This window comes from Citricoccus muralis, assembly GCF_029637705.1.
Lineage (GTDB): Bacteria > Actinomycetota > Actinomycetes > Actinomycetales > Micrococcaceae > CmP2.
Genome location: NZ_CP121252.1, coordinates 1,264,520 through 1,725,892, shown reverse-complemented (window position 1 = coordinate 1,725,892; position 461,373 = coordinate 1,264,520). Strand labels below are relative to the sequence as shown.

General features: G+C 62.2%; 397 protein-coding genes, 17 tRNA genes, 2 other RNA genes, 7 pseudogenes and 2 other annotated features (2 of these 425 only partly in view). Of the genes and pseudogenes, 131 read left to right on the top strand and 292 right to left on the bottom strand.

All coding sequences use genetic code 11. The annotated features are described in order from the left end of the window. The 6 genes in view from prcB to P8192_RS07870 are tightly spaced (at most 42 nt apart) and all read right to left on the bottom strand, a layout consistent with a single transcriptional unit that may run on beyond the window. On the bottom strand, positions 1-238 hold the 5' end (the start) of the coding sequence (gene prcB / locus P8192_RS07895) for a proteasome subunit beta (RefSeq protein ID WP_278155987.1). The gene continues 560 nt to the left of window position 1, outside the view; 238 of the gene's 798 nt are visible here — the first part of the coding sequence; its start codon is at positions 236-238; its stop codon lies beyond the left edge, outside the window. Further along, positions 235-423: a ubiquitin-like protein Pup gene (locus P8192_RS07890; RefSeq protein ID WP_270105214.1), complete on the bottom strand. Its 189-nt coding sequence runs from the start codon at positions 421-423 to the stop codon at positions 235-237. Before P8192_RS07890 ends, prcB begins: the two co-directional genes overlap by 4 nt. 17 nt (positions 424-440) lie before the next feature. Further along, positions 441-2,156, bottom strand: a complete 1,716-nt coding sequence (gene dop, locus P8192_RS07885) for a depupylase/deamidase Dop (RefSeq protein WP_278155984.1) — start codon at positions 2,154-2,156, stop codon at positions 441-443. Continuing rightward, complete coding sequence (gene arc / locus P8192_RS07880) at positions 2,153-3,913, bottom strand: proteasome ATPase (protein WP_278155982.1); 1,761 nt, start codon at positions 3,911-3,913, stop codon at positions 2,153-2,155. Before arc ends, dop begins: the two co-directional genes overlap by 4 nt. Positions 3,914-3,955: 42 nt before the next feature. Beyond that, positions 3,956-5,032: a tRNA (adenine-N1)-methyltransferase gene (locus tag P8192_RS07875; RefSeq protein ID WP_278155980.1), complete on the bottom strand. Its 1,077-nt coding sequence runs from the start codon at positions 5,030-5,032 to the stop codon at positions 3,956-3,958. A 40-nt stretch (positions 5,033-5,072) separates the two neighbouring features. Next, positions 5,073-6,212, bottom strand: coding sequence for a site-2 protease family protein (locus tag P8192_RS07870; protein ID WP_278155978.1), 1,140 nt, complete (start codon positions 6,210-6,212; stop codon positions 5,073-5,075). A gap of 164 nt (positions 6,213-6,376) precedes the next feature. On the opposite strand from P8192_RS07870, the gene P8192_RS07865 reads away from it, so the two are divergent. Then, complete coding sequence (locus tag P8192_RS07865; protein ID WP_278155976.1) at positions 6,377-7,273, top strand: proteasome assembly chaperone family protein; 897 nt, start codon at positions 6,377-6,379, stop codon at positions 7,271-7,273. Between the two features lies 1 nt (position 7,274). On the opposite strand, the gene mshC is transcribed toward P8192_RS07865, so the two are convergent. The 3 genes from mshC to P8192_RS07850 form a co-directional block, all read right to left on the bottom strand. Continuing rightward, the gene (gene mshC, locus P8192_RS07860; protein WP_278155974.1) at positions 7,275-8,564 is read right to left on the bottom strand and encodes a cysteine--1-D-myo-inosityl 2-amino-2-deoxy-alpha-D-glucopyranoside ligase; all 1,290 of its coding nucleotides are present in this window, start codon (positions 8,562-8,564) and stop codon (positions 7,275-7,277) included. Positions 8,565-8,659: 95 nt separating this feature from the next. Next, positions 8,660-9,493 (bottom strand): undecaprenyl-diphosphate phosphatase, encoded by an 834-nt coding sequence (locus P8192_RS07855; protein ID WP_278155972.1) that lies wholly within the window; start codon positions 9,491-9,493, stop codon positions 8,660-8,662. An 83-nt stretch (positions 9,494-9,576) separates the two neighbouring features. Then, positions 9,577-9,924 (bottom strand): hypothetical protein, encoded by a 348-nt coding sequence (locus P8192_RS07850; RefSeq protein WP_278155971.1) that lies wholly within the window; start codon positions 9,922-9,924, stop codon positions 9,577-9,579. A 126-nt stretch (positions 9,925-10,050) separates the two neighbouring features. Between P8192_RS07850 and P8192_RS07845 the strand changes: the two genes are divergently transcribed. After that, positions 10,051-10,290 (top strand): DUF5703 family protein, encoded by a 240-nt coding sequence (locus P8192_RS07845; protein WP_278159762.1) that lies wholly within the window; start codon positions 10,051-10,053, stop codon positions 10,288-10,290. Here the strand turns inward: P8192_RS07845 and P8192_RS07840 are convergent. Further along, positions 10,287-11,615: a sensor histidine kinase gene (locus P8192_RS07840; protein WP_278155970.1), complete on the bottom strand. Its 1,329-nt coding sequence runs from the start codon at positions 11,613-11,615 to the stop codon at positions 10,287-10,289. The genes P8192_RS07845 and P8192_RS07840 overlap by 4 nt on opposite strands. Further along, entirely contained in the window at positions 11,612-12,202 is a 591-nt protein-coding gene (locus P8192_RS07835; RefSeq protein ID WP_278155968.1) for a response regulator transcription factor, read from the bottom strand. Before P8192_RS07835 ends, P8192_RS07840 begins: the two co-directional genes overlap by 4 nt. A gap of 101 nt (positions 12,203-12,303) precedes the next feature. On the opposite strand from P8192_RS07835, the gene P8192_RS07830 reads away from it, so the two are divergent. From P8192_RS07830 to P8192_RS07820, 3 genes are all read left to right on the top strand, one after another. Continuing rightward, a complete protein-coding gene (locus P8192_RS07830; RefSeq protein WP_278155967.1) occupies positions 12,304-13,350 on the top strand; it encodes an iron ABC transporter substrate-binding protein in 1,047 nt (348 codons plus the stop codon). A gap of 86 nt (positions 13,351-13,436) precedes the next feature. Continuing rightward, on the top strand, positions 13,437-14,906 hold the full coding sequence (locus P8192_RS07825) for an ABC transporter permease (RefSeq protein ID WP_278155965.1): 1,470 nt from the start codon (positions 13,437-13,439) through the stop codon (positions 14,904-14,906). Further along, positions 14,890-15,906 carry an ABC transporter ATP-binding protein gene (locus tag P8192_RS07820; protein WP_278155963.1) on the top strand — a complete coding sequence of 339 codons (1,017 nt, stop codon included), beginning with the start codon at positions 14,890-14,892 and terminating at the stop codon, positions 15,904-15,906. Before P8192_RS07825 ends, P8192_RS07820 begins: the two co-directional genes overlap by 17 nt. 176 nt (positions 15,907-16,082) lie before the next feature. On the opposite strand, the gene P8192_RS07815 is transcribed toward P8192_RS07820, so the two are convergent. After that, a tRNA-Leu gene (locus P8192_RS07815) sits at positions 16,083-16,166 on the bottom strand. 136 nt (positions 16,167-16,302) lie between these two features. On the opposite strand from P8192_RS07815, the gene P8192_RS07810 reads away from it, so the two are divergent. Genes P8192_RS07810 through P8192_RS07795 form a run of 4 tightly spaced genes read left to right on the top strand, consistent with a single transcriptional unit; the run spans position 16,303 to position 22,304 of the window. Further along, a complete protein-coding gene (locus P8192_RS07810; RefSeq protein ID WP_278155960.1) occupies positions 16,303-17,640 on the top strand; it encodes a M20/M25/M40 family metallo-hydrolase in 1,338 nt (445 codons plus the stop codon). 30 nt (positions 17,641-17,670) lie between these two features. Continuing rightward, on the top strand, positions 17,671-18,858 hold the full coding sequence (locus P8192_RS07805) for an acyl-CoA dehydrogenase family protein (protein ID WP_278155958.1): 1,188 nt from the start codon (positions 17,671-17,673) through the stop codon (positions 18,856-18,858). A gap of 45 nt (positions 18,859-18,903) precedes the next feature. Continuing rightward, positions 18,904-21,072 carry a 4-alpha-glucanotransferase gene (gene malQ / locus P8192_RS07800; protein WP_278155957.1) on the top strand — a complete coding sequence of 723 codons (2,169 nt, stop codon included), beginning with the start codon at positions 18,904-18,906 and terminating at the stop codon, positions 21,070-21,072. Then, entirely contained in the window at positions 21,069-22,304 is a 1,236-nt protein-coding gene (locus P8192_RS07795) for a glycosyltransferase (protein WP_278155955.1), read from the top strand. Before malQ ends, P8192_RS07795 begins: the two co-directional genes overlap by 4 nt. On the opposite strand, the gene P8192_RS07790 is transcribed toward P8192_RS07795, so the two are convergent. The 3 genes from P8192_RS07790 to P8192_RS07780 all read right to left on the bottom strand — a co-directional run bounded on the left by P8192_RS07790 (position 22,291) and on the right by P8192_RS07780 (position 25,987). Further along, a complete protein-coding gene (locus tag P8192_RS07790) occupies positions 22,291-23,226 on the bottom strand; it encodes a MaoC family dehydratase (protein ID WP_278155953.1) in 936 nt (311 codons plus the stop codon). The two genes, P8192_RS07795 and P8192_RS07790, sit on opposite strands and share 14 nt — an antisense overlap. Before the next feature lies 1 nt (position 23,227). After that, positions 23,228-24,586 (bottom strand): 3-oxoacyl-ACP reductase, encoded by a 1,359-nt coding sequence (locus tag P8192_RS07785; RefSeq protein ID WP_278155951.1) that lies wholly within the window; start codon positions 24,584-24,586, stop codon positions 23,228-23,230. Between the two features lie 72 nt (positions 24,587-24,658). Beyond that, the gene (locus tag P8192_RS07780) at positions 24,659-25,987 is read right to left on the bottom strand and encodes an acetyl-CoA C-acetyltransferase (protein WP_278155949.1); all 1,329 of its coding nucleotides are present in this window, start codon (positions 25,985-25,987) and stop codon (positions 24,659-24,661) included. Between the two features lie 80 nt (positions 25,988-26,067). Between P8192_RS07780 and P8192_RS07775 the strand changes: the two genes are divergently transcribed. Together P8192_RS07775 and P8192_RS07770 are read left to right on the top strand one after the other, a co-directional pair. After that, positions 26,068-26,736 carry a TetR/AcrR family transcriptional regulator gene (locus P8192_RS07775; protein ID WP_278155947.1) on the top strand — a complete coding sequence of 223 codons (669 nt, stop codon included), beginning with the start codon at positions 26,068-26,070 and terminating at the stop codon, positions 26,734-26,736. A 27-nt stretch (positions 26,737-26,763) separates the two neighbouring features. Further along, the gene (locus tag P8192_RS07770; RefSeq protein ID WP_278155945.1) at positions 26,764-28,842 is read left to right on the top strand and encodes an acyl-CoA dehydrogenase; all 2,079 of its coding nucleotides are present in this window, start codon (positions 26,764-26,766) and stop codon (positions 28,840-28,842) included. A gap of 40 nt (positions 28,843-28,882) precedes the next feature. Here the strand turns inward: P8192_RS07770 and glgA are convergent, their stop codons facing one another. After that, on the bottom strand, positions 28,883-30,088 hold the full coding sequence (glgA, locus tag P8192_RS07765) for a glycogen synthase (protein ID WP_278155943.1): 1,206 nt from the start codon (positions 30,086-30,088) through the stop codon (positions 28,883-28,885). Between the two features lie 164 nt (positions 30,089-30,252). Between glgA and glgC the strand changes: the two genes are divergently transcribed. Together glgC and pepN (P8192_RS07755) are read left to right on the top strand one after the other, a co-directional pair. Continuing rightward, on the top strand, positions 30,253-31,503 hold the full coding sequence (gene glgC, locus P8192_RS07760) for a glucose-1-phosphate adenylyltransferase (RefSeq protein ID WP_278155941.1): 1,251 nt from the start codon (positions 30,253-30,255) through the stop codon (positions 31,501-31,503). Positions 31,504-31,536: 33 nt separating this feature from the next. After that, positions 31,537-34,200, top strand: coding sequence for an aminopeptidase N (gene pepN, locus P8192_RS07755; protein ID WP_278155939.1), 2,664 nt, complete (start codon positions 31,537-31,539; stop codon positions 34,198-34,200). On the opposite strand, the gene P8192_RS07750 is transcribed toward pepN (P8192_RS07755), so the two are convergent. After that, positions 34,166-35,245, bottom strand: a complete 1,080-nt coding sequence (locus tag P8192_RS07750; protein ID WP_278155937.1) for a lipoate--protein ligase family protein — start codon at positions 35,243-35,245, stop codon at positions 34,166-34,168. The two genes, pepN (P8192_RS07755) and P8192_RS07750, sit on opposite strands and share 35 nt — an antisense overlap. A gap of 79 nt (positions 35,246-35,324) precedes the next feature. Between P8192_RS07750 and P8192_RS07745 the strand changes: the two genes are divergently transcribed. After that, positions 35,325-35,825 (top strand): hypothetical protein, encoded by a 501-nt coding sequence (locus P8192_RS07745; protein WP_278155935.1) that lies wholly within the window; start codon positions 35,325-35,327, stop codon positions 35,823-35,825. Positions 35,826-35,966: 141 nt separating this feature from the next. Here the strand turns inward: P8192_RS07745 and P8192_RS07740 are convergent, their stop codons facing one another. The 4 genes from P8192_RS07740 to P8192_RS07725 form a co-directional block, all read right to left on the bottom strand. Continuing rightward, positions 35,967-36,224: a type B 50S ribosomal protein L31 gene (locus P8192_RS07740; RefSeq protein WP_270105242.1), complete on the bottom strand. Its 258-nt coding sequence runs from the start codon at positions 36,222-36,224 to the stop codon at positions 35,967-35,969. A 91-nt stretch (positions 36,225-36,315) separates the two neighbouring features. Then, positions 36,316-37,137 (bottom strand): TrmH family RNA methyltransferase, encoded by an 822-nt coding sequence (locus tag P8192_RS07735; protein ID WP_278155932.1) that lies wholly within the window; start codon positions 37,135-37,137, stop codon positions 36,316-36,318. Continuing rightward, positions 37,134-37,946, bottom strand: a complete 813-nt coding sequence (locus tag P8192_RS07730; RefSeq protein ID WP_278155931.1) for a sulfite exporter TauE/SafE family protein — start codon at positions 37,944-37,946, stop codon at positions 37,134-37,136. The genes P8192_RS07735 and P8192_RS07730 overlap by 4 nt, the downstream gene beginning before the upstream one ends. A 1-nt stretch (position 37,947) precedes the next feature. After that, complete coding sequence (locus P8192_RS07725; protein WP_278155930.1) at positions 37,948-38,799, bottom strand: ABC transporter ATP-binding protein; 852 nt, start codon at positions 38,797-38,799, stop codon at positions 37,948-37,950. A 50-nt stretch (positions 38,800-38,849) separates the two neighbouring features. Here P8192_RS07725 and serB point away from each other — a divergent pair, with 50 nt between their 5' ends. Further along, positions 38,850-39,773, top strand: coding sequence for a phosphoserine phosphatase SerB (gene serB / locus P8192_RS07720; RefSeq protein WP_278155929.1), 924 nt, complete (start codon positions 38,850-38,852; stop codon positions 39,771-39,773). A 52-nt stretch (positions 39,774-39,825) separates the two neighbouring features. Here the strand turns inward: serB and P8192_RS07715 are convergent, their stop codons facing one another. Both P8192_RS07715 and P8192_RS07710 read right to left on the bottom strand, forming a co-directional pair. Next, positions 39,826-40,626: an SDR family oxidoreductase gene (locus P8192_RS07715; protein WP_278155927.1), complete on the bottom strand. Its 801-nt coding sequence runs from the start codon at positions 40,624-40,626 to the stop codon at positions 39,826-39,828. Between the two features lie 4 nt (positions 40,627-40,630). Beyond that, entirely contained in the window at positions 40,631-41,362 is a 732-nt protein-coding gene (locus tag P8192_RS07710; RefSeq protein WP_278155925.1) for a beta-ketoacyl-ACP reductase, read from the bottom strand. 127 nt (positions 41,363-41,489) lie between these two features. Here P8192_RS07710 and P8192_RS07705 point away from each other — a divergent pair, with 127 nt between their 5' ends. Both P8192_RS07705 and P8192_RS07695 read left to right on the top strand, forming a co-directional pair. Next, positions 41,490-41,912, top strand: a complete 423-nt coding sequence (locus P8192_RS07705; RefSeq protein WP_278155923.1) for a DUF3099 domain-containing protein — start codon at positions 41,490-41,492, stop codon at positions 41,910-41,912. 271 nt (positions 41,913-42,183) lie between these two features. Beyond that, complete coding sequence (locus P8192_RS07695; RefSeq protein WP_278155919.1) at positions 42,184-43,110, top strand: SURF1 family cytochrome oxidase biogenesis protein; 927 nt, start codon at positions 42,184-42,186, stop codon at positions 43,108-43,110. A 6-nt stretch (positions 43,111-43,116) separates the two neighbouring features. Here P8192_RS07695 and P8192_RS07690 read toward each other — a convergent pair whose 3' ends face one another. From P8192_RS07690 to P8192_RS07665, 6 genes are all read right to left on the bottom strand, one after another. Further along, complete coding sequence (locus tag P8192_RS07690) at positions 43,117-44,715, bottom strand: ABC-F family ATP-binding cassette domain-containing protein (RefSeq protein ID WP_278155917.1); 1,599 nt, start codon at positions 44,713-44,715, stop codon at positions 43,117-43,119. Between the two features lie 93 nt (positions 44,716-44,808). Beyond that, positions 44,809-45,132 (bottom strand): metal-sulfur cluster assembly factor, encoded by a 324-nt coding sequence (locus tag P8192_RS07685; protein ID WP_270105262.1) that lies wholly within the window; start codon positions 45,130-45,132, stop codon positions 44,809-44,811. A gap of 13 nt (positions 45,133-45,145) precedes the next feature. Next, on the bottom strand, positions 45,146-45,910 hold the full coding sequence (gene sufC / locus P8192_RS07680; RefSeq protein ID WP_270105263.1) for a Fe-S cluster assembly ATPase SufC: 765 nt from the start codon (positions 45,908-45,910) through the stop codon (positions 45,146-45,148). A gap of 58 nt (positions 45,911-45,968) precedes the next feature. Continuing rightward, positions 45,969-47,189 (bottom strand): Fe-S cluster assembly protein SufD, encoded by a 1,221-nt coding sequence (gene sufD, locus P8192_RS07675; protein ID WP_270107569.1) that lies wholly within the window; start codon positions 47,187-47,189, stop codon positions 45,969-45,971. A 60-nt stretch (positions 47,190-47,249) separates the two neighbouring features. After that, positions 47,250-48,710, bottom strand: a complete 1,461-nt coding sequence (gene sufB, locus P8192_RS07670; protein WP_270105264.1) for a Fe-S cluster assembly protein SufB — start codon at positions 48,708-48,710, stop codon at positions 47,250-47,252. A 51-nt stretch (positions 48,711-48,761) separates the two neighbouring features. Then, a complete protein-coding gene (locus P8192_RS07665; RefSeq protein WP_278155913.1) occupies positions 48,762-49,508 on the bottom strand; it encodes a helix-turn-helix transcriptional regulator in 747 nt (248 codons plus the stop codon). A 144-nt stretch (positions 49,509-49,652) separates the two neighbouring features. Here P8192_RS07665 and P8192_RS07660 point away from each other — a divergent pair, with 144 nt between their 5' ends. The 3 genes from P8192_RS07660 to P8192_RS07650 are packed head-to-tail and all read left to right on the top strand — an operon-like array spanning position 49,653 to position 52,493. Then, a complete protein-coding gene (locus P8192_RS07660; protein ID WP_278155911.1) occupies positions 49,653-50,633 on the top strand; it encodes an ABC transporter ATP-binding protein in 981 nt (326 codons plus the stop codon). Further along, positions 50,630-51,409: an ABC transporter permease gene (locus tag P8192_RS07655; RefSeq protein WP_347403402.1), complete on the top strand. Its 780-nt coding sequence runs from the start codon at positions 50,630-50,632 to the stop codon at positions 51,407-51,409. Before P8192_RS07660 ends, P8192_RS07655 begins: the two co-directional genes overlap by 4 nt. A gap of 40 nt (positions 51,410-51,449) precedes the next feature. After that, positions 51,450-52,493, top strand: coding sequence for a COX15/CtaA family protein (locus P8192_RS07650; RefSeq protein WP_278155909.1), 1,044 nt, complete (start codon positions 51,450-51,452; stop codon positions 52,491-52,493). 212 nt (positions 52,494-52,705) lie between these two features. Here the strand turns inward: P8192_RS07650 and P8192_RS07645 are convergent, their stop codons facing one another. Further along, entirely contained in the window at positions 52,706-53,686 is a 981-nt protein-coding gene (locus P8192_RS07645) for a heme o synthase (RefSeq protein ID WP_270105268.1), read from the bottom strand. Positions 53,687-53,892: 206 nt separating this feature from the next. On the opposite strand from P8192_RS07645, the gene tkt reads away from it, so the two are divergent. The 6 genes from tkt (at position 53,893) to pgl (ending at position 62,183) form a co-directional block, all read left to right on the top strand. Continuing rightward, positions 53,893-56,040, top strand: coding sequence for a transketolase (tkt, locus tag P8192_RS07640; RefSeq protein ID WP_431521173.1), 2,148 nt, complete (start codon positions 53,893-53,895; stop codon positions 56,038-56,040). A 2-nt stretch (positions 56,041-56,042) separates the two neighbouring features. Continuing rightward, entirely contained in the window at positions 56,043-57,161 is a 1,119-nt protein-coding gene (tal, locus tag P8192_RS07635; RefSeq protein WP_278155907.1) for a transaldolase, read from the top strand. A gap of 61 nt (positions 57,162-57,222) precedes the next feature. Further along, a complete protein-coding gene (locus tag P8192_RS07630; RefSeq protein WP_278155905.1) occupies positions 57,223-58,908 on the top strand; it encodes a glucose-6-phosphate isomerase in 1,686 nt (561 codons plus the stop codon). Between the two features lie 23 nt (positions 58,909-58,931). Next, positions 58,932-60,476 (top strand): glucose-6-phosphate dehydrogenase, encoded by a 1,545-nt coding sequence (gene zwf / locus P8192_RS07625; protein WP_278155902.1) that lies wholly within the window; start codon positions 58,932-58,934, stop codon positions 60,474-60,476. After that, positions 60,476-61,417, top strand: coding sequence for a glucose-6-phosphate dehydrogenase assembly protein OpcA (locus P8192_RS07620; protein ID WP_278155900.1), 942 nt, complete (start codon positions 60,476-60,478; stop codon positions 61,415-61,417). The genes zwf and P8192_RS07620 overlap by 1 nt, the downstream gene beginning before the upstream one ends. Beyond that, complete coding sequence (pgl, locus tag P8192_RS07615) at positions 61,407-62,183, top strand: 6-phosphogluconolactonase (protein WP_278155898.1); 777 nt, start codon at positions 61,407-61,409, stop codon at positions 62,181-62,183. Before P8192_RS07620 ends, pgl begins: the two co-directional genes overlap by 11 nt. Before the next feature lie 104 nt (positions 62,184-62,287). Here the strand turns inward: pgl and secG are convergent, their stop codons facing one another. The 11 genes from secG to uvrA all read right to left on the bottom strand — a co-directional run bounded on the left by secG (position 62,288) and on the right by uvrA (position 75,367). Beyond that, the gene (secG, locus tag P8192_RS07610) at positions 62,288-62,539 is read right to left on the bottom strand and encodes a preprotein translocase subunit SecG (protein WP_270105274.1); all 252 of its coding nucleotides are present in this window, start codon (positions 62,537-62,539) and stop codon (positions 62,288-62,290) included. A gap of 46 nt (positions 62,540-62,585) precedes the next feature. Beyond that, a complete protein-coding gene (gene tpiA, locus P8192_RS07605) occupies positions 62,586-63,401 on the bottom strand; it encodes a triose-phosphate isomerase (RefSeq protein WP_278155896.1) in 816 nt (271 codons plus the stop codon). Positions 63,402-63,413: 12 nt separating this feature from the next. Then, on the bottom strand, positions 63,414-64,637 hold the full coding sequence (locus P8192_RS07600) for a phosphoglycerate kinase (protein WP_278155894.1): 1,224 nt from the start codon (positions 64,635-64,637) through the stop codon (positions 63,414-63,416). A 113-nt stretch (positions 64,638-64,750) separates the two neighbouring features. Further along, positions 64,751-65,758, bottom strand: coding sequence for a type I glyceraldehyde-3-phosphate dehydrogenase (gene gap / locus P8192_RS07595; RefSeq protein WP_278155892.1), 1,008 nt, complete (start codon positions 65,756-65,758; stop codon positions 64,751-64,753). Between the two features lie 192 nt (positions 65,759-65,950). Further along, on the bottom strand, positions 65,951-66,568 hold the full coding sequence (locus P8192_RS07590; RefSeq protein ID WP_270105278.1) for a superoxide dismutase: 618 nt from the start codon (positions 66,566-66,568) through the stop codon (positions 65,951-65,953). A 150-nt stretch (positions 66,569-66,718) separates the two neighbouring features. Next, positions 66,719-67,702: a DNA-binding protein WhiA gene (gene whiA / locus P8192_RS07585; protein WP_270105279.1), complete on the bottom strand. Its 984-nt coding sequence runs from the start codon at positions 67,700-67,702 to the stop codon at positions 66,719-66,721. 52 nt (positions 67,703-67,754) lie between these two features. Beyond that, positions 67,755-68,795, bottom strand: coding sequence for a gluconeogenesis factor YvcK family protein (locus P8192_RS07580; protein WP_270105280.1), 1,041 nt, complete (start codon positions 68,793-68,795; stop codon positions 67,755-67,757). Next, positions 68,792-69,685, bottom strand: coding sequence for an RNase adapter RapZ (gene rapZ, locus P8192_RS07575; protein WP_270105281.1), 894 nt, complete (start codon positions 69,683-69,685; stop codon positions 68,792-68,794). Before rapZ ends, P8192_RS07580 begins: the two co-directional genes overlap by 4 nt. Before the next feature lie 4 nt (positions 69,686-69,689). After that, complete coding sequence (gene uvrC / locus P8192_RS07570; protein WP_270105282.1) at positions 69,690-71,633, bottom strand: excinuclease ABC subunit UvrC; 1,944 nt, start codon at positions 71,631-71,633, stop codon at positions 69,690-69,692. Positions 71,634-71,671: 38 nt separating this feature from the next. Then, positions 71,672-72,349, bottom strand: a complete 678-nt coding sequence (locus P8192_RS07565; protein ID WP_431521092.1) for a lysophospholipid acyltransferase family protein — start codon at positions 72,347-72,349, stop codon at positions 71,672-71,674. 78 nt (positions 72,350-72,427) lie between these two features. Then, on the bottom strand, positions 72,428-75,367 hold the full coding sequence (gene uvrA / locus P8192_RS07560) for an excinuclease ABC subunit UvrA (RefSeq protein ID WP_270107572.1): 2,940 nt from the start codon (positions 75,365-75,367) through the stop codon (positions 72,428-72,430). A 217-nt stretch (positions 75,368-75,584) separates the two neighbouring features. On the opposite strand from uvrA, the gene P8192_RS07555 reads away from it, so the two are divergent. Beyond that, the gene (locus P8192_RS07555) at positions 75,585-76,280 is read left to right on the top strand and encodes an MBL fold metallo-hydrolase (protein ID WP_270105284.1); all 696 of its coding nucleotides are present in this window, start codon (positions 75,585-75,587) and stop codon (positions 76,278-76,280) included. Between the two features lie 23 nt (positions 76,281-76,303). Here the strand turns inward: P8192_RS07555 and P8192_RS07550 are convergent, their stop codons facing one another. Beyond that, positions 76,304-77,149 (bottom strand): methyltransferase domain-containing protein, encoded by an 846-nt coding sequence (locus tag P8192_RS07550; RefSeq protein ID WP_278155885.1) that lies wholly within the window; start codon positions 77,147-77,149, stop codon positions 76,304-76,306. Positions 77,150-77,240: 91 nt separating this feature from the next. On the opposite strand from P8192_RS07550, the gene P8192_RS07545 reads away from it, so the two are divergent. Further along, positions 77,241-79,883 (top strand): DEAD/DEAH box helicase, encoded by a 2,643-nt coding sequence (locus tag P8192_RS07545; RefSeq protein ID WP_278155883.1) that lies wholly within the window; start codon positions 77,241-77,243, stop codon positions 79,881-79,883. Positions 79,884-79,892: 9 nt separating this feature from the next. Further along, complete coding sequence (locus tag P8192_RS07540; protein WP_278155881.1) at positions 79,893-81,236, top strand: alpha/beta fold hydrolase; 1,344 nt, start codon at positions 79,893-79,895, stop codon at positions 81,234-81,236. Here P8192_RS07540 and P8192_RS07535 read toward each other — a convergent pair. From P8192_RS07535 to P8192_RS07510, 6 genes are all read right to left on the bottom strand, one after another. Continuing rightward, positions 81,191-81,943 (bottom strand): TVP38/TMEM64 family protein, encoded by a 753-nt coding sequence (locus tag P8192_RS07535; RefSeq protein WP_278155879.1) that lies wholly within the window; start codon positions 81,941-81,943, stop codon positions 81,191-81,193. The two genes, P8192_RS07540 and P8192_RS07535, sit on opposite strands and share 46 nt — an antisense overlap. Positions 81,944-81,955: 12 nt before the next feature. Beyond that, entirely contained in the window at positions 81,956-83,221 is a 1,266-nt protein-coding gene (locus tag P8192_RS07530; protein WP_278155877.1) for a TerC family protein, read from the bottom strand. 146 nt (positions 83,222-83,367) lie between these two features. Further along, positions 83,368-85,518, bottom strand: a complete 2,151-nt coding sequence (uvrB, locus tag P8192_RS07525) for an excinuclease ABC subunit UvrB (RefSeq protein WP_278155875.1) — start codon at positions 85,516-85,518, stop codon at positions 83,368-83,370. Positions 85,519-85,563: 45 nt separating this feature from the next. Then, positions 85,564-86,181, bottom strand: a complete 618-nt coding sequence (gene coaE / locus P8192_RS07520; protein ID WP_278155873.1) for a dephospho-CoA kinase — start codon at positions 86,179-86,181, stop codon at positions 85,564-85,566. Beyond that, positions 86,178-86,309, bottom strand: coding sequence for a hypothetical protein (locus P8192_RS07515; RefSeq protein ID WP_278155871.1), 132 nt, complete (start codon positions 86,307-86,309; stop codon positions 86,178-86,180). The genes coaE and P8192_RS07515 overlap by 4 nt, the downstream gene beginning before the upstream one ends. Further along, positions 86,306-87,586 carry a BCCT family transporter gene (locus P8192_RS07510; RefSeq protein ID WP_278155870.1) on the bottom strand — a complete coding sequence of 427 codons (1,281 nt, stop codon included), beginning with the start codon at positions 87,584-87,586 and terminating at the stop codon, positions 86,306-86,308. Before P8192_RS07510 ends, P8192_RS07515 begins: the two co-directional genes overlap by 4 nt. Before the next feature lie 103 nt (positions 87,587-87,689). On the opposite strand from P8192_RS07510, the gene P8192_RS07505 reads away from it, so the two are divergent. Together P8192_RS07505 and P8192_RS07500 are read left to right on the top strand one after the other, a co-directional pair. Beyond that, positions 87,690-88,427, top strand: coding sequence for an IMPACT family protein (locus tag P8192_RS07505; RefSeq protein WP_278155868.1), 738 nt, complete (start codon positions 87,690-87,692; stop codon positions 88,425-88,427). Continuing rightward, positions 88,427-89,542 (top strand): class I SAM-dependent methyltransferase, encoded by a 1,116-nt coding sequence (locus P8192_RS07500; RefSeq protein ID WP_278155866.1) that lies wholly within the window; start codon positions 88,427-88,429, stop codon positions 89,540-89,542. The genes P8192_RS07505 and P8192_RS07500 overlap by 1 nt, the downstream gene beginning before the upstream one ends. Before the next feature lie 86 nt (positions 89,543-89,628). Here P8192_RS07500 and rpsA read toward each other — a convergent pair whose 3' ends face one another. The 3 genes from rpsA to polA all read right to left on the bottom strand — a co-directional run bounded on the left by rpsA (position 89,629) and on the right by polA (position 95,386). Next, positions 89,629-91,083 carry a 30S ribosomal protein S1 gene (rpsA, locus tag P8192_RS07495; protein WP_278155864.1) on the bottom strand — a complete coding sequence of 485 codons (1,455 nt, stop codon included), beginning with the start codon at positions 91,081-91,083 and terminating at the stop codon, positions 89,629-89,631. Between the two features lie 182 nt (positions 91,084-91,265). Then, entirely contained in the window at positions 91,266-92,615 is a 1,350-nt protein-coding gene (locus P8192_RS07490) for a GNAT family N-acetyltransferase (RefSeq protein ID WP_278155862.1), read from the bottom strand. 68 nt (positions 92,616-92,683) lie between these two features. Next, positions 92,684-95,386: a DNA polymerase I gene (gene polA / locus P8192_RS07485; RefSeq protein WP_431521172.1), complete on the bottom strand. Its 2,703-nt coding sequence runs from the start codon at positions 95,384-95,386 to the stop codon at positions 92,684-92,686. Between the two features lie 79 nt (positions 95,387-95,465). Between polA and P8192_RS07480 the strand changes: the two genes are divergently transcribed. Beyond that, on the top strand, positions 95,466-95,951 hold the full coding sequence (locus P8192_RS07480; RefSeq protein ID WP_270105297.1) for a hotdog fold thioesterase: 486 nt from the start codon (positions 95,466-95,468) through the stop codon (positions 95,949-95,951). On the opposite strand, the gene P8192_RS07475 is transcribed toward P8192_RS07480, so the two are convergent. From P8192_RS07475 to P8192_RS07445, 7 genes are all read right to left on the bottom strand, one after another. After that, a complete protein-coding gene (locus P8192_RS07475) occupies positions 95,948-96,349 on the bottom strand; it encodes a cation:proton antiporter (RefSeq protein WP_278155858.1) in 402 nt (133 codons plus the stop codon). The two genes, P8192_RS07480 and P8192_RS07475, sit on opposite strands and share 4 nt — an antisense overlap. Further along, positions 96,349-96,612, bottom strand: coding sequence for a monovalent cation/H+ antiporter complex subunit F (locus tag P8192_RS07470; protein ID WP_278155856.1), 264 nt, complete (start codon positions 96,610-96,612; stop codon positions 96,349-96,351). Before P8192_RS07470 ends, P8192_RS07475 begins: the two co-directional genes overlap by 1 nt. After that, entirely contained in the window at positions 96,609-96,968 is a 360-nt protein-coding gene (locus P8192_RS07465) for a Na+/H+ antiporter subunit E (protein WP_270105300.1), read from the bottom strand. Before P8192_RS07465 ends, P8192_RS07470 begins: the two co-directional genes overlap by 4 nt. Further along, positions 96,965-98,596: a monovalent cation/H+ antiporter subunit D family protein gene (locus P8192_RS07460; protein WP_270105301.1), complete on the bottom strand. Its 1,632-nt coding sequence runs from the start codon at positions 98,594-98,596 to the stop codon at positions 96,965-96,967. Before P8192_RS07460 ends, P8192_RS07465 begins: the two co-directional genes overlap by 4 nt. Then, positions 98,593-99,081, bottom strand: coding sequence for a cation:proton antiporter subunit C (locus P8192_RS07455; protein ID WP_270105302.1), 489 nt, complete (start codon positions 99,079-99,081; stop codon positions 98,593-98,595). Before P8192_RS07455 ends, P8192_RS07460 begins: the two co-directional genes overlap by 4 nt. Next, positions 99,078-102,023: a DUF4040 family protein gene (locus P8192_RS07450; RefSeq protein ID WP_278155851.1), complete on the bottom strand. Its 2,946-nt coding sequence runs from the start codon at positions 102,021-102,023 to the stop codon at positions 99,078-99,080. Before P8192_RS07450 ends, P8192_RS07455 begins: the two co-directional genes overlap by 4 nt. Positions 102,024-102,459: 436 nt before the next feature. Next, positions 102,460-102,541, bottom strand: a tRNA-Leu gene (locus P8192_RS07445). Between the two features lie 96 nt (positions 102,542-102,637). On the opposite strand from P8192_RS07445, the gene P8192_RS07440 reads away from it, so the two are divergent. Next, the gene (locus P8192_RS07440) at positions 102,638-103,273 is read left to right on the top strand and encodes an ANTAR domain-containing response regulator (protein WP_278155849.1); all 636 of its coding nucleotides are present in this window, start codon (positions 102,638-102,640) and stop codon (positions 103,271-103,273) included. A 205-nt stretch (positions 103,274-103,478) separates the two neighbouring features. On the opposite strand, the gene pyk is transcribed toward P8192_RS07440, so the two are convergent. The 11 genes from pyk to hisI all read right to left on the bottom strand — a co-directional run bounded on the left by pyk (position 103,479) and on the right by hisI (position 118,372). Beyond that, positions 103,479-104,993 carry a pyruvate kinase gene (pyk, locus tag P8192_RS07435; protein ID WP_270105305.1) on the bottom strand — a complete coding sequence of 505 codons (1,515 nt, stop codon included), beginning with the start codon at positions 104,991-104,993 and terminating at the stop codon, positions 103,479-103,481. 86 nt (positions 104,994-105,079) lie between these two features. Then, positions 105,080-106,546: a glutamate synthase subunit beta gene (locus P8192_RS07430; RefSeq protein WP_278155847.1), complete on the bottom strand. Its 1,467-nt coding sequence runs from the start codon at positions 106,544-106,546 to the stop codon at positions 105,080-105,082. Beyond that, on the bottom strand, positions 106,539-111,155 hold the full coding sequence (gene gltB, locus P8192_RS07425; protein ID WP_278155845.1) for a glutamate synthase large subunit: 4,617 nt from the start codon (positions 111,153-111,155) through the stop codon (positions 106,539-106,541). The genes P8192_RS07430 and gltB overlap by 8 nt, the downstream gene beginning before the upstream one ends. Positions 111,156-111,303: 148 nt before the next feature. Continuing rightward, positions 111,304-112,311 carry a prolipoprotein diacylglyceryl transferase gene (gene lgt, locus P8192_RS07420; RefSeq protein ID WP_278155842.1) on the bottom strand — a complete coding sequence of 336 codons (1,008 nt, stop codon included), beginning with the start codon at positions 112,309-112,311 and terminating at the stop codon, positions 111,304-111,306. Between the two features lie 2 nt (positions 112,312-112,313). Beyond that, entirely contained in the window at positions 112,314-113,126 is an 813-nt protein-coding gene (trpA, locus tag P8192_RS07415; RefSeq protein ID WP_270105310.1) for a tryptophan synthase subunit alpha, read from the bottom strand. Then, positions 113,126-114,469, bottom strand: a complete 1,344-nt coding sequence (trpB, locus tag P8192_RS07410; protein ID WP_278155839.1) for a tryptophan synthase subunit beta — start codon at positions 114,467-114,469, stop codon at positions 113,126-113,128. Before trpB ends, trpA begins: the two co-directional genes overlap by 1 nt. A 58-nt stretch (positions 114,470-114,527) precedes the next feature. Next, on the bottom strand, positions 114,528-115,349 hold the full coding sequence (gene trpC / locus P8192_RS07405) for an indole-3-glycerol phosphate synthase TrpC (RefSeq protein WP_278155837.1): 822 nt from the start codon (positions 115,347-115,349) through the stop codon (positions 114,528-114,530). Beyond that, on the bottom strand, positions 115,349-115,642 hold the full coding sequence (locus P8192_RS07400; RefSeq protein ID WP_278155835.1) for an HGxxPAAW family protein: 294 nt from the start codon (positions 115,640-115,642) through the stop codon (positions 115,349-115,351). Before P8192_RS07400 ends, trpC begins: the two co-directional genes overlap by 1 nt. Before the next feature lie 105 nt (positions 115,643-115,747). Further along, complete coding sequence (locus tag P8192_RS07395; protein WP_278155833.1) at positions 115,748-116,446, bottom strand: Trp biosynthesis-associated membrane protein; 699 nt, start codon at positions 116,444-116,446, stop codon at positions 115,748-115,750. Continuing rightward, on the bottom strand, positions 116,443-118,029 hold the full coding sequence (locus P8192_RS07390) for an anthranilate synthase component I (RefSeq protein WP_278155831.1): 1,587 nt from the start codon (positions 118,027-118,029) through the stop codon (positions 116,443-116,445). Before P8192_RS07390 ends, P8192_RS07395 begins: the two co-directional genes overlap by 4 nt. Then, positions 118,022-118,372 carry a phosphoribosyl-AMP cyclohydrolase gene (gene hisI / locus P8192_RS07385; protein ID WP_270105317.1) on the bottom strand — a complete coding sequence of 117 codons (351 nt, stop codon included), beginning with the start codon at positions 118,370-118,372 and terminating at the stop codon, positions 118,022-118,024. The genes P8192_RS07390 and hisI overlap by 8 nt, the downstream gene beginning before the upstream one ends. 66 nt (positions 118,373-118,438) lie before the next feature. On the opposite strand from hisI, the gene P8192_RS07380 reads away from it, so the two are divergent. Next, positions 118,439-119,161 (top strand): TIGR03085 family metal-binding protein, encoded by a 723-nt coding sequence (locus P8192_RS07380; protein WP_278155828.1) that lies wholly within the window; start codon positions 118,439-118,441, stop codon positions 119,159-119,161. 15 nt (positions 119,162-119,176) lie between these two features. Here the strand turns inward: P8192_RS07380 and hisF are convergent, their stop codons facing one another. The 10 genes from hisF to P8192_RS07330 form a co-directional block, all read right to left on the bottom strand. Continuing rightward, positions 119,177-119,947: an imidazole glycerol phosphate synthase subunit HisF gene (hisF, locus tag P8192_RS07375; protein WP_278155826.1), complete on the bottom strand. Its 771-nt coding sequence runs from the start codon at positions 119,945-119,947 to the stop codon at positions 119,177-119,179. A gap of 39 nt (positions 119,948-119,986) precedes the next feature. After that, positions 119,987-120,838, bottom strand: a complete 852-nt coding sequence (gene hisG, locus P8192_RS07370) for an ATP phosphoribosyltransferase (RefSeq protein ID WP_278155823.1) — start codon at positions 120,836-120,838, stop codon at positions 119,987-119,989. A 78-nt stretch (positions 120,839-120,916) separates the two neighbouring features. After that, positions 120,917-121,180 (bottom strand): phosphoribosyl-ATP diphosphatase, encoded by a 264-nt coding sequence (locus P8192_RS07365; protein ID WP_270107575.1) that lies wholly within the window; start codon positions 121,178-121,180, stop codon positions 120,917-120,919. A gap of 50 nt (positions 121,181-121,230) precedes the next feature. Further along, complete coding sequence (locus P8192_RS07360; RefSeq protein ID WP_278155822.1) at positions 121,231-121,830, bottom strand: hypothetical protein; 600 nt, start codon at positions 121,828-121,830, stop codon at positions 121,231-121,233. A 49-nt stretch (positions 121,831-121,879) separates the two neighbouring features. Further along, positions 121,880-122,617: a nicotinamide riboside transporter PnuC gene (gene pnuC, locus P8192_RS07355; protein ID WP_270105323.1), complete on the bottom strand. Its 738-nt coding sequence runs from the start codon at positions 122,615-122,617 to the stop codon at positions 121,880-121,882. Further along, the gene (gene rpe, locus P8192_RS07350; RefSeq protein ID WP_278155819.1) at positions 122,614-123,300 is read right to left on the bottom strand and encodes a ribulose-phosphate 3-epimerase; all 687 of its coding nucleotides are present in this window, start codon (positions 123,298-123,300) and stop codon (positions 122,614-122,616) included. Before rpe ends, pnuC begins: the two co-directional genes overlap by 4 nt. Next, entirely contained in the window at positions 123,293-124,927 is a 1,635-nt protein-coding gene (locus tag P8192_RS07345) for an RsmB/NOP family class I SAM-dependent RNA methyltransferase (RefSeq protein ID WP_278155817.1), read from the bottom strand. Before P8192_RS07345 ends, rpe begins: the two co-directional genes overlap by 8 nt. Next, on the bottom strand, positions 124,924-125,886 hold the full coding sequence (gene fmt / locus P8192_RS07340; RefSeq protein ID WP_278155815.1) for a methionyl-tRNA formyltransferase: 963 nt from the start codon (positions 125,884-125,886) through the stop codon (positions 124,924-124,926). The genes P8192_RS07345 and fmt overlap by 4 nt, the downstream gene beginning before the upstream one ends. Next, positions 125,886-126,464 carry a peptide deformylase gene (def, locus tag P8192_RS07335; protein ID WP_270105327.1) on the bottom strand — a complete coding sequence of 193 codons (579 nt, stop codon included), beginning with the start codon at positions 126,462-126,464 and terminating at the stop codon, positions 125,886-125,888. Before def (P8192_RS07335) ends, fmt begins: the two co-directional genes overlap by 1 nt. A 4-nt stretch (positions 126,465-126,468) precedes the next feature. Then, a complete protein-coding gene (locus tag P8192_RS07330; RefSeq protein ID WP_278155813.1) occupies positions 126,469-127,332 on the bottom strand; it encodes a cytochrome in 864 nt (287 codons plus the stop codon). 156 nt (positions 127,333-127,488) lie between these two features. Here P8192_RS07330 and P8192_RS07325 point away from each other — a divergent pair. The 5 genes from P8192_RS07325 to P8192_RS07305 all read left to right on the top strand — a co-directional run bounded on the left by P8192_RS07325 (position 127,489) and on the right by P8192_RS07305 (position 128,429). Continuing rightward, positions 127,489-127,562 (top strand) — tRNA-Gly (locus P8192_RS07325). A 14-nt stretch (positions 127,563-127,576) separates the two neighbouring features. After that, positions 127,577-127,647: transfer RNA gene (locus P8192_RS07320), tRNA-Cys, on the top strand. A 64-nt stretch (positions 127,648-127,711) separates the two neighbouring features. Then, a tRNA-Val gene (locus P8192_RS07315) sits at positions 127,712-127,783 on the top strand. A 24-nt stretch (positions 127,784-127,807) separates the two neighbouring features. Beyond that, a tRNA-Gly gene (locus P8192_RS07310) sits at positions 127,808-127,881 on the top strand. Continuing rightward, entirely contained in the window at positions 127,848-128,429 is a 582-nt protein-coding gene (locus P8192_RS07305; protein ID WP_278155811.1) for a GNAT family N-acetyltransferase, read from the top strand. Before P8192_RS07310 ends, P8192_RS07305 begins: the two co-directional genes overlap by 34 nt. Before the next feature lie 19 nt (positions 128,430-128,448). Here the strand turns inward: P8192_RS07305 and zapE are convergent, their stop codons facing one another. Next, positions 128,449-129,507 carry a cell division protein ZapE gene (gene zapE / locus P8192_RS07300; RefSeq protein WP_278155809.1) on the bottom strand — a complete coding sequence of 353 codons (1,059 nt, stop codon included), beginning with the start codon at positions 129,505-129,507 and terminating at the stop codon, positions 128,449-128,451. A 263-nt stretch (positions 129,508-129,770) separates the two neighbouring features. On the opposite strand from zapE, the gene P8192_RS07295 reads away from it, so the two are divergent. Together P8192_RS07295 and P8192_RS07290 are read left to right on the top strand one after the other, a co-directional pair. Continuing rightward, on the top strand, positions 129,771-130,682 hold the full coding sequence (locus tag P8192_RS07295) for a sulfurtransferase (RefSeq protein ID WP_278155807.1): 912 nt from the start codon (positions 129,771-129,773) through the stop codon (positions 130,680-130,682). A gap of 70 nt (positions 130,683-130,752) precedes the next feature. Beyond that, a complete protein-coding gene (locus tag P8192_RS07290) occupies positions 130,753-131,211 on the top strand; it encodes a SufE family protein (protein ID WP_278155806.1) in 459 nt (152 codons plus the stop codon). Positions 131,212-131,642: 431 nt separating this feature from the next. On the opposite strand, the gene P8192_RS07285 is transcribed toward P8192_RS07290, so the two are convergent. The 8 genes from P8192_RS07285 to P8192_RS07250 form a co-directional block, all read right to left on the bottom strand. Further along, positions 131,643-131,861, bottom strand: a complete 219-nt coding sequence (locus P8192_RS07285) for a hypothetical protein (protein WP_278155804.1) — start codon at positions 131,859-131,861, stop codon at positions 131,643-131,645. A gap of 626 nt (positions 131,862-132,487) precedes the next feature. Beyond that, entirely contained in the window at positions 132,488-133,231 is a 744-nt protein-coding gene (locus P8192_RS07280; RefSeq protein ID WP_278155802.1) for a GOLPH3/VPS74 family protein, read from the bottom strand. A 7-nt stretch (positions 133,232-133,238) separates the two neighbouring features. Continuing rightward, complete coding sequence (gene pgsA / locus P8192_RS07275) at positions 133,239-133,877, bottom strand: phosphatidylinositol phosphate synthase (protein ID WP_278155800.1); 639 nt, start codon at positions 133,875-133,877, stop codon at positions 133,239-133,241. A 4-nt stretch (positions 133,878-133,881) separates the two neighbouring features. Next, on the bottom strand, positions 133,882-134,526 hold the full coding sequence (locus P8192_RS07270; RefSeq protein WP_278155798.1) for an HIT family protein: 645 nt from the start codon (positions 134,524-134,526) through the stop codon (positions 133,882-133,884). Positions 134,527-134,542: 16 nt separating this feature from the next. Then, the gene (gene thrS / locus P8192_RS07265) at positions 134,543-136,453 is read right to left on the bottom strand and encodes a threonine--tRNA ligase (RefSeq protein ID WP_431521171.1); all 1,911 of its coding nucleotides are present in this window, start codon (positions 136,451-136,453) and stop codon (positions 134,543-134,545) included. A 190-nt stretch (positions 136,454-136,643) separates the two neighbouring features. Beyond that, the gene (locus tag P8192_RS07260) at positions 136,644-137,372 is read right to left on the bottom strand and encodes an AMIN-like domain-containing (lipo)protein (protein ID WP_278155794.1); all 729 of its coding nucleotides are present in this window, start codon (positions 137,370-137,372) and stop codon (positions 136,644-136,646) included. Beyond that, positions 137,369-140,881: a DNA polymerase III subunit alpha gene (locus tag P8192_RS07255; RefSeq protein ID WP_278155792.1), complete on the bottom strand. Its 3,513-nt coding sequence runs from the start codon at positions 140,879-140,881 to the stop codon at positions 137,369-137,371. The genes P8192_RS07260 and P8192_RS07255 overlap by 4 nt, the downstream gene beginning before the upstream one ends. Further along, positions 140,878-141,207: a DUF6504 family protein gene (locus tag P8192_RS07250; protein WP_270105345.1), complete on the bottom strand. Its 330-nt coding sequence runs from the start codon at positions 141,205-141,207 to the stop codon at positions 140,878-140,880. Before P8192_RS07250 ends, P8192_RS07255 begins: the two co-directional genes overlap by 4 nt. Before the next feature lie 184 nt (positions 141,208-141,391). Here P8192_RS07250 and P8192_RS07245 point away from each other — a divergent pair, with 184 nt between their 5' ends. Continuing rightward, complete coding sequence (locus P8192_RS07245; RefSeq protein WP_278155789.1) at positions 141,392-143,536, top strand: alpha/beta hydrolase family protein; 2,145 nt, start codon at positions 141,392-141,394, stop codon at positions 143,534-143,536. Here P8192_RS07245 and P8192_RS07240 read toward each other — a convergent pair. Continuing rightward, positions 143,528-144,544 (bottom strand): arsenic resistance protein, encoded by a 1,017-nt coding sequence (locus P8192_RS07240; protein ID WP_278155787.1) that lies wholly within the window; start codon positions 144,542-144,544, stop codon positions 143,528-143,530. The genes P8192_RS07245 and P8192_RS07240 overlap by 9 nt on opposite strands. After that, positions 144,541-145,335, bottom strand: coding sequence for an SOS response-associated peptidase (locus P8192_RS07235; RefSeq protein ID WP_278155786.1), 795 nt, complete (start codon positions 145,333-145,335; stop codon positions 144,541-144,543). Before P8192_RS07235 ends, P8192_RS07240 begins: the two co-directional genes overlap by 4 nt. Positions 145,336-145,509: 174 nt before the next feature. On the opposite strand from P8192_RS07235, the gene P8192_RS07230 reads away from it, so the two are divergent. Both P8192_RS07230 and P8192_RS07225 read left to right on the top strand, forming a co-directional pair. After that, on the top strand, positions 145,510-146,601 hold the full coding sequence (locus P8192_RS07230) for an S-(hydroxymethyl)mycothiol dehydrogenase (RefSeq protein WP_278155784.1): 1,092 nt from the start codon (positions 145,510-145,512) through the stop codon (positions 146,599-146,601). Then, positions 146,601-147,233, top strand: a complete 633-nt coding sequence (locus P8192_RS07225) for an MBL fold metallo-hydrolase (protein ID WP_278155782.1) — start codon at positions 146,601-146,603, stop codon at positions 147,231-147,233. Before P8192_RS07230 ends, P8192_RS07225 begins: the two co-directional genes overlap by 1 nt. Positions 147,234-147,310: 77 nt before the next feature. On the opposite strand, the gene P8192_RS07220 is transcribed toward P8192_RS07225, so the two are convergent. From P8192_RS07220 to nrdH, 5 genes are all read right to left on the bottom strand, one after another. Beyond that, on the bottom strand, positions 147,311-148,135 hold the full coding sequence (locus P8192_RS07220) for a thioesterase family protein (RefSeq protein ID WP_278155780.1): 825 nt from the start codon (positions 148,133-148,135) through the stop codon (positions 147,311-147,313). 160 nt (positions 148,136-148,295) lie between these two features. Further along, entirely contained in the window at positions 148,296-149,276 is a 981-nt protein-coding gene (gene nrdF, locus P8192_RS07215; protein WP_270105353.1) for a class 1b ribonucleoside-diphosphate reductase subunit beta, read from the bottom strand. 105 nt (positions 149,277-149,381) lie between these two features. Beyond that, entirely contained in the window at positions 149,382-151,559 is a 2,178-nt protein-coding gene (nrdE, locus tag P8192_RS07210; RefSeq protein WP_278159758.1) for a class 1b ribonucleoside-diphosphate reductase subunit alpha, read from the bottom strand. Further along, on the bottom strand, positions 151,526-152,017 hold the full coding sequence (gene nrdI, locus P8192_RS07205; RefSeq protein ID WP_431521091.1) for a class Ib ribonucleoside-diphosphate reductase assembly flavoprotein NrdI: 492 nt from the start codon (positions 152,015-152,017) through the stop codon (positions 151,526-151,528). The genes nrdE and nrdI overlap by 34 nt, the downstream gene beginning before the upstream one ends. A gap of 24 nt (positions 152,018-152,041) precedes the next feature. Continuing rightward, positions 152,042-152,287, bottom strand: a complete 246-nt coding sequence (gene nrdH, locus P8192_RS07200; RefSeq protein WP_270105354.1) for a glutaredoxin-like protein NrdH — start codon at positions 152,285-152,287, stop codon at positions 152,042-152,044. 510 nt (positions 152,288-152,797) lie between these two features. Here nrdH and P8192_RS07195 point away from each other — a divergent pair. From P8192_RS07195 to P8192_RS07185, 3 genes are read left to right on the top strand one after another with little or no spacing between them, the layout of a single operon-like run. After that, the gene (locus P8192_RS07195) at positions 152,798-153,853 is read left to right on the top strand and encodes a FecCD family ABC transporter permease (protein ID WP_278155777.1); all 1,056 of its coding nucleotides are present in this window, start codon (positions 152,798-152,800) and stop codon (positions 153,851-153,853) included. Further along, positions 153,850-154,914 (top strand): FecCD family ABC transporter permease, encoded by a 1,065-nt coding sequence (locus P8192_RS07190; protein ID WP_270105356.1) that lies wholly within the window; start codon positions 153,850-153,852, stop codon positions 154,912-154,914. Before P8192_RS07195 ends, P8192_RS07190 begins: the two co-directional genes overlap by 4 nt. Before the next feature lie 31 nt (positions 154,915-154,945). Continuing rightward, positions 154,946-155,776, top strand: coding sequence for an ABC transporter ATP-binding protein (locus tag P8192_RS07185; protein WP_278155773.1), 831 nt, complete (start codon positions 154,946-154,948; stop codon positions 155,774-155,776). A gap of 19 nt (positions 155,777-155,795) precedes the next feature. Here P8192_RS07185 and P8192_RS07180 read toward each other — a convergent pair whose 3' ends face one another. Beyond that, on the bottom strand, positions 155,796-156,674 hold the full coding sequence (locus P8192_RS07180) for an HAD family hydrolase (protein ID WP_278155771.1): 879 nt from the start codon (positions 156,672-156,674) through the stop codon (positions 155,796-155,798). Positions 156,675-156,789: 115 nt separating this feature from the next. Here P8192_RS07180 and P8192_RS07175 point away from each other — a divergent pair, with 115 nt between their 5' ends. After that, complete coding sequence (locus tag P8192_RS07175; RefSeq protein WP_278155769.1) at positions 156,790-158,283, top strand: DUF1846 domain-containing protein; 1,494 nt, start codon at positions 156,790-156,792, stop codon at positions 158,281-158,283. A 252-nt stretch (positions 158,284-158,535) separates the two neighbouring features. After that, positions 158,536-159,717 (top strand): IS481 family transposase, encoded by a 1,182-nt coding sequence (locus tag P8192_RS07170; RefSeq protein ID WP_278155767.1) that lies wholly within the window; start codon positions 158,536-158,538, stop codon positions 159,715-159,717. Between the two features lie 60 nt (positions 159,718-159,777). Here the strand turns inward: P8192_RS07170 and P8192_RS07165 are convergent. The 12 genes from P8192_RS07165 to P8192_RS07110 form a co-directional block, all read right to left on the bottom strand. Further along, a tRNA-Ala gene (locus P8192_RS07165) sits at positions 159,778-159,850 on the bottom strand. Between the two features lie 75 nt (positions 159,851-159,925). Continuing rightward, complete coding sequence (locus P8192_RS07160) at positions 159,926-160,528, bottom strand: histidine phosphatase family protein (protein WP_278155765.1); 603 nt, start codon at positions 160,526-160,528, stop codon at positions 159,926-159,928. Further along, the gene (rsfS, locus tag P8192_RS07155) at positions 160,525-160,914 is read right to left on the bottom strand and encodes a ribosome silencing factor (protein ID WP_278155763.1); all 390 of its coding nucleotides are present in this window, start codon (positions 160,912-160,914) and stop codon (positions 160,525-160,527) included. Before rsfS ends, P8192_RS07160 begins: the two co-directional genes overlap by 4 nt. 47 nt (positions 160,915-160,961) lie before the next feature. Then, positions 160,962-162,065, bottom strand: a complete 1,104-nt coding sequence (locus tag P8192_RS07150; RefSeq protein ID WP_278159676.1) for a hypothetical protein — start codon at positions 162,063-162,065, stop codon at positions 160,962-160,964. After that, positions 162,062-162,706, bottom strand: a complete 645-nt coding sequence (nadD, locus tag P8192_RS07145; protein ID WP_270107578.1) for a nicotinate-nucleotide adenylyltransferase — start codon at positions 162,704-162,706, stop codon at positions 162,062-162,064. Before nadD ends, P8192_RS07150 begins: the two co-directional genes overlap by 4 nt. Positions 162,707-162,817: 111 nt before the next feature. Continuing rightward, positions 162,818-163,069 carry a hypothetical protein gene (locus P8192_RS07140; RefSeq protein WP_270105366.1) on the bottom strand — a complete coding sequence of 84 codons (252 nt, stop codon included), beginning with the start codon at positions 163,067-163,069 and terminating at the stop codon, positions 162,818-162,820. A 33-nt stretch (positions 163,070-163,102) separates the two neighbouring features. Further along, positions 163,103-164,380 carry a glutamate-5-semialdehyde dehydrogenase gene (locus P8192_RS07135; RefSeq protein WP_278159673.1) on the bottom strand — a complete coding sequence of 426 codons (1,278 nt, stop codon included), beginning with the start codon at positions 164,378-164,380 and terminating at the stop codon, positions 163,103-163,105. Continuing rightward, entirely contained in the window at positions 164,377-165,558 is a 1,182-nt protein-coding gene (proB, locus tag P8192_RS07130) for a glutamate 5-kinase (RefSeq protein WP_278159672.1), read from the bottom strand. Before proB ends, P8192_RS07135 begins: the two co-directional genes overlap by 4 nt. A 29-nt stretch (positions 165,559-165,587) precedes the next feature. Then, the gene (gene obgE / locus P8192_RS07125; RefSeq protein ID WP_278159671.1) at positions 165,588-167,141 is read right to left on the bottom strand and encodes a GTPase ObgE; all 1,554 of its coding nucleotides are present in this window, start codon (positions 167,139-167,141) and stop codon (positions 165,588-165,590) included. A gap of 95 nt (positions 167,142-167,236) precedes the next feature. Then, entirely contained in the window at positions 167,237-167,497 is a 261-nt protein-coding gene (rpmA, locus tag P8192_RS07120) for a 50S ribosomal protein L27 (protein WP_270105370.1), read from the bottom strand. A gap of 60 nt (positions 167,498-167,557) precedes the next feature. Further along, positions 167,558-167,866: a 50S ribosomal protein L21 gene (gene rplU / locus P8192_RS07115; RefSeq protein ID WP_270105371.1), complete on the bottom strand. Its 309-nt coding sequence runs from the start codon at positions 167,864-167,866 to the stop codon at positions 167,558-167,560. A gap of 263 nt (positions 167,867-168,129) precedes the next feature. After that, the gene (locus tag P8192_RS07110; RefSeq protein ID WP_431521153.1) at positions 168,130-170,958 is read right to left on the bottom strand and encodes an Rne/Rng family ribonuclease; all 2,829 of its coding nucleotides are present in this window, start codon (positions 170,956-170,958) and stop codon (positions 168,130-168,132) included. Positions 170,959-171,423: 465 nt separating this feature from the next. Between P8192_RS07110 and P8192_RS07105 the strand changes: the two genes are divergently transcribed. Then, positions 171,424-171,975, top strand: a complete 552-nt coding sequence (locus P8192_RS07105; RefSeq protein ID WP_278159755.1) for a vitamin K epoxide reductase family protein — start codon at positions 171,424-171,426, stop codon at positions 171,973-171,975. A 78-nt stretch (positions 171,976-172,053) separates the two neighbouring features. On the opposite strand, the gene ndk is transcribed toward P8192_RS07105, so the two are convergent. The 6 genes from ndk to P8192_RS07075 form a co-directional block, all read right to left on the bottom strand. After that, positions 172,054-172,473, bottom strand: coding sequence for a nucleoside-diphosphate kinase (gene ndk / locus P8192_RS07100; RefSeq protein ID WP_278159665.1), 420 nt, complete (start codon positions 172,471-172,473; stop codon positions 172,054-172,056). Positions 172,474-172,578: 105 nt separating this feature from the next. Continuing rightward, on the bottom strand, positions 172,579-173,049 hold the full coding sequence (locus P8192_RS07095; RefSeq protein WP_278159663.1) for a DUF4233 domain-containing protein: 471 nt from the start codon (positions 173,047-173,049) through the stop codon (positions 172,579-172,581). Next, positions 173,046-174,560: a bifunctional folylpolyglutamate synthase/dihydrofolate synthase gene (locus P8192_RS07090; RefSeq protein WP_278159661.1), complete on the bottom strand. Its 1,515-nt coding sequence runs from the start codon at positions 174,558-174,560 to the stop codon at positions 173,046-173,048. The genes P8192_RS07095 and P8192_RS07090 overlap by 4 nt, the downstream gene beginning before the upstream one ends. After that, entirely contained in the window at positions 174,557-177,946 is a 3,390-nt protein-coding gene (ileS, locus tag P8192_RS07085; RefSeq protein WP_278159659.1) for an isoleucine--tRNA ligase, read from the bottom strand. The genes P8192_RS07090 and ileS overlap by 4 nt, the downstream gene beginning before the upstream one ends. Positions 177,947-178,191: 245 nt before the next feature. Next, positions 178,192-178,674 (bottom strand): hypothetical protein, encoded by a 483-nt coding sequence (locus tag P8192_RS07080; RefSeq protein WP_278159602.1) that lies wholly within the window; start codon positions 178,672-178,674, stop codon positions 178,192-178,194. Beyond that, a complete protein-coding gene (locus P8192_RS07075; RefSeq protein ID WP_278159601.1) occupies positions 178,671-179,486 on the bottom strand; it encodes an SDR family oxidoreductase in 816 nt (271 codons plus the stop codon). The genes P8192_RS07080 and P8192_RS07075 overlap by 4 nt, the downstream gene beginning before the upstream one ends. Before the next feature lie 120 nt (positions 179,487-179,606). Between P8192_RS07075 and valS the strand changes: the two genes are divergently transcribed. Beyond that, positions 179,607-182,279 carry a valine--tRNA ligase gene (gene valS, locus P8192_RS07070; RefSeq protein ID WP_278159599.1) on the top strand — a complete coding sequence of 891 codons (2,673 nt, stop codon included), beginning with the start codon at positions 179,607-179,609 and terminating at the stop codon, positions 182,277-182,279. A 79-nt stretch (positions 182,280-182,358) separates the two neighbouring features. On the opposite strand, the gene P8192_RS07065 is transcribed toward valS, so the two are convergent. The 6 genes from P8192_RS07065 to P8192_RS07040 all read right to left on the bottom strand — a co-directional run bounded on the left by P8192_RS07065 (position 182,359) and on the right by P8192_RS07040 (position 187,883). Then, complete coding sequence (locus P8192_RS07065) at positions 182,359-182,982, bottom strand: DsbA family protein (RefSeq protein ID WP_278159597.1); 624 nt, start codon at positions 182,980-182,982, stop codon at positions 182,359-182,361. A gap of 73 nt (positions 182,983-183,055) precedes the next feature. Beyond that, entirely contained in the window at positions 183,056-184,342 is a 1,287-nt protein-coding gene (gene clpX, locus P8192_RS07060; RefSeq protein ID WP_270105382.1) for an ATP-dependent Clp protease ATP-binding subunit ClpX, read from the bottom strand. Between the two features lie 172 nt (positions 184,343-184,514). Continuing rightward, positions 184,515-185,171, bottom strand: a complete 657-nt coding sequence (locus tag P8192_RS07055; RefSeq protein ID WP_270105383.1) for an ATP-dependent Clp protease proteolytic subunit — start codon at positions 185,169-185,171, stop codon at positions 184,515-184,517. 64 nt (positions 185,172-185,235) lie between these two features. Beyond that, complete coding sequence (locus tag P8192_RS07050) at positions 185,236-185,829, bottom strand: ATP-dependent Clp protease proteolytic subunit (protein WP_270107580.1); 594 nt, start codon at positions 185,827-185,829, stop codon at positions 185,236-185,238. A 309-nt stretch (positions 185,830-186,138) separates the two neighbouring features. Then, a complete protein-coding gene (gene tig, locus P8192_RS07045) occupies positions 186,139-187,716 on the bottom strand; it encodes a trigger factor (protein ID WP_278159594.1) in 1,578 nt (525 codons plus the stop codon). A 93-nt stretch (positions 187,717-187,809) separates the two neighbouring features. Continuing rightward, positions 187,810-187,883, bottom strand: a tRNA-Pro gene (locus tag P8192_RS07040). A gap of 172 nt (positions 187,884-188,055) precedes the next feature. Here P8192_RS07040 and P8192_RS07035 point away from each other — a divergent pair. Then, a tRNA-Gly gene (locus tag P8192_RS07035) sits at positions 188,056-188,126 on the top strand. A 125-nt stretch (positions 188,127-188,251) separates the two neighbouring features. On the opposite strand, the gene lipA is transcribed toward P8192_RS07035, so the two are convergent. From lipA to P8192_RS07015, 4 genes are all read right to left on the bottom strand, one after another. Further along, positions 188,252-189,427 (bottom strand): lipoyl synthase, encoded by a 1,176-nt coding sequence (gene lipA, locus P8192_RS07030; protein ID WP_278159592.1) that lies wholly within the window; start codon positions 189,425-189,427, stop codon positions 188,252-188,254. A gap of 13 nt (positions 189,428-189,440) precedes the next feature. After that, positions 189,441-190,118, bottom strand: coding sequence for a lipoyl(octanoyl) transferase LipB (gene lipB, locus P8192_RS07025; protein ID WP_278159590.1), 678 nt, complete (start codon positions 190,116-190,118; stop codon positions 189,441-189,443). Positions 190,119-190,210: 92 nt separating this feature from the next. Next, the gene (locus tag P8192_RS07020; RefSeq protein WP_278159588.1) at positions 190,211-191,104 is read right to left on the bottom strand and encodes an Fpg/Nei family DNA glycosylase; all 894 of its coding nucleotides are present in this window, start codon (positions 191,102-191,104) and stop codon (positions 190,211-190,213) included. Next, positions 191,104-191,607, bottom strand: a complete 504-nt coding sequence (locus P8192_RS07015) for a ribose-5-phosphate isomerase (RefSeq protein ID WP_270107582.1) — start codon at positions 191,605-191,607, stop codon at positions 191,104-191,106. Before P8192_RS07015 ends, P8192_RS07020 begins: the two co-directional genes overlap by 1 nt. A 96-nt stretch (positions 191,608-191,703) precedes the next feature. On the opposite strand from P8192_RS07015, the gene pepN (P8192_RS07010) reads away from it, so the two are divergent. From pepN (P8192_RS07010) to P8192_RS07000, 3 genes and pseudogenes are all read left to right on the top strand, one after another. Next, complete coding sequence (gene pepN / locus P8192_RS07010; RefSeq protein ID WP_278159586.1) at positions 191,704-194,313, top strand: aminopeptidase N; 2,610 nt, start codon at positions 191,704-191,706, stop codon at positions 194,311-194,313. Between the two features lie 43 nt (positions 194,314-194,356). Beyond that, positions 194,357-194,797 (top strand): annotated as a pseudogene (locus tag P8192_RS07005) (OsmC family protein); the annotation flags it as partial. 144 nt (positions 194,798-194,941) lie between these two features. Then, positions 194,942-195,394 carry a globin gene (locus P8192_RS07000; RefSeq protein ID WP_431521170.1) on the top strand — a complete coding sequence of 151 codons (453 nt, stop codon included), beginning with the start codon at positions 194,942-194,944 and terminating at the stop codon, positions 195,392-195,394. A 24-nt stretch (positions 195,395-195,418) separates the two neighbouring features. Here P8192_RS07000 and P8192_RS06995 read toward each other — a convergent pair whose 3' ends face one another. Continuing rightward, positions 195,419-196,153, bottom strand: a complete 735-nt coding sequence (locus P8192_RS06995) for a hypothetical protein (RefSeq protein ID WP_278159585.1) — start codon at positions 196,151-196,153, stop codon at positions 195,419-195,421. A 145-nt stretch (positions 196,154-196,298) separates the two neighbouring features. On the opposite strand from P8192_RS06995, the gene P8192_RS06990 reads away from it, so the two are divergent. Continuing rightward, positions 196,299-197,219, top strand: a complete 921-nt coding sequence (locus tag P8192_RS06990) for an acyl-CoA thioesterase (protein ID WP_278159584.1) — start codon at positions 196,299-196,301, stop codon at positions 197,217-197,219. Positions 197,220-197,296: 77 nt separating this feature from the next. Here the strand turns inward: P8192_RS06990 and ettA are convergent, their stop codons facing one another. Next, positions 197,297-198,979: an energy-dependent translational throttle protein EttA gene (gene ettA / locus P8192_RS06985; protein WP_278159582.1), complete on the bottom strand. Its 1,683-nt coding sequence runs from the start codon at positions 198,977-198,979 to the stop codon at positions 197,297-197,299. A gap of 145 nt (positions 198,980-199,124) precedes the next feature. Beyond that, positions 199,125-199,712 carry a single-stranded DNA-binding protein gene (locus P8192_RS06980; protein WP_278159581.1) on the bottom strand — a complete coding sequence of 196 codons (588 nt, stop codon included), beginning with the start codon at positions 199,710-199,712 and terminating at the stop codon, positions 199,125-199,127. A gap of 163 nt (positions 199,713-199,875) precedes the next feature. Here P8192_RS06980 and P8192_RS06975 point away from each other — a divergent pair. Both P8192_RS06975 and P8192_RS06970 read left to right on the top strand, forming a co-directional pair. Further along, a tRNA-Arg gene (locus P8192_RS06975) sits at positions 199,876-199,949 on the top strand. A gap of 48 nt (positions 199,950-199,997) precedes the next feature. Continuing rightward, positions 199,998-201,524, top strand: coding sequence for a DUF2079 domain-containing protein (locus P8192_RS06970; protein ID WP_278159579.1), 1,527 nt, complete (start codon positions 199,998-200,000; stop codon positions 201,522-201,524). On the opposite strand, the gene P8192_RS06965 is transcribed toward P8192_RS06970, so the two are convergent. From P8192_RS06965 to mptB (P8192_RS06955), 3 genes are read right to left on the bottom strand one after another with little or no spacing between them, the layout of a single operon-like run. Further along, positions 201,521-202,888, bottom strand: a complete 1,368-nt coding sequence (locus P8192_RS06965) for a glycosyltransferase family 87 protein (RefSeq protein WP_278159577.1) — start codon at positions 202,886-202,888, stop codon at positions 201,521-201,523. The genes P8192_RS06970 and P8192_RS06965 overlap by 4 nt on opposite strands. After that, positions 202,885-204,501, bottom strand: coding sequence for a polyprenol phosphomannose-dependent alpha 1,6 mannosyltransferase MptB (gene mptB, locus P8192_RS06960; RefSeq protein WP_278159575.1), 1,617 nt, complete (start codon positions 204,499-204,501; stop codon positions 202,885-202,887). The genes P8192_RS06965 and mptB (P8192_RS06960) overlap by 4 nt, the downstream gene beginning before the upstream one ends. Further along, the gene (gene mptB, locus P8192_RS06955) at positions 204,501-206,111 is read right to left on the bottom strand and encodes a polyprenol phosphomannose-dependent alpha 1,6 mannosyltransferase MptB (protein ID WP_278159573.1); all 1,611 of its coding nucleotides are present in this window, start codon (positions 206,109-206,111) and stop codon (positions 204,501-204,503) included. The genes mptB (P8192_RS06960) and mptB (P8192_RS06955) overlap by 1 nt, the downstream gene beginning before the upstream one ends. Before the next feature lie 89 nt (positions 206,112-206,200). On the opposite strand from mptB (P8192_RS06955), the gene orn reads away from it, so the two are divergent. Both orn and P8192_RS06945 read left to right on the top strand, forming a co-directional pair. Then, the gene (orn, locus tag P8192_RS06950) at positions 206,201-206,839 is read left to right on the top strand and encodes an oligoribonuclease (RefSeq protein WP_278159571.1); all 639 of its coding nucleotides are present in this window, start codon (positions 206,201-206,203) and stop codon (positions 206,837-206,839) included. Between the two features lie 117 nt (positions 206,840-206,956). Further along, positions 206,957-207,032, top strand: a tRNA-His gene (locus P8192_RS06945). 53 nt (positions 207,033-207,085) lie between these two features. On the opposite strand, the gene P8192_RS06940 is transcribed toward P8192_RS06945, so the two are convergent. Beyond that, the gene (locus P8192_RS06940) at positions 207,086-207,235 is read right to left on the bottom strand and encodes a hypothetical protein (RefSeq protein ID WP_278159569.1); all 150 of its coding nucleotides are present in this window, start codon (positions 207,233-207,235) and stop codon (positions 207,086-207,088) included. Positions 207,236-207,333: 98 nt separating this feature from the next. Between P8192_RS06940 and P8192_RS06935 the strand changes: the two genes are divergently transcribed. The 8 genes from P8192_RS06935 to P8192_RS06905 all read left to right on the top strand — a co-directional run bounded on the left by P8192_RS06935 (position 207,334) and on the right by P8192_RS06905 (position 216,912). Next, positions 207,334-207,645 carry a transposase gene (locus tag P8192_RS06935; protein ID WP_278159567.1) on the top strand — a complete coding sequence of 104 codons (312 nt, stop codon included), beginning with the start codon at positions 207,334-207,336 and terminating at the stop codon, positions 207,643-207,645. After that, positions 207,606-207,722 (top strand) — a sequence feature (AL1L pseudoknot). Its footprint overlaps the gene before it by 40 nt. Beyond that, positions 207,642-208,412, top strand: coding sequence for an IS3 family transposase (locus tag P8192_RS06930; RefSeq protein ID WP_278159565.1), 771 nt, complete (start codon positions 207,642-207,644; stop codon positions 208,410-208,412). Its footprint overlaps the feature before it by 81 nt. Before P8192_RS06935 ends, P8192_RS06930 begins: the two co-directional genes overlap by 4 nt. A gap of 200 nt (positions 208,413-208,612) precedes the next feature. Then, the gene (locus P8192_RS06925) at positions 208,613-209,683 is read left to right on the top strand and encodes an IS110 family transposase (RefSeq protein WP_278159563.1); all 1,071 of its coding nucleotides are present in this window, start codon (positions 208,613-208,615) and stop codon (positions 209,681-209,683) included. A gap of 13 nt (positions 209,684-209,696) precedes the next feature. Continuing rightward, on the top strand, positions 209,697-209,912 hold the full coding sequence (locus tag P8192_RS14530; protein WP_431521169.1) for an integrase core domain-containing protein: 216 nt from the start codon (positions 209,697-209,699) through the stop codon (positions 209,910-209,912). 382 nt (positions 209,913-210,294) lie between these two features. Beyond that, the gene (locus P8192_RS06920) at positions 210,295-211,101 is read left to right on the top strand and encodes a hypothetical protein (RefSeq protein ID WP_278159562.1); all 807 of its coding nucleotides are present in this window, start codon (positions 210,295-210,297) and stop codon (positions 211,099-211,101) included. Positions 211,102-211,152: 51 nt separating this feature from the next. Continuing rightward, positions 211,153-212,493, top strand: a complete 1,341-nt coding sequence (locus tag P8192_RS06915; protein ID WP_278159560.1) for an SMODS domain-containing nucleotidyltransferase — start codon at positions 211,153-211,155, stop codon at positions 212,491-212,493. Then, entirely contained in the window at positions 212,477-213,409 is a 933-nt protein-coding gene (locus tag P8192_RS06910) for a hypothetical protein (protein ID WP_278159559.1), read from the top strand. The genes P8192_RS06915 and P8192_RS06910 overlap by 17 nt, the downstream gene beginning before the upstream one ends. Continuing rightward, positions 213,394-216,912, top strand: a complete 3,519-nt coding sequence (locus tag P8192_RS06905; RefSeq protein ID WP_278159558.1) for a DEAD/DEAH box helicase — start codon at positions 213,394-213,396, stop codon at positions 216,910-216,912. Before P8192_RS06910 ends, P8192_RS06905 begins: the two co-directional genes overlap by 16 nt. Positions 216,913-217,736: 824 nt before the next feature. Here the strand turns inward: P8192_RS06905 and P8192_RS06900 are convergent. Further along, positions 217,737-218,108 carry a DUF1801 domain-containing protein gene (locus P8192_RS06900; protein ID WP_278159556.1) on the bottom strand — a complete coding sequence of 124 codons (372 nt, stop codon included), beginning with the start codon at positions 218,106-218,108 and terminating at the stop codon, positions 217,737-217,739. 228 nt (positions 218,109-218,336) lie between these two features. On the opposite strand from P8192_RS06900, the gene P8192_RS06895 reads away from it, so the two are divergent. Then, positions 218,337-218,525: a hypothetical protein gene (locus tag P8192_RS06895; protein WP_270105412.1), complete on the top strand. Its 189-nt coding sequence runs from the start codon at positions 218,337-218,339 to the stop codon at positions 218,523-218,525. 43 nt (positions 218,526-218,568) lie between these two features. Here P8192_RS06895 and P8192_RS06890 read toward each other — a convergent pair whose 3' ends face one another. The 3 genes from P8192_RS06890 to P8192_RS06880 form a co-directional block, all read right to left on the bottom strand. Beyond that, positions 218,569-220,128: an alanine/glycine:cation symporter family protein gene (locus P8192_RS06890; RefSeq protein WP_278159553.1), complete on the bottom strand. Its 1,560-nt coding sequence runs from the start codon at positions 220,126-220,128 to the stop codon at positions 218,569-218,571. Positions 220,129-220,292: 164 nt separating this feature from the next. After that, positions 220,293-222,431, bottom strand: coding sequence for a transglycosylase domain-containing protein (locus tag P8192_RS06885; RefSeq protein WP_278159552.1), 2,139 nt, complete (start codon positions 222,429-222,431; stop codon positions 220,293-220,295). A 128-nt stretch (positions 222,432-222,559) separates the two neighbouring features. Continuing rightward, a complete protein-coding gene (locus tag P8192_RS06880) occupies positions 222,560-223,813 on the bottom strand; it encodes a multidrug effflux MFS transporter (RefSeq protein ID WP_278159550.1) in 1,254 nt (417 codons plus the stop codon). A gap of 129 nt (positions 223,814-223,942) precedes the next feature. On the opposite strand from P8192_RS06880, the gene P8192_RS06875 reads away from it, so the two are divergent. Together P8192_RS06875 and def (P8192_RS06870) are read left to right on the top strand one after the other, a co-directional pair. After that, on the top strand, positions 223,943-224,257 hold the full coding sequence (locus P8192_RS06875) for an antibiotic biosynthesis monooxygenase family protein (protein ID WP_278159548.1): 315 nt from the start codon (positions 223,943-223,945) through the stop codon (positions 224,255-224,257). A gap of 92 nt (positions 224,258-224,349) precedes the next feature. Continuing rightward, entirely contained in the window at positions 224,350-224,994 is a 645-nt protein-coding gene (def, locus tag P8192_RS06870) for a peptide deformylase (protein ID WP_278159547.1), read from the top strand. A 105-nt stretch (positions 224,995-225,099) separates the two neighbouring features. Here the strand turns inward: def (P8192_RS06870) and P8192_RS06865 are convergent, their stop codons facing one another. After that, positions 225,100-226,551, bottom strand: coding sequence for a glyceraldehyde-3-phosphate dehydrogenase (locus P8192_RS06865; protein ID WP_278159546.1), 1,452 nt, complete (start codon positions 226,549-226,551; stop codon positions 225,100-225,102). A 170-nt stretch (positions 226,552-226,721) separates the two neighbouring features. Here P8192_RS06865 and P8192_RS06860 point away from each other — a divergent pair, with 170 nt between their 5' ends. Beyond that, a complete protein-coding gene (locus P8192_RS06860) occupies positions 226,722-227,099 on the top strand; it encodes a hypothetical protein (protein WP_270105417.1) in 378 nt (125 codons plus the stop codon). Further along, positions 227,096-228,868 (top strand): heparinase II/III domain-containing protein, encoded by a 1,773-nt coding sequence (locus P8192_RS06855; protein ID WP_278159543.1) that lies wholly within the window; start codon positions 227,096-227,098, stop codon positions 228,866-228,868. Before P8192_RS06860 ends, P8192_RS06855 begins: the two co-directional genes overlap by 4 nt. A 6-nt stretch (positions 228,869-228,874) precedes the next feature. On the opposite strand, the gene rnpB is transcribed toward P8192_RS06855, so the two are convergent. Then, an RNA gene (gene rnpB / locus P8192_RS06850) (RNase P RNA component class A) lies at positions 228,875-229,250 on the bottom strand. Positions 229,251-229,304: 54 nt separating this feature from the next. Between rnpB and P8192_RS06845 the strand changes: the two genes are divergently transcribed. Beyond that, positions 229,305-230,111, top strand: a complete 807-nt coding sequence (locus P8192_RS06845) for a YaaA family protein (RefSeq protein ID WP_278159542.1) — start codon at positions 229,305-229,307, stop codon at positions 230,109-230,111. Here P8192_RS06845 and P8192_RS06840 read toward each other — a convergent pair. From P8192_RS06840 to P8192_RS06830, 3 genes are all read right to left on the bottom strand, one after another. Beyond that, on the bottom strand, positions 230,108-231,031 hold the full coding sequence (locus P8192_RS06840) for a reverse transcriptase-like protein (RefSeq protein WP_278159540.1): 924 nt from the start codon (positions 231,029-231,031) through the stop codon (positions 230,108-230,110). The two genes, P8192_RS06845 and P8192_RS06840, sit on opposite strands and share 4 nt — an antisense overlap. A 37-nt stretch (positions 231,032-231,068) precedes the next feature. Next, complete coding sequence (locus P8192_RS06835; RefSeq protein WP_278159538.1) at positions 231,069-231,800, bottom strand: zinc ribbon domain-containing protein; 732 nt, start codon at positions 231,798-231,800, stop codon at positions 231,069-231,071. Between the two features lie 99 nt (positions 231,801-231,899). Beyond that, complete coding sequence (locus P8192_RS06830; RefSeq protein WP_278159537.1) at positions 231,900-232,793, bottom strand: Nif3-like dinuclear metal center hexameric protein; 894 nt, start codon at positions 232,791-232,793, stop codon at positions 231,900-231,902. 99 nt (positions 232,794-232,892) lie between these two features. On the opposite strand from P8192_RS06830, the gene msrA reads away from it, so the two are divergent. From msrA to epsC, 3 genes are all read left to right on the top strand, one after another. Then, complete coding sequence (gene msrA, locus P8192_RS06825; RefSeq protein WP_270105423.1) at positions 232,893-233,447, top strand: peptide-methionine (S)-S-oxide reductase MsrA; 555 nt, start codon at positions 232,893-232,895, stop codon at positions 233,445-233,447. Between the two features lie 76 nt (positions 233,448-233,523). Further along, positions 233,524-234,459, top strand: coding sequence for a cysteine synthase A (cysK, locus tag P8192_RS06820; protein WP_278159534.1), 936 nt, complete (start codon positions 233,524-233,526; stop codon positions 234,457-234,459). A gap of 125 nt (positions 234,460-234,584) precedes the next feature. Beyond that, positions 234,585-235,172 carry a serine O-acetyltransferase EpsC gene (epsC, locus tag P8192_RS06815; protein ID WP_278159532.1) on the top strand — a complete coding sequence of 196 codons (588 nt, stop codon included), beginning with the start codon at positions 234,585-234,587 and terminating at the stop codon, positions 235,170-235,172. Positions 235,173-235,205: 33 nt separating this feature from the next. Here epsC and gndA read toward each other — a convergent pair whose 3' ends face one another. The 3 genes from gndA to P8192_RS06800 form a co-directional block, all read right to left on the bottom strand. Next, complete coding sequence (gndA, locus tag P8192_RS06810; RefSeq protein ID WP_278159530.1) at positions 235,206-236,684, bottom strand: NADP-dependent phosphogluconate dehydrogenase; 1,479 nt, start codon at positions 236,682-236,684, stop codon at positions 235,206-235,208. Positions 236,685-236,810: 126 nt separating this feature from the next. Then, complete coding sequence (gene ppk2, locus P8192_RS06805) at positions 236,811-237,725, bottom strand: polyphosphate kinase 2 (RefSeq protein ID WP_270105427.1); 915 nt, start codon at positions 237,723-237,725, stop codon at positions 236,811-236,813. Positions 237,726-237,860: 135 nt separating this feature from the next. Then, complete coding sequence (locus P8192_RS06800; protein WP_278159528.1) at positions 237,861-238,706, bottom strand: MarR family winged helix-turn-helix transcriptional regulator; 846 nt, start codon at positions 238,704-238,706, stop codon at positions 237,861-237,863. A gap of 254 nt (positions 238,707-238,960) precedes the next feature. Here P8192_RS06800 and P8192_RS06795 point away from each other — a divergent pair, with 254 nt between their 5' ends. Next, entirely contained in the window at positions 238,961-240,910 is a 1,950-nt protein-coding gene (locus P8192_RS06795) for an FAD-dependent monooxygenase (protein ID WP_278159526.1), read from the top strand. A gap of 70 nt (positions 240,911-240,980) precedes the next feature. Here P8192_RS06795 and P8192_RS06790 read toward each other — a convergent pair. From P8192_RS06790 to P8192_RS06780, 3 genes are all read right to left on the bottom strand, one after another. Beyond that, positions 240,981-241,056 (bottom strand) — tRNA-Val (locus P8192_RS06790). A gap of 26 nt (positions 241,057-241,082) precedes the next feature. Continuing rightward, on the bottom strand, positions 241,083-241,589 hold the full coding sequence (locus P8192_RS06785; RefSeq protein WP_278159524.1) for a redoxin domain-containing protein: 507 nt from the start codon (positions 241,587-241,589) through the stop codon (positions 241,083-241,085). Continuing rightward, positions 241,586-242,029 carry a DUF3052 domain-containing protein gene (locus P8192_RS06780; protein WP_270105497.1) on the bottom strand — a complete coding sequence of 148 codons (444 nt, stop codon included), beginning with the start codon at positions 242,027-242,029 and terminating at the stop codon, positions 241,586-241,588. Before P8192_RS06780 ends, P8192_RS06785 begins: the two co-directional genes overlap by 4 nt. A 287-nt stretch (positions 242,030-242,316) precedes the next feature. Between P8192_RS06780 and aceE the strand changes: the two genes are divergently transcribed. The 6 genes from aceE (at position 242,317) to fabF (ending at position 250,211) form a co-directional block, all read left to right on the top strand. Further along, positions 242,317-245,067: a pyruvate dehydrogenase (acetyl-transferring), homodimeric type gene (aceE, locus tag P8192_RS06775; protein ID WP_278159521.1), complete on the top strand. Its 2,751-nt coding sequence runs from the start codon at positions 242,317-242,319 to the stop codon at positions 245,065-245,067. A gap of 64 nt (positions 245,068-245,131) precedes the next feature. Beyond that, positions 245,132-246,328 (top strand): PucR family transcriptional regulator, encoded by a 1,197-nt coding sequence (locus P8192_RS06770; RefSeq protein WP_278159520.1) that lies wholly within the window; start codon positions 245,132-245,134, stop codon positions 246,326-246,328. 142 nt (positions 246,329-246,470) lie between these two features. Continuing rightward, positions 246,471-247,394 carry an ACP S-malonyltransferase gene (locus P8192_RS06765; protein ID WP_278159518.1) on the top strand — a complete coding sequence of 308 codons (924 nt, stop codon included), beginning with the start codon at positions 246,471-246,473 and terminating at the stop codon, positions 247,392-247,394. A 46-nt stretch (positions 247,395-247,440) separates the two neighbouring features. Next, positions 247,441-248,496 carry a beta-ketoacyl-ACP synthase III gene (locus tag P8192_RS06760; protein ID WP_278159516.1) on the top strand — a complete coding sequence of 352 codons (1,056 nt, stop codon included), beginning with the start codon at positions 247,441-247,443 and terminating at the stop codon, positions 248,494-248,496. A 69-nt stretch (positions 248,497-248,565) separates the two neighbouring features. After that, positions 248,566-248,811: an acyl carrier protein gene (locus P8192_RS06755; RefSeq protein ID WP_270105502.1), complete on the top strand. Its 246-nt coding sequence runs from the start codon at positions 248,566-248,568 to the stop codon at positions 248,809-248,811. A gap of 155 nt (positions 248,812-248,966) precedes the next feature. After that, entirely contained in the window at positions 248,967-250,211 is a 1,245-nt protein-coding gene (gene fabF / locus P8192_RS06750) for a beta-ketoacyl-ACP synthase II (protein ID WP_278159513.1), read from the top strand. Positions 250,212-250,329: 118 nt separating this feature from the next. Here the strand turns inward: fabF and P8192_RS06745 are convergent, their stop codons facing one another. From P8192_RS06745 to ftsY, 18 genes are all read right to left on the bottom strand, one after another. Next, a complete protein-coding gene (locus P8192_RS06745) occupies positions 250,330-250,833 on the bottom strand; it encodes a DUF3145 domain-containing protein (RefSeq protein WP_270105504.1) in 504 nt (167 codons plus the stop codon). A 155-nt stretch (positions 250,834-250,988) separates the two neighbouring features. Next, complete coding sequence (locus P8192_RS06740) at positions 250,989-251,999, bottom strand: tyrosine recombinase XerC (RefSeq protein ID WP_278159511.1); 1,011 nt, start codon at positions 251,997-251,999, stop codon at positions 250,989-250,991. Positions 252,000-252,046: 47 nt separating this feature from the next. Further along, on the bottom strand, positions 252,047-253,228 hold the full coding sequence (gene dprA / locus P8192_RS06735; protein ID WP_278159509.1) for a DNA-processing protein DprA: 1,182 nt from the start codon (positions 253,226-253,228) through the stop codon (positions 252,047-252,049). Beyond that, entirely contained in the window at positions 253,225-254,829 is a 1,605-nt protein-coding gene (locus P8192_RS06730) for a YifB family Mg chelatase-like AAA ATPase (RefSeq protein ID WP_278159508.1), read from the bottom strand. The genes dprA and P8192_RS06730 overlap by 4 nt, the downstream gene beginning before the upstream one ends. After that, complete coding sequence (locus tag P8192_RS06725) at positions 254,822-255,232, bottom strand: YraN family protein (RefSeq protein ID WP_270105508.1); 411 nt, start codon at positions 255,230-255,232, stop codon at positions 254,822-254,824. The genes P8192_RS06730 and P8192_RS06725 overlap by 8 nt, the downstream gene beginning before the upstream one ends. 110 nt (positions 255,233-255,342) lie before the next feature. Further along, positions 255,343-255,681: a DUF2469 domain-containing protein gene (locus tag P8192_RS06720; RefSeq protein ID WP_270107586.1), complete on the bottom strand. Its 339-nt coding sequence runs from the start codon at positions 255,679-255,681 to the stop codon at positions 255,343-255,345. Positions 255,682-255,693: 12 nt separating this feature from the next. After that, positions 255,694-256,404 (bottom strand): ribonuclease HII, encoded by a 711-nt coding sequence (locus P8192_RS06715; RefSeq protein WP_278159506.1) that lies wholly within the window; start codon positions 256,402-256,404, stop codon positions 255,694-255,696. Next, a complete protein-coding gene (gene lepB / locus P8192_RS06710; RefSeq protein WP_278159505.1) occupies positions 256,401-257,162 on the bottom strand; it encodes a signal peptidase I in 762 nt (253 codons plus the stop codon). Before lepB (P8192_RS06710) ends, P8192_RS06715 begins: the two co-directional genes overlap by 4 nt. 10 nt (positions 257,163-257,172) lie before the next feature. Beyond that, positions 257,173-257,718 (bottom strand): signal peptidase I, encoded by a 546-nt coding sequence (lepB, locus tag P8192_RS06705; RefSeq protein WP_431521152.1) that lies wholly within the window; start codon positions 257,716-257,718, stop codon positions 257,173-257,175. Positions 257,719-257,864: 146 nt separating this feature from the next. Then, a complete protein-coding gene (gene rplS, locus P8192_RS06700; protein WP_270105512.1) occupies positions 257,865-258,215 on the bottom strand; it encodes a 50S ribosomal protein L19 in 351 nt (116 codons plus the stop codon). 239 nt (positions 258,216-258,454) lie between these two features. After that, positions 258,455-259,141, bottom strand: coding sequence for a tRNA (guanosine(37)-N1)-methyltransferase TrmD (trmD, locus tag P8192_RS06695; RefSeq protein WP_278159501.1), 687 nt, complete (start codon positions 259,139-259,141; stop codon positions 258,455-258,457). Next, the gene (rimM, locus tag P8192_RS06690; RefSeq protein WP_278159499.1) at positions 259,138-259,734 is read right to left on the bottom strand and encodes a ribosome maturation factor RimM; all 597 of its coding nucleotides are present in this window, start codon (positions 259,732-259,734) and stop codon (positions 259,138-259,140) included. The genes trmD and rimM overlap by 4 nt, the downstream gene beginning before the upstream one ends. A gap of 114 nt (positions 259,735-259,848) precedes the next feature. Next, positions 259,849-260,088 (bottom strand): RNA-binding protein, encoded by a 240-nt coding sequence (locus tag P8192_RS06685; RefSeq protein WP_270107587.1) that lies wholly within the window; start codon positions 260,086-260,088, stop codon positions 259,849-259,851. Positions 260,089-260,090: 2 nt separating this feature from the next. Further along, positions 260,091-260,531: a 30S ribosomal protein S16 gene (gene rpsP / locus P8192_RS06680; RefSeq protein ID WP_278159496.1), complete on the bottom strand. Its 441-nt coding sequence runs from the start codon at positions 260,529-260,531 to the stop codon at positions 260,091-260,093. A gap of 174 nt (positions 260,532-260,705) precedes the next feature. Then, complete coding sequence (locus P8192_RS06675; protein ID WP_278159494.1) at positions 260,706-261,590, bottom strand: VOC family protein; 885 nt, start codon at positions 261,588-261,590, stop codon at positions 260,706-260,708. Positions 261,591-261,763: 173 nt separating this feature from the next. Next, positions 261,764-263,353, bottom strand: coding sequence for a signal recognition particle protein (ffh, locus tag P8192_RS06670; protein WP_270105517.1), 1,590 nt, complete (start codon positions 263,351-263,353; stop codon positions 261,764-261,766). Positions 263,354-263,580: 227 nt separating this feature from the next. Continuing rightward, the gene (locus P8192_RS06665; protein ID WP_270105518.1) at positions 263,581-264,906 is read right to left on the bottom strand and encodes an ammonium transporter; all 1,326 of its coding nucleotides are present in this window, start codon (positions 264,904-264,906) and stop codon (positions 263,581-263,583) included. 161 nt (positions 264,907-265,067) lie between these two features. Next, the gene (ftsY, locus tag P8192_RS06660) at positions 265,068-266,291 is read right to left on the bottom strand and encodes a signal recognition particle-docking protein FtsY (protein ID WP_431521168.1); all 1,224 of its coding nucleotides are present in this window, start codon (positions 266,289-266,291) and stop codon (positions 265,068-265,070) included. 112 nt (positions 266,292-266,403) lie between these two features. Between ftsY and P8192_RS06655 the strand changes: the two genes are divergently transcribed. Next, positions 266,404-267,708 carry an MFS transporter gene (locus tag P8192_RS06655; protein WP_278159490.1) on the top strand — a complete coding sequence of 435 codons (1,305 nt, stop codon included), beginning with the start codon at positions 266,404-266,406 and terminating at the stop codon, positions 267,706-267,708. On the opposite strand, the gene smc is transcribed toward P8192_RS06655, so the two are convergent. After that, positions 267,656-271,273, bottom strand: a complete 3,618-nt coding sequence (gene smc / locus P8192_RS06650; RefSeq protein ID WP_278159489.1) for a chromosome segregation protein SMC — start codon at positions 271,271-271,273, stop codon at positions 267,656-267,658. The genes P8192_RS06655 and smc overlap by 53 nt on opposite strands. Before the next feature lie 87 nt (positions 271,274-271,360). Next, entirely contained in the window at positions 271,361-272,524 is a 1,164-nt protein-coding gene (gene wecB, locus P8192_RS06645; RefSeq protein WP_270105522.1) for a non-hydrolyzing UDP-N-acetylglucosamine 2-epimerase, read from the bottom strand. Positions 272,525-272,835: 311 nt separating this feature from the next. On the opposite strand from wecB, the gene P8192_RS06640 reads away from it, so the two are divergent. The 3 genes from P8192_RS06640 (at position 272,836) to P8192_RS06630 (ending at position 276,977) form a co-directional block, all read left to right on the top strand. Further along, positions 272,836-273,795: an ABC transporter permease gene (locus P8192_RS06640; protein WP_278159488.1), complete on the top strand. Its 960-nt coding sequence runs from the start codon at positions 272,836-272,838 to the stop codon at positions 273,793-273,795. After that, positions 273,779-274,681: an ABC transporter ATP-binding protein gene (locus P8192_RS06635; RefSeq protein ID WP_278159487.1), complete on the top strand. Its 903-nt coding sequence runs from the start codon at positions 273,779-273,781 to the stop codon at positions 274,679-274,681. Before P8192_RS06640 ends, P8192_RS06635 begins: the two co-directional genes overlap by 17 nt. Positions 274,682-274,766: 85 nt before the next feature. Beyond that, positions 274,767-276,977 (top strand): hypothetical protein, encoded by a 2,211-nt coding sequence (locus P8192_RS06630; RefSeq protein WP_278159485.1) that lies wholly within the window; start codon positions 274,767-274,769, stop codon positions 276,975-276,977. A 225-nt stretch (positions 276,978-277,202) separates the two neighbouring features. On the opposite strand, the gene P8192_RS06625 is transcribed toward P8192_RS06630, so the two are convergent. The 5 genes from P8192_RS06625 to istA all read right to left on the bottom strand — a co-directional run bounded on the left by P8192_RS06625 (position 277,203) and on the right by istA (position 283,139). Beyond that, a complete protein-coding gene (locus tag P8192_RS06625; protein WP_278157375.1) occupies positions 277,203-278,522 on the bottom strand; it encodes an ISL3 family transposase in 1,320 nt (439 codons plus the stop codon). A gap of 218 nt (positions 278,523-278,740) precedes the next feature. Further along, entirely contained in the window at positions 278,741-278,896 is a 156-nt protein-coding gene (locus P8192_RS06620) for a hypothetical protein (protein WP_278159483.1), read from the bottom strand. Between the two features lie 101 nt (positions 278,897-278,997). After that, positions 278,998-280,317 (bottom strand): ISL3 family transposase, encoded by a 1,320-nt coding sequence (locus tag P8192_RS06615; protein ID WP_278157375.1) that lies wholly within the window; start codon positions 280,315-280,317, stop codon positions 278,998-279,000. A 423-nt stretch (positions 280,318-280,740) separates the two neighbouring features. Beyond that, positions 280,741-281,547: an ATP-binding protein gene (locus P8192_RS06610; RefSeq protein WP_270105186.1), complete on the bottom strand. Its 807-nt coding sequence runs from the start codon at positions 281,545-281,547 to the stop codon at positions 280,741-280,743. Positions 281,548-281,555: 8 nt separating this feature from the next. After that, positions 281,556-283,139: an IS21 family transposase gene (gene istA / locus P8192_RS06605; RefSeq protein ID WP_278156880.1), complete on the bottom strand. Its 1,584-nt coding sequence runs from the start codon at positions 283,137-283,139 to the stop codon at positions 281,556-281,558. Between the two features lie 435 nt (positions 283,140-283,574). On the opposite strand from istA, the gene P8192_RS06600 reads away from it, so the two are divergent. After that, complete coding sequence (locus tag P8192_RS06600; RefSeq protein ID WP_278159482.1) at positions 283,575-283,997, top strand: transposase; 423 nt, start codon at positions 283,575-283,577, stop codon at positions 283,995-283,997. Here the strand turns inward: P8192_RS06600 and P8192_RS06595 are convergent. The 3 genes and pseudogenes from P8192_RS06595 to P8192_RS06585 all read right to left on the bottom strand — a co-directional run. Then, a pseudogene (locus tag P8192_RS06595) lies at positions 283,894-284,193 on the bottom strand (transposase); the annotation flags it as partial. The gene P8192_RS06600 and the pseudogene P8192_RS06595 overlap by 104 nt on opposite strands. A gap of 43 nt (positions 284,194-284,236) precedes the next feature. Beyond that, positions 284,237-285,459, bottom strand: a protein-coding gene (locus tag P8192_RS06590; RefSeq protein WP_278158568.1) for an IS3 family transposase whose coding sequence is annotated in 2 segments (ribosomal slippage) — positions 284,237-285,186 and positions 285,186-285,459 — 1,224 coding nt in all. Because the reading frame shifts where the segments join, the coding sequence is not laid out codon by codon here. Positions 285,460-285,510: 51 nt separating this feature from the next. Further along, positions 285,511-286,272: an IS110 family transposase gene (locus P8192_RS06585; protein WP_278159480.1), complete on the bottom strand. Its 762-nt coding sequence runs from the start codon at positions 286,270-286,272 to the stop codon at positions 285,511-285,513. Between the two features lie 278 nt (positions 286,273-286,550). On the opposite strand from P8192_RS06585, the gene P8192_RS06580 reads away from it, so the two are divergent. Both P8192_RS06580 and P8192_RS14525 read left to right on the top strand, forming a co-directional pair. Continuing rightward, complete coding sequence (locus P8192_RS06580; protein WP_278159858.1) at positions 286,551-287,117, top strand: hypothetical protein; 567 nt, start codon at positions 286,551-286,553, stop codon at positions 287,115-287,117. Beyond that, positions 287,050-287,364: pseudogene (locus P8192_RS14525) on the top strand (IS3 family transposase); the annotation flags it as partial. The gene P8192_RS06580 and the pseudogene P8192_RS14525, both read left to right, overlap by 68 nt. 52 nt (positions 287,365-287,416) lie before the next feature. After that, positions 287,417-287,518 (bottom strand) — a sequence feature (AL1L pseudoknot). Here the strand turns inward: P8192_RS14525 and P8192_RS06575 are convergent. Both P8192_RS06575 and P8192_RS06570 read right to left on the bottom strand, forming a co-directional pair. Next, a pseudogene (locus tag P8192_RS06575) lies at positions 287,422-287,559 on the bottom strand (IS3 family transposase); the annotation flags it as partial. It overlaps the preceding feature by 97 nt. Positions 287,560-287,830: 271 nt before the next feature. Then, positions 287,831-288,278, bottom strand: a pseudogene (locus tag P8192_RS06570) (IS3-like element ISPfr13 family transposase); the annotation flags it as partial. A gap of 60 nt (positions 288,279-288,338) precedes the next feature. Here P8192_RS06570 and P8192_RS06565 point away from each other — a divergent pair. Beyond that, positions 288,339-288,551 (top strand): annotated as a pseudogene (locus P8192_RS06565) (IS3 family transposase); the annotation flags it as partial. 207 nt (positions 288,552-288,758) lie between these two features. Here the strand turns inward: P8192_RS06565 and P8192_RS06560 are convergent. The 10 genes from P8192_RS06560 to coaD all read right to left on the bottom strand — a co-directional run bounded on the left by P8192_RS06560 (position 288,759) and on the right by coaD (position 302,941). Next, entirely contained in the window at positions 288,759-293,039 is a 4,281-nt protein-coding gene (locus tag P8192_RS06560) for a glycosyltransferase (RefSeq protein ID WP_278159478.1), read from the bottom strand. A gap of 107 nt (positions 293,040-293,146) precedes the next feature. Further along, entirely contained in the window at positions 293,147-294,139 is a 993-nt protein-coding gene (galE, locus tag P8192_RS06555) for a UDP-glucose 4-epimerase GalE (protein ID WP_278159477.1), read from the bottom strand. Between the two features lie 46 nt (positions 294,140-294,185). Then, positions 294,186-295,430: a UDP-N-acetyl-D-mannosamine dehydrogenase gene (wecC, locus tag P8192_RS06550; protein WP_278159475.1), complete on the bottom strand. Its 1,245-nt coding sequence runs from the start codon at positions 295,428-295,430 to the stop codon at positions 294,186-294,188. Positions 295,431-295,603: 173 nt separating this feature from the next. Continuing rightward, positions 295,604-298,600 (bottom strand): glycosyltransferase family 4 protein, encoded by a 2,997-nt coding sequence (locus P8192_RS06545; protein WP_278159473.1) that lies wholly within the window; start codon positions 298,598-298,600, stop codon positions 295,604-295,606. 4 nt (positions 298,601-298,604) lie between these two features. Next, positions 298,605-299,666: an LCP family protein gene (locus tag P8192_RS06540; protein ID WP_278159471.1), complete on the bottom strand. Its 1,062-nt coding sequence runs from the start codon at positions 299,664-299,666 to the stop codon at positions 298,605-298,607. A gap of 230 nt (positions 299,667-299,896) precedes the next feature. Further along, positions 299,897-300,769: a bifunctional DNA-formamidopyrimidine glycosylase/DNA-(apurinic or apyrimidinic site) lyase gene (gene mutM / locus P8192_RS06535; RefSeq protein WP_278159469.1), complete on the bottom strand. Its 873-nt coding sequence runs from the start codon at positions 300,767-300,769 to the stop codon at positions 299,897-299,899. Next, positions 300,753-301,433 (bottom strand): ribonuclease III, encoded by a 681-nt coding sequence (gene rnc, locus P8192_RS06530; RefSeq protein WP_278159467.1) that lies wholly within the window; start codon positions 301,431-301,433, stop codon positions 300,753-300,755. The genes mutM and rnc overlap by 17 nt, the downstream gene beginning before the upstream one ends. A gap of 59 nt (positions 301,434-301,492) precedes the next feature. Then, positions 301,493-301,696, bottom strand: coding sequence for a 50S ribosomal protein L32 (rpmF, locus tag P8192_RS06525; RefSeq protein ID WP_270105534.1), 204 nt, complete (start codon positions 301,694-301,696; stop codon positions 301,493-301,495). Positions 301,697-301,698: 2 nt separating this feature from the next. Next, positions 301,699-302,304, bottom strand: a complete 606-nt coding sequence (locus P8192_RS06520) for a YceD family protein (protein ID WP_278159464.1) — start codon at positions 302,302-302,304, stop codon at positions 301,699-301,701. A 169-nt stretch (positions 302,305-302,473) separates the two neighbouring features. After that, the gene (gene coaD / locus P8192_RS06515; RefSeq protein ID WP_270105536.1) at positions 302,474-302,941 is read right to left on the bottom strand and encodes a pantetheine-phosphate adenylyltransferase; all 468 of its coding nucleotides are present in this window, start codon (positions 302,939-302,941) and stop codon (positions 302,474-302,476) included. 22 nt (positions 302,942-302,963) lie between these two features. Here coaD and P8192_RS06510 point away from each other — a divergent pair, with 22 nt between their 5' ends. Both P8192_RS06510 and P8192_RS06505 read left to right on the top strand, forming a co-directional pair. Beyond that, complete coding sequence (locus P8192_RS06510; RefSeq protein ID WP_278159462.1) at positions 302,964-304,211, top strand: aminotransferase class I/II-fold pyridoxal phosphate-dependent enzyme; 1,248 nt, start codon at positions 302,964-302,966, stop codon at positions 304,209-304,211. 33 nt (positions 304,212-304,244) lie between these two features. Further along, positions 304,245-305,051 carry an ATP-grasp fold amidoligase family protein gene (locus P8192_RS06505; protein WP_278159460.1) on the top strand — a complete coding sequence of 269 codons (807 nt, stop codon included), beginning with the start codon at positions 304,245-304,247 and terminating at the stop codon, positions 305,049-305,051. 1 nt (position 305,052) lies between these two features. Here the strand turns inward: P8192_RS06505 and P8192_RS06500 are convergent, their stop codons facing one another. From P8192_RS06500 to P8192_RS06485, 4 genes are all read right to left on the bottom strand, one after another. Beyond that, positions 305,053-305,838, bottom strand: a complete 786-nt coding sequence (locus P8192_RS06500) for a hypothetical protein (protein ID WP_278159458.1) — start codon at positions 305,836-305,838, stop codon at positions 305,053-305,055. Positions 305,839-305,853: 15 nt separating this feature from the next. Next, complete coding sequence (gene rsmD / locus P8192_RS06495; RefSeq protein WP_278159457.1) at positions 305,854-306,441, bottom strand: 16S rRNA (guanine(966)-N(2))-methyltransferase RsmD; 588 nt, start codon at positions 306,439-306,441, stop codon at positions 305,854-305,856. Positions 306,442-306,505: 64 nt separating this feature from the next. Next, positions 306,506-308,671: an ATP-dependent DNA helicase RecG gene (locus P8192_RS06490; protein ID WP_278159456.1), complete on the bottom strand. Its 2,166-nt coding sequence runs from the start codon at positions 308,669-308,671 to the stop codon at positions 306,506-306,508. A gap of 80 nt (positions 308,672-308,751) precedes the next feature. Further along, on the bottom strand, positions 308,752-309,858 hold the full coding sequence (locus P8192_RS06485) for a DAK2 domain-containing protein (RefSeq protein ID WP_333481986.1): 1,107 nt from the start codon (positions 309,856-309,858) through the stop codon (positions 308,752-308,754). A gap of 76 nt (positions 309,859-309,934) precedes the next feature. On the opposite strand from P8192_RS06485, the gene P8192_RS06480 reads away from it, so the two are divergent. Continuing rightward, complete coding sequence (locus tag P8192_RS06480; RefSeq protein ID WP_347403430.1) at positions 309,935-310,495, top strand: DUF3515 family protein; 561 nt, start codon at positions 309,935-309,937, stop codon at positions 310,493-310,495. Positions 310,496-310,533: 38 nt separating this feature from the next. On the opposite strand, the gene P8192_RS06475 is transcribed toward P8192_RS06480, so the two are convergent. The 6 genes from P8192_RS06475 to leuC all read right to left on the bottom strand — a co-directional run bounded on the left by P8192_RS06475 (position 310,534) and on the right by leuC (position 317,147). Beyond that, positions 310,534-311,712: a D-alanine--D-alanine ligase family protein gene (locus P8192_RS06475; protein WP_270105543.1), complete on the bottom strand. Its 1,179-nt coding sequence runs from the start codon at positions 311,710-311,712 to the stop codon at positions 310,534-310,536. Continuing rightward, positions 311,709-312,782 (bottom strand): NAD(P)H-dependent glycerol-3-phosphate dehydrogenase, encoded by a 1,074-nt coding sequence (locus P8192_RS06470; protein WP_278159453.1) that lies wholly within the window; start codon positions 312,780-312,782, stop codon positions 311,709-311,711. Before P8192_RS06470 ends, P8192_RS06475 begins: the two co-directional genes overlap by 4 nt. Beyond that, the gene (locus P8192_RS06465; protein ID WP_270105545.1) at positions 312,782-313,510 is read right to left on the bottom strand and encodes a lysophospholipid acyltransferase family protein; all 729 of its coding nucleotides are present in this window, start codon (positions 313,508-313,510) and stop codon (positions 312,782-312,784) included. Before P8192_RS06465 ends, P8192_RS06470 begins: the two co-directional genes overlap by 1 nt. Positions 313,511-313,569: 59 nt before the next feature. Next, positions 313,570-314,913, bottom strand: a complete 1,344-nt coding sequence (gene murA / locus P8192_RS06460; protein WP_270105546.1) for a UDP-N-acetylglucosamine 1-carboxyvinyltransferase — start codon at positions 314,911-314,913, stop codon at positions 313,570-313,572. A gap of 120 nt (positions 314,914-315,033) precedes the next feature. Continuing rightward, positions 315,034-315,639 carry a 3-isopropylmalate dehydratase small subunit gene (leuD, locus tag P8192_RS06455; protein ID WP_270105547.1) on the bottom strand — a complete coding sequence of 202 codons (606 nt, stop codon included), beginning with the start codon at positions 315,637-315,639 and terminating at the stop codon, positions 315,034-315,036. Between the two features lie 17 nt (positions 315,640-315,656). Further along, the gene (gene leuC / locus P8192_RS06450) at positions 315,657-317,147 is read right to left on the bottom strand and encodes a 3-isopropylmalate dehydratase large subunit (RefSeq protein WP_278159450.1); all 1,491 of its coding nucleotides are present in this window, start codon (positions 317,145-317,147) and stop codon (positions 315,657-315,659) included. A 249-nt stretch (positions 317,148-317,396) separates the two neighbouring features. On the opposite strand from leuC, the gene P8192_RS06445 reads away from it, so the two are divergent. Then, entirely contained in the window at positions 317,397-318,080 is a 684-nt protein-coding gene (locus P8192_RS06445) for an IclR family transcriptional regulator (RefSeq protein ID WP_270105549.1), read from the top strand. A gap of 21 nt (positions 318,081-318,101) precedes the next feature. Here the strand turns inward: P8192_RS06445 and P8192_RS14520 are convergent, their stop codons facing one another. From P8192_RS14520 to ilvD, 15 genes are all read right to left on the bottom strand, one after another. Continuing rightward, positions 318,102-319,142 carry a thiamine-phosphate kinase gene (locus P8192_RS14520; protein ID WP_431521151.1) on the bottom strand — a complete coding sequence of 347 codons (1,041 nt, stop codon included), beginning with the start codon at positions 319,140-319,142 and terminating at the stop codon, positions 318,102-318,104. 24 nt (positions 319,143-319,166) lie between these two features. Then, positions 319,167-321,581, bottom strand: a complete 2,415-nt coding sequence (locus tag P8192_RS06440; protein WP_278159447.1) for an N-acetylmuramoyl-L-alanine amidase — start codon at positions 321,579-321,581, stop codon at positions 319,167-319,169. 183 nt (positions 321,582-321,764) lie between these two features. Then, positions 321,765-321,837: transfer RNA gene (locus P8192_RS06435), tRNA-Glu, on the bottom strand. An 83-nt stretch (positions 321,838-321,920) separates the two neighbouring features. Next, positions 321,921-321,992 (bottom strand) — tRNA-Gln (locus tag P8192_RS06430). A 35-nt stretch (positions 321,993-322,027) separates the two neighbouring features. Then, positions 322,028-322,813 carry an HAD family hydrolase gene (locus P8192_RS06425; protein WP_278159446.1) on the bottom strand — a complete coding sequence of 262 codons (786 nt, stop codon included), beginning with the start codon at positions 322,811-322,813 and terminating at the stop codon, positions 322,028-322,030. Positions 322,814-322,826: 13 nt separating this feature from the next. Continuing rightward, entirely contained in the window at positions 322,827-324,371 is a 1,545-nt protein-coding gene (gene gltX / locus P8192_RS06420) for a glutamate--tRNA ligase (RefSeq protein WP_278159445.1), read from the bottom strand. Positions 324,372-324,398: 27 nt separating this feature from the next. Beyond that, positions 324,399-325,184 carry a fumarylacetoacetate hydrolase family protein gene (locus tag P8192_RS06415; RefSeq protein WP_278159444.1) on the bottom strand — a complete coding sequence of 262 codons (786 nt, stop codon included), beginning with the start codon at positions 325,182-325,184 and terminating at the stop codon, positions 324,399-324,401. A 30-nt stretch (positions 325,185-325,214) separates the two neighbouring features. Then, positions 325,215-326,351, bottom strand: coding sequence for a branched-chain amino acid aminotransferase (locus tag P8192_RS06410; RefSeq protein ID WP_431521167.1), 1,137 nt, complete (start codon positions 326,349-326,351; stop codon positions 325,215-325,217). 62 nt (positions 326,352-326,413) lie between these two features. After that, positions 326,414-327,487, bottom strand: a complete 1,074-nt coding sequence (locus P8192_RS06405) for a 3-isopropylmalate dehydrogenase (RefSeq protein ID WP_270105554.1) — start codon at positions 327,485-327,487, stop codon at positions 326,414-326,416. A 28-nt stretch (positions 327,488-327,515) separates the two neighbouring features. Continuing rightward, positions 327,516-329,120 (bottom strand): methionine--tRNA ligase, encoded by a 1,605-nt coding sequence (gene metG / locus P8192_RS06400; RefSeq protein WP_278159441.1) that lies wholly within the window; start codon positions 329,118-329,120, stop codon positions 327,516-327,518. Beyond that, positions 329,117-330,724, bottom strand: a complete 1,608-nt coding sequence (serA, locus tag P8192_RS06395; protein WP_278159439.1) for a phosphoglycerate dehydrogenase — start codon at positions 330,722-330,724, stop codon at positions 329,117-329,119. The genes metG and serA overlap by 4 nt, the downstream gene beginning before the upstream one ends. 210 nt (positions 330,725-330,934) lie before the next feature. After that, entirely contained in the window at positions 330,935-331,963 is a 1,029-nt protein-coding gene (gene ilvC / locus P8192_RS06390) for a ketol-acid reductoisomerase (RefSeq protein WP_270105557.1), read from the bottom strand. Positions 331,964-332,010: 47 nt separating this feature from the next. Then, entirely contained in the window at positions 332,011-332,523 is a 513-nt protein-coding gene (gene ilvN, locus P8192_RS06385; RefSeq protein WP_278159437.1) for an acetolactate synthase small subunit, read from the bottom strand. A 4-nt stretch (positions 332,524-332,527) separates the two neighbouring features. Then, on the bottom strand, positions 332,528-334,363 hold the full coding sequence (locus P8192_RS06380; RefSeq protein WP_431521166.1) for an acetolactate synthase large subunit: 1,836 nt from the start codon (positions 334,361-334,363) through the stop codon (positions 332,528-332,530). Between the two features lie 418 nt (positions 334,364-334,781). Beyond that, a complete protein-coding gene (ilvD, locus tag P8192_RS06375; RefSeq protein WP_278159433.1) occupies positions 334,782-336,548 on the bottom strand; it encodes a dihydroxy-acid dehydratase in 1,767 nt (588 codons plus the stop codon). Positions 336,549-336,712: 164 nt separating this feature from the next. On the opposite strand from ilvD, the gene P8192_RS06370 reads away from it, so the two are divergent. The 3 genes from P8192_RS06370 (at position 336,713) to P8192_RS06360 (ending at position 339,030) form a co-directional block, all read left to right on the top strand. After that, complete coding sequence (locus tag P8192_RS06370; RefSeq protein ID WP_278159431.1) at positions 336,713-337,195, top strand: hypothetical protein; 483 nt, start codon at positions 336,713-336,715, stop codon at positions 337,193-337,195. A gap of 158 nt (positions 337,196-337,353) precedes the next feature. Beyond that, positions 337,354-337,426, top strand: a tRNA-Lys gene (locus P8192_RS06365). Positions 337,427-337,638: 212 nt separating this feature from the next. Continuing rightward, entirely contained in the window at positions 337,639-339,030 is a 1,392-nt protein-coding gene (locus P8192_RS06360) for an MFS transporter (RefSeq protein ID WP_278159429.1), read from the top strand. Positions 339,031-339,103: 73 nt separating this feature from the next. Here P8192_RS06360 and P8192_RS06355 read toward each other — a convergent pair whose 3' ends face one another. Genes P8192_RS06355 through P8192_RS06345 form a run of 3 tightly spaced genes read right to left on the bottom strand, consistent with a single transcriptional unit; the run spans position 339,104 to position 341,232 of the window. Then, entirely contained in the window at positions 339,104-339,418 is a 315-nt protein-coding gene (locus P8192_RS06355) for a GntR family transcriptional regulator (protein ID WP_278159428.1), read from the bottom strand. A gap of 54 nt (positions 339,419-339,472) precedes the next feature. Beyond that, positions 339,473-339,925 carry a Fe-S cluster assembly sulfur transfer protein SufU gene (gene sufU, locus P8192_RS06350; RefSeq protein WP_278159426.1) on the bottom strand — a complete coding sequence of 151 codons (453 nt, stop codon included), beginning with the start codon at positions 339,923-339,925 and terminating at the stop codon, positions 339,473-339,475. After that, positions 339,922-341,232 carry an aminotransferase class V-fold PLP-dependent enzyme gene (locus P8192_RS06345; RefSeq protein WP_278159424.1) on the bottom strand — a complete coding sequence of 437 codons (1,311 nt, stop codon included), beginning with the start codon at positions 341,230-341,232 and terminating at the stop codon, positions 339,922-339,924. The genes sufU and P8192_RS06345 overlap by 4 nt, the downstream gene beginning before the upstream one ends. Before the next feature lie 149 nt (positions 341,233-341,381). On the opposite strand from P8192_RS06345, the gene bcp reads away from it, so the two are divergent. From bcp to P8192_RS06325, 4 genes are all read left to right on the top strand, one after another. Then, entirely contained in the window at positions 341,382-341,870 is a 489-nt protein-coding gene (gene bcp / locus P8192_RS06340; RefSeq protein WP_278159423.1) for a thioredoxin-dependent thiol peroxidase, read from the top strand. A gap of 70 nt (positions 341,871-341,940) precedes the next feature. Next, positions 341,941-342,022, top strand: a tRNA-Leu gene (locus P8192_RS06335). Between the two features lie 231 nt (positions 342,023-342,253). Beyond that, the gene (locus P8192_RS06330; RefSeq protein ID WP_278159421.1) at positions 342,254-343,804 is read left to right on the top strand and encodes an ABC transporter substrate-binding protein; all 1,551 of its coding nucleotides are present in this window, start codon (positions 342,254-342,256) and stop codon (positions 343,802-343,804) included. Positions 343,805-343,916: 112 nt separating this feature from the next. Next, on the top strand, positions 343,917-345,401 hold the full coding sequence (locus P8192_RS06325) for a malate:quinone oxidoreductase (protein ID WP_278159419.1): 1,485 nt from the start codon (positions 343,917-343,919) through the stop codon (positions 345,399-345,401). Positions 345,402-345,420: 19 nt separating this feature from the next. Here the strand turns inward: P8192_RS06325 and P8192_RS06320 are convergent, their stop codons facing one another. Further along, a complete protein-coding gene (locus P8192_RS06320) occupies positions 345,421-348,552 on the bottom strand; it encodes an AAA family ATPase (protein WP_278159418.1) in 3,132 nt (1,043 codons plus the stop codon). Continuing rightward, positions 348,549-349,724: an exonuclease SbcCD subunit D gene (locus P8192_RS06315; RefSeq protein ID WP_278159416.1), complete on the bottom strand. Its 1,176-nt coding sequence runs from the start codon at positions 349,722-349,724 to the stop codon at positions 348,549-348,551. Before P8192_RS06315 ends, P8192_RS06320 begins: the two co-directional genes overlap by 4 nt. Positions 349,725-349,783: 59 nt before the next feature. Here P8192_RS06315 and P8192_RS06310 point away from each other — a divergent pair, with 59 nt between their 5' ends. Further along, on the top strand, positions 349,784-350,707 hold the full coding sequence (locus P8192_RS06310) for an ADP-ribosylglycohydrolase family protein (RefSeq protein ID WP_278159415.1): 924 nt from the start codon (positions 349,784-349,786) through the stop codon (positions 350,705-350,707). Here P8192_RS06310 and P8192_RS06305 read toward each other — a convergent pair. The 7 genes from P8192_RS06305 to clpS form a co-directional block, all read right to left on the bottom strand. Then, positions 350,704-351,810, bottom strand: coding sequence for an exonuclease domain-containing protein (locus P8192_RS06305; protein ID WP_278159413.1), 1,107 nt, complete (start codon positions 351,808-351,810; stop codon positions 350,704-350,706). The two genes, P8192_RS06310 and P8192_RS06305, sit on opposite strands and share 4 nt — an antisense overlap. A 3-nt stretch (positions 351,811-351,813) precedes the next feature. Beyond that, positions 351,814-352,440: an RdgB/HAM1 family non-canonical purine NTP pyrophosphatase gene (gene rdgB / locus P8192_RS06300; protein WP_278159411.1), complete on the bottom strand. Its 627-nt coding sequence runs from the start codon at positions 352,438-352,440 to the stop codon at positions 351,814-351,816. Continuing rightward, positions 352,437-353,189 carry a ribonuclease PH gene (rph, locus tag P8192_RS06295; RefSeq protein ID WP_270105572.1) on the bottom strand — a complete coding sequence of 251 codons (753 nt, stop codon included), beginning with the start codon at positions 353,187-353,189 and terminating at the stop codon, positions 352,437-352,439. The genes rdgB and rph overlap by 4 nt, the downstream gene beginning before the upstream one ends. Positions 353,190-353,242: 53 nt before the next feature. Further along, a complete protein-coding gene (locus P8192_RS06290) occupies positions 353,243-354,079 on the bottom strand; it encodes an MBL fold metallo-hydrolase (RefSeq protein ID WP_278159408.1) in 837 nt (278 codons plus the stop codon). A gap of 108 nt (positions 354,080-354,187) precedes the next feature. Beyond that, positions 354,188-355,093, bottom strand: coding sequence for a glutamate racemase (gene murI / locus P8192_RS06285; protein ID WP_278159406.1), 906 nt, complete (start codon positions 355,091-355,093; stop codon positions 354,188-354,190). Next, complete coding sequence (locus tag P8192_RS06280) at positions 355,090-355,815, bottom strand: DUF2017 family protein (RefSeq protein ID WP_278159404.1); 726 nt, start codon at positions 355,813-355,815, stop codon at positions 355,090-355,092. The genes murI and P8192_RS06280 overlap by 4 nt, the downstream gene beginning before the upstream one ends. 30 nt (positions 355,816-355,845) lie before the next feature. After that, the gene (gene clpS, locus P8192_RS06275; protein ID WP_270105576.1) at positions 355,846-356,220 is read right to left on the bottom strand and encodes an ATP-dependent Clp protease adapter ClpS; all 375 of its coding nucleotides are present in this window, start codon (positions 356,218-356,220) and stop codon (positions 355,846-355,848) included. Positions 356,221-356,292: 72 nt separating this feature from the next. Between clpS and P8192_RS06270 the strand changes: the two genes are divergently transcribed. Together P8192_RS06270 and P8192_RS06265 are read left to right on the top strand one after the other, a co-directional pair. Then, on the top strand, positions 356,293-357,630 hold the full coding sequence (locus tag P8192_RS06270; RefSeq protein ID WP_278159402.1) for a nicotinate phosphoribosyltransferase: 1,338 nt from the start codon (positions 356,293-356,295) through the stop codon (positions 357,628-357,630). 78 nt (positions 357,631-357,708) lie between these two features. Then, positions 357,709-358,383 (top strand): isochorismatase family protein, encoded by a 675-nt coding sequence (locus P8192_RS06265; RefSeq protein WP_278159400.1) that lies wholly within the window; start codon positions 357,709-357,711, stop codon positions 358,381-358,383. A gap of 77 nt (positions 358,384-358,460) precedes the next feature. On the opposite strand, the gene P8192_RS06260 is transcribed toward P8192_RS06265, so the two are convergent. The 6 genes from P8192_RS06260 to P8192_RS06235 all read right to left on the bottom strand — a co-directional run bounded on the left by P8192_RS06260 (position 358,461) and on the right by P8192_RS06235 (position 366,216). Next, positions 358,461-360,269, bottom strand: coding sequence for a DEAD/DEAH box helicase (locus P8192_RS06260; protein WP_278159399.1), 1,809 nt, complete (start codon positions 360,267-360,269; stop codon positions 358,461-358,463). Between the two features lie 96 nt (positions 360,270-360,365). Next, on the bottom strand, positions 360,366-360,716 hold the full coding sequence (locus P8192_RS06255; RefSeq protein ID WP_270105579.1) for a DUF3039 domain-containing protein: 351 nt from the start codon (positions 360,714-360,716) through the stop codon (positions 360,366-360,368). 30 nt (positions 360,717-360,746) lie between these two features. Beyond that, positions 360,747-362,327 carry a hypothetical protein gene (locus P8192_RS06250; RefSeq protein WP_278159398.1) on the bottom strand — a complete coding sequence of 527 codons (1,581 nt, stop codon included), beginning with the start codon at positions 362,325-362,327 and terminating at the stop codon, positions 360,747-360,749. After that, positions 362,312-363,121: an ABC transporter ATP-binding protein gene (locus tag P8192_RS06245; protein WP_278159397.1), complete on the bottom strand. Its 810-nt coding sequence runs from the start codon at positions 363,119-363,121 to the stop codon at positions 362,312-362,314. Before P8192_RS06245 ends, P8192_RS06250 begins: the two co-directional genes overlap by 16 nt. 88 nt (positions 363,122-363,209) lie before the next feature. Beyond that, positions 363,210-364,148, bottom strand: a complete 939-nt coding sequence (locus P8192_RS06240) for a co-chaperone YbbN (protein ID WP_278159396.1) — start codon at positions 364,146-364,148, stop codon at positions 363,210-363,212. A 70-nt stretch (positions 364,149-364,218) separates the two neighbouring features. After that, positions 364,219-366,216: a hypothetical protein gene (locus tag P8192_RS06235; RefSeq protein WP_278159395.1), complete on the bottom strand. Its 1,998-nt coding sequence runs from the start codon at positions 366,214-366,216 to the stop codon at positions 364,219-364,221. A 159-nt stretch (positions 366,217-366,375) separates the two neighbouring features. Between P8192_RS06235 and P8192_RS06230 the strand changes: the two genes are divergently transcribed. Then, positions 366,376-367,623, top strand: coding sequence for an AI-2E family transporter (locus P8192_RS06230; RefSeq protein ID WP_278159393.1), 1,248 nt, complete (start codon positions 366,376-366,378; stop codon positions 367,621-367,623). Positions 367,624-367,637: 14 nt separating this feature from the next. On the opposite strand, the gene P8192_RS06225 is transcribed toward P8192_RS06230, so the two are convergent. After that, the gene (locus P8192_RS06225) at positions 367,638-367,997 is read right to left on the bottom strand and encodes a hypothetical protein (protein ID WP_278159391.1); all 360 of its coding nucleotides are present in this window, start codon (positions 367,995-367,997) and stop codon (positions 367,638-367,640) included. A gap of 82 nt (positions 367,998-368,079) precedes the next feature. Here P8192_RS06225 and nucS point away from each other — a divergent pair, with 82 nt between their 5' ends. After that, positions 368,080-368,775: an endonuclease NucS gene (nucS, locus tag P8192_RS06220; protein WP_270105586.1), complete on the top strand. Its 696-nt coding sequence runs from the start codon at positions 368,080-368,082 to the stop codon at positions 368,773-368,775. A gap of 160 nt (positions 368,776-368,935) precedes the next feature. Here nucS and P8192_RS06215 read toward each other — a convergent pair whose 3' ends face one another. The 20 genes from P8192_RS06215 to argS form a co-directional block, all read right to left on the bottom strand. Then, complete coding sequence (locus P8192_RS06215) at positions 368,936-369,361, bottom strand: DUF2550 family protein (RefSeq protein ID WP_278159388.1); 426 nt, start codon at positions 369,359-369,361, stop codon at positions 368,936-368,938. A gap of 49 nt (positions 369,362-369,410) precedes the next feature. Then, positions 369,411-369,704: a F0F1 ATP synthase subunit epsilon gene (locus P8192_RS06210; RefSeq protein WP_270105588.1), complete on the bottom strand. Its 294-nt coding sequence runs from the start codon at positions 369,702-369,704 to the stop codon at positions 369,411-369,413. Positions 369,705-369,707: 3 nt separating this feature from the next. After that, positions 369,708-371,162, bottom strand: a complete 1,455-nt coding sequence (atpD, locus tag P8192_RS06205; protein WP_270105589.1) for a F0F1 ATP synthase subunit beta — start codon at positions 371,160-371,162, stop codon at positions 369,708-369,710. Between the two features lie 57 nt (positions 371,163-371,219). Continuing rightward, complete coding sequence (locus P8192_RS06200) at positions 371,220-372,116, bottom strand: F0F1 ATP synthase subunit gamma (protein WP_278159386.1); 897 nt, start codon at positions 372,114-372,116, stop codon at positions 371,220-371,222. A gap of 69 nt (positions 372,117-372,185) precedes the next feature. Then, positions 372,186-373,823 carry a F0F1 ATP synthase subunit alpha gene (gene atpA / locus P8192_RS06195; protein ID WP_278159383.1) on the bottom strand — a complete coding sequence of 546 codons (1,638 nt, stop codon included), beginning with the start codon at positions 373,821-373,823 and terminating at the stop codon, positions 372,186-372,188. Between the two features lie 79 nt (positions 373,824-373,902). Further along, positions 373,903-374,715 (bottom strand): F0F1 ATP synthase subunit delta, encoded by an 813-nt coding sequence (locus P8192_RS06190; protein WP_278159381.1) that lies wholly within the window; start codon positions 374,713-374,715, stop codon positions 373,903-373,905. After that, positions 374,715-375,290 carry a F0F1 ATP synthase subunit B gene (locus P8192_RS06185; protein WP_278159379.1) on the bottom strand — a complete coding sequence of 192 codons (576 nt, stop codon included), beginning with the start codon at positions 375,288-375,290 and terminating at the stop codon, positions 374,715-374,717. The genes P8192_RS06190 and P8192_RS06185 overlap by 1 nt, the downstream gene beginning before the upstream one ends. 72 nt (positions 375,291-375,362) lie before the next feature. Further along, positions 375,363-375,578 carry a F0F1 ATP synthase subunit C gene (locus tag P8192_RS06180; RefSeq protein ID WP_270105594.1) on the bottom strand — a complete coding sequence of 72 codons (216 nt, stop codon included), beginning with the start codon at positions 375,576-375,578 and terminating at the stop codon, positions 375,363-375,365. Positions 375,579-375,765: 187 nt separating this feature from the next. Beyond that, positions 375,766-376,578, bottom strand: a complete 813-nt coding sequence (gene atpB / locus P8192_RS06175) for a F0F1 ATP synthase subunit A (protein WP_278159378.1) — start codon at positions 376,576-376,578, stop codon at positions 375,766-375,768. Positions 376,579-376,859: 281 nt separating this feature from the next. Then, entirely contained in the window at positions 376,860-377,261 is a 402-nt protein-coding gene (locus P8192_RS06170) for a hypothetical protein (protein ID WP_278159376.1), read from the bottom strand. Beyond that, positions 377,248-378,459 (bottom strand): MraY family glycosyltransferase, encoded by a 1,212-nt coding sequence (locus P8192_RS06165; protein WP_278159374.1) that lies wholly within the window; start codon positions 378,457-378,459, stop codon positions 377,248-377,250. Before P8192_RS06165 ends, P8192_RS06170 begins: the two co-directional genes overlap by 14 nt. Then, complete coding sequence (locus P8192_RS06160) at positions 378,456-379,145, bottom strand: L-threonylcarbamoyladenylate synthase (RefSeq protein ID WP_278159372.1); 690 nt, start codon at positions 379,143-379,145, stop codon at positions 378,456-378,458. The genes P8192_RS06165 and P8192_RS06160 overlap by 4 nt, the downstream gene beginning before the upstream one ends. Before the next feature lie 10 nt (positions 379,146-379,155). Beyond that, positions 379,156-380,085 carry a N5-glutamine methyltransferase family protein gene (locus P8192_RS06155; protein ID WP_278159370.1) on the bottom strand — a complete coding sequence of 310 codons (930 nt, stop codon included), beginning with the start codon at positions 380,083-380,085 and terminating at the stop codon, positions 379,156-379,158. Beyond that, a complete protein-coding gene (gene prfA / locus P8192_RS06150; protein ID WP_270105600.1) occupies positions 380,075-381,148 on the bottom strand; it encodes a peptide chain release factor 1 in 1,074 nt (357 codons plus the stop codon). The genes P8192_RS06155 and prfA overlap by 11 nt, the downstream gene beginning before the upstream one ends. A 113-nt stretch (positions 381,149-381,261) precedes the next feature. Beyond that, on the bottom strand, positions 381,262-383,310 hold the full coding sequence (rho, locus tag P8192_RS06145; protein ID WP_278159368.1) for a transcription termination factor Rho: 2,049 nt from the start codon (positions 383,308-383,310) through the stop codon (positions 381,262-381,264). A gap of 250 nt (positions 383,311-383,560) precedes the next feature. Beyond that, positions 383,561-384,505, bottom strand: coding sequence for a homoserine kinase (gene thrB / locus P8192_RS06140; protein ID WP_278159367.1), 945 nt, complete (start codon positions 384,503-384,505; stop codon positions 383,561-383,563). Then, positions 384,505-385,614, bottom strand: a complete 1,110-nt coding sequence (gene thrC, locus P8192_RS06135; RefSeq protein ID WP_278159365.1) for a threonine synthase — start codon at positions 385,612-385,614, stop codon at positions 384,505-384,507. The genes thrB and thrC overlap by 1 nt, the downstream gene beginning before the upstream one ends. 6 nt (positions 385,615-385,620) lie before the next feature. Next, complete coding sequence (locus tag P8192_RS06130) at positions 385,621-386,976, bottom strand: homoserine dehydrogenase (RefSeq protein ID WP_278159363.1); 1,356 nt, start codon at positions 386,974-386,976, stop codon at positions 385,621-385,623. Beyond that, positions 386,973-388,442 (bottom strand): diaminopimelate decarboxylase, encoded by a 1,470-nt coding sequence (lysA, locus tag P8192_RS06125; protein ID WP_278159361.1) that lies wholly within the window; start codon positions 388,440-388,442, stop codon positions 386,973-386,975. The genes P8192_RS06130 and lysA overlap by 4 nt, the downstream gene beginning before the upstream one ends. After that, positions 388,442-390,088, bottom strand: coding sequence for an arginine--tRNA ligase (gene argS, locus P8192_RS06120; RefSeq protein WP_278159359.1), 1,647 nt, complete (start codon positions 390,086-390,088; stop codon positions 388,442-388,444). The genes lysA and argS overlap by 1 nt, the downstream gene beginning before the upstream one ends. A 140-nt stretch (positions 390,089-390,228) precedes the next feature. On the opposite strand from argS, the gene P8192_RS06115 reads away from it, so the two are divergent. The 3 genes from P8192_RS06115 to P8192_RS06105 all read left to right on the top strand — a co-directional run bounded on the left by P8192_RS06115 (position 390,229) and on the right by P8192_RS06105 (position 392,509). Next, positions 390,229-390,304, top strand: a tRNA-Arg gene (locus P8192_RS06115). A gap of 71 nt (positions 390,305-390,375) precedes the next feature. Beyond that, positions 390,376-391,014: a hypothetical protein gene (locus P8192_RS06110; protein WP_278159357.1), complete on the top strand. Its 639-nt coding sequence runs from the start codon at positions 390,376-390,378 to the stop codon at positions 391,012-391,014. 118 nt (positions 391,015-391,132) lie between these two features. Beyond that, positions 391,133-392,509 carry an NAD-dependent succinate-semialdehyde dehydrogenase gene (locus tag P8192_RS06105; protein ID WP_278159355.1) on the top strand — a complete coding sequence of 459 codons (1,377 nt, stop codon included), beginning with the start codon at positions 391,133-391,135 and terminating at the stop codon, positions 392,507-392,509. Between the two features lie 102 nt (positions 392,510-392,611). Here the strand turns inward: P8192_RS06105 and P8192_RS06100 are convergent, their stop codons facing one another. The 3 genes from P8192_RS06100 to P8192_RS06090 are packed head-to-tail and all read right to left on the bottom strand — an operon-like array spanning position 392,612 to position 395,779. Next, entirely contained in the window at positions 392,612-394,204 is a 1,593-nt protein-coding gene (locus P8192_RS06100; RefSeq protein ID WP_278159353.1) for a tripartite tricarboxylate transporter permease, read from the bottom strand. Beyond that, a complete protein-coding gene (locus P8192_RS06095) occupies positions 394,201-394,764 on the bottom strand; it encodes a tripartite tricarboxylate transporter TctB family protein (RefSeq protein ID WP_278159351.1) in 564 nt (187 codons plus the stop codon). The genes P8192_RS06100 and P8192_RS06095 overlap by 4 nt, the downstream gene beginning before the upstream one ends. A 13-nt stretch (positions 394,765-394,777) precedes the next feature. After that, positions 394,778-395,779: a tripartite tricarboxylate transporter substrate binding protein gene (locus P8192_RS06090; protein WP_278159350.1), complete on the bottom strand. Its 1,002-nt coding sequence runs from the start codon at positions 395,777-395,779 to the stop codon at positions 394,778-394,780. Positions 395,780-396,115: 336 nt separating this feature from the next. Here P8192_RS06090 and P8192_RS06085 point away from each other — a divergent pair, with 336 nt between their 5' ends. Together P8192_RS06085 and hrpA are read left to right on the top strand one after the other, a co-directional pair. Further along, complete coding sequence (locus P8192_RS06085) at positions 396,116-397,135, top strand: LacI family DNA-binding transcriptional regulator (protein WP_278159348.1); 1,020 nt, start codon at positions 396,116-396,118, stop codon at positions 397,133-397,135. A gap of 43 nt (positions 397,136-397,178) precedes the next feature. Beyond that, the gene (gene hrpA, locus P8192_RS06080; RefSeq protein WP_278159346.1) at positions 397,179-401,261 is read left to right on the top strand and encodes an ATP-dependent RNA helicase HrpA; all 4,083 of its coding nucleotides are present in this window, start codon (positions 397,179-397,181) and stop codon (positions 401,259-401,261) included. 18 nt (positions 401,262-401,279) lie between these two features. On the opposite strand, the gene P8192_RS06075 is transcribed toward hrpA, so the two are convergent. From P8192_RS06075 to P8192_RS06065, 3 genes are all read right to left on the bottom strand, one after another. Further along, a complete protein-coding gene (locus P8192_RS06075; RefSeq protein ID WP_278159345.1) occupies positions 401,280-401,708 on the bottom strand; it encodes an HIT family protein in 429 nt (142 codons plus the stop codon). Positions 401,709-401,772: 64 nt separating this feature from the next. After that, the gene (locus tag P8192_RS06070; RefSeq protein WP_278159344.1) at positions 401,773-402,747 is read right to left on the bottom strand and encodes a sulfurtransferase; all 975 of its coding nucleotides are present in this window, start codon (positions 402,745-402,747) and stop codon (positions 401,773-401,775) included. Then, positions 402,735-403,424 (bottom strand): MBL fold metallo-hydrolase, encoded by a 690-nt coding sequence (locus P8192_RS06065; protein ID WP_278159342.1) that lies wholly within the window; start codon positions 403,422-403,424, stop codon positions 402,735-402,737. The genes P8192_RS06070 and P8192_RS06065 overlap by 13 nt, the downstream gene beginning before the upstream one ends. A gap of 88 nt (positions 403,425-403,512) precedes the next feature. Here P8192_RS06065 and P8192_RS06060 point away from each other — a divergent pair, with 88 nt between their 5' ends. Next, entirely contained in the window at positions 403,513-403,950 is a 438-nt protein-coding gene (locus P8192_RS06060) for a Fur family transcriptional regulator (protein WP_270105617.1), read from the top strand. On the opposite strand, the gene P8192_RS06055 is transcribed toward P8192_RS06060, so the two are convergent. The 6 genes from P8192_RS06055 to P8192_RS06030 all read right to left on the bottom strand — a co-directional run bounded on the left by P8192_RS06055 (position 403,947) and on the right by P8192_RS06030 (position 410,766). Then, positions 403,947-404,711, bottom strand: a complete 765-nt coding sequence (locus P8192_RS06055; protein WP_278159340.1) for a metal ABC transporter ATP-binding protein — start codon at positions 404,709-404,711, stop codon at positions 403,947-403,949. The two genes, P8192_RS06060 and P8192_RS06055, sit on opposite strands and share 4 nt — an antisense overlap. After that, positions 404,708-405,649, bottom strand: coding sequence for a metal ABC transporter permease (locus P8192_RS06050; protein WP_278159338.1), 942 nt, complete (start codon positions 405,647-405,649; stop codon positions 404,708-404,710). The genes P8192_RS06055 and P8192_RS06050 overlap by 4 nt, the downstream gene beginning before the upstream one ends. A 6-nt stretch (positions 405,650-405,655) precedes the next feature. Beyond that, positions 405,656-406,675, bottom strand: coding sequence for a metal ABC transporter substrate-binding protein (locus P8192_RS06045; RefSeq protein WP_278159337.1), 1,020 nt, complete (start codon positions 406,673-406,675; stop codon positions 405,656-405,658). 79 nt (positions 406,676-406,754) lie between these two features. Beyond that, positions 406,755-407,813, bottom strand: coding sequence for a hemolysin family protein (locus P8192_RS06040; protein WP_278159336.1), 1,059 nt, complete (start codon positions 407,811-407,813; stop codon positions 406,755-406,757). Further along, complete coding sequence (locus P8192_RS06035) at positions 407,810-409,159, bottom strand: hemolysin family protein (protein WP_270107593.1); 1,350 nt, start codon at positions 409,157-409,159, stop codon at positions 407,810-407,812. Before P8192_RS06035 ends, P8192_RS06040 begins: the two co-directional genes overlap by 4 nt. A 146-nt stretch (positions 409,160-409,305) precedes the next feature. Continuing rightward, positions 409,306-410,766, bottom strand: a complete 1,461-nt coding sequence (locus P8192_RS06030; protein WP_270105622.1) for a GuaB1 family IMP dehydrogenase-related protein — start codon at positions 410,764-410,766, stop codon at positions 409,306-409,308. Positions 410,767-411,022: 256 nt separating this feature from the next. Here P8192_RS06030 and P8192_RS06025 point away from each other — a divergent pair, with 256 nt between their 5' ends. The 3 genes from P8192_RS06025 to P8192_RS14515 all read left to right on the top strand — a co-directional run bounded on the left by P8192_RS06025 (position 411,023) and on the right by P8192_RS14515 (position 415,652). After that, on the top strand, positions 411,023-414,781 hold the full coding sequence (locus P8192_RS06025) for a multifunctional oxoglutarate decarboxylase/oxoglutarate dehydrogenase thiamine pyrophosphate-binding subunit/dihydrolipoyllysine-residue succinyltransferase subunit (protein WP_278159333.1): 3,759 nt from the start codon (positions 411,023-411,025) through the stop codon (positions 414,779-414,781). Between the two features lie 134 nt (positions 414,782-414,915). After that, positions 414,916-415,518 (top strand): GDSL-type esterase/lipase family protein, encoded by a 603-nt coding sequence (locus P8192_RS06020; RefSeq protein WP_278159331.1) that lies wholly within the window; start codon positions 414,916-414,918, stop codon positions 415,516-415,518. Positions 415,519-415,577: 59 nt separating this feature from the next. Then, on the top strand, positions 415,578-415,652 hold the full coding sequence (locus P8192_RS14515) for a 50S ribosomal protein bL37 (RefSeq protein ID WP_431521165.1): 75 nt from the start codon (positions 415,578-415,580) through the stop codon (positions 415,650-415,652). A 29-nt stretch (positions 415,653-415,681) separates the two neighbouring features. Here the strand turns inward: P8192_RS14515 and P8192_RS06015 are convergent. From P8192_RS06015 to P8192_RS06005, 3 genes and pseudogenes are all read right to left on the bottom strand, one after another. Beyond that, positions 415,682-417,210: pseudogene (locus tag P8192_RS06015) on the bottom strand (IS1634 family transposase). 214 nt (positions 417,211-417,424) lie between these two features. Next, the gene (gene rsrA / locus P8192_RS06010) at positions 417,425-417,724 is read right to left on the bottom strand and encodes a mycothiol system anti-sigma-R factor (protein WP_278159329.1); all 300 of its coding nucleotides are present in this window, start codon (positions 417,722-417,724) and stop codon (positions 417,425-417,427) included. Positions 417,725-417,732: 8 nt separating this feature from the next. Then, on the bottom strand, positions 417,733-418,431 hold the full coding sequence (locus P8192_RS06005) for a sigma-70 family RNA polymerase sigma factor (RefSeq protein WP_278159327.1): 699 nt from the start codon (positions 418,429-418,431) through the stop codon (positions 417,733-417,735). Positions 418,432-418,564: 133 nt separating this feature from the next. On the opposite strand from P8192_RS06005, the gene aroA reads away from it, so the two are divergent. The 6 genes from aroA (at position 418,565) to P8192_RS05975 (ending at position 424,317) form a co-directional block, all read left to right on the top strand. After that, positions 418,565-420,022 (top strand): 3-phosphoshikimate 1-carboxyvinyltransferase, encoded by a 1,458-nt coding sequence (gene aroA / locus P8192_RS06000; RefSeq protein ID WP_278159325.1) that lies wholly within the window; start codon positions 418,565-418,567, stop codon positions 420,020-420,022. Further along, the gene (gene rsgA, locus P8192_RS05995) at positions 420,019-421,134 is read left to right on the top strand and encodes a ribosome small subunit-dependent GTPase A (RefSeq protein WP_278159324.1); all 1,116 of its coding nucleotides are present in this window, start codon (positions 420,019-420,021) and stop codon (positions 421,132-421,134) included. The genes aroA and rsgA overlap by 4 nt, the downstream gene beginning before the upstream one ends. A 9-nt stretch (positions 421,135-421,143) precedes the next feature. Further along, positions 421,144-421,974 carry a histidinol-phosphatase gene (gene hisN, locus P8192_RS05990; RefSeq protein WP_270105628.1) on the top strand — a complete coding sequence of 277 codons (831 nt, stop codon included), beginning with the start codon at positions 421,144-421,146 and terminating at the stop codon, positions 421,972-421,974. A gap of 31 nt (positions 421,975-422,005) precedes the next feature. After that, a complete protein-coding gene (locus P8192_RS05985) occupies positions 422,006-422,470 on the top strand; it encodes a FluC/FEX family fluoride channel (RefSeq protein WP_278159322.1) in 465 nt (154 codons plus the stop codon). Next, positions 422,467-422,835, top strand: a complete 369-nt coding sequence (locus tag P8192_RS05980) for a fluoride efflux transporter FluC (protein WP_278159320.1) — start codon at positions 422,467-422,469, stop codon at positions 422,833-422,835. Before P8192_RS05985 ends, P8192_RS05980 begins: the two co-directional genes overlap by 4 nt. A gap of 300 nt (positions 422,836-423,135) precedes the next feature. Further along, positions 423,136-424,317, top strand: coding sequence for an IS481 family transposase (locus P8192_RS05975; RefSeq protein ID WP_278155767.1), 1,182 nt, complete (start codon positions 423,136-423,138; stop codon positions 424,315-424,317). A 57-nt stretch (positions 424,318-424,374) separates the two neighbouring features. Here the strand turns inward: P8192_RS05975 and ssrA are convergent. After that, positions 424,375-424,745, bottom strand: a transfer-messenger RNA (tmRNA) gene (ssrA, locus tag P8192_RS05970). Between the two features lie 179 nt (positions 424,746-424,924). Between ssrA and P8192_RS05965 the strand changes: the two genes are divergently transcribed. Then, the gene (locus P8192_RS05965; protein ID WP_278159319.1) at positions 424,925-426,229 is read left to right on the top strand and encodes a DDE-type integrase/transposase/recombinase; all 1,305 of its coding nucleotides are present in this window, start codon (positions 424,925-424,927) and stop codon (positions 426,227-426,229) included. 100 nt (positions 426,230-426,329) lie between these two features. Here the strand turns inward: P8192_RS05965 and smpB are convergent, their stop codons facing one another. The 9 genes from smpB to P8192_RS05920 all read right to left on the bottom strand — a co-directional run bounded on the left by smpB (position 426,330) and on the right by P8192_RS05920 (position 437,460). Next, on the bottom strand, positions 426,330-426,845 hold the full coding sequence (gene smpB / locus P8192_RS05960) for an SsrA-binding protein SmpB (RefSeq protein WP_278159318.1): 516 nt from the start codon (positions 426,843-426,845) through the stop codon (positions 426,330-426,332). A 95-nt stretch (positions 426,846-426,940) separates the two neighbouring features. After that, a complete protein-coding gene (locus tag P8192_RS05955) occupies positions 426,941-428,479 on the bottom strand; it encodes a M23 family metallopeptidase (RefSeq protein ID WP_278159316.1) in 1,539 nt (512 codons plus the stop codon). A gap of 81 nt (positions 428,480-428,560) precedes the next feature. Next, positions 428,561-429,475: a permease-like cell division protein FtsX gene (gene ftsX / locus P8192_RS05950; protein ID WP_278159314.1), complete on the bottom strand. Its 915-nt coding sequence runs from the start codon at positions 429,473-429,475 to the stop codon at positions 428,561-428,563. Continuing rightward, positions 429,472-430,428: a cell division ATP-binding protein FtsE gene (gene ftsE / locus P8192_RS05945; RefSeq protein WP_278159312.1), complete on the bottom strand. Its 957-nt coding sequence runs from the start codon at positions 430,426-430,428 to the stop codon at positions 429,472-429,474. Before ftsE ends, ftsX begins: the two co-directional genes overlap by 4 nt. A gap of 228 nt (positions 430,429-430,656) precedes the next feature. Further along, positions 430,657-431,847 (bottom strand): acetyl-CoA C-acetyltransferase, encoded by a 1,191-nt coding sequence (locus P8192_RS05940; RefSeq protein WP_431521150.1) that lies wholly within the window; start codon positions 431,845-431,847, stop codon positions 430,657-430,659. A gap of 93 nt (positions 431,848-431,940) precedes the next feature. Further along, a complete protein-coding gene (locus tag P8192_RS05935) occupies positions 431,941-432,408 on the bottom strand; it encodes a polyketide cyclase (RefSeq protein ID WP_278159310.1) in 468 nt (155 codons plus the stop codon). A 54-nt stretch (positions 432,409-432,462) separates the two neighbouring features. Then, positions 432,463-433,581, bottom strand: coding sequence for a peptide chain release factor 2 (prfB, locus tag P8192_RS05930; RefSeq protein WP_278159308.1), 1,119 nt, complete (start codon positions 433,579-433,581; stop codon positions 432,463-432,465). Between the two features lie 181 nt (positions 433,582-433,762). Further along, on the bottom strand, positions 433,763-434,818 hold the full coding sequence (locus tag P8192_RS05925) for a DUF4917 family protein (RefSeq protein ID WP_278159306.1): 1,056 nt from the start codon (positions 434,816-434,818) through the stop codon (positions 433,763-433,765). 551 nt (positions 434,819-435,369) lie between these two features. Next, on the bottom strand, positions 435,370-437,460 hold the full coding sequence (locus P8192_RS05920; RefSeq protein ID WP_278159304.1) for an ATP-binding protein: 2,091 nt from the start codon (positions 437,458-437,460) through the stop codon (positions 435,370-435,372). Positions 437,461-437,934: 474 nt separating this feature from the next. Here P8192_RS05920 and P8192_RS05915 point away from each other — a divergent pair, with 474 nt between their 5' ends. Next, positions 437,935-439,197, top strand: a complete 1,263-nt coding sequence (locus P8192_RS05915; protein WP_278159302.1) for a DNA cytosine methyltransferase — start codon at positions 437,935-437,937, stop codon at positions 439,195-439,197. Then, positions 439,190-439,990: a GIY-YIG nuclease family protein gene (locus P8192_RS05910; RefSeq protein ID WP_278159300.1), complete on the top strand. Its 801-nt coding sequence runs from the start codon at positions 439,190-439,192 to the stop codon at positions 439,988-439,990. The genes P8192_RS05915 and P8192_RS05910 overlap by 8 nt, the downstream gene beginning before the upstream one ends. Positions 439,991-440,092: 102 nt before the next feature. Here P8192_RS05910 and P8192_RS05905 read toward each other — a convergent pair whose 3' ends face one another. Next, positions 440,093-441,349 carry an MFS transporter gene (locus P8192_RS05905; protein ID WP_431521149.1) on the bottom strand — a complete coding sequence of 419 codons (1,257 nt, stop codon included), beginning with the start codon at positions 441,347-441,349 and terminating at the stop codon, positions 440,093-440,095. Between the two features lie 314 nt (positions 441,350-441,663). Between P8192_RS05905 and P8192_RS05900 the strand changes: the two genes are divergently transcribed. The 3 genes from P8192_RS05900 (at position 441,664) to P8192_RS05890 (ending at position 443,940) form a co-directional block, all read left to right on the top strand. Continuing rightward, positions 441,664-442,818 (top strand): LLM class flavin-dependent oxidoreductase, encoded by a 1,155-nt coding sequence (locus tag P8192_RS05900; RefSeq protein ID WP_278159298.1) that lies wholly within the window; start codon positions 441,664-441,666, stop codon positions 442,816-442,818. Positions 442,819-442,829: 11 nt separating this feature from the next. Continuing rightward, positions 442,830-443,477 (top strand): CE1759 family FMN reductase, encoded by a 648-nt coding sequence (locus P8192_RS05895; protein WP_278159296.1) that lies wholly within the window; start codon positions 442,830-442,832, stop codon positions 443,475-443,477. 76 nt (positions 443,478-443,553) lie between these two features. Beyond that, a complete protein-coding gene (locus P8192_RS05890; RefSeq protein ID WP_278159294.1) occupies positions 443,554-443,940 on the top strand; it encodes a MarR family winged helix-turn-helix transcriptional regulator in 387 nt (128 codons plus the stop codon). A 29-nt stretch (positions 443,941-443,969) separates the two neighbouring features. Here P8192_RS05890 and P8192_RS05885 read toward each other — a convergent pair whose 3' ends face one another. From P8192_RS05885 to P8192_RS05860, 6 genes are all read right to left on the bottom strand, one after another. After that, positions 443,970-444,875 (bottom strand): SseB family protein, encoded by a 906-nt coding sequence (locus P8192_RS05885; RefSeq protein WP_278159292.1) that lies wholly within the window; start codon positions 444,873-444,875, stop codon positions 443,970-443,972. After that, complete coding sequence (gene priA / locus P8192_RS05880) at positions 444,872-445,642, bottom strand: bifunctional 1-(5-phosphoribosyl)-5-((5-phosphoribosylamino)methylideneamino)imidazole-4-carboxamide isomerase/phosphoribosylanthranilate isomerase PriA (RefSeq protein WP_278159290.1); 771 nt, start codon at positions 445,640-445,642, stop codon at positions 444,872-444,874. The genes P8192_RS05885 and priA overlap by 4 nt, the downstream gene beginning before the upstream one ends. A 226-nt stretch (positions 445,643-445,868) precedes the next feature. Next, positions 445,869-446,516, bottom strand: a complete 648-nt coding sequence (hisH, locus tag P8192_RS05875; RefSeq protein WP_278159288.1) for an imidazole glycerol phosphate synthase subunit HisH — start codon at positions 446,514-446,516, stop codon at positions 445,869-445,871. Further along, a complete protein-coding gene (gene hisB / locus P8192_RS05870) occupies positions 446,513-447,130 on the bottom strand; it encodes an imidazoleglycerol-phosphate dehydratase HisB (RefSeq protein ID WP_278159287.1) in 618 nt (205 codons plus the stop codon). Before hisB ends, hisH begins: the two co-directional genes overlap by 4 nt. 59 nt (positions 447,131-447,189) lie before the next feature. Beyond that, positions 447,190-448,323, bottom strand: a complete 1,134-nt coding sequence (locus tag P8192_RS05865; RefSeq protein ID WP_278159285.1) for a histidinol-phosphate transaminase — start codon at positions 448,321-448,323, stop codon at positions 447,190-447,192. A 28-nt stretch (positions 448,324-448,351) separates the two neighbouring features. Then, positions 448,352-448,702, bottom strand: a complete 351-nt coding sequence (locus tag P8192_RS05860) for a LysM peptidoglycan-binding domain-containing protein (RefSeq protein ID WP_278159283.1) — start codon at positions 448,700-448,702, stop codon at positions 448,352-448,354. Between the two features lie 234 nt (positions 448,703-448,936). Here P8192_RS05860 and lexA point away from each other — a divergent pair, with 234 nt between their 5' ends. After that, entirely contained in the window at positions 448,937-449,695 is a 759-nt protein-coding gene (gene lexA / locus P8192_RS05855) for a transcriptional repressor LexA (RefSeq protein WP_431521164.1), read from the top strand. 93 nt (positions 449,696-449,788) lie between these two features. On the opposite strand, the gene P8192_RS05850 is transcribed toward lexA, so the two are convergent. The 3 genes from P8192_RS05850 to P8192_RS05840 form a co-directional block, all read right to left on the bottom strand. Next, positions 449,789-451,873, bottom strand: coding sequence for an ATP-dependent DNA helicase (locus P8192_RS05850; RefSeq protein WP_278159280.1), 2,085 nt, complete (start codon positions 451,871-451,873; stop codon positions 449,789-449,791). Next, positions 451,863-453,434 carry a GTPase HflX gene (gene hflX, locus P8192_RS05845; RefSeq protein WP_278159278.1) on the bottom strand — a complete coding sequence of 524 codons (1,572 nt, stop codon included), beginning with the start codon at positions 453,432-453,434 and terminating at the stop codon, positions 451,863-451,865. Before hflX ends, P8192_RS05850 begins: the two co-directional genes overlap by 11 nt. A 440-nt stretch (positions 453,435-453,874) precedes the next feature. Continuing rightward, positions 453,875-454,558 (bottom strand): transglycosylase family protein, encoded by a 684-nt coding sequence (locus P8192_RS05840; protein WP_278159276.1) that lies wholly within the window; start codon positions 454,556-454,558, stop codon positions 453,875-453,877. A gap of 370 nt (positions 454,559-454,928) precedes the next feature. Here P8192_RS05840 and P8192_RS05835 point away from each other — a divergent pair, with 370 nt between their 5' ends. Continuing rightward, the gene (locus P8192_RS05835) at positions 454,929-455,570 is read left to right on the top strand and encodes a class I SAM-dependent methyltransferase (RefSeq protein WP_278159255.1); all 642 of its coding nucleotides are present in this window, start codon (positions 454,929-454,931) and stop codon (positions 455,568-455,570) included. A 15-nt stretch (positions 455,571-455,585) separates the two neighbouring features. On the opposite strand, the gene dapF is transcribed toward P8192_RS05835, so the two are convergent. The 7 genes from dapF to P8192_RS05800 all read right to left on the bottom strand — a co-directional run. Then, entirely contained in the window at positions 455,586-456,542 is a 957-nt protein-coding gene (dapF, locus tag P8192_RS05830) for a diaminopimelate epimerase (RefSeq protein WP_278159254.1), read from the bottom strand. Positions 456,543-456,551: 9 nt separating this feature from the next. Further along, complete coding sequence (gene miaA / locus P8192_RS05825; RefSeq protein ID WP_278159253.1) at positions 456,552-457,436, bottom strand: tRNA (adenosine(37)-N6)-dimethylallyltransferase MiaA; 885 nt, start codon at positions 457,434-457,436, stop codon at positions 456,552-456,554. Between the two features lie 49 nt (positions 457,437-457,485). Then, positions 457,486-458,991 (bottom strand): tRNA (N6-isopentenyl adenosine(37)-C2)-methylthiotransferase MiaB, encoded by a 1,506-nt coding sequence (miaB, locus tag P8192_RS05820; protein ID WP_278159252.1) that lies wholly within the window; start codon positions 458,989-458,991, stop codon positions 457,486-457,488. A 4-nt stretch (positions 458,992-458,995) separates the two neighbouring features. After that, entirely contained in the window at positions 458,996-459,568 is a 573-nt protein-coding gene (locus tag P8192_RS05815) for a regulatory protein RecX (RefSeq protein ID WP_270105672.1), read from the bottom strand. Further along, positions 459,565-460,623, bottom strand: coding sequence for a recombinase RecA (gene recA / locus P8192_RS05810; protein ID WP_270105673.1), 1,059 nt, complete (start codon positions 460,621-460,623; stop codon positions 459,565-459,567). The genes P8192_RS05815 and recA overlap by 4 nt, the downstream gene beginning before the upstream one ends. Before the next feature lie 224 nt (positions 460,624-460,847). Next, positions 460,848-461,081, bottom strand: a complete 234-nt coding sequence (locus tag P8192_RS05805; protein ID WP_278159251.1) for a DUF3046 domain-containing protein — start codon at positions 461,079-461,081, stop codon at positions 460,848-460,850. 83 nt (positions 461,082-461,164) lie between these two features. Continuing rightward, positions 461,165-461,373, bottom strand: the 3' end of a protein-coding gene (locus P8192_RS05800; protein WP_278159250.1) for a helix-turn-helix domain-containing protein. 232 nt of this gene lie beyond the right edge of the window; 209 of the gene's 441 nt are visible here — the last part of the coding sequence; its start codon lies off the right edge, out of view; it ends in the stop codon at positions 461,165-461,167.

The window sequence follows — 461,373 nt, the reverse complement described above, 5'->3', positions numbered from 1 at the left end:
GGAAGACCTTCTCCATTCGCGATGAGGCGATGGTGGTGCCCATGGTGGCGCGTCGGTCCCCCGCCATGATGACGCCGCCCTGATACAACAGAGCGACGATCGTGGTGGCGTGGGGAACCGGTGTTTCGGCGAGCCCCGTCACCGGGGCCGGAACCAACTGCGGCTGGTGCTGCTGCAGGTGGGCGAGGAAGGACGCCTCCAAACCTGGTGCGGCTCCGGTGTGCGGCAGCGAGGTCACTGGCCGCCCTTCTGGACGAATCCGCGCACGAACTCTTCGGCGTTGGATTCCAACACGGTGTCGATTTCGTCAAGCAGGGAGTCGAGATCGTTGCTGGGCACCTGCGCCTGTGCGGCGGGAGCGGCTTCCGGCGTGGGCTGGTCGTCGTCGCGCGAGGTGTTGGATGAGAAGTTCTGCTGTGACATGGGGGTCTCCTTCGGTTCTAGGGCTCGATGAAGCCCGGGGCTGGTGCGGCTACCGTGAGCCGTTCCAGTAAGTTGATCAGTTGGGTCAGTGCGGCGTCGCTGGTTTCTGGTGCGTCGAGGTGGACGTCGGTGGCCAACAGTGCGCCGACGTCGGCGGCTCGCCCGCGCAGGGGCTCCCGGAGCACATAGCGGTGGACGCGGCCTTCGCGGTGAGGTCTGAGGACCAGAGTATCCCAGCTCACTCCGGCCAGATGGGGCTCGAACAAGTCGATGACACGACCGCGGAGCCAAGCCCGGGTGTCGTCGGGCGGGAACTGCACGGCACGGGAGATCGTGTCCTCGTTGACCAAGGTGGTCATGGAGCCCCGGCGGACCAAGGCTTGGTAGAGACCCTTTCCGGGACGCAGATCGGCATATTGCAGGTCGAGCATGCCCAGCTTCGGGTGGTCCCAGTCCAGGCCGTGCCGGTCGCGCAGGCCCGAGAGCAATTGGTACTTGGCTACCCAGTCCAGACGATCGGAGAGCGCCAGGGGGTTGATGCGAAGCTGATCGAGGATTTCGCGCCAACTGCGCAGAACCTGCATGGTCTGCGGATCGGTCATGCCGAAGCGTTCAACGTGGGCCTCGGCCGCCTCAAGATAGATTTCCAGCAGGTCGACCCCCGTGTGCTCGCCGCGCCCGTAGACGGTCACCGTTGCCTGCAGGGTCGGGTCGTGGCTGATGGTCTGGAGCGCCGTCACCGGATCAGCCAGTTGGATGCGGGGGCACGTGCCCAACTCGATCATGGAGAGCACCAGAGCGGTCATCCCGCAACGCAGCCAGGTAGCGGTCTGTGACAGGTTCGCGTCCCCGATGATGACGTGGAGACGCCGGTAGCGTTCGGCGGCGGCGTGTGGCTCATCTCGAGTGTTGATGATCGGACGCCGGATGGTGGTCTCTAGGCCGATCTCCTCTTCGAAGAAATCGGCGCGCTGTGAAATCTGGAACCCGGCACGGGTTCCGGTCTGGCCGAGCCCGACGCGACCGGCGCCGCAGATCACCTGACGAGAGACGAAGAACGGGATGAGTTGCCGCGCGAGGTCCTCGAAATCGAGGCTACGCGGGATCAAGTAGTTCTCGTGGGCGCCATAGGACACCGACTTGTTGTCGGTGTTGTTTTTGTAGACCAACACTTCGGGGGCGCCTTCGGCGAGGCCGATCTGGTCGGCTGCGGCCTGGGCGATGCGGTCTCCCGCCTGGTCCCAGATCATCGCGTCCCAGGGATTCGTGGTCTCTGGGGAAGAGTATTCAGGGTGGGCGTGGTCCACATAGAACCGGGCCCCGTTGGGCAGCAAGACGTTGAGCAACAGATTCACCGGCTGCCCATCATTATCGGTCAGAGCCCGGTCGGTGAGCTGGGTAGGGTGCGCTGCGGACCGGGGCAGCTGCCAGCCACGGGCGTCGGTCAACGGTGATTCTTCGCCATAGTCCCATTCGGTGCCGGCCACGGAACCGCCACCGGACCGGATGCGTTGGCCGTAGGCATTGACCAATTCGATGGACAGCACGGAATGACCGGCCCCGGGTTGCGCTGGGGCATGGATGCCAAACTCAGTTTCTAGCCCCATGACGCGGTGAACGCCCCATCCGGCGGTGTCGGCCCCATCGGGAATCCGCGCCGCGGCTTCGGTAGGGATGATCTCCGGAAGCCCACGCCAAGCATGGCTCCCGTTCGGGGACGGCTGAGGGGTCATCGAGTGGCTGCCTGGGTGGCTTCATGCGGTGAGGCTGGCAGATCCTGGGAAAGCATGCGTAGCTTCACCACCTGCTTGTTCCCCAGTCCGGAAATCCGTGCCCATTCTTCGGGGCTGCTGGTATTGGGCAGATCTTCTTGCTCCCTGAATTCGGCGGAGACTGCCTGGAGCACGTGCCGGCTCCGAATGCCCTTGGTGGCGCTGGCCGCACCGGATTCGGCGCGTTCGGCCAGATGCTCCTTGATGGCCGCCGTTTTCGCGCGGTCCACAATGTTGGCCAGCACTGCGCCGGATACCAGGTCACCGAAATGTAGGGTGCGTACCTCTCCGGTGACGAAGGTCAGCTCGGCGTAACGAGTAGCCCAGGTCTTGGCGAAGAGGGCATTGACGATGGCCTCCCGCAGCGAGGCAGCGGTCTCGACGCGGTCGCCGTCGTGGGCAGCCAGTTCGTCCGGGTGCAGGGGAAGGTCCGGGGTGAGGTACCGAGACAGGATCTCGCGAGCGCCTTCCGCGTCCGGCCGGTTCACGCGAATCTTCACGTCGAGTCGACCGGGGCGCAGAATGGCCGGATCTATCATGTCCTCACGGTTCGAGGCACCGATGACGATGACGTTATCGAGCCGCTCCACGCCGTCAATTTCGGCAAGCAGCTGGGGCACGATGGTCGTCTCAACATCGGAGGACACTCCGGAGCCACGGGTCCGGAAGAGGGATTCCATCTCGTCGAAGAACACGACCACGGGGTGGCCATCGGCGGCTTTTTCCCGGGCACGGGCGAAAATCGTACGCAGGTGGCGCTCCGTTTCACCGACGTACTTGTTCAGCAGCTCAGGACCTTTGATGTTGAGGAAGAAGGAGCTGCGATGAGCGCTCTGGCTACGGCGCGCCAGGGAATTCGCCACCGCTTTGGCGATCAGTGTCTTGCCGGTTCCGGGCGGACCGTAGAGCAGAATGCCCTTGGGCGGATTCAACCCGTGTTCACGGTAGAGCTCGGGGTGAAGGAAGGGAGTTTCCACGGCGTCGCGGATTTGTTCAATCTGCTCGGTCAGGCCGCCGATATCTTCGAAGGTGACGTCGGGGACTTCCTCTAGGACGACATCCTGGACTTCGGTCATGGGAACCAGGTCCAGTGCATAGCCGGAACGGAAATCAACTGTTACGGCGTCGCCGACCCGGATGGGCTGATCAATGAGCCGGTGTGCACGACGAACCACGCGCTCATCGTCGGCACGGCCGATGACCACCAGCAGACCCGACTCCAGAACTTCCTTCACACGGACGAGGTCACCGGTCTGCCCGGCTTCCAGCACCGCGATGATGTTCAGCGACTCATCGAGTAGCACCTCGGTTCCGGAGGTGACGTTACTGCGTTCCACCAGCGGTGACAGCGAGGTGCGCAGTTTCCGCCCGTTGTAGATGACGTCCACCCCGCCCTGGGCGGCGGCAGCGATCTCCACTCCCTCGACCGGATCACGCTTTTCGTGGATTTCCAACACCGTTGCGTAGCCAAAGGGCGGCTCGGCGGAGAGATCCAGCGCCTGTTTCAGCGTGGTGATCTCGTCACGGGTCGTGTTGAGCAACTCCACCATGCGGCGGTTGTTGCGGGCCGCGGTGTTTATTTCCGAGCGTAACTGGCGGTTTTTCTCGATCAGGGTCGCCAGACGTCGTTTGGTCGCGTCGAACTGGCGCTGCAGCTCAGACTGCGCGCTGTCCTGCTGGGCGACAGGATGGTCCTGCGATGTGAACGATTCCGTCACGAGCACCTTCTCTGTACTGCTGAGGGATGACTTACTGCCCCATCAGTCTACTCGGGTGTGTGTCTCGTCTCCACGTGATTGCGCTGCACGCTGAGCATGGTCGGCAATCCTCTGTGCGTCGCGTCCTGCTTTGCGAGCCTTCTTTTCGCTCGTGGGGCGCTCCCCCACCGCCTGCGGAGTCCACGCCTGTGGGTCCGAAGGGGTCCAGGCTTCGACGTCCACCTCACTGAATTCGGACGCCTTGATGCGCTTGCGTAGCTTCAGCGCTTCCTCCCCCTGCGCCAGACGGCGGGTCACGAGCAGGAATCCGGTGTGGGCCACCATACGGTGATCTGGGCGGACAGCCAGCCCGTCGAGATGCCAGCCGCGCACCATGGTCTCGGAAGCCTCCACCTGGGTGAAGCGTCCGTCCGTCCGGATGGCTTCAGCAACCCGGGAGAGTTGGGTGGCGGTGGCAATGTAGTTCACCCACACCCCGCCGGGGGCCAACACCTGAGCCACGGCATCCACACATTCCCAGGGGGCGAGCATGTCGAGCACGACGCGATCGACGCTGCCCGGGGCGTGATCCTGGACGACGACATCCTGGAAGTCACCAAGTCGAATCCGCCAGCCCGGGTGCTCCTCCCCCAGGAACGCTGTCACGTTGCCGTGGGCGATCTCGGCGAAATCCTCGCGTCGTTCATAGGAGGTGAGCTGACCCTGGTCCCCAATCGCGCGCAACAACGAGATCGACAGTGCCCCTGAACCCACGCCGGCCTCCACCACACGTGCCCCGGGGTAGATATCCCCGAGCTGGACGATCTGGGCGGCGTCCTTTGGGTACACCACGGTGGCCCCGCGCGGCATGGACAGCACGAAGTCGTTGAGCAGGGGGCGCAAGATCTGGTGGTCACGGCCCGCCGAGTTCGGGACGACGACACCTTCCGGGCCACCGATCAGATCGTCGTGGTGAATCACACCCTGGTAGCTGTGAAACTGTCCGCCGGACACCAAAGTGATCGTATTGAGCCGGCCGCGATCATCTTTGAGCTGCACGCGCTCCCCGGAGCGCAGCGGGCCGCGGCGCAGAGAAGAACCAACAGCGGGTCGCGGTGTGGGTAGAGGTGGGTTGGTCATCGTGGAGGCGGTGTCCTCTCGAAAGGGCGCGTGCGGGGGTTCAGCCGTGGCGCAGCACCGGCGAGGCCAGCAGCTGCAGTAGATCGGCGCGGTAAATCACACCAACGATTCCGGCTCGGTCATCATAGACGATCAGTGGTGAGGGAGCGGTTTCCTCGCTACGGCGCATCAGCTGCATTCCGGTCGCCGTGAGGGGCACCACGGCATACGGGTTCACCTCACGCGCCACCGACATCACCGGGGTCACATCGGCTTCGGCGGGATCAACTCCGGCCACGGCGCGAGGATCCACCAGCCCGAGCGCCACGGGTCGACTACTGGTGCCGTCCGGGACGATCACCTGGACCGGCGGATCCGTGTCTTCGCCCGTCTCCGGGTCAGCCCCACAAACTTGGGCGCGGATCAGATCAGCCACGGTTGCACGGATGGATACCGTGACGGCGGCGTGCATCAGCATCTCAGCAGAAATCCGACGCGCGGTCAGTTCGGAACGCGATTGGTGAATGGCCCCGGACGCCGCACTCCAGAGGAACACCGCCATCAGCATTCCAATCAACAGATAGAACGGGTCGAGCTCACCAGCGTGAAGCAACGGAAAGAGCAGTCCGGCCAGGGCCACCGCGACGGCGACACAGCGGCCTGCCCAGCCGGCTGCGAGACGGCCACGGTGCGGGTCACCGGTGGCCTTCCAGACGGCGGACTCCACCAGCCGTCCGCCGTCGAGCGGATGACCGGGCAGCAGATTGAACGCAGCAATCAACCAATTTGCGTAGATCCAATAAAGCAACAGCAACGACCCGGCTGCTCCGGGGATCCACAGGTAGGTCAGCGCGATGCCGAGCCCGGCCGCGGCCACATTGGCGGCAGGTCCGGCCAACGCCACCACCAGCATGCGGCCGGGGGTAGGGGGTGCTCCGGTGTCGCCCACGGAATAGCGGGTCTCCCCGCCCCAGAGCGAGACATGGATGCGGTGCACCGGCCAGCCGAAAATTCCGGCGGCCACGGCATGGGACGCCTCGTGCAGAATGACAATGAGAAGGAGCAGTCCTGCGAAGCACAGCGCCATCAGCAGATGTGCGACGGTGGAAGCCGCGGGCATCACTGCTCGCACTGTCGGCAGGAACAGCATGGTGATGACGGCCGCGAACACGAGCCAGGACCATGAGATGGTCAGGGGCACCCCTCGGAATCTCATCGGTAGCTCTCTGCGCGGTTCGCGGGCGTCGGTGCGAAGGACGGCGATGGAACCATGCACCAAGTCTAGTTCAGCCCACATGCTGACTTCTGCCGCGATAGAGGGCTAGGGTGAAGGTGAACGACAAGCAGACGAGTACGGGGATGTGTATGACGGACGACAACCAGCCTTCCGCCGCCGAGCACCGGTCTCTGGTCGATCACCTGCTCGCCGATCCTGAGGTTACTCACCGGCCCCGTATTCTGCTGGTTGCTTTCGAAGGGTGGAATGACGCGGGAGAGGCAGCCACGGACGCTGTTGAAGAAGTCGGGCGACAACTCGATGCGCAGCAAGTCTCCGTGCTCAACGCCGATGAGTACTACGACTATCAGGTGAATCGGCCCGTGGTGACGCGGCTGGCGGACGGTCGTAGCGATATTGCCTGGCCGCAAACACGATTGTTGCAGTGTCAGTCCCCTGATACCCCTGCGGAACTGTTTTTGATGCTGGGCGTCGAGCCGAACTTCCGGTGGAAGTCCTTCACCGCCGAATTACTCACCACAGCGGCCGAACACCGCATCGACGCCATCGTGCTCGTGGGGGCGCTGCTCTCCGACACGCCCCATTCTCGCCCCCTGAGTCCGACCCTGACCTCCGGCGACGACGCCGTACGTACCGCGGTCGGGGCCCGTGCACCTAGCTATGAGGGGCCCACCGGCATCGTTGGGGTGATCAGTGCGACGGCAGAGAAGGTGGGCACCACGACCGTGTCCATGTGGGCACCGGTCCCTCACTATGTGGCCCAGTCGCCCTCCCCTAAGGCTCAGCTGGCACTGCTGAAGGAACTGGAACAGCTCGTCGACGTGCGGCTGAACCTGCAAGATCGTGCTGACGACGCGGCAGCCTGGGAACGCGGCGTCAACGACCTCGCCGATGAGGATCCGGAGATCGCGGACTATATCCGTCGCTTAGAACAAGCCCGCGACACTGAAGAGCTACCGGAAGCGAGTGGCGAGTCGATCGCCCGCGAATTTGAACGCTATCTGAAGCGTCGCGACCAAGGCTGAATCACAGCACCAGGCCGAGGAGACCGTTGAGCACCTCAGCCACCGTCGGCTCGACCGTTTGGTCTGAGGCTGCAGCGTCACCTTCGGTCTCGCCGTTGTGGACGCGTTCGGCCCACGCATCCACGTGCAGCAGCGCCGCCGGTGCGTTGAGATCGTCCGAGAGGGCGTCGTGTAGTTGGGCATAGAGCGCGGACCCCTGTGCGGCAGCGGGCTGGCCCAGTGCTGAGCGCCAGCCTTCCACCCGGGCTTGGGCCTGGCCGAGTTCTTCTTCGGTGAATGACCAGTCCGTGCGGTAATGGTGACTGAGCAGCAAAGCACGAATCGCCACGGGCTCGACGCCCCGCCGGCGTAACTGCGAAACCAACACCAAATTGCCCAGGGATTTGGACATTTTCACGCCGTCCAGGCCCACCATGCCGGCGTGCAAGAAGGCCTCCGCCAAGGGCTTACCGTCCACGGCGGTTGCGTGGGCCGCTGAGAATTCGTGGTGTGGGAAACGCAGATCGGCGCCTCCACCCTGAACCGAGAAGGGGGCAGGTAGCAGCCGTCGGGCGATGCAGGAACACTCAATATGCCAACCGGGGCGTCCGGGGCCGAGCTGACCACCGTCCCACACCGGTTCGCCTTCACGGGCGGCCCGCCACAGCAAGGGGTCGAAAGGATTGCGTTTGCCCGGACGCTGCGGGTCACCACCGCGCTCCGGGAACACCTCGGTCATGTCCTCGAGGCTGAGACCACCCACGGAACCGAGTGTCCAAGAGGTCTGTGCTTCGGCGGTATCCACCGAGAAGTAAACATCGCCATCCACGGACAAATCATCCTTCGGATCCGCCGGCACCCGGTAAGCCACACCCTTGTCGATCAGGGTCGACACCGCGTCGACCACCCAGTCCACGGTTTCCGTCGCTCCCAGATAGTGGTCGGGGGCGATCACGTTCAGGGCTTCCATGTCGGCACGGAACAAATCGGTCTGCGATTCGGCCAGTTCGCGCCAATCCACGCCCGTGGCCTCGGCACGTTCCAGGAGCGGATCGTCGACGTCGGTGACGTTTTGGACATAGCTGACTTTGAGGCCGCTGGCGCGCCAATAGCGCAACAGCAAATCGAAGCTCACGTAGGTATTGGCGTGTCCCAGGTGAGTCGCATCATAGGGAGTGATTCCACAAACATAGAGCGAAGCCTCCTGCTGGGTACCCGCTGGCTGCAGTGCCCCGGATGCCGTGTCCCAGATGCGTAGCGCATTGGGAAGAACGGGCAGCTGAGGGATGTCGGTCGTCGGCCAAGAACGCATGGGAAGGTTTTCGCTCCTTGAAGCAAGTGGTGGATCAAGTGGTGAAAGGGGTGCTGAAGTTCAGCCTACGGAACCGGCTATTGCCGTTGGAAGGACTACGCGTTGATGACGCCGAAGCCCAACAGCAAGTAAATGGCCAGGCCGAGCAGAATCCGGTACCAGACGAATCCGCGGAACGAATGACTCGAGATGAAGCGCATCAACCACGCGATGACCGCATAGCCGACGATGAAAGCGACGACGGTGGCGGCGAAGGTCTCCATCATCGAGTAGGGGGCATCCACATTAGGTTCCGTCAGAGCGCCGAACAGCTTGTAGAAACCGGAGGCGAACACGGCCGGCACAGCCAGCAGGAACGCATACCGGGCGGCAGCTGGTCGGGTATAGCCCAGCGCCAACCCCATGGTGATAGTTCCACCCGAGCGTGAGACCCCGGGGATCAGGGCGAGGGCCTGGGCGAGACCGAAGAGGAGGCCGTCACGCCAGGTCAGGTCGGTCAGCGGTTTAACCTGACGCCCCAGGGTGTCGGCCACGGCGAGCAGCACACCGAAGACGATGAGCATGGTGGCCACGATCCACAGCGAGCGGAAGCTGGTGTCGATGTAGTCCTCGAGCAGCAGACCCAGCACCGCGATCGGCAGGGAACCGATGATGATCAGCCAGCCCATGCGGGCATCGGGGTCGGACCGCTCCACGGCGCCCGTGAGCGACTTGGCCCACTGGGTGATGATGTGCACGATATCGCGCCAGAAATAGATGAGCACGGCGAGTTCGGTGCCGATCTGGGTGATGGCGGTGAAAGCCGCCCCCGGATCGGAGGCACCGGGAAGGAACTCTCCCACGATGCGCAGATGTGCCGAGGACGAGATGGGGAGGAACTCGGTCAGTCCCTGGACCAGCCCCAGGATAATCGCTTCAATCCAACTCACAGCGCCACACTACGCCACGATCCAGTGTCGCGCAGACCGCGACGCACCGGATGAGGCTGAACTCACGCGACTCTCAGCCGAGGTCAGACCCCTGAACTGCCACGTTGGCCTTCGGCCGCCAGGAGTTCATCGTCATCGAGGTCGTCATCGTCGTGATCCGTCGACAACTCGTTCGGATCGAATTCGTCGTCCTCGTCGTTTTCGTCGTCACTGTCCTCGTCGTCGTCATCATCGTCGAAGAGGTCCAGCGGAGTGACCTCGCCGGTGGCTTCATAGAGGGCGTCCTCATACGCCTCGAAGCTGTCGGCGAGGGTTTGATAGGCCGCGTCGAGCACAGGATCTGAATCGCTGCGCTTGGCCGAGGCGGCAGCCAAATGCTCGTGGAGCGCGGAGACGAGGGAATCAAGGGCGATGCGCGGATCGGTGCTCATGGTTACACCGTAGCCGGTGGACCGTCGCAGGAGAAGAGGTCATGACGGTGGTGATTGCTCGGAGAAACGAGCGTCTTGGTACCGACCGCGGTAGCCTGAGGTCACACGATGGAAAGGACAGTGTCTGTGCGGGAGGATCTACACGTCAGCGCGGTGGAATCGATCCAGAAAGTCAAAGACTGGGAGTATCTGGTGATCTCGGTGGGCCCCAGAGAATCCCTGGCCACCGCACGCCGCAGACTGGTCGAGCACGCTGAGTACGGCCGCTGGGAATTGCAACGCAGCATTCTTTACCGCGGTGGACGACGGCGGTTCTGGTTGCGCCGGAAGTTGATGCGCGTCCAGCCGACGCTGGATCGGGTCTAGCCCGCCGGCCGTGACGGTTCGTCGCGGGGAACCCAGACCTCGACTCGTGTCCCGTGCTCATCACTGGAGATGTCGAGGGAACCCCCGCGGTCTGTGACGGCATGACGGATGAGGCTTATGCCGCAATGTCCTGGCGGGGCTGGCTCCTGCGGGTCGAAACCGACGCCGTCATCCGTGATGCACAGGTTGACCCCGTCGTGGTCGGATCGCAGGTCGAGGCGCACCGTCTCCGGAGAGCCGTGGTCGAGGGCATTGCGCACCAACTCTCGTGCTGCCCGGTAGATCAAGGTGGCCACCTCGGTTCCCACCGGCTCCTTCAGATCGAGATCAACATCGATGCGCACGCGGCCGGAGGTCAGATCACGGGCGAGTTCGCCCAGTGCTGTTTCCAGGGACTCGTTGAATTCCGACGGCGCGATCTCGCTCAAAAGGGTGCGCAGGTGCTCGATATCGGTATCGAGTAATTCACCGGCACGCTGGAGCAGTTCCGTGGCGGCCCTGTCGTGCGAAAAAGATTCCACACCGAGTCGTTCGAGGGTCAATCCTAAGCTGGCAAGATCCTGGATCACGTGATCGTGCAGTCTCGCCGAGAGTCGGTGTCGCTCTCGGTCGGATGCGGCCAGGGCAGCGTGGAGCAACTGCTGTCGCTCCTCCTCCCTCCGGGACAACTGCCGAGCCAGGCGCAGTGCCAGGGGCAACGTGGCGGCGCCCAACACTGCCGGTCCCAGAATCGAGATCGGCAACACGACGCCGAGCATTGCGGCCAGCGAGTCAGACTCCGTGGAGACCAAGTAGAGCTCCAGTCGCATCGCGTGACCGGAGGCATCCGTGAAACCGATAAACGCCTCGAGGAGGTCATCGTTGCCTTGTTCGTGTTGATGCTCGGCATCATCGGGGACATCGAGAACGACGACCTCGCCCCGGTCAAGACGAGCTCCCAGCTCCGAATCCACCGCTCGACGCACGCCCTCGTTGCGCGGTTCATCGGAGTAAATCACCACGGCTTCATCGCCGACTAACTGCCAGATCTTGACGCGTTCCAGAACCCCGCCGTCGATGAAGGCCTCGAACTCGTCGGCGATCCGCTCCGGATCTTCGGCGTTGGGTCCGACCAGGTCGACCAGGGTCAGGGGTGCAACCACCGCATGAGCCACGGTGTCGGCGATTACTTCCGCGTTGCTCCGCGCTACCTCGACCGCGATCGCTGTCGAAATGAGCGAGGAGGCCACCGCCATGGCTGCCGTGACGGCGACTGTAGAAGCGGTATGCAGGAGAATGGCTCGCCGTGTAGTCCGGTTCATTTGGCGGACCTGACGAGTGATCATCGTGGTTCCAGAACGATGATCCCTGCGCGAGCGGCAGCTACTACGGCGCCCGCCTGTGTGTGGACACCCAGCTTGGGGAAGATCGCTTTGATGTGATCGCGCACGGTGTAAATCGATAAATGCAGCCGGGCGGCGATCTCCTGTGCGTCAAGTCCTTCGGCCAGGAGGGCGACGACGTCGCGTTCCCGTGGTGACAGCGCACAATCGGGTACCGGCGCCGGACCCGGCCGATCTTCACGCAGGGCGACCAGAACATCCTTGAGGCGTCCCCGCTTAGGAAGCACCCAGTAGGCGCCATTCTCGATCGCGCGACGGGAGACATCCGAACGGGGATGGGCGGTGAGGACGATGATCCGGGCGTGAGGCGCCAGCCGCACCAAATCGGCAACCAGATCTGCTCCGTCACCGTCGGGGAGGCCGAGATCGACCACGGCGGCGTCGAAACGTACGGTCCGGGCCAGCTCCAGAGCCTCACGCACCCCGCTGGCGACCCCAGCGCACGTTAAATCGACTTGACTGTCGATTCCCAGGCGCATCAAGTCCGCGAAAGTCTGATGATCATCGACGACGAGGACAGGCGACAGCATTCCCCCAGTTTAGGGATATGACGCGTGTCGCAACAAGCTTATGCTTACCTTATCTACCAGGTCTCGTGCCGGCGCACTCACACGAAGGACACCAATTTTCCATGAATAGTTCACGTACCCGTCTCGCGCTGATCGCCACTGTGGCGGCTTCGGCCATTGCCCTGTCTGCGTGCGCAGGCGACGCAGAATCGACTTCGAATGGCTCTGACGAGGACCGATCACTGATTGTCTATTCCGGCCGCGATGAGAGCCTGATCGGCCCGATCATCGAGAAGTTTGAGGAGGAATCAGGCATCGAGGTCAAGGTCCGGTACGCCAACAGCATCGAAATGGCCGCTCAGCTGTTGGAAGAGGGCGAGCGCACCCCGGCACAGGTCTTCTTGTCCCAGGAGGCAGGAGCCTTGGGCGAACTCGCGAACGCGGACCTTCTCGCTCCCCTGCCTGAGGAGATCACGGGCGCGGTGGACCCACAGTACAGCGCCGCTGATGATAGCTGGGTGGCACTCACGGGTCGCGCCCGGGTCCTGCTATACGACTCTGAGTCAGTCAGCGAAGATGAGGTTCCTAGCGATGTTCACGCGCTGACCGAGCCCGAATGGCAGGGTCGAGTCGGGTTCGCACCCACCAATGCTTCGTTCCAGTCGTTCGTCACCGCCATGCGCGTGCTAGAAGGTGAAGACGTGGCCGAGGAATGGCTCACGGGGATGATCGACAACGACACCGAGGTGTTTGATCGCAACGGTCCCATCGTCGAGGCCGTCAACACCGGTGCCCTGGACGTCGGCTTGGTCAACCACTACTACTGGGTGGTTGCTGCGGCGGAAGCCGGCGGACCGGAGTCGATGCGCGCACAGCTCAAGTTCGGTGAGCCCGGCACCGTCAGTGCACTCGTGAATGTCACTGGTGCAGGCGTGTTGGCCTCAGCTGAAGACTCTGACGAAGCACAGGAATTCGTGGAGTACCTGGTGAGCGAGCAAGCTCAGGAGCACTTCGTCGAAGAAGCCGGCGAATACTCACTGCTACCGGACGGCCCGTCCCCCGCTGATGTTCCGAGCCTCGACGAGTTGGACGGACCGGATCTGGACTTCTCCGAACTGGCCGACCTTGATGGCACCCTGGAACTGCTGCAGAAGGTCGGCCTGCTCTGACCATGCATGCAGAATCTGGCACGGGGAGGTCGCCGAGGAGGCGGCCTCCCCTCCTGCTGCTCTTAGCCGGCACGACGACCGCTGCGGTGGCTGCCGTTCCCCTGGCGTACTTGGTGATCCGGCTGGCTCAGGCCGACCTTCAACAAGTGATTGATGCGGTGGTGCGCGAGCGAACTCTCGTACTGGTCCTCACCTCGCTGGGACTATCGCTGCTGGTGGCCTTGGGCAGCCTCGTGCTGGGCATTCCGATGGCGTGGGTCCTGGCACGGGTTGCGTTGCCGCTCCCAGGACTCTGGCGGGCGCTCGCGGCCCTCCCCCTGGCGGTTCCCTCCTACGTGATGGCCTTTTCCTGGATCTCCACCTGGCCTGCGCTGTCTGGATTCTGGCCCCTCACGTTGGTGATGATCCTGGCCTGCACGCCCTACGTCACCCTTCCTGTCGCCGCAGCGTTCTATCTTGCGGATCAGCGTGCTGTGGACGTCGCGAGGACCCTCGGACGCGGGCCATTGGGTGCCTTCCGGGCGGCGTTGCTCCCTCAGGTGGCCCCCGCGGCACTCGCAGGGGCACTATTGGCCGGGCTCTATACCCTCTCGGATTTCGGATCGCCGTCACTGTTCCGTGTCCAGACCCTCACGTGGGCTGTCTATGCCGCGTTCGAAGGTGGGCTCAACCGAACCTTGGCAGCAGCGACGGCGTTGATCCTGGTGATGCTCGCTCTTACCCTCGTTCTTATGGAGCGCATGATGAGACGGCGCGCGTCGCGAGGCGGCCGACCAGCATCTCAGATCGTCAGACCACGGCGACTTAACACGAAACGGGTCCAACTGGTGTCCGTCGCCGGTCTCGGCTGCGTCAGCCTCGTCTCTCTAGGAATACCGGCCTATGCACTGACACGTCGGGGATGGGAAAGTCGTTCCGCTGCCACCGACTGGAGCCGCCTGTTCGAGAGCATGGGCACCACGCTCTCGCTGAGTCTGACCGGAGCCCTGATCGCCGTCCTGCTCGGGCTGCCTATTGCCGTCCTTGCAGCACGTTATCGAGGCAGATCCATTGCCACATTGGAATCGGTGGCCTATCTCGGCAACGGGATCCCCGGTCTCGTCGTAGGCCTCTCGTTAGTCTTCTTCACGCTCAATGTTGTACCGGTGCTGTATCAAACGGCCCTGGCACTCAGCGTGGCGTATGCCGTCATCTTTCTACCCAAGGCCATCGGGTCGGCACGATCCGCCATCGCTCAGGTACCCGCATCGCTTGAAGAGGTCTCCCGGACCCTGGGACGCGGACCGCTACATACGTGGACGACCATCACAGCCCGGCTCTCCACACCGGGCATCGCCACGGGAGGGCTGCTCGTCGCCGTGACGGCGATGAAAGAGCTTCCAGCAACGCTGATGCTTTTGCCCATCGGCGCTAATACCTTGGCAACCGAGCTGTGGCGTCACACGAACATGTCCTCCTACGCGGCGGCGGCCCCTTACGCGATCGCCCTGGTTCTCATCGCCTGTATTCCCACCTACTTCCTCTCCCGGACGGAGCTCGATGGAACTCGACGTTGACACCCTCTGTGCCTGGCATGGTTCCGGTCCACAGCGCACACAAATCCTGGATCGGATCAGTCTCCAGGTTCCGGCTGGTGAATTGGGCGCCCTCTTAGGCCCCAGTGGAAGCGGCAAGACGACACTTCTGCGCGCCATCGCCGGACTGCATGCTGATGTTCGCGGCACGATTGTGCTCGGAGGTGAACGCCTCGACGGCATGGCACCTGAACATCGGCGTATCGGACTGGTACCGCAGGACGGCGCGCTGTTTCCACATCTAACGGTCAAAGAAAACATCGGTTTTGGGGTAAAACGCCCCAACGCACGTGACCAGCGCATCAACGAGATGCTGGATCTTCTCGATCTGGGGACGCTGGCCGATCGACTCCCCCACCAGATCTCGGGTGGGCAAGCACAGCGGGTGGCCGTGGCACGTGCGCTCGCACCAGCGCCTCGCCTCCTGCTCTTGGACGAACCCTTTTCCGCACTCGACGCTGGACTGCGGGTCGAAGTCAGGGACGGCGTGATGAGTGCCCTCCGCGAGACTCACACCACAGCATTGCTGGTGACCCACGATCAGGGCGAAGCGATGTCCATGGCCGGACATCTCGTCGTGGTCGCCAACGGGAGGATCACCCAGGCCGGTTCCCCACGGGTGGTCTACGCGCACCCCGTAGATGTTTGGACCGGGAGATTCCTCGGCGAGGTCAATCTCTTCGAAACTCAGACGGACGGAAATACTGCTATGACGCCGTTCGGACCCGCAACACATGCGGAGCAGGAACCAGGGAATGTCACCGTTCTGGTACGTCCGGAGCAGCTCCGACTATCAACCAGCAAGGGAACGGAAGCGATGATTGTCGCCATCCGATATTTCGGTCATGACAGCCTCGTGACCCTTCGAAGTGTCGACCAAGACATCGAAGCTCGACTCCGGCTGGTGGGGAACGCGGCACCGGCCATCGGGACCAGGGTGCGAGTTACGGTGTACGGCCCAGTGAGGGCGTTCAGGAACTGATCTACACGAGTAGACAGCGCCACTCGGCGGCGCCGTGGTGAGCGGCGAGCAACTCGTGTTGGCGGATGAAATCGGGTGGTGAGTCCGACCGCCGGTTTTCGGGGTCCGTGTCAACAGATTTGGTGGTTCTGTCAACATGGGTATGAAAGAACCCCGGAAAACCGGGGTTTTTTCAGTGCGCGGAGGGGGACTTGAACCCCCACGTCCTTGCGGACACAGCGACCTCAACGCTGCGCGTCTGCCAATTCCGCCACCCGCGCGAGTGTCGATCCTGTTGCTTCGGTATAGCTCGTCGTTTTCGACTTCGAAGCTCAGGCAGCGGAGACAACTCTAGCACGGATCTCGGGCTGGTCATGACCACTGTCATCGGGTGGCGTGTCTGGTTAGGGTGGAAGCATGACTCAGCAGCCTTCCCCCTTTGCCCCGAATGACTCCTCCTTCCGTGACGACGTGGTCCGGATGACCCGGGAACTGATTCGCATCGACTCCACGAACTTCGGTGCTAATCGTGCGCGTGGCGAACGCGAAGCTGCCGAGTATTGTGCTGCGATCATGTCCTCGTTGGAGATGAATCCCGAGATCATGGAATCTGAGCCGGGCCGTGCCACCGTCATCGGTCGTTTTCCGGGATGGGACACCTCGGCACCGCCCTTGATCCTGCACGGTCACCTTGACGTCGTTCCCGCCGATGCCGATGAATGGAGTGTGGATCCGTTCGGCGCGGAGCTGATCGACGACATGATCTGGGGACGCGGTGCGGTCGATATGAAGGGCATGAACGCGATGATTCTCGCGGTGCTGCAGCATCTGCACCGCACCGGACAGCGTCCTCGACGCGAACTCATCGTCTGCTTCTTCGCGGACGAGGAGGCCGGCGGAAACTATGGCGCCCAGTGGTGGGTTCGAGAGCGTCCCGAGCTCTTTGCCGACGCTACCGATTCGATCAGTGAAGTGGGCGGTTTTTCCGCCGACATCGAAGGGCAACGCGCCTATTTGCTCCAGACCGCGGAGAAAGGCATTGCCTGGCTCAACCTCACCTCGGTCGGGGCGCCCGGGCACGGCTCCGGGGTGCACCCTGATAACGCCGTGACGCGTTTGGCCGGGGCGATCGAGCGGATCGGCCGGCATGAATGGCCGTTGCAGTACACGAAGACCACCCGGGACTTGATGGAACAGGTCGCCGAAATCATGGGCGTGGACTTCAACCAGGACGATCCCGAGCCGCAGTTGAAAGCATTGGGGGCAGCTTCTCGGTTCGTCGGATCCACTCTGCGCAACTCCTCCAACCCCACCGGGCTGACCGCCGGATATAAGCACAACGTCATTCCGGGCAAGGCCAGCGCCACTGTAGACGCCCGGGTATTGCCCGGGGACGATGAGCATGTGCTGCAGACGCTGCGCGATCTGGCTGGCGAAGGAGTCGAGATTGACGTCGAGCACCAACAGCCCTCGATCGAGGTGCCTTTCTCGGGCGACCTGGTAGACCTGATGGTCGATTCGATCCGCCAGGAAGACCCGGATGCAGTGGTGTTGCCTTTCATGATGTCCGGCGGCACCGACAACAACGCGCTGTCCCGGCTGGGGATCACAGGCTACGGCTTCATGCCACTGCGCCTGCCCGCAGATCTGGACTTCCCGGCGCTTTTCCACGGAATTGACGAGCGGATTCCGGTGGCCTCGCTGACGTTTGGCTGCCGTACCCTGTACCGCATCCTCGAGCCCGGCACCCGCTGATCACGTCCCACCACGTCAAGGATCACCACTGTGTTCACCTCCGATCATGACGAACAGATTTCGCATGTCCTCACCACCGAACTGCTAGAACGCTGTCGCGAGCGTGCGCCCCAGCACGACGACGACAACACGTTTCCTCATCAGGACCTGGCCGAACTCCAGAGAGCCGGATATCTTTCGGCCTTCGCCGCTACGGAGCAGGGCGGCCTGGGCTGGCACATGGACACCGTTTCCGCGGCGCAGCGTCGACTCGCGGCGGCCGCACCAGCCACCGCGTTGGCCGTGAACATGCACCTGGTGTGGAACGGAGTGGCCCGCATTCTTGCGGATCGCGGGGACGAGAGCCTGCAGTTCATTCTGAAGGAATCAGCGCGAGGAGAGATTTTCGCCTTCGGGATCTCCGAGCCCGGCAACGATGAGGTCCTCTTCGACTCGATGACCACGGCCACGCCCGATGGTTCCGGGGGATACACGTTTACCGGCACCAAGATTTTCACCTCGCTCTCACCCGTCTGGACGCGCCTGGGGATCTTCGGCAAGACGCCGGACGGTGAGCAGCTCGTGTTCGGCATACTTGACCGAGATGCCGGTGGAACTGCAGCAGATCCGAACTCCTGGGACATGCTGGGTATGCGGGCCACGCAGTCGTACGCCACCCGTCTCAACGAGGCACAGGTTCCAGCGGAGCGGATCATCCGGCACATTCCCACCGGGCCGAACCAGGACGGCCTGACCATCGGGATCTTCGCTTCCTTCCTCACCTTGATCGCATCGGTGTACACAGGGATCGCCGACCGGGCTTTGCACCTTGCTGTGGACGGCGCCGACCAGCGCATCCTCAGTTCCACAGGGCGTGCTTTCAGCCAGGATCCGGTGACCCGGGATCGTCTGGGCGAGGCGACTCTCCGCGCCATCGGCCTCGACGCCCAACTCACCCAGGTGACTCACGCGATCGCCACGGCTAAGAACTGGGGTGCCGAATGGTTCCCCCGGTTGGTGGCGACGAAGACTCTGGCCGTCCGCGTGGCCCAGCAGCAGGTGGACACGGCGATGCAGGTCGCCGGCGGGCAAGGGTTCCAGCGTCGTCATGAGCTCAGTCGTCTCTACCGCGACGTCCGGGCCGGGGGCTTCCACCCTTCCAACGAAGATTCTGCACGCCGCACGTTGGCCACGTTCGTTCTGGGTCCGCTCCGCGATGACGCGGATGATCAGTCATAATTGAAATAGTCCCCGCCCGAACGGTCGTGAGAGAGGCTGGCACCGATGAGCGATACGGCACGATTGCTGCGTGAGCTGGCTGAAGCGCACGGCATCTCCACCACGTATCAGGGGCAGGACGGCTCTGTCCAGACCGTCGACGACGCGACCCTCGTCGCCGTGCTCGCCGCACTCGGCCAACGCGTCGATGCGGACGGTCCCGTTGGCCTGCAGCAGGCCATCGACGCCCGCGCGCTGGACCGCTGGTCTTGGGTGATCCCGCCCACCACTGTGGTCACCGAGCACTACGAAACCGAAGTCCCGGTTCACTTTCTCGAGGGTGAAACGATCGGGGTACATCTGGAACTGGAAACCGGTACTGTCGTGTCGCTGGTTCCAGTGGGCGACTTCACCGAACCCGTGTGGTCCTCAGGTGTCCAACGCTTCCAGACCACTTTCCGCATCCCCTCAGACTTACCGCTGGGGTACCACCTCCTGGTGGCCACCGTGGAAGGCGAAACCACCGCTACCGGCCACCTCATCGTGGTCCCCGAACGCCTGACGACGGCCGACGCCTACAGGCCAGACCGGGGCTGGGGGCTGGCTGCCCAGCTGTATTCAACCCGCTCTACCGACAGCTGGGGTCTCGGCGACTGGAATGACCTGGAGAAGCTCTGCCGTCTCGCCGCAGATCACGGCGGCGACTTTGTGCTGACCAACCCCCTGCACGCCACCGAACCGCTGCCGCCCGTGGTGGACTCCCCCTACTCCCCCACCTCGCGCAGCTTCCTGAACCCAATCTACCTCCACCTCGAAAGCCTGCCGGAATACCTTGGGGCTGAGGCCGAGATCCGGGCTCAGATCGATGCCCTAGGGGCACCGTTGCGTGATCGGAACACCAGCACCGAGCTTCTGGACCGGAATCCCGTGCTGGAAGCAAAATTGGCCGCGCTGCGCCTGTTGTACCACCACCGGCAGGATCTTCCCGAGCGCACGGAAGCCTATCGGCGCTTCCGCGATGACGTCGGGGTGTTCCTTGACCGTTTCGCCCTCTGGTCCGCGCTACGCCGAATCCTGGCCCCCGAAGATCCGCGCTGGGAGCAAACCCGAACCGCGGGGGCCGCCGAACATGCTGAATTGGCGGAACAGCACGCCGAAGAGCTGGACTTTCACCGCTGGGTGCAGTTCCTGTGCGATGCTCAGCTGCGCGACGTCCAGACCCGAGCGCGAGACGCCGGTATGCGCACCGGAGTCATGGTGGACTTGGCCGTGGGCGCAAACCGCCGCACCGCGGACTGGTGGCTGTACGGTGAGGCGCTGATCGACGAGATGTCGGTCGGTGCACCCCCGGACATGTACAACCAACTCGGTCAAGATTGGTCACAGCACCCCTGGAACCCGCGTGCCCTGGAAGAAACCGGCTATGAGGCGTATCGGACCTTGTTGCGCACCGTGTTGCGTCAGGCCGGGGCCGTGCGCATCGACCATATTCTCGGACTCTCCCGCCTGTGGTGGATCCCGCAAGGCTTTGGCCCCCAGCAGGGCGCCTACGTCCGCTACGATCCCCAGGCCATGATCGGCATCCTGCTCTTGGAAGCCCAACGCGCCAATGTCGTCGTCGTGGGTGAAGACTTAGGCACGGTGGAACCCTGGTTTCAGCAGGAACTGGCCTCCCGGGGCATCCTGGGAACCTCCATCGTGTGGTTTGAGCACGACGACGATGGCCCCATCCCGCCCGAGAGCTACCGTGAGCAGACGCTGGTTGCGGTGAACACCCACGACCTGCCGCCCACCGCGGGCTACCTCACCGAGGCGCACCTGCACCTGCGGGAACAACTTCGCCTGCTCACCCGGTCTGCCACCGAGGAGCGTCGCGAATTCCGCGCGCAGCTCGACCAGGTGCTCCGCGCCCTGGTGGCTGCCGGAGCGCTGGACGAGATCCCGGACGGCGCCCCGAGTAGCTGGAGCGAAGCAGAGATCGAGACGGTGATCCTGGGCCTGCACCGCTATGTCGCGTCCTCGCAGGCCGTGCTGCTGAGCGTGTCGCTGACCGATGCCGTCGGCGACCGCCGGATTCAGAATCAGCCCGGAACCCTGCAGGAGCAGTACCCGAATTGGTGCGTTCCGCTCAGCGACGACGCTGGAGAACCGGTCCTCGTTGATGCCCTCAGTAGCCTGCCGCGGGTGGCCCGGCTCTTGAACACCGTGAATGAATCCGTGCGAGGAGCCCGGTGACGCCCCAGGATCCGCAGCTGCCGCTGGTGGTGATGCTCAGTTACCACACCTCACCCCTGGAACAGCCCGGTCAGGGTGACGCCGGCGGGATGAACGTCTACGTGCGCCGGGTTTCTGCCGCCCTGGCCGATCTGGGTCACGACGTCGCCGTGCTCATTCGGCGTACTTCCTCCGAGCAGCGCACCGTCGCCCTGCCCGAAAGTCCCCGGGTGCAGGTCATCCCCGTCACCGCCGGCCCGGCCCGTGAGGCCACCAAAGAGGAACAGATGGCGTGGCTTCCCGACTTCGCGATGGCCGCTACCGCGCAGGTCAGGGACCTGACGTCCGCCGGCCGGTCTGCGGTGTTGCACAGCCACTACTGGATGTCCGGGAAGGCCGGTGTCACGATCGCCGCCGCCCTGGGGTGGCCGTGGCTGCACTCCATGCACACCATCGGCGCCGTGAAGAATGCGCGGGACGACGACGCCGACGAGCCGGAGCAGCGTCTCCGCGCGGAAACTGAGATTGGCCTGCGCGCCGGCGCGCTGATCTCGAACACGACGATTGAGTCAGCCGAGCTCATCGCATACTGCTCGGCCACCGACCATCGGATCCATGTCATCCCGCCCGGGGTCGACCACCACATCTTCCGACCCGACGGCGCCCGTGAGTGGCCCACCGACGACGAACACCGGTTGCGGTTACTCTTCGCTGGTCGATTTCAGCCGCACAAGGGGCCGCACGTCATCATCGAGGCCCTCGGACTCATTCATCGCGTGCACCACCGACTCGACGAATTTGATGTCCACTTCACCGGCGCCCAATCCGGAGCCCGGCAACTCGACCTGGCACACCTGGCACAGCAGCGCGGCGTGCTCTCCGCGTGCACCTTTACTCCCCCGCTGAGCCCCGAGCGGCTGGCCCGACTCATGCGTGCCGCCGACGTGCAGCTGATGCCCAGCTATTCTGAGTCGTTTGGTCTGATCGGGGTGGAAGCTCAGGCGTGCGGTACTCCGGTGTTGGCACATCGGGTCGGTGGACTCACCCAGGCCGTGGAGCACGGGCGCAGCGGACGCTTGGTGGCTGATCTGTCGCCGCGGTCGTGGAGCGAAGCACTGTTGGCTATTGCAGACGACGCAGCGGCATGGTCCGCACTGAGTGTCTCAGCGCTGGACCATGCCGCCGGTTTCAGCTGGACGGCAAGTGCTCAACAACTCTCCGCCCTGTATACCCGCTTACTTAGGCTCGGGTAATCGTCCCGAAGAAGTGCGGTTTCTGTTTCCGCGCGTTCCACCCGGTGCACCGCAAGGTCTGTGCATCGGCGACGTCGCTGGTGTAACCGACCGTTACCGTGGCAGGCAGCACGACCGGGGATTTGAACTCAATATCCCAGCGGAACCCAGCCTCGGCCGGCTCGCGGCCGATGAGCATCCGCCCGGCCAGGTACATGCCGTGGGCGATCATCGACGGCATACCCAGCGCCTTCGCCGTCAGCGGGTTAATGTGGATCGGGTTAAAGTCCCCAGAAACAGCTGCGTAGTCGCGCCCCGTTGACGACGGTAGTTTCCACTGCCCGGTCTTCGCCGGCAACTCCGCTGTCCGGTCGCTCGCAGAACCACCGGCTCCACGGGAGCTCTCGGCTTCTCCCGGCTCGACCAAGCGCACACCGCGTGCCAAATACGTCGACACCGATTCCCACAGCGACTCGCCGGTGGCACTGTCTGCGACGCGGGCATGGATCTCGACCGTGGTGCCGGCGCGGTGGCCACCCAGCGATTCGGCCCAGACCTCCACGTCCACCGGCGACTCCACCTGCACAGGGCGATGATGCGACACCGCATTCTCGGTGTGCACCAGTCCCAGCAACGGCAACGGGAAGTCCGACTGCGACATCAGATGCATCATCAGCGGGAACGCGGCGATGTGCACACCCACCGAGGCAACTACCCCGTCGGCGACGGGCGCGAACAGGCTCGCGTAACGGTCGACGTCGTCCTGTGTAAACCGGTGACCGCTGATCCGCACCCCCTGGGTCGGCAATTGCCGCGGTGTTCGGGAACCGGTGACCTTCCGCCGGGCCATGGTGGTCACCGCATCGCGGTACGCACCACCCAAACCGGGAAGTCCGGACAGCGTGCGAAATGAACGACCGGCGCTGGAGAACTCTGCGCTCATCTCACGCCCCCATGATGGCTTGGCCGCACACGCGCAGCGTCTGCCCGTTGATACCGGCTGCCTCGTCGGACACCAAGAAAGCGATGGTCTCGGCCACGTCCTCAGGCTTTCCGCCCTGGCGCAACGAATTCAACCGACGCGCCACCTCGCGGGTCGCCACCGGAATCTTCGCGGTCATCTCAGTCTCGATAAAGCCGGGCGCCACCGCGTTCATGCTGCCACCCGTGGAGGCCAGCAGCGGCGCAGTGGCCTCGGTCATCCCCATGACGCCCGCCTTGGACATGGCGTAGTTAGACTGACCGCGGTTGCCAGCAATCCCCGAAGTCGACGCCAACGTGGCGATCCGCAGCTGTTCGGAGACGGTCGCGCCCCGGTCGGCCAGAAACGCCTCGTTCATCCGCAACTGCGAGGCCAGATTGACGGCGATCACCGAATCCCAGCGTGCCGCATCCATGTTCGCCAGCAGCTTGTCGCGGGTGATACCGGCGTTGTGCACCACAATATCGAGGCGGCCATAACGATCACGGCAGTGCTCGATGATCCGCTGACCCGCATCATCAGCCGTAATATCCAACTGCAGGGCGGTGCCATTGAGACGGTTCACGACGGCGGCCAGCTGATCGCCAGCGGCCGGCACATCAATGCCGACCACCTGCGCGCCATCGCGATGTAGCGAGTTGATGATGGACGCACCGATTCCGCGTGCCGCACCGGTCACCACAGCAACCTTGCCCGCCAGCGGGCGAGCATGATCCGCGGGAACAGCGCCGGCGTCGCTCCCAACGCGCACAAACTGTCCGCTCACGTAGGCACTGCGTCCCGAGAGTAGGAATCGCACCGCACCCAGCGCCGACGCCGAAGAAGCACTGACGCCGTCGGCCAGCAGAATCCCGTTGGCGGTGGCCCCTCGCCGCATCTCCTGCGCCATGGAGCGGGTTGCCCCGGCGATACCACGATGGGTGGCACGATATGCCGGTGCGGCGGTGTCCGTGGACTCGGGGTCGCGTGCCACCACGATGACGCGGCCACAGCTAGCCAAACGGCGCAGGGCGGCCCCGGCTGTGCGCAGCGGCGCGGACACCTCTTCGGGACGCTGTGCTTCGTCGAGCACGACCAGGATGGCGGAGAATTTCTCCTTCAGGCCCGGATCGCGCCGTACATCCACTCGGTGGTCGACCAGCCAGCCGGCAATCGTGTGGGCACCCTCAGACTCTCCGATCACCAAGACGGGACCGGTCGCCAGGGCTTCACCGGGGGTGTACCGGCGCAATGCCACCGGTTGTGGCAGACCCAACGTCGAAGCGACCTTGGCGCCGAGGGGGTTGTTGACGAACTGGGAGTAAGAATCTTTGGGACTCACGTGTGTCCTTCCTTGCTAGAGCCTTGTCAGACCCATGTCGATGAAGCGAAGCGGTCGAAAAGCGTTCTCAGCTCAGCGTCCTCGCAGGATGGCCACGATGCCCTGCCCGCCTGCGGCACACACCGAGATCAGGCCGAGCGAGCCGGCGCCCTTCTCGTGAAGCATCTTGGACAGCGAGGCGGTGATGCGGGCCCCGGTCGCCGCGAAAGGGTGTCCCGCAGCGAGCGATGAGCCCTTCACGTTGAGCTTGGCTCGATCGATGGAACCCAGGGCGCCGTCGAGTCCGAGCTGATTGCGGCAGTAGTCCTCGTCCTCCCAAGCCTTCAGAGTCGACAGCACGGTGCCGGCGAAAGCCTCGTGGATCTCGTAGTAGTCAAAGTCTTGCAGAGACAGACCCTGGCGAGCCAGCATCCGCGGTACGGCCTGAGCCGGTGCCATCAGCAGACCCTCGTTGCCGTCGACAAAGTCCACCGCAGCCGTCTCGTAGTCGACGAATTCTGCCAGGATGGGCAGGTTCCGATCCTGGGCCCATTTCTCACTGGACACCAGCACTGCGGCTGCACCGTCGGTCAGCGGGGTAGAGTTGCCCGCCGTCATCGTGGCCTGATCCCCCAGCTCCTTACCGAAGGCTGGCTTCAGGCCCGACAGCTTCTCCACCGTGGAGTCGGGGCGTAGATTGTTGTCCTTGGACAGGCCGCGGAACGGGGTGATCAGGTCGTCGAAGAAGCCCTCGTCGTATGCCTTAGCCAGGTTCTGGTGGCTGGCCGCGGCGAGCTCGTCCTGGCTCTGGCGGGTGATGCCCCACTTCAGGGTGGTCTGGGCCTGGTGGTCGCCCATGCTCATTCCAGTGCGCGGCTCGCCAGCTCCGGGAGCGTCGGGAGCGAAATGGCCGGGACGCAGCTTGATAGCGGCCTTGATACGGTCCTGAGTGGAACGGGCACGGGCCAGCTCCATGAAGATGGCGCGAGCCTTGCTGTTGAAGACCAGTGGTGCGTCGGAGGTGGTGTCCACGCCGGAACCGATACCGCTTTCGATCTGGCCGAGGCGGATCTTATTCGCCAATCCACCGATAGCCTCCATACCGGTGGCGCAGGCGATCTGTACCTCGTGGGCAGGGGTGGTGGGATCGAGGCTGGTGCTCAGCACCGACTCGCGCGTCAGGTTGAAGTCCTTCGAGTGCTTCATCACTGCGCCTCCCACGACTTCGCCCAGGCGCTCCCCCTGCAGCCCGAAGCGCGCGATGAGACCGTCGAGTGCGGAGGTGAGCATCTCCTGGTTGGAAGCGGTGGCGTACTTGCCGTTGGAACGAGCAAAGGGAATGCGGTTGCCGCCCACGATCACGGCCGGACGTACCTTGCCGCCTGCGACGGCTGCCTGCTGATTGTTCCTGTTCTCGGTCACGGAAACTCCTTGTCAACGAATATGGTCGGAAACTGTGATGGCTATTACTGAAATCCAGCGTACCTGATACGCTGAGTATCGTGAACACTCATGAGGCGATCAATTCGGACGGCCGTAACACGCGCTGGGACCAGCACCGCCGTGAGCGCCGTGATGAACTCATCAAATCCGCTCGCGCTGCCGTGCACGATCTCGGTCCATCCGCGTCGATGGACGAAATCGCTGCGCATGCAGGAACATCGAAATCGGTGTTTTATCGATACTTCGGAGATAAAAATGGGCTACAGCGCGCGGTAGGCGAAAAGGCCACAGAGTTCGTGGCCACCGAGTTGCTCCGCGCTGCTCGAGGCAAGGATAACCCGCTCGAAGCGTTGCAGACCATGATCAGGATCTACCTGGAACTCGCCGAATCCTCACCGAACGTCTACACGTTCTCTACGGAGTCCGATGGTGAAACTTCAGAGTTTTTCTCCGGTATCGCCGATGTGATGTCCACGATCCACGAACGATTCGTGGTCGAGACGAAGCCCGAACACCGCGAAAACATGGCCGCTCGCGTGTCCGCCACTTATTGGTCGACCGCCGCGATCGGATTTATCCGCCACGCCGGTGAGCAGTGGCTGACCGAACCTCCACACGAGGATCGGCCCACCGCCCCGCAGCTGGCCCGCTATATCACCCGTTGGCTGGTGCAGGGGTTCCAGCCCTCTCGCACGATCCAGCCCACTACGCCACCCAGACACGCTTGAACGCCCGCTAACTTTAAGGAGCATCCCATGTCACCCAACGCTTCTCAGCTCAACATCAACCAGCAGTTGGTCCAGGATCTACTGCTGGGCCGCTGGGCCGACGAACGCCGCGATTCTCGCGATCGCATGAAGAATCCCGAATATCACAAGATCGAGGGACAGCCCTACACCGAGCACCGTGAGCGGACTCTGGGCCAGCTTCAGGCCCTGGTCGACGAACACGCAGTGCAGAAGGCCTTCCCTTCCCGCTTCGGTGGCGAGGACAACCACGGCGGCAATATTGCCGGCTTCAGCGAGCTGGTGCTGGGTGACCCGTCAATGCAGATCAAGGCGGGCGTGCAGTGGGGCCTGTTTGGCGCCGCGATCCTGCACCTGGGTACCGAGCAGCACCACGAGGCTTGGCTGCCACAGATTATGGATCTGAGCCTTCCCGGCGCCTTTGCCATGACCGAGATCGGTCACGGCTCTGATGTCGCCTCGCTGGCCACCACCGCTACCTACCTGCCAGAGTCGGACGAATTTGAGATTCACACACCCTTCAAGGCGGCGTGGAAGGAATACCTCGGCAACGCTGCCCTGCACGGTCGCGCAGCCGTAGTGTTCGCTCAGCTGATCACCCAGGGAGTGAATCACGGTGTTCACTGTTTCTTCGTTCCGATTCGTGACGACAACGGCGAATTCCTGCCCGGTGTGGGCGGCGAAGACGATGGCGTTAAAGGTGGACTGAACGGCGTCGACAACGGTCGTCTGCACTTCACCCACGTGCGCGTTCCGCGCACCAACCTGCTGAATCGCTACGGCAACGTCGACGAAAACGGTGTCTACACTTCCCCGATTGAGTCCCCCGGGCGCCGCTTCTTTACGATGCTGGGCACACTCGTGCAGGGTCGTGTCTCGCTGTCGATGTCCTCGGCAGTGACCTCCGCCTTGGCGCTGACGGGCGCGATTACCTACGGAAACCAGCGTCGTCAGTTCAACGCCAGCTCGGACACCGAAGAAGAAGTGCTGCTGGACTACCAGCTACACCAGCGCCGGCTGATCGATCGTTTGGCCCGTACGTACGCCGACATGTTCTCAGCGAACACCCTGCTCGAGAAGTTCGATGAGGTGTTTTCCGGTGCCGCCGACGATGACGATAACCGTCAGGAACTCGAGACGCTGGCCGCTGCTATTAAGCCGATGACCACCTGGAACGCGCTGGATACACTTCAGGAAGCCCGCGAGGCCTGCGGTGGTGCTGGTTTCATGGCGAAGAACCGCTTTGCGAGCCTGCGCGCAGATCTGGATATCTACGTCACCTTCGAGGGCGATAACAATGTGCTGCTCCAGCTGGTCGGCAAACGCCTGCTGACCGACTTCTCCAAGGAACTGTCGAACATGTCCGTGGGCGTATTGTCTCGGTTCGTCGCCGATCGCGCTTCGGAAGCCGTGGTGCAGCGTTCCGGCCTGCGCCGCGTAGTGCAGACCGTTCAGGATGTGGGTTCGGAGCGGAAGTCCGCGAACTGGTTCAAGGATCCTGAGGTGCAGCGTGCCCTGCTTACCGACCGAGTTCGCGTGCATGTCACTGAGATCGGCACCGCGATGATGCCGGTGGCCAAGAAGTCGCAGGCCGAGCAGGCGCGCGTCTTCAATGAAAACCAGTTCCAGCTCATTGATGCGGCCAAGGCGCAAGCCGTTCTGCTGCAGTGGGAGACCTTCACGGAGGCCCTGGACCAGGTCAAGGACGAAGACACTCGCACCGTGATGACGTGGCTTCGGGACCTATTCGTTCTCAACGAGATCGAGCGTGACCTGGGTTGGTTCATTGAGAACGGTCGCATCTCTCAGCAGCGTGCACGCACTCTGCGCGGCTACACGAACCGTCTCGCGGCTCGACTGCGTCCCTACGCGCAGGATCTGGTGGACTCCTTCGGCTTCGAACAGGACCACCTTCGTATGGATGTGGCTACTGGGGAAGAACAGGTTCGTCAGGAAGAAGCCGCGGAGTACTTCCGTCGGTTGCGCGCTGACGGCAACGCACCGCTGGATGAAAAGGTGCTCAACGCACGCCGTAAGGCCGAAGCCAAGGCAGCTCGCAAAGCGGAGGCCAAGGCTGGGAAGCGCTAAACGCGAACTCGCGGATTAAACGCCGGTTGCTGGGGCAGGATCACCGATCCTGCCCCAGCACTGTTTGATAAACATTGACCGTCTTTTCGGCAATGGACTCCCAAGAGAAGTATTCCTGGGCTCGCACCCGGCCGCGCTCCCCCATCTGCTGAGCGTGTTCAGGGTCGGAAAGTACCTCTGTGAGTGCAGCCGCGAAATCGGCCACGAACTGTTCTTCGTCCAAGGGGGTGCCGGATCCGTCGTCCACCTGATCCAGGGGCACCAGCATGCCGGTAGCGCCGTCTTCAACAACCTCGGGAATCCCACCGGTGGCTGAGGCTACCACGGCTGTGCCGCAAGCCATCGCTTCCAGATTGACGATGCCCAGCGGTTCATAGATTGAGGGGCAGGCAAACACGGTGGCTTGGGAAAGCACCTGGGTGATCTCGGCGCGGGGCACCATGCCTTCGATAACGAAGACTCCGTCACGCTGGGAACGCAGTTCGTCCAAGAGCGCATTAACTTCGGCTGCGAGTTCAGGCGTGTCAGCGGCTCCCAGGCAGAGCACGAGCTGCACACTCGAGTCCAAGAGGCGGGCAGCTCGGAGCAGGTAAGGAACACCCTTTTGTCGTGTCACTCGACCGACGAACGCCACCGTTTCCCGATGCGGGTCGATGCCACGCTTCTCGAGTGCGTCCACGTCATGTTGTGGTGTCCAGATGGTGGTGTCGATGCCGTTGTGCACCACGTGGAGTTTCTCGGGGTCCACCCCGGGATACGCCTTGATAATGTCGCGTCGCATGCCCTCGGATACCGCAATGATCCCGGCGGCCGAATCATAGGCGGTGGCCTCAGCCCAACTCGACAGTCGGTAGCCACCGCCGAGTTGCTCAGCTTTCCACGGGCGCAACGGCTCTAAGGAATGGGCGGAGAGAACGTGCGGGATATCGTAGAGTAGCGAGCCGAGGTGGCCGGCCATGTTGGCATACCACGTGTGGGTGTGTATGAGATCGGTGCCGTCGAATCCAGAGAGCATGCCCACGTCGGTGCCCAGGGTCTGCACGGCAGCATTCGCCGAAGCCAGCGTCTCTGGCGTCTGATAGCTCGTGACAGAAGCCCCGTGATAGTCGGCGTCGCGGGGTGCGCCGAAGGCATGAACGCGGAGGTCAACATGCGAAGCCAATACGCGTGACAGCTCGGCAACGTGGACTCCAGCCCCGCCGTAGATCTCTGGAGGGAACTCTTTGGTGACGATATCGATTCTCACGATCCCACCGTATGCCACGCTCTCATGGCGCCGATAGCTTCCGGCGACGCACGCGGTGCCGTTACTACGAAGTCATGTGAATAAACGCGGTTGAACTATGGCAAAAACGATGGTGGCTGGATACTCTCAACCTGAAGGATCCCTTGAAACGATTGAGGAGTGCAGTGGCACAGAAGAAGGTACTAGCAATCGTTCTCGCCGGTGGCGAGGGGAAGCGGCTGATGCCGTTGACCGCTGACCGGGCCAAACCGGCTGTGCCGTTCGCCGGTCAATATCGGCTGATCGATTTCGCGCTGTCGAATCTGGTGAACTCGCATTACCTGAAGATCGTGGTCCTCACCCAGTACAAGTCGCATTCACTGGATCGGCACATTTCCGAGACGTGGCGTATGTCCACGCTGTTGCAGAATTATGTTGCCTCGGTGCCTGCCCAGCAACGTCGTGGCAAGGAATGGTTCCTCGGCTCCGCCAACGCCATCTATCAGTCCATGAACCTCATCTCCGATGCTCGCCCAGATATTGTCGTGGTCATCGGTGCGGATCACGTGTACCGTATGGATTTCGAGCAAATGGTGCAGCAACACATAGACTCCGGCGCCCATGCCACCGTGGCGGCAGTGCGTCAGCCGCTGGAATACGCTTCGTCGTTTGGCGTCATCGAAACGGATTCCAAAGACCCCCGCAAAATCGCCCGTTTCGTGGAGAAGCCGAAGTCCACGCCGGGCCTGCCCGATGACCCCACCCAATTCCTTGCCTCGATGGGTAACTACGTCTTCACGAAGGACGCTTTGGTGGAAGCCCTAAACAAGGATGCCGCCACCGAGGACACCAAGCACGACATGGGTGGAGACATCATCCCCTGGTTTGTGGAGAAAGGCTCGTGCGGCGTCTACGACTTCACCCACAACGATGTACCCGGCCAAGACGCGGGCGTACATTACTGGCGCGACGTCGGGACCTTGGATTCGTATTATGAGGCGCACATGGACCTGGTGAGCCCCTGGCCAGAATTCGACCTCTACAACGACGAATGGCCGATTTTTACTCGGCAACAGATCTCCCCACCGGCCAAGCTGGTGCGTTCTGCGACGAAGCGGCCGGGCACGGCGGTCGATTCCATTCTGTCCCAGGGGGTGGTGATTTCCGGGGGCACTGTCGCACAGTCGGTGCTGTCGACCTCGGCACGGGTCAATCACGATGCATGGGTTGAACAATCGGTGCTCCTCGATAACGTCCTCGTCGGTGAGGGCGCCCAAGTGCGCAACGCCATCGTCGATAAGAACGTGGCAATTCCGGCGGGAGTGCGCATCGGATTCGACCGTGAGGAAGATGAAGCACGCGGGTTCACGGTCACGGAGTCCGGGCTGACAGTGGTGGCGAAGAACCACGCCATCACAGCCGAGCCGGGGGCCTGATTCGCCGTCGAGTAGAGATGGTTCAATAGAGGGATGACCTCCCCTGAGCTTGATCTGGATCACAAAAACCTGCACCGCGATGAGGCGGAGACCCGAGCAACACTGGTCACCGTGTTTGACTACGATGTCACCGTCGATCTGAGTCGGGCCGAAAATCTGGACGAGGACACCTACCCTGTCGCCACGGTGATCCGATTCGACTGCCATGTCCCCGGCGCCACCACGTTCTTGGATTCCCTCCACGCCGAGGTGCACCGGGTGGTGCTCAACGGTAAGGAACTGCCGCTGGAGACCACGGTGGGGGCCGCGCGTATTTTGCTGCCTCGACTGCAGGAACACAACGAGGTACGAATCGAATCCGCCAGCTACTTCTCCACGTCGGGCGAGGGCATGCACCGTTTCCGCGACCCAGGAGATGGGCGGGTCTATCTGTATACCCAGTACGAACCGGCCGATGCGCGGCGGGTGTTTCCGAATTTCGAGCAACCGGATCTCAAGGCCCGCTTTACCTTCCACCTGAAGGGTCGGGAAGACTGGGTGCTGGCCTCCAACCAGGACGAGATGTCGCACACGATCCACGAGGGTGTGGCGACCGTGGACTTTGCCGCGACTCCCCCACAATCCACCTACATCACCACGCTGTTGGCCGGGCCTTACCGGCAGTGGACAGATCGATGGGACGGGCACCCGCAGTCCGGTTCGGATCCCATCAATCTCCGCATCTTCGCCCGTGACTCGCTGGCCGAACACGTTGATACCGAGGAGATTTTCGCGATCACTCGGTCCGGGCTGGATTTCTTCCACGATCTGTTCGGGGTGGCCTATCCCTGGGGGAAGTACGACCAGGCGTTCGTGCCCGAATACAACCTCGGTGCGATGGAGAACCCGGGACTGGTGACCTTCACCGAGCACTATATCCCCACCTCACAGGCGACCGAAGCACAACGGCAGGCCCGGGCCACCACCATCATGCACGAGATGGCACACATGTGGTTCGGAGACTTGGTGACCATGCGTTGGTGGGACGGTCTGTGGCTGAAAGAGTCCTTCGCCGACTACATGGGTACCTTGGCGGTGGACCGGGCCACCCGGTTCGAGGGTGCTTGGGCCACGTTCGCCCACCGCCGCAAAGCGTGGGCCTATGTACAGGACCAGTATTCGACCACGCATCCGATCGTTGCTGATATTGCTGACCTGGAGGCGACGCGCCAGAACTTCGACGGCATCACCTATGCCAAGGGTGCTTCCGTGTTGAAACAACTCGTGGCTCATGTGGGTGAAGATGCTTTCAATGCGGCGTCACGGATATATTTCGAAAGGTACCGATGGGGTAACGCCAGCCTCGACGATTTTCTCGCGGTGCTCTCCGAGACTTCGGGACGGCCGATGCAGGACTGGTCTCGCGTGTGGTTGCAGGCCGCTGGGGTAACTCACCTGTCATGGTCCGAGGACGGCGCGGGAGCCGTGGTGCACCAACAGAACCCAGATCCCCGTGGTGGCGAGGCCCCGCAACGTCCGCATACGTTCCGGGTGGGCCGGTACGAGCTCGACGACGAGGGGGCGCTCACCCGGACGGCCCAACACGGCTACGAACTTACGGTCGGAGCCGCCGCGCAGCCGATCGCCGAGGTGGATGTCAGCGCCGCAACAGACCGGGTGATCCTGCTCAACGATGATGACCTGAGCTACGCCGTCGTGCATCTGGACGAAGACTCGTTAGCTGCTGTGCTCAAGCACCCACTTGCCGACCCGCTGGCTTCGGCCACCGTATGGGCATCGCTGTGGAATGCCGTGCGTGACGGACGAATATCGGCGGAGCGTTACCTCGAAGGGGCCATGGCGGTCTCGGATGAGCTACATGATGTGGGGCTACACGCCGGCGTGCTACGGCAGAGTGTGACCGCGCTTCACCGGTATCTTCCTGCTGAGCGCAGAGCAGAGTGGGCGCAACGCTGGGGTGCCGTGTTGTTGTCCTCGCTGACGGAGCTGGGTGACGGGTCCGACCGGCAGCGTTCGGCGGTGAGAACTCTGACCTTGCTGGCACGCGGATCCGGGGTGTTGCTGGAGGAGATGGAGCAGCTCGCCAGCACCGATCGCGAACAGGGGTGGGTTTTGGCGCCGGGGTTGTGCGTGGACGATGAGGTGCGCTGGGCTGCCCTGATTGCCCTGGCTGCACAAGGTCGAGTGGATCAGGCACGCCTGGATACCGAGCTGGAGGTCAAAGTCGATGCCATGACCCGAGTTTGGCACCGTACGGCGGTGAGCTCCCAGCCCATCGCCACAGTGAGGGACGCCGCCTGGCACGCGGTGCTCACGGGCATCGACGCGGAAGGGCAGACGCTGTCCAATGACCTGCTGTCGGCAACGGCGGAAGGCGTCACCGCGTCGCGACCGGAGTTGATTTCGGGATTCGAACCGGAATTCTGGTCGAGTCTGGAACAGATTTGGACGCGACGCTCCATCGGTATTGCAACCCGCACGATAGAGGGGCTGTTTCCCGGATACCACGATGCAGAAGTGGACGGGGTCGCGGTGGCCGAGGAGCATCCTGTGGTGGTGGCCGGCCAGTCGTGGCTGGACGAACACTCGCAGGCTGCGCACACGCTACGCCGGGTGATCATCGAAGAACTCGAGGATCTGCGCCGGGCGGTGCACGCTCAGCTCATGGAACGCGGTGAGTCCACTCCGGCCGGTTGAACTTCTCTTCTGCCAGTTGTTCGGCACGCTGCAGTAGGTCATCGTCGAGCTCGACGACCTCGGCACCGTAGCGGGTCCGAAACTCGTTGATCATGACGTCCCAGATCTGTTGGCGGCTGAGCCCGGTCTGGCGGCGCAATGGATCGACCCGCTTCTTCGCTGAACGGATGCCCTTGTCGGAGAGCTTTTCCTGACCAATGCGCAGCACCTCGGTCATCTTGTCGGCGTCGATGTCGTAGCTCATGGTGATGTGGTGCAGCAGTCCCCCGCGCGCAAGTCGCTTTTGTGCGGCACCGCCGATCTTGCCTTGCGGGGTGGCGATGTCGTTGAGTGGCTTGTAGTACGCCTCCACCCCCACGTCCGCCAGTGCCTGCATCACCCAGGCGTCCAAGAACGGGTAGGAATCGCTGAAGCTCATGCCGTCGACCAAAGAGAGGGGGGCGTAGAGCGAATAGGTGACACAGTTGTCCTGCTCCATGAACATGGCGCCCCCGCCGGAGATCCTGCGGGCCACGGTGACGTTGTGTTTGGCGACGCCTTCGGGATTGACCTCATTGACGTAGGACTGGAAAGAACCGATGACGATGGCCGGGTGGGTCCACTGCCACAGTCGCATGGCCGGTGCGCGGCGACCGGCTGCGACATCCTCGGTCAGGATCTGGTCGAGTGCTAATTGGGTCATGATGGGCAGCGGTGTGGGAGGGATGATCTGCCAGGTGTGGTCCTGCCAACGGGTGGCATACCCGGTAGCACGGCGCACGGCTGTGGCGATGGCTGCGGTATCAAAACCGAACAGCACCGCGTCGTCACGCAAGGATGCGTCCAGGGCGGCGCGCAGATCGGCGTGCGAGGTGTCTGTCTTCATCCCGCGTATCGCGGCATTAATGTCGTCGAGGGCCTCGTCGGGTTCGAGGAAGAAGTCCCCGTTAATGCGGGCGGACTCGATGAGTTCATTGCGGACGCTCAGGTCGGCAATGACCAGCTTGCCGCCGGGAACCTTGTACTCGCCGTGGAGGTCTTGTAAGGACGTTGAATCTGCAGTCACCCGTCCAGACTACGACAGATCGATCGATAGAATATGGGTCATGCCCACGGAACCTGATACACCTCCTGCGACTGTGCCTGTGAACCGCCCTGTGTCCGCCTGGCGACGGTTCACCCAAACCGTGGGCTGGCCAGCACTGGCGGCGGTGGCCGCGTGGGTCGGCTTTTCTCGACACCTGGTTGGCACCGATGGATCGCATGTTTTGATTTACGTGCTAACTCTGGTTCCGGTGCTGTTGATCGCCGGCGTCATGGCGCTGGCGGTGCCGCTGCGGCGGAAGCAGGTCATCAGCGCGCGGGCATCCGCCTGGTTCTTCTTTGCCCTGGGGTGGGGCTTGGTCCTCGGGTTGTTCCTGCCCGATGAGGCTGCAGGGCCGACCGCCGTGGTCTCGGTATTGTTCGGCGAAGGCTGGCAGGGTGCGGAGTCTGCCGTGTCGAACCCGGCCGCCGTCATCATGGTTTTCTCGATGTCGATGGCAGCGGTGTTCGCTTGGCTGGATTCTCGACCCGGTGGTCCGGTGCGTACGCACGATGAGGATCACGCTCAGGGCACTGGGTATTACCCCGTGCTGGGTGAGTAGCGACGTTCCGCGGAAATCACGTAGGACAACCACGTAGGACAACCAGGACATCTCGGTGCCCACGACAACGGCGGCCGCTCTCGCGATGAGAGCGACCGCCGTGGACAGCGTGATGATCCGGACTGATGCCGGATACGGCGACTACTTTTTGCCCCCGAAGCCCTTGAAGCGAGCATTGAAGCGCTCGACACGGCCAGCGGTGTCCATGATGCGCTGCTTGCCGGTGTAGAAGGGGTGGGATGCTGCCGAGATCTCAACGTCGATCACGGGGTAGGTGTTGCCGTCTTCCCACTCCATGGTCTTGTCCGAAGTGGCGGTGGTGCGGGTCAGCACCTTCTCGCCGGAGGCCAGATCGTTGAAGATCACCAGCTGGTAATCCGGGTGAATATCAGTCTTCATGAGTAATCCTTCGCTGGTGCCCCTGGATTTTGCCAGAGGCACGAAAGAGACGTGTGGTTTCGGCCGGAAGGGATTCTCGACCAGCTAGCTACTATACAGGACGCAGTTGCCAAAACGCGACTGCGGCGGCCACCGACACGTTCAAGGAGTCGACGTCCCGATACATCGGGATTTTCACGTGGACGTCACAGGCGTCCAAGGTCTCGGGCCTGACCCCGGTTCCCTCCGCACCCAGCACGAGTCCGAGCCGGTCACGGGCGGCGAGGGTCGGGTCGTCAAGATCGACGGATTGCTCCGTGAGCTCCAGTGCGGCCACGGTCCACCCGGTATCGGACATGCCGGCCAGGGTGTCCTCCCAGTGCTCGACGCGGGCCCACGGCAGGGAGAACACGGTGCCCATGGATACCCGGATGGCGCGTCGATAGAGCGGGTCTGCGCTGCGCGGGCTGAGCAGAATGCCGTCGACGCCCATTCCGGTGGCGGAACGGAAGATGGCACCCACATTGGTGTGATCAGCGACGTCATCGAGTAGCGCAACCCGCCGTGCGCCGTCGAGCACGGACGCCACGCTGCGAGCCTGTGGGCGGTACATGGCGGCCAATGCTCCGCGGTGCAGATGAAATCCGGTGATGGACTGCATCGTCTCGTCGGTGCCGGTGTAGACCGGTACGTCTGGGTGGGCGGCGAAGACGTCCGCCATGGAATCCAGGTACCGATGCGCCAGGAAGAACGACGCCGGCCGCATCCCAGCGGCCAGGGCTCGGCGAACCACCACCGAGGACTCGGCCAAGAAGATGCCGTGTTCGGCATCGGTAGTGCGGCGCAGGGCGGCGTCGCTCAGGGTGGAGTAGGCCGCAACCCGCGGGTCTGACGGGTCGCTCAATTCAATCGCGGCGGATACGCCGTCGCTCACAGCAACCGCCAGACCATATTGATCAGCCCAGCGACGCCGATCACCACGATCACGGCCCGCAGCACGTTCGGCGGAATCCGTCGGCCGATCTGGGCGCCGACCTGACCGCCGATCAGCGATGAGACCGCGATGAGCAACACCGCCGACCAATCGATCCGGTCGAAGGCGAAGAGCAGGTAGCTGACCGCGGCAATGAGATTCACAGCCAAGGACAGCCAGGTCTTCACCGCGTTGGCGTGCACGAGGGTTCCGGCGAGGAAGACACCAAGGATACCCAGGAGCAACACCCCCTGAGCGGCGACGAAGTACCCGCCGTAGATACCCGCGGCGAAAACCAGAATCCACAAAATGGGCTGGATGGGTCGCTGAGGAACATCACCAATGGTGGGATTGATGGCGTCGGCAGACTTGCGCTGTTTCACCAGGGCTGCCAAACGCGGCTGGAAGATGACGAAGGCCAGGGCCACCAGGATCAGGGCCGGTGCGGCATAGCCGAAGACGGTGGGCGGCAACAGGATCAGCAGCAATGCACCGATGATGCCGCCGAGCAGCGACGCGCAGGTGAGTATCGGCAACACTTGCCGGGATTCGCGCAGTTCGCGACGATAGCCGAACACTCCAGACACACCTGCGGCCACCAGGCCGATGGCGTTCGAGATTTGCGCGGTCACCGGAGGGTAGCCCATGGCGACGAGCACCGGGAAGGTCACCAGAGTGCCGGAACCGACCACGGAGTTGATGGTGCCCGCCCAGAATCCTGCGAGGAGGATGATGAGCAGCTGCCACCATTCCAGTCCAAATAACTCCATCTCAGCGCGCCACCGCCGTGTAGCGACCGTCCTGCTCGGTCACTTTCAACGGCAGGCGGAAGGCCTCAGAGAGGTGTTCCTCGGTCAGGGTCTCCCCCAGCGGTCCGGCGGCCACCACGGCGCCGTCGCGCATGAGGAGGGCGTGAGTGAAACCGGGTGGGACCTCTTCGACGTGGTGCGTCACCAGGATCTGGGTGGGCGCGACCTCGTCGGCGGCGAGCTGAGCAAGCGAGCGAATCAACGTCTCCCGGCCGGCCAGATCGAGCCCGGCGGCCGGTTCGTCGAGTAGCAACAGCTCGGGGTCGGTCATCATGGCACGAGCGGCCAACACGCGCTTGCGTTCACCGGAGGACAGCGATCCGTAGCGACGCTCGGCGAGTCCGGACACACCCCAGCGGCGCAGCAGGTTGAGCGCGCGGTCCAGGTCCATGCTGTCGTACTCCTCGTTCCAGCGTCCGGTGACACCCCAACCGGCGGTCACGACGGCGTCGAGCACGGTTTCCTGGAAGGGCACCTGATCGGCCAACAGTGACGAAGACAATCCGATGAGCGGGCGCAGGTCAAAGACGTTGACCGCGCCGAGCACCTCGTTGAGGATTGCCACGTTGCCCTCGGTGGGATACAGCCGGGTGGCGGCGATGTTGACCAGGGTTGACTTACCGGCGCCGTTTGGCCCCATGATGATCCAGCGTTCGCCCTCGCGCACCGTCCAGCTGACGTCGTCCAGGAGGGTTTTCGTCCCGCGTCGGACCGTGACGTGTGAATACTCCAGCACCGCGTCCTCGGCAGCGACATAGTCACGGGCAGGTACGGTGTGGGCGGCACGGGTGGGTGCAGAAGCAGACTCGGTCATACTCAAACATTAGGCTAGAACAGCACCGAAAACCGGGAAAGGACCACGGCATGGCACAAGATCGCCCTTATGAGTCGCCACGAGCAGAAACACAATCCCCTCTCAGTGCGGGGACCATGCTCGTTTATCGGGCCGCTACGCCCGCGACGTCGCCGGATGCGGTAGCTCCGTCAGGAGTGCCTCAGGCCGCCGAGATTGTCTCCGGAGTGGGCTTCACCGGTTGGCGATGGGACGCCGAGGAGGCCCTGTCGCTCGCGGCAAATGAAACGAAGGACGGCTGGAACGCGGCATTCCTGCCCGCAACGGTGCGCACGGCGATCACCGAACACGCTCCCCTGTTGGTGTTCGACGTCGATTCGACGCTGATCCGGCAGGAAGTCATCGAGTTGTTGGCGGCCCACGCCGGCCGAGAGGCTGAGGTGGCTGCAGTGACTGAAGCGGCCATGCGGGGCGAACTGGATTTCGCGCAATCTCTGCATCATCGGGTCGAGGCACTGGCGGGGCTGTCGGTGGAGGTGATCGACGCCGTCGTGGACCGGGTGGTCTTCAACGAGGGCGCGCTCGAGTTGGTCAGCGCAGTACGTGCCGCCGGTGGCGCGGCCTGCGCGGTCTCGGGTGGCTTCGAGCAGGTGTTGGAACCGTTGGCGGCCCAAGCCGGATTGTGGCGGTACCGGGCGAATGTCCTAGAGATCGACGGCGGGGTGCTCACCGGTCGTGTCTCTCGTGACGTGGTTGACCGTCAAGCGAAGCGGGAGAGCCTGAAGCAATGGGCCAAGGAACGGGGTGTCCCCCTGGAAGCGGTGGTGGCCCTGGGCGACGGCGCCAACGACATCGACATGCTCGATACCGCAGGCTTCGCCGTGGCGTTCTGCGCGAAGCCAGCCCTGCGCGAGCATGCTGATCTGTGCCTGGACGTGCCGAGCCTGGATGTGGTGCGGGCCCTGCTCGGGCTCTCACTCAACCACCCTGGATAAACAACACCGCCGTCGTGCTGAAATGCGCGACGGCGGTGTTGTTGTGTGGACTTCAGTTCCCGGCGATCCGTGATTGGTTCTTGCGGGCAGCGGTGAGGAAGTCTTCGGCACCGCCGACGTATTCCGTGTGACCGGTGGGCAGATCCTGGCCGACCACGGCGGCTACTTCGGCGGCGAATTCCTCGACGGAGTACAGGCGACCAGCGGCGTCACGACGTGCCTCAATGGCACCGGGCTCGGCTCGGTTGAGCAGGGTGGCGGTGATGGTGCCTTCGATCATGTCGCCGGACACGACGGTGAAGCGGATACCGCGCTTTTCCAGCATGGGGATGCGCTCACGCAGGGCGACTTCTCCGGCGCGCTTGGATTTCGCGACCGGAACGTACAGGTCCATGGTGGGGACGTCGTCGATGAAGTGTGCCTGGTGGCTGGTGACGAACACGACCTGGCTACCGGATGGCATGATCTCGGAGGCCTGCTCGAGCAGAGCCACCTGAGCGTCACGGTTCAGACGCAGTGCGTAATCTTCGCCCAGGTCGGACTCCATGCCGCCGGAGGCATTGAGGACGAGGACATCCAGCGAGCCGAAGGACTGCACGGCGGCATTGATCATCGCCTGGCGTCCCTCCTCGGTGGTGATGTCGGCGCCTACCGCTACGGCACGCCCGCCGGCCTCTTCGATACCGGCCACAACCTTGTTGGCCCGGGGAGCCTTCTGTCGGTAGTTGACCACCACGCCGGCGCCGCGTGCGGCGAGCAAGCGGGCAGTTTCTGCGCCGATGCCTCGGGAGGAGCCAGTCACAAGTGCGCCCTTGGCGGCGAGGTCCTGAGTGTTCTGCTGTGCTTCGTTCATAGGTTTAGTGTCCCATGCCCAGGCCGCCGTCGACGGGGATGACAGCGCCGCTGATGTAGGACGCCGCGTCGCTGGAGAGCCATCGAACCACTTCGGCGACCTCTTCCGGCGCGGCGAAGCGTCCGGCCGGAATGGCTTTCTTGTACTGGTCTTGCAGTTCTGCGGAGAGCTGCTGGGTCATTTCCGTGTCGATGTAGCCGGGAGCCACCACGTTGGCGGTGATATTGCGGGAGCCCAGTTCGCGGGTGAGCGACCGGGCCATTCCGACCAGGCCGGCTTTGGACGAGGCATAGTTAATCTGACCGGGCGAGCCATAGAGGCCGACCACGGAGGAGATCAAAATCACGCGGCCGCGCTTCATACGCAACATTCCCTTGGATGCGCGCTTGAGTACACGGAAGGCGCCGGTGAGGTTGGTGTCGATAACCGACGTGAAATCTTCTTCGCTCATCCGCAAGAGCAGCTGGTCCTGGGTAATTCCGGCGTTGGCCACCAGCACCTCAACGGGGCCGAAGCGCTCTTCGACCTCGGTGAAGGCCTGATCAACCGAGGCTGCGTCCGTGACGTCGGCCTGAACGGCTTCCAGGCCTTCGGGGGCCGACCCTGAGCGGGAGGTCACGACGACGTTGTCGCCCGCGGCGGCGAACGACCGGGCGATCGCCAATCCGATGCCGCGGTTTCCGCCGGTGACCAAAACCGTGCGCGGGGAGGGACTGGTGGTCGGGTCAGTGCTCATCACGATGCTCCTGTAGTGACATGGTGGGTCTCATGGATTTGTCCATGGATGATCTCCCACCACTGTACGGCCGAAAGTGGAACAATGGGTGAAGCCCACCGTCAGATTGCCGAGCATTGGAGACCGGGTGCCGACCACCTCACCGCGCCACAGCGGTCCCGATCCGCGCCCGGATGTCTACGAGATCTCCGGTGCCTCGACGTCGCTGACGGCAGACCAGAGCGAGCGCATGCGCCGGTATATGTTCCAGATGGGCATCCGTACTGTGTGCTTTGTTCTGGGTGTTTTCACCGAAGGCTGGTTGCGCTGGACCTTCTTCATCGCCGCGATGGTGCTGCCCTACATTGCCGTTGTCCTGGCGAACAACACCCGTCAAGTGCGTACCAGCACGACCCCGTCCCCCGTCGACGCCCCCGCTCTAACCCATCAGGCAACGCCGCAACCGCCCCGTCACGAGGAGGATGATGTGGTGTCCGGAATCGTCGTCGAGCACTGTGAACTGGAAGCAGGGTCGCGCGACGACGAGCAACCACCGCGGGGGCACCCATGACGCAACCGGGGCCGCAGATTGATCTGCTCGGAGGGCTCCTGGGTTCGTCCCCGGAGGCATGGCAGCAGCCAGAAGAAGTCGCGCCGCAATGCTCACGTCGTGGGTGCGCAGAGGCGGCACACTGGAAGGTGTTGTGGAACAATCCTCGCATCCACACTCCGGAACGCCGGAAGGTGTGGCTGGCCTGTCACGAACACCGGGAGTGGCTGTGCGAGTACCTGGTTTCCCGGGGACTCTTCAAATCGTGTGAACCCTTGACCGAGACGACGTGATGACACTGAATTCTGGCACCTCCAGCCCGAACGCTACCGCCGAGACGACGCGCAAACCCAAGCTGGACTTTCGCTTTCTGATCTCCGGTGCGTGGATCGGTGGCCTCATCTTCTGCGTCGTGTTTTCCATTGCCTGCGCCATGCTTGGGCAGTGGCAGATGGATCGTCGTATGCAGGCGCTCGAAGAGATCAACAAGGTCGTGCGCAACTATGATGCCGTACCGGTCCCCTATTCCGAGAACGCCGACATTTTCACCGACTTCCGGGCGGAGCGGAAATGGACGCCGGTGACGGTGCGAGGCGAGTATCTCGTGGAAGACAGCCTTATTGTCCGCAATCGCCCGCACTCAGGTCGTCCCGGATACGAAGTGCTCGTTCCGTTCCGCACGGTTGAGGGAGATACTCTGATCGTGGACCGCGGCTGGTTGCCCATCGGCAACTCCCCCGGTCGTCCGGACGACGTGCCGGAACCGGCCGAGGGCACCATCACCATCATTGTGCGCGCGCTGGCCGGCGAGCCAACTCTCGAGGATCGCAGCGCCCCCGAAGGACAGGTTGCGTCGATCGATCTGCCGGCGATTGCCGATCAGCTCGACTACCCGATCGCGGAGTCGGCTTATGGGCTGATGGCGGCCGAGTCCCCCGAAGCCGCGGAAACACCGACCCAGATGCCCCAGCCGACCGAGGACGAAGGTCCGCACCTGTCGTACTCGATGCAGTGGTTCACGTTCGGGCTGATGAGTTTCGTGGTCTGGGGCTACATGGCCCGTCAGAAGGCGATCCAGAACCGCGAGGACGAACTCTACGGATTCACCGAGGAGCAGGGGTTCATTTCGGCCCACCGGATGGAGCGCAAGAAGGCCACCCGACGTCGTGGTAATCAGCCTACGGATGAAGAAATCGAAGATTCGATGCTCGGCGACTGATCACGCTCAGGCGAGCGTGATCAGTTCCTGGTATTCAGTACTCCACAAGTCTTCAACGCCGTCGGGTAGTACCACTACGCGTTCCGGATCCAGCGCTTCAACAGCACCCTCATCGTGAGTCACCAGCACCACGGCACCCTCGTAGGTGCGCAGCGCGTTGAGGATCTCCTCGCGGCTGGCGGGATCCAGGTTGTTCGTGGGTTCGTCCAAGAGCAAGACGTTTGCGGAAGACGCCACCAGGGTCGCCAGCGCGAGTCGGGTCTTTTCACCGCCGGAGAGCACCCGGGCGGGCTTATCGACATCATCTCCGGAGAACAAGAACGAGCCCAGTACGTTACGTACTTCGGTGTCCCCCAGTTGCGGCGCAGCCGTTCGCATGTTTTCCAGCACGGAGCGGTCTCCGTCGAGGGTCTCGTGTTCCTGAGCGTAGTAACCGAGTTTCAGGCCGTGGCCGGGCTCGATCTGACCGGTGTCGGAGTCCTCGATGCCGGCGAGCATGCGCAGCAGCGTGGTCTTACCGGCACCGTTGAAGCCAAGAATCACGACGCGTGAACCACGGTCGATGGCTAGGTCCAAGCCCGCGAAAATTTCGAGGGAACCATAGGATTTCGACAGGTGCGAGGCCCTCAAGGGGGTTTTGCCGCAGGGCGAGGGTTCGGGGAAGCGAATGGCCGCGACCTTATCCTGGGAACGTTCGCCTTCCACGCCGCGCATCAGCCGTTCGGCGCGCTTGAGCATGTTCTGCGCAGCCACCGCTTTCGTGGCCTTGGCACGCATCTTGTTGGCCTGATCGACGAGAGCGGACGCCTTCTTTTGGGCATTGGCGAATTCACGCTTCCTGCGCGCCTGATCTTGCTCACGCTGGGACTGGTAGTTCTTCCAGTTCATGTTGTAGACGTCGATGGTCTGGCGCATCGCATCCAGGTAGAGCACCTTGTTGACGGTCATTTCCATCAGGGCCACGTCGTGGCTGATCACGAGCAGACCACCCGAGTAGGACTTGAGGAAGTCGCGGAGCCACACGATTGAGTCGTGATCGAGGTGGTTGGTCGGCTCGTCCAGGAGCATCGTGTCGGCATTGCCAAAGAGGATCCGAGCCAGTTCCACCCGGCGTCGCTGACCGCCGGAGAGGGTGTGGAGCGGCTGGCTGAGCACGCGATCTGGTAGGGCGAGGTTGGCACAGATGGTCGCTGCCTCGGATTCGGCGGCGTAGCCACCGGCGGCGGTGAATCGGGCTTCGAGTTTCGCATAGCGGTCCATGGCTTTGGACCGCTGGGCATCGGTTCCCTGGGCCATGTCTTGTTCGGCGCGGCGCATCTTCTCGGTCACCTGGTCGAGCTCGCGGGCGGAGAGAATGCGGGAGCGAGCGGTTTGCTCCATGTCCTCGACCACCGGGTCCTGCGGGAGGTAGCCGATGGTTCCGCTACGGCTGACGTCGCCTGCAGCCGGGAGCGCGAATCCGGCGAGCACCTTGGTCAGTGTGGTCTTGCCGGCCCCGTTGCGTCCAACAAGACCGATCTTGTCGCCTTTGTCGACGCGGAAGTTGACCTCGTCCATCAGGACGCGCGCGCCGGCGCGAAGTTCGAGGTTTGAGACCGTGATCACGGTGACTCCTTCAGCGTTGGTGGTGTTCAAGGCATCGGCAGGGCCGGTCCGAGAGCGGACCGGCCCTGCCGAGTGGTGTGCACATGGTGCGGATCAGATGTTGAAGCCGAGGGCCCGCATCTGCTCACGACCATCTTCCGTGATGCGTTCGGGACCCCACGGCGGCATCCAAACCCAGTTCAGGCGCCATTCGTCCACCATGGTGCTGATGGCCCGGGAGACCTGATCTTCGATCTCGTCGGTCAGCGGGCAGGCGGCGGTGGTGAGAGTCATGTCGACCAGCAGTGCGCCGTCGTCGGCGTAGTGCAGCCCGTAGAGCAGGCCGAGGTCAACCACGTTGACGCCGAGCTCCGGATCGATCACGTCCTTGAGGGCCTCTTCGAGATCCTCAATCGGAGTTTGTGCTGCTGTAGTCATGATGTCCTCCAGATCAGGCGCTGGCGGCGGCCTTCTCGTAAGCTACGTAGCCTTCCTCTTCCAGCTTATCTGCCAGCTCGGGGCCACCGGAATCGGCCACGTGGCCATCCACGAACACGTGCACGAAGTCCGGCTTGATGTAGCGGAGAATGCGGGTGTAGTGGGTGATGAGTAGCGTGCCCATGCCGTTGGTGTCCTGAGCGCGGTTGACGCCCTCGGAGACGACGCGCAGAGCATCGACGTCGAGGCCGGAGTCGGTCTCGTCGAGGATGGCAATCTTCGGCTTGAACAGCTCGAGCTGGAGAATCTCGACGCGCTTCTTCTCACCGCCGGAAAAGCCTTCGTTGACGTTACGGGCCGCGAAGGCGGGGTCGATGCGCAGCTGTTCCATGGCGGTCTTGACGTCCTTGGTCCAGTGGCGCAGCGACGGTGCTTCACCGTCGATGGCGGTCTTGGCGGTGCGCAGGAAATTGGTCATGGTGACGCCGGGGATCTCCACCGGGTACTGCATGGCCAAGAACAGGCCTGCCTGAGCGCGCTCATCGGGACCCATCTCCAGGACATCTTCGCCGTCGAGGGTGATGGATCCACTGGTGACCTCATAGCGGGGGTGGCCTGCGATGGAGGCGGCCAGGGTGGACTTACCGGAGCCGTTGGGGCCCATGATGGCGTGGGTCTCACCGGAGTTGACGGTGAGGGACACGCCCTTCAGGATCTCCTTGGCGCCATTTTCCGTCTCGATCGAGACGTGCAGATCTTTGATCTCCAGGGTTGACATGTGTTCTCCTTGTCGATCCGCGCAGCCAGCGCGGGAAGTGTGGGGGTGTCGAGGACGGTCAGCGGTCGAACATCTTGAGTTCGGATTCCATGACCTGGGTGAGTTCGGCTTCGACGTCGTCGATGCCGATGCGCTGAATGATCTCGTTCAGGAAGCCGCGCACGATGAGTTTGCGGGCTTCCTTCTCGGTGATGCCGCGAGCCATGAGGTAGAACAGCTGCTCTTCATCGAAGCGACCCGTGGAGGAAGCGTGGCCTGCGCCGTCGATGACACCAGTCTCGATCTCCAGGTTCGGGATCGAATCGGCGCGAGCCCCATCGGTGAGCACGAGGTTCTGGTTCTTCTCGTAGGAGTCGGTGCCTTCAGCTGCCTTTCGGATGAGTACATCGCCCACCCACACGGTGTGAGCGTCACGACCCTGCAGGGCACCCTTGTACAGCACGTTTGAGGTGCAGTTCGGGACTGCATGATCCACGAACAGTCGCTGCTCCAGGTGCTGACCGGCGTCGGCGAAGTAGAGACCATACATCTCGGCCTCGCCTCCGGGCTGCGTGAAGCGAGCTGTCGGGGTCAGACGCACCAGGGAACCGCCATAGCTGATGGCGATGTGCTTGTAGGCGGAGTCCTTCGCCAGCGAAGCCTGCTGCGAGGAAGTCTGGACCGCTCCAGCATCCCAGGCGTGCACGGAGGTGACGTTGATGCTGGCACCTTCCCGCACGTCGTACTCGATGTTCTGAGCCAGCACCGCGTTGCCACGATGGGTGATCAGGAAATCGGCCTTGGCGTTGTCCCCGGCGATGATCAGGATGTGCTGTGCAGCTGGAGTGGCATCCGTCCCGGTGATCTGAATCCGGATCGGCTCCTCGGCTTCGACGCCGTCGCCCAGCGTGATCACGGTAGCTTCCGAGAACGATGCCCAGGCTGCGGCCGAGGTACGGTCTTCCGGAGTCATGGCCTGGCCCAGGCGTGCATCATCGCGGCTCACCGTCTCGACGGTGAGCCCTTCCAACGAGGACACCTCAACGGTCGGAGCGGCACCCTGCAGGCGCTGCTCGTCGCCCTCGGGCAGGTCAAGTCCGCCTAGGCGCTCTAGCGGTGTAAAGCGCCAGTCTTCTTCGCGACCGGTCAGAACCGGGAAGTCGGCCAGGTGGAAACTGGTCGGGCGATCAGCTCGCGAGGTGCCGAACTTCTGCTTCTTCTCTTTCACGGAGTGGTCTGCGTGCTCGGACTGGGTTGCGGCGGCGATTTCTGCGGAAAGCTGCTCGCCTTCTTCGCCCATCCCGGGGATCAAGGGCGCAGCGCCACCGGTCTCAAGGTCGTTGGTCGTCTGGGACACTGTTTAGCCCACCGATCCTTCCATTTGCAGTTCGATCAGCTTGTTCAGCTCGAGGGCGTATTCCATAGGCAATTCGCGCGCAATGGGCTCGATGAAGCCGCGCACGATCATGGCCATGGCCTCATCCTCAGCCAGCCCACGGGACATTAGGTAGAAGAGTTGCTCCTCGGAAACCCGGGACACTGTCGCTTCATGGCCCAGCGTCACATCGTCCTCGCGGATGTCGATGTAGGGGTAGGTGTCGGAGCGGGAAATGGTGTCCACTAAGAGTGCGTCACACACCACCGAGTTGGCGGAGTTCTTCGCACCTTCGACAACCTGAACCAGACCGCGGTACGCGGAACGGCCGCCCCCACGGGCCACGGATTTTGCCACGATGGAGCTCGAGGTGTTCGGTGCCAGGTGGACCATCTTGGATCCGGTGTCCTGGTGCTGGTCCTGGCCAGCGAAGGCAATGGACAGCGTCTCACCCTTGGCGTGTTCACCGGTGAGGTAGACCGCAGGGTACTTCATGGTGACCTTGGAGCCGATGTTGCCATCGATCCATTCCATGGTGCCACCCTCTTCAACGACGGCCCGCTTGGTCACCAGGTTGTAGACGTTGGTTGACCAGTTCTGAATGGTCGTGTAGCGCACACGAGCATTCTTCTTGACGATGATTTCCACGACGGCGGAGTGCAGGGAGTCCGACTGGTAGATCGGTGCGGTGCAGCCCTCGATGTAGTGTACGTAGGAATCTTCATCCGCGATGATCAGGGTGCGCTCGAACTGGCCCATGTTCTCTGTGTTGATACGGAAGTAAGCCTGCAGTGGGATCTCAACGTGAACGCCCTTCGGGACGTAAACGAAGGAACCACCGGACCAGACGGCGGTGTTCAATGCGGCGAACTTGTTGTCGCCCACCGGGATCACCGAGCCGAAGAACTCCTGGAAGATCTCCGGGTGTTCCTTCAGGCCGGTATCGGTGTCCAGGAAGATGACTCCCTGCTGCTCCAGATCCTCACGGATCTGGTGGTAAACGACCTCGGACTCGTACTGGGCGGCCACGCCGGCCACGAGACGCTCGCGCTCGGCCTCGGGGATGCCCAGACGCTCGTAGGTGTTACGGATGTCTTCAGGAAGGTCTTCCCAGGTGCGAGCCTGGCCCTCGGTGGAGCGCACGAAGTACTTGATGTTGTCGAAGTCGATGCCCGACAGGTCAGCACCCCAGGTCGGCATGGGCTTGCGATCGAAGTACTTCAGGCCCTTCATGCGGGTCTTCAGCATCCACTCGGGTTCGTCTTTCTTGCCCGAGATGTCACGCACGACTTCGTCGTTGAGACCACGACGTGCGTTCTCACCAGCGGCGTCACTGTCGGCCCAGCCGTATTCATAGGCGCCGATGGCATTGAGTTCGGGGTTCTTCTCGAGAATCTCGTGAATCACGCCGGGATCGGCGGTTTCGCGAGCGACTTGATCAGTCATAATCAACCTCTTTGATAACGAACGTAGGTGGTCGGGAAACTGATGGGCGCGCTATTTTTCAGCGCGCTGAGCCGTGTGTGCCATCAGGCTGGCATGGGCACGGCGACCCAGCGGGACGTGTGTCGTGCACACGTGGCCACCTGTGGGGAGGGTGGACAGCCTGCGCACATCCACCTCTAGTAAACGTGCGAAGAGCTCGGTTTCTTCCTCGCAGAACTCGGGGAACTCGCCGGCCATCTCTTGAATCGGGCAGTGACCTTGGCAAATCTGTGCCGCCCGGAGGGTGGTCACCTTGCCGCCACGACCGGCACGACGCGTGGAAGCGGCGAATCCGGCTTCATCGAGAGTGCGAGTGAGGGCACGAATGCGATCCGTGAGATCTGCGTCCTCGGGGACGAGCTCGCTAAACCGCTGCTCCAGCGAGGCGAAGTGCTTGCGCGCCAACGAGCGAATAGCCTCGTCGCCAGAAATTTCCTGGAGGAGGCGCACAGCTTCGGAAGCAAGGTCTAGGTAGTCGTCGCCCAGGTGGGACTGGCCCTGCTGAGTGACGACATATCGACGCGACGGTCGCCCGGCTCCCCTGCTCCCGGCCACGGATTTAACTTCGACGAGGCCATCTTTCTCAAGTGAGTCCAGATGACGCCGAACCGCAGCCGCGGTGAGCTGGAGCTGATCCCCAATCGTGGCAGCACTGACGGGACCGTGCGTCAAGACCGAGTTGAGTACGTTGTCGCGCGTGCTCTCCCGAGATCCCGACGACGCCCCGGATACCGCAGGCTGCACAAGAGGGGAATACATGCCTCCTATCTTCTCTAATTAATCGAGCAGTTCCAAGTAAGGACCACCTATACTGGTTTGTTTCCATGCGGTTGACGAACTACATGGGCGACGTCACGGCTTCACTGTCGCTATCGCTGGCCGGCGAGTAGGTAGCATGAGGGGGTGCTCGGACAACCCACCTCCGCTGATCTGCGCCTACCGGCGCCTGGTACCGCTTTGCTGCATCTCGACGATGTGCATAAGTCGGTTCATTCGCGCACGGGCCGGGTGGAAATTCTGCGCGGAGTGAGCTTGACAGCTCGTGCTGGCTGTGTCACCGCGTTGCTGGGTCCCAATGGCGCCGGAAAAACCACCACGCTCAATATCTCCCAAGGTCTTGATCGCCCCAGCCACGGTTCGGTTCGCCTTCTTGGGGAAGATCCCTGGCGGGCTCCGTCCGCGTTGCGTAGCCGGGTGGGTGTCATGCTTCAGGAGGGCGGATTACCGCCGTCGGCTACTCCGGCTCGACTCCTGCGTCACATAGCCGCTTTGTACCGCCACCCCGCAGATATTCTGGCCCTCAGTGAACGCCTCGGGATCGATGACTTCGCCGACCGGACGATCCGTCGACTTTCGGGCGGGCAAAAGCAACGCGTGGCCCTGGCCGCTGCGCTGACCGGCCGCCCCGCAGTGGTTTTCCTGGATGAGCCCAGTGCGGGATTGGATCCGATCTCCCGCAAGATCGTCTTCGACATCATCGAGGAGCTCAAGCAGGCGGGACTGGCGCTCATTCTTACGACCCATTTGCTTGATGATGCTCAGCGTCTCGCTGATGAGGTCATCTTGCTTAAGCACGGTGTTGTTGAACGTGCTGGTTCCGTCGCCGAACTGACGTCGAACGGCGAAAAGAACCCCGTGGAATTCACCATCGACCGGCGACTCACTCCAGACGATGAGGCCACGGTGCCTCAGGGGCTAACCCTGACCGAAGTCGACTCTCAGGTCTCGGCCGGATCTGAGCCCAGGGTCCGTGTATCTGGCGTGCAGGGTACCCGAGATCTAGTGGCCCTGGCGCAATGGTGGCACGAGCGGGGCCTGATGCCTGAACAACTGACCATGTCTGATCGTTCCTTGGAAGATGTCTTCTGGGAGGTGGGACCGTGACGGAAACTCCCCTGACCGATTTCACCCCAGCGGAGGGTCCCAACCAAGCCAGCGCCGGACGCCGAATTATGGCTCAAGGTGCTTACGAAACGCGGACCACGCTCTCGAACGGGGAGCAACTACTGGTCGCGCTGATCCTCCCGATCATGGCCCTCGTGGCACTGTCCGTGACGGGTGTGCTCGACGACGGTCAGGGACAATCCAGCGTCGATGTTGCGGTTCCTGGAATTTTCGCCCTTGCCGTGTTGTCTTCCGGTCTGACGGGTCAGGGCATCGCCACAGGGTTCGACCGTCGCTACGGGGTGCTCACGTACCTGTCGACCACGCCGCTGGGGTCCATGGGGCTTTTGCTGGGCAAGATTCTCGCCGTGATGATGGTGCTGGTCGTGCAGCTCATGGTGCTGGGAGCTATTGGTGGATTCTTGGGCTGGTCGCCAGAATGGCGCGGCACGGTTTTCGCTCTGATCTTTATACTCATCGGCGGGGTCACCTTCACAGGCATCGGACTCTTCATTGCCGGTACCGTGCGTCCAGAAGCAACTCTGGCGCTGACGAATCTACTTTGGGTTGTATTGGGCGCCGCCGGCGGTATCATCTTCCCCATTTCTATGGGTCCGGCCACCTTCATTCTGCACTTGTTGCCCTCGACTGCTCTGGGCGACGGTCTGCGGACGGCATTGATCGATGGGGATCTTGCCCTCATGCCGCTGTTGGTCTTGGTGTTGTGGGGCGCCGTGGCCGTGGCGGGAACAGTACGCTGGTTCAAGTGGCGTTGAGCGCCACGAACCCTTTTTCAAGAAAGCAGTGATTCGCACCGTGAGCAACACACCCGGTCCCCTGAAAGACGCACTGGTGGAACGCCCTAGCCCGTGGCGTCGCGTGATTAACGCCGTGGACCAGACGGCCGATCGGTTCATGCCGCACTCGTTCACAAAACTGACCCTCGGGTTGGCGGTCGCCTCACTGATCTCCGAGATTGGCATCATCGTTACGGGTGGTGCCGTCCGACTCACGCAGTCCGGTCTCGGTTGTCCTACCTGGCCACGATGCACCCCAGAATCGTTCACCAACACCCCCGAAATGGGTGTTCACGGCATCATCGAGTTCGGTAATCGCACGCTGACTTTTGTCCTGGCAGCGATTGCGCTGGCGATGGTCATGGTGCTGTGGAACCGACGCCGTAGTCATCCGCAGGTCTTCTGGATCGCAGTGGGCCTGCTGCTCGGTATTCCGGGGCAGGCCATCATCGGCGGTATCACCGTGTTAACGCAGTTGAATCCCTGGGTCGTGGCCTTCCACTTCCTGCTTTCTACGGTCATGGTCAGTTTCGCAACGCTGATGTTGAACCGGGTTTCGCTCGAAGTCCGAGCTCAACGCGAGGGACGCGTCAACCTCCCTGTGGTTGATGGCGAGACCACCACGTGGAGCCGGGGCCTAGCCTGGACCATCTTCGTTATCGGCTGGGTGGTGCTGTACTTGGGCACCATTGTTACCGGCACCGGACCACATGGCGGAGACGCGGATGCTCCGCGCCACGGATTCGACCCCCTGATCGTGACCCGGATGCACGCTTTCCCGGTGTACCTCATGGTCGCGGCAACGGTGCTGTTCCTCATCCTGGTGCTACGGATGAACTCTTCAGCGAGCCAACGACGCAGCGCCTGGCTGATGTTCGCCGCGGTCATCCTGCAGGGCGTCATCGGCTATATCCAGCACTTCACTGGGCTTCCCATTGGACTCGTACTGCTGCACATGCTGGGCTCGGGCCTCGTCGTCTGGGCCATGACGCTGGTGTGGGATCGCCAACGATCATCTTATATAGCAAATCGCAGCACCGAGGACGTGCGGTCTACCCGATAGGGCGCATAAGCAACAGCAAAGACCACCTCGTATCAACGAGGTGGTCTTTCTGGTTTGAGTTGAGGGATATCGGGGCGTGGCCACCGTCAGTGAGCGGGCAATGTGACCGTGCCTCAGCGGTGCCAATGGGCTGTTCAACGGGTATCCGAGGAGCTCCAGAACGGGCCGTCCGTCACCAGGGAAACCCCAGCGATCAAAGGAGAGCGGGAATCTTAGGCGCCGATGCGCATGAGGGGCTCACCGACGAAAGGGTCGATGGCTAGTGCGATGAAGAGCAGCGTCAAGTAGGTGATGGAGAGGTGGAAGACCTTCATAGCCTTCTTCTCTGTAAACCCGGGGCGCTGGGCATCGCGGTGAAGCACATGCGATTCGTAGAGGAACCAGCCACCGGCGACCACTGCGACCGCGGTGTAGGTGATCCCAGCCCAGCCCATGGGCACCAGCAACAGGGAACACGCAATGGTGGCCCACGCGTAAAGCACGACCTGGCTGGAAACGACGCGCGCCGAGGCGACGGCACCCAGCATCGGGACGGACGCATTCTGGTAGTCGGTCTTATACTTCAGCGACAGCGGCCAGTAGTGCGGCGGCGTCCAGAGGAAGATGATGAGGAACAGCACAATGGCCGGCCATTCCACGGTGTCACGCACAGCCGCCCAGGCGATCAACACCGGGAAGCAGCCAGCGATCCCGCCCCACACAATGTTCTGCTCGGTGCGGCGCTTGAGGATCAATGAGTAGATCACTACGTAGAAGAAGATGGCCAGAGCGCCCAAAGCGGCAGCCAGCAGGTTTGCGCCAAATCCGAGGATGAACAGCGAGGCGATGCCCATGAGCCAGGAGAAAATGAGTGCTTCGCGCGGGGTGACGTCGCCGGTCACCAGCGGACGGTTCTCCGTACGCTTCATCACCTTGTCAATGTCGCGGTCGATGTAGCAGTTGAAAGCACTGGCTGAGCCCGCAGACATCGCACCGCCGATCATGGTGGCGATCATCACCCAGACATCCGGGAACCCACGCTGTGCGAAAATCATCGTCGGCAGCGTCGTCACCAGCAGCAGTTCCATCACGCGTGGCTTCGTCAGGGCGACGTAGGCGGCGAACTTTCGCTTGAATCCGATCTTCTGGACGTGATGACCAACCGGTGCCTCAACCGGGGTCTCATTCAGCGGGGATTCAACAGAGGAAGACATGTACAACTCGCGGGGCAGGTGGCAGGTGAGTAGGCACGACGCGCGTGCCTTATCCAGTGTAGCCGTCTTTCTCGACGATACGTCGAATAACTCGGGTGCTGAAGCCGTTAGAGCGATAAGCTGTTCCCGTACCCGTTCGCAAACATCTCCACAGGAGGAACTTCGTGACGACGTCTTCGACTCCCGAACAGTCCGCTCAGCAGCAGTTGAATCGCTTGGCTCCGGCTCGGGAGTATTCCTACACCGAGGACGAAGCCCGGTTCGTCGACACGTTGCGAGTCCTGGCCGGCGACGCCGTCGAGCAGGCCGGGCATGGTCACCCCGGTACCGCCATCTCCCTGGCTCCGGTGGCCTGGCAGCTGTTCCAGAACCTGATGCACATTGATCCGCGGGACGACGCCTGGGCAGGACGTGACCGTTTCATCCTTTCCCCCGGCCACACTTCGTTGACCCTGTACCTGCAGTTGTTTGCTGCCGGCTACGGTCTGGAAATCGACGATATTGAGGCACTGCGAACCTGGGGCTCACTGACCCCGGGCCACCCCGAATACGGTCACACCAAGGGCGTGGAAATCACCACCGGGCCACTGGGCCAGGGTCTCGCTTCGGCGGTGGGCTTCGCCTACGAGCAGCGGCGCGTCCGCGGTCTGCTCGATCCTGATGCACCGGCGGGAACCTCGCCCTTCGACCACCACGTTTTTGTGATTGCCTCGGATGGAGACCTGCAGGAGGGCGTGACCTCGGAAGCCTCCTCGCTAGCCGGTACTCAGGAACTGGGCAACCTGATTGTCATCTACGACGACAACAAGATCTCCATCGAAGATGACACCAATGTGGCCTTCTCGGAAGACGTAGCCGCACGGTACCGCGCTTACGGCTGGGACGTGCAGGAAGTGGACTGGACCGCTTCTGGCGCCTACGTCGAAGACACTCGCGAGCTCTACGATGCAGTGGTTGCTGCCAAGCAGGAGACGACGCGCCCGTCGCTCATCGTATTGCGCACGGTGATTGGCTGGCCCTCCCCCACCAAACAGAACACCGGCGGCATCCACGGTTCCAAGCTGGGCGCCGAAGAACTCGCTGGTCTGAAGAACGCGCTAGGCTTCGACCCCGAGAAACACTTCGACGTTGACCCCCGGCTGCTGGAGCAAGCCCGCGAGCTGGGCGCCCGTTCCGCGGACTACCGTGCCGCATGGGAGCAGTCCCTGCAGCGCTGGCGCGCCGAGAACCCGGAACGGGCTGAGCTGTTCGATCGGCTGCGGAACCGCGACCTGCCCGCAGGTTTCGCGGAGGCGTTCCCGAGTTTCGAGGCTGATTTCGGCGACGGCGCGAAGGGTCTGGCCACCCGCGCTGCCTCCGGGAAGGTGTTGAACGCGCTGGCCGGCGTCATGCCGGAACTCTGGGGCGGTTCCGCTGACCTGGCCGGTTCGAATAACACCACCATGGCGGGCGAGCCCTCGTTCATCCCCGCCGCGCGTCAGACCGACACTTGGTCGGGCAGCCCCTACGGTCGTACCCTGCACTTCGGTGTTCGCGAGCATGCTGCCGCCGCCATCGTGAACGGCATCTCTTTGGGTATGCTGACCCGGGCCTACGCCGGAACGTTCCTGATTTTCTCCGACTACCAGCGACCCGCGGTGCGTCTGGCCGCGCTGATGCAGGTCCCCTCGATCTTCGTGTGGACCCACGACTCGATCGGCTTGGGCGAGGATGGCCCCACCCACCAGCCGGTGGAGCAGCTGGCCAGCCTGCGTGCGATCCCCGGCCTCGATGTCGTGCGTCCTGCCGACGCCAACGAAACCGCCTGGGCCTGGAAGACGATCCTAGAACACACGGACCGCCCGGCTGGACTGGTGCTCTCGCGCCAGAATCTGCCGATCTTCCCGCGCGGCACGGATGGCTTCGCTGAAGCTTCCGGCACTGCTCGTGGCGCTTACGTGCTGCTCGATGCTCAGGACGCCAGCGGTGCGGCTGTGACTCCGGATGCCGTGGTGATCGCCACCGGATCCGAGGTTCAGCTCGCGATCTCCGCTCGAGAGCAGCTTCAGGCTCAGGGCATCGCCACCCGCGTTGTCTCCGCTCCCTGTCTCGAATGGTTCGACGCACAAGACGCCGACTACCGTGAGTCCGTGCTCGGCGCCGCCGGTACCGCTCGTGTCTCCATCGAAGCCGGCGTCAGCCAGGGCTGGCAGAAATACACCGGTGCCCGCGGCGCCAACGTGTCCCTGGAACATTTCGGTGCTTCCGCCGACTACCAGCGGCTCTTCGACGAATTCGGCATTACCGCTGAGGCTGTTGTGGAGGCTGTACGTGATCTCACTGTCGACAGCACCGATGCTCAGAAGGAGAACTGAACATGACGCAGAATTCCCGGACCCAGGCCCTGCACGATGCGGGCGTGTCCCTGTGGTTGGACGACCTCTCCCGCGACCGCATCACTTCCGGCAACCTGCAGGAGCTCATCGACACCCGCACCATCACGGGCGTGACCACGAACCCGGCGATATTCGCGGCGGCCCTATCTCAGGGCACCAGCTATGACGCGGATATCGCGGAGCTGGCCCAGAAGGGCGCCACCGTAGATGAAGCGGTGGTCCGACTGACGACGGACGACGTGCGCGCCGCCTGCGACGTCATGGCCCCGCTCTACCAGCAAACCGCTGGCGTCGATGGCCGGGTGTCGATCGAGGTTGATCCTCGCCTGGCTCGTGAAACCGAAGCCACCGTAGAGGAGGCCAAGCGTCTGGCGGAGACGGTGGGACGCGAGAACGTGCTGATCAAGATTCCTGCAACCAAGGAAGGCCTCCCCGCGATCTCGGAGGTGATAGCCGCCGGAATCAGTGTCAACGTCACCCTGATTTTTTCGCTCAATCGATACCGTGAAGTGATCAACGCCTGGATGATCGGACTCGAGCGCGCCCGGGACGCCGGATACGACCTGAGCACCATTCACTCCGTGGCGTCCTTCTTCGTCTCCCGAGTGGACACCGAGATCGACCGCCGCCTTGATGAACTTGACCTCGACGCCGACCGTCGGGCCGCCCTGCGCAGCAGGGCCGGTCTGGCCAACGCACGCCTGGCCTACCGGATCTTCACCGACGCCCTGGACACCGAGCGGTGGCGGCTATTGGCGGCAGCAGGAGCTCCAGTCCAGCGCCCGCTGTGGGCCTCGACCGGAACCAAAGACCCGCAACTGCCTGACACTCTTTACGTCGTCGGCCTGGTCGCACCCAACACGGTGAACACCATGCCGGAGAAGACCCTCGAGGCACTGGCGGACCACGGCGAGGTGGTGGGCGACACCGTGCAGGACGGCTACGACGACGCCGATGAGCTTCTCGATGAGCTCGGCCGTCTCGGCATTGACTACCAGGACGTCGTCACCGTGCTGGAGACCGAGGGCCTGCAGAAGTTCGTTGACGCCTGGAACGAACTGCTTGGACGACTGTCCCAGTCACTCGACGCCGCCCGCTAGACCCTGACCTTCCCGCCGAGACCGCAGACCGTTCGACCGATTGAACGACAAAGGACAGACAATGAACTCCCTGGGTATTAACGCCACCGGCGCGGCCGCCGATGCGATCGAACGTCACGTCGCCACCCTGGTCGATGATCGTGTGGCCTCCCGGCTGGGCGAGCAGGACGCCACCCTCTGGGGCGCCGAGGCCGAATCGGAAGCCTCGCGTCGTCTGGGCTGGGTGGACCCGTTTGAAGCAACCCGTGCCATCCTGCCCGAGCTGTTCGAGATGCGCGCGGACCTGCACGCCGAGAACATTCATCGGGTCATCCTCGCCGGAATGGGCGGGTCCTCGCTGGCTCCCGAAGTGATTGCTGCGGCGGCCGGGGCCGAGCTCACGGTGTTGGATTCCACCGATCCAGAGATGATTGGCAACGTGCTGGCCGCCGGAGTCAAGGACGCCGTGCTCGTGGTGGCCTCCAAATCGGGCTCCACGGTGGAGACCGACTCCCAGCGTCGCGCCTTTGCCCGCGCGTGCGAAGACGCCGGCCTGCAACCCAACCGGCACATCATCGTGGTCACGGATCCCGGCTCTCCACTCGATGAGCTGGGCCGCGCTGAAGGGTACCGTGCGGTGTTCCATGCCGACCCGTCCGTGGGTGGACGCTATTCGGCACTCACTGCGTTCGGAATCGTTCCGACAGCCCTGGCCGGCGTCGATGTCGAGAAGCTCCTCGAGGAGGCCGAAGAAGTCCTCGACCTGCTCCTCACCGACGACACCGACAACATCGGACTGCGGCTCGGCGCGGCCATTGGCGGCACGGCACCGTTGCGAGACAAACTCGTCATCTCCGTGCTTGACCAGGGCCTACCCGGATTCGGTGACTGGGCTGAGCAGCTCATCGCTGAATCCACCGGTAAAAACGACACGGGCCTGCTTCCAGTCGTGGTCGAGACTGGTGCCCCGGAGATCTCCTCGTCGGCTGCCGATCTGCTGCAGGTCGAGATCATTCCCGACGTCGACCACCCGCTGGACGGTCAGACCGAACTCTTCGACGTCGACCCCGCTCAGCGCCAGGCTCCAGAGCACGGAGTCCAGGTCTACGGTCCGTTGGGGGCCCAGTTCTTGCTCTGGGAATTCGCCACAGTGATTGCCGGGCGCCTGCTGCAGGTCAACCCCTTTGACCAGCCCGATGTCGAGTCCGCCAAGGTGGCTGCCCGCGCGCTGCTTGACGCAACCCCGGAGCCGGAGGTGGCCCAGGCCCAGGTCAACGGCATCGAGATCTTCGGTCCCGGGTCCGTGACTGCCCCGGCCCAGGGCGAGCCCGCCGGCACGGTGGCCGCGCTGGCCGACGTCCTCAGCGCCACCCTGGAACTGATTCCGGAACACGGATATCTCAGTGTGCAGGCCTACCTCGACAGGCTCAACAACAGCGACTTGGCCGCGATGCGCGGCCAACTCGCCAGCGCGACAGATCGTCCGGTGACCTTCGGCTGGGGACCCCGCTTCCTGCACTCGACCGGTCAGTTCCACAAAGGCGGACCGAAGGTCGGTGTCTTCCTCCAGATCACCGGAGACTCATTCGCCGACCTTGAGGTACCGGGCCGACCCTTCAGCTTCGGCCAGCTGATTACCGCCCAAGCCGCCGGTGATGCTCGCGTGCTCAGCGACCACGGAATGACCGTGGTGCGCCTGCACGTGCAAGACCGGCAACGCGGTTTGCAACAGGTGCTGGAAGCGGCCCAGCGGATTTCTCAGGGCTGAGTAGCGGATTGTAGGCTTGACCGGTGATCAATCCCCTGCGTGACACCGCCGATCGTCGACTCACGAGGATCGCCGGGCCGTCGGCCCTGGTCCTGTTCGGAGTAACCGGCGACCTGGCGCGCAAGAAACTGCTCCCCGCCATTTATGACCTCGCCAACCGCGGGCTCTTACCGCCGGGGTTCTCCCTGGTCGGATTCGGCCGCCGCGACTGGGACGACGACGCCTTCACCGAGCAGGTGCGGTCCTCCGTAGAGGCCTCCGCACGCACCGAATGGAACCAGACCGTATGGGACCAGCTGCGCGGCGGATTCCGCTTCGTCTCCGGTGGGTTCGACGACGCAGCCGCCTACGAAAAACTAGGCGAAGTGCTCACCGAGCTGGAATCTAGCCGCGGCACCGGCGGCAACACCGCGTTCTACTTGTCCATCCCGCCGGACTGGTTCGCCGAGGTCTCCCAACAGCTGGTAGACCACGAGCTCGCTGGCCGTGATCTGGCCAGTGACCGCCCCGCCGCCGACCGCCCCTGGCGCCGGGTTGTCATCGAGAAGCCCTTCGGCCACGATCTGGCCAGTGCCCGCGAACTCAATGACGTCATTGAGCAGGTCTTCGAGCCGGACGCCGTATTCCGGATCGATCACTATCTGGGCAAAGAAACCGTACAGAACCTGCTGGCACTGCGCTTTGCGAACCGCCTGTTCGAGCCACTTTGGAACTCCCAGCACGTGGACCATGTGCAGATCACCATGGCAGAGAACATCGGTATCGGTGGGCGCGCCGGCTACTACGATGGGGTGGGGGCGGCCCGCGACGTCATCCAGAACCACCTGCTCCAGTTGCTCGCCCTCACTGCCATGGAGGAGCCACTGTCGTACGAGGCGCACCATCTGCGAGCCGAAAAAGAGAAGGCCCTCGCCGCGGTCACCGTGCCAGAGGATCTCAGTCTCGCCTGTGCCCGGGGTCAGTACACCGGAGGGTGGCAGGGCGGCGAAAAGGTCGTGGGCTTCCTCGAAGAGGAGGGGTTCAACCCCGAATCCACCACCGAGACCTACGCCGCGCTGAAGCTCGACATCAAGAACCGGCGCTGGGATGGTGTGCCGTTCTACCTGCGTGCCGGCAAACGACTCGGCCGCCGCGTCACCGAAATCGCCGTCGTCTTCAAAAAGGCACCGAATCTGCTGTTCTCAGAGCACGATGCCGAAAACCTGGGACAAAACACCGTGGTGATCCGCGTCCAGCCGGATGAGGGTGTGACCATCCGCTTCGCTTCCAAGGTGCCGGGCACCCAGCTGGAGATCCGCGACGTCACGATGGACTTCGGCTACGGCCACGCATTCACGGAAGACTCTCCGGAAGCTTATGAGCGACTCATCCTGGATGTGTTGCTAGGCGAACCGCCGCTGTTCCCCCGGCACGAGGAAGTGGAGCTGTCCTGGCGGATTCTGGATCCCTTCGAAGAATACTGGGCTTCCCTACCGGATCAACCGGAACCCTATACCCCCGGTAGTTGGGGTCCCGCCAGCGCCGACGCGCTGCTAGAACGTGACGGACGCGTCTGGAGGAGGCCCTGATGCTTGTGGATCTTCAGAACACCACCACCGCCACGCTGGTCAAGGAAATGGACCGATTGCGTGAAGTCGGCGGCGTCGTCGCACTGGGACGGGTTCTCACCCTGATTGTGTCCACCGATGCTGACCGCGCCGAATCGGTCATCCAGGCAGCCAACGCCGCCTCCCGCGAGCACCCCTGCCGCGTGATCGTCTACGCCGCCGGTGACCCGAACGCCGTGACCACCCTCGACGCGCAGATTCGGGTGGGCGGCGACGCCGGTGCCTCCGACGTGGTGGTGCTCTATGGTCATGGGGCCAACGCTACTGAATCCGAATCCTTGGTCAGCGCCCTGTTGCTCCCGGACGCTCCCATCGTGGTGTGGTGGACCCATCAGATTCCCGAGGAGCCGGCCGCCTCTCCCCTGGGCCGGATTGCCCACCGGCGCATCATGGATACCAGCGTGGGACACGACGTCGTGGGGTCCCTTCGGAAGCTCCGGAAGGGCTACTCGGCCGGGGACACCGACCTGGCGTGGACACGACTCACCGGTTGGCGCATCCAGCTGGCGGCTATTTTCGACGACGTCGACGCCAGCACCGTGCGTTCCGTGACCGTGGAAGGTGCCGTGGACTCCGCCTCCACGATCCTGCTGGCCGCTTGGCTGACCTATCGTTTCCAGGTGCCGGTCACGATGGCTCGCACCCCGGGGCAAGGCATTCGGTCCGTGCGATTCGTGCGCGCCGAAGGCGATATCGTGTTGGCACGCCCCGCCGGTCAAGCAGTCGCGTCGCTGTATCAACAGAACCGTCCGGTGCAGCGGATCTCCCTGCCACGCCGTTCCGCCCAGGACTGCCTGACCGAGGAACTGCGACGCATGGGGCCCGACGACATTTTCGGTGAAGTGCTCCAGTGCGGACTGCCCCGAACCGACCTGAAAGTAGTGGCCCCCAGTGAACGTTAACGTGCAGCAGTTCCCCGATCGTGCCGAGCTCTGCTTCCAGGCAGCGGAGTCTCTCCTCGACGTGGTGACATCCGCCCTCCAGGAACGCGGCATCGCCCATGTGGTGTTGACGGGTGGTTCCACCGGCATCGGTATTCTCACCGCTCTCAGCGAACGTCGGCGGGCCCGCACCGCATTGGACTGGTCGAACGTGCACTTCTGGTTCGGGGATGAACGCTATCTTCCGGAAAACGATGGCGATCGCAATTCGCTGCAGGCCGACCAGAGCGTCCTGAATGAACTGGTGGCCGAAGGACTGATCGGGCAGGCCCAGGTACATCGTGTGGCTGGTCCTGACGCCTCCAAAGACATCGCAGATGCCGCCCGTCGCTACTCCGAGGCGCTGGCCGAGGCGGCCTCGACGAGTCCGGGCCCAGACGCCCGGCTCCCCCGGTTTGATGTGTTGTTGCTCGGGGTGGGTCCTGATGCCCATGTGGCCAGCCTGTTCCCCGATCGTTCCGGCCCCACAGAACTCGGCGCCACCGTCATCCCCGTCGAGAACTCCCCCAAACCACCATCGTTGCGCGTCTCGTTGACCGTGGAGGCCATCAATACCGCGGACCGGGTGTGGTTCGTGGTCGCGGGAGCCGATAAAGCCGATGCTGTCGGATCCGTCAGAGCAGCACAGCAGGCCGGGGAACGTGATGCGCAGCGTCTGCCCGCGAGCCTGGTGCAAGGCCGTCAGGAAACCGTCTGGTGGCTTGACGACGCCGCGGCCGGTCACTGACAGACATCTCTGACAATCCGCTGTACGTCAGCGAACACGCACAGACCCCGGGACCATAGTGGTCCCGGGGGTCTGTGCGTGGTGGGCGGACGACGAGGCTGAGCCTAGAAGTCTCCCGAGAAGCGCATCATGAGTCCGAGCACGACGATGATGCCGCCCCAGAGCACGCCCAGGGTCACAGTCAGCCGGGTGAGGTTCCGCTCTGCGACGCCGGAAGATCCGAGTGAGGAGGAAACGCCCCCACCGAACATGTCCGACATGCCGCCGCCGCGTCCCTTGTGCAGGAGCACGAGCACGACCAGCAAGAAACTGATCAGGATCAGTGCGATCTGCAGAACTAGCTTGAGAATGTCCACGAAGTATTCTTCCGTCCTTTGCCGACTCAGGTACTGTTGAGGCCGGTCAGTCAGTCAACAGGTGATGCTCGAACCTAACAATGTTAGCAAATTCCGCCTCATCGAGGCTGGCCCCACCCACGAGTGCACCGTCGACGTCACGTCCCCGCAGGATGCTGGCGACGTTGGCAGCCTTCACCGATCCGCCGTAGAGCAGGCGCACCGACTTTGCGGTCTCGGCGTCATACAGTTCTTTAATGCGGGCACGCAGGGCGGCACACATTTCCTGTGCGTCCTCCGGCCCGGCGACTTCACCGGTGCCGATAGCCCACACCGGTTCGTAGGCGATGACCGCTTCGGCCACGTCCTTGGCCTCAATCCCGTGGAGCGCCGCCGTCAGTTGGCTCAGCGTGAACTCAATGTGGTCACCGGCCTGACGCGTCTCGAGCCCCTCACCGATGCAGATGATCGGGGTGAGACCGTGCTTGAGGGCGGCCTGCGTCTTGCGCTGGACGAGGGCGTCGTCCTCACCGTGGATGCTACGCCGCTCCGAATGGCCGACCAACACGTAGCTGCAGCCCAGCTTGGCCAGGAAGGCGCCCGAGATGTCACCCGTGTACGCGCCGGAATCTTCCGGGGACAGATCCTGGGCTCCGTAGCGCAGGGGAAGCTTGTCCCCCATCACCAGGGTCTGGACGCTGCGCAGATCGGTGAACGGTGGAAAGATCGCCACTTCCACCTCGTCGAAGTCGTGGCGGGCATCGTTCAGTGTCCACGACAGCTTCTGCACCAGGGTCACCGCTTGCTGGTGATCCAGGTTCATCTTCCAGTTACCGGCAATCAGCGGGGTGCGCACGTAGGCGCCATTATTCTTCGTCGTCATTCTGCCTCCAGCTCAGTCCTGCAGCGCCTGTACGCCCGGGAGCTGCTTGCCCTCCAGGTACTCCAGCGAGGCGCCGCCACCCGTGGAGATGTGTCCGAACTGGTCATCCGCGAAGCCCAGTGCGCGCACGGCTGCTGCGGAGTCACCGCCGCCGACCACGCTGAGACCGGACACCTGGGTCAGTGCCTCGGCCACCGTACGAGTGCCGGACGCGAACGCCTCCATTTCGAAGACGCCCATGGGACCGTTCCAGAAGACGGTGGAAGCCGAAGCGATGATCTCCGCGAAAGCGCGTGCGGATTCGGGACCAATATCCAGGCCCAGGGCGTCCACGCCGTGCGTCCCGGATTCCAGCCTATCCACGGGCAGCACGCTGTGATCAGCGTCGGCGGCGAAAGAAGCAGCCATCACGATATCGGTGGGCAATACGATCTGGCAGCCGCCCTGCTTTGCCCGCTCGAGGTATGCCGTGACGACAGGAATCTGATCCTCTTCCAGGAGTGAGGACCCGACGTTGTATCCCTGTGCTTTAAGGAAGGTGAACACCATGCCGCCTCCGATCAAGAGCGTGTCGGCACGGTCCATCAGATTGTCGATGACGGCGAGCTTGTCGGAGACCTTGGAACCACCCAGAGCGACCACGTAGGGACGCTCCGGGGTTTCGGACAGCCGGTTCAGCACGGTCAGCTCGGTGGCGACCAGCGGGCCCTGCACGGCCGGAAGCAACGCGGCCACATCGAACACGGAGGCGTGCTTGCGATGCACAGCGCCGAAAGCGTCCCCCACGTAGGCGCCTCCTGGAGCAAGCGCCGCCATCTCCGCAGCCAGTTCGGCGCGTGCTGCGTCGTCCTTGGAGGTCTCGCGGGCGTCGAAGCGCACATTCTCCAACAACAGGATCTCGCCGTCGCTGAGGCCAGCGGCCAGTTGCTGAGCGGAGGGCCCGGAGACGTCTTCGGCCAGGGCGACCTCGCGGGAGGACAGCTCGCGCATCCGGGCGGCCACGGGGGCCAAGGAGTACTGCGGTTCGGGGGCGCCCTTCGGTCGACCCAGGTGGGCCATGACGATGACGCGGGCACCGGCCTCGGCCAAAGCGGTAATGGCGGGCAGTGAAGCGCGGATGCGTCCGTCGTCGGTGACGCGCTCCGCATCGAGCGGAACGTTGAGATCAGACCGAATCAGCACGGCGCGTCCGGAGACACCGGATTCGATCAGGTCGTGGAGCGTCTGTGCGGGCATACTGGTGTCCTCCATAAGGTGATGTGGGGTCAGAGTACGAAGCGGTGAATCCCTGCTCCATACTAGACAGCCCGGCGCCTCTGCGCGGAGTCGGGTTGCCTTCGTGTCGAGGATCAGAGCTTCTCGGCGACGTATTCCACCAGGTCGATCAGCTGGACGGTGTAACCGTATTCGTTGTCATACCAGCCGATCACCTTGACGGTCTTGCCGATGCTCTTCGTCAACGGCGCGTCAAAGGTACACGCCGCTGGCGAAGTGATGATGTCGGTGGAGACGATCGGATCTTCGGAGTACACCAGGCGACCCTTGAGGCCAGCCGACTCCGAGGCCAGACGGAACGCCTCGTTGATTTCTTCTACCTCAGCGTGGCGCGACAATTCAACCGTCAAGTCAGTGGCGGAACCGGTAACGGTCGGAACGCGCATGGCGAAGCCGTCGAGTTTGCCGCTGAGCTCAGGGATGACCTCGCCGATGGCTTTGGCCGCGCCGGTCGAGGTGGGCACCATATTCTGCGCGGCGGCACGGGCGCGACGACGGTCCTTGGGGTGCGGGTTGTCGTGCAGGTTCTGATCCCCGGTGTAGGCATGGATCGTGGTCATGATGCCGTCGACGATGCCGAAGTTGTCGTGCAGCACCTTCACCAGGGGCGCCAGGCAATTGGTGGTGCAGGACGCCGAGGACACGACGTCCATGCTGGCGCCGTCGTAGGTCTCGTGGTTGATACCCATCACGAAGGTGCCATCGACCTCTTTGCCGGGTGCTGAGAGCACGACCTTGCGGGCTCCAGCTTCGATGTGCTTGCGGGCCTCTGGTCCCTTGTTGAACCGGCCGGTGCACTCGACGACGATGTCGACCTCCAGCTCCGCCCAGGGTAGCTGTGCGGGGTCCTTCTGCTGGAAGAACGCGATGCTCCGGTCCCCGACTTTCAGGCGTCCCTCTTCCAGTGAAATCTCTCCGGGGTAGCGGCCCAGAATCGTGTCGTACTTGACGAGATACAGCAGGTCCTCGGGGGCGGCCAGGTCGTTGACGGCGACGAGCTCGAGTTCGGGGTGGCGCTCTTGGATCACACGGAGTGCGTTGCGACCGATGCGACCGAATCCGTTGATGGCGATCTTTGTCATGTGTAAAGCCTTTCCAGCAAGATTCCGGGGTGATACTCAGCGGTGTCCAGCGGTCGGTTGACCGAAGACGATAGGAAGGGAAATACAAGAGGACCGGGTACTGCGACCCAGGTGACAGCGTAGCCGGTCATGAAGCGAGCCCGGCCGACCGCCTGTGGAAAGGAGGTCGGCCGGGCTCGGTGGTCATGGGTGTCAGACCAGCTTCTGAGCGCCGGAGCGAGCTGCTGCGAAGCGCTCGGCCACATCAGCCCAGTTCACGATGTTCCAGATGGCGTCGACATAGTCAGCCTTGACGTTCTGGTAGTCGAGGTAGAAAGCGTGCTCCCACATGTCCAGCTGGAACAGCGGAATGGTCGCGACCGGCACACCGTTCTGCTGGTCGTAGAACTGCTCGATGACCAGGTTCCCCCCCACCGGCTCGTAGGCCAGGATGGCCCAACCGGAGCCCTGGATGCCCAGCGCTGCGGCCTTGAAGTGGGCGCGGAACTTGTCGAAGGAGCCAAAGTACTCGTCGATGGCGGCGGCCAGCTCGCCTTCTGGTTTGTCGCCACCCTCCGGGGAGAGGTTCTTCCAGAAGATCGAGTGGTTGGTGTGACCCCCCAGGTTGAAGGCGAGGTCCTTCGACAGTTGGTTGATAGCACCGAAGTCCTCGGCCTCACGAGCGGCGGCGAGCTTCTCGAGAGCGGTATTGGCGCCCTTCACGTAGGTCGCGTGGTGCTTGTCGTGATGTAGCTCCATGATGCGAGCCGAGATGTGCGGCTCGAGTGCTGCGTAGTCGTAGGGCAGTTCGGGCAGAGTAAATTCAGCCACAATTCCTCCTTGTTGCGAATTGATTGATGCCTGTGAAGAGGCGTCTATCCCATACTAGGCACTTGCCCCGGGAGGGTCGTCAAGAGTTCAGCTCTCAGCGACGCTGAATGTCGCGGTGTGACACTGAACTCAACGCGCATTCAGGGCAGATTACTCGTCGTCGAGCAGCTCCGCGGTGACCGCATCGTCGGTGTTCGGAATGCCCTCTTCCGCGGCACGCTTGTCGGCCATCGCCAGCAGTCGACGAATCCGGCCCGCCACAGCATCTTTCGTCATCGGGGGCTGCGCCAGGCGGCCCAGCTCATCGAGAGAAGCCTGTTTGTGCTCAATGCGCAACTCACCGGCGTACTTGAGGTGGTCAGGGACGTCATCCCCGAGAATCTCCAGCGCGCGAGAAACGCGGGCGCCAGCGGCAACGGCGGCCTGAGCGGACCGGCGCAGATTGGCGTCGTCGAAGTTGGCCAGACGATTCGCTCCGGCGCGCACCTCTTTGCGCGTGCGGCGTTCTTCCCAAATGTTCACGGTGTCCGTGGCCCCCATCCGGCGCAGCATGGTGGCGATGGCGTCGCCGTCACGAATGACCACACGATCCACCTGCCGCACCTCGCGGGCCTTGGCGATGACTCCGAGCCGGCGTGCCGAGCCGACCAAAGCCAGCGCGGCCTCCGGACCGGGGCAAGTGATCTCAAGTGCGGAAGAGCGCCCTGGTTCCGTCAGCGATCCGTGAGCGAGGAACGCTCCGCGCCACACAGCTTCGGCATCGGCCACCGATCCGTTCACCACGGTCGCGGGAAGACCCAGCACCTGGCGTCCACGAGCGTCCACGAGTCCGGTCTGACGCGCCAGGGCAGCACCATCTTTAATCACGCGAATGACATAGCGGGATCCGCGTCGCAGATTGCCACCGGAGACGACCACCATGTCGGAGGTGTTGCCGTATACCTCGGAGATTGCCGTCCGCAGTCGTTTTGCGGCGGCCTCGTAATCGAGTTCAGCCTCGATCACGATCCGATTGTTGACCAGGTACAGTCCGCCCGCGAAGCGCAGGGTCGAAGCGACCTCTGCTCGTCGTTCTGAGCTGCGCAGAGCCTTGACGTGCGCGAGCTCTTCCTTGACGGCGGCGGTCAATGCCATACCTGTGCCTGCTTTCCTTGCGATGGACGTGGACCCAGTTGAATCCGGAGGATCAGTCGAAGCGGTCAAACGCTTCGTGAAGTGCAACAGCCAGTCGTAGTGGATCGTGGACGCCCGGGCTTTGCTTGCTCATCACTCTACTAAAGACAACCTCGGCCTTCAGCGCCTCAGCGGCGGCCCGGAACTCGTCACGCTGGGTGATCACATCCGGGTCGGCGATGATTACGTCGAGCGTGAGATTGGGTGCGTAGCTTTGCAGAACATTGAGGTGGTCGGCCGGAGACATCCCAGTGGTTTCGGAGGTATCCGATTCTAGGTTCATCACCAGGGCGCGACGGGCCGGAGTGGAGCATACCGCATCACGCTGCTGCGGGAGCAACAGGTGCGGAAGCACGGAGGTGTACCAGGAGCCGGGACCGAGTATGACCCAGTCTGCCAGCTCCATCGCCTCAAGTGATTCGGGTGTGGCCGGTGCATCCGCTGGGAAAAGCGAGATATGACTTACCCGACCCTGAGCCGCTGCGGTGGCGAGGGCGACCTGTCCAGAAACGGTTCGGGTCGTGAGTCCGCCGTTGTCATGGTCCGCCAGCACCGTGCCGGAGATCGTCAACGGCACGGTCGACATCGGTAAAACGGATCCGCGAGCACCTAACAAAGCTCCGGCCCAGCGCAACCCATCCACCGGATTGCCCAGCTGTTCCCACAGGGCCACGATCAGGAGATTGCCCAGGGCATGATTGTTCAGGGTTCCTTCCGAATCTGGTCGGGTGCTGAACCGGTACTGGAGGGTGTCGTGCCAGGTGCGGCCCCAGTCTGTGTCGTCGCAGAGGGCAGCCAGTGCCATGCGCAGGTCGCCCGGTGGCAACACGTCCATCTCCTGACGGATGGTCCCGGAGGATCCCCCATCGTCGGCCACCGTCACAATGGCTGTGATTTCACCCGCAATGAGTCGCAGTGCAGACAGGGTCGCGTAGAGCCCGTGCCCGCCTCCCAGTGCGGTGACGGACAAGGCCGGGTCGTAGTGGCTTCTTTGCCGAGTCACCGGGGTCGGAAGTGGGGTCAGCGGCAGCTGCCCTGTGAAATGGAGACTCATTCGCGCCCCAGGTCCCGATGGTGAGTCTTCACCATGACGCGTGGTTGCTGGCCCAGACGGTGGGCCAGTGCTTCGGCGATCGCGACAGAGCGGTGCTTGCCGCCCGTGCAGCCGATGGCGAAGGTAGCGTAGTGCTTGTTCTCGCGACGGTAGCCTTCCAGCACGGGCTGGAGCGCATGCACGTACCGATCAACGAACGTCTCCGCCCCTTCTTGGACCAGAACAAATTCGGAAACAGCAGCATCCTGACCGGTGAGGTGACGCAACTCGGGCACCCAATGAGGATTCGTGATGAATCGGACGTCCGCCAGGAAGTTCGTGTCCTGCGGAATGCCGTACTTGAACCCGAAACTCATCACGTTGAGCCGCAGCACCACCGGGCCGTTCTCGGAGAACAACTCCACCATGGATTTGGCAAGCGCATGGACGTTCATCTCCGTGGTGTCGACGACGAGCTCGGCCTGTTCCTTGAGCTCGGCGAGTACCCGGCGTTCCACAGCGATGCCGTCAGAGATCCGTCCCCCGCTCTGCAGGGGGTGGGGCCGTCGCCCGGATTCGAACCTGCGGACGAGCACATCGTCGGCGGCATCGAGGAACAAAATTCGATATTCGACGCCGTCGGTGGAGAGCTGTGCCAGGGATTCCTGGAGGTCGTAGAAGAATTCTTTGGTGCGTACGTCGACAACCAGTGCCAGCTTAAGCTCGGACTCCGGGCTCTTGCCCAATAATGCGGCGAGGGTGCTGAACAGCTGGGGTGGTAGGTTTTCGACGACGTACCAACCCTGGTCTTCCAAAGCGTGCGCGGCCGTCGTTCGGCCGGCACCGGACATGCCGGTGACGATTAAGACTTCCTTGGTGGGCGGTTTGACCGGTGTCAGCTCTTCAGTCATACCGTCAGCCTACCGACTCTGCCGAGTCCTTGCTCTTCGCCGAGTCTTTGGTGCCGAGATTTTCTCGAATGGCTTGCGCCAATTGAGGTCCGATTCCTTTGACGGCCGTGAGCTCGTCGATGCTTGCTGCACGCAGACGCTTGATCGATCCGAACTGCTTCAGCAAGAGTTTTCGTTTCGCTGGCCCCAACCCAGGGATCTCGTCCAAAGCGGACTGAACCATGGATTTTGAGCGTTTGTCACGGTGGAACGAAATCGCGAAACGGTGGGATTCGTCGCGGATCCGCTGCAGCAGGTAGAGCCCTTCTGAGGTGCGTGGAAGCACCACCGGGAACTCCTCTCCGGGCAGCCACAGCTCTTCGAGGCGCTTCGCCAGGCCGACGACCGGAATATCCGTGACGCCAAGTTCAATGAGGGCCGATTGGGCGGACGAAACCTGCGCGGGCCCACCGTCCACGACGACGAGTGATGGTGGGTAAGAAAATCTCTTCTTCTCGCTGGTGTCGTCCTCGTCGATCTCGCCGCTGACTACTTCGGGGGTTTCTGTTTGCTCCCGGAGATAGCTCTTGAAGCGTCTTGTGAGGACGTCATGCATGGCCGTGGTGTCATCGCGGGCCGCATCACCTGTAACAGCGAATTTTCGGTAAGCAGACTTCTGTGGGAGGCCGTCTTCCACCACGACCATGGAGCCAACCACATTGGTCCCCTGCACATGGGAGATGTCGTAGCACTCGATACGCAGCAGGGGTTCCGGGAGTTCCAGCGCGTCCTGGAGTTCCCGCAGAGCAGCCGAGCGCGTGGTGATATCCCCGGAACGTTTGGTCTTGTGAGATCGGAGGGCCAAATCCGCGTTTTCGGCCACAGTCTCCAACAGAGCTTTTTTGTCACCGCGTCGCGGAACTCGCAAGTCGACTCGGCTCCCCCGCCGTTCGGTAAGCCACTCGGAGAGCTCCTCTGGCTCTGAAGGTAGGGCCGGGACCAAGACCTCTGCTGGAATGCGGGAGACATCGTCGAGATCACCATAGACCTGCTGGATCAGCTGCTGAACGAGCTGTTCACTCGTGGTTTCTTCGACCTTCTCGACCACCCAGCCGCGTTGCCCACGGATTCTTCCGCCGCGAATGTGGAATACCTGGACTGCTGCCTCGAGTTCGTCTTCGGCGAAGGCGAAAACATCCGCTTCGGTATTCTCCGATAGTACGACGGCGTTGCGCTCGAAGACGCGCTTCAATGCGGCGATGTCATCGCGACGGCGTGCAGCATCTTCATAGCGCAGTTCGTCAACGGCCGACTTCATTTCGGCCTCAAGTTCACGCAGGTATCCAGAGACATTTCCCGTCATGAAATTGCAGAAGTCTTCAGCCAGTCGGTAGTGGTCTTCGACAGAAATGCGGCCCACACAGGGCGCCGAGCACTTGTCGATGTAGCCCATCAGACAGGGACGCCCTGACATTTCTGCGCGACGGAAGACTCCAGCCGAGCAAGTACGGACCGGAAAGACGCGGAGCATACGGTCAACGGTCTCCCGAATAGCCTTGGCCGGGTGGAAGGGGCCGAAATATTTCACCCCTTTGCGACGATCGCCGCGCATCACCATCACGCGCGGATACTTTTCATCCATCGTCACCGCGAGGTACGGATATGACTTGTCGTCGCGATACATGATGTTGAATCGCGGCGTGTATTGCTTGATCCAGGTGTATTCAAGCTGGATGGCCTCTAGCTCTGAGCCGACGACGGTCCATTCAACCCCGGCGGCCGTGTGAACCATGGCGCGAGTTTTGGCGTGCAGTGTCTCCGGACGAGCGAAGTATGAGGTCAGTCGTGACCGAAGGTTTTTCGCCTTGCCGACATAGATTACGCGACTTTGATCGTCCTTGAAGCGGTACACACCGGGCCGGGTGGGAATCTCCCCCGTTGCGGGACGGTACGTTGCTGGATCAGCCACTCTGCTCCTGGAATGCTGTGAGGCCCTGTTGGCGCCGCCTAGCGCGAAGAATCGGGATGGGAAGTCGAATTATATTGGTCGACGCGTTCTTGTCCGGTAATCGCGGCGATTGCGTCCATGATCCGTTCCGTGGTTTGTCGGCGGACCGGCAAGGAGTGTTTGCGGCCCAACTGCTCCACCTGGATGGGCTTGCCAATGGTCATCGTGAATTTATGCGGCAGAGCCATGGTCCGCCCTGGGGGCTGCAGACGATCAGTGTCCGCTAGACCCACCGGCACGACAGGAGCACCTGTAGCGAGTGCCAACCAACCAACTCCGGTGCGACCACGATAGAGACGACCGTCGCGGGAGCGGGTGCCTTCCGGATAGATGCCCACCCCGTGACCTGATTCGACGAGCTGAACGAGTTCTTCCAACGCTGCAACGGATGCGGCCTGCTCACCACGTTCAACAGGAATCGAGCCGACAGACTCGAAAAACCCCTTCATCATTCGGCCGCGGATCCCGGTGCGATTGAAGTACTCTGCCTTAGCGAAAAAGTGCACCATGCGCGGGCTCATGGCCTGGATGATCACGGAATCGAAGAACGAAAGGTGATTGGAAGCGACGATGAATCCCCCGGACTCGGGCACGTTCTCGAGACCCGTCACCTCGGGGCGGCAGGTCGTCTTCAACATGGTGCGCACGCTAGTCCGCACGGCGTTGCTAGGAGCCACGTCTGGCCTTTCCTCGCTTCATCTTGTGCAACTACATCCTATCGGCCTCACGCCGAGGATGGTTTCGGTCCGCGCAGCTCAGAGCACTTCGGCGAGGAACTGACCCGTGTAGCTCTCAGCCACCGTGGCTACTTCCTCAGGGGTACCGGTGGTGACGATCGTTCCGCCACCGGAGCCGCCTTCTGGACCTAAGTCGATCACATAGTCGGCCGACTTGATGACATCCAGATTGTGCTCGATGGTGACCACAGTGTTGCCCTTCTCGACAAGACGATTGAGCACACCGAGCAAGCGACGGATGTCTTCGAAATGCAGCCCGGTGGTGGGCTCATCCAGCACATAGATGCTGCGCCCGTTGGATCGGCGCTGCAGTTCCGTGGCAAGTTTCACGCGCTGGGCCTCGCCACCCGACAGGGTGGTTGCGGGTTGTCCCAGTCGCACGTAGCCGAGACCGACATCCACCAGCGTGTCGAGATACCGGGAGATCTTTGTGTATGCGGAGAAGAACTCCGCTGCTTCCGAGATCGGCATATCGAGTACCTCGGCGATGGTCTTGCCCTTGTACTGAACCTCGAGCGTCTCACGGTTGTAGCGCGACCCCTGGCACACCTCACAGGGCACGTAGACGTCCGGGAGGAAGTTCATCTCGATCTTCAGGGTTCCGTCACCGGAACAGGCCTCACAGCGACCGCCCTTAATGTTGAACGAGAACCGGCCGGCCTGATAACCACGGACTTTCGCTTCCGGGGTGTCCGCGAATAGCTTGCGGATCGCGTCGAAGACTCCGGTGTAGGTGGCCGGGTTGGAGCGTGGGGTGCGCCCGATCGGTGACTGGTCAACGTGAATCACCTTGTCGAGCAGGTCCACACCGGTGACGCGCTTGTGGCGGCCGGGAACATGTCGAGCGCCATTGAGCTGATTGGCGAGAACCTTGTAGAGAATCTCATTGACTAGAGTCGACTTGCCCGAGCCGGACACACCGGTGACGGCCGTGAACACACCTAGCGGGAAATCGACGCTGACGTTTTGGAGATTATTCTCGCGGGCCCCCACCACAGTGAGCTGACGCTGTGGATCAAGGGGACGTCGGGTCTCCGGAACGGCAATGCTGCGGCGTCCGGAAAGGTAATCACCAGTGACGGAGCGTTCGTTGGCTTTGAGTCCTTCCAACGAACCTGAATGGACGATTTCACCGCCCTGTTCGCCGGCGCGGGGACCAATGTCGACGATCCAGTCCGCCTCAGCAATCGTGTCTTCATCGTGCTCAACAACGATCAGAGTGTTGCCCAAGTCCCGCAATCGGATCAGGGTCTCAATCAGGCGGCGGTTGTCACGTTGGTGCAATCCAATGGACGGTTCATCGAGCACGTACAGGACGCCCACCAACCCTGAGCCGATCTGCGTGGCGAGACGAATCCGCTGGGCTTCGCCGCCCGACAAGGTTCCTGCAGGACGTTCGAGATTCAGGTAGTCGAGACCCACGTCGATGAGGAAGCGCAACCGTGCTTTGATTTCCTTGAGGACCTGGTCCGCGATGCGAAGATCGCGATCGGTGAGTTCCAGATCATTCATGAAGGCAATGGCTTCTTCCATGGGAAGACGCGATACCTCGGCAATCGACTTATCGCCCACGAGCACGGAAAGCGCGGTGGGGTTAAGTCGTGCGCCCTTGCAAGCAGGGCAAGGAATCTCGCGCATGTACGCCTCGTAGCGGTCACGTGCGTGATCCGACTCTGTCTCGAGATGCTTGCGCTTGATGTAGTCGATGACACCTTCGAAACCGGTGCTGTACTTTCGTTCGCGGCCAAATCTGTTGCGGTATTGGACCACGACCTTGTAGTCCTTGCCGTGCAAAAGTGCCTTACGGGCTTTAGCGGGCAAATCTTTCCACGGGGTTTTGAGCGAGAAGTCCAGTTCGTCCGCTAGCCCGGCCATCAGGCGCTGCCAGTATTCGGCGGTTGACTTGCCGATGGACCACGGGGCGATGGCCCCGCCTTCCAGAGAGAGGTCTTCGTCCGGAATGACGAGTTCCTCATCCACCTGGAGCTGAGAGCCAATACCCGTGCAGGTTGAGCAAGCGCCAAACGGGTTGTTGAAGGAGAACGAGCGCGGTTCAATCTCGTCAATGGTCTGTTCGTGTCCATTCGGGCAAGACAGGTTCTCCGAGAATGAGCGGTACTTGGGTTGGCCGTCGGCATCAACGGCGTGGAACTCTCCCGCATTGGCACGATCTGGGTCGACGGTGGCTTCGATGTCCACGAAATCCACGACGACGAGCCCCTCGGCCAGCTTCAGCGCCGTCTCAATCGAATCGGTGAGCCGCTGACGGATACCGTCCTTCATTGCCAAACGGTCGATGACCACAGCAATGGTGTGTTTGATCTGCTTCTTCAGCTTCGGCGGATCCGTGAGTTGCACGATCTCGCCGTCGACAATGGCACGGGAAAAGCCTTGCGTAGACAGGCTGGAGAACAGGTCCACGAACTCGCCCTTACGACCGCGCACCACCGGCGCGAGCACCTGGAATCGAGTTTTCGTGGGCAACTCAGAAAGCTGATCAACGATCTGCTGTGGCGACTGGCGTTTCGCAGGTTCCCCGCATTCGGGACAATGCGGTACGCCGATACGCGCCCACAGCAGACGCATATAGTCGAAAACCTCGGTAATCGTGCCGACGGTTGAACGCGGGTTGCGGTTGGTCGATTTTTGGTCGATCGAGACTGCCGGAGACAAGCCCTCGATGAAGTCGACGGCCGGCTTGTCTACCCGGCCCAAAAACATACGCGCATACGACGACAGCGATTCCACATAGCGCCGCTGGCCTTCGGCGAAAATCGTGTCGAAAGCCAATGATGATTTTCCGGAACCGGATAGGCCGGTAAAAACGACCATGGAGTCGCGTGGAATATCTAGGTTGACGTTCTTCAAGTTGTGTTCGCGTGCCCCTTGGACGACGATCCGGTCGTGCGTGGCACTCCCCCGACGACTCGCAGGCGCACCCTCCGGGCGGGAAGCCAGGGCCGCTGAGTCGGTATCAAGTGATGGAGTGGTTGAGACAGTCACAGCGTGATCCTCGCATCGATAAAGAAGTGGAACAACATCTACTGTATGCCAGCAAGACTTCGAACGCACATTCGAGCACGTGCTGTGGTGCTGTCGTTCGCTAACAGCACACCGCCGGACGGAGCGCAGGCCAGCTAGTCAGGGCGGCTGATCCATCTCTACACTGAGTCTCATGTCTTCGTCAGCCCACAGCACCGCCGGCCCCATCACTGTCGTCCAGGATCTTCCTGAAGTAACGATCCGGACACGTTCGGTGTCGTCGATGGACAACAACGTCTATCTGATCACGTCGAAGACCTCGGGAACCCAGGTGCTGATTGATGCTGCGGACGACCCGGCCGCCATCATGGAACTCCTTGCCTCGGCAGCGGTGGACACGCCCTGCCACACCACCCTGGCCGTCATCATCACCACTCACCAGCACTGGGACCATGTGCGTGCGCTGGCCGAGGTGTCCGAACAGACCCAGACCTCAACGGCCGCGGGAACCGCGGACGCGGATGCAATTCAGGAACAAACATCGGTGACGCCGAAGGTGCTGTTGAATCACGGCGACGCCGCCCATTTTGATGGGATCTCGTTAGACATCATCGGGCTTCGGGGCCACACTCCCGGTTCGGTCGCCTTGGCCTTTGTTCCCGACGCCGATGCACCTACCGTGCTGTTCACGGGCGACTCGCTGTTTCCCGGTGGTGTAGGAAATACGCAGAACGATTCAGTGCGGTTCACGCAGCTCTTCGACGATGTCACGTCCCGGATTTTCGACGTCTATGACGACGACACCATCGTGCTGCCCGGCCACGGCGCGAGCACCACGCTCGGCCAAGAACGGCCACACTTAGACGAATGGCGGGCCCGCGGCTGGTAGGTCGCCCGCCAACCACTCTCGTCTCAGATCTGGTAGTCGAGCACTTTCTGACCGACCACGAAGACGCGACGCATTGAGAAGACCGTGAGCGTGGTTCCGTCGGGTGCCTCATAGGGCGGATAAGCCCGCAACATCGCTTCCCGGTATTCCCGTGTGTACTGCTCTTCGAGCCGAGTTCCGTCGCGTTCATCTGCGGCAGCGAGCCCTTGGAGGACGGGGCGCAATGCAGCACCACGAACCCAGGCGTAGACTGGTTCCTCCCCCAGCAGCGACTGCAAATAGGTGGTCTCCCAGACATTGGGGCGTAGTCCGGCGTCGATCAGGGTCTCGATGTATTCCAACGGCGTGTAGATCGATTCGCGGGTATAGGTGCCGCGCGAGGCGTCCGCGTACTCCGGGCGTCGCGCCAATTCGCTGATCATGGCGTGCGAGGTCGCGGCATAGTTTCCGGGGACCTGCATCCCGAACCATGCCCCCGGCTTCAGGGCCTTGAGCCAGGAGCTCATCAGCTGACGGTGCTGAGGGATCCACTGCAGCATCGCGTTTGAGACGACGACGTCGACCGAATGGTCTGGCATCCATTCTGTGGCGTTGGCGTGCTCGAAACGGAGATTCTTCGGGGCCTGAGGATCATCGGACTGCATCCGGCGGGCGGCCAGAACCATATCTTCCGACGAATCAAATCCGATCACCTCGGCGTCTGGCCAGCGCTCAGCCAGGGTGCGGGTCATGGTGCCGGGTCCACAGCCCAAGTCGATGACCACCTTGGGACTAGGCGCGTCGATCACGGACGTCAGGTCCTTAAACGGGCGGGCGCGGTGGTCGGAGAACTTCGCGTACTGAGCCGGATCCCAGTTGAAATCGTGCATGGGACCACGCTATATCGGTCTTCAGCTACCTGCCGATGACCGCGACACTCGAGGTCACACGGAGTCGCGGTGCCGGATAAGCTGGGTGGCGATGAGACTCCTCGATTATCTTCCCGACGCCGATGAACTCCGCGATGCAGCTTCCGGCGGTAGCGACCTGATCTACGGCCGATTTGTCGAATGGACGCAGTCCCGCGGAATATCGCTCTACCCGGCCCAGGAAGAAGCAATGCTTCACCTGGTGGAAGAGGACAACGTCATCCTGGCAACCCCGACCGGGTCTGGTAAGTCCATGGTGGCGCTCGGCGCCCACTTCCACGCACTGTCTTACGGACGGCGCAGTTACTACACCGCACCCATCAAAGCGCTGGTGTCGGAGAAGTTCTTCGCCCTGGTCGATGTCTTCGGTGCGGATAACGTGGGCATGGTGACGGGCGATTCTTCCGTGAACGGCGATGCTCCGATTATTTGCTGCACTGCCGAGATTCTTGCGAACGGAGCATTGCGGGAAGGATCCGGTCTCGACGTTGGCGCGGTCGTGATGGACGAGTTCCATTTCTATGCGGATCCGCAGCGTGGCTGGGCGTGGCAGGTGCCCTTACTAGAATTGCCTCAGTCACAGTTCCTGCTGATGAGTGCCACACTCGGTGATACCAGCCGGTTCGAGAAAGACCTGACGGAACGTACCGGTCGAGAGACGGTGACCGTTGCCCACGCTGAACGTCCGATTCCGCTGAGTTTTGAGTATTCGGAGGAACCAGTTCAGGACAAGATCGCGGAACTGGTGAGCACGAAGCAGGCACCAGTTTATATTGTGCACTTTTCGCAACTGGACGCTATCGAACGTGCCTCGGCCTTGTCCTCGATTGATGTGACCACCCGGGCTGAGAAGGACGCGATCGCTGAAAGAATCGCCGGCTTCCCGTTCTCCGCTGGATTCGGAAAGACTCTGAATCGCCTGGTGCGCGCTGGAATTGGCGTGCACCACGCCGGGATGCTGCCGAAATATCGGCGCCTCGTGGAGCGTTTGGCCCAAGATGGATTACTCAAAGTGATCTGCGGGACCGACACCCTGGGGGTGGGGATCAACGTGCCCATCCGCACGGTGGTGATCACCGCACTGAGTAAGTTTGACGGCACGCGGACGCGGCACCTCAACGCCCGCGAATTTCATCAGATTGCCGGTCGAGCCGGACGCGCCGGTTTCGATACCTCCGGCACGGTGGTGGTCCAAGCTCCCGAGCACGTCATCGAGAATCTTCAGGCCCAAAAGAAGGCGGCCACGAAATTCGCCAACATTAAGGATGAGGCGGAGCGCAACAAACGGATCAAGCAGTCGACGAAGTCCAGCCCCAAGAAGACGCCTCCGAAAGGCTTTGTTTCCTGGGGTCAGGCAACCTTCGAGAAACTGGTCCAGGCCACTCCGGAGCCGATGGTCTCCCAGCTGAAGGTCAACCACTCCATTCTGTTGAACCTGCTGAGTCGGCCGGGCGACCCGATTCGCGCGGTACGCCGTTTGGTGCGCAACAGCCACGAACCGCCAGCCAAGCAGGCCGGACTGTTGCGGCAGTCATTGGGCATCTTGCGAGAGCTCATGGTCACCGGTGTGGTGGTACGCCGTCCCGAACCTGATGAGTTTGGCCGAATGATCGACGTCACGGTGGATCTCCAGCCGGACTTTGCCCTTAACCAGCCGCTCTCCCCCTTCGCGCTGGCGGCATTCGAGCTCCTCGATCCGGATTCGCCCACCTACGCTCTGGACTTGGTGTCCATTGTGGAAGCCACCTTGGATTCGCCGCGGCAGGTGATTTCGGCTCAGGTGAAGAAGGCGAAAACCGAAGCCATGAGCGCGATGAAGAGCGAGGGCCTGGAGTACACGGAGCGAATGAAGGCACTCGATGAGGTGACCCATCCACGCCCGCTGGCGGAGATGCTGGAGGAACAATTCGAGAACTATCGCCAGGGTGCGCCGTGGCTATCCGATTTTGAGCTGGATCCAAAATCCGTGGTCCGCGACATGTTCGAACGCGCCATGGGATTCACCGATTACGTTAATTTCTACGGGATCGCTCGCTCCGAGGGTGTGTTGTTGCGTTATCTCACCGACGCCACCAAGGCACTGCGGCAGACCATCCCTCAAGACACTCGGACCGAGACACTGGACCTGATCCAGGAATGGCTCGAGGCCCTGATCAAGCACACCGACTCGTCGCTGCTGGAGGAGTGGGAAGACCTGGTCGCCGGCGACGTTGAAGAGCTCCGCAAAGACTTCGAGACCCTAGCTCCTCCGGCGCCACCGCGACTCACGGACAACGAGCAGGTCTTCACCGTGATGGTGCGCAACGCGATGTTCCGGCGCGTGGAGCTGTTCGGCGCCGAACAGGATGCGCGACTGGCCGAACTCGACGATGTTCCGGACCGTGCCCGTGCCTTCACTGCGGACGACTGGGCTGATGCTCTCGACGAATATTTCGGCGAGTACGAGGATGTCGACGACTCCCCGACCGCACGCGGCCAGCAGTATTTCCAGGTGAATCGGAAACCAGACCTGACGGACCAGGAACGCGCCGATTCCGGCATAGCTGAGTCACGGTATTGGACGGTGCGCCAGATTCTGGTGGACCCGGAGGGCAACCTTGATTTCGGGATCAACGCCGTAGTGAACCTCGACCGTTCTGATGAGCAGGGATCCCCCTCGATCCTGGTCCTCTCCGTGGGGGCACCTGGAGCGTAGGCTGAGTCCATGAGTACCGGAAGCACCTCGAATGTGTTGATCTCCACTTTGCGTAGCGGAACAGCGTCGCGCCTCTTTGACGGCACCGTGATCCGTGATCATTTCCTGGAGGTGCCGCTGGATTATGACCAGCCGCAGGGGCGGCGGATCACTGTTTTCGCCCGGGAATACACCGCTGACGGTGGGGGCTCCCGTCCGTGGTTGTTGTATCTGCAGGGCGGTCCCGGAGGCAAAGGGGTCCGTTCCGGTCCTTTGTCGGGTTGGATGGCGGAGGCGAGCTCCGAATTCCGGATTCTCATGCTGGACCAACGCGGCACCGGTCGCTCGACCCCGATCACCCGCACCTCACTGCCGAGGGAAGGTGACGGCGGGCAACAAGCCGATTATCTGAGCCATTTCCGTGCGCCGAATATTGTGCGCGACGCCGAGCAGTTCCGTCTGGCTCTGGGCTCCGGACCTTGGACCACCCTGGGGCAGTCCTATGGCGGATTCTGCACGCTGAGCTATCTCTCATTTCACCCCGAGGGGCTGCGGGCGAGCATGATCACCGGTGGGTTGTCGCCGATCACGGGACCGGCCGACCGGGTATACCAAGCCACGTACCGGCGGATGCGGGCGCGGAATCGTGAGTTCTTCGAGCGTTATCCCGAGGATTGGCCGTTCTGGGAACGCATCGTGCGCCTCGGACGACATTCCGAGCAGCGCTTTCCGGATGGTTCCCCGGTCACCGTGGGGCGGTTGCAGATGTTGGGCATGTATCTGGGCGGCAATACCCGGATTGACCAACTGCACTACCTATTGCAGGAAGCCTTTGTTGAGGGCGATGACCGGCTCAGCGACGCGTTTCTCGAACAGGCCCATGGCCTAATCGGGCATCTTTCCCGTCCGCTGTACATGGTGATGCACGAGTCGATCTACGCGCAGCCGGGGGCGGAGCCGACCGACTGGGCGGCCCATCGGGTGCTGGCAGATCATCCGGATTTTGATCCTGAGCGCTCTCGTACTCCCCTGTTGACCGGGGAGATGGTGTTTCCCTGGTACGCGGAACTAGATCCGGGTCTGCAACCCCTGGCCGACGTGGCCGAGCATCTGGCTCAACGCATTGGGTGGGAGCCGCTCTACGATCTGGATCAACTGGCCGTGAACACCGTGCCAGTCGCGGCGGCTGTGTATCGGGATGACGTCTACGTGGATGCCGAATTATCGGTGGAAACCGCGGCCCGCGTGGCTGGGCTTCAGGTGTGGCAGACAGCGGCGCACCATCACGACGGCCTGGCCGAAGACGGTGCAGGCATCTTCCGACGGCTCTACGACATGGTGTCGTCCCCGTCGGCCTCGTCATCGGAGGAATGACGACGAGCTTGCTTCCAGCGGCGATACGACCAGATGGTCAGCACAATGACGGCAATCCAGGACACCACGACCACGGCGCCGTTGAGGATGGACTGTTCGGCCACGAAATCACCGATCGCCACGAGTGAGATTTGTCCGGGCAGCACGGCCAGGGCCGAAGCGGACAGATAAGCGTGCTGGGATACGCCGAACGCCCCGCTGCCATAATTCACCGGCCAATAGGGAAACCCAGGAAGCAGACGAAGCATGAACACCGTCTGAAAACCAGCATGGCTCAGATTTCGCTCGATGGAGGCGCGGTGTCGACCCAGCAGGCGGCGCGTGGCATCTCGTCCGACGGCGCGGGCCAGCCAATACGCACCCCAGCACCCGATGAGCACGCCAATCAGGGACAGCACACTGCCGATGGCGACGCCGAACAGCAGCCCCGCCACGACAGCCATCACCGTGACCGGTATGGGGGTGATGGCGACGAGGGCATAGAGGCCAATGAACACTAAGGGACCTAACCAACCCCACGCCTCGATGGTGGAATGCAGTTGGCTGAGCGAGGGAAGCCGCACGTTGAGAGCGAGCCAGAGCATGACCGCCACCGTGAGGACTAGACCGGTACTACGCAACAACGAGCCCCAGTGTTCCTGCGAGTCCAGCTGAGAGCTGTCCTGCGCAGGAACATCCTGGGGATCGTCAGATGTCGAGTCGGTCATGCTCGAAACTTATCAGACCGTGGGACCCTGCTTTTCCACGATCTCCTTGGACACATTGGCGTCGTGACCGTTGCCGTTGGACTGTGCCTCAGCCCAGCGTGTCTCGTGCGCGGTGCGAATAATGGACGAGTAGCGATCCTTGTTGTCGATTAGGGCGTCGCGCCACTTCTGGCTCAGGCCCTCGGCCTCGCGCGTCCAGCGATCCATCTTGGCTTCGGCGTCCCGGCGCTCGTCGGCCGAAGCGGACTCGTCGAGCTTCGTGTAGCGGTACGCGTACTTCTCGGCGTTCTGCAGGGTGCGCAGGGCCTTGCCCTTCGGGCTAGTCAGGGAGGCGATGACGGTCACGATCAGAATCGCGACGATGACCATCAGCGAGATGTGAGTCGGGATGGTCTGCACCGGCACATCGGAGCCACCGTTGATGAAGAACAGGTTGTTCTCGTGAAGGGCGTGCAAGATCAGCTTCACTCCGATGAAGCCCAGGATGGCGGTGAGGCCGTAGGAGAGGTAGACGAGGCGGTCCAGCAGTCCGTCGATGAGGAAGTACAGCTGGCGCAGACCCATCAGCGAGAACGCCGTTGCGGTGAACACGATGTACGGTTCCTGGGTCAGACCGAAAATAGCCGGGATGGAGTCGAAGGCGAACAGCACATCGGTGGCGCCGATTGCGACCATCACCAGTAGCATTGGGGTGATCAGCCGTTTCCCGTTGATGCGGACGAACAACTTGTCCTCGTGGTACTGGTCGGTCGAAGGAAGCACGCGCTTAGCGGTGCGCACCATGATGTTGTCCGCTTGGTCTTCTTTCTCCTCCGAGGAAGCCAATTCACCCTTGAGCTGCTGGCCGGCGATCAACAGCAATGCGATACCGAAGAGGTAGAACACGTCTGACCACAGCTCAATGATGGCTGCACCCAGCAGGATGAAGACGGTGCGGGAGATCAAAGCGAAGGTGATGCCGAAGAGCAACACCTTCTGCTGGTACTCACGCGGTACCTGGAAGCTCGCCATGATCACGAGGAACACGAAGAGGTTGTCCACCGAGAGGGCCTTCTCGGTGATGTAGCCCGCGTAGTACTCGATCGCGTGCTGGGTGTCGCCGAAGACGAAGAAGACGAGACCGAAGATGAGGGCGATGCCGACATAGATGGCAGACCAGATGGCCGCTTCTTTAATGGTTGGGGTGTGCGCCTTACGCACGTGCGCGAAATAGTCGAAAAGCAGTAGACCCACAATCACCGCAATGGTGATGGTCCACGTTAACGCGTTGATCTCCAAAGGGAGCCTCCTGCGGATAGAACAGACGTCACAAGTCTCTCCCACCGCTGGTGAGCGGCCTCCGCGTCCGGTCTGGTCTCGATACCAGACGTGCTGACGTCCACGGGGTTCGGGGATACTCCCTTGCGATGCTGAAGTCTAGCAGGTCATGCGTGACCTTCACGTTGCATCTGGCGGAGCTCCTTCTTCAACTCGGACACTTCGTCACGCAACCGTGCGGCGAGCTTGAACTGCAGGTCCACGGCCGCCTGGTGCATCTGGGCCGACATCTGGTCGATGAGATCCTGGAGATCCTTCGCTGGCAGGGCCGCCATTTTCGCCACCGTGTCCATCCCCACCTCGTTTTCGGCGGCGGTTCCGGGCACCTCTTCGGCGATCGTTGCGGTGTAACCGCGGCGTCCCGCACCATAGTCGAAACCGGTTTTGACGCCCGCCATGCCCGCGAGGAAATCAGCAGAATCGGCGTCTTCGCGTGCGAGCTGGTCGGTGATATCCGCAATTTTCTTGCGCAGCGGTGTCGGGTCGATGCCGTGATCGCTGTTGTACTTCTGCTGGATTTCCCGACGGCGGTTGGTTTCGTCGATGGCCTGTCGCATGGAATCCGTGATGGTGTCCGCGTACATGTGCACCTGGCCGGACACGTTACGGGCCGCACGGCCGATGGTCTGGATGAGGGACTTCGAGGATCGCAAGAAGCCCTCTTTGTCTGCGTCGAGAATCGACACCAACGACACCTCTGGCAGGTCGAGTCCCTCACGCAACAAGTTGATGCCCACCAACACGTCGAAAACGCCCTTGCGCAGGTCCCGCAGCAACTCGATGCGCTTGAGCGTATCGACGTCGGAGTGCAGGTACTGGACCTTGACCCCATGCTCGAGCAGATAGTCGGTCAGATCCTCGGCCATCCGCTTGGTCAGCGTGGTGACAAGCACCCGCTCGTCCCGCTCGGTGCGGGCCGTGATCTCCTCCATCAGCGAGTCGATCTGCCCCTTGGTGGGCTTGACGATGACCTCGGGGTCGATCAGGCCGGTCGGGCGGATGATCTGCTCTACCACGCCGTCGGCTTGGCCCAGTTCGTAGTTGCCCGGGGTTGCTGAAAGATAAACGGTCTGGCCGATACGTTCCAGAAATTCGTCCCACTTCAGCGGGCGGTTGTCCATCGCCGATGGCAGACGGAATCCGTGGTCCACCAGTGTCCGCTTGCGCGACATATCGCCCTCGTACATGCCGCCGATCTGAGGCACGGTGACGTGTGACTCGTCGATCACGAGGAGGAAATCATCCGGGAAATAATCGAGCAGGCAGTGCGGGGCGGAGCCGGCCTCACGGCCGTCGATGTGGCGTGAGTAGTTCTCGATGCCGTTGCAGTAACCCATCTGCTGCATCATCTCGAGATCATAGGTGGTGCGCATCCGCAGCCGCTGCGCCTCCAGCAGCTTGTCCTGGGATTCCAGTTCTTCTAGCCGGATGCGCAGTTCGTCCTCTATCTCGCCGATGGCGCGGTGCATCCGCTCGTCGCCGGCAACATAATGCGAGGCGGGAAAGATGTACATCTCGTCTTCCTCGCGGACCACCTGTCCGGTGAGCGGATGCAACGTCTGAATGGATTCGACCTCGTCGCCGAAGAACTCGATGCGTACCGCCAGCTCCTCGTACATCGGGATGATCTCGACGGTGTCCCCGCGCACCCGGAAAGTGCCCCGGTGGAAGTCCGTGTCGTTGCGCACATACTGCATGTTCACGAATTGCCGCAGGAGCTCATCCCGGTCCAGCTCTTGGCCGCGGTGCAACGTGACCATCTGGGCGATGTACTCCTCGGGGGTGCCCAGACCGTAGATGCAGGACACGGTCGACACGACGACGACGTCGCGGCGAGTCAGCAGCGCGTTCGTGGCGGAGTGTCGCAGCCGCTCGACTTCCTCGTTGATGGAGGAATCCTTCTCAATGAAGGTATCCGTCTGCGGCACGTACGCTTCGGGCTGGTAGTAGTCGTAGTAGGAGACGAAATACTCGACGGCGTTGTTGGGCAGCAACTCCCGAAACTCATTGGCCAGCTGGGCGGCCAGGGTCTTGTTCTGCACCATCACCAGGGTGGGACGCTGCAACTTTTCGATGAGCCAGGCGGTGGTTGCCGACTTACCGGTGCCGGTTGCACCCATCAGGACGACGTCCTTCTCGCCGCCCTGCACGCGTTCGGCGAGCTCGGCGATGGCCTTCGGCTGATCGCCCGAGGGCTGGAAGGGCGAGACGACCTCGAAGGGTGCGATCTGTCGGGAGATCTTCTGTGCCAGACTCATATCTCCAGGTTACGCCGGAACGTCTCTCTGCGCAGAGTCCAGGAGTTACTGGTGGCGCAACGGTTCGATGATGGTGCGCCAGACCTCCTCCGTTTGGGCGCGCAGTTCTTCCACGGTGCCCTCGTTGTGCAAGATCACGTCCGCCACCGCGGCGCGTTCTGCATCACTGGCCTGGGACCGAATACGGGCGCGGGCGTCGTCCTCGGCCATCCCCCGGTGTTCGATCATCCGGCGCACGCGAGCCTCTTCTTCCGCCTGCACCACCAGGACCAACTCGAACCGATCGGCCTGGCCCGTCTCCACCAGCAACGGAATGTCCTCGACGACGATGTCGTCTGCTTGGGCTTGTGCTCGGGCCTCGGCGGATGCTGCACGCACCCGCGGGTGGATGATCGCGTCGAGAGTGGCTCGTTCGTCGTCATCGCCGAAGACGATCGCACCCAGGGCGGGGCGGTTCAGGGTGCCGTCCTCGTGGAGGACTCCCCCACCAAAGCGTGCCACTACTTCAGCCAGCCCTTCGGTCCCGGGGGCCACCGCCTGGCGGGCCAACGCATCGGCATCGATCACGATGGCGCCGAGTTCGGCCAGCATGGCGGAGACCGTGGACTTACCCGACGCAATGCCGCCGGTGAGCCCAATGCTGACGGGAGCCACTCTGCTCATGACTGTTGCCCCTTCTGATAGGCATCACTGCCTTCTACAGTGCCATCACCGCGCTGCCAATGCCAGGTTTGCGGTTGATGCGTATCGAAGTCCGCTTCGGTTCCCACCTCGTATTCGGGACGGATCACGAACTCCTCGGTGGCGCTGGGTTCCTCCTGGGCGCGGCGGTGGAATTCTTCCATGGGAAACACCCGTTCTCTCCCGCTGTGACGAGGATGACGGTGCACACCGCGCCAATGGACACGGTCCAGAACACCCGCTGCCGCTTCGGTCCGGCGTCCTCGTGTCCCGACGCGATCCCGTCCATCACCAGTGCACCGGAGTCCATGGAGGTGACGAAGAAAATCACGATGACGATGAGCGCAAACACCGCAACGAAGCCGAATGCGGGGTAGCCCTGGAGGAACTGGAACAGCGCGGCCTCGATGTTCCCGTCGTCGACGACGGTCTCCACGAGCTCCCCGCTGTCACCAGAAGTAGCGGTGGCCTGGTCCTGCATGATCCCGGAGATGCCCCACACGGACATCCACACGATGACGAAACTGGTGGGCATGCCGATGGTGGCGATCACGAACTCGCGAATGGTACGGCCTCGGGAAATCTTCGCGATAAACATCCCGACGAAGGGCGACCAGGTGACCGCCCAGGCCCAGTAGAAGACGGTCCAGTCTCCGGTCCACTGTCCCGATCCGGAGAAGTCATTGAAGAAGGAGAGCACCGGCAGGTTGTACAGGTAGCGTCCCGCCGTCTCAACGACGCCTCGGAAGGTGTCCATTGTCGCTCCCCACATCAGCACGAACAGCATCAGTGCGACGGCCATGAGGATGTTGAGGTACGACAGCCGCTTCACGCCCTTGTCCATACCCAGGAGCACCGAGGTGAGGCCGGCGCCGGTGATCAAGGCGATGGTGAGCGCCTGGATCCAACCCTGCATGGGCACCCCGTAGACATAGGTGAGTCCGGCGTTGATCTGCATGGCGCCCAATCCGATGGACACTGCGATACCGAACACGGTGGCCACAATGGCCATGATGTCGATGGCCTTGCCCCAGGGGCCGTGGATCCGATCGCCGATAAACGGTTGGAATGCCGAAGAAGCCCGCGGAGGGAGGTTTCGCTTGTACGTGAAGTAGGCGAAGGCCAGCCCTGGCACCACTTGAATAGCCCAGAGCTGGAAGCCGAAGTGGAACGTACCGATCGCTGGGGGTACCGCATCATGGGTGATCGGCTCGGCGACGCCGAATAACATCAGGATCGCTCCGATACCGGCCGCGAAGACCAGCATCGCGGTGGCGCCGAGCGTAGACATCCAGCCGATGTCGTAACGCATCACATCGGCCAGCGCGCCGAACACAGACTGAACCGGCCCGGGGAAGAATCCCATGGCTAGGGTGAACAGGATCACGATCAACGCCGAGGATAAAGTGGTGGATGACCGCCTGCCTTACCCGCGAGTAATCCAACTCCCAACCCGGGTGCGCCGCAGGGAGGAAGCTAGACTATCGACGATGTCACAGCACTCCGATTCCGCCCTCGTCGATGATTCCCACGCGCGTCGATACAGCGTGCTCCCGGCGGCCCAGCGCCACACTCCGGTGGTGCATGAAATCGAGATCAAACGGTCGCGATTTATTGGCTACCTTTTCCGGGTCGAAGCGGAGGAAGACGTCAGGGAACACGTGAGCGCGCTGCGCAAAGAGCACCATCTGGCCCGGCACGCCTGTAGCGCATTTCTGCTGGGCCCGGACAGGCGAGTCATGCGTTCCAACGACGACGGCGAACCCGCCGGGACCGCCGGAACACCGATGCTGGAAGCGATCGCCCAGCGCGAGACGGTGCTCGTTAGCGCAGAAGGAACCGGCGCGGAACAGCTGCGAGACGCCTCCGACGTGCTGGCAGTGGTGGTGCGCTACTTCGGCGGGGTGAAACTCGGAGCCGGCGGACTGGTTCGTGCCTATTCTGACGCTGTGTCCCAGACCCTTGACCAGGTCACCTGGACGGTCCGGCAACGGATGCTCTGGTACCGCATTCCTGCACCGCACGCTGTAGCGGGACGCTGGGAGAACGAATTGCGCGCCACTGGGTGGCACCTCGGTGTCACTGACTACGCGGGGTCCTCAGCGTTGTTGACACTAGCCAGTGTCGACGACGACATGGCGGCAGAACGTCTGAAGGCAGACCTCGCAGCCATCAGCTCCGGTGCCGGACAGGTCGAGCCCACCCATGTGGAATGGACAGACCTGTGATGGCGTCGCAAACCGAGGTTCAACCCAGCCCCGTCGAACGGCTCCTGATCATGGAGATCGAGACATTTCTCGAGCAACGCCCGGAGTTACGTGAGCTCCCGGTGGCGGTGATTAATGAAGAGACCGGTGCGCTGAGCCAGCATCTGTCAGAGCTGGGTCTCAACGGTCGGCTCATCCTGGATTCTCGCAGTCGAGCCGAGCAGATTGAGGTACCTGATGCCTGGCGGCTCTTCACCGGGCCCGACGAAGTGAGTCTGTCCGGGGTTGGCTGGGTCATTCATTTGCTGGCCCGGCCCCTGGAGGCGCTGGAAGAAACAGCCTGGCATGTGGCCCGTTGGGCTACGTCCGACGTCGTTATGATCAGTGCCGCACGCGAAAAGCACCTGAATCGGAGCATGAACGCGGTGCTGGAACGGTGCTTCCAACGGGTCCATGCAAGCCGCGGGGCCTACAAGTCTCGTGCGCTGATAGCTTCGGCACCGAAGGAATCCCTCACCGAGCACCAGCTGCCAGAGCGGATCCCGCGAAGACAACGCGTATCGGTGGAGCCCGTGGGCGAGCTCGAACTGCGTGCCTACGGGATGACTTTCGGTGCGGCACGGCTGGATCCCGGCACCGCACTGTTACTCACCACACTGCTCTCCTCAGGACCCGAAGGTCGAAGTGACGCGATCGACCAGCTCGACAGTGTGGTTGATCTCGGTTGCGGCAACGGCACGATCACCGCGGCTTTAGGGCTGGCAACCAGCATTCCCCTGCTCTACGCCTGCGATGATTCCGCCTCAGCGGTGCGTTCAACCAGGGACACCGCCACGGTCAATGGCCTGGACGCCGACCGGGTCCAGGTGACTCACGCCGATGGACTGAAATATCACGCCGATGCGTCCCTGTCCGCGATCGTCCTGAATCCTCCCTTCCATGATGGCGGCACCGTGACAACCGATATTGCACACCATCTCTTCGCCGAGGCTGCCCGCACGTTGAAGCCCGGCGGTCGGTTGTGGTGTGTCTGGAATTCGCATCTGCGCTATCGCGACGAACTGGACCGCGTCGTGGGCCGGACCACGCAGCTGGCCCGCGACCGGCGATTCACTGTCACTGAATCCATTCGCTAACACGCAGGAAGCCCCGCACCGAATCGGTGCGGGGCTTCTTGCTCGGATTAATTCAGCGCGGAGTCACGCTGGCGAACCGAAATGTATCAGTTGCCGGTTAGCTTCTCGCGCAAGGCAGCCAGAGCTTCGTCGGAAGCCAGGGTGCCAGCATCCGTGGCCGGAGCCTCGGAGGAGTAAGAGGTGTTGCCGGCCTCGGCTGCTTCGGTCGATGCTTCGACGTCCTCAGTGGAGTGACGGACAACCTGCTCCTTGTGAGCTTCCCAGCGAGCCTGAGCGTCAGCGTACTGCTGCTCCCAAGCGGCGCGCTCGGTCTCGAAGCCTTCCATCCACTCGTTGGTCTCGGGATCGAAGCCCTCGGGGTACTTGTAGTTGCCCTCATCGTCGTAGTCGGCAGCCATACCGTACAGCGCCGGGTCGAACTCGGTGCCCTCCGGATCTACGCCCTCGTTGGCCTGCTTCAGAGACAGCGAGATACGGCGGCGGTCCAGGTCGATGTCGATGACCTTGACGAAGAGCTCCTCGTTGACCGACACAACCTGCTCGGCGGTGTCGATGTGGCGGGCAGCCAGCTCGGAGATGTGCACGAGGCCCTCGATGCCGTCCTCGACGCGCACGAACGCACCGAAAGGCACCAGCTTGGTGACCTTGCCGGGCACGATCTGGCCCAGAGCGTGGGTCCGGGCGAAGACCTGCCACGGATCCTCCTGGGTGGCCTTGAGCGACAGCGAGACACGCTCGCGGTCCATGTCGACTTCGAGCACCTCGACGGTGACTTCCTGGCCCACTTCGACAACCTCGGACGGGTGGTCGATGTGCTTCCAGGACAGCTCGGAGACGTGCACCAGGCCGTCGACGCCACCCAGGTCCACGAAGGCACCGAAGTTGACGATCGAGGAGACCACGCCGTTGCGCACCTGGCCCTTCTCGAGGTTGTTGAGGAAGTTCGAGCGGACCTCGGACTGGGTCTGCTCGAGCCAGGCGCGACGGGACAGAACCACGTTGTTGCGGTTCTTGTCGAGCTCGATGATCTTGGCTTCCAGCTGCTGGCCGATGTACGGGGCCAGGTCGCGGACGCGGCGCATCTCGACCAACGATGCGGGCAGGAAGCCGCGCAGGCCGATGTCGAGGATGAGGCCACCCTTGACGACCTCGATGACGGTACCGGTGACGACGCCGTCGTCTTCCTTGACCTTCTCGATGTCGCCCCAGGCGCGCTCGTACTGGGCGCGCTTCTTGGACAGGATCAGACGGCCTTCCTTATCCTCCTTGGTGAGGACGAGGGCTTCCACGGAGTCGCCCACGGCAACCACGTCGTCGGGATCGACGTCGTTCTTGATCGACAGCTCACGGGAGGGGATGACACCTTCGGTCTTGTAACCGATGTCGAGAAGAACTTCGTCGCGGTCAACCTTGACGACAGTGCCCGCAACCAGGTCACCATCGTTGAAGTACTTGATGGTCTCGTCAATGGCTGCGAGGAGGTCCTCGGAGGTGCCGATGTCGTTGATGGCAACCTGCGGGACGGTCTTGGTGGTGGTCATGTAGTAGGGACTCCGATGTGGATAGTTTTCGTATACTCAGGGGGCCGAAGCCGGAACGGATCCTGTGATTTCGGTCAGCGAAACCCACTGAACAATCTATGGACATGTGCGCATTCGACGCACCCGACCATCATACGCCAGCAGCCCAACGCGCGCAATGCGTGGCGAGGGTGTGCACCGGGTCAGAATCCGAAGTTGCAGAAGGGTTCTTTCACGACGGCGAACATGCGCAGGAACTGCTCTGTGGCCGGTCCGTTGATTAGACCGACCTCGGCCAGCGCTCCCCCGCCGCGGAAGAGTGCGGTGGCCAGATGCGCGACGTCGAGAGTTACCGCATCCACACCATCGTGCTGAGGAGCGTCGATCCGCTCGGCCCGGGCGGATCCGTTGCTGACGTCGAGTCGGTAAAGACCGTCGACGAGTCCCATCGCGTCCTCGACGTCGAGGACCAGGGATCCGTCTTGACCGTAGTCACGGGACTCCAGCGCGGCGACGACGTCGAGCAGCCGCGTCCACACCAGATCGGATTCTGAGGTCGACTTCACCGCCCGCGGATCGATCATCGCTGTGGCCAGAGCGCGCCCCGGGGCCTCGCGGTACTTCAGCTCATCGACTAGATCCAGGTTCAGCACGGTGTCCATCAGCCCGGCGAATCCACGTCGGGTGAAGAACTGGAGATCACGGATGACACCGGTGGACACTTCCACGTTCTCCCAGCCCTTGTGGCTGATGACCGCCAGAGCTTCGGGTCCGTCTTCGGTGATGTACACGTACCCCTTGAGCTCGCGGTGTGCCTCGGAGCTACCGCCCCAGAGGTTCACCGCGCCCAGCATGTTCTCCTGAATCGGCCGGGGGCGACGAATCGAACCGGGGGTGACCTCATGCGACTGGCGGTCAAGACGGTCGGCGAGATCCACGAGCTCGGTCGGGTTCACCTCATAAACCTGACCGACTGTGGTGTTCAGCGCTTCGAGCACCTCGGGACGTAGTTGGATTCCACGACGGCGGTCGATCGTCTGCGTCACTTGGTAGGTGGAGACGCCGAAGCCGAATCGCTCGTAAATTCCGCCCTCGGACACGGTCAGTGCCGCGAGCGGATACCCCTGCTCCTGGGCGCGGGTGAGTTCCTCGGTGATCATCCGGCGCAGGATGCCGCGCCGTCGATGCGTTGGGGCCACGCCCACCGCGGTGATCAGCCAGGCAGGCAGGATCTTCGAGCCCACGTTGAGGGTGGAGGGCAGTCCGCCGATGGTGCCCACGGGTCGCTGCCACCTCGGCAGGAAATCCGGGCGTGGTTCGGCCTCGCGGAAGCCCCGGAACTCGAGCCCCATGTCGCGATTCTGCCGGGCCCAGATGTCGATCAGGTCAGCGGAGCCGGGGTCGACATAGAACCCCAGCTCCACCTGCTGGTGGAGGTGGCGGTACGCTTCGCTGGCTTTGATCTTCTCTGCGCCGTCGGCGTCGTGCGAGCTGGGCTCGATGAAGTCGTCACCGGCGAGGGTGAAGGGGGTGAGGGGCCTGCTCAGGGACATGATCATGTCATCTTTCCGGCGGTGTCGAGGGGTCGAGGGGCTGGGAGTGCCTCAGGATCTGGGAGTGTCTAGTGGGCGGCGTCGTTCCAGGAACGGCCGCGCCCGACCTGTACGTCGAGCGGCACCCGCAATTCGATGGCGCTCGACATCTGCTCGGTCAGAATACGTTCCGCCTGCTCCTCCTCGCCAGGGGCGAGCTCCAGGATGAGTTCATCGTGGATCTGCAGGATCATCCGGCTACGCAGCTGCTGCTCCGTCAGTTCGCGCTGCACTCCGAGCATGGCGAGCTTGATGATGTCTGCTGCGGAACCCTGGATCGGTGCGTTCAGGGCGGCACGCTCGGCCATGTCCCGCAACTGGCGGTTGTCCGAGGTAAGGTCGGGCAGGTACCGGCGTCGGCCCAGCATGGTCTCGGTGAAGCCGTCTTTGCGTGCCTGCTTCACGACGTCGCGTAGGTAGGTCTGCACGGCGCCGAACCGGTCAAAGTAGGCGCTCATCAGCTCGCGGGCCTCGTCTACGGAGATGCGTAGCTGTTTAGAGAGTCCGAAGCTGGAGAGTCCGTAGGCCAGACCGTAGCTCATCGCCTTGACCTTCGAGCGCATCTCGGAGGTGACGTCCTGGGGATCCACATCGAAGACGTTCGCGCCGACGAAACGGTGCAGGTCCTCGCCGTCCTTGAACGCGGTGATCAGGCCCTCGTCTTCGGAAAGGTGGGCCATGATGCGCATTTCGATCTGCGAGTAGTCGGCGGTGAGGAGCTGGGTCTGCTCCCCCGTCGGGAGTGTGCCGGCCGTGAAGACGTCGCGGATCTGGCGTCCGGCCTCGGTGCGCACCGGGATGTTCTGCAGGTTCGGGTTCAGGCTGGAGAGCCGACCGGTGGCCGCCGTCGTCTGGGAGAACGTGGTGTGGATCCGGTGATCCTCGGCGACGGCGTCCTTCAGTCCCTGCACGGTCTGCTTGAGCTTGGTCGCATCGCGGTAGAGCATCAGGTTCTGCAAGAAGGCGTGGCCGGTGCGCTCCAGCAGATCGTTGAGCGAGTCGACGTCGGTGGAGTAGCCCGTCTTGGTTTTGCGGGTCTTCGGCATGTCCATTTTCTCGAACAGCACGACCTGCAGCTGCTTGGGCGAACCGAGGTTGACCTTTTCACCGTCATTAGCGGCCCAGGCCGATTCCTGTGCGGCGTCGGCCTCATCACTGAATTGCTGCAGCAGCTCCCCCAGCCGCGCTTCGTCGATGGCGACGCCGGCGAACTCCAGCTCGGCCAGCACGACCGCCAGCGGAATCTCCAGGTTCTGTAACAGCTGCTGTGCGCCGCGCTCGATGACCGCGGGGGTAAACACCTGGGAGAGGCGTCGAATCATCCAGGCGGCACGCACCGCATCATGGGCGCGCTGCTGGGCTTTGCTTTCCTCTTCGGCACCGTCGAGGTCCAACGCCTGTTGGCCCGCGGCCGGGGTCTCCCCCGTGTCGAGGTTCGCATTGAGGTAGCCCTCCACGAGGGCGGACAGCTCGTAGCTGCGCCGGTCCGGTTGCAGAATGTATGCAGAGATGAGGGCGTCGTCCTGGACCCCGTCGATGCTCGCGGTGCTGCCGAACGCCTTAATGATGGACTTTACGTCGTAAACAGCGGTGTCCAGGGCGGGGTCGGCCAGCGCGTCACGCGCTGCCTTGGCCGCGGCACTGTCCGAGGTCAGGTCGACGAACAGCCCGGCATCATCGGCCGCGAAGGACACACCGGTGACCGTGCCATAGTCGCCCGGGACCGGGATCTTGCGCTTGGCCACCATCTCGGGACCGGTGATCTCGGCATACACGCCGAGCAGCTCGCCGCCGTGCTCGGCCAGGAAATCGTTGACCTGCTGCGCGGAATCGGCCACCGTGAAGTCGGGAGTGACATCATCCTGTGCCGGTTCGGTGGTGGTTCCCAGGCGCTCGTCGAAGGTGTCAAAGACGCGCTGCCGGACCCGGTTGAACTCCAGTGCGTCGAAAAGCTCCTCCAGTTGCTCCCGGTCGGGCTGCTCGAGCGTGGTCGCTTCGAGGGTGACAGGCAACTCGAGGTCGCGCACCAAGGCGTTGAGCCGCCGGTTCCGGTGCACGTTATCCATGTGCTCCCGCAGCGACTCCCCCTTCTTGCCCGTGATTTTGTCGGCGTTGGCCAGCACGCCGTCGAGGTCACCGTACTCCTTGAGCCATTTGGCGGCGAAACCGGGGCCGACCCCGGGAATCCCGGGCAGATTATCCGCCGTCTCGCCGACGAGGGCCGCCAGCTCCGGATACTGCGCCGGGGACACCTTGTACTTCTCCTCCACCGCCGCGGCATCCATGAGCGGAATATCGGAGACACCCTTCTTCGGGTAGAGGACCAGCGTGCGGTCGGTGATCAACTGGAAGACATCGCGATCGCCGGACACTACGCGGGTCTCCCAGCCGGCGTCCTCGGAGAGGGTGGCCAGGGTGGCCACGATGTCGTCGGCCTCGAACCCGTCGAGCGTGATGGTCGGGATGCGCAGGGCTTCCATGACTTTCACAATCAGGTCGATCTGACCGTAGAACTCCTGGGGCGTCTCGGACCGGCCGGCCTTGTACTCGGCGTACTCCTCAGAGCGCCGGGTGGGGGTATCCAGGTCGAATGCGACGGCGACATGGGTGGGCTGCTGCTGCCGGATCATGGTCAGCAACATGGTCAGGAAACCGTAGACCGCATTGGTGTGCTGTCCGGTCGCGGTCGCGAAATTCTCCGCTGGCAGCGCGTAGAACGCGCGGAACGCCATCGAATGTCCATCGATAACGAGAAGGCGGTGGGGCGTGGTGTCATTGCTCGGGTCGGTCACGAGTGTAAGCCTAGTAGGTATGGAACAACACAGCACACCCTTCGGCGGGCTTGGGGACGGGATGACCATCGACGACCTGAATTCCCGCTCGCCCCTCTCCCACAAACTCGGCATCATCTTCACCGAACTCACCGTGGAGCGTGTGGTGGCCACGATGCCAGTCGAGGGTAACCAGCAATTCCTCGGACTCCTCCACGGGGGCGCGACACTCGCCCTAGCGGAGACGCTGGGCTCCGTCGCCGCCTTCTTGCACTCCCAGGGGCGCCCGGTGGTCGGCACGGAGCTGGGTGCGAGTCACCTGCGCTCGGCCCGCGAGGGGATCGTCATCGGCACCTGTGAGCCGATTCATCTTGGATCCACTCTCACCACGCACCTGATTACCGTGCGCGATGAGCAGCAGCGGGTGATCTCTAGCTGCCGAATGACGAATATGATTCTCGATCCAGACCGCGCTCGTGGATCCTCGGTTCCCGGGGCGGGCTCGGCCGCCGAGCCGACTGTTTAGTTCGCCGGCCCGCCGGATTCCTGAGCTGCGCGCGACTCCGGTGGTGTGAGCTGAGGGGGCAGCCCGGAGTCCTCGGCGAGCTCGTCAAAGTACCCGGGTCGCATCTCTGTGCCGATCAGGTAGCTGGCACGGGCGATGGCCATGGTGCCCACCGCGGAGGTGCCCAGTTGCAGGAAGATAATCAGTACCAGTTTCAGTACATCCGGAACGGTGGGCTGGTACAGCACGGCGCCCACCACGACCAGGGTGATGCCGATACCGCCGGCGGTGCCCACCGCGGAGATGCGCATGAACGGGTCGGTGAAGCGCAGGATGCCCAGCGCCGCCGTCGCGAAGATCAAGGCTCCGGCGACGACGACCACCTGCCCGATGATCTGAGATACGGTCAACAGGTCCATCAGCGTTTCCCCCTGGTGAGCGCGCGGGCCAGCGACATCGCGGATAAGAAGCCCACGATCGCGGCGATGAGCACGATGTCGAAGGTGAAGGTCCCGCCCATACGCACCCCGAATATGGCGATCATGCCGACGACGCCGAACATCAGCAGGTCACCGGCCACCGCACGGTCGGATTCCGTGGGGCCGATCAGCATGCGGTAGGTGGCCACCAGCGAGACGATCAGGAGCAGGGCGAGGCCGATATCGAGTCCGAGGGTGCTCATGCCCGGTCCCCCTTCCGCCGCAAGGCATGTAGCATGCGTGATTCCATGACCGCGGTGTCGGCGCGCACCTCGTCGGCATCGTCGTTGTAGAGTGAGTGCACGTAGAGGATGCGGGTGCCGTCGTCGTCGATTCTGGTTCCTATCGTGAGGGTGCCCGGGGTCAGGGTGATCAGGGCGGAAAGCACCGTGATCTCGGTGTCGGTCGTGCACCGGGTGGACACCCGCGCAATGCCCGAGCGTGCGTCGATGCCCGGTGTCAGATTGTCCTTGAGCACGGCCCGGTTCGACTCCACCAGGGCTTTGGCGTACCAGAGGGAGAACACGAACAGCCGGAACGGCCAGGTCAGCCAGCTCATCCCGCGATCACCGCCTCAATGTAGGCGCTGGGATCCAACAGGCCGCCAGCGGCGACCTCCGCCCAGCCGAAGAGCAATTGTGCGCCCAGGCCGAAGGTGATGGTGACCAATGTGAGGACCACAGCCGGTGCCGCCAGTGAGGCGTTGATGCGTCGTCGTGGCGTCTCCTCGGCATGGACCGCTGTCTCGGTGTGTGACTGCGTCAGCGTCTGGGTGAGCGGTGCTGCACCCCGCGCCGAGCTACCTGCCGTCTCCGGGGTGAACCGGGATGGCATCACGTCGGGCAGTTCGTCGTCGTTCTTCTTCTCCCAGAACATGCCGGCCCAGATCTTCATCATGGAAACCAGGGTGATCAGCGACACCAGGATCATGCAGACGACGGCGAGAATCTCCCCACGCTCGACGGCGGCCAGCACCAGCATCAGCTTGGCGGCGAAACCGGAGAACGGTGGGATCCCGGCCATGGATAGGGCGGCGATAAAGAACGCGACGGCGATCACCGGTTCGGCGCGGGCCACTCCCCCGAGGTCGCCGATGGTACCGGTTCCGTAACGGACCTCGACCGCCCCTGTGGAGAGGAACAGCGCTGCCTTCACCACCATGTGATGGATGAGGTAGAAAATCCCGGCGGTTAGCCCGAGTTCGGTGAACAGAGCGACGCCGAGCAGGATATAGCCCAGCTGGGACACCATGTGGAACGCCAGAATCGACCGGGTGGTCTTCTCCCCGACGGCGCCGAGCACACCGATCACCATGGACAGGGAGAACAGCACCACGCCGACCCAGAGGAACCGGGTGTCGCCTCCGAAAACAATGGAGTAGATCCGGTAGATCCCGTAGATGGCGACCTTGGTGTGCAGTCCGGAAAACAGCGCGGTAATTGCCGGTGAGGTGGACGGATAGGATCGGGCCAACCAACCGTGCATCGGGACGACGGAGGCTTTGATTCCGAGGGCGAACAGGCAGATGGCTCCAGCCATGGCCACCGTGTCGTCGTGCTGGGCCGCTTCGGCCAGCAGTGCCAGATTGACCGTGCCGGCGGTGCCGTAGAGGAAGCCGACGCCAGCGAGGAAGACGGTGGACGTGAAGAGGTTCACGGTGACGTACAGGCGCGCCCCATCCACACGGCGCAGCGGTGTTTTACGGTTGGCGGAGAGCACGAAGAGCCCGTAAGAAGGCAAGAGCATAACCTCGAGGAACACGAACAGGTTGAACAGGTCCGCGGTCAACAGGGCACCGTTCACCCCGGTGGTCAGCACCAACACCAGGGGCGCGAAGAACATCGAGTTCGCGGCGTAGGAGGCATAGGAGAACCAGGTGCACACCAGCAGCAGAATGCTGGTGAAGGTCAGCATCAGCGCGGTGAACATATCCGCGGCGAACGGGATGGCAATGCCGGTGGGCCAGGGGCCGACGGCGTGGGCGATGGCGCCACCGTTGTCGGTGAAGGCGTAGATCATCACCACGCTGGCCACCAGCGAGAGCGCCTGATAGGCCGTCAGCACCATAGCGTGGATCCGGAGCCGGTTGCCCACCATGACTAGGATGCCGCCGAGCAGCATCGGGATGGCCACGAAGAGCGGCAGTCCGGCCGCCACGGCGTCGAGTGATTCGGGAGTGATCGTCATGATTCGTGGCCTCCCTTGCGTTCCAGTTCTTCTCTGATGATGCGTTCTCGTTCGCGTTGTTCTTCGTGTTGACGGCGGGACTCTTGCTCCTTGAGTTCCAGCACCTGGAGCACGTGGGTCTCCGTGGAGGGCAAGATAGCGTCCGAGGCGGCTTCCTGCACCACGCTGAGGTCGTCTCGGCGCCCGACAGTGAGATCGTCACGTCGTCCGGTGACGGCCAGGACCAGCATGAAGATGGTGATCGAGAACGCGATGACGATGGCGGTGAGCACGAACGCCTGGGGTAGCGGATCGGCCATCACGGAGACGTCCTCGGCGGTGCCGAAGGGTTCTTGACGCCGGTCCGTGCCACCGGCAGCCATCAGAATCAGGTTGCCCGCGTGTCCCAGCAACACGAATCCCAGGATGACTCGCAGCATTTCGCGCTTGGTGAAGAGGTAGACCGCGCCGGCGGTGAGCAGTCCTACGGTGATCGCCAGGGTCATGATTCCCCCTTCCCTGGTGTGTGCTGTTGTTCGGTCGCGGCGTCTCCGCGCTGGCGGTTCGCCGTCATCATCAAGGATTCGTGCCGTGATTGGTTCAGGGCGTCTTGGTAGATCACCGGAATCGCCCCGGTGCGCGGGTTGTCCTCAGGCACGGGTGGAGACGAGGAACCCCATACGCCGTGACGTCCGGGCCGTTCGCGACCGAGCAGGTTGAAAGCGGCGAGAATGACGCCGAGCACCGCCAGGTACACGCCGACGTCGAAAATCAGCGCGCTGTTCAGGTGGATGCCGAACAGTTCGGTGTGCAACGGGGTGAGGAAGGAGCCCTTCACCAGTCCGACGAGTCCGATGCCCGAGCCGGTCACAATGCCGGCGCCGATGAGGGTGAGGTAGGGCCAGCGGATCGGGGCGCTTTCGTCGTCCAGGGCGCCGATGTAGAGCAGCGCGAACGCCGCACCACCGATCAGCGCGGAGATAAATCCGCCGCCGGGTTCGTTGTGTCCACGCACCAGCGTGACGAGGGAGAACACGAACATCAGCGGGGCCGCCACCTTGGTGAACGTGCGGATGTAGACGCTGTTGGGCACCGCGTCGGCGAGCACCGATTTCATATTCACCGGTGTCTGGCGCACCGAGTCCGGATCCCGTGAGGCCAGCAGTGCGGCGACCGCGAGTCCGGCCACGCCCAGCACCGTGAGTTCACCGAGGGTATCCAGGGCACGGAACTCGACCAGAATGGTGTTAACGATGTTGGCGCCGCCGGTGGTTTCCTCGCCGTGCTGTAAGAAGTACAGAGCCGGTTCGGAAATATCGCGGCGACCGGTGAGCGCCCACACGCCGAGCCCGGCAGCAAGACCAGCCCCCACGGCAATCACGGCGGCCGGAATGGCACGGCCGCGTCGCTCGGTGTCGAACCGTGCCGGGAGGCGCTTCAACAGCAGCACCATCACGCACACGGTGAGAATCTCGACGAGCAACTGGGTCAGTGCCACGTCCACGGAGCCCAGCGCGAAGAACCAGAGCGTGACGCCGAAACCGACCACACCCACCACGACGACGGCGGAAATGCGGGTCTGGGCGCGCACCGTGGTGAGCACGCCGGCAGCAACCAGGGTCACCAGCAGCCAGTCCAGGGGTTGCGCGGTCTCTCCCACCACCTCGGGCAGCGGTCCCAGCGCGAACACACCGACGAGGGCGAGCACCGGCAGGCAAGCACACAGGACGATCAAGTGCAGTCCCGGGTTCTGCCCCGGGGTCCAGCCACCGACCCGCACGCCCACCTCGATCATGGCGGTACGAATGTTTTCCACCGCACGCAGCCCGGAAATCTTCATGCCGCGGGGAACGAGCGCTTCCTCGACCCTGCGACGTTGCCAGATGAGCAGCCCGCCGGCCAGGAACACCGATGCCGAGATCAGCAGCGGCGCGTTCACCCCGTGCCACAAGGCCAGATGCACATCGGCGCCGGCGTTGGACACTATCGTTACGGCGTCAGTGGCAAGGGTGTCCAGCAACATCGGGGCGAGGCCCAATACGACGCCGGCGGCGGCCAACATCCAGGGGATGATCCAGAACGTCACCGGGGCTTCGGTCACGACGCGCGGAGCGGACGCGTCCGGCGCCTGGGCGCGCGGCGAGTTGGGGGCCGGACGGTACTTGCCCAGGGCTCCGATCACCAGTCGTCCCGAATAGGTCAGCGTGAACACCGAGGTGACCGCGATCCAGGCGGTCAACAGGACGCCGATTCCGCCGCCCCAAGGAGCATCCAGCGAGGCTTCGAACATCGATTCCTTGGATACGAAGCCCAGCAGCGGCGGCAACCCGGCCATAGACGTTGCGCCCAGAATGATGGCGAGGTGTGTGGATCCGGTACGCAACTTTTGGTGTGCCAGCAGCCGCATATCGCGGGTGCCTGCTTCGTGGTCCAGCGTGCCGACTGCCATGAACAACGCTGACTTGAACAGGGCGTGGGCAATGGTGTGCACCACCGCGGCCTGAAGGGCCGTCGCCGTGCCGATGCCGATCAGCATGACGAGTAGGCCCAGCTGGCTCATCGTCGAATACGCCAGCAGTTCCTTCAGATCGTACCGACGCACCGCTGCCACTGCCCCGAAAAGTGCGGTGATTCCGCCGGCCGCAATGAGCAGAATGTTCCAGGTCAAAACCGTTGACAGTGCTGAGGAGAACAGCAGGAGCAGGAAGATGCCCGCCTTCACCATGGCCGCTGCGTGCAGGTAGGCCGACACCGGCGAAATGGCAACCATCGAGTCCGGCAACCAGGCCTGGAATGGGAACTGTGCCGACTTCGTCAGTGCCGCCGTTCCCAGCAGGACGGCGAGCATGGCGGCCAGTACCGGATCCTGCCACATGTCCGAGGCGAGCACCTCGCTGATGCGGGTCGTCCCGGAATCGATGATCATCACACACACCGCGGTCAGCAGGCAGAGACCACCAGCAACCGTGACGAGCAGTGTACGGATGGCAGGCTGACGGGCCAAGGCACCAGATCGAGCAATCAGGAAAAACGACGTCAGTGTCGTCGCTTCCCACGCCACATAGAGCACCACCAGGTCGTCAGCCAGCACCAGTAGCAGCATGGCCAGGGCAAAGAGGCACATCAACAGGTAGAACGAGATGATCTTCTTCGATCCCAGGTACCGCGCCGAATAGAACAGCACGGCGGCGCCGATCACCAGCACGATCATCGAGAACAGGTAGCTCAGCCCGGTCAGATGTAGATGAAGCCCGACGCCGAGGCCAGGAATCCAGGGGTAACTCTCGGTGAGGGAGCCCTCTGCGCCGAACCATTCAGCGCTGAGCAGCGCTGCCGCGCCCGCCAGGGGTACCCACAGCACCCATCCAGCGTTGCGTCCCAGGCCTTTGGCTAGGGGGGCGGCCAGCAGAACCGCTAGGCCGACGATAAGTATTGATACGAGGAGCACTCTTCCGCCTTGTGTCGTCTCGTGTGGACCAGTCCGTGGTGAACCTGTCCCTCACATCATCATCGACGACGAAAACGGACCGGCTCAGCGACACTCAGACCGGAGGAAGGCCAGAGAGCAGGGGTCCCCAAGAGTTGATGTGTCCGTTCGTACCTTCGGGTGGAAGAATCCAGAATTTTGGAACGAACCCATGGCTCGAGCACTGTGGGTGAGACATAAGATCGTTCCTTTCTCTGATGGACCAATGGACAGGGTCAGCGAGATAACAGTATCGCGCCGCTACACACTGTACGTGATGAGACTCTCATCCCTCCACGCCCGTGAGCCAAGTGGGGAAAATATTTCGCGACCCCTCCCAGCTGAGGCGTACATCCACAACGAACAAGGGAGCATCCTCGTGAGTGAGGAGTGCTCCCTTGCGCTGTTTCAGCCGGTGTGCCCGAAGTGGGACTCGAACCCACACATCTTTCGATACCGCATTTTGAGTGCGGCGCGTCTGCCAGTTCCGCCATTCGGGCTGGGGCAACTTGACTATCTTACATGCTCACACGGGGTCCCGCCGAAACCGAGTAGTCTTAGTAAGTCCATCGACGCCGACCGTCTCGAGGAGATCCATGTCCGAACAGAATTCTTTTGACCAGGTCGCCGCGGAGCACGACGTGTCGGGCGAGGCCCCAGCGAAACTTCGAGTACTCGTTGCCGAGGATGAGACCATCATCCGTCTGGACATCGTAGAGACCCTGCAATCACAGGGCTACGACGTCGTCGGGCAGACCGACAACGGCCAGAAAGCCGTTGAGCTGGCAGAGACGCTCTCCCCCGACCTCATCCTGATGGACATTTCGATGCCGATCATGGACGGGCTTTCTGCCACCGCACTGATCTCTGAGCAGAAAATCGCCCCGGTCGTGATGTTGACGGCGTTCAGCCAGCGCGACCTGATCGAGCAAGCGCGTGAGGCCGGCGTCATGGCGTACCTTGTGAAGCCCTTCAGCGAGAAGGATCTGGTTCCCGCCATCGAGCTTGCCGTGGCGCGTTTCGACGAGCTACGTGCATTAGAAGCCGAAGTCACCGACCTGAACGAGCGTTTTGCGACGCGGAAGCTCGTTGACCGTGCGAAGAACCTGCTGATGACATCCTTGGAAATCACCGAGCCCGAGGCATTCCGCTGGATTCAGAAGACCTCTATGGACCGCCGTCTCACTATGCGTGAAGTCGCACAGACCGTCGTCGACCAGATGGGGGAGTAAAACTTTCCCCTACACTGTGCCGAACACTGTGCCGACTTATCCGTTGCAGCCCCAAGCAGTGGATCCTGGGGTGCAGGGTTCGGCGACGTTGCGGGTTTTTGCTCGCCAGATAACGGCCTGCTGGGTTTCTGCCGCCACGGCCAGGGCAAAAAGGTGGGTCCCTGGTCATATGACCAGGGACCCACCTTGTTGAGAAACGGGGGTGTCAGAGCGGGGAACGCTCCGGCCAAACACCTAGTGGTTCGCGATACGGCGGCTCAACCGGTTCGGCAATGGTTTCGGGATCGACTCGCGTGTTATTGAGATCGGTCAGGTCGCCGATGCGGTGCACCTTCAGAATGTTGGTGGAACCGGCCTGTCCGGGAGGCGAACCTGCCGCGATCACGACCAGATCGTTGAGATCGGCGAGCCCCTCCTTGAGTAGTTCGCGATCGACCTGCGCCGTCATCTTGTCGGTGGAATCCACGAAGGGAACGATCCGCGGCGTCACACCCCACGACAGGCACAGGATGTTGTGGGTGTGGCGGACATGGGTGAAGGCGTACACCATCTGACGCGGGCGCAGGCGGGACAGACGACGTGCGGAATCTCCGGACTGGGTGAAGCACGCCAGGAACGGCACGTCGAGGCGGTCGGCAATGTCGACGGCGGCGCGGGTAATGGCACCGCCGCGCGTCTTCGGCCGTGAGCCCAGCGGCTGGATGCGCTCGAGCCCGTGGGTCTCAGTGGATTCGATGATCTCCGCCATGGTGCGTACGGTCTCGATCGGATACTTCCCCACCGAGGTCTCGCCCGAGAGCATGACAGCGTCGGCGCCGTCGAGCACCGCGTTGGCGCAGTCGGAGGCCTCGGCGCGGGTGGGACGCGGGTTGTCGATCATCGACTCCAGCACCTGGGTGGCCACGATGACCGGCTTGGCCCAGCGGCGAGCCAGCTCAATGGCTTCCTTTTGGACCAGCGGCACTTCCTGGAGGGGCAGCTCGACGCCGAGATCGCCGCGGGCCACCATGATCGCGTCGAACGCGTCCACGATCTCGCGCAGGTGCTCCACGGCTTGAGGCTTCTCGAGTTTGGCGATGACCGGTACCTTGCGGCCCTCTTCAGCCATGATTTCGTGCACCCGGGTGATATCGGCGGCGTCGCGGACGAACGAGAGAGCGACCATGTCCACGCCGGTGCGCAGCGCCCAGCGGAGATCGTCTTCGTCTTTCTCGCTTAGCGCCGGCACGTTCACGGCGACACCGGGCAGGTTGATGCCCTTGTTGTCGGATACCGCACCACCGACCACGGTCTCGGTGACGACAGAATCGTCCGTGACCTCGACGGCGCGTAGGGTGACCTTGCCGTCGTCGACGAGCAACAGGTCGCCCACTTCGACGTCGCCGGGCAGGCCCTTGAAGGTGGTGGAGCAGATTTTTTGGTCACCCTGGATATCGCGGACCGTGATCGTGAACCGATCCCCTGGTGCCAGCACGTGTGGCCCCTGGGCGAAACGGCCCAACCGGATCTTCGGGCCCTGCAGGTCCGCGAAAATCGCTACAGGACGCTTCAGATCCTCCGATGCCTGACGCACGGTGGCGTAGGTTTCCTCATGCACGGCGTGGTCACCGTGGCTCATGTTCAACCGGGCGACGTCGACCCCGGCTTCGAGCAACGCTCGGGTGGTGTCATAGCCCTGGGTGGCTGGTCCAAATGTGGCAACGATCTTCGCGTGTCTCATACCCTCTACCCTATGTCGGATGGCGCGCCATAGTAACGTGCCGTAGCCGGTTTTTTTTGATGTTCGCCCCCGGTTCACGATGGGAGTCAGACCCCCAGCCCGATCGGCTGCGTATTCGCCGGGATCGGTGAGGGCAACGCGGACCAGCCCTCGAGATACTTGTCCACCGCGGCGGCACAGGCGCGTCCCTCCGCAATGGCCCAGACCACCAGGGAGGCACCACGGCCGGCATCGCCCGCCACGAAGATTCCTTCGTGGTCGGTCATGTAAGAAGCGGCACGGGCAATGGTGTTGCGCTGCGTCGTCGTCACCGAGGTTTGTGCGGAGAGCAATTCGGTCTCCACACCGGTGAATCCCAGGGCCAGCAGCACCAGGTCGGCGCGGATCTCGCGCTCGGTGCCGGCCTTGGGAACGCGTCGACCGTCGGGAAGGTACTCGGTTTCGGCGACCTTCAGCGCACGCACGCGTCCGTTCTCGTCACCTAAGAACTCGACGGTGGACGCCAGATAGGTGCGTTCCCCACCCTCTTCATGCGATTCAGCGATCTCGAATAGCTGCGGCGTCATGGGCCAGGGCTGATGCTCCGGGCGCTCGGTGGGCGGCTGGACGCCGATGGCCAGGGTGGTCACGGAGGCCGCACCCTGACGGTGGGCGGTGCCGATGCAGTCCGCACCGGTGTCGCCGCCACCCAGGATGATGACGTGCTTGCCCTCCGCGCTGATCTGATCTGGAACGGTGTCCCCGTTGACCACTCGGTTGGACTGCACCAGGTAATCCATGGCGACGTGGATGCCGTCGAGCCCGCGGCCCGGAATGGGCAGTTCGCGCGGCACGGGCGCACCCGTAGTCACGATGACGGCGTCGTAACGGTTGCGCAGCTCGTCCCAGGCGATGTCGGTACCGATCTCGACCTGGGTACGGAACTGGGTGCCCTCGGCCTCCATCTGGGCCAGGCGCCGGTCGAGAATGTCCTTCTCCATCTTGAAATCCGGGATCCCGTACCGCAACAGTCCCCCGATACGGTCGTCGCGCTCATAGACGACGACGGTGAATCCGGCGCGCGTCAGTTGCTGGGCGGCGGCTAAACCGGCGGGGCCGGAGCCGACGACGGCCACGGTGTGGTGATTCTGCCGGTGTGGGACCACCGGTTCCAGCCAGTCCTGATCGAAGATCTGGTCGGCGATGGAAACCTCGGTCTGCTTGATGGTGACGGCGGGCTGGTTGATGCCCAGCACGCAGGCGGACTCGCAGGGGGCCGGGCAGATGCGCCCGGTGACCTCCGGAAAGTTGTTGGTGGCGTGCAACCGTGCCCCGGCCTCTTCCCATTGGCCGCGGCGCACCAGGTCGTTCCACTCGGGGATCAGGTTCCCCAACGGGCAGCCGGTGTGGCAGAACGGGATGCCGCAGTCCATGCACCGCCCTGCTTGGGTTTTCACGGTCGCCTCGTTGGGCCGGACGTGGACGTCCTTGAAGTCCATAATCCGTACTGGGACGGGACGCGAGGGACGGTCCTGACGTTCGGTGATCTTCAAAAATCCGCGGGGATCAGCCATGAGTAGCCTCCAAGATTCGGTTCCAGACGGCGTCGCCGTTGGGGTCAAGCCCTTCCGCCATCGCATGGTCACGTGCCTCCAACACGGCGGCGAAGTCGCGGGGCAGCAGCTTGGTGATGCGGTTCAGGGTGCCGGAGAGATCCGCGAGTAGCCGCGGCGCCAGCTGTGATGTGGTTTCGGCGGCGTAGCGGGTGAGCAGGTCGGTGACCCGTTCGACGTCGTCGGAGTCGAGTTGGTCGATGACGAGCAGTTCACCGGTGGACACCGCCAGCGGGTTCAGTAGCTCCCGCTTGAAGTCCAAGACATAGGCGGTGCCACCGGAGAAGCCTGCGCCAAAGTTACGTCCGGTGGGTCCCAGGATCAATGCGGTGCCCCCGGTCATGTACTCGCAGCCGTGGTCGCCGATGCCCTCGACCACCGCGGTGGCCCCGGAATTGCGCACCAGGAATCGCTCCCCGACCTGACCGGCCAGGAACATCTCACCGGAAGTCGCGCCGTAGCCGATCACATTACCGGCGACGACGTTCTCGCCCGGGTCAAACACAGCAGATTCGTCCGGATGCACCACGATGCGGCCGCCGGAGAGCCCCTTGCCCACGTAGTCGTTAGCTTCGCCCGACAGGCGCAGGGTCACCCCGGAGGGCAGGAACGCCCCGAGCGACTGACCGGCCTCACCACGCAGCCGCACGGTGATCACGTCGTCGTCGAGCTCATCATCCAGGCGCGCAGAGGTGACGTGGTATCCGAGCATGGTGCCCACGGCCCGGTCGGTATTGATGACGTCGAGGCTGATCTCGGTGGGTGTGCCGTGCGCGATGGCCGGTTCGGCTTGGTGGATCAGCTGGTGGTCGAAATGCTGGTCCAACTCGTGGTTCTGACCGGTGGCCCGGCGCAGCGCGGTGCCCTGATCGGTGAGTGCCACGGCGTCGTACCCCTCCAAAATCGGAGCCAGGTCCAGTCCCTCCGACTTCCAGTGTTGCTTGGCCGCGTCCATGTCAAGCACTTCCAGGTGACCGATGGCTTCGTCCAGGGAACGGAAGCCGAGTTCGGCCAGGTATTCACGTACCTGCTGAGCGATGAACTCGAAGAAGTTGATCACGAATTCGGGCTTGCCGGTGTAGCGACTGCGCAGGGTTGGGTTCTGGGTGGCCACACCGACGGGGCAGGTGTCGAGATGGCAAACGCGCATCATGATGCATCCGGAAACCACCAGTGGCGCGGTGGCGAAACCGAATTCTTCGGCTCCGAGCAGAGCGGCGATCACGACGTCACGACCGGTTTTCAGCTGCCCATCAACCTGCACGGTCACCCGGTCACGCAACCCGTTCAGCAACAGGGTCTGCTGGGCTTCGGCCAGGCCGAGTTCCCACGGGGCACCGGCGTGCTTGAGCGAATTCAGCGGGGAGGCGCCGGTACCGCCGTCATGCCCGGAAATGAGCACGACGTCGGCCTTGGCCTTGGTGACCCCGGCAGCCACGGTTCCCACGCCGTGCTCGGAGACGAGCTTGACGTGAACCCGCGACGCCGGGTTGGAGCGCTTCAGATCGTAGATCAGTTCCGCGAGGTCCTCGATGGAGTAGATATCGTGGTGTGGCGGCGGCGACACCAGGGTCACCCCTGGGGTGGAATGCCGGGTCTTGGCCACCCATGGATACACCTTGGTGCCCATCAGCTGGCCGCCCTCCCCCGGCTTGGCGCCCTGGGCGAGCTTGATCTGCAGGTCATCTGCCGTCGCCAGGTACAAACTGGTGACCCCGAATCGCCCGGAGGCGATCTGCTTGATAGCGGAGCGACGTTCCGGATCGAGCAGGCGCTCCGGATCTTCGCCCCCCTCACCGGAGTTCGACTTACCGCCGAGTCGGTTCATGGCGATAGCCAGTGTTTCGTGCGCCTCCTGGGAAATCGAGCCATAGCTCATGGCCCCGGTGGAGAAGCGTTTCACGATCTCGGAGACGGGTTCCACTTCGGAGATCGGCACCGCCGGTCGCTGACCTGATTTGAAGGTCAACAGTCCGCGCAGGGTCATCAGGTCGGCGGCCTGGTTGTCTACCAGCTCGGTGTACTGACGGAAAATGTCGTAGCGGCGGGTGCGGGTGGCGTGCTGCAGCCGGAATACGGTCTCGGGGTTGAACAGATGCGGCGGACCTTCGCGGCGCCACTGGTATTCACCTCCGGTCTCGAGTTCGCGGTACGGGTCGATGTCGTTGCCATCCAGTGGATAAGCAGCCCGGTGACGCTGAGCAGCCTCAGCCGCAATCACGTCCAGGCCCACTCCGCCCATCGGCGAGTACGTGCCGGTGAAGTAGCGGTCCACCAGGCGCTGGGACAGGCCCATGGCTTCAAAGGTTTGCGCCCCGGAGTACGAGCAAACCGTGGAGATTCCCATTTTGGACATGATCTTCTGCACGCCCTTGCCGAGCGCTTTGATTAGGTTCTTGACGGCGTCCTCGGTGCTGACCCCGGTGATCTCCTCGCGGCGCACCAGGTCCTCGGCCGATTCCATGGCCAGATAGGGGTTCACCGCGGAGGCGCCGAATCCGATCAGCACTGCCACGTGGTGGACCTCGCGCACGTCGCCGGCCTCGACGAGCAGGGAGGTCTTGGTCCGGTTGGCAGAGTTGAGCAGGTGGTGGTGCACAGCGGAGGTCAACAGCAGCGACGGGATCGGAGCCCACGCGGCGTTGGAATCGCGGTCGGAGAGCACCACGTACTTCACGCCGCGGTTCACGGCGGCCGAGACTTGCTCGCAGATTTCTTGCAACCGACGGCGGAGTTCTTCCGCCCCACCATCGGGACGGTACAGCCCGCGGACCTTCAGAGTCTGCTTAGTACCGTGCTCGTCGCGACGGTGCAGAATCCGGGCGACCTGCACATTGTCGAGCACCGGGAAGTCGAGGTTGATCTGTTCGGTGGTCACCTGCTCCGTGGACAACAGATTGCCCTGGGGCCCGATGCCGGTGCGCATGGAGGTCACGAGTTCCTCACGGATGGCATCCAGGGGTGGGTTGGTGACCTGGGCGAAGGACTGGGTGAAGTAGTCGAAAAGCAGCCGCGGACGCTTCGAGAGCACGGCAATTGGCGTGTCGGTACCCATTGCGCCCAGGGGTTCGGCGCCCGTGCGGGCCATGGGACCCACGAGGATGCGCAGTTCTTCGGTGGTGTACCCGAACGTCCGCTGGCGTAGTTTCACCGACGCCGAGGAGGCGCGCACGTGCTCGCGTTGGGGTAGCGATTCCAAGGGCAGCAGGTTCTTCTCGACCCACTGGGCCCAGGGCCGGCTCGTGGCAACGTCGTTCTTGATCTCCTCGTCCGGGATGATCCGGCCCTGTTCGGTGTCGACGAGGAACATCTGACCGGGCTGCACGCGGCCCTTGCGCACAATCTCGGCCGGGTCGATACGCACGACGCCGACTTCCGAAGCCAACACGACGAGCCCGTCGCGCGTCTCCCAATAGCGGGCCGGCCGCAGGCCGTTGCGGTCGAGCACGGCTCCGGCCACTACTCCGTCGGTGAAGGACACGGCGGCCGGCCCATCCCAGGGTTCCATGAACATGGAATGGTACTGGTAGAACGCCCGGCGGTCCGGATCCATGGCGGCGTGATTCTCCCACGCCTCCGGGATCATCATCATGATCGCTTGCGGCAGCGGCCGGCCCGAGAGCATCAGCAGCTCGGCGACCTCATCGAACGAGGCGGAATCCGAGGCACCGGGGGTGCAGATCGGGAACAGCGACTCCGGCTCATCTCCCAACAGCGGGGACAGCAGCTGGGACTGCCGGGCCCTCATCCAGTTCCGGTTGCCCTTCACCGTGTTGATTTCACCGTTGTGGGCGATCGTGCGGAACGGCTGGGCCAGCGGCCAGGACGGGAACGTGTTGGTGGAGAACCGAGAGTGCACGATCGCTAGGCGGGTGGCGAAACGCTCATCGGAGAGGTCCTGGTAGAACGGCTCCAGCTGGGCGGTGGTGAGCATGCCCTTGTAGACGATGGTGCTGGTCGACAGCGATGCGAAGTACACCCCGTGCTTGTTCTGGGCCCGCTTGCGCAGTCGGAACACCCGGGCGCTGAGGCTTGCACCAATCGGGGATTCATCCACCCGATCTTCGGTGCCGGGCGCCATCGTCACGAACAACTGCCGCAGAGTGGGCTTGGTGGCCCGCGAACCGGAACCGAGCGTGTCTTCGTCCACGGGTACTTCACGCCAACCGAGCACCTGGAGATCTTCGTCCTGGGCGAGTTCTTCGAGTTCGGCGACGGCGGCAGCACAACTCGGCTCTTCCTGGGGCAGGAAGGCGATGCCGACGGCGTAATGGCCAGGCTCGGGAAGGGTGAAATCGACGACGGCGCGGAAGAAACCGTCCGGTATCTGCAGCAAGATGCCAGCACCGTCACCGGTGCCTTCGTCCGCTCCCACCGCACCGCGGTGCTCGAGGGCACGCAGGGCGGTCAGTGCGTGGTCAACGACCTGATGGGTGGGTCCGCCGCGCAGGTTGGCGATCATCGCTAGCCCGCAATTGTCCTTTTCCGTGGCGGGATCGTAAAGCCCCTGAGCCGGCGGAATCTGAGCGAAGCGGGTGAACGGGTTGAGAGAGTTCTCGGGGTCCGTCATACTGCATCCCTTCTGTGTGAGCTGTGCTCTCCAAAAGGGGACGCCGTTGGCCCCAGCGGTGCGTCCCAAGCCCGAGTATCGGGCCCGGCCACGCACCGGGAAAAATTTTCTGCGCTAAATCTATGTTACCGGATGATGTCGGTGCAACTCAGCCGCGCCGGGGCTGGTCCGTTGTCTCGGACTCGATGGAAGTATCCGTAGCGGCTTCGGTATCTGATGTGATCTCTGCGCCCTCGGGGCCGCGTTCACGACCTGGCACGTAGATCGCGTCGGCGCTGGTGCGCGCCTCTGGGGTCCGCGGACGGGTCACCCACAGGTACACGAGGAACCCGATGGCCAACAGGAACATGGCCAGCGATGTCCACACGTTCAGGCGCTGTTCGATCCCGAAGAAGGTGATCAGTTGGGCGTCGTCGATCCGTAGCATCTCGATCCAGGTACGCCCCAGGGTGTACCAGGCGACATAGAGCCAGACCATCATGCCGCGGCGCAGAGGGAAACGGCGGTCCAGCAACAACAGCAGAGCCACACCGACGAGGCTCCAGACCATTTCATACAGGAACGTGGGGTGGAACAGGGTGTCCGCGGGGAATTCCGCCGGGAAGTTCGGGTGATCTGGGTCCACGGTCAGGCCCCAGGGAGCCTCCGTGGGGCCGCCGAAGAGTTCCTGATTGAAATAGTTGCCGAGTCGGCCGATCGCCTGAGCCAACAGGATGCCGGGGGCCACCACGTCGGCGAAGGCGGAGAACCGAATCCCGTGAATCCGGCAGGCGATCCACGCGCCCACGGCGCCAAGCGCGATCGCGCCCCAGATACCGAGTCCACCGTTCCAGATGTAGAGAATCTTGAGGGGATCCCCGGTGCCGTCAAAACCGGGCCCGAAATATGCATCCGGTGAGGAAAAGACGTGGTAGAGCCGGGCGCCGATGATGCCGAACACCACGGCAATAATGCCGACGTCGATGATCGCACCTTCGTGTCCGCCGCGGTTCTTCCAGCGCCGGCTACCCAGAATAAACGCGGCAACCGCACCGGTGATGAGACAGAGCGCGTACAGCTGGATGGGCCGCGGCCAGAAGGGGATTTCGCTGATCGTGGGGGCAGGAATGGCGGCTATCACGGGGTTCAGCAGGGCGGACGCGGTGGTGGAGAGCATGCTCACCTCTGGGTTGTTGCTGTTCGGTGGGTACCGCGGGCGAGTTCTGCAGCGAGCTCGCCGACCGCGCGGGGTCCGTGGTCTCGCAGGGCGGCGACGAGGGCGGTGCCGACAATCGCTCCGTCGGCGTAGGCGCCGATCTCACGCACGTGCTCCGCTTGTGACACGCCGAGTCCGACGCAGACGCGCGGGGCGCCGGCGTCGTGTGCACGCTGCACCACCCGTTCGGCGGCGGTGGAGACCTCGGAGCGAGCTCCGGTCACGCCCATCACGGAGACGGCGTACACGAAACCGCGGGAGGCTTCCACAACTTTAGTGACGCGCTCATCAGTGGAGCTGGGCGCGGTGAGGAAGATCCGGTCGAGTCCGTAGCGGTCGGAGGCGGCGAACCACTCCTCCGCCTCTTCTGGAACCAGATCCGGGGTGACGATGCCGGCTCCCCCGGCCTCGGCGAGGCGGCGGGCGAAGACGTCCACACCCATCCGGTCCACCAGGTTCCAGTAGGTCATCACCACGACGACGGCGTCGGTGCGCTGCGTGATCGCCGAAATCAAGGTAAACACGTCGTCGACACGGAATCCGGCGGCGAGCACCTCGCTGGTGGCGTGCTGAATGACGGGACCGTCCATCACCGGGTCGGAGTACGGGATGCCGATCTCGATGATGTCGGCACCGTTGTTACCCAACTCCACCGCGGCCTCGATGGAGTCCTGAAGCGTGGGGTATCCGGCGGGCAGATAGCCGATCAGGGCCGTGCGCCCGGCGGCGCGGGCGGCTTCGATGGCCTCGGTGCAGCGTGAAGTGGAAGTAGTCATCAGTCCTGTGCTCCTTCGGGGCGGGCGGCGATGGCCTCTTCGTCTCCGCCGTCGGGGGTGGTCTCGTCCGGGAGCATCCCGAAATACTTCGCTGCGGTGGACACGTCTTTATCGCCGCGGCCGGACAGGCTGACGATAATAGTGCGCTGCTCCTCGGCCGGAGTCGATTCCGAGACGAGGCCTGCCTCGTGCCAGCGCTGGGCGATCTTCAGTGCACCGGCCAGGGCATGCGAGGACTCGATGGCTGGCACAATGCCCTCGGTGCGGCTGAGGCGCCGGAAGGCATCCATACATTCGACGTCGTTGATCGGCTCGTACTGGGCGCGGCCGGTGTCGTGCAGGAAGGCATGTTCGGGGCCCACCCCTGGATAGTCCAGGCCCGCGGAGATGGAATGGGAGTCGACGGTCTGGCCGTCCTCGTCCTGCATCAGGTAGGTGCGGGCCCCATGCAACACTCCGGTGCGCCCCTGCGTGATCGGGGCGGCATGGCGTCCGGTGTCCATGCCGTCACCGCCGGCTTCGAAACCGAAAATCTCTACCTCGGCGTCGTCCAAGAACCCATGGAAGAGTCCGATGGCGTTGGAACCGCCACCCACACAAGCGGCGATAGCGTCGGGCAGGCGTCCGGTCTGCTCCAGGATCTGAGCCCGGGCCTCTTCGCCAATGGCCTGGTGGAAATAGCGCACCATAGCGGGGAACGGGTGGGGCCCGGTGACGGTGCCGAGCAGGTAGTGGGTGGTATCCACAGAGGCGACCCAATCCCGCAGGGCCTCGTTGATGGCATCCTTCAAAGTGCGCGCTCCGAACGTCACCGGCACCACGGTGGCGCCGAGCATCTCCATGCGCGCCACGTTCAGCGCCTGGCGGCGCGTGTCTTCCTCGCCCATGTACACGGTGCATTCCATACCAAACAAAGCGGCCGCCGTCGCGGTGGCCACACCATGCTGGCCAGCACCGGTCTCGGCGATCAAACGGGTTTTGCCCATGCGCCGGGCGATCAGCGCCTGACCGATCACATTGTTAATCTTGTGGGAGCCGGTGTGGTTGAGGTCTTCGCGCTTGAGGAAGATCCGAACCCCGGGGCTGTCAGCGGCGAAGCGCGGCACTTCAGTGAGGAGCGACGGCCGGTTCACATAGGAGGTAAACAGTGCGTTCAACTCCGCGTTGAATTCCGGGTCCTGACGGGCCTCGTTGAAGGTCCGCTCCACTTCCTCGAGGGCGGCGATCAGCGATTCCGGCATCCATCGTCCGCCGTAGGGGCCAAAGTACGGACCCTCTGCATTGCGATAGGTGCCCTCGTGGTCGAGGGACCCTGCTGGACGGTGGTCGCGAGAATCTGTCATGTCACTTCCCTTGCTTGGGGCGACCGGATCAGCTCCGGCCGGTGGAGGGGACCGGGGTTCAGGGGCGCGAGGCGGCCCGGAAATCCCGGATGGCTGCGGTGGCGTCGCCGTGTTTGACCAGGGCTTCCCCCACCAGCACGGCGTCGGCGCCCCGGGCGGCATAATCGGCCACCTCGCGTTCCGAACGCACACCGGATTCGGCGATCCGCACCACGGAATCATCCAGGTGGGGTGCCAGTACGGAGTAGTGGTCGACGTCGACGTCGAGGGTCTTGAGGTTACGCACGTTGACGCCGACGATGCGGGCGCCCACGGCCATGGCCCGTTCGATTTCCTCCACGGTGTGGGTTTCCACCAGGGCGTGCATGCCGAGCTCGTGGCTCAGCGCGAGGAAATCACGCAGCTGGGCGTCATCCAGGGCGGCCACGATGAGTAGTACGAGATCGGCACCGTGGGCGCGGGCTTCGTGGAACTGGTACTCATCGACCATGAAGTCTTTGCGGAGCACCGGGATGGAGACGGCCGCACGGACGGCGTCAAGGTCGGCTAGCGAACCGCCGAATCGGCGCTGCTCGGTCAGCACGGAAATCGCTGCGGCGCCTCCCGCTTGGTAAGACCGTGCCAGATCCGCCGGTGAGCTGATCTCGGCCAGGGCTCCGGCCGAGGGGCTGGAACGCTTGACCTCGGCGATGATGCGCACTCCGGATGTGTCATCCCGGCCACCCTGCAGGGCGGCGTGGGCGTCCAGAGCCGGTGTTGCCTCCGTTGCTGCGCGCTGCACCTTGGTCAAAGGCACGGCACGACGGCGTTCGGCCAGGTCTTCGCGGACCCCCTCAACGATACGGTCGAGGACGGTGCCGCTCAGGGATCCTGTGGTCATCAGTGGTGAGACTTCGTCTTCGAACCGCCGACGCCGTAACCCAGCTGGCGCAGCACGAACGCGAGCACGACGCCACCCACGGCGATGGCGGCGCCGATACCGACGATCACCATGTTCCACATCAGCATGCCCACACCGGCAACGAGCACGCCGGCGAGCACCAAGAACACCATGGACCAGGCGGCCGGCGAATTGCCGTGGCCGATCGGTTCGGCGTGGGTGGGGTCGTTCACCACCCGGCCGTCTTCGGTGATGGTGACCTGGTCGGTGTGGACAGATTCCTGCGTCGTCATCGAACTTCCTTTTCCTTCAGTACCTCTGGCCCGGCGCCGCGGCCGACCGTATGCGAGTGCGATCTGCTTCCATTCTGCCATGAACCCCGCTGCGAAGCGGGAAGATCACGTGGGATCTTTGCCCTGTGACAGTTCGTCCCACGCGTCGATCTCCTCCACCCGGGATTGGGCGCGTCGCGCGGCGTCGGGACGGTCCTGACGGGACGGGGTGGTAACCGCCTCGGGGCGTAACACGGTGTCTGTGTCGCTCTCCGAGTCCTCCTCTGCGGTGGCCGCCGTGTCGTAGTCGTACTTGCGGGTGGTCTGCCAGTGGCGCCCGCTGATGATCACGATGACGGCGGAAAGCAGCATCAACAACGATGCGAGCAGCGCCAGCCACGGAGCCCAGGTCATGGTGACCTGTCCCGCCGGGTCGGTCAGCCCGGAAAGTTCCGCCACCCGCGGTTGCGCTGCGTTCTCGGGGTTCATGACGACGCCGAGGGTGGAAGCCGCCAGTAATGCAGCCGAGGCGGCCAATAAGACCCCGATGATAACGCGGGCGATCCGCCCGGCAATCGATAGTGCAACGCCACCGGCCATGGCCACCAGCGCCATGGCAGTCACCGCACCGGCCGCTTGCTGGCCGGTGGATTCCACCGCGGTGTCGGGTAGTGCTTCGATGTCGGTGGCGACCAGCCACACCTGAGTGGAGGCCAGCAACGCCATCACACCGGCGATCAGCACCACGAGCACGGCGCGCCCGCGGGTGATCTTCGGCGTCGGCTGGGTGTCCGGGACCGAAGTGGTCTCGTTCGTCGGGTTCACGCGTCTCCTGAGGATGATGACTGTCCGGTGCTGTCCAGACTGGTCAGCCTGGACGCCGCCACTACGGCTCGTAAGGGTGCGCTGGCTTTGGCCACGGTTTCGGCGGCCTCGGCTTCCGGGTCGGAATCGGCCACGATACCAGCACCGGCTTGAACATAGGCGACGCCGTCCACGAGCGTGGCAGAACGGATATTGATGGCCATGTCCATATTGCCGGCCAGATCGAAGTATCCGATCACCCCAGCATAGGCCCCGCGCTGCTGCGGTTCCCACTGCTCCAGCAACTGCAGGGCGCGCGGCTTTGGCGCTCCGGAAAGCGTGCCGGCTGGGAAGGTCGCCCCGAGCACATCCAGTGCGGTACGCCCGGACTCCATGGTGCCCTCCACGTGGGAGACCAGGTGCATGATGTGGCTGAACCGTTCCACTTCCATGAACTGGGTGACGCGTACGGTCCCCGGAGTGCAGACCTTGGAGAGGTCATTGCGGGAGAGGTCAACGAGCATCAGGTGTTCGGCGCGCTCCTTGTCGTCGTGCAACAGGTCCTTCTCGTGCAGCCGGTCGTCTTCCACGGTCGCGCCACGGGGACGCGAGCCGGCAATCGGGTGGGTGACGACGTGTCCGTTATTCACGGTGACCAGGGCTTCCGGGGAAGACCCGACAATGTGGAAGGTGCCGGATCCATCCGGGCGGTCGAACGTGAACAGATACATGTAGGGGCTCGGGTTCATGGCCCGCAGCACCCGGTAGACATCGAGTCCGGAAGCCTCCGTCTCAGTCGAGAAGCGGCGGGAGAGCACGATCTGGAAGATCTCGCCGTCGACAATTGCCTGATGCGCATCATCCAGAGCGTCCAGGAAGCTCTGTTTGGTCCAGGAGTCGTGCACTCGGGAAGTCACGTCGACGTCGAGCCAACCGACAGGGGCCACCGAAACGGGGTCATCCGCACCTCGGGCGAGCTGTTGCGCCATCGAGTGCAGCCGCGCCACCGCATCGTCATAAGCCTGCTCGGCCCCGGATTCCAGCCCGTTGAGATTGATCGCATTGGCGACGAGGGTGACTGTGCCGTCGACCTGATCGTGAATAGCCAGGTCGGTGATCAGGTTCATGGCCAGCAGCGGCAGGTTCACGTCTTGGGGCGGCGGTTCGGGCAGCTTCTCCCAGTGCCGGATGGTCTCCCAGCCCAGGTACCCGGCCAGACCCGACACAAGGTTGGGCAGGTCCGGGGCGACGGCGTTGCGGGCATCCGAGGCCAGGAAGCGTAGCGTGGCGTCGAGGACATCCAGCGGGTCGCCTTCGATGGGCACTCCCGCCGGGGGCGTGCCCTGCCAGACCGTTTCGCCGTCGAGCTCGGTCAAGGTGGCCGCGCTGCCGGCCCCGACGAAGGAGTAGCGCGACCAGACGCCACCCTGGGCAGCGGATTCCATCAGGAAAGTGCCGGGGCGGTCGTTGGCCAGACGCCGGTAGAGCCCGACCGGGGTGATCGCATCGGCCAACACTGTCATCGTGACTGGAATCACTGTGTGTTGGTTCGACAGGGCCTGGAACTCTCCGCGGTTGGGATGTACGTTTCCGAGATCACGCATGGGGCAGCTCCCGCCCGGTAAAGCAGGTGCGGGTGCCGGTGTGGCAGGCCGGACCATGCTGATTCACCTGCACTAACAGCGCGTCGCCATCGCAATCCAGCGACACTGAGAGAACTTCCTGGATGTGTCCCGACGTATCGCCCTTGCGCCAGTACTCCTGCCGCGACCTGGAATAGTACGTCGCTCGTCCGGTGGCCAGGGTACGGCGTAGCGCCTCATCGTCCATCCAACCGAGCATCAGCACCTCCCCGGTGTCGTGCTGCTGGGCAATGGCGGCAATCAGTCCGGCGTCGTTGCGCTTGAGGCGTTCGGCGATGGCCGGATCGAGCGTAGGTGTTGTCATGATCTCTCTAGTCTAGGGGCGATACCGTGCTGACGCTGGTCATGGCTTCGTGCTACGTTTCGAGGTGTGAAGGACCACGACGACGTCCATCCGGACGATGAAGACCTCGTCCTTGCCTCGCGTGATGCTCTCGTTTCCGCGTTGTTAGCAGCCGGGCCGAATCAGTCCACGCTGTGTGAAGGGTGGCAGACGCAACACCTCGCGGCACATATTCACCTGCGCGAAATGTCCCCACTGGCCGCGGGATTGTTGGTCCGTCCCCTCTCCCGGCCCCTGGGCGGGAAGACGATGGCCTTGGGAGATCGCGCCTCCACCCCGCACGAGTTTTCCGCCCTCGTGGAACGCATTGCCACCGGTCCCCCGGTGGCGGCCCGCGCTCGGGGTTCCCGGGTGCTGACTCGATTGGGTAGCACCGGACCGGCCCGCCGCCTTTCTGAACTGTCGAATCTGCTGGAGTTCTATGTCCACACCGAGGACGTGCGACGCGCACAGCCGCGCTGGGCTCCGCGTCGGCTGTCCGAGGAATACGCGGACGCGCTGTTCCGGCAACTACGTGCGGTGGCCCGGGTGCATTACCGGAAAACGACCCATGGCACCACGCTGGTGCGGACCAACGGTGACAGCATTGAGGTGAATCCGCTGAAAACGCTCGTCCCTGGCGCACGGCGCGCGACCTCTGCGGCTGGGTCCGTGGGGTCACGCACCTATATTTCAGGTCCGGCCGGTGAACTGGTGATGCACGCTTTCGGTCGAACCGAGCACGCACTCGTATTGGTCGACGCCGCCTAAGCGCGGCCAGCAGTCTTAGCGCACAGGGTGACCCGCAGCGCGAATAGCGTCCTTGACCTGGGCGATCATATCGTCGGGTCCAAAGTGGAACATCGAGGCGGCGAGGACCGCATCAGCGCCGGCATCGATAGCGGGCGGGAAGTGGTGAGGTTCACCGGCGCCACCGGAGGCAATCAAGGGGACAGTGGTCACCTGACGCACGGCTCGGATCATCTCCAGGTCGAAACCTTCCCGGGTGCCATCGGCGTCGATCGAATTGAGCAGGATTTCCCCGACCCCGCGCTCACAGGCGGTGCGGCACCATTCCAGGGCGTCGATGCCGGTGCCGGTGCGCCCGCCGTGCGTGGTGACCTCGAAGCCGGAAGCAACCTCTGGGTTGTTCGTGCGGCGCGCGTCCAGGGAGAGCACCAACACCTGGGAGCCGAAGCGTTGGGTGATTTCGTCGATCACCTCGGGACGAGCAACGGCAGTCGTGTTAATGGACGCCTTGTCGGCGCCGTAGCGCAACAGGCGGTCCACGTCGTCAGCGGTGCGTACTCCCCCGCCCACGGTCAACGGGATGAAGATCTCCTCGGCGGTTCGGGAGACGACGTCGTAGGTGGTCTGGCGGTCACCGGAAGAGGCGGTGACGTCGAGGAAGGTGATCTCGTCGGCACCGGCAGCGTTGTAGCGGCGTGCCAATTCGACGGGATCTCCGGCGTCGCGCAGTCCGGCGAAATTAACGCCCTTCACCACACGCCCCGCATCGACGTCGAGGCAGGGAATCACTCGGATGGCTACGGTCATTCTGACTCCTTCAGCTAGCGGCGTACAGCGAGGTCACCATCACATGCGGATGGCGTGAATAGCCGAGGCGAGGATGGCCCGTGCCCCCAGCGCATACAACTGATCCATGACCTTGTTCATCTGATCCTTGCGCACCATGGAGCGCACCGCGACCCAGTCTTCGTCCTGTAGCGGAGAGATGGTGGGTGATTCGAGACCCGGGGTCACCGCGCTGGCTTCGTCCAGGTGCTCCCGACGTACGTCGTAGTCGATCATCACGTACCGGCGCGCCACGAGCACACCCTGGAGACGGCGCATCAGCACATCCAGACCTTCCGGGGTCTTACCCGCTTGCCCGATCAGGATCGCTTCCGAGGTCATGATCGCCTCGCCGAAGGTGTCCATGCCCGCGGCCTTCAGGGTGTTACCGGTTTCCACGACATCCGCAATAGCATCGGCCACGCCCAAGGACACCGCCGACTCGACGGCGCCGTCGAGGTGCACAATGCGCTCGGGCTGAATGTGCTGGCCCTTCAGGTAGTCCTCCAGCAATCCGTCGTAGCTGGTGGCGATGCGTTTACCGGCCAGGTCCTCCAGCGAGGTGTACTTCCCGGCGGGAGCGGCAAAGCGGAACGTCGAGCGGGCGAAGCCCAGCGACAGCAGCTCTTCGGCGTCGTCGCCCACCTGGGCGTCCAGATACAGATCTCGGCCGGTCAGACCAACATCCAGCGATCCGCCTGCCACGTAGACGGCAATGTCGCGGGGGCGCAGATAGAAGAATTCGACCTCGTTCTCCGGGTCGATCATCACCAGCTCTTTGGTGTCACGACGCTGGCGGTATCCGGCTTCTTGCAGGATGTCGCGGGCGGCTTCAGACAGGGCGCCCTTGTTCGGCACGGCAATGCGCAGCATAGATGTGGTTCTCCTGGGATTCAGCGGCGGTCAGATGATTCGATCGGTCACAACGACGTAGCGTGGCTACGTTCTCGCTCAGAGATGTCGGTAGACGTCGTCTAGGGTCAGGCCCTTGGCCAGCATCATCACCTGGGTGTGGTAGAGCAGCTGCGAGATTTCCTCGGCCGCGGCGTCGTCGGATTCATACTCGGCCGCCATCCAGACTTCGGCCGCCTCTTCGACGATCTTCTTGCCGATCCCATGGACCCCGGAGTCCAGTTCGGCAACGGTGCCGCTACCAGCGGGGCGGTTCTGGGCCTTGTCAGCCAGTTCGGCGAAGAGCTCTTCGAAGGTTTTCACAGTCATAGAGTATCCATGTCTGCCCCGGAGTCGGAACTCAGGGCCCCCTGTTAAGATTTACCGCCGCGTGTGAGCTCGACTTGTTCGTTGTCGATCATCACGGTGGCCGCGTCGGCTGTGCTCTCGGAGCGTTCGATCACGAGGATGTTCGGGCTGATCTGACGCCACCCCTCAGGGAGGTCGAGTTGGTTCTGGTCGGGCACCAGATACGCTTCGACGCTGCCGGTGGTGGTGCTGGACCAGAGCCAGGCGACGGGCTGCTCGGACCCTTCGATGGTCGGGCACGTCATGGACGCAGCAGAATCGGGACCGTGGTCGATGATGAAACACAGCCGGTCTGCCGCGATGTCACCTGAATCGGCCTCAACCTCGGTTTCCGTGCTGGCCATCCCGGTGAAGAATCGGACATCGCCATCGGAACCAACCTGGCGCAGGGTGCTGAGATCGAGATCGGAGGCGAACCCCTGGAACCGCTCGAGGAGCTCAGCGTCGTCCTCTGGTGATTCCTGTGAGAAGACGAGATAGTCGTTCATCACCGCCCGTGGCGGCTCATCGGCACAAGCGCTGATCGCGAACAACGACCCTACAAAGACACCGGCCAATGAGGTGGGACCGATCAGACGGTTCCTGCGAACTTCCGGTGCGCTCATACGGCGACTCCTTCATCATTCACGGGACAGGTCCCTGCCCGCCTTCCTCTTAATCTCCGGACTCGGTGCGCTGTCGACGTTGCAGGGTTGGGTCGGGCATGACCGTTTCGACTTCGGGTTTCTCGTTAGCCCGGGCTCGAGCCCAGACGAAGAAACCGACGAGCGTGAATCCGCCGTAGAAGAGATACATCAGGGCGGAGGCGTAGTAGCCGGCGCTGAAGAGCAATGGCACACCGACAATGTCGACGGCCACCCAGATCAGCCAGAACTCCACCCAGCCTTTCGCCATCCCCCAGGTCGCCAGCAGTGAACCAACAAAAGTCCAGGCGTCGGCCCACACCGGTTCCCATGAGCCCAATGCTCGAAACACCGGGGTCAGGGCGACGGTACCGATCACCAGGGCCGCAATCAGACCCAGCCGGGTTGGCCAACCGGCCCATTCCGGAGTGATGGCCGTCGATGATGCCCCCTCGGACTGTGATACAGCGCGTTCTCGGCGTGCAACTCGCCATTGACGCCAACCGTAAATGGACACGGCGATGAACATGATCTGGCGGCCCGCCTGGCCCAGCAGGTCCACCGCGCCCTCTGTACCGAACCAACTCGAGAGAAACACAGTCAACAGCAGAACATTACCGATGATGCCGATCGGCCAGGCCCACACTTTTCGGCGCATGCCTCCCAGGGCCGAAGCCAGACCGAAGACGTTGCCGACCACTTCGCGCATCAGCAGTCCGCCACCACCCACCGGGATGGTCCAGTTGAAGAGGTCGATGAGCCAGTTCATCCGCAACTTCCTTGAGCCGCTGCCGCCTGATCACGCAACGCAATCAGGGCTGCATCCGGATCATCAGCCCCATACACGGCCGATCCCGCCACAAAAACATCGGCCCCCGCCTCGGCGGCCGCAGTGATGGTCTGTGCCGAGATCCCACCGTCGACCTGCACGGCCACGGGAACGCCCGCATCATCGGCGGCCTGACGCGCTCGACGGATCTTCGGCAAGACCACCTCGAGGAAGGCCTGACCGCCGAAACCAGGTTCGACCGTCATGAGCAACAACATGTCCAGCTCGGTGAGCATGTCGAGGTACGGCTCCAGCGCGGTGGCTGGCTTGAGCGCCATCCCGGCCTGGGCACCGCGGGCGCGCAACTCACGGGCCAAACGAATAGGTGCGCCAGAGGCTTCTGCGTGGAAGGTCACTGATTCCGCCCCGGCCTCGGCGTAGCCGGGAGCCCAGCGATCGGCGTCGGAGATCATCAGGTGGATATCCAACGGCAGGCTCGTGGCGCGTCGAATGGCTTCCACGACCGGCAACCCGAGCGTGAGATTGGGCACGAAGTGGTTGTCCATGACATCCACGTGCACTGCGTCAGCGCTGGGAATGCGCGCGATCTCCTCACCCAGCCGGGAGAAGTCGGCGGACAGGATCGATGGGTGCAGGTGAACGGAACGCTGTAGCTCAGCCATCGGATGGGTCCTCCAGGTCATCAGCAGAGGTCGGGGCTTTACGGAAAAGCGCTAGGAACATGGCATCCGTGGCGTGCAGGTGCGGCCACAGTTGAGCGGTCGTTCCGGTGCCGGTCTCGGGACGCGCTCCCAGCAATTCCAGGGCGAGCGTGGATTCGCCGTCCTCCGTGGTCACCGCGACGCCGGCCAGGGTGGCTTGGGAATCCAGCAGCTCCAAGTCGGGGTGACGACGACGCACATCGTGTACTTGAAGCATGGTTTCGGCCTGGTGCGGTGAGCAGGTCACATAGGCCAGCACGCCACCGGGTCGCAGGGCACCCACGGCTGCCTCGAGCAGTTCGCGTTGCAGGCTGGTCAGCGTGGGTAGGTCGCTGGGCTGCCGACGCCACCGGGATTCTGGGCGCCGCCGCAGGGCACCCAGCCCGGTACACGGCGCATCGAGCAGAATCCGATCAAAGCCATCCGGATAATCAGCACCGATACTCTGCCCTTCACCCGTGCGCACGGTCCAGGAATCGTGCGGTACCGGGGCCAGGGCATTCTCGACGAGCCGGGCACGATGCGGCGCCACCTCGTTCGCCACTAAAGTGGCCCCCTGTTCCGCGGCCAGTGCGGCCAGCAGTGCTGCCTTACCGCCGGGCCCGGCACACAGATCCAACCACACTTCGCCTTCCCGCGTGGCCTCCGTCTCCGGAGACCCCGCGGCACGCGGTGTGGCCACGAGCGCCCGCGCCGTCAACTGGGATCCGACGTCTTGAACACGCACGGTGCCCTCCTTAACGCCGGGGAGCCGTGCGGCATCACCACCGCGGTAGAGGGCCGAGTCCGGCGCCAAGGGTCCGGGCTGGGCCCCCTGCTCTAGCACCGGCTCTAGGTCGCCGAGGCCTGGTAGGGATACCAGGTTGACGATGGGTGCCGTGTTGTTGGCCGCCAGTAGATCGGCGAGCTCGTCAGCAGGGCGGCCATGGCTCACGAGTGCCTGGCGTAGTGCGCGGACGATCCACCGCGGATGCGCGCTACGCACGGCCACAGCGTCATCGGTGTCGCCAGGGGCCACCTCTGCGAGCCAGGTGTCCAGGTCTTTCGCGGAGACTTTGCGCAGCACCGCGTTGACCAGCCCGGACGGCCCTGCGCCGATTTCACTGCGGACCAAGGCCACCGTGGAATCCAATGCGGCGTGAGCGGGAACACGCATGCTCAGCAACTGGTGGCCACCCAACCGCAAGGCGACGAGCACATCCACGTCGAGGTCCTTCAGCGGTCGGTCCACGCACTCAGTCAGGATCGCATCATAAGTGCCTTGCAGGCGCAGCGCCCCGTAGGTGAGCTCGGTGGCAAACCCGGCGTCACGATGATCGAGTCGATGCTGGCGAATCCGATGCGGGAGCACCAGGTTTGCGTAGGCATCATCCCGAGCTACCGCACGCATCACCTCAAACGCCACAAGACGAGACGGATCAGCCGTCCGACGACGTTGCGACGGCGCGTTGGCGGAGAATTGGCGCGGACCACCGCTGGTGCCTCGGTTACGGGTGCGCCCCTGGGCATTGCGTCGCTGTTGGTCACCGCCGGAGCGGTTTCGGCGGTCTGGCCTGCCCGATTGGCCCTGGCGTGGAGACTGGCTCATCCTGTGGCACCTGCTTCGATTCGGGCGTCGTCGGCGAGGCCTCTAGCCCAATCCACCGCGTTCATCATCTTCTTCCCGGCCGGCTGCACCTGGCCCAGCGTCACCGCACCATCCGCGCACACCAAATGCACGGCTCGTTTTTCTCGTATCAGTGCCCCTGGAGCTAGCCCGTCCACAGACACGTGCGGAGCTGGAGACACCGCGCCGAACTTAATCCGGGCAGACCCGTCCGGGCCGAGTAGCGCCCAGGCGCCGGGCTCTGGGGTGGTGCCGTTGATGCGCGCTGCCACTGCACCGGCCGACTCCGTTGGATCGATCGCCCCGTCGTTCAGGCTCAGTTTCGGTGCGAAACTCGGCTCGCCAACCTGAGACCCGGCGACAGCACCTCCAGCGAGGATCTCTCCTGTCGTTCGGGCCAGCAATGCAGCCCCGGAATCGGCGAGGGCGGCCAACACCTCTCCGGAGGAGGCGTCGGGGGCAATGGGGTGCTCGAGAGTGGAAAAGACTGGTCCGGTGTCCAGGCCAGTTTCCAACTGGAACACGGAAGCACCCGTGATGGTTTCCCCCTGGATCACCGCGTGCTGCACTGGGGCCGCACCGCGGTAGGCGGGCAACAGCGAGAAGTGCAGGTTCACCCAGCCCAGCCGAGGAATATTCAGTCCGGATTCCGGCACCAGGCCGCCATAAGCGACGACTACGGCCAGGTCGAGTTCCCAGGCGCGAAGCTGTTCCAGTGCGGCTAGTCCATCCTCACCGCTCAGACGCGAGGCCTTGATCACGGGCAGTCCAAGCGCTTCGGCTCGCGCGGCCACGGGTGATGGCGTCAGGACCCGCTTCCGTCCCACCGGCGCATCCGGGCGGGTCAAAACCCCCACCACATCTATTCCTGCGTCGATCAGCGCGTTGAGCGAAGGCACAGCGGTCTGGGGAGTTCCGGCAAAAAGAACACGAGTACTCATCAGCGACTCCCCTGTCCACGGAGCCCGAAACTAGAAGTCAGACCCGACTCTCGTCCTGCCTGGGTCTGGGCGGTAGCCGCCCCATAGTCCGGTGCCGACATCCGACGACGCGCCTCTTTGCGTTGTTCCCCCACCAGCCGATCCACGAAGAGTTTCCCGTCCAAATGATCCACTTCGTGCTGGAAGCAGCGTGCCAGCAATCCGGTACCCGAAAAACTGATCTCAGCCCCGTCGGCGTCGACGCCCCGAACCGTTGTGGAGAAGGCGCGCGGTGGCTGATAGTGCAATTCGGGTACAGATAAACATCCCTCGCCCGGTTCCTCCGTGAGTTCCTCGGAAAGCTCAAGGGTGGGGTTAATCACCACTCCGCTCTCACGTTCCAGATCAAAGACGAAGATGCGCTGGTTGATACCGATTTGAGGCGCGGCCAAGCCGACGCCCTTCACAGCACGCATGGTCTCGAACATGTCGGCAATCAGCGCATGCAACTTCTCCGTGCCCCAGCGCTCGGCGGGAACAGGATCAGACACGGTGCGCAACACGGGATCAGGAACGGTGCGAATGGACAGAATACTCACCGTCTCACCCTACCGGCTGATTGGTCGACGACGGCGGGGGCGCGATCGGCCGAAGAGCTTGTCCGGCACGTTCGGCCTGCTGCCCGTAATCCCAGGCCTGGCGCAGCGACCAGAACCGACGCCAATACTCTGGAAGGACCTGCGGGTTCGCCTGGTACGCGACCACCTCGGTCTCCCCCACAGCCACACCCATCAGGATGGCTGCGTCAGCGTGTGCCCAGGGACCCCAGGTCCCAGCCTCAGGATCGATCAACGATTCTTCGGCTTTCAGCCCGGCCACCAGCTGCATCACAACCTTCGGGTCCAGGGTTTTGACCCGACCGTTACGGTCGGTCCCCTTGGTTTTGTAATCGATGAGGCAGGTACGTCCACCAATCGACGCCACCAGATCTAATGTTCCGGCGTATCCCACGCTCTGGTTCCACACCGTGACTTCGGCGGCCAGGGGGCGCACCTCATAGAGGTCCCACCACTCATCGAAACGATCGGCGAAAGCAGACTCGTTGTGCTCAGCTAATGCCGATCGGGCGCCGCTCATGTCATGAGGTTCCCCCAGGGCCCGCAGAGCTACCTGCTCCGCGTACTGATGCACTCGGTCTCCGCGTGCGGCGGCATCGTCTCGGAACCGTTCGGCAGCCGAGCTAGCATGACGTGCCAGAGTCTTCAGCTGTCCCGGAGCATTCACCGCGGTGGGGAGCCGGGGATCATTGATGACCGCTTGGGCAGCCATGTGTCCGGCCCAGCCAGTCAGGTCCGCTGGTTGTTGAGCGATCACCGTCGTGATAGACGGTACCTCCGGCACGCCGCTGAGTGTGCGCGAATACATGCGCCCGAATTCCGTCTGATGCGCCAGCAGTGGTTGAGTCATAGCCAGTATTGTCGCAAAAAATCGAGACTTTCCACCGCCCGAATCTCCACTCGACACACCGGCCTGTACGTCGATTGGACGACGGGCGAGAATCTGTATTAGAGTTGCTACTCGTTGGAATACGGAGATCGAAGTTCTGATCACCGGATGTCCCCCGCGGATGTAGCTCAGTTGGCTAGAGCGCCACCTTGCCAAGGTGGAGGTCGCGAGTTCGAATCTCGTCATCCGCTCGCAGCACCTCAATGGTGGGGTGGCCGAGAGGCGAGGCAGCGGCCTGCAAAGCCGTTTACGCGGGTTCGAATCCCGTCCCCACCTCGCATGAAGCCAAAACAACACTGGTTCTGCACTACTCAAACGATCGGGTCACCGATCGGCATGAGCGCGATTGGCGCAGCGGTAGCGCGCTTCCCTGACACGGAAGAGGTCACTGGTTCGAACCCAGTATCGCGCACAAAGCATTATGTAGAATGCTTTTGCGGATGTAGCTCAGTTGGCTAGAGCGCCACCTTGCCAAGGTGGAGGTCGCGAGTTCGAATCTCGTCATCCGCTCGGATAACCCCGTTGGGATCACCGATATCGGTGAGATCGGCGGGGATTTTTCGTTCCGGCTTATTTCTATCTCGGAAGACAGTGCTGAAATGAAGGCACGCACTCACCGTGACGCCGAGGGTTCTCTGCTCGACGACTTCCTCTATCTGGCCATTCACGTTCCTCCTGGCGATCCCATGCCCCCGCGCAGCATCACGAAGACACCGGAACTGAGCCGGTTCGTGTCGAATTTCGGCCATGCAGGAGATGTAGCGCTCGTGGCTGAGGATTGCGGGAAACTGGTCGGCGCGGCCTGGTCCCGGTTGTTTCCCGACGAGGAACCGGCGTATGGCACGATCGATGCGGCCACGCCGAATCTAGCCCTCGCCGTAGCGCCCGAACATCGCCGGAACGGGCTGGGCACAGCCTTATTGGAAGGCCTATTCCGGAAGCTCACCGAAGCTCGCTACTCTCGCGTGTCGCTGTCCGTGGACACCACCAATCGGCACAACGACTCTAAGAACACATGGGGTTTATTACCCATCATGTCGCGAAGTCAGAACGGGTGATGGTCTGGCGGCTTCCGCCTCAGCTGTGATCGGCGAGCTGACCTTCGCGAACCAGCGCCGTCATCCTGGAAACCGTGCGGAAGTACTTCTTCATGTATCCGCTGGCCATCATTTCCTCAGTGAAGAGTTGATCGAAGGGCACACCGGAAGCAATCACCGGAACGTCTTTGTCGTAGAGGCGGTCCGCGAACACGACGAAACGAAGAGCCATCGCCTGTTCGGTGATGGTGTGCACGTTGTGCAGAACCAACACATCGATGTCCTTGACCAGTTCCCGATACCGGGACGGGTGTACGCGCGACAGATTGGCGGTCAGGGCTTCGAAATCGTCCTCAGCCACCACACCGGCCGTCGGGAAGTTCTGACCCAGCACGCCCTCCAGTTGCTCATCAGGCAAGGGTGAGGGAGCCTCGACCAGGCCTCGATGGCGGAAGTCCTCACCGTCGACTCGCAGTACCTCGAACTGATCGGCAAGGACCTGGATCTCGCGTTTAAAGTCCTGGGCGGCAAAGCGGCCCTCCCCTAGTGCGCCGGGCAGGGTGTTGGACGTGGCTACTAGTCGTACGCCGGCGTCGGCCAGCTCACGCATCAGACGCGACATCAACACGGTGTCACCCGGATCATCGAGTTCGAACTCATCAATACACACCAGCGTGTAGTCCTTGAGCACGTCGACGGTCTGGCGGAAGGACAACGCACCCACCAGGTTGGTGTACTCAACGAAAGTACCGAAAGCCTTGGGACCGGGAACTGCGTGCCAGAGCGAAGCCAGCAAGTGGGTCTTTCCCACACCGAACCCGCCGTCCAGGTAGAGACCGGTGGGCTCCGATGAAGCCTTCTTCTTGTTCGACTTCAAAAACCCGAATAGTCCGCCCGATTCCTTCGACTTGCGTCCCTGAATGGATGCCGCGAACCGCTGTAGTCGTTCCACCGCGCCCGCTTGTGAGGGATGAGTCGGATCCGGAATGTATGTATCGAAGGACACTTCCCCGAAACGATAGGACGGGTGGAATCCCGAGAGCAGTTCTTCGGGGGAAACCAGAGGGCTCCGCTCGGCGAGGTGGACGATCTCGGGCACAGTGCAGTTCCATTCATCAGTTGAGGGGTAGTGCGCGACTCAACTCTACAGCGCGGGCAGGGTAACGGGAGTTTTCTACCCGGACAGCCAGACTCGTGGAATGCCGTAGGTGCTGTATGGCGTTGTATGAATCGAATGAGGTTTCCCAACGTGTCTCCGTTGGGAACTATTGCCTAGGCTGGACAGTACTCAGCGGATGCTTCCGACCGGCACCATCCTGACGGCAAACAGGCACCCGAAGCCAACAGAAAGGCAGCGCTTCCATGACGACGCTCAACAATGCAGACCGCGCCCCCATCGAGGACAGCGAGTACGCCCATCCCGAGAAGCTGGTCTCGACCGAATGGGTTGCAGCGCACAAGGACGAGGCCAATGTGGTGATCCTAGAGTCCAACGAAGACACCTTGTTGTACAACACCGGGCACATACCGGGTGCCATCAAGATCGATTGGCACACGGAGCTCAACGATCCGGTGACCCGCGATTTCATCGGTCCCGAAGAATTTGCCCGTGTAGTCGGTTCCAAGGGAATCACCCGCGACACGACCGTGGTGTTCTACGGCGACAAGTCCAACTGGTGGGCTGCTTATGCTTTGTGGGTCTTCACTCTCTACGGCCACCCGGACACACGCCTCATGAACGGCGGACGCGACAAGTGGCTCGCTGAAGAGCGCGAGGTCACCAAAGAGGTCCCTCCTGTCGAAGCAGTCGACTACCCCGTGGTCGAGCGGGACGACACCACCGAGCGCGCGTCCCGCGAAGACGCGTTGAACAGCATCGGGAATCTGCCGCTCATCGACGTGCGTTCCTTCCCTGAGTACACCGGTGAGACCACGCATATGGCCGGCTACCCCCAGGAAGGCACTTTGCGTGGCGGTCACATCCCGACCGCTGCCTCCGTTCCGTGGGCCAAGGCCGCCCGAGAAGATGGCACCTTCAAGTCGCGTACTGAGCTCGAGGAAATTTATCGGGACGAGGCCGGTTTAGGGACCGTGGATCAGGTGATCGCGTACTGCCGTATCGGCGAGCGTTCGTCCCACACGTGGTTCGTGCTCCGTCACCTTCTGGGCTATGAATCCGTGCGGAACTACGACGGTTCTTGGACCGAGTGGGGTAACTCGGTGCGCCTGCCGATCGTCGTGGGCGAGCAGCCCGGCGAAGCGCCGCAGCGATAATCAGACACTATGCTGGGGTGCGTGCCATCACGCACCCCAGCAATTTTTCATCGTTAGTGGAGGAACCACCGTGACCGACGCGTCCATTCCTGCGGCACTCGCGAACATCTTTGAAGACTTTCAAGAGGTCCCAGAGGCCGAGCGCCTGGAGCTGCTCTTCGAATTTTCCGAAGAGCTCCCCGAGGTGCCGAGTCGCTACGCTGGTCACGAAGACCAGATGGAACAGGTCACGGAGTGTCAGACCCCGCTGTTCTTGGCGGTCGAGTTTGATGAGTCCACCAATCCGGACGATCCTGCCACGACGCTGATCATCTCGGCTCCTGCCGAGGCGCCGACCACACGTGGCTTCGGCTCCGTCATCGTTCAGGGGCTGTCAGGGCTACCTGCGTCTCAGATTCTCGGCGTACCTGACGACGTACCCAACCGTCTTGGTCTCAATCGGGCGCTCACCCCGTTGCGTCTGCGTGGTATGAGCGCCCTCTTGGGACGGATCAAACGCAACATCACGGAGCATCTCGCTGGCGCCTGATCCGTTCCGGTCACTTAGACGGACTTCTTCACCACTGAGTAGTTACCCAAGTAATCAGTGGTTTTATGCCATGACCAGGTGTTGAAGCTGCAGGGTTCCACGAACTCTTTGTAGCCTTGCTGCTCGTAATTGTGCACAGCCCAGTGAGCTTGTTATTGCATTCGGTGGCATCGGCTCCGGTTACTTCGGCGGCAACCTGTGCAGGTGCAGCAAACGCTACGCCTCCGAGGACAGCCAAAGCGGCTCCAGCTCCAGCGATACGCTGAGTGAACTTCCTGATCTCTTCCTCTCCGCCACCGTGGCTCCTCGACGGTTCTTGGTTCACCGTTACCGCAGAGTCTTAGTGAAGCATCCGAGTGGAGTGAAGTGAAGTGGATAGCAATCAGACATTTAAACCGACGCGTTGATTGTTACCAGAACTCAAACCACGACTATTCTTCGACAGGACCTCGAAGGGGGCGGTCTTCGATAGGCATATATTTGTCCCATGCAGGATCAGCGTAGACATCCGGAAACCGCGCGTTTACAAGTTCCATGACTTGCCCGACTAATTGACCATCAGCTTCACTCATCTCCCCGTAGCGTACGCGGGTGAAATCAATTCTTGCTGGGATGTCCAACGCATCGAGGATTTGCCAATACTTCTTCATGAGCTCAGGTGACCGAATCGTTCCACTCGGTGCTACTGGCACATCCAGGCTAATTCCCTACACGGAATCGCTCACCCGTTCCCATCCCCCGCCATCGACGTCGATTCACCGGGCTTGATATTCATGGGGCCAAAATCACCGCACCTGACGCTGACGGAAGAAATTTCCCCACTCGTGCTAATCGTCCAGTACCCAGTACTCTTCCCATGACCAGTGGTCAAGAAGAAGCTTCCGACAGAGTAGCCGGAGTCTTGTGGGATTCCATCCAACTGCAACGAACTGTTTCCGGGGGAACCCAAGAATCCTTCGACAATAATTCGTTCTGGATGACTGCAAGACAGACGACCACCAGCTTAAGACACAGAAGAGTGTGCTGGCGGAGACCGCAGAAGGACGGCGGCAATCGACACGCAGGTTGCAGAAATCCTATGAAGCGTTTTCATCGCAAGTCCACACGTTCATCATAAGATGAACATTTACCGTTATGGCTCTCTCAGATTTTTGTCATCGACGAAACGGTACCCGCGCGGACTTGCGCTTCCGATTAACGTCACCTTGCCCGTCGTTTAGTGCGGTCGTTCACCACATATGAGTGCCTACCAGGTTGACCAATTGACAGCACGTTCTCAGGCATTCAGCCCGGAGGGACCGCCTCGAGTGGCGACGAGCTGCTCAGAAATCGCGTTCTCTACGGCGTGTAGCGATTCGTAGATCGATTTCTCCTGAGCGGATTCCAAGGACTCGTATTTTTCCTTCAGTAGATCAGTGATTTTGGGCCGACGGGATTCAGGGGAAAGCCGCTCCAACAGTCCAGTGACATGCATCAACGACAGCAACGGCCAGGTGACTAGGTCCAGCGGTTCCTCACGGTTCATCACGACACCCAGCCGCACTTTGAGGTCCAGCTCGTAGAAAGTCTCGTTCTTGAAGTGGCGGGTACGTTTCAGCAGCCCGAAGCGTCTGATCTGCTTCACCTGGATGGCTCCGCGCTCAACCAGGGCCTCGACCACGACCTCTCGTAGTTGGCGGGTAGCCAGTCGGTTCACCCACTGCTCCGCGTCCATGGGTTCGGGGGCATCGTTCATCAGCGACAGCACGCGATCCAGCGGATGTTCCAGCGCGTTTTCGGGCTGCCACCCCTCGGGAGCGTCTCCCGCGTCCAGAATCGATGCAGGGTCCTCCGCAATCTCGACACGGTTTTTCGTGACCACGATCCGTCCTCGACGAGCTAGGTCTGCCAGCACCGCTCCGGCAAGCCCCATGTTCACGTCGTGTTCGGTCACACGAAATCGCCCGCCGGAATCCAGCGCCAGGAGCAGAAAATACTCAGGGAGGTTGAACGGGCGACCCGTGTTCTCGGTGGTGGTCATGGCGCCATTATTCCCCAGCGGCCGACGTTCCGCTCACAGGACCAGGGTGGAGTTGTTGGCGGACACGCATGATTCGCTGGCCGACCGTGAAGATGGAAGCCGCCGCCAGCAAGAAAAGCACCACGGTGAGCACCATCGGGTGCAATCCCAGTCCGGTAAACCCGGTGAACACCAGGGTGGCCACCATACGTTCGGGGCGCTCCGCGATTCCGACGTCGGCGTCGAGTCCCATCGCCTCGGCTTTGGCTCGCACGTAAGACACGAGCATGCCGGACACCAAGCAAATTCCGGCCGCCACGGCGATCACCGGGTCATCACCGGCGCCGAAGTACCAGAAGATCAACCCCAGAAACACGCAGGCGTCTTGGACCCGGTCGAAGGTGGAATCCAGGAACGCACCCCAGGGACCGGTCTTGCCCGAGAGCCTGGCCATCACACCGTCGATGAGATCGGAGAACACGAACAGAGTGATCACCACGGTGCCCCAGAAAAGTTCACCCACAGGGTAGAAGATGAGGGCTGCGAGCGACACCCCGGCGGCCCCGATGACGGTGACCATATTGGGGGTAAGGCGCAGGGCCAGCAACAGGCGGGCCACCGGCGTGAAAATCCTAGTGAACAGGGCGCGGGCGTACTTGTTGAGCATGTTCTCAGTCGCCCCGCCCCGGTGCCGGCGCCGAATCACGGTCCGTCTGCTTCCGGTCGAATTCTGCGGCCGCTTCGTCCCACACGGCGTGCAGGGTGGCGTGGAGCTGATCGAGGCTGGCGGTGATGTTCTTGGTCTGAGCGATGATGGGCAGGAAGTTCCCGTCACCATTCCAGCGCGGCACGATGTGCTGGTGCAGGTGCGCGGCAATACCTGCTCCCCCGGCGGTGCCCTGATTCATACCCAAGTTGAACCCGGCCGGTCGGCCGGAGGACCGCAACGCGGTCATGCCGATTTGGGTGAGCCGAGCGAATTCCGTTGTCTCTTCGACCGTGAGATCCGTGTAGTCGGGAACGTGACGGTAGGGGCAAACGAGCAGGTGTCCCGGATTGTAGGGGTACACGTTCATCACCACGAAACAGGTTGTCCCGCGGGCAATGATGAGTGAGTCGGCGTCGTCGCGTTGGGGTGCCGCGCAGAACGGACAGGAGTCCCGGTCTTTGACCTGGTGCTGTCCGCGGCTCACATAAGCCAGCCGATGCGGGTTCCACAGGCGGTCGAAACCGTCCGGGGTTCCGGGCAGTTCGAAGTCGTCGACTCGGTGCTCCCCCGGAGCAGACGAGCCAAAAGCATCGTCCGCTGGTGTCATCGGCTCATCGCTCATACTAGGCGGAGGGCTGACGGTCTCGCACGGCGGCCACGATGCGCTCGATGGCGTCGTCCACGGCGACACCATTGTCTTGGCTTCCGTCACGGAATCGGAAGGACACGGCCCCGGCTTCGGCATCCTCGCCACCGGCGATGAGCACGAAGGGAATCTTTTCCTTAGATGCGGTGCGGATCTTCTTGGGGAATCGATCGGAGCTGGTGTCGAGTTCTACCCGGATGCCTTCGGCGCGCAGCTTGTCCACGACCTCACCGAGGTAGTCATTGAATGCCTCGGCCACCGGAATGGCGCGCACCTGCACCGGGGCCAGCCATGCGGGGAATGCTCCGGCATAGTGCTCGGTGAGCACACCGAGGAAGCGCTCGATGGAGCCGAAGAGGGCGCGGTGGATCATCACCGGACGCTGACGGCTACCGTCTGCGGCCTGGTATTCGAGGTCGAAGCGCTCCGGCAGGTTGAAGTCCAGCTGAATCGTGGACATCTGCCAGGTACGACCGATGGCGTCGCGGGCCTGGACCGAGATCTTCGGACCATAGAACGCCGCACCTCCTGGATCCGGAACCAGATCGAGACCGGAAGCAGTGGCCACTTCCTCCAGGGTGCGGGTGGCTTCATCCCACGCCTCATCGGTGCCCACGAATTTCTCGTTGTCCTTGGTGGACAGTTCGAGATAGAAGTCGTTGAGCCCGTAGTCCTTGAGCAAGTCCAGCACGAAGTTCAGGGTGCTGGTCAGCTCGTCCTTCATCTGCTCGCGGGTGCAGTAGATGTGGGCGTCGTCCTGGGTCATCCCGCGCACACGGGTGAGCCCGTGGATGACACCGGACTTCTCGTAGCGGTAGACCGCACCGAACTCGAACAGCCGCAGCGGAAGCTCACGGTAGGAACGTCCACGAGAGCGGAAGATCAGGTTGTGCATAGGGCAGTTCATCGGCTTGAGGTAGTAGTTCTGCCCCTGCCGGGTGATTTCGCCGGTGACGGGATCACGCTGCTCGTCGATGTGCATGGGAGGGAACATGCCATCGGCGTACCAGTCCAGGTGTCCGGAGATCTGGTACAGGTTCTCTTTGGTGATGTGCGGGGTGTAGACGAACTCGTAGCCCGCCTCGGTATGGCGGCGTCGGGAGTAATCTTCCATCTCCTTGCGGATGATGCCACCCTTGGGGTGGAACACGGGTAGCCCGGAGCCCAGCTCGTCGGGGAAGGAGAAGAGGTCCAGCTCGGAGCCGAGCTTGCGATGGTCACGGCGCTCGGCTTCAGCGATGCGTTCCTGGTAGGCCTTCAGGGCTTCCTTGGTGGGCCAGGCGGTGCCGTAGATGCGCTGCAGCTGCTTGTTCTTCTCATTGCCGAGCCAGTAGGCGGCGGCCGAACGAGTCAAGGAGAAAGCGTTGGAGATCAGCTTGGTGTTGGGCAAGTGGGGGCCGCGGCAGAGGTCGCACCACACGGCGTCACCGGATTTGCGATCCACGTTGTCGTAAATGGTGATCTCACCGGCCCCGACCTCGACCGAGGCACCTTCGCCGGCGTTCTCGGCGTCATTCTTCTTGCCTAGCAGTTCCAGCTTGTAGGGCTCGGCGGACATGGCCTCGCGGGCTTCGTCTTCGGTGACGACCCGGCGGGCGAAGGTCTGATTCGAGTTGATGATCTTCTGCATCACCTTCTCGATCTTCTTCAGATCCTCCGGGGTGAAGGGGTTCTCGACGTCGAAGTCGAAGTAGAAGCCGTCGGTGATGTAGGGGCCGATGCCGAGCTTGGCTTCCGGCCACAGCTGCTGGACGGCCTGTGCCATGACGTGGGCGGTGGAGTGGCGCAGGACGTTGAGGCCGTCCTCATCGCTGATGTCGACGCCTTCGATCACGGCGCCGTCGTTGAGGGTGCGGGAGAGGTCCTGGAGTTCGCCGTCGACACGCATCACTACGATGGTCTTCTGTTCGGCGAAGAGCTCGCTGCCCGTGGTTCCGATGGCGACCTGACGCTGCTGGTCGTCGACGGTGATGCTGATCTGGTTTTCGGGCAAGGGATGGTCCTCTCCTGGGTTTTCGACGGGGTGCCATACGGAGGACACCACGCGGCCACAGGTCATTCTACGGCAGGTGCACGGGTTAATCGGTGGCGATGTCGATCACCAGGCGCGCCGGGTTATCCAAGGTGAAGACTCGGTAGGCTCGCTCGGTGTCGAGCCCGATGTAGTAACTGGAGGCGGCCTCGAAGGGTAGGTGCGTGGTGACCCCGGTGACGACACTGGTGTTGAGCTCGGTCACGGTGTAGCCATTGGGCAGGGCGGCGTCGGTGTTGATCTCCTCGTGCCCGGCGAGTCCGACCGGGTGCACGGCCAGGTAGGCGGGTGCGTCCTGGTCGGCGGGGTGGCCGGAGCCGGGGGCCAGTGCCTCGGTGGTGTATTCGGCGAGGAATCCGGGGTGGCCGCTGCCGGCGTGATCAATGACGACACGGTCGAAGCCGTCGTGGGCGGAGGCGCGCACCCCGGTGGGGAACCACCCGGTGCTGGTGGTGTCGGTGTCCGGGAAGTTGTCGGTGCTCTGCTCACCGGTGGTGAAATCGTCGCCGTCGGGGTTGGTGTCCGTTTCGGTGGCGTCCGGAGCGGCCGAGGTGGTCTCCTCCGTGGTCTCGGAGGGGCTCGGGGCTGCGGTGTCTTCGGTGGTAGGGCTGGCCGTGGCCGACGCGGTGGCCTCGGAGGTGCTGGGGGTCGACTCCTCGGGATCGTCTGCCCCGGTGCAGGCGCTCAGGGCCAGGACAGCGGCGGTCAACAGCGCGGTTGCTGCGGTGCGGCTGCGGGTGGGCTGCCACGAGCGGTTCGGGGTGTGCGTCGTCATGTCTCCAGAGTATCCGGTGTGGGCAACATCTCCCAGGTGTCGGGGTGTGGAACGGGGATGGCGGGCAGGCTACCGCGTTTGACGGGCCAGGAGCCAGTGGCGTGATGGGGAACGTCGTCGGGGGCATGGGCGCGGTCCCGACACAGCCAGGCGGTCCACTGATCCCGGGTGGAGTTGAGGTAGTCGGGGTCGGGCAACGTGTGTGGCTGGTGCAGATCCCAGGCACGGATGGCCTGGACGCTGACCGCTCGGGTTCCGGTACGGCGGGTGGTGCCCTCGATGAGCATCAGCCGTGCTGAGAACAGCATTTCCCCGCTCTGATGCTGAGCTTCGGTGAAAAAGGAGGTGTCTACGACCCCGGTGCCATCGTCCACGGAGATGAAGACCACGCGTTTGCCGCTGCGCATCGGCGGGGTCTGGGTGGCCACGCGTACCCCGGCGATCAGCACGCGGGTCTGGCTGCGCAGGGAAAGTAACTGCTCGGCCGGGGTGACGCCGAGAGCGTGTAAATAGGGCTCGTGCGAGTGCATCAGGTGCCCGGTGATGTCCATGGCGGTGAGATCCAGTTCGGAGCGCACCTGCTCGGCCACGGTGGGGTCCGGGAACAACGGGGCCAGTGCGGTGAGTTCGGTATCCGGTAGCTCGAAGCTCAGCTGACCTTCAATGGGCCGGGTGCGCGGTGCGCTGGAGCGCTGATGCGTGAGCTGCAGATGATGCACCAGGTCGGTGCGCGAGGCCCCGCCCGCGGGCAGCAGCCCATCGAGGGCGCCCAGTTCGGCCAGCCGCTCCAGGTTGCGTCGACTGGGACGGGCACGGTCACGAATATCGGCCAGGCTGGTGTAGGGCTGTCCGGCCACCAGTCGCTGGCGTTCGGCCGCGCTGAGCCCGGAGACGGTGGTCAGGGACAGGCGGATGCCCCACCGGCCGCTCTGCTCGATCTCGGGGTGGGCAGGCACCCATTCCATACGCATCTGCTGGGTGGAGCGGTTGATGTCGACCGGTAGCACCGGGATGCCCAGCCGGCGGGCTTCGGCGACCATGAGCCGGCGCGGGTACATCCCCGGGTCGTGCTCCAGAATCCCGGCGAAGAACGCCTCCGGGTGGTGGGTTTTCAACCAGGCCGAATGGTAGGTGGGCACAGCGAAGGCCGCCCCGTGGGCCTTGCAGAACCCGAAGGATCCGAACGCCTGCAACGTGCTCCAGACCGCGTCGATGACGTCCAGCGGGTAGTCACGCTTCAGAGCCTCGGAGCGGAAGAACTCCTCGACCTGGTGCTCGCTGGAGGAACCGATGGCGCGGCGGAACTCATCGGCTCGGGCCAGCCCGCACCCGGTCATGGTATCGAAGGTGCGCAGGACCTGTTCGTGGAAGACGGTGACGCCGTGGGTTTCCTCCAGCACCGGGCGCAAATCCGGGTGCGGGTAGTGGGCGACGTCGTCGCCGTGCCGGTAATCGAGGAAGGGCCGCACCATATCGGATTTCATCGGTCCGGGACGGAACAGGGAGATGTCGATAATCAGGTCGTTAAACTCGGTGGGACCCAGCTTGCCCAGCAGCTCCCGCTGCCCCGGAGATTCGATCTGGAAGCAGCCCAGCGTGTGGGTGGTGCGGATCATCTCGAAGGTGGGTTCGTCGTCGAGTCGCACCTGCTCTAAGTCGATGCTCTCCCCCGTGGTGCGCTCAATTTCTTGGATTGTGTAGGCGATGGTCGACTGCATGCGCACCCCCAGCACGTCGAGCTTGAGTAGCCCCATGGGGTCCATGTCGTGCTTGTCGAACTGACTCATCGGCAGTCCGATGCCGGAGGGTTGCACCGGGGTGCGGTCCAGCAGCGTCTGGTCACTGAGGATCACCCCACAGGGGTGCATGGAAATATGTCGGGGCAACCGGTCCAGGCGCTCGGTGAGGTCTACCAACAAGTCCAGTTGCGCATCCCCCTGGGCGCGCTGTTGCTGCAGCCGGTCGGAGAATCCCCGCAGCTCCGGCATGCGCTCCATGGCCTCGCGGAAGCTGGAGGCAGAGAACCGCCACAGCTGTTTGGCGATCTCGTCCACTCGCTCGGATTCTAGGCCCAGGGCCAACCCGGCGTCGCGGACGGCGCCACGGGCCCGATAGCCGTTCTGCATGCTCATCAGGCTGGTGCGCTCGGTGCCGAAGCGTGCGAAGATCGCGTCGTAGACCTCGTGGCGCCGGGCTGATTCCACGTCGATATCAATATCCGGCAGGGTGGAACGGTCCTGGGAGAGGAAACGCTCGAAGATCAGGTCGTGCTCGATCGGGTCCACCGCGGAGATCCGGAGTAGGTGGTTCACCAAGGAGGATGCCCCCGAGCCGCGGGCTGCCACGCGGACGTTCATCTGCTCGATCATGGAGACCACCTCGGCCACGGTGAGGAAATAGCTGGAGAACCCTAGCTTCTGGATGATCCCCAGCTCATGGTCCAGGCGCCCCAGCACGGAAGCCTCCGCGGGGGTGCCGGGGCCGAGGTATGGGTAGCGCTGCCCCATCCCGGCCAGACAGCGTTCGCGCAGTTCCCGGTACGAGTGCTGCTCCAGCCCGATCACGGAGGCCTCCGGCACGCGGGGTTGCCCCCAACCAATATCGCCGGCCGGGTCGATACGGCAGGCCTCAGCGGTGGCGTGCGTGTCTTCCAGCAGTCGTTGAATCTCGCGCGCCCCGTAGCCGGCGTCGTGCACAATCTCGCGGGCCAGTAGGTGCATCGCCTCCGTGGATTTCAGCCACCCTTGGCCGTTAGGCTGCATATCGGCCACGGTGTCGAGGGAACTTAGCGCCCGGACCGCGTCCAGCACATCGGCGGTGGCCGCGCCATCGGGACTGGCGTAGCGCACCGCATTGGTGAGCACGGCGGGCAGTTCTAGTTCCCGGGCGACCCGGAACATTTTGGCGGCGTGCGCGGCAGAGAGTCGCTGACCGGGGGCGGCCAGGTGGCTCACCACTTCCACCCGCACCCCGCCTAAGGGCAGCGCCTTGCGCCAATGCTTGAGCCGGGTGCGTCCGGCCGCGTAGCGCCGAGATCCCAGCATCCGGCCCACATCAGAATCCGGGCCGATCAGCACGAGCAACCGGGGCGCACCGGGGTCCGGCGCCATGTGCTCGGCCAGCTCGGTCAGGCTCACCCAGGGGCTGCCGCCGGCGGCACCGCCCCGGGTGTGGGCGTGGGCGGCGGAAATCAGCCGAACCAGGGCGTGATAGCCGGCCCCGCCGTCGTGGCCTCGGGCGAGCACCACCACCCGTCCGGCACTCTGTTCTTCGTTCCAGCGCACCGCCACATTCACCCCGACAATCGGGGAGATTCCGGAGGCCAGGCATGCACTCAAGTGTTTGGCCATGCCGTAAAGCCCGTCCCGATCCGTGCACGCCAGCGTCTGGGCACCCTGCGCTGCGGCAGCCTCGACCAGTTCCTGCGGCCAGGACACCCCGTAGTGTGCGGAGAAGGCGCTGGAGACATGCAGGTGCGGGAACGGGGTTGACGCTGTGGCTGGGCTCATGCTGTCTCCCGCAGGGTCAGGGCGCCCGCATCGTGCACGCGGATCAGCCGCCAACGTCCGGAATCCAGGTGGTGGGCGACGTCGATGGTCAGCAGCGGCGCCGTACGGGCTCGGCTCAGCCGTACCTGCAATCGCCAGACCTCGTGATCGACCAGCCCGGCACCGCGGCCGCGCTCGGCCCGGTACTCCTCGGCCCACCAGCGGCGGCGCTCGTACCAGCGCCGCGGCGGTGCGGCCACCGTGTAACTGCGCCCCTGCACTTCCACGTGCAACGGCATGCCCGTGGTGGTGCAGCTGACGGCGACCGACTGTGTGAACATTCCCATGATGTGTACCCCTCTATGCCGTGATTCCCCTAGACGCAGGCAGCGTCAGGGGTGGCGGTGGGAAGTGTGATCGTTGGGAAGGCCGATCGTCCCCTCCAGTCTAAGGGAACATGCGTACCCCCGCCAGTCGACGAATCTAGAACTAGGGTGTGACACGATAAGTCCGCCCCGTAGACTGGCCAGCATGAGCGAACCGCGTGAGACGACAGACACCCCAGATACCTCAACCGCCCCCGATGCCATCACCACCCTGCTCGACGCCGCCCGCATCACCGCGGTGTTGCCCGGGCCTCACGGCCGGATTCTGGCCACCGTCCAACAACTCAATGGCAAGGGCACCGACTATGTGACCCAGCTCCACGAGCTCACCGCCGACGAAATGGCGTCTCCGGGGACCAGCGTGCAACTGACCCGCTCCGATGAATCCGTCTCTGCGGTCTCCCCCCTCACCACCGAGGATTCCGACGGGCGCGTCTACTTCCTCTCGTCCCGCCCCGCTGCAGAGACCGATCCGAACGCCACCGAGCACTCCCCCGGCGCATCTCTCTGGGTGTTGCCCGGCCGCGGCGAGGCACAGCGTCTGCTCACCCGCCCCTGGGGATTCAACGACCTCCGCGCCTCCGAGCGCCATCTCGTCACCACGTTCCGCGTGCACAGTCAGGCCGAGAACGATTCCCAGCACGCCGAGCTGGTGGAACAGCGCACCACGGCCTCGGTCAGCGGCATCCTGCACACCACCTACCCCTCGCGCTACTGGGATCATGATCTGCCCGCCGGACGCACCGTCTTGGGAGTAGCCGAGCTACCCGCCACCGCGGACCAGGCACCCGAATTCCGGTGGGTCGCGCTACCACAGGGCCGGCTGCTGGACTGGGACCTCAGCCGCGATGGCTCGTTCGTCGTCGCTACCCTGCAGCAGAACACCGCTGCCAGTGTGGATGCGACCGTGGCTGTGCGCATCGACCTACCCTCAGGGGAGACCACCGAGCTGATCCGTTCCACCCCCGAGACCTCCGTCAGCACCGGGCAGATCAGTCCGGACGGCACCCGCGTGGTGCTGCACCGTCACCAGCGCTGGACGCCGCAGCAGAACCTGCAGGCCAGCACCCATCTGTTCTCCCTCGACAAGCAGAACGCGCAGAACGAGACCTGGCTGTGGCCCGAGCTCGACCGCTGGGTCGACCCCATCTGGGTCACCAACCGGCAGCTGGCCGCCACCAGCGATGATCTGGGAGCCGGGGCCATCTGGTACGGCGCCGACGACGATGCTGCGCCGCAGCGGATGACTCCTCAGGTCGACACCTACACCGACACCCCCAACACGTTAGTGACCGCCCGGCATTACTCCGGACTGACCACCCTGCCGCGCACGGATGCGACGCTCGACGACACCAACACCACCCCCATCCGCCTGTATGCCCTGGCCGATGCCATCACGCAGGCCCCGGAGCCAATCGTGCTCACACTAGCGACCGACACCGCCGAGATCCTGCCGCTGGCCCACCCCGGAACCCCGCTGCGCTCCCCCGGTCAGTTGCGTTCCGTCACCGCCACTGCCGAAGACGGCACCGAACTGCGTGCCTGGCTGGTCACCCCCGAGGGCCCCGGCCCGCACCCACTCGCGGTGCTGGTGCACGGTGGACCCTGGGGCTCCTGGAACGCCTGGACCTACCGCTGGAACCCGGGCGCCTTCGTCGAGGCCGGCTACGCGGTGCTGCTGCCGGACCCGGCGATCTCCACCGGCTACGGCCAGTCAATGATCGACCGCGGCCAGCAGCAACTCGGTGGCACCCCCTACACCGACATTCTGGCCCTCACCGACGTTGCTCTCCTCCGCCCGGAAATCGACGAGAGCCGCACAGCCCTTGCAGGTGGCTCCTACGGCGGGTACATGGCGAACTGGATGGCCGGCCACACCGAAGACCGGTTCCGTTGCATCGTGACCCACGCCTCGCTCTGGGACACCACCTCGATGGGCCGCACCACCGACAATGCCGAGTGGGACCGGGCCATGGCGGAACAGTCAGCCGAGTTCTCGCCACATCTCTACGCCGAGCAGATCCAGGTGCCCCTGCTCGTCATCCACGGCAACCAGGACCACCGCGTCCCGATCGGTCAGGCACTGGAGCTCTGGCATGCCCTGCACACCCGGACCCCGCAGTTGCTCGACGACGACGGCGCCACCGTCCACCGTTATCTCTATTACCCGGATGAGGGGCACTGGATCCTCAAGCGCGGCAATGCCGAGTCCTGGTACCGCACCGTACTAGACTTCCTCGACGTCCACGTCCGCGGCGAAACGTCTACCCCGCCGGCCACACTAGGCTGAAGCCGTGGACGAGACGCGACGGGGGAACACCCACCGGGGCAGCACCCACAGCAGCACCAGAATCCCGAGTAGCTCCACCAGAGACTGGAACACCACCGCCACGGCTGCTACCTCGGCCCCTGCCGGTAGCGCCAGGGCCACCGGCAGCACCACGAAGGAGTTGCGGGTGGCCAGGGTCATCGTCAGGGTGATCCCCTGCTCCCGAGGCACCCGCGTCAGTCGCGCGAGCACCCAGGCCACCAGCACAGCCAGCACCAGGTAGCCCAGCGCCACCGCCGCGATCCCGGGGAGGCTCCCGGCCGCATCCAGCACGATCCGTGCCTGCGACGCCGCCACCAGGAACAACACGACGGCCAACAACGGCACCGGGGCCACTTCCGCGTGGGCGCGCACCCGGGCCAGCGCCGGGCGGCGCTGGGCCCACCAGGCCGCAGTCGCGCCCAACAGCATCGACCCCAGAATCAGCACGGCAGCCCCAGCCAGGACGCCCGTCGCCGGATTCGCTTCACCGCTACCTGGAATCTCCGGGGCAAACAGCCACAGATACACCGGGATCAGCACCAATTGCGCCATCAGGTTCACCGGGATCAGCGCCGAAGCGGCCGCAGTGTCACCGCCGCTGACATGGGTGAAGGTCATGAACCAGTCGGTGCACGGCGCCACCAGCACCAACAGCAAACCGAAGCGCAGCACCGGATCCTCCGGCCCCAGGTGCACCAGCGCCACGGCGATCAGCGGCATCACGACTGCATTGCCCGCCAGCGCGGCCAGCAGAAAGCGCGGCCGGGCCAGCACACCGGGGAGCTGCGACCACGGGGTCAAGAAGAACACCACGAGTAGCAGCATCGCCAGGACCGGCCACACCAGCACCTCAACGAACGGTCCGACGCCCGGTGCCAGCAGACCAACCGCCAGTCCTAGCATTACCGCGCCGAGATACCACCACACCTGGTGACGCTCGGCCGACGACGGTGCGCTCATCGAGCCTGCGGCGCTCAGCGAACTCACGGCAGCAGCGACTCCTGGGGGCCGCCAGCCACCGGTTCCAGCAATTCGGGACCGTTGTTGCGCACATTGCCCACCGCCGGACCCACCTCGTCCAGCCGCCAACCACCAGCCACCGCAAATGCCTGCTCACGCACCCGCTGCACCAGTGCCTCGGCTTCGTCCGCCGAATCCAGCTTCTCCGGGTTCAGCCACGCCTCCATCATCTCCGGTCCCATCGGCAGCGGCAGCCGGTCATGCAGCCGCCCCAGCTCCCCCAGTACGCCGTCGTGTTCAGCGTCGTCCGGGGAGGCCCCGGTGAGGATCGTCGTCGACAACACCCAGGCGGGCTCCCCCGCTGCTTCCGCTTCCGGGTCCTTCCACCATTCATACAGTCCGGCGAAGAACATCACGGAGTCGTCTTCCGGGTGCACATAAAAAGGTCGCTTCCGCTGGCTTCCCGAGCCCTTCGTTGGTTTCAGCCATTCGTAATAGCCATCCACGGGCACCGCACACCGCCGGGCCCGCACCGCGGAACGGAAGCTCGGCTTGGTCACCACCGTCTCGGAACGGGCATTAAAGGTCCGCGAGGAGAACGACGGATCTTTCGCCCATCCGGGCAACAATCCCCAGCGAGCCCGGTGCAACTCACGCTGCGGGGTCTCCTCCACCAGGCGTTCCAGCACCACGGCCACATCCGCGGTCGGTGCCACGTTGTAGCTCTCCCGCAGTTCGAAATCCGCTTCCGGGGGCACGGCACCAGCCTGCGCCACCAGGTCGCCCACCGCTCTCGCCATCACAAACCGTCCACACATGGGCCCAGTATGTCAGCACTGCCCCGCCGCAAACACCTCCTGACCAAGACGTAACCTTCGTCACACACGGTCATCGGCGAATGTCCCATTCCCGCTACGCCACTCGGTGTGATGAGATGAAGAGGAACTATGACGGCCACACCGTCAACAGTCCCCCACCAAGGAGGCCCAACCATGTCTCAAACCGTTAAAGGGGTCATCTCCCGCGGCAAGGACCAGCCCGTGGAGATCACCACCATCGTCATCCCCGATCCAGGACCGGGCGAGGCCGTCGTCGACATCTCGACCTGCGGCGTCTGCCACACCGATCTGCACTACGTGCAGGGCGGCATCGGTGACGATTACCCCTACCTGCTGGGCCACGAGGCCACCGGCATCGTCTCCGCGGTCGGCGACGGCGTCACCGAGGTTGCCGTGGGTGACAAGGTCATTCTCAACTGGCGCGCCGTCTGCGGCGAGTGCCGCGCGTGCCGCAAGGGCGAACCAAAGTACTGCTTCAACACCCACAACGCCACCCAGAAGATGACCCTGGAAGACGGCACCGAGCTGTCTCCAGCCCTGGGGATCGGCGCCTTTGCCGAGAAGACGCTGGTCGCCGCCGGTCAGTGCACCAAGGTCGAGGGCGTCTCCGATGACCAGGATGCTGCCGTGGGCCTGCTCGGCTGCGGCATCATGGCCGGCATTGGCGCGGCCATCAACACCGGCGAGGTCAAGCGCGGCGAGTCCGTGGCCGTCATCGGTTGCGGCGGTGTCGGTACCGCGGCCATCGCGGGAGCGAAGCTGGCCGGGGCCACCACGATCATCGCCGTCGACATCGACCCCCGCAAGTTGGAGAAGGCACTGGAGCTGGGTGCCACCCACACCGTGAACTCCAAAGAGACCGACGCCGTTGAAGCCGTTCAGGCGCTTACGGGCGGTTTTGGTGCCGACGTCGTCATCGACGCCGTCGGCCGCCCGGAGACCTACAAGCAGGCGTTCTACGCCCGCGATCTCGCCGGTCGTGTGGTGCTCGTCGGCGTGCCCACCCCGGAGATGACCCTGGAACTGCCGCTGCTGGATGTGTTCGGCCGCGGCGGATCGTTGAAGTCCTCCTGGTACGGCGATTGCTTGCCTTCCCACGACTTCCAGATGCTCGTGGATCAGTACCGACTGGGTCGACTGGATCTCGACGCGTTCGTCACCGAGACCATTGGCCTGGACGAGATCGACGCCGCATTCGAGAAGATGCACTCCGGTGAGGTGCTGCGTTCGGTGGTGGTGCTCTGATGGCTCGCATCGATCATTTGGTGACCTCCGGCACCTTCTCCCTCGACGGCGGCACCTGGGAGGTGGATAACAACGTGTGGATCGTCGGCGACGACGAACGCTGCGTGGTCATCGACCCGGCGCATGACGCCCAGGCGGTCAAGGACGCCGTCGGCGTTCGCACCGTGGAAGTCATCCTGCTGACCCACGGCCACGACGACCACATCCGCGCCGTTAAGGAGTTCCGCGGACTCGTCGACGCCCCGGTGCTATTGCACCCGGACGATCGGATGCTCTGGGATGCGGTTTATCCAGAGGACGCCCCGGACGGGCAAATCAACGACGGCGACGAGTTCCAGATCGCCGGCGTGACACTGCACGCCCTGCACACCCCCGGGCACTCCCCCGGTTCGGTCTGCTTCTACGCTCCCGAGCTGGAAGAGGGCGTGGTCTTCACCGGCGACACCCTGTTCCAGGGCGGACCGGGAGCGACCGGCCGTTCCTACTCGAGCTTCGAAACGATCATCGAGTCCATCCAGAACCGGTTGCTCACCCTGCCGCCCACCACCTCGGTGCGCACCGGCCACGGTGACGCCACCACCATCGGGGACGAGGCGCCTCACCTGCAGGAGTGGATCGACCGCGGCCACTAGGCCGTCCTCGACACGACACGACGGTGGCCCGGTTTCGACCGGGCCACCGTGTGTTTAACCGCTGCACCTCACGAACCTCAGGGCACGGGGCGCACCGTCTGCAGCTGCTCGGAACGGCCGAAGAAGCCGCGCTCGTCGTACAGTTCGGCCGAGTTGATGCCGAGGCCCTCGGAACCGACGACGGTCGACGTCGCCAATCCTAGCCACGCGCCCACCGGCTCGCGCACCAGGTGCAGCGTGAGGTCCACGTTCGGGAAAACGTAGCCGCCCTTGCCGGCGGGTAGCACAGGTGCCACACCATTGGCCGTATCGGCCAAGGCCATCAGGCTCGCCAATGAGCTGGTGGTCTCGCCCGCGATCAGCTCGACCCCGCTGGCGATCCAGCCGCGACCGTGTCCGGCAGCGTGGTCATGCGCAACACGGGTCTGCACACTGGCGATAAAGCCACCAGGCCACTGCTGAAGCCGATCGTCGGCGACACATTCCTCGACCGGTGTGAGGTTCGACGGCAACGGCAGGATCGCTTCAGGGTCCAGTTTCTGGCGCTGCAGACGCCAGGCTCGGGCGCGCAGCACGGTGCGTCCGCCGGATTCCAGGGTGGACTCGACCAGCTCGATGGTGCGTCCCGGGCGAATCGTCCGGGTAGTCACCCTCTGTTTGCCTTCATGGAGCTTGCCGAGGATGTCGAAGCTCAGCCGTCCTGTGACGAAGTCGTCCCGCTTTTCGTGCGCCTCGAGCTCAGCCACCACCAGCCCGGAGACCGGCGCCATGTGTAACTCGTCCTCCTGCCAGGTGCCCTGGGCGTGCCGGGTGGATTCGAAGAGGCTGACCCGCGTCGCCGTTTCTGACGTGTGGGTGTCGGCAGGCGCCGTCCGCCGGAAGTATGCCGTGTCATCTGTCATGAGCTCATCTTGTCAAAGCCCTGTCGCAGATGTCACATCGTTCACACCTTACGGCCTGCGACCCATCGAAAACGACGCAGGAAAAAGACGCTGGACCTGCAGCATTCTGCAGGTCCAGCGCCTGTCCCACACCCTTGCGGGCGTCAGACTAGATCAAGGCTTAGAAGTCCCAGTCGTCGTCTTCGGTGTTCTCTGCCTTGCCGATCACGTAGGAGGATCCTGACCCGGAGAAGAAGTCATGATTCTCGTCGGCGTTCGGGCTCAGAGAAGACAGGATGGCCGGGTTCACGTTGGTCACCGTGTCCGGGAACATGGCTTCGTAGCCGAGGTTCATCAGCGCCTTGTTGGCGTTGTAGTGCAGGAACTTCTTGACGTCCTCCGCCAGGCCCAGGCGGTCGTAGATGTCATGGGTGTACTGCACTTCGTTTTCGTAGAGCTCGTACATGAGCGTGAAGGTGAAGTCCTTCAGCTCATCGCGACGCTGCTGCGATTCGGTTTCCAGGTTCCGCTGGTACTTGTAACCGATGTAGTAGCCGTGCACCGCTTCGTCACGAATGATCAGACGGATCAGGTCTGCGGTGTTGGTTAGACGGGCCTGCGAGGATAGGTACATCGGCCAGTAGAAGCCCGAGTAGAACAAGAACGATTCCAGCATCACGGAGGCGATCTTGCGCTGCTGCGGATCGTCGCCCTCGTAGTACTTGACGATTTCCCGTGCCTTGGTCTGCAGTTCCTTGTTCTCGCGGGACCACCGGAAGGCTTCGTCGATCTGCTTGGTCGAGGCCAGAGTCGAGAAGATCGACGAGTAAGACTTAGCGTGCACCGACTCCATGAAGGAGATGTTGGTGTACACGGCTTCCTCGTGCTGGTTCAGCGCGTCCGGAATCAGCGAGATGGCGCCGATGGTGCCCTGGATGGTGTCCAGCATAGTCAAGCCGGTGAACACCTTCATGGTGACATCGCGTTCGTCATCGGTGAAGTTGGACCACGCCTGCAGGTCGTTGGACAGTGGCACCTTCTCGGGCAGCCAGAAGTTGGAGGTCAGGCGCTGCCAGACTTCCAGGTCCTTCTCGTCCTCGATGCGGTTCCAGTTGATGGCGTTGAACTGTTCGAATGGGTTGTTCTGGGCCTCGTCAGCCATGAGCTTCAGCGTCCTTCGTGCGACGTCGGTCAGTGATGTGTGGTTGGTCATTGCAGACAGCATGCCGCCTCCGAACAGTGGAGGCGGCATGCCGTCGTCACAACGTTAGAGCATGCAGGAAACGCAACCCTCGACTTCGGTGCCTTCCAGGGCCATCTGACGGATGCGGATGTAGTACATCGTCTTGATGCCCTTGCGCCAGGCGTAAATCTGAGCCTTGTTCAGATCACGAGTCGTGGCGGTGTCCTTGAAGAACAGCGTCAGCGACAAACCCTGGTCCACGTGCTGGGTGGCAGCAGCGTAGGTATCGATGATCTTCTCGTAGCCGATTTCGTAGGCGTCGTCGTAGTACTCGAGATTCTCATTGGTCAGGTAAGGAGCTGGATAGTAGACACGGCCCAGCTTGCCTTCCTTTCGGATCTCGATCTTCGACGCCACCGGGTGAATCGAGGAGGTGGAGTTATTGATGTAGGAGATGGAGCCCGTCGGCGGGACAGCCTGCAGGTTCTGGTTGTAGATACCGTGCTTCATCACGGATTCCTTCAGTGCCCGCCAGTCATCCTGAGTGGGGATCTCCACCTCGGCCTCGGCGAACAGCTGCGCCACGCGCTCGGTGGCCGGCTTCCATTCCTGCTCGGTGTACTTATCGAAAAACTCCCCCGAGGCGTACTGGGAATCCTCGAATCCTCCGAATTTCTCGCCGGTCTCCTGAGCGATCAGGTTCGAGGCACGGATCGCGTGGTACACGACCGAGTAGAAGTACATGTTCGTGAAGTCGATGCCCTCTTCGGAGCCGTAGTGAACGTGCTCGCGTGCCAGGTACCCGTGCAGGTTCATCTGGCCCAGGCCGATCGCGTGGGAGGAAGCGTTCCCCTTGGCGATGGAGGGAACTGAGACGATATCGGACATGTTCGACACTGCGGTGAGCGCACGGATGGCAGTCTCGATGGACTGGCCAAAGTTGCCCGAATCCATGGTCTTCGCGATGTTCATGGAGCCCAGGTTGCAGGAGATGTCCTTGCCCACGTGATCGTAGTTCAGATCATCACTGAAGGTGGAGGCGTCGGAGACTTGCAGGATTTCGGAGCACAAGTTCGACATCGAGATGCGACCCTTGATCGGGTTGGCCCGGTTCACGGTGTCCTCGAACACGATGTAGGGGTAGCCGGACTCAAACTGGATCTCAGCGAGAGTCTGGAAGAATTCGCGGGCGCTGATCTTGGTCTTCTTGATGCGGGCGTCATCGACCATCTCGTAGTACTTCTCGGTCACCGAAATCTCGGTGAAAGCCTTGCCGTAAACGCGCTCAACGTCGTACGGGCTGAAGAGGTACATATCCTCGTTGCGCTTGGCCAGCTCGAAGGTGATGTCGGGGATGACCACACCCAGTGAGAGGGTCTTGATACGGATCTTCTCGTCCGCGTTCTCGCGCTTGGTATCCAGGAACCGGTAGATGTCCGGGTGGTGAGCGTTCAGGTACACCGCGCCGGCACCCTGACGGGCACCGAGCTGGTTGGCGTAGGAGAAGGAGTCTTCCAGCAGCTTCATCACCGGCACGACGCCGGAGGACTGGTTCTCGATCTGCTTGATCGGTGCACCGTGCTCACGCAGGTTAGTGAGGGACAGCGCCACACCGCCGCCGCGCTTGGACAGCTGCAGGGAGGAGTTAATACCGCGTGCGATCGACTCCATGTTGTCCTCGACGCGCAGCAGGAAGCAGGACACAAGCTCGCCGCGCTGCTTCTTGCCCGAGTTCAGGAAGGTCGGAGTCGCCGGCTGGAAGCGGCCCAAGATGATCTCGTCCACCAGATTGGTTGCCAGGGTCTCGTCGCCCTGTGCCAGGTGGAGTGCGACCATGAAGACACGGTCCTCGTAGCGTTCCAGGTAACGCTGGCCGTCGAAGGTCTTCAGCGCATAAGAAGTGTAGAACTTGAAGGCACCCAGGAACGAGGGGAAACGGAACTTGTGTGCGTAGGCGCGCTTCTGCAACTGGTGCAGGAACTCCTGTGAGTACTGCTCCAGGGTCTCGGCCTCGTAGTAGTCGTTGTCGACCAGGTACTTCAGCTTCTCGTCCAGGTCGTGAAAGAAGACCGTGTTGTTGTTGACGTGCTGAAGGAAGTACTGGCGTGCGGCCGCGTGATCTGCTTCGAACTGGATCTCGCCATTGGGGCCGTAGAGGTTCAGCATGGCGTTGAGCTCGTGATAGCCGAGGTTCTGCCATGCCTGCGGTAGCTGCTTCGCTGACTGAATCAGTTCCTGTTCAGTGAGTGCTGTTGCCAAAATTGTTCCAATCCTTCGCGAACGCGGTCCACATCTCCAGCGGTGCCCATGAGTTCGAATTTGTATAAGACCGGGACCTGGCATTTTCTAGAGACAATGTCCCCTGCCAGGCAGTAAGCCTCGTAAAAATTTGTGTTGCCGGAAGCGATAACGCCTCGGATCATCTCGCGGTTCCTCGCTACGTTGAGGAACTTGATGACTTGTTTTGGGACCGCCCCCTGACCGTTTCCGCCCCCATACGTGGGAAGTAACAAGACGAAGGGTTCCTGGGCGATCAGCGTCGGCTCCCGCGTCTTCAGCGGCAGTCGAGCAGTTTCGTCGGTATCGAGATTCAGTTTGCTGACGAATCGATGGGAGTACTCAGAAACTGACGAGAAGTAAATGAGTCGGGCGTGAGTCTCCTGGAGAACCTGATCCTCCGGGTTCTTCACCATCGATCCGTCAATGACCGGCGCGGCCATGATGGATCCCCTCCTCGGAATGGATCAGGCGACGGAGCTAGCGGCGGTCTCGGCCAGCGCAGCGATCTTGTCCGGACGGAAGCCCGACCAGTGATCCGAGTCGGTCATAACGACGGGGGCCTGCATGTAGCCCATCGCCCGCACGCGCTCCAGGGCGTCAGCATCCTGAGACATGTCCACGACGCTGTAGGTGATTCCCTGCTTGTCGAGGGCACGAGCGGTCGCGTTGCACTGGACGCAGGCTGGCTTGCTGTAAACGGTGACGGCCATGATGACTACTCCTGGAATCGTTGATGTGTTTCGAAAGGGCCCGACAGGTGTTGACATCCACGAGTGGAAGTGGCCAACAGAACCCTCAAGCTCTTGTGAAGACCTTTCGGAGTTAATACTACATCTAGGGAAGCAGATCGCAAGCGACCACTAGATGATGTGCTTACATCGTTGTGATTTGGTGGTCGGTTTCCACAGTACGTGTGGATGAACACCGCCTTAACGGGCACCTGAGAAGCGCGAGAACACGCGGTTCCAGCCCTTCGATCAAACAGTCGTCCACAACCTGTGGAGCCGCTCAACCAGCAGGTGTGCACGAGAAAATTGATTCTGCGCTGGGCGTGTCTGACCCATATATCGACTTTCACCCCCTTTGGATTGACCCGGTTCGACCATCTTCCTCGTAAGTACGGACACGATAAACTTGACCGCCAAGGTGAGCCTTACCTTGCCTCTACACTGGGGCTACTACTTCGTGCATCTCTCCCAACGACGAAAGCGCAGGACACCGTGACAACAGTGGCTTCGGCGGAGCCTGCAACGCCCGCCATCGGGCCGCCGGCGGATCGTTGGAGACGTCGACGTGTCGTTGGCTTCTACGTGCTCGTGGTCGGTTGCCTGATCGCCGCAGCTGCAAGCATCGCTGTCGGAGCGAATATGCACAGCCTCTCCGCCACCTGGCAGGGCCTGGTAGAGCCTTCCTCCTCCGAGATATCCACCATCGTCTGGTCGTCTCGTGCCCCGCGCACCATCTTGGCTGCCGTGGCTGGCGCCGCATTCGGTGTGGCGGGTGCCCTCACCCAAGCGCTCACACGCAATCCTCTAGCCGATCCCGGGATCTTGGGCGTCAACGCCGGCGCAACGTTCACCGTGTCTCTGGGTGTGGGGATCTTCGGGGTTACCGCCGTCTCAGACTACATCTGGTTCGCTTTGATTGGAGCCGCAGGCGCGACCATGTTCGTCTACTTCATCGGTGCCGTGGGCCAGGGAACCGCGAATCCTGTCACCCTGGTGTTGGCCGGTGTCGCTCTGGGCGCAGTGCTCGGTGGATTCAGCACGTTCCTCAGCTTGCTCAACCCGGATACCTTCCGCTCTGTTCGCGCCTGGGGTGTAGGTTCGGTAGCCCGGGCCGATATGACCGATATCGTCCACATACTGCCGTTTATTGTGGTGGGCCTGGTGCTGGCGCTCTCCCTGACTGGCTCACTCAACTCCTTAGCGTTGGGCGACGACCTCGCAGCCTCCCTCGGTGTGAAAGTCGGCACGGTGCGGGCTTTGGGAGTTTTGGCAGTGACGCTTCTTGCTGGCGCCGCCACCGCCCTCACCGGTGGGCTCGCCTTCGTCGGCTTGATGGTTCCCCATATCGTCCGGTGGTTCACCGGTCCGGATCAACGCTGGATCTTGGCGTATTCCATTCTCGCCGCCCCGGTACTGGTGCTCTTGGCTGATGTCATCGGACGCGTGATCGCGCCGCCCCAGGAAATTCAGGTCGGCATCCTCACCGCAGTGATCGGCGCACCGGTGCTGATTGCGCTGGTACGTCGCAGAAAGGCGAGCGGACTATGAGCATCGATTTCGGATACAAAGCCGCATCGCTGAACAACCCGCTGGCCTCCGGTCGCTACCCCGTACGCTCGCTAGTCGTATCCGCGGTGCTCTTCGCCGCGGGAGCTGCCTTGGCGCTGATCTCCGTAACGCTGGGCGACTACCCGCTCACCCTGCACGAAGTCACGGCCACCCTGATGGGTCATGGGGCGAGCTTCCACGAGACGATCGTCATGAAGTGGCGTCTCCCCGTGGCCTTGTCTGCCGTACTCTTCGGTGCACTGTTGGGCTTCGGCGGCGCGATCTTCCAGTCGCTGACCCGTAACCCACTGGGTTCCCCGGATGTGATCGGTTTTGACGCCGGCTCTTACACCGCCGTCGTGATCGCCGTTCTCGTCGTCGGACAGCGCAGCTACTGGACTATGGCCAGCGCTTCGATCGTGGGCGGGTTGCTCACCGCATTCGTGGTGTACCTACTGGCTTATCGCAAAGGAATCCAAGGATTCCGGCTGATCATCGTCGGCATCGGTGTGGCCGCTGTGCTCGGATCGCTCAATTCCTACCTGATTACCCGAGCGAACGTGGAAGACGCCATGGTGGTGGGCTTCTGGGGCGCCGGATCACTCAACAGGGTGCACTGGGAGTCTTTGGTTCCCACCGCGCTGATTGCCCTCGTCGTGGTCCTCGGTATTGCCCTCGTGTCGCCCTCCTTGCAGCGACTGGAACTCGGCGATGACGCGGCCACCACTCTCGGCACCCGACCCAACGTTGCTCGACTCGTATTGTTGGTGCTCGGTGTCGCCACGACGGCGATCGTCACGGCAGCGGCCGGACCGATTGGATTCATCGCCCTCGTCGCACCACAACTTGCCCGCCGACTCACACGTGTCCCCGGCGCGGGGCTTTTGCCCGCTGCCGCCATGGGGGCCGCATTGCTCGGCTTCGCCCACATCGTCTCTCTACTGCTGAGCATGTACGTGGCTTCCGTCCCGGTGGGGCTGGTGACCGTCTCTGTGGGCGGCATCTACCTCATCTGGCTGCTCGTGCGTGAATCTCGCCGTCAGTTCGGCCCGGCCGTCTGACCGAAACTTGTTGGAAGGAACCCAGAACATCATGACCGAGAAGAGCGGACGCCTCGTCGTCGAGGACGCCACGCTGGCCTATGACCAGCGGGTGATTAGCCGGAATCTTTCCACACACATTCCCGACGGCGCATTTACCGCCATCATCGGCCCCAACGGTTGTGGCAAGTCAACGCTGCTGCGCGCGCTCGCCCGCGTCCTGCGGCCCACCGCCGGCACCGTCTGCCTGGATGGTAAAGCCATCCATTCTTACCCGTCCAAGCAGGTCGCCAGAGAGTTGGGGCTACTCCCCCAGACGTCCCTGGCGCCCGATGGCATTCGGGTGGCCGATCTCGTGGCCCGTGGGCGTGCCCCGTATCAGTCCATGTTCCAGCAGTGGCGGCCCTCCGACCGTGAGGCCGTGGCGGAAGCGTTATCGGCCACCCGGTTGGAAGACCTCTCCGCCCGCATGGTCGACGAACTCTCTGGCGGTCAGCGGCAGCGTGCTTGGGTGGCTATGTTGTTGGCCCAGCAGACCCCCATCATGCTGCTCGATGAGCCGACCACTTACCTCGACATCTCCCATCAGTACGAGTTGCTCGAGCTCCTGCGTGGATTCCATGTCCAGGGCAAGACGGTCATCACCGTTCTTCACGACCTGAACCAGGCGGCCCGCTACGCGAACCATCTCATCGTGATGAAATCTGGCGAGGTGGTGGCCACCGGTCGACCGGGTGAGGTCATCACCGAGACCATGATGCATGACGTCTTTGGTCTGGCCTGCCGCGTGGTTCCCGACCCAGTCACCCAGACACCGATGGTGGTCCCGCTGGATCCACGCAGCGTCGGACTCGAACCGCAGCCCGATGCAACGGGAGCCTAGAACGGTCCGCGCTGACGGGTTAGACCACCTGGAGCAGGCGGTCCAATAGTTGCAGCACCCCGTGATCGGTGTTGGCGGGAATGACGTAGTCGGCGTGGGCGGCCAGATCTGGGTGCGCGTTGGCCACCACACAGGCGACCCCTGCTACCTCAAGAAGCTCGACGTCATTCATAAAGTCGCCGATGGCCAGCACCTCGGACGAGTCCAGTCCTTGAATATCCATGAGCTCTTGGAGTCCACGACCCTTATTGGTGTCGATGTTCATCACATCCACCCAATGCGGCGCCGAATGCACCGTGCGGCAAGCGTCCCCAGACACCGCGCGCAGTTCGTCCGTCATTTCAGCAGCCGCATTGCCCACGTACACCGCCACCTTCAGCACATCGGTGGTGACGTCTTTCACATCGGGGACCACCGTGAAGTGTCGGTAGTATGGCATGGCCGCGGCTTGGTGATGAGCCTCAGTCGACTCCATGTACGCCATGTCGCTGCCACAGACCATGACCGCGGCATCGGTGCCCTCAGTCTGCAGCTCACGAACACGGTCAATGAGCTGGTCGACGGCGCTCTGGTCGAGCGTGTGCCGAAACACCACATCACCATCCGCCTCAACGATGGCCCCGTTCTCAGCAACGAATGAAAGACCCGATGCCGGGGTAAACAGGTGCTGCAGGGTTGCCAGCTGCCGCCCCGAGGACGGCACGAACTTGATGCCCTTCTCTTGAAGCGCCCGAACCATGCCCCAGAAAGGCCCAGGAACGGAGCCGTCTTCCTCGAGCAGGGTGCCATCCATGTCGCAGGCGACCAACCGCACCGGAGCCAACACCGCAGAATCCTGGAGCAGGGAGGTCCATGGGCGAGGCGAATGTACCTGGTCAGTTTCTATCGAAGTAGTCATCACTTCCAGCATCTCACCTCCGCTCGTATCGAACACCCCGATGACTTCCCGGCCGCTAGCGGTCGACACCGCATAGGATGGTGCAGAATCTCATGTCGACCCAGAGAGAATCAGCATGCCCCACCCTATCGGCTTCGATCGACAGCGCTACATCACCCTGCAGTCCGAGCACATCTCGCAGCGTCGCGCCGAGATCGGCGGCCGACTGTACTTGGAGATGGGCGGCAAACTCTTCGACGACATGCACGCCTCGCGTGTCTTGCCCGGATTTACACCCGACAACAAGATCGCCATGCTGGAGCGCCTCCGCGACGAAGTGGAGATCTTGGTCTGCCTGAACGCCAAGGACCTCCAGCGGCAGAAGGTTCGCGCAGATCTCGGTATTACCTACGAAGACGATGTCCTACGTCTCATTGATGTTTTTCGCGAACGTGGATTCCTCGTTGAGCACGTCATCATCACCCAGCTAGAAGATGACAATCAGATCGCCCACACGTTCCGTCGCAAACTCGAGCGCATCGGACTCACCGTGGCGCAGCACCGGGTGATCCCCGGTTATCCGGCGGATTCCGATCGGATCATTTCCGATGACGGCTTCGGCCTCAATGAGCACGCACACGTCACCCGGGATCTGGTCGTCGTCACTGCTCCCGGACCCGGCTCCGGCAAACTCGCCACATGCCTCTCTCAGGTCTACCACGATCACCAGAACGGCATCCGCGCCGGCTACGCCAAGTTCGAGACCTTCCCGATCTGGGACCTCCCACTGGATCATCCGGTCAATCTGGCCTATGAAGCAGCCACAGCCGATCTGGATGACATCAACGTCATCGACCCCTACCACCTGGCCGCTTACGAGAAACAGGTCACGAGCTACAACCGTGACGTCGAAGTTTTCCCACTGCTGCGCTCCATGTTGGAGAAGCTCTACGGTTCCTCGCCCTACCAGTCCCCCACCGACATGGGAGTGAATCTGGTCGGTGCCTGCATTTCCGACGACGACGTCTGTCGCGAAGCCTCGCGCCAGGAAATCATCCGCCGCTACTTCAAGGCACTCGTGGACGAACGACGCGATAATCTCGACCACGAAGTGTCGTCGCGCATCCGTGTGGTCATGACCAAGGTGGGCGCCGAACCCGAGGACCGCGCAGTGGTCCAACCGGCGCGTGCGGTCGCAGAGACCACGGAGGCCCCCGGATCGGCAGTGGAACTTGCTGATGGAACTATCATCACGGGTAAGACCTCGGAGCTACTCGGTTGTTCCGCTGCCATGCTTCTGAATGCGTTGAAGCATTTGGCCGGCATCGATGACCATGTGCACCTGCTGTCGCCCAGCTCAATTGAGCCGATTCAGACGCTGAAGACCAACCACCTCGGTTCCCGGAATCCGCGCCTGCACACCGATGAGGTTCTCATCGCCCTGTCTGTGGAAGCTGCGTCCTCGGAGCAGGCACGTGCCGCCCTTGATCAGCTGCAAAACCTGCAGGACTGTGAAGTGCACACCACGACCATCCTGGGCACCGTGGATGAGGGCATCTTCCGCAACCTCGGAATGTTGGTCACCTCGGATGCCGTCTATCAGCGCAAACAGCTCTATCACAAGCGCTGATGTAGCCCTCGGGCTTCGCCCCAACGACAAAGGCCTCGCTCTGTGAGCGAGGCCTTTGATTTCCTTGAGTGGAGGTAAGGGTGTGTGATCTCAACACATCGTTCACCCATGTCCTGAGACATCCTTCGCTTTCCAAGACCACCAGGCCGGGCACCGAAAAGCGCGTAGAGATCATTCACCTAATGTCCACAGACATCGTTCGCCACCCAGGCCCTCATCAGATGTCTTGAGACATCGTTCAAGCTGAAACGCGTGAAAATAAAAAATAAGGCCATCATCCTGGCCGTCACGCAAGGGTCCATGTCCACCAAGGCAACCGCAGCGCACTTCAATGTGACTGAACGATGGGTACAAGCTCTGGTCCGCCGCTACCTCCAAGAAGGAGACAACGCTTTCGAATCTCGGTCAAAGCGACCGCTGACATCACCAAACCAAACCCCTCCCGAGACCCGGGACCGTATCCTGCAGCTACGGAGCGATCTCGTCAGCACTGGCTTAGACGCTGGCGCAGATTCCATTCGCGCCTACTTAGAAAACGAAGGCATTCTGGTGCCGTCACGATCGACCGTGCATCGAATTCTGCGCCAAGCCAACACTGTGATCGATCAACCGCAGAAACGTCCTAATTCCTCATTGAATCGGTTTGTCGCCGTTCTACCCAACGAGATGTGGCAAGCCGATTTCACCCATTGGACACTCGCCGATGGAACAGACGCCGAGGTACTGGACTTCATCGACGATCACTCACGATTCCTCATCAGCCTGCGCGCTTACCGCCGCGTGACAGTGCGCAACGTCGTCGAGCAATTCAGCGCTGCTTGCGAAGAACACGGACGCCCTCAGAAATCACTCACCGACAACGGCTTGGTCTTCACAACTCGGTTCGCAGGACGCGCTGGCAACGAAGACCCCGCAAAGAACCAATTCGAAAAGCTCCTGCATCGGTGGGACGTTCAGCAGATCAATGGGTCCCCGAACCACCCGCAAACGCAGGGAAAGATCGAACGCTTCCACCGGACCCTCAAGCAGTGGCTACGAGCTCAACCCAGGGCCAGATCGGTACAAACACTCAACAAACAACTCACTCAGTTTCAGCAGATCTACAACCATGACAGACCGCATCGAGCGATCAAGCGAAAAACTCCGGCCAGCGTCTATTCGGCTCTGCCGAAAGCAACACCGGTGCCACAACCTCAAGAGGACTACCGAATCAGAAACGACACCGTGGACAAGTTCGGCAAGCTCACTATCCGCTACGACGGAAAGCTCCGTCACTTAGGAATGGGGGCCACTTACTCAGGCATCCCGGTACGAATGATGGTCGATGACCGCGAGATCACCGTCATTCACCGAAAAACTGGCGAGATCCTCAGATACTTCGAAATAGACGTCTCAAAGAACTATCAGAAACCCACCAAACGCCTGAGTAAGTGACCCTCAAAAACACTAATGTCCTGGGACATCGTTTGCACGATGTCCCAGGACATTACAGAGTGGAGGTAAGGGGATTCGAACCCCTGACCTTCTCCATGCCATGGAGACGCGCTACCAACTGCGCCATACCCCCGAAGGTTTTTTCGCTTCCTTCCGGAAGCAACTCATCTAATATACACACTGAATCGGGCGTTGAGCAAATCGACTCTCAGACATTCTGTTCGACGAGTTCCCAACGCCCAAAATTGGCGCCCTTCTGCGTCAGAACGTGTGCGTGGCAATTGTCGAGACGTGACAATTCTGGGTACGTTTCATCCGAAAATCCAGCCAATTGTGCAGCTGCTGCGCGCAGCGCACTTCCGTGCCCAACCACCAGCAGACTGCGAACTGATGACTGCACCGAAATCCACTCGGTCATCGCCGTGACTACTCTATGACCGGCTAGACGGGGAGTCTCACCGTTTACCGGGCCCGCATCACGGTTTGATGCACGCCAGTCACGAAAAATCTCAGGCCACTGCTCGCGAATCTGCCGGAAGGTCAGCCCCTCCCAATCCCCGCCGGCGGTTTCCATGAGGTCGTCCATGACGTGTCGTTCGATCGAGCGGTGCCCCACGACAGCGGAGGCGGTGTCGTATGCACGTTGCAGGGGTGAGACCAACGCAGCGTCGAATTCGACATTCGCCCACCGGGCGGCCGCTTCGAGAGCCTGTCGCTGGCCAACTGCGTTCAGCGGAATGTCGCTGCGGCCCTGATACCGGTCTTCGAAATTCCAGTCAGTCTGGCCGTGCCGAAGCAAGACGAGCTTCATGCCGTATTGCCCTCGGTACCGCTCTCCGGAAGGTTGAGTTCAATCCGCGGGCTGTCGTTCCAGAGCCGGTCCAAGGCGTAGAGTGCCCGCTCTTCTTCGTGCTGGACGTGAACGACGAAGTGCCCAAAGTCCAGGAGCACCCAACGCCCGGCGTCGACGCCTTCTCGACGGATCGGCTTGAGATCTTCGTGGTCGCGCAGGGCATCTTCGATGGCCTCAACGACGGACTTCACCTGACGATCCGATTCGGCGGAGGCGAACAGGAAAGCGTCGGTGATGCCGATCCGCTCGGCCACGTCGACGGCGGAGATATTCTCTGCGAGCTTGTCTGCGGCGGCGGCCGCCGCGATGATGAGTGATTGCCGGGTGGAGTCAGGAACGGTCACGAATCTCCTTGGTGGTGAAATGTGTATTGAACGGAGCTGCCTGGTGGCTAGCGTGACATCAGAATCACTCCGATGATCAGGGTAATGATGCCGATGGCGAAAACGATCGCGGAGACCATCATGTAGGTCCGCTCACGCGACGTCCACTCACGGGTATCCAGTGGGTCGAGTCCGTGGGCCGTCTGCGCGCCAATGGGTTCGTTGCTCGGTGCCTCGGAACGCTCTGCGGTGGCCGAGGTACTGCGGGTCTGCTCGACGTCACTTCGACGGCGAGGGGCCGACGACGTGGGCTCAGGTTCCGGCGCAGGTTCTTCCGCGGGGGCTTCCTCGACAGGTGCCGGCACAGATTCCGGTGCTGGCTCCGAGGGAGCTTGGTCTCCAGCGGGTGCGAAATCGGCGTCGTCAAAGTTTTCCGACTCGTTGCGCTCCGCCAGGGCACGGGCACGTTCGGCCAGAGCCTGTTGCTCTCGCAGCAGTTCTGGATCAATGTCGTGCGGGTTCGAGGCACCGTGTTCCTGAATCTTCTGATTCAGGGCCGCGGCTTCGCGGGCAATGGCTTCGCGCTCGGCGTCAATCGAGTTCAGCATCCCGGTATCGGAGATGCCCATGGCGACCTTGAAGGACTGTGTCGCGGTCACCCCCGACTCGTCCCAGACCGGGGACGCCTCCATTGCGGAATCACTAGCCTGCGAATCTTCCTCGGCAGTCTCCCTCAATTCGGACTCGCCGGTCACGTCGTGACGACGGCGTTCCCGCAGTTCGCGTCGCGTCAATGGACGCTCGCCGGCAACCTGCCCATCGGCTGCTAAAGGATCTGCCGCCGGTACCGGTTCTTCTTCAGCTGAGACGATCGGAATGGACGAGGTTGCCATGCGGGCATCTTTAGGATGACTGGTGACGCCGACATCAGCGCGACGGGACCGACGTCGTGGGTGTTCAGCGCCTGCGATGACATTCTGCGATGCGGTAGTGGAGGGGGCATCGACCGGTGAATTGGCGGCGCGGCGCGCCCGTGACGATTCTGGAGCTTCCGTGGACTCCGGTTCCGATTCGACGAGCGGGGTGGTCCCCGTGTCTTCTGCCTGTTGCTCGCGACGGCGTCGGAGCTCTCGACGAGAAGGCAGAGCCTCGGAGTGGTCGGACGGGGTCACGGGTTCACCTCACTGCTACGGGACAGGGCGGCAGCCGGGGTGTGAAGAGTTTCAGGCCCCGATGCGCCGACTTCGCTAAGTTTCGGAGTATACAGGCCATACTTGCCGATATACTGAACGACCCCGTCGGGAACCAGGTACCACACGGGTTTCCCCGCCTCCACGCGCCGACGACAGTCGGTGGATGAGATGGCCATGGCAGGAATTTCCATCAGCGAAATGTCCGTCTTGCGCCCAAAGTCGTTGAGCTCGTGACCGGGGCGCGTCACGCCGACGAAATGTGCGAGATCCCAGATGCGGTCGACGTCCTTCCAGGTCATGATCTGTTCCATGGCGTCGGCGCCAGTGATGAAGAACAGTTCCGCGTCAGGTCGCAGCTGAGCGAGATCACGCAGCGTGTCCGCTGTGTAGGTGGGGCCTGGCCGATCAATATCCACACGGGAGACGGTGAATCTCGGGTTCGCGGCCGTGGCGATCACCGTCATCAAGTAGCGATGCTCAGCGGCTGAGACTTGCTGTCCGGATTTTTGCCAGGGTTCGCCGGTGGGGACGAAAACAACCTCGTCGAGGTCGAACTCGCTGGCAACTTCTGAGGCCGCGACGAGGTGCCCGTGATGGATCGGGTCGAAGGTTCCGCCCATGATGCCCAGGCGGAATCGCCGAGCTTCGGCGCGATCAGGTACGTCGCGATGTTTGGTAGCTGCGGCCACTGTGCTCGGTGCGTCGTTGTTCGACAGGTGGATGGATCAGGCTCAGTGGCCCGAACCGTGCCCTGCAGACCCGCCGTGGTGTTCCACATCCGTGGAGGGGCTCTCGTGGCGCTGGGAGACCGAGCGCAGGGACAGGGTTGCCAGCAGCAGGAACATGAAGATCGCGAAGATCGCCACGCCGAAGACCCACGCGGGGAACGGCAGCTCGTTGACGATGTGGTGGCCGCCCTCGGCCAGAACGGTCATCAGATTCAGCATGATCGGTGATTCTCCCTCGAAATCGGTAAAAGCCATAGCCAGTCTACTGCACGAGCGCACCGTGCCACTTTAGGCGCGGGTCTGACCGTTGCCGCGAAGTACCCATTTGCTGGTGGTCAGTTCTTCCAGACCCATGGGCCCTCGTGCGTGGGTCTTCTGGGTGGAGATGCCCACCTCGGCACCCAAGCCCAGTTGGCCGCCGTCGGTGAACCGTGAGGAAGCGTTGACGATGACTGCCGCGGCGTCGATGTGATCGATGAAGGTTTCCGCGTTGCTCAGGTCGTTGGTGACGATGACCTCGGTGTGCTTGGTGGACCACGTGTTGATGTGTTCGATGGCCTCATCGAGTGAGGCGACGGTACGCACCGCCATCTCCATCTCGAGGTACTCGGTGCCCCAGTCCTCGTCCGTGGCGGTAGCGGCGTCTGCGCCCTCGGGTAGCCACTGTCGTGCGGCCTCGTCGACGTGCAGCTGAACGCCGGAGCGCACCAGCATGCGCAGCACTTCCCTGCCGGCTTCGACGGCATCCTGGTGGATCAGCAGCGTTTCGGCCGAGTTGCACACGGAAACGCGATGAGTCTTGGCGTTCTTGACGATACTGACCGCCATGTCCACCGAAGCGGAGGCATCCACGAAGACGTGAACGTTGCCCTCACCAGTTTCGATGACAGGAACCCGGGCGTTCTGCACCACGGACTGAATGAGTCCGCGGCCACCGCGCGGGATGAGCACATCGACGCTGCCTCGCTGGGTCATCAGCGAGGTGGCGCCGTCACGACCGAATTCGTCGATGCCCTGAATGATCGCGGGTAGGAAGCCTTGTTTTTCCACGGCCTCCCGAAGAATGGCGATCAGCGCAGTGTTGGTCTTGATCGCAGCGGAGCCGCCACGCAGGATCACGGCGTTGCCGGATTTCAGCGCAATGCCCGCGATGTCGACGGTGACGTTGGGACGGGCCTCGTATATCGCGCCCACGATGCCCAGCGGCACCCGAATTTGCTGCATACGTATCCCGTTGGGGAGGTTCTGTCCCCGCAACACACTCCCCACCGGGTCCGGCAGTGCGGCCAGCTCAACGAGCGCGTCGTTGAGACCCTGCAACCGTTCGGGAGTGAGAGTGAGGCGGTCGATCATCGATTCGGCGAGGCCAGCAGCGCGGGCATCGGCAATATCCTCGGCGTTCTGCTTCAGGATGTACTCCTGATTCGCCAGGATCGTCTCGCCCATCACCCGCAGGGTGGAGTCTTTACGGGCGCGCGAAGCGGTAGCCAGTTCACGCGCGGCCTCGCGGGCCTGCCGGGACATGGAGAGGATGCGCTGATCAATCTCAGTGAGCTCGATGGTCATGAGTTCAGTCTAGTGCGCGTGGCTGTGCGTCGTCGTAGTCGGACGCAATCATCGGCGTGGACGACGACCCGGTCGTATTCTGGCCCGAGTTCGGCACGTAGCTCAGCCGTGGAGCGCCCGACCATGGCAGGCAGTTCCGTCGAAGAGTAGTTCACCAGACCGCGCGCAATGACCTCGCCGGTGGAGTCGGCGATCTCCACGGCGTCTCCGGATTCGAAACGTCCGGAGACACCGGTCATGCCAGCCGGCAGAAGTGAGCGTCCGCGATCCACGACCGCTGCCACCGCGCCGTCGTCGATGGTGATGCGACCGCGGGTTTCGGCCATCAGCCCCAGCCAGGCGGCGCGTGCGGATTTCCGCCGGCCCGAGACGGCGAACCAGGTGCCCACGTCCTCCCCGTCAATGGCCAGTTGGGCGTTGGGGGCCGAGGTGAGCAGCGTGGGGATTCCGGAGCCGGTGGCGATCTCGGCGGCGTCGACTTTGGTCACCATGCCCCCGGTGCCTACTCCGGCGGGTCCGGCGCGCCCAATGGTGACTCCCTCGAGGTCCTGCGGGCCGCGGACCAGGGCGATGCGTCGAGATCCTTCACGGGAGGGTGGGCCGTCGTAAAGCGCGTCCACGTCGGAGAGCAGGAGCAACATGTCGGCTTTGATGACATTGGCCACCAGCGCGGCGAGCCGGTCGTTATCACCGAAACGGATCTCCTGGGTGGCCACCGCGTCGTTTTCGTTGACGATGGGGACGATTCCTAGATCCAACAGGCGGTTCAGGGCCCGGAACGCGTTGTTGTACTGAGTGCGCCGCATCAGTTCTTCGGCGGTGAGCAGCACCTGAGCTACGGAGAGCCCGTGCTTCCAGAACGATTCCGAGTACTCGGCCAGCAGCCACCCTTGCCCCACCGCGGCGGCGGCCTGCTGGGTCGCCAGATCTTTGGGACGTCGTTCCAGACCCAGCGGCTTCAGTCCGGCAGCGATGGCCCCGGAGGACACCAGCACCACTTCGCTGCCCTGCCTGCGCAAATCGGCGACGGTCCGGGTCAACGAGTCGATCGCTTCCTGGCGCACCCCCTCAGATGAGGTGAGCGAGGAGGAACCAATCTTGATGACGATCCGCCGGGCGCGACGGATGGTGCTGCGTCCCTGCACGGGGTTGACGTTATTGGGGTGTTTGGTACTCACAGCGCCGTGCTGCCTTCTCTCCTGATGCCTCAGTTCTGAGTGTCGGAGTCGTAGTCGGTCCACAAACCACTGCGACGTTCCTCGTCCATCTCCGCACGCACACCAGCACGTGCAGCCTTGAGGTCTTCGTATTCTTTGCGCTTCTCTCCGCGCGTGGGCCGCGACGTTTGCTCCATCCGCAAGTCCGAACCGCGGGGACCAGACAGAACCTCGGATCCGGTGGAGATGGTCGGCTCCCAGTCGAAGACCACGCCGGTCTCGTCGTCGCCGATCACCACAGTGTCCCCGGGACGGGCGCCGTCGGCGAATAGACGATCTTCGACGCCGAGTCGGTGCAGGCGGTCCGCCAAGTAACCCACGGCCTCGTCGTTGGTGAAGTCGGTCTGAGCCACCCACTTCTCGGGCTTGATACCGCGGATCCGGAACAATGGCTTAAGGTTGCGCTCTTCGCGACGCAGGGTGAACTCTTCGGGACGTCCGCCTTTGCGGCGCACTTTCGGCTCGATGGTGACCACCGGTGAGGCCTCCACCGGTACCTGTCGTGCTCGGGATTCTTCCACGAGCTCACCCATGGCGTACTTGAGCGGGTCCAAGCCCTGGTGAGCAAGTGCGGACACATCGAAAACTCGGTAGCCGCGCTCTTCGAGCTGTTCGCGCACCATGTCGGCCATTTCCGTGCCATCAGGTAAGTCGGTCTTGTTCAGCGCGATCAAGCGAGGGCGCTCATGCAACGGAATGAGATCCTCGGCCTGCTGTTCCGAAGTTGGTTCCACTGAGTACGCGGCTAGTTCGTTTTCGATCGCTTCCAGATCAGACAAGGGGTCGCGGTCGGTTTCCAAGGAGGCACAGTCCAAAACGTGCACGAGTGCGGCACAGCGTTCGACGTGACGGAGGAACTCGAGCCCGAGGCCCTTCCCCTGTGAGGCGCCGGGAATCAGCCCGGGTACATCGGCCACCGTGTAACGCATTTGCCCGGCCTGCACCACACCGAGGTTCGGGACCAGCGTGGTGAACGGGTAGTCGGCGATCTTGGGTCGCGCAGCAGACAGGGCGGCAATGAGCGAGGACTTTCCAGCCGAGGGGAAGCCAACGAGGGCGATATCGGCGACGGTCTTCAGCTCGAGGACGACGTCGGCGTGTTCGCCGGGGATACCGAGCAGGGCGAAGCCGGGTGCTTTGCGCTTGGGCGAGGCCAGGGCGGCATTGCCCAGGCCCCCGACGCCGCCATGGGCCACCACATATTCGGCGCCCTCCCCCACCAGGTCGGCCAGAATGTTGCCGTCGGCGTCCTTGACCACGGTGCCATCAGGCACGGACAGACGTAGGGTTTCACCGTTCTTGCCGTGGCGGTTGTCGCCTCTACCGGGCTCGCCGTTGCCCGCGGTGCGGTGCGGCAGGTGGTGGTAGGACAGCAGCGTGGTGGTCTGGGCATCCACCACGAGGGTGATGTCGCCGCCGTTGCCACCGTTGCCACCATCGGGCCCACCCAGCGGCTTGAACTTTTCACGACGCACGGAGACGCATCCGTGACCGCCGTTACCGGCGGTGGCGTGCAGGGTGACGCGATCGACGAACGCGGCCATCGGAACTCCTGTGGGTCGGGGACTGTTATTAAGACGACAGCGGGGGCGGACCAGCATGGGTCCGCCCCCGCTGGAGCGTAGTAGCTGGGCGCTGATTACTCAGCGGCAGCTGGCACGATGTCGACGACCTTGCGGCCGCGGCGCGAACCGAAAGCCACAGAACCGGCTTCCAGAGCGAAGAGGGTGTCGTCCTTGCCGATGCCGACATTGCGGCCCGGGTGGAACTTGGTGCCGCGCTGGCGCACGAGGATCTCGCCGGCGGAGACGGTCTGACCGCCGTACCGCTTCACGCCGAGGAACTGTGCGTTCGAGTCGCGGCCGTTCTTGCTGGAGCTGCCAGCTTTCTTATGTGCCATGACATACTTCCTTCGTTGTCAGATGTCGCATTCACCACCGCGGCGGTGACTGCAAAAAGCTTACTTGATCTCGGTGACCTTGACGGTGGTCAGCTCAGAACGGTGACCCTGGCGCTTCTTGTAGCCGGTCTTGTTCTTGTACTTCTGGATGACAATCTTCTTGCCACGGGAATGCTCGATAACCTCGGCGCTGACCTTGACCTTGGAAAGATCTTCAGCACCGGAGGTGACCTTGTCCCCATCCACCAGCATCAGAGCGGGAAGCTCAACGGAGCTTCCGGCCTCAGCGGGAACGCGGTCAAGGGTTACGAGGTCTCCCACGGAAACCTTTTCCTGGCGGCCGCCAGCGCGGACAATCGCGTACACCACTTGGGACTCACTTCTCTCGACGTTCAATGTTTACTTACTGTGCATTCTCGAGCACGTTGGTTTGTGACTTCATCCGATGGGACCGGGGCAGACCGCCTGGCCGAATCACGGCCGTAGAGCCGGTCAATTCTCAAGGGGCGAGACGTCACGGTTTCGCGAGTCTCCGGGCACACCAACACTGTCAGCTATCACAGCACCAGTCATCTATAGTACCCACAGCCCGGCGGCATCACCAAATGGCGCGCCCGAGTTCCATGGATGTGTCAGGAATCACGACCGGGTGAGGAAATCTCCTCGGCTTTGACACCCACACCCAGCATGACCGGCGCGGCAGCACCCTGCGGGGCAGCGGATCCGGTAGCCGCCGCGCTGGGAGCCTTCGCGGTGGCCTTGAAGCTGGATCCCTCACCGGAGGACTGAGCGTCATCCGTGCTCTGCACGGTGACGTTCGCGCCGTCCGACGACGCAGCACGACGGCGCCGGGGACGCGTGGTGGATGCGGCGGCACCCTGAGTGCGGGTCTGCTTCTCCTTTTGCTCTTCGGCTTGGTCAAGTGCGGAGTTCAGTTCGTTCAACTTCGCTCCGGCGTCCGGCGTCGAATCGTTGCCCTGGGTCGACTGATTCTGTGCCGGCGATGAGGCAGACCGACGCGAACGGCGCGACCGCGAGGAACGCTTCTGCGGCACCTCCACGGGCTCTCCCCCGATGGTCAGGGTCTCAGCGGGTTCAGCCGACTCAGGCGACTCGGTCGAGCCCTTGGCGTCGTCCTCCCCTGAGGTGGCAAGGTGGCTGGCCGCGGCAATGCTGGCCAGCGCGTTGCGGGTCTGTTCGGCGCGTGCCTCTCGATCTGCCTTCTCCTCCGGAGTTTCCTCCGGCTCATGGGCAACAACGCTCTGGTCCTGAGTCTGCTGCTGATCCTGGCCGTTGGACTGCTGATCCGAAGAACCGCGACGACGACGTCCACGACGAGAACCGGAGGAGGAGGAGGAGGAGGAGGAGGAGTTCTCCTGCTGATCCTGATCTTGGGAGTTATGGTGCTCGTTCTGTTGACGCCCACCCTGGTCGTTAGTGCGGTTGTTCTGACGACCGCGGCCCGACTTGTTTGAGCGCGGGTTGCCGTGGGAGTCGTGGCTGCGACGGTGCTCGATGGGTTCATCGTGGATGATGATGCCGCGGCCGTTGCAGTGCTCGCAGGATTCGGAGAAGACCTCGACCAGGCCGGTGCCCATGCGCTTGCGCGTCATCTGCACCAGCCCCAGGGAGGTGACCTCAGCGACCTGGTGCTTGGTGCGGTCCCGGCCCAGGCACTCCACCAGGCGGCGCAGCACGAGGTCTCGGTTGGATTCCAGCACCATGTCGATGAAGTCGATCACGATGATGCCGCCGATATCGCGCAAACGGAGCTGCCGGACGATCTCCTCGGCAGCCTCAAGGTTGTTCTTGGTGACGGTTTCCTCGAGGTTGCCGCCGGAGCCGGTGAATTTGCCCGTGTTGACGTCGACCACGGTCATCGCCTCGGTGCGGTCGATCACCAGTGAACCACCCGAGGGCAAGTTGACCTTGCGCTCCAATGCTTTGTGTAGCTGCTCATCGAGACGGTTGGCCTCGAAGAGGTCCTGACCGTCGTGGGCGTTCGGCTCCCACTTCTCGAGTCGATCCAATAGATGCGGTGCCACGTAGGTGACATACGCCTCGATGTTGTCCCAGACGGCGTCGCCCTGCACCACCATGGAAGAGAAATCCTCGTTGAAGACGTCGCGGACGACCTTGATCGTCAAGTCCGGTTCGGCGTAAAGCAGCTCCGGTGCGAGTACCTTCTTGGAGGTGGACTTCGACTGGATGGTCTCCCACTGGGCGCGCAGACGGTTGATGTCGTGCATCAGCTCATCTTCGGACGTACCTTCGGCGGCGGTACGCACGATGACGCCGGCGTTCTCCGGGAGGTGATCCTTAAGGATCTTCTTCAGCCGGTTGCGCTCGACGTCGGGAAGCTTTCGGGAAATACCGGTCATCGAACCACCGGGGACGTACACCAGATAGCGACCGGGCAGCGAGATCTGGCTGGTCAGGCGCGCACCCTTGTGACCCACCGGGTCCTTGGTGACCTGGACGAGCACAGAGTCGCCCGATTTCAGCGCGTTCTCGATCTTCTTCGCTTTGCCGTCCAGCTGAGCGGCGTCCCAATTGACCTCGCCGGCGTAGAGGACGGCGTTGCGACCGCGGCCGATATCAATGAAAGCCGCTTCCATAGAGGGCAGCACGTTCTGCACCTTGCCGAGGTACACGTTGCCGATCAGGGAGTCCTGGGTGGTGTTGGACACGAAGTGCTCGGCGAGCACACCGTCTTCCATCACGGTGATCTGGATGCGGTCTTCGTGCTGCCGCACCATCATCTTCCGGTCCACGGATTCGCGGCGCGCCAGGAACTCTGCCTCGGTGATCACATGACGGCGGCGCTGGCCACGGTTGTCGCGACGGCGCTGGCGTTTGGCTTCGAGACGGGTGGAGCCCTTCAGGCTGGTCACAGCGTCGGGCCCGGTAGAGGCGGCCTGGCGCGGAGCACGCACGCGGGTCACCGTGTTCTCCGGGTCGCCCTCGGAACCACCATCCAGTTCCATATCGGAATCACCACGGCGGCGACGACGGCGACGACGGGTTACCCCGGAGCCGGAGTTCTGGTCATCACCGTCACGCGAGTCACCGGACCCCTGGTCCTGGTCCTCGGCGTCGTGGTTGGAGGAATCCTGTTCGTCGGAATCGGCGGAAGCTTCCGCATCGTGGCGATCGTTGCGGTTCTGGTCGGAGCCAGCGGTGCGGTTGCCGCGGGAACGGCGCCGACGCGACCGGTTCCCGGAGCGGGACGCCCCGTCGCGCTCGTCGTCGGAGTCGTCCGAAGTGTCATCGTCGGCGTCCTGCGGTGCCGGCTTCTGCTTTTTGACGGGCGGAAGGTGCGAGAAATCCGGAGCCTGGAAGAGCAAGTCCATCTCGCTCACGGCCGGCTGTGCGGTGGTGTTCTCGGTGGTTGATTCAGTTGTCTCGTTCGATGGTGTGGCTGCCATGGCAGCGCCTCCTTGCCCCTCGCTGGGCCACACCCCGCAGCCTGGGGCTGTCCGGTTCGCGTGGTCCGTGGATCGGCCGACGCCGGTGCGGCGTCCTTAGGTGCTCGATACACACCGCGAACTCAAAGTCGTGAATGAACTGTCGTGGCAGTCCCCACTGGATGCGGGGCGCTGACCGACAGAACCAACGGCGGCCAGTCCTGGCCCGTCCACCCAGCAGTTGTGAGGGGTCAGCTCGGCCGAAATGCGACCGTGCTGACCGAGCATCCGGGGGTCTTGTTCCTCCACCGGCGCTCCGGGTCTTGTCTGGCGGCTCAGCGGCCGTCCGTAGGATCTCGATGACGGTGTGGTCGCCATCGGGTCGATGACCATTGTCTCACACAAGACGATTCCCCGCTGGAGACGAGGTGGCGCGCGTATGCTGAAGTGGTGACGACGCATGTGAACACCACTGAAGACGAGACCACGAACGCTCCCGTTGACGCCCGGCGTGTCGGGATGGCTTGGACGCTACTCATCACCGGCCTGATCGGCATGGGAGCCACCATCACCCTGGTGTATGAACGGGTGCAATTGTGGATGGATCCGAACCATGTGACCAGCTGCGATATCAACCCCTGGGTGTCCTGTGGCCAGGTAATGCAGAACTGGCAGGCGACACTATTCGGTTTCCCGAACCAGTTCATCGGTATGGTGGCGTTTCCGATCGTGATTACCGTGGCGATGACCCTGTTCGCAGGGGCACGGCTGCCGCGCTGGTACTGGCTAAGCCTGAACGTGGGCGTGGCGCTGGGCTTTATTTTCTGCGTCTGGCTCTGGTCGCAGTCGGTGTTCGTGATTTCCGTGCTGTGCCTGTACTGCATAATCGTCTGGGCCGCCATGATCCCGATGGTGGTGCTGGTGACGGTGCGCAATATGGTGTGTGGCGTGCTACCGGTGTCGGAGCGGGCGGCGTCGTTGGCTTCCATGCTGGCCTGGCCGGTGATCGTGCTGCTGTACGTCGCCGTCGCCGCCTCGATTCTGCTGCGCTTTTCCAACGCCTTCATCTAATGACTGGGTTAAACCTGTTGCGCCCCTCCGGAAAGGAAGGGGCGCAACTGTCTGTCAGTGGTCAGGATCCGTGGTGGATCAGCCGAACCAGATCTCGATTTCGCGATCGGCCGACAACGTGGAGTCGGAGGCGTGGATCAGGTTCTTCTGCACCGTGCCGGGCCAGTCACGGCCCAGGTCACCGCGAATCGTGCCGGGGGCAGCCACGGTGGGGTCGGTCGTGCCGGCCAGGGAGCGGATGCCCTCGATGACGCGGTCGCCTTTGACGATAGCGGCCACGACCGGGCCGGAGGACATGAACTCGAGCAGCGGCTCGTAGAACGGCTTGCCCTGATGCTCTTCGTAGTGGGCGGCCAAAACCTCGCGGTCGGGGGTGGTCATCGCCAGTTCGACGATGGTGTAACCTTTCCGCTCGATGCGGCTGAGAATCTCGCCGGTCAGGTTGCGCTCGACGCCGTCGGGCTTGATGAGGATCAGGGTGCGTTCGGTGGTGCTCACGAATACCTCGTTCTTCCGTGATGGCAGCCCGGCGTGCACCGGGTGCATCGGTTTGTTCTGGGGTCCGGTCTCACTATATCCAACATCGCTTCGGTGACCCGCGGGTCACTCCGGATGCGTGCGTCGATACTCTTCTTCGGCGGCATCACGTACCGCATTTTCGCGATCAAGGGTGCGCCCCTTGATGACGGCGTAGGCCCAGGCCGCAACGAATCCGATGGAAGCCAGGAAGACCATCGGCTCGATGAAACCCAGGGCCAGGAAGAGTACCTGAATGCCCCAGCCGATGCCGTACCCGACGGGGTGGCGCAGCCAGGCGCAGGTGGCGATGCACAGCCCGGCCAAAGACAGGGTTCCGCCCAACGCCCACCACGCCCATTCGGCGTCGCGGTTCAGGTTGAAAATCGTCAGCGCAACGAAGAACAACACAATAGCCTCGAAGGTGAGCACCACCGAGGAGAACATGGTGCGCAGGGAGCGCCGCTTCTTGAGCTGACCGGGCGTCCAATTGCGCTGAGATTTCGTTTCGCGCGCCGGGCGCCAGGATTCGTGGCCCGGGAGTTCCTTTTCGCTCACGCCTCACCCTCCGAGTCCTCATCCGAATCTTCGTCCGTCACTGGAGGCTCCATGGCTTCCAGCACGGCGAGCTCGGCCGAGACGTCCAGGGGGTCCACCACGACACCGGCGTCGGCCTGGTCCGGTCCGGGGCCCAATAGGTCACGCAGCTGTCCGATCAGGGTGATCGATCCGGTGACCAGTATTCCGCCGCCAACGCCCTCGGGCTGAGCCGCAGTGATGTTCTGTGCTTGGTCGACCGCCCAGCGCAGCGCGCCGACGACGTCGTCGGAAACGTGGATATCGTCTTCATCCCAGCCGGCGTCCAGCGCGGTCTCCCCCAGTTCCTCGGCGGAAACAGCACGCGGCGAGTCGGAGGCGGTCAGGCAGAGCAGTGCGCCGTCGAATTCTTCTCGCAGTGCCGTAAGGATGCCGAGCGAGTCTTTTTCGGCCAGAATGCCCACCACGAGGACGGTGCGGCTAAACCCGAAAGCTTCCTGCACTGCGGCGGCGGCGACCCGGATACCTGCGGGGTTGTGGGCGGCGTCAATCACCAGGGGCGGCTTGGTTTTGAGGACCTCGAGCCGACCCGGTGAGGACATCAGCGTCAAGGCTTGCGCCAGCACGTCCTCGCCGAGTTCGGTCTCTCCCCCGCCGATGAACGCTTCGACCGCAGCGACGGCGACCGATAGATTTTCGGCTTGGTGGGCGCCGTGCATCGGCAGCATGAGATTCTCGTAGGTACCGGCCAGCCCGACGAGAGTAACCTGCTGACCACCGACCGCGACGTTTCGCTCGCTGACACCGAACTCGATGTCCTGGAACCGGAAGGCGGCGCCGACTTCGCGCGCCCGATCCAAGAGCACTTGGGCGGCGTCCGGGTCCTGGCGGGACGACACGAGGAAGCCACCGGGCTTGATGATGCCGGACTTCTCCTCGGCGATCTCGCCTTCGGTGTCGCCCAATAGCTCGGTGTGGTCGAGGGAGATAGGGGTGATCACCGATACTTGCGCGTCGGCGACGTTGGTGGCATCGGTCACCCCGCCGAGACCGACCTCGAGGATCATCACGTCCACCGGGGCATCGGCGAAGATGGCAAAGCCCAGCGCCGTGACCGCTTCGAAGTAGGTGAGCCGGTTCTCGCCGGCCTCGATCAACTCAGCGTCAACGAGGGTGACCAGTGGAAGGATCTCGTTCCACACCCGCACGAAAGTTTCTTCCTCGACCGGTTCGCCGTCGAGACAGATCCGCTCCGTGACCGAGACCAGGTGCGGCGAGGTGTAGCGTCCCGTGCGTAGCCCGTGGGCTCGCAACAGTGCCTCGATCATCCGAGCGGTGGAGGTCTTCCCGTTGGTGCCGGTCAGGTGAATGACCGGAGCGGAGCGCTGGGGTTCGCCCAGCAGCTCCATGATCCGGCGCATGGGTTCCATGCGCGGCTCCATGCGGTTTTCCGGGGCCCGGTCCAGTAGGTCTGCGTAGACTTCCGCGGCGGTGGATCGCTCGCCGGTGGTGGTGGGGTCTTCGGCGCTCATGATGTTCCTTCGACTCGGGTCACCGTGACCTGCACGGATTTGGAAGCGTCATCGGTGTGCGAGGCGCGCTTGTCTTCAGCCCCGTTCTCGACGAACTCGACCTCGGTGCTCAGTGTCTCGTCGGCGATAAGGTCGCGGTGAGCGGTGATGGCGGCAATCACCGTCGCGGGACCGGAGATGGTGGTGGTCACACGGTCGGAAACCTCCAGACCGGCGGCCTTGCGCGCGGCTTGCACGGCTCGCACGGTGTCGCGGGCCACGCCTTCAGCGGCGAGAACATCGTCGACGTCTGTAGCCAGCATCAAGAATCCGCCGGGAATCACGGACACTACGTTTTCGCCCTCGGAGGCTGCCGGGTCGACCTGAGTGGCGAGGGCGTATTCGCCTTCGACCAATTCCAGGCCTCCGGCGACGACCGCACCGTCGGCGTCGATGGACCAGTCCCCCGACTTCGCCGCCTTGATCACGGTCTGCACGTTCTTGCCCAGACGCGGACCAGCGGCACGGGCGTTGACGACCAGCTGCTGAGTGATGCCGAAATCTTCCGGCGAGGCTTCGGCGGCATCGAGCAGGTTCACTGACTGCACGTTGAGTTCGTCGGCGATGATGCTGCGGTAGGCGCCCTCGAGTCCGGCGGCGTCGGGAACCACCACGCTGAGCTCACGCAGGGGCAGACGCACGCGTCGCTGGGCGGTTTTACGCAGTGAGGAGCCAGCCGAGGTGATAGTACGCACCAGATCCATGCGCTCCTGCATCCGTTCGGCTTCCGGGCCGCTCGGGAACAGCTCGGCGTCGGGGTAGTCCGTCAGGTGCACGGAGCGGCCTCCGGTGAGCCCGCGCCAGATTTCCTCGGCCACCAACGGCATCAGCGGTGCGGCGGCGCGCACGGTGGCTTCGAGCACAGTGTAGAGCACGTCGAAGGCCACCGGGTCTTCGTCGAAGAAACGCGTGCGGGACCGGCGGATGTACCAGTTGGTGAGCACGTCGACGTAGGTGCGCAGCGCGTCACACGCATCGGAGACCTCGTAGGAGTCCAGCGCGGTCTTCACTTCGCGCACCATGGTTCCGGTGGCGGCCAGGATGTACTGGTCTAGCGGGTCATCGGAACGGTAGCGCGTCTGAGCGCGGTAGCCGTCGGGGCGGGTGCCGTTGACGGTGGCCGTGTTGGCGTAGAGGGTGAAGAAATGGAAAGCGTTCCAGACCGGCAGGATCACCTGGCGGGTGGCCTCGCGGATGCCTTCCTCCGTGACGATGAGGTTGCCGCCACGCAGAATCGGGCTGGACATGAGGAACCAGCGCATGGCATCGGAGCCGTCGCGATCCAGAACTTCGGAGACGTCCGGGTAGTTGCGCAGCGACTTCGACATCTTCTGCCCGTCGGAGCCCAGCACGATGCCATGAGAGATCACGTTCTTGTAGGCGGGTCGGTCGAAGAGCGCCGTCGAGAGGATGTGCATGGTGTAGAACCAGCCACGGGTCTGTCCGATGTACTCGACAATGAAGTCCGCCGGATGATGGGTGTCGAACCAGTCCTTGTTCTGCATCGGATAGTGCACCTGGGCGTACGGCATGGAGCCGGAATCGAACCAAACGTCGAGCACGTCGGGTACGCGACGCATCATGGACGCACCGGTGGGGTCGTCCGGGTTCGGGCGCACCAGCTCGTCGATCCACGGGCGGTGCAGGTCGACCTCGCCGTCGGCGTTGCGCGGCAGGGTGCCGAACGCTTCTTCAATCTCGGCGATAGACCCGTAGACCTCACGACGGGGGAACTCCGGGTTATCGGACTCCCAGACGGGGATCGGGGAACCCCAGTACCGGTTCCGGGAGATCGACCAGTCGCGGGCATTCTCGAGCCACCGGCCGAACTGGCCGTCTTTGACGTTCTCGGGGATCCAGTTGATCTCCTGGTTCAGGTCCACCATGCGTTGTTTGAACTCGGTGACCGAGACGTACCAGGAGGTGATCGCACGGTAGATCAGCGGCGTGCGGCAGCGCCAGCAGTGCGGGTAGGAGTGTTCGTAGGAGGCTTCGCGCACCAGCTGACCCTGGGCACGCAGGGCCCGGATAATGGTGCGGTTGGCGTCGAAGACCTGGACTCCGGCGATGTCCTTGAGCACGCCGCCGCCCACGGTCTCGTCGCCAAAGAGCGGCAGGAAGCGCGCGCCTTCGTCCACGGAGAGGATCACGGGGATCCCGTTCGCCTCGGTCACCCGCTGGTCGTCCTCACCGTAGGCGGGAGCCTGGTGCACAATGCCGGTGCCATCGGTGGTGGTCACGTAGTCGTCGGCAAGGAATCGGAAGGCGGCCTCGGTGCCGTACTTCTCGGCGTCGGTGAAATAGTCAAACAGCGGCGCGTAGCGCAGTCCGGCGAGGCTGGCGCCGACGTAGCGCTCGGTCACCGCGGCGACGGCGTCCTCCGCAGACGCGTAGCCCAAGTCGGAGGCGTGGGCGCCGACCAGGTCTTCGGCCAGCAGGAACCGCGTCCCACTCAAGGTCTCGACGCTGGCACCGTTGGGTCCGATCGGAACCACGGCGTAGGTCACTTCGGGGCCGACGGCCAGGGCCAGGTTCGTCGGCAGGGTCCAGGGCGTAGTGGTCCAGCCGAGGGCTCGCACCCCGGTCAGTGATGCGGCGGTCGCTGCGTCGATGCCGCCGTCGGGGATCAGCGAGGCATCCTCCGGTGCCCCGAGGATCTCGAAGGCGACCGTCACCGAGGGATCCTGGCGGTTCTGGTAGACGTCGTCGTCCATGCGCAGCTCGTGGTTGGACAGCGGCGTCTCGTCTTTCCAGCAGTAGGGCAGCACCCGGAAGCCCTGGTAGGTCAGCCCCTTCTCGTGCAGGGACTTGAACGCCCACAGCACCGACTCCATGAATTCGGGGTTCAGCGTCTTGTAGTCGTTCTCGAAGTCGACCCAGCGAGCCTGCCGGTTGACGTAGTTTTTCCACTCTTCGGTGTATTTGAGCACGGAGGCCCGGCAGGCGTCGTTGAACTTGTCGATGCCCATGGACTCGATCTGAGCCTTGTCGTTCATACCCAACTGCTTCATGGCTTCAAGTTCGGCGGGCAGACCGTGGGTGTCCCAGCCGAAGCGGCGCTCCACACGGCGTCCCTGCTGGGTCTGGTAACGGGCCACCAGATCCTTCACGTAGCCGGTCAGCAGGTGGCCGTAGTGCGGCAGACCATTGGCGAAGGGCGGGCCGTCATAGAAGACGAACTCATTCGGGCTGCCGTCGGGATTCTCAGCCGGGCGCTGATCGACGGAGGCCTGGAACGTGCCGTCCTCGTCCCAGTAGCGCAGCACGCGCTCTTCGATCTCAGGGAATCGGGGCGTGGCTGGGGTGGAGCCGACGGTGTGGGGATCAGAACTCGCCAGGGGGTACACGGTGCGCCTTCCAGGTTCAGCATCGGCCGTGACGAGGTGTCACGACAGCAACAATGTCCATTGGTGCAAGGACGCAAATACTCGCGCGGTACCACCCTGCTTGTTTCTCCACCTCAAGAGCGGAAAAACCACTTGTGACAGCTGTCTCGGGCTGACCCGGCCGGTTCTACTGAGCGCCGTGATGACGGTGCGGTTCTTCCGGCAGCTCCCCGGTGATAGCCGGTTCATCGCTTCTACGATGCATTCTATGCCTCCGGGGAGGCCGCGGGCGAATCTGATGACGGCGCGGGCTGATCGAACCATTCCAGCATCGTCCCCAGTACTCCGGCCCCAGCGATCATCCAGAGACGCGGATGCTGGCTCCCCAGGGCGCGCACGCCCTTTTCGATCCAGCGGTCTGCCAGCACAGAGGTGGTCATCCCGAAAGAGGCGACGGCACCGGCTGCCACCGTCAAGATCGCCACACCCTGGATGGTGCGGGAACGATGGGGACCTGTTGCGGGAGCCTCATGATCGCTTGTCGCAACCGGAGTTGAGGCATCGCGGGCGCGCGCCACGAGCAGACCGGCCCCCATCGCCGCGGCACCGAGCGCGGCCGATACGGCGGCAGTGCGACCCAGAGGCAGTCGTCCCAGTGGAATCGCGGTGGCAACTGCGGTGGTGGCACCCATGAGCACCGCCCCACGGAGCCGCTTCGTCGTCACCGACATCGTCATGGCCTCACTCATGCACCGGCGCCTCGGATCACCTTGTGCTGTGCGGCCTGGGCGACCGGGCGCATCACAATCTGATCCAGGTTAACGTGATGCGGCAGGGACACCGCGTAGAAGCACACGTCAGCCACGTCTTCGGCCGTCAACGGCTTCTCGACACCGGCGTACACGTTGTCCGCCGCCTCCTGGTTGCCGCGCAACCTCTTCACCGAGAATTCTTCGGTGTGCACCATGCCGGGCAGCACTTCGACCACGCGGATGTTGTGCTCGGCTTCCTCGAGACGCAGGGCCCCGGTCAGTCCGTGCGCGCCATGCTTGGCGGCGTTGTAACCACCGCCGCCCTCATACGCGACCACACCGGCGGTCGAGGTCAGATTCAGGACGGTGCCCTTACCGGAGTCCCGCAGCATCGGCAAGAACGCCTGGGTCACCCGCAGGGTCCCGATGACGTTGACCTGAAACATCCATTCCCAGTCGTCCACGGACCCGGCACCCACCGTGTCAGTACCGAGGGCTCCACCGGCAATGTTCAGCAGGCTGTCGGCTCCACCAGCACGCTCGACCGCTTCACGCACCGATTCCACCGCGGTGGCGTCGGTGACATCCGCGGCCAGTGGGACGACGACGCCGTCGTAGCTGGCTGCCTCTTCCACGAGGCTCTCCAGCCGGTCGGCCCGACGAGCCACCGCAAATACGCGCCAACCGTTCTCGGCCAGTTGAAGGGCGGTGGCGCGGCCAATACCGGAGGAGGCTCCGGTGACAATGGCGGAACGGGAACGATCGATGGAAATAGACGCGGCAGGTGCGTCGGTGATGGGTTCAGTCATGTTTCCACCCTAAACGAGCAACTCGGTGGCTGACGAGGTGATTTCGCGACGCCCACACTCACCGGTCTAAGGAGGACACCTGGGCCGGTTCGCCGCGCCTTCTATGGGACAATGTCCACCATGGCTGAACTGAACCAGGGCATAGACGCGCCCGCATCCGTGACCGTTCCCGATCGACCCGGCCTCGAGGGCCTTGAGGACAAGCTCACCGCCCGGTGGCGCTCCGAGGGTACTTACACCTTCGACCCCGAAACCACCCGTGAGAACGTCTACTCCATCGACACTCCCCCGCCCACGGCCTCCGGCTCCCTGCACGTCGGCCACGTCTTCTCATATACGCAGACCGACGTCATGGCACGCTACCAGCGCATGTGTGGCAAGAACGTGTTCTACCCGATGGGTTGGGACGACAACGGCCTACCCACTGAGCGCCGCGTGCAAAACTACTACGGCGTGCGTTGCGACCCCACCAAGCCCTATATCGAGGGATACCGCCCGCCGGAAACTCCCGCCAAGAACCAGCGCGACTGGGATGTGATCTCCCGCCAGAATTTCATCGAGCTGTGTGAAGAACTCGCTGTTGAGGACGAGAAGGTCTTCGAGAACCTCTTCACCCAGTTGGGTCTCTCGGTGGACTGGAACCTCACCTACCGCACCATCGATGACGTCTCCCGGGCCGTCTCACAGCGGGCATTCCTGAAGAATTTCGCGCAGGGAGACGCCTACCTGGCCGAAGCACCCACCATGTGGGATGTCACCTTCCGCACCGCTGTGGCCCAGGCCGAGGTGGAGGATCAGGAGCGCGACGGCGCCTACCACCGCATCTCCTTCCACCGGCACGACGCCGCTGATGAGGCTTCGAGCCGCATCTGGATCGAGACCACCCGACCGGAGCTGCTGGCATCCTGTGTGGCCCTGGTGGCGCATCCGGATGATGAGCGTTACCAGCCGCTGTTCGGCTCCACCGTGACCTCCCCGCTCTTCGGCGTCGAGGTCGAGGTGAAGGCCCACCCACTGGCTCAACCCGACAAGGGTTCCGGCATCGCCATGATCTGTACCTTCGGGGACTCCACCGACATCACCTGGTGGCGAGAACTCAACCTACCCACGCGCGCGCTGATCGGCCGCGATGGCCGTTTCGCCGCCGAGACCCCGGAGTGGATCACTGATGAGGCCGGTCGGCAGCGCTATGAGCGTCTCGCTGGCGCCACGGTGTTCTCGGCACAAAAAGCCGTCATCGAGATGCTCAACGAGACCGGTGAAACGGAAGGCGAACCGCGCAAGATCACTCACCCGGTGAAGTTCTTCGAGAAAGGCGACAAGCCACTCGAGATCGTGACCTCCCGCCAGTGGTACCTGCGCAACGGTGGTCGCGACGCCGATCGCCGAGCCGCCCTGATCGAGCGCGGCAACGAGTTCACCTGGCACCCGGGGCACATGCAGGCCCGCTACACGAACTGGATTGATGGCCTCAACGGCGACTGGCTGGTTTCGCGTCAGCGGTTCTTCGGTGTGCCGATCCCGGTGTGGTACCCGCTCGACGCTCAGGGGGAACCGGACTACGAGCACCCGATCGTCCCCGACGACGCGGCGCTGCCCATCGACCCGATTGCCCAACCCGCACCCGGGTACACCGCCGACCAGCGTGATGTTCCCGGTGGTTTCACGGGCGACCCGGACGTGCTCGATACCTGGGCAACCTCCTCGTTGACGCCCCAGATTGTGGGGCGTTGGTCACGCGATGACGCGTTCTTCGAGAAGGTTTTCCCCTTCGACCTGCGCCCCCAGGGTCACGACATCATCCGCACGTGGCTATTCTCCACCGTGGTGCGCGCCGATGCTCTCAACGGCGCCGCCCCCTGGCGGAACACGGCACTGTCGGGGTGGATCTTGGATCCAGACCGGAAAAAGATGTCGAAGTCCAAGGGCAACGTCGTGGTTCCCTCGGACATTCTCGCTGAGTATGGCTCTGACGCGGTTCGTTACTGGGCGGCTTCCGCCAAGCTCGGTGCCGACACTGCGTACGAAGTGGCCCAGATGAAGATCGGACGCCGCCTGGCCATCAAACTGCTCAACGCCTCCAAGTTCGTGCTGAATCTGGGTGCCACCGCAGACTCCGTGGTGCGTGACGCCCAGGGCGCGGCCGTAATCACGAACCCGCTCGATCGATCACTGCTGCGTCAGCTCAGCGACGCCGTCCAGCAGGCCACCGCGGCGTTTGATCGCTACGACTATGCTCGGGCACTAAATGTGACCGAGACCTTCTTCTGGCAGTTCACCGACGACTACGTCGAACTCATCAAGGACCGGGCCTACGGCGGTCATGGTGAGGGCGAGAAGGAATCCGTGGTCGCCACCCTGGCTACCACTCTCGATGCGCTACTACGACTGCTCGCACCATTCCAGCCTTTCGCGACCGAAGAGGTCTGGGGTTGGTGGCGCACCGGTTCGGTCCACCACACGGCCTGGCCCGGTCACGGCGACACCATCGCGGGCATCACCGCTGCCGGCTCCGAGGGTGATCCCGAGGTACTCACCGTGGTGGCTCGGGCACTGGCAGGTATCCGCAAGGCGAAGTCCACGGCCAAGGTCAAGCAGCGCACCGCCGTCATGACCGCGACCATCCGCGGTACGGAGTCACGTTTGGCTCAGCTGCGAGGCGGCGTCGCCGACCTGCAGGCGGCTGGCAATGTCGAGCACCTGGAGTACAGCCCCGAGCTCACCAATCCGGAGTCGGATCTTGAGGTGACTGACGTGGAGCTGGCACCGGCCGAGGAGACCCCAGCCTCCTAGTGCCAGCCCTGCCAGAGGGCACGAAAAAGTGGCGGCCGCGATCATGGATCGCGGCCGCCACTGCCGTTAAGACGAGAGGTCAGTCGAACTGCAGGTCGGTGGTCCGAGAACGCTTCAGCTCGTAGAAGTACTCGTAGGAGCCCAGTGCCACAGCACCGTCGAAGATCTTACCGGCGGTCTCTCCGCGCGGGATACGGGTGAGAACCGGACCAAAGAAGGCGGTGTCGTTGAAGGCCACCACAGGGGTTCCGACGTCGTCGCCCACTTTGGAGATCCCTTCCCGATGCGAGGCGCGCAATTCCGTGTCGAGCGCATCGGTGCGTGCGTCAACCAGCAGATCGGCGTCGAGGCCGAGCTCGTTCAGCGCGTTGGCCACGGCAGATTCGAAGTCTTTGTTGCCGTTGTTGTGGATCTCGGTGCCCAGAGCCGTGTAGTAGTCACCAATTTTGTCCTCGCCGTGACGCTCACGCACCTGCACCACGGAGCGTGCGGGCAGCCACGCCCGGTCCATCAGTTCGCGGTATCCTTCGTCGAGGTCGCGTCCCTCGTTAAGAACCGAGAGAGACATAATGTGCCAGCGCACCGTGATGTTGCGTACCTGCTCGACTTCCTTGATCCACCGGGACGTGATCCAGGCAAAGGGGCAAATCGGGTCGAACCAGAAATCAACGATCTCGGGGTTCTCGGTAGTGGCTTCAGGCATTCGTCCTCCTCGATGATTCGCAGGACCGCGCACAGGAAGGCGCGGCGCGGATGGCATCTGCCACAACCTGGCCTTAGGCGGATTTATTCCGGCGTTTCCGGGCGACTTCCTGAGAGATGAGCGTTGGTTCTTCTTCACCGCGAACGGCTTCGCCGGTGATGACCACCTGGGCAATATCATCCCGAGCGGGCAGATCGAACATGACCGGTTGCAGGACGTCTTCTAGGATGGAACGCAGTCCTCGGGCACCGGTGCCACGATCATTGGCTTGACCGGCGATCGCTTCGAGTGCGGAGCGTTCAAACACCAACTCCACGCCGTCGAGCATGAACATCTTCTGGTACTGCTTCACCAGTGCGTTCTTCGGCTCGGTGAGCACGCGTATCAGCGATTCCTCATCGAGGTAATCGACAGCGGTCACCACGGGAAGTCGACCGATAAACTCGGGGATCAGACCAAACTTGAGCAGATCCTCGGGCTGAACATCTGCATACGAAGGAGTCTCGTTCGAGATGTGGTGCAAGGGAGCACCAAAGCCGATGCCCTTGCGTCCCGCACGAGAACCGATGATCTCGTCCAAGCCCGCGAAAGCACCAGCAACGATGAACAGCACGTTGGTGGTGTCGATCTGCAGGAACTCCTGGTGCGGATGCTTGCGTCCGCCCTGCGGTGGCACAGAGGCAACGGTACCCTCGAGGATCTTCAGCAGCGCCTGCTGCACGCCTTCTCCGGAGACGTCACGGGTAATTGAAGGGTTCTCCGACTTTCGCGAAATCTTGTCGATCTCGTCGATGTAGATGATGCCCTGCTCGGCCTTCTTGACGTCATAATCCGCAGCCTGAATCAACTTCAGCAGAATGTTCTCGACGTCTTCACCGACGTAGCCGGCTTCCGTCAGCGAGGTGGCGTCGGCCACAGCGAAGGGCACGTTGAGTTTCCGGGCCAGAGTCTGCGCCAGATAGGTTTTACCGGAGCCGGTCGGGCCCACCAACAGGATGTTGGACTTACCGACTTCGACGTCGGCGAGGTCTGATTCTTGGCCGAAGGGAGTCTTGGGCGCTTCGCCATTGCGAATGCGCTTGTAGTGGTTGTAGACGGCAACCGAAAGAGCGCGCTTGGCTGCGGTCTGGCCAATAACGTACTGCTCGAGATGCTCGTAGATCTCGTGAGGCTTCGGTAGCTCTACTTCGCCGGATTCGACGACTTCGGTGAGCTCTTCCTCGATGATCTCATTGCAGAGTTCGATGCATTCATCGCAAATGTAAACGCCGGGACCGGCGATCAGCTTACGGACCTGCTTTTGGCTCTTGCCACAGAATGAGCATTTGAGCAGGTCGGCGCTTTCTCCGATGCGTGCCATGCGGGGATCTCCTCAAGACGGGGTACCTCCACAGCATAGTGGGTAGAGGCGGTGAATCGACGAAGGTAACGTCGCCCGGTCATAGCTGTGGCGCACCGAGAAGATTACTCTCGGTGCGCCACATTGCGCTTGGACCGGCTGATCAGCAGTGTGTCTACTGATCGTGCGGTGGTCAGCTGCGCTGGATCTTGCGCGAAGGAAGGACCTCATCGACCAGACCGTATTCCAACGCCGCGTCTGCGGAGAGGAACTTGTCACGGTCAATGTCGCGGGAGACCTCTTCGGCAGACTTGTTGCTGTGCTTGGCCAGAGTATGCTCCATCCACACACGCATCCGGTTGATTTCTTCAGCATGGATAGCAAGGTCCGTGGCGGTACCACGGTCGCCGCCCATAGCGGGCTGGTGGATCAGCACGCGGGCGTTCGGCAGCGCCAGGCGCTTTCCGGGAGCGCCGGCGGCCAGCAGCACAGCAGCGGCAGAGGCTGCCTGGCCGAGGCACACGGTCTGCACCTCGGGACGGATGAACTGCATCGTGTCGTAAATGGCCGTCATCGCGGTGAAGGAACCACCGGGCGAGTTGATGTAGAGCGTGATGTCGCGCTCGGAGTCCATCGACTCCAGTACCAACAACTGGGCCATGATGTCGTCGGCCGAGGCGTCATCCACCTGGGCGCCGAGGAAAACGATGCGGTCTTCGAAAAGCTTCGCGTAGGGGTCCTGACGCTTGAAACCATAGGGGGTGCGCTCTTCGAACTGGGGAAGAATGTAGCGCGAGCTCGGTGCCGGAATGTCGGCACCGGTCGGCATTCCGGTGGGCATGTGGTTCATGATGTCTCTCCTGAGGGCGACGTCGCGTGGGTCGAGATGGTATGTGGGGTGGCGGAACCGGGCGTCACTGCTGGACGCCGCCACCACCGGTGACGCTGCCGGAACGCTCGGCGATGTGGTCAAAGAATCCGTATTCCAGGCCGTCCTGGGCGGTGAACCACTTGTCGCGTTCGTTATCCTTCAGGATCGTCTCGACGGTCTGTCCGGTCTGCTCAGCAGTCAGCTCAGCCATAACCTGCTTCATGTGCAGGATGAGCTGCGCCTGGATGCGAATGTCGGACTCGGTACCGCCGATGCCGCCCGATGGCTGGTGCATCAGGATACGTGCGTGCGGCGTCGCGTAGCGCTTGCCCTTGGTGCCGGACGACAGCAGGAACTGACCCATGGATGCCGCGAGGCCGGTCGCCACGGTGACGACATCGTTGGGGATGTACTGCATGGTGTCGTAGATGGCCATACCAGCGGTCACCGAACCACCGGGCGAGTTGATGTAGAGGTAGATGTCCTTCTCTGGGTCTTCGGCCGAGAGCAGCAGCATCTGCGAGCAAATGGCGTTGGCATTGTCGTCGCGGACCTCAGAGCCGAGCCAGATGATGCGCTCTTTGAGCAGGCGATTGTAGATGTAGTCTTCGCGCTGCGCCGGGTCTACCGACTGCATGCGAGGTGCGGGGGACGATTCGGTCATGACGTCCTTACCTTCCTTCAACTGGCTGACTGAAACACGTTCGAGCTCGAAGGCACTGCGTGTGGTGCGACTGATCCGAACGATCTGTATTGAGACTACTGTGCGTCGCCGTGGTTCGGCACGCATGTTGCCCGCTGTTCGCTGATGGCGGGACCGATCCTCACCGAACCCATCCCGAAAGCAAACGAGGGGCTCGCTGATCAACGGAGTGTCGATCAGCGAGCCCCTCGCCCGTGAGGCACGGTGTCGAGAACGCGAGGTTCACGGCGTGCCGACGAATTCTCAGGCCTCAGTGCCCTCGTCTTCTGCGGTTTTCTTGGCTGCAGGCTTTTTGGCCGGAGCCTTCTTCGCGGCGGGCTTCTTCGCGGCAGCCTTCTTCGCAGCAGGCTTCTTCTCCTCAGCCTCGTCAGCATCCTCTGCCTTCTCAGCTGCCTTCTTCGCGGGAGCCTTCTTGGCGGGAGCCTTCTTCGCAGCAGGCTTCTTCGCAGGGGCCTTCTTCTCTTCCTTCGGCGCCTCGGCGTCAGCGGAGTCGGCAGCCTCGGCAGCGTCCTCTTCCTGCTCGCCGGCGGGCTTCACGAACGAGGTCAGGTCTACAGCGTTGCCGTCGGTGTCGGTGACCTCGGCGAACTCCAGCACCTTGGCCAGAGCCTTGCGACGACGCACCTCGCCCATGATCAGGGGCACCTGGCCTGCCTGATCCAGCATCTGGGCGAACTGGTTCGGGTCCATGCCGTACTGCGAGGCGGAAGAGATGATGTATTCGATCAGCTCGGACTGTTCCACGCCGACCTCTTCGGCGTCAGCCACAGCATCGAGGATGACCTCATTGCGGAAGGCTTCGCGGAAGTTCTCGGTGACCTCTTCGCGGTGATCTGCGGTGTCGTGGTCGTCGCCCTCGGAGTGTCCTCCCTGGGAGAAGTGCTGCTCGACCTGTTCTTCAACGACCGAATCCGGAACAGGAACCTCGATGAGCTTCACGAGCTCCTCGAGCACCTTGTCGCGGGCCTCGACGCCCTGCTCGGTGATGGCCTGCTCGGACGCCTGCTTCTTGAGGTCTTCCTTCAGCTCAGCAATGGTGTCGAATTCGGAGGCCAGCTGTGCGAACTCGTCGTCAGCCTCGGGCAGCTCGCGGTCCTTCACGGCAGAAACGACGACCTTGACGGTGGCCTTCTCACCGGAGTGCTCGCCACCGGACAGGGTGGTTTCAAAGATAGCGTCTTCGCCGGCGGACAGGCCCTCAAGAGCCTCGTCGAGGCCTTCGAGCATGGTACCTGCGCCCACCTGATAGGACAGGTCATCGGCCTGATCGACAGTCTCATCGTCGATGGTGGCGGTAAGGGAGATGGTGACAAAGTCATCCTTGCCGGCCGGACGGTCGGTCTCTTTCAGGGTGCCGAAGCGAGAACGCAGGTCGTTGAGCGCCTTCTCCTCGTCCTCAGCGGATGCGGCGGCGGGATCGACGGTGACCTTAAGGCCCTTGTAATCAGGCAGCTCGATGGTCGGGCGCACGTCCACCTCGGCGGTGAACTTCAGCGGAGCCTCGGCGTCGCCTTCAGCACCCGGTGCAGAGGTGATGTCAACCTCAGGACGGTTCAGCGGAGTGATCTCAGCTTCGCGCAGAGCCTCCTGGTAGTACCCGTTGAGGCCTTCGTTGATGGCGGTCTCGATCACGTAACCGCGGCCAATACGCTGGTCGATCAGACGGTTCGGAACCTTGCCCTTGCGGAAGCCTGGGATCTGGACCTGGTTCGCGATGGTCTTGTACGCCTCATCGATACGTGGCTTCAGCTCATCGAAGGGAACCTCGACGTCCAGCTTCACCCGGGTCGGGTTGAGGGTTTCTGCGGTGCTCTTGACCACGTAGGACTCCTGTGGATTGATCTTCTTGGTTCAAGGGCTGTTGATGTGGGATCAACGGCCGTTCTGGTGACCGGACTGCCGATCACCATGATGTCGGGGTGACAGGATTTGAACCTGCGGCCTCACGCTCCCAAAGCGCGCGCTCTACCAAGCTGAGCTACACCCCGTCCGAGGCGGTCGTGCCCTGAATCAATTGCTATGACACGCTCATGGCTCAGACAGACCGAAGGCCTGCACGAACACCGGCCATCGAATATTCTACGCATAGTTCATCCTGATTTCGCATTTTGCGGATCATTGCGCTTGTCGGTTATGCTCGACTTCGATGCTTGTAGCTACGGGGATGTAGCTCAATGGTAGAGCCCCAGTCTTCCAAACTGGTGGTGCGGGTTCGATTCCCGTCATCCCCTCCGATTAAATAGACCACTTAAAAAGAGCACGTCAGGCCGGGAATTTCTTCCCGGCCTGAGTCGCGTCTTGAGCCCTGAAACCTGCTTTTGTGACCTGCAGTGGCTTCACTGCACGCCCAGGAACATCAGCAACCGCAACCGCCCGATGATCCTGCGGAGCTTCCGCCGCAGCAACCGCCACTGCCGCCGACGGGGGCTCCGACCGGTGACAGCGGCAGTGACACACGACCCTGCAGGCCCGGCTGGGCGGGAACATCCGCAGAGCTCTCGTCGTCGTTTTTGCGGAATCGGTTGAACACAGATTCTGCTTCCTGACGCGCCGAGCCCTGAGCGGCAAATTCGGCCAGCTGGGTGAGATGGCTCGGGATGTCGCGACCCAAAGATTGCATGGCTTCGACCCAGAGCTTGCCCGACCGGTACGAGGAGCGCACCAACGGGCCCGACATGCAGGCGGCGACGCCCATTCCCTTGGCAACATCACGCAGGCGCAGGAATTCCTGGGGCTTGACCCAGCGGTCCACGGGATGGTGCAGCGGCGACGGCCGCAGATACTGGGTCACCGTGAGAATGTGGACCCCGGCATCGGCCAGGTCGCGCATCGTGGACTCAATCTCTTCGGTGGTCTCCCCCATGCCCAGGATCAAGTTCGACTTGGTGATCAGGCCGGCGTCCCGGGCTTTGGAAATCGCGTAGAGCGACTTGTCGTAAGAAAATGCGGGGCGGATGGTCTTCATCAGCCGCGGCACGGTCTCCAGGTTGTGCGCGAACACTTCGGGACGGGCCTCGAACACAGCCTCCAGGGGTGCATCCCCACCGCGGAAATCGTCCACGAGCAACTCGACACCGGTGCCGGGAGTGCGCTCATGGATAGCACGGCAGGTTTCGGCGTAGAGCCAGGAGGCGCCGTCTTCGAGATCATCGCGTGCCACGCCCGTCACGGTCACATAGCGCAAACCGAGCTGTTCCACGGAATCCGCTACGCGGTAGGGCTCTTCCCGGTCGTACTCCCCCGGCTTGCCCGTGGCAATGTCGCAGAAGCCACAACGGCGGGTGCAGACGGCACCGCCAATGAGGAACGAAGCTTCGCGGTCTTCCCAACACTCGTAGATATTGGGGCAGTTCGCCTCTGCACACACGGTGTTGAGCGAGGTTTTGCGCACTTGCTCGCGCATGTTCTGGTATTCGGGACCCACGGTGGCGCGGGTCTTGAGCCACTCGGGGCGTTCCTCGCGCGGAACCTCTTTGTTGCGCGCCTCGATACGCAGCAGCTTGCGGCCCTCGACTTTAGGAAGAGTTGACACGTCGGTTGCTCCTTTATCGGATGCTGGATGCCGTCAATTTCTCGGTGCTGGTGTCGGCCCCGGCGCCACGAGCAAGCAGCGGGGCCAGACGATGTCGCAGAGCTGCCGTCAAGGGCTCGACTAATTCGTCCAGAGTGATGCTGATGCCCTCTTGCGCCAAGGAGGTCACTCCGGCGTCGTTAATTCCGCAGGGGACGATGCCTGAGAATGCTGAGGTGAAATCGGTGTTGACGTTCAAGGAAATTCCGTGCAAGGTGGCCGCACGGCTGATCTTCAAACCGATAGCGCTGATTTTCCGGTCCGCGTTGCGGAGCCAAACTCCAGCACGTCCGTCGATACGCACGACATCGAGGCCGCAATGATCACGCAGGGTGTCCAGCACGGACCCTTCGACAGCGCGAATATAGGCGTGCAGGTCGACGGGCTCAGTGAGCTTCACGATCGGGTAGACGATCAGCTGCCCGGGGCCATGCCAGGTGATGGATCCTGCCCGGTCAGTGTCCACGATCGGGAGATCCGGGTCGGTGATGTCACCGGGGCGAGTATGTCGACCTGCCGTGTAGGTCGCGTTGGATTCGAACACCAGGAAGGTGTCCGGCTCTGTTCCGTCCGCGACACCAGCATGGATGGAACGTTGCCGAATATCGGCATCCTGATATGCCGTGAGTCCACGGTCCAAGAGATTCACCACTCGCACGCCTTCAGCCTAACGCGCTAGAACACCCGATGGTTCCACTCGTGTCATGATGTGACCGTGACTCCCCGGTAAGGGAGCGAGGGGTTTCAGCGCTGGCATACGGTACACCGGTACAGTTTTCGAGCGGCCATGGACGAAACCACGATCGAGTCGCTGGCGCAGACACGGCAGCTCATCCCTTGTCGCTGATACACGTAATAGGCATGCTCAGGCCACGCTTCGGCTAAGTCCACGCCTGGGCGGTGTTCCGGCGCAGTGGTAATAATGCGTCCGTGTTCCACACCAAGCTGCATGAGAAACACTTCGTCATCCCAGAGGGATCGCAACGTGGTCTCATCAACTTCGTTCGCCGGCCGATAAGGGTCAATCCTTGCCCTGAAGAGTCCTTCGGCACGATAAATATTGCCGATCCCGGCTACTCGGGACTGATCCATGAGCACCGTTCCGATGGCGGTACGGGTCGACGAACACTGATGCAGGAAGTCCTCTACTCCAGGTTCGTCCCCCAGCGGGTCCGGCCCCATCGCAGCGACGGTACCGGCCATCTCCGCGGGGGTCTGTACACGGCAAACACTGGCTCCGACGAGGTCAGCCCAACCGTGTTCGGTCACCAACCGAACCCGGGTGGTCGGCCTGGGTTCCGGTGGTCCAGAATAGGAATCACCGTCGTCGTGACCACGGGCGATCTCCTGCTCGCCGATCTTCCGCGGTGCGCCTAATGATGACGCCGCGGTGAACGTCTCATCACCACCCAGCGTCCACGCTCCGTACATCCCCAAATGAACGTTGAGGATGAGATCATGGTCGAACGTCAGGAACAAATGCTTGCCGTGCGCCCTCGCGGAGACCGGGGTGTGACCGTCCAAAAGCGCCGCGCCGTCCGCGAAACGCCCTTGCGGTGAACTCACCCGGAGTCGCTGCCCGACGAAAGTGTCGGTGAATTGCTGCGCGACGCGATGTATCGTGTGCCCTTCGGGCATTACTTCTCGATTCCGTCCGTTCCCAACTCATGTCCCGCAATGGCTCCGGTGCGCTCGTACTCGTTCATCTGGGCGATCCGGCGGCTGTGACGCTCTTCGTCCGACCAGGTTGCGGTCAGGAACGCGGTGATAATTTCCAAGGCGTCTTCTTGAGAATGCTGGCGCCCGCCCACGGCCACCACCTGCGCGTTGTTGTGCTCGCGAGCCAATTGCGCGGTGCCTACGGACCATGCCAAGGCTGCACGAATGCCCTCAACCTTGTTGGCCGCCATCTGTTCGCCGTTGCCGGACCCACCCAGAACGATGCCCAGTGAATCTGCACCGGCCTCGCGTTCTTTCTTCACAGCCAGTGCGGCGTTGATGCAGAACGAGGGGTAATCATCCAATGCGTTGTACTCCTGCGGGCCGTGATCAACCATGTCGTAACCGGCGTCGCTCAGCTGCTCGATGAGGTATCGGCTCAGGTCAAGCCCGGCATGATCGGTGGCAATATGTACGCGCACAGAGGTCTCCTTCGCTGTGGGTTGGGTCACGCTTCACAGTGGATTGCGTCTAGAGTGGACTGTTATACCCCAGCGTAGCGACTCCCAGGAGGACATGTGTCTGCACCCCAGCCCGCGTCATCGGCCCTGAACATCACCCGCGACGAAGCCACGGCCCGCGCGGCCGCCGTCTCGGTGGACAGTTACCGGGTCGAGCTCGACCTCACCGGCTCGCAGGACACCTTCGGTTCCACCACCACCGTGCGTTTTTCCGCAACGGAAGAGGCGGTTGGAACCTCCACCTTCATCGATTTTGTCTCCTCAGAAGTGACCTCGGTCCTTCTTAACGGCGAGGAGCTAGGTTCGGAAGCATCGGACGGCGTCCGCATCACCGTCGGCCCCCTTGCCGCCGAGAATGAACTCATCGTCGCCGGACGCGGCGTGTATATGAACACCGGTGAGGGTCTGCACCGGTTCATCGATCCCGTGGACGAGGAGACGTATCTCTATACTCAGTTCGAGGTCCCGGATTCCCGCCGGATGTTCGCCGTCTTCGAGCAGCCCGATCTGAAGGCCACCTTCCAGTTTGTGGTCGTTGCCCCTCAGCACTGGTCCGTGGTGTCCAACCAGCCGACTCCCGCCCCGCTTCCAATCGATCATGTGAACTTCTCCGTGGCAGATCGGGACTCTGCAGTGCTCTACGAGTTCTCCCCGACCCCGCGGATCTCCTCGTACATCACCGCCCTGATCGCGGGCCCCTACCGGTCGGTGCATTCGGATCTGACCAGTTCCGATGGCCGCCGTATTGATCTGGGTGTCTACTGCCGCGCCTCACTGTTCGAGCACCTGGACGCTGAAAACATCTTCACCTTGACTCGACAGGGTTTCGAGTTCTTTGAAGCCCAGTTTGGCACCCCCTACCCATTTGAAAAGTACGACCAACTCTTCGTTCCGGAGTTCAATGCCGGCGCCATGGAGAACGCCGGGGCCGTGACGTTCCTGGAGAACTACGTATTCCGCGGCACCGTTCCCGAAGCCATGATCGAGCGTCGGGCCATCACGGTGCTTCACGAGCTGGCTCACATGTGGTTCGGCGACCTGGTCACCATGCGCTGGTGGAACGACTTGTGGCTCAACGAGTCCTTCGCGGAGTTCATGTCGACCCTCGCCGCTGCCGAGAACACCGAGTACACCGGTGCCTGGACGACGTTCTCGTCGATGGAGAAGAACTGGGCCTACCGTCAGGATCAGCTCTCCAGCACCCATCCCATCACCGCCGAGATCCGTGACCTCGACGATGTCTTGGTGAATTTTGACGGCATCACCTATGCCAAGGGCGCCTCGGTTCTGCGCCAGCTGGTGGCCTGGGTGGGTCAAGAGAACTTCATGGCCGGTGTACGCGCCTACTTCGACAAGCACGCCTGGTCCAACACCGAACTCTCCGACCTGATGGCTGAACTCGAGTCGTCCTCAGGGCGCGATCTGACGGACTGGACCCGGCTCTGGCTCGAGACCTCCGGCGTGAATGCACTGCGCACGGAGGTCGACACCGACTCCGAGGGTCGCATCACTGAGCTTCGGATCGTCCAGACTGCGCCTTCGGGTGAGCCAGGATTCCCTGGCGACCAGGTGCTCCGCCCACATCGGCTCGCGGTGGGTTTCTATCGTCAGGAACCCGGTTCGGATTCTGGTCTGGTCCGGAAGGAGCGCTTCGAGCTGGATGTCGATGGTGAAGTGACCGTGGTGGCTGAGGCCGCCGGCATCCAGCGACCCGAAATTATTGTCATCAATGACGACGACCTCGCATACGCCAAGATCCGCCTGGACGACCAGTCCTGGGAGCGTGCCGCCGCGGACCTGTCCTCGGTCGAGGAGTCGCTGCCTCGCACCCTGCTCTGGGGTGCAGCTTGGGATACCGCACGTGACGGGGAGGCCAGCTCTGCCTGGTTTGTGGATGTCGTCTTGCGCCATATCGGCTCGGTAACCGATTCCTCAGTGGTTCAGACCTTGCTGCGTCAGCTGGCCACAGCGGTATCGCAGTTTACGGCGGAGGAACAGATTTCGTCACTGCGACGGGAGGTGGCCGAGCGACTCTGGACGCTCGCGCAGGAGGCCGAGGCTGGCTCCGATCAGCAACTTCAGTTCGTCACTGCCTACGCTGCGCAGGCGCGCGGTGACCAGCTGGATGCTGTGCAGGTGCTTTACTCAGGCGACGTCAACAAGGTTCCCGGCCTGGACCTGACCACAGATCTAAAGTGGGAACTGTTGACGTCTTTGGTAGCTGGCGGTCGTGCCGATGAGACTCAGATTGAGAACGCACTGAGCAAGGACGACACCGCTACCGGTGCTCTCGCCGCAGCCAAAGCACGGGCGGCCGTTCCGACCGCCGAGGCCAAGCAGCAGGCATGGGATCAGATCGTCGCCGGAGAGCTATCGAACTCCACCCAACGCAGCGTCGTCCTCGGGTTCAACCGAGTTCACGATCAGGCTCTCTTGCACCCCTACGCCGACGCCTACTTCGCGGAAATCGATCGGCTATGGGCTTCACGTTCACATGAGATGGCCGAGACGGCAGCCGTCGGGCTCTTTCCCAGTTGGTCGGTGACTACCGAGACGATCCAGGCTGCTGAGGCCGCACAGGAAGCTACCGAGTTCGCTGGACTGCGTCGGGTGCTGTTGGAGGCCACCGATGATCTACACCGGGCGCTCAACGCTCGGCGGTCCTGATCGCCGCTGGCTGCGGATGTCTTGATCCGTAGCTAGCGGTAGAGTGTCATGCGTGGAACATCGCTTTTCTCTGCGCGCAGAATGGACCGGCAACCGGGGCACCGGTACCTCAGGACCCCGGGATTTTGACCGGGACGTCGTCATACAGGCCGAGGACCCAGGTGAGATTCTGGGCTCTGCTGCAACTGCTTTTCATGGGGACTACCGACGGTGGAACCCGGAGCAGTTGCTGCTCGGTGCGCTGGCCGAGTGCCACATTCTGTCCTACCTCTTCGTCGCGATGAGCTCTCAGGTCCGGGTAACGCAAATGAGTTGTCGTGCCGAGCTCATTCTCACCCACACGGCTGAAGGCGGTCAGATCAGTGCAGCAACGCTACGCCCGGAAGTGTGGGTTGACGACGATTCCGTCACGCAAGAGCAGCTGGATGCCCTGCACGAACAAGCCCATCGCCAGTGCTTCATAGCGCGGTCGGTGAATTTCCCGGTGACCATCGAACCACAGCGTCACCTCTCTGGTGGTGGTAAACAGCTTCCGGACTTCAGTTCACGGTTGGGGGCCCCGATTGCGGTCTTGCGCCCGCGTCAGGCTAACCGCCCCAGCCAGGTGACGGGGCTAGAGAACCGCCCTATAGCTGCGGGAACGGCACACACTCCCCCTTTTCAGCGCACCAGTACTCCCGCCAAGGATGAGACCCCGGAGCCGACGTCGAAGCCCACCAGTTTCTATGAGCAGATCGGCGGACGTCCCACCTTCGCCAAGCTCTGCCGAGTGTTTTATGAAGGAGTTGCGGAAGATCCGGTGCTGCGCGAGATGTATCCGGAGGAAGATCTCGGTCCGGCAGAAGAGCGTTTGTTGCTGTTTCTGGAACAATACTGGGGCGGTCCTGGCACCTATTCCGAGCAACGAGGACATCCCCGGTTGCGCATGCGGCACATGCCGTACCGAGTGGATTTCGACGCACGAGACCGCTGGCTCAAGCACATGCGCGTCGCCGTCGACTCGCTGGAGCTTCCCCCTCTCCAAGAGGAAACTCTGTGGGATTACCTTGAGCGCGCAGCACACGCCATGGTCAACGCCTAGCTGAGCTTCCCCGCTGCCCCCGCATTACAGTGCCACGGCGCGGCGCGTCAGAATGGTGCCCCGCCGGCTCGATAGCCGAGTCCACACGCCCGTCTGGTGAACAGTGGTCGTACCTCCGGGTTCCAGGAACCCGAGGGTGTAGGCGCCCATGGCTGCCCCGGCCGGAAATTGGGCTCGCTCGGCATCTCCGAGCATGCGGTTCCATACCTGCGCCCGAGCCCGTGACACGAGTGATTCTCCCGGGTTGGTCGGCAGGCTCTGAGCAAGTTCTTCGATTCCAGTCCGTGCGACGGTACTGATGTCATTGTCGTCGACGGTGGCCCGTAGCTCCCATCCCTGGCGCGGAGGCGTGATAGCGGTCCATGTCACGCGTAGCTGACGCGGCGGGAACGAAAACCAAGCGGATTCTTGGGAAACCATGCGCGCCGTACGCTCTGTCACCGCCTCCAGATCGAAGACAACGTCAAGCCCGTCCCAGGATCCGGGGTCCAGACCCGCTTCGGGCTGACTCGGTAGTCGCTGGGCACGCAAGCCCAGTACGAGCGGCACGTCATCTCCCAACCCGGCCGGGTGCATCACCGAAACCCACGTGGCCAGCATGTCAGAGACCACCTGGAACCTCATTCCGGTGGTGCCGATGGTCTTGGTTCTGGAGGCCAATTGCTCTAGATCACGCGCTGCTTCGCGATTCGCCAGGGGCAGGCCAGTGTCTCGATTCGGGTGGACTCGCCTGGCTGAGTCATGCGAAAAAACGGGCATACCGCCCATTATGCCCAGTGGCTCACTGAATGTCCTGCCACATTGCCCCGGGCTTAACCATGGATTCCACCCCAAGCGCGATACCGACTAGTAGAATCGACCAGAATGTCACAGTGACCGACCACCTTGAGGAAACGCCACCTTCATGATGAACACGAACCTCTACCCGGATGACCCGACCGACATCCTGCGCTCCGTGCTACAGCTCGAAGACCACGGGTTGGATGACTTTGGTTTCCGGCGCTTCACAGGCGATACCCCTCCCCAGGCTCGTGGACGAGTCTTCGGCGGCCAGGTCTTGGCTCAGTCCTTGCTGGCGGCATCAACGACGATCGACGATGACCGGTTGCTGCATTCCATGCACAGTTACTTCATCCGTCCCGGCGACGCCAAAGAGCCCATCGACTTCGTGGTGGAGTCCCCTCGTGACGGGCGTTCCTTCTCAGTACGCCGCGTTCAGGCGTGGCAACACGGCAAGGTCATCCTGTCGCTGAGCTGTTCCTTCCAGCAACCCAGCCCCGGACTGGAACACCAGGTTCCGATGCCGGAGGGCCTCCCCGGCCCCGAGGATCTGCCCACCGCCGCCGACCTCCTCGGCCACCTGGATGTTCCGGTGGCCCAAGAGTTCGCCCGGGCCCGGCCCTTCGATGTCCGCCACGTGTATCCGGCGATCTACCTGCGCCCCGATGAGCAAAAACGGCCAGAAAACATCGCTTGGATGAAAACGTTCACTCCGATTACCTTCGACGGACCGTTCACTTCCGCCAACGCTCAGGCCGCTGCGCTGGCCTATGCCTCGGATTACACCTTGTTGGAGCCGATTTTGCGTCAGCATGGGGTCGCCTGGGCGAAACGTGATCTTTCGGTGGCGTCACTCGACCACTCGATGTGGTTCCATCGCCCGGTGGCCGTGGATGAATGGCTTCTCTACGTGCAAGAATCACCGTCGGCACAGTCCGCTCGTGGATTGGGACTCGGCCGGATCTACACCCGCGACGGCATCCTGGTAGCAACCGTGGGCCAGGAAGGAATGGTCCGGCTCCCGGAGTTCGCTGAGCAAAACTGACCTGCGGACTGACGCATTGACGATTGTGACTCCCCCGGCAGTGCCGAGGGAGTCACAATCATCTCAGGACTGATTGATCAGTCGCGAGTGAGCTTGCGGTGTGTCACGCGGTGCGGACGTGCAGCATCCTGGCCAAGGCGCTCGACCTTGTTCGCCTCGTACGACTCGAAGTTGCCCTCAAACCAGTACCAGTTCGACGGGTTTTCGTCCGTGCCTTCGTAGGCGAGGATGTGGGTAGCCACCCGGTCCAGGAACCAACGATCGTGAGAGATCACCACCGCACAACCAGGGAACTCTAGAAGAGCGTTTTCCAATGAGCCCAAGGTTTCCACGTCGAGGTCGTTGGTGGGCTCATCGAGCAGCAGCAGGTTGCCGCCCTCTTTCAGCGTCAGGGCCAAGTTCAGGCGGTTGCGTTCACCACCGGAAAGCACGCCGGCCTTCTTCTGCTGGTCCGGACCCTTGAACCCGAACGCAGAGACATAGGCGCGTGACGGCATTTCCACCTGGCCCACGTTGATGTAGTCGAGTCCGTCCGAGACAACCTCCCAGAGGGACTTCTCCGGGTCGATATTGGCTCGGTTCTGGTCAACGTAGGAGATCTTCACCGAATCGCCGACGGTCAACTCGCCGCCGTCCAGCGGCTCGATGCCAACGATCGTTTTGAACAGTGTCGTCTTACCGACGCCGTTGGGACCGATGATGCCGACGATGCCGTTCCGCGGAAGCGAGAAACTGAGTCCGTCGATGAGAACGCGATCGCCGAAGCCCTTTTGAATGTTCGAAGCTTCGATGACCTGAGAACCCAGACGTGGTCCCGGAGGAATCTGAATCTCCTCGAAGTCCAGCTTGCGGGTCTTCTCTGCTTCCGCCGCCATTTCCTCGTAGCGAGCCAGACGGGCCTTGGACTTGGCCTGACGTCCCTTGGCGTTCGAGCGTACCCAGTCGAGTTCCTCGGCCAGTCGCTTGGCCATCTTGGCGTCCTTCTTGCCCTGGATCTCCATACGAGCGCGCTTCTTCTCCAAGTAGGTGGAGTAGTTGCCTTCGTAGGGGTACAGGCGGCCGCGGTCGACCTCACAGATCCATTCAGCGACGTGGTCCAGGAAGTAACGGTCGTGGGTCACGGCCAGGACGGCACCGGGATAGCTAGCGAGGTGTCCCTCCAACCACTGCACCGATTCGGCGTCGAGATGGTTAGTGGGTTCATCGAGCAGCAGCAGATCAGGCTTGGAGAGCAGCAGCTTACACAAGGCAACACGACGTCGTTCACCACCCGAGAGGTGAGTCACGGGCGAGTCACCCGGGGGGCACCGCAGTGCATCCATCGCCTGCTCCAGCTGGGAGTCGATGTCCCAGGCGTCCGCGGCGTCGATGTCTTCCTGAAGCTTGCCCATCTCGGCCATGAGCGCGTCGAAATCTGCGTCGGGGTTGGCCATTTCTTCAGAAATCTGGTTGTAGCGCTGGATCTTTTCGTAGATCTCGCCGACACCTTCCTGGACGTTGCCCAGGACGGTCTTTTCTTCGTTCAGTGGCGGCTCCTGCATCAGGATCCCCACGGAGTATTCGGGCGACAGTCGTGCTTCGCCGTTCGAGGGCTGGTCCAATCCAGCCATAATTTTCAGAATGGTTGACTTGCCGGCGCCGTTGGGGCCGACCATGCCGATCTTGGCTCCAGGGTAGAACGACATCGTCACGTCATCGAGGATGACCTTGTCGCCGACCTTCTTGCGGGCCTTGACCATCGTGTAAATAAATTCCGCCATATCCATAAGGCTAGTCGGTGGTCGCCGGGTTCCGCATACTCCGCGCCCAGACGACAGGAGATAGGTCTCTCACTGTGCTGAATATCAACTCGAAGGACGAGCATCCAACGACCACCGACAGCCGAACGTGCAGGAGGGGTCTGGCTCAGTGTCGAACCAGATCGTGGTCTCCTGCCATCGCGTACATGGCCGCCGCTGCCTCATCGTCATGCGGCACGGGATCAGGAACGCGCTGCGGTGTAAGGTCATCCTCGCTTCGAACAGAAGTCCACGAGGCCGAGGACTCTCCGAAGTCAACACGAGTGGGTTCTTCAGAAGTTTCTGCTCGTGGTGCACGTTGCAGGCTTTCTCCTTCAACACCCGTCCGCACGAAATCCGTCCAGCCACGTGACAGATCGTGACCGACAGAATCGGCGTCGATCTGAACCGTAGTGCCGGTCTTCGGCACGTCGCCGTCCGGTTCCTTGGTCTTCCAGGTCCGCACCGACAGTTTGCCGGTGACCACCACGGGATGACCTTTTGAGAGACTGCGGCGGGCATTGCGTGCCAGTCCGCGGTAGCAGTTCACCGTGAACCAGCTGGTATTGATATCGATCCAACTCTCGGTCTGGCGGTCGAACCGCCGCTCGGTACTGGCCACGCGAAACTCCACGGCTTCTGTGATGCCATCAGGCAACATCTTGCTCTTGGGGTCGGCTGCCAGATTTCCGCGAATAGTGATGAGTTGATTCATCGCATTCTCCTTTCATCGAGGTCCCTCCAGTACAGGCGGTGAAGGAATCTCACACGCCCGAAGGTCGACAAGGCTGTGGATCGTGGTCACCGACACGGCGCGGGAAGGAATCTGTGGAGGAGGCACGTCTCTGTGCTCAGCGGGTACACTGGTTCATGCTCACGCCCCAGTAGCTCAGCTGGATAGAGCAACGGCCTTCTAATCCGTGGGTCGGGGGTTCGAATCCCTCCTGGGGCACTCGTCAACCTTGCACCCAGTGCAGGGGTTGGTCATCATGAGGAGACCGTGGGGAAGCGAACGAAGTCCGGTACAGCGCAAAGCAAAGAGACCGAAAACGTACCGGCCCCGTCTCTGAATCGGCGCGAATGGATCCATCTGGGGATCGTGCTGGCCGTAGCGGTCTCCGTTTACGTGACACACTCTCTGTTGCGGTTCCGGAACTTCGACGCTAAGGGATACGACCTCGGTATCTTTGACCAGGCGGTCCGACAGTATGCCTTGTTCAACGCCCCGATCGTTCCCATCAAGGGCGTAGATTTCCACTTGCTCGGTGACCACTTCCACCCGATTTTGGCGTTGCTTGCGCCGTTCTATTGGGTATGGGACGACCCTCGGATGCTCGGGATCGTCATGGCCTTGGCTTTAGCGTCCAGTGCCATTCCGATTTATCTGTTCACTCGACGCCGTGGCTCCCATGTTGCCAGTCTGCTTGCTGCGATCGCTGTGCTCGCCTGGTGGCCCTTCCAAGCCATGGTCAATTGGGAGTTCCACGAAGTCACCCTCGGCGTGCCGGTGATGGGGTGGGTGGTCTGGGCCATCGACGCGCGTCGGCACTGGCTGGCCGCCGGACTGTCATTGATCTTGCTCACTGTGCGCGAAGACATGGGCGTCACGCTGATTGCCATCGCCCTGGTGTTGGCCTTGCGCAAAGCATGGGCACAGACCGCGTTGCTCGTGGTGGCTGGCGTGCTGGGTTATTACTTCGCCACCGAAGTCGTGATTCCCCATTACTCCCCCGATGGTGAGTTTGGATATTGGCAGTTCACCGCCCTCGGCCCCGACATGAGTAGCTCTCTGCTCTATATGATCACCAACCCGTTCGCCGCTTTGGCCGTACTGTTCGACCACCCGCTCAAAGTGGGTCTGTGGTTGCTGCATTTTGTGCCACTCTGGTTCCTGCCCTTCCTTTCCCCGTACACGTTGATGGCGGCACCGCTGTTGCTATCCCGTCTGTTCAACGACCGGTTGAACCTCTGGGCGCCGGTCTACCAATACGACGCCATCATCTCGGTCGTTTTCCTGATGGCGGCCATCGACGGATTGCATCGTGCTGTGGGCTGGTGGGCCAAGCGAGGAAAGACCCGGAGTCGGATGATGACTATCTTTACGGCATCCGTCGTGGGTTGTGCCGTGGTGGGGACTGTTTTCTTCCCGCAGGTCTTCCCGTTCCACCGCACGTTCTCAGGCGAGCTGTGGACCAAGAAGGAGAAGGCGGAGGCCTTCGAGCGCGCCGTCGATCTCATTCCAGACGATGTATGTGTCGAGGCTGCAGATAATGCGATTCCGCATCTGGTGGACCGCACCTATGTCAGCTTGCACGGGGTGATCGGCGATACATTGTCCACGTGGATGATCATCGACACCGATGTGGAAGAACTCGGTGGCTGGGATCCGCTCACCCCGGATGAAGCACTCCTACGTGCCGAGCGACTCGGCTTCGAGGTCGTCACCGAAGACGATCACGGTGTGTGGGTGCTTCAGCGGGATGCGCCGGTGGACCCGGTGTGCTCAAGCTATCTGCCCGGGGACTAAGCTGCCGTCCCTCTGCGAGACGCCGGTGGCAGCAATAGCGCGTCCGGCGAGGTGCGCACGGTCCCGGCCAGTGGATCGGAAGCGAAGTCAGAGGTGGACTCAGCGACTCCGATGGTGACGGATGTTTGCCGCACTGTGTCCCGTTCTGGGTGCAGAATATCCTGGATGACACTCACACAAATCCAGATCACCGCAGCCATATGAACGATGATCCCCGAGCCGTACCAGAGTGCGATGAGCACATCGTTGCCGAACTCGCCACCGGACGTGATCCGGGCGGACTCCATCCAGACCCCACCCCAGTGGTAGACCTCGGCAGCCTGCCAGATCCAGAACTGCTTCCAGTGTGGGCGGGCCAGGATCACCAGCGGAATCAACCACATCACGAACTGTGGTGAATACACCTTGCCCAACAACAGGAACGCGGCCACAATGAGCAGGCACAGTTGCGCCATCCGGGGCCGCTGCGGGGCAGCCAGTCCGAGCCAGGCGATACCGACACAGCACAATGCGAAGAGCCCGTTGGAGATCAGCGAGAACGCAGAGCCATCGAGACCGGTCCAGGTGAAGGCCAACCACATAGAAGAAAAGGAAACCTCTCGGTCCCCCGAGAATGTATAGAACCGGGACCACTGGTCAAACGCGGTGAGCATGAAGGGCACGTTGACGGCGAGCCACGTAGCGACGCCTACCGCCAGTGAGCAGAAGAAAGTTCCCAGCCGGCGACTTCGCAGACACAGAACCAGGATCGCGCCGAAGAAGAACAACGGATAGAGCTTCATGGCCGCGCCCAGCCCGAGCAGGAACCCGGTGAGCAGAGGCTTGTCGGAGCTCCATGCCCAGAGTGCCAGGGCGGCCAGCATCACGGCCCACAAGTCCCAGTTCAGATAGCCGGTCAAGATGATGCCCGGGGCAATCGCCACCAACAGCGCATCCTTGGAGTGACCACGGGCGGAGTACGCGGTGGCCACCACGACGATCATCCAGCACAGCAGCGCACCGGCCGCATTAATATCGAAGTACATCAGTGTGCGCTCATGGCCATCACCACTGCCCGGTACCAGCCAAGCGGTCACCCCGGCGACCACGGCGAGTAAGGCCGGATACTCCATCCACTGATCTTCGGGCAACGGTGTGTAGAACGGGAAGTACCCCTCGGCGAGACCGCGCGTCGGGAAGAGCTGTCCGAAATCGGAGTAACACATGTGGATGTGCACATCGGGTGCCGCCCACCCGTTGATGCGGCACCACTGTTTGGTCAGCACCGCAACAATGCCGGCGATGAGGGTAATGCCCAACAGGATCAACACCCAGCGGCGGTCCGGTGCTCCCGGGCGGCTCGTCTGCCTCGATGAACGGATCACTCGGACTCCCTCGTCGTCGTCAATTCACTGGGTGGCTCGCAGCGGCGCATGGCCTGGCGAGCGTCTCTGCGAAAGGGGAACAAACAGGCGGTAGCGCGGTCGAAGAGCACCAAGTACACCATACCGGCCACTCCCACCACCAAGATGATGCCGCGCACCAGCAGGATGGGGATCCACTGGGCCACGGACACCTGATCGATCACTCCCACCACGGCCAACGCAACCACCATCAGATACACGGTCCATGACTGCCACTCCATGGTTCCACGCCACACGCGGGTGACCGCATAAATCGGGATGACCCACAGCACATACCAAGGCTGGATGATCGGAGCCAGCAAAATGGTCACGGTCAGCGCCAGGGCCGTTGACACCAGCGGATTGATCACACGACGACGAAGCGCTAGGTAGGCCACCAGCCCCAGGGAGGCCGCCGTTCCCAAGGTGTATACCACGTCTGCCACCGGACGCAGACCTGTGTTAAACACCACATCCACGAGCCAGCCGACCCCCAGCCCCAGCAGGCCAAAGGGGGCGTACGGAAACGCAGCATCCCCGGACGTGAGCATGGCGGGGATCCAGCCGAACCAGAGACCAGATACGGCACCGGCCACCGTCATCACCGCACCGACCACGACCAGACACCACACCCAGGCGGCCGCGCGGTGCCGGTAGCGCACCCGCGCCTGGTCGGGCCGATACAGCATCAGCAACCCGGCGAACGGCAACGTCAACACCGTCAGCGGTTTGATAGCGATCGAGACACCGATCAGTACCAGTCCCGCGGTGCTGGTACCCCATCGATCACGACCGGCACCGATAAGCAAGAACCCGGCCAGCAGGAGTCCCGTCATGAGGGAGTCGTTGTGCACGCCGGCCATGAGGTAGAACGCCGTCAGCGGGTTCAGCACCGCCACCCACAGCGCCCATTCCTGGTTCGAGCCGAAACGACGCGCCAGCCGCGGCACCGCCCACCAACACAGCACCAGTCCGGTGACGGTAATCAGCCGGAAGATCAGGATCGCCGCTTCCGGAACACCGCCGGTCACCACCCAAATACCCCGGGCCATCAGCAGGAACAAAGGCCCATACGGCGATGGCGATTCTGCCCAGATCGAGTCCGCTCCTTGCATAAACCACCCGGACAGCGAAGACACCCCGTGCTCGTAAGGGTTCAGCCCCGTGTGAAGCACCCGTCCCTGCGCCAGATAGGAATACACGTCCCGGGAGAAAATGGGGAACGCCAGCATCAGCGGGGTCATCCAGGCGATCATCGCGTGGCTCAGGTATCGCCGCGCGTGCACGTGGGGTTCCCCCGACACGATCGACGACGGCGGTATCCGTAGCGTCGGCAACCGCAGATCCTGGCCCAGGCGAAGCCATGAGCGAATCAACAGCAAACAGCCCAGCATCATGGCCACCGCGCAGCTGATCACTCCGGAGGTCTCCACTCTCAGCGGGTTCAAGATCGTAGAGTGAGCGAACCAGGAGAGCTGGTTGGACGGCAACCAGCCCACTCCCCACGAGCCAACCATAATCAACAGCGAGCCGAGCGTTCCGACGGTCACGTGGCGTCGCGGGTGCACGTGACCGAAGGTGCTCAGTCCCATCATCACCGCTCCCCCGCGGCCTCCACAGCCGCTTTATCTTGCTTCCGAGTGCGACGTCGTACCCACACGCGGCGCAGAGCTGCCCGGACATGCCAGTCTTCCTTGACGATGCGCGACGTGTACGGGTCCAACAACAGAATCCATACGAGGCAGCACCACGAGATCACGGTCGAGAGGACAGCCACCAATCCCTCGATCTCCAGGAACTGCCACACAAAGAGCTGATCCGCAGCGCCAAAGGCCACGAAGAACGCGACCGTGAAGATCACCCACTTCAGCTGCCAGTTACCCTGAATCCCGGCCACTGCGAAGAACGGCAGCAGCCACAACAGGTACCAAGGCTGGATGATCGGTGAAAGCACCACGAGAGCCGCGAAGGCCCAGGTCATCCGCCATAAAAGGTTCTCGTGCTTGCCACGGAACATCAGCAGCAGCACGATCAGCACCGAGGCAATACGGCCTACAAGTTTGAACGTGTCCAGCACCCAGTAAGTCGGAATCCCCACCGACGAGAGAATCGCGGAGACCATGTTCGTCAAGATGCCCACCGGCGACCATGGCACCGAACCGGTACCCGTGCCAGCCATCACGGCCAGCCAACCAAAGCCGTACCCGTTCAGCAGTCCGACAATCACCATCACGACGGCGGCTATGCCCGCGCTCATGCCCCAGAAAACAAAGCGGCGCAGCCAGCTCGCTTGAGCACCTGCCCACCACAATGCAATGAACGGCAGAATCACCAGGGTGATGGGCTTGATTCCGACCGAGGCCATCACCAACAGAATGGCAATAATCCCCCGGCCCTGCAGGGCGAACCACACGCCGGCCAGTGCCAGGCCCACCATCAGCGCGTCGTTGTGACCGGAGGCAATAAAACTAATGATGAACAGCGGATTCGCCGCAGAAATCCACTGTGCTCGAGCCGCGTCGGTCCCGAAGTGCTCCGCCAGTTTCGGCACGTAGTACATGATCAGCAGCACGCCGATCAGCGCCACCACGCGGAACAAGAATATTGCCGCATCCGGATTGTCCGGGCCGGTGATCGCCACCACCGCGGCCTCAATCCAGAGGAACATGGGGCCGTAAGGGGTCTCGGACTGTGCCCAGGTGGTGTCGGTGCCCAACTGGAACCAGTTGTTGAGCGTCGAGATTCCGTCCACATACGGGTCCTGGCCGGCCAACACCAGGCGTCCCTGCCCTATATAGGCGAAAATATCGCGGGAAAAAATCGGCAGACACAGCATCTGCGGGGCACACCACAACAGCGTGGCCAGGTTGACCGTGCGCAACGATTTCGGCGGGAAGCGATAGTAGCCCTCGTCCTTGCTCGTGCGACGGCGCATCACCAGCCCGAGTCGGATCCACGCCCAGAACATCAGCCAACAGCCGAAGGTAAACACGATGGTGCCGGTGATGACCCCGGTCTCGGTGGTCCGCCACGGCAGTAGCCAGTCCCAACGATGGATGGGTGAAGCCGAGGCAAGCCACCCGATCGAGAAACTACCCGCGGTAATGGCACAGGAACCTAAAAAGCCGACGATGAGGGCGATCCACAGCGACGACGACGCGCGCGTGGACACACTGGTCTCACTCGTAGCAGGGGGGCTGGCCATGGCTCGCAGAATATCACCGCGCACACCGTCTACCCTGGAAGCAGAACCGTATTCGCCCCCACTCCATGATGAGCAGGAGATACCCACACATGACATCATCCGCTGTTGAGCCCCGTCCAACGAACCCCGACGAGAACCTCGTCTGGGTTGATTGTGAGATGACCGGCCTGTATCCGGAGGTCGATGCACTGGTGGAAGTCGCGGTGTTGATCACCGACGCCGAGCTCAATGTTCTCGACGAGGGTATAGACATCGTGATCAAGCCCCCGCAGGCTGCGGTGGATCAGATGGTGGACTTTGTGCGCACCATGCACACCAACTCCGGGCTGATCGAGGAATGGGAACAGGGACTGAGCATCGAGGATGCCACCCAGCAGGTACTCGACTACATCAAGAAGCACTGCCCAAACCCGCGCACCGCGCTACTGTCGGGCAACACGATCGGTCAGGACAAGCTGTTCCTCAGCAAGGAGATGCCTGAAGTCATCGAGCACCTGCATTATCGCGTTGTGGATGTCTCCACCATCAAGGAACTCGCCCGGCGGTGGTACCCGGCAGCCAAGCGCCACTCCCCCGAAAAGACCGGCAATCACCGTGCCCTGGGTGACATCATCGACTCAATCAATGAATTGCGCTACTTCCGGGCAACGATCCTGGTCGATGCTCCCGGCCCCACAAATTCTGAGGCACAGCGCATTCGCGAAAGCCTGGATTTCTACACCCAGTGAAACACCAATTCCGCGGATTGGTTCGTTCTTCAGAATCCGTGTATATTGGTATCCGCTGTCAAAGCGGCGAGACACCGAGAACCACCGTAAGGTGAGAACCGGGGATCGTCTCGCATGGTGGGTATAGCTCAGCTGGTAGAGCGTCTGGTTGTGGTCCAGAAGGTCGCGGGTTCAAGCCCCGTTACTCACCCCATGTGATGTCTCAGTACATCGGAAACACCCCGAACCCATGGTTCGGGGTGTTTTCTATTGCTTCTGGTAACGGCGTGTGGGGTCCAGAGTGAGGTCGCGGATGACTTCTCCGGTGGTCTTGTCCACGATCGTGATGTGGCGGTCTTTGATGATGAGGACGACGCGCGTTCGGGCGTGGGTTCGGCCGACGCCGATGGAGTACATGCGGGAGTCGTAGCGGAGGCTGACTTTGCCGGTTCTGTCGATCCTGAATCGCCCCGGGGATAATGGAGGCAGGGAGATTGGAAGAAGGAGTTTCTCTCATGCCAGTGAAGTACACCGACGAGCTCAGGGCTCGTGCAGTAGAGCTCGTCATTCACGCTCAGGCCGATCCCGCGACTGCCAACGGCTCGATTACTCGGGTCGCGAAAGAGCTCGGGGTGAGTAAGGAGACCTTGCGCGTGTGGGTGCGGAAGCACAAGGAATCCGGCAGGATCACACCGTCGGAGTCTGTGGATTTGGAATCGGAGAACCGACGCTTACGGGCGGAGCTGGCCGAAGCCAGGCGAGCGAACGAGATCCTGCGCAGAGCATCGGCTTTCTTCGCGGCGGAGCTCGACCGCCCATCAAGGTGATCGTCGACTTCATCGACGAGAATCGTGACGAGTTCGGAGTCGAGCCGATCGTGCGGGTCCTGCGCGGGACTGCTGCACGGATCGCTGTGAGCTCGTACTACGCGTACAAACTGCGCCGGCCCTCGGCTCGGGCTATTCGGGACTGCGATCTCATGGTCGTCATCCGGGACATCTACGAAGCGAACTACTCCTGCTATGGAGTGCGCAAGATGTGGAAAGCGATCAACCGTGATCACGCCGACCGGTTCGGGCCGGTGGCCCGCTACACGGTCGAGCGTTTGATGCGCCAACTGGGCATCGATGGGGTGCGGCGCAAACGCAAACGTCCCAAGACGGCATCGACCAGAGCCGAGGAGTGCCCGGAGGACCTCGTCGAGCGGGAGTTCACCGCGCCTGCACCGAACTGCTTATCGGTGGCCGATATCACCTATGTGCCGACGCGCTCGGGGTGGGTGTACACGACGTTCATCCTCGATGTGTTCCATCGCGAGATCGTCGGCTGGCAGGTGACGAACAATATGCGTGAATCCCTGGCCCGGGACGCGCTCACGATGGCTCTGGCGGCGAAGTACCGGGCCGGGCACGATGTATCCGGGCTCGTTCACCACTCGGATCGCGGAGTCCAGTTCCGCTCGATTCGCTATGGCGAGACGCTGGCTGAGTCTGCGATCGTGGCATCAGTGGGTTCGCGGGGCGATTCCTTCGATTGTCAGTCTGTTTCTGCCGGGTTCCGCGAGAATCGGGTAGTCCCGGCCGGCGCGGTTTGACCCTTGCTTATGATTGGCCCGCATGGTGCCTTTGCGTTGATCTGTCGACCGTCCGGCCGGGGCTGCATCAAGCGCTGCCGCCGGTCGGGCGTGACCTAATAGGAGCCTGGAGCATACTTTCGACAGCGTCCCCGTGACAGTCCTGTCCACCCGCCGACGACAGCGTGAAACCCACGATAACGGGCGAAGGAGACAGCATCATGGACGATGTTGAGCAGTTCAGATCAGGGCACATCGTAATCGGCATCGACACCCACAAACACATCCACGTCGCAGCAGTCATGGACTCTGTCGGCGGGATCCTCGCGACTCTCACGATCGCGACCGACACCGCCGGGTTCAAACAACTCCTTGAGTGGGCTGCGGGATTCGGGGAGATCATCGCGTTCGGCATCGAGGGCACCGGCTCCTACGGGGCCGCGCTCACGTCTTTCGTCCGCCGTCACGGGCACAAGGTCATCAAGGTCTCCCGTCCTGATCGGCGGCTGCGGAGACTGAACGGGAAGTCCGACACCCTCGACGCAGAGAACGCTGCCAGGGCAGTGCTCGCCGGGTTCGCGACCGCGATCCCCAAAACCGCGGACGGCGTCGTTGAGATGATTCGACAGCTGAAAGTCGCGCACGATACCGCGGTGAAGGACCGCACCGGCGCGATGGTTACCCTCAAAGCGATGCTCGTCCACTCTTCTGAGGACCTTCGCCGGGAGACGGCGAAGAAAACGCAGAAGATGGTCGCGAGGCACTGCGCCGCGCTCCGTCCGCGGGGTTTGGAGACGCCAGAAGATGCGAACCGTTACGCGCTCAGATCGATCACGAAGCGCTGGATCGCACTAAGCGAAGAAACCAAGGAACTCGAAGCACAGATCGAGCAGCTCGTGCTCCAACGCGCGCCGCACCTGCTTGACGAATTCGGGATTGGCGTCGATACCGCCGCGGAGATCCTCATCGTCGCCGGTGACAATCCCGAACGAATCCGAAGCGAGGCCGCGTTCGCGAAGCTCGCCGGAATCAGCCCTGTTCCGACCGGTTCAGGAATGACCAGTGGGAAGCATCGCATCAACCATGGCGGACATCGGCAACTCAACGCGGCGATCTACCGGACCGTGATTGTCAGGATGAGATTCCACGAGCCCACGATCGCCTACGTCGCCCGTCGCACCGCCGAGGGCAAGAGCAAACGCGACATCATCCGCTGTCTGAAACGCTACGTGATCCGCGAGGTCTACCACCTCGTCAAGACCGACCCGCGAACCGGCGAAATCATGAGTTGACAACTATAGGAGCATCAACGCGCTGGCCGAGGCCCTGAACTCGGAGTACAAGGCCGAACTGATCGACCGGCGGGAATGGTCGGGAGTGATCGAAGTGATGGCCGAGACGTCGAAGTGGGTGGCTTGGTACAACCACGTCCGACTGCATTCGGCGCTGCACTACCGGCCGCCGATCGAGGCGCATTCTGATTGGATCAAACAGCAGACCACTACAGGCGTGGCCGCATAGGAAACCAAGAAAAGAAGCCTCTACCAAACCCAGGGCTTGACAAACGCGGTTGAAGATGATCTAGGTCAACCGCGTAAGCCCTGTCCACTCGCCCCAACGACCGCCACCATGCCCAGGCCGTACAGTGCTGAACCGCTCACGCGCACCGGCGTGCCACAGGACGAGCGTCACCGCCGAGCGATATCATACGCAGTATGAACTCGTAGCGGCTGCCACGCTTGGACGGCCGACGTTGGAGTCGGTCGGAAGGACATCTAGTGGCCAGATCGCACACAGCGCGACTGCGAGGATGCGCGCTCCTCGTAGTCGGCACAAACCGGCCGACTGCACGGCTGGTTTCACGGCATATAGTCTTTGGCGGACGCAGTCGAGGAGACTCCTTGTGATTCGTCTAGCTATCTACGTGGCCGGGCTACTAATTTCCGTGGGCGTGATGCTCAGTTCCGATACAGACAGCCCATGGTTCGCTATCTCAAGCGGCTTGGCGATCGGCTTTGTCATACCTCTGATCGATGCCGTCATCGTGCATTTCAGCTTCCTAAGGATCGCTTGGTACTCGATCCGAACTTGGCGAAGTCGAGTTAGGATATCCGCTTCGTACCTTTATCGAATTCAGGTAGACAATGATTATCTACTTGTAAAAGGAAAGCGATTCGATCAGTATCAACCAGTCGGTGGCGTTTACAAGGCCTACCCCTCATCGTCGGGGAGACGCAACGATATGGGCATCCTGGACGACAGGCTACTGGAACCCGACGAAGTCAGCGAAGGGGACTTGCGGGTACGCGTTCCTGGAAGAAACCTAGTCTCTTTTGTGCGTTGGTTCGAGACAGGCCGCGGACGTGAGACCGATGGTTGGCGCGAGTTCTACGAAGAACTAGTCGCTACCGGCATCCTGCGCGAAAGCAATTTTCGATTCATTAAGTACGACCGAATTCAACGCCGTTATCAACCATTGAGATACAGCGAATCGGCCGAAAGTCAAGAGTTGCTGATCGCCGACATCTTCGAACTCATCCCGACCCCTGATCAACTCGTTGAGCTTCGTGAACTTAAGAATTCCACCGAATCTCGCATTCTCTGGGCCTCCGAAAAGCAAATACGGCGACTCGGCGCAGCAGATGACTCCCCCAGTCAGACCACACGGATAGCGCAGACGGCGGTGTGGACAATTGACACCTCGATCTGATGCCTTAGCGACGGGCCTGATAATGCAGACTTCACCCGAGGGAGGAACCCAGTGAGTCAATCTAGTGACTTCAAGAATTTTCTCAACGACAAAGTCAATCTAAACCAGAATAGATTGAACCTTCTCTCTCAACATGTATCTGCGATTGAGAATTTCCTGACAAAGGATGAAGTCTTTTCCGTATATGTATCAGAGGTTGTTCCACAAGGCTCCTTCGCGCATGGAACGATCATCAAGCCTGTTGGAAATAAGGAGTTCGACGCGGACATTCTAGTGCCGTTGGCTGCAGTCGATGGCTGGGCGGCCTGCGACTACGTCCAGAAGCTTTACGAAGCGTTCGGTCGCAGTGCGACTTACAAGACGATGCGGTCACGCAAGAAGCGCTGCGTAACGATCAACTATACGGGTGACTTCCATATCGATGTCGTTCCGTTTGTGACCAAGTACGGCGCGACGTACGTAACCAACAGGAAGACTGATCAGTTCGAGCTTGCCGCTCCGGATGAGTTCACAGAGTGGTTAGAAGGCAAGAACCGAATCACTAATGGCAACCTGGTGAAGGTTGTCCGTATCTTGAAGTATCTACGCGACCACAAGACGCGTTACACCGTCCCGTCAGTCACCCTAACGGCAGCCCTGGCTCACCATGTCAGCGACAGCACGAAACTGGTAACCCCAGATGCTTACAAGAACGTTGCCAACACACTTCGCACACTGGCTGATGAGCTTTCTCGTCAGATCGCAGCGCACCCCTCGGACCCCCCATACATCGCCGACGCTGGTACAGGGCAAAATCTGGCTGACCGCTGGCAGAGTGACAACTATCAGACCTTCCGGGCGAGGTTCACCTCCTATGCCCAGAAGATCGGTGAAGCGTGCGATGAGTCTGATTACGATGAAGCCGTAAAGGTCTGGCGTGATCTTTTCGGTCCTAACTTCGGCACCGTCAGCGAATCAGCCAGTCTCACCGCTAGCGCATCCACGAAGCCACTTGTACCGGACACCGAGCGATTCCTGGATCGTGATTTCAATATCTCAGAATCTCTGAACTCGTCATATCGTTTCAAGACAGTCGGGTACATGGTGCCACGGAAGGGATTCCGTGACGGCCCATTGCCAAGGCGAGGTGATCGCGTTGGCAAACACCGCTCGTTGAAGTTCAAGATCGAAGGATCAAACATCCCCAGGCCTTATGAAGTGTATTGGAAGATTCGTAACAATGGAGAGGAAGCCAAGGAGGCGCACTCTCTCCGGGGAGACATCCATAAAGACGATGGTTCGCAGAGTTGGACAGAGCGAACCTTGTATATCGGACACCATTATGTTGAAGCAATGGTTGTCAAAGACGGTGTGTGCGTCGCAAAGAGCCGCCAAGATGTCATTGTCATCTGAACAGAACCCTGTTGAGATGGCGGGGACAGGGTCAACGGGACTTACACCCGCGCAGGCGGAGGCGTTCGCTCACGCCAACAACCGTCTGACAATCCACGACTATCTTCCAAGAACATTTCACGACGGGTCCGCCGCCGCAGGCAAGTGTGAGTGGAGTTCACACGTCGCTATCGATCTCACCGCCGATGAGTCCGGCGCGCTCGCTTGGGTTCTGACTGACACGATTATGAGGGCTCGCTTCGGTCCCGCTACTCACCTGCATGACACATGGCAGCAGCACACTTTAGCGGGCACCAAGATACCGCCACCACACGACCGCGTGATCGCGTCGTTCATCGAGCCAGTATTCGGGCTACCCAACGTCAAGAAGAGTGACGACCACCTACACGGCCATGTTGGCGAGTGGTTCTGGCACCTGCTGACGAAGGACAATCCCGCCGTCCGAGTTCAACTCGACCCGAAAGGTGACGTTACTGACGCCGGAGGAGACGGGTTCTCGATCTACGAGATGAGTACTGGCGAGCTTCGGTTTCGACTTTGGGAGAGCAAGAAGAACACAGGTAAGGGGTCGCTGTCCGTGAGCCTGAATAAGGCTTACAAACAGCTTGCTGAGGATGGCCAACGATACGTCGCCAAGATCGTTGGCACCTTCGAACAGGTCTCGAACGACACTTCCGACGAAGTGTTGGCTTTGGTCACCGAGCTCCCCGCCGCATGGGTTCAAGGAGACGAACTTGTCGGCGCTGGTGTGATGCTCGCGACGCACCAGTCGTTACCCACAACGCCATTCAACAAGATGGCGAGTAAGTTGCCTCTGCTCAACAAGCCGGGCCAGCTGCGCGGCCTGGCCACCAGCATCAGCTGCTATATCGAGATCGCGACGATGGTGCGGAGGTATGCGTGGACCGCGCTCTAGCCGCAGAGCACGTCACCGGCGCGTTCGGCGAACTGCGCCTTAGCGAGCTGCCCTCAGTCGACGAGTTGACCACCCTCATCGCCGAACTCGAGATCGAACTTGTCCGGGGATTGACCGAGACGGGCTTCCGCGCTGACATCTCACCGTTGCGACGTTCTGCTTGGTATCTACATGGGATCGCTTCGACCGCCGACATTTCTCGGTACCCAACCGAACAGCGCCGCCGCGCCTTCGCCGTCAGCGCCCACGTCCTTGACCTTCTCTTGGAGGACTCCACAGAGACGAGTCGAGTCCGGCTGACCACCGCATTCGCTGCACAGGTCGGATACCACCGCGCTGACGAGAGCCCGAACGCTGGTGCTGTCCATCGCAAGATGCGCGGAAGCCTGACTGAGCCGCCTGAGCTCACGGAAAGCGCGACCGTCGCACTGCACGCTGGAATTCTTTTTCTCGGCCTCGACATGACAACACTCAACCGACAACTGAGGACGTGGGCTAATGCCACTGCTTCACTAACCCGCGGCGCTCAGCTCGACAATCTTGACGGGACAATGTTCGGCCCGACGCAGCGGCTACTGCGCGGTATCGCAGACCTAGTCCGATACATGCGTGAAGGCAGCACCGACGCGCTCGAAGCTGCCCGCGGCCACTTACTGCGCGTCGTCCGCGCCGAAGTTGGTCTCAGCGACCTAGACACCCGCTGGGTCGCTGGACACCTACTGGCCTTAGCGGACGGCCTCGGTGAGCGCAGCATTTGGGCCGTGCTTCCCCCCGAGGTCCCCGCAGCAGTAAAGCAGGCGTTCACGCTCACTCGGCAACCGGTTCTGACGCTCTGGCCGCCACAGCGTGACCTCATCGCGCACCCAACGATGAGCCCGTTGAACCAAACGACATCGAGGCTCCTCGTGTCTGTGCCGACCAGTGCGGGAAAAACGCTTCTCGCGCAGTTGATCATCTGTGCGCATACAGCACAGGACGATCGAGACGTCTGCTACGTAACGCCGCTCCGCAGCCTTGGCCGAGAGATGCGCCAGGCGCTCCGGTCCCGATTGAGCTACCTAGACCGGCGCCTCGGCGCAGACCTCCCGGACGGTTTCGGTCCACACAACTTCGACGGCATCGACCTAGAGGACACAGAAGACGTCTCAGGCCAGACACCTCAGGTCGAAGTGATGACGCCCGAGCGACTCATGAACGCACTGCGGCAATCGCCGCAGGAGGTTCTGAGCCGGTTCAGCCTGTTCATCATCGACGAGGCGCACCTGATCGCTCAATCAGGGGGTCGTGGGCTGCTCCTCGAAGGACTATTGACCCTGCTCGACGCCAGCGGCGCGAGGTTGATGCTGTTCTCCGGCGTGATCGGCAACGCCGCCTCGCTCGCAGCGTGGACTGCGGACGGACAGGGAGAGGTGCTGTTTACCGACGAATGGCGAGCACCACGACGGCTGCACATCCTCACTGCCACGGACAAGATCGGGGATAGCCGAACAGTCATTCCCGGTCGCCGTGGCGCGCCAGACAAGACACGGTACGATCTACGCGCCCACCTCGCGGTCCGCCCAACACGAGCGACTGAGCGGCACCTAGTCACCAGCGACGACACCCCGATCGGTCAACTGGTCGTCGATGCAGACAACAAACGCAAGACCGGGCAAGGCAACACATCGCCCACGTACGTGACGACGGCCAAGATGTCCACGCTGCTACTTCGAGCGGGCAGCTTACTGATGGTCGTCTCCCAACGCGCCATCGCACGCAACGCAGCCAAGGTCATGGCTGCGGAGCTGGAGGACGACCCACACTCACAGGGCCTGGCTGATTCTCTAGCCGCGCGACTCGGCGCCAACCACCCTCTTATCGACTGCGTCCGCAAGGGTGTGGCCTACCACCACGCTGGGCTGCCCGTCGAGGTGCAGGAAGCTGTCGAGGACGCGATCCGCAACGAAATAATCAAGGCCGTGGTTGCGACGAGCACTCTCACCGACGGCGTCAATCTTCCCGTCAGAACGGTCGTGATTGCGACAACCGAGTACGACGGACAAGACCCCGGTCAACGCATGTCCGCCGCACAACTACTTAATGCCGTCGGCCGCGCCGGTCGCGCAGGTAAGGAGTCCGAAGGTTGGATCGTGCTCGCATTGCAGAAGGCCTTGGAAAGCACCGACTTCGACCGATTGACGCCCGCACCGAGCGACTTGGAAGTGCGTTCGAGCCTGACTGACGACACCGCCCTCGCTGCACTCGCTGAAGCAGAGGACTTGATAGCTCAGACGCAAGACGCGATCCTGCAACTACCTCCAGAACGTGCGACTGGCGGATTCGTCAACTACGTCTGGTTCATCCTCCACGCACTGGAGCATGTCCCCGACCTCAGCAATGCCCGTACGTGGCGAGACGTCGTCACACGACTGTTCGCCTTCACTCAGCTGCCCGACGATCTGAAGGCCCGGTGGCTGAGAATCGCCGAGGTAGTCGCTGACCGTTACGCGCAGACACCCCCAGCATCTCGCCGCCGTTGGGCGCAGGCTGGAACGAGCCTAGGATCAGCAACCGAGATCGAGGTCATAGCCTCGACTCTGGCCGACCAAGTGCAACTCCTCAATGGCTTCGAGGAACTGACGCTCTATGAGACTCTCGACCTTCTCGCCGAACAAGACGTATATACGAAACTGCTCCAGTTGCCTGAGCGGGGGAACTGCTGGAAATTTCGCGTGTCACCCAAAGGAGCTTTTATCGAGGTTTCCGCCCACGCGATCGTTCGTGACTGGATCGCTGGTCGTGAACTCACTGACCTCGCCGACACCCACCTAAGCGAGGTGACAGACCCAGCATTCCGACTTGAACAAATGGTCGACGCAATAAGCGAGGGAATGCAACATTATCTGTCGTGGACTGTCGGTCTCGTCATCGCTCAAGCGAACGACATCCTGCAGTCACGCTTGACCTTGGGACAGCTCTACAGAAATACCGCAGCCCACCTTCGATACGGTGTTGATACTCCCACGGCTATTGACCTGCTCATTCGGGACGTGAAATCCCGGAGCCTAGCTCGCGACATAGGCAAAATCGCACAAGACCGCGACCTGGATGAAGAGGGCCTGCGAGTTTATCTGAGCGAACAGCACATCCGCGGTTGGCGGCATAACCTCGGTGCGACGCCAACGGACATACTCGATCTGCTGCAGTACGTCCAAGGCAGAGACCGGCACAAGCTCGGCGAGATGATGGCCACTGGTTCGTCGACTGCGGAAGTGCAGTTGACAAGTCGTGGCCCGACAGTAGAGCCGGATGCTGAGTCCGTTCCTGTGACACTCGTTGCCTCCACCGACGATGGTGAGATCAAGGTCTTGGCTGACGATCGCACCCTTCTCGGCCTCGTCATCGCACGTGATCATGCTGGCGTCGCGGCAGTCCTAGACAGCGGCCTGCTGCTCGACTTCAGCTTGAAGAACACAACGGTAACGATGGAGCGTGCAGCGACAGGTCAACTACTTTTCACGTAGCCGGTCACCGCTTTGCAGTGAGTCCGCAAGAGCACTGGCTAGCTACAACGTGCGTCAAGCAGGGGCCAGTAAGATGCACAGTCCTCCCACGAAAGCAGCAGACGAGGGGTAATGACGACTCAGCTCAGGGCCCCTGCCCCCACCAGGACAGTGCGCACCGCCTTGCGCCCGACGCCTAGACGCCGGGAGATGGCGCGCATCGAGACTCCTGCGCGGAACAGACGTACTGCCTCGGCACTGTCATCGACGTCGAGCCCAAGACTGCGACGCGGTGTGTTCCGCCGTCGGAGGTGTGCGAACACCGTCGCACGATGAACTCCGTAGCCCTGGGCAAGCTCCTGGACGCTCGCTCCGGCCAGATAGTCTCCTATGAGACTGTCCACCTCCGAGGACGTGAGAAAAGTTTGAGCCGTCTCGATCCTCCTTACGATCGGACCCCGAACATCCTTCGACGGGGGTCCGCTGGTACGCCGCACGTCCCGGTAAACGCCCCGATACCAGCGGGTTGCCAGGGTTTTTGTCCGAGGGGGAAAGTTTGCGAACGTGTCACGTAGGGACCCCGAAGAGAAACATTGTCCCCGAGCAAGAAGCTCGGGGACAACGTTCTTTTCTGTTCATTCGGACGAATCTGGCATCTCAAGCGCTTCGCTTGTTGAAGCCATCACGGTCGAACTTGGGCGCAAACCTTTGTGTCCAGCATCCGTCCCCTTGAGGGCCGGGTTTCCTTGTGCCACGATTAGCTCCACGACAATAGTGGGCCCTTTCGCGACTCTGGCTGTTGGCGACAGCATGGCGCCAAGAGTCCCCTACGAACAACCACGAAATCAGGAGAACGCGGTGCGGACCAGGTCTGAGATTTTCGCCAGGGTCGCCTCATCCATGTCGTCCAGGAACCAGGCCGACGGCTTGAGTAGAGTGTCGGGCTCACGCTTAACCGTGGCCTTCTCGGAAATTCCGAAGGACATCACGCCGTCATCGAGTCGGAAGAACACCAGCACCGGGGTGCTGCGTCCCGTAGCGTAGCCCGGCATCCCGTACCAGATTCGCGGCTTCACCTTTGGCCCGGCGGACAGTATCGTCTCGTGGAGTTGAGCGCCGATCGAGGCGAAGGGTTCGGGCCATCCGGCAATCTTCTTCAGAACGGCCTGCTGATCCTTTTGATCTTTGCTCGATGAGTCTTTCGTGGTCGCGGACATCTCGTCCCGCCCTTCTCTCGCGCCGCATTCGCGGCAGGGTGTACACAACGGACCCCGGGTCTCGGGGCCGGTTGCGCAATCTCCGTCGCGGACGTGTTCTGGCCGGGGCCAGTCCCCTCCGCGAATGTGTCAGACGAGCACTTCGTCATCGACTGCGCGAGCGCACGGTAGGTGCCGTTGCCCAGCTTAGCAAAACGATGGAGGACTGGCGCGTGAGATACTGCTGGCATGGGTGAGCGCAACACCGTGGTTACGGTCTTAATCGTCATTGTCGCTGTCGTCGTAGCCTGGTGGCTGGTTGGCTTTTTGTGGAGTGCACTGTGGGCGGTGGTCCGACTCGTCTTCGTCGCTATTGTCGCGGTCGTGCTCTACGTGCTCATCAAGAGAGCACTCGATCGTTCCTCCGCGCGCGACTGACCAGGCCAGTCCACCGCCCACTCAGGTGCGGTGATGTGAGGGTTTAGTGCACTGCGGTGCCGACCCCTGACCTTCCTTCCGGTCCATCGGAGTCGTTCAGACGCTTACTCGGAGCACGGCCTGTGAGTGTACGGCTGGAGCCGATCACGTCGCCGGCTTTCCAATCTGCCCATCCGGGCCGACCAGCCATGAACTTCTCCACCTCGTCGTGCCCAGCGTTGAGTTGCGGGTCGTTCTCGAGGTAGTGCTTGGTCTCCCTTGCAACCAGCCCGGAGAGGAGGATGAGTCCGATCAGGTTCGGCAGGGCCATCAGGCCGTTAGCGATATCGGAGAAAGTCCAGACCGCGGCCAGCTCCACGGTGCAGCCAAAGTAGACGACAATCGAGAAGATGACACGGAACGGCATCACGCCGCGGCGACCGAAGAGGCGCTCCACATTGCGCTCACCGTAGTAGGACCAACCGATGATGGTGGTGGAGGCGAACAGCAGCACGCAGATGGAAACCAGCCAGAATCCAGAGGTACCCGGGAGCACAGTATTGAATGCCTCGCCGACCATCAGGGCCGGACTGATCTGGTTCCCGTCGGCGTCGGGGGTCTGCCAAACGCCGGTCACCACCAGCATGACGCCAGTGAAGCTCACCATAATGATGGTGTCGATGAAGGTCTGTGTCATCTGGACCAGGCCCTGCTGAGTCGGGTGGCTGGTCTTGGCTGCCGCCGCGGCCATCGCTGCGGATCCGAGACCGGACTCGTTGGAGAACAGTCCACGTGCCACACCCGTCTGGACGATCAGCATCACGGCGGCGCCGGCGAACCCGCCAACAGCGGATGTTCCGGTAAAGGCGTCAGTGAAGATGGTGACGAAAGCTGCCGGGATGGCGTCGAAGTGGAAGATCAGAACAATGGTCTGAGCCACTAGGTATAGCACCACCATGGCGGGGACGATACTGGCGCTCACGCGGCCGATGGATTTGATGCCGCCGACCAGCACAATCAGGGTGAACAGTGCCAACAGCACACCGGTCAGCCAGTGCGGCATCGACCATGTGTTGTTGAGGTTCTCCGCGATGGAATTGCCCTGGGTCATATTGCCAATGCCGAAGCAGGCGATGACGGCGAAGATCGCGAAGGATAAGCCGAGAATCTTCCCGAAGGGCCCCTTGATACCGCGTTCAAGGTAGTACTGCGGTCCGCCCGATTTCTCGCCCTTGGAATCGGTGGTACGGAAGCGGACGGCGAGGAAGCACTCGGCGTATTTGGTGGCCATGCCTAAGATTCCGGTGACCCACATCCAGACCAGAGCACCGGGACCACCGATCGCGATCGCGGTAGAAACACCCACAATGTTGCCGGTGCCGACGGTTGCGGCCATGGCGGTGGCCAGCGCCTGGAACTGGGAGATATCGCCGGCGTCGTCGTCGGCACCCTTGCGCTTCAACACGGCCAGTTTGAGTGCTTTTCCGAGCTTGTGGAACTGCAACCCGCGCAACCGGAAGGTCAAGTACAGACCGGTACCGACCAATAGCGGGATGAGAAAGAACATGCCCCAGATATAAGAGCTCACGTTGTCCAGGTAAGCCTGGACCTGTGGGGAAACCATGATGCCTCCGAGCGTGGAGGGGCCTCGCGGAAACGAGGACCCGGTGTCAGTGATGGTCGTCCTACTAACGGGGTCGCATACTCAGGCACAGGACATCCCAGCGTGTCTGCATCACGGCAACAGAATCTTCACCGCACCGAAATACCGTTGCCCCAGATCACGTTCTATTCGGAGCCGTCGTGGTCGAGGTCATAGCGATCGAGATCGTCGACGTCGTCGAAGTCCGATTCTTCTGGCGTGGTGAACTCCTCCGTGGGATGGTCTTCGCCCACCGCGTTCATGTAGTTGAGCCACTGCGGTGCCGCCAGAGTGGATCCCCAAAAGTCCTCGTGCGCGGTGCCGTTGATCGGTACTCCGGCCAGCGATGACAGTTCGGTGTAGCTGCCGACCCAGGATGCGGTGGCCAAGCCGGAGGTGTAGCCAATGAACCAGGTGGAGGACTCATTATTGTTGGTACCGGTCTTGCCCGCCATCGGGAACGAGGCCTCCCCTTCGGCCACACGCTCGGAAGCGATCAGCCCGAGAGTTTCATTGAGTTGGGCCACGGTGTCGGGGTCGACGGCCTCGGTGCAGTCCTCGGCAGGGACCTCGTAGTTATTTCCTGCGGCGTCGGTGACATCGCTGAGAATCCGGGGGCGGCAGTAGGTGCCGTCGGCGGCGAACGCAGCAAAAGCAGACGCTTGAGTGAGCGGGGAAACCTCTTCCGCACCCAGCACGAAGGACGGGTTGGCGGGGTTCAACGGTTCGCCGTCGTCTGCCCGGTGGATTCCGAGGTCCGTGGTCAACTCGGTGACATCACAGACATCGAGTTCGGCCAGGGTGGCCACGGTGGAGGTGTTGATCGACCAGTAGAGACCGTAGTCGACGGTCATCTCCTTGTTCATATCCTCGATGGCGTTGGAGATGTTCCACCCATCTTCGTCGGGAATCGCCACCTCTCCCCCGGGCTGGCACTGGGCGTCGAAGGTCGCGCCCTGCTCGTACTCATCGCGGGAGGCATCAACGGTGTCCGTCATGGAGTTCCCGGCGTCGATCCAGGCGGCCGCGACGAACGGCTTGAGGGTGGAGCCTGCCTGGAAACCGTTACCGCCGCCCATGTTCTGGTCCACGTTGAAGTTCAAGGTGGTGGCGCCGGCCTCATCAGCGGTGGAGTAGGTAGTGTTCTGCGCCATGGCCATGATGTTGCCGGTCCCCGGCTGCACGGTCACCAGCGAGGCGCCAGCTCCGGAGGGATCATCGGCGGGTACGGTCCTGGCAACTTCAGCGTCAGCTTCCTGTTGCAACGTGGCATCGAGTGTGGTGGTGATCTCGAGGCCGCCACGGTTCAACAGCGCCTCCCGCTCTTCGACGCTGTCCCCGAAAGCCTCGTCGCCCTGGATGGAACGGACCACGTAGTCGCACACGTACGGTCCGAAAGCGGCCGATTGGCACCCCGAGGAGCGCTGGTGGATATCAAGGTCGAGGTCCTGTGCGGATGCTTCATCACGCTCGGCTTCGGTGATGTAGTCGTTGCGGACCATGGCCTCTAATACCGCGTCCCGGCGTTCCAATGCCCCTTCCGGATTTTCCTCCGGATTGAGGCCGTTCGGGTTCTGGATCAGGCCCGCCAGCAGGGCCGATTGGGCCAGATTCAATTCGGATGCCGGGATCCCCCACAGGTATTGTGAGGCGGCTTCGACGCCGTAGTTGCGGCCGCCCAGCAGGACGATGTTGAGGTATCCGGCCAGGATCTCGTCCTTGCTCATCTCCTCTTCGAGGTCCACGGCGATGCGGGCCTCGTTGAGGCGATCGGCCACCGTGGTGGAGCCGGACATCGCGAGATCATCTTCGCCAGCCAACTGGTCGGCGTTGAGGATGAGCTGGCTGACGTACTGATGGGTGATGGTGGACGCACCCTGGGTGGTGTCGCTGGTGAGGTTAGACGCCGCAGCGCGTGCGATGCCGCGTAGGTCGGTTCCGTTGTGCTCGTAGAAGCGCTCGTCTTCAATCGCGACGACGGCGTGTTGCAGGTCCTCGGCGATCTCGTTGATCTCTACGGGTTGCCGGTTCTCCGCATAGAACGTGGCGATCTCGGTGCCGTCGGAGGCCAGGATGCGTGAAGGCACACCGATAGAGGCGTCCTCGAGTTCAGCCGGGTTCTCCTCCAGAATCTGGTTGCCGCCCTGGGCCATGGTGGCACCGGTGGAAGCCCACGGCAGGAAGAACCCGGCCACCAGCACTCCACACAGGGCACTGATACCGAAAAAGAGCGCGATCTTCCCGTAGATCGGCACGAGGCCGTGCCGTCGCTGGGACGAGGTCATGAGGTACTCCCGACGTCGAGACTTCAGGTGGCCCGTGGTGTGGTGACACAGTGGGGCGCGTTCGGCAGTGGACTGTACCGGGCGCGTCCGAGTACTTCCTGAACACGACCTGAATGTCCCGGTGTGGGTCAGGAATGGGGGCCGACCGGCGCGGGCCGCCGTCCCCCACGGGCGATCAAGGTCAACAACAGAGACACCACAACGCCAAACAAGATGCACACGACCATCGGCACCGCGGTCTCTTCCCCGCCCAGGCCCACCAGCGGGGTGGCAATACCGCCCAAAATGAACTGCGAGGCACCCATGAGTGCGGCACCTGCACCGCGAGTGGAACGGGTCGTGACGGTAAATGCCAGGGCGGAGGCATTGGACATCACCAGTCCGGCTCCACCGCTCAGGAGGAAGGCGCAGGCGATGAAGGTGGGGATGCTCAGCGTGTCGATGAATACCAGCAGCGCCATCGCGCTTCCGGCGCTCAGCGCGAGGACATTACCCAGCAGCAGCATGCGCGCCGGACCCGTGCGAGGAGCAACGCGGGCGTTGATGAGGTTGGCCATGATTAGCGCGGTGGCTCCGGCGGCGAAGGACATGCCGTACTGGATCTCGTTCATGCCCAGGATCCGTTGTCCGACGAAGGGCGATGCGGCGACATAAGACATGATGGCCACGAACACCATGGCGAAGGCGCCGACGTGGGCCACATAGAACCGCACACGGACCAGATCCCACATCGGCCGGTACATCGCCCCCAGCCCACCGGTGCGCCGATCGTGGGCGGGCACGGTTTCGGGGACGCCGACAAGAGTAACGAGGAACATCAGGGTTGCGATCACCGCGAGCACCGCCAGCACGCCGCGCCAGCCGAAGAACGTGGCGACCGCACCACCCACCAGGGGTGCGATGAGCGGCGCCACACTGACGACAGTGGAGATGAGGCTCAACGCGCGCACCGCGGTGCCGCCGGAACTCAGATCGACCGCGATGGCTCGGGCCAGCACGATCCCGGCTGCACCGGCGAAGCCCTGCACCACTCGCAGCGCCATGAACACTTCGATGTTCGGGGAAAACACCATCAGGATGGAGGTCAGGGCGAACAGCAGCATGGCGGTGAGCAACACCGGCCGGCGCCCCAGCCGGTCCGAGAGCGGCCCGTGGATCAGCTGTCCGCTGGCGATACCGGCCATAAACGCGGTGAGGGTGAGCTGTACCGACGACGCCGGAGCCCCCAGCGAGCTGGCGATATCCGTGAACGACGCCAGGTACATGTCGGTGGCGAAGGGACCCACAGCAGCGAGGAAGCCCAGCAGGGTCAGTAGTCCCGGTCCCAGGCCCCGCTGACCGGCGTCGTCGGACTTCATCCCGTGATCGGACGTCGGCGTCATGGGGTGAAGCTCTCCTCTCGCCCATCTCATCCGGTGAGATCGGCCCTGCCAAGGTGTCAGCACCCAGGATAGCCTGGGGAGGCACCACTCGCCGCCCGTACTGACACAACTCGACGAAGGAGTCACCTCATGTCCGTGGTCAAGATCAACGTCCTCACCGTTCCGGAAGGACAGGGAGCCGAGTTGGAGCGCCGCTTCGCCGCCCGCCGCAATGAAGTCAGCACGGTCACCGGTTTCGTAGGCTTCCAGCTGTTGCGCCCGGTCGAAGGTGAAGACCGCTATTACGTGGTCACCCAGTTCGACACCGAGGAGAACTACCAGGAATGGCTGGCCCACCGCCACAACGCCCAGGGTGAGTCCGGGCCCCGCCCCACCCCGATCTCCACTATGGCCACCACCATGGCGTTTGAAATCGTGGACCTGGAAGCGCTTGCCTCCGAGTAAGTCTCCCCGACCCGATACCCTTGAGCTGCCCCGCAGTCACTAGACTGTGGGGCAGCATTGTCACCACCGGCACCCACAGGAGCACCTTGACTATGGCGTATACGCCGCGCATCCGCCCCATCACCATTCACGGTGAGCCCGTCCTGCACCGCCGTGCCTCGGAGGTGGAGGAGATCGACGAGCACATCCGTGAGCTCGTGGCGGACATGCACCTCACGCAGCAGGCTGCCCGCGGTGTGGGTCTGGCCGCACCTCAAGTGGGTGTGGGACTGCGCATTTTCACCTGGGCTTACGAAGACACGGGCGAGGCGCCGAACCAGGGCGAGGTCATCAACCCGGTGCTCACGCTCTTGGGCAAGGTCTCCCAGGAGTCCCCTGACGCCGACTCCGAAACCGAGGGGTGCTTGTCCGTGCCCGGCTATGGTTTCCCTCTGAAACGCTCGGACCACGTACGGCTCCAAGGATTCACCGTCGACGGAGAGGAGATCGATTTCGAGGCGCACGGCTGGTTCGCCCGGATCATGCAGCACGAACACGATCATCTCGACGGCTACCTCTACGTCAACCGGCTCAAGGACAAGTGGGCGCGGCGCTGGAAAAAGGCGCTGCGGCGCGAGGGCTGGAATGAGGCGGGGCGGACGTGGATGCCCGGTGTGGACGCGGATCCCTTCGGACACGACGACGTCGACCACGAACACGACGACGTTGATACTGCCAACGCAGAGGAATCGAAATAGCCCACCCTGCCCATTAACTGAACGACCCGGGGTCGGCCACCTATCTGGTGGCTGGCCCCGGGGTCGTTACCGGTTCAGCTGGGCCATGTCGGCCCATGCCCGTGATTAGGCGCGTGGGAAGTGCGGAACGTCCTCGCCGGCCATCTTCTCAATGACACGGACCACTTGGCAGGAGTAGCCGTACTCGTTGTCGTACCAGACGTAGACAATGGCGTGGGTGCCGTTGTTCACGATCGTGGCCAGACCGTCCACCACGCCGGCGCGGTTGGAGCCGACAAAGTCCGAGGAGACGACCTCGGGTGAGTTGATGTAATCGATCTGGGCGCGCAGTTCACCGGTCAGCGACTCGGTGCGCAGCAGCGTGTTCAGATCCTCGGCCGTGGTGGGCTGCTCCAGTTCGAGGTTCAGGATCGCCATCGACACGTTCGGGGTAGGCACGCGGATCGCATTGCCGGAGAGCTTGCCCTTCAGCTCGGGCAGTGCCTTTGCCACGGCTTTGGCAGCACCGGTTTCGGTGAGCACCATGTTCAGACCCGCCGAACGTCCACGGCGCGAACCCTTGTGGAAGTTGTCGGTGAGGTTTTGGTCGTTGGTGTAGGCGTGCACCGTCTCCACGTGGCCGTGATCGATCCCGTAGGCGTCGTTGAGCACCTTCAGCACCGGGGTGATGCCGTTGGTGGTGCACGAAGCCGCCGAGAGAATCGAGTCGGACTCGACAATGTCACCGTCGTTGACACCGAACACGATGTTCTTGATGTCGCCCTTGCCGGGAGCGGTCAGCAGCACCTTGGAGACACCAGTGGCCTGCAGGTGCTGGTCCAGTCCTTCTTCATCGCGCCAGCGACCGGTGTTGTCCACCACGATGGCGTTGTTGATGCCGTAGGCGGTGTAGTCCACGGTGGTCGGATCCGAGGAGTAGATCACCTGGATGACGGTGCCGTTGGCGGTGATGGTGTTGTTCGCCGCATCCACGGAGAGGGTGCCGTCGAAGGGACCGTGAATGGAATCACGACGCAGCAGCGAGGCACGCTTGATCAGGTCGTCGTCGGAGTTCTTGCGCACCACGATCGCGCGCAGGCGCAGCGAGGAGCCGCCACCGGCGTGGGAGAGCAGAATGCGGGCGAGCAGACGACCGATGCGACCGAAACCGTAGAGCACAACGTCACGGGTGGAATCCACACCGGCGCCCTCGCCCCCGGCCACCTCGGCCAGCTCAGTGTTCAGGAACTCGCGTACATCGCCGCCCACTGCTTTGAACTTCTTGTTCAGCAGAGCCAAGTCGATGGAGCTGGCCCCGAGGTTCATCTCAGCCAGGGCTTCCACCAGCGGGTAGGTGTCCTCGAGCGGCAGCATCTCCTCGTCGATCTGACGGGCGAATCGGTGTGCCTTGATGATATCGATCACCGACTGGTGCACCAGCGTGCGCCCGTAGATGGAGGTCACCACGTTATGGTCGCGGTAGAGGGATCCCACCAGAGGGACCATCTTCTCCGCCAGCTCCTCGCGATGGCTCCACGCCTCGAGCTGGCCCTCAGGTGATGCAGTGTTGTCTGCCACAGGTTTTCCTCCCTGACCGGCGACTCTGCCGATCGGTTCGTCAGCTTGTTCGTCCAGTCTAAACGCCCGGACACGCCGTGACCGCATTCTCTTGAACCGGGACCTGAGCTACCGTGATCCCCAAGGAAACCTTCACGGATCTCACACACGACGACGAGGGATGATTGCCCATGTTGAATAGGTTCGCCGGGACTGGGGGCGCGATCAGCGTCGTCGCCGTCGGCTCCGCACTCGCCTTCGCCCTGGGGTCGCCACTGCTCGGACTGACACTGCTAGCCTTCTCGGTGGCGGGACTGCCGGTGCTGTTGGTCCTGGGACTGCGCCGTCAGCACACCCAACTGAGTGCAACCCTGTCGGGCGCCAGCTCCGGCGATGCCGCCCGCCTCAGCCTGCCACCCGGGGGTGAACGTGATGCCACCGCCCAGCTCCGCCTTGTCGTGGCCCAGCTCGCTGCCGAGGAAATCGCTCTGGCCACCGCTCGGGCCCGCCTGGAGGCACGCCTGGATGATCTGGAGAAGCGTCTGCCTTCGGACACCGATGCTTCATGACTTCCGCCGCTGAGCCCCACCCTGGCCTGGACCGCACCGTCGGGCAGCGCCAATCTTTCGGCAAGCACGCCGAACGGCCGGCCCACGCCGCACAGAGCACTCAGAAACTGCTGAACGGGAAGCTGAATCTGCCCCCGCACCCCGTCTGGACGGGCAATCTGCACGATTGGGCTGCGGATCCTTTCGGGGACCGGAACTGGCAATTTCAGTTCCATGCGCTGCGCTGGTTGAACCCGGTGCGCTGGCACGGACTCGACGGCGACGAGGCGGCCCGGGCGTTCTGGTGGGCGACCGTGGAATCGTGGGCCGACGCGAATATTCCCGCCGCCCAGGCACCGTCGTCGTTTGCCTGGGTCGACATGGCGGATGGGCTCCGCGCCACGGAGCTCAGTCTGGGCGTGGCCCTGGTCCCCGCGGCACAGGAGGCACGGTACCGTCAGATTCTGCAATATCACCGTGACTGGCTTGCCGATGAACAGCACCTGGTGGGCGGCAACCACGGGCTCTTCCAACATCTGGGACTGCTGCTCACGGCTTCGGTGTTGCGTGATCGCCCCGGACAGGAACTGGCCCGCGACCGGTTAGAGGCGCAGTTGCGGGAAGCGTTCGACACCCAGGGGATCAATGAGGAGGGCTCAGCTGCCTACCATCAGTCCAACCTGGTGTGGTGGACACAGGCGGTGGCCCGACTCCGTGCCGAGGGGCTCGATCTGGGCCCCGACGCCGATCACCGTTTGGAACGCGCCGGGGCCGTGCTGGCCCACCTGAGTCTGCCGTTCGGTCAGCTCCCCCAGATCGGGGATTCGGTGCGAGCCAAAGTCCGCACCGGGCTGCATCCGCACACCGATTTCGTGGCGACCCTCGGCAAATCCGGCACCCGGCCGGACCAGCGCGTGCTGCACACAGAACGCGGGCTCACCGTGCTTCGCTCCGGCTGGGGACGGCATCGGGCGCTCAACCGGGAGACACATATGGTGGTACGCCATGGTGCCGAGTTGCTGCGGCATTCGCACCAGGACCGGCTCAGCGTCCACTACGCCACCGAGGGGTTGCGCTGGCTCGTCGACGGTGGGTTCCACAGCTATCAGCACCATGATCCGGTGCGTGATTTTCTGCGTTCCCGGTCTGGGCACAACGTGCCGATGTTCCCGGACCTGCCTTATCGTTCCCCGGATGAGGTTCCCGTGGTGCGCTGCAGGTTTTCCGACGACGTCGATGAACTGCTCTTGCTCGACGACGGCCACACGGCGGCGATGCTCACGCGTCGCATCGTGTACTGCTCAGGCCCGGACTGCCTGCTGGTGATCGACCACGGGCGCTCCGCCGTGCCCACCGCGCTCATCCAACCTTGGCTGGTGGAGATCGGTGCCACCGTGGAGCAGCACCCAGACCAGAACCGGGTGGTGCTAAGTGGCACGGTGAACGCCCGGCAACCCCGGGTGCATCTGCAGTGGCTATGCCCGGTGGACCTGGACGTGCACCGCGCCGTCGAGGCGGAGAAGACCGAAGCAGGCGACCTGCGCGGCTGGATCGGCACTCGGTGGAAAACCCAGGAACCCTCCACCGTGGTGACCGCGAGCGCCTCCGGCTGGGAAACGACCCTGGCGGTGGCGATCTCCCCGGAACTCGAAGAGCCGCTCGAGATCACCCGTGAGGACACAGAGACCGCGTGCGATCAGGAATTCTCGCTGCGGCTGCGGCGCGGGGATCGTAGCTGGATACTCGCCCTGGACGTGACGGGAGCGACGCTGCAGACGCTCACGGGCTGAGGTGGGCGGGATGGAGCGGGCATACGCCGGGTTCTGTCCCGGGGAGCCGTTACCCGCTCCCCGGTGATGGCCATCCATCTAGGCGCGCCGTTGCCGACGCGCTCGAGCGACCAACCCGGATGCTCCGGCGAGCCGCCGTCAAGCACATCCTGTTCGGTCTTGCACCGGATGGGGTTTACCGATCCGATCCAGTCACCTGGACCGCTGGTGGTCTCTTACACCACCCTTTCACCCTCACCCCGTGACGGGGCGGTCTGCTTTCTGTGGCACTGTCCTGCGGGTTACCCCGAGTGGGCGTTACCCACCATCCTGCTCTGTGGTGCCCGGACGTTCCTCGTACCGTCACGACGAGCGTGCGGCACGCGGCCATCCGCCGCTCCATCCCGGGAACTAGTCTAACGCCGACGGCGCATCTTGCTGACGGTACAGTGGAATCGTGCTGATTCTTCTCCCTCCGTCCGAAGGTAAATCTGCGCCCGCCTCGGGTGCTCCGATCGATCTCGACTCCTTGCTGTTGCCGCAGCTCAGCGGAGAACGCCACACCCTGATGGGCACGCTCGAATCGGTATCCGGTACCCCCGGTGCGCTCAAGGTGCTCGGGGTGGGCGCCTCGCTCGCCGCTGAGGTAGAGGCAAATCTTCACCTCACCACGAATCCAGCAGCCCCTGCTCACCAGGTGTATACCGGTGTCCTCTACGACGCCCTGGATTATGCCAGCCTCTCCAGCGCCGCAAAGCGCCGGGCCCGGTCCTCCGTGGTCATCTTCTCTGCGCTCTTTGGTGCCACCGGAGTGGCCGACCGGATTCCCGCCTATCGGCTCTCGACGTCGGCGAAACTCCCGGCTATTGGAGGTTTGGGCGCCTGGTGGCGGCCGCGGCTGACCCCGGGGTTGAATCTGTTAGCGTCCCGGTCCGGAGTGATCGTGGACTGCCGGTCCGGCGGCTATGCGGCCCAGTGGAAGGCTCCGGCACCGAAGACCCTGGCTGTCGATGTGTTCCAGATGCGCGACGGCGAGATGAAGGTCGTCTCGCACTGGGCCAAGCACACTCGGGGTCGGGTGGCCCGCGCCCTGCTCCACGCCGATGCGCGCCGGGTGCGCACGCCCAACGCCGTCGTGGAATATCTGAACTGGGTAGGTAGCGCCGAGAACCCCGACGCCGAAGACCGCTGGAGCATCAACCATGTGCCCAGCCAGGGGTCCCGCCCGGGCGTGTTGCGGGTGGTTCTGCCCGAAGAGGCCTAGTCGGCGACGAGTTCGACCTCGAAACCGTCGGGTGACTCCAGGTAAGCGGCGTAGTGACGGCGTCCCCCGGCGTAGGGGTGACGATCCGGGAACATCAGGGTGAAGCCCCGCTGCACGGCATCCTCGGTCAGCGCGTCGACCGCTTCGCGGGGTCCGGCGTAGAAGGCAAGATGATTCATCCCTGGCCGGCGCCGCTCGTGTGCCGCCTCCGTGACGTCGGAGCCATGCTCGAGCACGATGTACTCCCCTGCCCCCTGGTAGCTGGTGCCCTCGGACCATTCGCCACTGATCTCATAGCCCAGTTCGGTCAACAGCCAACCCAGGGTGTCGCGGGCCCGGGCCAGGTCTGGCACCCAGATCTCCACGTGATGCAGTCGTCCGAGTCGGCGCGGTGGTGCTGCGGGCGCGCTGGCCGTGGTGTCCGGCGTGTTCGGCGACGACGCCACGCTGAGTGCTGAATCTGCTTCCACCCATGCGGTGCCCGCTGCCCCGGCGTCCATGGCCTCGTTGGAGAGCAGGTCGGCGTCTTTATTCTTCTCCCGAGGGATCCATTCATAGCTGACCTGATGGGCGGGCAGAACCGCGTGAGCTTCCATCGCCAACCGCTTCATATCGGCGTTCTTGATCTTCCAGCGCCCCGTCATCTGCTCGACCACCAGCTTCGAGTCCAGCCGTGCCCGGACCATGGCGTTCGGATTAAGGTCACGCGCCATGGTCAGCCCGGCAATCAGCCCCGAATATTCGGCGACGTTGTTGGAGGCTATGCCCAAAGGAGCAGCATCGATGGCCAGCAACTCGCCCGAGTCCGGATCACGAACCAGGGCTCCGTAGCCGGCCACCCCGGGGTTACCGCGGGAGCCGCCGTCGGCTTCTACGATCAGGTGCGTCGGTGCCGTGGCGGCATCGGTAGGAGGGTTCATCGGGCGGTAGCCTGGCCTTTCACATCGGTGTCGTCGTTCACGGGCGGATCAGCAGCGCGTCGGTTTCGGGGCACCGGGCCACTTCAGTGGGTTCCAGCGCCTGAATGGCTTCGAGCTCAACCGGTGACAGTGCCATACCGGAGGCACCCGAAATGTTGCCTTCCAGCCGTGCAGCACCGATCCCACCGTTACGCTCACGCGCCCGTTCATAGGCAGCTATCAAAGTTTCGGGCAGCAAGGCGGCTAGTTCTGCGCGCTGGGCGAGCAGTGCCTTGCCGCGACCAGCAACCTCCTGCAGTTCTGCTTGGACGTGTTGCTCCCGCGCACTCACGTGGTCGCGGACGGCGGCGAGGCGGGTGCTGGCCGCAGTCAGCGCGTCCTCGGCTGTTTCGGCGTTCTCCATCGCAGCAAGTTGTTGCTCCTCGTGGTCCTGCAATAGCGACTCGAGGGTTTCCAGTTCATGTCCCATGTTCTGCAGTTCCTTGGCGCCACCCTGTCCGGCGTCGAGGCGCGAGCGGGTCTGGTCGCGTCGGGCCTGGGTGCGTTCGACGCGTTCTTCGGCAGTGGCCAGCTCCGTTCGTGCGGTGTCTGCGGCACCGGAGAGTTCGGTTTCTTCGGCCGCGATCGCATTCGCCTGGGTTTTGAGCTCCCGTAATTGCTCGTCCGAGCGCAGGCGCCCCATCTGAGCCCGGGCAGCGTCGGTGTCGGAATCGAGGCGCTGCAGTTCCAGCAGCCGCTGTTGTTCCTCGAGGGTTGCGGTCAATGCCATGGTCTGGTCCTCTCGTCTGCGGGAAATCCGGCAATGTCGGCACGATACTGCGTCGGTGCTGCGGTCGTACTGTCAGCGTCGTCAGGGCCCATAGCGTCCTTAGCGTCCGGGGGTCAAGATGAAGTCCCACGGGTCGGTGTTCACCGAGGACACCGCGCACTCGACGTCGTACCCGCGATCTGCCAACGCCCGCTGGGTGGCCTCGGCGGCCTCGGGAAGCCATAACCATTCGGAGGCGAAATGGGAGACGTCGATCAGATACGGCCGGTCCCCGGTCAGCCCCGCAGCCTCGCGCGCTTCGGAGGCCGGATGGTGTCGTAGGTCCGCGGTGACATACACGTCTGCCTGGGCCGCGCGGACGGCGTCGAAGAGTGAGTCTCCTGCCCCGCCACACACGGCCACGGTCGACACCAGGCCGGTCGGGTCTCCGGCAACGCGGACTCCGCCGGCCACTGAGGGCATCGCAGAGAAGACTGCGGTGGCGAATTCCTGCAGCGTCTGGGCCGCGGGAAGTTCTCCCACGCGCCCGATGCCTTCTTCGTCCAGGCCGGCGCCAGCTCGTTGCAACGGTCGAATATCGCGTAAGTCCAGAATCCGGGCAATCACGTCCGACACCCCACCCACCGCAGAGTCTGCGTTGGTGTGGGCGGTCACCAGGGCGCACCCGGATTCGATCAGCGTGTGAATCAACCGCCCTTTGAATCCGGTGGCTGCCACCGAGTTGACGGGCTTGAGCAGCAGTGGGTGGTGGGTGATCAACAGATCAGCTGCGTGATGCACCGCCTCATCGGCCACCGCTTGCACCGGGTCGACAGCCCAGTGGATGCGCCTGATCCGGGCGTCCGGGCGCCCTGCCACCAGCCCGGTCGCGTCCCACTCTTCACTCAGCGCGGCAGGCCAGAGGTCTTCGAGCACCTCCAGCACCTCGGACAGTCGCGGGGCGCGGGCGTCGTCGGGGCGGTGGATGGTACGCGACGATGATTCGACACTCATAGCTCCCATTCTTACACTTCCCCGCAGCCACATGCGGGGATCTCAACAGGCCCGCTCAGGAATGTTCTGGGCCGGTCCCGACTTGTACAGGGTGTGAACGTGCTGAATCCACACAGTCCCGAGAAAACCACCGTCGAGTTCGATCTTGCCGGCGGATGTTTCTGGTGTCAGGATGCCATCTACCGCACCGTGCGCGGCGTGAGCTTCGTCGAGTCCGGCTATACCGGCGGCTCCTGGCCGAATCCGAACTACGAAGCCGTGTGTACCGGGCAGACAGGCCACGCCGAGGCGGTGCGGGTACGTTTCGACCCGGACATCGTTCCCGCGGAGGTTATTCTCGACATCTTCTTCGCCTCCCACGATCCGACCACCCTGAATCGGCAGGGCTACGACGTCGGCACCCAGTACCGGTCGGCCATGTTCCCGCATGATGACGCACAGGCCCAGCTCTTCCATGACGCCATCGAGCGCGCCCAGCAACTCTGGAATGACCCCATCGTCACCACGATCGAACAACCCGATATCTGGTACCCGGCCGAGGACATCCACCAGGACTTTTACCGGAAACGTCCCGACGTCGGCTATTGCCAGGTCATCATCAATCCGAAACTCGCCCGAGTGCGGCAACATTACTCAGCGTGGCTGGAAACATGACGTTTTCGCACACCACCGCCTAAATTGGAATCCTGGAAGCTTTGTGCCCCAACCCTCTTGTGAAAGGACCTCATTCATGGCCTCTCTGCTCAACAACATCACCGAAGCGGTCGGCAACACCCCGCTCGTCCGCCTGAACCGCGTGGGCCAGGATCTGCCCGGAAACATCGCGGTCAAGGTGGAGTTCTACAACCCGGCCAACTCGGTGAAGGACCGCATTGGTGTGGCGATCGTCGACGCCGCCGAGAAGTCCGGTCAGCTCAAGCCCGGCGGCACCATCGTGGAGGGCACATCCGGTAACACCGGTATCGCCCTGGCCATGGTGGGCGCGGCCCGCGGCTATCGCGTGGTGCTGACCATGCCCGAGACCATGTCGAATGAGCGCCGGGTCATGCTGCGCGCCTATGGTGCCGAGATTGTCCTGACCCCGGGTGCCGATGGCATGCGTGGCGCCGTCGAGAAGGCGCAGCAGATCGTGGCCGAGTCCGACAACGCGATCTGGGCTCAGCAATTCGCCAACGAGGCCAACGTCGCCGCCCACTACGACACCACCGGCCCCGAAATCTGGGACGCCACCGACGGCGCTGTGGACATTCTCGTGTCCGGCATCGGCACCGGAGGCACCATCACCGGCGCCGGCCGCTACCTGAAAGAGCAGAAGCCCGAGGTCACCGCGGTGGCCGTGGAGCCTGCTGACTCCCCCATCCTCTCCGGTGGCAACCCCGGCCCTCACAAGATCCAGGGCATCGGCGCCAACTTCGTGCCCGAGGTCCTCGACACCGAGGTCTACTCCGAGGTGTACACCGCAACCCTCGATGAGTCCGTGGCCGCGGCCCGCGATCTGGGCGTGAAGGAAGGCATCCTCGGCGGAATCTCCACCGGTGCGATCATCGCCGCCGCTCTGGACCAGGCCAGCCGCGAGGAAAACCGCGACAAGCTGATCGTCGCCATCGTCCCCGACTTCGGTGAGCGCTATATCTCCACCGTGCTGTACGAAGACATCCGCGGCTGACCGCGGTTCCACACCTGGAATACTGATATCGTGCCCGCTGTTGCACCACAACAGCGGGCACGTTCGCGTACCACCTCAACGGACGCGCTCACATCACCTCATCTGCAGGCAGGCGAAAGGCAAGCATGGGCATCTTCTCGCGCATGAAGGAAGACATCTCAGCGGTGCGCGGGCACGATCCGGCCGCACGCGGCAATATGGAAGTAGCGCTCGTCTACTCCGGTCTGCACGCGGTGTGGATGCACCGGGTGTCCCATCGCCTCTGGCAAAACGAGAAACTGCGCACTCCGGCGCGGGTGCTCTCCCAGATTTCCCGGTCTTTGACCGGCATTGAGATTCACCCCGGCGCCACGATTGGCCGCCGGTTCGTGATCGACCATGGCATGGGCGTGGTCATCGGTGAAACCGCCGAGATCGGCGACGACGTGATGATCTACCACGGAGTCACCCTGGGCGGTCAGTCCCTGGAGAAGGTCAAGCGCCACCCCACCCTGCGCGACGGCGTAGTGGTGGGTGCCGGGGCGAAGATCCTCGGCCCCGTCGACATCGGCGCTGGCACCGCGGTGGGCGCCAACGCCGTCGTCGTCAAGGACACCCCGTCTGACTCGATCGCCACCGGTGTGCCGGCGACCTTCCGGGCCCGGCGGGGCAAGGAGGAAAAGAAGCCTGCCGTGGACCCTGCCGAGTACGTTGACCCGGCGATGTGGATCTAAGGAGATCTGCGCGGGTTTGACCCGGTCTGAGGCTTAGGCCTCAACTTCGGTCCGGTCCCCCGACCACAGCGTGTGGAAGGTGCCTTCGCGGTCAACGCGGCGATAAGTGTGGGCGCCGAAGTAGTCACGTAGCCCCTGGGTAAGTGCAGCGGGCAGGCGCTCCTGTCGCAGCCCGTCGTAGTAGCTCAGAGCCGATGAGAACACCGGAATCGGCACGCCCGCGGCCGAAGCTACGCTCACCACACGTCGCCATGCAGGAACGGCTGCACCGATTGCCTCAGCGAAGAACGGCGCGAACAGCAGGTTCGCGGGCTGATCGGCTGACGTGGTGCCGGGTTCCGGGTGGCGGGTGGTGTCACGCCCACCGAAGGCACGCATAATGTCATCCAGCAGGTCCGCCCGAATGATGCAGCCATCACGCCACACCGAAGCGATCGTGCCAATGTCCAACGGCCAGCCGTATTCAGACGCCGCGGCACGCAGCATGTCCAGGCCCTGAGCGTAGGACACCAGCTTCGAGGCATACAGGGCCAGTCGGACGTCTTCTACGAAAGCCCCAACGTCAGCAATCTGGACGTTTTCGGTGCCGGACACCAGCACAGAGGAAGCCGCATCACGGACCGCGCGCTGCGAGCTCAGCGAACGGGCGAACACCGATTCCGCAATCGCACCGATGGGTGAGCCCACATCCAACCCGGAAATAGCCGTCCAACGACCTGTGCCCTTCTGGCCCGCCTCGTCAACGATCACATCCACGAGCGGCTGACCGGTGGCGGCATCAACCTGTTCCAGCACCTCGGCGGTAATCTCGATCAGGTAGCTGGCCAGTTCAGTCTCGTTCCAGGCGCGGAACACCCCGGCCTGTTCTCGTGGCTCCAGACCACCGACCTGGCGCAACAGGTCGTAGGCCTCGCCGATGACCTGCATGTCGGCGTATTCGATGCCGTTGTGCACCATCTTGACGTAGTGGCCAGCACCGTCGGGGCCGATCCACGCGCAGCAGGGCTCACCCTCAAAATCAGCGGAGATGGATTCCAGCAGCGGGCCGAGTGCCACATAGGATTCCCGCGAACCGCCGGGCATGATGGCCGGACCGTTCAGGGCGCCCTCCTCGCCGCCAGACACGCCGACGCCCACGAAATGCAATCCCTTTTCAGCCAGGGCGGCCTCACGACGGCGCGTGTCCTCGTAGTGAGAGTTACCGGCGTCGATAATGATGTCCCCGTCGTCGAGGAGATCGACCAGCTGATCAATGACGGCGTCCACGGGGGCACCGGCCTTGACCATGATGAGCACGCGGCGCGGGGCCTTGAGGCTATCGACCAGTTCCTTCAGCGACTCGGTGGCAACGAACTCGCCGTCATCACCGTGGGCACTCATAAGATCATGAGTTTTCTGCGCGGTGCGATTATGGAGAGCGACGGTGTATCCGTTGCGTGCGAAGTTCCGGGCGAGATTCGCGCCCATCACGGCGAGTCCGGTCACACCGATGTCTGCTTGAGCACCGCTCATGTTCACTCCTTCGATGAAGACGATCGTCTTCTCTGGGTATCGTTCTGCTGCACTCCAGATTACGCACCCGCGCCCGGTTTGGCACGCCGCCCCACGGTGCGAGGACACACCTCACACCAACGCGAATCAGTCGCCGACGGCCTCGCGACCGCGCCGCACAATCAACGGATCCGGAGTACCCACGACGTCGTGGTCCTTGCCCTCGTAGTCGTACTGGCTCAGGAAGTAGCGCATCGCGTTGAGCCGGGCACGCTTCTTGTCATTGGACTTGATGGTGATCCAGGGCGCGTGGTCCGTGTCCGTGTGCAAGAACATCGCCTCTTTGGCGTCCGTGTAGTCTTCCCAGCGGTCCAGGGACTCGAGGTCCATGGGAGACAGCTTCCACTGGCGCACCGGATCCAGCTGACGGATAGCGAAGCGGGTGCGCTGCTCCGTCTGGGTGACCGAAAACCAGAATTTAGTGAGGTGGATACCATCGTCGACCAACATCTTCTCGAAGAGCGGGGTCTGCTCCATGAATGAGTGGTACTGATCGTCGGTGCAGAATCCCATCACGCGCTCCACGCCGGCACGGTTGTACCAGGAACGGTCGAAGAGCACGATCTCGCCTTCTGTGGGGAAATGATCAATGTAGCGCTGGTAATACCATTCACCGCGCTCGCGTTCATTGGGTTTATTGAGTGCCACGGTGCGGGCGGTGCGCGGGTTGAGGTGCTCAGTGAACCGCTTGATAGTGCCGCCCTTACCAGCAGCGTCGCGGCCCTCGAACACTAGGATCAGCCGTTGGCCGGTGTCCTCGCCCCAGTACTGCAGCTTGAGCAGCTCGATCTGGAGCTTGTACTTTTCCAGCTCGTACTCTTCCCGTGTCAGGCGCGTCTCGTAGGGGTAATCCTCTTGCCAAGTCTCGACCGCTTTGCCCTGAGGATCGATCAGATCCGGGTCCGGGGTGTGACCATCGGCAATGGTATATCCGCCTTCGCGCATCTTGTCGATGAACTCGCGAAGATTTTCGCGCGGGGAATCCGGACTCAGCAGCTTCATGGGTCTCCTTCACGACAAGCGGGTGCCTCGATGACACCACCCACTATTGTCTCCTACAAATAGACAGCGGGGACAGCATGCGTCAACGCTTCGGTGGACAACGGGGAGACAGCTGGTGAACGATCCCCGCGCTATCTAACCGTCACCCTCCGTGACGAGCCGCGCCAACAGCGCGATCACCCGGTGGTGATCCTCTTCATTCAGAGGCGTGAGCAGCTCACGCTGCAGCACCTCCACCGCGGGAGTCAGCTCCCCGAGCAGTGCGCGCCCCTCATCGCTCAGCCCGATCATCCTTTGCCGCTTATCGCGGCCTTCCTGGCGTTCCACCAGGCCGCGACGCGCCAGGCGTTGAATCACCGACGACGCGGTCGAGCGATCCACCCCGGCACGTACTGCCAAATCTGACTGCTTGGTCGGCTCCCCTGTTTCCAGACTAGTCAAGACGGCGAACTGCACCGAGGTGGTGTCAGTCGAGACGAGCTGACCCCACAGCCGTGAATGCCGTTGCTGGGCTAGGCGTAATACTTGCCCAGGCCGCCCCGGCGCCTCGGCCGCATCTTGAGTGTCACCGAGCGCGAACCAGCGGGGCATCGCCCAATCCAGATCCGCCGACGCGAGTGGTGAACACAAGCGTTCCTGCACCTGACGCACGGCAGGCTGAACGACCCGCACGACGACCGCAGCAGGCGGGCGGGGCTCAATCACCCGTCGCCGGGAATCCAGCGGATGCGGCACCCGTTGCAACCAGCCCTGCGCCTCAAGTCGGCGCATCATTTCGGCGCCGGTCGAGACGTCTAGTCCGGCACGGCCGGCCACGCTGCCCTGATCCCTAATACCCCAGTCGTCTGCCCAGTGGACCACAGCCTCCAGCACTGCGAACTGTGAGGAGGTCAGGTCCGGGTCCACGATCTCAGCCCAGAGTTCCGCGTGACGCTGCTGCGCCCGGCGCAACAGGTGCCCTACCGCACGACTCAGATCCATCGGCTCCGCCTTCCCCACTCTTTCCTTACACTTTCCTTGCATTTGCCTTCACTTCGCGCCGGACGTGACGAGATTCTCACCCCCACTGGACGCAGTTGCACCTGAAAGAACAACGTATACCAATGAACCCCATATGACCGACACCTGGCGTGACAATGGAGGAATTAAAACGACTCGCACCAACCGATCAGTGGCGTGAGTCACTATCACGGCGTACACTGAACCTTAGTTAGAACGCATACAGAAGGTTATTGATGCAGTACCATCTCGACGGATACACCTACGGCGATCCTGCCATTGCCGCTCCTGCCCCGGGCCACACCGATCAGCAAGGTCCACTGCCCGATCAGGTTGATGTGCTCATCGTTGGGACCGGACCGGCCGGAGCTGTCCTGGCCGCGCAGCTCTCCCATTTCCCTGAAATCATCACGCGCGTGGTCGAACGACGCCAGTCTGCCTTGCAGCGCGGGCACGCCGACGGCGTGGCTTGCCGTACCGTGGAGATGTTCAACGCATTCGGACTCGCCTCACGACTGCTCGATGAGGCCTACTGGGTCAACGAGACCACATTCTGGGCTCCGAGCGCGCAGAACGGCACCGAAATAGAACGCACAGACACGATTCAAGATGTCGCCGATGGGCTCAGCGAGTTCCCGCATGTCATCGTCAACCAGGCACGCATGCAGGAGCTGCTTTTCGACCACGCGGCCCGCTCCCCCTCCCGCCTGCAAGTGGACTACGGATACCACTACCTCTCACAGACCACCGATCGGGACCAGGACTATCCCGTCGAAGTCACGCTCGCGGAAACCGACGAGGACAACCGGCCCACCGGCACCACGCGCACCCTTCGCGCCCGCTACGTGGTCGGCTGCGATGGCGCCCGCTCCGCGGTCCGCGAGTCCATTGGCCGCGCGCTTCAGGGGGACGCACAAAATCACGCCTGGGGTGTGTTGGACGTGCTGGTGGACACCGATTTCCCGGATATCCGCAAGAAGTCGGTGATCCGCTCCGAACAGGGATCAATCATCATCATTCCCCGCGAGGGTGGTCACCTGGTCCGCTTCTACGTTGATCTGGGCACCGTTGACCCCGCCGATTCCGAGTTCCGTACTCGGACGCAGGTCGACGACGTCATCGCTGTGGCCAACCGCATCATGACCCCCTTCACGGTGTCAGTGGCACACGTGGCCTGGTGGAGTGTCTATGAAGTCGGCCAGCGTCTGGCGGATGGTTTCGACGACGTCGACGGACGGAGCGACGATGCTCCGCGGATCTTCATCGCCGGCGACGCCTGCCACACGCACTCAGCCAAAGCCGGTCAAGGGATGAACGTCTCCATGCAGGACACCTTCAATTTGGGTTGGAAGCTCGCCGCAGTACTGCAGGGACGGGCACCCGGGTCCCTGCTCCACACCTATTCACAGGAACGCCAGGTCACCGCCGCCGAACTCATCGACTACGACACGCGCTGGTCAAAGATGGTCGGTTCTCGTTCCGCCGACACTACCTCCGACGACGCCGTCTCAGCCTCCGATGTCCAGCGCCAGTTCGTGGAGGGCGGCACCTTCACCGCCGGCTTCGCCACCGAGTATCAACCGTCGCTGCTCACCGGGTCCTCGGAGCACCAGCACCTGGCGCCCGGGTACCCGGTCGGCAAGCGTTTCCATTCCGCCCCGGTGATCCGGGTTGAGGATGCCCGTCCGCTGCAGCTAGGCCACACCCACGACGCCGACGGTCGTTTCCGAATCTATCTTTTCGCCGACCGGAATGGGCTCGCCCCCGATTCGGCCGCCCGCAACTGGTGCGAGCGTTTTGACACCGACCCTGTATCCGCACTGAACCAATTCACTCCAGCCGACGCCGAACGCGACGCCGTCTTCGATGTCCGCGCCATCGTTCAGCAGAAGCACCTCGAGGTCGATCCGACCTCGTTCCCCGAGCTGTTGCGTCCGCGCAAGGGTCCTTTCCAGGTGGTGGACCACGAGAAGGTGTTCTCGGCCGAGGTCACCAACGGGTTCTTGCTCGGCTCGATTCCGGGACTGTCCGCCACCGAAGACATCTATTCACTGCGCGGCATCGACCGTGATGCCGGTGCCGTCGTCGTGGTGCGTCCGGACCAATACGTCGCCCAGGTGCTGCCCCTGGATGACTACGCAACGCTCGACGCCTACTTCTCAGGGTTCCTGCTCGAGCAGGCCTGAACCTTCCGAAACAAATAGAAAACCGCGGGGTACCGTGCCTAGAGACTGGCACGGTACCCCGCGGTGTTCGTGGTGGGTCCTACCGGGATCGAACCGATGACCTACTCGGTGTAAACGAGTTGCTCTACCAGCTGAGCTAAAGACCCATGTCGCCGTGGCGACCCCAGCTATCTTACCCGACGTCGGGACGTTTTGCTGACACCATCGCGTCGACGTGTTGTTCAACCGTACGCGGGCGAGAGGGTTCTCCCACCACACGGGCCATTTCGACGCCATCTGTGGTGATCAACACGCTGGTACGGCAAGGCCGACCGGTCTCGGAATCGAAACAGCCCAGTCGCTGTGCCGCTGCGCCGTGCGGCCAGAAATCCGAGAGCAACGGGGTGGTGATCTGGTGCTCGTCGGCGACGGCCCGCAACACGGGGGCGGCGTCCGGGGCGATCACCCGCACGCCGATGCGCTCGGGAAAGCACAGTTGCGCCAGCTGATCGATCCACCGCAACTCGACGGTGCACACTGGGGTGAACGCCCCGGGGAGAAAGACCAGCCAGACCCCGTTCAGAGATCCTGCCTCAGCTTCGGCCGCCGCACCTTCCGGCGCTACCACCGGCGGCCAGGCCCACGGTTGACCGAATTGGTCACGCAACCGCGGTTCGGTGGGTGCGGGGACCTCGGTCACCGCTTGGTGCGGGTTTCCAGGCGTGTGGCCTGCCAGTCCTGGCTTACCCCGGCCGTGGTGGTGGGATTGAAACCTGCAGTACCGGCGGCCTCGGTGATGTCTGCTTGGTTGACGTGCCCGGGCTGAGAATTGCGCGGGGTGAGCAACCACACGGGGCCGCCGTCAAGCGAACGCTGGGAATCCACCAAGGCATCCGTCAACTCAGTGACATCACCGTCGTCGGAACGCCACCACAGGATGACGGCGTCCACCGGCTCTTGGTCCTCTTCGGTAAGCAGCTCTTCGCCCAGAGCATCTTCCAGTGCGTCGCGGAAATCGTAGTCGACGTCGGAATCGTAGCCGAGTTCCTGCACGAGGTCTCCGCTGGACAGTCCCAGCTTCGCCGCCACACCCTCATCGGGAGATTCCTGGGCGGACTGGGCGGACTCTGTCTGGTTCACAACGCTCCTTCTAGATCTTGAAGCGCCCTGAAAACTGGCCCCAGGACGCACTGCGATACCGGTGTGTCTCTACCATAATGGCACTGGTGCGCCTTGTGGTGCACTTCACCGATTTAGTCCACTGCTTTCCGTGACATTAACGTCATATGTTTTCCACCGGCGCCGACGCGGTAGTCTCGAGATGGAAACACCCCATTGTGGTGTGTGGTGGCGTGCCAGGAAAATCCCCCGCGCCGCCGTGACACCCCGATCCGATGCGGACATCAACCGCCGATAGAGAGGTCACCGTGAGCGCTGCCGAAGAGAGCTCCCAGATTCTGAGTGGTCTGACGAACCAGCTTCCCGACAAGGATCCTCAGGAGACTGGTGAGTGGATCGAGTCCTTCGATGGACTCATCGACGCCCGCGGCACCGAGCGTGCCGAATACATCATGCGCCAACTGCTCCAGCGGGCCGGCACGAAGTCTGTAGCCGTCCCGATGGTCACCACCACTGACTATGTGAATACCATTCCCGCCGATCAGGAAACCGAGTACCCCGGTGACGAGGAACTCGAGCGCCGCTACCGCAACTACCTGCGGTGGAACGCTGCCATGATGGTCCAGCGCGCCCAGCGTGACGGTGTCGGCGTCGGCGGCCACATCTCCTCCTACGCCGGTCAGGCCACCCTCTACGAAGTGGGCCTCAACCACTTCTTCCGCGGCCAGGATCACCCCGGGGGCGGCGACCAGATTTTCTTCCAGGGCCACTCTTCACCCGGCAACTACGCCCGTGCCTTCCTCGAAGGTCGCCTCTCCGAAGACGAGCTCGACGGATTCCGCCAGGAGAAGTCGAAGGGCGACAACGGCCTGCCCTCCTACCCGCACCCCCGTATGATGACGGACTTCTGGCAGTTCCCCACCGTCTCCATGGGTCTGGGCCCGCTCAACGCCATCCACCAGGCGCAGTTCAACCGCTACCTGCACAACCGCGGCATCAAGGACACCTCCGACCAGCACGTGTGGGCGTTCCTTGGCGACGGCGAAATGGATGAGCCCGAATCGCGTGGCGCCTTGCACATCGCCGCCAATGACAAGCTCGACAACCTGACCTTCGTGATCAACTGCAACCTGCAGCGACTCGACGGCCCGGTGCGCGGTAACGGCAAGATCATCCAGGAGCTGGAGGCCTACTTCCGTGGCGCCGGCTGGAACGTCATCAAGGTGCTGTGGGGCCGCGAATGGGACGCGCTGCTGGACCAGGACAACGAGGGCGAGCTCGTGCGCATCATGAACGAGACCCTCGACGGCGACTACCAGACCTACAAGGCAGAGTCCGGTGGCTTCGTCCGCGAGCACTTCTTCGGTCGTTCCTCCGTCACCAAGGAAATGGTCTCCGACATGTCGGACGACGATATCTGGGGCCTGAAGCGCGGCGGTCACGACTACAAGAAGGTCTACGCCGCTTATAAGGCAGCCACCGAATACAAGGGCAAGCCCACCGTGATTCTGGCGCAGACCGTTAAGGGTTACGGTCTCGGCAAGTCCTTCGAAGGTAAGAACGCTACCCACCAGATGAAGAAGCTGTCGATCGAGGACATTAAGGTGTTCCGCGATCGTCACCGTATTCCGATCACCGATGAGCAGATCGAAGCGGATCCGTACAACGTACCGTACTACCACCCGGGCCCCGACGCCCCGGAGATCAAGTACATGATGGAGCGCCGCGGCGAGCTCGGCGGATTCCTCCCCGAGCGCCGGGAGACTTTCGATCACCTCCCGTTGCCGGACGAGAACGCCTACAAGCAGGCGCGCAAGGGTTCGGGCAAGCAGCAGGCCGCTACGACCATGGCCTTCGTCCGGTTGCTCAAGGACCTGATGCGGGACAAGAACATCGGCAAGCGCATCGTGCCCATCATCCCGGATGAGGCCCGCACCTTCGGCATGGACTCGTTCTTCCCGACGGCGAAGATCTACAACCCGAAGGGGCAGAACTACCTGGCCGTGGACCGCGACCTGTTCCTCTCCTACAAGGAGTCGCCGCAGGGTCAGCTCTACCACGTGGGCATCAACGAGGCCGGAGCCACCGCAGCGCTGACCGCGGTCGGCTCGTCCTACGCTACGCACGGCGAGATGATGATCCCGGTCTACATCTTCTACTCGATGTTCGGCTTCCAGCGCACCGGTGACGGCTTCTGGGCCGCCGCCGACCAGCTGGCCCGTGGCTTCGTCATCGGTGCCACCGCCGGTCGCACCACCCTGGCCGGCGAAGGCACCCAGCACATGGACGGCCACTCGCCCGTGTTGGCCGGCACCAACCCCGCCGTGAAGCACTACGATCCCGCTTTCTCTTACGAGATCGCTCACATCATGCGCCACGGTCTGCAGGAGATGTACGGCAAGCAGGAGGACGGAACCTCCGGCAAGGACGTGCTCTACTACCTCACCGTTTACAACGAGCCCATCATCCACCCAGATGAGCCGGAGAACCTCGACGTCGACGGACTTCTCAACGGCCTGTACCGGTACTCCGCCTCCGATCAGGAAGGCCCCAAGGTCCAGCTCATGGGGTCCGGCGTCTCTCTTCCGTGGGTCATCGAGGCCGCCGAGATCCTCGCCGAGGACTGGAACGTCTCCGCTGACGTCTGGTCGGCCACGAGCTGGAACGAGCTCCGCCGTGAAGCCGTAGCCGCTGAGCGCGAGGCCTTCATGCACCCGGACCGTGAGAAGCGGGTTCCGTTCGTGACCCGCCAGTTGGCCGACGCCGAGGGCCCGATCGTGGCCACCACCGACTACGCCACGCTCCTCCCCGACCAGATTCGTCCCTACGTGCCCAACCGGTTCGCCACCCTGGGTGCCGACGAGTTCGGCTTCTCCGACACGCGCGCTGCAGCACGCCGGTACTTCGGCATCGACTCCCACTCCGTGGTGGTTCGTGCGCTGCAGCTGCTCGAGGATGAAGGCACCATCGAGGCCGGAACCGCCGCCAAGGCGTTCCAGCAGTACCGCATCGACGACGTCAACGCGGGAACCTCCGGAACCGCTGGCGGAGACGCCTGATCCTTCAGCGACACAGGGCCGGGGTGCGCAGTGCGCACCCCGGCCTCTGCTTTATGCTCAACACATGCCCGAGTCACGTTCGCCAGCCGCCCCGCGCCCTCTGTCACCGGAGGCGCTGAGCAGACTAACGGCGAATTTGGGCTCGCTGAAGACCGCCACCATGCAGCGACTCGATGGCACGCTGCCCTGGTACCGTTCCCTGCCCGCCGATCAGCGGTCCGCACTCAGCGACATCGCACAACAGGGATTGCAATCCTTCGTGGAATGGCTGGCGAACCCCACGCCCATCAACATGAACATGGTGCTCTCCCGGGTCTTCGGTGAGGCACCTTCCGAGCTGTCTCGTTACGTCTCACTGCACCGAGCCCTGCAGTTGATGCGCACCGTGCTCGACGTCGTGGAAACCCAAGCCCCCGCGCTGGTCCATGAACGCGATCGCGGCACCGTGCGCGAGGCAGTCCTGTTCTACTCCCGCGAGATCGCCTTCGCGCTGGCCGAAGTTTACGCCCGTGCCGCAGAAACCCGCGGCGCGTGGGACTCTCGGTTGGAAGCCCTGTTGCTGGACACCGTCCTACGCGGTGAGGACCCCGACGAGATTCGTTCCCGAGCCGCCGCCGTCGGATGGAAGAATACCTGGGGACACCTCGTCATCGCCGGTCCCACCCCAGATGAGGACCAGCCCACCCTGCTCGCGTCCATCCGGCGCGTGGCCACCCGCGGCCGCTACCAAGTGCTCATCGGTGTGCACTCCGAACGGCTCGTGCTCGTCGTCGGTTCCGTGACCGATGCAGCCGAGACCGCCGAACGTTTCATCCGCTGCTTCGCGCCCGGTCCCGTAGTCTATGGCTCCGTGGTTCCTGACCTGGTCGATGCCCACTCCTCCGCCAAGGAAACCCTGGCTGGCCTTGCTGCCGCCCCCGCCTGGCCGCGCACGCCACGGCCCGTGCCTGCCTCGGATTTGCTGCCCGAACGTGCGCTGCGCGGAGATCCCACCGCCGTGCAGGCGCTGTGCACCGGCGTGTACCAGCCGCTGCTCGATGCCGGAAACTCGCTCTTGGAGACCGTCGACACCTATTGCGATCTGGGCCATTCGCTGGAAGGCACGGCCCGGGAGATGTTCATCCACGCCAACACGGTCCGCTATCGGTTGCGTCGGGTTGCGGAGCTCACCGGCTGGGATCCGCTCGCGCCTCGTGATGCCTATGTCCTACAAATCGCGCTGACAGTCGGTAGACTGCAGGAGGACGATGCTTCGGCATAAACATGCCGAATACAGGACATTGTTGTCAGCGCGTGACCTTTCGGCGCTGCACCACGTTTGTAGAAACCCTACAATCTAGAGTGCGCAGGTTGGTGTCTCCGCCTGACGAACAGCGACGCCGGATTTTGGGAGAGTAAGAAGCATGCTTGCGATTGTGTGCCCGGGACAGGGATCTCAGACCCCAGGAATGCTCGCCCCGTGGTTAGACCTCGAGGGCGCAGCGGACAGCCTGACGGCGTGGTCCGACGCCACCGGCATCGATCTGGTCACCCACGGCACCGAATCCGACGCAGACACCATCAAGGACACCGCCGTTGCGCAGCCCCTGATCGTGGCGGCCGGTTTGCTCTCCGCCCAGGCCCTGAATCTAGACCAACTGGACCCGGCTCGCTGGATCACCGCCGGCCACTCTGTCGGCGAAATCACAGCTACCGCCCTGGCCGGGGTGCTCAGCCCCGCCGCCGCCCTGGACTTCGTCCGGGTCCGAGCCACCGGGATGGCCTCCGCCGCTGCAGCAGCCGAAACCGGCATGGCAGCCGTGCTCGGTGGCGACGCTGACGAAGTACAAGCGAAGCTCGACTCCTTGGGGCTCACCCCCGCCAACATCAACGGAGGCGGCCAGGTGGTGGCTGCAGGCTCCCTCGAACGCCTCAACGAACTCGCTGCAGATCCGCCCGCCAAGGCCCGCGTCATCCTGCTTAAGGTGGCAGGTGCCTTCCACACCGACTACATGGCCCCTGCGGTAGATGCGCTACGGACCACGGCTTCGGCTCTGCAGCCCCAAAACCCCCACGTGACCTTATTGTCCAACCGTGATGGGGCCATCGTTACCGATGGCACCGATGCCCTCGAGCGGCTGGTTTCGCAGGTGACTTCCCCGGTGCGTTGGGATCTCTGCATGCAATCACTCACCGAGGCCAACGTCACCGGCATTCTGGAGCTGCTGCCTGGAGGCACCCTGAAGGGACTCGCCAAGCGGGCAATGCGCGGGGTTCCTTCCGTGGCCATCACTTCACCCGAAGATCTCGGCACTGCCCGCGAGTTCATCGCCGAGCACACCAGCTGACGCCACCGGCGCCCACATCACCGCACCATCGATTAGAGGACACACATTGAGCACAGTCACGTTGAACCAGTCGGAACCCGTCGCAGGGAGCCGCATCATCAGCGTCGGCGCCGGGCGCCCAGACCGGCTGGTCCCCAACGATGAGCTCGTCGCTGCCATCGATTCTTCCGATGAGTGGATCCGCCAGCGCACCGGGATCGTCACCCGTCAGCGCGCCGACACCGACACGTCCCTGATCGATCTCGCGGTGACGGCCGGTCGACAGGCGTTGGAACGCGCCGGCCTGAGCGCTTCCGACCTCGGCGCGGTGCTCGTCTCCACCGTGACGTTTCCGTTCGCCACCCCCTCCGCGGCAGCTAAGGTCGCCCACCTATTGGGCGCCTCCCCCGCTCCGGCATACGACATCTCCGCCGCCTGCGCCGGCTATTGCTACGGCGTGGCCCAGGCCGATGCCCTGGTGCGTTCCGGTGTGGCCCGTTACGTGCTGGTGATCGGCGCCGAGAAGCTCTCCGACGTGGTCGACCCCACCGATCGCAGCATCTCGTTCTTACTGGGTGACGGCGCCGGCGCCGTCGTCGTGGGCCCCGCCGATGAGCCCGGTATCGGCCGCTCGGTCTGGGGTTCGGAGGGTGAACGCTGGGACACCATCTCCATGACGCGTTCCCAGCTGGATATGCGCGATGCCCTGGAACAGGCACGCACCTCCGGTGACACTTCCGCTCTAGTGGACCCCGAAAACAAGCTGTGGCCCACCCTGCGTCAGGATGGCCCAAGCGTCTTCCGCTGGGCCGTCTGGTCCATGGCCAAAGTCGCACAGCAAGCTCTCGACGCCGCCGGGGTCACTTCCGAGGACCTCAGCGCGTTCATCCCGCATCAGGCAAACATGCGCATCATCGACGAATTTTCCAAGCAGCTGAAGCTGCCCGAAAACGTCGTGATCGCTCGAGACATTGCCGATGCGGGCAATACTTCTGCAGCATCCATCCCGCTGGCCATGCACCGGTTGCTCGAAGAGCACCCGGAACTCTCCGGCACCCTGGCACTGCAGATTGGTTTTGGCGCCGGGCTGGTCTACGGCGCCCAGGTGGTACGGCTCCCTTGAGCCGGCCTCTGCAACAGACCCGGGAAACCTCCCGAACACCCCATATCGACACCATCGAAGGAGCCACACATGGCAAGCAAGGAAGAAATCCTCTCCGGCCTGGCCGAGATCGTCAATGAAGAGACCGGACTGGAGACCGCTGAGATCCAGACCGAGAAGTCCTTCACCGAGGACCTGGACATCGACTCGATCTCGATGATGACCATCGTCGTCAACGCCGAAGAGCGCTTCGACGTTAAGATCCCGGATGAGGAAGTCAAGAACCTCAAGACCGTGGGCGACGCCGTCGACTACATCTCCAACGCACAGGCCTGATACGGCCTCCCTCGCCTTCGGGCGACGGTGAATCGATCCCATCGTGGTGCCGCCTGCGTCACCCGTACGCGGCACCACGGGGCCTGATTCGTTCCACCTTGACCACCGCTCCCGCTCTGATCCGGAGCACCACGCAGGATTGAAGGCAGATCTGCATGACTCGCAAAGCCGTCATTACCGGTCTCGGCGCCACCACCCCGATCGGCGCTGACGTCCCCACCTTCTGGCAAAACGCGCTCCAGGGCGTTTCGGGTGCCCGTCCGTTAGAGCAGGAATGGGTGGCCGAGTACGAGCTTCCCGTCCGATTCGCCGCGCAGCTCGCGGAAGCCCCCGGCGAGAAACTCTCTCGGGTTGAGCTCAAGCGCATGGACCCCACCACCCAGTACGGCGTGATTGCCGCTCGTGAGGCCTGGGCCGACGCCGGCCTCAGCGAAGACGCCGTGGAAGCAGAACGACTGACGGTCTCGTTCGGCACCGGCATCGGTGGCGTGTGGACGCTGCTCGATGGCTGGGACACCCTCCGTAACAAGGGGCCTCGTCGTGTGCTCCCCATGACCGTGCCTATGCTCATGCCTAACGGGCCTGCTGCAGCTATCTCGCTGGATCTCGGTGCCCGCGGTGGAGCACGCACTCCTGTCTCTGCATGCGCCTCCGGCACCGAAGCTCTGGATATGGCCCGTCGCCTCATCGAAAACGGTGAAGCCGATGTGGTGATCTCCGGCGGCACGGAAGCGGCCATCCACCCGCTGCCGATCGCTGCCTTTGCCGCCATGCAGGCGCTGTCCAAGCGTAACGACGACCCTCAAGCAGCATCGCGCCCCTACGACAAAGACCGCGACGGTTTCGTGCTCGGCGAGGGCGCCGGCGCGTTGATCATCGAGTCCGAGGAACACGCTCGGGCCCGCGGCGCCCGGATCTACGGTGAGCTCGCCGGTACCGCAGTTACTTCCGATTCTTTCCATATCACCGCGCCCGATGACGAGGGTCTAGGCGCCGCCCGGGCTCTGCGTCAGGCGCTGAGCGTCGCCGGTGCTGAACCCACCGACGTAGTCCATGTGAACGCTCACGCCACCTCTACCCCGGTCGGTGACCGTCCGGAGTACGTGGCAATGAAGAGCGTCTTCGGCGATCACGTGGACAACATCGCCGTCTCGGCCACCAAGTCGCAGACCGGTCACCTCCTGGGGGCATCCGGTGCCATCGAGTCGATCCTCACCGTGCTGGCTCTGCACGAAGGCAAGGCTCCGTTGACCATCAACCTCGACCACCAGGACCCGGAGATCCCGCTGGACGTCGTCACGGGTACCCCGCGCGCACTTCCCGAGGGACAGAAGGTCGCCATCAGCAATTCATTCGGATTTGGCGGTCACAACTCGGTGGCCGTGTTCCGGAGCGTCTGACTCTCGATTTCGCATACAGAGGCGGGGCGGATCAGGTTGTGTTTCCTGATCCGCCCCGCCTCTGTCTATCGGGTGTGCCGAGGTCGCTGTCGTTGAGGGAGACGCGAAATCTAGACGACTAGCCGACCTGGTGCAACCAGCGCACGGGGGCGCCGTCGGCAGCCTGGCGGAAGGGTTCTAGTTCGTCGTCCCATGCTTCTCCCAATGCCAAGCTCAGTTCATGGAAGATGGCGGAAGGATCGCCGGCACCCTGCTCATAGGCAAAGCGAATGCGGTCTTCAGACACCATGATGTTGCCGCCAACGTCCGTGGTGGCCTGGAAGATGCCGAGCTCGGGGGTGTGTGACCACCGGGAGCCATCGCAGCCTGCGCTAGCTTCTTCGGTGATCTCGTACCGAAGGTGGGCCCAGCCGCGCAACGAGGACGCGAGCTGCGCACCACTGCCGGGCGCGGCAATCCAGTGGATTTCGGCACGATACGTACCCGGGGCCGCCGGCTGGAGCGACCACTCCAACTGGTCCTGGGCACCAAGAACAGCGCTGACCGCCCACTCGATATGTGGGCACAGCGCTGCAGGGGCTGAGTGGATGTATAGGATTCCACGAGCCATTGCGTCAGACATATGATCCTCCCTCAACTGCGCGGTATGTCTTCCCCAACATCCCCGCATTGATCAGGAGGTCTTACGTTCATCACCATTATGCACGATAGCTGGCAGCAACGCACCACGAGGCACGCACCTGCCGGTGTCCGTGTTCGATTCAGGTCCTCCGTGCTTCAGGCTCGTGGATGCGCTTGGGTATACCCGCGTCGTAAACGCTCGATCGACACATGGGTATAGAGCTGTGTGGTCTGCAGCGAGGAATGTCCTAGAATTTCCTGCACCGAACGCAGATCCGCCCCGCCGTCGAGTAGATGGGTGGCCGCGGTATGGCGGAAAACGTGCGGCCCCCGGGCCGAGGTATCTCCGAGCTCCGCCAAGACATCATTGACGACGTCCCGCACCTGACGAACACCGATGCGTCCGCCTCGTTTTCCTAAGAACAGCGCATCCGGCGGAGTATGTTCGGCACGGACCAGTAGCGGGCGGCCGCGTTCCGTCCACGAGGTCACGGCATTCACTGCCGGCCGGTTGATGGGCACCACACGTTCTTTGTCGCCTTTACCGATGACCGTAACCTTGCCATCGACTGAGTCAACACTCGAGAGATTCATTCCGACAAGTTCACCGACACGGATGCCCGAGGCGTAAAGCAGTTCAAGCATGGCCAAATCGCGCAGGGCAAGTGCGGCCCGTATCTGGTCCTCCCCCTCGTCCTGCCCCTCCTGCGGAACAGACGTAGCCCGTGCGGCGGTGGCATCAAGTATGCGAGTCGTCTGAGCGGTCGTCAGTGTCGGAGGCAAGCGACTTTCTTTCCGGGGCGTCATCAGTTTGGCGGATGGATCCGTGTCAATGAGCCCTTCTCGACGCGCCCAGCGCAGGAATCCGCGTACACTGGCAGTCTTCCGTGCCACGGTGGCACGTGAGACTCCTCGTCGATTCAACTCGGCCAGCCATGCACGCAGGTCCTGAAGTGTCAGCGAACCAAGCTGTGGCTCAGGAGCTTCGTTCTTGGTTGCCAGATCAGGGGTAGCAATATCCAGCAACAGGCCGCGGACGTCACTCCGATAGGCACGAACAGTCTGTTCCGATCGATGCTGTTCGTGCCGCAAGTACGCGACGAAATCTTCGATCCACTCTTCGTCACGTAACGCCAGGAGCGGCCCCGACTGATCCGGCTGTGTCATCTTTTCAGTGTGTCATGTTGACGAGGCGAAGGCGGCTCAACACCGCTTCAGGCCACGATCTTTCGCCACCCACTGGCGACTTTTTCGCTGCGTCCAGCCCGTTGCAGACGGACCAGTTGACGCATCACCTCCCCCGCCGAACTGCCCGTGATCGAACAGAGCTTATCTATGGTGGTACCGGATCGTACCGGCAGGGCTTCAAAAATCATCCGAGCTTGATCAGAGAGCCCATCGAGCACCGAACCTGACTCGTCGGACCCGTGCAGTTCCACAGCAACTGGAAGATCCTCGTCCCAACCCACCAGGTCGGCTAAGTCGCTCTCATCAGCGATCAATTGCGCCGGAGTCTCTCGCAAGAGACGGTGGCAGCCCGTTGACGAAGCCGAATCGACAGGACCGGGCACCGCACCCACTTCCCTCCCTAATTCCAGTGCATGACCGGCCGTATTTTGCGCACCGGAGCGCCAGCGAGCTTCAACGACCAGCGTTGCCGTCGACAAGGACGCCAGGAGTCGATTCCGGTGGAGAAAGCGATAGCGGTTCGGCCTGAATCCCGGTGGCAGTTCGGACAACACGGTGCCGCGCTCAGCAATCTGTTCCAAAAGACGATGATTACCCGCGGGATAGAACTGATCCAGGCCGCCGGCGAGCACAGCAAGCGTTGGCATATATTCTCCTGTGCCATGGTCTAGTGCGGCGCGGTGGGCTGCCGCATCGATTCCATAGGCGCCGCCGGAGGCCACACAGAAGTGATGGGCGGCCAGCCATCGCACAAAGCGTTGCGTCGCGTGGGTGCCGTAGTTCGTCGCTTCCCGGCTTCCCACGATGGCAATGGTCTTTGTCGACGACGGAACCTCAGGCCGACCGATCCACCAGAGCCCCAATGGTTTCTGGGGTCCTAAATCATCGAGTGCTACGGGCCATTCTGGGTCTTCTGGGATGAGTAGTCCGCCACCCATCGAGGTGATTCGATCCAGGGCTCGTTCCGGATTGACGTACGATTTCTTCCGTTGCCATCTGCCGAGGGCATCCCGGAATTTTCCTGCATGTTCCCCCAATGACTGCCACTCCGCTCCTAAGGGATGATCATTTCTGAGAATGACATCGAGGGTTCTCGCCGGTCCCCAGCGGTCTACCAGAACCGAACCATAAGTATCAGCTGGTTCAATCACCTGGGTCAGTGCGGCGCGGGCGATGCGGATGGATTTATCGTTGCCTGCCTGGGTCATGATCCGTTCCTCAGTCGTTCGCGTTGCATTCGTAGATTCATGGCCGTATCAATTTCATCTGCGTCTGGCCAGTCACGACCGTCTAGGTCTGCCAGGGTCCACGCAAGCCGGAGTACACGTGCGTATCCGCGCGCCGTCATCTCACCACGATCCAATGCGCCGTCCAGCGCGGTCAACGCCTTCGGTTGGAGTCTCAGTCTCGGGTGTTTGAGCAGCGTGCCCGTCAGTTCCATGTTTCTCTCGACGCCGAGCGGATTCAGCCGTTCTCGTTGCCGGTCCACTGCTTGTTGGACCCGTGCAAGCACGTGGGCTGAGGTTTCTCCGGCATCTGGTCCCGTCACCTCGCTGGCAGTGACTCGTGGAACGACGACCTGAATATCGATCCTGTCGAGCAATGGTCCGGAGAGTCGTGAGGTATACCGTCGGCGTTGTAGTGACGTGCAATCGCACCGACGCCCGGTTCCGTCGTCCCAGCCGCATGGGCATGGATTGCTGGCGAGAACCAACTGGAATGAAGCGGGATAGGTCACCGAGCTAATGGAACGGTGCAATTCGACGTGTCGCGATTCCAATGGCTGTCGTAATGCGTCCAAGACACGACGGTCGAACTCTGGCGCTTCGTCCAGGAAAAGCACGCCGCCGTGTGCCAACGACACGGCTCCCGGGCGAGCCATCCCGCTGCCACCCCCAATGATCGATGCCATTGTCGAAGAATGGTGGGGCGCTTGGAAAGGTGCCGTGCGCACCAAAGACGAGACGCTTCCTCCGGGCGACGCAACAGACCGCAATGCAGTAGCTTCCAATGCCGTACGGTCGGATAGTTCAGGAAGGATACTTGGGAGACGCTCGGCGAGCATGGTTTTCCCTGCTCCAGGTGGCCCTTCCAGCATCAGATGGTGTCCCCCGGCTGCGGCTATTTCTAAGGCGAATCGTGCTTCGTGCTGGCCAACTACGTCGGATAAATCCAGCGTAGGGCGCGGCACAACGCTATCGACCATCGCCGGTCGTTTTATCTCGTCTGTCTTAACGGTGGCACGAGCGAATCCGCCGAACGCGCGAATCACTTCAGAGAGATGTCGGAATGCCTGTACGTGTGCTCCCGGAACCATGCGCGCTTCTCGTGCAGATTCTTCCGAGACGATGATCTCGGTGAACCCGTGCGCAACACTCGTCATCACAGCCGGCAGGATTCCAGGTGCGTGGCGCAATGCGCCGTCCAAGCCCAAGGCGGCGAGAAAAACGGGGCGTGATTCGCCTTCGATGCGGCAATCGGCTGCCAGCGCTGCCATAGCGATACCCAGGTCGAACACGGACCCGCGCTTATGCAGACTCGCTGGAATGAGGTTCACCGTAAGGTGGCGACGGGTCAGTTCCTGGCCGGAATTGCGTGCAGCCGACCTGATCCTATCTTTGGCTTCTTGCAATGATTGATCCGGTAGTCCCAAAAGGGTAAACCCTGGCAATGACTGCCCAATGTCGGCCTCGATTTCCACGATCGAGCCTGACATCCCGGACAGCGCCACGGAGTGGGCTCTACCGAGACGAGTGGGTTGGTCGTCGATAATGACCGTGCTGATGTCCCCGAGCAGGCTCTCATCCATGACCCACGTCCCGTCGGATCTCAATTACGGAACCACTGGGTGTGTCCAGAGTCAAGGCAATGACATCGACTCGACGACGCGCCCGCAGCCAAGCGGGCCGCTGAGTGTGCACCCAGCAAAGGAGCAAGCGCTCTATCCGGCGAAGTTTCTCCGGTGTCACCGATTCTGCGGGATGACCGTAGTCGTGACTACGCCGGGTCTTGACCTCCACGGCCACCACGGCGCCGCTCTCGACACAGATCAAGTCAAGCTCGCCGTCGTGGCCACGCCAATTTCGGGCAAGAACCAGATATCCTCGCGAGCGCAGGACCCCTACAGCCCATTCCTCGCCGTCTCGCCCCAGACGTTGCCGGGCTATTCCCGATGTAGATCCGGTTGATGTGAACGCTGTCGTTGTTTTCATCGCTACCTCCGCATTCAGTCTCGAATGCGGGAAGCGAACTCTACCGATCTGCTATTGCGGGTTGGGGATGTAGAACCGTCTACGTCATCGTGTGGAGGAGTCGGCTCTCATTAGGACTGCGGCGTTGACGGACCGTCAGGAAGAGACAGATCGTTCAGGTCCGTCCCAGCGCTGAGCTCTTCGACGTTGATGTCCTTGAAGCTCAGCACTTTCGCCCGCTTGATAAACCGGGAGGTGCGATAGATGTCCCAGACCCAAGCGTCTTCCATTTCGATCTCAAAGTACACGTCCGAGGCTTCGGCGTGAGTCGTGACTTTGACCTCGTTGGCGAGGTAGAAACGACGGTCTGTTTCAACGACGTAGCGGAACAGGGTCACGACATCCCGATACTCGCGATACAGCGTCAGCTCTTGTCCGGCCTCGTAGTCTTCGAGGTCGTCGCCGTTCATATCACTCATGATCTACAGCAAAGCTCCTTGGTTGGGGTTGTGGCCCCCGGTCAGGTTCCAGCTCCGACGATGGTACGAGGTGGGACCGTAGGTGAGCAACGCGTCACGATGAACAGCGGCACCGTATCCTTTGTTCTTCTTCCACCCGAATTCTGGATGTTGTTCGTCGAGTTCGGCCATCAACCGATCTCTTGCCACTTTGGCGAAAATGGCTGCGGCGGCCACGGATGCGCACTGGGCATCGGCCTTGATCTGAAGATGAATGTGATGCGGCAATGCAGGCATGTCCTGGACAAGTTGGTGCGGGGCACGGCTCAACCAGTTATCGCGCCCGTCGAGCAACAAGACGTCGGGGACTCGGCCGAGGCTGTTCACCAGTTGGGTCCAGGAACGACGAGCGGCCAGAGCTAACCCAGCGGAGATCCCATACTCATCGATTTCCTCTGCCGAGGCGTGATCTGCTGCAACCGCATCGCACCATTCCACGATTTTCGGTTCCAGCCCTTCGCGCCGAGTCGCCGAGAGCGCTTTGGAATCCCTGAGGCCTGTCATCGCTTCGGTGTCGAGGCTCACGGTGACGGCAGCGACACCAACAGTCACCGGACCGGCAAGGGCTCCACGGCCGACCTCGTCCATTCCGGCGATCACGAGTGGACCCGCCCCGCCGGCAAAACCGGCCAGGATCTCCTTCTCGACTTTTAGATCGGCGAGCAGCACCGTCATGGAGCCTCTGGGTCCGGGACGTCGGCGAAGACGTCATTGTTCGATCCAGCACTCCCCCAGCGGTTCAGAGGCCAGGCGATCACTTCGGCGCGCCCGGTTACGTCGTCAAGGCTCACGAAACCTTCGCCGGGACCATTCTGATGCGCACGCGAGTCCCCGGAGGCATCGCGGTGATCCCCCATCACCCACAAGTGTCCTTCCGGCACGGTGATGTCAAAGTCCGTCTCGGAACCGACCACGCCCGGGTACAAGTAGGCTTCCTCATCCAAGATCTGGCCATTGACGACGAGTGCTTGTGTTTCTTCGTCGACGGTGACATGGTCGCCAGGCATCCCGATGATTCGCTTGACGACATGCTGTTCTGACGAGTCTGGAGCGAGCCCAATCAGCTGGAGGGCATCGTGAAGAACATTGGAGTTGTCCTCCGCTGGCGGTAGCCACCCCTGAGTATCTTCAAAAACCACCACGTCGCCACGTTCCAGATCCCACACTCCGGGGACCATCAAGTTCACGAAAATGCGATCATTCACCTGCAGCGTCTGCTCCATCGATCCCGAGGGGATCACGAAGGCGCGGAACAGGAAGGTCTTGAACAGGAACGAAACGACGAGTGCAATGACGATAACGATGAGCAGTTCACGCACCATGGACCAGATTCGCCGGCCGAAACTGACCGGACGTTCATGGTGGTCGGAATCTGCCGGACCGCTCTGCGGTGCAGCAATATCATCGGATCGTTCAGAAGCGGAGGCAGACATCATCCCCACTCTACCTGGTGGAGAGGTAGCGTCCTCGAATCTTGGACTCTGGAATCATCCCACCTCCGGCGGATCCAAGAAGCGCCCTCGAGTCCTCGGAGGCATGACGATTATCTCCGAGCACGAAAACTCGGCCTTCAGGCACCGTCACGGTAAATCTATCCATGGAAGCACGGCCTGGAGGCGCTGGTTCGGCGAGGTACGGCTCCGACAAGGGTTCTCCATTGACGCGTAGCTGGCCGTTGGCTGTGCAGCATTCGACGGCGTCACCACCGACTCCGATCACGCGCTTCACCATGGCATGCGGATCTGCACGCAGGCCCAGGTCTTCTAGCATGTCATCGAGGAAGCGTTGCAGTGCCGTACGACTTTGGTACGGCGCGAAGCTTCCGGATGAGTCAAAAACCACGACATCGCCACGTTGAACGTTGTCGTTGTCGTAGGCGTGCGGATCGATCTCGATCCGGTCACCAACCACCAGCCCAGGCTGCATGGACTCGGAAGGGATGGTGTAGGTATTCACATACTCATCGCGGGTGATGAATACGACAGCCACGCCAATCAGGAGTGCTACGGCCGCGCAACTGATCCAGAATCCGGTTCGCCGCCACCACGCACGAGGCTCCGCCTCCCGAACGGGAGACGGAGCCTGAGCAGAAGAATCGCGTTGTTTCACAATCCTCCGGTGATCTTACGACGCAATCAGCCGTTGACGCGCTTCTCGCGGATGCGAGCAGCCTTGCCGTGACGATCACGCATGTAGTAGAGCTTCGCGCGACGCACGTCACCGCGGGTGACGAGCTCGATCTTCTCGATCACCGGGGAGTGAACCGGGAAGACACGCTCAACGCCAACACCGAACGACACCTTACGCACGGCGAAGGTCTCGCGGACGCCCGAGCCCTGGCGGCCCAGGACGTAGCCCTGGAAGACCTGAACACGGGAGGTCTTACCCTCGATGATGTTCACGTGGACTTTTACCGTGTCACCAGGGCGGAAGTCCGGAACGTCGTTACGCAGCGAAGCTGAATCCAGCTGATCCAAAATGTTCATGGAACTGTACTCCTAGCAGATGCCGCAGGTCACCCACATGGTCAACGGGCCCTTAAGCGGGTGATCCGTGGTGGAAGTCTCGATAAGGGACGGTCTCATCCGCCCATACCGTTCGTCCGCCTACAGCACGTACACCCCTGCGGCAGAACACGTACCCGGCAGACAACTTGTCCATTATGCCAGAAACCGGTGTCCGGCTTCCAGGTGGACGCCTCACTTCATGGTTCTCGTCCCGTAAATCAGCTCAGCAGGTCGGGGCGCCGCTGCTGCGTTCGCATGAGCTGTTGTTCGTGTCGCCAGGCAGCAATCTTGCCGTGGTCGCCCGACAGCAGGATTTCTGGGACCTGAGCACCCCGCCACTGCGACGGTTTCGTGTACACCGGGTATTCAAGGAGACCATCGGAATGGGACTCCTCGACCAATGAGTCCGGGTTTCCCACCACTCCGGGGACGAGTCGGCCTACGGCCTCGATCATGGCCAGAGCGGCCACTTCTCCCCCGTTGAGGACGTAATCTCCGAGTGACACCAATTCCACATCGCACACGTTGGTGGCCCATTCGAAGAACCGCTCGTCGATACCTTCGTAGCGACCACAGGCAAAGATGAGATGGTCATCCTGAGAAAGTCGTTGCGCATGGCCCTGGCTGAAAACCGCCCCCGACGGCGTCGGCACCAGGAGGCGAGGACGTGAATCGACCTCTTCAAGGATGTGCTCAATCGCCAACGCCCACGGCTCTGGTTTCATGACCATGCCGGCTCCGCCACCGTAGGGCGTGTCGTCCACGGTGCGATGCCGGTCGAAGGTGAAATCCCGCAGATCATGCACTCGGATATCGAGAAGGCCATCAGTTCGCGCTTTACCGATGAGAGAAATATCCAGCGCAGACAAGTACTCGGGAAAGATCGAGATGATGTCGATCCTCATCGTGTGGCCTCCGGCTCGTCCTCGTCGGTTTCTTGGAAGAGCTCCAGCAATCCGTCCGGCGGAGTCACGTAGACGATCCGCGATTCCTCGTCGATCTCGGGAACGATTTCTTCGACGAACGGTATCAGCGCGGTCTCGCCCGAGGTCAGCGCGATTTCGAGCAGGTCCTGGGCGTCGCCCGTGATCAGTCCGGTCACCCGGCCCAGTGGCTCCTCCCCCGCGTCGGGATGACGAACGGTGAAATCGAGCAGGTCGTCCTCGTACCAGCCGTCGTCTTCTGTGACTGTGGCTGGTGCAGCGAATAGTTGGGCATTGCGGTGCAGTTCGGCCGCGTTCCGATCAGAAAACTCTTCGAACCCGAGGACCAGGATGTGCTTGTTCCACCGAGCTCGCGAGACGGTCACGGTGCTGTGCGTTCCGGGAGAGCCCTCGCGTACCGACAACACTGCACCGGGCACGAAACGTTCTTCGGGCATATCCGTGAAGACTTGCACGGTGACATCGCCTTTGATGCCGTGCGGTTTTCCAATGCGTGCCACACGAACAAGTTCATCCTCGGAGGTTGAACCGCCGGCGTTGGCTGAGTCGGCCATGAAGGAATCCTCTCTCGGGAAGGTGTGCACCACGCTAGCGCATGCTGGTGGCAGACATGACGATGGCCCGCGATGATTGCTCATCACGGGCCATGATCGCCAAGCTGATGTGGGTTAGCGCCGACGATCAGTGTCGACAACGTCCACGCGAACGGGATGCCCAGCCAGGCTGTCCACCACCGTACGCAATGCCGAAGCGGTACGACCCTTGCGGCCAATCACACGGCCGAGGTCATCCGGGTGCACACGCACTTCCAGGAGCTCGCCTCGCCGATTGTTCCGCAGGTCCACCTGGACTTCCTCCGGTGAATCTACGATTCCACGGACGAGGTGCTCCAGCGCTTCTTGAAGCATGGTCACTCGGACTTCTCTTCAGTCTCGCCCTCAGCGGCAGCCTCGTCGGAAGCCGGTGCTTCTTCAGCGGCCGGTGTTTCTTCGGCCTTCGGGGTGATGGCCTCGGGAAGGATCACGGAGCCCTTTTCGGGAGCCACGAACTCTTCCTTGCCCTCGGGCTGCTGCAGGGTGCCTTCGGCGCCCGGCAGGCCCTTGAACTTCTGCCAGTCGCCGGTGACCTTCAGCAGTGCCAGCACCTGCTCGGTCGGCTGAGCGCCGACGGAGAGCCAGTACTGAGCACGATCAGACTTGATGTTGATGTAGGAGGGGTTCTCGGTCGGGTGGTAGTGCCCGATCTCCTCGATGTTGCGACCATCGCGCTTGGCACGAGAATCGGCAACGACGACGCGGTAGTGAGGTGCACGGATCTTGCCCATGCGCTTCAGACGAATCTTTACGGCCACTGGTGTGGTGCTCCTGGTTCTTGTTGGGGTGCAGCCCGCGAGCCTACCGTGGGGTTGGTGGCTCAAACCGGCCGCGCTACAGAATTACTGCCAGAGGATAGAGGGTCGCCCGCACAGCAATTCAGTACCGTCCTATTGTGCCAGATGCCCGCATCCGATGCGAACCCGACACACTCACGCGGCGGGCGCGTCAGCTTTCAGGCGCAGCAGGGTGTTCCACGGGTCCCGGGTTTCGATTCCGCCTGCGGTCGGCTCGACCACATAGCCGGCGGTGCGAAGGCGATCTTCAACGGCGCCCAGTCCTTCACCAGCGGGAAGCGTGATGTCCACACGCCCCAGCCCCAGGGTGTTGCGGCGCGGGCCTGCGCCGGTGGAGTTCCAGGTATTCATGGCCATGTGGTGGTGGTACCCGCCGGCAGAAACGAAGAGCGCCTGGGTGCCCAGCCCCGCGGTCTTGTCGAATCCGAGCACGTCTACGTAGAACTTCTCGGCGGTGGCAACATCGCCCACCTGCAGGTGCACGTGACCGATTTCTGCCGTCGACTGCTCGAGGTTCTGGAAGCGCTCTTCCGTGAGGTGGGTGTTCAGGTACTGGTCCCAGACCAGGTGCTCGGTCACCATGTGCACTTCCGACCCGTTCCACAGCCACTGATCGCGTGGACGATCCCAATACAGTTCAATGCCGTTGTTTTCCGGATCCTGGAAGTAGAAGGCTTCCGAAACGTGGTGGTCCGAGCTCCCAACGAAACGACTCGCGTCGTGACGCAACGCCTTGTAGACGACGGCCGCTAGGTCGGCCTGCGTGTCGAAGAGGAATGCCGTGTGGAACAGGCCAGCCTCGTTGCGATTCGGCAGCTTCAGACCGCGGGCCTCGTCAATGGCCAGCAACGGCTGACCGGCGCGACCAAGCACCACGTCCGGTCCATTCTGAGCGACGACCGTCAGCCCCAGGGCCTGCTCGTAATAATCCTGAAGGCTAGGGACGTCTTCACTCTTGAGAGTAACGATGCCCATGGAGAGTCCTGTGGGCAGAGAATCGATGTCTTGTGCACGGTTCATAATGAGTGTTTCCTGATCGCCTAGAGCGGATGTCATATTCTTCAGATTTGAACTATCTTGACATGTACAACTGTGGCCCTCGACGATTCATTCCCGATCTTCATAACATTCTTGAAAAAAGGGACGCCCTCGGTCCGAGAGCGTCCCACACAGCACTATGGCAACGTTTTAGCCTATTTCAGGTACTTATCAAAGCCTTTGGGAAGATTGAGATCCGACATGTCGAACCCTCCCTGCTGATCTGCGCCCTGGCCGAAAGAGCTTCCGCTCAGCGGATTCTGACGAGGCCGGTTCCGGCGTTCCTCCATGGCTTTCATTTCTGCTGCTGCCTTGGCAGGATTCCCTGACTTAGGTTTGTTTTTGTTCTTCCCCTTGGCGTTTTTGCGCTTGGATCCCCCGTGACCGGCACCGGGCATGCCCGGCATTCCTGGCATCCCTCCCCCGCCGGAGGCCATCTTCTTCATCATCTTCTGTGCCTGGCCGAAACGCTCGAGCAAACCGTTGACTTCGGACACATGAACACCGGAACCTCGTGCGATACGGGCCCGGCGCGAACCGTTGATGATTTTCGGCGCGTTGCGCTCATGCGGAGTCATGGACCGGATGATCGCCTCGATGCGATCAATCTGGCTGTCATCGAACTGCTCGAGCTGCTGACGCATGCCGGCTGCACCCGGCATCATCATCAGCATCTTCTTCATCGAGCCCATCTTTTTGAGCTGCTGCATCTGGTTCAGGAAGTCGTCCAGGGTGAAGTCTTCCTGGTCGACGAACTTCTGCGCCATCTTCTGCGCTTCGTCTTTGTCCCAGCTCTTCTCGGCCTGCTCGATGAGGCTGAGCACGTCACCCATATCGAGGATGCGCGATGCCATCCGGTCCGGGTGGAAAACTTCGAAGTCGTTCAGCTGCTCACCGGTGGAGGCGAACATGATTGGCTTGCCGGTGACATTGACGACAGACAGGGCGGCACCACCGCGGGCGTCGCCGTCAAGCTTGGAGAGCACGACACCGGTAAATCCAACGCCCTCGTTGAAGGCCTGAGCCGTAGCGACAGCGTCTTGACCGATCATGGCGTCAATGACGAAGAGGACTTCGTCGGGGTTGATCGCAGCGCGAATATCGCTGGCCTGCTGCATCAGCTCGGCATCCACACCGGTACGGCCGGCGGTGTCCACGATCACGATGTCATGCTGCTTGCGTGTCGCTTCCGCAATGCCATCGCGTGAGACCTGGACGGGATCACCGGTCGGCGCTTCCGCTTCCGACGACACGCCAGGGTGCGGCGCGAACACCGGCACACCAGCCCGCTCGCCGTTGATCTCCAGCTGTCGCACGGCATTGGGGCGCTGCAGGTCGGCCGCCACCAACATGGGCGTGTGACCCTGATCCTTCAGGTGCTTGGACAGCTTGCCCGCCAGAGTCGTTTTACCCGCACCTTGCAGACCCACCAGCATGATCACGGTCGGCGGAGTCTTCGCCAGGGTCAGTCGACGGGTCTCACCGCCAAGAATGCGCTCGAGTTCCGAGTTGACGATCTTGACGACCTGCTGGCCCGGGTTCAGTGCCTCGGACACCTCGGCGCCGAGAGCACGTTCCTTCACATGGGAGATGAAGTCACGCACGGCTGGCACGGCGACGTCGGCGTCGAGAAGCGCTCGCCGAATCTCCCGTGCCGTGGCATCAATATCGGCCTCGGACAGGCGACCTTTACCCTTCAGATTCCGGAAGGTCGATGTCAATCGGTCGGTCAAGGAGTTGAACACAGTATGAGTTCTTTCGTCGTGGTTCGGGCCCAGCAGCGCACACTGGCGGATCTGGCGTGCTTTCGCGACTGGTGCCTCGGATGCAGTCTGCCCTTAAGCCTAGCAACTCGATTGCGCCGAGCCGATTCCAGCTCCAACCGCCGAATCTCGGTGATGACACACGCGATGGCTGGTCGATTCGTCGACCAGCCATCGCCGTAGTGCTGTAGCACTGATTCAGAGTTGCATCAGCTCACGGGTTGCTTGTCGCCCTGTTCGTAACCGGCGATGGTCGACTGGCCCTCGTCGTCACCGATAACGGTGGTCTCGGTACCTTCGGAGAACAGGGTGTAGGCGGATTCACGGTGTTCGGAGTAGTCCACACCGCGGATCTCGTCCTGGGTCGAGACGCGCAGTCCCATGGTGTACTTCAGCGCCAGGCCCACGATGGTGGTCATCACCGCGGCGAAGGCGACAGCCACGATCACGGAAAGCACCTCCGCAGCCAGCAGTCGCATGTCGCCGCCGTAGAAGAGACCGCCGCGGCCGTCTTCCTGCATGACCCCGAAGAAGCCGATCATCACGGTGCCCACGATACCGGCTACCAGGTGAACGCCCACGACGTCGAGCGAATCATCGAAGCCCAGCTTGTACTTGAGCTGGACGGCAGCACCGGCGAGCACACCGGCAATGAGGCCGATCGCAATGGCGCCGAGCGGTTCCACGAAAGCGCAGGCCGGGGTGATGGCCACCAGACCCGCGACCAGGCCCGAGGCGGAGCCGAGAGCCGTCGGACGGCCGATGCGGATGATCTCCACGATGATCCAGCCCAACATCGCCGCGCCGGGAGCCACCAGGGTGTTGACCCAGATCTGACCGGCTTCGGCAGCATCAGTGGCCGCACCGCCGTTGAACCCGAACCAACCGAACCACAGGATGCCGGCACCGAGCAGGACGAAGGGCAAGTTGTGGGGACGGTGACCCGGGTCGGTGCCGAAGCCCTGGCGCTTGCCCATGAGCAGGGCCAATACGAGGGCCGAAACGCCTGCGGAGATGTGCACCACGAGACCGCCAGCGTAGTCGACCGCTTCACCGAAGATGGAGCCGATGGCGCCGTCGGGACCCATCAGGCCACCACCCCAGACCATGAAGGCCAGCGGGCAGTACACCAAGGTGGTCCACAGCGGGACGAAGACACACCAGGTGCTGAATTTGGCCCGGTCCGCGACTGCGCCCGAGATCAGGGCGACGGAGATGATGGCGAACGTGGCGCCGAATCCGACACCGATCATCGCAGACGGGTCGCTCATCATCCCGCGCAGGCCGAAGTCCGAGAAGGGGTTGGCAAAGATGCCGCCGAAACCGAGGCCGCCGTCTTCGGCTCCGGTCATATTGAAGCCCCACAGCACCCAGACGATGCCGACGATCGCGATCGAGACGAAGCTCATCATGATCATGTTGAGTGCGGCTTTAGCCCGTGTCATGCCGCCGTAGAAGAAAGCGAGCCCGGGAGTCATCAACAGCACCAGGGCTGCAGTGACCATCGTCCAGACGTCGACTGCGCTCAGCTCCATCGTTTCCATGGTTGTCCTCTCACCATTGCCGCGGGCCCTCCGCGGCTGATGGTTAAACACTGAGGGCACCGTGTTTCACGGTGCCCTCAGTGGTGTTTCCATCGGGTGACGGTCACCACGTCTGTGTTAACAGCACGTTACGCGACGCTGGATGGTCGCTGTTATTCGCTCAGCAGCGCATCGACGAAAGCCTCGACCTCGAACGGAGCCAGATCGTCGGCGCCTTCGCCGAGACCAATCAGCTTGACAGGGACGCCTAGCTGCCGCTGAATAGGCACCACGATGCCGCCCTTGGCCGTCCCGTCGAGCTTGGTGAGCACGATGCCGGTGATATTGACCGCCTCGGCGAAGACCTTGGCCTGGCTCAGCCCGTTCTGCCCGGTGGTGGCGTCCAGCACCAGCAGCACTTCGCCGACCGGGGCCTGCTTCTCCACGACGCGCTTGATCTTGCCTAGCTCGTCCATCAGGTTCGCCTTGTTCTGCAAGCGACCCGCGGTGTCGATGAGCACAACGTCAGTCTCGCGCTCGATACCGGTCTTCACCGCTTCGAAGGCCACCGAGGCCGGGTCGGCCTGCTCCACATCCGAGCGCACGGTGTCCACGCCGACGCGCGCACCCCAAGTGGCCAGCTGCTCGGCGGCCGCGGCGCGGAAGGTATCGGCAGCGCCGAGCACCACTTCCCGCTGCTCGGCCACCAGCACTCGGGCGATCTTGCCCACGGTGGTGGTCTTCCCCACGCCGTTGACGCCGACCACCATCATGACGGCCGGAATGCCATCGGTCGGGGTAGCAGTCAGGCGACGATCCAGGCCGGGGTCGACGATCTTGATGAGCTCTTCGCGCAGCATCGCCCGCACCGCTTCTGGGTCTTTGGTGCCTTCCACGGTGACGCGTTCACGCAAGCGGTCCACCAGCTCCAGAGTGGGTTCGGTGCCCAGATCAGCTACAAGCAGGCTCTCTTCGACTTCGTCCCAGACGTCGTCGTCGATGGAGTCGCTGGAAAGCAGGGCAAGCAGGCCCTGGGAGAAGACATTATTGGACTTGGCCAACCGCGAGCGCAGCCGTGCCAAACGTCCAGCGACTGGAGCCGGGCTCTCGACGGCGGGAGCTGCCGGCTCCTCCTCAACAACGGGAGCTTCCTCGACCGGCGCCGGGTGGTGATCGGCGACGAGTTCATCCGTCGGCGTGGTCAGGGGCGCATGGTCGACGGGCAACACTGCCCCGTCGGAGTCTGCAATGGTCGCGGGGCCGACGTCCGAACCAGGATCCAGGTCGTCGGCATCGCGATCGGTGAGGTACGGGGTCTTGGGCTTCTGCGGCCGATCCAGCAGGATGGCCAGCACGAGGCCGACCAGGACCGGAACGAGCACGGCGATAATGATGATGATCTCCACGTCTTCATCTTGACACATTGATTCCGCCCACGGGGATTCTGCTGGTCGCATAGTGCTTGATTCGCCCCTGTCGTCGCACGAAATCGTTGAGATAATCGGGGGCATGCGCCGCTCTGCCGAAACAACTCACCGTGTGACCATCCCTCGTGAGATCAAAGTGCTCATCGGCTGCGCGTTCATCATCGCCATCGGGTTCGGCATCATCGCCCCCGTTCTGCCGCAATACGCCCAGTCCTTTGGGGTCGGTGCATTCGCAGTCTCGGCGGTGGTATCGGCTTTCGGGCTGACTCGCCTGGTGTTTGCCCCCGTGTCGGGACGTGCGACCAGCCGGTTCGGGGAGACCCCGGTGTACATGATCGGTGTGACCATCGTGGCGATCTCCATGTTCTTGATCGCCTCGGCACAAACCTACTGGCAGTTGCTGGTCTTCCGAGGCTTGGGCGGTTTGGGTTCCACCCTGTTCACCGTTTCGGCCATGTCCTTCCTGGCCCGTAAATCGCCGCCGTCGATTCGTGGGCGGGTCTCGGGTGCCTATGCCTCGGCTTTTCTGATCGGCAATATCGCCGGACCCGTCGTCGGTGGGCTGTTAGCCACCTGGGGACCGCGTGTGCCGTTCATCATTTATGGCACCGCACTGCTCATCGCGGCGGGGCTGGTGTTCGTGCTGTTGCGGGAATCTCGCCTGGCCGACCGGCGTACCCCGGACACCCGAACGGCGATGCCCGTCGCGGAGGCCTGGGGCCATGGCGCCTACCGGGCCTCACTCGGTTCGTTCTTGGCCAATGGCTGGGCCACCTTTGGAGTGCGTAACTCGATCACGCCCTTGTTTGCCGCCAGCGCCTTCGTCGGCTCGGGGTTCATCCTCAACGGCCCTCAGACGGCTGCCGCTGCGCTCGCGGTGTTTGCCGCTGGAAACATCGTCGCCATCACTTTCTCGTCGCGGCTCTCCGACCGTTACGGACGGCGCCCGCTCATCATTCCCGGACTGATGATCGCCGGTGTGGCCACCGCCGCCATCGGGTTCTCCCCCGATGCCTGGTGGTTCTTGGCCCTGTGCATTGCTGCGGGGATGGGAACCGGGATGCTCAATGCACCGCAACAAGCCGCCATCGCGGATTTGGTAGGGCAGAACCGCAAGGCGGGCTCGGTGATGTCGACCGCGCAGATGTCCTCGGATCTCGGGGCGATTGTGGGACCGTTGCTGGTCGGATTCCTGGTCGACGTCGCGAACTATGAACTGGCGTTCGCCATTACTGGTGCGGTGCTCGTCATGGCCGGAATCGGCTGGCTGTTGGCGCCGGAAACCAACAATCCGGTGGTTCCGGGTGGCCCCAGGACGGGTGCGTTGCCGAAGATCACGCCTGCGGACTCTGGGTCTGCCGAGCAGAGCCATCGAGACGTTGGCTGATCACCTTGGTGACGCCGTCGCCGCGCATGGACACCCCATAGAGGGCGTCTGCCACCTCCATCGTGCGTTTCTGATGGGTGATGATGATCAGCTGTGAGTCCTGCTGTAGCTCCCGGAAGATGGTGAGCAGGCGCGAAAGGTTGGTGTCGTCCAGGGCCGCTTCGACCTCATCCATCACGTAGAACGGTGACGGCCGGGCCTTGAAGATTGACACGAGCATAGCTACCGCGGCCAGTGAGCGTTCACCACCAGAAAGCAGCGACAGCCGTTTGACCTTCTTGCCCGCCGGACGTGCTTCCACCTCGATGCCGGTCTCCAACAGGTTGTCGGGCTCGGTAAGAGAGAGCTTGCCCTCTCCGCCCGGGAACAGGGTGGCGAAGACGTGCTGGAATTGGGCGGCGGTGTCGTTGAAAGCGGATTCGAAGACCCGCAGCACCGTGGCGTCGACGTCGGCGATGATCTGCAGCAGGTCCTTGCGCGACTGTTCCAGGTCGGCCAGCTGTTCGGAGAGGTACTGGTGCCGCTCCTCCACTGCGGCGTACTCTTCCAGGGCCAACGGGTTGACCTTGCCCAGTGCGGTCAGTTGGCGTTGAGCCCGGCGCAATCGCTGGGCCTGTTCCTCACGGTCGAACGGCATCGTCTCGACGTCGGCCTCGGGAGCCGAGTCCTCGTCCTCCGCTTCAGGCGGGTTCAGCGGAACAGGAAGTTCGGGCCCGAAGTTCTCGATCAGGTAGTCGGCCGTGTAGCCGAGTTCATCCAGGGCACGCTGGTGGAGCTGCTCGAGCTTGAGTTGCTGTTCCTGCAGCGCCATCTCGCGGGCGTGGACCTCGTCTTTGGCCCTGCTGACATCCTTGCGTGCGGCCTCTGCCTCCTGCAGTGCCGTCTTGCGCAGGCCGTCCAATTCCGCGCGCTGTTCTTCGAGGCCACGCCGGTCATCTTCGGCGCGCTGGACGGAGGCCTGTATCTTCTGCGTGGCCTCGGAAATGGCCGCTCGCAGGGCGCCCAACCGGTCCAGACTGCGACGACGCCGGGCTTCTGCGCGCTGTTCCTCTTGTTGCGCGAGCCTGGCTGCCTGGACTCGACGCCGTGCCTGCTCCGTACGTTGCACGGCCTGCTGCTGGACGGCCTCGGCGGTGCGCAGCGCCAGGCGTGATTCGGTCTCCTCGGTACGCGCCTGCGAGGCAGCTTGCTCTGCGGTGTCTTTGTCTGCGGAGGACACCTCGGTAGCGCCGCCCGCCTCACCGGACGCCATCTGTGCGGCCTGTGCGGCCTCGAGCCGTTCCTGGGAAACGACCAGCTTCTTCTCTGCTTCCGCCAGCGACTCTTCCAGGCCTTTTCGCTGTTCCTGTAGCCGTTGCCACGATTGCTGTGCCTGGGACAGACCCCGCTGGATAGAGCTGTGCCGCTCTTGGGCCGCGGCTCGTTCGGTTCGTTCCTGATGGAGCCGCTCCGAGAGGCCCTTCTCGTGGGACACCGCCTGAGCTAGCTCCTTGGCCAATTCGTCCCGGCGGGACTGCGTGGTCTGAACCGTGGCCGCAGTTTGCTCAGCAGCCTCGGCCGCCGCTTCGGCCGCGGCGCGGGTTTCGAGCGCGGAGGCGACGTCGTGACCACGTACGGAGACATCGCTGTGTCCCACCACGTGTCCCTGAGGAGTGACCAGCCTTCGGGCAGATTCCTCACCAACATGCATGGTCCACCATTGCCGCGCCGTCTCGACGTCGTCAACGAACACCACATCGGCGAGGACGTGGTGCAGGGCATGGATCAGGTGCTGCGGTGCGCCGTCTTGGACTCGCACGATGTCTCCGACCGGGTGCATCCCCGTGGTGAGAACGCGTCCTGCTCCTGCCGCGAGAGGTCGGTCGGCTCCCCCAAAGATCACCCGAGCATCGCCGCCCCGGCCAGACACCAGGGCGTCGATGACCTGTTCCGTGCTGACGGCGTCTTCGGACCACAGCTGTTCCAGGCCCTCACCGAGTGCCACCGTGACCGCCCGCTCCCAGCCCGACTCCACCGCCAGTAACGGCGACAGGTCTGCCACACCGAGCGGTTCCAGCAGTGAGAGCGCCGAGCCAGGGGCAGGGCGGAGACCCTCCTGCAGCACGTCACGGCGAGTGGTCGCAGAGCTATGAGCGGAGCGCGCTTCCGACACCAACCGGTCCTGAGCGGCGAGTTGCTCCCGCAACGCGGTCACCTGTTGCTGGGCTGCCAGAGCTTCCTCTTCGACGCCGGTGACTGAGTCGGTTTCGCCATCGGGTTGGTCCCAGGCAGCCAACTGCTGTTGAAAGTCTTCGACCGTGGCGGCCACATGGTCCAGGTCGGCGTCGGTTCGATCGAGCTGGCTTGTTAACGAGTTGACCTGGGCGAGCGCCGTATCGACCGCACCCTGTGCGACTGCGACCGCTTGGCGCCGGTCTGCGGCTTGCTGAAGGAGCTGGGTGTATGTCTCGGCGGCGATGCGTGCCGCGCGTTCTGCTTGTTGGCGGCGTTGCGTGGACTCTTCGAGTGCCCTCTGAGCGGTTTCCACCGCGGACAGTGCCGTAGCCTGTTCACGTTCGGATTGTTCTGCCTGCGCCGCGGCCGTGTCCGGGTCAGGTCCCGTCCGAGCCGGTTGCGGAGCAGCCGCCGCGGTGAGCCGCTCGGTATTGAGCGCTTCCAGGGAACGGTAGCGTTCAGCGAGGTTCGACAGCGCGTACCAATGATCGCGTGCTGCCGCGGCTGCTTCGGCAGCGGTGCCGGATTGTTCCGCCAGACGGGCACTCTCGGCCTCCGCCTGTTCTTGCTTGCGGGTGGCGCTGGCGAGTCGTTCTCCGATCGCGTCATCGTGTGCGGCGACGTCGTCAACGATCTGTGTCTGGGTGACGACCTCATCGGCCAACAGCCGAGCACGAGCATCGCGGACATCAAATTGGATCCGCTGAGCTTTGCGTGCCGTGGCGGCCTGGCGCGACAACGGTCCCAGCTGACGACGCACTTCCTCGGTGAGGTCGCGTACCCGGTCCAGGTTGCTGCGCATCGAATCCAGCTTGCGCACGGAACGCTCTTTGCGCCGTCGGTGTTTGAGAATGCCGGAGGCTTCCTCAATGAACCCGCGGCGCTCTTCCGGGGTCGCCTGCAGGATGCGGTCAAGCTGCCCCTGCCCGACGATGACGTGCATCTCGCGGCCCAGCCCCGAGTCGGAGAGCAGTTCCTGGATGTCCAGGAGACGACAGCTGTTGCCGTTGATCGCGTACTCGGAACCGCCGGAGCGGAAGAGGGTCCGCGAAATGGTGACCTCGGAATACTCAATCGGCAGAGCGCCATCAGAGTTGTCAATGGTCAGCGAGACTTGGGCTCGTCCGAGCGCCGATCGTCCTGAGGTGCCGGCGAAGATGACGTCCTCCATCTTCCCGCCGCGCAGATTCTTGGCGCCCTGCTCCCCCATCACCCAGGCCAGAGCGTCCACCACATTGGACTTTCCGGAACCGTTGGGACCCACGACGGCGGTGACGCCCGGCTCGAACTCAAAGGTCGTCGCCGAGGCAAACGACTTGAATCCGCGAATCGTCAGGGTCTTCAGGTACATGGTGTTGGCGCCATCATCGGTCGTGAAGTGATTAAAAAGGGAACGCACCCGAGCATACCGCTCGGGTGCGTTTAGCTCAGCGTGTGGTCAGTTGCCGAGCCCGTCATCGAACTCAGCTTCGCGCTTGCCGGTGCCCAGCAGTTCGCGAATGGCCGAGAGCGTACGGCGGGCGGCGTTACCATCACCGTAGGGGTTCACCGCGTTAGACATACGCTCATAGGCAGCGGAGTCAGTCAGCAACTCGGTCACTTCGTTGTAGACCCGCTCCTCATCAGTGCCGATCAAACGCACGGTCCCCGCAGTCACAGCCTCGGGACGCTCGGTGTTCTCGCGCATCACCAGCACGGGCTTGCCCAGGCCAGGAGCCTCCTCCTGAACTCCACCGGAGTCGGTCAGCACCACGTTCGCCAGCGAGATCAGGTGGGTGAACTGGCCGTAAGCTACCGGCTCGGTCACCACCACATTAGTCTTGCCCTCGAGGAACGGCAGGATCGCTTCGCGCACCACCGGATTCTTGTGAGCGGGAAGAACAAACAGGACGTCCGGGTGCGTCTCCGACAAGCGAGCCAGAGCACGACCCACGCCGCGCATTGCGTCACCCTGGTTCTCACGACGGTGGGTGGTCACCAGCACCAGCTTCTGTCCACCCTCAACAGCTTTTTGTACGTTCTGCAGGGCCTCGTCTTCGAACGGAACCTTCTTGTCGACGACGTCGAGCAATGCATCGATCACGGTATTACCGGAAACGTAGACGTCATCCTCGTTCACCGCTTCGCGTAGCAGGTTTGCTTTGGACACCGAGGTGGGGGCCAAATGCAGCGAGGAGATCTGCGATGTCATCTTGCGGTTGGCTTCTTCAGGGAAGGGCGAGAAGATGTTGAAGCTACGGAGCCCGGCCTCTACGTGGACCACCGGAATCCCCCGGTTGAAGGCGGCGATGGCTCCGGCCGTCGACGTCGTGGTGTCGCCCTGGACCACAACGGCGTCGGGCTGTTCCTGTTCCAGGATGGCGTCGAGTCCATCAATGGTCTTGGCCATCACCATGTTCAAAGTCTGGCGCGGCTGGATGATGTTGAGATCATGGTCCGGCTCAATACCGAAGAGCTCATTAACCTGGTCCAGCATTTCACGGTGCTGGCCCGTGACGGTGACGACGCAATCAAAATCGTCCGCGTCCTGCAGGGCCTTGATGATCGGAGCAACCTTGATCGCTTCCGGACGGGTCCCGTAGACGGGCATGATCTTCTTCACAGCACTCCTTGAATCATGGTCGATCGGCGCGATGCGCAACCGGCCAGACGGGATGTATGGGTCGGCCTCATTCTAGACCGGCATACGAGGTCTCCGAGAATTCGCGCCACAATCTTGAAGTATCACCTAGGTGAGCATCCGCAGGCCACGGAGCAACTGTGCGAGACCACCCCCTCGAAACGGCATGGACACTGATATGGATCCGAACCGCGCGTGCAGTAAGCGACGAGCAACCAAAGCGGTCTAGACTATGGTTCTTATGGAGAAGTCCATCGATGTGCCCGCCTGCTCTGAAAGATTGGTGTCGCTGAATGACTGAGGTGAACCGTGACCTCTCGGCACAGCACCAGGCGAAGAGCGGTGCTGGCGAGAATGCCCCGACCGCTACTACAGCTGACTTCATTACCGCTGTTCGCAATAATTACGGTGGCTTCGAAAAGCTTCACCCGGTGGCTGGTCGCCCTCGACTTGGCATTTATTTAAAGCAACTCTGGCAAAGGCGTCACTTCATCTGGCTTCAGTCACGGAGTCGTGTCATCACTGGCACCGACGACAGTCGCCTCGGATCCGTCTGGCTTGTTCTGCGGCCAATACTTGACGCTGTTTTCTATTGGATGATCTTCGGCCTGTTACTTCGTTTCGATCGCGGAATGAGCAACTACGTGGCGTACGTCATCATTGGCGTGTTCATGTATCAATTCACGAGTTACGCACTCACTGCAGGTACTCGCACCATCACCTCCTCTTTGGCCCTGACACGGGCGTTCCAATTTCCCCGCATGGCGTTGCCGGTTGCTGACCTCGTCTACGACACTATGCAGCGCATGTTGGCAGTCGCAGTCATGTTCATGATCATCATGATCATTCCGCCACATGAGTTGCCGGAATGGTCATGGCTCTTGTTCCCTGCCGTTCTTGCTCTTCAGTTGATACTTAGTTTCGGGTTCATGCTGATCCTGGCCCGCCTGAGCACGCACCTACCTGACATCAGCCGCATCATGCAGTTCGTGACACGTTTCTTGATGTACGGATCCGGCGTGATCTTCCCTATCACTCGTGTCACGCAGAACTACCCCGCGCTGGAAGCCATCATTGAGCTGAACCCGATCTATGTCTTCCTTGTCATGTACCGAGAAATCCTCATAGATGGAGTCGTGCCAGCAACCGAGCACTGGATCATGCTCAGCATCTGGGCCGGAGTGACTTTCATTATCGGATTCTTCGTTTTCTGGCTCGGAGAGGAGTCCTACGGCCGTGACCAGCACAAGTAACTCTCCAAAGCAGGCCCCAGCGGAAAAGACACCGTCAACCGATGACAAGCCACTGAAGCTAGGTGAACTCACCTTACTTGCCACCGATGTTTCACTGGACTACAACGTACGAATCGCCCACGAACAGAAGTCCCGAAAACTCTTCGGCTCCAGTGGAGAAAAAGGTGTCGTGCAGGCACTGAAGGGGATCTCGCTCGCAGCCCGCAAAGGTGAGTTCATCGGTCTCGTTGGGCGTAACGGTTCTGGAAAGAGCACGCTACTCCGAGTCCTTGCCGGCGTAGAAACGCCCACTAGCGGCGAGGTTGTTGCTACTTCAACCCCACAACTCATGGGCGTGAAGGCCGCCCTGATGCCCAATCTCACTGGTGTGGACAACATCCGAATCGGACTCTTGGCCATGGGTCTGACGCCCGCGGAAGTTGACGAGCGAATTCCGCGAGTCACCGAGCTGGCCGACATAGGAAACTCCATCAGGATGCCGATGCGAACATACTCTTCGGGAATGAACGCACGCCTCAGGTTTGCCATATCGGTCGCAGCAGATCCGGACATCCTCATGATCGATGAAGCACTCTCTACCGGCGATGACGCCTTCAGGCAGCGCTCCAATGAAGCCATGAAGCAGCTCATCGCTCGCTCAGGCACCGGGTTTCTCGTTAATCACTCAGCGCCGGCCATCCGAGAACTCTGCACGCGCGTAGTCTGGCTCGACAAAGGTGAAATTGTCGCCGATGGGGAAACTCAACAGATAATGAGCGAGTACAGCAAATTCATGAACGCCCTCCGCAGACATGGGGAACCTACGGCGTTGAAAGTGAAATCTCGCTATAACCAGACTTTCTACGAGCGAGTACAAACCATCGCTGGTAGAACAAAAACGTCATAGGCCGCATTTCCATTCACCAAGAACCTGACAATGGGCAAAACTAGCCCCAGCCCCCAACGCCTGGACAAGTTACGAGGTAGATACAATGTCTTCATCTGAGCTCGCCCCTCCGGTAGCCCTCCTTGTCCCCTCCAACGCAACGGCTCTCACCAGACAGCCCGCACGCAGAGAGTGGCCAGCACAGTCACCAATTGTTGAGTTCAGCGGCGTCACCTATGGCGCCCAGCATGCCAACAATGGGCGATTTGGCGACAACAATCTGGACTCCGCAACCAACTTGGGCGAAATACGTGACTCCCTTGGAGAGTGGGTCTCAGTTGTAGCTCAAAACAATGAAGAATCCGATGAGTTCCTCGTCCTCGCGGACCGATTCGCATATAAGGCTACATACTACTCACACGTTCCAGGCGAAGGTCTATTGCTCTCAGATTCCTTCGATGCAGTTTCACAGGCACTAACCAGCAGGGCTCGACGCCTCGACCTTGATCTAGAGAATTACGTCACCACAATAATATCCAATGTTCCAACATTTAGAAATCCCATATCCTCCAGCACAATGGTTACTCAAATTTCTTTACTGGAACCAGATGAGGCCATCGAGATAACTCCAAACACCGCACGAATCGTAGACCGATCAGTTGTTGGAGGGACACATGATATCCAGGACTACACTCACGCCATTCAGAAAGGCATCGAATTCGCGCAACAGTTACTACAACATGTCAGCACTCAAGAAGGACTTGAGAAACGCCTAACCCTCTCGGGGGGTGTGGATTCTCGGCTCGCCCTAGCCCTGCTCTACGCGGCAGGCGTTCACCACGACTTCCAGATATTCACCGAAGACCCCCGCACATGGTCAAATAATAAGACTATAGACATAATTAAACGTGACATACAGATATCTAATGCCATTCGGGAAGCGATGGGAATGCAGTGGTGGATCCCCCCAGCCTCGCAACCCGGACCAAGCAGCCTTGCCCACTCCTTGGCATCCCATCAAGCAATAAGTTCGAACCTCTACTATCAGTTCGAATCCAATGCCAGCGCAGAACCATACCCGTCGGCGACACTGACCGTCAGAGGGGGCGGCGGGGAACTACTTCGATCTACCCGTGGTGGCTCAAACATGAGTCGACATTTCCGCAAAGTATTCAACGGTGGTGAATCTCAGCCATCAAGTGTATGCCACTGGATTGCGTCAACCTACATTGATACAGGTAAAGTCTCCGCAGGATTCACAGACTTTGCAGTCAGATATCTAGCGAATTCAATTGGAGAGACAGATGCGCCCTCCCTCGAGCAACGCTTAAATGAGTACTATTTTCGCACGCGCAATCGTGCACATTTTAGCATCTATCACCGCGAACTACTCAAAAACGATCACACTCTTCAAATTCTATCAAATCCATTTTTTCTTCGCGCAGGTCAACTTATTTCGTTCCAAGAAAAAGCCAATGGTAAACTGGTAAAAGACATATTTAACCTCACTGCTCCACACCTTCTCGACTACGCCTTTGAAGATGACACGTGGACGCAGCGCCTCGCATCACCTGGCGCGCAGAAGGTTTCCAAAACGGACAATAGTTGGATTTACTCCTACGACCACCAGGTCAAGGTAAAGACAGACCCAATTACGAACGTCCACCGTTCAGGCCGTGACAGCAATCAAATACTGCGTAATAACGAAACTCAGTTGCTAATAAATTACCTAAAAGAAGGCTTCGTGGAGATCGAAAATTTCAGTGACCCACGAGCAGCCGCGCATCTTAGAAACCAGCACGATTTGGTGCTTCACAGCATAATGCGCGGAAGAAACGACCTTCATAACACCACGGTAAAAATGCTATCCGCTGTGACGCCTTTACTCTTGAATCGAGGTCTTCTCGAAGGTTCTTATGATGAGCTTAGAGTCAGCTCGTCGGCCTCCCCTTCAAGGTCTTTATGGAGGTCAGAATCACAATGCCTCGTCAATACCGGCGTGAAAGCGTCGGCTCCGATCCCCAGCATTTTAGATACATTTATCATGCAACCGACCATTTGCTACAAAAACAATTGCGTCATCGTGGACTGTCGTCCGATCCATTCACGTGAGGCGGAGATGCATTTTGCGGTTTATTTGATGCGGGACGATGAGAGGGTTTCAGAGTCCTGGTATAAACCGTCACCAGTTCATTCGTTCCCAGGAAGTCTCGAGCCAGGGACTTACAGTGCAATCGCGTTCGCGAGATACGCCACGCAGGACCGTCCACTTTTCCAAGAGAGATCTCATTCCCTAAAGATAACAACGAGTCACTAGATTCATACGCCCAAATTCCTCAAATTAAATAAACTATGAGGGCGGAGAACGAGCATCTCAAGGCACAGGTATATGAGCACTAGTACCATTGCCGATCGATGCCCATTGAAGACGTGACAACAACCCTCAGAATCTTTCAACGTCGCCCAAGCTTTATATATCTAATCCGCTCAGGTAGAACGAGGGTCGTGATGGGTTGCATGGCTCTTCGGACATCCGGTGGGGTCAGGGGATGAGTCCGCCAGCGGCGAGGAGCATTCGGAGCCGGTAGTTGTCGCGGTTGCGGAATCCTCTCGCGAGGCGGCGGTGGAGCTCGATGATCCCGTTCACGGCCTCGGTGCCGCCGTTGTTCGCGCGGCCGGTGGTGAAGTAGGCCACGAACGCGTCCCGCCAGCGGCGGAGGGTGCGGCCGAGGCGGGCGATCTCGGGGATCGGGCAGGTGTGGAACGTCTCGACGACCTGCTCGGCGATCCGCCGCCCGGCGGCGAGGTCCTTCTGGTGGTAGGCGGAGCGAAGTTGCTGCGCGCACTGCCACGCGACGAACACCTCGTCGTGCGCGGGGTCGGCCTCGATCGCGGCGGTGAGCCGTGCTCGCTGTTTCTCGGTGAGGTTCTCCGCGCCGGCGCGGAGGATGGTCTGGATCCCGTAGAGCGGGTCGCCCTTACGGCCGCGATGCCCGAGAGTGTCTTGCTGGACGCGCCGGCGGACCTCGTCAACGGCGGCGGTGCCGAGCTTGACGACGTGGAACGCGTCGAGCACCGCGGTGGCGTCCTGCAGCTTGTCGTCGATCGCAGTCTTGTATCCCGCGAACGGATCGAGAGCTGCCACTCGCACGTTCTTCCGGAACGCGTCGCCACGATCACCGAGCCAGGAGGCATACGCCTTCCCCGATCGGCCCGGGACGAGATCCAGCAGCCGGGCCCGCGTCTTTCCGTGCTCGTCGCGGGTGAGGTCGACCATCCCGGTCAACTCCTTCGGGCCGCGCTTGCGGGGGTCGACGTGGTGCCAGATGTGCTCGTCGACGCCGAGCGTGGTGACGTTCTCGAACCGGGTCTCATCGACGGCCAGCTTGACGAGTTCGGGTTCGACGGCCCGCCACACCGTCTTCCACGACGTCCCGAGCTGCCGGGCCAGGCCCGCGATCGTGGCATGCTCGCGACGCAGCTGCCCGATCGCCCAGCCGATAGCGCGCGTCGTGATCGACCCGCGCCGGGCAACCAGCGACGGCAGCTGCTCCGTGAACGTCTTCCGCAGACAGCCCTCGTCGTCGCATCGCCAGACCCGCTGCCGCCACACGATCCGCACCCGGGTCGCTCCGGGCACGTCATGCAGCACCCGCCGGCGGCGCCCTCGACCTGTCGCGACGACACCGCACGACGGGCACCCGGCAGGCGCGGCGGGGCTCGAGACCGTCACGACCAGCAGCCCGTCGCGACGGTCGACGTGCTCGACATGAACACCGGGAAGGCCGACCAGCAGGTCACAGCGGGCACACGGACAGCAAGCAGAGCGCGCCGAAGCGCACCCCGAAGTAGGGTGAAGCATGTCGAGGTCCTCGGGGTAGATCAGAGAGTTAGCGCTTCTGATCCTCGGGGACCTCGACCCCTACACGCCAACCATCACCCGGCGAGCCCTACCCCCACCGGATGTCCGAAGAGCCGGTTGCATGAACACCACATCATTTGCACCCCATGCAGGCGCATAGCGTGCGTTTAAATTGTGGGCCGTGAGCCTCCCCACAAGTACTGGACGCATGAACCAGTTCACGCGACCTGCGTAGGCGCTTCTTCCTGAACCTGGCCCGCGATCTGCGCGGCCCGGAGCTTTTCCTCGAAATCGACCGGCGGGACCTTCTCCAATGCCCAGTGCAACCGCCGCCGGTCATAGATCACCTTGATCCAGCCTGCGGCGTCCCTCATCGCCTAAGCCCAACACTGCCAGACTCTGTGAACCGTCCCGGGTTCTGTGCCGCTTCTATGCGGGGAGCGGCTCTATGCGGCTCTTCGGACATCCGGTGGGGTCAGGGGATGAGTCCGCCAGCGGCGAGGAGCATTCGGAGCCGGTAGTTGTCGCGGTTGCGGAATCCTCTCGCGAGGCGGCGGTGGAGCTCGATGATCCCGTTCACGGCCTCGGTGCCGCCGTTGTTCGCGCGGCCGGTGGTGAAGTAGGCCACGAACGCGTCCCGCCAGCGGCGGAGGGTGCGGCCGAGGCGGGCGATCTCGGGGATCGGGCAGGTGTGGAACGTCTCGACGACCTGCTCGGCGATCCGCCGCCCGGCGGCGAGGTCCTTCTGGTGGTAGGCGGAGCGAAGTTGCTGCGCGCACTGCCACGCGACGAACACCTCGTCGTGCGCGGGGTCGGCCTCGATCGCGGCGGTGAGCCGTGCTCGCTGTTTCTCGGTGAGGTTCTCCGCGCCGGCGCGGAGGATGGTCTGGATCCCGTAGAGCGGGTCGCCCTTACGGCCGCGATGCCCGAGAGTGTCTTGCTGGACGCGCCGGCGGACCTCGTCAACGGCGGCGGTGCCGAGCTTGACGACGTGGAACGCGTCGAGCACCGCGGTGGCGTCCTGCAGCTTGTCGTCGATCGCAGTCTTGTATCCCGCGAACGGATCGAGAGCTGCCACTCGCACGTTCTTCCGGAACGCGTCGCCACGATCACCGAGCCAGGAGGCATACGCCTTCCCCGATCGGCCCGGGACGAGATCCAGCAGCCGGGCCCGCGTCTTTCCGTGCTCGTCGCGGGTGAGGTCGACCATCCCGGTCAACTCCTTCGGGCCGCGCTTGCGGGGGTCGACGTGGTGCCAGATGTGCTCGTCGACGCCGAGCGTGGTGACGTTCTCGAACCGGGTCTCATCGACGGCCAGCTTGACGAGTTCGGGTTCGACGGCCCGCCACACCGTCTTCCACGACGTCCCGAGCTGCCGGGCCAGGCCCGCGATCGTGGCATGCTCGCGACGCAGCTGCCCGATCGCCCAGCCGATAGCGCGCGTCGTGATCGACCCGCGCCGGGCAACCAGCGACGGCAGCTGCTCCGTGAACGTCTTCCGCAGACAGCCCTCGTCGTCGCATCGCCAGACCCGCTGCCGCCACACGATCCGCACCCGGGTCGCTCCGGGCACGTCATGCAGCACCCGCCGGCGGCGCCCTCGACCTGTCGCGACGACACCGCACGACGGGCACCCGGCAGGCGCGGCGGGGCTCGAGACCGTCACGACCAGCAGCCCGTCGCGACGGTCGACGTGCTCGACATGAACACCGGGAAGGCCGACCAGCAGGTCACAGCGGGCACACGGACAGCAAGCAGAGCGCGCCGAAGCGCACCCCGAAGTAGGGTGAAGCATGTCGAGGTCCTCGGGGTAGATCAGAGAGTTAGCGCTTCTGATCCTCGGGGACCTCGACCCCTACACGCCAACCATCACCCGGCGAGCCCTACCCCCACCGGATGTCCGAAGAGCCCTCTATGCTGAGTGCTGGCGAATAGCTTGAGTCGGAAGCGCTGGTCGGGGTACCTGGAAGCGCGGGTCTGGGTAGTAGGTAACACTGTGGTCTGCTGAGGAGGAGTAGCGTCGTCCGGCGCTGCTTTCTCTTCGAGACTCATGGAAGCAGGCCTTCATCGTGGCTGATTACAAGAAGATCATGTCCCTATTGCTGGAGTTGGCGCATAGCCTTAGATGAAAGCGCTGGTCTGGGTAAGTGGTAGCGGAGTTCTGACGACCGGGAAGCACCTCTATGGTGCTTCCCGGTCGTCGGTTTCTCGAGTTTTTCTACTCCCAGTAGCCAGGGGCCGCTCGTGTCTGTTCACCTTGGTGGCGCCGCATATCAATGTCGCCAAGGTTTATCGTGCGGGCATTATTCGCCAGTCGATTGACGATACTATCCGCAGCGATTCTGTCAGGGAGAGCTGAAGCCCAGTACGCGGGCCCGGTTTGAGAAGCGATCATGGTGGCTGCCCGGTGTTCTCGGTTTGCCAGTATCGCGAAAAGATCGTTCGCGGCTTCAGGGTCAATACCGACGGTCAGGAAATCGTCGATGATGAGTAGATCCGCATCAGATAGCCGGTTCAACAAGGCCTGATGAGCGATGCCATCGCCTCGAGCGATGACGAGACGACGAGCGAGCTCGTCCATGCGGGTGTAGAAGACTTTATGCTCGTTGTGACATGCCGCTACGGCAATCGCGCAGGCAATATAGGTCTTTCCTCCTCCTGTGGGCGAGGTGATCAACAGGTTAGCGGTCTCATTGGCCCAGTCATGTGCGGCGTAGCGGGCCATCCTGGCTGGGGTAATGTTCCGTCCTTCTTGATAATGGATCTCCGCGATCGAGGCCCGCATGATCGGTAGCTGAGCAGCCAGGAGCAGTTTCTGAATGTTCTTCACTCTTCGCTGGTCTAAAGCGTCATCAACGGCCGCCAGGAATATTTGCTCCGGGGTCAGGTGGTCGTTGCTCTCATCGATGATGAGTTCTTCGAACTTCGCAGCCAAGTGAGTGATCCGTAAGGTACGAAACTTCTCTTTGTCCTCGGTAGTGAACACTGAATTCATCAAGGCCGGGCTCGCCGGTGTCGTGGTCATGGCGCTGTTCACCGTCCCTGCTGGTAGTAGTCAGCTCCACGCACGTAGATCTGTGCTGGATCGAGGGTATCGACGGCCGGCTGGGGCTTGATGGTGGCGGCTGCTGGCCTGTGTGGCCGAGATGTTTTCGTATCAGAATCAATGGCAGCCATGAGTCGCTTGAGTCCGGAATAGCTGGCATACCCACCCAGGTTGGCTAACTGCGTGCACGCAGCCTCGAGGCGTTGCTTATCGCGCTTGCCCAGGGACTCGAGAATGTTCTGGCACTCCAGATACCCCTGAGCCTCGATCTTATGGCGGTCTAAGACCGCGGTGATGATCTCCACGGTGGCCGGCCCAAACGCGGCCGCCCGACGGATAAACCAATCACGAGACCACAAGCCAGCGACGTCTTGGTGCTGGAGGGGTACATGCGCGGAATCAGTGGAGTACTGGCCCCGGCGGCCGTGTTTTCGTCGGTGCTCTGCAACGATGGCATCGCCATCGAAGATACTGACCTGTTGATCCGTCAGTCGTGCTCGCAGCAATTGACCTGCGAGTCGGTGAGGCACTGAGTAGTGCTGATAATCGCAGGTCACATGATAATTCCGTCCCACTTTGACCTGCCGGTATTCAACATCTTCAAACCCCTCAACAGGCAAGCCTCCCAAAGCAGATGCCTCTTCTGCCATGAATCGTTCGGCCCTGGTGGTCCCATCAGCCCGGCGGATCTCTTCATTGATTTCCCTCATCCGAACAGCGATCGCGGTGTTGAGCTCGGTCACGGTCGTGAAGACGTCTTCGCAGAGATATCCGATGACTCGCTTGTTGATCACCTGAACGGCAGATTCTACGGCGGCTTTGTCTCGAGGCTTGCGCACCCTGGCAGGCACGATCGCCGTTGCGTAGTGATCGGCTAACTGCTGGTACTTCGGATTCACGACCCGGGCAGACTCACCTTTGGTAGGGCGGTGAGTAGCAGTGGGCGCGTTATCAGGGACCACAATCTGGGGCACCCCGCCGAAATACTCGAAAGCTGCCTTGTGAGCGCTCAACCACGCGTTCATACGCATATCAGTGCATCCTGTGCAGTACACCAACCCCGAGTACGGCAACACCGCGACGAACAAGTAGACCTTGGTGATTTCACCGGTGACCGCGTCGCAGACCTGGAGGGTGTCACCGGCCCAATCGATGAATACCGCCCGCCCCGGTTCATGGTGCAAAGTGGCTACAAGATCGTTTCTTGCCGCGTAATCGCTGAAGAGGTGGCAGTACTGAGAATACGAGTATTTCCGCAGTTCGGAGGCCACACCGAGATAAGTTCTCCACCCCTGGAGCAAAGTGAAGTGACGGTTCGAACGCATCGATGCCACGACCGGGCCGAATTCCGGCGCTAGATACTCACCTGCAACTCGTCGGCGCCGATCGGGGAAGAGTTCCTCTACCCGTTCTACGGTCATGACAGCTACTTGATCACCTGTGAGGCCGTGCTCCTTGATCACCGCACGGGCTTTAGCGACGTCTCGTTGAGAACATCCTAAGGACTCAGCGATATCTCGATAAGACCGCGACTCCAGCAACAGAGACATGATCTTCTTGTAATCAACCACGATGAAGGCCTGCTTCCATGAATCTAGAAGAGAAAGCAGCGCCGGACGACGCCGCTACTCCTCAGCAGACCACAGTGCTACCACATACCCAGAACAACGCTTCCAGGTACCCAGACCAGCGCTTTCATCTAACGCTATGCGCCAGGAGTCGCGGTCATATCGAGATATCGCTGGATCCTGAAGGCGTTCCCAACGAGACGTTGGTAAAGCGGCCCTTCGCATTTAAGGGTGTAGCTGGGGTCTGAAGCCACCGGCCTCGAGAAGATGTCAACGACGGGTGTAAATTGACCCCCTAACGACAACTGAAAATTGACCCCTCCGGGCCTGGATTTCTTTGGTTACGCCTGTTCGTTGGAGTTGATAAGGTCTTGTCTGGAGACTGCTGAAGGTTCGGTTGACTTCACGACTGGATAAATTCCAGGAAGGATTGAAGTCATGCCCAAGATCTACACCGATGAGTTAAAACAATCAGCACTCGAGCTCATCAACGACGTGACGACACAAAAACAGGTCTGCGCCGACCTGGGGGTGTCGAAATCAGCGCTCCAATCCTGGGTTCGCGACTCACGCCTGCGCGAACACGGCCTCGAACCGGCTAAGGATCACGAGGGGTCGCGGGCCCAAGCAGCAGCGATCAAGCGAATCCGCGAACTCGAGCGGGAGAACAAGATCCTCCGCGAGGCCGCCGCGTATCTCTCGCAAGCGAATTTGAAGCTCGGGGTCACCACCCAAAATGACGCTTCTATGCCCTCTGTCAAGCCATGCGAGTCTTCAGCTCTCGATAGAGGGACCGGCAGATGTAGCGTTTCAGGCATCGTCGGATTTCACGTTTGCTCAGCCCTTCGCTTTGTCTTCTGAGCACGTAATCTCGTGTGGTGGGGTCGCAGCTGATCCGGGTGCGGGTGATGACATCAATAGCGCGGTTGAGCTGTCGATCACCGGATCGTGAGAGTCGGTGCCTGGTGGTGTTTCCTGATGAGGCCGGTAATGGTGCGATGCCTCCAAGTGCTGCGAAGGCAGCTTCTGAACGGATCCGCCCGTGGTGGGAGTAAGCGGTGATGGGCTTGCCCGCAAGTTGTGGACATGTTCTTAGTTCATCAGGCCGTTGCCTGAAGTCTTTCTATCTCACCGGCTGACTGCTGTTCCCTAAGGGAATGTTCGTATTCCACCGGCGGGAGCATCCCGAGGGCCGAATGCAGTCGCCGACGGTTGTAAACCTGCTCAATCCAATGAACGACCCCAGCACGAGCTTCAGCCCGGGTAGCCCAGACACGACGGTCATAGAACTCGGTTTTCAATTTGGAGAACACGCTCTCTGCCATCGCATTATCGAAGCAAACCCCGGTCCGGCCGACTGACTGAGCCAAGCCCAAATCCCAACAGACTTTGTACGTGTCTTCACTGGTGTACTGGGCCCCTCGATCCGCGTGAAATACCAGGCCATCAGGCTTGTGATTCTGCCGGACCAAGCACGCTCTTCGCAGCGCGGATTCAATCAGCTCGGAGTTCTGCACCCTCGACATCGACCAGCCCAGCACGCGCCGGCTATGGGCATCGGTGACCAGGCACAGATACAGCCATCCTTCCCCGGTACGTAGATACGTCACATCACTGATCCAGACCTTGTCCAGTTCGCCTTGATCCCAGGTGCGCTTCACCCGATCTGGAATGCGATGCGGGCGTACTCCAGCGATCGTGGTCACCGGGGAGAACATTCGTGGGCTGATCCCTTCCAACCCCTGACGACGCATCGACGCAGCCACCGTTTTCCGATTGACGTTGATCCCTTCTCGGCCGAGTTGAGCACTGATCCGAGGCGCTCCATACACGTGACCAGACTCGGCATGAACGTCGCGAACCTTCGCGTCGATCTGTCGTTGACGTGCCGCACGCGGCCCGGGAGGACGACCTTCGCGACCGACCCAGGCGTAATAGCCCGAGGCGGAGACTCCTAATAATCGCGCCATGCGCTTGATTTGGTGATTGTGCTTCTCCACGTGCATCAGTTCAAACCGTTCCGGTCCTGACGCTTCTGCGCGAAGAAGCTCGCGGCTTTTCCCAGGAACTCATTGTCCTTTCTGGCCTCGTAGAGTTCCTTCGTTAGCCTCGCGTTCTCAGCTTCAAGCTCCTCGACGGTGCGTCGTTTCGTTGGCTGGCGAGACTCGCGCTCGATCTTCACCCACCGGCCAAGTGACTGTTCTCCAACGCCGATCTCTTCGGCGACAGCTCGGATGCTGCGATCGGTATCGATCACCAATCGAGCGGCTTCTCTTTTGAATTCCGGGGTAAAGCTCCGGCGTTTACTCGTCATGGTTCTCATCGTGACACCTTCCTGGTAACAGCCACAGCCGCCACCTTGCTCAGATGTCCACTAATTCAGGGTAAGCCCAGTGATGAGAATCGCTCCGGTGACTGGGCCGACCCCTTGGATCTCTTGGAGTCCAGGAGCCAATTGCTCGGTGAGACGGGCGAGTTCTTCGTGGTTCTTCTCCAGCAAATACGTCTGTTCGAGGACAGTCTTTGCCAGCCGCTTCGCTTCTCGTCGTAGAGGCCCGATGCCAGGATCTTGGCTTATTCGCCACTTGGCGATCACCGAGATCTGTTCGTCTTTGGCTGGCCGACGAACATCAATGCCTAATTCGAAGCTGCGCAGCAAGGCGGTGAGTGCGTTGCGGTTAGCTGTGCGCTGCTGATCGATCAATGACCGGGCGGCCAGAAGCACACGCAGGGTTGCTCGATCGCCGGAAGCACGGGGCTGGGCAAGGGATTCGACATTGATGCCCAGAACGCGCCGTGCAGCAGATTCGGCGTCGATCGTGTCCGATTTTCCGGCATGGGCATGTTCTCGTTTAGGTCCTGGGCGGACCTCGGCGACTTCGATAGAGGCTCTGCGTAGGGAGGCAGTGATGCCTGCACCGTAGGAAGCGGTGCCTTCGACTGCTGCCAGTATGCTGCTGTTGTTCCCGCGCCTTTGGATCCAGCTGATCGCCCGTTCGTTACCGGGCTTTGAGGCGGGAAACTGAGCGCTATCGATGACCGCGCCGGTGCGAGTCTGGATTAGACAGTAGGTGTGGGTCCGTGCATGGGTGTCGACACCGACGACGTAGTCGAAAGCTTCAACGACGGAAACCATAATCATCCTCCAAGGGCATAGAGCGGATAAGGTCAGCCCGGCTCGTGGGGTCGCTCAGAGTCCACATCTGTAATGAGTCACAACCACTGTTTCCTCGGGGGTCGGACAGGCTTCTAATCAAGGCATCTGCGCGCAGATGCCGAGCTCAGCCCAGTGCGGACACGTCATTTTCAAGACACCCCTTGAACGCCTCATGAGGGTCGGAAATACCCGGGGTCACGCACTGAGACTGAACTCAGCATCTCAGCCGGCCACAGGCTGGCCAATACCCATTACAGATGTACCCGCTGGACCGTGACCTTGCTGCCACCGGTGTACCGGTGGCAGTGACCTGTCGGGTACTGGGTTTTACGAAGCAAGGCTTCTACAAGTGGTGCGCGAAACCTATCTCTGACCGGGATCTGGAGGAGGCGCTCTTGATCAATGCCTGCTATGGCATCCGCGTGGATGATCCTGAGTTTGGTCACCGGTTCATCGCCGACGAACTCGTAGCGGTCGGCTACGGGGTGTCTGAGCGTCGTGTGTGGCGATGGTGTTCTGAGCAGAAGCTGTTCTCTCACACGATCAAACGAGCCCGGAAACACGGCAAAGCCCCTGGTCCGCAGGTGTGTGATGACCTCGTTGAACGCGATTTCACCGCCACGACCATCTATGAATTGTGGCTGACCGATATCACCGAGCATCCCACCCCTTGGGTTCTAGCCATCGTTGCAACACTCCTGACCAAGGGGGTGTGCGGTGGCCCGTCGTGGCGGGCAGCGTGCGGTGGCCGGCTGTGTGGTTCATTCGGACCGCGGGTCGCAATTTCGTTCTCGGAAATTCCAGCAAGCTCTACGCCGCTATGAGCTCGTCGGGTCAATGGGTCGAGTCGGTGCTGCTGGTGATATCGCGGCGATGGAATCGTTCTTCGCAGTTTTGCAGAAGAACGTCCTCGATCGGAGCCGATGGGAGTCTCGAGCGCAGTTACGGAAGGCGATCGTGCATTGGGTCGAGCGCACCTATCACCGGAAGCGTCGTCAACGGCGTTTGGGTAAACTGACCCCGGTTGAATACGAACTGGTTCACCACAAAGCCGTCGACCTGGCGGCATAAACCCCACAGTCAACCAGACCTTCAGCAGTCCCATCCGTGCAGGAGTCCCTTTCAGGGCGCGCACGATTGGTTCGACTCCGAACTCGTCGCGATTGTCGTCGATGAAGGCGACGATCACTTCGATGGACGGTCGAGCTCCGCCGCGAAGAAAGCCGATGCTCTCTTCAACATCTCGTTGGCCCGCTTCGCTTCAGCCAACTCAGCCCGGAGTCGACGATTCTCCGCTTCCAAATCCACGGACTCAGTCGGTGTCGCCTTCCCGATTCTTTGTGTTTGCGGACCCAGACTCGCAGGGTCTCTTTGCTCAGCCGGAGTTCGTTCGCGACGAGGGTGATCGCTCCATTCACGGTGTCCGGGTCGGACTGGGCATAGATGACGAGCCCGACGGCACGAGCCTTGAGTTCGTCTGTGTATTTCACTGGCAAGAGAGAATCTCCTTCTTCCAATCTCCCTGCCTCTATTACCCCCGGGGCGATTCACGGCCCTGCCTCCAGGCCCGGTAGGTGCGTACTGCGATCTTCACGCCCTGCTCACGCAGAACCCGGATGATCGACTCGACAGCAAACTCCTCGGCTCTCATCTGGTCGATGAAACCCACCATCACCAGCGGTTGCGGGGGTCGAGTTCCCCCACGAAGAAAGCCGTCGCCGCTTTCAGGATCGCCACGTCCTCGCCCAGCGCCCTATACTCCGCCTTCAGCCGGCGGACCTCGGCGTGCGGTTCACTGGTCTGCCCCGTCCGTTCGCCGGCGTCGATCTCGGCTTAGATCACCCACCGGCGCAGCGAATCGCACCGACGCCTTCCTGACGGGCGACAGCGGCAATGGCCTTCGCATTCGACGGGCACTCAGCCCGATGCTCGAGCACGCGCCGCACGGCACGCTCCCGAACCTGAGGATCAATCTTCTTCGGCATGATGACATCCAATCCATTTAAAATGGATGCGGCACAGAACCTGGGACGGTTGTTCAGCCGGAGTCGTTTTGGTCGTCGTTGAAAACGGGGTTCTTCGAGCGCAGAGTCTGGCAGTCCCGGGCTGAAGCGATGAGGGAAGTCGCTCGTTGGATCGAGGTGGTCTATAACCGGCGGAGGTTGCACTCGGCGTTGGGGATGGTTCCGCCGGTAGAGTTTGAAGAGAAGCTCCTGGCCGAACAGAGTGCCGGCCGTGTCGAGGAGGAAGCGTCTATGCAGGCTCCGTGGCGTGGTTCACGTGTCCACACCTTGCGGGGAGGCTTAGACAAGATTCGCGGCCTCGATCCGGCACCCCGGAGTGTGCGAGCGACGCTGTCGCTTCTGATCCGACAGATTGAACATCCTTCCAGCAGGACTGCAAATCCCGCTAACGTGGATGTCCACTATTCGAGTGGTGGCCTCAGGCACCTTTCGCTCAAGCGTTCATGACTCAATGATCTTTAACAGGCGTTGCGTGATGACTTCAGGCGCAAAATGTTCGCGCATGTACCGACGGGCAAGATTCGATTCTTCCGTAAACATCCTTGGATCGTTCGTGAAACGGCGGATTCGTTCAACCGCCTCGATCGGGCTTTCAACAATCCAACGGTCACCGTAGACTGCCTCGGCCCCGGCCCACGGCAGGACAATCGGGATGCATCCCGCTGCGCCACCCTCAGCGATCGCTTGATGAGTCCCCTCATGGTCACTTGTTGACAAGATAAACCCGGGTCGCGAGCGATACCAGGCTCCGATGTCGCTGGAATGCCCTTCGAAGATGACCGAATCCTTCAAGGCCGGTGATCGATCGAGACGCGCGTACTGACTTTCGAAGTATGCTTTCTCAGGTTCTCGATTCAGCAACCACTCGAAGTCAGTATATTGCTTTCCCTTAACGTACAAGCGGTACTGCAAGTCGCTGGCGATGAGACCCTCGACGATATCCAGGGCCAAGTCCAGTCTCTTAGAGCGGGGCACTGAACCTACCAAACCCAAGTTCCACGGGTTGATATTCTCTCGCTCTTGATCGAACTTTGTGAAGTCGAAGGTGTTGCCAACGACTACGCATTTGGACGCGGGGATACCGTAGAGCACGCGAGCTCGTGCCATACCGGTCGGTGATACGAAGACGAAAGTATCGACCTTGCTGATGTCAGCGTCCCGCAGATACCTGGTCCGAAGTTCCTGGGCGTGGAATCTCGTGATGAGCTTTTGACCTGGTTTCTTGTTTCTGCTGTACCAGGCAACGTTTCCTAGCGACCATTCGCAGAAGATTACATCGGCTCGGGCCAGCAACTCGACGCTCTCGTCTTCGTTGTGGATGTCATGACCGGACCATTGATCAACAAGAATTTCATGATCGGCATTGCTAATCGCCGCACTGATTTCATGGAAGAACTTAAAATCGTGTCCAGCCAGGAGTACCGTCTTCTTCGCAGGAGGAAGATAGATACTCTGCGCTTGCCTATCGGAAGCGACCTTTGTGTCCTTCACGACCTGCCAGGCGAATACGCTGCCGCCCTTGAGGCCTGGGTCATTGCTCTGAGACCGCTGCGCGTGAGTGTCAAGGTCATACAATACAACCTGATCGTTGATGTCAGTACTGAGCGCGGCAACGGGGACGAAAGAATCGTTTGCTTCCCAAGTCACCACACGTTTCCCCACGGCGTGCCAATCTCCGAAGGTCAACGCCGTCACGAGGTCTTCAAGGTCATGCTGGCCCAAGGTACCGACATTGCTTCGTGCTTGAACGATGTGGAAAATACCGCGTGCCTTCAGACGCTCGTAGAGGTCTGGCGTGGACACAGGCAACGTCGGAACGTCAACAGATTCAGCATTCTCATTATCTGTGAGAAGGTACACGTCGGGAGCGAAAGTCTGGTTCCTGAAGGCAGGCAGATCAGCCGACGCGCACTCGACGGCGAATTTCGGCGGCTGCGGGCTACGCACCAAGAATCCTGCAACACGCATCATATATACGAGCCGATGGGCACACGTGTGGGTTTCGTATACGTGCCGCATCCCTCGCCACAGCTCGCGGTGACGAAGTTCTTCAGATCCCTTCCATCTCGCCAAGACGGCGCTGGCTTCATCTGGCGTACCGACCGTTGGCACGGTCCCTGCGAAAGTCTCGTCTACTCCTCTTCCAGGAGAGCTCAACACACTGGACCCTGATGCCGTGATCTCCACGACTCGACGAGAGAACATCGAGGGTGAATCAACCACGGAATTACCGTTCAGGTGAATGGGATGAGCCTTGTAGGCCTGGCACATATCCGGGTAGCTCAGGCTAGGCCTTGCATAGCGCTTAAAACGCTCCGGCAACCTGTACGGAGAATTCGGGTCATTGTGTACGCGTTCGTAGATCGCCAAGCCGTATGGGACAGATTCGTAGAAGAGGAAGTCCAACCCCTGCTTACGGGTCGCGTACTTGTCGCCGTAGTAGGTGCCACCATATGCGATTGAGTCTTCATTCTGACGTTCACTCGGCAATGGGTTATGTAGACGTGGCTGTGCAGCAAACGGGGCTGAAGCCACAGTCTTGATGTGGTTGTCGGGTTGCGCGTTGTATGCCGGGATTGTCCTTGCGTCCGTGGTGAACACGTAATCGCACAAAGCAGCCGTCTTCTTGAAACGATTGAAGTGCACCGGGTCCTCTTTGTTCCAGAACATCACTGGAACATCCTTGGAACGGCAGAAGTCGATCAGCTCTACGATTGGTGCGTGCGCTTCGTCACCGTAGTAGCCGATGCTACCTTCCCAGGCTTGGTCATTACCCTGCCAAGCGGACTCGATGAAAAGTACTTCGAACGGCTGATCCGAGTATTGATTACGCCAATCTTCCGGGGTCACCCTGACGGCAGTGAGCTCCGGCAGGAAAGTATCGGACGTGAACGTATCTCCGATAAAAGCGACCGTGTAGTCCTTAAGATCAGGTTCGGCCTGAATATCAGTCTTGGAGATTCCCTCCCTCAAAGACTCGACCACGTCCCAAAACACGCGTCCAGAATGAGACCACTGGCGATTCGCTTTCACCCAGGCGCGTGCACGATATCCCATGAGCTTCGACGCATCAGGAGAATCGAGCAAGGTCCGCAGTTGGTTTTTCAGGCTACTAACGTCGTCCTTCCGGAAGGACAAGGCACGTGAAGATTCGTCTCCATGAAAGACCCCATGCGGTGAAACATCAGAAAGTACTACAGCGCCACCAGTCGCCATAGCTTCCAGCGGTTTCAAGGGCGAGACTAGTTCTGTGACAGGTAAAGACTTCCTCGCAAGAGGAAAAATGTCGATCGAGGAGAGGTAGACCGGCATCTCATCGTTTGGCACGCCGCTAACGAAACGTGTCACAGCATCCAGCCCCGAGCTAGATACTTTCTTCTCAAGATCCGGTAGTCCTTTCCCGGCCCCCATCACCAAGAAATTAAAGTCGTAGCCTTCGCCACGCAAGTCGGCAAGTGCCTGCGCTACAAGTTCCAGACCTTCGTACTCAGTTACACTGCCAGCAAAGCCCACCATTGGCAGGTCAGGGCGCGCGAACCCCATACGTTTCAGGAGTACGGCGTCTTTGCCGGTTGGAATAAATTTATTGACGTCGACACAGTTCGGCGCCACCGAAATCTTCTGCCCGTCAAGCCCTCGGCCGATCAGGTCCTGCCTCATCTCCTCGGTGATTACGACAATCTTGTCCGCCTGCGAAGCCACCAGATACTCGAATTTCCGATCGAACTCATACTGATCGGTCTGATCCCATCCCGGACGCAGTGAGGCTGCGGTAACTTCCCAGAACCCTCGAATCTCATAGACGAATGGCACACCCAAACGACGTGCAGCAATCAGAGCAGGCAACGCTGACAAGTAGTTTGACCCTGCAATGATGAACTCTGGTTTCTCTATCATTGCCTCACGGACGTACGCATCGGCGGTGGCTTGAATGAAGACATCCAAGTCGCCTTCCCAAGCCTTCAGCCCTGGATTGTGCACATATCGGACACCGTCGACATTCCTTGTGTATCGAGCCTCTTCTTTCGGAACGCGGTATCCCGGCTGGGGCCCCTTATCCCAGGGCTTCCCGGGCATCGGGGCAACCACCACGTCTGCACCCGCGTCCATGAGCCCCTTCGCAATCCCTTGCGTGCGGGATGTGTAACCGTTACTCGTCGATACCGGGGAGAAGCCAACCGCATACATGACTTTGTCGCGGATGGACACGTAGTTATACGTGCGATGCCGTTGTGGGAGTCGGTATTCAGCTTCGAGGTACTTAGCGAAAGAGCCCACCCTCTGGACGAACCTCGACTCTACCTCGGACAGTTCTACGTCGGGGGTCAGCGCGCGCAGTACTTCATTCGCTTCACGGATCTGTCCCTCATCTGAGAAAAGACGCTTCGCCAAAGGGAGCGCGGTCGACGCGTCCTTACGCCGTTGAAAGCGCTGTTGCAGAACCTGAAGAGGCTCTGCAGAGGTCAGGCGACTTTTCGGCTCAGATCTCTTTTTTTTTGAGGAGATCTTCTCTCCGCGGGATAGACGCACGATCTTCGCGTTCAAACGCCTCAAGAACATGATCATGATGAACACGATCAGCGCGAGCAGCCAAAATAGAAGGATGATGAGGACCGTATCGTCAAGGAAGAACGACATGACCGTGGCGAGCACTGCCATGATCACGAAGAATCCCAGAACAAGCTTCTGCTTCCGGGAGAATCTGCGGAACAACTGCAACATAGTGATGGGGTCCCCTAGGAGATGGTGCGCGGTCTAGATTCAGTGAGTGCTACGAAGATCATCTTCACCGACGTGTGGTGCGGTCTCGGCGTAGGTGGGCAATGCCCTCATCCGCTCGATTGGGAATATGGATTCGGCGGGTACTCAACCACGGACTGAACAATATCGCCAAGGTCCAAACGAGCTCGCCATGACAGTTCGCTGTAGATCTTGTGCACGTCCGCAGTCAGTGCTCCTGGATCACCTGCCCGACGCTCAACAATTTGATACTCGAGATCCACGGCGGCTTTCTCACGGAAGCATGTGATTACTTCGAGAACACTGCTACCGCGCCCTGTCCCCACATTGTAAACATCGAAACGTCCTTCAGACGCTCGCTCCATAGCCTCTAGCGACACGAGATGTGCGTCTACGAGGTCCAAGACGTGTACGTAGTCGCGCACACATGTGCCATCCGGGGTCTCATAGTCATCACCGAATACCGCTAGGGAACTATTATTGGACAACCTATCCCGAATCGCAGGCATCAGATTCGTGGTCGTCGTGTCAGCTAAGAGCGCGTTCTTCGCACCCGCAACGTTGAAATAGCGCAGGGCAACAGCGTTCAGGCCCCATGCCCTGGTTGCGTTCGCAATCGCGAGTTCGCTGATGCGTTTCGTCTCCCCATATGGATTGATGGGATTACACGGGGTGTCTTCGAATACGACAGACTCGTCTGGTTCTCCGTACACTGCCGCAGATGAAGAAAACAAGAATCGCGGCGTACCGGAAAATCTCATCGCCGTAAGGAGGTTTAGTGTCCCCATAACGTTGTTGCGGTAGTAGTACTCCGGCTGTTGAACCGAATCACCGACAACCTTCTTGGCCGCGAAGTGGACCACTGCATCGATGGAGTACTCGGTGAGCAACGATGTCAGTTGATCAACACCGTCGGCCCCAGAAAGGTCGACCTTCTCGAACACCACAGATGCGGGAAGGCGCTCCTGCATGCCTGTAGAGAGATCGTCGACGACGACGATGTCAGAATAGCCTCGTTCAATAGCTTGATCAACGAAGTGAGCGCCGATGTAACCCGCGCCTCCTGTGACTAGCAAACGCATGCGGTTCGACCTCCCTTACTGTGCCACGTCTCTAGCGATGTTTGGTTCAGCGCCACTGTCCTCGGGTATCGACGACCTTCTTGCCTTGTACCTGAGGCTTCAGACCGGCAAAGACGTCATGGTCGACCAGGAGGACGATGATGTCGGCCTGTTCGATGGCCGCGCTCGCCTCAGAGAACTCAATGTTGTTTGCCTGTGACAAACGGGCCGGAAGCTCATTGACGTGCGGCTCGACAGCAAGGATGCGACTATCCGCGAATTCGTCGGATAGACGTAATGCGATGTTCAAGGCCGGCGATTCACGTAGGTCATCGATGTTGGGCTTGAATGCTAGCCCCATGGCGGCAATGACCGGTGTACGGCCGGAATCTTTCGCTACGTCGTAAGCTTCTGCTTTGACCTGGCGGATAACCCACTCAGGCTTCGAATCATTAATTTCTCTAGCGTTGCGAATGATCTTAGAAGTTTCGGGAGCGGCCGCAACAATGAACCACGGGTCCACGGCGATGCAATGCCCTCCAACGCCGGGACCAGGCTGCAAAATATTGACCCGAGGATGATGATTGGCCAGCTCGATGAGCTCCCACACGTCAATATCAAGTTCTTGGCAAATCATGGACAGTTCGTTGGCGAACGCGATGTTGACGTCGCGGAACGAGTTCTCGACCAGCTTCGACATTTCCGCAGTACGAGTGTCGGTCAGCAGGAGTTCAGCCTTGCAGAAGCGTTCATAGAGAGCCTTAGCACGCTCGGCTGCAGCCGGGCTCGAACCACCGATGATTCGGTCGTTGGTGACCAGCTCAGTCATGACTTTGCCGGGCAAGACTCGCTCGGGGCAATGCGCGAACATCAGGCCGCCACCCTCGCGCAAATCAGGACGGGCCTCAAAAATCACCTCTGCCAGGCGCTCCGTCGCACCAGGAGGTGAAGTTGACTCAAGGATCACCAGTTCATCACCCGTCAGCTGGGGGGCGATTGCGCGACCTGCAGCTTCGATATATGACAGATCCGCCGATTTGTCTTCACGGAAGGGGGTCGGGACCGCCACAATATAAGCGTCAGCCGCCGGAGTGTCCGTGGAAGCAGTAAGGTTTCCTGCCTTCACGTTGCGCTCAACGTATTCGCCCAAGTCTGGTTCGACGAAAGGCACGGTTCCGGCATTGATCGCGTCAACGGTCTTCTGGTTGACGTCTACCCCATGAACCCGCGTTCCGTGTTCAGCCAGGATGGCCGCGGTCGGGAGCCCAATGTAGCCGAGGCCAATAACCGCGACACTGTCAATGTTCGACATAGATTCGTTCCTTGAGTTGCTGTGGACACAGTCGGTTGCGAGTCGTTGATACGTCAGAGCAAACCGCGAAAGCAGCCTGCTTTCCATCGATCAAGTATAGGCGACGGCCTGGGGACTTCCTGGGAGGCATTCTGCGGAATGTTGTCTGGAGAGTACCTAGTCCGGTCTACGGATCAACGAGTGTTCTCACTAATGAGCTTCTTGTAAATTCGCTCGTACTTCTCAGCGTTAGCGGCCCAAGTCCGTTCGGCAAGCACCCATTCTCTACCTCGAGATCCCAACGATTCCGCCAGCTCAGGAGACTCCAGCAATGCTTCAATTGCACCAGCCCACTCCCCTGGGTTCTCAGGAGCAACCAACATCCCCGTTTCCCCGTCGACAACGAGCTCTTCCAATGCCGGGAGATTTGAGGCCAACACAGGTCTGCTGGAAGCGGAAGCTTCTACTGGCTTCATCGGTGTGACCGACCGGGTCACCGGAGTATCACGACGCGGAACGACGAAAACATCAAGGGCTTGGTGGTACAAATTGGTTTTGGTTCGGTCAACTCGACCCGGAGTCAGCAGACGGTCCGAGATGCCTAGTTCTGCGGCCAGCTCTCGCAACCGCGGTAGATCCGTCCCATCCCCAACATAAAGAACTCGCAGATTTGGTCGACGTTCGGCAAGTTGGGCAGCCGCTCTGAGGACCGTGTCCAAACCCTCGTAAGGAACGATCGAACTTACCGTGCCTATGTATTCCAAACGCTCGTCAAGGCCAAGTTCCTGACGCGCCTCGGCTTTCGTCAAAGGCGGTTCTATAAATACGCCTCCGACAGCATTCGGGCAGACTTCAATCTTGGTCGCCGACACTCCGACGCCCATCAGGCGCGCTCTCATGTTGTCACCCAACGTGACAACCGCGTCCGCGGCCCGGGAGACTACGTCCTCACGCTCTACGAACAATCGATAGCGTTCAGAGTTCAATGCCTGTGCATCTCGCGTTGAAGCCCAAGTATCCGCTAGTTGGCCCCTTACTTCGTAAACCCAGGGGATCCCGACTGAAACCGCTACGGCCTGCGTCACCAGAGCATTCGTCCAATGCGTGGTGGTGTGCAGCACCGAAGGCCTTTCCTCCAACACCACTTCGAGTAGCATCTCCGCTTGTTGTTGCAGGCGTGAGTCAAAACCTGTCGCCAGTTGAAGTGGCAGAAGACGTCGATAGGTGATTCCATCCACGACATCAACACGTGATGCACCCAACGATCCAGTCTGTACGGGCCAACCGATCCGCGTCACTGCCGAAACGTTCCAGCCGCGATCTTTCAAGGAGGCCAGGATGGAATGTGATCGTTGGGCGTAACCGGACCCCGTATGGGGCAACGAATTCGTCAGCACGTGCAGGACCTTGTCTTGATTCGGTAGATAGCCTGCGACAGGCTTCAGCTCTGGAGCCGCCCCCTGATAGCTACGCAGTTCAGACGACAATCGACGACGATGTTTCGTCGCGCGCGTGCCCTCCAGTAATGCGATAGCCGCAGACATATTGCCCTGATGCCACTCAAGTCTTGCGAGTGCTTCATTACGACCGCGTGTACCGGGCCGCGTGCGATCCAAAATCCACTTCGCGGTGACGACGTCGCCGTCATTAATCATCAAGTCGGCCCACGTGACGAGATGGCGATCCGGGGAGCGCTTTTCAACAGCATCTAGCGCCATCCGCTTTAATTCCACGGACCGCCCGGCTGCCCCGAGGGAAACCCCACGTACCAGGTCAAGTCCGCCACCATGAACCATCGTCCCAACTTTGGAGAGCGGACCACGAAGGCGCTGTGGGAGGCGCCGCGAAATTTGCAAGGCCAACAAGACTGGATCGTCGTTGAGATGGTCGGCCACTGTTGTCGACGTCAACCGGGCGTTTCGGCGAAGTTGCCCGATCCATGATGGGCGGTTTGACGTAGATTTCATCCTGTTCCCTTGATCATGGTGCGCCAAATCATGACGCTCCTTCACACTTTGAACCAAGTTCACCATGCGTCGACCCAGTATGGATAATTCAGCGTTCCGTTGGAGCCAGTCCTCACCGTGATCTGTCATAGGCGTTGAGGTCGAATCTTGGGCTAACTGCACCCAGGACTCAGCAATCTCCTCAGGGTCATCTGCAACCACGATGCTGTTGCCATAGTCCGTCAGGATCCCCGCTGCTTCGCCCGTCACGATGCCGGTGAGATGCTTTCCCGTGGAAATTAACTCATAGGTTTTCGAAGGCACGGTCCAGTCAAAGCTCTTCCAGTCGGAACGCAAAGAGACGACACAGGTGTCTGCCCACGAATAATGTGCTGCCACTGCTTGCGGAGAGACTGGGCCCAGCATCGTAACCGGATTTCCGAACCTGTGATTAACCGTTCGAAGGTAACTCACCTGCGTACCGTCACCGACGAAGTGCACTTTGATACCGACATTACGTTGCCGAGCGAGGGCAGCCGCCTCGATAAGGGTATCCAGCCCTTGTGACTCACCATGATTGCCGAGATACAGGACGTTTAGCTCGCCGGTCCGACGATCACGGGATTTTAGATTGTCCCACCTACTGACTCGTGCGACACCGTTTCCGATGTGTACGACACGTTCAATGCCACGCTCAATAAGGCGCTCACCGAATCCTCGAGTAACCGTCACAACCGCTGCTGCAGAGCGCTGCGCATCAGTTACTAGCCAGGCCAACACCTTCGACAGCAGGCCAGCCTTCACGCCAGAGTCAAAGGCAAGATCTGGCCAGGCATCACGCATTTCAACTATCAGAGGGACACGTTGCGTCGCAGCAATCACTCGCGCCGGGACGACCAGGGGCAAGGCAGGAATGGTGACGACAAGCACGTCCGGACGCTCAATGGTCCAAGACGTAGGGATAGATGCCAACGACTGGATAACTGAGGCGTAAAAACGACCGTCTCGACTTCCTGTCAAAGCAGCCAGTCCGGGGACTCGCACGATTCGCTCCCCGCTCGGCCCCCAGCGGGTGCGCGCAGCTTGGTGATCTTCCGGCGTCGACAACCAACGTGGATCAGCGACCGGAGCGATGACGTCCACTTGGATACCAGCGCGGCGTAGCTCGCTAACGAACGCTTCCCAGCGACGTCGAGGCGGCGTGTATTCGGGCAGGTAAGAATGCGTGATCAGTTGTACTCGCACGAGATCACCCTTGGCCCGTAGTGGGCTCGGACGAACTGGCACTATCCGTTCCAGTTGATGTCTCCGGACTCGGAGATGCGGTCCCCGTTGGTCCGCCGTTATCCGGAATCTCGGTTTCCCCCTCCACATCTTCCAGCAAGCCCTCGGCTTCGAGGAAGGCTCCCAGGTCGTCGTTGCGGAACGCTTCTTGCAGTCGAGGCATGACATTCTCGTCCTGCCAGATCACCGAGGCGCCGCCGGACGTTGTTCCCGGGCCGGCGTTAGGGATAGTGAACATTTCGATGTTGTTGGCGCGGAGGTCCCGCAGTGAGATGCCATAGTCCACGATGGTCGAGGCATCGAGGCTTTCGTCCACCGTGATAAACGGGGTAAACATGCTCACGACATCATTGACCTTCTGCGGATCAGTAAGGGTATCTGCGTTCAACAGCTGCCTAATGATCGCCGTGAGGAACAGCTGCTGGTTTTTGACACGCTGGTAGTCACCGTCGAGGAAAGCCTTACGCTCGCGTACGAAACGCAGTGCGTCTGTGCCCTCAAGCCGAATGGTCCCTTCTGGGTAGAAGGCAGGATTGGACTGACCGGAAGAGAAGGGGATCGAGTTCTCGACTTCGACACCACCCAGCGCCGTCGTCAGTTCTCTGAAGCCGTCGAAATCGACGATAGCAAGGTGGTCAATGTCGGCGCCGACGAGTTCTTCCACGGTGTCGATGACTAAGGGGTACCCTCCGTAGTCGAGAGCGGCGTTGACCTTCGTTTCGCCGTATCCCGGGATATTTACCCAGAGGTCGCGCATGATCGACATGACGTAGGCAGATTCGCGGTCTTCCGGGATATGCACCAACATCATGGTGTCCGAGCGCTCGCCACCACCTTCATCTGAGTTTTCGGCATCACCGCGCGAGTCGGATCCTAGAAGCAAGATGTTCAGAACGCCATCTTCCAGCGGCTCGTGGTCGGGAATGATTCCTGACTCCACGGTCTGGCGTCCTTCATTGAACTCGGTGGTGAGGCGGTTGGCGTACAGGGAAACGGCTCCGGCTCCGACAAGCACTAGAGCCAGCACAGACGAGAGTAGCGTCAACCAAACGCTTTTCCGCGGAGGTCGAATCCGCCGGAGGCGGCGGAACCGACGTGGCGCGGAGTGCGATGCACGTGACAAACTCAGGTCCCTTCAACGAATACGGAGCGTCGTCCAGGCATGCTCGCACGCCAATTATCCCGACGAAAAAAGTATACGCACACAGAACGAACGCACTCTGTCAGAAACCCGAGCGTCACCACGAGATTCCTTGGTCAAGGAATCGGCTGGCACACCGGGCAGTAATGGCTCGAGCGGTTCATAAAGGCACTGCGAACGATGGTGCTATTGCACCGCCGGCAGTTCTCTCCCGCACGGCCATAGACGTTCAAGCTACGGGCGAAGTATCCGGATTCACCGTTGACGTTCACATAGAGGGAGTCGAAGCTGGTTCCTCCCTGGTCTAATGCCTCAGTCATGACCTCGTGGGCCGCTGCATAGATGGCGGTAACTTCGTCACGACTCATGGAGTTGACCGGCGTCGCGAAGTGCAGACCGGCCCGCCACAGGGCCTCATCCGCGTAAATATTGCCGATTCCTGCCGCGACCGACTGGTCCAGCAGGATCCGCTTGATCTCAGTGCGGCGACGCTGGGTCTGTGCAAATACCTCATCAAGGCTAAAGAGTCGGTCCAAAGGATCACGCCCGATATGCACGATGGTGGAAGGAATAGTCTCGCCGGGTGCATCGTCCACAGCAATGAGACGGTCCATGTAGAGTCCGCCGAAAATTCGTTGATCAACGAATCGCAGTTCATCGGCACCGTCATCCAAAACGAATCGGCACCGCAAGTGCCGCTGATCCGGAATATCACTACGAGACACGAGCATCTGCCCGCTCATACCGAGGTGAACGACCATGGCTGTTCCCTCACCAGAGCCAGTCTTCATCGGTAGCCAAAGGTACTTTCCACGACGCTGGGCGGAGTCTATACATGCCCCGGTAACTTGCTCGATGAAATCCTGTGGGCCCTGCCCGTGGCGTCTTAAGGTTCGAGCATCGAGAATCTCGAGGTCAGTGATCCGTCGACCGACGGCCGAGCTCTGCAGTCCCCTTCGCACTACTTCGACTTCAGGCAACTCCGGCATGATCGAGTTCCTTGATGGCGGGCCAACTGGCGCGAGCGGCTTCCCGCTCTGCTTCCTTCTTGGAACCACCTTGGGCTGTCGCGTAGGAAACGCCTTGGACAACGAGAGTCGCGGTGAATGAACGCGCGTGGTCCGGTCCAGTGGAATCGATCTGATAGACCGGATCGCCTAGACCGTTGTTCTCCGTCACCATGCGGACCAGGGTTTTCCAGTCTTTGCCAGCTCCCATGACATCGTCGTCGTCTAGGAGCGGGATGATGTGCTGTGCGACGATCTGCTCGGCGCGTGCGAATCCGCCCTCGATATAGGCAGCGCCGATCAACGCTTCGAGGGTGTCAGCCAAGATGGAGTCTTTGTCCGCACCGTTGGTACGGATCTCTCCCTGACCGAGGCGGATATGTTGACCGATGCCGATGCGTCGGGCCGCTGTGGCCAAGGCGAAAGTCGAAACGACTGAGGCGCGTAGTTTGGCCAGTGAGCTTTCGGCTCCGTCGGGGAACGTGCGATACAAGTGGTCAGTGACCAGTACACCCAGGACGGAATCGCCTAAGAATTCGAGTCGTTCGTTGGTGGGGATGCCTCCATGCTCGAACGAATAGGAGCGGTGGGTTAAAGCAAGACAAAGCATCTCGGCGCCAATATGGACTCCGAGATGCTTCGTCACTTCTTGAGTTGTCCGCTCGGCATCGAAATTCGATGCACGTTTACGAGTCAAGGTGTGCCTCAGGCGTCAGCGACTTTGCGGCCCTTGTACTCGTAGAACAACGGGGTACCGGCCGAGTCGGTCACCAACTGAGCCTGGTGCGGCAGACGGTAGCTGACGCGACCGTTCTCAACCGACTTGATCAGGGTGGGGGCCGAAGCCTTCCACTGCGAACGGCGCGAACGCGTGTTGGAACGGGACATCTTCCGCTTTGGAACAGCCACGATTATCTCTCTTCTGTCTCGTGATCGGAGGTCTTTTCTTCCAGTCCAGTGTCGTCGGTATCCTGCTCGGACGCAAACGCAGCCAATGCCGCCCAACGCGGATCCACCTGCTCGTGATGATGCCCCTCAGGAGCTTCATCCAAACGGATGCCGCATTGTCCGCACAGCCCTTGGCAGTCGTCCCGGCACACCGGCTGGAACGGGAGCGAGGGCACCACGGAGTCGCGGACCACAGGCTCGACATCTACGGTGTCGCGCTGAACCAGTGGCTGGTCCTCTTCATCGCCCTCGGGCTCGTAGAGGAACAGCTCCTGCACGGGAACCACGAGGGTCTCATGCAAGGGATCCAGGCAACGGGAGCACTCTCCGTTGGCGTCAGCGGTGACCTGACCGGACACAAGGATTCCCTCATGCACCGATTCCAGTCGCAATTCAACGTCAACATCAGCGCCCTGCTGAATGCCGAACAAAGGAACAGACAACGCGTCCGGTGCGGGCCAAATGCCCTCCACCGTGCGCATGTTCCCGGGACTCTGGACCAGGTCATTAACGGAGAGGATCCACGGGTTGGCAGTCGTCGACGTGGACGTCGATCGTGTCGATGGCATCGTCTGGACTCCTTTCCGTATCAGTCTTCGTTGTTGCCCGAGTCCGCACGCCACACAACACCGATCAGATGAAAGGGCTTCAGGGCGCGCTGGATCGATTGAACCAAGCATCCAGTGTATCGCCCAGGATGCACTGAACCAAATAGACGCGCGAGGAAAGGCTACGGAGTTAGCGTGCCAACCGGCGTGCCACCGAGCGCGGCACAAATTCAGAGATGTCCCCGCCCAAACCTGAGATCTCCTTCAACAGCGAACTGGAGACGTGCGCATACCGCCCATCCGTCGGCAGGAAAATCGTCTCAATGCCAGTGAGGTGCCTATTGAAGGTCGCCATGGGCATTTCGTAGTCGACATCGAGCGGATTGCGAATCCCCTTGATGAGGGCATTGGCGCCCTGGTCGCGGCAGAACTCTGCGATCAGCCCATCTTCCAGTGCCATCACGGTGATGCCTTGCAAGTAGGACACCGTCTCGGAAATCATCGTCATGCGATCTTCCAAGGAGAATCGGTAAGTCTTGTTGACGTTGGTAGACACCGCGACGATGATCTCGTCAAAGAGCGAGGACGCCCGGGCGATGATCTCCACGTGGCCGTTGTGGACGGGGTCGAATGAACCGGGACAAACTGCTCGACGCATGGGACAACCTACTATGAAGACTATGGATTCCTTGACTCGACCCTACCCCACCGGACCCTGGAAAAGTGCGGCCGAATCAGCCGGGTTGCTCCGTGAAGGGGTACCGGCACCGACCATCTTTGAAGAGATGACGAGTTTGGCGGTTCGGCACCATGCGGTGAACCTTGGACAAGGGTTCCCCGATACTGATGGACCCGAGTGGATCCGCCAGCGCGCCGCCGAACTAGTGATGACCCCCGGGGCCACGAACGCCAACCAGTACGCACTGGGTACCGGATTGATCGAGCTGCGCAGGGCGATCAGCGAGCACCAACAGCGCCACTATGGGTTGTATTACTCCCCCGAAGATCAGGTACTGATCACTACCGGGGCCACCGAAGGTATTGCCGCGGCTCTTTTGGCTCTGGTGAAACCCGGCGACGAAGTCATCACCTTTGAGCCGTTCTACGACTCGTATGCAGCCATGATCGCGTTACGGGGTGCAACCCAGGTAGTTGTGCCCATGAATGCGCCGGAATTCCTACCCGGCCCGGCGGCTTTGGAGGCCGCCATCACTCCGCGCACCTCGATGATCATCATCAATACGCCACACAATCCCACTGGATCGATACTGACGGCTCAGTTGCGGGATGCGCTCCTGGAAATCGCACACCGCCATGACCTCTGGGTGCTCTCGGACGAGGTCTACGAGCATCTCGTCTATGACGGCGCCCACCTGCCGATGGCCAGCGGTAGTACAGCATCCGACGGCACTGAGGTGGCTAGCTCGAAAGTCGTGACGGTGTCATCGGCGGGCAAAGCCTTTTCACTCACCGGGTGGAAAATCGGCTGGGTGATGGGTGCACCTGAAGTGGTCGCTGCGATCCGTGCCGTCAAGCAGTTCCTCACGTATTCGTCCGGTCCGGCGTACCAGCATGCAATTGCCCACGCCCTGCGAGAGGGTGATGACTACCTCCGGGAGCAGCGGGACGGCTTTCGGCATCGTCGCGATGAGCTTGTGGCAGCGCTTCGTGATGCGGGGCTTGACCCTGTGGTTCCAGCATCCGGGTACTTTGCTGTTGTGGATCTGGAGCCGTGGGGGCGCAACGATGCCACGGAAGCGGCACGGTGGTTAGCCGAGTCCGTCGGGATTGTTGGAATCCCCGTGACCGCATTGTGCCGCCCTTGGCTCAGCGATGCTCCCCTGCAATCGTGGATGCGCTTTGCCTTCTGCAAGCAACCCAGCGTAATCGCGGCAGCTCGCCAAGCCCTCAACACACGCATTCGATAGAAACACCACCCCACGTTCAGCACAGGAGGCGGCATGGAGTATTGGCACCAGTATCTTCAACGACGGATCGACGGTGAGGAACCAGATGTCCCATGGTTCCTGCACGACAAGATAGAGTGTGCCCGGTTCTGCCAGACCCATTCCCTACCTGTGGTGAATATTCTGCGAGATTTCGAGACCCCTGCCGAGATCAATCTCTCCGGATTGCCCTTGGAGTTCGTGCTGAAACCGACACAGCTACATTCAGCGCAGGGAGTCATGGTCCTCTCGGAGCACCCGGAGGGTTTTCACGAGGCGTTCTATGATGAGGTCCTCACTGAGGACGAGATCAGGGAGCGCCAGCAAGAGTTTTTCGACCGTCCGGAGCTTAACCAGAAGCATCTCAGTGGCAACCGTTTGATAGTCGAGGAGAAGGTCGTCGATGCTGACGGCTACGACATTCCCCGTGATTTCAAGGTCTACGCTTTCGGCGGGAGGGTCGAGCTCATTCTGGTGATAGATCGCAACACACGGCCACATACGGTGCAGTGGTTCGATCGGAAACTGACTCCGATCGGCGGAGACCGGATCAGCTACAACCCACGAAAAGTGGACATCGGTGACTTCGATCTGTCCGAGATCGGACCGGAAATTATTCGAGTCGGTGAGGCCGCCTCCAGCGCGGTGCCGACCCCGTTCTGCCGCATCGACTTGTACCGGAGTGTGCAGGGTTTAGTCATCGGAGAGATCACGCTAACGCCTGGCGGCTTGTACTTCGGACAGAGCTACACCTTGTCACGTACCTATGAGCGCAACCTGGCTCAGCAGTGGCGCGACGCGGAAAAAGCGCTATCGAGCTGAGTCAGGTGGTCTCGGGCGATTCCTCCACCGGGCGTTTCCAGCGCAGCCCCGGCATGCGGGTGATGGTGACCGGATTCGTGTCATGGCTCGGAACAGGCCCTGATAGCCGTAAATAAGCAGCGCTGTCTGGCACGATGATGTCGTCACTGTGCACCGTCCAGCTACCTGTGTGGGTCTCTACCGGAATCTCGATCACCGTGGAATCTGCGGTGCTCGCCGCAGAAACGCTCAGTGCAGCATCGTCTTCGGCGAAGAATCGTAGGTAAAGCATCTGCTGCACTGGTCGCAGATTTCCCTGAACCGGAATCTCCACCTGCATGGTCTCCACATCAAAAGGAACATGGTGGCACGCGTGGACGGCCGCGAGCGCAATGCCCGCGGTGACCTCTCCCCCGATCGGCTCATTGACCTTGAGGGCAACGTCGTCACATGGGGTGAACCGCGGTGGCGACAATAGTTGCAGCCCCTCGTAATTTGACCAGGCATGGCCAGCAAGTCGTAGCTGGGTCGCCCCAGCCGGCGCGGTGACGAGCAACGTCATCCGCCGCGGCTGGTCTTGTTTAGCCCTCAGGTAGAGATACTCACCAAACAACGACGAATGATGGGGCCAGTCCGGAAGCTCAATCCTGCTACCTGCACGGTCGGAGAAGGCTAGCTCCAGCACTCCCGCCCTGGCATCAGTGGCGGGCCCTTGGGTGACCAGGTCAATCTGGTAGGTCTCGCCCGCGGTCACCACCTGCTCCATCGCCAAATCCGTGACCGGCATCGAACTGTTGGTGTTTTCCATCGGGCTCACTCCTCTTCATCGTCGGGCTGGCTGTTCATCGTCCCGTGGACGGAGGAAGTACAGTCGGGTCTCCCCATAGTCACGCTGTTCGATCACGTCCAGCCTTTGGGGCCACTGGGGTTCAGCACTCCGTGTGGATCGCTCCAACACCAGCAGTCCACGTTCATCCAACACCGCATCCATCAACTCCAGGCTGCGATTCAACTGTTCACCGTCGAGATCGTAAGGTGGGTCGGCAAGGATTAGGTCCCATTGGCCCGGTGTTAACTGCTGTAACGCGGTATCAACAGACGCGTTCTGTACTCGCACGGCGGTGCGTCCGAGCTTGCTGTTCAGTGTCTCTGCATTGCGCTTGCACACCCCGGCGGCCTTACCGTGCCTTTCTACGCTGAGCACTTCGCCCGCACCCCGTGAGGCGGCTTCGCAACCCAGCGCAGCCGAGCCAGCGTAAAGATCGAGCACCGCGGTTCCCTCCAGCCAACCTCGGGATTCCAACCATGAGAACAGGGCTTCTTTGGTACGGTCCGTCGTTGGCCGAGTTCCAGTACCGGGGACCGAGACGAGTGGGAGGCCTCCCGCCACGCCTGAAACGATGCGAGACACGGTGCGAATCTCCTTGGGTCGTGGGTGACGGAGTGTGGAACTTCACCATACGTCAGAACATGGATCAGGTCTTCTCAAGATATCCGGAGGTCGCCTCGTGCGCCGCCTCCCACGCGGCGATCTCACCTGCCAGCGCCGGGTAGGCCTGTAGCTGGGGGTCGTGTTCACGAGCCTTCGTGATCCAGGCCGCGCATAGCTGGATGAGGGAGGCGTGACGCAGAACTTTCAGCACCAGCAACCGGGAGCCAAATCCGTGCTGGCTGGATCCCAACACGTCCCCTTCACCTCTGGCCATTACATCTGCTTCTGCAATACGCATGCCGTCCTGCGTTTCCGCCAGTACGTCGAGACGATCCAGAGCGGTGTGACCGTCGGGAAGCCGGGTGGCTAGCAGACACACGGCAGGGGCCTGCCCTCGTCCCACGCGACCACGCAGCTGATGCAGGGTCGACAGTCCAAAGGCGTCGGCATCCAGCACCGCCATGACCGTAGCGTTGGGAACGTCGACTCCGACTTCGATGACGGTTGTTGCTACCAAGATGTCGATTTCGCCGCGCACAAACCGCCCCATGACCTCGTCTTGGGTCGGTTGGTCTAATTGACCGTGCAAAGCTGCGACACGGGTACCCTGCAAGACCGGGATCTGCGGAATCCGTTCCACCATGTCTTCCACGGCTGCCGCATGCTCCGGTGCAGTCAGACTCAGCCTCAGGCCGCTGGAGTCAGTGTTGGCATCCGTAGCGGACAGACCTGGGGTGATCTTGGGGCATACGACGAACGCCTGGTGTCCGGCCTGTATTTGCTCGGCGATGATCTCCCAAACACGGCCGATAATCCTCGGGCCGTGTTCCATCCGCGCCACGTGAGTAGCCACTGGTTTTCTCCCGGAGGGTAGTGCGTCCAACACGGTGACATCGAGATCGCCGAAGACGGTCATGGCGACCGATCTCGGGATGGGTGTGGCGGACATGACCAACAGGTGAGTGCCAGGATTGGATTGGCGCAACGCCTCGCGTTGGTCGACGCCGAAGCGGTGCTGTTCGTCGATGACGACGAGCCCGAGTTGGGCGAAGCTGACGCGGTCAGAGAGCAGCGCGTGCGTACCAATGACGATTCCAGCTTGTCCCGAGGCAATCTTGAGCATCGCTTCGTGTCTGGCTTGTGTCGACATCGACCCGGTGAGTAGAACGACGTCCGTGGCCGGACCCGTCCAACTGGTGAGCTGCCCCGCAGTGGCCAATACATCCAGCGTCGAGACAATGGATCGATAATGCTGGGCGGCCAGCACTTCCGTCGGGGCGATGAGTGCGGCCTGCCCGCCGCCGTCCGCCACTTGGGCCATCGCCCGCAACGCAACCAACGTTTTTCCCGAACCAACCTCTCCCTGGAGCAATCGCGACATGGGTTGAGTCGAGTCGAGTCCCTTACTGATGGCGGTGCCAGCCGCCGTCTGTCCCTCCGTGAGCGTAAAAGGAAGCCGATCGTCCAGTAACGCCGCCATTCCGTCCTCGCGACGCGGATACGGTGTAGAGGCCGACCGGGTAGCATTGCGCTCGCGTCGCTGAGACAGTACACCTTGCAAAATGAGCGCCTCGTGGAGCGCAAAACGGGTTTTCGCCCGGTACGCATCCGATACCTGACGCGGGCGATGTATGTCGCGGAGGGCCTGGTCCAGTCCCGGCAACGGTTCCAAGGAGTCCGAGGCCTCGCGAAGCAGATCGTCGGGTATTGGGTCTTCAACTGCGTCCCAGTTGATGGCGTCCAGCACGGTATCCACACAGGTGCGAATGGTCCACGACGCTAGCTTCGCAGTGGCCGGATACACCGGAATTGGAGATAGATCCTGATCGCTAGGGTTTTCGGCAGCGTCGAGCACGGTGAAATCGGGGTTGTTGAGAGTCAATGCGCCCCGATACAGGGCAGTCTTGCCGTGGAACATGGCACGGGTGCCGGATGATAGGCGGCGATCAGCGTCGTAACCGTTGAAGAACGCCATAGATAGCGTGCCACCGGAGTGACCATCGATGTCATCCGAGACGACCACATCGACCAGGAAACCCCGACGCGACTGCATGCGGCGTTTGGTAGTGGACACGACACGAGCGACGATCGTGACCTGTTCCCCCACGGGAAGTTGATGAATGGGTGTCAGCTCACCGAGTTCCACCCAGCGACGAGGAAAGTGCTCCAGCAATTCCCCGGTGGTGGTGATCTTGAGCTGTTCCTGCAAACGTGTAGCTGTGCGACCGCCCAGAATGCCACTGAGCGGTTGGTGAAGTACTGAGCCCGGTTGGGCCGCGATGAGGGAGCTCACGAGTCCCGGTGAGAGTGGGTGGTCGCGTGGGGGTGCCCACCCGCGGAAAGATCAGTGACGTCGAGGTTTTCCGGTTGCCCGGCCCGCCGGACGAGTTCCAGGGCTGTTTCCACGTTGGGAACATGGGCGTGGATCCGCCAACGCACCCGCCCTTCGGTGTCAGCGTCCGTGGAAATCGGAGACATAATGACCGAATCCCCGATTTCGTCCAGCCCGAAGCGCAGGGTCGCAGCGTCCAACGGTGACAGCACCATGGAACACATCACTTCATGGCCTTCATGATCGGGTAGGTGCGAATGCAGGTGCGGTGCCTGGATATCCGTGCCGTGCAGTCCTTCGAGCAGGCCTTCTTCACAGGGACGGCCGGTGACGGCGCTACGCAGTGCGTCGAGTACGAGCAGCAAACCGATGGCACCTGCGTCAACGACTTTGGCTTGAGTTAGCGCCGCCAGCTCATTCTCGGTTGCCACCACGGCTGTTCGGGCCGTCACAACGAGGTGCTCACAACACTGGGCGAGGACTCGTCGAGAATTGAGGTGATCGGAAGATTGGTCATCCAGAGAATCCAGGAACTCCCGTGCCTCGTCAGCGCACCGAGTCAGGACCGATAGCAGCGTGCCTTCCTGTGGGTCAGACAGTGCCGACCATGCAGCCGTGCGGGCACGGTCTAGTCCCTGGGCGAGCAACGGCGCGGTGAGCCGTGGCGACTCTCGCATGGGCTCCGATAGCCCGGTAAGCGCTACCGCCATCAGCGTGCCCGAGTTACCTCGCGCTTGGTCCAGGGCGGCGCGTCCGGCGTGCGCTAGTGCGTCTCCCACGGTGCGGACGGCGGGATCGTCCACATTCAGCCCGGAGCGGGCCGCCGCGACGGTCGTGTAGAGGTTGGTGCCGGTGTCACCGTCCGGCACCGGGAAAATATTGATCGCGTTGAGTCGGTCGGAGCTGTTGGCCAGTGCGGACTCCGCTTGAACGAGCCATTCCAAGATCACCGGTGCCCCAGTACCGACGGCATGAGGTTCCTGCGACTCGGTGCGCGGGTGATCTGCTGGAGGATTCACGATTAGCTCAGGGGTTCCGGTCTCATAGACAAGTGATTTGGACAACGGTCCTACCCTACTGAGAAAGACTTCTCATCGCCATTCTTACCGGACGGCAACCAGACATCGTTAGGCTGGAGTCATGCAACCTTCCTCGGGCGCGTTCGCGCTTCGCCCACTCTTGTCAGGCCCTCGTCCACGTCGCCGTCGCATCACCACGGCTGTGTTCGGAACCGGGTTTGCGATCGTCGGTTTGGGTCTGTCCGGGTGTGCCAGCAACATGGTTTCCGGAATCGAGACCGCGGAAGATGCAACCAACCCTGTCTGCGCAGAAGCAATGGTTGCCCTTCCTGAAACGGTAGCCGGCTTCGACCGGGCGCGCACTGATGCGCAGTCCACGGGCGCATGGGGTGATCCAGCGGCTGTCGTCTTGCGTTGCGGTGTGGACGTTCCGGGGCCCACCACGGAGCACTGCGTCAACGCGAATGGTGTTGACTGGATCGCCATGGAGGAAGGCGAGAATTGGCGTCTCACCAGCTACGGTCGGGACCCTGCCGTTGAGGTGCTCTTTGATGCCTCTCGTGCCGCTTCGTCGTCGGTGATGGTTGATCTCGCGTCGGCGGTAGAGAGGATTCCGGCAGAGCGGGAATGCACCGCCCAGCCCGATGCGACGCAGGCACCCATCCCAAGCACCAACGGCTGAATCGGTCGGGATAGTCGGCTACGCCGACTACAGTGCGATCAGCGCAACCCGGTCCCGCGCTCGACGCCTAGCTCAATGAGTTCGTGAATCAGCTCAGGGTAGCTCAGACCGGTGCGGTCCCACATCGCCGGGTACATGCTGATAGGGGTGAAGCCGGGCATGGTGTTAATCTCGTTGATCACCCATTGGCCATCCGGAGTGTAGAAGAAGTCCACCCGCGACAGTCCGGACGCATCAACAGCCTGGAATCCGCGCACCGCAAGGCGACGCACTTCGTCGATGGCATCCTCGGGAATCCGGGCGGGACAGCTGAGTTCGGCTGCGGCATCATCTTGATACTTGGCGGCAAAATCATAGAACTGGTGGCCCGACGTTTCGTCGAGCACTTCGATTTCCCCGGGGTACGAAGCACGAGGATCGTCCGTTTCATGCCCGTCCAGGACCGCGCATTCGATTTCGCGTCCAAGGATTCCTGCCTCGACGACGACCTTGGGGTCAAATCTGCGGGCTTCCTCGATGGCGTCCTCGAGCAGGGCCGGGTCGGTGACTCGGGTGATGCCCAGGGAAGAACCACCACGAGCCGGTTTCACGAACACCGGGAAGGCAAGGTTTCGGATCTCGTCCAGTTTCTGGTCTCGACGCTGATACCAATCGCGATTCGTAATGGTGACCCAGTCGCCCACAGTTAGACCAGCCGCTTGGAAAGCCAACTTCATGTAGTGCTTGTCCATACCGACCGCGCTCGCCAACACTCCGGCGCCCACGTAGGGAATCCCGAGTGTTTCGAAGAGCCCCTGAACGGTGCCGTCTTCGCCGAAAGGACCGTGCAACAGCGGAAAGACGACATCGACCTCGCTGAGCACTTCGTGGGTGACCGTGTCGACGAGTTGGATCCCTGTTGAGGCGCGGTGGAGCGCCACCGGGTGCTCCGGTTCCTGCACCTCAGGCAACTCTGCACCAAGCGGGCTACCGGAGGCTGCCTCGGCTTCTGGGATGGCCGTTTGTCCAATCAGTCGGGATACGGTCCAGGTATCGGGAGTTTCCCGGACGGCCGACCAGGTTCCGTTGCGCGTGATCCCAACAGGGATGGCTTCGTATGCATTGCGGTCAAGGGCGTTGAGAACGCCGACTGCGGTGACACAAGACACCGGATGCTCCGCGGAACGGCCGCCAAAGAGAACAAGTACGCGGCGACGAGTCGTGGGGGCTGAGGTCATGAGGAGGCCTCCGATTTCAGATCACGGGCGAGGAGCAGGGTGGCCAGGGATTCTACGTCCAAGGCACCGGAGACGACGGCGTTCATCGCCTCGCTGATGGGCATTTCTACACGCATGCGGTGCGCAAGTTCAACGACGGCCGACACAGATTTGACGCCTTCGGCCGTCTGACGCATGACCGAGCTCAGTTCGTCTGCTCGATAGCCTTCGCCCATAAAACGACCGGCGGTGCGGTTACGTGACAGCGGCGAGGCACAGGTGGCGACCAAGTCGCCCAACCCTGCGAGCCCCGCCATGGTTTCTTGTCGAGCCCCTAGAGCTGCAGCAAGCCTGGTGGTCTCGGCCAATCCGCGGGTAATGATGGACGCCTTCGAGTTGTCTCCGAATCCGCGGCCGTCACAGAGTCCAACAGCCAAGGCGATGACGTTCTTGACCACTCCGCCAATTTCTACCCCGGTGACGTCGGTGTTGCGGTAGGGGCGGAAATAAGAGCAGTTCGTGAGCTTCGCGATCTTTGCGGCAGTCTGTTCACTTGCAGATGCCACCACCGTGGCCGTCGGTTCGCGACGGGCAATCTCCATGGCCAGGTTCGGACCGGAAACCACGGCAAAGTTCTCCGGATCTAGGTCCAGTTCCGAAGCACAGATCTCAGAAATCCGCTCATCGGTTCCACGCTCGAGTCCCTTCACCAGGGAAACGATGACGGTGTCTTCGCCGAGGGCATCCTTCAGCGCATGCAGTTGCTCGCGGACATGTTGAGCCGGAACGGCCAGCACGATCACTTCCGCGCCTTCGACCGCCGCTTTCAAATCTGTGGTGGCACGAATACTTTCGGGGAGGTCGATCTCGTCTAAGTACTCGGGATTGACGTGTCGCTCATTGATGGCGGCCGCCACGTCGTCGCGGCGCGCCCAGAGCATCACGGCGAGATCGTGGTCACCACGTTCGACGGCTGCATCGGCAATCACCTTGGCAAAGGTGGTTCCCCAAGAACCGGAACCCAACACGGTGATGTTCGCAGGCAGTTCACGCGCTCCAACGGCGCTGGGCTGAGCTGGTTGTGAGCTCATCAGAGGGCTTCTCCATGCGGGCGACGTTTATTGAGCGTAGGATCCCAGATCCCGTCTGGCGCCTTTTCCTCGCGCAGAATCTCCACACGTTCGGTGATCGCGCGCATCATGCGTTCGGTGGCCGACACCAGGACTTTGCGCGTCAGTGGACCGTTGCGCAGATCGTCCAGCTCTACAGCGGGACCGATGGCAATACGTGACGTCTTCCGCGGGAACGGGGACGGTTTCTTTGCCTTGCGCGGTAAAAACTCGTGCACACCCCACTGCCCCGCGGGGATCACAGGAGCACCGGTCTTCAGGGCCAAACGCGCTGCGCCGGTACGGGCCGCCATGGGCCAGCCCTGCGGATCACGAGTAATAGTGCCTTCAGGGTAGATGATGACAACCCCACCATCCGAGACCACTTTCTCCGCGACCTCGAGGGATTCCGCACCGCCCTTGGCGCGGTCGACGGGCACTTGCTGCATCCCAGTAAGGATCTTTCCCAGCACCGGCGCGTCGAAGAGTTCACGCTTGGCGAGGAAGTGAGGCAAGTAGCCGGCCCGGTACACCATGTGAGCCAACGTGAGTGGGTCGAGCTCGGAAATGTGGTTGGCAACCAGGATGAACCCGGAGTCGGGAAGGTACTCGCGGCCCGACCATTCTTTGTTCATCGACAGGTTCAGTGTCGGCAGAACGATGGAGGCGGCGCCGGCGAACCCGGCTCGCAGCAGAAATGTCTCAGTCACGCTATAACTGTAGGGCAGACCCGGCCGAGCAAAAACTTGGCACACCGGCTCCGCACGGATCAAATGAGCTGTAGTGACGCCTGCTGATCAGAGAGCGACACGTCGGCGCCGAGGCCTTCGAGCTTCTCCATGAACTTTTCGTAACCACGGTTGATGATCTCGATGCCGGTCGCACGCGAGGTCCCCTTGGCCGCCAAGGCCGCAACAAGGTGAGAGAATCCGCCACGCAGATCCGGGATATCGAAGTCGGCGCCATGCAACTTCGTCGGTCCTGAAATCACAGCTGAGTGCAGGAAGTTCCGCTGACCGAACCGGCACGGCACCGATCCCAAGCACTCACGGTGCAACTGGATGGAAGCGCCCATACGCACCAGCGCGTCCGTAAAGCCGAACCGGTTCTCATACACGGTCTCGTGCACAATGGAGACACCCTGTGCCTGGGTGAGAGCTACGACCAGCGGCTGCTGCCAATCGGTCATGAACCCGGGATGGACGTCCGTCTCCAAGACCAGCGAGTTCAGCGCGTCGCCACCATGCCAGAAACGGATGCCATCGTCGTGGACGGAGAACTCACCGCCAATCTTGCGGTACACGTTGAGGAACGCCGTCAGATCACGCTGCATGGCACCTTCGACGAAAATATCGCCCTGGGTGACCAAAGCGGCTGATGCCCAGGAAGCGGACTCGTTGCGGTCCGGAATGGCGAGGTGGTTGTAACCACTGAGCTTCTTGACGCCTTCGATACGGATCGTGCGGTCTGTCTGCACCGTAATGATCGCGCCCATCTTCTGGAGCACGTGGATCAGGTCGTGAATCTCTGGTTCGACGGCGGCGCCCTTAAGCTCCGTAATGCCCTCGGCACGCACCGCGGTCAGCAGTACCTGCTCGGTCGCTCCGACCGAAGGATAAGGCAACTCGAGCTTGGCTCCGTAGAGTCCCTTAGGAGCAGAGATGTGAATTCCGCCCGGACGCTTTTCGACGACGGCGCCAAAGTTGCGAAGGACGGTCAGGTGGTAATCAATCGGACGGTCACCGATCTTGCAGCCGCCGAGGTCAGGGATGAATGCTTCACCCACGGAATGCATCAACGGGCCACAGAACAAGATCGGAATGCGAGAATCGCCAGCAAAAGCATCGATCTCAGATGATCCAGCCGTCTTGGCTTCACGAGGGTCGAGCGTCATTGATCCGTCTTCGGAATCGCGTTCGACCTTGACCCCGTGAAGCTGCAACAGCCCAGTGACGACATCAACGTCCTTGATCTCTGGAACGTTGCGCAACACGGACGTTCCCGACCCCAAAAGTGCGGCAACCATGGCCTTAGGCACCAGGTTCTTCGCGCCGCGTACGCTGACACGTCCTTCGAGCGGCTTACCGCCGTTGATGGTCAGCAGTTCTCCCATAGGATTCGAAACCTCCGTGGCTGGTGCAGTCTTCCCTGGCGTCCTGAGCGATCGAAACGACCCCTCACCGCGCACATGTAGAGAACAGCATACGCCGAGAAGATGACAAAGTTCTGAGAATTAGTCCGCCGTGCGTGCCGGGAGTGTCGTGGGTTTGAACGCCGGACGGCGTGCTTCGTATTCTCGAATTCGCTCTTCGTCACGCAGCGTCAGGCTGATGTCATCGAGGCCTTCCATGAGCCGCCAACGCGTGTAATCGTCGATAGTGAAGGTCGTAGAGATGGATCCACACTCGACCAGGCGGTGCTCAAGGTCCACCGTAATTTCGGTGCCCGGATTGTTTTCGAGCTCCTTCCAAATGAGCTCGATGTCGCCCTGGTCAACCTGCGCGGCCACCAGTCCCTGCTTGCCCGCATTTCCGTAGAAGATGTCGGCGAAACGTGCGGCAATCACGACCTTGAAGCCGTAGTCACGCAGTGCCCACACCGCGTGCTCACGGGAAGATCCGGTGCCGAAGTCCGGTCCTGCCACCAGAACCGACCCTCGACTATAGGGCTCCTGGTTGAGGATGAAGTCCGGGTTCTTCCGCCAACCTGCGAACAGGGCATCATCGAATCCGGTCTTGGTGATCCGCTTCAAGTAGACAGCTGGGATGATCTGGTCCGTGTCCACGTTGGACTGCTTCAGTGGAACGCCGATACCGGTGTGTGTGCTGATCTTTTCCATGACTCTTTCTCAGCTCCTCAAGCGTCCTGCAGTACTGCGGCATCCGATGTGAGGTCGGACGGTGATGACAGCGTTCCCCGGATCGCCGTTGCGGCGGCAACAACGGGAGACACCAAGTGAGTGCGACCGCCCTTGCCCTGTCGCCCTTCGAAATTGCGGTTCGATGTTGATGCGCACCGCTCCCCTGGCGCGAGCTGGTCCGGGTTCATACCCAAGCACATCGAGCAACCAGCGAATCGCCAGTCGGCACCAAATTCTTTGAAAATCCTGTCCAGACCTTCTTCCTCAGCCTGCATGCGCACGCGATGCGATCCCGGGACAACCATCATGCGGACATTTTCGGCCTTCGTCTGTCCTTCGAGAATGGCTGCAGCCTGTCGCAGATCCTCGATACGAGAGTTCGTGCACGAGCCCAAGAACACCGTGTCAACAGGAATCTCTTTCATCGGTGTACCTGCGGTGAGATCCATGTACTGCAGTGCGCGCTCGGCAGCGGCCCGTTCATTCGGATCTTCGAAGGATGCCGGGTCCGGCACGTTAGCCGAGAGGGAGACACCCTGGCCGGGGTTAGTCCCCCAGGTCACGAACGGCTCGAGGTCATCAGCGTTCAGGAAGACTTCCTGATCGAAGGTGGCGCCCTCATCCGTCTTCAAGGTACGCCAGTAATTCACAGCATCGTCCCAGTCCTGGCCCTCAGGGGCATGCGGACGGCCCTGAACGTAGTCAAAGGTGATCTCGTCAGGAGCGATCATGCCAGCGCGAGCACCTGCCTCGATCGACATGTTGCAGATCGTCATCCGAGCTTCCATGGACAGGGAGCGAATAGCGGATCCGCGGTACTCGAGCACATAGCCCTGACCGCCACCGGTGCCGATCTTGGCAATGACAGCCAGAATGATGTCCTTGGAGGTGACGCCTTCCTTCAGCGTCCCTTCCACGTTGATGGCCATGGTCTTGAACGGCTTCAACGGCAAAGTTTGGGTGGCCATCACATGCTCCACCTCAGAGGTGCCGATACCGAAAGCCAAAGCACCGAAGGCACCATGGGTCGAGGTATGCGAGTCACCGCAGACCACCGTCATGCCAGGCTGAGTGAGACCAAGCTGTGGGCCTACGACGTGCACGATGCCCTGCTCACGGTCGCCCAGGGAGTGCAAGCGGATGTTGAATTCTTCGGCGTTCGTGCGCAGCGCGTCCACCTGCTTACGCGAGGTGGGATCCGCGATGAGCTTGTTGATGTCCATCGTTGGAGTGTTGTGGTCCTCGGTGCCGATGGTGAGGTCACGGCGACGCACCTGACGGCCCGCCAGCCGCAACCCTTCGAAGGCCTGCGGTGAGGTCACCTCGTGAATCAGGTGCAGGTCAATGTATAGCAGGTCAGGCGTCTGGACGTCGCCGTTGCGCTCACCACGAACGACAACGTGGTCGTCCCACACCTTTTCTGCGAGTGTACGCGGGCGGTCCGACGTCGTGATGGTCGTTCCGTATTCCGATTGCTGATCACTCATGGCGATCTCGCCTGCCTTCCGATACCAGTAACCACCCGTCCCCCTTCTGGCCGGGCCCTGATGCTCACTACAATCGCACCGCGAGAACAAGGGGGCAAAACAGTCACCAATTTATCTCATATATTGAGATGATACTATCGAATAGTGGAACACAGTAGCTCTCGACCCCCGATCTCACACATCCCTCGTGAAAACGAAGCCGTCGATCCCACATACTCCCCGTCGGGCGTCGGCGTCGTCGATAAGTCAATGATGATCCTGCACGCTCTGGAGCGCGGCCCGGCATCGCTGGCGCAGTTGGTCGAGTCGACGGGGATTGCACGACCCACGCTGCATCGCCTTGCAGCTGCCCTCATTCACCATCGTCTCATCAGCCGGGACTACCAATCGCACTACGTTCTCGGTGGCCGCCTCACCGAGTTGGCTTCAGCAGTCGGCGAGGACAGGATGACGGCCGCGGCCGTGCCGGTTCTTGCCTGGCTGAGAGACAGCACTGGAGAATCTGCTCAGTTGTTCCGTCGCCATGCCGACACGAGAGTCTGCGTCGCGAGCGCTGAACGACCAGTGGGGCTGCGAGATTCGATTCCGGTCGGGACTCGCTTCTCCATGAAAGCCGGCTCCGCCGCTCAGGTGCTCCTGGCCTGGGAGGACCAAGAACGTCTGCTCGAGGGCCTAGATCAGGCGATCTTCACCCCGGCCACTTTGGCGGGCGTGCGCCGACGGGGCTGGGCACAGTCCATGGGTGAGCGCGAGACGGGTGTCGGTTCTGTTTCCGCACCGGTGCGAGGAACCAACAACAAAGTCATTGCAGCAGTGTCGATCTCCGGACCGATCGAGCGCCTGACACGCTCCCCTGGCCGGCATCATTCAGCAACAGTGCTACGCGCGGCTCATCGCCTGACGGAAATGGTGCGCTCCATCGAGAATGGCTGACCCGCTTGCGGGTCGGCCAGGTTACTCGGAAAAATGATCCCAACCCCCCGTGTCGCCAGCGACTACGTTGGCTTCCACGTCATCCGCGCGAAGAGCCCGAAGGGTGCCACAGCGTGACCACCCGCTGGGCACTGGAGCATCGTGGGGTATCGCCCCGAGCAAGCCATAGTCTTCGCCGCCTTCCTTGACCCACTCTTCAGCGCTAGCGCCAACAGCCTCGGCGATAGGCCGTAACTCAGCCGAACGTGCGCTCACCCAAGATTCATCCAAGAATGCGCGAAATCCGTTGGCCTGGGCCAGCTTATGGCTGTCGCGCGTGAGTCCATCGGAAACATCCATCATGCAGTCGACTGCGCCATGTACCGCTGGCCCTTGGGTCAGCGGCGGCCTCGGCCGCATTTGCGCTCGGACTGCACGAACCATCAACCGAACCAGATGCCTCGGATGAGGACTCTGACGAAGAATGTGTTCCAGGTCTTTCCGTGGCGTCTCTAGAACGCACAAGCCAGCGGCGGCCCATCCGACATGGCCTGTGTGGATGAGCACGGCTTCTTCTGGGTTTCGGAGCATATTCGTGCTGCGACGAAGTATGGGGTCGCGGGTTCCCGTCTCCCCCATGACTGTGACAGCCATCGTAAGATCGGATCCTGATCCAAGATCACCGCCTGCCAACCGGCATCCGGGACCGTGAAGTACTCGGATCGCCGTCAGCATCCCACGTGCCAGATTTTCGACCCACTGGATCTTTGTTTCTGGAGGCATCGTAAGGGCCATGAAGAGCGCGGTGCTGGTCCCACCCATTGCATTGATATCGGACAGGTTCTGGGCCGCTGCCTTCCACCCTGTGGAGAAGCCATTGTCGCGAACACCGCTCGGCCAGACCAGGCGAAAATCACGATCAAGGCTCATCGCGTCAGTACTGACGACGACCCGACCACTCTTTACCGGAAGTACGGCTGCGTCATCTCCAGGGCCTATCGTGCCTTCGGGCCAGGGACGCTCGGCGGCCTCGATAATCCGCTGAATCGCCTCGAGAACCGCATGCTCGCCGAGATCTCCCACACGTTGTGTCACTGGGTGCCGAACCTATTTCAGATGAGTTGTTGCGACCCACCCCGTGCCGACCGAGGTCGTCACATAAGACCAGTACGGCACACGCGCATGTACCTGGATTCGTGCGCCGTTCGCCAGGACCGCACGATCGCCGAAAGAGCTGTGAGCGCCGACCTTAAGCGTGGTCCGACGGTTCGTTGTCGTGGTTGAAATCACCGATCCTGGGGACACTTTGGAGGCCGTGACCTGCGAGGTCGGCATCCATCCCCGGCCAATCGGTGTGATCACTTCCGACCAACTTCCTGAAGTTCCGCGAACTCCGACCGCCTCGGCTCGACCAATCCGGCCGATAGATGCTGCCGAGGAGCTGGGAGAGCGCTTGATCATCACCGTGGCGGATGCCCAGCGAGCGACATGGAGGTGCGAAGTGGCAATCCAGCCGGTACCTGCATCCGTCGTGACGTATGACCATGCTCCGAAGCGGCTGAGTACTTCGACGCGTGCTTGGTCCGGTACCGTGGCTCTGAAGGCGAATTTGCTATTCGCACCCACTCGCATGGTGGTGCTGCGCTTGGTGTACCGGGTCTCCATAACAGCACCCAATGTGACTTGCCACTGGGACAATTGCTTCGTGGGCAGCCAACCGGTTCCGATGGGAGTCTGAACCCGAGACCAGGACCCATTAGTGCCGATCCGAGTCACGATCTCACCGCGACCGATCCACCCCAAAGTTGAAGCGCCAACACCAGTACCGTTTTTGACACCCTGCGTTGAGCGTAGCCACATTTGCTCGTGCACGGCATCACCCGGGCCATGCTCGCGCTCGGCGGCGGCGATGCGGTTGGCGACATTAGTGCGCATGGAGGAAAGCTTCGGGTACAGGTAGCGCCCTGGACACGCCGTCGAGTTGGTGTCGCGGTGGCCAAGAATCACAGGCACCGTCACCTTGGTTCCGCTAGGGTACTTGGCTGAGGACCCCGGCGTCGCACGCGACGTCAGCTGCGTGTTGGAATTCGCTTTCAGACCGTGCCGATAGCCCTGCCAGGCCAGCACCTTCTGCAGGGCCTCAACCATGGCTGCAGGAGGCTGCGCCACATCGAAGTTGCCCATGGCAGAAATGCCGATGGTATTCGTGTTGAATCCGCCGGCCTGGGCGCCGACCGGCAAGGAGGTCAGGGCACCGCGACGTCCTTCATAGATGGTGCCGTATCGGTCCACCAAGAACTGATAGCCGATGTCGCCCCAGTTCAGGGTCCGCGCGTGATACGAGTAAATGGCGCGAATCTGCTGGTAGGCCTGGGCTGCAGAGTAGTTGTTGGTGCCCGCGGTGTGATGGATGTACATCGCATCCAGCTTCGGTGACTGAGCGCTATCAACCGCCCACGATTCGTTAGCACCCCACTGGCTGCGCGTCACGATCGCTGGCTTGAGCACATTCGCATTGGACGAGGCCTGGATGGCCCGTGTCATTCCGGATTCTGCCGGCGTGATGGAACTGGCCAAACGGATCGAGGCAGATGCGTCCGCCGCTGTGGTTGCTGACGCCACGGAAGAACTGAGCTCGGCTTCCACTGGCTCTTCTTCCAACGCTGGTGAGGCCGGAGCCAGTTCACCATCGGTCGGGGACTCCCCCGGGTCAATGACGGTGACTTCCAAACCGCCGGGGACGTCACCGCTTTCCGTGAGCACGCGCGCCTGGATGGCATTGGCTCCATTGGTGATCAGTGGCTCCGTGCCCTGCTTGGTGACGGTGACCCCAGATTCGCGGTCGATGGGGTGGATCTCTAGCTCGTTCCAGTCCGACCATTGGTCACCTTCGCGCACGCGGACAGAGGCTTCCACCACATTCTCAGTGGTGGAGGCGTTCCAGGTGAGCCCGGCCGCCATGAAATCAATGGTTTCGGTCGGAGCGGTGAGCGCTGCGAGTAGCTCTTCTTCGTCAGGCAGCGCCGTTTCGGCCAGTTCCTGATCGGCGGCGTCGCGCTCGTCGACCGGGGCAGGCGCCGGAGCCGAGAGTGCCTGCGGCTCGGCTGCGGACTGATCTTCCGTGACCTCGCTGGGCACTTCGGTGCTCGGCTCACCCGTGGCCTCCGCATCTGTGGACGCGGCGTCTTCCGCAGGCTCGGACGTCTCCGGTGAAGCTTCCGCGCTGGACTCGGCGGGTTCCGAGGATTCTACAGATTCGACAGCCTCAGGAGGAGCCGATGCCGATACTGGAGACTGAGGTTGCGCGTCCAGTGGCAGCGCCTCGGGGTCGACCTCCGTGAAGGAGATCGATTCCTCGTCTTGTCCGGTGGGGGTGACCGCTTCCGTTTCCTCCGACGTTGTGGTCGATGCCGGGGTGGTCTGCGTCGGCGGATCGGAGGAGACCACGGCGGGAAGGCCAAGACCGGCGATCAGTGTCAGGGAGACGGCAGGAGCGAGGAATCCGAGTGCGAGGTTGGGCATGGGTGGCCTCAATGTGTCAGAGAGTGATGAGCTGGGGCGTCCGGCAGGATAAAACTGCAAGTGAGAAGTGTCTCAACGCCACCACGAGTATAAAGGAGCCGTTGAAGATCGTCACAACCTCATCTGTTCTATCGCACAAAACAAACGAGGCTCCGGGATGAACCCGGAGCCTCGTTCTCACTGTGACCCCAGCGGGATTCGAACCCGCGTTACCGCCGTGAGAGGGCGGCGTACTAGGCCGCTATACGATGGGGCCAGTGGTCTTGTCGGACTGAAGTCCGATCAAGCAACCCCGCAAGCTTATCACTTGTCGGGATGATCCTCCAAATTGGAGTTTCGCTGGGGTACCAGGACTCGAACCTAGAATGACGGTACCAGAAACCGTTGTGTTGCCAATTACACCATACCCCAAGGGCTGTCCGGATCGCTCCGGCAACAGGTAAAGACTATACACGAGTCTCGGCGCCGATGACAAAACACCGAATTTCGCGCAGATCAGTGATCCGGTGCACGCCTGGTGGCGCGGTTGCATAGTCCAGTCGATCGCCTGCTGCGGTCGCGCTGACGGCGCTGACGGAGGCGGCTGCACGCAGCGATTTTGGTTGGGGCCGCTCGACCAACACCGAGGTGAGCCCGGCCTCGCGTGCACCCTGCCCGTCGGCAATGGGATTGTCCCCTACCATCATCACGTCGTTGGGTGCACAGTTCAGCAGCCGGCATCCTTCCAGGAAGGGGGCCGGGTCGGGTTTGGGAGCACCAGCGGTATCGGTCCCAACGACAATGTCCCACGACAGCCCCACCTCGGCCAGTTTTCCCCGCTGATAATGCTCCACGTTATTGGACACCGCCCCATAGGGCACCCCGTGCTCGTCGAGCCATGTCAGGGTCGGTGCGACATCCTCGAAGAGCGCCCAGCGAGCCCGTACGTTGCGTTCGTAGGTCTCACCCCACAACTGCTCATCCGGAGCGGTATTTCGTCCGAGCACGTCCATGGCGCCTCGCACGCGGGCCAGGCGCTGACCGAGGAAATCCAGTTCACCGGCGACGTAGCGGTCGTAGTGACCGTCGAGGTCGCGGGCGAAGTACCGGGTGGCCTCGGCCAGCGTGGCCGGGTCGAACGACATCAGATCCTGGCCTGTCTGCCGCGCTATCGTCTCCTGAAAGGTGACCGTCTGCGCGGAAGCAAGATCGATCAAGGTGTCGTCGATGTCGAACAGCACACCGCGAATCATGATGCTACGGCGTTCAGGCGGTCGCCGCGGCGGCGTCGGCCTGCTCCTGGGCGAAACGCTGGAGGCGGGCCAAGGTTGATTCCTTGCCCAGAATCTCGAGTGATTCGAAGAGCGGCGGCGAGACTTTGCGCCCGGAGACGGCGGTGCGCACCGGTCCGAAAGCCTGGCGAGGTTTGAGCTCCAGGCCCTCGATCAGGGCTGTGCGCAGCGCGGATTCAATGCCCTCGATGGTCCAGTCCTCGAGTCCGGCCAATGCCTCGGTGGCGGCGGTCAGCGCTTCCTGCAGGTTCGCGGGCATGCCCTTGAGCGCACCCTGCTCCGTCTCGATCTCGGCATCATCGCGGAACAGGAAGGCCAGCATCTCAGCGCCCTCCCCCAAGAGGTGAACGCGTTCCTGGACCAGAGGGGCAGCGGCAGTGAGGATGCGCTGTTCGTCGTCGGTGATCGGGTCGGCAATGAGCCCGGCATCGTGCAGGTACGGCACGAGCCGCTGGCGGAAGTCGTCGCCGTCGAGCAGGCGAATGTGAGTCGAGTTGATGGCGGTGGCCTTCTTCTCGTCGAACCGGGCCGGATTGGCCAGCACGTCGTGGATATCGAAGTTCTCGATGAACTGCTCGCGAGTGAAGATATCCTCGTCCGCCGAGAGTGACCAACCCAACAGCGCCAGGTAATTGATCAGGCCCTCGGGGATGAATCCCTTCTCGCGGTGCAGGAACAGGTTCGATTCCGGATCACGTTTGGAGAGTTTCTTGTTCCCCTGTCCCATCACGTAGGGCAAGTGTCCAAATTCGGGCATGTAGCGGGCCACTCCGACGGCGTGTAGGGCGCGATAGAGCGCAATCTGACGCGGGGTGGACGAGAGCAGGTCTTCGCCGCGCAGCACGTGGGTGATCTCCATCAGCGCGTCATCGACCGGGTTGACCAGGGTGTAGAGCGGGGAGCCATCGGCGCGGACCACCACGAAGTCCGGAACGGAGCCGGCTTTGAAGGTGATCTCGCCGCGGACGGTGTCAGTGAAGGTGATGTCCTCGTCGGGCATCCGCAGACGCAAGACCGGCTCGCGGCCCTCGGCGCGGTAGGCGGCGCGCTGGTCGTCGGTGAGGTCGCGGTCGAAGTTGTCGTACCCCAGTTTCGGATCACGATCGGCGGCACGGTGGCGGGCTTCGACTTCTTCCGGGGTGGAGAAGGACTCGTAGATGTAGCCGGCTTCGCGCAGCTTGGAGATCACATCCTGGTAGATCCCGGCGCGCTGGGACTGACGATACGGCTCGTGCGGTCCGCCGACCTCGACGCCTTCATCCCAGTCGATGCCGAGCCAGCGCAGCGCGTCGAGCAGCTGTAGGTAGGACTGCTCGGAGTCGCGCTTGGCGTCGGTGTCTTCGATGCGGAAGATCATCTTGCCGCCGGTGTGGCGTGCCCAGCCCCAGTTGAACAAGGCGGTGCGGATCAACCCGACGTGCGGGGTGCCCGTGGGCGAGGGGCAGAAGCGGACGCGCACGTCGGCATCGGCCGGGACGGCGGGGATATCGGCAGGGATGGGGCGTGAATTCTGACTCATGATGCTGTCAGTCTAGTCCCCGCGAGGCTAGCGTCGCAGTACCGTGGCCAGTGAGCCGATGCCTTCCACCGCGACCTCGATGCGAGCACCGGCGTCGACGATGCCTACCCCGGCGGGGGTACCGGTGAGAATGACGTCACCGGGCAGCAGGGTGAAGGCTTCGGACACGGTGGCCACCAGCTCGGCGACGTCGAAAATCATGTCGGCGGTGGTGCCGTCCTGACGCAGTTCGCCGTCGACGTGGGAGGTGATGCGCACATCATCGGTGTCGAGTTCGGTCTCGATCCAGGGTCCCAGCGGGCAGGAACCGTCGAAACCTTTGGCACGCGCCCACTGATTGTCGTTACGCTGGGCGTCGCGGGCCGTAAGATCGTTCGCCACGGTATAGCCGAAGATGACGTCCTTGACGCGTTCGCGCGGTACATCCTTGCAGATAGTGCCGATGACGACGGCGAGCTCGGCTTCGTAGGATATTTCCTCGGACCAGCTGGGCAGGGTGACCGGATCGCCGTGTCCGACCACCGAGGTGTTGGGCTTAAGAAACATCAAAGGACGGGCCGGGACCTCGTTGCCGAGTTCCTGGGCGTGGTCGGCCCAGTTGCGTCCGATACCCACGATCTTGGAGCGTGGAATGATGGGAGCCACCAGACGCACGTCGCCGACCGTATGGGTCTGGTTGGTCGGTTGCACGCCCTGATAGAACGGGTCTCCCTGGAGCACGGTGAGGGTGAGGTCCTCCACGGCCTTGGAGTCATCATTTTCGACGACGCCGTAGGCGGGCTGGTCTTGGGCCACGAAGCGGGCTATCCGCATATCTGTGCCTTTCGGGTGGGGTTTGAGGAGTCAGACGAGGCGGTGCATCCACTGGTGGCGGTCTTCACCGCGACCGGTCTGCAGGTCAAGAAGTTCCTTGCGGATTTTGAGGGTGGCGGCGTGATCCCCGGCGGGTGATTCGATGATCTCCTCGCCATCCTGCACCGCACCGATGGGGGTGATGACGGCTGCGGTGCCGCAGGCGAATACCTCGGTGATCTCACCGGAGGCGACCCCGGTTTTCCACTCGTCGAGGGTGATACGGCGTTCTTCCACGGTGTGGCCGTGATCGCGGGCGATCTGCAGTACCGAGGAACGCGTGACGCCCTCCAGGATGGTGCCGGTGAGTTCCGGGGTGACCAGGCGTCCGTCGGCGAAAACGAAGAACACGTTCATCCCGCCGAGTTCCTCGATCGAGTTGTCATGCAACGGGTCCAGGAACAGCACCTGGGCGTGGCCGCGGGCGGCCGCTTCCAGCTGGGGTGCCAGTGAGGCGGCGTAGTTGCCACCGCACTTGGCGACCCCGGTGCCGCCGACCCCGGCACGGGCGTAGTCGCGGGAGACCCAGATGGAGACCGGCTTCAGCTCGCCGCCGAAGTAGTTACCGGCGGGCGAAGCGATCACCCGGAAGGACACGGTGCGCGAGGGCCGCACCCCCAGGAATTCTTCCGTGGCGATCATGAACGGGCGCAAGTACAAGGACTCGCCGTCGCCGTCGGGAACCCACTGGTGGTCGTGGGCGACCAGCAGTCTGATGGCTTCCAGGAACGCCTCTTCGGGCAGCTGCGGCAGCGCCAGACGACGGGCGGAACGGTTCAGTCGGGCGGCGTTGGCCTCGGGGCGGAACGTCCAGATGGAGCCATCCGCATGCCGGTAGGCTTTGAGCCCCTCGAAGATCTCCTGACCGTAGTGCAACACGGCCGAGGCCGGGGACATGCTGATCGGCCCGAAGGGCTCGAGCCGGGCGTTGTGCCAGTGACCCTGAATGTTGAGGAAGTCCCCGGAGGCGACGGCCGCGGCTTGGGCGTCCAGGTCCGCCGTCCAGTCAATCGTCACCATGTGATCCGTGAAGTGGTCCCCGAATCCGGGGTTGCTGAGAATCTCGTGACGGGCCTCGTCTCCCAGCGGGGACGGATGGGCCTGGATCTCGAAGTCGATGGTCACGATGTGCCTTTCCTCATCAGGGTCAGTCGTGGTCGAACTGGCCGATACGGTGCGAGTGGGTGCGCCTACGCCAGGGCGGCGGCGATGTCGTCTCCGACCTGCGCGGTGCTGCGCGCCGAGGGACCGGCTGCGTGGGCGGCGACGTCATCCCACACCGCGCGGTGAATGCGTGCAGCAGCGCCGGGACGGCCGTAGCGTTCCAGCAGCAACGCTCCGGAGAGGATCGCGGCGGTGGGATCGGCCTTCTGCTGACCGGCAATATCGGGTGCGGAGCCGTGAACGGGCTCGAACATCGACGGCGCGGTGCCGTGAATGTTGATGTTGCCCGAGGCGGCCATGCCGATGCCCCCGGTGACGGCGGCGGCGAGGTCGGTGATGATGTCGCCGAACATATTGTCAGTGACGATCACATCGAAGCGCCCCGGATCGGTGGTCATGAAGATGGTCGCTGCGTCTACGTGCAGGTAGTCGTGGGTGACCTGCGGGAACTCGGCGGCCACCTGGTGGACGATCCGGTTCCAGAGCCGGCCCGCGAACAGCAGCACGTTGTGCTTGTGCACCAGGGTGACGTGTTTGCGTTCCCGGGTGGCGGCAAACTCAAAGGCGGCCCTCACGACCCGCTCCACGCCGTAGGCGGTGTTGACGGACGACTCGGTGGCGATTTCCTGTTCAGTCCCCTGACGCACCACACCGCCGTTGCCTACGTAGAGGCCTTCGGTGCCTTCGCGGAAGACGACGAAGTCGATGGTCCCCGGCTCGGCCAGCGGAGAACGCACCCCAGGGTAGAGGACGGCGGGGCGGATGTTGACGCCGTGGTCGAAGGTGAACCGCAGCTTCAGCAGCACGTCGCGCTCCAGGATCCCGGAGGGGATGCGGGTGTCGTCGGGGGCCGCGCCGACAGCGCCGAAGAGGATGGCGTCGTGGCCGCGGAGCCGTTCGATAGTCTCGTCGTTGAGGGTTTCACCGGTCTCGAGCCAGTGGGCTGCGCCCAGCGGGTATTCGGTGGCGGTGATCTCGGCGTCGCCCTCGGCAGCGGAGGCCGCTCGCATGACTTTCAGGGCTTCTGCGGTAACTTCCGGGCCGATGCCGTCGCCGCCGATGACGGCGAGATTCAATGCGGAATGTGAGCTGGAAGACATTGTTGCAGTCTACCCTTTCTGTGGGGGTCTATTCGGTGGGCTCTTCGTAGCGTGGGAACACCGGTTCCGGCTTTGGCAGTGCTGCTCCGGGAACCAGGGAATCGTTCCATGCTGCAAAGGAGCGAGCGCCGGCACCCGAGGCGTTCGTTGCCCCGGCGTCGCCGTCGGCATCGATTCCCAGCAGGTCCAGCAGGCGTCCCGCGGCGGTGGGCAGCACGGGTTGCACCAGCAGGGCGATTCGACGCACGGTTTCCAGGGTCACCCAGAGCACGGTTTCCATACGCGCAGTGTCGGTTTTCCGCAGCACCCAGGGCTGTTGGTCGGCGAAGTAGGCGTTGGCCTTGGCCAGCACGCTCCAGGTGTGCTCGAGCGCGCCGTGGAAGTCCTGGATCTCGTAGGCGGCCCGGGAGTGCTCCAGCAGCGCCTCGACGGCGTCCAGTAGCCCCTGGTCGGCCTCCGTCAGCTCGCCGGGAGTGGGCACGGCCGTGTTGCAGTTCTTGGCCACCATGGACAGGGAACGCTGGGCGAGGTTACCCAGGTTGTTCGCCAGATCCGCGTTGTGCCGGCCCACGACGGCCTCATGCGAATAGGAGCCATCGGCGCCGAAGCTGAACTCGCGCAGCAGGAAGTAGCGCACGGTGTCGAGTCCGTACTGGTTGACCCATTCCTCGGGTCCGACGACGTTGCCCAGCGACTTCGACATCTTCTCGCCACGGTTGTTGAGGAACCCGTGGATGATGACCCGACGCGGTAACTCAATACCGGCCGACATCAAGAACGCGGGCCAGAACACACAGTGGAAGCGAGAGATGTCTTTGCCGATGACGTGCAGGTCGGCGGGCCAGCGCTGGGTGTAGGACTCGTTCGGGAACCCGGAACCGGTGAGGTAGTTACTCAGTGCGTCCACCCATACGTACATCACGTGATGGGCGGACGGCGTCATGCCGGTGCTGGATTCGGGCACGTCGATGCCCCAGTCGAAGGAGGTCCGGGAGATGGACAGGTCCTCCAAACCGGATTCGACGAAGCGGATGACCTCGTTGAACCGGTATCGGGGTGCGGCAAATTCCGGGTTGGTCCGGTAGAGCTCCAGGAGCTTGTCCTGGTAGGCCGAGAGCCGGAAGAAGTAGGACTCCTCCTCGGTCCAGGTGACCTCGGTGCCGGTCTCGACAGCGGTGCGGGTGCCGTCCTCGGCTACCTCGGTTTCGTCTTCGGTGAAGAACCGCTCGTCGCGCACCGAATACCAACCGGCGTACCGGTCCAGGTAAATGTCCCCGTTAGCCTCCATCCGCCGCCACAGCTCCTGGGCGGTGACGTGGTGGTCGGGGTCGGTGGTCTGGATGAACCGGTCGTAGGAGATGCCCAGCACCTCGTCGTCGATTCGCTTGAACTGGGCCGAATTGCGCGCGGCCAGCTCGGCAACGGTGATCCCGAGCTTCTCGGCGGTCTGCTGCATTTTCTGACCGTGCTCGTCGGTGCCGGTCAGAAAATAGGTGTTGTAACCGTCCAGGCGCTTGAACCGGGCCATCGCGTCGGCGCCGATGTACTCATAGGCGTGACCAATGTGCGGCTCGCCATTGGGATAGGCGATCGCGGTGGTCACATAGTAGCGGCGGTCGGGCGTGGAGCTCATCGGCCGGTGTCCTCCAGGTTGATTTCGGCGACCATGGACGCTTCGATGCTGGCGGCCAGCGCCTCGGTGGTGCCCTCCGGAAGGTCAGAGTCCAGGGTGAGCACGGCCAGTGCCTCATCCGCCGAGTCCGAACGGGAGACATCCATGCCGGCGATGTTGACCTGGGCGTCACCCAGGCGTGCACCGATCAGGCCGATCACGCCGGGGCGGTCGGCGTAGTTGAACACCAGCAAATGGTCGGTGAGGGCCACTTCGAAATCATAGCCGTTAATGCCCACGAGCTTCTGCATCTGCTTCGGTCCGGTCAACGTGCCGGTGACGGCGGCCTGAGTGCCGTCGGCAGCGACGCCCTGCACCGTGATGGTGTTGCGGTAGGCGGGAGACTCGGGGGTGGTGGTCAGGCGCACGTCCACGCCGCGTTGCTCAGCCAGCAGGGGCGCGTTGACGTAGGAGACCTGCCCGGAAACGACGTCGGTGAAGACACCCTTCAGTGCGGCCAGGCGCAGCGAGTCGACATTGAGTTCGGCGAGCTCACCGGCGACGACGACCTCAACAGCCGCCAGGGACTTCTGGTGCAGCAGCGAGGTGAGCACTCGGCCCAGCTTCTCCACCAGCGGGATGCCGGGGCGCACGTAGGGGTCGATGGCTCCGCCGGCCACGTTGACGGCGTCGGGAACGAGTTCCCCGGCCAGCGCCAGGCGCACGGAGTTGGCGACCGAGATGCCAGCTTTCTCCTGGGCCTCGGCGGTGGAGGCGCCCAGGTGAGGGGTGACCACGGCGTTGTCGTAGCCGAAGAAGTCCAGGTCCACGGCGGGCTCCTTGACGAACACGTCAACAGCGGCGCCACCGATGGTCTTGGCCTCCAGGGCGCGGCCCAGTGCGTCTTCGTCGATGAGTCCACCGCGGGCCACGTTGATCACGTAGGCGGTGTCCTTCATCCGGGCGAACTGGTCATCGGAGATCATGCCCAGCGTTTCGGGGGTGCGCGGCATGTGGATGGTCACGAAGTCGGCGGTCTCCAGCAGCTCATCCAGGCCCAGCAACTGGGCGCCGATCTGCTGTGCACGGGCGGCAGTGACGTAGGGGTCGTAGGCAACAACTTTCATGCCAAACGCCTTCATGCGCTCAGCCACCAGGGCGCCGATGCGGCCCAGGCCGATAATGCCGAGGGTCTTTTCGTAGAGCTCGACACCGGTGTACTTAGAGCGCTTCCACTCCCCTGCCTTGAGCGCGCCGTTGGCGGGGGCAATGTTGCGGGCCACACCGAGGATATGGCCGCAGGTGAGTTCGGCGGCGGAGATGACGTTGGAGGTGGGCGCATTGACCACCATGACGCCGGCGTCGGTGGCCGCGCGGGTGTCCACGTTATCGAGACCCACACCAGCGCGGGCGATGATCTTCAGATCGGGGGCCGCGGCAATGGCCTCAGCGTCCATCTGGGTGGCCGAGCGGATCAGCACGGCATCGGCCCCGGGGAGGTCAGCGAGCAGACGAGCACGGTCGGCGCCGTCGGTGGAGCGGATCTCGAAATCAGGTCCGAGGGCATCCACGGTTGCGGGCGACAGTTCTTCAGCGATCAGGACAACGGGTTTTGACACGGTCAATACTTTCCACTCGTCTGCAGGGGTGAGCCCACACGGAGGATTCTTCGGAGGGCCGATTCGATTTTAGAACGACGACGGTGCCGGTGCACACCGATGCCGTCAGGTGAAGCTGTGAAATGGACAACGGCGGGACCCACCTGGGTGGGGTCCCGCCGTCCTCGATCAGGGGTATCGGGCCGGCGTCGGCCCGTCACCGCGCGTCGGTGTTGATCAGCGCGCGGCGGTGCCCTCGGTGTAGTCGTCGTCGGAGTCCTTCAGCCAGGAGAACATCTGACGCAGTTCGCGACCGGTCTTCTCGATCGGGTGAGCCTCTTCTTCAGCGCGCAGCTTCTTGAACTCCTCGGCGCCGGAGGCCTGATCGTCCATGAAGCGCTGGGCGAAAGTGCCGTCCTGGATGTCGGCGAGCACGGCCTTCATGTTCTCCTTCACCTGCGGCGTGATGACGCGCGGGCCGGAGACGTAGTCACCGAACTCGGCGGTGTCGGAGATGGACCAGCGCTGCTTGGCCAGGCCGCCCTCGACCATCAGGTCCACGATGAGTTTGAGCTCGTGCAGCACCTCGAAGTAGGCGATCTCCGGCTGGTAGCCGGCCTCGGTGAGCACCTCGAAGCCCGCCTGCACCAGGTGGGAGGCGCCGCCACAGAGCACAGCCTGCTCACCGAACAGGTCGGTTTCGGTTTCCTCGGTGAAGGTGGTCTCCAGCACGCCGGCGCGGGTGCCGCCGATGCCTGCGGCGTAAGCCAGGGCGAGATCCTTGGCCTGACCGGACTCGTTCTTCTCGACGGCGATCAGGGCGGGGACGCCACGACCGGCTTCGTACTCGCGGCGCACCACGTGGCCGGGGCCCTTCGGAGCCACCATGGCGACGTCCACACCGGAGGGAGCCTCAATGTAGCCGAAGCGGATGTTGAAGCCGTGGGCGAAGAAGATGGCGTCGCCGTCCTTGAGGTTCGGGGCGATGTCCTCGTTGTACACCTTGGCCTGGACCTGGTCCGGAACCAGGATCATGATCAGGTCTGCTTCGGTAGCTGCCTCGGCAACGGTGACCACGCGCAGGCCTTCGGCCTCGGCCTTGGCGCGGGACTTCGAGCCTTCGGCCAGACCGATGCGCACGTCCACACCGGAATCGCGCAGGCTCAGGGCGTGGGCATGGCCCTGCGAGCCGTAGCCGATCACAGCGACCTTGCGGCCCTGGATCAGCGAGAGGTCGGCATCGGCGTCATAGTACTTCTTGGTCACGGATGTTCTCCTTTAGTGATGTTGCGGGTCTAGGGGGTCAAGGGTGTTCAGTGCTTGTTGAGCGCGCGATCGGTCATCGACTTGGCGCCGCGGCCGACGGCGATGGTGCCGGAGCGGACCAGTTCACGCACGCCGAAGGGTTCGAGTACTTCAAGCAGGGCGTGGAGCTTGTCCAGGGAGCCGGTGGCCTCGATGGTGATCGCATCCGTGGATACGTCCACCACGGAGGCGCGAAACAGCTCCACTGCCTGCACCACGGAGGCGCGGGTGGCGGCATCAGAGCGAACCTTGACCAACATGTGGTCGCGCTGCACGGAGGCGTCGGGAGTGAGCTCCACGATCTTGATCACGTTGATCAGCTTGTTCAGCTGCTTGGTGACCTGCTCGAGCAGATCGCCCTCGGCGTCGACGACGACGGTGATCCGGGACAGCCCCGGGGTCTCCGACGGTCCCACGGCCAGAGAGTCGATGTTGAACGCACGACGGGCGAACAGGCTGGCCACACGGGTCAGCACACCGGGCACGTCTTCTACCAGCACAGAGAGTGTGTGTCGTGACATGGTCTCAGTCCTCCTCTGCCCACTCAGGCGTCATGTCTCGGGCCACTTGGATGTCGTCGTTGGACACGCCCGAGGGCACCATCGGCCACACCATCGAATCACGCGAGACGACGAAATCGACGATGACCGGACGGTCGTTGATCGACATGGCCTCGGCGATCACGGCGTCCAGGTCCTCTTCGCGCTCGCAACGCAGGCCCACGCAACCGTAGGCGTCAGCGAGCTTGACGAAGTCCGGGACCCGTGCGGTGTCATGACCGGTGTTGAGATCGGTATTGGAATAGCGGGCGTCATAGAACAGGGTCTGCCACTGACGCACCATGCCCAGCGAGGAGTTATTGATGACGGCCACCTTGATGGGGATCTGGTTGATCACGCAAGTGGCAAGCTCCTGGTTGGTCATCTGGAAGCAGCCGTCGCCGTCGATGGCCCAGACCACGCGGTCAGGTTCACCCACCTTGGCACCCATGGCGGCCGGGACGGCGAAGCCCATGGTGCCCAGTCCGGCGGAGTTCAGCCACTGGTGGGGACGTTCGTACTTGACGAACTGCGAGGCCCACATCTGGTGCTGGCCCACCCCGGCCACATACGTAGCCTCGGGACCGGAGGCCTCTGAAATGCGCTTGATGACTTCCTGCGGAGCCATCAGCCCGTCCTCGGTGGGCGTGTACCCCATCGGGTAGGTCTCGCGGATGCGGTTCAGAATCCGCCACCACTCGGTGAGATCCGGGCCCTCGGTCGTCTTGCGCGTTTCACGCACCGCTTCCGTCAACTCGGGGATGATCTCCTTCACGGAGCCCACGATCGGCACATCGGCAGGACGGTTCTTGGAGATTTCGGCCGGGTCGATGTCCGCGTGGATCACCTTCGCGTTCGGGGCGAAGCTGACCAGCTGGCCGGTCACGCGGTCGTCGAAGCGGGCCCCGAGCGTGATCAGCAGGTCAGACATCTGCAGTGCGGAGACGGCCGAGACGGCGCCATGCATGCCGGGCATGCCCAGGTGTTGAGGGTGCGAGTCCGGGAACACGCCGCGAGCGGTCAGAGTGGTGACCACCGGAGCGTTGATTTCTTCGGCCAATTCGCGCAACTCGATGGAGGCGTGACCTCGGGACACACCACCGCCGACGTAGAGCACGGGGCGCTCTGCTTCCTGGATCAGCTTGGCGGCCTCGCGCACCTGCTTAGCGTGGCCACGCAGCACGGGGCGGTAGCCGGGCAGGTCGATCTTCGGCGGCCAGGAGAAGTCCATCAGACCTTCCTGGGCATCCTTGGTGACATCCACCAGTACCGGACCGGGCCGACCGGTGGTGGAGATGAAGAACGCCTCGGCCAGGGCCTGCGGCACGTCCTGGGCGCGGGTCACCAGACGGGAGTGCTTGGTGATCGGCATGGTGATGCCCACGATGTCGGCTTCCTGGAAGGCGTCGGTGCCGATCATCTGGGATCCGACCTGACCGGTGATGAACACCACGGCCTGGGAGTCCATGTGCGCGTCGGCGATCGCCGTCACCAGGTTGGTCGCCCCCGGGCCGGAGGTCGCAATGGCCACACCGGGACGTCCGGTGGCCAAGTAATAGCCCTGGGCTGCGTGACCGGCGCCCTGCTCGTGACGGACCAGGACGTGGCGGATCTTCTTCGAGTCCATCAGCGGATCGTAGGTCGGCAGAATGGCGCCGCCGGGAAGACCGAAGACGTCGGTGACTCCCATTTCTTCCAGCGAGCGGACGATCGCCGCGGAGCCCTTCATCGAGGTCGGTTCCACCATGTTGTTCGGCCCGGGTACTAGGGATTCGGCGGATTCGGTCTGATCGCGCTTATCGCGACCGCTGTGGGCGGACATCACCGCTGGGGTGATCCGTGTTCCAGAACTCATTGGCTGTGCCTCGGTTGATTCGTGATCTGCATTCGTGCCACCCCGGCGGGTTCCGGGGCGTCCGCCCTCTGTGGCGGAGGATTCCGTCTACTGATGTGTGGCCAGCTCATTCGGATATCCAACAAAAAAACCCCGAAAGTCGGCTGGTGTGCCTGCTCGGGGTTTAGCGCATGGCGGCGAGTTCTTCGCCCGTGCTGAGTGTTGAACTCAGGCCATGCGCTCGATAACGACGACGCGTTCCGTGTTGGACATGCTTACATCATGTCCAAACTTCCCGCCCGTGTCAACGAGACTGAGCCACGTGTTCATCATAAGTCCCCGCGAGCCTCAGCTGTGCTGTGAGACTCGCGGGGTCATCATGATCTGCTAGACCGGGGTCGTCACCTTAGCCGCAGTAGGCGCCTTCGGCGGCGGAGTGCACGAGCTGGCCGTATTTGCCCAGCACGCCGGTGGTGAACTTCGGCTGAATCGGCGTCCAGTTTTCACGACGGCGCTCCAGCTCGGCCTCGTCCACATCCAGCTCGATGGACCGACCTCCGATGTCGACACGGATGATGTCGCCGTCCTCGACCAACCCGATGGGTCCACCTACGGCGGCCTCGGGGGCAATATGACCAATACACAGGCCGGTGGTGCCCCCGGAGAAGCGACCATCGGTGAGCAGCAAGACATCCTTGCCCAGACCCGCACCCTTGATGGCACCGGTGATGGCGAGCATTTCGCGCATACCCGGACCACCCTTGGGGCCTTCATAGCGGATCACCACGACGTCACCAGCCTTCAGTTTGCCCTCGGAGAGCGCATCCATCGCGGCGCGTTCGCGTTCAAAGACGCGCGCCGTGCCCTCGAAGACATCGGCGTCGAATCCGGCCGACTTCACCACAGCACCTTCCGGCGCCAGGGTGCCGTGCAGCACCGTGAGACCACCACTAGGGTGCAGCGCATTATCCATCTTGCGCAGCACCTTGCCGTCCAGTTCCGGAGGGTTGACGTCGGCCAGGTTCTCGGCCACGGTCTTGCCGGTCACGGTCAACGCATCGCCGTGCAGCACACCCGCGTCCAGCAGGGCCTTCATGACCACCGGCACGCCGCCGATCTTGTCGAGATCGGTCATCACGTACTGTCCGAACGGCTTCATGTCCGCCAGGTGCGGAACCTTATCGCCGATCCGGTTAAAGTCGGAGAGACGCAGATCCACGCCGGCCTCGCGAGCAATCGCCAGCAGGTGCAGCACCGCATTGGAGGAACCACCAAAGGCCATCATCACAGCGATGGCGTTCTCGAACGCCTTCTTCGTGAGGATGTCACGGGCGGTAATCCCCTTCCGGAGCAGGTTCACCACAGCCTGACCGGCAGCACGTGCGTCGGCGTCGCGACGACGATCGGCCGAGGGTGGGGAAGCCGAGCCGGGGATGGACATGCCCAGGGCCTCGCCCACGGACGCCATCGAGTTAGCGGTGTACATCCCGCCGCAAGCCCCTTCGCCCGGGCAGATGGCACGTTCAATCCTGTCCAAGTCTTCCTGGCTCATCGTTCCGCGCGCGCAGGCCCCCACGCCTTCGAACGCGTCGATGAGAGTGACCTGACGCTCCACCCCGTCAGACAGGGTGGCGTAGCCGGGCATAGTCGATCCGGCGTAGACGAAGACACTGGCCAGGTCGAGTCGCGCCGCGGCCATGAGCATGCCGGGCAGGGACTTGTCACAACCAGCCAACAGTACGGAACCGTCGAGGCGCTCGGCCATCATCACGGTCTCGACGGAGTCGGCGATGACCTCGCGTGACACCAGCGAGTAGTGCATGCCGTCGTGACCCATCGAGATGCCGTCGGACACCGAGATGGTGCCGAACTGCAAGGGGTATCCCCCACCGGCGTGCACGCCGTTTTTCGCTGCATCAGCCAGTCGGTCTAGCGACAGGTTGCAAGGGGTGATCTCGTTCCAGGACGAGGCGATGCCGATCTGCGGCTTGGCAAAATCGTCGTCGCCCATGCCCACGGCGCGTAGCATGCCGCGCGCAGGAGCGCGTTCCATGCCGTCGGTGACGTCGCGAGAACGAGGCTTGATATCGATCGTAGGATTTTGGCCCGTGGTGCCGGCGGCTGCTGCGTCGGGAGCCTCAGGCCCTGCTGATTCATCGGTGCGAGAGCTCATTGGCTCATCATACGACCGCGTTATCGAATGCGGCCCTTCGTAACGAAGATGTCTCCTCAATCACGGTCCACATGCCAAAAATCTGTACGTTCTCCGGTCACAATTGAGAAACGTTGTGATCGGGGTAACCGGAGCACCCCGTGTGCCACCGTAGACTGGTCTCCATGGACAGCGAAGACCTCAAGAAGACGTTGCGCGAGGTTTTCGATTCTCGGATTTTCAACTACGGCGACTACAACGTCGTCTACGCGAACACTTCCGGATCCTCGGACCCGCTGCTGATCGGCTATCGGCGACAGCCCCTAGAAATGGTGCTCTGCCCCGTCCCTTCGGACACCCTCGATCCCGATCGGCCCACCACCGAGACCCCGACCTGGTCCAATACCACCATCGAACTGTCCAACGTGGCGACTCTGGCCGACACAGGTTCGGGATACCAGGTCGAATCCGTCACGGGGTATCGCGTGTGGTTCGACGTCCAGCCCACGCCCCGGATTCCGGTGACATGGGATACCTCGCACGACGTCGACGATCAACTGCAGTTGGAGCAGACCTCCGACGCCGAAGATTTCGAGCGCTTCATGACGTTGTTCATGGACACCCTAGACTCGTTCTACACCCCTTCGGACCCGTCTTCTGCGCAATAACTGCACTGCGGATCCGTCGAACATCCGCTGCTCCTGTGCCAGCCGGTGGAGCGTGTCCGACGCCACGTCCCATCGATTTCGCATCCAGGAAAATCCTCTGGTAGAGTCTTTCTTCGTTGCACAGCACGCCACACAGTGGAATTCGTCAGCAACGGTCTGCGCCTCTAGCTCAACTGGCAGAGCACTTGACTCTTAATCAATAGGTTCCGGGTTCGAGTCCCGGGGGGCGCACAGATCATCATTTTTCGGCCTCGTCACCTCGTTGTGACGAGGCCGAAGCTGTATCCAGCCGCCATTTTTGCCGCCGCGAACGTCCACGCGACACCTCATTTTCTCATTTCTTATATTGTGACTGTCGCCATGGTGGCCCGTGACGCCGCTCACTGATAGTTTGGTCGCGAAACAATAACTATCGCTATAGGTACAGGCAAAGGTATTTCGCCATGACTGCAGTTACAGACCGTGGTTCTCAGGACCTGCGGAACCGCATCGAAAACTCACCGATGGGCCTTTATCAGTGGGTGATCATCGGCATCTGCACCTTCCTCAACGCGCTCGACGGCTACGATGTCCTGGCCATGGCCTTCACCGCCACCCCGGTCACCGAAGAATTCGGTTTGAGCGCCTCCGTGCTCGGCCTGTTGCTCAGCGCAGGGTTGGTGGGCATGGCGGTCGGCTCTCTGACATTGGGCCCGGTCGCCGATCGCGTCGGTCGACGAAACATGACGATTCTGTCCCTGGTGGTGAACGCGGCTGGCCTCTTCCTTTCCGCCACGGCGTCCAATGCCACTGAGCTCGGCATCTGGAGGATCGTCACCGGCCTGGGCATCGGCGGGATCCTCGTCGGAACCAACGTGCTCTCTGCCGAGTACGCCAACCGAAAAAGGCGCGGGTTGGCCGTAAGCATCTACGCTGCCGGCTACGGCGTGGGCGCCTCCCTGGGCGGAACGGCAGCCGTGTGGATCATGGCTGAGCACGGATGGCGTTCCGTGTACACCCTGGGCGGGGTGCTCACCGTGTTCTCTCTCGTGCTCGTCATCGCGCTGATGCCGGAATCTGCGTCCTACCTCTATGCCCGACGCCCGAATCGGGCCCTGGAAAAGATCAATGCCATCGCCCGGCGCATCGGCCAAGAACCCGTTCGCGAACTGACCACCACGGGAACCAGTCTCGCACCGAACGGTGCTGACGACCCCGACCAAGGGACCGCCGCCGTAAAGAGCGGTGGACGCGGCATCGGTGCGTTGCTCAACGCACGCAACCGTCGGACCACGTTGCTGATCTGGTTGGCCTTCTTCGCCATCATGTTTGGTTTCTACTTCGTCAACTCGTGGACCCCACGACTGCTCAACGAGTCCGGGCTCACGCAAGAGCAAGGCGTGATCGGCGGCATCATGTTGACCTTGGGCGGGACCATCGGCTCACTGCTGTTCGGCGTTCTGACGGCGCGCTGGTCCACCCGGTCGACCCTGTTTTGGTTCACCGTCGGCGCTTCGGTGGCGATCGTGCTCTTCATCTCCTCCACCGCCGTCGTGTCACTCGTGCTCGCGCTGGGCATTGTGGTCGGCATGCTGATCAATGGCTGCATTGCCGGACTCTATGTACTCACCCCGCAGTCTTACCCTGCCACGGTCCGTAGCACCGGTTCCGGTTGGGCGATCGGTATCGGTCGGGCCGGCGCGATCCTCGCTCCCATCGTGACGGGATCCTTGCTCGACGGTGGGTGGACGCCCCAGGAGGTGTACATCAGCGTGGCTGTGGCCGTACTCGTTGGCTCACTCGCCTTGTGGCTTATGCGCGGCGCGGACACCGAAGCCAACCGACGGCCAGAGTGAAACGCCTAACCTGGTCCGCCACCAAGCGTCGGGCCGGGAACGCCTAACCCGGCCCGACGTCGCCGACGATCAGCTAGGACACGATCGGAATCAGCACGCTCACCAACAGCAGCACCAGCACCCCGCGCAACCGGTAAACCTGCTCGATGCGGCCGCGACTCTGTTCGGCAATGAACGTCCCGTGGTGGGGGTCATGAACCGCATAACCTTCAGAAACGAGCCGATTGAGCGCCTCTCGAACGGGCGTCAGGCTCATCCCGAGCATGTCTGAGAGCACTTTGAGTGTGACCCGCTGGCCGGGCCGAAGCTCCCCGCGCACGATGGAACGGCGCAGCGAGTCGTATGCGGCAGCAGCCTTGCTGACGGGCTTGATCTGCTCGGGTGTCACTGCTGGTGCCTCCTTCTGCGTTTCGCGTCGTGTAATCGAGCCTCGACAGGGTGGTCAGGCGGCTGAACTACGGCGGATGGCATCTTCAGCGGCGACCCAACTCAGTAGGGCGCACTTGATCCGTGCCGGGAACTGCGCCACGCCGTGCAACGCCACCGCGTCACCCAGGGTGTCTTCGTCGGGTTCACCTCGGCCGCGGGAACCCATCATCTCGCGAAACACCGCGAGCGTGGACTCAAAATCAACAACACTCTCACCGCGCATCAATTCCGTGAGCATGGAGGCCGAGGCCATCGAGATCGCGCAACCGTCTCCGGTCCACTCGACTTGTTCCACCCGCCCGTCGACGACGCGGACCTGCAACGTAATCCGGTCACCACACAAGGGATTGTGTTGCTTGGACCGGGCCTCGTACTCCCCCGGCTCCTCGGTCAGTTCGGCTTCACCGACCCGGCGCTGGGCGTGGTCAAGAATGAGGTCCTGGTAGAGGGCTTCGAACGCACTCATCGGGCCACCCCAAAGAATCCGCGCACATCCGCCAGGGCATTCAGCGCGGCGTCAATGTCCGCTTCGGTGTTGTACAGGTAGCTGGTGGCTCGCGTGGAGGCGGTCACCCCCAGGAATCCATGCAGGGGCTCGGCGCAGTGGTGCCCCACCCGAATAGCGATGCCGCGAGCGTCCAGGAACTGGCCGACGTCGTGGGGATGGACCCCCTCCACCGTGAAAGCTACAGCACCGGTGCGTTCGACGCCGGAATCCAGCGCCGGTCCAAGCAGACGCACGCCAGGCAGTGATTCGATGCCCTCCATCAGACGGCGCCCCAGAGCTACCTCCCACGTAGCGACCCTGTCCATGCCGACGGCGTCTAGATAGTCGATAGCCGCGGCCAACCCGACGGCCTGAGCGACCCGCTGGGTACCGGCCTCGAACCGCTGCGGAGCGGGCAAAAACTCGGCGCGATCCATGGTCACGGTGGTGATCATCGAGCCACCGAAGAGCACCGGAGGCATCGCGTCGAGTAATTCCGCTCGACCGTAGAGCACGCCGATACCGGTGGGGGCGAGCATCTTGTGCCCGGAAAATGCGGCGAAGTCGACACCGAGACGGTGCACGTCGAGTTTCAGGTGTGGCGCGGACTGGCAGGCATCCAGCACGGTGAGCGCGCCAGCTTCCCTGGCCAAGGCGACGATGGCGTCGACATCATTGACCAGTCCCAGCACGTTCGACACGTGGGTAAAAGCGACCAGTCGGGTCTTCGGGCCGATGAGCTCCGCGGCAGCATCCAGGTCCAGGCGCGCGTCAGCGGTTAGAGGAATGTAGCGGAAGGTGGCACCGGTGCGAGCGGCGAGCTCCTGCCACGGGATCAGGTTGGAGTGGTGCTCCATGCCGGTGGCCACGATCTCATCGCCGGGCTGCAGGCGGAACCGATCGGCTTCGGGACCGGGTTGGGCGCCAGCGGTGGCGTTCGACATCGAGTAGGCCACCAGATTCAGCGCTTCGGTGGCGTTGGAGGTCCACACCACTTCTCGTTCGTCGGCGCCGATAAAGTCGGCAACCCGGCGGCGCGCGGCCTCGAACCGATCGGTGGCCTCCACCGCGAGCCTATGGGCACCACGATGCACGGCCGCGTTGGCGTTGCGGTAAAAGTTTTGTTCGGCGTCGAGCACCTGTTGCGGTTTCTGCGCGGTGGCACCGGAATCCAGATAGACCAGTCGGTTCCCCTCAGCATCGGGGCTCAGTAATGGGAAGTCGGCACGGATACGCTCAGCTTCCTCACTCGTCAGCGGTGCATTGTGCTCCAAGTTCTGCGTCACGCAGCCTGCTCCTCCACGGTATTGGCGGTGCTTGAATAGCGGTTTTCTACGCCTTTCAGCCTAATCGACCCAGCTGGATGCGCGTGTCCGCGGTGACATCTGCCGACGTCTGGTTGCCAGCGTCCGGCACCAGGTGCCACAGTGTTGCCATGACTGAGACTCACCCGGCACGCCTGTCCCCCGGCGATACTGCCCCCGCCTTCACACTGACGAACCAGCAGGGCGAGGAGGTTTCGCTGGCCGATTATGCCGGTCAGCGCGTGATCGTCTACTTCTACCCGGCCGCTTCCACGCCGGGATGCACCAAGCAAGCCTGTGATTTTCGCGACAACATCGCCGCCTTCGCGTCCGAGGGTTTCGCCGTGCTCGGTGTTTCTCCGGATGGGCAGAAGAAGCTGGCGAATTTCGCCGAAAAGGAACAGCTCACCTTCCCGTTGCTTTCCGATGCCGATCATGCCGTTTCCGAGCAGTACGGGGCCTGGGGCGAGAAGAAGAACTACGGCCGGGTGTACGAGGGCCTGATCCGCTCCACCATCGTGGTGGACGCGTCCGGCACGGTGGAGTTGGCCCAGTACAACGTGAAAGCCACCGGGCACGTGGCGAAGCTGCGCCGCGATCTGGGTCTGAGCTCCGACTGAGCACCCTGCCTCTGATGTAGGATGGTCTCCGATCCGCCGCGCCCGGTTCCGGGTGTGCGGGTGGATCAATGCGGGCGTGGCGGAATTGGCAGACGCGCTGGATTTAGGTTCCAGTGTCTTACGACGTGAGGGTTCAAGTCCCTCCGCCCGCACTCGAGTGATGGCCCTACCCTCAAGACCGCTGTGAAAGGACCGCCATGGCCGTGAGCCGACGTTCTTTCCTCGGTTCCTTGGCGGGTTTCGGCGCCGCTACCCTGATCGGCTCTCTGAACGGGCTACCCCGATGGGAACCCCGGCCCGCGTCTCTTGTCGCCGACTCGACGTCTGCATCCGGCTCGACATCAGCGGGGCGTACTTTACGTCTGGGTGTCCCGGCTTCCCCTTTGACCTTGGATCCCTCGCTGGCCACCGATGTGGAGAGCCACCGGGTGATGCGGCAGATGTACGACAATCTCGTAGATGTGGATTTGGACACCGGTGACCCAATTCCCGGGCTCGCCACCGATTGGGAGGCTTCACGCAATCACCGCGAGGTGACCTTCGAGCTACGCGATGATGTGGTGTTCCACGATGGCACACAGCTGACCGCCGAGGTGGTGGTGGCCAATGTAGATCGCTGGGCCACCACACCGGAACGTGTGGGACCCTCTGCCCTACAGCACCGGTTGCCGCTGAGTTTCGCCACCGTGTTCGGGGGGTTCCTGGGCGAGCCAGGCTGTGTTTTCGAGGAAGCGGTCGCCGAGGATGAAATCACGGTGCGGCTCGTGTTCACCGCACCGGTCTTCGGTGTGGTGCGGGCCCTCACCGATCCTGCCTTCGCCATCACCTCCCCCGATTCCTGGGCCGCTTCTGACGCGGCCCGAGGAGCATCCGGAACCCTGGTGGCGCTGGCAGGCACCGGCGCCTATCGTCTGGACAACGACGAGGTCCCCGCCGGTACGGTGCGCCTGGTGCGCGACCGAAACGCCACCGGCAGCTCCGCCGCCGGGTCATCCGGTTCCGCCGACGCACCGAATACCGATGAGGACTCCAGCCCCGACGTCGTGGAATTGGTGGCGGCGTCCGCAGCTCAGGAGCGTCTCATCGGGCTGCGGACCGGCCAGTTGGATCTTTTCGACACCGTGGATCCTGGTTCCCTGCGTGCCCTGGTTCAATCGGGGGCCCAAGTGCTACAGCGCGATCCGCTCTCGGTGCTGTACCTCGGATTCAATCTGCAGCATCCTGTGCTGTCCTCGCTTCGGGTCCGGCGCGCGGTTGCCCTGTCGGTGAATCGGTCCCTGTTGGTGGAGCAGACCATGCTCTCGGGTAGCTCCGCGGCGCACCATTTCATTCCGCCGGCGCTGGCGGCCGCCCCGGAGGGGATGCAACGCTACGACTACAACCTTGCCGAGGCCGCCCGCGAACTAGAGGTCTCCGGTTACGACGGCGAGGACCTCGTGTTCACCTACCCGGTGGATGCGTCTCGGCCTTATCTGGCAGACCCTCAGCGGGTTTTCGCCTTGATCAGCGAAGATATGGCGAGCATCGGACTGCGCATCGTGCCGGATCCGGTGCCGTGGGATGACGGCTACCTCGCCCATGTCTCCCGGGCGGGCGGTAGCTCCTCGTCATCGCGGGCTTTCCATTTGTTGGGGCGCAATTGCACGTACCGCGATCCCTTGCACGTACTGACCTCGATTTTCGACACGGCGTCTGGTGAGTTCGGCTACACCAACCCGACGGTCGAGAACCGGCTGGCCCGGGCCCGAACGGCCACCGATGGCACCGCACGTCAGGGCCTCATCGATGCGATCACCCGCTCCATTGCCACGGATCTGCCCGCCCTCCCGTTGGCCTTCCCGATTTCCGCGCTGGCCACCGGGCCGAGCGTGAACTACTACCCGATCTCGCCGGTCTTGGATGAGCATTTCGCCCGTGTGCAACTGTCGTCGTAGATGTCGCTGGTCATTCTTGGCCGGTCTCGAGTAGTAGAGTTTGGGATGAAGGCGGCCCGTCGCCATGCTCGATGTGCCCGCGAACTGGAATCACTGATCAGGAGATGTGAACGTGCCACAGCAAACCGACTCCCCGATGTACGACGTCGTTCTCGTGGGAGGTGGCATCATGTCGGCCACATTGGGCACGCTGCTCGCCGAGCTGGAGCCCACCTGGTCGATCGCACTGTACGAGAACCTCAATCAGGCCGGTCAGGAATCCTCTGATCCCTGGAACAACGCCGGTACTGGCCACGCCGCCCTGTGTGAGCTCAACTACGCCCCGCAGAACGCCGACGGCACCGTGGATCCGAGCAAGGCGATCGGCATCAACGAGCAGTACCACGTGACACGCCAGTTCTGGAGCCACCTGGTCAACAACGGTGTGCTCCAGGATCCCAAGACCTTCATCAACCCGCTACCGCACATGAGCTTCGTGTGGGGCGATGATCACGCCGACTACCTGAAGGCCCGCTACGAGGCGATGAGCCCACAGCCGCTGTTCCAGACTATGGAGCACACCGAGGATCCGGAGACGATCCGCGGCTGGGCGCCGCTGTTGATCGACGGCCGCCACGACGGCAAGCGCCTGGCCGCTTCACGTTTCGCCGGCGGCACCGACGTCGACTTTGGTTCGCTGACTCGTCAGCTCACCACCCACCTGACCGATCACGGGGTGGATGTGAAGTTCGGGCACAAGGTGACCGGGCTTTCCCGTGGCTCCGACGGTCGCTGGGATCTTTCCGTGAAGAGCAAGGCTGCCGGTTCCTCCTTCACCGCTCGCGCCCGATTCGTCTTCATTGGCGCCGGCGGTGGCGCCCTGCATCTGCTCCAGGCGTCCGGCATTTCGGAGGCCAAGGGCTTCGGAGGGTTCCCCGTGTCCGGACAGTTCTTGCGGTGCACCAACGAGGAGATCATCAACCAGCACCATGCCAAGGTCTACGGCCAAGCTTCGGTGGGTGCCCCGCCCATGTCGGTGCCGCACCTGGATACCCGTTTCGTCGATGGCAGGCGCTCCCTGATGTTCGGACCCTACGCTGGCTTCTCCACCAACTTCCTGAAGACCGGTTCGTTCCTGGATCTGCCGCTGTCGGTGCGCACGCACAACCTGCTGCCCATGCTCAACGTGGCCAAGGACAACCTGGGTCTGGTGAAGTACCTGGTTTCTGAGGTGGCCAAGACCCGGGAGAAGAAGATCGACACCATGCGCGATTTCTTCCCCAAGGCCGAGGGCTCGGATTGGGAGCTCATCACCGCCGGACAGCGCGTCCAGGTGATGAAGAAGGACCCGAAGAAGGGCGGCATTCTGCAGTTCGGTACCGAGGTGGTCAGCGCTGCCGACGGTTCCATTGCCGGCCTGCTGGGCGCCTCCCCCGGCGCTTCGACGGCCGCACCGATCATGCTCGGCCTGCTGGAGCGCTGCTTCCCCGCCAAGATCGGCGGCTGGGAGGCCAAGCTGCGCGAAATCGTCCCGTCCTACGGGCGCAAACTCAACGATGACCCAACCCTGCTGGATGAGGTCACTCAGGCTACCGATGCGGCCCTGCAGCTGAACTGACGCGGCTGAACCGTCCGGCTTAGGCCAGTGGCGGCCCCACCACGGTGAGGTGGGAGCCGCCGCCGGTCAAGGACACCTCCACGCGGTGAGCGATCTGGTGCTTCATCGCTTCCACATGGCTCACCAGCCCGATAGTGCGCCCGGAGGCCTGTAGCCCGTCAAGCACCTCCATGACCTGTTCCAGGGTCTGGGCGTCCAGCGAACCGAAACCCTCATCCACGAAGAGGGTGTCCATGGTGATACCACCAGCCTCGGCCTGCACCGTATCGGCCAGGCCCAGGGCCAACGCCAGGGACGCCATGAAACCCTCCCCACCGGAGAGGGTGCTGGGGTGGCGCAGCGTGTCATTGACGTGGTCGCGGATGCGCAAATCAAGCCCGGCCCGACGCCCGGACACCGCCGTGTCGTCGTGCTCAATGGTGTAGCGTCCCTGGGTCATGCCCGCCAGCCGTTCCGAGGCAGCCAGCGCGACTTTCTCCAAGCGCCCGGCCAGCACGTAGCTGCCCAGCCGCATCTTGTAGGAGTTTTCGCCCTCGCCACGCACCAGCTTCAGCAGCTCGTCGATTTCTCGGAATCGGGCCAGCTGATCGGCGGAGCGCTCCACAATCCCGCGCATCCGGTCCATCTCCTCGCGGTGCTGGTCGCGGGTGGTCCGCACCGAGCCGAGTTCGGTGGCGGCCTCGGACAGTTCGTGTTCGGCCACTTCTAGTGTTGTGGCGGCCTGGGCTAGATCTTCGTCTGTCGGTGCTGGCTCGTCGCGTTCCAGGCTCGCCCGACCGGCCACCACATCGGGCTGTTCGGCTAGCTCAGCCAGGGCGGCCGCTTCGTTACGCCAGGCCTCCAGCTGCTGTTGATCGGCGGTCGCCTCCTGAGTGGTCAGGGCAGCGGCTCGGGCCTGGTCGACGTCGTCGAATCCCTGGCTGTCGGAATCCTCGGGGTCGATACCTGCGGACAGTTGGGCTTCTAGGCGGCGCCGGGATTCATCCTCAGTCTCTCTGGCGTGCTCGAGTTGTTGTAGCGCTTCGATCAGCCCCTCGATTTCTGCGATGCGGTCCGCAACCGCAGACTGACGCGACTGCCAGTCGTCATCCGTGAGCTGCTGATCCTCTGGCGTGACCTGATTTGCCAGCGCGGTGGTTTCTTCGGTGAGTGCTTCGAGCGTGCTGCGCTCACCGGCCAGCTTCTCCCGATCCGCAGTGAGTCGAGCTTGAGCGGATTCGATTTTCTGCACCACGTGTTGGCGCAATTCATCGATCTCGCGGCGTTGACGTTGCGTGGCTTCAGCCGCCGTGATTTTCTCCTGGACGGTGACGACCTGCGCATCGGCCTGTGCCACCGAGAGGCCACCGGCCTGCGCCTGGGCGGTATCACGTCGGGCACGCACCGTGCCAACGGCTTCCTCGGCGGTGGTGCGTTCCCGGAGCGCGGCGTCGCGCAGACCTTCGGCTTCTTGAAGCTTCTCCGGAGAGATTTGTTCCAGCTCTGCGGTAGACGCAGGTGCCGGGTGCTCCGGCGAACCGCACACCGCGCAGGGCTGGTCGTCCATGAGCTCCACAGCCAACAGTGAAGCCGCACGGTCCAGGCGCTGCTGCACCAGGTCTTGCCAGGTCTGTGTCGCCGCCTGAGCGCGATCAATCACAGCACGCAGCTGCTCTTCCTTTTCGGTCAGCTTCGTGGCTTCCGCGGCGGCACGCCGGGCCGCTTGGGCGATGTCGTCGGCACGATTCTTTTCTTCTCGCAAGTGCTCCAGCGAGACCGATGCCGCATCCAACTTCTCCAGGTGTTCTTCGTGCTGTTGGCGCTCGGAGGTGAGTGCGGTCATGGACTCCTGGGTTTTTTCGCAGCCGGCTTCTCGCGCCTCAATGTCTTTTCGGACGGTCTCGCTACGGCTGCGTAGGCGGAGCAGTTTTTGCTGGTCGGTGCGTGCCTGTTCCAGGCGCTGCTGCTGCCGGTATCCCGCGGCAAGAGCTTCGCGCCAACGACTGGTTGGCGATTGCTCGGTGGACGTGTCGGGGTTCCACGCCATCACCTCAGGCGTCGCGTCCAGGCGCTGGTTGAGATCGTTCGTCGATTCCTGCAGGTGCTTGCGCTGCTCGGTGGCACGTTGCGCTGCAGCGGCCGCCTCCAGCACCTTCTGGGCTGCTGTGTGGCGCTGTAGTCGTTGCCGACATTGGTCGACCGCCTCGTTGGATTCTAGGTGGCGTTGCTGGCGATGCTGCCAGGCCTGGGCGGCCTGCTGGGTGCGTCGGCGCGTGGTCAACGCATCGAGCCGCTGGCGGGCGGCGGTGCTGCGCTGCTTCGCCTGTACCTGTGCTGCCTCAGCCAGGTCGACGCTCAGGCGCAAGGCTGATTCCACCTGCTCCAACAGTGCGTCATCGGTCAATGCTTCAACATGTAGAGCGGCCTCGGCCTGGGGCGCCGCCGCATCATCAGACTCGCCGCCGTCGGTGGTGTCGCCTTCGTCATTGATCAGTTCGGCGACGGCGACGCGCAGGCGCTGGCGGATCTCGTCTAGGGTTTCGGAGTCGCGCTGTACTTTCTCGCCGTGGGCCCGTGCCTGCTCACGCAACCACTCCTCCACAGCATCGAAGCGCTGCGTGTCGAAGAGCTTGCGTAGCAGGGTTTCGCGATCTTTCGACCCGGCATTCAAAAACGCGGCGAACTCGCCCTGCGGCAACAGCACGACCCTCATGAATTGCTCGGCGGTGAGTCCCAGCACTTCGGAGAGCAGGTGCCCGGTCTCGTCGTTGCGGCGAGACCGCTCTATCCAGTCGCCGTCGACCCATTCGCGCAGGTGCACCCCGGCCTGTTCGGTGGTGGTGCCGTCAGACCCTGTGCGTTTGCGCTTGGCGGGGCGCTGATGAGCCGGCCAACGCAGGATCTCGAAGCGGCGCTGGGAGACGGTGACCTCCAGCAACACCTCGGGACGGGTGCCGGGGGCGGCCAGGGTGGAGTGTAGGGAGTCCAGTTTTCGCTGGCCGGGCACGGAGCCGTAAAGGGCGTAGCAGATGGAGGCCAACACGGTGGATTTACCGGCTCCGGTGGGGCCGTCGAGCAGGAACAGCCCGGCCTGATCGAGGTCGGCGAAATCGATGGTCTCGCGTTCGGCGAAGGGACCGATGGCTTGGATTTCCAGTCGGTGTAGTCTCATCGGCGGGCCTCCGCTTCCTGGATGCGGCCGTGTTCCAGGGCCTCGGTGAGGAGCGCGGTCTCCGCCTCGGAGGCGGGCCGCGTGCGTACGTGCTCCACGAAATCGGTGCACATCTGCACATCGGAGACAGCGTCGTCGAGTTTCTGCGCATAGGAGGCGACCGTCGGCCGGGGTCCGCGCGGGGCGAGGATGAAATTCAGCAACCCCGGGAAGCGTTGCTTCAGCCGGGTGTAGGCCTGAGGTGGGCGCTCGGCGTCGGTGACGGTGATCTGGCACCAGGCGTCCTCGGCGTCGGCGTAGGCCAGGTTGTGCAGCAGATCCTCGATGTCCGATTCCAGCACCTTCAGCGCCCGGCCCACGGGCCACTGCACCGGGTCGATGCTCTCGATTCCTTCGGTGCCGATGGTGAGGATCCATCCGCCTTTCGCCTGGCGCGCCTCGGAGAAGGAGTAGCGCAGCGGGGAGCCGGAGTAACGCACCGTCTCGGTGATGCTCTGACGCCCGTGGAGATGCCCCAGCGCGACGTAGTCCACTCCGTCGAACACCGAGGCGGCGACCTGTCCGAGCCCGCCCTGCATCTGCTCGGCGCCGATGGCGCGCTCGGAATCGCTGCCGGAGGCGCCGGCGGCGAAAACGTGAGCCATCACGATGCTGGTGAGAGGTCCGCGTGCGGACTGTTGTTGCTCCAGATCAGCCCGGATGCGGGTCATCGCCTCGGTGAGCACCCCGGTGTGGTGGGAGGGGGTTTGCCAGGAGGTGCTGATCAGCCGCGGTTCCAGATAGGGGATCCCGTAGATCAGCGTCGTCACCCCGTCAATAACCACGCTGACCGGGTCCTGTACCGTGTCGGCCCGGGTGCGCACGTGCACCCCGGCCGCATCCATCAACCGGCCGCCGAAACCCAGGCGGGTGGCGGAATCGTGATTGCCCGAGGTGATGACGACGATCGCTCCGGCCTCCCGGATCCGGGCCAGGGCGTCGTCGAAGACCTCGACGGCGTCGGAGGCGGGCAAGGCACGGTCGTAGACGTCCCCGCTGATCAGCAGCACGTCGATCTGTTCGGTGCGGATGGTGTCGATGAGGGCGGCGATGAATTCGCGTTGGGTCTCCAGCATGCCGGTGCCGTGGAAGGATCGGCCGAGGTGCCAGTCGGAGGTGTGCAACAGACGCATGCCTCCAGCTTAGGCACGCCAAGGACACGATAACGAGACCACGCAACTAGGCTGGGGATATGACCGAATCTTCGCACCCTGCTCCCCTGCCCGAAGGCTTTGCCGTCCGCGCCGAAATGCTCTTGCGGGCCAGTGCGGAAACAGATAGCGGGTTGAGCGTGTACTTCTTCGACGGGCTGCTGGAATGGATCGAGTGGGCGAATCAGGGGTATGAATCCGACCCGACTGCCTGTGTCTGGTTGGGTGGACTGCGCTGGTGGCGGGCCCAGCGGGGGACGTTGCCGGACGGTGCTCCCCCGGTGCCGCCGCGGTGGATCGACGAGCAATCGGTGCTGGAGACCGTCTTCGGCGGAGACGCGGAGCGGAATCTGCGGGCGCTGGATTCGGATCAGATGCCGACCCTGCGCGATCCGGCCCACCCCGGAGACGACGGACCTCGAGCATTGTCCCGCAGCGCGATCTATGCGCTGGTCCCCGGGCTGGAAGATCACCTGATCGTCTCGCTGGCGCGTCAAGGAGCAGCCCTGACGCAGGGCGAGCCTGCGGCGTGGGAGGCGTCCTGTGCGGCGGCGGTGATCATAGCCGACCTGCTGTATTCCGCTCACGACGGTGACAGCACCGACGCACTGGTACACGCCGTCCACCGGGCGGTGGATGTGCTGGAGGCAGAGCCGGCCGCGCCGGTGCGTGCGCTACTGACGACGGCGCTCGAGAAGGCACAGACAACGTCAGACCTGGATGCTGTGGCCTGGCCCGACGAACTGGTCGGTTCCAGCGCTCCCGTGGTGCTGGCCGCAGCCGCGTATGCCTCTGCTGTCGGTGAAGAGCGTCTCGAAGATCACCCGGAAGAACCGGAGAGTGTGTCAGTGCTCGTGCGCCAGCTGCGCGCCGCTCGGGGGCGGGAACCGATCATCGTCGAAGGCCCCGCAGCCCCGGATCTCGTGTCAGTAGCCGTTGAACGCTGGGTGGCGTCGATCACCTAGACGGCGGAGGCGGCCGGCCAGTTCATGTCCAGCATCTGCAGCAGCTCGGGCTCGGAGAGGATGCTCAGCTGCTGGCCGCGGTCCCGCCGGGCCAGGGCGTCGCGCATTTTGCGGTGACCGATCGCCTTGCTGGTCCCTCGCGACGCACCGGTGCTGTGCAGGTGCTCGGGGCGGAAGCCGTCACCGACGACCAGCACCGTGGTGGCGGCCGTGACCCGGTTCGCGGTGCTCGCACCATAGTGGGCCACTTTGTGCTTGGCTTCCTGACGCGGCATGCCCAAGTTGCCCGTGAACACGACCAGCTGACCGTGGAGTGGGTGTGCAGGGTCGGCATCGGGGTTGGGTTGCGGGTTGGTGCCCTCATCGGGCCAGCGCATCAGATCCGGGAGCCGGGTGCCCCGGGGCAGAGCCACGGTGGCATCGAAGTAGTCGGACATTCCCCGAGCCTGAATGGTGGGCCGCGATTCGTTCTGACCGGCGGGATGGGCGGCCAGGGTCCGCAGCGACAGCCCCGCGGCACTCAGCACGGTCGCCAGGTCGCGATGACCTGCAGCGGGGACCTGCGTCGTCTCGTCGGTGGTCTGGCGGCGCCCAATGTCCTGAACAATGGCAGCGCAAGCCTGGGCGTCGGCGAGCGCGTCGTGATGGTGGTCTAGGGTGAACCCAGCCTCTGCGGAGGCCGACGGCAGCGCGTAGGAGGTCAGGGAGTAGGACTTGCGGGCCAGCATCAGGGAGCAACCGAAGTGCATTTCGGGCACATCCACACCAGAAACCTCGAGGGCGGATTCGATGACGCCGACGTCGAAACCGGCGTTATGGGCGACCACGGCGTCGTCGCCAATAAAATCCTGTAGCTCGGCGAACATCTCTCCGAAGCGCGGCTGGTCGGCCACCTGGTCTTCAGTGATCCCGTGGATACGCACATTGCGCGGGTCGAAGCGGTCAAAACCGGCGGGTGGGCGCATCAGCCACGAGGCGGTCTCGGCGGCGAGTCCGTCGCGCACGCGCACCACGCCGACCGCACACGGTGAACCGCGGAAACCGTTGGCGGTTTCGAAGTCGATGGCGGTGAAATCCAGTCCAGGAACCTGGGTGAGGCGCACCGCTCAGAGCACCTCGATCAGATGGGGCAACAGGGCTCGGAAGGCGTGGCCGCGGTGAGAGATGGCGTTCTTCTCCGCTGAGCTCAGCTCGGCGCAGGAGCGGTCCATGCCCTCGGGCTGCAGGATCGGGTCGTAGCCGAAGCCGCCCTCGCCCTGGGGCGCCCGCAGCAGGCTGCCGTTCAGGTAACCCCGCTCCACGTGCTCGGCGCCGTCCGGGGTGGCCAGCGCGGCAGCACAGACGAAAGCGGCAGCGCGGTGCGCATCGGGCACGTCCCCGAGCTGGGCCAAGAGGAGCTGGAGGTTCGCGGTGTCGTCCCCGTGTCGTCCGGACCAGCGGGCGGAGAAGATCCCGGGGGCTCCGCCGAGCACCTCGACGGCGAGACCGGAATCATCGGCAACGGAGATCAGCCCGGTGTGCTGGGCGACGGCGTGAGCTTTCTTGAGGGCGTTGGCCTCGAAGGTCACTCCGTCCTCGACGACGTCGGGCGCCCCGGCGGTGGCGGCGTCGATGACCTGGGTGTCAACGTCGAGCCCGGACACGGACCCGCGCAGCAGCTCCCGCAGCTCGCGCAGCTTGCCCTGGTTGGTGGTGGCGAGGACGACTTTCGGTTCGGGTGCGCCCGTGGTCATAGGCTCACTCCGGCCTGGGCGAGGGCTTCGTTCTGGAGCCGGGTCAGTTCAGCGGTGCCCTGTATAGCCAGGTCGAGCAGTCCATCGAGCTCGGCACGGCGGAAGGGTGCACCTTCGGCGGTGCCCTGGACCTCAATGAACTCGCCGGTGCCCGTGGTGACCACGTTCATGTCGGTTTCGGCGCGCGAGTCTTCCTCGTAGGGCAGATCGAGCATGACGGCGCCGTCGATGATGCCCACCGAGATAGCCGCCACCGAACCGGAGAGCGGATTAACAGCGGCGGGCACGATGCCCCGCGAGCGCGCCCAGTCCAGCGACTGCGCCAATGCGACGTAGGCACCGGTGATGGCGGCGGTGCGGGTGCCGCCGTCGGCCTGGAGCACATCGCAGTCCAACACGATGGTGTTTTCGCCGAGTTTAGCGGTGTCGATGACGGCACGCAGGGAGCGCCCGATCAGTCGGGAGATTTCGTGGGTGCGTCCACCGAGTTTGCCCTTGACGGATTCGCGCTGGTTTCGGGAATTCGTGGCGCGCGGCAGCATCGCGTACTCGGCGGTGACCCAGCCGGTGCCCTGGCCCTTGAGCCACCGGGGCACGCCCTCGGTGAAGGAGGCCGTGCACAGCACCTTGGTGGAACCGAATTCGATTAGCGCGGACCCTTCGGCCGGCTCGGACCAGCCGGGGGTGATGGTGACGGGCCGCAACTGGTCGAGGGCGCGCCCATCGGCGCGGGTGACGGCGGTGCTCATGGTTCGGGATCTCTCCTCGTGGTTCTGGGTGGGGCGGTCCGCGAGCGGCGGACTCACACCCGGTAGGTTACACCGGAGACGGCGACGGCGAGGTCGCCGGCGAAGGTCTCGCGGGCTTCGACGGCGGTGGCCATCGGGTCGTTCCACACCGGCAGGTGGGTGAGCAGCAGGCGGCGTACCCCGGCCTCGGTGGCGGTGGCCCCGGCGCGTTTACCGGTCAAGTGCACGCCGTCGATGGCGTCGTCGCGCCCCTCGTGGAAGCCAGCCTCGCAGAGGAACAGGTCGGCGTCGCGGGCGGCCTCCACCAGTCCGTCGCAGGTATCGGTGTCACCGGAGTAAGTCAACACCGTGGTGGTGTGCTGGTCTGCAGCCTCTCCCCTCACTCCGGGCTCTCCCGGTTCCACGGCCTCCACGCGCAGGGCGAAAGCTTCCTCGATGGGATGGCGCACCGGGTAGGGGGTGATGGTCAGCGGCCCCACGGTCACCGGCTCCCTGGGCGTCCAGGTCTGGAAGTCGAAGTCCGGGTGCATGCCCGGGTCCGGGTCAAGCCCGTAGGCGGTGGCCAGTCGATCGGCGGTGCCGGTGGGACCGAACACGGGAATGTGAATGCCCTTCCAGCCTTCCGGATCCCAGCGCACCGCGACATGCAACCCGCACAGGTCCATGAAGTGGTCCGGGTGCAGGTGGCTCAGCGCGATAGCGTCGATGTCGGGCAACATCATGTAGCGCTGCAGCGTACCCAGGGCGCCGTTACCCAAATCCAACAGCACCCGCCACGTTTTCGGCGTCACCCCGTCGGTGTCAACACCCTCCGCGGTCACCAGATAGCAGGAGGCGGGTGAGCCCGGGCCGGGGAACGAGCCCGAGGCTCCGATGATGGTCAGCTGCATCGTGGGGTTCCTCCCTGGTCCGGTGCCGCCGTGACCCGTCGGCGGGTTCGGTTGCTGGCTATCCTGGTCACTGTACTGCGCCCGTGCTGGCTCATGCCCAACGTTGCGTCACCGGGCGTCCGGGACGGGAACCACAGACAAGGTGCCAGTGGGCAGCTCTTCGGCTACCCGGTTCACGTGATGCACCCCGGAGACTTCGGGGCCCAGGAAGCGCCGGGCCAGCAGCTCGAACTGATCGGCGTCGCCGGTGGCCATGAACCGGTGCCGTTGCAGCGCCGTCTCACCGGGCTCCCGCTCGACCCCGGAATCGACATTCTCCAGGTCGTGGCGCACTAGCTCGCGGTACACGTCCTGCGCGGTCTCCTCCGCGGAGGACACCAGGGTGACGCTCTCCCCCATCACATAGGAGATCACGCCGGTCAGCAAAGGGTAGTGAGTGCAACCGAGCACCAGAGTATCGACGCCAGCTGTTTTCAGCGGAGCCAGATACTCCTCGGCCAGGGTGCGCAGTTCGGGGCCGGAGGTGATCCCGGCCTCCACGAACTCCACGAAACGCGGGCATGCTACCGAGGTGATCTCCAACGACGGCGCGGCCGCAAACGTATCCTCGTAGGCCCGCGATCCCACGGTGGCTTCGGTGCCGATGACGCCGATGCGACCGTTACGGGTTGCCGCCACCGCCCGGCGCACCGCCGGCTGGATGACCTCCACCACCGGAATTCCGTAGCGCTGGGTGTAGCGTTCCCGGGCGTCGCGTAGCACAGCGGCCGAGGCCGAGTTGCAGGCAATAACCAGCAGCTTCACCCCGGCATCCACCAGTTCATCCATCACTTCCAGAGCCAGTCGGCGCACCGTGGCAATGGATTTCGGGCCGTAAGGGCTGTTGACCGTATCCCCTACGTAGACGATGGATTCCTGCGGTAGCTGGTCGATCACGGCACGGGCTACAGTGAGTCCGCCCACCCCGGAGTCGAAGATCCCGATCGGTGCGCCCGAGTTCGCGGCGGTGGTCATGGGCGGTCCTCTCTCTCGCCGTGGTCATCATCGGCAGCACCCAGCTGGTCGGGCAGATCCGCCAGCAATGCGGTCATCAGCGTCTCCTGCAACCAGGAGGTGAAGTTGTACAGCAGCGCCATATAGGCGTCCACCGAGTCGGCGTTGGCGACATCCGAGATCTCGTGCACCCTCGCTGCGTCGTCATCGGTCTCAATCTCCAGGCGGGTGGCCAACACCAGGCGCACGGCGTTCAGGGCCCGACCAAACGACTCGGCCGCGGCAAGATCCAGCACCAGATGTCGCGATTCCACGGCGGCGATGGCACGCTGCAGGTCCTCCAGTTTCGCCTGCAGCACGGCATCTTCGGTCAGTGCCCGAAACTCTTGGGCCTCCGCCTCACTGGCCGCATCCGGGGTGCCGGTGGGCAACAGTCGTAACGTCGCTGCTTCACTCGGCGCGGCGCGGCGGTTCTCCCCGGTGCCCGCCGAAATACCCGACACCAGAGCCCAAAAGTCACTGTCTGTCGCGATGTCTGCGTCACCAGCGTCTCCGGTACCAGCTTCGGTATCGGGCTCAGCCTCGGCGCCAGCCTGATCGGTCTCGGCGTCAGAGCGGGTTTCATCTTCGCGACGACGCAACAGGGTGATGACGTCGTCGAAGAGCTGGCGCAGCAGCCGCTGTTCGCCGCTCTCAAACGTGGCCAGGTAGCCACGCGGAGTGGAGGTAAATCCTCGTGCCATGAAGTCAGTGTCAGCTTTCGTGTCTCGGTGTCATTCAGGCTGTTCCAGGGTGGCCCACAGCCCGTAGCCGTGCATAGCCTCCACATGCCGCTCGGCTTCTTCCCGCGTTCCGGAAGCGACCACCGCCTTGCCCTGGTGGTGCACCTGCAACATCAGCTCATCGGCGCGCGCCGCAGAGAATCCGAAATGGCGCCGGAACACGTAGGAGACGTAGGACATCAGGTTCACCGGGTCGTTCCAGACAATCACGATCCACGGCTTCTCCAGGCGGGTACGATCCTCGGGCCGCACCAGGGTGTCGGTTCCTGTTTCAGTAGATTCCGCCCCGTCCACCGACACTCGCAAGATCGGCGTGGCCTCGGGGTTCGCGCCCGCATCAGGCAGGCTCGTCGTCGAAGGACACATATGCGCATTCTAACGCTCTTAAGACGTACAGCATCTCGGCATCCGGCGGACACACCGAGTATCGTGGCCAGGGTGACCGATCAGACACATCAGCTTCGCGGGCAGCGACCCACTTCGTTGTTCACTGACCACTACGAGCTCACCATGCTGCAGGCGGCCCTGCGCTCGGGTGCAGCCCACCGCCGTTCCGTCTTCGAGGTGTTCACCCGTCGACTGCCCGAAGGACGCCGCTACGGTGTCCTCGCTGGCACAGGGCGCCTTTTAGAGGGCCTGGCCGATTTCCGGTTCGCCGACGACGAATTGGCTTTCCTGGACCGTCAAGGCGTGGTGGATGACACCACCCTGGCCTGGCTGGCCGATTTCCGGTTCAGCGGCAATATCTATGGTTATGCCGAGGGCGAGGCCTACTTCCCGCAATCCCCGGTACTCCAGGTCGAATCGAGTTTCGCCGAGGCCTGCATTCTGGAGACCTACATTCTGTCCATCCTCAACTATGACTCCGCGGTGGCATCCGCCGCCTCGCGCATGACCTCGGCCGCCGGAGACCGGGCCTGCGTGGAAATGGGGTCGCGACGCATCAACGAAGAAGCCGCGGTAGCTGCTGCCCGTGCCGCCATCATTGCCGGATTCACCGCCACCTCTAACCTCGAGGCCGGCATCCGCTATGGCATCCCCACTCTGGGCACCGCCGCGCACTCCTTCACCCTGCTGCACGATTCCGAGCGGGACGCATTCCAGGCGCAGGTCGATGCCCTCGGCGCCGACACCACTCTGCTCGTCGACACCTACGAGGTGGAACAAGGGGTTCGCACCGCGGTTGCGGTGGCCGGGCGAGCGTTGCGTAATGTTCGCCTCGATTCCGGGGACCTGGTGGAGCAAGCCCACTGGGTGCGCCAGTTACTGGATGAGCTGGGCAACCAGGACACTGGGATCATGGTCACCTCAGACCTGGATGAGTTCGCCATCGCCTACCTGAAGTCCGCCCCCGTGAACACGTACGGGGTGGGGACGCGGTTGGTCACCGGTTCGGCCGCCCCCACCGCTTCCATGGTCTATAAGCTGGTGTCACGGCAGAACGACGACGGCGAATGGATCGACGTCGCGAAGGCGTCTACCGGCAAAGCCAGCTACGGCGGCCGCAAACACGCTGCTCGCCGACTCAACGCCCATGGCTTCGCCACCGCCGAACTCGTCGGTGTTAATCAGCCCCCCGCCACCGACGCCAACGACCGAGCTCTGATGCACGAATTTGTCCGTGACGGCCAGATTGTGTCAGGCTGGACCGGCCCCGAAGCCGTGACCCGAGCAGCCCAACGCCATCGTGATTCGCTGGCCGAACTGCCCAATGTGGTCCGAAGGTTACAACCGGGCGAAGCCGCGCTCTCCACCTTTGTGGATGGAATGGGCTAAGCTGGCCTGCGCCCCTGAAAACCGGGGGCAGCAAACTCAATCACTCGCCACGACGCTCAATGAAAAAGGACACCCACCATGCGTGCTTTGGTGATCGTAGACGTCCAGAACGACTTCTGCGAAGGCGGCTCACTGGCCGTCCCCGGCGGCGCGAACATTGCCGCCCGTATCTCCGAGTTCCTCGAAGAGCACTCCGGAGAATATGCTGCTGTTGTCGCCACTCGCGACTGGCATGTTGACCCGGGTCCGCACTTCGCTGCGGCTTCGGATGCTGAACCCGACTTTGAAGAGACCTGGCCGGTGCACTGCTTGGCAGGAACTACCGGCGCTGAACTGCACCCCAACCTGGACGAAGAGTACCTCGACGCCCAATTCCTCAAGGGCCGCTACGACGCGTCCTACTCTGCTTTCGACGGGCAGCTAGGAGACCCAGATACCATCCACCCCAACGCCCCCGAGGGCACCGTCGGCCCCTATGGCGCCACCGCCGCTGGTGCCGCCGCCATCGAGGACGATGCACTCACGCTGGATGAATGGCTCTCCGAGCGGGACATCGATGCCATCACTGTTGTCGGCATTGCCACTGACCACTGCGTACAAGCCACCGTGCTCGACGCCGTGGATGCTGGCTACCAGACGAAGGTGATGACGAACCTCATCGTGGGCGTCAGCGAGGAAAACTCAAAAGCTGCGCTGGACGAGATGGAAGACGCTGGCGCCCAGTTGTGCCACTGGGTCCACGCCGTCGGCTGATAGACACAGATACAAGCGGGGCTCGAGATCAAAGATCTCGAGCCCCGCTTGTATCTGTGTCTCAATGTGTGTCGTTCTTAGCTTCGCCCGACAAACCAGCCCTGCAGGGTGCTGAGCCGTTTCTCCAGTTGGTCCTGACTGGCTTGAGCCACCGCGGGCCCGCCGCTGACTTCGCGGAGCCGATTGTGAATCACCCCGTGCGGGGTGCCAGTACGTGCCGACCACGCGGCCACCGACTTCGATAATTCGGAGCGCAGTTCTTTCATTCGACGGTGCGAAACCACGGACTGCGCTGCTTCCTGCTCCGAGGCTTGACCGTTGACCTGCGGGGTCTGTGGGCGGCGCTTGAGCTGCTCGGCCTGACGCTGACGCAGGAGGGTGGAAACCTGGTCCGCATCGAGCAGTCCAGGGATCCCCAAGAAGTCCAATTCATCCTCGGAACCCACCGCACCACCGGTGCCAAATTCAGCACCGTCGTAGAGCACCTTATCGAAGGACGCCGAGGATTCCAGCGCTTGGAATTTCTCGCGCAACAGACTGTCCGAGGCGGAGTCTTCACGATTGGCCGCGGCCAACTCGTCTTCCTCCGGCGCGTTGGAGAGATCCTCCATGGTCTCCGGGTCCACCCCACCCACCGGGGCATCCAGTGCGTGGTTGCGTTCGGCCTCCATCTCGTTGGCCAACAGCATCAGTTGGGGCACCGAAGGCAAAAACACGCTGGCCGTCTCACCGCGCTTACGCGAACGCACGAAACGGCCGATCGCCTGCGCAAAGAACAGCGGTGTCGAGGTCGAGGTGGCGTACACACCCACGCACAGGCGGGGCACGTCCACGCCTTCGGACACCATGCGCACGGCGACCATCCACCGGGAGTCGCTCTCCGCGAACGTCTCAATCTTCTCCGAGGCGCCGGCATCATCCGACAGCACCGTCGTCACCGGTTCCCCGGTGATAACTTCCAGTTGGGCGGCGTACGCGCGGGCGTCCTCGTGGTCGGTGGCGATCACCAGTCCGCCAGCATCGGAGACATTACGCCGCACTTCGGTGAGTCGACGGTCGGCCGCCCGAAGCACCGAGGGGATCCACTCCCCCTCCGAATTCAGCGCAGTGCGCCAGGCGGCCCCCGTGATGGCTTTGGTTGCGGCCTCGCCGAGCTGGGCTTCCATCACCTCACCGGCGGAGGATTTCCAGCGCATCTGACCGGAATAGGCCATGAACAGCACCGGGCGCACCACGTGGTCACGCAGCGCAGGCCCGTAACCGTAGGTGTAGTCGGCCCGGCTGCGCCGGATGCCGTCGCGCTCTTCAACGTAGTCGACAAAGGGAATCGATGCCGTATCCGAGCGGAACGGAGTACCTGTCAGAGCGAGCCTTCGGGCGGCCGGTTCGAAGGCCTCCCTGATGCCGTCGCCCCAGCTCAGCGCATCGCCGCCGTGGTGGATCTCATCGAGAATGACCAGGGTGTTTGCCGCTTCGGTGCGATTTCGATGCAAGATCGGCTTATTCGCCACCTGAGCGTAGGTGAGAGCCACGCCGAGGTACTCGTCGCCGTGGCGACCGTCGGAGTTCTTGAAGTTAGGGTCGATCGCCAGCCCCACGCGAGCGGCAGAATCGGCCCACTGCTTCTTCAAGTGATCGGTGGGTGCCACCACGGTGATCCGGCTAATCACGCCGGATTCTTTGAGCATTTTGGCCACGCGTAGCGCGAAGGTGGTCTTACCTGCGCCGGGGGTTGCCACGGTGAGGAAGTCCCGATGTGGTGCCGAAAAGTACCGTTCCAGGGCCTCCTGCTGCCACTGACGAAGCTTCGTTGCCGTACCCCAGGCGGCGCGTTCGGGCATCGCTGGGGGCAGATTCTCGCCGATCTGGAACAGTGCATCCGACACGGGTGCAGGACACCTCCTCTATCGCCGCGTACGCGCGGCGAGCAAACCCGCACCTGCGGGGACAGTCACTTTGGTCTGGGAATTCAGGCGGTCGAGTTAGGACTTGCCACGGCCGAACCAGCCGCGTCCTTTGCCACCGGATCCCGAGGAGCCTTCGTCGCCAGAACTGAAACCTTCGTAGATCTCTTTGCACTCGGGGCACACGGGGAACCGCTGGGGATCCCTGCCCGGCGTCCAGACCTTGCCACACAGGGCGATCACGGGCTCGCCGGTCATGGCGGACTCCATGATCTTTTCCTTGCGCACGTAGTGTGCGAAGCGCTCGTGGTCGCCTGGCTCTATTTCCTGGAGCTGCTCCTCACGTTCCAGAACGCTGGATCCGGCTCCGCTCGGAGAGCCGGGCTGACCGTAGGGATCCTGCTGGGAGGCGTGAACGGAAGACGTCATGGTGGCCATTCTACTCCTTCAGTCGGCTGGCTACTGGCTGGACACGTAGCGCAGCACTTGCTGGTAGGTCTTGTCGCTGGTGCTGTCATACCAGGCGGCTCCGAGCTTCATACCGATCCACAGCACGATCACCCCGTTGACCAGGCCCACCGCCAAGGCGATGAGGTTCCACAGGGTATCCCCGTTGACCAGCGCCACGATGGAGAGCACCACGGCCGGCAGGGTGACCACCACGGTGGCGAGCAGGGACACCATCTGCACCATGGCGGTGCGCATCATCGAACCCTGCGGTGTGGCAAACGGGCTCGCCCCGGGGGCTGGCACCGGGTACACGAATCGCGCTGAAATGAGCGCGGAGAGTCCGGCACCGCCCAGCAACAGCGTCATGCCCAGGCCCAAGGCTGCAGGCAGCAGGTTCCACGCCCCGGTCACGGCTGCACCGATCACGGTGGCGCCGATGGTGGCCGGCACCGCCCAGATCAGCAGCGCCGAGACGCGACCCCGTCGGTCGTCTTGACCGGTGACTCCGGTGGTGATGTGCATGGACAGAGCAGCGCCGTCATAGGAGAGGTCCGCCTGAATCGCGAATCCCAACAGCAAGCCGACCAGGGGGCCGATCAGGAGCACGATCACGGAGCTGCCCGATTGCGCGCCCAGGAATATCAACACGACCACCATGAGCGGCACCATGATGAGGCTCGCCGAATAGCGCGGGTCCTTGAGCCAGTAAATGATCGACCGCGCCGCAATCGCACCGGCGGGGGTGGCCGGAAAACGGGCGAACAGCCCCGTGCCGCGAGTGCTACGGCTGCTCGTGCCGGAGCTTGGTGCGCGATCGATGCTGCGCCGCACGGCCGTCACCCACAGCCAGATGGCACCGAGGACCCAGACGAGGCTGACTCCCAACTGGGCCGCTGCCAGTCCAAGGTCGCCCTGCGATGCCGTCCAGGCGGACCCGGTGAAGCTACCCAGCGGCGTCCACACCAGCACGCCCAGTACGCCCGGCAACTGCTCGATCAGGCCCGGAATGCTCTCGACCGCTGTTCCGAAAATAACGCCGGCGAGCATGAGCGGGATGAACGCAATCAGCGAAAGCGTCTCGCGGACCCGACGTCGACCGGTCATCGCGCTTAGCAGACCGGTGACCCCGTGGGCAAGGCAGATACAGAACACCGTTCCCAGCAGTGCACCCACTAGGGCGGTCAGCATCACCACCACGTTGTCGCGCCAGGGCAGGATCATTGCGATACTCGCTAACAGCGTGAACGCACCGGTCATCGTGGTCAGCGCTCCCAGCCCCAGCCCGGTGATCAAGACGGGTGTCTGAATGCCATAGGTGACAAAGTTTCGCGGCTCCATGGATTGGTCCATACCCGAGGCAAACAGGGGCACCACCAACCATGCGAGCACCAGGACGGCGCCGATCAGGACGACGACGGTGCCGCGCAGTTCGGTGTCGGCGGAGCCGAGCGCGGTCATCCCAAGAATCATTGCGAACAGGAGGCCCAGTGCGTAGACGACGCCGATCAGCGTCATCACCAGCACCATGGTCGAGCGTTTCCATCCGGCGATCGTCAGCCGGAAGCGCAGAGAGATCAGGTGCGCAACCACGTGAGCCCCTCTCCAGGGCCGTCTCCGCCCACCAGCTCGACGAACGTCTCGTCCAGGGAGCGCTCACCGCGTACCTCGTCCACCGTACCGGCGGCCAGGACGTTACCCTGCGCGATGATCGCGACGTGGTCGCACATCCGCTGCACGAGGTCCATCACGTGCGAGGAGACGATGACGGTGCCGCCGGAAGCTACGTATTGCTGGAGGATCTGGCGAATGTTCGCCGCCGAGACCGGGTCGACTGCTTCGAAAGGCTCGTCGAGCACCAGCACCTTCGGCACGTGGATCATGGCTGCGGCCAAGGCGATTTTCTTCGTCATACCGGCCGAGTAATCCACCACAGGTTTGCCGGCGTCCTCATTGAGGTCCATGACCCGCAAGAGGTCACGGGTACGCTCGGCCACCAACTCACGGTCCATGCCGCGCAGCAGCCCGGAGTAGGTCACCAGTTGCTCACCGCTGAGCCGGTCGAAAAGGCGCACACCGTCGGCGAGAACGCCCATGATGCGTTTGGCAGCGCCGGGCTGTTCCCACACCTCGATACCGTGCACCCACACTTTGCCGTGGTCCGGGCGCAAGAGCCCCGTCATCATCGACATCGCGGTGGTCTTGCCGGCTCCGTTGGGCCCGACCAGTCCGTAGAACGATCCGGCGGGGATGTCCAGGTCGATGCCGTTGACGGCGATCTTGGGGCCAAATTGTTTGCCTAGCTGCCGGACGACGAAAGCGTGCTGGTCGTCGCTCGGAGCGACCGGCTGCGGTGACGAAGGCTGGGGTGAAGATGCGTCGGCCACGGTCGAAGTGTCCTTTCCATGAGCGGTCACGGACCCCGTTCTCGACAGCGGCGCAGATCCGGGACGTGCCCCAGCATAGGCACACTGATTAGAACAGGGCCATCGCCAATTGGCGGCGCGAGGCGGCGACCCGCGGATCATTTTCGCCCACCACGGCGTAGAGATCCACCAGATGAGCGCGAGCTGGCTCCCGGGATTCGTCGCGATGAGATGCGATGAATCTCACCAACCGGGCGAAGGCGTCCTCCACATGTCCGCCGAGCAGATCCAGGTCGGCCACGTCGATCTGTGCCTGGACGTCTTCCGGGTTTTCGGCCGCATGAGCACGCACGGCCTGGGGGTCCATGGCCTGGGTACGCTGGATCAATTGAACACGGGAAATCCCGTTCTTCGCCAGGTCATCACCGGGGTTTTCCTTCAGCGCTTGCTGATACGCGGCCAGGGCACCCTCGTAATCCCGCTCGCCCAGTGCCGTCTCAGCCTGAGCGTGCAGCGGCGGCAGCGCCGGTTCGTTTGATTCCTCCGCTGGCCCGGCAGCGAACGGGGCCACCGTACCGGAGAGACCATTCTGTACGGCGATCTTCTGGACTTCGTCCAAGACAGCGGAGATCTGTTCGGCCGGGGCCGGCTGGTTCAGCAATGGAATAGCTTGCCCACCGACCACGGCAACGACGACCGGACCGGCCGGCACACCGAAGATCTGCAGCAGCGCGGGGTTGGCTTCCGTATCGGCCTGGGCCAGCACGAGGCGTCCCTGGCGGGCGTCAACGGCCGGGACGAGGGCCTGATCGATTTGGGCCGAAGCCGGATTCGACGGAGCAGCCAGGTGGATCAGCACCGGAACCTGCGCACCCAGCTGCAACACTTGCTGCAGCTCGGCCTCGCTGGCGATGCGCGTGACCCAGGTTGAGCCTCCGGAAGCACCCGACTCCGGTGCGCTGGCGCTGTTGGCCAGGGCGGAGAGATCCACGGCGCCACGTTGCTGTGGCGTTGCGGCAGGCTGGGAACGATCTGGCTGCTCGGTCATCATCACTCCTCCCCCGGCACGCGGCCGGGATGCTGATCCGGGTTCACCCCCGGGACGGGACGTTTCGTACTTAGTCTATGTACTCCACGGAGGCGATATCGTCGCTCATCGCCACGAGCCGAACCTGCGCGTCCTCGTCCTCAGCCGAGGGCACCAGCACGGCGACCGATTCGCGATAAATCTCCACGACTTCGCCCTCGTGGTTGCGCGAATCCTCACCAGCCAGCTCAGCGGACAGCTCGCTGACCTCGATGCCCGCGCCTTCCTCGTTCGGTGACATCCGGGTCTCAGCGTTCAGCGAGCCGATCACCAACGCCGAGCCATCGGGCATGCGCACCGACGTGTAGCCGTTCTGCACGGGGGTACGACTGTATTCGGCGGTGGCTTCCTCCAGCGATTCCTGGCGCTCGGTCTGGAAGGTGTGCAGAGCATCAATGGTGACGTTCTCCCCCACCTGATCGCCGAAGTCGTCCTCGGGGTCCGAAAGGTAGTCGCCCAGCCCCTGTAGCGCAGCCTGAGGACTCATCGCTAGGCCGGTGTCATCGGTGACGTTGATCTGCTCAATTCCGGAGTCCATCACGGAAGACACCGGGAATTCGGTGCCCTGAATCATCGCGGCGGTGTAAGCCACCTTGTACTGACTGCGGGCATCCTCCTGACGCAACAGCACCAGCTGTGGGATCTGGTCATCCTCCCCACCGACGACAGCCACCAGGTTGCGAGGGAACTCCTCGGAGGCATCCGACCACGCGGCCAGCACCGGCTCGGCGGGCAGCGCAGCCACAGCGCGCGTCTCATCATCGATGGCGCGGTTGCGATAATTGTCTTTGCGGGCCTGAAGTGCCTGAGACATCATGCGCGAGGACAACACGTCAGCATCTTGTTCTTCATCGCCGCGGGCTACCGTGGCACCTACACGTGTAAGAATCTGCTCGAGCTGCTGCTCGACGACGACAGGGTACTCTTCGGAACCAGCCTCTTCGGCGTCGGAGCCGGCATCCGGGGCCTCGCTGATATCGCTGTCGGTGCTCGCGGCGGGTTCCGAGGCGTCTTCCGCGGTGTCGGCCGTTGCCGGGCCCACGCCGCCCCAAAGCAGACCGGCTGACAGTCCCACGGTTCCCAGACCAGCTACGACCCGTTTCAGGAACGGAGACTCCGGACGGTCTTTGCCATTCTGTTCCTGCTCCGGCTCGTCCACGGCTTCTCCCCCATCCACATCATCATCGATGTCGGTGGTGTCATCTGGTTCTACAGTGTCATCAGGTTCTACAGTCTCGTCAGATTCGTCAGTGGCTTTTTCATCAGTCGACTCGGGTTCGACATCAGGTTCGACATCGTTGGCGTCAGGAGCGGGGGCTGCGACCGCGGTGGTCGCGGTGGCCGGACCGAGGGCATCTCGACCGGCCACGCGACGGCCCGAAGGCCGCTTCCGCTTGCGCTGGAAGACGACTGCCAGCCAGATCAGCACCAGCACGCCGAGCAACACCAGCAGGGAGCCGATCACGTACAGCGGCACGATCCAGGGCGAATTGCCTTCCTGGTTCACCCAAGTCACCGAGAAGTCCGTGGGAGCCGATTCGGTGCCGTCGGCCACCACAAGTAGCGCCCATTCGCCTTCGGCTGGCGTGGACCAGCGCTGAGTGATAGTGCCTTCAGCTTCTTGAATGTCTACCCAGAGATCTGAGCTCACGGGGCTGGGCACGGTGGACTCACCCTCGGTGTGTTCCACCGTCACTACGGGGCTCTCGCCGCGAGGTACATCGGTGTTCACACCGGTGATCGTGTTGTGGGCGGCGTCGCCCACCCATGCCTCGATATCGCGGGTCTGACCGAGCATCAAGGTGTAGTCACCCTCGCCCGTCAGGGTGTACTCGATGTTCTCGTCATCGACCTCGGTGATTCCGCCGGTAATGATCGTCAGCGGAGCCTCTCCAGGGGCCCCCTCGCCCTCGGCTGCCACGCCCGCGGTCACCCGCTCCGGTGGAGCCCAAACGGTCTGCAGGCCCAGGGCAGCGAAGATCGCGCCAAGACCGAGCAGTATCGCGATGACTCCTGAGAATGCTTTCACGCAGAACCTTCTTGAATCGAGAACGAGGTGACAGAAACCGGTGAACCGGACGGGCACTCATTGTACCGAGAATGGTCACTTTTCGATAACGGACGGTCTCTACGACGCCGCGGACACGGGCACTGCCGGTCCGAGAAGGCGCTGACGTACGCTGTGTTTGTGGCAGACAACGACGACGTATCCGGCGAATTGACCCCCGCACCGACCTCTCCCCGAGGCGCGGATCGCGTGCGCGCTCTTCGGCGGCGACTCAGTGGGTTCCGCGTTCCGGGTGCGCGCCCACGGCATCAGTTCAGCATTCCGGAATCCACCGATCAGCCGGTCACCCGCGACACCATGACCGCCGAAGCGACGTCGTCCAGCGTCGACATTGTCATGCAGCACCCTATTCGTACCGGGTTCCTCTTGGCCGTGGGCATCGGTCTGGCGCTGTTCTTGTACATGGTGCTTACCGTCAACTCATCGCTGCTGGCCTGGATCGGGGCGGCGCTGTTTATCGCCCTTGGGCTGGATCCGATCGTGCGCAAGGTTGAGAGCTGGGGCGCCCCGCGCGGCGTCGGTGTCCTCGGCGCCCTGGCCATCTTCGGCGGAATTCTGGGATTGTTCTTTTCCCAGCTCATCCCGATCGTCGCCCAGCAGACCACCCAGTTCATCAACGACCTGCCCAATCTCGTCGACCAGTTCATTGGCTCCGAGTTCTTCCAGGATCTTGACGCCCGCTATGACGTTCAGGATTGGGTCAACACCGAACTGAATCGGTTCGTTTCCGATACGTCCAATGTCACCAACCTCTTCGGCGGCATCTTCGGTGTGGGCACGGCGATCATCACCACCGGGTTCAGCGCTCTCGTGATTTTCGTGCTCACCCTGTACTTCCTGGTCTCGTTACCGACCATGAAACAGTGGATGTACCACCTGGTCCCCCGCAGCCGCCGGACTCGCGTGGAAACCCTCTCGGAGCAGATCACCACCTCCGTCGGCCACTACGTCATCGGACAGTCCATCGTCGCCGTGCTCAACGGCTGCGTTGCCTTCATCGCCGTCTCCCTTGCCGGAATCCCGTTTGCCACACTGATGGCATTCTTTGCCGGCCTGATGGCGTTCATCCCGCTGGTCGGGGCCATGATCGGCGGGATCATCATCAGCCTCATCAGCCTGGCTGTTGGTTGGCAGGCCACACTCATCTTCGCCGCCATCTACTTCATCTACTTGCAGGTCGAGGCTTACTTCGTCTCCCCGCGCGTGATGACTCGTGCGGTGGCCGTCCCCAGTTCCGTGGCGGTTATCGCCGTCATCGCTGGCGGCACCATGCTGGGGGTTCTCGGAGCTCTGATAGCTATCCCTACCGCTGCGGCGGTGCTCTTGATACTTCGAGAAGTATTGCTGCCGTATCAGGATTCGCGATAGCCGCAGGCAACCGCTCAACGGCGATCTTGACGCCGGTTCTCCCAGCATTTCAGATGCCAGTGCCGGCGTTCTTCACCGGCGGCTTCGTCCCCGAAGAGATGGTCACTGCGCCAGGCCACCAGATGTGCCTGGCCAGTGATGATCGTACGGAAACAACCCGGGCAGGTGTAATCCTTCACGGCACGCCAGGCCGGGATCTTACGCACGTGCCAGTCCCCATCGGCGGCAGATTCGTGGTGGTATCCGGGATCCATTCCCAGACGCAGATTCAACCCGTCAGGCATTCCCGGACGCGAGGTCCCCTGGCCACGGTCCGGAGAGGCCCCGCGACGTCGTGACGACGACGAACGGCGGGGACGGTTGGAACGGGGCATGCCACCATTTTCGCATATCGACTTCCCCCACCCTCGGCCTCGGCAGACTCGGAGAGGACCGATACCGGGTAAACTCTCCGGTGTGCGATTGGTGATAGCAGACTGTTCAGTGACGTATCGAGGCCGACTCAACGCCCATCTTCCACGGGCAAGTCGCCTGTTGATGATCAAGGCAGACGGCGCTGTCCTGGTGCACTCCGACGGCGGTTCCTACAAGCCGCTGAACTGGATGAGCCCTCCGGCCACCTTGCGCGAAACTGAACCCGATGAAGCATTATCTGGACAAGGCGTCCAGTCGGTCTGGACCGTCTCCGCACAGAAAACCGATGACCAACTGATCATCCATCTTTTCGCGACCCATCATGATTCTTCCCACGAACTGGGACAGGACCCGGGACTGATCAAGGACGGTGTGGAAGCCGACCTGCAGCGATTGCTGGCCGAGCAGATCACTACCCTGGGTGATGGCTACAGCTTGGTCCGCCGCGAGTACATGACCGCTATTGGTCCGGTCGATATTGTGGCCCGGAATGCCGAAGGCGCCACCGTGGCCGTGGAGCTGAAACGGCGCGGTGACATCGACGGCGTGGAGCAGCTCACCCGCTATGTCGAGCTGCTGAATCGCGATCCCCTGCTGGCGCCCGTCCAAGGGGTGTTCGCCGCACAGCAGATCAAACCGCAGGCCCGCACTCTTGCCGAGGACCGCGGTTTCCGGTGCGTGACGCTGGACTACGATGCGCTACGCGGTGTTGACGACGCCGATGCTCGACTCTTCTGACGCAGTAGCGGGCTAGTCTTCTGACGCAATAGCAGGCTAGGAGCGCACTTTGCTAAACGACGAAGCCGCCGGGCGAGGGACCATCCACGTTCCCTCACCCAGCGGCTTCTGTGTAGTTGTGTGTTGAGTGTCCGAGGTCGTCCGACACCGGCTGACCGAGTCAGAAGAAACGACGCCGTTGCCGTCGGATCGGTTCATCCCGCCAGATACCGATTCCGATGGACGGGCCGGACTCCAACCACGTAGCCAATTCGGAGACGTTGATCTCATCCATGAGCAGTTCCTGCGCCTTCGCACCGTCTTCTAAACGCACGCGGACCCAGCCTTCTTTGCGCGCTGGTCCGAGACGCTTAATGTCCAAACGATGGCGTGGAGCCGTCCAGCGAGGCAACGGACTCACGGAGAATACTGTCATCAGTTCTACCGTGGTCTCGTTGTAGCAGAGGATCACGCGGGCACCTTGCCCCTGTGAGTCGATCTGATCCGGGGAAGCCACGAATCTGGCCTTAAACGTGCCAGGGGTCCGTAGGAGCGTACGTCTCCTCCACCAGAGCACTGCGCCCACGATCAGGACGATCAGCGCCACGATGGCGAGGATACTCAGTACGGTTCCTACGAACCACCCGGACGTCATGTCAGGCTACAGACCCGTGTGAGGCTTCACCCTCCAGCGTTGCAGCACCGGCAGCAATCACCACGCGGTTATTGTCCACGGAGAAGAACCCGCCTTCGGCGCGAACGGTTACGGCCGTTCCGTCTCCGGACTCGACCACGACTTCACCGTCGCCGAGAACGGCGAGCAACGGGGTGTGACCAGGAAGAATCCCAATCTCACCTTCGATGGTGCGTGCCGAAACGGATCGAGCCGGGCCAGACCATACGAAACGGTCCTCAGCGACGATCTCTACTTCGAGTTCGTTGGCAGCCATGAATCAGGATTCCTTCTGGATGCGTGCCCACTCGCGCTCAACATCGTCCAGGCCGCCGACGTTGTAAAACGCCTGCTCCGCGACGTGATCCAGGTCACCATCGCAAATGGCCTTGAAGCCCTCAACGGTGTCCTTGATCGGCACGGTGGAACCTTCAACGCCAGTGAACTGCTTGGCGGTGTAGGTGTTCTGCGACAGGAACTGCTCGATGCGACGTGCGCGGGAGACGACGATCTTGTCTTCCTCGGAGAGCTCGTCGACGCCAAGGATCGCGATGATGTCCTGCAGTTCCTTGTTCTTCTGGAGGATCTGCTTCACGCGAATGGCAGTGTCGTAGTGCTCCTGGCCCACATACTGCGGGTCGAGGATGCGCGAGGTCGAAGCCAGCGGATCCACAGCCGGGTACAGACCACGGGAGGCCAGCGAACGGGTCAGGTTCGTGGTGGCGTCGAGGTGGGCGAACACGTTAGCCGGAGCCGGGTCGGTGTAGTCGTCCGCGGGGACGTACACGGCCTGCATCGAGGTGATGGAGTGACCACGAGTCGAGGTGATGCGCTCCTGAAGAACGCCCATCTCGTCGGCGAGGTTCGGCTGGTAACCCACTGCAGACGGCATGCGGCCCAGCAGGGTCGATACCTCGGAACCAGCCTGTGAGAAGCGGAAGATGTTGTCGATGAACAACAGCACGTCCTGCTTCTGCACATCACGGAAGTACTCCGCCATAGTCAGACCGGTCAGGGCCACGCGCAGACGGGTGCCCGGCGGCTCATCCATCTGGCCGAACACCAGGGCGGTGTCCTTGAGCACGTTGGCTTCTTCCATCTCGACCCAGAGGTCGTTACCCTCACGGGTCCGCTCGCCGACACCGGCGAAGACTGAAGTACCACCGAAGTTACGGGCCACACGGGTGATCATTTCCTGGATGAGCACGGTCTTGCCCACACCGGCACCACCGAAGAGGCCGATCTTTCCGCCCTGGATGTAGGGCGTCAGCAGGTCGATCACCTTGATGCCGGTCTCCAGCATCTCGGTCGAGCCTTCGAGGTCAGCGAAGTTCGGAGCCGGGCGGTGAATAGGCCAACGCTCGTTGACTTCCAGCGAGGAGGTCTCAACGTCCAGGGCCTCGCCCAGCACGTTGAAGATGTGGCCCTTGACGACATCGCCGACGGGAACCGAAATCGGAGCGCCAGAGTCGGTCACAGCAGCACCGCGGACCAGGCCGTCGGTGGACTGCAGCGAGATAGCGCGAACCAGGTTGTCACCCAGGTGCTGTGCAGTCTCGAAGGTGATGGTGCGGGTCTCACCGTTGACGGAAAGTTCAGCGGTCAGAGCGTTATAGATCTCCGGCATGGCGTCGCTGGGGAATTCAGCGTCAATCACCGGACCAGTCACGCGGGCAATACGCCCCACAGCGCCGGTGGCGGAACCGGTGCCGGATTCGTTAATGGTGGCAGTCATCTTTCTCACTTCGTTTGATGTGGATGGCGGTTGATGTGAGCTTCTCAGCCCGAAGCGTCAGGACGCGCTCAAAGCATCCGCACCCGCGATGAGCTCGGTGAGCTCCTGGGTGATGGATGCCTGACGAGCGTTGTTCATCAGCAGCGTGTATTCCTTGATCAGATCGGAGGCGTTGTCGCCGGCAGACTTCATTGCCCGCTGACGGTTGGCCAACTCCGATGCGGCTGCCTGCAGCATGGCCGAGAAGATGCGCGACTCGATGTACTTCGGCAGCAGCGCATCCAGCACCTGGTCGGGATCCGGCTCGTACTGGTAGAGCGGAAGCAGCTCGGTCGTCTCGGTGACTTCCTCCTCGACTACCTCCAATGGAAGTAGACGGACGACGGCAGGCACCTGCGTGACCAGCGAACGGAATTCGGTGAAGACCACGTGGATCTCATCGACTCCGCCCTCATCGGTGTCCTTGAGGAAGGCGTCGACCAACGTCTCGCCGACTTCGCGGGCCACCTGGAATTCCGGGTTGTCCGTGTTACCGGTCCAGACCTGCTTGTACTCCCGGTTCCGGAAGTCGAAGTAGCTCTGTGCCTTGCGGCCCATCAAGTAGACCTCAGGCTCTTTGCCCTCTTCGCGCAGCTTCTCCAGCAGCCCTTCGGCGTGACGGAGAATATTGGCCGAGTACGCGCCGGCCATGCCACGGTCCGAAGACATGATCAGTACGGCCGACCGACGCGGGTTCTCCACCTCGGAGGTGAGGACATGCTCGATGTCCTGCTGCGATGACACGGCCGAGACGGCACGCGTAATCGCGTTAGCGTAGGGCAACGACGCGCTCACGCGGGCACGAGCCTTGGTGATTCGAGACGTCGCGATGAGCTCCATCGCCTTGAAGATCTTCTGCATCGACGTGGTCGAATTGATCTTCTGGCGATACACCCGAATATCGGCTGCTCCCATGGTTGTCCTTTCCTTCGTCCAGAACGGCGGCGACTTGTCGTGAACCGGTCAGCCGCCACCGTCCGGGCGTCAGCGCTTCTGCTTGACGATCTTCTCCTGGGTGACATTCTCGGCCTCAAGAGCATCGTGCTCTTCGTGGCCTGCATGCACCAGGTGATCATCGCCTTCGGCCAGGAAATTCTTCTTGAAGGACGAGATCTCGTTCTCGAGGGCTTCCAGAGTCGAATCTTCCAGCTTGCCGGTATCGGCGATCGACGCCAGCACGATGTCCTTGCGACGCAGGTGATCCAGGAAGTCGCGCTCGAAGCGCAGAACATCCGAGACCGGCACATCGTCAAGGTGGCCCTTCGAACCAGCCCAGATCGACACGACCTGCTCCTCAACGGGGTACGGAGTGTACTGGGGCTGCTTCAGCAGCTCCATCAGACGTTCACCCCGAGCCAGCTGACGACGGGTCGCCGGATCCAGGTCGGAGGCGAACATGGAGAACGCCTGCATGTCGCGGTACTGAGCCAGGTCCAGCTTCAACGTACCGGAGACCTTCTTCATGGCCTTCACCTGTGCAGCACCACCCACGCGGGACACGGAGATACCCACGTCCACAGCGGGACGCTGGTTGGCGTTGAAGAGGTCGGACTGCAGGAAGATCTGACCGTCCGTAATGGAGATGACGTTGGTCGGAATATAGGCGGATACGTCATTGGCCTTGGTCTCGATGATCGGCAGACCGGTCATCGAACCGCCGCCGAGGTCATCGGAGAGCTTCGCGCAACGCTCGAGCAACCGGGAGTGCAAGTAGAACACGTCGCCGGGGTATGCCTCGCGGCCCGGAGGACGACGCAGAAGCAGCGAGACCGCACGGTAAGCCTCTGCCTGCTTGGACAGGTCGTCGAAGATGATCAGAACGTGCTTGCCGCCGTACATCCAGTGCTGGCCGATGGCCGAGCCTGCGTAGGGCGCCAAGTACTTGAAGCCGGCCGGGTCGGACGCGGGCGAAGCCACAATGGTGGTGTACTCCAGGGCGCCGTGCTCTTCAAGGGTGGAACGCACCGAGGCGATGGTGGAAGCCTTCTGGCCCACAGCGACGTACACGCAGCGAACCTGCTTGGAAGCATCGCCAGACTCCCAGTTGGCCTTCTGGTTCAGGATGGTGTCGACAGCGATGGCAGTCTTACCGGTCTGACGGTCACCAATGATCAGCTGGCGCTGTCCGCGACCGATCGGAATCATGGCGTCGATAGCCTTCATCCCGGTCTGCAGCGGCTCTTCAACCGACTTGCGCTGGGTCACGCCGGGAGCCTGCAGCTCCAGTGCGCGACGTCCTTCGGCTTCGATGGGGCCAAGGTTGTCCAGCGGCGCACCCAGAGGGTCGACCACGCGACCCATGAATCCGTCGCCCACCGGCACGGAAAGAACCTCTCCGGTGCGGCGTACTTCCATTCCTTCTTCGATGCCCTGGAATTCACCCAGAACCACGACGCCGATTTCACGGGGGTCGAGGTTCTGAGCAAGCCCGAACACGCCGTTCGCGAACGTCAGCAGCTCGTTGGCCATGACCGAGGGCAAACCCTCGACACGGGCGATACCGTCTGCTGCGGAGACGACGTAGCCGACCTCGACACGCTCGGTGCCGGAGGGTTCGTACGACGCCGCGAAGTCGTTCAAGGCATTGCGGACATCATCAGCGTTGATGGTCAAGTCGGCCATCTGCAGTCCCTGCTCTCTTCAGTGTTGATCATCGTGGCTCACGATGACCGTAAATGTGTACTAGTTCGAGTGCCGGTCGTCAGCCGGCCATCTTCCGTTGCAAATCGTTCAGTCGAGTAGCGATCGAGGAGTCGACGACGTCGTCGCCAACCTGCACCCGAATACCACCAACCAGCTCGGGGTCGACGTTCACGTTGAGTGTGAGATCCCGGCCAAATGCCGAGGACAGCCCACGCTCGAGACGCTCCAGCTGTGCTTTATCGAGCGGCCGCGCGACAGTAACATCAGCGATCCAGCGACGCTGGCGATCGGAGATCACGTCAGCAAAGCGGCGGACGAGGTCGACCGGCTTAGCTCCGCGTGGGTGCTCCGTTGCCTGGCGAACCAAGAGCTGGGCTTCCGGGCTTGCGGACGCGGGCAGCAGACGCACAGCAAGATCACCACGTGCGCTAGCGGGTGCCTGTTGCTCCGTCAGTGCACGCTGAACGTCGTGGGAGGACTCCACAGCGGTACGGAAACCCAGCAGCTCGGCTACCAGATTCTTCAACCCGTCAAGACCGCCACGTTCAGCGGCACCAGCCGCAGCCAGCACAGCCAGGTGCTCCAGTGCATCGCCGAGGTCGCGCTCGTGAGACCACCGGGCAGCGACAGCTGCCTCCAGTACCTGACGAGTGGCGTCACTCACGTGCGCACCGAAAACCTGTGCCGCCAGAGCACGGCGCTTCGCCGGTTCCCACGTGGGGTCCGTCAGTGAACGCCGCAACGAACCGTTGTCGTCTATCACTGCCAACGCTGCAAAGAGCTGCTCGGACAGTTCGATGCCTCCGGTCGACAGCGCCTGTTCGGCCTCAGTCTTGACCTGTGCCAATGAATCGCGTGATGCTCCAGCCATTACTCAGATGCACCTGCACTCGAAGCGGTGGACTGTACTGCCTGATCGCGCTCGAGATCTGCGAGGAACCGATCAACAACACGGCGCGAACGCTCGTCGTCATCGAGGGATTCGCCGATGATCTTGGCAGCGAGAGAACTAGCCAGCGTGCCGACCTCGGTACGCAACGAGGACACAGCCTGGTTGCGCTCCGCAGCAATCTGAACCGATGCCTGTTCGGTGATGCGAGCCGCCTCTTCGGACGCGCGCTCACGTGCCTCAGCAACGATCTGGGCCGCTTCAATGCGAGCTTCCTCGCGCACCTGGCTGGCCTCAGCGCGAGCGTCCTGCAACTGCTGCTGGTAATCAGCCTTCATTGCATTTGCTTCAGCCTGAGCGGCCTCGGCACGCTCCAGTCCGCCCTCGATGGCATCGACGCGGTCCTGGTAGGACTTCTCAAGTGCCGGTACGACGAACTTGACCACGATGAACATCAGCACAGCGAAGCCGGTCGCCGTGACAAGCACTTCCCACCAGTTGGGGATCAGTGGGTTGGCGCCCTCGGCGGCTGCAATGACCATTTCAGACCTGATCATGAATCAACCATCCTTTAGGTGAATTTCCAGTCATGGGTGGCCGAGCGAACTCGACCGTGGATGGCCGTTGTGTCAGGCGCCGATAACGAAGGCGAACACCAGGCCAAGGATGGCCAGTGCTTCTGCCAGAGCGAAGCCCAGCAGGGCGATCGGCTGCAGGATGCGCTGTGCCTCAGGCTGACGTGCAACGCCGTTGATGTAAGCAGCGAAGATCAGACCCACGCCGATGGCGGAGCCGATGGATGCCAGGCCGTAGCCGATCATGTTCAGTGAACCGTGCAGTTCCATGGTGTTCCTTTCAAGATGCCGATGTTCGGCAGGTTGCGGAGGTATTCCCGGCAGATTCCGGAGGGTACCGGCCCGAGAAGATTGGTGGGTGTTGAACTCACCTTCGTCGATCTGCAAGCAGAGCGACAGAGCTTTTCAGTTGTATCGAGGCCCAATGCACCGCAGGGGTGACACCCGGCTTCGGAAACTAGTGGTCGTTGGCCGCTAGAGCACCCTGAATGTAGATCGCAGTCAACAGGGTGAAGACGAAAGCCTGGAGGTACATGATCAGCAGTTCCAGGAAGTACAGGGCCACCGAGCCGATGATCACGAGCACACCGGTTCCCTGCATGGCAAGGCTTCCAGATTCGGTGATCAGGTAGGCGGCGCCCGAGCCAGCCAGCATCACGATCATGTGGCCCGAGAGCATGGTGGCCATCAGACGCAGGGAATGCGTAAGCGGACGGACGATGAAATTCGAGATGATCTCCAGCGGCACCAGCAGCGGGAGGATCCAGCCGGGAACACCGGAAGGTACAACAGCCAGCTTGAAGTACTTGATGCCATGGTGACGGACACCGACGCCGATCCAGATGATGTAGACGATCACGGCCAGGGCGTAGGCAGCGCCGGCATGAGAGAAGCTCGGCAGCTGAAGGAACGGAATCGCTCCGAAGAGGTTGTTCAGAAGGACGAAGAAGAACAGTCCGAAGAGCAACGGCACCCAGGCCTTGAATTGCTTCTCACCGATGATGTCCCGGGCGATGGAGTTACGCACGAATGCGTAGCCTGACTCAGCCAACCACTGAATCTTGCCGGGAACGAGGTTGGGCTTGCGCATCGCGATCATGAAGAACGCGGAGATGAGGATCACCGAGAGGATGATCATCAGCATCTGCTTACCGAAACCGGTGCCCCATTCGGCTGCCCACGGAATGATTTCCGGAAGATGGGTTTCGCTGATCGTGGGGGCGGAGAAGCCACCGTCGGTGGTGGAGCTGGCGAGCAGGAGCGGAAGCACGCTTTTCCTCTCTACAGTCTTCGCGACTCTTCCCCTCATCATGAGCAGGAGGTAGCGAGCAAGCTGGCACGGATGAACCAAAGCCTCGACGATGTCGTATTTGATCCTCGTTCACCCTACCAAACACTGGGGCTCCACGTTGTCTTGAGACCAGTTTCGTCAGGAAGATTTTCCTATTTGTTTCGGATCTGAAGGTTATTGAGGGTCACCAATGGATCCGAAGTATCGCGCGGTGCGCGGATCACGAGGATTCGATCAAAGAGAACCAGGTTGGTTCTTTTCTACACATTGTAGAGCTGATGGCGCGTTCGCGCGAACGCAAGCACTTCCCCGGCTTGCCACGCCACGATGGCGACGATCGCTCCAATGGCCGCCGGAACGGTTTCGAGCCAGCCTGGTGCCGGAATCATGGTGAGAGCCATGCCAAAGAGCACAATCTTCAGGATGAACAACCCCATCGCCAGGGGAACAGCGGCGTTGCGGTGCTGTCGCCAGACGGCGGCAATTCCCACAAGGGTCAGTGACGACAACACGATGATGGCCAGACCACCCACGGCCACGGAGGCAACGGCCGCACCGCCCTGGAGGACGGCAAAAACGATGGCGGTGATGGCTACCCCCGCCAGGCTCCAGATTGCTGCGTCACGCAGGATGCCCCACCAGCCGTGCTTATTGTCTTTCACGGGTCACTCTCCGTTGTTCCGTCTTGGTCAAAGACGCTTGTTCAGCATCCAACAGCTGGGCCGTTTTGGCGGCTCGGGCGGCGCGTAACTGCCGCAATTTTCGGTAGTACAGCCGGCGCACGATCCACGGCCACAGGGTCAACACGAGCATGGCCACCAACGCGACACCGATGACGATGAGCACCACGTCGGATCGGAAGTAGTTCAGAGCAACCACACCGTAGGCGACCACAAAAGCCCACAGGTATAGCAGCAACACCGCCTGACGATGGGTGTAGCCGCCGTCGACGAGTTTGTGGTGAATGTGCCCGCGGTCCGCAGAGAACGGACTACTGCGTCGTGCGGTGCGGCGGATCACCGCCATCAGCAGATCGAGCAGCGGCAGCAGCATGACGGCCAGGGGCAACAGAATCGGCATATAGGCAGGCACGTTCCGGAAACGGAACCCGGCCAGGGCACCCACATCAGCGGTGACTGCGACGGCCGCGGTAGCCATCAGCAGACCGATGAGCAGGGCGCCCACCTCACCCATGAAGATACGCGCGGGTTGGAAGTTATGCGGCAAGAATCCGGCGCAGGCACCCACCAGTAGTGCCATCAGCATGGTGGCCATATTGGAGTAGTCGTAGGCATTGATCGTGCGGGTGAGCAGATAGCTGTACAGGAAGAAGGCCGAGCCGCCGATCACCGCAACACCAGCGGCGAGTCCGTCGAGACCGTCGATAAAGTTGAAGGCGTTCATGGTCAGCACCACCACGAACACGGTAAGAATGATTTGCGCGGCTTCATTCCCGACGGGAATCCACCCCACGGGCATAGCTTCGACGCGGATTCCGCCCAGGGCCACCATGAGCCCGGCGCTGACCTGGCCGGCCAGTTTCATGGTCCAGTGCAAATCCCAGAGGTCATCGGCGACGCCGACCACGATGATGATCAGCAGCGCCACCAGCAATCCGCGAATGGGATCCGGGTTCATGAAGATGCCGTCAAGAAAGGGAATGGTTCCGGCGATACAAAGCCCGCCCAACACCGCGGCCGCCATCGCCACTCCCCCGAGTTTAGGGATCGGCTCGCGGTGCATATCGCGTTTCCGCCGCGGGGTGTAGACCCGGCCGCGAACGCCGATCACCCGCACGGCAGGCGTGATGACGAAGCTCATCAGAGCTGCCATCAGCATCAGGAGGAGATAGACCTTCATGCGGTAGGCGTACCCTCGTCGTCCTCGCAGGGCTCGTCGTCGCAGAGATCCAGGACCTCGGGGACCACTTCGCGGATCCGTTCGATGCTGATCGCACCGGAGCGCACCACGCGCGGGGGCACCACGGTGCAGTCGATGATGGTAGAGGAGGCTGAGTCGGAGCGTTCGCCGCCGTCGAGGTAAACCTCCACGGATTCGGCGAGTGCTTCGCGGGCTTGTTCGGCGGTGTGCGCGGCTTCTTGCCCGTGACGATTCGCCGAGGAAACCGCCAGCGGACCAGTCTGTTCCAGGAGCGTGCGGGCAATCTCGTCGTCAGGAACGCGCAGCGCGACGGTACCCCGGGTCTCCCCCAGATCCCAGGTGAGTGAGGGTTGCGCAACCACGATGAGGGTCAGTCCACCGGGCCAGAAAGCCTCGGCCAGCGCGCGGGTCTGTTCGGTGACGTCAATGGCCAGACCATCCAGCACCCGCGGGTGGGCGATCAGCACCGGCGGTGGCATGGTGCGTCCGCGGCCCTTAGCAGCAAGGAGCACGGCAACAGCCTGCGGGGAAAATGCGTCGGCACCAATGCCGTAGACGGTGTCGGTGGGGAGCACCACGCATCCGCGACGGCCCACCGCTTCGACAGCGGCAGCGATGCCTTCGGCGCGGGTGGTCTCATCGGTGCAGTCAAACAGCTCGCTCACGGCTCTATTCTTACACCTCAACAGGGCCTGGTCGTGGAACGACGAGGTCAGCACGGCGGGCAGACAGGAACCGTGGCCGGTCAGCAAGGTCGAGGTGCACGGTGACCGCGTCCCAGAATCCTGAGGTTTGCAAGGCCTCGACAAGTGCCGTTGCGTGGGTTTCATCGTGTTCCATCAGGAACAGTCCCCCAGGCTGCAGCAGCCGAGCGGCGGCATCGGCGATGCGCAGCGGAATCAGTGTTCCGTCAGGGCTACCACCGTAGAGCGCCAGGGCCGGGTCGGCCTGGGCTTCGAGCTGGGTGACCAGCTGCCGCTCGGGAACGTAGGGCGGATTGCTAACGACAGCGTCCACGGTGCCCAGCAGGGGAACTAGCCGCGGGAGAGACTCCGGTGCTGTGGCGTCGCCGAGATGTACCTCGACGTCCCAACGATCCAGATTCCGTCGAGCCAGTGTGTGAGCGTGCGGGTCGATCTCGACGGCATGGACCTGGATCGACCGCTGACCTGCATGGGTGCGCAGTCCGTGGACGAGGGCGGCGGCGAGGGCGCCGGTGCCCGTACACAGGTCGATCACGATGAGCTCATCATCATACGGCTCTGCTGCCATGCGCTTCAGTGCTTCCTCGGCCAGCAGCTCGGTTTCCGGGCGCGGGATGAACACGCCGCTAGCGACGTCGAGCTCTACCCCCGCGAATTCCATGCGCCCCAGGATCAGCTGTAATGGCACCCGCTGCTCACGCTGTGACAGCAGTGAATTCAAGCTCGAGGTTTCGTCGTCGGTGAGGGTGTGCCCCAGTGCGAGGAGCACTTCGAGCCGCCCGAGTTCAATGTTGAGAACATGGGCGGCGAGCACCCGTGCGTCGTAACGCGGTGAATCAACACCAGCTGTCGAGAGGCGGGCCGTTGCCTGGGACAGAATCTGCCCCAGATCACTCGCCAAGGGCGGCCAGCCGATCGGCTTCGTCCATCTGGATGCAGGATTCGATCACCGGTCCCAGTCCGCCGTCGAGCACGTGGTCCAAGTTGTAGGCCTTGTAGCCGGTGCGGTGATCGGCAATCCGGTTCTCCGGGTAGTTGTAGGTGCGGATGCGCTCGGAACGGTCCATGGTGCGCACCTGCGAGGCACGCGTGGCGGCGTTTTCGGCGTCGATCTGTTCCTGCTGGTGGGCCAGCAGTCGGGACCGCAGGACGCGCATGGCGGCTTCGCGGTTCTGGATCTGCGATTTCTCGTTCTGCATGGACACCACGATGCCGGTGGGCACGTGGGTGATGCGCACCGCCGAGTCGGTGGTGTTCACCGACTGTCCGCCGGGTCCAGAGGAACGGTAGACGTCGATCTTGAGGTCGTTCTGACTGATCTCGATCTCATCGGGAGCGTCGACTTCGGGGAAGACGAGCACTCCCGCGGCCGAGGTGTGGATCCGGCCCTGGGATTCGGTGACGGGCACCCGCTGGACGCGGTGGACACCGCCCTCGAATTTCAGGTGGGCGTAGACCCCTTCGGCCGGGTCGGAGGAGGATCCCTTGACCGCGACATGAACGTCTTTGTAGCCGCCCAGATCGGATTCGGTGGACGAGATAATCTCGGTTTTCCAGCCCTTGGATTCGGCAAAGCGAAGGTACATCCGGAGTAGGTCACCGGCGAACAGAGCCGCTTCCTCTCCCCCTTCACCGCCCTTGATCTCCAGGATGGCGTCGCGGGCGTCGTCGGGATCGCGCGGGATGAGCAGCCGGCGCAGGCGCTCTTCGGCCTCAGTCAATTGTTCCTTCAGACGCGGTACTTCGGCGGCGAATTCCTCGTCATCGGCGGCCAACTCTTCGGCGGTCTCGAGGTCGTCGGAGAGTTGGTTCCAGCGGTGGTGGGCGGCCACGATGCCGTTGAGCTCGGCGAAGCGTCGTCCGAGTTTCCGGGAGCGTGCTTGGTCACCGTGCACCTCCGGGTCGGCGAGGGCCTTGGTGATCTCGGCGTGTTCTTCAAGGAGCGAGTCGACGGATTCGAACATCCTGGGTTCCTTCGAGGGTCAGGGCAGACAACGAGCCTGCGGGAAGAGGATACACAGAGACCACCGCGCCCTCCACACGAAGTTGTGCGGAAGGCGCGGTGGTCGTCATCGTGCTAGTCGTCGCCCTTGGAACCCAGGGTCGTCTTAGAGACGAGCATCAAGAACTCTGCGTTGGACTGGGTGTCCTTGAGCTTGTGCGTGAGCGTTTCGAGGGCCTGCTGGGTGTCCAGGCCGGAAAGCACGCGGCGCAGCTTCCACATGATCTTGATCTCTTCTGCGGAGAGCAGGTTTTCCTCGCGGCGGGTGCCGGAGGCGTTGACGTCGACCGCCGGGAAGATGCGGCGTTCGGCGAGCTGACGCGACAGACGCAGCTCCATGTTGCCGGTGCCCTTGAACTCCTCGAAGATCACCTCGTCCATGCGGGATCCGGTTTCCACCAGTGCCGTGGCGAGAATGGTCAGCGAACCGCCGTTCTCGATGTTGCGGGCGGCACCGAAGAAGCGCTTTGGCGGGTACAGCGCCGAGGAGTCGACACCACCGGAGAGAATACGACCGGAGGCCGGGGCGGCCAGGTTGTAGGCGCGGCCCAGACGGGTCATGGAGTCGAGTAGCACGACGACGTCATGGCCCATCTCCACCAGGCGCTTGGCACGCTCGATGGCGAGCTCGGCGACGGTGGTGTGGTCTTCGGCCGGACGGTCGAAGGTGGAGGCGATGACTTCGCCGCGCACGGAGCGCTGCATGTCGGTGACTTCCTCGGGACGTTCGTCCACGAGGACCATCATGAGCTTCACCTCGGGGTTGTTTGTGGTGATGGCGTTGGCGATGGACTGCAGCACCATGGTCTTACCGGCCTTCGGCGGGGACACGATCAGACCGCGCTGGCCCTTGCCGATCGGCGAGACCAGGTCGATGATACGAGGTCCCATGGCCTTGGGATCGGTTTCCAGGCGCAGGCGCTCCTGCGGGTACAGTGGCACCAGTTTGGAGAACTCGACGCGGGGACCGGATTCGCCGGCGGGCTGGCCGTTGACGGTGTCCAGCTTGACCAGGGCGTTGAACTTCTGACGGTTAGTGCCCTTGCCGCCACCGGAGAATTCTTCACCTTCGCGGGGAGCACGGATGGCACCAACGACGGCGTCGCCCTTACGCAGGCCGTACTTTTTGACGAGTGACAGCGAGACGTACACGTCCTTGGGACCGGGCAGGTAGCCGGAGGTGCGGACGAACGCATAGTTATCGAGGACGTCGAGAATACCGGCGACGGGGACGAGCACGTCGTCCTCGCTCAGCTCGGTCTCGTCGACCTCGGGCCCACCTCGGCGGTTGGTGCGACGGTTGTTACGGTCATTACGGTTGCGGTTGCGACGGTTGCGGCGCGATCCGCGATCCTGGCGATCGTCGTCGCCATCCTGATCGCGGTTGTCCCGATTGCCGCGCTGATCGCGGTTGTCGTTATCCCGGTTTCCGTCCTTGGAATCTTTGTTGTCGCGGTTGTCACGTCCACCACGGTTGTCGCGGTTGTTATCGCGATTATTGTCGCGGTTGTCGCGTCGCCCCTCGTCCGTACGGTCGTTCTTCTGCGAACGATCCGAAGACTCGGATCCCTCAGACTGCTTGTTCTGCTGGTTATCCGAGCGGTCGCTGGGCTGCTTGTCGTCGCGTCCGCCGCGGCCACGGCCACCGCGGGAGCGACGGCGGTTGCCTTCCTGCTCATCCTGGGAGCCAGATTCCTGAGCCGAAGCGGACTGCTCGGATGACGCGTTCTGATCAGACTTTTCAGCATGCTCGGACTTCTCGGACTTCTCTGCGGAGTTGTCGTTGGCGTCCTGCCCGGCGTTGGACTGATCGGCGGAGACCTGAGAGTCGGCGCGGCGTGAGCGGGACCGGCGGGCCGGGGCTGCCGGTGCGGCGTCGTCGCCACCCTGGTTGGCAGCGTCGTCGTTCTTCTGCGCGGGCTTCTCGGACGATCCGGACTCGGAGTCACGGCTGGCCACGGCACCGCCGCGCTGGTGGTTGGAGATGGCTGCGACCAGATCGGCCTTGCGCATCCTTGATCCGCCGGTGATGCCGAGCTGTGAGGCCAGTGCCTGCAGCTGTGCCAGCTTCAGGCTGGCGAGGCCGCCACCTGCGGAAGTCGTGTTTTCTTTGGTTTCGGTCACGAAGGTTCCTTCTCCCTCGTCAGGCAGGGCGCGCTGACAGAATGGCGTCCTGCTGGTGTGCATTCGCGTTCGTTGCACGACTGTGCGCACGGTGGCGCGAACGAATGTGCATGTTCATTCCCATGAAAGGGCTACTTCTGGCACGTGCCCGTGCCAACCGAATGTCGCGCAACGATCTGCGTCATCATTCGGGGGAACTACCTCAAGAAGAGAGGAGCTGATCCGCAATTAGAAAGGAAGTGTGGCTTCCTCAGCGGAACACCTCCACCTTAGCACCTTCTGTGGCCACCGGCAGAATCTCCACCGTCCACCGTTGTGTCGAGGATTGGATGTGCGCAGAAATCGTATCTCGCACGGATTCCGCCTCGATGGGTGAAACGGCCAACGCCATGACGGTGGGCCCGGCGCCGGAGACGACGGCGGCCTTGCCTTCGGCACGCAACGCATTCATCAGGGCCAGGGATTCCGGCATGGCCGGCTCGCGGAAGTCCTGGTGGAGCAGGTCGCGGGTGGCGGGAAGCAACACCGAGGGGTCCTCGGACAGTGCATGTGTCAGCAGTGCGGCCCTGCCGGCATTGGCCGCGGCCTGCGAGTGATTCACCTGCTGCGGCAACAGTCCACGGGCCGTTTCGGTGCTCAGCGGCAACTCGGGGATGGCGACCACCGGGGTGATTGACGCGTGCGGTGCAATGCGCACGGTGCGGTAGTGGTCCGCGTCGTCGGCCCAAGAGACCGCCAGTCCCCCGGTGAGCGCGGGAGCCACGTTGTCAGGGTGACCTTCCAGGCTCGCCGTGTACTGCAATAACTCGTCGGCGCTGGCCTGCTCTTCGGCGGGAAGCAACGCGTTGGCGATGAGCACCGCCGTGACATAAGCGGCCGCCGACGAGCCCAGACCCCGGGAATGCGGGATCCGGTTGTGCGCGGTGAGCGTCAACCCGGGGGCGTCCCAACCGAACCGTGCCAGGTGGGTGCGTACCTGGGAGATCACTAGATGGCGGCCGTCGGTGGGCAGAGTTTTCGCGCCCTCACCGGTAATCTCGGCGCGGAAGCCCTTTTCAACGGTGCGCGCTTCGACGTCGTCGAAGAGGCTGAGCGCCAACCCCATGGTGTCGAAACCGGGGCCCAGGTTGGCCGAGGTGGCGGGTACCGTGACCCGGACCGTGGTACCCGGTTCCAGCGTGCGCAGTCGGGGCATCACAGGCCCAAAGCTTCGGCGACGGACACGACGTCGAAGGGTACCTGCTTCGGGGTGATGTCGGACCCGTCGGCACTCTTCAGCGCCCACTGGGGGTCCTTGAGGCCGTGACCGGTCACTGTGATCACCCAGCGCTTACCTGCGGGAACGTTGCCCAGGCCATGGTGCTTGATCAGTCCGGCCACACCGGCGGCCGACGCCGGCTCCACGAACACGCCTTCCTTGGACGACAGCCAGCGGTGAGCGTCGAGGATCTCCTCATCGGTGACGGAGTCGATCTGGCCGCCAGAGGCGTCACGGGCGGCTTCGGCCTGCTCCCAGGAGGCGGGGTTACCGATGCGAATAGCGGTTGCGACCGTCTCAGGTTCGGTCACCGGGTGGCCCTTGACGATGGGGGCGGCACCTTCGGCCTGGAAGCCCCACATGATGGGGGTCTTGGTGGCCACAGCGGGCAGTTCCTCATCCGAAGTGCCCGGGTGCGGGTTCACATAGGGTGCCGCGTACTCCTGGTAGCCCTTCCAGTACGCGGTGATGTTGCCCGCGTTGCCCACGGGCAGCAGGTGATAGTCCGGGGCGTCGCCCAAAAAGTCCACCACCTCGAAGGCGCCGGTCTTCTGACCTTCGATGCGGGCTGGGTTCACGGAATTCACCAGGAACACCGGGTAGTTTTCGGAGAGCTTGCGGGCGACATCGAGGCAGTTGTCGAAGTTGCCGTCGACCTGCAGCAGTTCCGCGCCGTGAGCGATGGCCTGAGAGAGCTTACCCATGGCGATCTTGCCGTCCGGTACCAGCACCGCGCAGGTCAGCCCGGCTTGGGTGGCGTAGGCGGCGGCGGAGGCCGAGGTATTGCCGGTGGAGGCGCAGACCACGGCTTTGGCGCCCTGTTCGACCGCAGCGGTGATCGCCATGGTCATGCCGCGGTCCTTGAAGGACCCAGTGGGGTTCATGCCCTCGAATTTAAGCCAGACCTCGCCCTCGACGAGTGCCGAGAGCTTTGGGGCGTTGATGAGCGGGGTCCCGCCCTCACCGAGGGTCACCACGCGGGTATTCTCGGTGACGGGCAGACGATCGCTGTATTCGTGGATGACTCCACGCCACTGGTGTGCCACGGTTGATCAGTTTCCTTCCACGCGCAGGACGGAGGTCACGGCAGAGACCACGTCCAGCTCTTCGATCGCGGCGACGGTGTCTGCCAGCCGCTGTTCCAATCCTCGGTGTGTGATGAAGCGCAGCACCGCCTGCGGGGTCTCCCCCGCCGCTGCGGCACGTTCGGCTTCGAGCGGGGTGAGCTCGGCCGGGGCCTGTTGCATGGTCTCGATGGAGACGCCCTGCTCGGCGAACAGGCTGGCCACGGTGGCCAGCACGCCGGGCTGATCTGCGGCGTGCACCACGATCATGTAGCTGGTGGTGGTGTGGCCGATCTCGAGTGCGTCCAGGCTCGTCTTGGGGGTGTGGGGGCGTCCCGGCCCCCCGTGCTGCAGTCGCTTGGCGATGGAGACGACGTCACCCATCACCGCACTTGCGGTGGCCTCGCCGCCGGCGCCCGCCCCGTAGAACATGAGCTCCCCGGCGTTCTCGGCCTCGACGAACACCGCGTTGTAGGCCCCGCGGACAGCGGCCAGGGGGTGTTCGCGCGGCAGCAAGGTGGGGTGCACACGCAGGACCACACCGTCGTCGCCGTTGGTGCTGACGCGTTCGGCGATGGCCAGCAGCTTGATGACGAACCCGGCGGCAGCAGCGGCTTCGTTGTCTTCTGCGGTGATGGTCGTGATGCCCTGGCAGTCGACCTGGTCCAAGGTAAAGGGTGCCTGGAATGCGAGCGAGGCAAGAATGGCGACTTTGGCGGCAGCGTCGTGTCCGGCGATGTCGGCGGTTGGGTCCGCTTCGGCGTAGCCCAGGCGCTGGGCCTCGGCCAGGGCGTCACCGAAGGAGATTCCGGTGGTGTCCATCTGGTCGAGGATGTAGTTGGTGGTGCCATTGGCAATACCCATGACGCGGGTGACGCGGTCACCGGAGAGCGAGTCCCGCAGCGGGCGCAGAATCGGGATAGCGCCGCAGACGGAGGCTTCGAAGCTCAGTTGCACGCCTTGATCCGCGGCGGCGGTGAAGAGCTCGGTTCCGTGGGTGGCCAACAGGGCTTTGTTGCCGGTGACCACAGCAGCACCGCGGTTGATGGCGGCCAGGATGAGCTCACGGGCCGGGTCAATGCCACCCATGAGCTCGATGACGATGTCGGCTCGGGAGATCAGCTCTTCCGCGTCGGTGGTGTAGAGCAAGGACGGCAACTGGTAGTCACGCTGGGCGGCGGTGTTGCGGACGAAGACCCCGGCGAGGTTCAGGCGGGCGCCGATGCGCTCAGTGAGCAGCTCGGAGTCTTCGGTCAGAATGCGTGCGACCTGTGATCCGACGGTGCCGCCGCCCAGCAAGGCAACGTTGAGCACGGGGGTGTCGTGGTGGGAGACGGTGGTCATGATCCTCCGTTGTCGGTCGTGGTCGGGGTGGATGCGGGTACGTCGGCGAGGCCGACTTCGCGGGCAAACAGATCCGCTTCGGATTCTCGGCGGATGATCAATCGGGGGCCGCTATGGGACACCGCCACGATCGCGGGTCGGGGCAGCATGTTGTAGTTGGAACTCATCACGTGGGTGTATGCCCCGGTAGCGGGAACGGCCAGCAGGTCGCCGCGGCCCACATCATCGGGCAGGTAGCCGTCGCGAACCACGATGTCACCTGATTCGCAGTGCTTGCCCACCACTCGCGATAGCGTAGCCGACGCCTCGGAGACGCGCGAGGCCAACATGGCGGTGTAGTCAGCGTCGTAGAGCACCGGTCGCGGGTTGTCACTCATCCCGCCGTCGACGGCAACATAGCGGCGCGAGTGGTCGTCGTCCACTTGCACGGTCTTGGTCACACCCACGGTGTAGAGGGTGAATCCTGGCGGACCGGAAATCGCACGGCCGGGCTCGATGGAGACCCGTGGGCAGTCGATGCCCAGACGGTCGACCACCGCACGCATCAGTGCGGCCAGCGTCTCAGCGATTTCTTCCGGGTGACGCGGGGTATCGGCCGGGGTGTACGCGATGCCGTGACCGCCACCGAGGTCGAGTTCCTTCACAACGATGCCAGCGTCGTTCCGAATCTCTGCGATAAAGGTCAGGAGTTTCTCCGCCGCGGCCCCAAAACCAGCCGCTTCAAAGATCTGCGAGCCGATGTGGCAATGCAACCCGAGGAATTCAATCGACGCAGATTCAGCCGCGAACCGCACGGCTTCCAGCGCCGGTGAGTCCTCACCGTTACGCCCAGTGGCCATGGAGAGACCGAATTTCTGGTCTTCGTGTGCGGTGGCGATGTAGTCGTGGGTGTGGGCGTGAACACCGGGGGTGAGCCGCAGCATCACCGGAGCCTGTTGCCCCGTCTCACCGGCCAGTTCTGCCACACGGTTGAGTTCGTCGAGAGAGTCGACGACGATGCGTCCGACCCCCACCTCGAGAGCACGGTGGATTTCGGCATCGGACTTGTTGTTCCCGTGCAGTCCGATGTCTGCGGGATCAACGCCGCCGCGCAGTGCCAGCGCCAGCTCGCCACCGGAAGCGGTGTCAACCCGCAGGCCTTCTTCCCGTGCCCAGCGTGCCACGTCAACCGTGAGCAGTGACTTGGAGGCGTAGTAGACGTCGACTCCGCCGCAGAGCTGGTCGAACGCGGCGTTGAACGCAGTACGAAACGCCCGGGCCCGAGCGCGGAAGTCGTCTTCGTCGAGCACCAGCAGCGGGGTGCCGTAGTCCTCGGCGAGTTTCGCCACAGAAACACCGTGCACGGTAACGACACCGTCGCCCCCGCGTTCCACGCCGTCAGCCCACATCACCGGGTCGATGTGATGAGCGTCAGAGACCGACTCCGGGTAGGGAAGCCACGCTGGCGCCAGTGCGGAGCGCGCCATCACATCTTCTCCGGCGCATCGACACCCAGCAGGGCCAGCCCGTTGGCCAGCACCTGGCTGGTGGCGTCGTTCAGCCACAGTCGGGCCACGTTCACCGGGCCGGGCTGTTCACCTTGCAACGGGATGATGCGACACGCGGCATACCAGGAGTGGTAGGCGCCAGCGATGACTTCGAGGTGGCGTGCCACGCGGTGTGGTTCGCGCATCGATGCAGCCATGGCCACGATCGAGGGGAACTCCCCCAGGTGGGCCAGCAGTGCCGACTCGGTGTCGTGGGTCAACGTGGTGGCATCGAAGTCAAACAGCTCCCGGGTGATCTCGTGTGCTTCCGCGGTGCGGGAGGCGTTGCGCGACCGAGCGTGGGCGTATTGGACGTAGTAGACCGGGTTGTCGTTGGACCGCGAGCGCAGCAGCTCCGGATCAATAGCCATCGGCGAGTCGGCGGGGAATCGCGCTAACGAGTAGCGCAGCGCGTCTTTGCCCAGCCATTCGATGAGGTCCTTGAGCTCGATGATGTTGCCGGCGCGCTTGGAGAGCTTCGCTCCGTTGACGGAGATCAGCTGGCCGATGAGGATCTCGATGTTTTTCTCGGGGTCGTCACCAGCGCAAGCCGCGATGGCCTTGAGACGGCCCACGTAGCCGTGGTGGTCGGCTCCGAGCAGGTAGATCTTCCGGTCGAAGCCGCGGTCCTTCTTCGACAGGTAGTAGGCGGCATCGGCGGCAAAGTAGGTGGGCTCGCCGTTGGCGCGGATCAGCACTCGATCCTTGTCGTCACCGAAGTCGGTCGTGCGCAACCACACGGCGTCGTCCTGGTCCAGGATGTGGCCTTGCTCGCGCAGCCGATCCACAGCAGTGCCGATGGCGCCGGAGGTGTGCAGCTCGGTTTCGGAGAACCAGACGTCAAAGTCCACACCGAAGTCATCGAGGGTGGTCTCGATGTCGGCCAGCTGCAGCCGGTAGGCGTGCTCGCGCAGCACCGGCAAAGCGTCGGCTTCCGACAGGTCACGGACCTCTGGATGCTCGGCGACGATGCTGTCTGCCAGGTCCTGAACGTACTGGCCGGGGTACCCGCCCTCGGGCACGTCGTGTCCGTGCAGGCGGGCATAGACGGAGGCGGCGAAAGTATTCATCTGACTGCCGGCGTCGTTGATGTAGTACTCGGTGGTCAGCGTGGCACCCGAGGCGCGCAGCAGGCGGGCGATGGCGTCGCCCAGGGCGGCCCAGCGGGTGTGTCCGATGTGCAATGGACCGGTGGGATTGGCTGAGACGAACTCCATATTCACTGTCTCGCCGCGCAAGGTGTCGTTGGTGCCGAACGCCGCCCCGGCCTCGACGATGGTCCGGGCCAGCTGTCCGGCAGCGCCGGCGGCCAGTGTGATGTTGATGAACCCGGGCCCGGCAATGTCCACGGATTCGATTCCTTCCTGGGCGGTCAGACGCTCGGCCAGTGCACCAGCGAAGTCTCGCGGGTTCATTCCGGCCCGCTTGCCCAGCTGCAGTGCAATGTTGGTGGCCCAGTCGCCGTGGTCGCGGTTCTTGGGTCGCTCCACCTTGACCGTTGCGGGTACGTCGACGGTGATATCACCGGCGGAAACGGCGTCTTGAAGGCAGGCCACGATCACTGCGGAAAGTTCTTCTGGAGTCACCCGCCCCAGTCTAGTCACCCGAAGCGTTGTCACTACATTTCACGACACCTCGTGACAGCCGTCATGCCGCTGGTGTGGATCCGCGCGTCTGCAATGGGAGCGAAAGTGCGATAGAGTATTCAGGTCCCACCGGGACCCCCGCCTCCATAGCTCAGGGGATAGAGCGTCTGCCTCCGGAGCAGAAGGCCGTAGGTTCGAATCCTACTGGGGGCACCACCTCTCTTGCGTCTGGCGTTCTGTTTTTCACTCCCCGCTTCTGCTACGAGGAATCCCGCTATGCTGTGAGCATGGCCACACCTGTTTCTGGTACCAGCACCTCCAGCATCGTCGAAGCCTCGCATGTGGCCTGGGATGACTGGGTTTCCGCCCTCGACCATCATGGCGCTCGGGATAAACCCCACGCCGAGATTGCACAGCTGGCGCAACACATGATCACCGGCGATGATCCCGATACCCATCTGAGCATTCCAGAGGATGCGAAAATTCACAGCAGCCCGGGTTGGTGGGCTCAAGGCGTCACGGTCGCGTATGAACAGCACATCGGTCGCCGAGCTCCGGGGCAGCGTGCCGACGGAACCTTCGAAGCATCTGCATCCAGGACGTTGCCTGTCCTTCGCGAAGCACTGTTGCCCGAGATACTGAGCTGGTTGGAGACGTTGTTGAAATCTCCCGAATTTCCCAGTGCCCCGGCCGGTGAACCCCGCGTCTCCTCCACAGAGAAGCGCGATAATTGGCGCGTATCCCTCACAGACGGAACCGCCGTGCTGGTCAGCGTCGAGTCCCGCACCGCGAAACAGGGCGAGCGTACCGCCGTGGTGGTTGCCCATTCCAAGATCACCCAGGCCGAAGCCATGGCAGAGTGGAAATCATTCTGGAAGCAATCGCTGTCTACCTTCGACCCTGCCCTGGGCGAGCCTCAGGGCTGACACATCTCGCCTGCTCGTCGTTACAGTGGAGGCACCGGTCGCCGTGCGGCGATCACGAGTCAGCAGCTGAGGTTCCCTGACTCACTAATGACCCCGACAGACGCGAAGGAGGATCTCCGTGGGCTTCCGCACACAGAATCCAAGCACCGGCGTGATTGAGCGCGAGTTCGACAACGCCACCGACGAGCAAATCGAACAGGCACTGACCACCACCGAGCGGGCCTATCGCGCATGGTCGGCTCGGCCCATGTCCGAGCGGGGAACTATCCTGCAGCGGGTCGCCGATCTCTTTGACGAACGCGCAGAGGACCTGGCCGCCATCGCCACCCGCGAGATGGGAAAACCGTTGCGCGAAGCCGTCGGCGAGGTCAAGTACGTGGCCCAGATCTTCCGCTATTACGCCACCGAAGGCGAAGAGCTTAGCAAAGACCAAGAGCTGCGCAATATCGACGGCACCCGGTGTCTGATTCAGCGCCGTCCGGTCGGCGGGTTGCTGGGCATTATGCCCTGGAACTTCCCGTACTACCAGGTGGCCCGATTCGCCGCGCCGAACCTGATGCTGGGCAACACCATCATCCTCAAGCACGCTGAAATCTGCGCGGCCTCCGCGCTCGCGATCGCCGAGCTGCTCCACGAAGCAGGAGTGCCTGAGGGCGTCTACCAGAACGTCTTCGCTACCCACGAGCAAATCTCCACCATCATCGCCGCGCCTCAGATCCAGGGGGTGTCGCTGACCGGGTCCGAGCGGGCCGGCGCCATTGTGGCCGAACAGGCCGGCAGGCATCTCAAGAAGGTCGTACTGGAACTCGGTGGCTCCGACCCATACATCATCCTCAGCTCGGACGATGTGGCCAAGTCCGCGAAGACCGCGCTGCGCACCCGGCTCTCCAACGCCGGCCAGGCCTGCACCTCCAATAAGCGGATGATCGTGATGGAGGATATCTACGACGAGTTCGTCGAATCACTCGTTGCCGAAGCCGAATCGCTGACCGCCGGTGATCCTGCCGCCTCGGAACGTGGCACCTATCCCCCGGTCTCATCGGAGTCGGCCGTAGAAGGGCTGCTGAGCCAGATCGCCGACGCCGCACAGAACGGCGCCACGATCCGCGTGGGCGGACAGCGCGAGGCACGAGATGGGTACTACGTCCAGCCGACGGTAATGACCGACATCACTCCGGCTGCACGCGCCTACCAGGAGGAGCTCTTCGGTCCGGTGGCCATGGTCTACAAGGTGTCTTCGGAAGAAGAAGCACTCACACTGGCCAACGACTCTGCGTACGGTCTGGGCGGCTCGGTGTTTTCCACGGACGTCGAGCAAGCCACACGGCTGGCAGAGCAGCTGGAGGTTGGCATGTCTCATGTGAACGGGTACAACACCTCCGGGGCCGACTTGCCCTTCGGCGGGGTCAAGCGCTCCGGCTATGGGCGCGAGTTGGGCCCGCTGGGCATGGACGAATTCGTGAACAAGCGGTTGTTCACCATCCGTGAGTCCTGACCTTCGGTAGGCCCGAAACGCATCGGCCCGGTCGGTGCGCTGCTGAGAAGCAGTGCACCGACCGGGCCGATGTCGTGGTGGAGCGATGTTCTTCCCTGTTGATCAGGGAATCAGCACGGACATACCCTCGTCTTTGCCAGCCATGGCTGCCTTACGGCGAGCGCGCATAGCCCGCAGCGGAGGCAGAATGAGTGCCGCCGCCGAGATGGCGAAAAGCACCAGGGCAATCGGCGAACCGAGGAATGCCTCCCATCCGCCACCGATGAGCGTTCGACGCAGGTTGGATTCAGCCAGCGGGCCCAAGATGAGTCCCAGCACAGCCGGGCCGGGCGGGAATCCGAAGCGGAGCATGAACAGTCCAACCAGGCCCATGATCAGCATCACCATCACGTCGAAGACAGAGTTGTTGATCGAGAAGGTGCCCACGATACAGAACACGAGGATGATCACCCACAGGTACTGGTTCTTCAGTTCCAGCAGCTTCACCATCGACTTCATGCGCACCAGGGAGACCGCCAGCGACAACACGGTCGCGATCAGCAGAATCATGGCCAGCGAGTAAACCAGCGAGGGATCGTTCGCGAACAGCGCCGGTCCGGGCTGGATGCCCCAGATCATCATGGATCCGATCAGCACCGCCATCACGGAGTCACCGGGAATACCCAGCGCCATCGTGGTCGTCACCGAGCCACCAATGGTGGCGGTGGAGGAGGTATCCCCCGCCGTAAGCCCTTCAATAGAACCCTTACCGAACTCGTGCTTGTTTTTGGACACGCGCTTGGCGTTGTCCCAGGCGATGATGCCGGCAATGTCACCACCGACGGCGGGCACGAGACCCACCACGGAGCCGGTACCAGCACCGACACCCATGGGCTTGAGTATGCGGCGGAAGGTAGCTCCATCAGGGAACCAGCGGCCCAGCTGCTGAATCGGCTTGATCTGCTTTTCGTTGCGTCGGTGCGTGATCATCTGGTTGAGCACCTCGGCCAGACCAAACAGACCAATAATCACCGGAATGAACGGAACCCCGCCGTTGAGCTCAAGGATGCCCAGGGTGAAACGCTGGTCACCGGTGATCGGATCACGCCCTACGGTGGCGAGGAACAATCCAAACATGCCGGCGATCAGGCCCTTGGTGATGCGTCCGGACGACACACCAATCATCATGGTCAGGCCGAAGACCACCAGAGCGAAAAGCTCCGGTGGACCGAATTCACGAGCCAGGCCGGCGATCGGGATCGCGAACAGGGCCAACAGGATCGTGCCGAAAACCATGCCGAACGCCGAGCCGAAGGCAGAGACGGTCATCGCTAGGCCGGCCTGACCGTTCTTCGCCATCGGGTAGCCATCAAAAGTGGTGGAAATCGATGACGGCGTGCCCGGGGTGTTGATCAGAATGGCGGGTACCCGGTCACCGAACTGGGCGGCCACGTAGATGGTCAGCAACACGGCCAGGCCCTGCAGCGGTTCCATGGTCAGGGTGAACCCGGAGGCCAGAGCGACCGCCATGGTGGCGGTCACGCCGGGGAAGGCACCCACCAGCATGCCGACGAGCATGCCCAAGCCGATGTAGATCAAAGTGTCCCAGCGCAACACCACGGAGGCGCCGTCCAGCACCGAATTCGCCAGTACCAGCTGCGAGCTGGCGGCGTGGAAGAGATCGGGGAGCATCCCCGTCATGAGTGGCTCGATCATAGCGGAACCCCCAAGAAAGTAATGAACAGCAGATGCAACACGGCTCCGATAATGATCGGAAATACCACCAGCGCCCGCCAGCCGCGCAACCCGTAGAGGGCCACGAGCAGGGCGGTCGCGGCGATGGTAATCAACCAGAACTGCAGCACGTTAAACAGCAAGACGTATCCGACCAGCACCGCGCCGGAGATCAGCAGGCGGCTTATGCCCCACCAGGTCATGTGATCAGGAATGTCGGCGGGCCGTACACCGCGCATCACGTTGGTCAGGATGAGCAGCCCGCCCATCACGATCATCGCGGTAGCGAGCATCGTCGGCCAGAATTGCGGCCCCAGTTCGCCGCGGTTGTGTGCCTGGATATTGCCAGTCATCACCAGCACCCAGATGCCCACGCCCACGGCGGCGGCCACCGGGATCAGCTCACGGAGCCGATAGGGGAGATTCTTCAGGAGAGGTTCCGCCTCCGGATGCCGAAGTTCTGCCAGCGTCGCCCCCTCCTCGGAGGGGGCGACGTCGGCGTCAGCATCTCGGACGACGGACTCGCGGGGCGAGTCAGTCATCGTCTTCTCGCTTTCACTCGGTGGACTGTGCCAATTCGATCCAGCGGCCGTGACGCTCTTCTTCTTCCTGGATGAAGGCGTCGAATTCCTCGGCGGAGGTGCCCAGCGGGATGAGGTTGGAACTTTCGATCACGTCGGTGTAGGCGGGATCCTGCGCGGCAGCCTGGATGGCTTCGCTGAGCACCGTCACGACGTCCTCGGGAGTGCCAGCCGGCACCACGATTCCGGTGAAGGAAGCGTTCTGCAGGTCTACGCCCTCTTCAGCGGCGGTGGGCACGTCAGGTAGCTCTTCCAGCCGCTCCTCGGTGAGCACGGCGAGGTAACGCATTTCTCCGCCGTCGACCTGGGCCTTCTGGGAGCCCACGGCGTCGATGGAGAAGTCCACGTCACCGGCCGCAGCAGCGGCAATGGAGGGAGCCGAACCGTCGAAGGGGACGTTGGTCAGCTCAATGTCGGCCAATTCCTGCAGCCCTTGGGCCGGGTTGTCCCACACCGAGCCCACACCGGGAGATGAGTAAGTGACCTCGCCCGGACGCTCCTTGGCATCGTCGATGAGATCCTGCAGGGTCTCGTAGGGACTGTCCGAGCGCACGGCAATGGCGCCCGGGCCGGAGATGATCTGAGAGAGGAACTCATAGTCATCCGGAGAGATGTCGTAGTCCATGAACTGCAGAGTGGCAACCTCGGCCCCGACCATGGACATGTTGTAGCCGTCCGGTTCCTGTTCCTTCAGCCAGTTGTAGCCGACGGAGCCATTGGCACCCGGACGGTTCTCGACGACGACGTTGACGCCGAGCTCGTCCTCGAGCAGTGGGGCGATGGTGCGTGCCGAGAGGTCACCGGAGCCACCGGCCTGCCATGGCACGATCAGGCGCAGATCCTTCGTGGGAAATTCGGAGTCTTCTTCCCCACCGCCGTTATTGCTGGCGCAGGCGCTCAGAGCCAGGCCGGCGGTGGCTGCCAGAGCGATGGTGGTGATCAGGGACCGGCCCCGGCGCGATGTGCGATTCAACATGACGTTCCTCCAAGAAAGGGCGATGTGATGTGTGGGTGTGTTGTCGCGTGTCTGACCCCGCCTACGCTGTGCCATCGGTATGAATGAACATCCAATACAACCGGTTGCAAACGTGATCTGAGTCACAACATGATGATGAACCAGCTTGCCACGACCACCCGGGTCAGGTCACACAATTGCCAAAAGTTGCCAAGCATGACCGATTGTGACGGCCGCCACTCCGCGCTGTTCCCGGCGGAATGGACAGATCCTGGCAACGCATGGCAATATCCACTCAACTGAGTTAGGCGCGTCACACCGCTACCACCACCGCTCGCCCGGGAAGGGTCACCGGAGATGACACGCACAGCCGATCAGGATCCCTCCGCAGCCGAACGGGTACTGTTGCGCGATGTCGCCGACGCCGCCGGGGTGGCGCTGTCCACGGCGTCTCGGGCCTTCACCCAGCCGGACCGGGTGAACTTTCAGACCGTCGAGCACATTATGGCCGTCGCCGCCCGGTTGGGATATCGCCGCGAACCTGCACGGGTGACGCCGGCCCGCACCATGTCGCGCACCCTGTATCTGCTCGTGCAGGACAGCGCTAATCCGTTCTTCACGGATCTGGTCAAAGGCGTGGTCCGTCAAGCCAAGGCCGCTGGCTATCTGGCTGTCGTTGGTGACGCCGAAGAAACTCCGGCCATGGAACAGGTCCTCATCGAGCGGGTATCGCGTGCCGTCGACGGCATCATTACCTCGGCACGGTCCACTTCGGATACAGAAATGCGCGAACTGGCTCGTCACCAACCCCTGGTGATGTTCAACCGGGAGGTGGTCGGTGTCAGTTCGGTCATCGCCGGTACCTCCGAAAGTTCGCATCAGCTCATCGAGCACCTGCACGCCTTGGGGCACCGTCGCGTGGTGTACTGCGCCGGGCCGAACAATAGCTGGACCAATCTACAACGCTGGCGTGCACTGCATCACGGAGCGCGGAAACTCGGTATGACGATCATCCGCACCGGACCTTTCTCTCCCAACTACGATCAGGGGCCAGTGGCCGGAGAGATCGCCGCTGCGCACCGTCCCACCGCGATCGTGGCGTTCAATGATCAACTGGCGATTGGGATGATCCGCCACTTCGTGCGCCGCGGGGTACAGGTACCCGAGGACCTCTCCATTACCGGCTACGACAACACCTACGGGGCGAGCTTCGTACATTCGGGGCTGACCTGCTTGGACGCACCCGTTGAGGAGGCTGGTCGGGCCGCGGTGGATTTGTTGTTGACCCAGATCGGCGGGGACACCCGGCCCCGCACCATCCGGCTCCCTTCCCCCTTGCGGGTGCGTGGCTCCACCGGACCAGCTCCAGCGGGCTGAACGACGTTGACGACGCGCCACACTCGGTAGAATCGGGGTCATCATGTCCGATTCCGCAGCCCAGCCGAACCACGGCTCCGCCCCCGCCCCGTCGCGCAGCATCACCTTTCCCGAGCATCTGCCCGTCTCTGCTCGGCGTGACGACATCATCGCCGCCTTGGCCGAGCACCAGGTGATCATCGTGGCCGGCGAGACCGGATCGGGCAAGACCACCCAGTTGCCCAAAATGTGTCTTGCCTTGGGCCTGGACGAACACGGGATCATCGGACACACCCAGCCGCGCCGCATCGCTGCCCGCTCGGTGGCCGAACGCATCGCCGAGGAGCTCGGTGAGGACATCGGATCCACCGTGGGATACCAGGTGCGTTTTACCGCCGAAACGTCCGAGGACACCCGGGTCAAGGTGATGACCGACGGCATTCTGCTGGCCGAGATCCCGCATGATCCGCTGCTAAAGCGCTACTCGGTGATCATCATCGACGAGGCCCACGAGCGCAGCCTCAACATCGACTTCCTCCTGGGCTATCTCAAGCGGATCCTGCCGCAACGCCCGGACCTGAAAGTCATTGTCACCTCGGCCACGATCGACCCAGAATCGTTCGCCGCGCACTTCGCCACCGGCGTGGATGCGGAAGGCGAACCGGAACCGGCACCCATTATCGAAGTCTCCGGGCGAACCTTTCCAGTGGAGATCCGGTACCGGCCGCTCACTGAGTCTGATTCTCCTCACGGTGACGACGACGCTGCAGAGCGTGGCGGCGGCCACGACGAGGAATCCCGCGATCCGGTGGACGCCGTGGGCGACGCCGTCGAGGAGCTCGCCGCCGAACCGGATGGCGACATTCTGGTGTTCTTCCCGGGCGAGCGCGAAATCCGCGATGCGGCCGAAGCGCTGGCGCCGCGGCTGGCAGCACATCCGCGCCTGTCCACCACCGAGATTCTGCCCCTGTACGGTCGGCTGTCGATGGCCGAGCAGCACCGGGTGTTCCGTCGCGGAGGCAAGCGACGGATCGTATTGGCCACCAATGTGGCGGAGACGTCGCTGACCGTACCCGGCATCAAATATGTCGTCGACACCGGCACCGCCCGCATTTCCCGGTACTCCCACCGCACGAAGGTGCAGCGGCTGCCCATCGAACGCATCTCCCAGGCCAGCGCGGCTCAGCGTTCCGGGCGGTCCGGGCGTACCAGCGACGGCATTGCCATCCGCCTGTACTCTCAAGAGGATTTCGAGGCGCGCGCCGAGTTCACCGATCCGGAGATTCTGCGCACCAACCTGGCCGCCGTCATCCTGCAGATGCTGCACCTGGGGGTGGCAAAAACCCCGAAAGACATCGCCGACTTCCCCTTCCTACAGCCCCCGGACACCCGCCAAATCACCGACGGCGCCACGCTGCTCACCGAACTGGGCGCGCTGAACTCGGGAGCACCCGGGTCAGGGTCCCAAGGCACCATCACCTCCCTGGGCCGTTCCCTGGCCCGGCTACCCGTGGATCCGCGACTGGGCCGAATGATCTTGGCCGCCCACGAGCTGGGCTGCACCCGCGAGGTCATGGTCCTCGCCGCCGCGCTGACCATTCAGGATCCCCGCGAGCGTCCCACCGAACACCGGGCCCAGGCCGATGAGCTCCACGCCCGGTTCCGAGACGATGCCTCGGATTTCTCCTCGGTCTTGAATCTGTGGTCGTATCTGCGCACCCAGCAGAAGGAGCTCTCCGGCAACCAGTTCCGCAAGATGTGCCGGGCCGAGTTCATCAACTACCTGCGGGTGCGCGAATGGCAGGACCTGGTGCAGCAGTTGCGCCAGTTGGCCTCACAGATCGGCATCAAGGTCTCCCCCGGCCCCCTCGACGCGGTGGCAATGCACGAACCAGTGCACCGGGCGCTGCTCACTGGACTGCTCTCCCACATTGGCTCCTGGGATGAGCGCAAACGGGAATACCAGGGAGCCCGCGGCACCCGGTTCGCAGTGTTCCCCGGCTCCGGGCTGTTCAAGAAGCGCCACGCCTTTGTGATGGCCGCCGAGCTGGTGGAAACCTCCCGGTTGTGGGCCCGCATGGTGGCCGCGATCGAACCGGAATGGATCGAACAGGCCGCCGGCTCCCTGGCCAAGCACACCTACTCCGAACCACACTGGTCTCGTCGTCAGGGTGCCGCCATGGCCCGCGAGCGCGTCACCGTCCTGGGGGTGACCATCGCGGTGGACCGGCTGGTGCGTTTCTCCCGTGTTGACCGCACCGAGGCTCGCGCGATGTTCATCCAGCACGCGCTGGTGGAGGGTGACTGGCAGAGTCGACACCATTTCGTGGCGCGCAACGAACAGGCGCTACGCGAGGTAGAGGAGTTGGAAACCCGACTGCGCCGTCGGGACCTGCGCATCAGCGACGAGGACCTGTTCCGGTTCTACGACGAGCGGGTTCCGGCCTCCGTGGTCTCACAGCGTCACTTCGATTCCTGGTGGAAGAAGGAACGCCACCGGAATCCTGAGTTGCTGGATCTGGATCCGAAGGCACTCATCCAGGCCGAGCCAGAAGACCTCGACACCGATCTCTTTCCGACCGTGTTCACCCATCCCACCGGCTCGGGTGACGTGGAGCTCGCACTGGACTACGCGTTCAATCCCAGCGTGACCACGGAAGGATCCGGCACCGACGGGGTGACGGTCACCATCCCGGTGGTGTTGCTCAACCAGATGGACCCGCAGCGCTTCGCTTGGCTGATCCCGGGCCTGCGCGTCGAACTGGTCACCGCACTCATCCGTGCCCTGCCCAAGGCGGTGCGCAAACAGGTGGTGCCCGCTCCCGACGTCGCCGCGCGCGCCGTAGCGATACTCGACGCCGAGTTCGACCCGGCCCATGATGAGCTCCTTGCGTCGCTGAGCACCGTACTGCGTCGGCTGAAATCGGTGGTGATCAGTAAAGATCAGTGGAATCCGGCGGCGGTGCCGGAGCATCTGCGCATGACCTACCGCGTGGTGGATGATCGCTCCGCGGTGGTCGGCGTGGGCGAGAATCTCGAAGACCTGCAGGCCCGGCTTTCCAATGCCAACCGCACCGCCATTGCCGCATCCCTAGCCGAGGCGGGCCTGGCGACGCGCGACGGCACCCGTGGCCCAGCTCAGTCTTCCGCGCCCCGACCGACCCCGGGCGCTGCGGCTCAGCGCGGCGCACAGAAGCGGAGCAAGGGCAACACCAACAGCCGAGCCGGGACGCCCGCCTATACTCCGCGGCACGGGCTGACCTCCTGGGACGTGGGCGATCTCTCGCGCAGCGTGAAAACGTCGGTCCCCGCCGGCTCCGGCACCCAGGAAATCACCGGCTACCCGGCGCTGCGCGCGGAAACCCTCGAGGATGGTTCCCCGGCGGCGGGGCTGATCATCACCCGCACCACAGGCGAGCAGCGCCAGGTGCACCGCCGCGGGGTGACCGCCCTACTGCGGGCCACCGTGCCGAATCCACAGCGGTACGTGCTTGATCACCTCAACCACCAGGAGAAGCTCACCTTTTCCCAGAGCCCGCACGGCTCCGTCGATTCGTTGATTGCGGACTGCACCACGGCAGCTATCGACGCGCTGTTGCCCGCTGATGATGCGCTGCCGTTCACGGAACGGGACTTCTCGGCCCTAGGTGAGCAGGTGCGGGCCGAGCTGATCGAGAAGGTCTTCGCGGTCACCCGCGTCGTCGAGCAGTCCTTGCGGCTGGCAGCTCAGGTGCGCAAACGGGTGAAGGCCACGCGCTCGCTATCGCTGGCGGCGGCGGTGTCGGATCTGCGTGCTCAGGTGGATCAGCTGATCTATCCGGGATTCGTGGCGGAGACGGGCTGGCGGCATCTACAGCATCTGCCCCGGTACTTACAGGCCATGCTCACCCGGTTGGACCGGCTGGATGCCGGCGGTCAGTTGCAGCGCGACGGGCTGAACATGCAGGTGGTCCAGGGGCTGGAAGATCAGTTCGACGACGCCGTCGCCGCCGTGCCCGAGTCCATCCCGGTGCCGAACGAGCTTGCCGAGGTGCGCTGGCTCATCGAGGAGCTACGGGTCAGCTTCTTCGCCCAGAATCTGGGCACCGCCGTCTCGGTGTCAGAAAAACGGGTACGCCAGGCCCTGCAGGGGGCCCAGCGTAGCTGACCGGCTCAGCCTGCGGGCTTAGGCCTGCGGGACGGTGGCTTCGTGGCCCTCCGCCCGCAGTTGGGCGCGCAGTTTCTCGGCGGCGGCGTCCAGATCAGCCGGGTCCGGGTGGTTGTCCACGGTGTCCAGGTCGAAGTCGGACAGGGAGTTCGAGGGCCAAACGTGCACGTGCAGGTGCGGCACCTCGTAGCCAGCCAGCATCAGGCCGGCTCGAGCCGCACCGAAAGCGGTGCGCTGGGCCGCACCGATGGTGTGCGCCACCGTCATCAGGTGCTGGACCAGCTCGGGGCTGGCGTCAGTCCAAAGGTCGATCTCCTCGCGCGGCACCACCAGGGTGTGTCCGGCCGCGAGCGGGCCGATGGAGAGGAACGCCACGCAGGTCTCGTCTTTCCAGACGAACCGGCCCGGCAGGTCGCCGTCGATGATGCGGGTGAACACGGTGGGCATGAGGTACCTCCTGGATCGTGGCTTCGGTGATCGCTCTCAGTGTCTCAAATCCGGTGCCGGTGCGTCAGGGTTGGTTGATGGTGGCAGGCTGGGAGTCATCGCCGGTGGCGACCGGACGCCCCGAGGTGTTGCACCAGGCCGACCAGGACCCCGGATACAGTGCGGCCTCAATGCCGGCCAGGTTCAGGGCCAGAATCTCTGCGGCGGCGGTGACACCGGAACCGCAGTAGGACACCACCGGGGTGGATTCGTCCACGTTCAGCCGGGCGAAATGCTCGCGCAACTCCTCGGCGGGGCGGAACCTGCCCTCAGGCGTCATCAGTTCAGCGATCGGCACCGAGATCGCGCTGGGAATGTGGCCTGCCACCGGGTCCATGGGCTCGGATTCGCCGCGGAACCGCTCAGCAGTGCGAGCGTCCATCACCACACCGGTCTCCGCCACGGCCTCAACTTCGTCGGTGTCAACCACCGGCATCTTGCCCCAGGAGGTGTGAGCATCGCCCAGCACAGGAAGCACCTCACCGGCCTGCTGTGGCAGATCGGCGTCGCGCCAGGCGGCCAAACCGCCGTCAAGCACGTAGACCTTATCGAAGCCGGCGTGGCGCAGCAGCCACCAGGCCCGCGGTGCGGCCGCAGAGAAGACGTCGTCGTAGACCACCACGGTGTCGCCGTCGTTGATCCCGAGCATGCGGGCCGAATCCGTGAAGCGCACCGGGTCCGGCAGCGGGTGCCGTCCCAGGGTGGGGGCGCCGTGACCGGAGAGTTGGCCCGACATCGAGACGAACACCGCGCCCGGAATATGACCCTGCCGGTACTGCTCGTGGCCCTGCCCCGGGGCCTGCACCGACCAGCGCACGTCCAGAATCACCAGATGGCCGGGCTCCGGGATGGCCTCGGACGCAGCGAAACCGGTGGCCGGCTGCGCGGCGGGCTCACCGGGAGGGGCCATCCCCAACCAGCCGGCCAGGGTGTGGGCATCGATCAGCACCGCCGGCGGCTTGCTGCGCCGCCGTCCGCTCGTCGAACTCACCTCATCCATGTCTTCTCCCCCTCGGTCAGCACGGTCAGTTCCGCGCCATAGCGCTGCGCGAAAGCCTCCACCTGCTTCAGGTAAACCCCACGGCCGACGCCGCTGAGCAGCGCATCGTGGATCGGGATCACCTGGCGGGGGCGGACGGCGATGATGAAGTCCAGGGTCTCGGCGAGCCGGGCCCAGGGCGCGCTGACCGGGACCAGCAACGTGTCCAGCCCGGTCAGTTCCGGCACCACATAGGCGTCGCCGGGGTGATAGAGCCGCTCGTCGATGAGGTAGCCGAGGTTGGCCACCACCGGAATCTGGGGGTGGATGACGGCGTGCTGACCGCCGAGCACCCGAATGCGGAATCCAGCCCGCTCCAGCTCGTCGCCGGGTTCGGCCACCAGCAGCTGGGCGGAGAGCTCGTTTTCGCTCGCCGCACCCAGTGCGCTGATCACCGCGGGCGGGGCGGTGAGCGTGGCCTCCGGGTGGTCATTCAGCCACTGCAACACCGGCGCCGCATCAAGGTGGTCTGCGTGCTCGTGAGTCACCAGCACATGCTCGGCGCCGTCCAGGGCCACGGAGAGGTCGGTGAACGCCCCGGGGTCGATGACCAGGCTTCGCCCATCACGGTGCAGGCTGATACAAGCGTGCCCGTGCTTGGTGATGTGCGGGGGCGACGACGTCGAAGGTGGAAGCACTCCCCTACATTATCGCGAGATTCCCGATCGTGGTACGTCTCTGACTGGTAGCCTGGTGGTCGACCAAACAGAAGGGGCCACACCACCGATGACCACAGGTTCCGGCGAGCGTTCGGCCATCACCGGCCGCGTGACCCGCCAGAAGAAAGCCATCCTCGCGGGGCTGGAGTCGTCCACCGATTTCCTGACCGCCCAAGAGCTGCATGGTTTGCTCCGCGAGCGCGGCGATTCCGTGTCGCTGGCCACCGTGTATCGGGTGCTGCAGCAGATGGTCGCGGCCGGCGAGGTGGATATTCTCCCTCAGGACGACGGTGAAGCTCTGTTCCGCCAGTGCGCTTCCACGGGGCATCACCATCATCTGGTGTGCCGCCGTTGTGGAGCCACCGTGGAAATCGAAGCCCCGACTGTGGAGCACTGGGCCTCACGGGTGGCCGATGAGCACGGCTACACCGAGGTCGAACACACCCTGGAAATCTACGGGCTTTGCCCCGCCTGCGCGGCCCTGCCCCGGGACTCCTCGAACTAGCAGTTCTCGTGCGGCGGGTCCACCAACGCCGAGGCCGGTGAGTGCAGCGCCCCCAGCCCGTACACCGTCTCCAGGTGCTCGCGGGTCAAGACCTGTTCAGGGGGGCCGGAGGCCACCACGGAGCCGTTGAGCAACAGCACATGATCGGCCGCTGCCGCTTCATCCAAGTCATGGGTGGTGAGCACCACTGAGTGGCCGTGCTCGGTTTCGGCGTGCACGACGTCGTCGATAATTCGCTTGGAGACGATATCCAGCCCGGTCATCGGTTCATCCAGCATCAGAATCTCGTGCCCCTGGGCCACTCCCTGCGCCACGTACACGCGCTGCCGCTGCCCGCCGGAAAGCTCTTCTAAATGCCGGTGCGCCAGGTCCTCAATATTCATCAGCCCCATCGCATCCTTCACGGCCTTGCGGTCGTCCGCGCCGAAAGGTTTGAACCAGCCGCGGGTGGAGAAACGCCCCATGCGCACCACATCGCGCACGGTGAGCGGCGTGCCCACCGGGTACACCACGGACTGCATCACGTAGGAGATCCGGGGGCGCATCTGTTCCACGGAGGCTCCCAGCACCTGAATCCGTCCCGCCGACGGCTCCAGAATGCCGGCAATCGCCTGCAGCAGGGTGGACTTACCGGAGCCGTTGGGGCCGATGACCGCGGTCACCCCACCAGCGGGCAGGGTGAAGGAGCTGGAGTCCAGGGCCAGGTGGCTACCGTGCATCAAAACGATGTCTTCGGCCTGCACTAGGTGCTGCGTGCTCATGAGACTACCTCTCCGTGAGTCGGATTTTCGCGCTGGTCCACCGGTTGCGCCACCGGGGAACGGTCGCTCAAGAGACGGCGTCCACCAGCACCGTTCGAAAAACGACGACGGCGCACCAGCCGCACCACCTCGCGCACCGCCAGCACCACGAAGAACAGCACCACCGGCACCAGCGACATCGACGCCGAGGCGGCGGTACCCGCGTAGAAGCTGATCAGCAACCCGACCCACACCGCGAGCAGGCCGATAGCCACCGAGACGGCGATCATGATGGGCACGGTGCGCGACACCAGCGCCGCAGTGGCCGCCGGGCCCACGAGCAAACCAAAGACCAACAGGGTGCCCACCGCCTGGTAGGAGCCGATCACCGCGGTGGCGATGAGCATCAACAGCATCCAGTGAGTGAACTGCGGGCGCATCCCCAGCGACTGGGATTTTGCTGGCGAGAACGACAACACCATCAGCGGCCGGTAGAGCAACAGCGACAACACCACCACGATTCCGGCGAACACCGCCTGAATCGCGATGTCGTCCCAGCTGACCCCCAGGGCATCACCGAAGAGTATGGAGGTCAGCGAACCGGTGTAGGAATCTGCCTTCGAGATGATCACCACGCCCAGGGCCATCATGCCGACGAAGAGCAAACCAATGGAGGTGTCCTCCTTCAGCGAGGTGGACCGGTAGATCAGCTCCATCCCCGCCACCATCACCAGCGCGGCAATACCCGCGCCGAGATACGGGGAGAAATCGAACAGCACCGCCGCCGCGAGCCCGGGCACCACACCGTGAACGAACGCGTCGCCGAAGAAGCTCATGCCGCGCAGCACCAGCCACACCCCGACGATCGAGCACATCAGGGCCGCGATCATTCCGCCCCACAGGGCGCGCTGTTGGAAGCCGAGGGTGAAGGGCTCGGTGAGCCAGGTGATCAGATCCATCGAGCCTCAGTCCTGTGCCGCGCCCAGGGCCTCGGCCAGGGTGCGTGCATTGTATTCCAGGGCTTCCGCGTAGGTCTCTGCCTCGGAGCCGGGCTCGCCCAGGCCACCTTCATAGAGCTGGACCAGCGGCGCCTCCCCGCCACTCTCGTCGGCCAGGGTTTCGATCAGCCGGTTGGAGGTCTGCACTGAGGTGATCAGCGCGTCCACGCCCTCGGCATCAATCTCTGCCGAGAGCCGGGCCAGGTCCTGAGACGACGGCTCGCCGTCAGTGGAGCCACCGGGCACAACGACGGCAGTGATCTCCAGGCCGTAGGCGTCAGCGAAGTAGTTGTAAGCAGCGTGGTCGGTCATCAGCGTGCGCTGATCTTCCGGTATCTCGCTGAACATCTCGATGATCGATTCGTGGGTCTCCATGAGCTGCGCAGAGGTCTCGGTGGCACAGTCGCGGTAGGTGTCATCGCCGGTAGCCTCGGCCAGCTCGTCGCCGATCAGCTCGGCGGCGGTGGCCATCCGGGACACATCCATCCAGACGTGAGGATCCGTGCCCGAATGGTTGTGCCCCACCTCGCCTTCGTCCTCGTCCTCGTCCTCGTGGCGATGGTCGTCTTCATCGTGGCTATGACCGTCATGGGACGCGAAGGGTAGCGGATCCAGCTGCGGAGCTACCTCCACCACGTTCACGCCATCCTCCACGGCGGTATCCAACGCGGACACCATGCTGGCCTCGAGTCCGAGACCGTTGGCCACCACCAGCGGTGCCTGTGACATCTCGGCGATTTCCGAGGAGCTGGGCGCGAAGACGTGAGGATCGTCGCCGGGGCCCATCAGCGTCTGGGTCTGGGCGTCCGCGCATTCGGTGATCTCGGAGGTGATCGAGCCCAGCTGCGTTGTCGTCGCGTAGGCCACGGTCTCGCCTTCGGCTTCGCTGCCAGCATCACCGGAACCGCCGCCACACCCCGCCAGCAGCAGGGCACCGATCGTGGCACCTCCGAGGGTGATTCCCCACCGTGGACGAGAGATGGTCATGACGTCAGCTCCTGTACGAACGAATCGGCCCGCGGTACCTCCGCGGGCCGATCCTAAGCTATCACACTGCGAACGGTTCTCAATAACGCCTGCGGGGCGCGTTGGCTTGCGTCGCATCGTGGATTTCGCCGACCAGGATTTCCAGGACGTCCTCCAAGAAGAGCACGCCCACGGTCTGGCCGTCGGCCGAAATCACCCGAGCCATATGCGATCCGGTGCGCTGCATCAAACTCAGCGCGTCCTCGATCTCCTCGGAGGCATCCACATTGGCCATCGAGCGCACCTTGGTCAGCGGAATCGGTTCCCGGCTGCGTTCCGCCGAGATCGTCATCACGTCTTTCAGGTGCAGATAGCCCAGGTAGGTCCCATCGTCGTTCTCCAGCACAAACCGGGAGAAGCCGGTCTTGCGCACGGCTTCTTCGAAGTCGGCCGGGGTGCCACCCGCAGGCAAGGTGATCACCCCAGAGTCGGGGACCATCACCGACCCGGCGGTGTGGGCGGTGAATTCCAGGGCGCCGGCCAAGAGGCCCGAACTGTCCTCCACGAGACCGGTCCGCGTGGACTCGGCCACAATGGACTGGACCTCCTCGAGAGTAAAGCTGGAATTCACTTCGTCCTTGGGTTCCACGCGCATGGCCCGCAGCACAATGTTGGCCATCCAGTTCATAAACCAGATCACCGGGCGCAGCGCCTTCTCCAACCACACCAGCGGCGGAGCCAGCAACATCACGGCTTTATCGGCCATGGAGACGGCGGCGTTCTTGGGCACCATCTCTCCGAAGGTCACATGCAGGAAGGTCACGATCAGCAGGGCGAACACGAACGCGGTGATATCCGCCGCGGCTGCCGGAATGCCGATGGCCTCCAGCGGAATCACAAACAGGTGGTGAATCGCCGGTTCGGAGATGTTCAGAATCAGCAGGGAGCAGACGGTGATGCCGAGCTGACAGATCGCCAGCATCTGGGAGACATGCTCCATGGCGAACAGGGCCGTCTTCGCCCGCTTGTGGCCAGCCTCAGCACGCGGCTCGATCTGCGAACGGCGCGCCCCCATGACGGCGAATTCGCCGCCAACGAAGAACGCGTTGCCTATCAGCAGCACGACCAGCCAGATCAGTCCCATCAGATCGGAGCTCATCGGGCGACCTCCTTGCTGCCGTGATCACCGTGGGCGTCGTCAGAATCCGGGCCGGAGTCCGGAATGAACTTCACCCGGTCAATACGCCGACCGTCCATCCGCTCCACCCGCAGCCGACCACCATCGACGTCGACCACGTCACCGACCGAGGCCACCCGACCCAGCTGGGCCATGATGTAGCCGCCGACGGTTTCATAGGATCCGTCTTCGGGGATGGTCAGACCAGAAATCTGCGTGCCCACTTCATCCGGACGCAACAACGCCGGGAAGTACCACTTGCCGGACGCCGTCTGAAGCACCCCGGGGGTAATGCGGTCGTGCTCGTCGGACACCTCGCCGACGATCTCCTCCACGAGATCCTCCAGTGTCACCACACCGGCGGTGCCACCGTATTCGTCTTCCACCACGGCCATCTGCAGGCTGGCCTGGCGTAGTTCGGTGAGCAGCTGATCCAAGTGCACGGTTTCGGGGACGCGGGCGACGTCGGTCATGATCGCTGCCGCCATCACCTCACCGCGCTTCTCACGCGGCACGGCCACGGCCTTCTTGACGTGCAAGACGCCGCGGATGTCGTCTGATGAGTCATTGATCACCGGGAAACGGGAGTACCCGGTGCGGCGAGCCACTTCCAGGACGGCGTCGATGTTGTCGCCGGTTTCCACGGTCTCCATGCGGATACGCGGTGTCATCACGTCGGCGGCCGAGCGCTCGGAGAACCGCAGCGTACGGTCAACGAACGTCGCCGTCTTGACATCCAGCGTGCCCATTTCGGCCGAACGTCGCACCAACGAGGACAGCTCCTCCGGGGTACGCGCTCCGGAGATTTCTTCCTTGGCTTCCAGGCCCATGGTGTGCAGGACTCGGTTGGAGAAGCCGTTGAGCAGGAAGATCGCGGGCTTGAACACGGCGGTGAAGACCAGCTGCGGACGGGCCAGGGCGCGACCCACCGACATCGCACGGGCGATGGCCAGGTTCTTGGGGATCAGCTCGCCGATCAGCATCGACAGGAAGGTCGCCACGATCATGGCGATCACCAGCGATACGGACGACGCCGCAACACCAGTGAGGCCAGCATTCTCCAGCGGCCCGGCGAGCAGCCGCCCCAGGGAGGGCTCCATCATGTAGCCGGTGAGCAACACGGTCAGGGTGATACCAAGCTGACATGCGGAGAGCTGAGTGGAAAGGGTCTTCAAGCACTTAAGCAGGGGCTCAGCACCTTTATCCCCGTCATCCACGAGGCGCTGGACGGTCGGAACGTCCAGCGCGATCATGGAGAATTCAACGGCAACGAAGAACCCGTTACCGAATATCAGCAGGAGGCCGACGGCGAGGAGTATCCATTCCACCGTCACCACCTGCCTTGGCTAGAAAGATACAAGCAGGGGCAACTAGAGGGCTCCGTTCCCGCAGCGGAAGCGCTGCGGCCATGTGCGGAGGCACCAGATCGGTGTCTATGCATAGCAGAATGATACACGCCGGATCCGGGGGGTGATCACCAGGATTGCACCACGGGGCGACCCTCTTCGTATCCGGCCGCCGATTGGACGCCGACGACGGCACGATCCCGGAATTCCGAGAGGTTGGTTGCACCGGCGTAGGTCATCGAGGAGCGCAACCCGGCGGTGATGCCGTCCAGCAGGTCCTCCACCGAGGGACGCTGCGGGTCCAGATACATCTTGGAGGAGGAAATCCCTTCTTCAAACAGTGCCTTTCGGGCCCGGTCGTAGGCGCCCTCGCTGCGGGTACGGTTCTGTACCGCGCGGGCCGAAGCCATCCCGAAGTTCTCCTTGTATCGGCGCCCATCACTGTCGGTGAACAAGTCGCCGGGTGACTCATAGGTACCGGCGAACCAGGAGCCAATCATCACCTGGGAGGCGCCAGCGGCCAGGGCCAGGGCGACGTCGCGGGGGTAGCGCACTCCCCCGTCCGCCCACACGTGCTTGCCGAGTTCGGCTGCGGCTTGGGCGCATTCATAGACGGCCGAGAACTGGGGACGTCCCACCGCCGTCATCATGCGGGTGGTGCACATGGCGCCCGGGCCGACACCGACCTTCAGAATGTCGGCACCGGCCTCCACGAGATCTCGGACGCCATCCGCCGAGACTACGTTCCCGGCCACGATCGGCACGGGCAGATCCCGGACCGTGCGCAGCGCTTCCAACATTTTCGCCTGGTGGCCGTGAGCTGTGTCGACCACGAGCACGTCGACGCCGCCGGAGACCAGGGCCTCAGCCTTACCGCGCACGTCACCATTGATGCCGACCGCCGCAGCCACCCGCAGCGCTCCGGCCTGATCCAGCGTGGGCTCGAAGATACCCGAACGCAAGACCCCACCCGGGGTGAGCACACCCACCAGGTTTTCGCCGTCCAGCACCGGCACATAGGTGGCCTGGGCAGCGTGGAAGCGTTCGTACAGGGTCTCAAAGACCGACTCCTCGCCCGCACCGCCGTCGAGCTCTGACACCTCGAGGGTGAGAGCTGGCTGGCGCATCACGGAGGCGATGGACGCAAAATGATCCAGTTCTTCACAGTCTTTGACGCGTACGACACCCACCAGCGTCGCTCCGGTCTCGGTCTGGCGCACGATGCACACCGAATCGTGATTGCGCTTAGAGGAAAGGTGGTGAACATCCAGCACCCGGTCGTCTTCACTCAGGGTCAGCGGGGTCTCCACGACGGCGTGTCGGGACTTCACCCAGGAGGTCACATCCTGGATCAGCTCGACGGGAACGTCCTGAGGAAGCACCGCGAGTCCCCCGCGCCGGGCCATCGTCTCAGCCATGCGTCGTCCCGTCACGCCGTTCATGTTGGCGGCAACAAGCGGGATCGTCGAGCCGGTGCCGTCGTCAGCGGAGATGTCGACGTCCATGCGGCTGGTCAGTTCGGACCGCGACGGTACAAGGAAAACGTCCGAATAGGTGAGATCGGTCATCGGCTGAGTCAAGAACTTCATTTCTTCATCCTGTCATCTCTGGCGCTCGGAGGAACCGTTCAATCAGCGACCTTCGAGGGTTCGAAGTTTTTTCGCGTCCACCCCGATGTTATGTGGAGATTCGGCGCAAAACATCACTATGCTGGAGGGAGCCGTTCTCCGGGTGACTCACGAGTCAGGTGGAGAACACCATAGAGGTTGAGGGCCTCCACTTCCGGCTTGATGGTTCGCCCTCGCCAACAGATCAACATCCTGATTACGGAAGAGGCGTTTCACCGTGCCAGAACTTACGTCCGCTCAGCTCTCCGAGGAATTCCCCGGAAACGAATGGCTTGTTGCGGATATCTACGACAAATACAAAGCGGACAAGTCCTCGGTAGACCCCAAGTGGGCTGAGATCTTTGCCCGCCTGGAAGGTGCCTCGTCCTCGACGACGAACGGCGATAAGCCAGCACCGTCGGCCGGTACCAGTTCCCCTTCCGCGTCGAAAGAGTCTGCCCCAGCGCAGGCGTCGGCGCCCAAGGCCGCCGCTCCGAGCGAGCAGAGCGCACAGAAGGCCCCCGCTGAGCCAGCCGAAAAGGCTGCACCCAAGGTGAAGAAGTCCACGACCGCCACCGAGGCGATTCCCTCCGAGCCGGCCAAGTCCTCCAAAAAGAAGAAGCCGACCGCCGAGGACAAGCCGGCCGAGGACAAGGTCACCCCGTTGCGCGGTATGGCACGGGCCGTGGCCAAAAACATGGATGCCTCGCTGACGGTCCCGACGGCAACCACCGTCCGTGACCTGCCTGCCAAGGCGCTGATCGACAACCGGGTCGTCATCAACAACCACCTGGCTCGTTCCCGCGGTGGCAAGGTGTCGTTCACCCACCTGATCGGTTACGCACTGATCCGTGCCCTGGTGAAGCACCCCGAGATGAACAATCTCTATCGCCTGGACGGCAACAAGCCGACCATGGTGGAGCCGGCGCACATCAACTTCGGCCTGGCCATCGACCTGCCCCAGCCCGATGGCTCGCGCACCCTGGTCGCCCCGAACATCAAGGGCGCAGAGTCTCTGGACTTCCGCGAGTTCTGGCAGGCCTATGAAGACCTCGTGAAAAAGGCCCGTAACAACAAGCTAGGCCTAGACGACTACGCCGGGACCACCGTCACGCTGACCAACCCCGGCGGCATCGGCACCGTGCACTCAGTGGCCCGCCTATCTGAGGGCCAGGCCGCGATCATCGGTGTCGGTGCCCTAACCTACCCGGCCGAGTTCCAGGGTTCTTCCGAGAAGACGCTGGCCCGCCTGGCAATTTCCAAGACCATCACCCTGACCTCCACCTACGATCACCGCGTGATCCAGGGCGCTTCCTCCGGTGAATTCCTGAAGGAAGTTCACCAGTTACTGCTAGGGGCCGACGGTTTCTACGAGGAGATCTTCGAGTCCCTGCGTATTCCGTATGAGCCGGTACGCTGGAAACCCGATGTGCAGGTCAACCCGGAAGACCAGATCGGCAAGGTAGCCCGGATCCAGCAGATGATCCACGCCTACCGCGTGCGTGGTCACCTGATCGCGGATGTGGACCCGCTGGAATACTCCATGCGCAAGCACCCCGATCTGGATATCCTCTCGCACGGCCTGACCCTCTGGGACCTGGATCGCGAATGGCCCACGGGCGGATTCGGCGGCAAGTCCGCCCTGCCGCTGCGCGACATCCTCGGAGTGCTGCGCGATGCCTACTGCCGCAACACCGGCATCGAGTACATGCATCTCAACTCGCCTGAGGAGCGCCAGTGGTTCCAGGATGAGTTGGAGCACCCCTACGCCAAACCGACCCGCGAAGAGCAGCTGCGTATTCTCGGCCGCCTCAACGCTGCCGAGGCCTTCGAGACCTTCCTGCAGACGAAGTTCGTCGGCCAGAAGCGCTTCTCCCTGGAGGGTGGCGAATCCCTGATCGCTCTGCTAGACGCTGCCATTTCCGGCGCCGCCGATGACGGACTCGACGAGGTCGCCATTGGTATGGCTCACCGCGGTCGCCTCAACGTGCTGACTAACATCGCTGGAAAGACCTATTCCCAGGTATTCCGCGAATTTGCCGGCACCGGCAGCCGCGACGTCAACCAGGGCTCCGGCGACGTGAAGTACCACCTCGGCACCGAGGGAACCTTCGTTTCTGACCACGGCAACTCCACCAAGGTGTCCCTGGCAGCGAACCCCTCGCACCTGGAAGCCGTAAACCCCGTGCTCGAGGGCATCGTACGTGCCAAGCAGGACCGCCTCGACCGAGGCGCCGATTCCGTGGGCTCCTTCTCGGTGATGCCCGTCCTGGTGCACGGCGACGCCGCCTTCGCAGGCCAGGGTGTCGTAGCCGAAACCCTGAACCTCTCGCAGCTACGCGGTTACCGCACCGGCGGTACTCTGCACGTGATCGTGAACAACCAGGTCGGCTTCACCACCCCGCCGTCGTCGGCTCGTTCCTCGACGTACTCCACCGACGTCGCGAGGACCATCCAGGCCCCGATCTTCCACGTCAACGGGGATGACCCGGAGTCCGTGGTACGCGTGGCCCAGCTGGCCTATCAGTACCGTCAGCGCTTCCACAAGGACGTCGTCATCGACCTCATCTGCTACCGCCGTCGCGGTCACAACGAGGGCGACGATCCGTCGATGACGCAGCCGCGTATGTACAACCTCATCGAACAGAAGCGCTCCGTGCGCAAGCTCTACGTGGAATCGCTCGTCGGCCGTGGTGACATCACCCAGGAAGAAGCCGACGACGCCATGAAGGACTACCAGGCACGCCTGGAGCGTGCCTTCGCGGAGATGAACGAGGCCGAAACCTCGCCCATCCCCACCGTGGGCTCCGCTCACGGCTCGAGGGAGTCCGACGAGCAGTACGTCCCGGAGACCACCGCGATCACGGAGGAGACCCTCCAGCGCATCGGCGAGGCCCACCTGGATATCCCGGAGGACTTCACCGTTCACCCCAAGCTCAAAGCGCTGCTGGAGCGCCGAGCGAAAATGGCCGTCAACGGCGACATTGACTGGGGCTTCGCGGAGCTGGCAGCCTTCGGTTCGTTGCTGATGGAGGGCAAGTCCGTCCGTCTGGCGGGTCAGGACTCGCAGCGCGGCACCTTCGTGCAGCGCCACGCCGTGTACCACGACCGCATTAACGGCGACGAGTGGACCCCCATCTCCAACCTGGCTGCGGATCAGGCCAAGCTGTGGATCTACAACTCGCTGCTGTCTGAGTACGCCGCACTCGGTTTCGAATACGGCTACTCGGTGGAGCGCCCCGATGCGCTCGTGGCTTGGGAGGCTCAGTTCGGCGACTTCGTCAATGGCGCCCAGATCATCATCGACGAGTTCATCTCCTCGGCCGAACAAAAGTGGAACCAACACTCCTCCGTGGTGCTGCTGCTGCCGCACGGCTACGAAGGTCAGGGACCGGACCACTCCTCCGCCCGCATCGAACGCTTCCTGCAGATGTGTGCCGAGGACAACATGCGCGTGGCGCAGCCGTCGTTCGGTGCCAACCACTTCCACCTGTTGCGTGAGCAGGCCTACTCGACCCCGCGTCGCCCTCTGGTGGTGTTCACCCCGAAGCAGCTGCTGCGCCTGAAGGCTGCGGCTTCCTCGGTGGCGGACTTCACCCAGGTTGGCTTCCGGAAGGTGGTCGGAGACGACAAGATCGGCTCCTCCGCCAAGAAGGTCATGCTGGTCTCGGGCCGTCTCTACTACGACCTGCTGGCACGCCGCGAGAAGCTGGAAGACACCTCGACCGCCATCGTCCGCGTCGAGCAGCTCTACCCGCTGCCGCTGGAGGAAATCACCCAGCAACTCAACCAGTACCCCGACGCCGAGGTGATGTGGGTGCAGGATGAGCCGGCCAACCAGGGCCCATGGCCCTTCATGGCCCTCAACCTGCTGCCGGAACTGGACCGTAAGGTCAAGCTGGTCTCCCGCGCTGCTTCGGCCTCACCGGCCGCTGGCATGAAGCCGCGGCACGACCACGAGCTGGACGTGTTGCTGACGGAGGCCTTCGGAGGCTGATCAGTTTCTGGGGCTCGCCTTCCCTGATACGCCGCGGCCCGGTTGCGATTCGCGACCGGGCCGCGGCGCGTGTTCACCCGAAGACAGCCCACCGACTACAGTGGAACCCACGATGATCGAGAAAGGCTCAAACTGTGGAGATTCGTAGAATTCGCATCGCCTCGATCGGCGCGGAAACCCTGGCCGGCGTCGGCGATTCGCGCGCCCTGGGGTGGCTGGGACGCGTCCTGGCCCGCACCGTGACCCCAGAAGTGGAGATCGAGAGCTATGTTCTCGCTTCCCCCGGCGACACCACAGAAGCCCTCTCCCACCGGTGGGAAACCGAAGCGCTGAGCCGTTTTAGTGCCCATACCGACAATCGACTTGTGGTCGCCTTGCCCGAACACGACGCCAATCTCGAAGGTTCCTCCGCCCGGGCACGGCTCAACCTCGCGAACATCCTCGACCGCGCTGGCCAGCAGGGCATTTCCGTGTTGGTCGTGGGACCGCCTCCAGGGTTGGACGAAGAGCGCAACCGCCGTTTGGACGCCCTGAACTCGGCATACCACGACGTCGCCGAACGACGCGACGTCCCCTATGTCGACACCTTCACCCCATTGCTCGGACACGAGCAGTGGCGCAGTGACCTGGCCGGCGGCCAGGGACGTCCCGGTCAGTCCGGTTACGGGTTGCTGGCGTGGTTGGTCCTACATCGCGGCTGGTACCCGTGGTTGGGCATCGCGGAGCCGACGAGCTAACCCAGCAGTGATACCCTGGTATCCGGCCGAAACACGGATGTGAGGGAAGGAGACCCGCAATGAGCAAGCGTGGACGCAAGCGCAAGGACCGCCGCAAGAACAAGGCGAACTCCGGGAAGCGCCCCAACTCCTGACCTGAGTCGTGCCAGATTTAGTGCGTAGTTTATGAGACCAACGAGTCGAGCAGTTTCTGAGCGTCCACGGGGATGGACGGGGCCGCGGCGAGTTGCTGCCCATTGATATCAATCGTGACCGTTCGCAACGGTCGTAGTACTTGAACAAGCTTCTTGATACTGACCCCAGTCACGTGTTGCAGATGACGAGCTACGGCCAGCGCGCAGAACACGATCGTCAAGTGCGCCTCGATCGAATCACGCTGATGATGGAACATCGGCCGGGCCCGGATATCACTCTTGGCCATCCGGAACGACTTCTCGACCTGCCAGAGATCGTGATAGGCGGCGACGACAGCTTCACCATCCAAGACGTGTGGGCTGATATTCGTCACGTACCCCTTCAAACCCAACAATTGTCTGGCTCGCTCGACCAGCGCCCAGTCCACCCCGGGTTTCTTGCCGGTGAGATTCACGAACCGGTCTCTACGCACTGGCCGAGCCCCGGACGCGACTTTCTCGGCTTTCTCGATCTGCTTGTTCAAAGTGTAGTTATCGCGCTTCTCGCGCTTGAACGAGTACTGATACACCACCCGGCGCTGCCTGACCTGAGCACCGGCCCCCATGGTGCGGGTGGATTCTAGGATCTGTCCGTCGGTGAAGTAGGTGCCATGACGGTCGAAATGCTCTGCCAGGTCATACGGGGCCTTGGTGATCCTCGAGCCGACAATGAACGAGAACCCCGCATCCTCCAAAGCGTTGAGGTTCGCCGCTGAGAGCATCCCAGCATCAGCGACGACCACCAGATCCTGAACCTGATGCCGTTCTTGGAAAGACCGCAACACCGGGACCAGGGTCAAGGTCTCTGCCTTGTTGCCTTCGAAGCAGTGAATCTCCAATGGGAACCCATCCCGATCCACCAGTAGCCCGACGACGATCTGTGGATCGACTCTGCGTTCTTTGCTCATCCCGACTTTGCGTAGCTCGTCCTCATCAGTAGCCTCAAAATACAGCGTCGTGACGTCATAGAGCACCACAGACAGGCCAGCATGGCCTGCGGTTTTCAGCGCGTGTGCGTAGGCTGCCTTGCTGAATCCGTCCCGCCAGTCTTGGCTGATGGACTCGGCTAGGGTCCGCCAGATCGTGCGCAATGACGGAGCCTGGACGCCGAGTTCTTCGAGGACACGGATCGTGTCCGTTTTCGAGGTCGGCTCTACTAGTCGGGCTAGCACGAGTTTCTGGAACACCGCGTTGCCTACCTCGGTGAACCCGAGATGCTCATAGGCGTCTTCCAGCACGCTCCAAAGCAGTTGAGCAGCGGACCCAGTCACCCTGGGCCCGACGGGTGCGATGCTGGGCTGAGAACCCGGTTGGGCCTGGGCGCTGGGGAGTTCGAGTCGAGTTCTTGTTGATCACCGGCGATCTTGGTTTTCGCGATATGAACGAGGGCCGCAATCTCGGCCTCTGTATGACCGGAGCCGATGTGTTCCACGATCTTCTGGATACCGCGTTTGGTATGAGCAATCTGGACCGCGGTCGCTCCTGAAGCGGTCTTCACCTTCCGCACGAACAAGCCCACCCGCACAGTCTAGTCGGCACGCGATTAGTGCGTAGATTCCGGAACCTGAACCGCGGAAAATCAACGATCCAGACCCCTCAACCACTGATCCTCACCAAACATGGCACGACTCAGGCCTGAGTCTTTGACCAGGATGTGACAGCACGAGGCCCTGTGAACAACGTCGTTGTTCACAGGGCCTCGTTGCGTTCCGGGCCAGGCACTGGACCAGGCGTCAGTGACCGGCCTTGACCCGAATCTCGCTAATGCGGGTGATGATTGAGGTCTTCAGCTGGTCCGGGGCCTTTTCGCTGCAGCTACGCTTCACCACGGAGCGGATGATGCACTCCAGGTCATGCTCGGCGTTGCAGTCGGTGCACTCGGTCAGGTGCAGACGCACTTCCTCGATATCGTGGTGGCTCAAGGCCCCGTCAAGGTACTCGTAGATCCGCTGGACGCGGGCGTCGTGGCAGTCCCCGATCTTTTGACAGTCCTGATCGTCTTTCATCGGAGCTGCTCCTTGTGTCTCGCTCATCGTGCTCCTCAAGCCTTCTTCGCGCCGGTGTCGTCGCCGCGGCGGGTGCGCGTGCCCGCCGTGCTAGCTGCTTTACCCTGTACCCGGATGCCGCGATCGGTGGCGTAGTCCGTGAGTAGATCCCTCAGCAGTTTGCGTCCACGGTGCAAGCGCGACATGACCGTTCCGATCGGCACACCCAAGATCTCCGCGATCTCCTTGTAGGCGAAGCCCTCGACATCGGCGAAATACACCGCCAAGCGGAATTCTTCCGGGATCGCCTGCAGTGCGTTCTTGACGTCACTATCGGGCAAGCGGTCCAAAGCCTCGGTTTCCGCCGACCGCAACCCCGAAGAGGTGTGCTCGGCGGCCTGTGCCATCTGCCAGTCCTCCACCGTGTCGGTGTTGGTCTGCTGCGGCTGACGTTGACGCTTCCGGTACAGGTTGATGTAGGTATTCGTGAGGATCCGGTACAGCCAGGCTTTCAAATTGGTGCCCGGCTTGTACTGGTGGAACGAGGAGTACGCCTTCGTGTACGCCTCCTGCACCAGATCCTCGGCGTCAGAGGGATTCCGCGTCATCCGCAGTCCCGCAGCATAGAGTTGGTCAACATACTGCAGGGCGTCACGCTCGAAGCGCTCGCGCCTCTGGGCGTCCGATTCGGTTCCCGCGTCAACGCGTGAGCCGTCGGCGCCGGCTGTCAGGTCAGTGGTCTCGTGAGTGTCCATCACCGACCAGTCTAGCCAGCTCTGTGACCTAGCTCGTTGTTCCGGGGCAAGTACGGTCATGCGTCCCTCCTTCTCACCGGACATAGCGCGATACTCCACCCGGATATTCCGCGCTAGTCAAGGTATCTTGGAGATGTCTTCGCCACCACACCGCAACCGGGAGGTCCCGCAGCCGATGACCACGATGCGCCACACCGATACGCCGGTCCTCGATCCCTGGCCCGCGCCCACCCCTACCCAGCCCGTCGACGCCACGGTGCATATCCCGGGTTCGAAGTCCCTGACGAATCGCTATCTGGTGCTGGCCGCGCTCTCGGATCGTCCCAGCACCGTGCACGGGGTGTTGGATTCCCGGGACTCTCGGCTGATGATCGAAGCCCTCCGCACCTTAGGGGTGGCCATCGAGCCTGACGCGGATCGTCCCGACACGGTGCAGGTCACCCCCATGCCTGAGGTACACGCTGAGACCGCCATGGAACGGACGGTGGACTGCGGTCTGGCCGGCACCGTGATGAGGTTCCTTCCCCCTGTGGCCGCGCTGACTGGCTACACCGTAACCATCGACGGCGACCCGGAGGCACGCGTGCGGCCCATGGCGCCCGTGCTCGAGGGTCTGGTGCAAGCCGGGGCTCACGTGGAGCGCCTCGACGCTGTGTCAGGCACCCCCACCCAGTTGCCGTTGCGTGTGCGCGGCAACGGATTCGTGAACGGCGGCGAGGTCACCATCGACGCCGGTGGCTCCTCTCAGTTCATCTCCGCGCTGCTGCTGGCCGGGGCCCGGTTCCGCCACGGGCTGCACCTGCGGCACACCGGTGAGCGCACGCCCAGCCCCGAACACGTGGGGATGACCGTATCCGTGCTGCGTCAGGCCGGCGTCGTCGTCGATGACACCACACCGGGCCAGTGGGTCATCGCACCGGGACCGATCAGCGGCGGTGAGTGGACCGTGGAGTCCGATCTCTCCAATGCCGGCCCCTACCTCTGCGCTGCCGTAGCCACCGGCGGCACCGTGCGCATTCCACACTGGCCCGCCCACACTACCCAGATTGGTGACCGCTGGCGGGAGATTCTGCCCCGTTTCGGTGCCACCGTCACGTTCACTCCAGACCCGGGAACCGAGCACGGCACCCTCACCGTCGCCGGGTCCCGGGATGAGTCCGGAGTTCCTGTCGTCACCGGCGGCGGGGAGATTTCCGACACCGCCGAGCTGGCCCCCACCGTGGCTGCTCTGGCAGCACTGGCGCAGGGAGAAACTCACCTGACGAAGATCGGCCACCTGCGCGGTCACGAGACGGACCGGCTCTCCGCCCTCACCGCCGAAATCCGGCGGCTCGGCGGGACCATCGAGGAACACCCGGACCGGCTCGACATCACCGGCGCGGGACCCTCCGGACTCACGGCAGCCCAGATGGAGACCTACCACGATCACCGCATGGCGACCTTTGCCGCCGTGATCGGCCTGGTGGTCCCCGGGGTGAGCATCGAGAACGTGGGGACCACATCCAAGACTATGCCCCGTTTCCCCCAGGCCTGGTCGACGATGGCGGAAACTGCTGAGACCTCGGCACCGACCACGGTGATTCACGGATGACGCCGGGCCGACGCGGCGGGATCGACCCGAACGCCTGGGACGAATCTCGCATTCGCGACCGCCCCAGCAAGCGTGGCTCCCGCCCGCGCACCAAAGAGCGTCCGAGCCACGAGGACGCCATCATTGGTCGCGTCACCACGGTGGACCGTGGTCGCTACCGGGTACGCTTGCCCGACGGCGTGATGGTCACCGCCATGCGCGCTAAAGAACTGCGCCGCACCCCCGTCGTCACCGGCGACCGCGTCGCCCTGGTGGGAGACCTCTCCGGCAACGAAGGCAGTCTCGCCCGCATGGTCCGCGTGGAGGACCGCGCCACGGTGCTGCGCCGCTCCGCCGACGACACCGATTCCTACGAGCGCGTGGTGGTGGCCAATGTGGACATACTGGTGATCATGGTCGCCGCCGCCAACCCGGAACCACGCACCGGTTTCATCGATCGCGCCCTCGTCGCGGCTTATGATGCCGGGATCACGCCCTTACTGTGCATCACTAAAACCGATTTGCGTGACCCCAGCGAACTCATCGCCCACTACGCGGATGTGGACTTGGAGATCCTCACCTCCCAGTCCGCTGATGAGCACGACGACGCGCTGCTCGACAACGCGCTGCTCGCACAGATTCTGGACCGCCTCCACGGCCACGTCAGCGCCCTGGTGGGCCCCTCCGGCGTCGGCAAATCTACGCTGATCAACGCGCTCACCGGCGCGGATCGTGCCACCGGTCACGTCAACGCCGTTACCGGCCGCGGCCGACACACCTCCTCTTCTGCGCTGGCACTGCCGCTCTCGGACGACGACGCCACCTGGCTCATTGACACCCCCGGCATCCGTTCCTTTGGGCTCGGACTCGTCGATCCCGACCACCTGGTCGAAGCCTTCGACGAACTGGCACCGGCTATCGCCGACTGTCCCAAAGGGTGCGAACACACCGAGGCCTCCCCTGGATGCGCCCTCGACGCCTGGGTGGCGGGCGGCCAGGCCGGTTCGTCCGGTGCCGCCCGGCTGGCCTCATTGCGGCGCCTGCTCGGCAACCGCGGCACCAACGACCACGACGAACGTCCCACGGCAGACCCGCCGCACCAAGAGTCCGGCGGCACCGCACTCGGCGGGTAGCCTAGACGCATGACTCCACTCGAGAACTTCCAGCGCGGCTACCGGGACGATCTGCATCTGGCTCTGGCCATGGCCGATGCCGTCGATGCCGTCACCATGTCCCGTTTCAACGCCGTCGATCTGAAGGTCTCCACCAAACCGGATCTCACCCCGGTCTCCGACGCCGACCGCTCGGCCGAAGACCTCATCCGCGGTCAGCTCTCCCGTGCCCGCCCCCGCGACGCCATCTTCGGTGAAGAGTTCGGCACCTCGGGCTCGGGTTCCCGACGCTGGGTGATCGATCCCATCGATGGCACCAAGAACTTCGTCCGCGGCGTGCCCGTCTGGGCCACCCTGATCTCCTTGCTCGACGACGGCGTCCCCGTGCTCGGTGTGGTCTCCGCTCCGGCCCTGCACCGGCGTTGGTGGGCTATGAACGGCGCCGGCGCCTACACCGGCCGGTCGCTGGCCCATGCCAAGCGCATTCACGCTTCGAATGTTTCCCGGCTCGAGGACGCTTCCCTGTCGTTCTCCTCCCTCGAAGGGTGGCGCGAACGCGGCAATATCCGCGAATTCCTTCAACTGACCTCGGATGTGTGGCGCACCCGGGCCTACGGTGACTTTTGGTCCTACATGATGGTGGCCGAAGGCGCCATCGACATCGCCTGCGAGCCGGAGCTCGAGCTCTACGACATGGCCGCGCTCGTCCCGATTGTCACCGAGGCAGGTGGGCGTTTCACCTCGCTCGAAGGCGAGCCCGGCCCCTTCGGCGGCAACGCGCTGGCCACCAACGATCTGCTGCACTCCGAGGTGCTGGAGCGTCTCAATCCGGCTCTGCGCGGGCAGCACGTCGCCCAATAAATCTCGAAGAGCACTCAATAACCACCAGATCATGGCTCGCGTCTCTCCACGCACGTTGTTCGCCGTTGCCCTCGGCGGCGTGCTCGGCGGTGGCCTGCGTCTGGCCGCCATGGAAATGTTCCCCCTCGGACAGGAGCCCCTGAACACCTGGCTGGCGCTGTCGGGAGAATTTCTCACACTCACCGTGATCAATCTGGTGGGCTCGTTCGCCCTGGGCTGGGTCTCCGGTATCGCGTCCCATGCGGCCTGGCCCGAATGGGCACGCGTCGGACTCAGCACGGGCGTCTTGGGCTCGTTCACCACGCTCTCGGCACTCACGACGGCGTGGCTCGCCGCCCTCGCCGTGCTCAGCACGTCCTCCGCAGCCACCGGGGCGTCCCTCGCTACGGCCGGTGCACTCGGGCTCGCGGTGCTGTTCGGATCCACCATGCTCGGTGCTCTGCTGGCCGCGGCAGGCATCCGTTCGGCAGACGGCCGCACAGGAAAGGAAAAATGATTCTGGTGCTCTTGATGTTCGCCGGTTGCTGTGCCCTCGGTGCGGCGCTGCGCTACGTGGCCGATACATTACTGCCCTCGCACGGTATCCTGCTCGTCAACGTTCTCGGCTCATTGATCGCCGGTGCCGTCTTCGCTGCAGTATGGGGTGCAGGTGCGTCAGAATCGACAACTATGTTCCTTGCCACGGGGCTGGCCGGATCACTGACGACGTTCTCCACCGTCTCGCTGGCCGCGGGCAAGGCCCTCCTCGAACGTCGCTACCGCACCACACTGAGCACCCTGTTGCTTCACTACGGCGCGAGCCTCACGGCCGCCACACTCGGGTATCTCGCTATCGCTTGGCTGACGTCGACTGCTATGTGACTTGTTCTCCCCTAAGAACGCCGGTACAAAGTCAAGCACCCATATCAGGAACCGACTGACGTTTCGTGCTCGGACAAGGAAAAAGCCCGGAAACGCGAGGGTTCCGGGCTTGGTCCGTGGAGATGGGGGTGTGTGATCTCAACACATCGTTCACCCATGTCCTGAGACATCCTTCGCTTTCCAAGACCACCAGGCCGGGCACCGAAAAGCGCGTAGAGATCATTCACCTAATGTCCACAGACATCGTTCGCCACCCAGGCCCTCATCAGATGTCTTGAGACATCGTTCAAGCTCAAACGCGTGAAAATAAAAAATAAGGCCATCATCCTGGCCGTCACGCAAGGGTCCATGTCCACCAAGGCAACCGCAGCGCACTTCAATGTGACTGAACGATGGGTACAAGCTCTGGTCCGCCGCTACCTCCAAGAAGGAGACAACGCTTTCGAATCTCGGTCAAAGCGACCGCTGACATCACCAAACCAAACCCCTCCCGAGACCCGGGACCGTATCCTGCAGCTACGGAGCGATCTCGTCAGCACTGGCTTAGACGCTGGCGCAGATTCCATTCGCGCCTACTTAGAAAACGAAGGCATTCTGGTGCCGTCACGATCGACCGTGCATCGAATTCTGCGCCAAGCCAACACTGTGATCGATCAACCGCAGAAACGTCCTAATTCCTCATTGAATCGGTTTGTCGCCGTTCTACCCAACGAGATGTGGCAAGCCGATTTCACCCATTGGACACTCGCCGATGGAACAGACGCCGAGGTACTGGACTTCATCGACGATCACTCACGATTCCTCATCAGCCTGCGCGCTTACCGCCGCGTGACAGTGCGCAACGTCGTCGAGCAATTCAGCGCTGCTTGCGAAGAACACGGACGCCCTCAGAAATCACTCACCGACAACGGCTTGGTCTTCACAACTCGGTTCGCAGGACGCGCTGGCAACGAAGACCCCGCAAAGAACCAATTCGAAAAGCTCCTGCATCGGTGGGACGTTCAGCAGATCAATGGGTCCCCGAACCACCCGCAAACGCAGGGAAAGATCGAACGCTTCCACCGGACCCTCAAGCAGTGGCTACGAGCTCAACCCAGGGCCAGATCGGTACAAACACTCAACAAACAACTCACTCAGTTTCAGCAGATCTACAACCATGACAGACCGCATCGAGCGATCAAGCGAAAAACTCCGGCCAGCGTCTATTCGGCTCTGCCGAAAGCAACACCGGTGCCACAACCTCAAGAGGACTACCGAATCAGAAACGACACCGTGGACAAGTTCGGCAAGCTCACTATCCGCTACGACGGAAAGCTCCGTCACTTAGGAATGGGGGCCACTTACTCAGGCATCCCGGTACGAATGATGGTCGATGACCGCGAGATCACCGTCATTCACCGAAAAACTGGCGAGATCCTCAGATACTTCGAAATAGACGTCTCAAAGAACTATCAGAAACCCACCAAACGCCTGAGTAAGTGACCCTCAAAAACACTAATGTCCTGGGACATCGTTTGCACGATGTCCCAGGACATTACACCGTGGAGATGGGGGGAATCGAACCCCCGTCCGATGTGGCTTTAGCAGGACTTCTCCGGGCGCAGTCTGCGTCGGAGTTTTTCGGCCTTGGCTGTCATGCAGACAAGCAGCCAGTCCAGGCCTATCCGGATTTAGGTCTCTATTGCTTCCCCCGGCAAGGGCAATAGACAGTGGCTATCTAATCGACGCCAGGTTCCGGGACGACAGCAATCCCGGGCTGACGGACTCGTTCGCTGTATCAGGCAGCGAGAGCGAAGTCAGTGCGCTTAGATTCGGCACTTATTAGTTTGCAGAGGACGTTTACGAGATGACTCTACATTCTCGGCCCGCTTCTCCTGCGGCAACTCACATCGTCGAAACCGATCATCCCCGTGTTGAGTTATCAAACAACCCCTGCTCTAGGAGCAGGACATCTTAGGTTATCAGACGCGCACGCCCCAGGCCAAGGGCACGACGAGACTCATGGAAAGTCCCCGCGTAGCAAGGGGCCGTGCCTCATAAAAAAGTCCCCGGCAAATCCTCCGGGTCCAGGTATCGGCAACGATGGGGTATGCCCGATAAGGATGTCTCGTTGGCGACCAGAGTCGAGATCACGAAGAAATACGCCGAAGCGTATGAAGCAGCCAGCAAAAAGGACAAATCACGGATCCTCGATAAGGTCGTGGAAATCACTGGCTGGAACCGAGACCACGCCCGTCAACAACTACGCCGGCGTCTTCGCCAACCACCAGGACGAGCCACCGCTACCGTTGCGGTCATCGATCGACGGAAGAACCCGGGCAGTAAGTATTCCTATGACTGCCTGAAAATCTTGCAACGCGTGTGGGCTGTTGCTGGCGGTATCTGCGGCAAATACCTCGCAGCGTCGATGGTTGATTGGTTAGACGCTATGGAAGCCACCGGTGATCTCGTCTATGGCCAGGACCGATACAGCCAGCACGTCCGTGATGAACTGCTCACTATTTCAGCCGCGACCATTGACCGGCATCTGAAACCTCTGCGGGATCAAGACCCGATTCGAGGTAAATCCGCCACGAAGCCCGGGGCACTGTTACGAAACTCGATCAGTGTGCGTAAAGCCGGTGACGAGATCGAAGCTGAACCAGGATTCTTCGAAGTCGATACCGTCGCTCATTGCGGGCCTACCCTGAAGGGCGAGTTCGCTCGTACGGTGAATTTCACTGACATGTACACCGGGTGGGTGTTCACCACCGCGATCAGGAATAATTCCCAGACCCACATCGTCTCTGCTTTCGAGAAGTTCCTCGAAGCAGTCCCGTTCATGGTCACAGGCATCGATTCCGATAACGGTAGCGAGTTCATCAACCATGAAGTGCTGGGATGGAGCGCTCAGAAGAAGATTTTCTATACCCGTTCACGGCCTTATCAGAAGAATGATCAAGCCACGATCGAGTCGAAGAACAACCATCTCGTGCGCCGGTACGGGTTCTACTACCGGTACGACACCCCTCATCAACGTGAGCTGTTGAATCAGTTATGGCCATTGGTGTGTGACCGGCTGAATTACTACACCCCCACGAAGAAACCCATCGGATACACCACTGATGCGGTTGGCCGCCGGAAACGGGTCTACGACAAGCCCTTATCGCCGTATCACCGGCTCTTAGCCGCTGGAGTGCTTAGCCCGGCCCAAGAAGCCGAGCTCGCCGCGTATAAAGCCTCACTAAACGTCGTTGAGATCGCTCGTAAGATCACCTCGATCCAGCACCGATTGATCGAGAACGCGAAAGAACCCACCCGACGGCTAGAACGCGAACTGGAATACGCGGCCGCTGCGGCCATGCCCGACGCGGAATGGATCAAGATCGATCAACGCCGAGCCCGTAGCGCCTAACCACAACACCGTTTCGCGGGGACTTTTCCATGAGGCACGAGGAATCATTTCCCGGGGACTTGACGATGAGGCACCACGGGGCAGATGGTGGCACTCAGTGTCAGCGACGGAAAGCAGAATCGCCACGCCGGTTGGCCACGCGCATCGCGCGTTGCGCCTCGCGGGAGTCCTGCTTCTCGCGCAGCGTCTGCCGCTTGTCGTAGTCCCGCTTACCTTCGGCCACCGCAATTTCGACCTTGACCCGCCCATTCACAAAGTACAGTTGCAGCGGCACAATGGTGATACCGGATTCTTGAATCTGGCGTGAGAGCTTATTGAGTTCCTGTCGGTGCAACAGCAACTTGCGACGCCGCCGGGAAGCGTGGTTGGTCCACGACCCGTTCAGGTACTCAGGAATGTAGACCTGCTCCAAGTAGAGCTCGTCGCGATAGAAGGTCGCGAACCCGTCGACCAGTGAGGCATGGCCTTCACGTAGCGACTTCACCTCGGTACCCTTCAACGAGATCCCTGCTTCGTAGGTGTCACCTATGGTGTAGTTGTGACGCGCCTTGCGATTGGTGGCAATGACCACGCGCTCGTCACGCGCCGGCTTCTTACCAGCTGACTTTTTCGCCATGGCTCGCCCCTTCCTCGAAACTCAATAGACGCAAACATCTATTTTACCGTCCGTGTCAAGGTCTTGGCGCGGTGACGGCGCCACACGCTCGTGGACTAGAGCAGACCCGCGGGGTTGACGGCCGTACCGTTGACGATCGTCTCGAAGTGCAGGTGGCAACCAGTGGAGTTACCGGTGGTCCCGGTGTAGCCGATGATGTCGCCCTGGTTCACCTTCTGCCCCGGGCTGACCACGTAGCGGGTCATGTGGTGGTACTTGGTGGCCAGAGCCTTGCCGTTCACCACACCGTGAGAAATGACCACACGGCGCCCGGAGGTCCACACGGCCCAGTCAGCGTTCCACACGGTGCCGGAGGCTGCGGCGCGGATCGGCAAGCCACAACCGCCGCCGTAGTCGATTCCGGTGTGAACGTACCCCCCGCGGCCACCGTAGTCATAGGTGCCGGCCGGAGTGGGACGCCAGCCGAAGCCCGAGGTCTGATAGGTGTTCAGCGGACGGATGAGACCCCACGAGGATGAAGACGACGAGGACTGCGCGGCCTGGGTGACCTTACGATCGGCTTCCGCTGAGGCTTCGCTGGCCTTGGTGGCATTCGCACGTGCCTGCCGTGCCGCTTCCTTCTGGCGTTCGTTGGCAGCGGCACGCGCTGCGGCGGCCTCTGCCTCCCGCGCCTTGCGCTCAGCTTCTTCGGCCTCACGGCGACGACGCTCGGCCTCTTCTACTGCCTTTTGGTGCTCCGCCTGCAGATCTGCGTGGTCCGACTGCTGTGCCACCAGCTCGCGCTGCCGTTCGGCGATCTCCGCGTTCACGGCGTCTTGCTCTGCTTGGTTCTTGTCGATCTGCGCCTGGATTCGCGGACGCTCCGCTTCGAGTTCCTCGGTCAGCTGCTGCGTGGTGGAGACCATCTGGTCCAGCTCGCGCTTGGCTGCGGCAGCTTCATCTCGAGCTTGCTCCTCACGCGCCAGGGCAGCTTCCGCCTCGGCTTTCAGTTCGCGGATTTCTTCCTCCACCGCGGCCAGGCGAGCCTCGGCGTTGCGATCGGTGGAGTTCTGTTGTGACACCGTGGAGAGCTTGCTGTCCTGAATGCGCAGCGCCTGTTGTGCCAGCCCCATGGCTTCCGGCAAGGAAGAATCGTCCAGGCCCAGAATGAACGACAAGTTTTGCGATACGCCGCCCTGTTTGTAAGCCTGGCTGGCGATCTGTCCGATCTCGTCATACGATTCGGCGATCTGCTGCTCGGCTGCCTCGATCTCGGCTTGGATTTCGGAACGCTGAGACTCGGCACGCGCGACGCGCTCGTTCAGGGACGCCACTTCGGCCGCGGCTGCCTGAACCCGTCCCTCAGCATCCGTCACCGCTTGCTGGGCGGCAGGTAACTGCGCCTGGAGATTATTGAGCTCTGTAACCTTCTCGGCGATATCGGCGTCCAGCCCTTCCAAGGATGCGTTCAAGTCACCCTGGTTCGACTGCAGGCCCGACTTCTGGTCGTCCAGCTCCCCCAGCGCGTCAGAGAGCTGCGACTGCTGCCGTTCGGACTGTTGCAGTTGCCGTTCCAGCTCGTCGACGGCGTCCTGACCGTTGGCGGGCGCGATCAGGCCGAGACTCAGTACGGCTATCAGTCCAGTGCTGATCACCGCTCGAGGGAGACGTCCTCGCATCATTTGCTCCTAGCATGGCGAAAGGGGGAAGAGTAGGGGCTCATGGGCACAGAAGGACTAGACCCTCAAGTACCGCCTTAAGGTTAACATCGACGAGACTGCTGCCAGGACCACCGCGATGATCAACAGCAACGGGATGATCAGCAAGGCATCAACGCCGGAGATAAACCCGGTGCCGGGATACTGCTGGGTCAACCAGTCCCCCACGAAGAAGTGAGCCACCGCCCAGGTCGCCACGGACGCCATCGCCGCACCGATCAGTGCTGCAATTACTCCCTCGGCCAGGAACGGAAGCTGAATCATGGTCTTGGAGGCACCGACCAGGCGCATGATTCCGGTTTCGCGCCGACGTGAGAAGGCGGACAGCCGGATGGTCGTGGCAATGAGCAGAATGGCACAGACCAGCATGACGACGGCCACCGCCACAGCCACCACCGAAGCGATGTTCATCAGGGTAAAGAGCGTCTCCAACAACTCCCGCTGATCAGAAACCACTTCCACGCCGGGCATTCCGGAGAACATTTCGTTGACGACTTCGTACTGCTCAGGGTTGATGAGCGCCACTCGGAAAGATTCCGGCAGCTGTTCCGCGGTGACGGTGTCGGACATCGTCGAGTTGGAGAACTGTTCGCGGAAGATATCGAGCGCCATTTCCTGGGACTCATATTCATACGAGTCGACGTAGGCCGAAGCCGTCGGAGAATCAAGCAGGTCTTGAATGGCGGTGCGCTGCTCATCGGTCACGGCACCCGCAGCACAGCTGGCCGCGCCTGACGTTTCCGTACATAGGAAGATCGCGACCTCAACGCGGTCATACCAGTACCCCTTCATCTGGTTGATCTGCAGCTGGAGCAGACCGGCGGTGCCCACGAAGGAGAGCGAAATGAAGGTCACGAGGATGACCGAAACCACCATGGAGAGGTTACGGCGAATTCCGGAGAACGTCTCCCCCAGGATGAAAGCGAGCCTCATCGAGTTGCCTCCCCTTCGTGATCCGTAGCGCCGTGGTCCGTGCTCGGCGCCGTATCAGCCGCCGGGGTGCGCCGCCCTCCCAGTGCGCCACTTCGCCGCAGGTCGAGAAGCCCTGTCGGCGGTGATACCGGTCGTTGATCTTGCGGTTGCTCGGTGAGCAAGGTTGCCGCTCCCGGCTCGCCCTGAAGTGCACTGACCACCGGAGTGGTCTCGAACAGGGTCACGCCCGACTGCGCGTCGAGCACCACCGCGTCGGTTTCGGGAGCAATAAACGGGCCATACTGGCCTTCGGCTTCGTCACGCACGATCACACCGTCGGACAGCTCGACCACGCGACGGCGCATCGCGTTAACGATGTCGTCATCGTGCGTGGCCATCACCACCGTGGTGCCGTTCTGATTGATGCGGTCCAGGACGTCCATGATGCCCCGGGACGTCTCCGGGTCCAGGTTTCCGGTGGGCTCGTCGGCCAGCAAAATGGCCGGACGGTTCACCACGGCGCGTGCGATGGCAACCCTCTGCTGCTCACCGCCGGAGAGCTCGTGCGGCATACGCTTTTCTTTGCCGGCGAGTCCCACCATCTCCAGCACGTCGGGAACTGCCTGGTTGATCAACGCCCGTCGCCGGCCTAGCACCTGCATGGCGAAGGCAACATTGGCAAACACAGTCTTGTTGGGAAGCAAGCGGAAGTCCTGGAAGACGACGCCGATACTGCGTCGAAGTCGTGGCACCCGCCAGCTGGGAAGGCGGGCCACATTGCGGCCGGTCACATAGACCGCACCGTGGCTGGCGCGCTCTTCACGCAACACCAGACGGATGAAGGTGGATTTACCGGATCCGGATGCGCCGACGAGAAAGACGAACTCGCCGCGCTCAAATTCTACGGTCACGTCGTCCAGAGCTGCACGCGAGGTCCGGTCGTAGACCTTCGTGACCTGTTCGAATCGAATCATGCCTGTCCACCTGCCCGGGCTCGCAAAGAACCCTCCGGCATGTGGGCAAACTCGGGGAAGTGAGCATACCGGTAGTTCCACGATAGTCACGACTCTGTAACGAACGTGGGACCTCGCCGCCTTCATTCCGCGCGTGTCGAGGGCTTTTATCCGCGACGACGGGGCATCACTGTCTGCGGTGATGCCCCGTCGTCAACGATTTTCGCCAGTATGCCTGAAGGTACAGGATTAGCGCTCCAGCAGAACCGCGTCTCCTTGACCGCCGCCACCGCACAGGGAGATGGCAGACTTACCTTCTCCGCGTCGGGACAATTCCAGGGCCGCATGGAGCACCAGACGCGCGCCTGAGGCACCCACCGGATGCCCAAGGGCGATTGCCCCGCCATGGATGTTCGTCTGCTCTACCGGGTAGTCCAGGTCGTTGAGCGACTGGATCGCGACCGCGCCGAAGGCCTCGTTGATCTCAATGAAATCCAGTTCGTCCACGGTCCAGCCATTGCGCTTGACCGCTTCCTGGATGGCTCGAGAGGGCTGGGAATGCAGCGAGGTGTCCGGGCCAGCGACCTGACCGTATCCGGCCACCGTGGCCAGAATCGTCAGGTTGTTCCGCTTGGCGTAGTCGCGTGATGTCACCACGAGGGCGGCTGCGCCGTCTGACAGTGGCGACGAGTTACCCGCGGTAATGGTTCCGTCCTTCGCGAAGGCCGGGCGCAAACCGCTCAGTGACTCGACTGTGGTGTCGGGACGAACACCTTCATCCTGCGCGACCACCACGGGATCGCCCTTGCGCTGCGGAATCTCCATCGGCGCAATCTCGTCGGCAAAAATGTCATCGGACTGCGCCTGCGCTGCCCGCTGGTGCGAACCGGCAGCGATCTGATCCTGGTCGGCGCGCCCGATCTTGCGCTCACCGTTTCCGCCCTCGGTGAGATCCCCCATGGAGACCTCCGTGACCGTGTCCCGCAGGGCGTCATGCGCCACTGCATCCACCATAGTCACCGGACCGTACTTGTGCCCCTTCCGAGAATCTGGCAGCAGGTGCGGCGCGTTGGTCATGGACTCTTGTCCACCTACGACGGCGACGTCGATCTCGCCCAGACGAATGCGACGCGTCGCTTCGATGACGGCGGTGGCACCCGACAGACACACCTTGTTGATCGTGATGGCCGGAACGTCATAACCGATGCCCGCTGCCAACGCCGATTGGCGCGCTGGGTTTTGACCGCATCCTGCCTGCACGACCTGTCCCATGATCACGGTGTCAATATCGTTCGCGTCGACGTCGGAGCGCCGCACGGCATGGTTAATGGCGTGGGCGCCCAGCTCGACGGCGGACAGGGAGGCCTGCGCGCCGAGAAGCCTCGTGAACGGGGTGCGGGCGCCGGCGACGATGACGGCGTCGCGGTCGTTGTGCTGCACGGTCAACCTCCAAAAGGTGATCAGAATTACATTGGACGACGAGTCTCAGTATAATGTCCTGACACACTTCTGTATAAGTCGTATCGACGGTGCTCAGCCTTCTTCGGATCCGGCCCCGTCGTCCTCCGCCAGTGCTGCAAGCCCGTCAATGGACGTGGCCAGGGCCGCGGAAGTGTATGAACGCGCCCTTTCAAAACGGGTTTCATCGGTCAGCTGGGTCCAGTCGTAGGTATGCCGCACGAGGGTCGTGTCGTCGTCGACGCGCTCCAGCTCCCAGCGAAAGAAATGTCCACGTGGCTCCGAGCCAGGTACCGCCGGCTTCCACGCGAGCACCCGGCCCTCATCAAACTCGGTGACCAGGTTCTCGCGGGCATCACCGTTCGTGAGTCGCGCAGTGAAGACCTGCCCGCTGGCGGTGATCCGCTGTCCCTGGTCGGCATGGTCTACGTTGCCATTGCCGTCGATACGAGAGTGCTGGGCGGGGTCCGCGAGAATCTTGAAAATGTCCGACGCCGCAGCTCGGATGTTTTTCTCGGCAGAAACGATACGGTTCTCAGTCATGAGGCCAGTGTGTCATTCTCCGGCTGTTCGTGAAACCACCGGAGTCACACTGGATCAGTCCTCTTCGTTGCCGCGGCCTTCAGCACGCCAGCGAATGCCTGCGTCGATGAAGCCGTCGATCGCACCGTCGAAAACTGATGAGGGGTTACCCTCTTCATGGTTCGTACGCAGATCCTTGACCATCTGGTAGGGGTTCAGCACGTAGGAGCGCATCTGGTCGCCCCACGATGCCTTCACGTCGCCAGCCATTTCCTTCTTCTTGGCGTCTTCTTCTTGTTTACGCAGCAGGAGGAGTCGCGACTGCATCACACGCAACGCAGCGGCACGGTTCTGGATCTGGGATTTTTCGTTCTGCATCGACACGACGATTCCGGTAGGAATGTGCGTCATGCGCACGGCCGAGTCGGTGGTGTTCACGGACTGACCGCCGGGGCCCGAAGACCGGAAGACGTCAACCTTGAGCTCAGATTCGGGAATCTCAACCGAGTCGTCTGATTCGATGAGCGGCACGACTTCGACCGCTGCGAACGAGGTCTGACGGCGCCCCTGGTTATCGAAAGGCGAGATGCGCACCAGACGGTGAGTACCAGCCTCAACAGAGAGAGTGCCGAAGGCGAAAGGAGCATTGACCTCGAAGGTGGCCGACTTCAGTCCAGCCTCTTCGGCGTAGGAGGTATCCATGACCTTCGTGGACCAGCCACGCTGCTCGGCCCAGCGCAGGTACATGCGCATCAGCATCTCCGCGAAGTCCGCGGCATCGACACCACCAGCACCGGCACGAATAGTAATCACTGCATCACGCGGGTCATACTCACCGCTGAGCAACGTCACGACCTCGAGTTCGGACAGCGACTTCTTAATCGATTCCAGCTCGGTCTTTGCGTCGTCCAAGAGCGACGGCTCGTTCTCTTCGGCTGCCAAGTCGATCATGACCTCGAGGTCGTCAATGCGCGATTCAAGGCGGGTGATCCGCTCGAGATCAGACTGCCGGTGGGACAACTTCGAGGTGACTTTCTGCGCCGCATCGGGGTCGTCCCAGAGATTGGGGGCTCCCGCTTGTTCGGACAGCTCGGCGATCTCAGCACGAATTCCCTCCACATCGGAGACATCCTCAATCGAGGACAGTGTTGAGCGGAGTTCGGAGATCTCTTGTGAAAAGTCAATGTCAGCCATGGCCTTCCTAGACTACGGCATCCCACCGGCCGCCGCGCATCCTGTGTGATGGTACGGCAACCAATTCAGCGCTCAAGACTGGTTCGTGCCGAGGATTCTGTCTGAACCGTTATACCGTCCGGCATGAACCAACTCACTAGCCGTTGAGTGGCGCCGCACACTACCGACAATAAACTCCAAGTCACCACAATGAAACGGAAGAAGCATCAAAGAATTTCACTTCCAACGGCCTATTCGCTCTTTGAGCCTTGCGGTCTCTCACAATTCGATTCACGGCATCAATTGTCTTTCGGTTCGCCTCCCCCTCCGGATCCCCAAACAAGGAAACGGCGATACGCGACACTTTGGACTTGATCAAGGCCTGAGAGATGTGATCGTCATTCGCACCGAACGATAAGCCAAACACAAGAAGCCCCCCACCGATGTTCGCCAACGACCTTAACCCTTTCGATAGGTAGTCGCTCATCTGAATTTTCGCGAGCTTCTCTGAACTTGTCCCTTCTGCCACGATTAGCGGAAAATGATTATTGTGAAGCTGAGCCCGTATTTGGTCAATCAACGGGACATCAGTGCGTACCCAAGTTAGCTTGTGCAGTTCGGCACTGTCGACATCTCGATACAGATGCAAGGCACCATGCAAGTAAAAGATGTTCTGGGCATGTGGATCCAGATGGTTCCAAACCACGTATTCTGCGGAATCAGCGTGACTCCGAAAACCGTCGTCACTTACCTTGAAACTTGATTCATCATCATTCTGCATGAGTGTCCAATACAGAAGTAAATCATAGTTCGACGTATAAATTTTCGCGTGGCCCTCAATAAAGCGCTTCACGCGAAAATACGAGTCGTCTTCTATTTGAGCAGGTCGCTCTGGATGCAACGATGCAAGCGATAACGCCAGTAGTTCCTTAAGCGACTCTGCTTCACATCTCAGGTCTTCGATTTCACGCCCATGCCCCTCTGCGTCCAAAACTTCTAAGGCCATTGCCGCTGTGGACATCTGCTGAATCACGACTTCAAAATCACAGGTCGCCAGCGCTTGGAAGAACCTATCAGCCAATACACTAAATCGCCCCGCACCCCGAGCATGGTCGACAAGAGCACTATATGAGAAACGCTCCCTGTCATACGCGACGCTAAAACCGTTCCCAAGTAACAAATGCGGTTTTCCCTTTACACCACTATCGTCAACCCAGCTATAAGCTTCCGCATGCGAAAGTAGAACATTTTGACCCATGTTGGAATGATACCCGATCTCAATATTGCAAAGGCTCAAACGCACCCACCATCCAACTTTATGTCGCGCCAGCTTGCCCTCCCGTAAAAGAGCGAGCCAATCCAGTCTGGCCGAGGTCTTCTCGACGAGGAAAATCCGCAAAGGAGAACTTCGCTTGGACACCCTGTTGTCAGCGGCCCAACTCGTTTACCTGCGTACGCCTCGCAGGTAAACGGAACATACGCATATCGTGCAACAATAAAATTCACATCTATAGTTTTCATTGCTATTGAGTGCCGCGGCTAGAATAAAAACATATTGCCTAACTCATCACCGAGTGCATGGTCGTTCAATCTAGCCCACTCGCGGAATTCCTCGGGAGAGGGGTCTGCGACGATCCCACTTTGCGCACACAGCAGCTCACGAATCCTTAATCCTGCGATTGGAAAACTCTAGTCGGCGATTCCAGAAGCACAAGATCTCACGAATAGTCGACACCCATTCTCAACCACTGTCCGTGGCGAAAAATCCGGGCCTGAAAATCGAGCAGGCATTGGCCGCCTCATTTTAGCCTACTGTTTCAGGTATTCGGTTAAGTACGTTTTGATTTCAGTACTAATTAGCACATCCCAGTGCTCCACAATAGACTGATCGAAGTAGTCTTTTGCCGTCTTGCCTTCGCGACTCATCTCCACGGCTGAAGGCGCAGTCCGCAATTCGAACGGTTCAATTAGCACCCCACCTGCGATCTCTCGCCCACGATTCAAATGCTCGATCATCGGGTTCAAGACCCCCTTCACTAGGTAGTTATGCAGTTCAGGCCTCAGCTCGATGTTGTCGTCAGGGCCGATTACGGACTGTTCCGACCTTCCGTCTGTCAAGAACTTCGGAATCGAATTGAAGTCCATGTTGAGCTTGAGGTATTCACTCACAGCGCGCGTCGCCCACCCCGCGCCGCCTTCGAACAAGCAGAACTGGCTATCAAGGAAGTGCCGGCTGGTCATGTAAAAGATCAGGGTGTTCGCGTCTGTGATGTTCTCCTTAATCACGGTGCTCAACGCACGTTCATCAAGGGCTAGGTCGACTGCTCCGGCCCGAGATGTAAAAAATACCTCCTCGGCTCTCACACCCCGTGATCGAAGAAGATCGTCGATGAACCTCGCGAACGCCTTGTCTGCTCGCGCGTGGGAAATGAATACTCGAAAGTTTTGCTTGACCGGTACGTTGCCTTGAACCTTACCGGTGATGGTCATGTGCAGTTCATCACGGATACCTTTCGAGATATCGGAGTGATGATCCAGATCGCGCCTTAATTGATCCGAGAATTGATGTTTCGCGGAAGTATCCCGGCGTTCTTTTTCAGCTTTACCTGCAGCTGAAATTTGCTTAGCTAGCGCAGTGCGACGCTGAATCAGGTTCCCCACGATAGGCCGAACCAAGGCCCGAAGCAACGTAACGCGACCGTCTGTTTCGTCAAAATCCTGCCGGTTGGATGTAGCTATATCTGGCAAGGAATCATCATCGAGTAGATCGAAGGAAATCTCTCCCTCAATGTAGTTCGCGTACGTTCCAGTAATTCCTAATTGAGAAAGCAAGCGGTCGCTTGCGAGTTTTCCTCGCACATAAACCCTCAACTGTGCAGGGTTGTAGTACTTGTTCTTAATGAAACGATTGTCATTCGCCTTCGCGCCCTTGTTGTCGATAGTGGCATGCACGCCGATCCATCCAGTCAGACTGTATTTGACGCCCTGGTAGGTCTGGTTAGACCGGTCCACGAATTTGGCGATCTCTTCCCAGGACTCATCTTCTGGAGGATCCAACGGGAACGTGGTACGTGATTGAATATGCTCGTAGTTACCACCGGGGAGTTCTTTCGCAGGTACATTCAACACGGTGGGATCTCCAACTAACTCATCTGGCTGCACGTCGTTGGATGTGAAATATTGAGCAATCTCCGCCAAGTTACCGAAAGCTACGTTCTTTTTCACCGGCGAATAATTGTAGTTGGTTTCGGTCTCAGAAGATCTCACTGACAACAGGATTCTCGGAGACGCATTGTCCGGTAACAAGAATTGATTAGCCAGTCGTGACCCCAGAGCATTGATAGATTGAGGACCGTATCCAGTAAGATCGACGTCGAGCATGACAAGGCGAGTGCCCGTTGCCGTCTGATTCCACAACTCTTCGTTGGCTGTCCATGGCACATCGTCTGTGGCCTTGAGACTGGGATTCTCCTCATCGCTGACTTTGCCATCGCGCGCATCCAGTTCCCAGTTACTTCCATCATCTTTGTGCTTTGTTTGCAGGTAGAAATGACGCGACAGAAACAGTGCTGCAAGCTTCCCTATTCCTTTTCGGCCCTTCACCTCACCTGCATTAGAAGCGCCCGTCGCCATGGCATGTTCACGCTTGTTGAACCCGACCTTGACATAGTTCAGTATGTCAGCACGACTCATCCCGGTTCCGTCGTCTACGACCTCTATGGTTGCCTTTGACTTGTCTCTGGCGTCGACATAGACGTATACGTTCTGCGCCCCTGCGTCGAGGCCGTTAGCCACGAGCTCTGAGAGTGCGCTCCATGGATTTGAGTAGAGGCCCCTCCCTAACAACTTGAGCGCGAGCCAGCTGAACGTAAATGGCGCATCGTGGCTAGCGCTTTCCATGAGACTCCTTCAGCGTTTCACAAGATCTTGACTCGTATATTCCCGGTTTCAGCGAATACTAGCACCGTGTTTACTGCAAGGACACTGCGGTTGTTTGGCGCCGACGCGTGCCCTCTACCGGTCAATCGTTTGTCAGTCAGGCATTACCAGCTTATCGAGTTCAACGATGTTATTCACGGTCGGGCGTTCCCGATTAGAGGAGAGCCCAAGAGAGCCCCTCTAATAGTGGGGACGCAGGATCTATGTTGAATTGAGCTTCCTGTCGGAGCTTGATTTACGCATCCGATAGCCAGGTTCAAGAACTGGATCTACCCGCTTCCTAGAACCAAGCAAATACAACTGGGCGGAGGTTGCCCCTCGTTCTTTGGCAATCACCCAGGTGATTCACAACCATCTACGCATTTCCACGGCTGCGTTCAAGGGACCTCCGACAGTCTGAAACTAAGCAGAGGCGATACTGCCCTGGAACTGTTCATGACTTTCAAAAAGGTTGACGTCCACGCAAGATCTTCTAGCACATCAGCAGCGAGTCAAGACAAGAACGCGACATTTCCACTTGATACGGTAGACCCCATGGGAGAAGTGACATCAATCAACGTTGCGCGGCCAAGGGTCCTCGAGTTCTTTGCTGGAATCGGCCTCGCCCGCATGGGTCTTGAGAGTGCCGGGTTCCGGGTAGCGTGGGCCAATGATTTTGAAGCCGACAAGAAAGCAATGTATGAGGCGCAGTTCGCCGAAGACCCCGAGCACACATTCTCTCTTGGTGATATAGCGAGAACGAAAGTTTCCGAACTCCCCAAAGATGCGTCCTTAGCCTGGGCGTCGTCACCATGTACCGATCTTTCACTAGCTGGCGCACGTGCCGGATTCGCGGGAGCACAATCCGGAACCTTCTGGCACTTTATACAACTGCTCACAGATCTCGGTAAGAATCGTCCAGACGTTGTTGTGCTCGAAAACGTGACAGGACTTGCATCATCACACGGTGGTGATGACCTTACTGCCGCAATCCGCGCCTTCAATCAACTTGGATACTCCATTGATGTGCTCGCACTAGACGCGCGACGATTCCTACCCCAGTCTCGACCAAGACTGTTTCTTGTTGGCGCACAGAATCCTCCAACAGATAATCCGGATCCCAATTCAGAACTCCGACCAGACTGGCTGCAATGGGTATATGGCGACAAGAGCCTCCGAACTCACAGAGCTGCGCTCCCCACACCCCCCAAGCCCAAGACGGAAGGACTGGGAGAACTCATTGAAGACATGCCCCTCAGTGATGAGCGATGGTGGGACGAATCACGCACAACCGCCTTCATCGGGTCGCTGTCCCCCACACAACGAGACCGCGTGATGCGCCTCAGGCGCACGTCCGGAGTGAAGTATCGTACGGCCTATAGAAGGACCCGCAAGGGCACTGCCGTCTGGGAGGTCCGCCCTGATGATGTTTCCGGCTGCCTACGTACGGCTCGAGGTGGTTCGTCGAAGCAAGCGGTCGTTCGACTTGGAAACAAGAGGCTACAAGTCCGTTGGATGACCCCTTTGGAATATGCTCGCCTCATGGGTGCAGGAGACTACAACTTAGATAGCGCTCGCACGAACCAGGCGCTATTCGGGTTCGGTGATGCTGTTGCTGTCCCCGCCGTAGCATGGCTCGCAGAAAACTACTTAATGCCACTGGTCAAGGGCGATTTGGTTACGTTAGGTGCCCCCGTTGACGAGGCGCTCAATGGCTAGTAGCGGACGTGCACGTGTTGACGAAGTGAAGAGCAAGCCAAAGTCCAAAGAACTTCCGGCTGCCATAGTTCAAGAATTCAGATCTTTATTCGACAAAGCAAAGAGTCAAAAGGATAATGAGGGTCGCAAGATAACTTCCGCAAAATGGGGAGTATACGCATTCTACGACTATGACGGTGAGCCTATTTACGTGGGACAGACAAAGGAAAGTCTAGCAACACGGCTAAATCGTCACCTAACAAACCAGAGAACCGATGCTGTCGCAATGCGAATACTAGATGTCTTCGAGGTCGCCGAAATGGAGGTTTGGCCCCTGTGGCACCTTGAGTACACTCCCAGCAAGAACGTGGACGCTACCTCTTTTTCGGATGCCACGCGCCAGCTGGACGCGTACGAATACTCAGCTTACTTAAGAGCGATTTCAAATAGTAAATTTGGCGCGATTTTAAATGAAAAAATCCCTCCCGCTTCGACCCCGATAGACCTGCCCGAGTCTTATCGATTCAAGCTAATCTCGGAGGCCACCAAAGAGGAGAGGGGACATCCCGACGTTCGCATTGCGAGACGCGCGGAGACTATCTCAAGGCTTGCATCCGTAGCATTCGAAAGAGGGCAAGTATCTGCCGGACTCAGACGTGTGCTCGTTGTACAGGCTGTCCGGCTGGCCTATAAATCTGCAGAACGATATAAGTTTGCCGAAGGAAAAGACGCGCCAGATCCAAGCGCAATCTCGGTTGAGGGGCTCATTGGTTCCGTCAAGTACCCCACGGACGACGAAGGGAGCGGCGACTAGAATTTGATCCTAATTGCATCTGGTCCCCTTGCCCTTAGTTCCAACGTCGGACTAACTTTGACCGGCACGTACCGTCCATAATACGAAATTGGATTTCCTGAGTCACTTTAACCAGCGATGCCGACGTCGACGCAGCATCCGAAAGACCCAGGCAAGAGCGGCAAACGCCAATGAGACAGCTGATGCGAAAATGAAGCCCGCGTGAGGGCTCACCACATCGATGAAAATACCAGCCATCGGCGAGCCGAGCGCCGCGCCGGCGGTCATCGCAGATCCGTAAAAGCCCATGGCTTCTCCCCGGCGCTCTTCGGAAACCAAATGCGACAGCATGGATGAAGCCGATGCCAGCGTCGGAGCCGTGAAGAAGCCTGACCCGAGCGAAATGATCGCCATTACCCAGACGTCTTCTGCAAACGCCATGGGGAAAGTGAAGACGGCGAAGAGAGCCATCATGAGCATCGGTGAAATGTTCTTGCGCAGCGCACCGTAGAAAATCCCGCCGACTGCGGACGCACCACACCAAAACGCGAACACGATGCCGACTTTAGAAGCTTGTCCCACGGACTCCAGCTGCGCCACCATCGACACTTCTGTAGCAACCATCAGTAGACCCGCTGCGAATGAAACCAGCAAGACCGCGAGCGCGGATCCGCTAACCCAAGAGAACTGACGGCGCACACGGGCAGTAACAGTGACTTCCTCGGCGTCGGCCTGTGTTGTGAGCGCGCTGATGATCGGGATGGACCCCGTCGTCGCGGGTAGCTCCGTTGCAGTCAGGTCCACGTGTGCTGGTGCAGAGTGCACAGCGTCGGCCACTGCACGTTCATGTTCCTCGGCTTCGGTGAAATCACCGGGACGAGACGGCACATATCGCTGAGACGAGCGCGTCGGTGGATTGAACCACATCAAATACGCCCCGGTTACTGACCCGGAGACACCAATGATGACGAGACCCCACGCCGAAGACCATAGTGTGGCCGTCAGCGCTCCCATGGCCGGGCCGGCCATGAAGACCATTTCGGTGAAGATCGAGTCAAGAGCGAAGGCGGTCTGTCGATCCTGACCTCGCGTCATCACGCCCAACGACTGACGCACGATGGAGAAGATCGGTAGTGAGAACACGCCGCCGATGAACACCGCCGCCAGCAGAGCCGGGTAAGGCAACCACGGCGCAATAGCCCAGACGACGGCTTCAGCGACCACCGAGGGAATCAGCGCTCGGCGCAGACCTACGCGATCCACCTGTCTGCCTCGCCACGGCGCGCCTACCGCGATACCCAGCGTCAATGAGGCCGCAGCGAGACCTGCGAGCCCGTACCCCAACCCCATGGTGACCGCGATGTGAAGCGTCAAGACCACGCCAAGCGCCGAATGTGGAAGTCTCGCGATCAAGCCGACCAACAAGAGTCGCCGGATGTGCTGATTCCGAAGCAAGCGAATAGTAGGAGTGAAAATCCATGGTGACCTCAAATACGACCGAACAAATCCAGGTCATGGACCTACCGGAACGAAACGTGCTGTAGCCGTCGATGATGACGACGGCCATGCGAGCCTGACATGGCGTTGCTGCGTTCCATCTTAGATGGATTTCGGCGCCACACTGACCATGGAATAATCGCGGCGTGAACGCAGTTGCATCCCATGACAGTTCAGATTTGAAATAAGGAGAAGTCATGCAGTTCGGCGTGTTTACCATCGGCGACGTCACCGCAGATCCGACGAACGGTAGCGTCCCCACGGAGAATCAGCGCATTAAGGACACCGTGGCTATTGCTCGGCACGCAGAAGCCGCCGGATTCGACGTCTTCGCCACGGGCCAGCACCACAATCCTCCTTTCGCTGCCCCGGGCAACCCTCCGACGTTGCTGGCCTATTTGGCCGCCCAAACCTCTTCTCTTCAACTCTCTACGGCTACCACTCTGATCACCACGATGGATCCGGTGCGCTTGGCCGAGGACTACGCCTACCTGCAGCACTTGGCGGACGGTCGCATTGACCTAACGATGGGCCGCGGAAACACCGGTCCGGTCTACCCGTGGTTTGGCCGTGACATCCGCCAGGGAATTCAGTTGGCAGTCGAGAACTACGCGCTGTTGCACCAGCTATGGCGTGAGAAGGAAGTCGATTGGCAGGGCCGATTCCGCACACCGCTGCAGCAGTTCACCGCGACCCCACGCCCGCTGGACGACGTTGCGCCATTCGTGTGGCACGGTTCCATCCGGTCACCCGAAATTGCAGAGCAGGCGGCGTACTACGGTGACGGTTTCTTCCACAACAACATTTTCTGGAACAAGGAACACGTTATCCAGATGGTGGAGCTTTACCGCCAGCGCTACGCCTACTACGGGCATGGACAGCCACACCAGGCCTACGTTGCGTTGGGCGGACAGGCGTTCATGCGCAAAAACTCCCAGGACGCCGTCAACGAATTCCGCCCCTACTTCGACAACGCACCCGTCTACGGCCATGGCCCGTCCCTAGAGAAGTTCTCCGAGATGACGCCGCTGACCGTGGGCTCCCCTCAGCAGGTGATCGAGCGCACTCTGAGCTTCCGCGATTGGGTCGGCGATTACCAGCGTCAAATGTTCCTCATTGACCACGCAGGCTTGCCGTTGAAGACGGTCCTGGAACAGATCGACATCTTCGGCGAAGAGGTACTGCCGGTGTTGCGTAAGGAGTTCGCGGCGTTGAAGCCGGACGACGTGCCCGAGGCGCCCACTCACGAATTCCTGCGCCAGCGCCACGCGCGCGGCGAAGATCCCGTCCCCGGCGGTCGTCCCGACTCGCCGGCCGGCGTTGAACGCGCACAGCGCGAAGCAGCAGAGTAGAACGAAGGAGAATGACAATGAACATCGCGGTGATCTCCGCGGGATCGGGCAACCCCTCGTCCACCGGCATGCTCGCTGACCGCCTCCAGTCCGCCACTGAAGAGTCCCTGTCGGGCAACGGCACACAGGTGAACATCCGGCGCATCGAACTGCGCGAACTGGCGCTCGACATTGCCGAGGGACATGTTTCAACGTCCCGTTCGGAAAAGCTCGACCGGGCACTGCGTCAGGTTGAGACGGCCGATGCGCTGATTGCGGTGACCCCCACCTATAAGGGATCCTACGCTGGCCTTTTCAAGGCGTTTATCGACTTGCTCGATGATGACGCCATGCAGGCGATGCCCGTGCTCTTGGGCGCCACCGGTGGAACAGCGCGGCACTCGCTGATGATCGACTTCGCGATGCGTCCGCTGTTCACCTACCTCAAGGCACAAATCGCCCCCTTGGCCGTTTTCGCGGCCACTGACGATTGGGGTCTCAACACCGGGCAGTTCGACGATGGTGAGATAGTGTTGAGCAAGCGGATTACCGAGGCCGGGCGACAATTCGGCGAAATGCTGACGTCGTCGCCAGCTCAACGGCGTCCGAAAAAGCAACCAACCGATGCGCAGACTCCCTTTGAGGTGACACCATTTGAACAGCTACTCGCCGGACGATAAATCGGCGTCACGACCCAGTCAGGTGCGCTCCGTAGAAGGGGCGTGGCGCACCTACTGGGTCACTACAGCTCGGTTGATGACACGCCTTGAGTCAACTCTCAAATCTGAACTCGATCTCCATCTGGGCGATTACAACCTCATGTTGTTGCTCACCGAGTCGGAGACAGGGTGCATGCGCATGGGAGAACTCGCCGAAGCAATGGTGTTTTCTCCGTCGCGGTTGACCTATCAGGTGAAAATCCTGGAGAACCGCGGCCTCGTCCGCCGTGAGCGCAGTGATACCGACGCTCGATCATGGATCGCCTCACTCACCAAAGAAGGACGGCGCACTTTCCGCAAGGCCGCCATTCTGCACGTCCGTGACATCGAAACGTTCTTCACGGCAAAGATTAGCGACGAAGAAGCACAGATCATCGATACGGTCTTCTCTCGTGTTCAGGATCAGCTTCTCTCGGAGTCGTGAGTCTCCGGCTTCACTTGGTGACGCGGGTATTACCCGAGTGAGATCTCCACGGAGTCTGCCCGTTCTGACAACGACGTGACCTGAGATAGCAACTGCTGCAGCGTCGCAAGCATCAACCGATGACCCGTCGCATCAGTGCCGTCTTCAGGTGTTGCGATGATGTTGAGCTCCGGCCCGCTTCCTCCGCCGTTAACCAAGCCCCCCGATTTCAGCCGTGTGGCAACGCCCCGACCAGGAGCCAGAGCCAAACGTTGCAATCCTGGCACCAGGGACACGATGTCATGGAGGTCGGCGGCCAAAGTCTCATCCTGATAGGACGGCACCCATTTTCGCTGTTGCGCCAGCGACCAGACCGCCGGGCGACGAACGACAAAGGTGAGTTCTTGACCAGGGTCGATGACGACCAGGTCAGACCCCTCATCCACGGCTGACAGGCACGCGCGTGGCATCCATGTCGCAACTGGGCGTGCTTCAGTGTGCCAAGCGGTCATTGCCGGAACCGAAGTGAATACCGGCATTGCTCGACGACCGTCAGCAGCTTGCAATGTGACCAAAGCGACATCTGCTTGTTTGTCCCCGTGGACATGCACGCCATCCTCAGCGGCGACCTCGTGAGTCGACTCCTCGGCCAGGGTCGGAACCACGGTGGCGAACACCCGAACATTCGATAAAGCAGCGACCACTTCGGCCTCATCCGCTACGCCGGATATGAAGCGTTCGGACGCCTCAATCCAAGCTGCCGAAGCCAGCCCGTCATCCTTGTCGAACGCGTGAAGCGGATTGGCCGATCCGTCGATTCCCGTGCCGGAAAGATCACGACCTTCCCAAGCTTGCCCGGCAGAGTCCGCGGGACGACCATCCTCGGATCGATGCTGGCGCGCCAGGTTCTTCTGGATCGCAGCTTGAATGTGGCCGGGAAGCTCGCGTGATGTCACTGCTCGGCGCCTCCGCCGACGCCAGGTACCTGTTCGGCAATAGCCAGGGCCGCCTGCAGGGTGAACTTACCCGCATAGAGCGCCTTGCCCACGATGGCGCCTTCCACGCCCTGCGGCACCATCGTCGTCAGCGCGCGAATGTCTTCGAGGGAGGAAATTCCTCCCGATGCGACCACAGGCTTGTCAGTAAAAGTGCTGATCTTCGCTAGCAGGTCCGTGTTGGGTCCAGTCAATGTACCGTCCTTAGTCACGTCTGTGACCACGTAACGGGCGCAGCCGGCGTCCTCAAGGCGCTGGAGCACTTCCCAGATGTTTCCACCTTCAGTGGTCCAGCCTCGACCTGCGAGTGTTTCGCCGCGCACATCGAGACCGACCGCGATCTGGTCACCGAACCGAGCGATCGCCTTCGCGGTCCACTCCGGATTCTCCAAAGCAGCGGTTCCCAGATTCACTCGAGTTGCACCGAGCTCAAGAGCATTTTCCAACGAAGCATCGTCGCGAATACCCCCCGACAGTTCCACCTTGATGCCCAGCTCACGGACGACCTCTTGGACAATCTTGCGGTTGTCGCCAGTACCGAAAGCGGCGTCCAAGTCGACCAAATGCAGCCATTCTGCTCCCGCGTTCTGCCAGGACAGGGCAGCTTCCAGAGGAGCCCCGTAACCGGTGGCAGAATCCGCCTCGCCCTGAACGAGGCGAACGGCTTGCCCGTTCTGTACGTCTACCGCAGGCAAAAGCTCCAGCCGGGTACGAGGTGTTTCGCTCATCTAAATACTCCTGATCAGTTTTCTCGAAAAGTCATGAAGCCGCCCAGAGTGCGGCCGAATCATCAGGCTTCGCCTGGAACCAATGCAAAGCCAGCGACGATCGCTAGAATCCCGCAGACGGCTAACCCGAAGAAGAACCATGCTGGTAGCTCCTGTCGATACGCTGACCATGCCCCGCCGAGCATAAGTCCACCAATGCCGATGAGCACAACAGTCCACCATGGCATTAGAGAGAACCCAACCAGTTCTGTAGCAGCCGCATGCCGGCGTCGCCGGACTTCTCCGGGTGGAACTGGGTCGCTGAAAGCGGGCCGTTTTCCACGGCTGCCACGAAGTCGGCACCATGATGCGACCAGGTGACCTTCGGCGGAGCCATCGAAGCAATCGTCTGATCGAACGTCCAGTTCTGGACGGCGTAGGAGTGCACAAAGTAAAAACGCTCGTCTTCGAGCCCGCGGAAAAGAACTGAATCCTCCGCCGGTCGGACACTGTTCCAGCCCATATGTGGCAAAACCGGGGCGGGCAGTGCCTCCACCACGCCTGGCCACTCCCCCATGCCCTCGGTTTCGACGCCATGTTCGACACCGCGTTCGAAGAGGACTTGATGCCCAACGCAGATTCCCAGCACGGGGCGACCACCGGCAATACGACGCCCGATCCAGCGAAGCGCCCCGACGTTCTTGAGCGAATGCATGACGGCGCCGAACGCACCCACACCGGGCACCACGAGCCCATCAGCGTTCATCACCGTGTCGGGATCTGCAGTGAGGCTGACGCGTGCACCTGCACGTTCCAAGGCACGTACAGCCGATCGTACGTTGCCAGAGCCGTAATCGAGGACAGCCACAGAAGGTCCGGTAGGGAGGCCGCTCACAGGGCACCCTTCGTCGACGGCACATCAGTGACACGAGGGTCGTCTTCGGCAGCCACGCGCAGAGCGCGAGCAAACGCTTTGAACTGAGACTCGACAATGTGGTGCGGGTCCCGGCCACGGACCACGTCCATGTGCAAGCAAATGGAAGCGTGGAAGGTTATCGACTCGAAGATGTGACGCGTCATCGAGCCAGTGAAGTGACCGCCGATCAGGTGGTACTGCTGCCCATCAGGCTCACCTTCGTGCACCAGGTAAGGGCGCCCAGAAAGATCTACGACCGCGCGGGCCAGCGCTTCGTCCAATGGCACTGAGGCTTCACCGAACCGACGGATACCCTTCTTGTCGCCCAAAGCGACCTTCAGCACTTCACCGAAGGTGATAGCAACATCCTCGACGGTGTGGTGGACGTCAATGTGCGTATCGCCGGATGCTTTCACCACCAGGTTCATCTGCGAATGTTTCGCCAAGGCGGTCAACATGTGATCGAAAAACGGCACGGAGGTGGAAATGTCCGACGTGCCGGTTCCATCCAGGTCCAACTCGACGAATACGTTGGATTCTGACGTTGTGCGTTGCATGCGCGCACGACGGCTGGAAATCAGTTCAGCAACCATGAAGAGGGCGCTCCTTGAGTTCAAGGCCGACTGGGACTGTCCAGCCGACGCCAATAAGTCTACTGTGCAAGCTCCGGAGCGTCCTCGAGAATACGCCTCATCGCGTCAAGAAACGCCGAGGTCTCTTCAGCTGTGCCTGCAGTCACACGCAAGTGGTTGGCAATACCGACATCTCGCACCAAGACCCCGAAAGCAAGTAGCCTTTGCCAGACTTCGCTGGCGTTCGACAGCCCACCAAAGAACACGAAGTTTGAATCGGAAACTGCAGGACGCAATCCCAGCTCCCGAAGCCCATCCACGATTCGATCACGTTGGACCTTAATTTCCTCAACCGTTGCCAACAGCGAGTCAACGTGGGCCAACGCGGCGTTAGCCGTCGCTTGAGACATAGAAGACAAGTGATACGGAAGTCTCACGAGCCGAATGGCGTCAGTCACTTCTGGCGCCGCCGCGAGGTAACCGAGACGGGCGCCGGCCAACGCGAAAGCCTTCGACATAGTACGCGTCACGATCAATCGGGGACGTCCGGGGAGCAGAGTAAGTGCGGAACGCGTACCCTCCAATGCGAACTCGGCGTAGGCCTCATCCACAACAACCATGGACTGGCATGCGTCGGAAGCCTCGTAAACGGCCTCGATCACGTCCAGCCCCAATGCCGTTCCGGTTGGATTATTGGGAGAGCACAGGATCACGATGTTAGGCGCGTGTTCTTCGACCTGCACTGAGGCAGATGTTGCTGTAAGCGTGTAATCATCATTCCGAATTCCGGCGATGTATCTGGTGCTCACGCCTTCGGCGAGCAAGGGATACATCGAGTAAGTCGGTGGAAAACTCAGAACACTTCTGCCTGGTCCACCAAAAGCCTGCAGAATCTGCTGAAGAATCTCGTTAGATCCATTCGCTGCCCAGATCTGCCGCTCAGTCAGACCCTCGCCAAGATAAGCCGCCAAACGTCTACGGAGTTCCGTGAATTCCCGGTCCGGATAGCGATTCAACGAACGTGCCGCCTGAAGCGCTTCAGCTCCGATCGATTCGACCACGTCTGTTGGAACCGGATGCGTGTTTTCATTCGTGTTGAGCATTACCGGCACATCTAGTTGTGGTGCCCCATAGGGAGTCATGCCACGCAGGTTCTCACGCAAAGGTAGAGCCGCTAGAGCATCAGCGTTGAAATCGTTCGAGTTTGGAGTCACGCACACAGTCTAGATCCGACGTTGACCTTCAGTTCCCCGGTGACGCGGGAACGAAGAGCGTATCGCCGACATTAATATCCGATCCTGCGAGCTGGTTCAGGTCACCGATGCGCTGAACAATCTCAGCGCGGGGTGCATCGAGATCAACCTGTCCCGCGATCCCCCAGAGGGTGTCGCCGTATCCGACAGTGTATTCGATTGCACCCGAGGGCAGACCGGAGTTCGACGCGTTCGCTGAAGAACCGAACAGATCCCCGATCAGGGCCGCTGCAACGATCAGGGCCATCAAAATAATGAGGGGAAGTGTTCGTAGAACAAATCGACCGCGTCGAGTCAGGCAAATGCCGCTGCTTCCCTGGTTTTGCGTAGCGATGCTCATGATTCCACTGTCCTCTCATTTCGAACGGCCCACTTCTTTCGACTCGATCGACCGTTCTAAGTTCGTACATCTTTTCTAGCACAGCCTTTCGACCGGATGCAAGATATTTCTCGTACAGATCTTTGAACTTGTTCGAAGAATGCTGTAGCCTTGAAGTACGGATCGCCTTGACCCTGCGAATCGGTCACCGGATGTCCCGGCGTCTTGACTGCGAAACAGAGTCCATCAGCGGCCATGGACACGATAAGAACGGAGAGCCCCATGAGTTCATCGACTCCAGACGGTCACGAGCAGAACTTCGCGGTATACAGCGTTAAGAAGCTGACGCAGCGGCAGCGACAAGTGCTCAATTACCTACGACGAGCCATCGCGAAGACTGGCTATCCACCGTCGATGCGTGAGATCGGCAAGGGGACGGAGTTGCTGTCTCTCTCATCCGTGACGTACCAGCTCAAGAAGCTCACCGAGTACGGGTACATCCGCCGAGATCCTCGTATCCCCCGGGCCATCGAGATTCTTCGCGATGAAGACGGAAATCTCCTGGGCAATGAGTCAGATTCGGCCCAGGAGATTGACACCGATGAGTTGCAGCTTCCCTTTAGCCGCGAAATCGACTCTCACAACGTCATGGTTCCCTTGGTGGGGCGCATTGCCGCCGGAGGGCCAGTGTTGGCTGATCAGCATATCGAAGATGTCATCGCCCTCCCCAAGTTGCTAACTGGTGATGGGGACCTGTTCATGCTCAAAGTCACCGGAGACTCGATGGTGGATGCCGCTATCTGCCATGGCGACTGGGTCGTGGTACGCAAGCAGAACAGCGCCACCAACGGCGACATCGTTGCCGCCTTACTCGATGAAGAAGCAACGGTGAAGACTTTCCGCCAGCGCGATGGCCATACCTGGTTGCTGCCTCAGAACACCGCGTACGAGCCCATCTTGGGCGACCACGCCACCATCATGGGAAAAGTTGTGTCCGTCCTTCGATCCATCTGACGCTATCGGCGATATAGCCCGCCGATAAAACGACAGGGGCCCAACGACGTTTTCGTCGTTGGGCCCCTGTTGCGTCATGATCGCTCACCGTATTTAGACCTTCGCGAGGCGACCGAGGGCGCCGAGCACAGTGTCCTGTTCCGTCGTGTACCAAAAGTCCGGCAGGGCTGACCGGATATACTTTCCATAGCGGGCATGATGAAGCCGCGAGTCAAGGATCGCCACGACACCTCGGTCATTAGCCGACCGGATGAGTCGACCCACGCCCTGAGCGAGTCGGACCGCAGCATGAGTCGCTGAGACTTGGATGAAACCGTTGCCCCCGCGCTGCGCAACGTCTCGTGTACGAGCCTCGGACAGTGGGTCATCAGGACGTGGGAACGGCAGTCTGTCCACCACCACCAGACGGCAGGAGCGTCCGGGGACGTCCACGCCTTGCCAGAGGGACATCGTGCCGAAAAGGCAGGTATCTTCCTCTTCCGCGAATTGTTTGATCAATGCGGACAGCGTGGAGTCGCCCTGGCAGAGAATCTGTGGATTTGGCCCCAACCGCCGACGCAACTCATGAGCCGCGTCCTCGGCCGCCCGGCGCGAAGAGAAGAGACACAATGCTCCACCCTGAGAAGCTCGCAACAACGCCTCTAGTTCGTCGTACGTCGTCGGCGAGGTGAGGCGACTTGGTTTAGGCAGTTTCTCAGCCACGTAGAGAATGCCTTGCTTGGCGTATTCGAAGGGGCTACCCACGTCAATGCCCGTCCATTCCGGTCCACCGGACCCCGAGAATCCTAGATCTCCAGCGATGGGCCCGAATGAGTCCCCGACCGTCAACGTTGCCGACGTAAGAATCGTCGTCGTGTCTTGCAGAAGGTTCTCACGCAGCCTTCCGGACACCGACAGAGGAGCCACGTAGACGGTAGGAGACGTATTCTCGTCGCCGGCGATCCACCCCACGCCAGGCTCAAATCGTCCAGGGCGGGACACCCATGCGACCTGACGGTTGTTTCCGTTTTGGCCGGCATCCAGAACACGTTCGGCTGTCTCAAGTACCTCTTGTAGCTTGGTGCGGACGACATGGCGGCCCGAGGAGTCATCGCTCGTCGACGAGGCATCTGTGGATTCTTTCCCCGTGGTCTTGAGCTGGCTCAACCCCTCACGAGCGGCTGCTCGCACTGACTCGAGAGCTTGTGTCTGAACCTCGTTGGGTCCCATTGGCATCCAACCCGATGGTGCGGAGATGAAGGCAGCTTCCAAAGCATCTGCCGCAGCACCGAGGTCCTCGAGCACGACTGACGCTTGTCGACGGCCGGCGGTCACGGCCGCGCGGACAGATGCAGAGGAAATCTGACCCGTCACTGCGTTCGTAACACGATCCGCCAATTCATGGGCCTCGTCTACGATTACAGCTTCGAATTCGGGAAGAACTTGCAACCCTTCGAAAGCGGCAATGGCGAGCATGGCATGATTCGTGACTACCACGTCTGCTTCGCCGGCGTGTTGACGGGCTCGTTCCGAGAAGCATTCTTCAGCGAAGGGACAACGCTGAGCGCCGATACATTCCACCGCAGACACGGACACCTGCCGCCAGGCGTTATCGTCAACCCCAGGGTCTAGGTCGTCCCGATCCCCTGTCTCTGTATCTTCCGCCCACTCGCGCAGGCGCACGAGTTGCTTTCCGAGGTCGGTACGGGGCGCTGCCGGTGCGTGATCGGCTCCGTCAAGAAGCGTTGGTTCCGGCTCGTCGGCAGGGAATCCACCGTTCAGCTTATGCAGGCATACGTAATTTGCCCGCCCCTTGAGGAGGGCGATGTCCATGGGCCGTGGGAGTTCCTCTTTCAGCGCCTCAAGAAGACGTGGAGCATCTCGACGAATGATCTGAGATTGCAGTGCCAACGTCGCCGTGGCAACCACGACCGGCAGATCTGCTTCTACCGCATGGGACAGAGCCGGAACCAGGTAGGCCAAGGACTTCCCGGTTCCGGTTCCGGCTTGCACGAGCAGGTGCTTTCCGGTGTCGAGAGAGCGCGCAACTTCCAAGGCCATTTGTCGTTGGCCTTCTCGACGTTGTCCCCCGGTCCGTTCAATAGCTTGTTCCAGCCAGGCGGCAGCCCGCCGCTCTGCTGGGCTCAGCGTTGCGACGGGCTGCTCAGAGTCAGAAGACACGGTGGTGCTAGACGACATACTGCGCGAATTCTTCCTTGTCTTCTTCGCGTACCAACACGGTCAAACGAGTCCCCTCGGGCTGGTATTGCTCAGACAAGATCTCGACGTCGGAACCGTGCAGCCTCGAGACCACGTCGCCATCAGTGAACGGAATCAAGAGATCCAGCTCCAAGGTGGGACGCGGAATCGTGTCCGCAATCATGGCTTCGAGATCCTCGATCCCTTCCCCTGTGTGTGCCGAGACCAACACGGTGTCACGGTGGGCCCGGCGCACCCGCGCAATGGTCATCGGGTCCGCGGCATCAGCCTTGTTGAGGACTATGATCTCTGGAATTCGACGTGCGTCGATCTCATTGAGAACCTCGTGAACGGCAGCAATCTGCGATTCCGGGTCTGGATGAGAAACGTCCACAACGTGGAGGATCACGTCGGCCTCGCCCACTTCTTCCAGCGTGGAACGGAAAGCCTCCACCAGCTGAGTTGGAAGGTTACGAACGAAGCCGACCGTATCGGACAGGGTATAGCCGAGACCATCCGGTGTTACCGCTTTGCGCACCGTCGGATCGAGGGTGGCGAACAATGCGTTCTCCACCAGCACTCCGGCACGGGTGAGCCGATTGAGCAGAGATGATTTACCGGCGTTCGTATATCCCGCGATGGCGACCGATGGCACCTTGTTGCGTCGGCGATTGGCTCGCTTGGTTTCCCTCGCAGGCGCCATAGCGGCGATTTCGCGCCGCAGCTTCGCCATCCGGTTACGGATGCGACGTCGATCGAGTTCGATCTTCGTCTCGCCAGGACCGCGTGAACCGATACCTTCACCGGCTGCCGCACGGCCACCGGCCTGGCGCGACATCGAGTCACCCCAACCACGCAGCCGCGGAAGCAAGTACTCCAGCTGTGCAAGCTCAACCTGTGCCTTGCCCTCGCGTGATTGGGCGTGCTGGGCGAAAATATCGAGAATCAACGCGGTACGGTCAATCACTTTGACCCGCACCACATCTTCCAAGGCTCGTCGCTGAGAAGGCGCCAACTCAGCATCAACCACCACAGTGTCTGCGCCGGTATCGCTGACAACGTCGGCCAGTTCCTGAGCTTTGCCTTTGCCAAGGTAGGTGGCAGGGTCGGGCGAGTGTCGTCGCTGGATAACTCCATCCAGCACCGTTGAACCCGCGGTCTCGGCCAGTGCCGCAAGCTCATGCAGTGAGTTCTCGGCATCATCAGCGGTGCCTTCGGTCCACAATCCGGCTAACACAACGCGTTCGAGTCGAACCTTCCGGTATTCGACCTCGGACATGTCTTCCAACTCGGTGGAGAGTCCCTCCACGCGGCGCAGAGCGTGGCGTGCTGCGAGATCGAGCTGGTCGCCGTCGTCTTCGGTGTGCCTACTTTCGCCGGCGTCGAGAGCCAGGGCTCGGGATTTTTGGGCACTAATCAGTGAGTCGCCAGATACCGATGGGCTCGCGGTTGCGTGGGCAGCATCCGAGGCGAGAATCCTGTCGATGAGGCTCTTGGCTTCGTCGTCGCGCCGCTGATCATTGTTGTCAGGCTGCTCACCTGACGCTGAGGAATGGGTCATGGTCTCCTTGGAGAAGTGGGTCGTTAAAGAATAGTCGGTTTCTGGGTGCGGTGTCCGGGGCATGAATCCTCCCTGGTGGTCTGGAAAGACTCAGGTCGTCGAGATTTCACCGCCGGGTTCGGTCCTTGTCCCGAACACAGTTCTTCCCCGCCGAATCTCCTGGCAACGAACCGAGCCAAGAATCAAAGACTTTTACATTGCGCCGAATGCGCGTGGGATGTGGATCTACCTGACGCTCTGAATCAAGTTGGGCATGAATAACGGCGCTTAGATACGCCGGAGCTCCTCGAATGAAATCGGGCTCAAAGGTAAGTAATCCACATGCCCACTAGTATAGCACCCACTCTGTACACAACTTGGGGGGCCCATCCACCAGGATGGGCCCCCAAGTCGCACCATGTGCCATTCAGGCTTGGGTCGCGCTGATCATGGCTGTGTTATCAGGAGGCAGGGATTTGCAATTCCTGGCCGACGTAGATCAGTGCAGGATCAGCAACGACATCGGCGTTCACCTGGTACAGGTCGTTCCAGTCGGAGATGCCCCAAGCGTCGGCGATCTTGCTGATGGTGTCACCGGACTGCACCGTGTAGATCTCCCCGGATGCGGCAACGTCTGCCTGTGCCGGTGCGTGCTTCTGAGCCGGTGCCGATTCCTCCACCGGAGCTGACTGCTCAGCAGCTTCCTGGCCCGAGGACTGCGAGGTTTCCACCTGAGCTTCCTGCTGTGTCGGAGCCTGCTGCTCGATGGCTTCAGCCGCTGCCGGCGTACCCGAGGGCTCGCCGGAGAGGCCCAGCTGTGCCGAGCAAGAAGGCCATGCTCCCCAGCCCTGCATCTGCCGCAGCTGCTCTGCTCGCTGAATCTGTTCTTCCTTGGACGCATCCGACGGCAGTCCGGAGCCACCCACGGCTTCCCATGACTGCTGGCTGAACTGGAGACCGCCGTAGTAGCCGTTGCCGGTATTGATGGACCAGTCGCCGCCGGACTCGCACTCGGCCAGGCGATCCCAGTCGGACGCCGTATCTGCGGAGGCTGCCGGCGCCACAGCCATGAATCCGGCCCCGGCCAGACCCAAAGTGGCCAATCCACCCATGACGTTCTTCAGTACCTTGTTGTTCTTCTGCATGAAACCTAAGATCCTGTCACCTGAACGCTCAGGCTTCCCGAAGCCGTCAACGCGTCGCCGTCCAACAATCCGTATTGAGACTGTTCATTCGGAGCCCTCGGCGGACGGCACTGCAGGTGCCGGGACCCATACGTTGGTTTTCTCGGCCGAATCGTCCGAAGACGTAGGAGCCGCATGCGTCAAAGCGCATTGACCAACGCCTGCCAGCAAACTCGAAAGCGCGAGACGATGCAAATCGAAATTTCGGGCAAATTGAGTCGAGATTGGCTAGTTCCCGCGGCAGAATGGCCCGTTATCGTTTTGTTATAAAAATCGCTGTGAATTCAATGGGCATGACCATGATGTTGAGGTCTTGTCCTACGATGGTCGGGTGAATGAAACTTCTGGGCATTACTTCCGCTCCCCCTCTGACCAGGAACGACGTCGTACCATCACTGTGACAATGGCCGAGCGTAGCGTTGAAGTTCTCACGGCCAACGGCATCTTTTCACCGGAGGGTGTGGACAAGGGAACAGCTGCGTTGCTGTCCGCGGTTCCGGCACCACCCGAACAAGGCGAATTCTTGGATATTGGCTGTGGATGGGGGCCACTGGCACTGACCCTGGGCATGATGAGCCCGAACGCTCATGTCACTGCCGTGGAGGTCAACGAGCGCGCCGCACAGCTGTGTCGCGACAACGCAGAAGCCCTGGGAGTACCCAATATCGACGTTTCCTCCCCCGAGGATGTGGACCCGCTTCGCTCTTACGATCTGATCTGGTCGAACCCACCGATCCGCATTGGCAAGAAGGCACTGCACGAGCTCTTGGAGCTGTGGCTACCGAGGCTCAACGACCACGGCGAAGCTTGGCTGGTGGTGCAGAAGAATCTCGGGGCAGACTCGCTGATGCCATGGATCCAGACCATGCTCAACGATCAAGCTCATATTCTGGAGAGTCGTTTCACCGTAGAGCGTGCGGATACCATCAAAGGCTTCCGCATCCTCCGGGTGATTCGCCACCCGCGCGCCTGAGCTGAGGTACTGGGTTCAGTTCACCGTACCGCTGTAAACTAGCTCCGCGGGCCCGGAGAGAATGACGTCTTCAGCGCCGTCTTCATTGCGCACGAAATCGACTTGAACCGTCCCACCTGGGACGTCTACCAGCCACGAGTCCGCGCCTTCCGCACCGGCCCAGACACGCACTGCCGCTGCAGCAGCACATGCGCCGGTGCCGCAGGACATCGTTTCGCCAACTCCGCGTTCGTGAACGCGCATGCGCACATGACCGATACCGTCGGAGACCAACGGCTCCTGAGGCACGACGAATTCAACGTTGGTACCATTCGGCGGAACTGGATCGACTTGAGGCTTCTCGTGCAGATTGACCTGGTCGAGATCCTCTTGCGGGGAAAGAGCCACCACCGTGTGTGGGTTGCCCATCGAGATACTCAGAGCTGGCCGTGGCTCGGGCAAGCCGGAAGCCCTGACCAGCGAGTCTGAGGCACTTTCGAGCGCCATCTCGGGATCGATGAAGGACCACGGACCCATCGAGATGGAGTACCCGGTCTCGGTTCGGTGTACCGTGCGCACTCCCGCCCGAGTGCCGATCACAACTTGGCCGCCGACGGGAAGATCGATCGTCCCGGTTTCTGCGAGAAAATGCACGAATACGCGCACGCCATTACCGCACATTTCGGCGATCGAACCGTCGCCGTTGCGGTAGTCCATAAACCAGACCGCTTCGGGAGCAGCGCCGAGAAGTTCCCGTCCCTCGGGCAGTTCGCTGGAGGGCACGGCTCGAATCAAACCATCGGCACCGATGCCCAGGTGGCGATCGCACAGAGCGCTGACATGTGCTGGCGTCAGTTCCAGATCGCCACCGGAATCGAGCAATAGAACAAAGTCATTCCCGGTGCCATGTCCTTTCGTGAAGGACACACCGTTCAGCTGGCGCAGCGACGGGGCTAAGTGGTCCGATTCGGGCTCTGCTAGGGGATGCGACATGGGTTTAGTCTACCGACCCGCAATCAATTGTAGGGCCTTGTTCACTAGCCGAGGATCGTTATAGTCGATCCAGTGTACGCGGGGATCGGCACGGAACCACGTCAGTTGGCGTTTGGCGAAACGTCGAGTCGCGACAATCGTCTCCTCCACACCTTCTTCGACGGTCAGTTCACCGCTAAGTACACGTTGCATCTGCGGATAACCGATAGCCCGTGATGCCGTGGGTGCCGTGTTGAGACCATGAGCGCTGAGAGCACGAACCTCGTCGAGGAAGCCGGCCTCCATCATGGTGTTCACCCGTGCGCCAATGCGTTCGTACAAAGTGTCTCGGTCGATACTCAAGCCGATCTGCACGACCGGTGGAATCTCCTCAGCATAGGTCCGCTGGGGCATAAAGGAAGTGAAAGGTTCACCCGTCACGAGGTACACCTCGAGCGCCCGAATCAATCGGCGGTCGTCGTTGATTCGCTGCGCAGACTCAGGATCGACGCGCGCCAATTCGGCGCGAATAGTGTCGCTACCCTCGAATTCGAGCCGTTGCTCAAGCTGGGAACGCACCGTGGGGTCCGTCGGCGGGAATCTGATCCGATCAATCGCGGCACGCACGTAGAGACCGGATCCCCCGGTCAGAATGGGTGTTCGCTCCCGCGCTCTCAGTTGTCCGAAGCAGTCACGAGCCCAGGTTTGAAACTGAGCGACGGAAGCCACCTCATCCAGGTTCAGAACATCAATGAGGTGATGCGGCACGGAGTCGCGTTCGACCTGCGTGGCTTTGGCTGTCCCAATGTCCAGGCCCCGGTAGAACTGCATCGAGTCCGCGTTGACGACCTCTCCGTGAAGCTGCTCAGCCAGGTCCAGACTCAGCCGGGTCTTCCCGGAAGCGGTGGCGCCCACCAGGACGACGATAGGCTTCCGGGCACTTCCCGCATCGGCGGAGTCGATCTCAGCCTCCCACTCGCAGGGTGGGCATCCCCAAGTTCACCCCGGGTGCAGAACTATCACCAGCCGGCGTGGGAGTTCCACAGCTTTCTGCCTGCGTACGGTCCCAGGCATCCCCGGCCCGTGAACGGCGCAGTTGGTACTGCCCCGGCTCCGGATCGGCAATCAGGTGGTAAGGGTGGGAAGCGGTGACCGGTACGGTCACGAAGTCCCCAGGGCGCGGCTGCTGCTCTCCTGCGGGCACGGAGAAGTGCACCAGTCGATTGTCTGGGGCTCGTCCCGAAAGGCGGCCGGTTTCCTCACTCTTGGTACCGGGAGTATTAGTGACCAGGATTTCCTGCTCGACTCCGACACGAGTCGCGCTTTCTTCAGCACTAATACGGTCCTGTAGCGCGGTGAGGCGTTCGAAACGCTCTTGCACCACATCCTTCGGAACTTGGTGGTCCATGGTGGCGGCGGGAGTGCCCGGGCGGATCGAGTATTGGAAGGTGAATGCGGAGGAGAATCGAGATGCTTCAACCACGCGCAGCGTCTCAGCAAAATCTTCTTCGGTCTCCCCGGGGAATCCCACGATGATGTCGGTGGTTACAGCAGCGTGAGGAATCCGCTCACGTACTTTGTCCAAGATGCCAAGGAACTTCTTGGAGCGGTAGGACCGACGCATCGACTTTAAGATCGTGTCCGACCCGGATTGCAAGGGCATGTGCAGCTGGGGCATCACATTCGGCGTTTCCGCCATCGCATCAATAACATCATCGGTGAATGAGGCAGGGTGCGGGCTGGTGAAACGCACCCGCTCCAGCCCTTCGATGTCGCCGCACGCACGCAGTAGTTTGGCGAACGCACCGCGATCGCCGAATTCTACGCCGTAGGTGTTGACGTTCTGCCCGAGTAACGTCACCTCGACTGCGCCGGCGTCGACCAGAGCCTGGACCTCTGCCAGAATCTCACCGGGGCGGCGGTCTTTTTCCTTACCACGCAACGAGGGAACGATGCAGAACGTGCAGGTGTTGTTGCAACCAACAGAAATGGAGACCCAACCAGAATAAGTTGAATCCCGCTTGGTTGGCAGAGTCGAGGGGAAGACTTCAAGAGACTCCAGTAGCTCGACTTCGGACCGCTCATTGTGGCGTGACCGCTCCAGCAGTACCGGAAGAGACCCAATGTTGTGGGTACCGAAGACCACGTCCACCCAGGGTGCCTTTTCGACGATAACGTCTTGATCCTTCTGGGCTAGGCAGCCACCTACCGCGATCTGCATGCCGGGGTGCTTTTCTTTCACCTGACGGAGGTTGCCCAGGTTTCCATACAACCGATTGTCAGCGTTTTCGCGCACCGCGCAGGTGTTGAACACCACCAGGTCCGGTTCTTGGTTCACCGCGGCCGCGACATAGCCGGAGTCTTCGAGCAGCCCAGAAATGCGTTCGGAATCGTGGACGTTCATCTGACATCCAAACGTCCGGACTTCGTAGGAACGGAGGGGCTGTATCGAGTCCTGGAGAGTGGTCACCCCACTATTCTAGGCCCTCATCATTCTCGATCTGGACAGTCATCAGCTCTTTGACAACGTCGAATCCCAACCCCGGAGAGTATCCCTTACGGGCCAGCATCGAGACGAGACGTCGAACAATCTTGTCCCGTTCGGCTCGCTCCTCAGGTCCGGACCCGGTCGGAATGCGTTGAGTCCGAAGCTTCTTCTCGATAAGTCTTTCGGCCGCTTCGCGCTCGTCTTCATCGCTCACGGTGTCCAGAGCCTGTTCCGCTTCATCACCGTCGATTCCTTTGGCCCGTAGCTCGCGCCGCAGGGCGCCACGTGCCAGGCCCTTGCCCTGATGCCGAGAACGCACCCACATGCGGGCGAACTCCTCATCATTGATGAGGTTCACGTCTTCGAACCTGTCGAGCACAGCAGTAGCGACCTGTTCTGGGACGTTTTTTGCAGCTAACTTTTCCGCCAGCTGTTGGCGGGATTTCGGAGCCGCGGTGAGCTGCCGAAGCAGAATGGACCTGGCGACCTCTTCCGGGTCAGGCTCGGCGTCGCCGACCGCCGTCTCCAGAAGAGGTTCCTCAGGTCCTCGCGCGGTCATTTCTTTGCGTCACCCGGGACGGCTTTGAGAACCGGCTCCCCGTCAGCATCTGCCTCGGTGACCCCGATACCCAGCTTCTGCTTGATACGATCCTCTATCTCCACCGCGAGATCGGGATTGTCTTTGAGGAACTTACGCGCGTTCTCTTTACCCTGGCCCAGTTGGTCACCGTCGTAGGTGAACCATGCGCCGGACTTGCGCACAATACCGTGCTCGACACCCATGTCGATCAGCCCACCCTCGCGGGAGATGCCCTCGCCGTACAGGATGTCGAACTCTGCTTGCTTGAATGGCGGAGCCATCTTGTTCTTGACGATCTTGGCGCGTGTACGGTTACCGACCGGGTTACCGGCTTCTTTCAGCGTTTCGATGCGCCGAACGTCAACACGCACCGAAGCGTAGAATTTCAAGGCCTTACCACCCGTGGTCGTCTCGGGGGAACCGAAGAATACACCGATCTTTTCGCGGAGCTGGTTGATGAAGATCGCGGTCGTCTTAGTCTGCGACAGGCGGCCGGTAATCTTACGCAACGCCTGAGACATCAGTCGCGCCTGCAGACCCACGTGACTATCACCCATCTCGCCTTCGATTTCCGCGCGGGGAACCAGCGCGGCCACCGAGTCGATGACGATGATGTCGAGTGCGCCTGAGCCAACGAGCATGTCCATGATTTCCAGTGCCTGCTCACCGGTGTCCGGCTGGGAGACCAGTAGCGCATCCGTGTCGACGCCCAGCTTCTTGGCGTATTCGGGGTCGAGTGCGTGCTCGGCGTCGATGAACGCCGCAATTCCACCGTTCCGCTGAGCGTTAGCGACAGCATGCAGCGCCACGGTGGTCTTACCCGAGGATTCCGGGCCGTAGATCTCCACGACGCGCCCGCGGGGGAACCCGCCAATTCCCAGTGCAATGTCCATGGCGACAGAGCCCGAGGAGATGGTCTCGATCGGCGCGCGAGCGTCGTCGCCCAGGCGCATCACGGAGCCCTTGCCGTAGTTCTTGTCGATCTGGGCGAGAGCGGCTTCTAGAGCCTTCTCACGATCAGTGGCTGCTGCCATCTCTTCTCCTTGGTTGGGGCCGACGCTACGGACGGTCAGTCAGTGAACTGCACGAATAAGTCGAGTCTACGGACCGCGACGGACACGTTAGGCAGCCAGCACCGGTCTCGTGGATAACGACCTTGGATTCGTTGTATTTCATGCTCTGTGTAGGAGTTTACTGAACTCGAACACCTCTTCTAGCATTTCGACGCGCGTGTCGTATCTCTGTTCTGAGATAGGAGCTAGGACCAACCCGGAGTATCGCGCGGTGCGATGTCTCGACCCCAGCGACGTGCTGCTGGAATCTGATGCAGATCGCAGACGGCGGCCCACACTTCGCGCGGGTCGACACCACGAGCCAGTGCGTCTTGCGCGGTCTCGTGCAGGGTCGGCAGGACCAGGGAGCTAGCGATGACTTCTGCGTTGGCTTCACCGAATTCGTCGTTCATCAGCGTCCAGAAGGCCGAGCGTTTCATCTTCACCCCTCAAGGGTATCGATCTCAACAGCGAAGGCCGCAACCGGAGGTCCCGGTTGCGGCCTTCGCTGGATCGAGGAGGATCAGTGGCTACCAGCCAGCTGACCGAAATCGTCGGGCAGTTCCTTCGCAAGCTGCGCGTAGCGGTGCGTCATCTCAGCCGGCACTGTGTCGGGGACGTCTGGCAAATGCAGCGCCTCCTCCATAGCCATGCGGTCGGCGACTTCGCGCAACATGGTTGACTGCGGGATGCTCAGTGCTTCGCAGATTGCGGCAAGCAATTCGGATGAGG

What these genes read in the sequence shown, in the direction of transcription:
- clpX (WP_270105382.1), bottom strand. Translation starts at nt 184,342, where the DNA reads ATGGCACGCATCGGAGAAAGCGCCGACCTGCTCAAATGCTCATTCTGT.
- P8192_RS07865 (WP_278155976.1), top strand. Translation starts at nt 6,377, where the DNA reads ATGACGGACGACAACCAGCCTTCCGCCGCCGAGCACCGGTCTCTGGTC.
- P8192_RS06665 (WP_270105518.1), bottom strand. Translation starts at nt 264,906, where the DNA reads ATGGAGCTGAGCGCAGTCGACGTCTGGACGATGGTCACTGCAGCCCTG.
- P8192_RS06280 (WP_278159404.1), bottom strand. Translation starts at nt 355,815, where the DNA reads ATGGCACGAGGATTTACCTCCACTCCGCGTGGCTACCTGGCCACGTTT.
- P8192_RS06075 (WP_278159345.1), bottom strand. Translation starts at nt 401,708, where the DNA reads ATGCCCACCGTGTTCACCCGCATCATCGACGGCGACCTGCCGGGCCGG.
- recA (WP_270105673.1), bottom strand. Translation starts at nt 460,623, where the DNA reads ATGGCAGCAGCCACTGATCGTGAGAAGGCTCTAGAAGCCGCTCTCGCC.
- metG (WP_278159441.1), bottom strand. Translation starts at nt 329,120, where the DNA reads ATGAGCTCCACGCCCGACCGCCGCTACTATGTGACCACCGCGATCGCC.
- P8192_RS07055 (WP_270105383.1), bottom strand. Translation starts at nt 185,171, where the DNA reads ATGAACCACATGCCCACCGGAATGCCGACCGGTGCCGACATTCCGGCA.
- P8192_RS07235 (WP_278155786.1), bottom strand. Translation starts at nt 145,335, where the DNA reads ATGTGTGGACGGTTTGTGATGGCGAGAGCGGTGGGCGACCTGGTGGCG.
- P8192_RS07430 (WP_278155847.1), bottom strand. Translation starts at nt 106,546, where the DNA reads ATGGCTGATCCCCGCGGATTTTTGAAGATCACCGAACGTCAGGACCGT.
- polA (WP_431521172.1), bottom strand. Translation starts at nt 95,386, where the DNA reads ATGGCGTTCCGCGCGTTCTACGCGCTGCCAGCGGAGAATTTCGCGACC.
- trpA (WP_270105310.1), bottom strand. Translation starts at nt 113,126, where the DNA reads ATGACTACTTCCACTTCACGCTGCACCGAGGCCATCGAAGCCGCCCGC.
- P8192_RS06720 (WP_270107586.1), bottom strand. Translation starts at nt 255,681, where the DNA reads ATGAACGGCGACGACCTCGAAGACTACGAGGCCGGACAAGAGCTGACG.
- P8192_RS05935 (WP_278159310.1), bottom strand. Translation starts at nt 432,408, where the DNA reads ATGACTGAGAACCGTATCGTTTCTGCCGAGAAAAACATCCGAGCTGCG.
- P8192_RS07090 (WP_278159661.1), bottom strand. Translation starts at nt 174,560, where the DNA reads ATGAGCGCCGAAGACCCCACCACCACCGGCGAGCGATCCACCGCCGCG.
- P8192_RS06315 (WP_278159416.1), bottom strand. Translation starts at nt 349,724, where the DNA reads ATGCGTCTGTTGCACACCTCCGACTGGCACCTCGGCCGATCCTTCCAC.
- P8192_RS06875 (WP_278159548.1), top strand. Translation starts at nt 223,943, where the DNA reads ATGTCCGTGGTCAAGATCAACGTCCTCACCGTTCCGGAAGGACAGGGA.
- P8192_RS06725 (WP_270105508.1), bottom strand. Translation starts at nt 255,232, where the DNA reads ATGAAAACAACGACAGCGTTCACATCAACCGGATCTACATCGGGAATA.
- P8192_RS06900 (WP_278159556.1), bottom strand. Translation starts at nt 218,108, where the DNA reads ATGTCCGCGACCACGAAAGACTCATCGAGCAAAGATCAAAAGGATCAG.
- P8192_RS06925 (WP_278159563.1), top strand. Translation starts at nt 208,613, where the DNA reads ATGGACGATGTTGAGCAGTTCAGATCAGGGCACATCGTAATCGGCATC.
- ilvN (WP_278159437.1), bottom strand. Translation starts at nt 332,523, where the DNA reads ATGTCACGACACACACTCTCTGTGCTGGTAGAAGACGTGCCCGGTGTG.
- P8192_RS06380 (WP_431521166.1), bottom strand. Translation starts at nt 334,363, where the DNA reads ATGTCCGCCCACAGCGGTCGCGATAAGCGCGATCAGACCGAATCCGCC.
- P8192_RS06895 (WP_270105412.1), top strand. Translation starts at nt 218,337, where the DNA reads ATGGGTGAGCGCAACACCGTGGTTACGGTCTTAATCGTCATTGTCGCT.
- P8192_RS06715 (WP_278159506.1), bottom strand. Translation starts at nt 256,404, where the DNA reads ATGACGGTGCTGCTCGCCGATCTAAAAGTCGAGAAGGAGATCCTGGCC.
- P8192_RS06585 (WP_278159480.1), bottom strand. Translation starts at nt 286,272, where the DNA reads ATGGTTTCCGTCGTTGAAGCTTTCGACTACGTCGTCGGTGTCGACACC.
- P8192_RS05965 (WP_278159319.1), top strand. Translation starts at nt 424,925, where the DNA reads ATGCCCGATAAGGATGTCTCGTTGGCGACCAGAGTCGAGATCACGAAG.
- P8192_RS06005 (WP_278159327.1), bottom strand. Translation starts at nt 418,431, where the DNA reads ATGGACACTCACGAGACCACTGACCTGACAGCCGGCGCCGACGGCTCA.
- P8192_RS06445 (WP_270105549.1), top strand. Translation starts at nt 317,397, where the DNA reads ATGATGATCCTGCACGCTCTGGAGCGCGGCCCGGCATCGCTGGCGCAG.
- leuC (WP_278159450.1), bottom strand. Translation starts at nt 317,147, where the DNA reads ATGAGTGATCAGCAATCGGAATACGGAACGACCATCACGACGTCGGAC.
- P8192_RS06055 (WP_278159340.1), bottom strand. Translation starts at nt 404,711, where the DNA reads ATGAGCACGCAGCACCTAGTGCAGGCCGAAGACATCGTTTTGATGCAC.
- P8192_RS06415 (WP_278159444.1), bottom strand. Translation starts at nt 325,184, where the DNA reads ATGCGGATAGCCCGCTTCGTGGCCCAAGACCAGCCCGCCTACGGCGTC.
- tpiA (WP_278155896.1), bottom strand. Translation starts at nt 63,401, where the DNA reads ATGACGACGAAGAATAATGGCGCCTACGTGCGCACCCCGCTGATTGCC.
- P8192_RS06755 (WP_270105502.1), top strand. Translation starts at nt 248,566, where the DNA reads ATGGCAAGCAAGGAAGAAATCCTCTCCGGCCTGGCCGAGATCGTCAAT.
- sufD (WP_270107569.1), bottom strand. Translation starts at nt 47,189, where the DNA reads ATGGGCGAAGAAGGCGAGCAGCTTTCCGCAGAAATCGCCGCCGCAACC.
- priA (WP_278159290.1), bottom strand. Translation starts at nt 445,642, where the DNA reads ATGAGCGAAACACCTCGTACCCGGCTGGAGCTTTTGCCTGCGGTAGAC.
- dop (WP_278155984.1), bottom strand. Translation starts at nt 2,156, where the DNA reads ATGACCCCTCAGCCGTCCCCGAACGGGAGCCATGCTTGGCGTGGGCTT.
- P8192_RS06130 (WP_278159363.1), bottom strand. Translation starts at nt 386,976, where the DNA reads ATGACCACCGTCTCCCACCACGACACCCCCGTGCTCAACGTTGCCTTG.
- P8192_RS05910 (WP_278159300.1), top strand. Translation starts at nt 439,190, where the DNA reads ATGGCTAGTAGCGGACGTGCACGTGTTGACGAAGTGAAGAGCAAGCCA.
- P8192_RS07255 (WP_278155792.1), bottom strand. Translation starts at nt 140,881, where the DNA reads ATGAGCCCAGCCACAGCGTCAACCCCGTTCCCGCACCTGCATGTCTCC.
- P8192_RS06030 (WP_270105622.1), bottom strand. Translation starts at nt 410,766, where the DNA reads ATGAAGTTCTTGACTCAGCCGATGACCGATCTCACCTATTCGGACGTT.
- def (WP_278159547.1), top strand. Translation starts at nt 224,350, where the DNA reads ATGGCGTATACGCCGCGCATCCGCCCCATCACCATTCACGGTGAGCCC.
- leuD (WP_270105547.1), bottom strand. Translation starts at nt 315,639, where the DNA reads ATGGAAAAGATCAGCACACACACCGGTATCGGCGTTCCACTGAAGCAG.
- P8192_RS06265 (WP_278159400.1), top strand. Translation starts at nt 357,709, where the DNA reads ATGCGTGCTTTGGTGATCGTAGACGTCCAGAACGACTTCTGCGAAGGC.
- P8192_RS06630 (WP_278159485.1), top strand. Translation starts at nt 274,767, where the DNA reads ATGTCTTCATCTGAGCTCGCCCCTCCGGTAGCCCTCCTTGTCCCCTCC.
- P8192_RS06620 (WP_278159483.1), bottom strand. Translation starts at nt 278,896, where the DNA reads ATGAGGGACGCCGCAGGCTGGATCAAGGTGATCTATGACCGGCGGCGG.
- P8192_RS07175 (WP_278155769.1), top strand. Translation starts at nt 156,790, where the DNA reads ATGCCCCACCCTATCGGCTTCGATCGACAGCGCTACATCACCCTGCAG.
- P8192_RS07725 (WP_278155930.1), bottom strand. Translation starts at nt 38,799, where the DNA reads ATGACCGAGTCTGCTTCTGCACCCACCCGTGCCGCCCACACCGTACCT.
- epsC (WP_278159532.1), top strand. Translation starts at nt 234,585, where the DNA reads ATGGGCATCTTCTCGCGCATGAAGGAAGACATCTCAGCGGTGCGCGGG.
- nrdH (WP_270105354.1), bottom strand. Translation starts at nt 152,287, where the DNA reads ATGGCCGTCACCGTTTACAGCAAGCCAGCCTGCGTCCAGTGCAACGCG.
- P8192_RS07770 (WP_278155945.1), top strand. Translation starts at nt 26,764, where the DNA reads ATGTCACCCAACGCTTCTCAGCTCAACATCAACCAGCAGTTGGTCCAG.
- uvrB (WP_278155875.1), bottom strand. Translation starts at nt 85,518, where the DNA reads ATGAGTCTGGCACAGAAGATCTCCCGACAGATCGCACCCTTCGAGGTC.
- P8192_RS07695 (WP_278155919.1), top strand. Translation starts at nt 42,184, where the DNA reads ATGACACTGAATTCTGGCACCTCCAGCCCGAACGCTACCGCCGAGACG.
- P8192_RS07260 (WP_278155794.1), bottom strand. Translation starts at nt 137,372, where the DNA reads ATGACGACGCACACCCCGAACCGCTCGTGGCAGCCCACCCGCAGCCGC.
- P8192_RS06940 (WP_278159569.1), bottom strand. Translation starts at nt 207,235, where the DNA reads ATGTACTCCATCGGCGTCGGCCGAACCCACGCCCGAACGCGCGTCGTC.
- ilvD (WP_278159433.1), bottom strand. Translation starts at nt 336,548, where the DNA reads ATGAGCTCTCGCACCGATGAATCAGCAGGGCCTGAGGCTCCCGACGCA.
- P8192_RS07875 (WP_278155980.1), bottom strand. Translation starts at nt 5,032, where the DNA reads ATGACCAACCCACCTCTACCCACACCGCGACCCGCTGTTGGTTCTTCT.
- P8192_RS07810 (WP_278155960.1), top strand. Translation starts at nt 16,303, where the DNA reads ATGACTCAGCAGCCTTCCCCCTTTGCCCCGAATGACTCCTCCTTCCGT.
- P8192_RS07180 (WP_278155771.1), bottom strand. Translation starts at nt 156,674, where the DNA reads ATGACTACTTCGATAGAAACTGACCAGGTACATTCGCCTCGCCCATGG.
- P8192_RS06855 (WP_278159543.1), top strand. Translation starts at nt 227,096, where the DNA reads ATGACTTCCGCCGCTGAGCCCCACCCTGGCCTGGACCGCACCGTCGGG.
- hisI (WP_270105317.1), bottom strand. Translation starts at nt 118,372, where the DNA reads ATGACAACACCTACGCTCGATCCGGCCATCGCCGAACGCCTCAAGCGC.
- P8192_RS06320 (WP_278159418.1), bottom strand. Translation starts at nt 348,552, where the DNA reads ATGAGACTACACCGACTGGAAATCCAAGCCATCGGTCCCTTCGCCGAA.
- P8192_RS07500 (WP_278155866.1), top strand. Translation starts at nt 88,427, where the DNA reads ATGGCGTCGCAAACCGAGGTTCAACCCAGCCCCGTCGAACGGCTCCTG.
- P8192_RS06070 (WP_278159344.1), bottom strand. Translation starts at nt 402,747, where the DNA reads ATGGATGAGGTGAGTTCGACGAGCGGACGGCGGCGCAGCAAGCCGCCG.
- P8192_RS07220 (WP_278155780.1), bottom strand. Translation starts at nt 148,135, where the DNA reads ATGACAGATGACACGGCATACTTCCGGCGGACGGCGCCTGCCGACACC.
- rapZ (WP_270105281.1), bottom strand. Translation starts at nt 69,685, where the DNA reads ATGACTGAAGAGCTGACACCGGTCAAACCGCCCACCAAGGAAGTCTTA.
- P8192_RS07460 (WP_270105301.1), bottom strand. Translation starts at nt 98,596, where the DNA reads ATGACGATCACTCCCGAATCACTCGACGCCGTGGCGGCCGGACTGCCG.
- P8192_RS06060 (WP_270105617.1), top strand. Translation starts at nt 403,513, where the DNA reads ATGACCACAGGTTCCGGCGAGCGTTCGGCCATCACCGGCCGCGTGACC.
- P8192_RS06040 (WP_278159336.1), bottom strand. Translation starts at nt 407,813, where the DNA reads ATGAGCTCCGATCTGATGGGACTGATCTGGCTGGTCGTGCTGCTGATA.
- P8192_RS07620 (WP_278155900.1), top strand. Translation starts at nt 60,476, where the DNA reads ATGCTTGTGGATCTTCAGAACACCACCACCGCCACGCTGGTCAAGGAA.
- P8192_RS06625 (WP_278157375.1), bottom strand. Translation starts at nt 278,522, where the DNA reads ATGCTTCACCCTACTTCGGGGTGCGCTTCGGCGCGCTCTGCTTGCTGT.
- P8192_RS06200 (WP_278159386.1), bottom strand. Translation starts at nt 372,116, where the DNA reads ATGGGAGCAGCCGATATTCGGGTGTATCGCCAGAAGATCAATTCGACC.
- P8192_RS05920 (WP_278159304.1), bottom strand. Translation starts at nt 437,460, where the DNA reads ATGGAAAGCGCTAGCCACGATGCGCCATTTACGTTCAGCTGGCTCGCG.
- P8192_RS07790 (WP_278155953.1), bottom strand. Translation starts at nt 23,226, where the DNA reads ATGAGCGCAGAGTTCTCCAGCGCCGGTCGTTCATTTCGCACGCTGTCC.
- P8192_RS07250 (WP_270105345.1), bottom strand. Translation starts at nt 141,207, where the DNA reads ATGGGAATGTTCACACAGTCGGTCGCCGTCAGCTGCACCACCACGGGC.
- P8192_RS07890 (WP_270105214.1), bottom strand. Translation starts at nt 423, where the DNA reads ATGTCACAGCAGAACTTCTCATCCAACACCTCGCGCGACGACGACCAG.
- P8192_RS06050 (WP_278159338.1), bottom strand. Translation starts at nt 405,649, where the DNA reads ATGGATCTGATCACCTGGCTCACCGAGCCCTTCACCCTCGGCTTCCAA.
- P8192_RS06610 (WP_270105186.1), bottom strand. Translation starts at nt 281,547, where the DNA reads ATGACCACGACACCGGCGAGCCCGGCCTTGATGAATTCAGTGTTCACT.
- P8192_RS06890 (WP_278159553.1), bottom strand. Translation starts at nt 220,128, where the DNA reads ATGGTTTCCCCACAGGTCCAGGCTTACCTGGACAACGTGAGCTCTTAT.
- rph (WP_270105572.1), bottom strand. Translation starts at nt 353,189, where the DNA reads ATGAGCACCGCCGTCACCCGCGCCGATGGGCGCGCCCTCGACCAGTTG.
- P8192_RS07730 (WP_278155931.1), bottom strand. Translation starts at nt 37,946, where the DNA reads ATGGAGTTATTTGGACTGGAATGGTGGCAGCTGCTCATCATCCTCCTC.
- murA (WP_270105546.1), bottom strand. Translation starts at nt 314,913, where the DNA reads ATGGGAGAACTGCTGACCATCAACGGCGGTAAGCCGCTCGAAGGACGT.
- P8192_RS07740 (WP_270105242.1), bottom strand. Translation starts at nt 36,224, where the DNA reads ATGAAGACTGATATTCACCCGGATTACCAGCTGGTGATCTTCAACGAT.
- hrpA (WP_278159346.1), top strand. Translation starts at nt 397,179, where the DNA reads ATGTCCGATTCCGCAGCCCAGCCGAACCACGGCTCCGCCCCCGCCCCG.
- P8192_RS07050 (WP_270107580.1), bottom strand. Translation starts at nt 185,829, where the DNA reads ATGCAGTCGGTAGACCCGGCGCAGCGCGAAGACTACATCTACAATCGC.
- P8192_RS06880 (WP_278159550.1), bottom strand. Translation starts at nt 223,813, where the DNA reads ATGACGCCGACGTCCGATCACGGGATGAAGTCCGACGACGCCGGTCAG.
- P8192_RS07830 (WP_278155967.1), top strand. Translation starts at nt 12,304, where the DNA reads ATGAATAGTTCACGTACCCGTCTCGCGCTGATCGCCACTGTGGCGGCT.
- P8192_RS07080 (WP_278159602.1), bottom strand. Translation starts at nt 178,674, where the DNA reads ATGAGTGAGGCCATGACGATGTCGGTGACGACGAAGCGGCTCCGTGGG.
- P8192_RS06480 (WP_347403430.1), top strand. Translation starts at nt 309,935, where the DNA reads ATGCAACCTTCCTCGGGCGCGTTCGCGCTTCGCCCACTCTTGTCAGGC.
- clpS (WP_270105576.1), bottom strand. Translation starts at nt 356,220, where the DNA reads ATGTGTCCTTCGACGACGAGCCTGCCTGATGCGGGCGCGAACCCCGAG.
- P8192_RS05860 (WP_278159283.1), bottom strand. Translation starts at nt 448,702, where the DNA reads ATGAGCATCGCTACGCAAAACCAGGGAAGCAGCGGCATTTGCCTGACT.
- P8192_RS06085 (WP_278159348.1), top strand. Translation starts at nt 396,116, where the DNA reads ATGACACGCACAGCCGATCAGGATCCCTCCGCAGCCGAACGGGTACTG.
- gap (WP_278155892.1), bottom strand. Translation starts at nt 65,758, where the DNA reads ATGACAAAGATCGCCATCAACGGATTCGGTCGCATCGGTCGCAACGCA.
- P8192_RS06860 (WP_270105417.1), top strand. Translation starts at nt 226,722, where the DNA reads ATGTTGAATAGGTTCGCCGGGACTGGGGGCGCGATCAGCGTCGTCGCC.
- P8192_RS06600 (WP_278159482.1), top strand. Translation starts at nt 283,575, where the DNA reads ATGCCCAAGATCTACACCGATGAGTTAAAACAATCAGCACTCGAGCTC.
- obgE (WP_278159671.1), bottom strand. Translation starts at nt 167,141, where the DNA reads ATGGCCGCGTTCGTCGATCGCGTCACCCTGCACGCCACCGCCGGTAAC.
- rplS (WP_270105512.1), bottom strand. Translation starts at nt 258,215, where the DNA reads ATGAACATTTTGGATCAGCTGGATTCAGCTTCGCTGCGTAACGACGTT.
- P8192_RS06800 (WP_278159528.1), bottom strand. Translation starts at nt 238,706, where the DNA reads ATGGATCTGAGTCGTGCGGTAGGGCACCTGTTGCGCCGGGCGCAGCAG.
- P8192_RS06405 (WP_270105554.1), bottom strand. Translation starts at nt 327,487, where the DNA reads ATGTCTTCCAGCTCACATTCCGCATTGAATCTCGCCGTCATCGGCGGC.
- serB (WP_278155929.1), top strand. Translation starts at nt 38,850, where the DNA reads ATGGCACAAGATCGCCCTTATGAGTCGCCACGAGCAGAAACACAATCC.
- P8192_RS06740 (WP_278159511.1), bottom strand. Translation starts at nt 251,999, where the DNA reads ATGACACAGCCGGATCAGTCGGGGCCGCTCCTGGCGTTACGTGACGAA.
- orn (WP_278159571.1), top strand. Translation starts at nt 206,201, where the DNA reads ATGACATCATCCGCTGTTGAGCCCCGTCCAACGAACCCCGACGAGAAC.
- galE (WP_278159477.1), bottom strand. Translation starts at nt 294,139, where the DNA reads ATGCGTTTGCTAGTCACAGGAGGCGCGGGTTACATCGGCGCTCACTTC.
- P8192_RS06885 (WP_278159552.1), bottom strand. Translation starts at nt 222,431, where the DNA reads ATGACCTCGTCCCAGCGACGGCACGGCCTCGTGCCGATCTACGGGAAG.
- P8192_RS07185 (WP_278155773.1), top strand. Translation starts at nt 154,946, where the DNA reads ATGACCGAGAAGAGCGGACGCCTCGTCGTCGAGGACGCCACGCTGGCC.
- P8192_RS06685 (WP_270107587.1), bottom strand. Translation starts at nt 260,088, where the DNA reads ATGCTTCAAGAAGCGCTGGAGCACCTCGTCCGTGGAATCGTAGATTCA.
- mptB (WP_278159575.1), bottom strand. Translation starts at nt 204,501, where the DNA reads ATGATGGGACTGAGCACCTTCGGTCACGTGCACCCGCGACGCCACGTG.
- P8192_RS07550 (WP_278155885.1), bottom strand. Translation starts at nt 77,149, where the DNA reads ATGCACGATTTCAACTGGGATCCGGCTCAGTACGCGAAGTTCTCCGAC.
- P8192_RS06520 (WP_278159464.1), bottom strand. Translation starts at nt 302,304, where the DNA reads ATGCCATCGACACGATCGACGTCCACGTCGACGACTGCCAACCCGTGG.
- P8192_RS06470 (WP_278159453.1), bottom strand. Translation starts at nt 312,782, where the DNA reads ATGAGCTCACAACCAGCTCAGCCCAGCGCCGTTGGAGCGCGTGAACTG.
- P8192_RS06995 (WP_278159585.1), bottom strand. Translation starts at nt 196,153, where the DNA reads ATGCCCGTTTTTTCGCATGACTCAGCCAGGCGAGTCCACCCGAATCGA.
- P8192_RS07645 (WP_270105268.1), bottom strand. Translation starts at nt 53,686, where the DNA reads ATGTCTTCCTCTGTTGAATCCCCGCTGAATGAGACCCCGGTTGAGGCA.
- P8192_RS07135 (WP_278159673.1), bottom strand. Translation starts at nt 164,380, where the DNA reads ATGACCATCGAGCTCACTGAGATTGATCAGCGCATCCTCTCCATGTCC.
- P8192_RS06225 (WP_278159391.1), bottom strand. Translation starts at nt 367,997, where the DNA reads ATGCCCCGTTCCAACCGTCCCCGCCGTTCGTCGTCGTCACGACGTCGC.
- P8192_RS07160 (WP_278155765.1), bottom strand. Translation starts at nt 160,528, where the DNA reads ATGAAGCTCGTCTTGCTTCGGCACGGCCAGACTGACTGGAATTTCGAA.
- P8192_RS05900 (WP_278159298.1), top strand. Translation starts at nt 441,664, where the DNA reads ATGCAGTTCGGCGTGTTTACCATCGGCGACGTCACCGCAGATCCGACG.
- nrdF (WP_270105353.1), bottom strand. Translation starts at nt 149,276, where the DNA reads ATGGCTGACGAGGCCCAGAACAACCCATTCGAACAGTTCAACGCCATC.
- P8192_RS07270 (WP_278155798.1), bottom strand. Translation starts at nt 134,526, where the DNA reads ATGACACCAGCGGACGATGCTTTTGGCTCGTCTGCTCCGGGGGAGCAC.
- P8192_RS07280 (WP_278155802.1), bottom strand. Translation starts at nt 133,231, where the DNA reads ATGACCACCACCGAGAACACGGGTCGCCCGTTCAACCTCCCTGAGTAT.
- pyk (WP_270105305.1), bottom strand. Translation starts at nt 104,993, where the DNA reads ATGAGACACGCGAAGATCGTTGCCACATTTGGACCAGCCACCCAGGGC.
- P8192_RS07685 (WP_270105262.1), bottom strand. Translation starts at nt 45,132, where the DNA reads ATGACTACAGCAGCACAAACTCCGATTGAGGATCTCGAAGAGGCCCTC.
- P8192_RS06110 (WP_278159357.1), top strand. Translation starts at nt 390,376, where the DNA reads ATGGCCACACCTGTTTCTGGTACCAGCACCTCCAGCATCGTCGAAGCC.
- pgsA (WP_278155800.1), bottom strand. Translation starts at nt 133,877, where the DNA reads ATGCTCAACAAGTACGCCCGCGCCCTGTTCACTAGGATTTTCACGCCG.
- valS (WP_278159599.1), top strand. Translation starts at nt 179,607, where the DNA reads ATGGCTGAACTGAACCAGGGCATAGACGCGCCCGCATCCGTGACCGTT.
- dapF (WP_278159254.1), bottom strand. Translation starts at nt 456,542, where the DNA reads ATGTCGCATCCCCTAGCAGAGCCCGAATCGGACCACTTAGCCCCGTCG.
- prfB (WP_278159308.1), bottom strand. Translation starts at nt 433,581, where the DNA reads ATGGCTGACATTGACTTTTCACAAGAGATCTCCGAACTCCGCTCAACA.
- lepB (WP_278159505.1), bottom strand. Translation starts at nt 257,162, where the DNA reads ATGTCTGCCTCCGCTTCTGAACGATCCGATGATATTGCTGCACCGCAG.
- sufB (WP_270105264.1), bottom strand. Translation starts at nt 48,710, where the DNA reads ATGACTGATCAAGTCGCTCGCGAAACCGCCGATCCCGGCGTGATTCAC.
- smc (WP_278159489.1), bottom strand. Translation starts at nt 271,273, where the DNA reads ATGTACCTGAAGACCCTGACGATTCGCGGATTCAAGTCGTTTGCCTCG.
- malQ (WP_278155957.1), top strand. Translation starts at nt 18,904, where the DNA reads ATGAGCGATACGGCACGATTGCTGCGTGAGCTGGCTGAAGCGCACGGC.
- P8192_RS07835 (WP_278155968.1), bottom strand. Translation starts at nt 12,202, where the DNA reads ATGCTGTCGCCTGTCCTCGTCGTCGATGATCATCAGACTTTCGCGGAC.
- pepN (WP_278155939.1), top strand. Translation starts at nt 31,537, where the DNA reads ATGACCTCCCCTGAGCTTGATCTGGATCACAAAAACCTGCACCGCGAT.
- P8192_RS07400 (WP_278155835.1), bottom strand. Translation starts at nt 115,642, where the DNA reads ATGACGACGCAGGAATCTGTCCACACCGACCAGGTCACCATCACCGAA.
- murI (WP_278159406.1), bottom strand. Translation starts at nt 355,093, where the DNA reads ATGACCACCGCCGCGAACTCGGGCGCACCGATCGGGATCTTCGACTCC.
- P8192_RS07345 (WP_278155817.1), bottom strand. Translation starts at nt 124,927, where the DNA reads ATGAGCCAGTCTCCACGCCAGGGCCAATCGGGCAGGCCAGACCGCCGA.
- P8192_RS07245 (WP_278155789.1), top strand. Translation starts at nt 141,392, where the DNA reads ATGAGCGAACCGCGTGAGACGACAGACACCCCAGATACCTCAACCGCC.
- rpsA (WP_278155864.1), bottom strand. Translation starts at nt 91,083, where the DNA reads ATGACCACCACCAAGACCGTCCCGCAGGTTGCCATCAACGACATCGGC.
- P8192_RS07455 (WP_270105302.1), bottom strand. Translation starts at nt 99,081, where the DNA reads ATGACCCTGGCGATCACCGTAGGACTGCTCACCGCCGGCGCGGTCTAC.
- P8192_RS06560 (WP_278159478.1), bottom strand. Translation starts at nt 293,039, where the DNA reads ATGTTGCAGTTGTTCCGCAGATTCTCCCGGAAGCAGAAGCTTGTTCTG.
- P8192_RS07710 (WP_278155925.1), bottom strand. Translation starts at nt 41,362, where the DNA reads ATGAGCACTGACCCGACCACCAGTCCCTCCCCGCGCACGGTTTTGGTC.
- P8192_RS07715 (WP_278155927.1), bottom strand. Translation starts at nt 40,626, where the DNA reads ATGAACGAAGCACAGCAGAACACTCAGGACCTCGCCGCCAAGGGCGCA.
- P8192_RS06765 (WP_278159518.1), top strand. Translation starts at nt 246,471, where the DNA reads ATGCTTGCGATTGTGTGCCCGGGACAGGGATCTCAGACCCCAGGAATG.
- hisB (WP_278159287.1), bottom strand. Translation starts at nt 447,130, where the DNA reads ATGGTTGCTGAACTGATTTCCAGCCGTCGTGCGCGCATGCAACGCACA.
- P8192_RS06360 (WP_278159429.1), top strand. Translation starts at nt 337,639, where the DNA reads ATGACTGCAGTTACAGACCGTGGTTCTCAGGACCTGCGGAACCGCATC.
- P8192_RS07295 (WP_278155807.1), top strand. Translation starts at nt 129,771, where the DNA reads ATGACGACGCTCAACAATGCAGACCGCGCCCCCATCGAGGACAGCGAG.
- P8192_RS05815 (WP_270105672.1), bottom strand. Translation starts at nt 459,568, where the DNA reads ATGACCGCGCGAGGACCTGAGGAACCTCTTCTGGAGACGGCGGTCGGC.
- fmt (WP_278155815.1), bottom strand. Translation starts at nt 125,886, where the DNA reads ATGAGTACTCGTGTTCTTTTTGCCGGAACTCCCCAGACCGCTGTGCCT.
- P8192_RS06980 (WP_278159581.1), bottom strand. Translation starts at nt 199,712, where the DNA reads ATGAATCAACTCATCACTATTCGCGGAAATCTGGCAGCCGACCCCAAG.
- hisG (WP_278155823.1), bottom strand. Translation starts at nt 120,838, where the DNA reads ATGCTGCGCATTGCCGTGCCGAACAAGGGCGCCCTGTCTGAAGCCGCC.
- P8192_RS06475 (WP_270105543.1), bottom strand. Translation starts at nt 311,712, where the DNA reads ATGACCTCAGCCCCCACGACTCGTCGCCGCGTACTTGTTCTCTTTGGC.
- gltB (WP_278155845.1), bottom strand. Translation starts at nt 111,155, where the DNA reads ATGACGGACCCCGAGAACTCTCTCAACCCGTTCACCCGCTTCGCTCAG.
- P8192_RS05890 (WP_278159294.1), top strand. Translation starts at nt 443,554, where the DNA reads ATGACACGCCTTGAGTCAACTCTCAAATCTGAACTCGATCTCCATCTG.
- P8192_RS07505 (WP_278155868.1), top strand. Translation starts at nt 87,690, where the DNA reads ATGTCACAGCACTCCGATTCCGCCCTCGTCGATGATTCCCACGCGCGT.
- dprA (WP_278159509.1), bottom strand. Translation starts at nt 253,228, where the DNA reads ATGACCCAGGCAGGCAACGATAAATCCATCCGCATCGCCCGCGCCGCA.
- P8192_RS07545 (WP_278155883.1), top strand. Translation starts at nt 77,241, where the DNA reads ATGAGACTCCTCGATTATCTTCCCGACGCCGATGAACTCCGCGATGCA.
- rsgA (WP_278159324.1), top strand. Translation starts at nt 420,019, where the DNA reads ATGACGCCGGGCCGACGCGGCGGGATCGACCCGAACGCCTGGGACGAA.
- thrB (WP_278159367.1), bottom strand. Translation starts at nt 384,505, where the DNA reads ATGCCCCGACTGCGCACGCTGGAACCGGGTACCACGGTCCGGGTCACG.
- hflX (WP_278159278.1), bottom strand. Translation starts at nt 453,434, where the DNA reads ATGACCCATTCCTCAGCGTCAGGTGAGCAGCCTGACAACAATGATCAG.
- P8192_RS06095 (WP_278159351.1), bottom strand. Translation starts at nt 394,764, where the DNA reads ATGACTGACTCGCCCCGCGAGTCCGTCGTCCGAGATGCTGACGCCGAC.
- trpB (WP_278155839.1), bottom strand. Translation starts at nt 114,469, where the DNA reads ATGACAGATTCTCGCGACCACCGTCCAGCAGGGTCCCTCGACCACGAG.
- P8192_RS07475 (WP_278155858.1), bottom strand. Translation starts at nt 96,349, where the DNA reads ATGGACCTGTTGACCGTATCTCAGATCATCGGGCAGGTGGTCGTCGTC.
- hisN (WP_270105628.1), top strand. Translation starts at nt 421,144, where the DNA reads ATGACTCCACTCGAGAACTTCCAGCGCGGCTACCGGGACGATCTGCAT.
- prfA (WP_270105600.1), bottom strand. Translation starts at nt 381,148, where the DNA reads ATGTTCGAATCCGTCGACTCGCTCCTTGAAGAACACGCCGAGATCACC.
- mshC (WP_278155974.1), bottom strand. Translation starts at nt 8,564, where the DNA reads ATGCGTTCTTGGCCGACGACCGACATCCCTCAGCTGCCCGTTCTTCCC.
- smpB (WP_278159318.1), bottom strand. Translation starts at nt 426,845, where the DNA reads ATGGCGAAAAAGTCAGCTGGTAAGAAGCCGGCGCGTGACGAGCGCGTG.
- sufU (WP_278159426.1), bottom strand. Translation starts at nt 339,925, where the DNA reads ATGAGTGCGTTCGAAGCCCTCTACCAGGACCTCATTCTTGACCACGCC.
- P8192_RS07480 (WP_270105297.1), top strand. Translation starts at nt 95,466, where the DNA reads ATGGAACAACACAGCACACCCTTCGGCGGGCTTGGGGACGGGATGACC.
- P8192_RS07230 (WP_278155784.1), top strand. Translation starts at nt 145,510, where the DNA reads ATGTCTCAAACCGTTAAAGGGGTCATCTCCCGCGGCAAGGACCAGCCC.
- rimM (WP_278159499.1), bottom strand. Translation starts at nt 259,734, where the DNA reads ATGGCCGACTCAGCCAACGCCGGCGGTTCAACCTCCGAGGATGAACTT.
- P8192_RS07600 (WP_278155894.1), bottom strand. Translation starts at nt 64,637, where the DNA reads ATGCCCGCACAGACGCTCCACGACCTGATCGAATCCGGTGTCTCCGGA.
- hisF (WP_278155826.1), bottom strand. Translation starts at nt 119,947, where the DNA reads ATGACCGTAGCCATCCGAGTGATTCCCTGCCTCGACGTCGATGCGGGG.
- trmD (WP_278159501.1), bottom strand. Translation starts at nt 259,141, where the DNA reads ATGAGGATCGACATCATCTCGATCTTTCCCGAGTACTTGTCTGCGCTG.
- P8192_RS06165 (WP_278159374.1), bottom strand. Translation starts at nt 378,459, where the DNA reads ATGAAGGTCTATCTCCTCCTGATGCTGATGGCAGCTCTGATGAGCTTC.
- P8192_RS06440 (WP_278159447.1), bottom strand. Translation starts at nt 321,581, where the DNA reads ATGCCCAACCTCGCACTCGGATTCCTCGCTCCTGCCGTCTCCCTGACA.
- P8192_RS06370 (WP_278159431.1), top strand. Translation starts at nt 336,713, where the DNA reads ATGGACAGCGAAGACCTCAAGAAGACGTTGCGCGAGGTTTTCGATTCT.
- P8192_RS05840 (WP_278159276.1), bottom strand. Translation starts at nt 454,558, where the DNA reads ATGCAGAAGAACAACAAGGTACTGAAGAACGTCATGGGTGGATTGGCC.
- P8192_RS06835 (WP_278159538.1), bottom strand. Translation starts at nt 231,800, where the DNA reads ATGGCATTGACCGCAACCCTCGAGGAACAACAGCGGCTGCTGGAACTG.
- coaD (WP_270105536.1), bottom strand. Translation starts at nt 302,941, where the DNA reads ATGCGTCGAGCAGTTTGTCCCGGTTCATTCGACCCCGTCCACAACGGC.
- P8192_RS07665 (WP_278155913.1), bottom strand. Translation starts at nt 49,508, where the DNA reads ATGTATTCCCCTCTTGTGCAGCCTGCGGTATCCGGGGCGTCGTCGGGA.
- P8192_RS06840 (WP_278159540.1), bottom strand. Translation starts at nt 231,031, where the DNA reads ATGAACCCTCCTACCGATGCCGCCACGGCACCGACGCACCTGATCGTA.
- bcp (WP_278159423.1), top strand. Translation starts at nt 341,382, where the DNA reads ATGACTGAGACTCACCCGGCACGCCTGTCCCCCGGCGATACTGCCCCC.
- P8192_RS06240 (WP_278159396.1), bottom strand. Translation starts at nt 364,148, where the DNA reads ATGACCGAGCAGCCAGATCGTTCCCAGCCTGCCGCAACGCCACAGCAA.
- atpD (WP_270105589.1), bottom strand. Translation starts at nt 371,162, where the DNA reads ATGACTGCCACCATTAACGAATCCGGCACCGGTTCCGCCACCGGCGCT.
- P8192_RS06505 (WP_278159460.1), top strand. Translation starts at nt 304,245, where the DNA reads ATGGAGTATTGGCACCAGTATCTTCAACGACGGATCGACGGTGAGGAA.
- P8192_RS07535 (WP_278155879.1), bottom strand. Translation starts at nt 81,943, where the DNA reads ATGACCGACTCGACATCTGACGATCCCCAGGATGTTCCTGCGCAGGAC.
- atpA (WP_278159383.1), bottom strand. Translation starts at nt 373,823, where the DNA reads ATGGCCGACTTGACCATCAACGCTGATGATGTCCGCAATGCCTTGAAC.
- P8192_RS07075 (WP_278159601.1), bottom strand. Translation starts at nt 179,486, where the DNA reads ATGACTGAACCCATCACCGACGCACCTGCCGCGTCTATTTCCATCGAT.
- P8192_RS06580 (WP_278159858.1), top strand. Translation starts at nt 286,551, where the DNA reads ATGTACCCGCTGGACCGTGACCTTGCTGCCACCGGTGTACCGGTGGCA.
- P8192_RS06730 (WP_278159508.1), bottom strand. Translation starts at nt 254,829, where the DNA reads ATGGATGAGAGCCTGCTCGGGGACATCAGCACGGTCATTATCGACGAC.
- lgt (WP_278155842.1), bottom strand. Translation starts at nt 112,311, where the DNA reads ATGCTCTCCACCACCGCGTCCGCCCTGCTGAACCCCGTGATAGCCGCC.
- coaE (WP_278155873.1), bottom strand. Translation starts at nt 86,181, where the DNA reads ATGAGCAGAGTGGCTCCCGTCAGCATTGGGCTCACCGGCGGCATTGCG.
- P8192_RS05925 (WP_278159306.1), bottom strand. Translation starts at nt 434,818, where the DNA reads ATGGGTCAAAATGTTCTACTTTCGCATGCGGAAGCTTATAGCTGGGTT.
- ftsX (WP_278159314.1), bottom strand. Translation starts at nt 429,475, where the DNA reads ATGAGGCTCGCTTTCATCCTGGGGGAGACGTTCTCCGGAATTCGCCGT.
- P8192_RS06990 (WP_278159584.1), top strand. Translation starts at nt 196,299, where the DNA reads ATGATGAACACGAACCTCTACCCGGATGACCCGACCGACATCCTGCGC.
- P8192_RS05915 (WP_278159302.1), top strand. Translation starts at nt 437,935, where the DNA reads ATGACTTTCAAAAAGGTTGACGTCCACGCAAGATCTTCTAGCACATCA.
- rsrA (WP_278159329.1), bottom strand. Translation starts at nt 417,724, where the DNA reads ATGAGCGAGACACAAGGAGCAGCTCCGATGAAAGACGATCAGGACTGT.
- P8192_RS06935 (WP_278159567.1), top strand. Translation starts at nt 207,334, where the DNA reads ATGCCAGTGAAGTACACCGACGAGCTCAGGGCTCGTGCAGTAGAGCTC.
- ftsE (WP_278159312.1), bottom strand. Translation starts at nt 430,428, where the DNA reads ATGATTCGATTCGAACAGGTCACGAAGGTCTACGACCGGACCTCGCGT.
- trpC (WP_278155837.1), bottom strand. Translation starts at nt 115,349, where the DNA reads ATGACCACAGGATCCCTGAGCGGCACCGTCCTCGACCGTATCGTTGAG.
- P8192_RS07225 (WP_278155782.1), top strand. Translation starts at nt 146,601, where the DNA reads ATGGCTCGCATCGATCATTTGGTGACCTCCGGCACCTTCTCCCTCGAC.
- P8192_RS07580 (WP_270105280.1), bottom strand. Translation starts at nt 68,795, where the DNA reads ATGAGTCTCCATTTCACAGGGCAGCTGCCGCTGACCCCACTTCCGACC.
- sufC (WP_270105263.1), bottom strand. Translation starts at nt 45,910, where the DNA reads ATGTCAACCCTGGAGATCAAAGATCTGCACGTCTCGATCGAGACGGAA.
- P8192_RS07440 (WP_278155849.1), top strand. Translation starts at nt 102,638, where the DNA reads ATGTCCGAACAGAATTCTTTTGACCAGGTCGCCGCGGAGCACGACGTG.
- P8192_RS07555 (WP_270105284.1), top strand. Translation starts at nt 75,585, where the DNA reads ATGTCTTCGTCAGCCCACAGCACCGCCGGCCCCATCACTGTCGTCCAG.
- cysK (WP_278159534.1), top strand. Translation starts at nt 233,524, where the DNA reads ATGGCCTCTCTGCTCAACAACATCACCGAAGCGGTCGGCAACACCCCG.
- P8192_RS06425 (WP_278159446.1), bottom strand. Translation starts at nt 322,813, where the DNA reads ATGATTCGCGGTGTGCTGTTCGACATCGACGACACCTTGATCGATCTT.
- rdgB (WP_278159411.1), bottom strand. Translation starts at nt 352,440, where the DNA reads ATGACCACGGGCGCACCCGAACCGAAAGTCGTCCTCGCCACCACCAAC.
- P8192_RS06310 (WP_278159415.1), top strand. Translation starts at nt 349,784, where the DNA reads ATGACCGAATCTTCGCACCCTGCTCCCCTGCCCGAAGGCTTTGCCGTC.
- P8192_RS07105 (WP_278159755.1), top strand. Translation starts at nt 171,424, where the DNA reads ATGGCTTGGACGCTACTCATCACCGGCCTGATCGGCATGGGAGCCACC.
- mutM (WP_278159469.1), bottom strand. Translation starts at nt 300,769, where the DNA reads ATGCCGGAGTTGCCTGAAGTCGAAGTAGTGCGAAGGGGACTGCAGAGC.
- nadD (WP_270107578.1), bottom strand. Translation starts at nt 162,706, where the DNA reads ATGGGCGGAACCTTCGACCCGATCCATCACGGGCACCTCGTCGCGGCC.
- P8192_RS07285 (WP_278155804.1), bottom strand. Translation starts at nt 131,861, where the DNA reads ATGAAGAAGTATTGGCAAATCCTCGATGCGTTGGACATCCCAGCAAGA.
- P8192_RS06045 (WP_278159337.1), bottom strand. Translation starts at nt 406,675, where the DNA reads ATGACCATCTCTCGTCCACGGTGGGGAATCACCCTCGGAGGTGCCACG.
- P8192_RS07630 (WP_278155905.1), top strand. Translation starts at nt 57,223, where the DNA reads ATGAACTCCCTGGGTATTAACGCCACCGGCGCGGCCGCCGATGCGATC.
- lysA (WP_278159361.1), bottom strand. Translation starts at nt 388,442, where the DNA reads ATGGCGCGCTCCGCACTGGCGCCAGCGTGGCTTCCCTACCCGGAGTCG.
- P8192_RS07140 (WP_270105366.1), bottom strand. Translation starts at nt 163,069, where the DNA reads ATGGCTTTTACCGATTTCGAGGGAGAATCACCGATCATGCTGAATCTG.
- P8192_RS05980 (WP_278159320.1), top strand. Translation starts at nt 422,467, where the DNA reads ATGATTCTGGTGCTCTTGATGTTCGCCGGTTGCTGTGCCCTCGGTGCG.
- P8192_RS07540 (WP_278155881.1), top strand. Translation starts at nt 79,893, where the DNA reads ATGAGTACCGGAAGCACCTCGAATGTGTTGATCTCCACTTTGCGTAGC.
- P8192_RS07020 (WP_278159588.1), bottom strand. Translation starts at nt 191,104, where the DNA reads ATGCCCGAAGGGCACACGATACATCGCGTCGCGCAGCAATTCACCGAC.
- P8192_RS07330 (WP_278155813.1), bottom strand. Translation starts at nt 127,332, where the DNA reads ATGACTCAACCACTGCTGGCGCATCAGACGGAATTCGGGCGCATGTAT.
- P8192_RS05805 (WP_278159251.1), bottom strand. Translation starts at nt 461,081, where the DNA reads ATGAAACGCTCGGCCTTCTGGACGCTGATGAACGACGAATTCGGTGAA.
- fabF (WP_278159513.1), top strand. Translation starts at nt 248,967, where the DNA reads ATGACTCGCAAAGCCGTCATTACCGGTCTCGGCGCCACCACCCCGATC.
- nrdI (WP_431521091.1), bottom strand. Translation starts at nt 152,017, where the DNA reads ATGGCCGCGCCGGTCATTGACGGATCGATGGTGAAGAACCCGGAGGAT.
- ppk2 (WP_270105427.1), bottom strand. Translation starts at nt 237,725, where the DNA reads ATGAAGCTGCTGAGTCCGGATTCCCCGCGCGAAAATCTTCGCGAGTTC.
- P8192_RS06255 (WP_270105579.1), bottom strand. Translation starts at nt 360,716, where the DNA reads ATGACGTCTTCCGTTCACGCCTCCCAGCAGGATCCCTACGGTCAGCCC.
- P8192_RS07065 (WP_278159597.1), bottom strand. Translation starts at nt 182,982, where the DNA reads ATGCCTGAAGCCACTACCGAGAACCCCGAGATCGTTGATTTCTGGTTC.
- mptB (WP_278159573.1), bottom strand. Translation starts at nt 206,111, where the DNA reads ATGGCCAGCCCCCCTGCTACGAGTGAGACCAGTGTGTCCACGCGCGCG.
- P8192_RS07840 (WP_278155970.1), bottom strand. Translation starts at nt 11,615, where the DNA reads ATGATCACTCGTCAGGTCCGCCAAATGAACCGGACTACACGGCGAGCC.
- thrS (WP_431521171.1), bottom strand. Translation starts at nt 136,453, where the DNA reads ATGCGTGTCGACGGCGAACTCCAGGACCTCTCCCGCACCCTCAACGAC.
- wecC (WP_278159475.1), bottom strand. Translation starts at nt 295,430, where the DNA reads ATGTCGAACATTGACAGTGTCGCGGTTATTGGCCTCGGCTACATTGGG.
- lexA (WP_431521164.1), top strand. Translation starts at nt 448,937, where the DNA reads ATGGACACGATAAGAACGGAGAGCCCCATGAGTTCATCGACTCCAGAC.
- gltX (WP_278159445.1), bottom strand. Translation starts at nt 324,371, where the DNA reads ATGAGTCAGAATTCACGCCCCATCCCTGCCGATATCCCCGCCGTCCCG.
- P8192_RS06185 (WP_278159379.1), bottom strand. Translation starts at nt 375,290, where the DNA reads ATGATCAGGTCTGAAATGGTCATTGCAGCCGCCGAGGGCGCCAACCCA.
- P8192_RS06210 (WP_270105588.1), bottom strand. Translation starts at nt 369,704, where the DNA reads ATGGCTGCCAACGAACTCGAAGTAGAGATCGTCGCTGAGGACCGTTTC.
- P8192_RS06655 (WP_278159490.1), top strand. Translation starts at nt 266,404, where the DNA reads ATGCGCCGCTCTGCCGAAACAACTCACCGTGTGACCATCCCTCGTGAG.
- P8192_RS06770 (WP_278159520.1), top strand. Translation starts at nt 245,132, where the DNA reads ATGCCCGAGTCACGTTCGCCAGCCGCCCCGCGCCCTCTGTCACCGGAG.
- P8192_RS07465 (WP_270105300.1), bottom strand. Translation starts at nt 96,968, where the DNA reads ATGAGCTGGCTGACCTGGCCGTTCCGGCTGTTCGTGTTCTCCCTCTGG.
- gndA (WP_278159530.1), bottom strand. Translation starts at nt 236,684, where the DNA reads ATGAGCGGTGCTCAAGCAGACATCGGTGTGACCGGACTCGCCGTGATG.
- P8192_RS06795 (WP_278159526.1), top strand. Translation starts at nt 238,961, where the DNA reads ATGCAGTACCATCTCGACGGATACACCTACGGCGATCCTGCCATTGCC.
- P8192_RS06745 (WP_270105504.1), bottom strand. Translation starts at nt 250,833, where the DNA reads ATGTCTGACGCAATGGCTCGTGGAATCCTATACATCCACTCAGCCCCT.
- ettA (WP_278159582.1), bottom strand. Translation starts at nt 198,979, where the DNA reads ATGGCGGAATTTATTTACACGATGGTCAAGGCCCGCAAGAAGGTCGGC.
- P8192_RS06190 (WP_278159381.1), bottom strand. Translation starts at nt 374,715, where the DNA reads ATGGCTGGAGCATCACGCGATTCATTGGCACAGGTCAAGACTGAGGCC.
- P8192_RS07470 (WP_278155856.1), bottom strand. Translation starts at nt 96,612, where the DNA reads ATGAGCACCCTCGGACTCGATATCGGCCTCGCCCTGCTCCTGATCGTC.
- rpe (WP_278155819.1), bottom strand. Translation starts at nt 123,300, where the DNA reads ATGGCTGAGCTACAGCGTTCCGTTCACCTGCACCCATCGATCCTGTCC.
- rpmA (WP_270105370.1), bottom strand. Translation starts at nt 167,497, where the DNA reads ATGGCACATAAGAAAGCTGGCAGCTCCAGCAAGAACGGCCGCGACTCG.
- P8192_RS07390 (WP_278155831.1), bottom strand. Translation starts at nt 118,029, where the DNA reads ATGCGTGATCTCGGAAACGTACATCCCAACCGCGGAGAGTTCCAGGCC.
- P8192_RS06675 (WP_278159494.1), bottom strand. Translation starts at nt 261,590, where the DNA reads ATGAACCGTGCACAAGACATCGATTCTCTGCCCACAGGACTCTCCATG.
- tal (WP_278155907.1), top strand. Translation starts at nt 56,043, where the DNA reads ATGACGCAGAATTCCCGGACCCAGGCCCTGCACGATGCGGGCGTGTCC.
- P8192_RS06640 (WP_278159488.1), top strand. Translation starts at nt 272,836, where the DNA reads ATGACTGAGGTGAACCGTGACCTCTCGGCACAGCACCAGGCGAAGAGC.
- P8192_RS06910 (WP_278159559.1), top strand. Translation starts at nt 212,477, where the DNA reads ATGTCATTGTCATCTGAACAGAACCCTGTTGAGATGGCGGGGACAGGG.
- P8192_RS07820 (WP_278155963.1), top strand. Translation starts at nt 14,890, where the DNA reads ATGGAACTCGACGTTGACACCCTCTGTGCCTGGCATGGTTCCGGTCCA.
- P8192_RS06100 (WP_278159353.1), bottom strand. Translation starts at nt 394,204, where the DNA reads ATGATCGAGCCACTCATGACGGGGATGCTCCCCGATCTCTTCCACGCC.
- P8192_RS07190 (WP_270105356.1), top strand. Translation starts at nt 153,850, where the DNA reads ATGAGCATCGATTTCGGATACAAAGCCGCATCGCTGAACAACCCGCTG.
- P8192_RS07360 (WP_278155822.1), bottom strand. Translation starts at nt 121,830, where the DNA reads ATGAGCGCACCGGAAGTTCGCAGGAACCGTCTGATCGGTCCCACCTCA.
- P8192_RS06830 (WP_278159537.1), bottom strand. Translation starts at nt 232,793, where the DNA reads ATGAGTGTCGAATCATCGTCGCGTACCATCCACCGCCCCGACGACGCC.
- P8192_RS05985 (WP_278159322.1), top strand. Translation starts at nt 422,006, where the DNA reads ATGGCTCGCGTCTCTCCACGCACGTTGTTCGCCGTTGCCCTCGGCGGC.
- P8192_RS05850 (WP_278159280.1), bottom strand. Translation starts at nt 451,873, where the DNA reads ATGTCGTCTAGCACCACCGTGTCTTCTGACTCTGAGCAGCCCGTCGCA.
- P8192_RS06180 (WP_270105594.1), bottom strand. Translation starts at nt 375,578, where the DNA reads ATGGAACTGCACGGTTCACTGAACATGATCGGCTACGGCCTGGCATCC.
- P8192_RS07490 (WP_278155862.1), bottom strand. Translation starts at nt 92,615, where the DNA reads ATGTCCCTGAGCAGGCCCCTCACCCCCTTCACCCTCGCCGGTGACGAC.
- P8192_RS06510 (WP_278159462.1), top strand. Translation starts at nt 302,964, where the DNA reads ATGGATTCCTTGACTCGACCCTACCCCACCGGACCCTGGAAAAGTGCG.
- P8192_RS06500 (WP_278159458.1), bottom strand. Translation starts at nt 305,838, where the DNA reads ATGGAAAACACCAACAGTTCGATGCCGGTCACGGATTTGGCGATGGAG.
- pnuC (WP_270105323.1), bottom strand. Translation starts at nt 122,617, where the DNA reads ATGAACTGGCTCATCGACCTCTTCAACTGGACCATCCCGGTGGGTGGT.
- P8192_RS06290 (WP_278159408.1), bottom strand. Translation starts at nt 354,079, where the DNA reads ATGCAGCTGACCATCATCGGAGCCTCGGGCTCGTTCCCCGGCCCGGGC.
- aroA (WP_278159325.1), top strand. Translation starts at nt 418,565, where the DNA reads ATGTCTTCGCCACCACACCGCAACCGGGAGGTCCCGCAGCCGATGACC.
- whiA (WP_270105279.1), bottom strand. Translation starts at nt 67,702, where the DNA reads ATGGCATTGACCGCCGCCGTCAAGGAAGAGCTCGCGCACGTCAAGGCT.
- P8192_RS07850 (WP_278155971.1), bottom strand. Translation starts at nt 9,924, where the DNA reads ATGAGCACCGATCCGCGCATCGCCCTTGATTCCCTCGTCTCCGCGCTC.
- P8192_RS06090 (WP_278159350.1), bottom strand. Translation starts at nt 395,779, where the DNA reads ATGTTGAATCGCACATCGCGCCGGGGCCGGTCCCTGATCACCACCATC.
- P8192_RS06615 (WP_278157375.1), bottom strand. Translation starts at nt 280,317, where the DNA reads ATGCTTCACCCTACTTCGGGGTGCGCTTCGGCGCGCTCTGCTTGCTGT.
- P8192_RS05895 (WP_278159296.1), top strand. Translation starts at nt 442,830, where the DNA reads ATGACAATGAACATCGCGGTGATCTCCGCGGGATCGGGCAACCCCTCG.